Genomic DNA, 446,130 nt, shown 5'->3' with positions numbered 1-446,130 from the left:
ACGGCGAGTCCGAGCACGGCGCCGAGCCAGCCCGGTCCCTCCTGGCCGGCGGTCTGCACCATCGACCAGAGGAACAGTGTCGTCTCGATGCCTTCGCGCGCCACGGACACGAAGCCGATGAGCACGATCCCCCAGAAGCCGCCCATCGCGAGCGCGCGGTCGACGCCGCTCTCGAGGTGGGAGCGCATCGTCCGCGCGGTCCGCTGCATCCAGAAGATCATCCACGTGACCATTCCGACCGCCAGCAGGGACAGCAGCCCGCCGAGGAGCTCCTGGGCTTGGAAGGTGAGCGCGTAGGCGCCGAAGGTGAGGACCGCGCCGATGACGAGCACGAGTGCCGCTGCGAGACCGACCCCGGCCCAGAGCTTCGGCAGGACGTCGCGGCGTCCGATCCGGACGAGGTAGGCGACGAGGATGCCGACGACGAGAGCGGCCTCGAGGCCTTCGCGGAGGCCGATGAGGAAGGGAGGGAGGAGCGACGCGAGCACGGGTATCTCTTCGGGTGTTCGGGAGTGAGGCCGGTGCCCGCTGCCCCGTCGCAGCCCGTCCGCGGACCTGCTGCAGGATGCCGCAGATTAGGTTAGGCGAACCTCACTCGCGTGAGCGTACACCCGCTGCACGGTGGCGCTCAACACGATGCTCAGGCGTGTCGATCCAGGAACGCGTAGACCTCGCCGTCGTCGACGCCGGGGAACATCCCGCTCGGAAGCGGCGAGAACATCTGCATGTGAACGCGGGCGCTCGGCCATGCCTTGCCCTGCCACCGCTCGGTCAGCGACGTGTCGGGTCGCCGGCAGCACGCTTCGTCCGGGCAGGTCGAGGTGGCCCGCTTCTGCGTCTCGCGCCCGCGGAACCACCGTGCGTCGTCGAACGGCACCCCGACTGTGATCGAGAACTCGCCGTCTGCGGTCGTGCCGGTCTGGCTGGAGCACCAGAACGTTCCGCTGGGAGTGTCGGTGTACTGGTAGTGCTCGGTCGTGCGGTTCTGCTCGGCGAAGGCGGATCGCGCTGCGAACTTCCGGCACACCATCTGGCCCTCGACCGATCCGGTCACATCCATCGGCAGGGGGAGGCCGTCGTTCTCGTACACGCGGTTGATCGCGCCTGCGCCGTCGACGCGCAAGAAATGCAGCGAGATGTCGAGATGCCGCGTCAGGAGGTTGGTCATCCGCATCGCCGCGGCTTCGTGCGTGACGCCGAACGCATCGCGGAAGTCCTCGACGGCGAGGTTCCGATCCTTCTTCGCCTGCGCCAGGAAAGCGACCGACGCCGTCTCGGGCATGAGGCAGCAGGCCGCGTAGTAGTTGATCTCCAGGCGCTGCTGCAGGAAGTCCGCGTAGTCGGTCGGGGGCGTGTGTCCGAGCAGGCGGTGCGCCATCGCCTGGAGGGCCATCGAGCGCAGGCCGTGACCGCCGGGAATGGATGCCGGGGGCAGGTAGATCCGCCCGTTCTCGAGGTCGGTGACCGATCGCGCCGAGTGCGGCAGGTCGCTCGCGTAGATCAGCTCGAACCCGAGCTGCTCCGCCATGATGCTCACCGTCCGGTGGGTGAGGGCGCCGGTGGTGTGGCCGGCGGCCTTCAGCTTCTTCTCGGCGAGCTTCTCGATCTCTGGCAGGTAGTTGTCCTGCTCCCGCATGCGCAGGCGCAGCTCGGTGTTGGCACGGCGAGCCTCTTCGGGCGTCGCGATCGACTCCCGCTCGCGTCGTTCGAGCTCGCGGTGGAGGGCGAGGATCCCCTCGATTGTCTCATCCGACATCGTCTTGGTGACCCGTACGGGCGGCACGCCGAGGCGGCGGAAGACGGGGCTCCGCTGCGCGCGCTCGAGATCGAGCTCCAACGCGGCACGGCGGTTCGGCGGCTCGGTGGAGAGGAGGTCGGCGACATCGGTCCCCGTTGCGGCGGCGATCGCCTGGAGGACGGAGAGCTTCGGCTCCCGCTTGCCGTTCTCGATGAGGCTGAGCTGGCTCCCGGCGATGCCGACGATCGCCCCCAATTCGTCGAGCGTGTACCCGTGGGCGGTCCGCTGGTGGCGGATGCGGTGACCGAGGGTCGAGAGCTGGAGGGGCGTGACCATGATCTTGATGTTAGCGAAAGAAAACCGATTCTTGACGCCGCCAAGTCGCGAAAAACTGGTCGAACGACGCGCACAGTGGAAACACGTCCACCCCGACCGAGGAGCGCCGAATGGCCATCGCAGACCTGTTCACCCGCCCCACCCGCACCGGCTCGACGCCGATCGTCGCCCATGGGACGACGGCGCCCACCGGCATCCGTCCCCGCGCCGCCGGCGATGCCATGGCCGCCCTCCACGCCTGGGTCGACGAGATCGCGGAGCTCACGCAGCCCGCCCGCATCCACTGGGTCGACGGCTCGGCCGCCGAGAACGACGCCCTGCTGCGCCAGCAGGTCGACGAGGGCAAACTCATCAAGCTCAACCCCGAGTGGCGTCCCGGTTCCTACCTGGCGCGCTCGCACCCGAGCGACGTCGCCCGCACCGAGGGTCGTACGTTCATCGCCTCGGAGCGTGAAGAGGATGCCGGTCCCACGAACAACTGGATCGCGCCCGACGAGATCCGCGCGACGATCACCCCGCTGTTCGAAGGCAGCATGCGCGGTCGCACGATGTACGTCGTGCCGTTCTCGATGGGCGCCGTCGGCGGCCCGCTCTCGCACATCGGCGTCCAGGTGACCGACAGCGCCTACGCCGTCACCTCCATCGGCATCATGACGCGCGTCGGCGCCGAGGTGCTGCAGCAGATCGCCGACGGCAAGCCCTGGGTCAAGACCGTGCACTCGGTGGGAGCGCCGCTCGCCCCCGGACAGCAGGACGAGGCCTGGCCCTGCAACGACGAGAAGTACATCGTCCACTTCCCCGAGACGCTCGAGGTCTGGTCGTTCGGCTCCGGCTACGGCGGCAACGCGATCCTCGCCAAGAAGTGCTTCGCGCTGCGCATCGCCTCGGTCATCGGCCGCGACGAGGGCTGGCTCGCCGAGCACATGCTGCTCATCCGCGTCATCGACCCGGCAGGCAAGACGTACCACGTCGCCGCCGCCTTCCCCTCGGCCTGCGGCAAGACGAACCTCGCCATGCTCCGCCCGACGATCCCCGGCTGGCGGGTCGAGACGCTCGGCGACGACATCGCCTGGCTCCGCCCGGGGGAGGACGGTCGCCTCTGGGCGATCAACCCGGAGGCCGGCTTCTTCGGCGTCGCGCCGGGGACGGGCGAATCGACGAACGTGACGGCGGTCGACACCCTCTGGGGCAACACGATCTTCACGAACGTCGCGCTCCGCCCCGACGGCGACGTGTGGTGGGAGGGCCTCACCGACGAGGCGCCCGCCGAGCTCACCGACTGGGAGGGTAAGCCCTGGACCCCGGCATCCGGTCGTCCCGCCGCCCACCCCAACTCCCGCTTCACCGTCAGCGCGGGGCAGTGCCCGCAGATCGCCGACGACTGGGATGCACCCGAGGGCGTGCCGCTCGACGCGATCCTGTTCGGCGGGCGCCGCGCCACCAACGTGCCGCTGGTCGTCGAAGCCACGGACTGGACCCACGGCGTCTTCATGGGCTCGAACATCTCGTCCGAGCGCACCGCCGCCGCCGAGGGACTCGTGGGCGAACTGCGCCGCGACCCGTTCGCCATGCTGCCCTTCTGCGGCTACAACATGGCGGACTACTTCGGCCACTGGCTGAAGGTCGGTCAGAAGCTGCGCTTCGACCGGGCTCCGCGCATCTTCCAGGTCAACTGGTTCCGCAAGGGCTCGGACGGTCGGTTCCTGTGGCCGGGCTTCGGCGACAACGCCCGCGTCATCGACTGGATCATCCGCCGCATCGACGGGTCCGTCGGCGCCGTCGACAGCCCCGTCGGGCGCCTGCCGAAGACCGACGATCTCAACCTCGCGGGGATCGACGTGCCGCAGGCGGATCTCGATGAGCTGTTCGCGGTGGACCCGGCATCCTGGCTCGCCGAGGCCGACCTCACCGAGGAGTTCTACCGGACGTTCGGCGGCAAGGTCCCGCCGGCCCTCTACGCCGAGCTCGCCGCCCTGCGCTACCGCCTGCAGCGCGCGCAGCAGGAGGCCTGACCCTCCGCACGCCGAGACGTCGCAGATGGTCGTCTTTCCTCGCGGAAGGCGACCATCTGCGACGTTTCGCGTCAGACGAGCAGCTGACGGGCGGCGAGGTCGCGGTAGAGCGGGACGTCGCGGATCAGCTCGTCGTGCGTGCCCTGACCGACGACGCGGCCGTGGTCGAGGACGACGATGAGGTCGCTGTCGACGACGGTCGACAGCCGGTGGGCGATGACGACGAGCGTACGCCCCGCGGCGACGGCGTCGATCGCCTCGCGCATGCGCTGCTCGTTGAGGCCGTCGAGCGACGACGTCGACTCGTCGAGCAGGAGGATCGGGGGAGCGGCCAGCAGGGCGCGCGCGATCGCGAGACGCTGACGTTCACCGCCCGAGAGCATGACCCCCGCCTCGCCGACGGGAGCCTGCAGGCGCAGCGGCGACCGTTCGAGCACCTCGGTGAGGTTCACGGCCTCGAGCACGCGCTCGCAGTCCGCGTCGGACGCGTTCGGCGAGGCGAGGCGCAGGTTGTCGGCGATCGTTCCGGCCAGGGTCGGGGCATCCTGCTCGACGTAGCCCAGGCGCGCGCGCAGCGACAGTCGGTCGAGCGCACGTGCGTCGACGCCGTCGACGAGAACGGCGCCCGAGGTCGGGTCGTAGAAGCGCTCGATGAGCGCGAGAGTCGTCGACTTCCCCGCGCCCGAGGGACCGACGAGCGCCACGCGCGAGCCGCGGGGCACCCGGAACGAGACGCCGCGGAGCACGGTCGCCTCGGGTTCGGGCTCGGCGTCCTCGGGGAGCGGGGCCCGAGCGTCGGCGAGGGTCTTGAGCGCTTCGTCCTGCGCGTTCCGGCGGGCGCGGACGACCGCGTCGGGGTACGAGAAGTGCACGTCGCGGAACTCGATCGCGGCCGGGGAGTCGGACTCCGCCGCCGCCGCGGATGTGGCAATCGCGGCATCCTCGGCCGTCTCGTCGGGCAGATCGAGGACCTCCTGGATGCGGCCCAGCGCGCCGAGCGCCTGGTTCACCGAGGTGATCGCGCCGAAGAACGATGCCAGCGGCTGCACGAGGAAGAACAGGAACATCACGAAGACGACGAGCTGAGCGATCTCGATCGCGCCGGATGCCACGCGGAACCCGCCGACGCCGAGCACGACGAGCAGCGACACCTGGAGCGCGATACCGGCCACCGGCACGACGATCGCGGAGGCCTTCGCGACCTTCACGCCCGCGTCGTACGCCTCGCTCGCCGTCGCCGAGATCGCGTCCTGCTCGCGCGACTCCGCACCGGACGCGCGGATGGTGCGGATCGAGCCGATCGCTCGTTCCACGCCCGAGGCGAGCGCCCCCACCTTCTCCTGCTGCACGGATGTGGCTCGACGGATCCGCCCGCTCAGGATGCCGACGACCGCCGCCGACGCGCCGATCACGACCACGATCAGCAGGAGCAGGACGGGGTCGATCACGAGCATCGCGATGATCGCGCCGACGAAGATCAGGGCGTTGCCGATCGAGTCGGCGAAGCCCTGCGTGAGGACGGCGTAGAGGAGCGTCGTGTCGGTGCCCACTCGTGAGACGAGATCGCCGGTGCGGCGCGCGTCGTACTCCTGCACCGGCAGGCGCAGGAGCTTCGCGATGAGGCGGCGACGGCTCGAATAGACGACGGCGGTGCCGGTGCGCTGCAGCAGGTAGTGCTGGAACCCGCCGACGAGGGAGGACACCACGACGAGTCCGACCAGGACCCAGACGAGGATGCCGAGGGCCTGACCCGCCTGCACGCGGCCGATGACGTCGCCCACCAGGAGCGGCTGCACGAGGGTCGCGGCCGCTTCGAGCACGCTGAGGACGCCGACCACGACGAGGACGCGCTTGTGCTCGAGGAGGAAGGGCAGGAGCTGGCGGAGGCTGGCCCGGGGGCCGTCGTCCTTCGAGGGGCGGCGCAGACCGCGGCGGGGCGTGGACATCCCTCTATCTTCCCCCGTACTTCTTATGAGCAGCTTGCTTGCTGACGCCCAGCGCGCTGGCGACGGCCTGCCAGGAGTAGCCCTGGACGCGTGCGCGTCGCACCTGCGCCTCCTCGGCACGCGCGAGCTCGCGCCTGATCTCGGCGAGACGATGCAGCTCGGCGATCGGTTCGCCGTCGGGCGACGAACCGATCAGGGTCCGGATGTCGGTGGTCATGTCATCGCCTTCCTTTCGCGTCAACGTTAATTGACGCCTGCGGCGGTGTCAATATCGGTTGACGGTCACCCTGTCGTGTCCCAGCCCGTCGATAGTGTGGTCCGGTGCCAGAACCCGTGATCCGTGCCGAAAGCCTCGTCAAGGCCTACAAGAGCAAGGGCAAGCCCGACTTCGTCGCCGTCGACGGACTGTCGTTCGAGGTCGCCCCGGGGGAGTCCTTCGGCCTCCTCGGTCCCAACGGCGCCGGCAAATCGACGACCATGAAGATGATCGGCGCCGTCTCGACACGCACAAGCGGTGACCTCTCGATCCTGGGGCTCGACCCGGACCGGTACGGCCCGGAGATCCGTTCGCGCCTGGGTGTCGTCCCGCAGCAGGACAACCTCGACGGCGAGCTCAACGCCCGCGAGAACCTCTACATCTACGGTCGGTACTTCGGTCTCCCGGGCAGGGTCTGCGCCGAGAAGGCCGACGAGCTGCTGGCGTTCGCCCAGCTCGAGGACAAGGCGAAGAACAAGGTCGACCAGCTGTCCGGCGGCATGAAGCGCCGGCTCACGATCGCACGCGGGCTCATCAACGATCCGCGCATCCTGCTGCTCGACGAGCCCACGACGGGCCTCGACCCGCAGGCGCGTCACGTGCTGTGGGACCGGCTGTTCCGCCTGAAGGAGCGGGGCACGACGCTCGTCCTCACGACCCACTACATGGATGAGGCGGAGCAGCTGTGCGACCGGCTCATCGTCGTCGACAAGGGCCGCATCATGGCCGAGGGGAGCCCGTCTTCCCTCATCCGCGAGCACTCCAGCCGCGAGGTGCTCGAAGTGCGCTTCGGCTCGGACCGCAACGAGCATGTCGCCGCGCAGCTGCAGGGCATCGGCGACCGCGTCGAGGTGCTGCCCGACCGCATCCTCGTCTACGCGCACGACGGCGAAGCCGCTCTCGAACGCGTGACGGCGTCGGGACTGCAGCCGATGACGAGCCTCGTCCGTCGCTCGAGCCTGGAGGACGTCTTCCTCCGTCTGACCGGACGGTCGCTGATCGAATGAGCGACACGACCGAGGCGGCGCAGCCGACGCTCGACGAGCTCCGCGCCGAGGCGATGCAGTGGGGTCGCAAGCCCCGGCGCCGCGGCAGCTGGTACGTCACCGAGCACATGATCCGTGCGATGCGCGCGTACGGATGGACGATCGTGGTCGGAGCGCTCGGCCAGCCCGTTCTCTACCTCCTGGGACTCGCGGCCGGACTCGCCGCCCTCATCCAAGCCCCCATCGACGACCGCGGCGTGCAGGTCGACTACCTCGTCTTCGTCGCCCCCGCCCTGCTCGTCACAGCGGCGATCTCAGTCGCCTCGGAGGAGATGACCTATCCGGTCATGGCGGGATTCAAGTGGCGTCGGTACTTCTTCGGGTTCAACGCGTCGGCGCTGTCGAGTCCTCAGATCGCGAACGGCGTCATCATCGGGGCGGCGGCGCGGATGGCGTTCGCGGTCGCGGCGTACTACCTGTTCATCTGGCTGCTCGGCGCCCTCGGCATCGGCTGGACCACGGTGCCCAACCCCGAGACCGGCTGGCTCGCGATACCCGCAGGTCTGCTCGCGGGTCTCGCCTTCGGCATCCCGCTCATGGCATATGCGGGCTCGATCGAGGACGACAAGGGGCAGTTCGCCCTCGTCCAGCGCTTCATCTTCATGCCGATGTTCCTGTTCTCGGGCACCTTCTACCCGCTCGAGACCCTGCCCGTCTGGCTCCAGTGGATCGGGTGGGTCTCGCCCCTGTGGCACGGCGCCGAGTTGGGGCGCCTCGCCACCTACGAAGCCGCGGTGCCGCCGGTCATGGTCGTCGTCCATCTCGCCTACCTGCTCGTCCTGTCGGGGGTCGGCTACCTGTGGGCACGGAAGGTCTTCATCGAGAGGCTCGCGAAGTGAGCGCCGCCACGGTCGAGCCGGCCACCCGCCGCGGCGGCGTGCGCGCGCTATGGGCGGGCAATCCGGGCGCCGTCGTGCAGCGCGGGTTCCTCGCCGCCCGATCCTCGAGCTGGGCCGTCGTCCTGTCCGGCTTCTTCGAGCCGGTCTTCTACCTCGCCTCGATGGGACTCGGGCTCGGGTCGCTCATCGGCGACGTCCAGACGTCTCAGGGCATCGAGGTCAGCTACGCCGCCTTCATCGCACCGGCCCTCCTCGCGGTCTCGGCGATGAACGGCGCGATCTACGACTCCACCTGGAACGTCTTCTTCAAGCTGAACTACGGCAAGCTCTACGAGGGCATGCTGGCGACCTCGCTCGGACCGCTCGACGTCGCCCTGGGCGAGATCCTCTACGCGCTGCTGCGCGGCCTGCTGTACGCGACGGGATTCATGATCGTCATGCAGGTCCTGGGGTTGAACCTCGCGTGGACGGCGATCCTCGCCATCCCCGCCGTCCTGCTGATCGCCTTCGGTTTCGCGAGCCTCGGCATGGCGATCACGAGCTACATGAAGACGTTCCAGCACATGGACTGGATCAACTTCGTGCTCCTGCCGATGTTCCTCTTCTCGGCGACGTTCTACCCGATCACCGTCTACCCCGGGTGGGTGCAGTCGGTCGTCATGGCGCTCCCGCTCTGGCACGGCGTCGAACTCATCCGCGGACTGACCACTGGCATCCTGTCGGTCGGGATGCTGTGGCACGTCCTCTACTACGTCGTCATGATCGCCGTCGGGCTCGTCTTCACGACGAAGCGCCTGCGCGCCCTGTTCCTCGACTGAGGATGCCGCTCAGCGGCCGGATTCCATGACGTCGCGCGCCTTGCGGATGCGACGGGGGTTCACCGGGTGGGTCGCGAGCACGACCTTGCCCCGGGAGTGGAGCTTCAGCAGGTCGTCGTACGCCTCGGCGACATCGGCGAGCGGATAGAAGCCCGACACGAGGACGTTCACCGCCCGCTTCTCGGCGAGGTCCACGACCTTGCGGAGCTGGTCGGTGCCGTGCGCGACGGCGTCCGGTTCGTCCGACAGCAGGGCGACCTCCCGGTCGCGCCGGTCGGCGCTGGAGCGGAACTTCCCCGCCGGGACGCCGAGAGCCTCGGCGATGTCCTGGCCGTCCTGGCCGAAGTTGTCGATGTAGGTGCTGACCCCGTCGGGCGCGAGCGCCCGGATGCGGTCGACGATGCCTTCGCCGTAACGCACGGGCTTCACCCCGAGCTGACGCAGGTAGTCGAAGTTGCGGTCGCCGCACGTCCCGATGACGCGGGCGCCCCGGTGCATCGCGATCTGGGCCTCAATGCTTCCGACGCCGCCGGCCGCCGCCGAGATGACGACGGTGTCACCCGCGCCGACTTTGAGTTCGTCGAGGATGTCGAGCGCCGTCGTCCCGGCGAGGTAGAGGCCGCCCGCGGTCTCGAACGTCACGTTCTTGGGCTTGCGGACGAGGCGGCCCACGGGGACCGTGACGTGGCTCGCCTGTGCTCCGGAACGGACGTGGCCGACGACGTCACTGCCGACGGGGAAGCCGGCGGTGTCGGGGCCGACGGCGATGACGGTTCCCGCGAAGCAACTGCCCGAGCGTCGGGGGAATTCGTCGTCCCATTCCTTCTCGGCGCCGGAGCGGACGAAACCATCGATGTGGTTGAGGCCCATCGTCATGACCTCGACGGTGACTTCGCCCGGACCGGGTTCGGGCAGGTCGCGGGTGACGAGGTGCAGCACCTCGGGTCCGCCGGTCTGGTCGTACTCGACGACCGATGCCTGGGTCACCTTCTTGATCGCCATCGCGTGCTCCTCGTGTGCCTGTGGGGCCGACGATAAACCCGGACCCACGCCCAGGGGAGCTCTTGACAGAACGGATGCCGCGGCCCTCCCGGTGGGGTGGGCCGCGGCATCCGTCGATTCAGGTGAGGGTCAGCGCGAGTGGAGCTCCGCGTGTCCGATGTTGGTCTCGTACTCGACGTCCTTCGTCTCCTTCGACAGCCACAGGGCGACGAAGGTGAGGACGGCGGAGCCCGTCAGGTAGACGCCGACGAGCCACGGCGAACCGCCGGCGGCGGCCCACAGCGCGGTCGCGACGATGGGCGCCAGGGCTGCGCCGAGGATCGACGACACGTTGTACGAGATCGCCGAGCCGGTGTACCGGACGTTGGTCGGGAACAGCTCGGGCAGGAGGGCGCCCATTGGGCCGAAGGTCGCGCCCATGAGCATGAACCCGAGGATGAGGAAGCCCTGCACGAGGGCGCCGGTGAACTTCGGGTCGAGCTGCGGCAGGAGGAACACGTTGAACAGCAGGCCGAAGACGCCGATCAGGCCCGTGATCCACAGCAGCAGCCGGCGGCGGCCGATGGTGTCGGCGACGGGGCCCGACAGCAGCGTGAAGATGCCGAAGAAGATGACGCCGACGATCTGCATGATGACGAAGTCCGTGTACCCGAAGCCGAGGCCGGGCACGTAGGTCGCGGCGTCGAACGCCGTCCCGGTCGCTTCCGCGGCCGCGGCGGCGCCCTCGGTCGTCGCCTTCGTGCCGTAGGCGAGGGTGAACGCGGTCATCAGGTAGAAGAGCACGTAGGTCGCCAGCATGATGAACGTGCCGAGGATCAGCTGCTTCCAGTGCCGGCGGATGACTTCACCCAGCGGGAACTTGCGGATCGCGCCGGTCTTCTCGGCCTTCGCGAACGTCGACGACTCGACGAGCTTCAAGCGCACATAGAGACCGACGATGACCATGACCGCCGAGAACAGGAAGGGCACGCGCCAGCCCCACGCGAGGAACGCCTCGGAGCGCTGCGCCGGGCCGTCGGGGTGGGGGAGGGCGAAGTAGATCGCGAGGAAGACCGAGTTCGCGATGATGAAGCCGATCGGCGCGCCCAGCTGGGGGAAGGTGCCGTACCAGGCCCGCTTGCCCTTGGGGGCGTTCTCGGTCGCGACCAGCGCGGCGCCCGACCACTCGCCGCCGAGCGCGAAGCCCTGTGCGAGGCGGAGAAAGAGCAACAGGATCGGGGCGACGATGCCGACCTGATCGAAGGTCGGCAGGAAGCCGATGAGGAACGTCGCGACGCCCATCGTGAGGAGCGATCCCACGAGGGTCGCCTTGCGGCCGAACTTGTCGCCGAAGTGACCGAAGATCACGGCGCCGACGGGGCGCGCGACCATGGCCGCGCCGAAGATGCTGAACGAGAGCAGCAGGTTGGTGGTGTCGTTCCCGGCGGGGAAGAACAGGATGGGGAAGACCAGGACGGCGGCGGTCGCGTAGACGTAGAAGTCGTAGAACTCGATCGTCGTGCCGACCAGGCTCGCGGTGATGACGCGGGAGCGCGGATTGGCGGGTGCGGCGGATGCCGCGGGTGCTGCGGATGACATGCGGGGGACCTTCGGAATGAAGCGGTGGGTCCTCATGGGACGCGTCGGCGGCGGATGCGCTCGCAGGGGTGACGCGAGGGCATCACAGCACTGGGATCACCGAGGCGCCGACGGAGTGGTCGACGCGCAAACCTCCACACTACTCCTGGCTGTCAGACAGGATGCGGGCGGTCAGCGCCAGATGACGGCGAGACCTGCGTTCACGAGCGTCAGGATGCCGATGGGCCAGAAGATCCCGGCGGGGACCGAGCCCGTCTTCCGCAGTCGTCCAGCGCCGGCGCCGAGGAGCCCGCCGATGAGCACGAGGATGACGAGCTTGATGCCGATCTTGGCGTAGTTGAGGTCGTGGCCGAGGCCCCACGGAGCCGACAGTGCGAGACCGGCGACGAGGGCGATGCCCAGGCCCCAGTGCATGATGCGCGTCACGCGCCGCTGGCCGACGAGTTCGACCACCCATGCGCCGAAGAGCGTCGCGAAGCCGATGAGGTGGACGAGAACGACGATGCTGCGCAGGGTCTCCATTCCCTCAGGCTACCTGAAGGTGGCGACCCTGCGCAGCAGGACGGCGCGGTCAGCCGCGCAGGTCGCGAAGGATGAGTGCGGTGCGGATCGCGGCATCCGCAGCTTCTGCGCCCTTGTCCTCCTTCGAGCCCTCCAGCCCGGCACGGTCGATGCCCTGCTGCTCGTCGTCGAGGGTCAGGACGCCGAAGCCGACCGGCTTGCCGGTGTCGAGCGCGACACGGGTCAGGCCGTCGGTCGCGGCGGACGACACGAAGTCGAAGTGGGGAGTGCCGCCACGGATGATGACGCCGAGGGCGACGGCCGCGTCGGCGCCCGCGTCGAGTGCAGCCTTCGCCACGACGGGGAGCTCGAATGATCCTGGCACCCGCACGAGGCGCCAGGAGGCGCCCGATGCATCGAGGATGCGCGTCGCGCCGGCGATCAGCCCGTCGGTGATGACGTCGTGCCACTGGCCGGCGACGACGACGACCGACAGTCCCTTCGCGTCGACGGCTTCGGCCTTGGGGGCTCCGTGTCCGCTCATGCGGTGTGCTCCTCACTGTGCGCGAGGGCCTCGCGCAGCTCGTCGGCGTCGATGATGTGACCCATGCGGTCGGCTTTCGTCGCCAGGTATTGGTGGTTGTTCGCACCGACACCGACGAGCAGGGGCACCTGGTCGACGATCGTGAGACCGAGAGCACGCAGCTGCGCGACCTTGTCGGTGTTGTTGGTGAGCAGTCGGATCTGCTTGACACCGAGGTCGGTCAGGATGCCGGCCGCCGCCGCGTAGTCCCGGGCGTCGGCCGGCAGGCCGAGCGCGAGGTTCGCGTCGACGGTGTCGAGGCCGCGTTCTTGCAGGCTGTACGCGCGCAGCTTGTTGATGAGGCCGATGCCGCGGCCCTCGTGGCCGCGCATGTAGATGACGACGCCGCCGTCCTGCTCGATGGCGTCGAGCGCCGCCTCCAGCTGGGGGCCGCACTCGCACTTGAGCGACCCGAACGCCTCGCCGGTCAGGCACTCCGAGTGCACGCGCACGAGCGGAGCGTCCTCGGTGAGGTCGCCCGAGACGACGGCGATGTGGTCCGTGCCGGTGATCCGGTCCTTGTACGCGAGGAAGCGGAACTCGCCGTGCGAGGTGGGGACCTTCGCCTCCGCGCGCAGGCTCACCCGACGCTTGGCCGGGTGGTCCGTGTGGGCCGAGGTGCTGTCGCCGTCGGCCGCATTGAGGTGCGCGATGAGCTGCTCGATCGTGATGACGAGGATGCCTTCGCGCTCGCCCATCTCCATGAGCCCCGGCATCCGCATCATGCTGCCGTCGTCGGCGACGACCTCGCCGATGACGCCGACCGGCTGCAGGCCCGCGAGCTGCATGAGCTCGACCGCGGCCTCGGTGTGTCCGGCACGCTCGCGGACACCGCCGTCGACGGCGCGCAGCGGCAGCACGTGTCCGGGGCGGATGAGCGACGAGGGAACGGAGCTCGGGTCCGCCAGGACGTTGACCGTCCGGGCGCGGTCCGAGGCGCTGATGCCGGTCGTGACGCCTTCGGCAGCGTCGACGCTCACGGTGTAGGCGGTGCTCCGGGCATCCTGGTTGACCTCCACCATCGGGGGGAGGTCGAGCCGGTCGGCCCAGTCCGCGGGCATCGGTGCGCAGAGGAAGCCGCTGGACCAGCGGATGGTCCAGGCGAGCCACTCCGGCGAGGCGAGCTCGGCGGACAGGATGATGTCGCCCTCGTTCTCGCGGCTCTCATCGTCGGCGACCAGGATCGGTCGACCTTCCTTGAGCGCTGCCAGGGCGTCGGGGATCGTGGAAAGGCTCATCGGGAGCCTCCTTCTTCTGTGGACGGGATGCCGTCGGGTGAGGCGAATCGGAGCAGGCGCTGCACGTGCCGCGCCAGGATGTCGGTTTCGAGGTTGACCCGGTCGCCGGGCGTCAGCGCGCCGAGAGTGGTCACCTCGAGGGTTTCGGGGATGAGGGAGATCTCGAACCAGTGCGACGAGGCATCGGCGTCCGACACGTCGGAGACGGTGAGCGAGACCCCCTGGACCGTGATCGATCCCTTGTCGACGACGAGGGGGGCGAGGTCTGCGGGGAGCGCGACGCGGAGGACGCGCCACTGCTCGCCGGGGCGCACCTCGAGCACCTCGCCGGTGCCGTCGACGTGCCCCTGCACGAGGTGCCCGCCGAGCCGGGTGTGCGCGGCCAGGGCGCGCTCGACGTTGACCGGGGACCCGACGGAGAGCGTGCCGAGAGTCGACATGTCGAGCGTCTGCTTCATGACGTCGGCGGTGAACCCCTCGGGTGTCTGATCGGTGACCGTGAGGCAGACGCCGCTGATGGAGATGGAGTCGCCGCGCTGCGCGTCCGAGACCGCGAGCGGCGCGCGGACCGCGAGGCGCACCCCGTCGCCGGACGGGTCGATGGCGGTGATGACGCCCTGCTCTTCGATGATGCCCGTGAACATCAGCCCTCCTTGGGGGTCAAGGTGACGAGGATGTCGTCACCGAGTCTGTCGAGACCGACGATGTCGAGTCGGCGCTGCTCGGCGATCGTCGAGACGCCGATGTCGCCCACGGCCACTCGATCGCCCCCGATGAGTGTCGGGGCGATGTAGACGAGGAGCTCGTCGACGAGTCCTTGCCGCAGGAAGGATGCCGCCAGGGTCGGACCACCCTCGAGGAACACGCGGTGCGCGCCGAGCTCGCGGAGCCGATCAAGCAGATCGCGGAGGTCCTCGCCCTCGTCCTGCATGAAGGGTCGCGGGTGACGGCGGAGCGCCGCCTCCTGCGGCACGGCCCGGGTACCGACGACGACCGCCCGCGGCTGGTCCTCGTAGAGAGCCCCGGCGGCGGTGCGGGCGGTGAGTGCGGGATCGTCCGCGAGGACGGTTCCGGTGCCGACGACGATCGCATCGGCCTGTGCGCGGCGGCGGTGCACGTCCGCGCGCGCGTCCGGGCCCGTGATCCATTGGCTGGTGCCGTCGGATGCCGCGGCCCGCCCGTCGAGCGACTGCGCCCATTTGGCGGTGACGTGGGGTCGCCCGAGGCGCTGCACGGTCAGCCACGACGAGATGAGCTCCTCGCCTTCGCCCCGGAGCACGCCGCCCTCGACGTCGACACCGGCGGCGCGAAGCCGCTCGGCGCCTCCCGATGAGACGGCGCCGGGGTCTTCGGCGGAGTAGACGACGCGCGCGACCCCGGCCTCGATGAGGGCGACGGCGCACGGACCGGTGCGGCCGGTGTGATTGCAGGGCTCGAGCGTCACGACGGCGGTGGCGCCGCGCGCGGTATCCGGCGTCAGCTTCGACAGCGCGTCGATCTCGGCGTGGGGCGTGCCTGCTCCGTGGTGCCAGCCTTCGGCGAGCACGGTGCCGTCGGGGGAGAGGATGACCGCGCCGACCTGCGGGTTCAGCCCGCGCGGGCCGTTCGTCGCGAGCGTGAACGCGTGACGGAGCGCGCTGCGCTCTGCCTCGGTGGCACTCATCCGGATCCTCACGATGGGGTTCTCCGGGGTGCGGGCGCGACAGGCGGTGCGGCGTCGCCGCATCCACCGTGCTGCCTCCCATCCGGACTAGCGACTATCGTCGCATCACCGTCGGTTCCGGAATTCCACCGGATCAGCAGGACCTGGGTCCCGCTCGCGGACTGTCACCGCCGGTTCGGATTCCCACCGACCCCGGAGCACGTTTCTTGCTCTTGCAGTGTAATCAACCGCCCTTCGCGCGATTCATTCCCGCGTCATCTCTTGACTTCCGGGGTCATTCGGTCAGGGCGCGGGCGGTCGCCTCGTCGACCACGAGCTCGGTGACGAGGCGGGCGGCGAGAGCGCCGCGCAGGCTGTCGCGCTTGTCCACGCCGGACACGACGCATACTCGGCTCGCCACGCGACGGAGCACGTCGAACCGGGGCCCGGTGGCCCGGTCGTTGAGCTCGATCCCGCGGGTCGACCCGTCGAGCCGGTAGAACACCGTCGCGACGTCGCCCACCACTCCCTCGCGGTCGAGGGCGGCGAGCTCCTCGGGCTCGAGGTAGCCGCCGGAATACACGTGACTGGGAACGCGCGAGTCGGCGGCGCCCACGCTGAAGACCACGAGGTCCATCGCGGCCTGGATGGCGAGGATGCGGGTGGTGCTCCGCTCCCGCCACATCGCGTATTTCGTGCGCGGGTCGTCGAAGAAGGCCGGCACGGGGAACTGCTGCGCGCTCCCGCCGTACGCTTCGGCGAAGCGGCTGAGGATGTCGCTCGCGTAGAGCAGGCCCGTCGTCCGGGTGTTCCCTGAACCGTTGAGCTGCACGAACGTCGTGCCGTGCACGGACTTCGGGACGAGGCGCCGGCTGACTGCGGCCGTCGTCGATCCCCAGGCGATCCCGACGGTGGTGTCCGCGACGATCAGATCGCCGAGCAGGTGCGCCGCCGCGGTGGCGACGCGCTCGAGTCGCTCCACGTCGCTGGCGTCGTCGGGCACTGGCACCACGTGCGCAGTGATCCCGTAGCGGTCGGCCAGATCCTGCTCCAATAACTGAGGTGCGGCGAAGGGGGAGCGGATGCGGATGTCCACGATGCCCGCCGCGCGGGCGCGCGAGAGCAGGCGCGACACGGTCGACCGGGAGGTGCCGAGTTCGCGCGCGATGGCCTCCATCGTGCGGTCCTGGACGTAGTACAGGTGCGCCGCCGTGAGGGCACGACGGACGTCGTCGGGATCGAGCGTCTCTTCCACGGAAGACAGTGTGCACGTATGTGCATGGCGACTGCAATCTCGTCCACGAATGTCATCATTGGTCCCATCAGTCACTGCGGTGGCGGTCTGAGGCGACCGGGTCGACACCCGGCAGAAGTGGGAGTGTGTGACGTGGACACCGGAATCCGATCGACGACGGCGGGACTGCGGGAGCGACCCCACGCGGATGTGCTCATCATCGGCGGCGGCATCAACGGTGTCGCGACCTTCCGCGACCTGGCCCTCCAGGGCATCGACGTCGCCCTGGTCGAGAAGAGCGACTTCCTCTCCGGCGCCTCGGCTGCGTCGAGCCACATGATCCACGGCGGCATCCGCTACCTCGAGAACGGCGAGCTCCGGCTCGTCCACGAGGCCGTCACCGAGCGCAACGACCTGCTCACCACGGCCGCTCACTACGTGCGACCGCTTCGCACGACCGTCCCGATCTTCTCGACCTTCTCGGGTCTGCTCTCCGCGCCGCTGCGCATGGTGCTGCACCGTAAGACGGCCTCGACCGAGCGCGGCGCTCTCCTCATCAAGGTCGGCCTCATCATCTACGACTCGTTCTCGCGCGGCGGCGGCAAGGTCCCCCGCCACACGTTCCACGGTCGTCGTCGGTCGCTCCGCGCGCTGCCCGACCTCAACCCCGACGTGAAGTACACCGCCACGTACTGGGACGCCTCGCTCCGCGACCCCGAGCGCCTCGGTCTCGACCTCGTCCGCGATGGGATCGCCGTCGGCGGCAGCCGCGCCCGCGCCGCCAACTACGTCTCGGCGGCCGGGGTCCAGGACGGGAAGGTCGTCCTCCGCGACGAGGAGACGGGCGAGGAGTTCCCCTTCGCGGCATCCGTCGTCCTCAACGCAGCCGGCCCCTGGACCGACCTCGCCAACCGCGCGCTCGGCGACACCACGCACTACATGGGCGGCACGAAGGGCTCGCACATCGTGCTCGACCACCCCGAGCTCATGCAGGCCACCGGTGGCCGTGAACTGTTCTTCGAGCACTCCGATGGGCGCATCGTCCTCATCTACCCGCTCAACGGTCGCGTCCTGGTCGGAACGAGCGACCTCGAGCACGACATGTCCGAGCCGGCCGTCTGCACCGAGGAGGAGGTCGACTACTTCCTCGACCTCATCGGCCACGTCTTCCCCACGATCCCGGTCGACCGTGCGCAGATCGTGCACCGCTACTCGGGTGTCCGGCCCCTGCCCGGACACGGCGACATGGCAGCGGGCTTCGTCTCGCGCGACTACCGCATCGAGGAGGCGATCCTCCCGGGATCCGACCGCGTGCCGGTGCTCAGCCTCGTCGGCGGCAAGTGGACCACGTTCCGCGCCGTCGCCGCGCGCCTGAGCGACGAGCTGATGACCCGGATCGGCCGCGAGCGGGTCCGCTCCACGAAGGGCCTGCCGATCGGCGGTGCTGTCGGCTTCCCCCGCACCGACGCCGACCGCGACGAGTGGGTCCACCAGCACCTCGCCGACTTCGGACTCGAGCGCGGGACCCGTCTGCTGCACCGCTACGGCACGCACGCGCTGGCCGTCGCCACCTCCATCCGTCAGGACGACGAGGACGCGCCGCTCGCGTCGCTGCCCCGGTTCTCATCCGGCGAGTTCCGTCACATCGCCCGCACCGAGTCGATCGTCCACCTCGACGACATCCTGCTCCGCCGCACCAACATCGGATTCCGCGGTGAGGCGACGCACGAGGTCGTCGAAGAGGTGGCCGACGCGATCGCTGATGTGATGGGCTGGGATGCCGCAGCACGGCGCTCCGAGATCGACCGGGCGCTCGCCGCGGTGCACGCCGCCGATCCCGTCGCTGTCTGACGCCCGGCATCCCGTCGCCCCCGGCGCCGAGTACTCGAAGAGGAGACGAGACGTGGCTGAACACGTGATCGCCATTGACCAGGGAACCACCTCGACACGCGCGATCGTGTTCGACGGGGAGGGGGCGCTCGTCGCCACCGCCCAGCGGGAGCACGAGCAGATCTTCCCGCGGGCCGGGCGGGTCGAGCACGACCCCGTGGAGATCTGGACGAACACGGAATGGGTGCTGGCCCGCGTCCTCAACCAGGTGGGGCTGGCGCCGTCCGACGTCGCCGCCATCGGCGTCACCAATCAGCGCGAGACCGCGATCGTGTGGGACCGCCGCACCGGCCGGCCGATCGACAACGCCATCGTCTGGCAGGACACCCGCACCCAGCCCGCGATCGACCGGCTGATCGACGCGCACGGCGTCGACGCGTTCGCCGAGGTGACCGGCCTGCCGCTCGCGTCGTACTTCTCGGCGTCGAAGATCGCGTGGATCCTCGACAACGTCGAGGGCGCCCGCGACGCGGCCCGGAACGGCGACCTGATGTTCGGCACCCCCGACACGTGGATCGTCTGGAACCTCACGGGTGGGAGCGACGGCGGCATCCACATCACCGACGTCACCAACGCCAGCCGCACGCTGCTGATGGACCTGAAGACCCTCGACTGGTCCGACGAGATGCTCGAGGCCTGGGACATCCCGCGCGCCATGCTGCCCGAGATCCGCTCCTCCTCCGAGGTGTACGGCGAGGTCGTGCAGCCGCGCGTGGCCCGGGGCATCCGGATCGCCGGCATCCTCGGCGATCAGCAGGCGGCGACCTTCGGGCAGGCCGCCTTCGACGCGGGCCAGTCGAAGAACACCTACGGCACCGGCAACTTCCTGCTCGTCGGAACCGGCACCGAGCTCGTCCGTTCCGAGGCGGGGCTCATCACGACGGTCGCCTACCGCCTGGGAGACGAGCCCGCCCATTACGCGCTCGAGGGCTCGATCGCCGTCACCGGATCGCTCGTGCAGTGGCTGCGCGACAACCTCGGGATCATCTCCGACTCGGGCGAGGTCGAACGGCTCGCCCGCAGCGTCGAGGACAACGGTGGAGCGTATTTCGTGCCCGCTTTCTCAGGTCTTTTCGCCCCGTACTGGCGACCCGACGCGCGTGGCGCCCTCGTCGGCCTCACCCGCTACGTCACTAAGGCCCACATCGCCCGCGCCGCACTCGAGGCGACCGCGTTCCAGACGCGCGACGTCATCACCGCCGTCGTCTCCGACACGGGCCGCGACCTCGAGGAGCTCCGCGTCGACGGCGGGATGACCCGCAACGACACACTCATGCAGTTCCAGGCGGACATCCTCGGCATCCCCGTCATCCGTCCGAAGGTCGTGGAGACCACGGCGCTCGGAGCCGCCTACGCGGCCGGGCTCGCTGTCGGTGTCTGGACGGACAAGGACGCGCTGCGGGGGTACTGGCAGGAGGATCGTCGGTTCGAGCCGCAGATGGACCCCGACGAGCGCGACCGCCGCTGCCGCCTCTGGGAGAAGGCCGTCTCGAAGTCGATGGATTGGGTCGACGACGACGCCCGGGTCCTCGCCGGAACCGTCTGATCTACTTCAGCAATCGCGACAGGCGGCGGTCCGCGAGGATCTTGCCGCCCGTCTGACACGTCGGGCAGTACTCCAGGCTGTTGTCGGCGAAGAACACCGACCGCACCTCGTCGCCGCACACCGGGCACGCCTCACCGCGCCGGCCGTGGACGGCCATGCCGCGACGTTTGGCGTCTTTGAGATCCGCCGGAGGTTTGCCGGATGCCGCGGCCACCGCTTCGGCGAGGGTCTGCCGCAACGCGGCGTAGAGCCTGTCGATCTCGGCATCCGTCAGTCCCGCCGCGAGAGCGTACGGCGACATCTTCGCGGCGTGGAGGATCTCGTCGGAGTACGCGTTGCCGATCCCCGCGACGATCGACTGGTCCCGGAGGACGCCCTTGATCTGGGTGCGACGCCCCTCGAGCAGACCGGCGAGCGTATCCCGGGTGAAGGACTCGTCGAGCGGGTCCGGGCCGAGGCGTGCGATGCCGGGGACGTCGGCAGGGGAGCGGGCGGCGTAGTAGGCGAGGGACTTCTTCGTGCCGGCCTCGGTCAGGTCGAAGCCGGAGCCGTCGTCGAAGCCCACCCGCAGGGCGATCGGGGTCTTGCCCGGGCGGATCACCGTCGCCGGCAGCTGGTCGTACCAGCGGAGCCAGCCCGCCTTGGCGAGGTGGAAGACGAGGTGGGCACCGGCATCCGTCTGCAGGTCGACGAACTTGCCATGGCGCGCAGCACCGGTCATGGTCGCGCCGGTGATGGCGTCGATCGGCGGGTCGTACGTCTTCAGGGCGGCGATGTTCGCGACCGACACTTTCGTGACGGTCAGCCCCGTCGCGCGCTCGCGGAGGAAGTCGACCAGTCCCTGCACCTCGGGCATCTCAGGCATGGGGTCATCCTGCCAGTCGGGTGCGACGGCGGTCAGGGGGTTGTCACAGGGTCGGCCAGGACTGCGGTGAGCGGTCATCCGTTCGCAGGAGGGCCGCGATCCAGCCGTCGTGGCGGCCGCGCGGGTCGCTGAGCCCCTGGCGGAGAAGCCCTTCGTACCGGAAGCCGAGCTTCTGGGCGACCCTCGCCGACGCGTGGTTGCCGACCACGGCGCGCCATTGGATCCGGGCGAGCGCGACAGGCTCCGCGAACCCGAAGTCCACGACGGCGGCCGCCGCTTCGGTGAGATAGCCGTGGCCACGGGCCGCGGCATCCATCCAGAACCCGATCTCGGCCGAACCCCGCTTCTCGACGCGGTGCAGGCCGACCATACCGATCCAGCGGCCCCCGTGGCGGATGCCCCAGGTGAGCTCGCTCTCGTCCTCCCACCACCCGGCGGCCTTGTCGACGAATGCCTCCGCGTGCTGCCGGTCGTAGGGCGACGGCAGTGTCGTCCACCGCGGTACCTCGGGATCCTGCGCCGCCGCCGTGATCGCCTCGATGTCGGCCGCCGTCGGGACGGACAGCTCGAGCCGATCAGTCCGCAGCGTCACCGGTTCCATGCCCCGACCCTAACGGCGGCGGTGCCGACTGCAGGCGCAGATGGGCCGCGGGTGGTCCTCGAGAGTGGATCCGAAGGTTTTCCCTGCATCCGGCACGAAGATTCCTCCCCGAGGTCGCTGCGCGGCCGATCGGACACACCCTCCACCGGGACCGGCTCGCGCACCTCCGCCGTCGGCGACCGTCGCTCCATGACCTCGTCACGCGATCGGCGCGTCTTCGCCGACAGAGCCGGATCCCTCCTTGCCATCCGCTCGCGGTCGGCCTACGAACTCCGATCGTCTGGGATGTCGAAACGGGCCATCGCGCACGCCGTAGCGGACGGTGCGATCATCGCTGTCCGGCGCGGCCGCTACATCCCCTCAGACGTCCCGGTCGATATCGTTCAGGCGGCGCGCGTCGGCGGCCGGTTGACCTGCATGAGTGCACTTCGCCTCCTCGGGGTCTTCACCCTCAGCTCCGAAGAGCTCCACGTGCACATCCCCCCGCATGCGGCACGACTCCGCGTGCCGCCGGGAGGAGCCTCACGGCATTGGTCGCCACCGATCGGGGAGCGACCTTCCGGGTCCGGGATGTCGCACCCGTGGGACCTGCTCGCCCATGCGATCGTCTGCCAGCCTCCCGCGGCGGCTGTCGCCACTCTCGACAGCGCCCTGCACTGGGGGCTCATCGTGCCGTCGGAACTCGACCTCGTCTTCGCCGCTGTGCCGCGGAAGTACCGCGTGATCCGGAAAATGCTCGACGGGCGGGCCGAGTCCGGGCCGGAGTCGTTGATGAGACTCATCCTGCGCCGCCTCGGACTGAAGGTGGAGGTGCAGGTGAGGATCGACGGTGTGGGGAGGGTCGATCTGCTGGTCGATGGGTGGCTCGTCGTCGAGTGCGACAGCGATGCTCACCATTCCGGTCCGCTCGCCCACAGGGTCGACCGACGTCGTGACCTGGCGCTCGCGGCCCTCGGATATACGACACTCCGGCCGATGGCGGCCGACATCATGTGGCATCCGGACCGGGTGGTTGCGGCTGTCAGAGGACTGCTGAGAGCAAGACGACGCTGACACTGTGCCGAGTGCAGGCTCAGCGGTGCGAACGCGGGCTGAATCGACCCAAGCGGGCGTCTGAACCTGCGCTCGGCACACAACCGCCCCGCGGCGCGTCAGCCCTCGGGGTGCTGCTGGATCCAGACGGCCATGGCGGCGAGGTTGGCCAGCGGGGCCATCGCACCGGTCACGGGCGCGTCGAACACGATCGACTGGACGCCCGCCTCGGCGTAGGAGGCGACCCAGCCCGCGGCATCCGGCATCGGAACCGCCAGGAGCCGATCGGTCTCTTGGGGTGGGATGCCGAAACCCGCCGCCGCCTCGGTGGCGCGCTCGGGCGTCGAGAAGGCGAAGATCGCCGGGCCCTGCTCCGTCGTGGCGGCGAACGGGGTGGGCTGCTCGTCGGTTCCGCGCGCGATGAAGATCCACCGCTCGAGGGCGAACACCGCGCGCCAGAGGCGCTCCTGCGCGGCGCGGTCGTCGGGGGTGGCCATCGACGCCGCGGCGGCCGCGTCGATCGCCGCGACCGCCTCGGGGGCGGGCTCGAGTCCGGGCTGGTCAGGCACGACGCAGCAGCCCCAGTTTGTCGTACACGTCGCCCAGGGTGCGGTCGGCGACCTCGTCGGCGCGGGCGGCGTTCGCCGACAGCACCCGGTCGAGCTCGGCGGGGTCGTCGAGCAGCTCGAGGGCGCGTTCGCGCACGGGGCCGAACTCCGACACGACGACCTCGGCGAGTCCCTTCTTGAAGTCGCCGTATCCGCGACCGGCGTACTCGTCCTCGATCGCGGGGATCTCGCGGCCGGTGAGGGCGGCGTAGATCACGAGCAGGTTCGAGACGCCGGGCTTCGCCTCCCGGTCGTACCGGACGACGCCCTCGGAGTCGGTGACCGCCCGCATGACCTTCTTCGCCGACTTCGCCGGGTCGTCCAGGAGCCAGAGCACACCGGCATCCGATTCGGCGGACTTCGACATCTTCGACGTCGGGTTCTGGAGGTCGTAGATGCGCGCCGTCTCCTTCTGGATGACGGGCTTCGGCACGCGGAACGCCTCGCCGTAGCGACCGTTGAAACGTTCGGCGAGGTCGCGAGTCAGCTCGACGTGCTGCTTCTGGTCGTCCCCGACCGGCACGATGTCGGTCTGGTAGAGCAGGATGTCGGCGGCCATGAGGATCGGATAGGTGAAGAGGCCGACGTTGGTGGCGTCGGTGCCGTAGCGCGCGGACTTGTCCTTGAACTGCGTCATGCGTCCGGCCTCACCGAAACCGGTGATCGTGGACAGCACCCAGGCGAGCTCGGCGTGTGCGCGCACGTGCGACTGCACGTACAGCGTCGACTTCGCCGGTTCGATGCCGGCGGCGATGTACTGCGCAGCCGTGCGGCGGGTCTTCTCGCGGAGCTCCGCCGGGTCGTTCGGCTGGGTCAGCGCGTGCAGGTCGACGACCGAGAAGAACGCGTCGTAGGACTCCTGCAGGTCTCGCCACTGCATGAGCGCCCCGATGTAGTTGCCGATCTGGAGGGAGTCGGCGGAGGGCTGCATTCCGGAGTAGAGGCGGGGTTTGCTCACCCTACGATCCTAGGCGCGAACGGATGCCGCGCCCCCGCGCCCGAGCCTCAGCTGCCGAGCGTGTAGTCCGCCACGACGGGCGCGTGGTCGCTCCATCGCGTGTCCCAGGACGGCGCCCGGACGACCCGGTAGTCGGTCGCGCGCGTCGCGAGCTCGGGCGTCGCGAGGTGGTAGTCGATCCGCCAGCCGGTGTCGTTGTCGAACGCCTTGCCGCGGTTCGACCACCACGTGTACGGCCCGTCGATCTCGCCGGCGAAGCTGCGCCCGACGTCGACCCAGCCGAGTCCGGTGCCGTTCTCGCCGTCGACGGTCGCGACGGTCTCGCCCGCGGCACCGGTGAACCGGTCGAAATACGCGCGCTCACGGGGGAGGAAGCCGGCCTTCTTGACGTTCCCCTTCCAGTTGCGGATGTCGAACTCGCGGTGCCCGACGTTGAGGTCGCCCGTGATGAGGGCGAGGTCGCCGAGGTGCGGCATCCGCTCCTCCATCGCGTCGAGGAAGGCGTACTTCGCGACCTGCTTCTCAGTGCCGGCTTCGCCGGTGAAGACGTAGGCGCTGACGACGGTGAGCAGCTCGCCGTCGACCTCGATGTCGGCTTCGACCCACCGCCCTTTCGAGTCGAGCGTGTCGTCGCCGAGGTCGACTCGCCAGACGTCGAGCGGCTCGCGCGCCGCGATCGCGACACCTGCACGCCCCTTGGCGAGGGCTTCGTCGTTCACCAGATGCCATCCGGGAAGGGCTGCGGCGAGATCGGATGCCTCGGCCCGCACCTCCTGGAGGGTCAGGACGTCGACCCCGGCGGTCTCGAGCCAGTCGTGCATGCCCCTCCGGGCGGCGGCGCGGATGCCGTTGACGTTGACGGAGGCGATGCGGAGTGTTCGTGGCACGCGTTCCAGCGTATCGAGGGCCACGGACACGTCTCACCGACGCGTGCGGTCGAGGAGCTCCTCGGCGTGCCGGAGGTCTCGCCGTGCGCCCGGCTTCTGCCACCACGAGGCATCAGCGACCGCCTGCCGCGCCTCGCGGACGCCGGCTTCAGCCACGACCCGGAGCGCGCGCCGCTCCTGCTCGCGGCGCTGCTGCGCCGTCACCTCCACGAGCGGGATGTCGGCGTCCTCGGCGGCCACGGAGATCCAGGATGCCGCGACGAGGATGATGATCCCGGCGAGGCGAAGCCACAGCAGGAGGCCGATGACGACGGAGAAGGTGGCCAGGAGCGGGTTGGTGGGGGAGTAGACCGCGAGGAATCCGGCGCCGAGCTGCAGCAGGGCCAGAGCGCTGCCGCCCGCGGCGGCCCCGGGGATGATGGCGCGCCAGGGAAGCGTGGTCCCCGTCAGGAAGCGGATGAGGCCGGTCAGGGCGGCAGTGTTGAGGATGATGCTGACGAGTACGGAGGCGATCCGGCTCGTCACGTCGACGAGGGTCGACTCGTACGGCACCTCGGCCCACGCGAGGACGCGGGCGACGACACCGCCGGCGACCAGGCCCGAGGCGGCGCCGAGGACCAGGGCCAGTCCGAACAGCACGGCGGCGAGGAGGTCGCCGAGCTTCAGGAGCACGAAGCTGCGCGCGTCGAAGGGCAGACCGAAGATGTCGCGCACGGCGCGACGGGTGAAGGTGACGAACCCGATCGCGGTCCAGATCGCGACCGTCACGGCGATCGCACCGGTGACGGCCAGCAGGCTGCTGCTGTCGCGGGCGATCTGGGCGACGTCGGCGGGCTCGACCGTGCTGCCGGCGGCGATGAATCCCGGCAGGTAGGAGTTCACGACGGCGATGAGTCCGTCGATCGCCGCCTGCGAACCCCCGAGCCACAGGCCGATCGCGGCGAAGGCGGTGTAGAGCGTCGCGAAGATCGCGAACAGGGACTGGTAGCTGATGGATGCCGCGAGCAAGAACCCGTTCCGCCGGAGGAAGCGGCGCCACACCCGGACCGGGAACGAGCCGATCGTCCGCTGCGTCAGCTCGGTGGCCCGCTCGATCGGCTGGTCGAGGCGTTCGCGCAGACGAGACGCCTCCCACCGCTCGCGCAGGGGAGGCGCCGTGTCGTCCGAGGTCACGCCTCGAGGCTATCGGGACGGGTCAGCCGCGGAGGACCGCCTGCTTGACCTCGGCGATGGCCTTCGTGATCTCGATGCCGCGGGGGCACGCCTCGGTGCAGTTGAAGGTGGTGCGGCAGCGCCACACGCCTTCCTTGTCGTTGAGGATGTCGAGGCGCACATCGCCCGCGTCGTCGCGCGAGTCGAAGATGAAGCGGTGTGCGTTGACGATCGCGGCGGGGCCGAAGTACTGGCCGTCGGTCCAGAACACCGGGCAGGACGACGTGCACGCGGCGCAGAGGATGCACTTCGTGGTGTCGTCGTAGACGGCGCGGTCCTTGATGGACTGGATCCGCTCCTTGCCGGGCTCCGGCGCGCTGTTCGCCTGCAGGAAGGGCTGCACGTCGCGGAAGGACTCGAAGAACGGGTCCATGTCGACGATGAGGTCCTTCTCCAGCGGCAGGCCCTTGATCGCCTCGACGTAGATCGGCTTCGAGATGTCGAGGTCTTTGATCAGCGTCTTGCAGGCGAGGCGGTTGCGGCCGTTGATGCGCATGGCGTCGGAGCCGCAGATGCCGTGCGCGCACGAGCGGCGGAAGCTCAGCGTGCCGTCGACGTCCCACTTGATGCGGTGCAGCGCGTCGAGCACGCGGTCCGTCGGGTACATCTCCACGTCGTAGTCGACCCAGCGCGGCTCAGCGTCCACCTCGGGGTCGAAGCGTCGGATGATGAAGGTGACCAGATACGACTGGATGCCGGAGTCGTTCGTCTCCTGCGTCTGCGCAGGGGCGCCGCTGTCGACGATCGTCATCAGTACTTCCTCTCCATCGGCGGGTAGTTGTACTCGCCCTGCTCGTTCTTGGTGAACACGACGGGCTTCCAATCCAGGCGGATGTGGTCCTCGGGGTTCGCGGAGTGCGGATCGCCCGTGAGGTAGGCCATCGTGTGCTGCATGTACTTGTCGTCGTTGCGGTCGGGGTAGTCCTCGCGCATGTGTCCGCCGCGGCTCTCTTTGCGGTTGCGGGCGGCGTAGGCGACGATCTCGGCGATGTCGAGCAGGAAGCCCAGTTCGACGGCCTCGAGGAGGTCGGTGTTGTAGCGCTTGCCCTTGTCGTCGACGTGGACGTTCTTGTACCGCTCGCGCAGGTCGTTGATCGTCCCCATGACGTTGGTCAGGGTCTCCTCCGTGCGGAAGACCTGGGCGTTGGCGTCCATCTCCTCCTGCAGCTTCTTGCGGAGGGTGGAGATGCGCTCGGTCCCGGCGTTGCTGCGCAGGCCCTCGATCAGCTCGCGGACCTCCTTCGCGGGGTCCTCGGGGAGCGGCATGAACTCGGCCGTCTGGACGTACTCGACGGCGTTCTGGCCCGAGCGCTTGCCGAACACGTTGATGTCCAGGAGCGAGTTCGTCCCGAGGCGGTTCGCGCCGTGCACCGACACGCACGCGCACTCACCCGCGGCGTAGAGGCCGGGGACGATGGTGTCGTTGTCCGCGAGGACCTCGCCCTTGATGTTGGTCGGGATGCCGCCCATCGCGTAGTGCGCGGTCGGCATGACCGGCACCGGCTCGACGACCGGGTCCACGCCCAAGTAGGTACGGGCGAACTCGGTGATGTCGGGGAGCTTGGTCTCGAGGACCTCGGCACCCAGGTGGGTGCAGTCGAGGTAGACGTAGTCCTTGTTCGGGCCGGCGCCGCGACCTTCGAGGACCTCCTTGACCATGCAGCGTGCGACGATGTCGCGGGGGGCCAGGTCCTTGATGGTGGGGGCGTAGCGCTCCATGAACCGCTCGCCCGAGGCGTTGCGGAGGATCGCGCCCTCACCGCGGGCACCCTCGGTGAGGAGGATGCCGAGGCCCGCCAGGCCGGTCGGGTGGAACTGGAAGAACTCGATGTCCTCGAGGGGCAGGCCCTTGCGCCAGACGATGCCGACGCCGTCACCGGTGAGGGTGTGCGCGTTCGAGGTGGTCTTGAAGATCTTGCCGAAGCCGCCGGTCGCGAAGATCACGGCCTTCGAGTGGAAGACGTGCAGGTCGCCGGTGGCGAGCTCGTACGCGACGACACCGGCGATGCCGGTGCGACCGAGGGCATCCTTCACCGTGATGAGGTCGAGCGCGTAGAACTCGTTGAAGAAGTTGATGCCGAGCTTGACGCAGTTCTGGAACAGCGTCTGGAGGATCATGTGTCCTGTCCGGTCGGCGGCGTAGCAGGCGCGACGGACGGGGTTCTTGCCGTGCTCGGCCGTGTGACCGCCGAAGCGACGCTGGTCGATCTTGCCGTCGGGCGTGCGGTTGAAGGGCAGGCCCATGTTCTCGAGGTCGATGACCGCGTCGATGGCTTCCTTGGCGAGGATCTCGGCCGCGTCCTGATCGACGAGGTAGTCCCCGCCCTTGACGGTGTCGAAGGTGTGCCACTCCCAGGAGTCCTCTTCGACATTGGCGAGCGCTGCCGCCATGCCGCCCTGCGCCGCACCGGTGTGGCTGCGGGTCGGGTAGAGCTTCGTGATGACGGCCGTCTTCGCGCCGGGACCGGCTTCGATCGCGGCGCGCATGCCGGCGCCGCCGGCGCCGACGATGACGACATCGAACTGGTGGTAGTGGACGCCGTCCTTGACGACGGAGTCCGCGGTCTGAGTGCTCACGTGACGATTGCCTCTGTTCTCTGCGTTTGCGTGCCGGGCGAGCCGGCTCAGCCCTGTGCCTTGCAGACCTCGGCCAGAACGCTGCCGTCGAGGTTGGGGATGCAGGGGTCGAAGGTGAAGACGACGAGGGTGCCGAGGAGGATCATGAAGCCGGCCACCACCCAGAGGCTGGTGACGAGGACCCGGCGGACCTTCGCGTTGGTGACGTAGTCGTTGACGATCGTGCGCATGCCGTTCGTGCCGTGGATGAACGCCAGCCACAGCATGAGGACGTCCCACCACTGCCAGAACGGCGTGGCGAACTTGCCGGCGACGAAGGCGAAGTCCAGGCCCGAGATGCCCTCACCGAGCATGAGGTTGACGAAGAGGTGGCCGAAGATGAGGACGAGCAGCAGAACGCCCGAGACGCGCATGAAGACCCAACCCCACTTCTCGAGGTTGGGGCCCTTCTTGCGGACGGCGGCCTTGCCCTGCGGGGTGCGCGGAGCGGCGAGGGTGTCGGCGGTCATCAGTGCTCGCCTCCCATGTGCGAGAAGACGTTCGGAAGGTGGCGCGCCGCGAAGCCGACGAGGGTGACGGCCCAGACGGCCAGCACACCCCACCACAGCTGACGCTGGTGGCGCGTGGCCCACGGCCAGAGGTCCACCGCGATGATGCGGAGGCCGTTGAAGGCGTGGTAGACGATCGCGCCGACCAGGGCGACTTCGCCGATGCCCATGATCGGGTTCTTGTACGTGCCGATGACCGCGTTGTACGCATCGGGCGAGACCCGGATGAGCGCCGTGTCGAGGACGTGCACGAGCAGGAAGAAGAAGATGGCGATGCCGGTGATGCGGTGAAGGACCCACGACCACATGCCCTCGTTGCCGCGGTACAGCGTGCCGCGCGGGGTCTTGGACGTGGTCTCAGCGATCGACGGCGTGACGCGTGCTGGTGCAGACACGGTCGTCCTCCCTTGAGTGAGATGGATCGCGCGCGTGCGGCGAGATCGCGGCATCCCGGGGAATGTCGCCCATCGTCGCAAGCGGGCGCACCGACCATCCTAAGCGGCGTCGAAGGAGGCGGGCGAGGAAGGCGAGCCTTAGAAGGTGACGGGATTCTCATCCAGCCGGGACGACGAACCCGTTACCGTCGATGCGGATCCAGCCCTCTCCCGAAAGGCCCGCCGGTGTCTCGACTCATCCGCCCGTTCGTCGTCCCCGTGCTCGCCGTCGCCGTCCTCGCGACGAGTGGATGCTTCGCGCTTCCGTCGCCCCAGCGCGAAGAAGCCTCGAAGACGGGATCGATCGACATCCAGCCGCTCTTCGTTCAGGGCGACAGCGGGGGAGTGGGCAGCGAGACCATCACGCGGACGCCCGCCGAGGACGGCGACCTACGTCTGGAGTTCAGCGAGGACGAGGTGTCCGGGCTCGGCGACGCCTCGCGGGCCGCGAGCTGGAACGCGGCGATCGTCTCGACGCTCCTGACGGGGCAGCCGCTCAGCGGGACCTTCGGCTTCGAAATCGCCGGTCGCATCGACGGACCGAGCGCCGGCGCGCTCAAGACCGTCGCGCTGATCGCGCTCTCGCAGGGCGACGAGATCTCCGAGTCCGTGACGATGACCGGCACCATCAACGCGACCGGCTCCATCGGCCCGGTCGGCGGCATCCCCGAGAAGATCAAGGGCGCCAGCGAGGACGGCATCGAGACCGTGCTCATCCCGCTGGGACAGCGGAACAGTCCGGATGCCTCGGGCGAGACGGTCGACGTCGTCCGGGAGGGGCAGCGGCTCGGCGTCGAGGTGGTCGAGGTCGGCGACATCTACGAGGCGTACCCGCGGCTCACCGGCGAGGACCTGGCGCCGCCGGCATCCGGCAACGATCCGCGGCTGGACAACCGCTCCTACGACAAGGTCGACGCGCAGGTCGGCGCGACGCTCTCGCGGTACGACGAGGCGGCGGGTCGATACCGCGCGCTCTCTGCGGACGCGCAGTCGATGCTGGACTCCACCGGCATCCTCGACCTCGCTCAGGACGCGCGCACCGAGGCCGAGGAGCTGCGCCGGCAGGGGCTCGTCGCCGGCGCGTTCGGCAAGGCACAGGAGGCGGCCGCTTACATCGAGACGCTCGCAGCGTCGGGTGACCTCCTGACGCCGCTCTACACGCAGGGGCTCCCCGGCCTCTCGACCGTCATCGATCGCGCGCTCGACACCTCCGCAGCGGAGGGGCGGTTCACGTCCTTCCTCGACCAGCTCGGCACCTACGAGCCCGAGACGCTTTCCGACGTCGAAGCGATCACCGTCGCGTATGCGCGGGCGTTCGACGCGTACACGCTTCTCGACTACGCGACGTCGCAGCTCGACACCCTGTACGCGCAGTACGAAGAAGGGGCCGTGCCCGACCTCGAGGCGATCTTCACGAGCCTCAGCGCGTCACTGCTCTACGCCGAGCTCGCCAAGACGCAGATCGCGAACGCTCAGCAGCTGTTCGAGCTCGGGCGCGACAACCCGGGCGCCGCGCTCAAGACCGACGTGGACCTCGCTGCCGTCGGCGACTTCTTCCGCCGCGGTGCGGACGCCAACTACGCCGCGTTCACGACGAGCGGGCTCGTCCCCTCCCTCGCGGAGTCGAACGGCGTCTCGACGGAGGTCGTCCTGGGTCACCTGTCGACCTTCGACCTCAACGTGGCCGCCGCTCAGCACCAGCAGGCGATGCTGCCCGTGTTCGAGGAGTACATCGGCGCGGATGAGCCCAACGCCGCGTACGCGGCGATGGGCTACGGGGTCAGCAACTACGTGCGCAACCAGGTGCTCGTCGAGAAGTACTACAACAACGCCCAGCTCGACGAGAACTACCAGATCATCGGCGTGCAGTTCGAGGGGGCCCTGGGCAACGCCATCGATCTCGGCCGCGACCAGCTGGGCGGCGAGATCCGCACCCTCGCCGACAACGAGACCGCTCCGGTGCTGACCGTCGGCTCCTACGAGGCCGCCGGGCTCATGAACGACGGAGACCCGAACAACCAGTTCGGTGCCCTCGCGGAGTACAGCTACGGCTTCGTCACGGCGCGGCTGCTGGCCTACCTGGGCGGGTTCCAGGACGCCACGGCCGTCGCCGCCGAGTGAGCGACGGCCGTCACCTGCGCGGAACGGGAGCGTCATCCGACGCCGGTAGGGTTCGGGGCATGGTCGAACACATCGAGGATTTCTACGCCGTCATCCCCGCCGGCGGTGTCGGATCGCGCCTCTGGCCGCTCTCCCGCGCCGATGCGCCGAAATTCCTCCACGACCTGACGGGTTCCGGGCACTCCCTGCTGCGCGACACCTGGAACCGGCTCGAGCCGCTGACGGGGCCCGATCGGATCGCGGTGGTCACCGGTCGCGCACACCGGGCGGCCGTCGAGGGGCAGCTTCCCGGCATCCCGGACAAGAACGTCATCCTCGAATCGGAGCCGCGCGACTCGGCCGCCGCGATCGGTCTCGCCGCGGCGATCCTGCACCGTCGGCATCCGGATGTCGTCATCGGTTCCTTCGCGGCGGACCACGTCATCCGCGGCTCGCGCGTCTTCGAATTCGCCGTCCGCGACGCGGTCGCGGTGGCCCGCGAGGGGTACATCTGCACGATCGGTATCGCACCGTCGGAGCCCGCGATCGGGTTCGGCTACATCAAGCGCGGCGGTGAGCTGATCGTCGAGGGCGCTCGGGATGCCTCCCTCGTGGAGCGGTTCGTCGAGAAGCCCGACCTCGAGACCGCCAAGTCCTACGTCGCCGACCGCTCCTATCTCTGGAACGCGGGCATGTTCATCTCGCGGGCGGACGTGCTGCTCGCCGAGATCGAAGCCAACAACCCGACCCTGCACGCGGGGCTCATGGAGCTCGCCGAGGCATGGGACGACAGGGACCGCCGGGGTCCTGCCGTCGACCGCATCTGGCCGACCCTCGAGAAGATCGCCATCGACTACGTCGTCGCCGAGCCCGCCGCGGAGAAGGGCAAGCTCGCCGTCGTGCCCGGGCACTTCGACTGGGACGACGTCGGAGACTTCGCGAGCCTCGCGAAGCTCAACTCCGCCGGTCGCAGCGACCTCGCGATCCTCGGTCAGAACGCTCGCGTGCTCTCCGATGCGGCGAGCGGGATCGTGGTCTCGCAGACCAGCCGGGTGATCAGCATCATCGGTGTGCGCGACATCGTCGTGGTCGACACCGACGACGCGCTGCTCGTCACGACGGCGGAACATGCGCAGCGCGTGAAGAGCGTGGTCGACGCCTTGAAGGTGACCGGCCGCGGCGACGTCCTCTGAGACCTGTCCCGGGGCGGGCTCCTTGGGCAGGATGCCGCTCCTGTGACGGGTTCATTGCGGCTTTGTAACCATTCGGCCTCACGCGCTCATCAGGGTGCCCGGTCGCCGTCACAGTAGGTAACTTCGGTTGCGCACACCCGCGAAGTCCGCGGGTTCTCTTCCGTGGAGGCACTCTTGACCATCTCGAACCCGAAGAAGCTCGCCGGCATCGCCGGTGCCGCGCTTCTCATCGCCGCGCTGGCCGGTTGCGGTACCGCCCCCGAGGCCAACCCGTCGTCGTCCGCCGGCGCCGGTGCCGGCGACGTCGTCGACGGCTTCAAGCCCTGCCTGATCTCCGACGCCGGTGGCTGGAACGACAAGTCGTTCAACGAGTCGGCCAAGAACGGCATGGACAAGGCCGCCGACGAGCTCGGCGTGGACCCCATCGAGTTCGAGTCGACCAACGACAACGACTACGAGCCCAACATGACGACGGCGATCTCCGAGGGCTGCACCCTCATCGTCTCGGTCGGGTTCAAGCTCGCCGCCGCGACGGTCGAGGCGGCGAAGGCCAACCCCAACCTGCAGTTCGCGATCATCGACGACTACGCGGACACCGACCAGGACGGCAAGACCGACGCCCCCAACATCAAGCCCCTCGTGTTCAACACGGCCGAAGCCGCGTACCTCGGCGGCTACGCCGCCGCGGCATGGTCCGCGGAGGCCGGCGTCAACAAGGTCGGCACCTTCGGCGGCATCCAGATCCCGTCCGTCGCGGTCTTCATGGACGGCTACGCGCTCGGCGTCGAGAAGTACAACGAGGACAAGGGCGCCAACGTCCAGCTCTTCGGCTGGGACGTCGCGGGCCAGAAGGGCGCCTTCACCGGCGGCTTCGACGCCAACGACACCGCGAAGCAGACCGCGCAGTCCGTCCTCGACCAGGGCGTCGACGTCATCCTCCCGGTCGGCGGCCCCATCTACAAGAGCGCCGCGGCCGCCATCACCGACAGCGGTGACGACACGCTCATGCTCGGCGTCGACACCGACCTCGCCGTCGCCGACACGAGCGTGACCGACGTCACGCTGGTCTCGATCATGAAGGCCATCGACGTGGCCGTCTACGACACCACGGTCGCCGCCTCCACCGGTGAGTTCGACGCCGCGCCGTACGTCGGCACGCTGGAGAACGAGGGCGTCAAGCTCTCGAGCTTCCACGACTTCGAGTCGAAGCTGCCCGCCGGTCTGACCGACGAGCTCGCCGCCCTCCAGAAGGCGATCGTCTCGGGCGACATCACGGTGGAGTCGAAGAACTCGCCGTGATCTGAACGACACACACTCGGGGCGGGCGGCGTGCAGCTGCCCGCCCCGAGTGCCGTTCACTCCACATTCGTTGGCGGGTGCTTCCTGACACCCGCCGGATAGGGTTCTCGTATGAAGCTCGAGCTCCGCGGAATCACCAAGAGATTCGGCAGCCTCGTCGCCAACGATCACATCGACCTCGTGGTCGAGCCGGGGGAGATCCACGCTCTCCTCGGCGAGAACGGCGCCGGCAAATCCACACTCATGAACGTCCTGTACGGCCTCTACCGTGCAGATGAAGGCCAGATCCTCCTGGACGACGTCGTCCAGAACTTCCGGGGTCCCGGCGACGCGATGGCCGCCGGGATCGGCATGGTGCATCAGCACTTCATGCTCATCCCCGTCTTCACCGTCGCCGAGAACGTCATGCTCGGACACGAGAAGACGAAGGGTCTCGGACGGCTCGACCTGGCCCAGGCCCGCGACCACGTCCGCGCCGTCGCGGACCGCTTCGGTTTCCAGATCGACCCCGACGCCCTCGTCGGCGACCTCCCCGTCGGCGTCCAGCAGCGGGTCGAGATCATCAAGGCGCTCTCGCGCGATGCGAAGGTCCTCGTCTTCGACGAGCCGACCGCCGTCCTCACGCCGCAGGAGACCGATGAGCTGATGGGCATCATGCGTCAGCTGCGCGACGAAGGCACGTCCATCGTCTTCATCACCCACAAGCTCCGCGAAGTCCGTGAGGTCGCGGACCGCATCACGGTGGTCCGGCTCGGCAAGATCGTCGGCACGGCGTCCCCCACGGCGACGAACGCCGAGCTGGCATCGCTGATGGTCGGTCGCGCGGTCGAGCTCACCGTGCAGAAGGAGCCTGCGAGCGTCCGCGAGGGCGGCCTCGAGGTGCGCGACCTCCGCGTCCTCACTCCCGGAGGCAGCATCGTCGTCGACGACGTCTCGTTCGACGTCCGCCCGGGAGAGATCCTGGCCGTCGCCGGCGTGCAGGGCAACGGTCAGACCGAACTGGTCGAGGCGATCGTCGGCCTCGCAGCCCGCACCGAGGGCTCGATCCGCCTCGACGGCATCGAACTGGTGGGCAAGAGCGTCCGCAGCATCCTCGATGCCGGAGTCGGTTTCGTTCCCGAAGACCGCAAGGAGGACGGCCTGGTCGGCGGCTTCTCCGTCGCCGAGAACCTGATCCTCGACCGGTCGACCGACCCGGCGTTCTCGCGCGGAGGCACCATCCGTCGCGCCGAGCTCGACGCGTTCGCCCGCGCCCGCATCGAAGAGTACGACATCCGTACGCGCGGACCGGAGACCCCCGCAGGCACCCTCTCGGGCGGTAATCAGCAGAAGGTCGTCATCGCTCGCGAGATGAGCCGCGACCTCAAGCTGTTCGTCGCCGCGCAGCCCACGCGCGGCGTCGACGTCGGTTCCATCGAATTCATCCACAAGCGCATCGTCGAGACCCGGGATGCCGGCATCCCCGTCATCGTCGTCTCGACCGAACTCGACGAGGTCACCGCCCTCGCCGACCGCATCGCGGTCATGTACCGAGGCCGCGTCGTCGGCATCGTTCCCGGTGACACCCCCCGCGACACCCTCGGCCTAATGATGGCCGGCGCAACCGACCCGGAGGTGGCTGCATGAGCGGCACCACGCCCGGCGCCGCCGACGCGGCGCACCCCGCCACCCGGTTGCCGACGGCCAGTGGTCCGCTGACGGGGGAGAAGGAGCCGAAGGAGACGTCCCGGACGGACGTCTTCTTCCGCGAGCTCATGCGCGGCAGCGCGGTGACCACGATCCTCGCCGTCGTCCTGGCGCTGATCGTCGGCGGCATCCTCATCGCCGTGACGAACGAGGACGTCGAGGAGGCCAGCGGATACTTCTTCGCGCGCCCCACCGACACGATCGTCGCCGCATGGAACGCCATCTACAACGGCTACGAGGCCTTGTTCCGCGGCGCCGTCTTCAACCCGCGCGTGACCGACTTCGCCGCGCAGATCCGGCCGCTGACGAACTCGCTCGGGTTCGCAGCCCCCCTGATCGCCGCAGGCCTCGGCGTCGCGCTCGCGTTCCGCGTGGGCCTGTTCAACATCGGTGCGCGCGGCCAGATGCTCGTCGGTGCGCTCTTCGCCGGGTTCTTCGCCTTCAACCTCGACCTGCCGCTGCTGATCCACCTGCCGATCACGCTCCTCGCCGGCATCCTCGGCGGTGCGATCTGGGGCGGCCTCGTGGGTCTCCTGAAGGCGCGCACCGGCGCGCACGAGGTGATCCTCACGATCATGCTCAACTACGTCGCCTACTACCTGCTGCTGTGGATGCTGCGCACCCCCGGCCTCCTGCAGGCGGAGGGGACCAACCAGCCGCAGTCGCAGCCGACCCCCGCGAGCGCGCAGTTCCCGGACCTGCTCGGCCCGATGTTCCCGCAGCTCGACTGGGGCTTCGTCATCGTCGTCATCGCAACGCTGTTCGTCTGGTGGCTCATCGAGCGCTCCAGCCTGGGCCTGCGCATGCGCGCCGTCGGTGAGAACCCTCACGCCGCACGCGCGGGCGGCATCAACGTCGAGCGCATCTACGTCTACGCCATGGTCTTCGCCGGTGGCCTCGCAGGCCTCGCAGCGATGAACCAGATCCAGGGCAACGTGACGACCGGCTTCGCCGCGACCATCGACGCCGGTATCGGCTTCGATGCGATCACCGTCGCGCTCCTCGGGCGCAGCCGCGCGTGGGGCACCTTCGCCGCCGGCATCCTGTTCGGCGCACTCAAGGCGGGATCGTTCTCGATGCAGGCGCAGGGCATCCCGGTCGACATCGTGCTCGTCGTCCAGTCGCTCGTCGTCCTCTTCATCGCGGCCCCGCCGCTGCTGCGCGCCGTGTTCTTCCTACCCAAGACCGAGATCGAGAAGGCGGACAAGGCGCGAGCCAAGGCCGCGAAGAAGGCGGTGTCGGCATGAGCGCTCCTGCTCCCGCACTCGAATCCGACGGCACCGTCCAGCTGACCGCTGTCAAGGAGCGGCACATCAAGGTGCCCCTCGTCTTCGGCGTCGTCACGGTGCTCATGGCACTGCTGTTCCTGCTGGTGCCGCGCGGCGTCACCACGACGTTCCGACTCGGCGACGCGACGTCTTCCATCGCGGTCCCCGACCTCGCCGTTCCCACGGGGGCGACGAGCTGGGTGATGGTCGTCATCCTGATGGCGCTCGCAGCCCTCGCCGGGTGGAACGCCTGGAACTACCGCCGGACGCCGCTCTGGCTGACCACGGCCTTCGCCGTGATCGCCGTCCTGGCATTCATCGTGTGGGCGGCCGCCGGTGGGATCTTCCCCGTCACGAGCCTCCTGTTCGGTGCTGTCTCGCTGTCGGTCCCGCTCGTGTTCGGCGCGTTGGGCGGTGTCATCGGCGAACGCGTCGGTGTCGTCAACGTCGCCATCGAGGGTCAGCTGCTCCTCGGCGCGTTCTCGGCGGCCCTCCTCTCGAGCATCACGGGGAATCCCTTCGTCGGCCTGTTCGGCGCGATGATCGGTGGCGTCCTCGTCTCGTTCGTCCTGGCGGCGTTCGCGATCAAGTACCTTGTCGATCAGGTGATCGTCGGTGTCGTCCTCAACGTCCTCGTCACGGGCCTGACCGGCTTCCTGTACGGGGCGCTGCTGGTCCCCAACGAGGACACGCTGAACCAGCCCGAGCGCTTCGGTCGCATCGAGATCCCGCTGCTCAGCGAGATCCCGATCATCGGTCCGGTCCTGTTCAACCAGACCTTCATCGTGTACCTCATGTACATCACGGTCGCCGTCGTCTCGTGGGGCCTGTACCGCACGCGCTGGGGCCTTCGCCTCAGGGCCGTCGGCGAGCACCCGCAGGCCGCCGACACCGTGGGCATCAAGGTCAACATGACGCGGTTCTGGAACGTCTCGCTCGCCGGTGCGATCGCCGGCATCGGCGGCGCGTACTTCACGCTCGTCTCGGTGCCGCAGTTCGGCAAGGAGATGACCGCGGGACTCGGCTTCATCGCTCTCGCGGCCGTCATCTTCGGACGCTGGGACCCGATCCGCGCGACGCTCGCCGCACTCCTGTTCGGCTTCGCGACGAACCTGCAGAACCAGCTCACCGTGCTGGACACCCCTATCCCCAGCGAATTCATGCTGATGCTGCCGTACGTCGTGACGATCCTCGCGGTCGCCGGTTTCGCCGGCCAGATCCGCGGGCCCGCGGCAGCGGGCAAGCCCTACATCAAGGGCTGACACGGGATACCGCGACCCGCGGCATCCGCTCATCTACAGAGGAAGAAGTCGTGACCGACATCGATTGGGACGAGCTGCGTTCGGCAGCCGTCGAGGCCATGGAGAAGGCGTACGCGCCGTACTCCCGTTACCGAGTGGGCGCCGCGGCGCTCGTGAGCGACGGGCGGATCGTGACCGGCTGCAATGTCGAGAACGCGTCCTACGGCGTCGGCCTGTGCGCCGAGTGCGGCCTGGTCGGGAACCTCCACATGACCGGCGGCGGCGAGCTCGTCGCGTTCGTCTGCGTCAACAACGACGGCGAGACGATCATGCCGTGCGGACGCTGCCGGCAGCTGCTCAACGAGTTCGCCATCCCCGGGATGCTGCTCGAGACCGTGTCGGGCATCCGCACGATCGACGAGGTCCTCCCGGATGCCTTCGGTCCCCGCGACCTGGAGGCCGCCCGATGAGCGCGGTCGAGGCGTTCGACGCCGTCGACGTCATCCGCACAAAGCGCGACGGGGGAGCCGTCCCCGAGGACGCGCTCCGCTGGATGATCGACGCGTACACGCGGGAGTACGTCGCCGACTCGCAGATGGCCGCGTTCGCGATGGCCGTGCTCCTCAACGGGATGAATCGCGACGAGATCCGCGTCATGACCGACGCGATGATCGCGTCGGGGGAGCGGATGAGCTTCGCCGGCCTCGGCAAGCCGACCGTCGACAAGCACTCGACCGGCGGCGTGGGCGACAAGATCACCCTGCCGCTCGCGCCGCTCGTCGCCGCGTTCGGCGTCGCCGTGCCGCAGCTCTCGGGCCGCGGCCTGGGGCACACCGGTGGGACGCTCGACAAGCTCGAGGCCATCCCCGGCTGGCGCGCCGCTCTCAGCAACGACGAGATGATCGCGCAGATGCGCGATGTCGGCGCCGTCATCTGCGCCGCCGGCTCCGGCCTCGCGCCGGCCGACAAGCGCCTGTACGCGCTCCGCGACGTCACGGGCACGGTCGAGGCGATCCCGCTCATCGCCTCGAGCATCATGTCGAAGAAGATCGCCGAGGGAACCGACTCGCTCGTCCTCGACGTGAAGTTCGGCTCCGGCGCCTTCATGCAGGACGTCGACAAGGCCCGCGAACTCGCCCGCACGATGGTCGCCCTCGGCACGGACTCGGGCGTCGCGACCACGGCGCTGCTGACCGACATGAACACGCCGCTCGGCCTCGCCATCGGCAACGCGAACGAGGTCCGCGAGTCCGTCGAGGTGCTCGCCGGCGGAGGCCCCGCGGACGTCGTCGAGCTCACCGTCGCCCTCGCGCGCGAGATGCTCGCTCTCGCCGGCCAGCCCGACGCCGACGTGGAGGCCGCCCTGAAGGACGGCCGCGCCATGGACTCGTGGCGCCGGATGATCCGCGCTCAGGACGGCGACCCGGATGCGGCGATGCCGGCGCCGCGCGAGACCCACACCGTCACCGCGACGGAGTCCGGCGTCGTCACGCGGCTCGAAGCCCTCCCGTTCGGGATCGCGGCCTGGCGCCTCGGCGCCGGACGTGCCCGCGCGCAGGACCCCGTCATCCACGCCGCCGGCATCGACCTGCACGTGAAGCCGGGCGACACGGTCACCGCCGGACAGCCGCTGTTCACCCTGCTCGCCGACGATGAGAACCGCTTCGCGCGGGCCGCCGAGGCGCTCGAGGGCGCCTGGGAGATCGGTGCGGAAGCCCCGGCATCCACCCCGCTCGTCCTCGAGCGCATCACCGCCTGAAACCCTCACGACAGGACTGCACAATGGCCATCGATCAGCACGGTGACGCGAACCTCGAGGGCGTCTCGATCCGCTCGCTCCCCAAGGTGTCGCTCCACGACCACCTCGACGGCGCGCTGCGCCCGCAGACGATCATCGAGCTCGCCGACGAGGCGGGCGTCGAGGTCCCCGAGGCGGCAGCCGACGACCTCGCCGACTGGTTCGAGGACCAGTCGGATTCGGGCTCGCTCGTCGAGTACCTGAAGACGTTCGACCTGACCATCGCGGTCATGCAGACCCGCGACGGACTGCGCCGCGTCGCAAAGGAGTTCGTCGAGGACCTCGCGGCCGACGGCGTCATCTACGGCGAGGTCCGCTGGGCGCCCGAGCAGCACCTGGGCGGCGGCCTCAGTCTCGACGAGGTCGTGGAGGCCGTTCAGGAGGGCATCGAGGAGGGTGAGGACGCCGTCGAGGCGTCGGGCCGCGACATCCGCGTCGGCCAGCTCATCAGCGCGATGCGTCACACCGACCGGTCGCTTGAGATCGCCGAGCTCGCCGTCCGCCACCGCGGACGGGGCGCCGTCGGGTTCGACATCGCCGGTCCCGAGGCCGGGTTCCCGCCGTCGAACCTGCGTCCGGCGTTCGACTACCTTGCCTCCGCCTTCTTCCCCGCCACGGTGCACGCCGGAGAGGCCGCCGGTCTCGACTCGATCCGCTCCGCGCTGGTCGACGGGCGGGCGCTGCGCCTCGGACACGGTGTGCGCATCGCCGAGGACCTCGACGTCGTCGAGCAGAAGGGCGAGGAGGTGCAGGTGCGCTTCGGCGACCTGGCCCGCTGGGTGCGGGACCGCGAGATCCCCCTGGAGCTCTCGCCGTCGTCGAACCTTCAGACCGGTGCGATCGCGGCGTGGGGCACGCAGCTCGAGGATCACCCCTTCGACCTGCTGTACCAGCTCGGCTTCGCCGTCACCGTGAACGTCGACAACCGCACGATGAGCCGCACGTCGCTGACGCGCGAGCTGAAACTCCTCGCCGAAGCGTTCGAGTACACGCTCGACGACGTCGAGGCGTTCCAGTTGAACGCGGCCGCGGCCGCCTTCCTCACGATCGAGGAGCGCGAGGAGCTCATCGAGCTCATCGGCGAGGGCTTCTCGGCCTGACGGGCTCACTAACTCCTCACTTTCTCACCGCTCTGACCGGTTTTGGTCTGTATCGAGGTCCTACGCGGGTGAAAGTGAGGAGTTAGCGACGCGCCCCGCGGGCGAGAGTCCGGCGAATCTGCTCGCGGACGATGTCACGGTGAAAGAAGATGTCCTCGGCGAGCGGCCGCACAGTCGTGAACCCGAGAGCGGCAGCAGCGAGATCCCGTCGTCGGTCGGCCCGTTGCGCTCCCCACCCTTCGTGATGGGCTCGGCTGTCGCATTCGATGATCAACCAGCCATCGACGACGAAGTCCACCCGGCCGACTCCCTGGATCTGTACCTGTAGCTCGACCGAGCAGCCGAGCGAGCGCAGGATGAGGCGCATCAAGCTTTCGGCGCCTGATTCGGAGCGGCTGTCGATGAGCGGGCGGAGTCTCTGCAGTCGCCTGGGGAGTCGTGCGAAGACATCCGCGAGGTCTGATTCGTCGAGGAGCCCGAGATGAACCGCGCTGTCCAGCGTCGCGATCGCTGCACGCGGCTTCTGGCATCGACAGGACTGAGCCACCGCGTCGATGAGGTCTGCACACGTGCTGTGCTCGGACAGGGGCGCCGGTCGCCAGTGACGCACCACGTTCGCCCCCGGAGCCGGGAGCCTGCTCGACCCGTTGGGTGCGAGAACGTGCAGGGTTCCGCTGTCGAGAATGAAGACTCCTAACGCGCGGAGGAACGAGACGCAGTCGAGGCGGCACCCCAGGCGCGCCGCTGCCATCAGTTCGGGATCAGCGGCTCCCGGAAGATAGCGACCTCGCCTGACCCTGACGAGTGAACCTGCGCGGAGGGCTGCGCGAAGGTCCCGTTGGGACAGTCCAAGTTGATCCGCATCCATCCATTCGCCGACGATCACGCCTGCACTCTGCACGTTGTCAAAGCTGATCGGTGGGCGACAGCCACCACGGGGCAGTGTTCCGCGGGGGGCGACGGTCGTGGAGAAGGCGCCGGCGGGTGCGATAACTCCTCATATCCGAGCCCGTGCGAGGCTCATAGCGGCCGTGGGGCTGCTCGTATGTCGATTTTGAGGAGTTAGCGCCGCCGCAGGTCAGAGGCGGGCGAGCAGGTCCGCGACGGATGCCGTGATCTCGGCCGCCATGTCGGTGTCATCGATCGTGGGGGTGCCGTCACCCGCCTGGGGGCCGTAGTCGCCGAAGGAGGCGTGCGAGGCGCCGGGGATCTCGACGAACTCGGCGTCGGCGGGCAGCGTCCCGCGGGAGTCCTGGATCTTCTCGGGCGTCGACAGCCCGTCCTCCGAACCCGAGATGCTCAGCACGGGCAGCCCGGAGTCGGCGAGGTCGTTCGCGCAGTACGAGGCGAACAGCACCAGGCCGTCCGCGTCCGGCGCGAGCTGGCACGCGCGCACTCCCCCGAGGGAGTGACCGCCGACGAGCCAGGTGCCGACGCCGGGCGCGGCCTCGGTGAATGTGGACAGGGGACGGGGGTCGAAGAAGGCGAGGTTCAGCCACGGTCGGGTGATGACGACCGTCATCCCGTCCTCGGCGACGAGCCCCGAGAGCTTCGCCTCGTAGGCCTCGGCGTCGACCTTCGCGCCGGGGACGAAGATCAGCCCGACAGTGCTCTCCCCGGAGGCCGGCGACATCACCACGTTGCCGCCGGTGTCGGACACGGCGATCCGGTCGTCCTCGCGGACCGACGCGAGCGGACCGGCCTCGGCGCCCATGACGCCGACCTGGCTCCAGATGACGATGCCGACGATGCCGGCGATGAGCAGCCCCGCCACGGACAGCAGCACGATCGAGACGATGCGCCGTGCCCGGGAGCGGGGCCGCGTCGACGCGCTCACGCGCTGTAGACGCCGATCTCGGTCTGCCGCTGGAAAACCTGCTCCTGCACGCGTGCGAACAGGGGGTGGGCGGGCTCGAGGCCGGTGACGGATGCCGTGAAAGCCGCGGCATCCTCGGTCCTGATGCGCTCCTGCAACTCGACGGCCTGTGGGTCTGCAGCGTCCTCGAAGCGCAGCGCGGCGGCGATCGCGGCGATGAGCCCGTCGACGCCGAGACCGCGCTCGGCGGCAGCGGATGCCGGGCCTACGAAGCGCTCGTGACGCGAGAGCTTGCGCAGCGGCTGACGGCCGACGCGCTGCACGGTGTCTGGCAGGGCCTCGTTCGAGAACCGCTCGAGGATCGTCGCGCGATACTCGGCGAGCTCGGCCGGGTCGAGCCCGTGCGCGGCCGCGAGGAACGCGGAGGTCTCCTCGAGGGCCTGCTCGACCTTGCTCCGGATGCCGGGGTCCGCCAGGGCGTCCGAGATCCGAGTGATCCCTGCGGCGGCACCGAAGTAGGCGGTCGCGGCGTGGCCGGTGTTGACCGTGAAGAGCTTCCGCTCGATGTAGGGGGCGAGGTCGTCGACGAAGTGGGCGCCGGGGATGTCCGGCAGCTCGTCGCCGAACGGGCCGCGCTCGATGGCCCATTCGAAGAACGGCTCGACGGTGACATCGACGCCTGCGCCCTCGGGCTGGCCGGGGACGATGCGGTCGACGGCGGTGTTGGCGAAGACGGCGCGCATGGAGAGGTCTCCCCATGCATCGCCGGCGAGCTTCTCGATCTCGCCGCGGAGGGTGTCGGTCGCGCCGATCGCGTTTTCGCACGCCATGACCTGCAGCGGCTTCGCGTCGGCGGAGCGACGGGCGAGTCCTTCGAGGATGTGCGGTGCGACGAACGGCAGGATGTTGGGTCCGACGGCGGTCGTCACGACGTCGGCCGAGGCGACCTCGTCGGCCACGGCGTCGGGGTCGGCCTGGCTGTTGATCGCCCGGAAGCCGGTGACGGTCTTGTCGCCGCCGCCCGGTCCGACCTCGTGAACGGTGTACTCGGATGCCGCGTTGATGGTCTCGACGAGTGTCGGCGCGACGTCCGAGAAGACGAGCTCGTAGCCGCCCTCGTGGAGGAGGAGTCCGACGAAGCCGCGCCCGATGTTGCCGGCGCCGAAGTGGACGGCTTTCATGCGTTGTTCACCGTCGCGAGCAGCTGGTAGAGCTCCTCGGGGGTCTGCGCGGCCTTGAGCTTCGCGACTTCGTCGTCCTCGGAGAACAGGAGGGCGATCTGCGACAGGATCTCGAGGTGCTCGTCGCCCTTGCCGGCGATGCCGACGACGAACGAGACGTGCTCGCCGCCCCAGTCCACGCCGCCGTCGTAGCGGACGAACGAGAGCGCGGAGTCGAGGATGGCCTCTTTGGTCTCGTTGGTCCCGTGGGGGATCGCGAGCTCGTTGCCCATGTAGGTCGAGACGGCCACCTCGCGCTGCTGCATCGCGTCGAAGTAGGCGCTCGTGACGGCGCCGGCGGCCTCGAGGATGTCGGCGGCCTCCTTCATGGCCTGTTCCTGGCTGACGGAGCCGGAGTGGATGCGGATCTGGCCGAGGGTGAGGACTTCGCGAGCCATGACGTTCTCCTTCTGAGAGGGTGGAAAAAAGGATGCTGCGGGGTCGGGACCATTGTTCCCGACCCCGCAGCGCTGTGCATCAGGCGTCGCCGCGCTGGCGACGCACCATCTCGACGACCTCGTCGTACTTCGGCGAGTTCATGAAGTTGTCGACCGAGACGTGCAGGGAGTCGGGGGTGACTCCGCGAGCCCGGTCGGTGAGCTGCTGCTGCGTGATGACCAGGTCGGCCGACGGGTCGAGGTTCGCGATCGCCTTGTTGGTGACCGTGACGCCCTCGACGCCCGCCTTCTTGAACTTGTTGCGGAGCACGCTCGCGCCCATCGCGGACGATCCCATGCCGGCGTCGCACGCGAACACGACGTTCGTGATCTCGCGCTCGGCGACGGCGGTGCCGGTGGCCGCGGATGCGGCGGCTGTCGCCGTACCGGAGCCGCGGAGGGCGTCCATCGCGGACGAGGACTTGCCCTTGTTGGCTTCGGTCTGAGCGATCGCGGCGTCGAAGGTGTCACCCTCGGCGGCGAGGTCGCGCTTGCGGGACGCCCGCAGGATCACAGCGGTGATGAGGAACGTGACGACAGCTGCGACGACGACGGATGCGTAGACGACGAGCAGGTTCGGCACGCCGGCGCCGATCGCCGCCGCCGTGACCGCGATGATGCTGCCGGGAGCGGCGGGGAACTGGAGTCCGCCGTTGAACAGCATGTTGACGGTCACACCGCTTGCGCCACCGGCGATCAGTGCGAGGATCGTGGCGGGCTTGCTCAGTGCGTACGGGAAGTAGATCTCGTGGATGCCGCCGACGAACTGGATGATGGCGGCGCCCGGTGCGGATGCCTTCGCCTGTCCGACGCCGAAGAACGTGAACGCGAGCAGCAGGCCGAGGCCCGGGCCGGGGTTGGCCTCGATGAGGAAGAGGATCGACTTGCCGGCATCCTCGACCTGCTGGAGGGCCAGCGGCGTGAACACACCATGGTTGATGGCGTTGTTGAGGAAGAGCACCTTCGCCGGCTCGACGAAGATCGACAGCAGCGGCAGCAGGCTGAGCGACACGAGCCAGTCGACGATCCCGCCGAGCAGTCGGCCGATTCCGAGCATGAGGGGACCGAATGCGAAGAAGCCGAAGATCGCGAGGAGCATGCCGAGGATGCCCGCGGAGAAGTTGTTGACGAGCATCTCGAAGCCGGGCTTGATCTTGCCGTCCCACAGCTTGTCCATCTGCTTCGTGACCCACGCGGCGAGCGGGCCCATGATCATCGCGCCGAGGAACATCGGCTGGTCGGTGCCGACGATGACACCCATGACGGCGATCGTCGCCACGACACCACCGCGGGCGTCGTAGACCATCCGGCCGGCGGTGTTCGCGATCAGAAGGGGCAGAAGGTAGGTCACCATCGCCCCGACGATGCCGACGTAGCCCGTATAGGTGCCGTTGTCGCCTTCCGTCAGGGTGGTGCGGGCACCCTCCCAACCGATGGCGGCGACGTCGCCGCCGCCGCCGAGGATCTCCGCGACCGGGAACCAGTGCCAGCCGAAGGGACTGTTGGCGCCGAAGAACCCATCGGGGATGAAGAGCATGGTGATGAAGCCCCATGCGATGAACGCCGCGATGTTGGGCATGATCATGCCTGACAGGAAGGTTCCGAATCGCTGCACGCCGACGCGTGCGCGGCTCGGACCGCGTGTGGCTGTAGTCGCCGTTGACATGTGCTGTGTCTCCTTTGGTGTGCCGCGGTTCATGCGGCGGTGTGCTGTGCTGCGGCTTCCTGGGCCGCGGCTCGGGCGGATGCCGCATCGGATGCGGCGAGGGCTGCCTCGGCGATGCGCTTCGCGTCGTCGATGCTGTGGTGCAAGAGGGTGGCGCGCACGTCTGCGAGCGCCGTCGGTGCCATGGAAAGAGTCGTCGCGCCGAGGCCGACGAGGACGACCGCGAGCAGCGGGTCGGCCGCGGCCTCACCGCAGATCCCGATCGGCTTGCCGGTGGCGCGTCCGCCGTCGCCCGTCGCCTTGACGAGCTGCAGGACGGCGGGATGCCACGGGTCCTGGAACGAGGACACCGAACCCAGCAGGCGGTCGGCCGCCAGCGTGTACTGGGTCAGGTCGTTCGTCCCGATCGAGGCGAAGTCGGCGTGGGCGAGGACCTTGTCGGCGAGCAGCGCGGACGAGGGGACCTCGACCATGACGCCTGCCGTCTTGATGCCGTACTCCTTCGCGAGGGTGACGAAGTACTCGGTCTCCTCGACGGTCGACACCATCGGAGCCATGACCCAGAGGTCGGCCTCGGTGGCGGCATCCGCGTTCGCGAGGGCGGTGAGCTGCTCGCGCAGGATGTCCTCGCTGGCGCGCAGTGCGCGGAGACCGCGGAGGCCGAGCGCCGGGTTCTCCTCGTGCGCGTCGTTGAGGAAGGCGAGCGGCTTGTCGGCACCGGCATCCAGTGCGCGGACGACGACCTTCTTGCCGGGGAACGCCCGCAGCAGCTCGGTGTACGCCTTCGTCTGCTCCTCGACGGTCGGTGCCTGGGACGAGCTCAGGAAGAGGAACTCGGTGCGGAACAGGCCCACGCCCTCGGCGCCGAGCTCGACGGCCTTCGCGGCGTCCTGCGGCTTGCCGAGGTTCGCGAGCAGCGGCACGGCGGTCCCGTCCGCGAGCGCACCCGGCGTGATGGGCGCGTCCGCCGCGGCGGCGCGGTCCGCCTTGCGGCGCTCGGCCTGCGCGATGTCGTCGTCGGTCGGCTGGGTGGTGACGACGCCGGCTGCGGCGTCGACGACGACCGTCTCGCCCTCGGCGAGGTCGGCTGCACCGCGGACGCCGACGACGGCGACGATGGACTTCTCACGGGCGAGGATCGCGGTGTGCGAGGTCGGCCCGCCCTCGGTCGTCACGAGCGCGAGGACCTTGTCGAGGTCGAGGAGCGCGGTGTCGGCGGGAGCGAGGTCCTTGGCCACCAGGACGAACGGATGCCCCGGGTCGGGGACTCCGGGAGCGGCGACGCCCCGGAGGTGCGCGATGACGCGCTGGGCGACGTCGTCGAGGTCGGCGGCGCGCTCGCCGAGGTAGCCGCCCATCGCGGAGAGCGTGTCGCGGAACGACGCGAAGGCGTCGAAGACGGCGAACTCGGCGGTCTTGCCGGCGCCGATGCGGTTCGTGACCTCTTCTTCGAGCGCCGGGTCCTCGGCCATCATGGCCTGCGCCTCGAGCACCTCCTGCGCTGCGCCGCCTGCGGTCTCGCCGCGCTGCTCCAGTTCGCGGGCGACCGCCTCGATCGCCGCGCGGACGCGCGCGGTCTCCTCGTCGGCGCTCCGTGCGCTCTTCTCGTCCTTCGGCGCCGGCAGCGGCTCCGCCATCCGTGCGATGGGGCCGTGGCTCACGCCCAGGCCGATTCCTACTCCTCGAAGCTCAGTCATGTGTCCCTCAGGCGTCGTGGTCGGTGGTCAGAAGTTCGGTGAGGGCGTCGAGCACCTCTTCGGCGTTCGTGCCGTCTGCGGTGAGCGTCACGTAGTCGCCGTTCTCGGCGCCGAGCGAGATCACGCTGAGGATGCTGGCCGCGTTGACCGCTCCGCCGGATCCTTTCGAGATCGTGACGGGGATGCCGGCATCCTTCGCGGCCTGCGCGAACATCTTCGCGGGGCGGGCGTGCAGACCGTTGGAGGAGCCGATCCTCACGGTCCGGCTGGCCGGTGCGCTCATCGCGGGGTCCTTTCACTGCGGTCGGCGTCCATCGCCGCCGTCACGAGGGCGAGCGTGCGGGTTCCGTCACGATCGCCGAAGACGTCCTCCGGCAGCAGAACAGCACGCGCCTGTCGGGTGGCGGCATCCCGTTCGATGTCGGAGAGGGCGGAGGCGAGGTGCGGACCCACGAGCACCACGTCGCCGGCGTCGGCCTCCGTGGCGACCATGCCGGGCACTCCCGCGCGGACGAACAGGTCCCTGCCTTCGCGCTGTGCGGCGTGCCGCAGACGCTGGGCGACGAACGTGCTCGACGCACCGGCGCCGCAGACGACGAGGATCTTCATCGATCCGCCTCCTTGTCTCCTTGTCATTCTCATCCGACTCCCAGGAAGGGACAACCAGCCGTTCTTCCGCGGGGGAGGAAACCCCCTGGTCGCGCAGATGGTTGACTGGACGGGTGAGCCGGGCGAGACAGGACCAGGTCATGGCGCTCCTGATCCGGGATGCCGCGTGGCGGACGGCCGGCGAGCTCGCCGACGTCGTGGGAGTCACGCCCCGCAGCATCCGCTCCTACGTCGCCGCTCTCAACGCCCGCGTGCCGGGTGGGGATGCGGTCGAGTCCGGGGCCTCCGGCTATCGCGCCGGCGCAGGCGCTGCGGGCGCACTGCGGAAGGTCACCGAGGAGACGCCGCGCGACCGACTGCACCGCCTCGTGCGAGACCTGCTCGACGCCCCCGCCGGGGTCGACGTGTACGCCGCGGCGCAGCACTTCCATGTCAGCGAAGCGACGCTCGAGTCCGACCTCGGGCGGGTGCGCGCCCTGCTGAGCGGCACGCAGCTCACCCTGGAACGCTCCGCGGAACGGGTGCGACTCTCGGGCACCGAGATGGCCCAACGCCGTCTGCTCAGCCGTCTCGTCCACGACGAGATGGAGCAGGGCGCCTTCGACCTCCGGGCGCTCCGACGTGCACTGGGGGAGAGCACTGCGGAGACCTCGGCCCTGGGCGCGTTCAAATCCGAGCTGGTCGAGGGCCTCGGGGAGCTCGGCTACCTCGTCAACGAATTCGGGATCGGCGACGTCATGATGCACATCGCGATCGCCGCCGACCGGGTCGGACGGGGCCGCGGACTCGACGGTGCACCGGTCGGCGACTCCGCCGCCCGCAGCCGGATCGCCGACCTGCTCGACCGCCTCGCCGTGACGCACTTGGGCGTCCACCTCGGCGACGGTGACCGGGACCACCTGGCCGCGCTCGTCCAGACGCGCGTCGTCGCACCGGGCGCCGCGGAGCCCGACGCCGTCATCCGCGATCGACTGGATGCCGACGTCGAAGCGGCCGTGCGCGCGGTCGTCGCGCGGGCGGCATCCGAGTTCCTCGTCGACATCGACCACGACGACTTCATCCTGCGGCTGTCCCTGCACGTCCAGAACCTGCGCCAGCGCGCCCAGGACCGAGCGTGGTCGCGGAACGCGCTCACCCGGTCGCTGAAGTCGAGCTACCCGATGATCTTCGACGTCGCCGTCTTCATCGCCGAGCAGCTCCGCGTCGTCGTCGGCGCTCCGCTCCACGAGGACGAGATCGCCTACATCGCGATGCACGTCGGCGGCCGTCTGGAGCGCTCGCGCCAGTCGGCGCGTCTTCTGACGGCGACGCTCGTCTGCCCCGGCTACTACGAGATGCACGAGCTGCTGCGCTCGAGCATCGATCGCGCGCTCGGGCGCGAGATCGAGGTCGTCGCGGTCGAGACGCGCGTCGACCCCGATTGGGCAGGGGTCGACACCGACCTCGTGCTCACGACGATCGATCCTCCCGAGCCCTCCGAGCGGGTCGTGCGGATCCAGCCCTTCCTCACCGAGCCCGACGTGGAACGCGTGCAGGCGGCCGCCGCTCGCGCGCGCCGAGCGCGGCGCCTCGCGGGGCTGCGCGCAGAGCTCGAGCGCTACTTCTCGCCCGATGCGTTCGTGTCGCGGCTGCCCGCCGACGCCGACGAGGAGACCGTCATCCGCGGTCTCGGCGGGCTGCTGGCCGCGCAGGGCGTCATCACCGAGGACTACGTGGACCGCACGCTGGAGCGGGAGCGGATCTCGTCGACGGCGTTCACCGACGCGCTCGCCGTCCCGCACGCCATCGGCATGACCGCCACGCGCACGGCGATCGCGGTCGGTCTCGCGGACCCGTCGATCCGATGGGGCGACGGGCGCGTGCAGGTCGTTGCGATGGTGGCGTTCTCCGAGTCGGATCGCGAGGCGTTCCAGACCGTCTTCGAGCAGTTCGTCGAGGTGTTCAGCGAGCGCGACAGCGTGCAGCGGATCCTCCGCCGCGGCACGAGCTTCGCCGGCTTCCTCGACGAGCTCGTCGCGGTCATCGACGGCTGATCAGTCCGCGAGACGCGCGTCGAGCCCCACGCGGCTTAGCGCCGGACCTTGACGGTTTTGTAGCAGTACGAGTACCAGGCAAGAAGGCCCCCCGTGAGGTTGCCTGCCGGCTTTGCGCAGAAGCCAGACGTTCTGCGGTAGGTCGTTTCTGTGTAGCAGTCAGACCATCCGCTGACGGTGTAACAGTAAGACCTTGAGCTTTCCTTAACCCAGGTCTGCCCGGTCGGGTTGTACGGCACGGCTTGCGCGGGAGCTGCGCCGGTTATCCCGGCGAGGAGTAGACCGATTGTCACCATCGCAGTTGTCACAGTCCGAGGAAGACCTCGCCGCGACGCGCTTGACTGATTTGCACTATCCATCGGTGTTCCCCCTTGGGCATGATGAACCTTCATCCCGAAGCTAGCGTGAGCCAGGAGATGCAACAAGAGACCGGCTGATCAGTCCGCGAGGCGCGCGTCGAGCCCCATCCGGACGCCCGGCCACTCGTGGGGGAGGATCGAGAACACGACGGTGTCTCGCATCGTCCCACCGGGCCCGATGCGGTGGTTCCGCAGCACGCCGTCCTGACGTGCGCCGAGCCGTTCGATCGCCGCACGGGACTGGCGATTGTGCCAGGACGTCCGGAATTCGACCGCGATCGCGTCGCACTCCTCGAACGCGTGCTCCAGCAGCAGGCGTTTGGCCGTCGTGTTCACCTCGGTGCGCTGCACCTCACGCGACAGCCACGTGTACCCGATCTCGACGCGCCGGTTCTCCGCATCGATGTCGCAGAACGTGGTCATGCCGTGCGGGCGGCCGTCGACGACGACCGTGAATGGATTCATCCGGCCCGCGTCACGCTCGGCGAGCCGTCGCGCGATCTCGTCGGGGACGGATGCCGGGATCGCGGTGTACCAGGCGTACTCGAGCCCGTCGCGGGCCGCCGTCAGGGCGTCGGCGTGCGACGGGTCGAGCGGCACCAGCTGAACCCGGCCCCGGCTGAGCGTGACGGGTTCGGTCAGTGCGGTCGTCATGCCTGCGCCGCGTCGAGCAGGGCGCGGACGCCGGCGTCAACCGCTGCGAGCCGGGCTGCGGCGTCGTCCGCGGACTCGCCGCGCACGTCGAGGTAGGCCTTGAGCTTCGGCTCCGTTCCACTCGGCCGCACGATGACGCGCGAGCCGTCCTCGAGCCAGAGCCGCAGGACATCGCCGCGCGGCGAACCCTCCGGCGCCGTCAGCAGGTCCTCCATGCGGTCGACGGAGACCGAACCGACGGATGCCGGGGGCGCCGCCCGCAGCGCCGTCATGATGCGGCCGATCACCGAGACGTCGTCGACGCGGATCGAGACCTGGCCGCTCGCGAAGTGCCCGAAGGTCGCGGCGGACTCGTCGAGCAGGTCGCCGAGCGTCTTGCCCTGCTCGCGCGCCTCCGCCACGAGGCCGAGGATCGCGACAGCAGCCGAGATACCGTCCTTGTCGCGCACGGTGCCCGGGTTGACGAGGTAACCGAGCGCCTCCTCGAAGCCGTAGACGAGGCCGGGCGCGCGGGAGATCCACTTGAACCCCGTGAGGGTCGCCGTGAACTCGAGGCCGTAGTGCTCGGCGATCGTCTGCAGGCCGGGCGAGGAGACGAGCGAGCAGGCGAGGGTTCCCGACGTGGCGGTTCGGGCGGCACGCCAGCCGAGCAGGAGCCCGACCTCGTTGCCGGTCAACCGGCGCCAGCCGGCGGGGGCAGCGGCATCCGGGATCGCGACCGCGAGCCGATCGGCGTCGGGATCGTTCGCGACGATGAGCTCGGCACCCGCCTCGCGAGCGGTCTCGAACGCGAGATCCATCGCGCCGGGCTCTTCGGGATTCGGGAACGCGACGGTCGGGAACCGGCCGTCCGGCGCGATCTGCGCCGTGACGACGGTCGGTGCGGGGTATCCCGCGGTCTCGAGAACGCGAGCGAACGTCTCGTGGCCGACGCCGTGCATCGCCGTGTAGACCCAGTTCAGTCCTGCTGCACCGGCCGGAGCGGGGGCCACGAGGGCTGTCGCGTTGACATAGGCCTCGACGACCGACTCGTCGGCGATGTCGTAGTCGTCCGAGCGGGGGATCGCACCGAGGTCCGCGCGCGCGGCGATCTCGTCGATGTGCGCCGCGATCTCGGCATCCGCCGGCGAGACGATCTGTGCACCGTCGTCCTCGCCGCCGAGGTAGACCTTGTATCCGTTATCGTCCGGCGGGTTGTGCGACGCCGTGACCATGACGCCGGCCGAGACGCCGAGGTGGCGCACGGCGAAGGCGAGGACGGGCGTCGGCAGCAGGCGGGGGAGGAGGATCGCGCGGAGCCCCGCACCGGCGAAGATCTCGGCGCTATCGCGGGCGAATACGTCCGAGTTACGGCGTCCGTCGTAGCCGATGACGACCGAGGGCGTCTCGCCGCCGGCGCGCTCGCGGAGGTAGGCCGCGAAGCCGGCCGCCGCCTGGCTCACGAGCACGCGGTTCATGCGGTTCGAGCCCGCTCCGAGCGCGCCGCGGAGGCCCGCGGTGCCGAAGGCCAACCGGGTGTCGAAGCGGTCGTGCAGGTCGGCGGTCGCGGCGGGGTCGCCCGCCTCGGCGCGCGAGATCAGGTCGGAGAGCTCGGCGCGGGTCGCCTCGTCCGGATCCTGCGCGAGCCACTGCCGTGCGGTCTCGACGACGCCCTCGCTCACAGGACGCCGATCACGCGGGCGAGCAGGTCCGAGATGACGGGCTCGGCGTCGCGGCCGGCTTCGAGGACCTCCTGATGGCTGAGCGGGGTCGACTGGATGCCGGCGGCCAGGTTCGTGATCAGCGAGAAGCCGAGGATCTCCATGCCCGCCTGGCGTGCGGCGATCGCCTCGAGCGCCGTCGACATGCCGACGATGTGTCCGCCGATGGCCTTGGCCATCTGGACCTCGGCAGGGGTCTCGTAGTGCGGCCCGCGGAACTGGCAGTAGACGCCCTCGTCGAGGCTCGGATCGATCGTGCGCGCGAGGTCGCGCAGGCGCGACGAGTACAGGTCGGTGAGGTCGATGAAGGTCGCGCCTTCGAGCGGCGAGTCGGCGGTGAGGTTGATGTGATCGCTGATGAGGACGGGCTGCCCCGGCGACCAGGACTCCTTGATGCCGCCGGCGCCGTTCGTGAGCACCATGATCTTCGCGCCGGTCGCGGCGGCGGTCCGCACGCTGTGCACGACCCGGCGGACGCCGTGGTTCTCGTAGTAGTGGGTGCGTGCACCGATGACGAGGACGCGCTTGCCGTCGTGCGTCAGGATGCTGCGGATCGACCCGACGTGGCCCGCGAGGGCGGGCTTGCTGAAGCCGGTCACCTCGGTCGCGTCGAGCGTCGCGGTGGTCTCGCCGATGAGCTCGGCGGCCTTCCCCCATCCGCTCCCCAGAGTCAGGGCGATGTCATGGCGTTCCACACCGGTGAGGCGTGCGATGTCGGCTGCGGCGGTGTCAGCGACCTCGAACGGGTCGATGGCGGGATCGTCGAGCGGGTGGGTCTCCTCGTGCATGCTCCCACTCTAGGAAGCGCCGACGCGCTCGGCCACACGATGGGTTTCGCGGCGCGGCGCGCGAACCCCCCGCCGGCCTGAAAGAATGATCCACATGTCTGTGAGCTTCGAGACCACCCAGAGTGTCGCGATCATCGGGGGCGGCCCCGGCGGATACGAGGCGGCTCTCGCAGCGGCCCAGCTGGGCGCCGAGGTGACCCTCGTCGAGCGGGCGGGCATCGGCGGATCCGCCGTCATCACCGACGTCGTGCCGTCGAAGACGCTCATCGCCACGGCGGACGCGGCCGTCGCGATCCGCGGCGCGTCCGATCTCGGCGTTCAGCTGTTCGCCCGCGGCGACAGCGGCAAGCCGCTCAAGCCCGAGATCGCCATCAACCTGGGCGCGGTCAACAAGCGTCTGCTCTCGCTCGCCCGTCAGCAGTCCGATGACCAGCGCGCGCAGCTGGTGGATGCCGGCGTCCGCATCATCTCCGGACACGGCCGCCTCGACGGCACGCACGCCGTCGTCGTCTCGACCGGTCCCGGCGGCACCGACTTCGACCGCGTCGAGGCCGACACCCTCGTCGTCTCGGTCGGTGCGTCGCCGCGTGAACTGGACAGCGCCAAGCCCGACGGGGAGCGCATCCTCACGTGGACGCAGCTCTACAACATGACGAGCCTCCCCGAACACCTCATCGTGGTGGGCTCGGGTGTCACCGGCGCCGAGTTCGCCGGCGCCTACATGAACCTCGGCTCGAAGGTCACGCTGATCTCGAGCCGCGACCAGGTCCTGCCGGGTGAGGACTCCGATGCGGCGGCCGTGATCGAGAAGGTCTTCACGCGCGGCGGCATGGAGGTCCTCTCGAAGTCCCGCGCCGAGAAGGTCGAGCGCACGAAGGACGGCGTCGTCGCGACGCTGTCGGACGGTCGCACCGTCGAGGGCAGCCACTGCCTCATGGCGGTCGGATCCATCCCCAACACCGCGGGCATCGGTCTGGAGGATGCCGGGGTCCAGCTCACCGACTCCGGCCACATCCAGGTCAACCGCGTCGCGCGCACCTCGGTGCCGAACATCTACGCCGCAGGAGACTGCACCACCTTCCTGCCGCTCGCCTCGGTCGCTGCGATGCAGGGACGGATGGCGGTCTTCCACGCGCTCGGCGACACCGTCATCCCGCTCGAGAAGCACCGCGTCACGGCCAACATCTTCACCGCTCCCGAAATCGCGACGGTCGGTCGTCAGGAGCGCGACATCGAGTCGGGCGCCGTCAACGGCACCGTTCACAAACTCCCTCTCGCCGCCAACGCGCGCGCCAAGATGATGGGGGTCAAGGACGGTTTCGTGAAGATCATCGCCCGTGAGGGGTCGGGCACCGTCATCGGCGGTGTCATCGTCGCGCCGCGCGCATCCGAGCTGATCTACCCGATCGCGATCGCCGTGGAGCGGCGACTCACGGTCGACCAGCTCTCGCGCGTGTTCGCGGTGTTCCCCTCGCTCGCGGGCAGCATCACCGATGCGACGCGCGCGATGCACCAGGTCGCCCGCGACGAAGACACCTACAGCTGAGGCACTCGACTCAGCCGGCGGTAACGGCGGTCACGTACAGATAGGTCGGCACGGGCGTGGTCCCCGACGCCGATACGGCCCGCGCGTAGGCGCCGCCGAAGCGGATGCGGTGCGGCTCGGTGTCGCAGACGATCTGTTCCGTCAGCGTCAGCTGTCCGCCGTCGGTGTTCATCAGGTTCACGGTGACGGAGGCCGTCACATCGTCGCCGCCGTAACACCGGGCATCCGCTCCGATGATCTCCACCGGCTCCTCGAAGTCCGCCCGCACCTCGCCCGAACTTCCCGGGCCGACCTTCATCCCCACGGCGGCAGCAGCATCGCCGACGGGCTCATCGTCAACGGCGGCGAACCACGCGCTCGCGGCGTCGACGTCGACGGTGGGCGTGCCGGAGCATCCGGCCAGGAGGAGCGCAAGCGCGGAGACGGCGCTCGCCGGCGCCCGCAGACTCCTCATGCGCACACTCTAGGGGCGGGACGTCAGGAGATGGTGAGGAGCTGGTGCCCGGCCGAGACGGTGGCACCCGCCTGAGCGTTGATCGCGCCGACGACGCCGTCCTTGTGCGCCTGGATGGGCTGCTCCATCTTCATGGCCTCGAGGACGACGACGAGGTCGCCCTTGACGACCTGCTGCCCCTCTTCGACGGCGATCTTGACGACGGTGGCCTGCATCGGCGACGCGACGGAGTCGCCGCTCGCTCCCGACACGGCGGTCGACGCGTGCGAGCGACGCGAGGGCGGGACCGCGACGGGCCGCCCCACCGCGGCCGGAGCCTGGGTGAGGCGGTCCGGCAGGCTCACTTCGAGGCGCTTCCCCGAGACCTCCACGACGACCGTGTGACGGCTCTCCGGCTCGGCGGCGGGTCCTGCCTCGCCGTCCCACGCCGGGATGTCGTTGTCGAACTCGGTCTCGATCCAGCGTGTGAAGACGCCGAACGCGCCGTCCTCGCCGGTGAACGCGGGGTCCCGCACGACCTTGCGGTGGAACGGCAGTACCGTCGGCATCCCGGCGACCTCGAACTCGTCGAGCGCGCGACGCGAACGTTCGAGCGCCTCCTCGCGGGTGCGTCCCGTGACGATGAGCTTGCCGAGGAGCGAGTCGAACGCTCCCGAAACGCTGTCGCCGGCGGTCACTCCGGAGTCCAGACGCACGCCGGGGCCGCCGAACGTCTTGAAGACGTGGATGTCGCCGGGGGCGGGGAGGAAGCCGCGACCCGGGTCCTCGCCGTTGATGCGGAACTCGAGCGAGTGGCCGACCGGCTCCGGGTCGGCGTAGTCGAGCGTGCCGCCTTCGGCGATCCGGAACTGCTCGCGGACGAGGTCGATCCCGGTGACCTCTTCGGAGACGGGATGCTCGACCTGGAGTCGCGTGTTCACCTCGAGGAACGAGATGGTGCCGTCGGCTCCGATGAGGAACTCGCACGTGCCCGCACCGATGTAGCCGACCTCCTTGAGGATCGCCTTCGAGGCGGAGTAGAGGATCTCGTTCTGCTCCGCGGTGAGGAACGGGGCGGGTGCCTCTTCGACGAGCTTCTGGTGGCGGCGCTGGAGTGAGCAGTCGCGTGTCGAGACCACGACGACGTTGCCCTCGGCATCCGCGAGGCACTGCGTCTCGACGTGACGCGGCTTGTCGAGGTACTTCTCGACGAAGCACTCGCCGCGGCCGAAGGCGGTGATCGCCTCACGGGTCGCCGATTCGAAGAGCTCCTCGACCTCGTCGAGCTCTCGCGCGACCTTCAGGCCGCGGCCGCCGCCGCCGTAGGCCGCCTTGATGGCGATCGGAAGGCCGAACTCCTTCGCGAAGGCGACGACCTCGTCGGCTCCGGCGACGGGACCGGGCGTGCCAGGCGCGAGCGGCGCGCCCACCTTCTCCGCGACGTGACGCGCGGTGACCTTGTCGCCGAGCGCCTCGATCGCCTCGGGGGACGGGCCGATCCAGATGAGGCCGGCGCCGATCACGGCGCGGGCGAAGTCCGCGTTCTCGGCGAGGAAGCCGTACCCCGGGTGCACGGCGTCGGCGCCGGAGCGCCGGGCGACCGAGAGGATCTTCTCGATCGACAGGTAGGTCTCGGCGCTCGTCGCTCCGCCGAGGGCATAGGCCTCGTCGGCCAGGCGGGCGTGCATCGCGTCGCGGTCCTGGTCGGCGTACACCGCCACCGACGCCTTCCCCGAGTCGCGCGCGGCACGGATGATGCGCACCGCGATCTCGCCGCGGTTGGCGATCAGCACTTTCGAGATTCGGGAGGTCACGCTCTCAGGCATGGCTTCGAGCCTACCCACGTGGGTGCCGCGTTCTTTGGATCCCTCGCACAAAGTCACGCGGGATTCATGTCGCAGAGTCCACTACGGCGTGGTCGCCCCGGTCCGGTTCCACAGCGCCGTCCACTCCACCCCGAGCTCGCGGACCAGGCGGCGCAGCGTCGACAGCGACATCCCCACGACGGTGGACGGGTCGCCTTCGACACGCTCGATGAACGCGCCTCCGAGGCTGTCCACCGTGAAGGCGCCGGCGACCAGGAGAGGCTCTTCCGTCGCCACGTACGCGTCGATCTCGGCATCCGTCACATCCGCCGCGAACGAGACGGATGCCGCGGCCACCGCGTGCGCCTCGGTGAGGGTCCTACCGGGGCCGACGAGGAACACGCTGTGGCCGGAATGCAGGACGCCGGTGCGTCCGCGCATCGACTGCCACCGGGCGCGCGCCGCCTCGGGCGTGTACGGCTTGCCGAGGATCTCGCCGTCGAGCTCGAACATGGAGTCGCCGCCGATGACGAGTCCCTCGAACCCTTCCGCGGCGAGCGTCTCGGCGACATCGGCGGCTTTCCGCCGTGCGAGGAGGAGGACGTGCTCCTCCGGCGGCAGGGTGCGCGCTTCGGACGCCTCCGTTGCGGCGATGACGGCCTCCTCATCCACCTGCGGCGCCCTCGTCGCGGGTTCGATACCGGCCTGGCGCAGGAGCATGAGGCGGGCGGGGGAGGTGGAGGCGAGGCAGACGCGCATGCGGACCACGCTAGCCGCGAGCGGTGTGACAGCATCGGAGGATGCAACCCGGAGACCTCCTCGACCTCGACATCACGGCCGTCGCACACGGCGGCGTCTTCGTCGCCCGCCACGAGAACCGGGTCGTCTTCGTGTCGGACGCGCTCCCCGGCGAGCGCGTCCGCGTCGCCCTCACCGACACGAAGAAGTCGTCGTTCTGGCGCGGTGACACGGTCGAGGTCCTGGATGCCTCGCCCCACCGCCGTCCCCACGTGTGGGCGCCCGCCGATGTCGAGACCCCTCCTGCAGATCGGCCCGGCGGCGCGGACTTCGGCCACATCGCCCTCGACCACCAGCGCGAACTCAAGGCCGAGGTCCTCCGCGACGCGCTCGCCCGCTTCGCGGGCTCGACGACTCCCGTCACCATCGAGCCGCCGACCGCGCAGACGAAGGGCGACCGCGTCGTCGAGGAGTCTCCCGACGGGACGGGGTGGCGCACGCGGGTGAGCCTTCACGTCGACGAGGACGGACGTATCGGCCCCTTCGCCGCTCGGAGCCACCGCGTCATCCCCGTCGACGAGATCCCGCTGGCGACCGCCGGCATCAATCGTGCGATGTCCCGCCGGCAGGGCGGTTCGCCCGGCCGGCTCGACCTCGTCCAACCGTCGGATGGCCGCGTCCGCGTCATCCCCCGTCCCGAGCCGAGTCGTTCGCGACGTCCCGCCCCCGTCGATCCCGCCGCGCGCGAGGTCGTCGTCGAGACGGTCGGCGATCGGGATTTCCAGGTGGATGCCGGTGGTTTCTGGCAGGTCCATCGCCTCGCGGCGGGCACACTGCACGACGCGGTCGCCGATGCGGTCGCCGGATCCGTGGACCCGGAGGGCTGGCACCTCGACCTGTACGGCGGCGTCGGGCTCCTCGCGGCATCCGTCGCAGGCGTCGGCGGCCCGGCCACCCGGATCACCTCCGTCGAGTCCGACGCGCGAGCCACCGAGCACGCCGGCGAGAACCTGGCCGCGTGGATCGGCGCCCGAGCCGAGACCGCGCGCGTGGATCGCTGGCTCGGTCATCTCGTGGACACCGCCACACCCGCTCAGCGCGCGAGGCTGTCGCGCGGCACCGTGGTCCTCGACCCGCCGCGGGCGGGCGCCGGGAAGGACGTCGTCGAGCGCCTCGTGGCTCTCGCGCCCGAGCGGATCGTCTACGTCGCCTGCGACCCCGTCGCCCTCGCTCGGGATCTCGGGACCTTCGCCGCGCACGGCTACACGACACCGTCGATCCGGGCGTTCGACCTCTTTCCGCACTCGCATCACGTCGAGGCGATCGCCGTCGTGACGCGCTGACGGATAAGGTGAGCGCATGATCCGCGTCGCCCTGATCGACGACCACGAATCCGTGCGACTCGGCCTCGAGGCCGCCTGCAGCCGCACGGGCGTCATGCGTGTCGTCTTCTCGGGGGAGAGCGTCTCGGCCTACCTCGATTGGCGGACCCTCACGCTCGAGCAGCCCGCCGATGTCGTCGTCTTGGATCTCACCCTCGGCGACGGCGCGACGGTGACCGAGAACGTCACCCGCGTCGTCCAGGACGGATCACCCGTCATCATCCACAGCGTGGCGGACCGCCCCGCTGCGGTTCGGGAGGCGCTGGTCGCCGGTGCCGCAGGCGTCGTCAGCAAGGCGTCGCGCATCGACGAGGTCATCTCCGCCGTCGACACCGTCGCGCGAGGCGAGTCCCTCGACAACGTCGAATGGGCATCGGCCATCGACGGCGACCGCGCGTTCGCCGATGCGCAGCTGTCCTCACGCGAGCGCGACGTGCTCCGGTTGTACGCCGCCGGGCTCCCGCTCAAGACCGTCGCGGAGCGGCTGGGCGTCGCCTACTCGACCGCCAAAGAGAACATCACCCGCGTCCGCGTCAAGTACGTCGAGGTCGGGCGGCCCGCCCCGACGAAGGTGGATCTGCTCCGGCGCGCGATGGAAGACGGTCTCGTCGCAGAGGACTCCGGTGGCGCCTGAGGTCGCGACGACCGGGATGCTGACGATCCCGCCCGATTCGACCTTCTTCTCCCGCGAGCGCGTCGAGCGCATCCTCGCGTTCGTCGTCGCTGTGGGGTCCGCCGTGCTGGGAGTCCAGGCGCTGTTCCACGCGATCGGATCGGTGCAAGAGGATCCCACCTGGAACATCGTCCTCACCGCGGCGACCTTCGGACCCCTGATCCTGATGATCGCGGCCGGGGTCGCCGGGCGCTTCTACCGCCCCCTCGCCGCCATCCTCGCGATCGTGTTCCCGCTGGTGCTGCTGGCCTGGCCGGTCGCGACAGCCGGGCGCTCGGCATCCGCTGCGGGAGAACCCTGGGTCTGGTATCTGCTGAACGTAGCGACGGTCGCCACGGTGCTCGTCTTCCCGCTGATGCTCCAGTACGTCTGGTGCGCCCTGGTGCCGATCCTGTACGGCATCGCCCGGCTCATCCAGATCGGGGCGGACGTCGAGAACGTCATCCAGGTGTCGCGTCAGGTCGTCTACGCCATCATCCTCGCCGTCGTCATGACGATGATCGGCTGGATGCTGCGGCTCCTCGCCGAGCGACTGGACCGGACGCGTGAAGAGGCGGTGCGCTCCTACGCCGCGGCCGCGGCGGCGGATGCCGTCGAGCAGGAGCGCATCTCGGTGGCGGCACTCATGCACGACAGCGTCCTGGCGGCGCTCATCGCGGCGGAGCGCGCCTCGACTCCGCGCGAGCGCGACCTCGCGGTCGGGATGGCGCGCGACGCCCTCACGCGACTCGCCAACGCCGACCGTGAGGCGGAGGAAGGCCCCGACGAGCCCGTCGAGCCGACGTTCCTGGTCGACGGCATCCGCGAGGCGGCGCTCGAACACGACGTCGACATCGACCTGCGGATCGCGATCGACCCCCTGGCGCAGGCTCTGCCGGGTCGCGTCGCGCGCGCGCTCGTGCTCGCGGCGGCGCAGGCGGTCGTCAACGCGATCGAACACGCCGAGAGTGCGGGCCTGAACGCGGAAGTGACAGCTGACGATCGTCGCGTCGTGGTCCGTGTCATCGACACGGGGGAGGGCTTCGACGTCCACGCCGTCCCCGAAGACCGACTCGGCATCAGCGGGTCGGTCGTCGCCCGCGTCGCCGCCGTCGGAGGCCAGGCGAAGGTGCGCAGCTCCCGCCGCGGCACGATCGTCGACCTGCGGTGGGAGTACCCCCGATGAACATGCGAGTGCACACCGGACTCTCGATCGTGGCGGTCGTCTTCACGGCGTATCTCGCCGTCGGCGGGCTCGTGTGGACGTCTCCCGTGTCGCAGCCGGCTCTGTTCATCGCGGCTCTGTCGCTCTACCTCGTGACGACCTGGCTCTGCGTGTTCTGGGACTTCGCTCCGCGTCCGGCGGGGGCGGAGCCCCACGGGGAGGAGGCCCCCGAGGGTGCCCTGCCCCGCGGGACGTCGCTGCCCCTCTGGCTGTGCATCCTGGTCCTCGCGACCACCGTCCTCGTGCCGCTGGCCACCTGGTCGGCCGTCGACGAAGGCGCGCGGCTCCAGCCGTTCGCGACGTGGAGCCTCGGCGGGATCGGCGCCCTCCTCACGATCGTCACCGTCCGGCGGAGGCCGCTGTACGCCTGGATCGGCGTCGTCCTCCTGGGTGTCTCCTCGTCGCTGTGGATCGGCCTCCCGAACTCCCTCGCCCTCGGAATCGTGGGGGCCGCTGTCTGGGTGGTCGTCGCCCAACTGCTGACGGGCCTCGTCGACCGTGCCGCGGTCGACACGGCCGAGCTGACCGGCATCCAGCGCCGCTCGTTCGAGTGGCTCGCCAGCCAGGAGGGTCGCCGGCGGGAGCGTCGGGTGCGCGTGCAGCAGGCTCTCGCCGTCGCCGGTCCCCTCCTCATCCGCACCATCGAATCCGACGGCGACCTCGAACCCGAGGAGCGCGAGCGCGCGCGCCTCGCGGAGGGGTCGCTGCGCGACGAACTGCGCGGGCCTCGACTGCTCGACGAAGCGGTGCGGGCGCGACTGCAGCAGGCGCGTCTGTGCGGGAGCACCGTCACGGTGCTGGACGAAGGCGGACTGGATGCCGTGAGTCCCGCCGCGCTCGAGCGGATCCGTGCCGATCTCGCCGAGGCTCTGGCAGGAGCGTCGTCGGAACGGATCTACATCCGCACGTCGCCGCATCCGCGCGTGGCGGTCACCGTCGTGGGTCGTTCACGCCGCCGGGAGGACCCGGACGGCGACGAGGTCGTCGACCTGTGGCACGAGATCGCCCATCCGCGTCCCACGCTCGACCGCTGAGTCTCGCGTGAGCGAGGCCCCGGGAGCGGGAAGAGAAGAGGCGAGGGGCGGCGAAGCCGCCCGCCCCTCGCCATGCGAGTGGTTACCCGAAAACCGACCCGCACATGCCGATCCGCGCTCTGAGGGATACGGATCGACAGAACGCAGAAGCGTTCCAGCGGTATTAGTCTGACTGATCGTCAAAAGCGTGTCTGTAGGTACTTTGGGGGACACGCCCAGCGCCGGTCAGCCCGCCCAGCGTCCCCACGGCACGTCGCGCCGGATCCCACGGTGGATGCCGCGACCGGAGGCCCGCCATGCCGAGACGGCAGGCTCGTCCGCGACGGCGGTCTGCTCCTCACGGATGAGGGCTTCGCTGACGACGGCGACCACGGCGGCCAGCTCCTCGGGGCTCGCGTCGCCGCGTCGCACCTGCACCGGCGCGGTGGGGGCGGTGTCGTCGGGCTGGCTCACAGCGGGATGTTCCCGTGCTTCTTGGCGGGCTGGCTCGCACGCTTGCCGCGCAGGGCCCGCAGCGCCTTCGCGACGGCGACGCGGGTCTGTGCCGGCTCGATGATCCCGTCGAGCTCGCCGCGTTCGGCGGCGAGGAAGGGGGAGGCCACGTTGTAGGTGTACTCGTTGGCCAGCCGCGTCCGGACTGCGGCTACGTCCTCGCCGGCCTCCTCGGCGCGCTTGATCTCGCCGCGGTACAGGATGTTCACCGCTCCCTGTCCGCCCATGACGGCGATCTCGGCCGTGGGCCACGCGAGGTTGATGTCGGCGCCGAGCTGCTTGGAGCCCATGACGATGTACGCACCGCCGTAGGCCTTGCGCAGGATCACCGTGACGAGGGGAACGGTCGCCTCCGCGTACGCGTACAGCAGCTTCGCTCCGCGGCGGATGACACCGGTCCACTCCTGGTCCGTGCCCGGCAGGTAGCCGGGCACGTCGACGAGGGTGAGGATCGGGATCGAGAACGCGTCGCAGAACCGCACGAAGCGGCTGGCCTTCTCGCCGGCGTCGATGTTCAGCGTGCCGGCCATCTGCGACGGCTGGTTCGCGATGATGCCGACCGTACGTCCCTCGATGCGTCCGAACCCGATCACGATGTTCGGCGCGAACAGCGGCTGGACCTCGAGGAATTCGCCGGCATCGACGATGTGCGAGATGACCTCGTGGATGTCGTACGGCTGGTTCGGCGAGTCCGGGATGACGGTGTTCAGTACGCGGTCGGAGTCGGTCGTCTCGAACTCGAATCCCGACTCGTACCCCGGGGCGTCCGACATGTTGTTGTCGGGAAGGAATCCGATAAGGGTGCGCGCGTAATCGATCGCGTCGTCCTCGTCCTCGGCGAGATAGTGAGCGACACCGGAGCGGGTGTTGTGCGTGTGAGCGCCGCCGAGCTCCTCCATGCCGACGTCCTCGCCGGTGACGGTCTTGATCACATCGGGCCCCGTGACGAACATCTGGCTGGTCTTGTCGACCATGATGACGAAGTCGGTGAGCGCGGGCGAGTAGACGGCGCCGCCGGCGGCGGGACCCATGATGAGGGAGATCTGGGGGATGACGCCCGAGGCCGCGGTGTTCAGGCGGAAGATCTCGCCGTACTTTCCGAGCGCGACGACGCCTTCCTGGATGCGGGCACCGCCGGAGTCGAGGATGCCGATGATCGGGATGCCGCTGCGCAGCGCCAGCTCCATGACCTTGATGATCTTCTCGCCGGCGACCTCGCCGAGCGATCCGCCGAAGGTCGTGAAGTCCTGCGAGTAGACGGCGACGGTGCGGCCGTGGATGGTCCCCGTGCCGGTGACGACGGAGTCGCCGTAGGGCCGGGAGCGATCCATGCCGAACGCCGTGGTGCGGTGTCGGACGTACTCGTCGAGCTCGACGAACGAGCCGGGATCGACGAGCATCTCGATCCGCTGACGGGCGGTCAGCTTCCCTTTCGCGCCCTGCTTGGTGCGGGCGGTCTCCTCGGCGGAGACGACGGCTTCTTCGTAGCGTGCACGCAGGTCGGCGATCTTGCCGGCGGTCGTGAACAGGTCGGGCTGATCGGTCACGCGTTCCACCCTAGCGAGCGCGCCCGCGGCGGCGTTGGATACCGGCGACAACGGCACGGCGGATCCGCTGTGGCATCCCTCAGGGGAGGACCTGTCAACCCGCGGGAGCGGGGCCGCCTCTCCGTTTATCGTGGCGGCATGTCGATCCCTGAGAACGGTTACCCCCGCGCGGCCGAGGTCAGCCCCCGCCTCCACATCGCACCGAGCGTCGACTCGACGAACAAGAAGCTCCTGAAGGACGCGTTCGATGACCCGGACGGGCATCCGCACCTGTCCGTCGTCGTGACCCGCGACCAGCGCGCGGGCCGCGGTCGACTCGATCGGACCTGGGTCACTCCGCCCGACTCCGCGCTCGCGATCTCGGTGCTCCTTCGCGTCGAGGCGGTCCCGACCTCGGCCCGCGGGTGGATCCCGCTCGTGGCAGGGGCGGCCATGGCGAACGCCGTCGGAGCGCAGTTGGAGGGTCGCGAGGTCGGTCTGAAGTGGCCGAACGACGTCCTCGTGGGAGGGCTCAAGATCTGCGGCATCCTCGCCGAGGTCATGCCGGGCGACCCGCATGCCGTCGTCGTGGGCGCGGGCGTGAACACCCGCATGACCGCCGCGGAGCTCCCCGTGCCGACAGCCACGTCCTTCGCCGCACTCTCCCGCACCGCCGACGAGGACCGCCTCCTCGCGGACTACCTGACCAGACTTCGCGACGGGATCTCCGACCTCGCCGTGGGCGGGACTGCGGCGGGCCTCGCGACGAAGGCGGTCCGCGACGCGTGCATCACCATCGGTGCGGAGGTCTCCGTCTCGCTCCCCGACGGTGCGACGCTCATCGGGTCCGCGCGGGGCATCGATGACGAGGGTCGCCTCATGGTCGAGGCCGCCGGAGTCACCCATCTCGTCTCCGCGGGTGATGTCGTCCACGTGCGGTGACAGTGTCGAGGGACGCGGTCGCTTCCAACGACCCGGGCGCGTCGGCGGGAGACTGTCGGCGCGTCGCGTCATGATGGACCTGTGAGCCAGCCGACCGCGTATCCCGGACGTCCGCGCACGCCCGCGCCCGGCACGGCCTCACCGGAACTCGTGGTCGCGCGCCTGCGCCGCCACGCGCGTCGGATGTTCTTCCCCGCGCTCATCCTCGTCGCAACGGCGGGAGCGGCCGGATACTTCGCCGGCAACCTGCCCGATCCGTTCGAGGAGTGGATGCTCTGGGCGGCAGTGGCCCTGGTCCTCGTCGTCCTCGTCGTCATTCCCTACCTCCGCTGGCTCTCGCATACGTACACCGTGACGACGCGTCGCGTCATCGAGCGGGCGGGGCTGATCAACAGACGTCGCACCGACATCCCGCACGCGCGGGGCTACACGATCTCGGAGCGCCGGGGTCCGGTTCAGCGGATGTGGGGGAGCGGCACCCTCACCCTCGCCAACGGGGTCGACGAGCCGGTGCGCCTGATCGACATCCCTTCCGTCCGGCTCGTCCACGAGACGCTGTCGGACCAGGTCGAGGTCAGTCAGATCCTCGCTCACCGCGACTCCCACAGCATTCCGGTCATCGACTCCGACGGCTGAGCGCCGAACGCGCCCGCGTGGATGCGCGAGGATGGTCTGGACGGGAGGAGCAGCATGGCACTGCAGGTCGGAATCGTCGGAGGCGGACAGCTCGCGCGGATGATGATCGCGCCCGCCGTGGAGATCGGCATCGAGGTGCGGGTGTTGGCGGAGCAACCCGGGATGTCGGCGGGACTCGCCGCCACGGCGGTGGGCGACTACCGCGATCTCGACACGGTCCTCGCGTTCGCGAAGGACGTCGACGTCATCACGTTCGATCACGAGCATGTGCCGCAGGACGTCCTCCGGGGCCTCGTCGCCGCCGGCGTCGCCGTGCATCCGGGCCCTGACGCCCTCGCGTTCGCGCAGGACAAGATCGACATGCGGACCAAGCTCGCCGAACTGGGTCTGCCCCAGCCGGAATGGGCTGCCGTGACGGATGCCGCATCCCTCGACGCGTTCATCGCCGATCACGGCGGCCGCGCAGTCGTCAAGACTCCGCGCGGCGGGTACGACGGAAAGGGTGTTCGCGTCGTCTCGAGCGCCGCCGATGTCACCGAGTGGATGGACGGTCTCGAGGAGGGCGCCGCCCTCCTCGCCGAGGAACTCGTGCCCTTCACCCGCGAGCTCGCCCAGCAGGTCGCCCGTCGCCCCTCCGGGGAGCTCGTCGTGTACCCGGTGGTCGAGACCGTGCAGGAAGGCGGGGTGTGCGCCGAGGCGATCGCCCCGGCCCCGAGGTCCGCGGGCCGTCTCGCCGCCGTCGCCGCAGAGATCGGAGAGGCGATCGCCACCGGCCTCGGTGTGACCGGGATGCTGGCCGTCGAGCTCTTCCAGACGGATGACGAGCGGCTCCTCGTCAATGAGCTGGCCATGCGTCCGCACAACAGCGGCCACTGGACCCAGGACGGCGCGATCACGAGCCAGTTCGAGCAGCACCTGCGGGCGGTGCTCGATCTTCCTCTCGGCGCCACGGCGCTGCGCGCACCCCACGCCGTCATGGTCAACATCCTCGGCGGTCCGTCGGAGGGCTCGCTCGGCGATCGCCTGCCCGCGGCGCTCGCCGCCCACCCGTCGGCGAAGTTCCACACCTACGGCAAGGATCCGCGTCCCGGCCGGAAGGTGGGCCACGTCAACGTGGCCGGGGACGACCTCGACGAAATCGTGTACGAGGCGCGGGCGGCCGCGGCGTTCTTCGTCGATTGATCCGTGCCGTTCCGGGGTTCTCCAAGCTCCCGCACCTAGCCTTGGTCGAGTGAACCGCCCCCTCCACTCGTCCTCCGCCCCCCTGATCGGCGTCGTGATGGGGTCCGATTCGGACTGGCGCATCATGTCGGATGCCTCGCAGGTGCTGACCGACTTCGGCATCGCCCATGAGGTCGAGGTCGTCTCGGCCCATCGCACGCCGGACAAGCTGCTGCGTTACGGACGCGAGGCACGCGACCGCGGGTTGCGCGCGATCATCGCCGGAGCAGGAGGGGCCGCGCACCTCCCCGGAATGCTCGCATCGGTCACGACACTCCCGGTCATCGGTGTCCCGGTGCAGCTCGCCACACTCGACGGCCTCGACTCGCTCCTGAGCATCGTGCAGATGCCGGCCGGTATCCCGGTGGCGACGGTGTCTATTAACGGCGCGAAGAACGCCGGGCTCCTGGCCGTCCGTCTGCTCGGCTCCTTCGAGCCTGCCGTCGCGGATGCGGTCGCCGCATACGCCGCGGACCTCGAGGTGCAGGTCGAGGAGAAGAACCGGCGTCTCAAGGACTCCCTGTGACCCGCTCCGGCCTGGGAGGCATGCGATGAGCGTCCTCAGCCCGTCGCGCGTCCCGACGTCCGCGCCCCGGGGGCGCGCCCTCGTCGAAGAGCGACCGCTTCGCCATCCCGACCTCACCTCGTCGCGCGTCATGTCGCGGCGCGCGTGGTGGCTCGTGGCATCCAACTTCCTCCTCCCGGGCTCCGCGCAGACCCTGGCCGGCAATCGCAGACTCGGTCGCATCGGGCTCATCGCGACGATCGCGATGTGGATCGTGCTCGCGGCCGCTGTCCTCCTCGGGCTCATGTGGCGCTCGATGCTGACGTCGATCATCGCGTCGGACTGGACGCTCACCGCCGCGCAGATCCTGCTCTGGGCGTACGCGCTCCTGTGGGTCGTCCTGACGATCGACACGCTCCGACTCGTGCGCCTCCGGCGCGTGCCCGGTCGCACGCGCGCGGGAGTGGTCGTCGTCGCCCTCGTGCTGGCCCTCGTCCCCGCCTCCGCGTCCGTGTACACGGCGCAGTCCGTCATCGCCCCGCTCCAGTCGGGGCTGGGGATCTTCGCGGACGGACCGAGCGTGCCCCCGTCCGACGGGTACTACAACTTCCTCCTCCTCGGGGCCGACAGCGGCGAGGGGCGGGACTCGATGAGATTCGACAGCATCTCCGTCGTCTCCGTCAACGCGGACTCGGGCGCCGTCACGATTTTCGGCATCCCTCGCGATCTGCGCCACGTGCCGTTCTCCGAGGGCCCCATGCGCGACCTCTACCCGGATGGCTTCGAGGGGCAGAACTCGCCGACCTGCGGATGGACGTCGGGAATCAACCAGCTCACGAACGCCGTCGAGGCGTGCCGGGCCGACAGGGGCGACAGTCTCTACCCGGACGCCCGGAAGCAGAACTCCACCCCGGCCGTCGAAGCGACCAGGGACGCCGCCGAGGGGATCCTCGGCATCGACATCCCGTACCACGTCTTCATCGACATGCACGGGTTCGCGGATCTCGTCGACGCGCTCGGGGGAGTCACCATCACGGTCCGGGAGCGTCTCCCCGAGGGCGGCGGTCCGAGCTACCACAATCAGCCTGCGGAGGACTGGGCGACGGGCTGGATCGAGAAGGGCACGCAGCACATGGACGGCGACACCGCGCAGTGGTACGCGCGGTCCCGCTACACCACCAGTGACTGGGACCGGATGCGGCGTCAGCGCGAGCTGCAGACCGCGATCCTCGACCAGGCGACGCCGTCGACGGTCCTCAGCCGCTTCAGCGGGATCGTCGCGGCGGGGAAGAACCTCGTGCAGACCGACATCCCGGACTCGCTGCTTCCCTACCTCGTCGACCTCGCCGCAGACGCAAAGGGGCAGGAGATCCAGGATCTGGAGTTGACGCCGAAGGGCGTGAACATCGACCCCGAGAACCCCACCTCTGCCGATTGGGAGCGGATCCGGGGCATGGCGCACGACCTGCTGCACCCGCCGACTCCGACGCCGACCACGGCGCCATGACAGCCCGCACCGTGACGCCTGAGGGAGAGCACCGATGACGACGACGCTCCGTGTCGTGTTCGACCCGTCCGCCCCCGGCATCGGTCCCGACCTCGCTGTCGCGGCGCGCGAACTCGCCGCCGGTCTGGTGGCGACAGCTCCCAGCGGGTGCGAGGTGCGGGCCATCGTGCCGAGCGACGGCGGGGACGTTCCGCAGGTGTCGCAGGCGGTGGCCGGTGTCGACCGCCTGCCCGTCGGGTCGGCGGCGGCATCCGCTCTGTGGCGTCGAGGCCTTCGCGCGGGTGCGGGTGACGGTCTCATCCACTCCCCGACGCTCGCGGCACCCCTGGTGCGCCACGACCGCGTCCACGATCACGACCAGACCGTCGTCACCCTGTGGGATCTGAAGCCGTGGGAGAGTCCCGACGAGCTGTCCCGTACGGATGCGGCCTGGTCCCGCGCGATGCTCCGCCGAGCAGTCCGCCACGCCGACGCCGTCGTCGTGCCCACGCACGAGCTCGCGCGTCGGGTTGCGGAGCTCGCGCCGCTGGGTGATCGTCTGCGTGTCATCTCCGGAGCCCCGTCTGCGGACCTGCGAGTGCCGAGCGACGAGGTCGGTCGGCGTCGCGATCTCACGCTCCCCGACGGGTACGTCCTCCTCTCCGGATCGACGGCGCCGTCCGACCGGCTCCGCACCGGATTCGAAGCCATCGTCCGGTCGGGGCGCGACACGGCAGTCGTCGTCATGGACGCACCGGAGGGGCAGGAGCCGGCGGTGGCGGAGCTCGCCGCGGCAGCGGGCCTTCCCGAGCGGCGTCTGCACGTCCGTGGCCCGATGGAAGCGGCCGACCGTGCCGCGGTCATGGCGGGCGCCGTCGCGTTCCTGGCGGCGGCCGACTCGAGCGCGTTCCCGTGGCGGACGTTGGACGCGCTGCGCCTCGGCGTGCCGATCGTCGCCGCCGACAGTGCGACGCACCGCGAGTTGCTCCTCGACGGCGCCACTTTCGCGGCGGGTGATCCGGGCTCGCTCGGGGACGAGCTCGCCGGCGCGCTGTCGTCGACCTCGACCGTCGAACGCCTGGCCGTCCTCGCCGCCGATCGCGGCCGTGCGTTCAGCTGGCTCGGCGCCGCGGAACGGGTCTGGCAGCTCCACGCCGAGTTGTGACGTCCTCTGTGAACGCGTCGTGATCGGCGTGTCGGAGTCCTCGTATCCAGGCTCGACTGGTATCAGGGTGCAACTTCAGTAACACTGTTCACATGAGTCTCACATCTGCCGTGCCCGAACGCTCGCTTCGGCGCATGGCGATGCTGCTCGTAGCGGTGCTGTCACTGGGGGTTCTGATGGCCGTCGCGCCCACGTCCGATGCGCGTGCGGCCGAGCTCCCGTCCTCCATCACCGACGGCGGATACATCATCAGCGACCGTGAGTTCTTCAACGGGGGAGCGATGACGGCAGCGCAGGCGCAGTCGTTCCTCGAGGCGAGGGTCCCCTCCTGCAAGGCCACCACGGGGCCGAACTGCCTGCGTGGATTCAAAGCCGACCTCCCCGCCAAGGCGAAGGACGCGTACTGCGATGCGATCGCGGCCAAGAAGGGTGCGCGCGCGTCCGAGATCATCGTCGCCGTCGGCAAGGCCTGCGGGATCAGCCCGAAGGTCATCCTGGTCATGCTTCAGAAGGAGCAGGGGCTCGTCACGTCGACCAAGCCGACCGACTGGAGCTACCGCGCCTCGATGGGCATGAACTGCCCCGACACCGCGCCGTGCAGCGCGGCATCCGCCGGCTTCATCAACCAGGTCTACCTCGGGGCGCGTCAGCAGCAGGTCTACGCGAAGAATCCCACGCGGTACGGCTACCGCGCCGGGCAGGTCAACACCGTCAAGTGGCACCCCGACAACGCGTGCGGGACGTCGAAGGTCTTCATCAAGAACCAGGCGACCGCGAACCTCTACATCTACACGCCGTACCGTCCGAACATCGCGGCCCTCGCGGCCGGATACGCGCAGGGGGATGGCTGCTCGAGCTACGGCAACCGGAACTTCTACAACTACTACGTGCAGTGGTTCGCTCCCGAGGTGTCGCCGCACGATTCCGGCGCCGCAGCCCGGGTCGACGCCTGCACCGTCCCGGTGGACGCGGATATCACCGCCGGCTCCGGCACGGCGACGCTCACCCAGGCGTCGACGGCCCGACGCGCCCCGGTCGCGTCCTGCGGCACGGGTGCGCAGAACGTCGCCAAGGGTGCGGCCTTCACGATCACCGGTAACTACGGATCGTGGGTCCGCGTCATCAGCGGATCGAACCGGCTCTGGCTGCCCAAGGCCTCGGTCCGCGTGACGACCGGGACCCCGGCGGCCGGCGCGTGCGCCGTTCCCGCGGAATCGAGCGTCGAGAAGGCGACGGGCACCGTGGTCGTGACAGCCGACTCTCTGAATGCTCGGAAAGCTCCTTCCACGAACTGCGAGACCGATCGGCGCTCCCTCACCAAGGGGCAGATGTTCGAGCGCACCGCGATCTACGGGGTCTGGTGGCGGCTGCGGGTCGGAGGCGCCGATTACTGGGCGCACAGCGACTACCTGAACGTCCAGTCCGTGGTGGAGCGGCCGTTTGTGAGGGGTCCGTTGCATATCCGGTCGTCTGCTGGGGGGAGTGGTTTGGTTCGGACTTTGGTGACGGGGGACCAGGTTCGGGTGTTGTCGGTCGATGGTGATTGGACGCGGATTCAGGCGGGGTCGTCGTCGGGGTGGGTGGAGTCGCGGATGTTGGTCGCGTCGAAGCCGCAGGTTCCGGTGTCGTCGGAGATGGTGACGTCGGGTTCGGTGGTGTTCCGTTCGGTGATGGCTGAGAACGGGACGGTGATTCAGACGTTGGCGTCGGGCACTGCGGTGGTGGTGATCGATTCGTCGGGTCAGTGGCGGGCGATTCGTGTGGGGACGACCACGGGATGGGTTCCTGCGTCGTCTTTGACGACGGTTGCGCCGCCGGTGCCGCCGGTGGTGGAGCGGCCGTTTGTGAGGGGTCCGTTGCATATCCGGTCGTCTGCTGGGGGGAGTGGTTTGGTTCGGACTTTGGTGACGGGGGACCAGGTTCGGGTGTTGTCGGTCGATGGTGATTGGACGCGGATTCAGGCGGGGTCGTCGTCGGGGTGGGTGGAGTCGCGGATGTTGGTCGCGTCGAAGCCGCAGGTTCCGGTGTCGTCGGAGATGGTGACGTCGGGTTCGGTGGTGTTCCGTTCGGTGATGGCTGAGAACGGGACGGTGATTCAGACGTTGGCGTCGGGCACTGCGGTGGTGGTGATCGATTCGTCGGGTCAGTGGCGGGCGATTCGTGTGGGGACGACCACGGGATGGGTTCCTGCGTCGTCTTTGACGACGGTTGCGCCGCCGGTGCCGCCGGTGGTGGAGCGGCCGTTTGTGAGGGGTCCGTTGCATATCCGGTCGTCTGCTGGGGGGAGTGGTTTGGTTCGGACTTTGGTGACGGGGGACCAGGTTCGGGTGTTGTCGGTCGATGGTGATTGGACGCGGATTCAGGCGGGGTCGTCGTCGGGGTGGGTGGAGTCGCGGATGTTGGTCGCGTCGAAGCCGCAGGTTCCGGTGTCGTCGGAGATGGTGACGTCGGGTTCGGTGGTGTTCCGTTCGGTGATGGCTGAGAACGGGACGGTGATTCAGACGTTGGCGTCGGGCACTGCGGTGGTGGTGATCGATTCGTCGGGTCAGTGGCGGGCGATTCGTGTGGGGACGACCACGGGATGGGTTCCTGCGTCGTCTTTGACGACGGTTGCGCCGCCGGTGCCGCCGGTGGTGGAGCGGCCGTTTGTGAGGGGTCCGTTGCATATCCGGTCGTCTGCTGGGGGGAGTGGTTTGGTTCGGACTTTGGTGACGGGGGACCAGGTTCGGGTGTTGTCGGTCGATGGTGATTGGACGCGGATTCAGGCGGGGTCGTCGTCGGGGTGGGTGGAGTCGCGGATGTTGGTCGCGTCGAAGCCGCAGGTTCCGGTGTCGTCGGAGATGGTGACGTCGGGTTCGGTGGTGTTCCGTTCGGTGATGGCTGAGAACGGGACGGTGATTCAGACGTTGGCGTCGGGCACTGCGGTGGTGGTGATCGATTCGTCGGGTCAGTGGCGGGCGATTCGTGTGGGGACGACCACGGGATGGGTTCCCGCGTCGTCCTTGAAGACTCCGGCGGCTGCCGTCACGAAGGTGACCACTGCGGCCCTCAACCTCAGGGCCGAGCCCTCGACGAGTGGTCGTCTGATCACGACCCTCGCGAAAGACACGCGGGTGACCGTCCTCGGTACGCAGGGCGGCTGGAGTCGAGTGACCGCGGGCTCGTCCACCGGGTGGGTGAGCAGCGAATTCCTGCGCTGATCGCCGCGGGGCTCTCCCCGCAACGCTGAGCGAGCCCTCAGCGTTGCGGCGATGGCCCCCGTGTAGTCTTTCCTACGGCCTGAGCGGCCTCGCGGCCTGGTCCCAGAGCGCGACAGACGACCGAACGACTGCAGTGAGCAACGCGATAAATCTCAGCGACTACGACGTTCCCGGCCGCGGCCGCGGCATCCTGGACGTCATCCGGTGGCGATACCTCCTCTCCCTTCTCGTGCAGAAGGGAACCGCGACAAGGTATCGGAACTCCGTCCTCGGTTGGACCTGGTCCTACGTGAAGCCGGCGGCGCAGTTCGTCGTCTACTACTTCGTGATGGGCATCATCCTGGGCCTGCACCAGAATGTGCCGAACTTCGCGATCTACCTCTTCTGCGGTGTCGTGATGGTGAACCTCTTCAATGAGGCGTTCACCAACGCCACCGAATCCATCGTCGCGAACGGCTCCCTGGTCCGGAAGATCTATCTGCCGCGGGAGCTCTTCCCGCTTGCGGCGACGATCGGCGCGATGATCCACTTCCTGCCGCAGGCGGCGGTCCTGCTCCTGATCTGCCTGATCGTCGGCTGGACGCCGAGCCTGCTGGCGATAGCCGCCCTCGTGATCGCGATCGTGCTGGTGGTCGTCTGGTCCCTCGGGCTCGGGCTGCTCTTCGCCGGTGTCAACGTGCGTTTCCGCGATGCCCAGAATTTCGTCGAGATCATCCGCACGTTCTCGACGTGGACCTCACCGGTCCTGTACACCTGGACTTTCGTGCACGAGGCTCTCCCGTCGTGGCTCTTCCATATCTACATGAGCAATCCACTCACCGTCGCCGTCGAGTTGTTCCACGTCGGCTTCTGGGACGCCACCGTGGACAACGGGCACGGCCTCCCGGCGCACTTCATGTTCTATCTCGCTGCGTCCTTCGTTGCCTCGCTGATCGTCCTGATCGCGGGTCAGCTCACCTTCCGACGCTTCGAACGTTCTTTCGCTCAGGATCTGTGATGCCCGCACCCATTCTGCAAGAGACCACCACGCGGCCGTCGATCATCGTCGACCACGTCTCGAAGCGATTCCTCCGGCGGAATTCGCACTCCTTCAAGGAGGCTTTCGTCGGCTGGATCAAGGGCAAGAAGGTCCGGGCTGACATGTTCACGGCCCTGGACGACGTCAGCATCCAGGTCGGTGAAGGCGAAGCAGTCGCTGTGCTCGGCCTCAACGGATCGGGTAAGTCGACGACCCTGAAGCTGGTCTCGGGGGTGCTCGAGCCAGATGAGGGTCGGGTCTTCACGCGGGGGCGTGTCGCGGGCCTCATCGAAGTCGGTGCGGGGTTTCATCCCGACCTCACGGGGCGGGAGAACGTCTACCTGAACGCAGCGATCCTCGGGATGTCGCGGACGCAGATCGACGAGCGCTTCGACGACATCGTCGCCTTCTCCGAGATCAGTGAGTTCATCGACCAGGAAGTGAAGCACTACTCTTCGGGGATGTTCATGCGGCTGGCCTTCTCGGTCGCCATCCACGTGGATCTCGACATCCTCCTGGTCGACGAGGTGCTCTCCGTCGGAGACGCCCCCTTCCGGGCCAAATGCGCCGAGAAGATCAAGGAGCTCACGGCACGCGGCATCACGATGCTCGTCGTGAGCCACGATCAGAACATGGTCCAGCAGCTCTGCGAGCGAGGCATCGTGATCTCGAAGGGCAAGAAGGTGTTCGACGGTCCCATCAGTGAGGCCGTCACCCACCTCCGCTCGTGACCTCGGCCGCGCGTCAGCGACGTCGGATCCTGCGCGCCACCGCGCGAAGGAGACCACGAGGGCCGAGGTCGTGTCGCAGTCGCGCTTCGACATCCGACAGGTGGCCGCGGACGCCGTTCTCCACGTCGACGAAACGCTGGTCGATGAACTTGGTCAGGTAGAGCACCAGCCCGGTCCCGTTCGCCTGGACGTACTCCCGGAGCGCGGCGTCGCGAAGACGCGCGTCCACAGCGCGGTGCAGGTCGCCTGAATCGATCACGCTGTTGCCGTCGGCGCCCGAGCTCCCCGTCCGCTGACGCCACTGCACGGCAGGTGCGCCCGGAAGGTACTCCAGCTCCTCGTGCGTGAGCACCTTCATGTTGAAGGCCCAGTCGCCGACGACGGGGAGCGAGTCGTCGTAGAGCCCGTGCTCCTCGTGCAGCCACCGGCGGTAGACGAACCCGATCGGCACGAAGCGGTTGAACAGGAGTGTGTCGGATAGCGACGGCGCCGTCAGATGCTCCTGGAACACCTCTCGGCGTTCTTCTGAGAACCGATCGCCCTCCCTGGTCTCCCACACGATCTCGATCCGGGAGACGACTCCCGCGCGAGTGGGATGAGCGTCCAGGTAGTCGGTCGCCCGCTGGAGGAAGTCGGCGTCCCACGTGTCGTCGTCATCGTGGAGGACCAGGAGTGCGGCGCGCGAGGCGAGCACACCGGCATTGGCGCTGCGCCACCGGCCGCGGGATTCGGGAGAGTCGATCACCGTCGTCCGGGCACGGAAGGCGTCGTCTCGCGCTGCGACCAGGCCCGCAACAGTCTCGGGGTCACCGCCGTCGTTGACGATGATGCACTCCCACGAGGCCAGAGTCTGGGCCGCGATGTCCGCCAGAGCGCGCCGCAAGTAATCCGGACGGTCCTTCGTGCGGACGATGATCGACACATCGGGGTCGTCGACGCGGGCGTCGGTCATTTGCGACATCTCCTTCTCGTGAGGAAGACGCACCCTCATTGCGACAGGGCGTCCACTCAGGTGGCGTGGTCACGGCTCACTCGCCGTGGATGGCATCCAGTTCGGCGGGGGTGAGGAGGCGCCCCTTGGCTTTGAGCTCATCCTGCACCGGCCCAGGGAGCACCCAGAGGCGGTAGATGTAGTCGACACCACCGTCGTAGGCGAGCGCCCCGAGGGAATCGGCCTCGGGCCAACGGTCGCAGGAGACGACGAACGGAGTATCCGGCTTGTCTCCCTTCGCGATCTGGACGAGGTGGACGACGCGCGGCGAGAGCCAATAGGGCAACCAGTTCGTCATCTGGTGAACGGCGAGGGAGGAGTCGCGACAGCTTCGGTCGAAATCGACCTGGAGCAGGTCGTCACCCGGAAGGACCCGTTCCGCGTCCTGGACCGCTGCCGTGACCCTGGCCGGGTAATCCCGTGACTGCGACGGGTCGGCCGCGACGGACATCCCCGCCAGGACGACGGTTCCGAGGACCACGAGTGTCCGAGGTCGTGTGCGCAGAAGGAGGAAGGAGGCGACGCTCAAGACGACGAAGATCGAGGCGTACAGCCAGAACCGGTTCTGGTTGGTGAACGACGGGACCAGCGGAAGCGGGAACGGCTGGCCGGTGGGGAAGAAACGATCCCAGGTGAGGATGGCGGCGGCGTTGGCCGGCCCATCCAGGTTGCCCCAGGTCGGTACGTTCGGTGCCACCCAGAAGACGACGACGGCGCACGTGGCAACGGTCACGCCGAGCGCGGCGCCGACAACCGGCCGACTCAGCGCACGGAGCAGCGCCACGAGGGCCACCACCACGATCAGTGTCGCGATCGGATCCAGATAGCGCGTGTAGATGCTGGCGTCGAACCGGACGCCGGGCACCGGGCGGAGGAACGGGGAGTCCGCCCACGACGCGACGCTTATGAGGACGGTGATGAGCGTCAGGCCGACCAGGAAGCCACCGATCCCGACGTGGAGCGCGCGCACTTCCCGCCAGGCCCAGATCCCGATGATCAGCAGGCCGACGCCGAAGAGGCCGGCTGTCCCGACGAACTGCGCCCAGATCTGAGTGGCGGTGACGCGGACGATGTCGCCCGGCGTCGCGGAAAGGAGCCCGGAAACGAGGTTGTCGCCCTGGCTGAACTTGTTGAGGAGAACGGCCTCATGAATCCATGCGGCGATCTGCCTGACCGCGACGAACCCCGCTCCGAGGAGGACGAGGCCCCACAGGGCTTGACCGATGTTGCGCCGGAAGAAGAGGACGAGCCACACCGCCGCCACCACAACGAAGGTGAGGGCGCGGGCGTGCACGAAGAAGGTGGCGGTGACCGAGAGGGAGAACAGCGTCATCCGCCCCCACGTCGGCTGCTGCCAGAGCGCCACCGCTGCCAGCAGCATCCACGCCATGAAGAAGACCAGCGGCTTCTCGGATAGGACGTAGTCGGCGTTCACGACGCGACCGGGCAGGCACATGGCCAGACCGCCGATCGCGACACCCTGCCAGAAGGTGACGCCCAGTCGCTTCGCCGTCAGGGCGAGCGGGATGATGGTGGCTACCGCTATCGCGTTCCCCAGGACGATCGCGATGAAGTAGACGGCCCCGGCATCATGCGTGAACCACCAGATGGGGGCCATGATGAACGACCAGCCGGGGTAGTAGCCGGCACCGGTCATCGGAGTGACGTTGTGATCTCCCGAGATCCACCGTGCCATCTGCAGCACGTGGTTCTCGTCCCAGGGCGTGCGCGGAGCGATGGCGCTGCGTGCCACCTGCCAGTGGAGCGCGATGCACACCGCCACGATCACGAGCGCGGTGATCCGCCAGAAGAGCGGATGTGCGGCGGGGGAGCGTCCCGCCTCGCCCCGGCGGGTGAACGCGGCGGGCATGGCGATGGTCTCTAGGGCCACGAAACGTATCTCTTCTCTTCGGGGGCGTTGTCCCGGAGCCATGTTAGCCGCGGAGCCGGGACCGGACCTGGAAGCGGTCTCGTGCGCCCACGGAGGAGATGGAGGTCCCGCCGGTAGACTGGCGGGGTCGCACGGCCGGAGGACGCTCCGGCGACGTGCGAGGCCGTGACTACGAAGGAACCAAACCGATGCGCCTGTTCGTGCAGATCCCCTGCCTCAATGAGGAGCAGACCCTCCCTCTCGTCCTCGCCGGCATCCCCAAGGAGATCCCCGGAATCGACGAGATCCACATCCTCGTCGTCGACGACGGGTCGAGTGACCGCACGGTGGAGGTCGCGCGCTCGCTCGGTGTCGAGCACTTCGTGTTCCACACGCGCAACATGGGCCTTGCTCGGTCGTTCCGAGACGGCGTCGACTACGCCCTCCAGCACGGCGCCGACATCGTCGTCAACACGGACGGCGACAACCAGTACCCCCAGGAGCGCATCGCAGACCTGGTTCAGCCGCTTCTGCGCGGCGAGGCCGACATCGCGATCGGCGACCGCCAAACCAAGACGATCGAGCACTTCTCCGGTTTCAAGAAGGTGATGCAGGGCGTCGGCAGCTCCGTCGTCAACTTCGCGGCCGAGACGGACCTGCCGGATGCCGCGAGCGGCTTCCGTGCGTACTCGCGCGAATCGCTCATCCGACTGAACGTCGTGACGCAGTTCAGCTACTGCATGGAGACGATCATCCAGGCGGGCAACAAGCGACTTCGCATCGCGAGCGTGCCGATCAAGACCAACCCCAAGACGCGGGAATCGCGTCTGTTCAAGAACATCTTCCAGCACATGGCCCGCTCCGGTCAGGCCATCATGCGCAGCTACATCATGTTCAAGCCGCACGCGGTGTTCCTGACCCTCGCCGTCGTCTTCGCCATCGGGGCGCTGGTGCCGTTCGGTCGGTTCCTGATCCTCACCTGGTTGGGGCTCGCCGGTGAGCACATCCAGTCGCTCATCTTCGGCTCTGCGATGCTCGTGGGTGCGCTCCTGAGTGTCGCCCTGCTGGTCATCTCCGACATGCTCCGGACGAACCGGACCCTGATGGAGGATGCGCTCGAGCGCATCAAACTCGTCCAGTACTCCCCGGAACGGCTGCTCGACCCGAACGACCTCAGCGATGCGGCCATCTCCCGCCACCCGTCCGTCCCGCTCGCCCCGCATGCGGCGGGCGTCGCGCCGGTGACCGGCGGTGTGCCGGTCGCGGGGGCGCGGATCGCCCACGAGGAGTCGGTCGGCGTCGTGGACGACGACCCTGCCGAGGCCACACGCGTCCGGTGATCGCCGCACCGCACGGTTAGGATAGGTCGCCTGTGACTGCGCGCCGTCGATGGCGTGGGAAGCGACTGTGAGCCTCCGGCTCGAGAAATGAAGGTATCGGAACATGGATCTGCTCGTCGTCGGCTCAGGGTTGTTCGGTCTCACGGTTGCCGAGCGTGCAGCGGAGGCGGGACGCAAGGTCACGATCATCGACCGTCGCTCCCACATCGGCGGTAACGCGTACAGCGAGAACGAGGCGACGACGGGGATCGAGGTGCACCGTTACGGTGCGCACCTCTTCCACACCTCGAACGCCCAGGTGTGGGAGTACGTCAACCGATTCACGAGCTTCACCAATTACGTGCACCGCGTCTACTCGACCCACGCTGAACAGGTGTACGCGCTGCCGGTCAACCTGCACACGATCAACCAGTTCTTCGGCGCGGCCTACACGCCCGATCAGGCTCGCGAACTGATCCGCGAACAAGCGGGCGAGTTCGATGTGAAGTCGGCGCGCAACTTCGAGGAGAAGGGCATCGCCCTGGTCGGACGGCCGCTGTTCGAAGCGTTCTTCCGCGACTACACCGCGAAGCAATGGCAGACCTCCGCGAGCAAGCTCTCGGGCGACATCGTCAGCCGCCTCCCCGTCCGTTACAACTACGACAACCGCTACTTCAACGACACGTGGGAGGGCCTCCCGACCGACGGCTACACGGCGTGGCTCGAGCGGATGGCCGACCACCGCAACATCGAAGTCCGCCTCGAGACGGACTTCTTCGACGCGTCGCAGCCCCTCAACAAGGCGGCGACCGTGGGCCAGGTTCCGATCGTCTACACCGGCCCGGTGGACCGCTACTTCGACTTCGCGGAAGGCGAGTTGGCGTGGCGGACGCTCGACTTCGAGGAGGAGGTCCTCGAGGTCGGCGACTTCCAGGGCACGCCGGTCATGAACTACCCGGACGCGGACGTCCCGTACACCCGCATCCACGAGTTCAAGCACTTCCACCCGGAGCGCAGCGACGTCTACCCGACCGACCGCACGGTGATCATGCGCGAATACTCGCGCTTCGCTACGCGGGCGGACGAGCCGTACTACCCCGTCAACACGCAGGATGACCGTGCCGGCCTTCTGGCGTACCGGGAGCTCGCCAAGGGTGAGAAGGACGTCCACTTCGGCGGACGTCTGGGGACGTACCAGTACCTCGACATGCACATGGCCATCGGGTCCGCACTGTCGATGTGGCGGAACGACTTCGACGGCACGGACTGAGCGCACCCGCGCCGTGCGACCCGAGTCCCTGATCACCCCGTGTCCCGTCGGATGAGCGGCCGACGGTCCGCGCGCGGACGGTACCTCCACTCGCTGTGGTTGTTGTCGGCGCGAGATCTGCGGGTCCGCTACGCGACGAGCTGGCTCGGCTACCTGTGGTCGATCCTCGACCCATTGGTGATGAGCCTGATCTACTGGTTCGTCTTCACGCAGGTGTTCGACCGGACCGTCGGGGCGACGCCGTACATCGTCTTCCTCCTGTCCGCCCTCCTGCCCTGGGTGTGGTTCAACTCGACCGTCACCGATTTCACCCGCGCGTTCACGAAGGACGCGCGGCTCGTCAGGTCGACGTCCATTCCGCGGTCGATCTGGGTGAACCGGATCGTCCTCAGCAAGGGCATCGAGTTCCTCCTCGCGACTCCGGTGCTCGCCGCGTTCGCCGTGTTCTCCGGAGCCACGGTGGGATGGGGCATCCTCCTCTTCCCGCTCGGCGTCCTTCTCCAGACGGCTCTCCTGGTGGGCATCGGCCTCCTCATCGCGCCGCTGTGCGTCCTTTTCACGGATCTCGAGAGGACCACGCGCCTGATCTTGCGCGCGCTGTTCTACGCGTCGCCGATCATCTACGCCCTGGACGACCTGCCGGGCGCCTTCGCCACGGTCGGCGCGTTCAACCCGCTCGCGGGCGTCTTCGTGCTCTACCGGACCGGGTTCTTCCCCGACCAGTGGGACCCGTACGCGGTGCTCATCTCGGTCCTCATCACCGTCGCGCTCCTGGTCGTCGGCGCGGTCTCGTTCCGCCGACTGGAACGCCCTCTCCTGAAGGAACTCTGAGATGACCGACGAGGCAGTGGCCGTCGCCATCGAGGTCGACGACCTCGGGGTGCGTTTCAGGCGCAACCGCAGAGGCCGACGCAGCATCAAGGACATGTTCGCGGATGCGTCTCGCCGGTCGCGCCCGGGGGAGTTCTGGGCCCTGCGCGATGTGAGCTTCCGAGTGGATGCCGGTGAGTCGATCGGTGTCGTCGGCAAGAACGGGCAGGGGAAGTCGACGCTGCTCAAGCTCGTCGCGGGGGTCCTCCTCCCGGACGAGGGGAGTGTCCGGGTCCACGCCGGGGTGGCCCCCCTCATCGAACTGACGGGCGGATTCGTCGGCGACCTCACGGTCCGCGAGAACGTCCGCCTGACCGCCGGACTGCACGGGATGTCGGCGGCCGAGGTGGCTGCTCGGTACGACGAGATCATCGCGTTCGCCGAGCTGGAGCAGTTCCAGGATGCGCCCTACAAGCACCTGTCGAACGGGATGAAGGTGCGCTTGGCATTCTCCGTCGTGTCACAGCTCGACGAGCCGATCCTCCTCGTCGACGAGGTGCTCGCCGTCGGTGACCGAGCCTTCCGGGCGAAGTGCTACCAACGGATCGACGAGCTCCTCGCCGAAGGGCGGACGCTCTTCTTCGTCAGCCACAACGAGAAGGACCTGCGCCGGTTCTGCCGGCGGGGTCTCTACATCCGGGATCACCAACTGGTGGCTGACGGGCCGATCGACGAGATCATCTCTCAGTACAACGCCGACAACCCGATTCCCTGACCGGCCGGCCTCAGCGGCCGAGGACGGTGGAGAGCAGAGCGCGGTACTTCTCGACGGTGGCGGGGATCGAGTACTCGTGTGCGCGGTCACGCGCCGCGTCCCCGAGGCGTCGGCGGAGCGCCGCGTCGCCGTCCAGCCGGGCCAGGGCGTCGGCGAGGGCGCGTTCGTCCTCGGCAGGGACGACGAGACCGGATGCCTCGTCCTGCACGGCCTCGTTGAGGCCGGGAAGGTCGGAGACCACGACGGCGCGCCCTGACCCCATCGCCTCCAGGAGTGCAACGGGGAGACCGTCCTGGTCGCCCGACGCGGCACGACGGGAGGGGAAAGCGACGACGTCGGCCGCGGAGTACCGCTCCATGAGTGCGTCCCGTCCGAGCTGTCCTGCGAACGTCACCGGGAGGCCGTCGGCCGCGCGTCGGAGGGAGTCCATCTCGGGGCCGTCGCCGACGATCACCAGTTCGTATGCGAGCGACGACGCACGGAGTGCCCGGAGCAGGACATCGAAGCCCTTCTTCTCGACGAGTCGTCCGACCGCAAGCACGCGGAGTGTCCCACTACCGCTGACGGTCTCGACCTCGCCGAGGTCATCCCGCAGGTGCGCGCCCATCGGCATGACGTGAGTGTTGTCCGGGGTGCTGCCGAGCTCGATCGCCTTGTCGCGCATGTCCTGGTTCATCACCGTCACCGCGCGCGCGTTCCGCAACACCCAGGACTTCGCCGCGCGAAGCGGCTTGGCGCCGAGAGCGTACAGATCGCCACCGAGCGTCGTCACGATCATGGGGATGCGACCGCCGACCGCGCGCGCCACGACTCCTTGCGGGATGATCCAGTGAGCGTGGACGACGTCCGGACGGAACCGGCGGACTTCGCGCCTGACGGCGATCGCCTGACCGAGGAGGAAGAACGGGACCTGCACGAGGCGGGAACGCCTCGATCGCACGTTCTCGAGGATCGCACCGTCGGCCAGGTCTTCCCAGCGTCGCGGGAAGAATCGGTATCGGACGACGTCCACCGACTCGGAAAGACGCTCACGGGGAGCTCCACCCGGCACCGCGGGCGCGAGGATCCGCACGTCGTGGTCGGTGCCGAGACCGAGCGCGAGGTCGGCGACGAACGCCGGGGTGCCGTCGCCCGTCCGCGCGGGGAACGTCGATGTCAGAACGAGCACACGGGGCTTGGGCATAGGATGGAAATCCCGACGTAAGGGGCGGTGGCCAAAATCAAAGTGTATGACATCTCGGTTGTCGGGTCCGCAGGATTCCTGGGCTCGGCTGTCGTCCGAATCGCGCGTTCCGAAGGGCGCAGCGTCGCCGAGTTCGGTCGCTCCCGTCCGCTCGCGAGCGACGGCGTGCTCGATCCCGACGCGGCGTCCAGCCGACACCTGGTGTGGGCGGCTGGATCGCTCAGCCCGTTGCTCGCTCACGAACGGCCCGATCTCGTCGAGGACGAGCTCGACGACTTCGGTCGTGTCCTCGATGCCGTCTCAGCGGCGTCGCCCGATCAGCATGTCGTGCTCCTCGGTTCGGGAGGCACCGCCTATGACATCCAGGACCCGGCTCCGCATTCCGAGACCTCCCCGGTGGGTCCCTCGTCCGCGTACGGGCGGTACAAGGTCGCGCAGGAGGACGTGCTCCGCGCCTCCGGACTGAGCCACACCGTCCTGCGGGTGGCGAACGCCTATGGACCCGGCCAGAAGGGCGCGCGAGGTCAGGGGGTCCTGGCCTTCTGGATGCGCGCGATCCTGCAGGGGGAGTCCATCAAACTCCTCGGGTCCGGGGACGTTGCGCGGGACTACGTCTACGTCGACGATGTCGCTCGAGCCGTCACGGCGGTGGCCGGCACCGACGCCGCCCCGGCGCTTCTGAACGTCGGCTCCGGAGTGCCGACCAGCCTCGATGAGCTGCTGAGCGTCCTGCGGTCGGTCGTCGGCGACAGCCACCCGTTCGACGTCGAGCACCTGCCCGCGCGCGGTGTCGACGTCCCCTCGACGTGGCTGAACGTCTCGGAAGCGGCCCGGACCATCGGCTGGGAGGCTCGCACTCCTCTCCAGGACGGCGTTCGCCTCATGTGGAACTGGCTCGCCGAATGAAGCGGGCGATCATCCGCTGGGCGTTCGTCGCCGTGGCGCTGATCCTTCTCGTCGTTGCGGTCGTCGCCTCGTGGGACAGCTTCATCGACGCCCTCCAGGACCTCGATCTCGGCATCGTTGCACTCGCTGCTCTCTGCTGCATCGTCGGACTTTTCGCGAACGGCCTGTCGTGGCGGGCCATCATGCGCTCGGTCGGCCTCGAGGTCCCGCTGCGCGACTCGACGCGCGTGTTCATGATCTCGCAGGTCGGCAAGTACGTCCCGGGAGCGGTGTGGCCGGTCCTCGCGCAGGCGGAATTCGCGCGAGACCACGGGATCTCACGCCCGCGATCGCTCACCGCGTCCATCGTCGCGATGCTGGTCGGTGTCGTCATGTCGGGCGTGGTCGGCGTACTCGGACTCGTGCTCTCAGACCCGACCGCGCTGCTCCGCAACTGGTGGGCGATCGTCGTGGCCCTGCTCCTTCTGGCTTGCCTCGTTCCTGCTGTCCTGCGTCGGATCGTCCGTCTCGCCTTCCGCGTGACGCGCCGCGATGAGGAACCCGTGGACATCGTCCCCCGAGCACTCGTCGCGTCGGCGGCGTGGTCGCTCGTGATGTGGCTCCTGCTCGGACTGCAGGCGTGGCTGCTGCTCGTGCAACTCGCCCCCGGTGTCGGCTACCCCCTGGCGGCAGGGGCGTTCGCCTTCGCGTGGCTCGTCGGGTTCCTGGTCATCATCGCTCCCGGAGGTCTGGGGGCGCGGGAAGCTGCCCTCGTCCTCGCGCTGTCCAGTCTCGTCGGAGCCAGTGCGGCCCTCAGCCTCGCGCTCGTGAGCCGCATCCTCATGACGCTGGCCGACGCCGCCGGTCTCGCGCTGGGTCTGTCGCTGACGACGCGCAAGCGGGCGGGAGTGCCCTCCGACCACGGAGATGAGCCTCTACCCTCGCGGTGACGGCGCCCCCGCCGCGGAGTGCTCGCCGCCCTGTCCGAGGTAACCTGGGACCCGCGCGAGCACGACGTGTCCTCCTGGGCCGTGGCCGCAAGAACAGGTTGTGAGAGGAATCGCACGCGTGAAACGGGAGCTTGTATCGATCGCTCGACGAGTCGGACGCTCCCCGAGGATCAGAGACGTCCTCTCTCGGGTCAATCCGCCCTTCATCCTGTCGCCTCGGGGTATCAACATGGTGCTCCGCGAGCACTACTCGATGCAGACGGGGCAGCGGTTCGACAGCGATGACGCTGCGGCTCGCCACTACTTCGACGAGGGCTGGCGCACGGGGATCGTCCCGAACCCGTTCATCGATGCACCCGAAGCACGATTCTCGCTGGCGCGAGCCCAGCTGCTTCGCGCGCGCCTCGTCGCCCTCGCTGTGGATGCATCGGCGCCCATGCCGTACCGCACCAGCCGGTGGGCGGATGCCGACGCTGACAGCGGACCGGTCGATCTGACGCGACGTGTCCGCGAGGCACCGGACGAGCCCATCATCATGCTGGGCGACCATCCCGTCAGCTGGCTGACGTACGTCCAGCGCGCTGAGCCGTTGGGGGATGCTGCGCGTCGCATCGTCGAGCATGGGTTGATCGACACCGATTTCTACGCCGAGCAGGTGGGCGGGGCGCGGCCGCTCACTCCGCTCGCCGCGCTGGACGACCTGATCGCAAACGGCGAGCTCGACGGGCGTATGCCCAATGCGTTCTTCGAACCCGAGTGGTACGCCGTCCAGGAGCGCGGTCTGTCCAGACGCGGACGCCCTGTGAGTCACTTCCTCGATTTCGTCGCCTTCGGCGAGGTGGGTCAGGCGTCCCCGCATTTCTGGGGTTTCCGCTATTCGCAGACCCTCGAGACGCAGCCGCCATCGCTTCTGCAGCACTTCCTGGAGGAGGCTGCGGCGTCGCACCCGTGTCCGTCCTCGCCGGAGGTGACCCCCGTCAGCCGACAGGCCGCGGAGGACTCGGTCCGTCGACGGATCGGCGAGTACTACGCGCACGCCGGAGACCTGCATCCCGGCGGCCCCGTCCTTGCTCACCACGCCCGCCGGCATCGGCAGACGGGCTCCGGGGGCACGGCGATCGTCTTCGTCGATCAGCGTCACTTGCGGTCCGACGCCGACGTGGCGCGGCTCCTCGACCTGCGCACGCAGACGCTTGCGGGATTGCGCGTCGTCGTGGTGGCCCATGATGACGCAGCGCGACCCCCCTTGTGGTCGGACGTCGAGGATCTCCACCCCCACATCGACCTCGTCGACCGCACGGCTGCGTCGCCGACGTTCGCCGCGATCATCGCCGACGTCGTCGACTCGGCGCGCCCGCACGGGTGGGTCATCTGGTCGCCGGATCAGGTATGGGAGCCCGACTTCCTCGACTCCGCGGTCGCGGCCCTGCGGGAAGACGCCGCCCTCCGCGCCGCCGTGGTCGTCAGCCCGGAGCTGCCGCAGCCGTGGCTGCGGACCCGGGATGCTCGCTGGGCGGACCTCGATGACGGCGTCGGCGTCGTCTTCGCGTCATCCGGCGACGCTCCGATGCTCCCTGCGCGCCACCTCGACATGGGTGTGGGGATGGAAGTCCAGATCCGCATCGCCGATTCGGGTTCGCCGTGCGGGTACATCGAGGAGGCTCTCACGAGACGAGAGGGCTACGTGGATGGCCCCTTCGAACGACGCGGGGCGGCGAACGCCGCGCGATCGGCATCCCTCGCCACCTTCGATGGGGACCCCGTGCCCGGGGTCCTCGTGGTGATCCCTACCTTCGAGGACTGGGCGATGACGGTGCGAGCCGTGCGCAGCGTGCTCCGGACCACCCCGGAATCGACGCGGGTCAGCGTCGTCGACAACGGCTCCCGCCGCCCGGTCGCGAGCATCCTGGACGTCGTCTTCGCCGGCGACCCACGAGTCCGGGTGCGTCGGCTGCCGCGCAACCTGGACTTCGCGCTCGGGTCGAACATCGGTGCCTCGGATGGAGCGAGCGACGTCGTCGTCTTCTTGAACAACGACACGGAGCCGCAGGACGGGTGGCTGGAGCCGCTGCTCGACACCCTCGCGGATCCGTCGAACGTCGCCGTCCAGCCGCTTTTGTTGTACGGGGACCGCACCGTCCAGACGGCGGGTACCGTGTTCCTCGGCGGGCACACCATGCCGATGCACCTGCTGCCCGGTATGCACCCCCTGGACGTGCCCGACCTGCTCGACGATTACGACTTCTCAGCGTTGACGGCGGCCTGTCTCGCCGTCCGTTACGAGGATCTGCACGCGGTGAACGGGTTCGACACCCATTACGTGAACGGGATGGAGGACGTCGACCTCTGTCTTCGTCTGCGGGATCGCGGTCGATTGAGGCTCCGTGCCTCTTCGCGCGTCCTGCACTACGAGAGCAAGACTCCGGGGAGGAAGTCCTACCAGTTCGAGAATCGCGCGCGATTCGCTCGGCTGTGGCGTGAGGCGTTGAACCGGCTCGACGATCGGAGGCTTCTCGACGACGGCCCGGTCGCCATCGGATCCGTAAGCCGTTCCCTGCCGATCGGGAGCGCGTTGCTGGAGGCCGACGTGACCTACGAGCGCCGTCGCCCTCTCACGGTCTCGGAGCGTCCTCGCGCGCTCCGATGGGCGATCAAGACCGCGGCGACGGCGGATCACTGGGGCGACGCCTGGGGCGACACGTATTTCGCCCACTCCCTGGCCGGTGCGCTCCGCGCGCTCGGGCAGGAGGTCGTGGTCGACCGCAGTACGGCGATGTACCGCCCGTCCGCGGCGTGGGACGACGTCACCCTGACTCTCCGCGGCCTCGTTCCCTTCCTTCCGAATCCCGACTCGATCAATCTGCTGTGGGTCATCAGCCACCCCGAACTGATCACGAAGCAGGAGCTGCACAGCGGTTTCGACGCCGTCTTCGCTGCCGGTGGTGTGTGGGCGGAACGGATCGCGGCAGAGTGGGGGCTGCCCATCCGGACTCTGCTGCAGGCCACCGATACCAGGATTTTCCATCCTGAGGTGGAGCCCGACGAGCACGGGGGCGTCTTGTTCGTCGGCCGGACGCGCGGCATCGCGCGGCCGATCGTGCTGGACGCCATCGAGGCCGGCGCGGATCTGCGGGTTCACGGGGATGACGGGTGGGAGAACTTCATCGATCCGACCTACGTGAAGAGTTCGGGGTTGCCGAACGCCGTCGTGCCCGCCGCCTACGCCGGGGCCGACGTCGTCCTGAACGATCATTGGCGGGAGATGGCGGAGAACGGGTTCCTCTCGAATCGACTTTTCGACGCGGCGGCGACGGGTGCCCGGATCGTCAGCGACCGCGTCCCCGGAATGGCGGAGATTTTCGGGTCGCAGGTGCAGACCTACGGTGACGTCGACCAACTCCGGAGAGCTCTGGACATCCGAAGCGCCGCATGGCCGTCTCCGCAGGAGCTTCAGGAGTCTGCGCGACGCATCGTCCGGGAGCACTCCTTCGATGCGCGTGCGCGCGTCCTGCTCGACGCGGCTCATGCCGCGAGGAAGGTCCGATCTGCGCGTGCGTGATGTGACGGTCGTCATGACGGTTATGGTTCGAGACGAAGCGGATGTGATCTCCGCGATGCTGGAGCATCACTTGGCGCAGGGGATCGACATCATCCTGGTGACAGACAACGGCTCTGTCGACGGTACGCGGGACATCCTGGCGAGGTACGGGGAATCCGGTCGCGTCGTCGTCTCGGACTACCTCGCACACGACAAGAACCAGACGGCAGTGGTGTCCGCGATGGCCTCGCGCGCGGCGACGGAGTTCGGTGCGACGTGGGTCATCAACGCCGACGCGGACGAGTTCTTCCTCCCCACCCACCCCGCGACCACCCTCAAGGAAGCCCTGCGTCGCACTCCGACGGGCATCGGGGCCTTCCCCGTGCCCGTGGTGAACATGACCGGGGAGCCGGCCGTCCACGGCGGCTGGGCGAACCGTCTCACCCTTCGCGACGAGCGAGACGAGGCCTCCCTCCTGTCAACGGTCGCCCTCCACGCTCACCCGAGCGACGACGTCATCCACGTCGGGCGGGCGGATGTCACGGTTCAGCAGGGCAACCACGGCGTCGACATCCCGAGCATCGGGCGGCCGGCGCCGGAATTCGACATAGAGGTTCAGCACTTCCCGTGGCGCACGTATGCGCAGTACAGCACGAAGGTGATGAACACCGGCCTGTCCTATGACGCGAATCCGCTTCTGAACCCGAGTCCGCGGCATCACGGGATGCGCGACTACCGTCTCCTCAGGGCAGGGTTGCTCGAAGACGTCTACCTTCATCGCCACCCGCGGTCGAGCGACGATGAGGGCTTCTCATCCGATGATCGCGTGGCCCGCGGGCTTCGGCGCCTCCTTGATGAGGGACGCGCGGTCCACCCGGACCTTCTGCGCGCTGCGGTGTCCCAGGAGTGGGTCCCGTACGACGCGGCGCGCCGCGAGCGCGCTGCGGAGGTGGCCGCGCTCGTCATACCGCTCGTCATCGAGGAGATCGGCGCGAGTACGCGGTGGAGGGACCTGTACCGCGGCGAAGCCGCCCGTCGGGCTCGCGCCGAGGCTGACGCGGAGGACCTCCGTCACGAGCTGCGGGAGTCCCTGCCGACGCGCCTCGATGCGCGTCGCACGCGGGCGCGGCGTCTGGCAACGCTGCCCGGACGCGTCCTGCGGTTCGGAATCAGGCGAATAGGGCGGCTTCTCAACCGCTGACAGGGTCGCGCCTCCGCTCACCGGGCGCGGTACGCCAACCACGCCGGCTTTCCCGCAGGAAGGCGCGCGGGCTTGTAGTTCTCGTCAGGCCGGGCAGGGTACGCGAACGCCGAGTCGCGCAGGTAACGACGCACGCCGTCGAATTCGAACGGGAAGCGACGCTCGCACGCGCGCAGCAGTCGAGCCGAATCGAGCCAGTACGGGTCGAAGCGCAATGTGTCGAATTTCACGAGGGGGAGCCTGCGGTCGTCGAGGACGAGATCCGCTAGGGATGCCGCCCAGTTCGACAAGTCCGCCTCGGCGGGGTCCGCCGCATTGGCGTGATCGAAGAGGTCATGAAGGGCGGGAAACCGGTGCGGGTAGATGCGTCGCCGTGTCTCGAGGAAATGGACGGTGCGAGCGTTCGCGAGCAGTCTCTCGGCGTGAGTGGGCTCCAGGTAGGAGTGGAGCACGAAGCCCGCCTCCCGCATGGTGCGGCTGATGCCGATCTCGTGCTGGAGGATCGTGCGACGACGATCCGGAGCGGCCTCGAACGACGACCAGAAGAACCGAAACGCCGCGGAGGTGACCGCAGCACGATGAAAGTAGAGGAAGTAGCTCTGCAGATGCTCGCCGTGGCGGGCTGACCTCGTCATCCCCCAGACGTCGGCACCGCGCGCCCGCATCGTGTCGCGAACCGCGCCCAAATCGTCGATCGCACTGACATACGAGTCGTTCGTCAGGAGGACATCCTCGTAATCGGCGCCGTAGTCGCAGGATGCGAGCACGTCATGCCAGGACCCGAAATCCTGACCGACGTTGCGACGCTGCAGGATGCGAGCGCGACTGAGTACTTCGGCGCGATCGCTCCCCGTGATCGGGCTCGTCGTGGCGACGACGACATCGTGCCCCCCTGCGACGAGGACGTCGAGTTGGCGGAGCACGTGGTCGGCGACGCGCCCCGTCGCGTTGAAGTGCGCGACGACGGCGAGCCGGCGTGTCATGGGTTGCTGACCAGAGGCGGCATGGGACGCCACATGCGATCGCGGGAGATTCGTCCGCCGTCGCGCAGACCGCGGACGAGGTTGCTCGTCCCGCGGACGGTGCGCTCGACGAAGAGCAGGCGGATCAGTTCCTTGCCGAACGTCAGCGTCGTGCCGAGACCGAAGAGCACGGGGTTGTAGACGTCGTGGACGCGGTAGTACTGCTTGATGAGGGCGCGATTGCGCATGATGTAGTAGCGGTACGCGTTGCTCGACGCGTTCATGTGCCGGATGCCCATGTCCCACTGCTTGATCTCACGTGTGCGCCGCAGCACGAATTCATCGACGATGACGGATGTCGTGTGTCGTGAGGCCAACCATCCGTAGACCTGATCGTCCCAGTAGATGAAGAATCGCGGGTCGGGGAGGCCGATGCGCTCGACGATGTCGCGGTGGATGAACATCCCCTCGAAGCATCCCGAGTTCATCTCCTTGTAGCCGGATTCCGTGAAGCCGGCAGGAGCGAACGGGATCGGGATCCCCATGCGCTCCGCGACGCGGTACTGCCAGTAGAACTCGCTGCCGTCGTAGTCGTAGCGGCGGCCCTGGATGCTCCGGAACCGGGGCGCCCAGCGACCCATCTTCGCGAGGCCGTCGGGGAGCACCTCGACGTCGTCGTCCATCAGCCACATCCATGTGGATCCGAGCTCGTAGGCGACGCGCATGCCTTCGCTGAATCCACCGGACCCACCCGTGTTGGTCTCGAGGCGTCGATACACGAGCCGCGTCCCGAGCTTCTCGCGGAAGGACTCGACGACCTCAGCCGTGTCGTCCACCGAAGCGTTGTCGACGACGACGACGTGCCCCGGCTTCGGGTCCAGCGACGTCAGGCTCGTGAGGAGCCGGGTCAGGAGATGAGAACGGTTGTAGGTGACGATGGCGATCGTCGCGGAGGCCGGGTCGAACGTCTCCTCCGTCGACGGGCGCCGCTCCGGGGCGGTCACTTGTTCTCTTCGAACACACGGCGCCAGGACTCGGGTGAGACGAGGCCGGGGAGCGCCTTGCGATATTGCACCGCCAGTCTCGCCCACCGGCGCTGCAGGCGGCGGTGGAGGATGACGCTGTCGACGAGTTGCCTGCGGAACAGTGCGCGGTTGCGGGTGTAGATCTGCTTTCCGCTGCCGTCGGCCGCGCTCACGAGAACGCTGTCGTAGCGGGGGATACGCCACCAGTTCGCGTCGCCCTTGCCGAATTCAACCTCCGGGGTGCGGACGTTGACGCTCTTCGGGGCGTGGAACCAGTGGGTCGTGAGCGAGATGGCGGTGAAAACGCGCAGGAGGAATCCTGTCGGGCTCGCCGAGGCATCCCGGGCCGAGCCGCGGTCGGCGCGACGCGGGACGCTGAAGACCTGCCGGCCCTTGCGGGAACGCAGGATCGCGTCGACGTCCTTGTGGACCGTCGTCTCGGGGAAACGCGAAGCGGCCGCACGAGCGGCGGGCATGGCCGTGTCCAAGGACCGGAACATGTGGGCCGGACCCGACAGGACGTCGCGGAGGGCGGCGGCGCGCAGGTGCGTCGGGTAGTACTGCATCATCATCAGATGCTTGATGTCGACGCGGCGGCTGTGACGGATGAGCGTGCCGCCGCGCGGCGTCTGCGAGTGCAGGAGGCCCGCGACGACGCGGTTGCGCACATGGAAATACGCCTGCCAGTCGATCGCGTCGTCCTTGCCGAGCCATGACACGTGCCACAATGCGACACCCGGCAGCGAGACGGTGGCGTACCCCGCCTCGCCCGCGCGGAGGCAGTACTCGGCATCGTCCCACTTGATGAACGCCGGCAGGGAGAGGCCGATCTCGCGGACGGTCTCCATGGGGATGAGGCACATCCACCAGCCGTTGTAATGGGCGTCCATCCGCATGTGCAGCGTCGGGGTCTGCCGGAGGTTCTGCGCGCCGAAATCGTGCGGCATCCGCTCCTGGAACAGGTTGCGCCACATGAACGGCTTGTCGTCGACGACCTCGGCCCAGGCGTGCAGCTTCGGGCGATCGAGCAGGTCGAACATGTGTCCGCCGACGATCGTGGGGGTCGTCGTGAATCGGCCGAAGACGATCGATCGGCGCAGCGCCTCGGGCTCGATCCGGACATCGTCATCCAGGAGCTGAACGAAGTCGCTGTCGGGACGATCCAGGGTCTCGAGCATCGCGCGGGCGAACCCTCCCGAACCGCCGAGGTTCGGCTGGGTGATGACCTGGAGCGTCTCGCCGAGGCCCTCGGCGATCGCCGGGTACTCCTCGCGTGCGTCGACCCGCTTGTCGCCCTGATCGATGACGAAGATGCGGTCGATGTTCTCGAGCACGTCGGGTGCATCGATCAGGCTCTGCAGGGTCTCGACGCAGTACTCGGGCTTGTTGTACGTCGTGATGCCGATCGATGCCTTGCCGGCGCGCGCAGGCTCCTGATCCGTGCTCCACGTGCCGCCGCGGAAGGTGACGTCCTGGGTGTCGGCGACCACGTCGAACCAGATCCACCCGCCGTCGGTGTACTGCGTCAGATCGAGGTCGACCTCGGTCCTCGACTCGCCCGACACCTCGTGGGTGACGATCCGCTGGCGGATGCCGCCGCCGTTCGAGCGATAGACGAGCAGGGTGGCCTCGCCGGAGAGCTCCACCGTGAGGCGGATGTGTCGCACCGACGTCCAGTGCTGCCAGTAGGACGCGGGGAAAGCGTTGAAGTACGTCGCGAACGACATGCGGCGCCCCGCCGCGATGCGTGCGCGACGCCTGTCGAGCACGTCGCCCAGCTGGGCGTTGGCGCTGACGCGGACGCCTTCGCCCTCGATGGTCGACCACGTCTCGGGGTCGAGGTAGAGGGGGAGGATGTCGGGGTCGCGGTCGACGGGGAAAACGACGTTGGCGAGGACGTGGGTCAAGTGATCTCTCCGTGTTGGCGGTGCGGCGCACCGGACTGCGGGGCCAGCGATGATCCTACCCGGCCAGGCTGGACCCGCCCGGGGTGTGCGGAAGTCCGGGCGGAACCGTTCGACGATCCAGCGCCTCCCGCCAGGAGCGCGACTGTCCGGCCCGCACCGCGCAGATCACGAGCAGGAGCCAGCCGATGCCGAACAGCGTGAAGCTCTCGAACATCGAGACGACTGCGAGCGTGGCCACCATGAGCGGGACCCAGGCATGCACGGCCGCGCGGCGACGACTGGCATCCACCCACGATCGGGCGAAGGTGAGAGCGAAGAAGGCGACGAAGACCACCAGGCCGGCCCAGCCCAGTTGGAGGAGCACGTCCACGTACGCGTTGAGTGCTGTCGTGTGACTGTCGCGCAGGAGCCAGTTGATGACCGCGAAGGGCGGTTCCCTCACATCCCAGGGGCCGAACCAGCCCCAGCCCTGCACGGGCTGGCGCTGCACGTAGAACTCGACGAACCGCCAGAGGTTCGTGCGCAGGGACAGGTCGTCGGCCGCCCCGAGTCGGTTGATGATCGACGAACGCGACCCCCACGCGACCGACCCGCCGATGACGGCGACGACGGCGAGTATCCACTGAGCGCGGGTGCGGTGCGCGTCGGGGATCCGCCGGATGAGGTAGAGGACGCCGGTCAGCGCCGAGACCGCCGCGGCGAGCACGAACACGGTCGGCGATGCGGACAGCAGCGCCAGGACGCTCGCGAGGACGATCGACAAGACCGCGACCCCCGTACGCACGGACCGGGTCCGGAGCTCCACGATGAACGTCACGAGGGCGACCACGCAGAAGAACCCGAGCATGTTCCTCGTGCCGAAGATGCCCTGGACCGGGCCGAGGTCGGCGATGTCGCCGCGGACGCCGAGAAAGGTGAACGGCATGTCGAAGAGGATGCCGGAGGCGATCTCGACGGCCAGCGAGACGATCAGGAGGAACCGGGCGACGTCGCCGACGGCGCGTACGGTCTGCAAGGTGTCCCGGATGTGGCCGATGGTCACGGCGAGGAGCGCCAGCGCGGCGAGAGACAGCCAGCGGAAGAAGCTCTCGACGGGGTCCGTGCTCCAGAAGGCACTCGCGAGCGTCCACAGGAGGAAGGCGACCAGGGTGAGAGGGATCAACCGCAGCGCCGAGAGCTCGCGGCGCCGCGCGACGAGGATGCCGACGGCGATCACGCTCTCGGCGGCGATGATACTGACGAGCGCAGCACTTCCGGCGAGGCTCTCGATGGCGTGGCTTCCCGCGATGCTCGCGAGGACGGTCACCGTGAAGGCGCGCGCGAAGTCGGCGGAACCGGGAAGGTCAGTCCACCGAGGGAGCGCGCGCAGCGTCGTCATCGCTCGAGCGGCCTGTCTCCCTGTTCGCCGATGAGGCGTTCCTCCGAGGGACCTCTTCCGACCAGCGGAGCCTGCTTGATCTTGAAGGCGAAGAGGATGAGCAGGAACCAGCCCCAGTTGAGGAGGGGCGTCGACTCCGCGAGGCCCTGCACCAGCAGGATCGCCCCGGTCAGGGTCGGGAGCAGAGTGACGGCGGTGTAGGGCCGGTCACTGACGAGGTCCCATCGGGGCCGGTCGACGGCGAAGAACCAGGACCGCCACACGAAGGCGACGTACGCGGCGGCGATGAGGACGATCCCGACGGCGCCGAGCTGGAGGAAGACGTCGACCCACATGTTGTGCGCCTGCATGACTGTCTGGCCGTGGTCGACGATCCACCGGTCGAAGGCGGGGTCGGTGGGGATCCACGGGGTGGAGAACCCCCAGCCGATGACGGGGTGCTCCACCGCTCGCGTCAGGACCTTCTCCCAGATGGACTCGCGTCCGGTGAGGTCGCTCGAACGTCCCAGCGCGTTGAAGACGTGGTCCCGCAGCAGCCACGCGGCCAGCAGGCCTCCCACCGCGAGGATGCCGTAGGCCAGGTAGTAACGGGTGCGCTCGCCGGCTCGCGTGGTCGTCCGCATGACGAGAACCGTGATGAGGACGACTCCGACGGCGACGGCCGAGAGCGTGGCGGTCGCGGACCCCGCCCGGACGAAGAGGTAGACGGCGAGGACCAGCCACAGGGCGAGCACGGGTCGTCGGGGTGCGCGCGAAGCGATGCGGATGGCGAACACGACGATCGCCAGCAGTGCGACGTACGCGAGGGCGTTCGAATTGCCGAAGATCCCCTGGATGCGACCGCCGTCCAACAGGTTGTCGCGAGACCACAGGACGATGGGATCGGCGACGGGTCCCGCGGGACGCTCGAAGTGGGGCAGGATCGGGCCGTCCCAGATGAGGCTGACCCACAGTTCGAACAGGATGGACAGGCCCAGCATCCATTTCAGTGCGGATGCCAGTGCCCGAACGACTTCGCGCCACGTCAGGACGGCCCCGACGAACAGTGCGCCCACGGTCGTGACGATCACGAGGGCGACCGTCGTCAGTGTCGCCTCCAGCCAGTGCGTCCAGAGGATCGATGCGAGTGCCCACACGATGTACGCGAGCGCGTACCAGGGCAGCCGCGGCCACTGGACGCGAGGCCGGATCGTCGCCCAGAGGATCACCGAGACGAGGAAGCTGACGACGCCGATGGCTGCCGCGACGGGGACGCCGAAGGCGAGGGGGAGCGCGGTCCCCGAAAGGGTGATGCTCAACAGGGCGATGCACCAACCGCGCAACAGGATGTGACTCGTCCGCTCGCGCGGCGGGGCTGCCGGCGGCGCCGAGACCGGGTGCGAGGAGTGGACGGCCATGGTGACAGCAGGGTATCGCGCGCCCCCGTGCGTTCCGCCTCACGGCCTAGGCTGATCGCGTGCTCGAGACGCTGGCGAACGCCCCCCGTGACTATTCGTGGGGTTCTCCCACGGCCATCCCCGAGCTGCAGGGGCGGACGCCCACCGGAGCGCCCGAGGCCGAGGTCTGGTTCGGTGACCATCCGGGGAGTCCCGCGATCCTCGGCGACGGGCGGACCCTCGCTGATGCGCGGGCGCACGCCGGCGAGCCGCCTCTCCCGTTCCTGCTGAAGATCCTCGCGGCGTCGTCGTCGCTGTCCATTCAGGCGCATCCCGACCTCGCCCAGGCGAAGGCGGGCTATGCCGCGGAGGAAACGGCAGGCGTCCCTCGCGACGCGGCGGAGCGCGTCTACCGCGACGACAACCACAAGCCGGAGATCATCGTCGCGCTGAGCGAGCGCTTCCGCGCCCTCGTCGGGTTGCGTCCCGTGGCGGACACCGACCGTCTGCTCGCGGGGCTCGGCGAGGCATCCGGCGTCCTGAGACTCCGGAACGAGTTGACCGCCGCCGCCCCCGCCGACGCGCTGCGCGCCGTCATCGAAGCGGTCCTCAGCGGGCGCGCGGACGACATCGTCACGGACGTGTCCGCCGCGATCCGGGATGCCGACGTGCCCGGCTTCGAGGAGGAGATCGACGTTCTCCGCGCCATCGTCCGGGACTTCCCGGGCGACGCGGGCATCGTCGTGGCGGTCCTCATGAACCTCGTCGTGCTACGTGCAGGTGAGGCCGTCTTCGCCCCGGCGGGCGTTCTCCACGCCTATCAGGACGGCCTCGGCGTGGAGCTGATGGCGGCGAGCGACAACGTCCTCCGGGGCGGGCTCACGCCGAAGCACATCGATGTCCCCGAGCTCATGCGCATCGTCGACACGGAGCCCGCAGCCGCTCCCGTCCTCGCGCCCCGCGGCGACGAGGATGCAGGGGAGGTCTTCGACGCCGGGGTGCCCGACTTCCTCCTGACGCGTCATCGGATGACCGGCACGTCCCGGACGGTCGCGCTCGACGGCCCGGCGATCGTGCTCGCGACCGCCGGAGCGGTTTCCGTATCCGGCGACGGGCAGCGCGTCGACCTCGTTTCGGGCGCGGCCGCCTACGCCCAGGGCGAGAACTCGCTCACCGTGGACGGTGTCGGCGTGGTCTACATCGCGCAGCCCGGTCGCCGCCGGTGAGGGTCGCGACACGCCGGTGACCTCAAGAAGATTCAATGTCGGGTTGAGGGTTTACGATTTGCGACTTGACCGAAGCGAATCACACGGGTGTAATTAGGCATCGGCCGCACCGCGGCGAGTGTCTACAGGTGGGAGAGCAAGATGACGGGTTACCGTTCCGGCGTTCCCGAGAACTGGTTCGTCGACCCGGTGAACCTCGGGGTCCCCGGTGTCCGCCGGCGCATCGACACCGATGAGGACGCGGCCCTCGCGTGGCAGGCCGACGCCCTGTGCGCACAGACCGATCCCGAGGCGTTCTTCCCGGAGAAGGGCGGATCCACGCGGGATGCGAAGCGCATCTGCACGTCCTGCGACGTCCGCGGGGAATGCCTGGAGTACGCGCTGCAGAACGATGAGCGGTTCGGCATCTGGGGCGGCCTCAGCGAGCGCGAGCGCCGCAAGCTCAAGCGACACGCTTCCTGACGCGATCCGCGCCACCCCGCCCGTCCTCCCCGCGACGGTCGATGCGCGACCTAGGCTGACCTGGTCATGCCCGCCCGAGTACACGCGATCCTCGTCGTCCGCCCCCACGGACGCGGCCCCACTGATCTCCACCTGAGCCGCACCCTGCGCGCGCTCGCCGCCCAGACGCGGCGCGTCGACGCGCTCACCGTCGTTCTGTGCGGCCCAGACGAGGCGCTCAAGAAGCTGACGTCCGAATCCGGCGCCGAAGCGGTCATCGTCACGGGGCGTGCGACCGGATTCGCCGACGCGCTCCGGCTCGCCAGTCGGCGTGTGTCGGGAGACGCCGTCTGGTTGCTCGCGCAGGACACCGCTCCCGCCCCGGACGCGCTCGCGCGGCTCGCGGGTGCGCTGGAGACCGCGCCATCCGTCGCCCTGGCGGCACCGAAACTGGTCTCGTGGGATGACGCGAGTCGCATCGTCTCCCTCGGCGTCACCATGACGCGCACCGGCCGCACGGTGGGCCTGGCCGACGGGGAGCTGGACCAGGGGCAGCACGACACCGGCGAAGACGTCCTCGGGTCGGACATCCGCGGCGTCCTCGTCCGTTCGCAGGTGTGGCGCGACCTCGGCGGAGTCGACCCGGGTCTCGCCGGCGCGGATGAAGGCCTCGATCTCGGCATCCGCGCCCGTCTGTCGGGGGGACGCGTCGCTCTCGCTCCCACCGCACTCGTGGCCGTCGCGGGCGACGGTGTCGCCGGCGCGCCGACCGGTCGCTCGGTGGGTGCTCGGGGGCGTCGCCAGTACGCCGAACGCAAGGCGCAGTTGCACCGCCGGATGGCGTACGCGCCGGCGCTCGCCGTCCCGTTCCACTGGCTGAGTCTTCTCCCGTTGGCGCTCTGGCGGACTCTCGGTCACCTGCTAGCGAAGAATCCGGGTCGCATCGGGCCGGAGTGGGTGGCGTCGTTCTCCGTCCTGTTCGGTCTCGCGTCCGTGGTGCGTGCGCGCCGCAACATCCGCCGGCACCGGTCGGCGTCGTGGTCCTCGCTCGCGTCCTTGCGGATCGGACGCCGCGACCTCCGCGAGCGCCTCGAAGACGAGGCGGACGCCGCGGCGACGCCGCGGGAAGACCTCCACTTCTTCAGCGGAGGAGGGGCCTGGCTCGTCCTCGGCGCGCTCGCGACGTCGGTTCTGTCGTTCGGCGCCCTTCTGGCCTGGCCTGTCCTCGGCGGCGGCGGACTGGCGCCGCTGCGCAGCGGCGTCCTCGCGCTGTGGACCGATGCCGCCTACGGTCCGCGCGCGCTGGGGTGGGACACCGTGGGTCCCGCCGATCCGTTCGCCGCCGTCGTGGCCGTGATCGGCTCGCTGTCACCCCTCGCCCCGTCCCGGGCCCTCGTCATCCTGTGGTTCCTCGCTCTGCCGCTCGCGGCGCTCGGCGGCTGGTTCGCCGCGACGCGCATAACGGCGCGTCCCGTCCTCCGCGCCGCCGCGGGATTCGCGTGGGCCGTCGCACCGATGTTCCTCGCCGCCCTCGTCGAGGGCCGACCGGCCGCGGTCATCCTCCATCTCGCGTTGCCGTGGCTGGTCTACACGGCGCTCGCCGCGCGCCGCTCGTGGAGCAGCGCCGGACTGGCGTCGATCATCCTGGTGGTCGTGGTGGCGTGCGCGCCCTCGCTGGGACCCGCGCTGATCGTGCTCTGGCTCATGGGGCTCGGGCTGGCGATCGCCACTCGCCGTGGACGTGGAGCCGGTCGCATCGCGTGGCTCGTCGTGCCGTCCGTCGCCGTCTTCCTCCCCCTCTGCTGGTACCACCTGAGCGTGGGCGATGCGCTCGCCGTCTTCGCCGATCCCGGGCGTCCCCTCGCCGTCACGGGTGACCCGGCCGGTCTGCTGCCCAAGGTGCTCTTCGCCTTCGGCTACCCGTCGACGGACGGGGTCGGATGGGCGCAGTTCCTCGGCGAGGACGGGCGCGCGTGGTGGGCCGCCGCGTTCACGGCTCCCGTCGTAGTCCTCGCGCTCCTCGGGCCGGTCCTCGGCCGCCTGCTCCCGGCATCCGTCGCCCTGGTGGCGGGAGTCCTCGGTGTCGCGACCGCGGTCGCGGGGTCGGGTGTCGCTCTGACGGTCGGAATGTCCGGCTCGGTCCCGATCTGGCCCGGGAGCGGACTCTCGCTCGCGTGGGCCGGCCTCGTCCTCGCCGCCGTCGCTGGCCTCGACGGGTTGCGCCGCGTCGACGCCCTCGTTCCCGTGGCGGCGTCCGTGATCATCGCCTTCCTCGCCGTCGGCGCGGTGCCCGCGCTGACCGCCGTCGTCCGAGGGGATGCGGCACTCGCCGACGGGCCGACGAGCACCCTCCCGGCGTACGTCCAGACCGCGGGCAGCGAGGGGGAGCGCGACGGCGAACAGACCGCGACGCTCGTCCTCACGGTGCAGCCGGATGCCGCCTACTCGGCGTCGGTGGTCTGGGGTGCCAGTGAAACCCTCGGCGGACAGACGACGCTGCAGTCCACACGCCCCGACCTGACCGCGGGCGACCGGGAGCTCGCACACGTGACGGCCGACCTCGTCTCGACGGCCGGGGGCGATGTCGTGTCCACCCTCGCCAGCCACGGGATCGCCTACGTGCTCCTCGAGCGGGCGCCCCGCGAGAGCGACCTCGCCCGGGCGGGCCGACTGGGTGCTCAGAACCTGCTGAACCAGCGGGCCGACCTCGTGAGCGTCGGCGAGACGGCCCGCGGCGTCCTGTGGAGCGTGGAGGGTGCCATCGCGGAGCGCACCGTCGACGACGCATCGGGACCGACGACGCTCCGGGTCGCACTCCTCCAACTCGGCGTGATCGTGGTCGCGCTGTTGCTTGCGGTCCCGACCCGGGCGAGCCTGCGCGCGGGACGCCGACACCCGCGGATCATCGGGGAGCGCGACGCGCTCGCTGCAGAGAGGGGCAGCTCGTGACGACCGCCCGCCGGATCCGTCGGGGCGCCGGGGGCGTGGTCAGCGTCCTCGTCGTCGTCGGCACGTTCTTCCTCGTGACCACGCCGCTGCCCGAGGTCGACCGGTCCACGCTGTCGCTCACGACCCGTCCCGAGGCGGCGACATCGCTGTTGTCCTGCACGGGACCGCTGTTCGCCGCGGGCCGGAACACCGATGATGCCGCCGCGGTCCAGGTCGCCGCGTCGCAGAGCGTCGTCTCGGGAACCGCTGCGGGGGATGCCGCGCCGGCACAGAGCGAGGTCGCTTCGGCGGTGGCCGACGGCCCGCCGGCCCTGTCGTTCTCCGCGGTTCCCGTCGAAAGGGTGCGAACGGACCTCGCTGCCGCAGGATCGTCGCGCGTGAACGCCGACGACCTGGCCGGTTTCGCGGCGTCGGCGTGCACGCCGCCCGCCATGGAGACGTGGCTCTCCGCCGGCAGCGGTCTCACGGGCGCCGCCGATCTCGTGGTCATCGCCAATCCCGGGGACGTCGCTGCGCGCGTGGATCTCACCGTCTTCGCGTCCGGCGGTCGGACGACACCCGAGGCGGGCGCGGGCATCCTGATTCCGCCGCAGCAGCAGCGGATCGTCCCGCTCGCGTCCCTCGCGCTCGGCGAGACCAGTCCGGTCGTCCTCGTCTCGGCCACGCAGGCCCCCGTGCAGGCGGTGCTCCAATCGAGCCTCACCCGCACCCTCGTGCCGGTCGGCGTGGACGAGGGGGGTGCGACGGGCCTGCCGCGCACGCAGCAGACCATCCCCGCCTTCAGCGCCGTCGGCGAGCGCGATGAGCCCACCGACACCGCCGTTCGCGTACTGGCGCCCTCCGACGACACCACGGTGTCGGTGTCGGTGACGCCCGTCGGCGGGCGGACGGCAGCGGCGTCGTTCAGCGATCTGGCATTGACCACGGGTGTCCCGCTCGAGATCGACATGGAGAGGCTGCCCCCGGGAAGGTACCGCGTGGACGTGGATGCCGGGGCTCCCGTCGTCGCCTCGGCCCACGCCTCGACCGGGGCGGATGCCGGATCTGATTTCGCCTGGTACGGCACGGCCGACGACATCCGGGTCCCCTCGCTCCTCGCCGTCGCGCAGGGACCGCAGCCGCAGCTCGCGATCGTCAACCCGGGAGCGCAGGAAGTCGCGGCGGTCCTCACCGGCGCTGCCGGGGCCGGCGAGCCGAGCGAGGTTCGGATCCCGGCGGGCGGATCGGCGTCGGTCGACCTGCGCGCGGGCGAGCTCTACCGGCTGGATCCGGCCGGCGGCACCCTCCGCGCGAGCGTCACGTTCTCCGCGCCCGATGCGATCGCCGGCTATCCGGTCCTCCCTGCGGACGCGGCCGCCGCGCCCGTCGTGGTGCGGCCTCGCTGACACCCGCCGGAGCGGTGTCGGTCGCGGTCAGAACCGGAAACGGTCGGGACCCAGGTCCCACGGGTCGCGGTCGAGGTACTCGGCTGCGGCGCGGAAGACGCAGCTCTCGATCATCATGCGGCGGTGCAGATCGTCGTTGCGGTGGAGTCGCGCGAGCCGTTCGATCGGCAGGCGGAAGAGGATGATCCGCTTCTGCTCGCCCTGGACCTGCCAGCGGGGGATGCCGTCGTCATCGGATGCGTCCGGCATCCACCCGATGTCGAAGCGGACCTCCCGGAGTTCGGGCCAGGCGCTCCGCAGGAACTCGACGGCCGTCGTGACGGTCAGGTCGAACTTCTCGGCGCGCGTCTCGATGGCGGGGAGGGGCGGGCGGACGACGGAGCTGCGGTCCAGACGGCCGTGTCGACCGTGCCGGTCGGGGCGAGCGGTCGTGCGAGCGCGTCGCCTCACGGGTCCACCTTGCTGCGCATGACGCCATCCTAGGCGTCGGCGGGCCGCCGGGTGCCGTCCTGCCAGACGGCGATGCCGCCGACGATGAGAGCGAGGGCGGAGGAGAAGGCGTCGTCGGCGGGGCGCTCGAAGGATGCGGGGGTGACGGTCGCCTCGGGCGCGGCCGCACCCCAGGCATCCGCTGACCGGCGCTGCTGTTCGTGGAAGGTGATCCCGACGACGTAGTGGGTGACGGCGTCGGCGACGACGTGGGCCGCCGCGGACTCCTCCCGGCCGGAGAGGGCCTCGTGCAGGGGCGATGCCACGAGCCCGAGCGCCAGCGAACTCGAGACGACCTCGGCACCGTCCCGGTGGGCGAGGAGCCGATCGTGGAGGCGGTGGCCGAGCGTGACGGCCGCCTCGGCGAGGCCTTCCGGATCCGACGGACGGAGCGCGACGGGGGTCAGGATGCGAGCGCTCACCGCCGCCAACAGCTCCTGCTTGCTGGCCACGTGCCAGTAGAGCGCGCTCGGCTGGACCCCGAGCTCGTCGGCGAGCCGTCGCATGGAGAGGTCGGGCAGGCCGACCCGATCGAGCAGGTCGACCGCCGCGTCGACGACGTCCTCTCGTGTCCGCCGCGGCGGGCGGGGAGACCGGTTTGAGTCCGGGGGAGTCACGGGGCTATCGTACCTGAACGGTGTTCACGTGAACACCGTTCAGGAGGATGAGATGACCCACCCACGCCCGACTCCGCGTCTGGACACGACCGACCTCGCGCGAGCGGCGGTCTTCGCCGGAGTCATCGCCGTCCTCGGACTGCCGGGTTCGTTCTCCGTCTTCGGCGGCGTGCCCATCACCGCGCAGACGTTGGGTGTCATGCTGGCCGGTGCCATCCTCGGACCGCTGGTCGGCGCGGTGTCCGTCGCCACCCTGCTGGCACTCGTCGCCCTGGGGCTGCCCCTGCTCGCCGGCGGGCGCGGCGGAGCGGCCGTCTTCGTCGGCCCGACCTCGGGCTACCTCATCGGTTGGCTCGTCGGCGTCGTGATCATCGGTCTGATCGTGCATGCCGGGAGGCGGCGGCCGGTGTGGTGGCGCACCTTCCTCGGGGTGTTCCTCGGGGGAGTCGTGGCCGTGTACGCCTGCGGCATCCCGCTCCAGAGCGTCATCATGCGGATCGGCGTCGACCAAGCGGCCCTCGCCAACCTCGCGTTCGTGCCCGGCGACCTCGCGAAGGCGATCATCGCGACCGTCGTCGTCGGTGCTCTGGTCCGCGGCTACCCGCGTGCGTTCCGGCGCATCTGGGCGCCGCGGGTGACCGTTCCGCGTGAGGCGGCGCCGGTCCGGTGACGAGCGCCGTCCGACTCGCCGGTGTCTCGGTTCGGCTGGCTGATACCGACGTCCTCCGCGATGTCGACCTCGCGCTCGATGCGCGGACCGTCGCCGTGGTGGGCGACAACGGATCGGGCAAGTCGACGCTGGCCCGCCTCATCGGCGGGCTCGTGCGGCCGACGCGGGGACGTGTCGAGGTCTTCGGTCTCGACACGGTGGCGGATGCCGCGGCGCTCCGCCCCCGCACCGCGATCGTCTTCAGCAATCCCGATGCGCAGATCGTCATGCCCACCGTCGCCGAGGACGTGGCCTTCTCCCTTCGTGCGGACCGGCTGCCCCGGCCGGAACGCGACGCGCGTGTCGCGGCCGCCCTCGAGAGGTTCGCCCTCGCGGAGCTCGCCGATCGCCCCGCGTACGAGCTGTCCGGTGGTCAGAAGCAACTCCTCGCCCTGTGCGGCGCGTTCGTCCGGCATCCGGACCTCGTGATCGCCGATGAACCGACGGCGTTCCTCGACGGTCGGAACGCCCGCATCGTCGCCGGGCACCTGCTCGCCGACGGCGGGCATCGCCTGGTCGTCGTGACGCACGACCTCGACCTGGCGGCGCGCTGCGACGTCGCCGTCCGGGTGCACGAGGGCCGCATCGCCCAGGTGGGCGTCGCGGCCGAGGTCGTCGCAGGCTACGCCGCGAGCTGGCGATGCTGAGTCTGTATCGCCCCGGCACCGGTCCCTGGCACCGGATGCCGCCGGGGCCGAAGGCGCTTATCCTCCTGCTTCTCGTGCTCGGCGTCTCCCTCCTGCCGACAGCGTGGCCGTCCGCGGTCGTCGCGGTCGGCGTCTGCGTCCTCTGCTACGTCGTCCCCGACGTGGGCATGAGGGAGCTCGGCCGTCAGGTGTGGGCGCTCCGCTGGCTCGTCGTGGTGGCCTTCGGCATCCCGTGCATCTTCCTCGGTGTCGAGGCGGCGACGGTCGGCACCGCTCGCATCGTGGCCGCCGTCGCCCTCGCCGGGCTCCTCGCCCTGACGACTCCGGTCGCCGCGCTCCTCGACGTGGTGGAGAGGGCGCTGGGACCGCTCCGGATCGTCGGTGTGGATGCCTCCCGCGTCGCGCTCCTGCTCGTCGTCGCGCTCGGAACGGTGCCGACGCTGGCCCGACTGGCTCGCGAGGTCCGCGATGCGCAGCGGGCGCGGGGGGCACGCGGCATCCGGGTGTTCGTGGTTCCCTTCCTCGTGCTCGCGCTGCGTCACGCGGACGACCTCGGCGACGCGTTGACGGCCCGCGGGGTGCGCTGAGACCGGCGCGGCCTCCCCGCGCGGTGGGGGCGCGCGGATAGCGTGGATCCGATGCTCGAGAGACTCTGCTCCAAGGTGGGCTGCGCCCGCGAGGCCGTGACGACCCTGACCTACGACTACGGCGACCAGATGGCCGTCCTCGGCCCGCTGGGCGCGGGGAACGACCCCCACGCGCACGATCTGTGCGCCATCCACACCGGCAGGATGTCGGTGCCCAAGGGGTGGGTCGTCGTCCGTCACGAGACGCTCCGCGTCTGATCCCGCGTGGGAGGATGGGCGCGTGCCCACTCCCGTGAAGACCATCGAACACGTCGTCGCCGACCTCTCGCTCGCGGAGGCCGGTCGTCATCAGATCCGCCTCGCCGAGAACGAGATGCCCGGACTCATGGCGCTCCGAGAGGAGTTCGGCGCCAGCCGTCCGCTCGCCGGCGCACGGATCGCCGGGTCGCTGCACATGACGGTGCAGACCGCTGTCCTCATCGAGACGCTCGTCGTCCTCGGCGCGCAGGTGCGGTGGGCGAGCTGCAACATCTTCTCCACGCAGGACGAAGCCGCCGCAGCCGTCGTCGTGGGGCCGAGCGGTACCGTCGCCGAGCCTGCCGGGGTGCCGGTGTTCGCCTTCAAGGGGGAGACGCTCGAGCAGTACTGGGAGCTCGCCGACCGGATCTTCGATTGGACCGACGAGGGCTTCGACGGCCCGAACCTCATCCTCGACGACGGTGGCGACGCGACCCTGCTCGTTCACAAGGGCGTCGAATTCGAGGCGGCCGGTGCGGTGCCGGATGCCGCGCACACGGACTCGGCGGAGTACCGCATCGTCCTCGAGACGCTCCGCAGCAGTCTGGAACGCGACCCGCAGCGGTTCACGCGTCTGGCGGCGGGGCTGCGCGGCGTCACCGAGGAGACGACGACCGGGGTCCACCGTCTCTACGAGCTGCACGCGGACGGGAAGCTCCTGTTCCCCGGCATCAACGTGAACGACTCGGTGACGAAGTCGAAGTTCGACAACAAGTACGGCATCCGACACTCCCTCCCCGACGGCATCAACCGCGCCACCGACGTCCTCATCGGCGGCAAGGTCGCCTTCGTCGTCGGGTACGGGGACGTCGGCAAGGGAGCCGCCGAGGCCCTGCGCGGCCAGGGCGCCCGCGTCATCGTGGGCGAGGTCGACCCGATCTGCGCCCTGCAGGCGGCGATGGACGGCTACCAGGTCGCCCGCCTGGAGGATGTCGGGGACCAGGTCGACATCGTCATCACCGGGACGGGCAACACTCGTGTCGTCACGGTGGACCACCTCGTCGCGCTCAAGCACCTCGCCATCGTCGGCAACGTCGGTCACTTCGACGACGAGATCGACATGGCCGCGCTCGAGGCGCTGCCCGGTGTCGAGAAGGTCGAGATCAAGCCCCAGGTCCACGAGTACCGTCTGCCGACGGGGCGCAGCATCATCGTCCTGTCGGAGGGGCGCCTCCTCAACCTCGGCAACGCGACCGGTCACCCGTCGTTCGTCATGAGCGCCTCGTTCACGAATCAGGTGCTCGCGCAGATCGAGCTGTTCACGAGGATCGACGAGTACCCGACGGGCGTGTACGTGCTCCCCAAGGCGCTCGACGAGAAGGTCGCGCGCCTGCACCTGCCCGCCCTCGGCGTGCAGCTGACGCAGCTGACGCAGGAGCAGGCGTCGTACATCGGCGTGCCCGTCGAGGGGCCTTACAAGCTCGACCACTACCGGTACTGACGCCGACACGCCCGACGCGATTCTCTTTTGATAAGATCAAAAGAAGGCGTAGGCTGAGTCCTATGACCGATCTCGCCCTGGACCCCGCCGGCGCCCTGCGCGACGCGGGTCTGCGGGTGACCGAGTCCCGGCTCGCGGTGTTCGCCGCGCTCGCCGCCCACCCGCACGCGAGCGCGGACGCCGTCTTCGCCGAGGTCGCGGGGGCGCTGCCGAAGGCGAGCCGCCAGTCGGTCTACAACGCGCTGAACGACTTCGCGGATGCCGCTATCGTCCGCCGCATCGAGCCGGCCGGACAGCCCATGCTCTTCGAGCTCCGTGTCGACGACAATCACCACCACCTCGTGTGCACCTCCTGCGGCCGCGTCCAGGACGTCGACTGCGCCGTGGGCGCGGCGCCCTGCCTGCACCCCGCTGACGACCACGGCTTCCGGATCGCCGCGGCCGAGGTGACCTATTGGGGTCTCTGCGGCGACTGCGCCGCCGAGGCCGCCGCCTGACCTCCCACCGCCCACCACTCATCCACCCGAACGGAAGGATCACCATGAGCGACCGTGACCCCCAGGCCGAGCCCATCGGCGCCGAGGCCACCGACGTCGACCAGGCCGTCACCCCCATCGACACCCCGGTCGATGAGCGCGGAGACGGCGAGACGCGGCCGCGGGAGAACACCGCCGACGCCTGCCCCGTCATCCACACGGCGCCCGGCGCCGACCGCGCGAACCACGGGGGCCAGCCGCATCCGACCGTCGGCACCGCCAACCAGGTGTGGTGGCCGAACCAGCTGAACCTCCGCATCCTCAAGAAGAACCCGGCCGTCGGCAACCCCGTCGGCGAGGACTTCGACTACAAGGCCGCCTTCGAGGGTCTCGATCTCGCCGCCGTGAAGGCCGACATCGCGAAGGTCCTCACGACCTCTCAGGACTGGTGGCCGGCCGACTTCGGCAACTACGGCCCCCTCATGATCCGCATGGCCTGGCACTCGGCCGGCACCTACCGCGCGACCGACGGTCGCGGCGGCGGCGGCACCGGCCAGCAGCGCTTCGCGCCGCTGAACAGCTGGCCCGACAACGTCAACCTCGACAAGGCGCGGCGCCTCCTCTGGCCCGTCAAGAAGACCTACGGCCAGGCGCTCTCGTGGGGCGACCTCATGATCCTCGCCGGCAACGTCGCGCTCGAGACCATGGGCTTCTCGACCTTCGGCTTCGGCGGCGGACGCCCCGACGTCTGGGAGCCGGACGACGACGTGTACTGGGGCCCCGAGACCACGTGGCTCGCCGACGAGCGCTACAGCGGCGACCGCAACCTCGAGAAGCCCCTCGCGGCGGTCCAGATGGGCCTCATCTACGTCAACCCCGAGGGCCCGAATGGCGAGCCCGACCCGCTGAAGTCGGCCCGCGACATCCGCGAGACCTTCGGCCGCATGGGGATGGACGACGAGGAGACCGTCGCGCTCATCGCCGGTGGTCACACCTTCGGCAAGACGCACGGCGCGGCGCCCGACACGAACGTGGACGACAATCCCGAGGCCGCCGGTCTCGAGCAGCAGGGTCTCGGTTGGAAGAACAGCCACGGCACCGGCAAGGGCGATGACACGATCACCTCGGGCCTCGAGGTCACCTGGACCTACCACCCGACCCGGTGGGACAACGAGTTCTTCCACATCCTCTACGCCTACGACTGGGAGCTCATGCGTAGCCCCGGCGGCGGACACCAGTGGCGTCCCACCAACGGCGCCGGTGCGGACATGGTCCCGCTCGCGCACTCCGACGGCCGCCGCGAGCCGCGCATGCTCACGAGCGACCTGGCCCTTCGGATGGACCCGGCCTACGACGCCGTCTCGCGTCGTTTCAAGGACGACCCGGTCGCCTTCGGCGACGCCTTCGCCCGCGCGTGGTTCAAGCTGACGCACCGCGACATGGGTCCCGTCGCGCGCTACCTCGGCCCCGAGGTGCCGCAGGAGGAGCTCATCTGGCAGGACCCGGTGCCCGCCGTCGATCACGAGCTCATCGACGACGCGGATGCCGCGCTGCTCAAGGAGCGCATCCTCGCCGCCGGTCTCACGGTCGCGCAGCTGGTCTCCACGACCTGGGCCGCGGCATCCACCTTCCGCGGCAGCGACAAGCGCGGCGGCGTCAACGGCGCCCGCATCCGCCTCGCGCCGCAGAAGGACTGGGAGGTGAACAACCCCGAGCAGCTGCAGACGGTCCTCGCCGCGCTCGAGGACGTGAAGGCCGTCTTCGACGCCGAGCAGCAGGGCGGCAAGAAGGTCTCGCTCGCCGACCTCATCGTGCTCGCGGGCAACGCGGGTGTCGAGAAGGCGGCGAAGGATGCCGGTGTCGAGGTCTCCGTGCCGTTCCACCCGGGCCGCACCGACGCCTCGCAGGAGCAGACCGACGAGCTGTCCTTCGGCTACCTCGAGCCGGTCGCCGACGGATTCCGCAACTACTACGGACCGAACGCGTTCCTCCCGGCGGAGCACCACCTCATCGACAAGGCGAACCTGCTGACCCTCAGCGCGCCCGAGATGACGGTGCTCGTGGGCGGCCTGCGCTCCCTCGGCGCGAACTGGGACGGCTCGTCGCACGGCGTGTTCACCGGCCGGCCGGGTGCGCTCACGAACGACGTGTTCGTGAACCTGCTCGACCTCGGGTCGACGTGGACGCCCCTCGACCCGGGCTCGCACGCCTTCCGCGGCGTCGCTTCCGACGGTTCGCAGATCGGTGTGGGCACCCGTGCCGACCTCGTGTTCAGTTCGAACTCGGAGCTGCGGGCGATCGCCGAGGTCTACGCCTCGGACGACGCCGCCGAGAAGTTCGTCCGCGACTTCGTCGCGGCGTGGACGAAGGTGACCGAGCTCGACCGGTTCGACCTGCACGGCTGACCGGCACCGCCATCACGACGCACGGCCCCTCCTTCGCGGGAGGGGCCGTGCGTCGTCCGGGCAGGAGCGGCCGCCTGTCGGTTACTGTGGACTCACCCGTGGGCGGAGCACCGGCATCCGCCAACCCTGAAGGACGACATCGGCTCTATGACATCCCGCATCCTGGTTGTCGACGACGACACCGCTCTCGCAGAGATGATCGGCATCGTGCTGCGCACCGAAGGCTTCGACGTGGCCTTCTGCGCCGACGGTGCGGGCGCCGTCGACGCGTGGCGTGAGGAGCGTCCCGACCTGATTCTGCTCGACCTGATGCTGCCCGGCATGGACGGCATCGAGGTGTGCACCCGGGTGCGTGCCGAGTCCGGCATCCCGATCATCATGCTCACGGCCCGCACCGATACCGCCGACGTCGTCCGGGGCCTGGAATCGGGCGCCGACGACTACATCGTCAAGCCCTTCAACCCGAAGGAGCTCGTCGCCCGCATCCGCACCCGATTGCGGCCCACCACCGACACGCAGACCGAGAACCTGCGGATCGGCGACCTGACGGTGGACGTCGCCGCGCACGAGGTCCGTCGGGCGGAGGGGGTCATCGCGCTCACTCCGCTGGAATTCGAGCTCCTCGTCGCCCTCGCCTCGAAGCCCCAGCAGGTCTTCACCCGCGAGATGCTCCTCGAGCAGGTCTGGGGCTATCACTACAAGGCCGACACGCGGCTCGTGAACGTCCACGTGCAGCGGCTGCGCGCGAAGGTGGAGCGCGACCCCGACAACCCGCAGATCGTGACGACCGTGCGCGGCGTGGGCTACCGCGCCGGCGCCGCCGTGTGACCGGCCGGAGGATACTCCCGTGTCGGTGACGGCTCGCACCGGTACGCACACCGTCGTCCCGGTCTGGCGCGACTGGCGGTCCTGGCAGCGACGCATCCGGTTCCTGTGGCGACGGTCACTGCGCTTCCGGACTCTCGTCGTCACGCTGACCCTCACCGCGCTGACGATCGTCGTGGCGCTCGTCTGGATGTCCCTCGCGATCCTCACCGACCTGTACGAATCCCGCGCCGAGCAGGTGCAGGATGCCGCGCAGCGCGCCACGCAGGCGGCGCAGAGCACGTTCGACGCGGCCGTTGTCGACAGCGACCAGGTCGCGCTCCAGGTCCTCATGGACGAGGTGCGGCGCGAGATCCTGTCGCGTCAGGCGGGGACCACGATGCTCGCGGTGTTCCGCATCGACGACGAGCCGTCGGCGATCGCCCCGCAGAACTTCGAGGCCGGCGGACTCGAGGAGTCGATGATCCGCCCGGAGCTCCGCGAAAGCGTGCGGCTGTCGGCGGACCGGCAGTGGTGGCAGTCCATCGGGCTGCCCGAGGCCGACGGCGGCGAGACCCCCGGCATCATCGTCGGCCAACAGCTGATCGTGCCCGAGGCCGGTGCCTACGAGGTGTACTTCGCCTACGACCTGGGGTCGGAGGCGCAGACGCTGCAGTTCGTGCAGGTGACCCTCTGGGTGGTCGGCGCAGCCCTCCTCGTCCTCATCGGCGGGATCTCGCTGTTCGTCCTGAGGTCGGTGACGGTGCCCATCGCCCAGGCGGCCGAGACGAGCGCCAAACTCGCCGCCGGCGATCTGGCCGTGCGCCTCCCCGTCCGAGGCGAGGACGAGTTCGCGACCCTGGGTCGATCCTTCAACGCGATGGCCGACAGCATCGAAGGGCAGATCAAGGAGCTCGCAGAGCTCTCCCTCGTGCAGCAGCGCTTCGTCTCCGATGTCTCGCACGAGCTCCGCACACCGCTCACGACGATCCGCCTGGCGGCCGACATGATCAACGACCAGCGCGACGAGTTCGACCCCTCGACCGCGCGTGCCGCGGAGCTGCTGCACGCCCAGGTGCAGCGGTTCGAGGTGCTCCTCGGCGACCTGCTCGAGATCAGCCGGTACGACGCGGGCTCGGTTCAGCTGGAGCTCGAGGCGACGAGCCTCGCCCACCTGGCCGAGGACACGATCGAGTCGATGGCTCAGCTCGCGGAGCAGCACGGCAGCGATGTGCGACTGGTGGCCCCCGGCGGCTACTCGCCGGTGGAGATGGATCCTCGCCGCATCCGCCGTATCGTCCGGAACCTGCTCGGCAACGCGATCGAACACGGCGAGGGTCGTCCGATCGTCGTGACAGTCGACAGCGATCAGCGCGCCGTCGCGCTGGGGGTCCGCGACTTCGGCCTGGGCATGAGCGACGCCGACACCGAGCGGGTGTTCGACCGGTTCTGGCGGGCGGACCCGTCGCGGCGTCGGACGATCGGCGGCACGGGCCTGGGGCTCTCGATCGCCCTCGGAGACGCGCGCCTGCACGGCGGCACCCTCGAGGTCTGGTCGGAGCTCGGCGGCGGCAGTCACTTCGTGCTGACCCTTCCCCGCCGGCCGGGGGAGCACCTCACCGGGGGATCACCCATCGAGCTCGACCCGCGAGACGACGCTGCGCTCGGGGAACTCGGGCTCACTCAGCCCATCACCCTGCCGCCGCGGGAGGAGAGACCATGACCGTCCGTCGCACCGTCAGTACGGTGATCGCGCTCGCCCTCGCCCTCGTTCTGACGGCCTGCGCGGGTCTGCCCACCGGCGGTTCCGTCCACGTCGGCAAGGCGATCGACGAGGTCGAGGGTCCGCCGGACTTCTCCTACGTCCCCAACAGCCCGGTGAAGGATGCCACCCCTCAGCAGATCGTCGAGGGGTTCATCGCCGCCGGTTCCGGGCCGCGCGGCAATTGGAAGGTCGCGCAGGAGTTCCTGACGACGACCTTCCGTCAGAAGTGGCAGCCGCAGGCGGGTGTCACCGTCTACGCGCCCGGTGAGAGCTCGATCTCGTCGCCCGCCGAGAACGAGCTCGTCTTCAGTGTCGAACCGGTCGCCACCGTCGATGCGACCGGTTCCTACCGGCCGGCCGATCCCGGCCGCATCCCCTTCACCTTCTCCCTCGTGCAGGAACGCGGTCAGTGGCGCATCGCGCAGGCACCCGACGGCATCGTCCTCGACGCCAACCGATTCGGCTCGGTCTTCCAGAGCTACGACCTCTCCTACTTCGACCGGGGGTGGCGGACCCTCATCCCGGATGTGCGGTGGTTCCCCTCGACCAACCCCGCCACGCGGATCACCGCGGCCCTCGTCTCGGGGTCGCCGAGTCCCTGGCTGGCGGAATCGGTCCGATCGGCGTTCACGGGCGAGGTGACGCTCACCCAGCCCTCCGTTCCCGTGCAATCCGGCATCGCGCAGATCTCCTTCGATCCGTCGATCCGCGATCTCAACCGCGAAACCCTGGCGCGCATGAAGACCCAGCTCGAGGCGAGCCTCGCCGGGGCGGGCATCCTCGATGTGCAGATGCTCGTCGGCGACGAGCCCCTCGAAGTCACGGCGCGCACCACGAGGTCGACGGCGGTCGATGCGCGCCCGCTCGTCCTGCGCGACGGTGCATTCGGCTTCCTCTCCGGGAACGACGTCGAGGACGTTCCGGGCCTCGGCGACGCATTGGACGAGGCGGATCCCGAGTCGGTGGAGACGGATGCCGCGCGTACGACGGCGGCGGTGCGCACCGGGAGCGGCGCGATCCTGCGCGTGTCCTCCGACGGTCAGCGGACCGAGGTGGACACCCGCGCGGGGATGACGGCGCCGACGATCGACACGTTCGGGTACATCTGGACGGTGCCCGAGGACCAGCCCGGGGAGGTCGTCGCCTACGCCCCGGACGGTACCGCGCGGAAGATCCCGGCCGGGTGGGTCGGCGCGACGGAGGTCGCGGCGATGCGGGTCTCCCGCGACGGCGCCCGCGTGGCCGCGCTGGTGCGGTCCGGCGGACAGTGGGCCGTCTGGGTGGCGGGGATCATCCGCGACGAAAGCGGTTCCATCCCCACCTCCCTCGGACAACCTCTCCCGGTGGCGACCCTCGGCGGCAGGGGGGTCGACCTGTCGTGGATCGACGGGGCGACCATCGCCGTCGTGTACGTCGACGGGCAGCAGCGGGTCGTCCGCGAGCAGACGGTGGGCGGCCAGGGGACCGAGGTCCGCGGGCCCGACGGCGTCGTCGCGGTCGCGGGCGGCAATCAGAGCGGCAGCGTCTTCCTGCTGACCGACGACGGCAGTCTCTACGCGCAGCGCGGCTCCTGGCAGATCCTCGCGTCGGACGTCAGCGTTCTGGCGGATCAGCAGGGACTTCCCGGCTGATCCTCCTCCCCAGGAGAGCTCCTGGTGCGTCCATCCGCAACGCGGCACGACCGCCGCCGCGACCGGTCGTCGTAGAGCACGGTGGGAGGATGCCGCATCCCACGGAACCCCGCGCCCCGTCACGCGTGCGCCGCGCGGTCGCAGAAGCCCTCACCGTCGTGTTCCCCGTCGTGTGCGCGGGGTGCGACCTGAACGACGTCGATCTGTGCGACCGCTGCGTCGCGGAGCTCCGCCCCGACCCTCGTGCCCGGCGTCTTGTCGGCGGGCTGGAGGTGCGCAGCGCCCTGGTCTTCGATGCTGTGGCGGCCCGCGTCATCCGCGCGTTCAAGGAGGAGGGGCGGACCGCGCTCGCCGCGCCGCTCGGCAGGGCCCTCCGCGAGGCGTGGCCGTCCGGGTGGGACGCCGTTCCCGTGCCGATCCCCGCGAGCCGCCCGTCGATGAGACGCCGAGGGTACGCACCCGTCGTCCTCGCGTGCCGGCGCGCGGGCTGGCGGCCGTTCGCGCTGCTGCGTGTCGTGCGCCCGACCGCCGACCAGCGCGTCCTCGGCCGCCGGGAGCGCGCCGCGAATCTCGCCGGCGTGATGAGGGTGCGGCGACGTGCGGCGGCGAGACTCGCCGGACGCAGCGTCGTCCTCGTCGACGATGTGGTGACGACGGGAGCGACTCTCGCCGAGGCTGCGCGGGCGCTGGCCGAGGCGGGAGTCCCTGTGACGGGCGCCGTCACGATCGCCTCCACGCCGCTGCGCGGAGCCTCTCGCGGCTGAGGGCGGATTCATCGTGATCTGGCCGTGACATACCGGGGAGACGGCACTACGGTGGGGGGACACAAGGCGAACCGAGGTCCGCCCTTGACCGGGTGGACCGGAACAAGGAGGTCACGATGGAGATCAGTATCGTCGGCGTGGGAGTGAGCGTCAGCGACCGATTCCGCTCCGTTGTCGAGGAGAAGTCCGCCCGCATCGAGCACCTTTCCCCCCGGGCCCAACGGCTCGACATCAAGGTGACGCACCGCAGTTATCACAACGGTGGCCGTGAGGACGAGACCGTCGAGGTCACCCTCACCGGCAAGGGTCCCGTCGTCCGCGCCGAGGCGGTGGACGGCGACAAGTTCGCCGCTCTCGATCTCGCGATGACCAAGCTCGGCGAGCAGATCCGCCGGGCGAAGGAGAAGCGCGTCGACCTCCGCAACCATCCCCGCGGCGCCAAGCTCGAGAAGGGCACCGGGACGCTCCAGGGCATCGACGTGCAGCCCGCCTCGGTCGACGTCATCCGCGCTGTGGCGACGGGCGAAGTGCCGATCATCACGGGAGCAGAGGACGAAGAGGACTACACGCCCGTCGTCATCCGCACTAAGCGGTTCGACCCCGAATGGATGACGGTGGAAGACGCTGTGGACCGCATGGAACTCGTCGGCCACGACTTCTTCCTGTTCATCGACGCCCGTACCGACCAGCCGAGCGTCGTGTACCGCCGCAAGGGCTGGGACTACGGTGTCATCTCCCTGACCACCACGGCCGCACCGGCGGAGCTCGCCTCCTGACCTGACACGACAGACGAAGAGAGGGTGGATGCCGCGCGGCATCCACCCTCTCTTCGTCTCATGACTTCTGCGGTCAATCCTTCCGGAGAGCCTCGAGGATTCCGTCGCTGAACGGGGGCCAGACCTCGGCGGCCCACGGGCCGAAGGGGCGGTCCGTCAGCGCGACCAGCGCCGCATCCGCACGAGGATCGACCCACAGGAACGTGCCGGACTGGCCGAAGTGTCCGAAGGTCTCGGGGGAGTTGTGGGCGCCCGTCCAGTGCGGGTTCTTCGTTCCGCGGATCTCCAGTCCGAGGCCCCAGTCGTTCTCGGGCTGCTGGCCGAACCCCGGGAGGACGCCCCGGCGCCCGGGGAACGACACCCCTGTCGCGTGTTCGAGCGTCGCCGGGTCCAGCAGACGCGGCTGCTGCAGCTCCGCGGCGAAGCGCGCCAGGTCGGCGGTCGTGGACGATCCGCCTGCCGCGGCGGAGTCGCCGATCGACGTGTGGGACATTCCGAGCGGCGCGAAGACCGCTTCGTGGGCGTAGGCGTCGAAGGCGATCCCCGTCTCGGACTCCAGCAGATCGGCGAGGACCTCGAAGCCCGTGTTGGAGTACAGGCGGCGTTCGCCCGGAGCCGCGCGGAGGGTCGTCGACGAGAAGTCGTACCCGGCGGTGTGCGCGAGGAGATGCTCGACGGTCGCCCCCGGCGGGCCGGCGGGCTGGTCGAGCGAGAGCGCGCCTTCCTCGACGGCGACGAGAGCCGCGTAGGCGCTGAGGAGTTTGGTCACCGAGGCGAGCCGGTACACCCGGTCCTGATCACCGGCGGATGCCGCGGTCCGCCCATCCGCGGTGACCACCGCAACAGAGGCGTGCGGGACATCCCATCCCTGCGAGACCGCGACGGCGTCGTCGAGCGCCGGCATCAGTCGAACATGCCGTCGAGGAGCCCGCCGATCACGAGACCGCCGAGCAGACCGCCGGCCAGGCTGCCGCCCCCCATGCCGCCGCCCATGCCCCGGCCGCCGTAGCCGCCGCCGTTGCCCCAGTCGTTGGGGCGCGACGAGTCGATGTCGCGCTGGGCGAGATCGAGCGCCTCGGCGGCGAGCTGGCCGGCGCGACGCGCGAGGCCCATCGCCTCCTCGCGGTCGTCCTCGGGGATCGGCCCGGCGAAGCGCATGAGGTCACTCCGGATCCGCTCGGCCTCGGCGAGGCGGGTGCGGGCGTCCGCGCCGATCCAGCCGCGGTGGCCCGAGATGACGCTGCGCGCGACGCCGATCTGGCGGTCGGCGTCGTCGATCGCGTGCCGGACGTGCGCCTCGGACGGGACGGGACGCTCCGCGCGGGCGCGGGCCTTGGCGACCGCGGCGTCGAGGGCGGCGTTCGCGGTGCGGAGCCGGTTGAGTTCGGTGAACGGGTCGGGCTTGCTCCCCGCTGGTGTGAGCGCGCCGAGCGCCGACTCGAGTTCGGCGGCCGCGGCGGCGACCTCGGGTGTCGCGCGGAGCGGCTGCGCGACGATCAGGTCCTCGCGCGAGTCGTCGACGATCGCAGCGAGGGTGGATTCGGCGCGAAGGGCTTCGATCTCGAAGGTGTCGACCGCTTCGACGAGGGTGCCGGCGCGCCGGGACGCCTCGATGGCGGTCTCGAGGGCGAGGTTCGCCTGCTCGCGCTGACCGGCGTCGCGGCGGCGCTCCGACACCTCTGAGCTGTGCTCGGCGAAATCGAGCAGCTGGGCGGCTTCGGCCGCGTTCCCGAGCACGGTGCGCATCGCGGCATCCGAGTACCGCGTCGACAGGCGCTCGAGACTCGCGTTCAGCGCGGGAAGACGCTCGCGCAGCCGGGCCACGTCGCTGCGGATGCCGGCGATGATCTCGGGGGCGCGGCGGGCGCGGGCGATGGATTCGGCCAGTGTCTCGGTACGGTCGTCCAGCAGGTCCTCGGCCCATTCGCACAGCTGCACGATCCGGGCGTTGCGCGTGCGCAGCTCCTCGGGGGTGTCGGGGATCTCGTCGTGGTTGAGCTGATGCAGCTGGAACGCCTCGCCGAGGTGCTGGCGGACGGCTGCCAGCGCGTCGCGCAGGTCCTTGGTCGCGTCGCGCCCGAGTTCGATCTCGGCGTACGCCAACTCGTCGTCGGTCACCCGGATGCGCTCGTCGGCGGCGACGAGGGCAGCCCCGGCCTTCCGACTGAGTTCGGCATCCTGTGCCTCGATCTCCGCGTCTTCGCGCTTGCGTCTGCCCCAGAAACCCGCCATGCGCCCGATCTTACGGGCCGACGGATGCCGGCGGTCCGTCACCTGCCGGGGGATGCCACCGTCTCCAGCAACCTCGTAGGTCACGGCCGGATAACATGACGATGTATGTCTGCGCGTCCTGCGCACCGGCATCCCGACATCGCTCGTCGGAATGCTGAATCGACAGATGGAGATCCTCCGTGGCGAACCCCCTCGAGAAACTGCTTCGTGCCGGTGAAGGCCGCGTCCTGCGCAGACTGCAGCAGGTCGTGAAGGCCGTGTCGGCGCTCGAAGAGGACTACGCGCACCTCACCGACGAGGAGCTGCGCGGCGAGACGGCCGAGCTCCGCGCACGTCACGAGGCGGGCGAGTCGCTCGACAAGCTGATGCCGGAGGCGTTCGCCGCCGTTCGCGAGGCCGCGAGCCGCACCCTCGGTCAGCGTCCCTACGACGTCCAGGTCATGGGTGGCGCCGCCCTCCACCTCGGCAACATCGCCGAGATGAAGACCGGTGAGGGCAAGACCCTGACAGCGGCGCTGCCGGCCTACCTCAACGCCATCGCCGGCAAGGGTGTCCACGTCATCACGGTCAACGACTTCCTCGCCTCTTACCAGTCCGAGCTGATGGGCCGTGTCTTCCGTGCACTCGGCATGACGACCGGCACGGTCGTCTCGGGCCAGAACCCCGAGGTCCGGCGCCAGCAGTACGAGGCCGACATCACCTACGGCACCAACAACGAGTTCGGCTTCGACTACCTGCGCGACAACATGGCGTGGCGCAGCGAGGACCTCGTGCAGCGCGGCCACTTCTACTGCATCGTCGACGAGGTCGACTCGATCCTCATCGACGAGGCCCGCACCCCGCTCATCATCTCCGGTCCGTCCTCGGGTGAGGCGAACCGCTGGTTCACGGAGTTCGCGAAGATCGCCCGCACCCTCGAGCCCGGGGTCGACTTCGAAGTCGACGAGAAGAAGCGCACGATCGGGGTCCTCGAGCCCGGTATCGAGAAGGTCGAGGACTACCTCGGCATCGACAACCTCTACGAGTCGGCCAACACGCCCCTCATCTCGTTCCTCAACAACTCCATCAAGGCGCTCGCCCTCTTCAAGCGCGACACCGACTACGTCGTCATGAACGGCGAGGTCATGATCGTCGACGAGCACACCGGCCGCATCCTGGTCGGTCGTCGGTACAACGAGGGCATCCACCAGGCCATCGAGGCCAAGGAGGGCGTCGCGGTCAAGGCCGAGAACCAGACTCTCGCGACCGTCACGCTGCAGAACTACTTCCGCCTCTACGAGAAGCTGGCCGGCATGACCGGTACCGCCGAGACCGAGGCGGCCGAATTCATGTCGACCTACAAGCTCGGCGTGGTGCCGATCCCCACCAACAAGCCGATGATCCGCAAGGACCAGTCCGACCTCGTCTACAAGAACGAGCAGGCGAAGTTCGCGCAGGTGGTCGAGGACATCGCGGAACGTCATGAGTCCGGCCAGCCGGTGCTGGTGGGAACGGTGAGCGTCGAGAAGAGCGAATACCTGTCGCGCCTGCTCGCGAAGAAGGGCATCAAGCACGAGGTCCTCAACGCGAAGAACCACGCGCGCGAGGCCGAGATCGTCGCTCGCGCCGGACGCTACGGCGCGGTCACCGTCGCGACCAACATGGCCGGTCGTGGAACCGACATCATGCTCGGCGGCAACGCCGAGTTCCTCGCCGTGTCGGAGATGAAGGCCAAGGGGCTGGACCCGGTCGAGACCCCGGACGAGTACGAATCCGCGTGGGAAGAGGTCTACGCGGGCGTCAAGGAGAAGGTCCAGGAGGAGGCCGATCGCGTCGTCGAGGCAGGCGGGCTCTACGTCCTCGGTACCGAGCGTCACGAGTCGCGTCGCATCGACAACCAGCTGCGCGGCCGGTCCGGCCGTCAGGGCGACCCCGGCGAGAGCCGGTTCTACCTGTCGCTGACCGACGACCTCATGCGGTTGTTCCAGTCGGGAGCGGCCGAGGCCATCCTCGCCCGCACGAACTTCCCCGACGACGTCGCGATCGAGTCCTCGATGGTGTCGCGCGCGATCAAGAGCGCCCAGGCCCAGGTGGAGGCCCGGAACGCCGAGATCCGCAAGAACGTCCTCAAGTACGACGACGTCCTCAACCGCCAGCGCGAGGCGATCTACGCCGACCGCCGCCAGATGCTCGAGGGCGACGACCTCTCGTCGCGCGTCGAGCACTTCCTCGAGGACGCCATCGCGGCGATCATCGACGAGCACACCGGCTCCGGTCACAACGAGAGCTGGGACTTCGACGCCATGTGGACCGAGCTGAAGACGCTCTACCCCGTGGGTGTGACGATCGACGAGGTCGTCGCCGAGAGCGGCAACAAGGGCAAGGTGACGCCGGAGCTGCTCAAGCGCGAGCTGCTCTCGGACGCGAAGATCGCCTACCGCTCCCGCGAGGAGACGCTCGGCGAACCGGCCATGCGCGAGCTCGAGCGCCGCGTCGTGCTGCAGGTGCTCGACCGCCGCTGGCGCGATCACCTTTACGAGATGGACTACCTCAAGGACGGCATCGGTCTGCGCGCCATGGCTCAGCGCGACCCGCTCATCGAGTACCAGCGCGAGGGGTACCAGATGTTCCAGTCGATGATGGCGCAGATCAAGGAGGAGTCGGTCGGCTTCCTCTTCAACCTCGAGGTCGAGGTGCGTCAGACCGAGGGCGGCGACATCGAGGCCAAGGGGCTGGACTCGCCGGACATCGATGCGCAGAAGCTCCAGTACACCGCGCCCAACGACGCGGGTGAGGTCGAGGTGCGCAACGAGCGCGGTCAGGTGCAGCAGGCTGCCACCACCAAGGCGCGTCAGCGCGATGCCGAGCAGGAGGCACCCGCCGAGGCGCCTCGCGGAGCTTTCGGTCAGCAGGTGGATGCCTCGTCCGAGCCCGCAGATGCGGGCAACCGTGCGCAGCGTCGGGCGGCCGGCAAGAAGAAGTGACGGCGAGCCGGCGGGCGCCGGGCGGTCCACCGACCCGCCATTGGCCCCGTCGGCCTTCGCTATCCTGAACCGATGACCCCGCGCACCCTCGACCAGTCATCCAAGCTCAAGGACGTCCTCTACGAGATCCGCGGGGCCGCCCTGGTCGAGGCCGACAGGCTGCAGGACGAGGGCCACTCGATCCTCAAGCTCAACACGGGGAATCCCGCGGTGTTCGGGTTCGAGGCGCCGTTCCAGATCGTGCGCGACATGATCGAGGCCGTCCCGAATGCGCACGGCTACTCAGACTCGCGGGGCATCATGTCCGCGCGACGCGCGATCGTCTCGCGCTACGAGGAGGAGCCCGGCTTCCCCAAGTTCGATCCCGACGACGTCTACCTCGGCAACGGCGTGTCCGAGCTCATCACGATGACGATGCAGGCGCTGCTGGACGAGGGCGACGAGGTCCTGATCCCGGCGCCGGACTACCCGCTGTGGACGGCGATGACGAGCCTCGCGGGTGGCACGCCGGTGCACTATCTCGCCGACGGCGAGAACGGCTGGCAGCCGGACCTCGACGACATCCGGTCGAAGGTGAGCCCGCGCACGAAGGCCATCGTCGTCATCAACCCGAACAACCCGACGGGAGCGGTGTACACCCGCGAGGTGCTGCGGGGCATCGTCGAGATCGCTCGCGAGCACGATCTGCTCCTGCTCGCAGACGAGATCTACGACCGCATCCTGTTCGACGATGCGACGCACATCCCGCTCGCGAGCCTGGCGCCGGACCTCCTCTGCCTCACCTACAACGGACTGTCCAAGACGTACCGCGTCGCGGGCTACCGTTCCGGCTGGATGGTCATCACCGGCCCGAAGAAGCACGCGGCCGGTTTCCTCGAGGGCATCCAGCTCCTCGCCTCGACGCGGCTGTGTCCGAACGTCCCGGCGCAGTTCGCCGTGCAGGCCGCGCTCTCGGGGGTGCAATCGATCGACGCGCTGATCGCGCCGACGGGGCGGTTGCACGAGCAGCGGGATGCCGCCTGGGAGGGGCTCACGGCGATCCCGGGCATCGACTGCGTGAAGCCGCAGGGCGCGCTCTACGCCTTCCCTCGACTCGATCCGAACGTGTACGAGATCCACGACGATGCGAAGTTCGTGTACGACTTCCTCGTGGCGGAGCACGTGCTCTTGGTTCAGGGCACCGGCTTCAACTGGCCGACGCCGGATCACTTCCGCATCGTGACGCTCCCCGAAGCTCGTGTCCTCACCGAGGCCATCGAGCGGCTCGGGAACTTCCTCGCGTCGTATCGCCAGTGACGCGCGTCACAGGAGGGCGAGCGACGTGGCCCGCCAACGTCCGTCCCAGCCCTCCAGACGCATCGCGACCGCGCGCGTGCGGACCGGACCGCTGACGACCACGACGGCTTCGAGCGCGCCGTCCGAGGGCTCGCACGTCCGTTCGGCGAGGATGCGGTGGGCGGGTCGGACAGCGGCGACTCCGCGTGCGCTACGCGCGCGGGCGGAGAGGTTCGCCCGGGTGACGAGCGCGCGGTAGGCGTCCTCACCGAGCCAGCGCGCCAACTGGTCCACGTCGCGAACACCGGCGAGCACCTCGAGGACGCCGATGGTGAGGTTCTTCACCAGCGGAAGAGGGTCGGGCAGCTCGGTCGACGGCGTGCGTTGCGGCGCGAAGTACTCCGCGACGTCGAGGGAGCTTCCCGAACGCGGGATGCGGATGTCTTCGGTGACGGCGAGGGCCATGTCGGTTCCTCTCGGGCGACAGGTGTCTGCGGAGCGGGTGAACGGCACGAGTACAGCACAGCCCCGCGGGCGGCTGGATGAGAATACTCCAACCTGTGGACAAAGGCGGCGAGCTGTACGAGGGTCATCTACTGTCGCCTCCGTGCGCTGGGACCGATTCTTCGAAGACCTCGAAGACCAACTCGACTCCGAATGGGAGGCCGAGAGGGCCGCGCTCGACAGCGAAGCGGAGCGCCTGCGGCTGGCCCGGCTCTCCTTGTTCGAGCGTGTGAACGCGCTGACCGACGCCGCGGCGGGCGACGTGCTGGTCGACGTCGAGGGAAGCGCCTCGGTGACAGGGCGACCGATCGCGGCCGGCCCGGACTGGCTCGCGCTCGACGACCGCGCACCGCGAGGAGCGCTCATCGTCCCCTTCGCCGCCGTCATCTCGCTGGGTGCAGCCCACGCCGATGTCCTGCGGAGCGCCCGAGGAGGGACGCCCAGCCGTCTGCGCGAGCGGATGACTCTCGGATTCGTGCTCCGCGACCTCGCGCGGCGGCGTGTGCCGGTCACCCTTCTCACCACGGATGGTCGCGAGTACAGCGGGACCATCGACCGAGCGGCATCCGATCACCTCGATCTCGCGCTGCATGATCGTGGTGCACCCCGTCGCGCCGACCTCGTGGCAGGTCACCGGCTGGTTCCGTTCAGCGCGCTGGCAGGGGTCCGACTCGACGCGCCCGTCGCGCTCGCCTAGTCGCGCCCTCGGCTATTCGCCGCCGCGCCGGCCGCGACCCCACAGCTCGGGGAAGCTCGCCGCGTTCGATTCGCGCCACAGCGCGTGCAGGCGAGCGTCCTCGGCCTGGTCGTCGAGATAGTCCTCGACACTGGCCTCCTCGACCCGCCAGGAGGCGGGGGAGCCCACCCGTGCCCCGCGCAGCCGCCCGTCCAGAACGAGCGCGACGACCTCATCCACGTCGAGCTGCAGCATCTCCGCAACCTGAGCGGGCGTCAGCATACGCACGGGGATTCCATCGGGCATGAGGCCATTATGGGCCCGGCGGACGGTCGTCTCCCGAGCGACGGCGGCTTGTGGATAATCCCCGCTCCGTCCGATGCGGCTCGGTCACCATGGCGTCGTGACCACTCCCGACTCCGTGAGACCCGCCCCCCGCGCGTTCTGGGCCGATGCCCGTTTCCTGCTCGGCATCGCGCTCATCGTCGCCTCCGTCGCGGGTGTCTGGCTCGTCGTCGCATCGGCTCGTCAGACGGCGCCCGTGTTCGCCGCAGCGCGCACGATCGTCCCCGGGCAGACCGTGACGGCGCAGGACCTCCGGGTCGTCGACGTCGCACTCGGCGCGGCCGGCGAGACGTACGTGTCGCCGGCCTCCCTGGAGCCGGGTGCGATCGCCACGCGGACGATCCTCGAAGGGGAACTCGTGCCGCAGGGTGCGATGGGCGACGCGGATGCCGGGACCACGACGAGCGTCGTGATCCGTACCGCGGGCGATGTGTCCGCCGCCGTCGACGCCGGATCCGTCGTGGAGGTGTGGGCTGCGCCGACGGAAGCCGGCGGGGAGGTCGGGAAGCCCCGCATCCTCGTCCCGTCGGCGACGGTCGTGAGCGTCACGCGCGACGATGCCGTCGTGTCGGGCGAAGACGTGTCGCTCGAGGTCGTCATCCCGCGCGCCGATGTCGCGGCGACGCTGGCCGCGCTCTCCGATGAGTCGAGCCTGTCGGTCGTCCCCGTCGCGGGGGAGTCGCGATGAGAGTCGTCGTCGCTCTCGACGGCCGCGCCGGCGAGGACCTCGCTCGGCGACTGCGGGAAGAGGACGCCGATGTGCGCGCGGTGGTCGCGGCGCCCGCTCCCGCTGCGGCGGCGCTCGATGCGCTCTCCACTCCGGAGGCGGCGGAGCTGCTCGCCGAACTGTCCCGCGCCGACGTCCTCGTCGTCGAGGGGCGTCCTGCCGCGCTGACGGCGGAGCTCGTTGCGGCGTGCGATCGGATGTCGGTGCGGATCGTCCCGGTGTCTTCGCGCTCTGCGGACCTCCGCCTCGCCGCGTCGCTCGGGCTGACCGCTCACGATCCCGGGGCGCCGGCCGAAGAGCTGCTCGCCCCTCCTGTCTCGATCGCACCCGTCGCGCCCGCGCGCGGTCGCGTGATCACGGTCTGGGGTGCATCCGGCGCGCCGGGACGGACGACCCTGGCCATCGAGGTGGCGGCCGCGCTGTCCACCTCGACGCAGCGGGTCGCGCTCGTCGATGCGGATTCGCACGCGCCGTCGCTCGCTCTGGCCACGGGCCTGGCGGACGAGGGACCGGGGTTCGCTGCCGCGTGCCGGCAGGCCGACCGCGGTGCACTGACGGTCGCGGAGCTCAGTCGCATCTCCTCGACCCTCGGCGAGCTCGAGGTGCTGACGGGCCTCAACCGACCGGGTCGTTGGCCCGAGCTCTCGCACCGGCGCGTCGCGGCCGCTCTCGACGCGTGCCGGTCCTGGGTCGATGACACCGTCGTCGACACGGCCGCGCCGCTCGAACGCGACGAGGAGATCGTGAGCGACCTCGTCGACGGTCCGCGTCGCAACGCCGCCACCCTGGCGGCGCTCGAGTCGGCCGACGTCGTCCTCGCCGTCGTGGCGGCGGACCCGGTCGGCGTGTCGCGCTTCGTCCGCGCGTGGCCCGACCTCCGGGCCGCGGCGGGCGCGACGCCGGTCCGTGTCGTGGTGAACAAGATCCGGGCGGGCGCGCTCGGCGTCGACGCGCGCGGACAGGTGCGCCGCACGCTCGAGCGCTACACGGGCGTCACGGACGTCGCCTTCGTCCCGTGGGACGCCCGGGGGACGGACGCCGCCATGCTCGCGGCTCTAATCGCCCACGTCGCACCGCGCTCGGCGGTGCCGACCGCGGTGCGACGCCTCGTGGCCGAATCCCTCGCACCGCGAGAAGCGGGCGAGGCGCCCGCGACGCGTCACTCCCTGCGTCGCCTCGCGCGGAGCGCCTAGCTCGCCGACAGGCCCCGCCCACCGACTGCTCGCGGGGGAGTGGCATGACGGAGGATCTAGGGTGGAGGCGTGTCCACCCTCAGCGACCTCGTTTACGCCCAAGGCCGTTCCACCGCGGAGGACGTCGAGTGGCTCCACCGTCTCGCCGGTGACGGTCAGCTGCTCGCCGATCTCGCGTTCGCCGACATCGTCGTCTGGGTCCCGACGCCGGACGACTCGTTCATCGCGGTCGCGCACACGCGCCCGAGCGGTGCGGCGACGCTCTTCTACCGCGACATCGTGGGTGACGTCGTGCGTCCGCAGTGGCGCACGCAGGTCAAGGACGCCTTCACCCAGGTGCGGATGGTCGACTCGGCCTCGCCGGACTGGTTCGAGGAGACGCCGACGCGCGTGCGTGCCGTCCCCATCGTCCGCGAACGCGCGTCGGAGGGTCGCGAGACCCGCGTGATCGGCGTGCTCACCCGTCACACGAACCTCGGGGAGGCGCGGACGCCGTCGCGTCAGCAGATCACCTTCAACGACTGCGCCGATGACCTCTTCGGCATGATCGCCTCGGCCGACTTCCCCGACCTCACGGCGCCGACGTCGCCGCGCCGCGGTGCGCCGCGCGCGTCGGACGGTCTCATCCGCCTCGACGTCGACGGCATCACCACGTTCGCGAGTCCCAATGCGCTATCGGCCTTCAATCGGCTGGGATTCGACGACGAGCTCGAGGGCGAATCGCTCATGGAGGTCGCGACGACGATCATGCCGGCATCCCGGCAGTTCGACGAGTCCCTTCCGATCGTCATGGCGGGCCGCGCGCCGTGGCGTGCCGATGTGGAGGCTCGAGGTGTCACGGTGTCGCTGCGGACGATCCCGCTGCGCGAGAACGGCAATCGCATCGGAGCGATCGTCCTCTGCCGCGACGTCAGCGAGATCCGTCACCAGGAGCAGGAGCTCATCACGAAGGACGCGACGATCCGCGAGATCCACCATCGCGTCAAGAACAACCTGCAGACCGTTGCGTCCCTCTTGCGCATCCAGGCGCGCCGCACGCACTCGGACGAGGGGCGGGACGCCCTGACGCAGGCGATGCGCCGTGTCAGTGCCATCGCGGTCGTGCACGACACGCTGTCCGAAGGGCTCACGCAGAGCGTCGACTTCGACGACGTCTTCGAACGGGTGCTCAAGCTCGTCGCCGAGGTCGCGGCAGCCCCCAACACGCGTGCACGGACCGTCAAGACCGGGACGTTCGGGACGTTGCCGAGCGAGTACGCCACGCCGCTCGCCCTCGCGCTGACCGAGCTCGTGACGAATGCCGTCGAGCACGGTCTGGCAGACAAGGAGGGCGAGGTCGAGATCATCGCCGAGCGGGACGCGGACCAGCTGCTGGTGCGCGTGCGCGACACCGGAGTCGGCCTGCCCGAAGGTCAGGTCGGCCGCGGTCTCGGTACGCAGATCGTGCGCACGCTCATCCAGGGTGAGCTGAGCGGAACGATCGACTGGCACACGCTCATGGGCAGCGGCACCGAGGTGACGATCGAGATCCCGATGCGGTACATCGAGCGCGCGCGGGCCTGAGGCCCGCGCGCGGGCTCGTCAGGAGGCGCGGCGGGCGCGTGCGGCGCGGCGCTTGAGCGCGCGACGCTCATCCTCGGAGAGGCCGCCCCACACGCCCGAGTCCTGGCCGGTCTCGAGGGCGTACTGCAGGCAGAGTTCGGTGACGGTGCACCGGGCGCAGACGGACTTCGCCTTTTCGATCTGGTCGACGGCGGGCCCGGTGTTCCCCACGGGGAAGAACAGTTCGGGGTCGACGGTCAGGCAGGCGGCTTTGTCGCGCCAATCCATAGCGGTGCTCCTAAGGGGGATCGGAAGTCGGGATGCGACGCCGGGCGACGTCGACTAACCTGGGTGGTGTGCGAGCAGTTGCTCGCCCCACGCCGCTGTGGGAGCACACTTGCCCGTCAATATTCCCATGCCCGGGCATGTGAATCAAGGGTTAACGGAGTATTTCGGCGCCTCGCCGTGCGCCGGTGCCCAGGAGGAGCGATCATCGTGCGCACCAGCCGGGTCGAACGCATCGCAGCGGGATGGCTCGCCGTCGAAGCGACGGGCGTTCTCGTCCTCGCCGTGTGGGAGCTCGTCGCTCTCGTCCGCGGGGACAGCGAGAGCCTCGGCAGCTCCGTCGCGCTCCTGGCCCTGACCGTCCTCGCCGCTGCGGCGCTCGTCGCGTTCGCCGTCGCCGTCTGGCGCGGAGCGTCCGGCGGGCGGTCCGGCGGAGTCGTCGTTCAGGCCCTCGTCCTGTCGGTCGCGCTCGGCACCCTCACGGGGGAGGGCGCCGATCTTCGCCTCGCGGCGGTGATCGCGGTCCCGGCTCTGGTAGGACTCATTCTGCTCATCGCGGCGGCCCGCACCGCCGGTCAGCGTTCGAAGGACTCCACCGAGGAGCCGGGCGACGCCGCCGGCATCTGATCAGACGCCCAGCAGCGTCCGCACGCGGGCGACGTGCCCGGTCGCCTTGACGTTGTAGAGCGCGTGGAGGATCGCGCCATCCTCGTCGATCACGAACGTCGATCGGATGACGCCTTCGACGACCTTGCCGTAGTTCATCTTCTCGCCCCACGCGCCGTAGGCCTCGTGCGTCGAGTGGTCAGGGTCGCTCAGCAGGTCGTAGGGGAGGTTGTCCCGATCGCGGAAGGCGCGGAGCTTGGCCGGCTCGTCCCGCGAGATGCCCACGACCGTGTACCCGGCGGCCTGCAGCGGTGCCACGCTGTCGCGGAAGTCGCATGCCTCCGTCGTGCAGCCCGGCGTCATTGCGGCGGGGTAGAAGAACGCGACAAGACGCCTCCCGCGGAAGTCGGCGAGCGAGACGGGCCGGTCGTCCTGATCGACGAGCGAGAAATCGGGTGCGGGGGTTCCAGTGTCCAGGCGCGGCATCCGACCATCTTAGGACGCGTGGTCAGGCGGCGAAGGTGGCCAGCAGCCGCTGCAGGGAGTCCAGGCGCGCGGCTCCCCGCTCACCGAGGCGACCCTCCGCCACCGCCTCGGCGATGGCGCAGTCGGGGGCGTCGGGGAGGTGGGTGCACCCGCGGGGGCACTCCTCCGCGACGGCGGCCAGATCGGTGTAGGCCCGCAGGATGTTGGCGGGATCGACGTGCCCGAGGCCGAACGAGCGCACGCCCGGGGTGTCGATGACCCAGCCGCGGCCGTCCTCGCCGGCGTATCGCAGCGAGACGGCGGAGCTCGACGTGTGACGACCGCGTCCGGTGACCTCGTTCACGTGCCCGATCGCGCGGAGCGCGTCGGGGACCAGCGCGTTGACGAGCGTCGACTTGCCGACGCCGGAGTGTCCGACGAAGACCGTCGAATGGCCTGCGAGGCGCGCGCCGATGACGTCGACCGGCATGGCGTCGCGGCCGCTCGTGAAGACCTCGAGGTCATCGAGACCCTCGAAGTGGGCGAGGAATGCCGTCGGGTCCGCGAGGTCCGTCTTGGTGACGACGAGCATCGGATGCATCCCGGCATCCAGCGCAGCGATCAGGTAGCGATCGACGAGGCGCGGCCGCGGCTCCGGGTCGGCGGCGGCGACGACGATGAGGAGCTGATCGGCGTTGGCGACGATGATCCGCTCGATGTGGTCGGTGTCGTCGGCGCTGCGTCGCAGGAGCGAAGTGCGTTCCTCGATTCCGACGATCCGAGCCAGGGTGCCGTCATCCCCGGACGTGTCGCCCACGACGCGGGCGCGATCGCCGTTGACGATGGGTTGTTTGCGGAGCTCCCGCGCACGCGATGCGAGGATCTGCCGCTCGTTCGGACCATCCTCGTCGACGAGGACGGTGTACCGACCGCGATCGACGCCGAGCACGCGGGCGACCTGGGCGTCCGCGTGAGCCGGGCGTCGCTTGGTGCGCGGTCGGTTCGCCTTCGGGTTGGGACGGACGCGGATATCGGCCTCGTCGAACTCGAGGTCGTCGTCATCGTCGTCGCTGAGCCAGCTCACGCGAGCATGTCCGCCCACAACTGGGGGAACTCGGGCATCGTCTTCGCGGTCGTCCCGATGTCGTCCACCACGACGCCCGGTACCCGCAGTCCGATCACGGCACCCGCCGTGGCGATGCGGTGATCGTGATGAGCGCGCCAGACCCCGCCGTGCAGCGGGCGAGGACGGATGTGGATGCCGTCCTCCCGTTCCTCCGCGTCGCCGCCGAGGGCCCGGAGGTTGTCGACGAGAGCCGCGATGCGATCGGTCTCGTGGCCACGGATGTGCCCGATGCCGTGGAAGGTCGTCGGGGCGTCCGCGAATGCCGCGAGCGCGAACAGCGTGGGTGTCAGCTCGCTCGCCGCCGAGAGGTCGAGGTCGACGCCGGCGATCCGGTCACCGGCGGTGACGGTGAGCGCTCCGGCCCGACGCGACGCGTGCGCGCCCATGACCGGCAGGATGTCGGCGAGCAGGGCGCCCGGTTGGGTCGAGTGAGCGGGCCACCCCGGAACCGTCACCGAACCGTCGGTCAGGATCGCCGCGGCGAGGAAGGGGGCCGCGTTGGAGAGATCGGGTTCGATGGCCACGTCCTTGCCGCGCACCGGACCGGCCGGGACGACCCACTCGGTGGGAGTCGGGTGCTCGACGTGGACGCCGCGTCGAGCCAGGGCCTCGATGGTCATCTCGATGTGCGGCAGGCTCGGGAGGCGCTCGCCCTCGTGGATCAGTCGGAGCCCCACATCGAAGCGGGCGGCGGCCAGCAACAGCCCCGAGACGAACTGGCTCGACTGACTCGCGTCGATCGTCACCTCGCCCCCGCGGATGTGGCCGTGGCCGCGGACCTCGAAGGGGAGGGCCCAGCTTCCCGCGTCGTCGATGTCGGCACCGACCTCGCGCAGGGCCTGGATCATCGCGCCCATCGGACGGTGCATGGCCGTGGGGTGCGCCGTGACGTGCACATCGCCGACAGCGAGGCCGGCGATGGGGGAGACGAAGCGCATGACCGTGCCGGCCTGACCGCAGTCGATCGTCGTGCCCCCGGTGAACGAGGAGGGGGGCGTGACGTCCAGGTCGGGCCCGAACGGCGAGTCGCCCGGAACGGCGTCGATCCTGACCCCCAGCTCGCGGAGTGCATCGATCATGCGGGCGGAATCGTCGGAGTGGAGTGCACCGCTCAGCAGGCTCGGTCCGTCGGCGATGGCGGCGAGCACGAGCTCACGGTTGGTGAGCGACTTCGAGCCGGGCACCGCGACGCGGGCGTGCACCGGCTCGCCCGGCGTGGGCGCCGGCCACGACCCGCGGGGAATCTCTTCGGCGGGGGCGGGGGAGGAAGGGGCGTCGCTCATCGTCTCCACCCTACTGAACAGGGCGTCGCCGCCGATGAGCGAGTGTCGCGATGATGTTCCGGATCTGCGACATCGTGGCGACAGCGCGGCGACATCGACCCCCTAGCGTGAATCACATGGAACACACCTCCCGCGCCGGCATCCGATCCGTCGTCCTCGCCGCAGCCCTCGTCGCACCCCTTCTTCTCGCGGGGTGCTCCGTCGCCGTCACCGACCCCGCGTCGAGTGCCTCGCCCGCGGCCTCGGACCCGCGCGGGTCGATGCCCGACGCTCCGGACGCCGCGTCGGCGCCGGACGCCTCGGCCGCACCGGACGCGGAGTCGAGCGCCGAGGTGGACCCCGACGTCCGCGCGCAGCTGGACCGCACGCGCCTGCGCGAGCTGGTGACGCAGAACCTGACGTGCGTCGACGGCTCGGCGACCGTCGGCCGCGACCTCGACGGTATGTACGTCGAGCTGACCGGCGACTGCACCACCGTGACGATCCTCGCGAGTGCGGGCGGTGTGCTCCTCCCCGAGGTCGGGACGGTCACGATCAAGGGCGACGGCGCGACGGTCCTCATCACGTCGGCGACCCGGATCGCGTTCGACAAGAGCGCCGACATCAACGTCGTGGGCTGGGAGAGCGGCACCCCGGACATCGCGTACGCGGGCACGGCCAACATCACGACGCCCCTGTCCTGATCGCTACGATCCCGGTATGTCCTCCGACGCGACGCCGCGACTGCTCCTCGTCGACGACGAGCAGTCGATCACCGAGAGCCTCGCTCCCTTTCTCAGTCGCAGCGGATTCGACGTCGACGTGGCGGCGGACGGCGCCGCAGCGCTGCGGATCATCGAGTCCCGGCGTCCCGACATCGTCGTGAGCGACGTCGTCATGCCGGTCGTCGACGGACGCGAGCTGCTGCGGCGGCTGCGTCGGGCAGGGGACACGACGCCGGTCATCCTGCTCACCCACGTGGGCGAGTCGGGGGAGCGCTCGGCAGCCCTCGACGAAGGCGCCGACGACTATCTCAACAAGCCCTTCGACCCGCAGGAGCTCGTCTCCCGGAGTCGGGCGGTCCTCCGCCGCGTGGCGGCGGGGGCGGGTGGGCTCGTCTCATCCGAGCTGGTAGAGGCGGAGGGTCTTCGCCTCGATCGACCCGCGCGACGGGTCTGGCGGGACGGCATTGAGGTCTCGCTCACGCCGAAGGCGTTCCAGCTGCTGGAGTTCCTCATGACGCGGCCCGGGGAGGTCCACGCCCGGGAGCGTCTGCTCAGCGTCGTGTGGGGGTTCGACTTCGCCGCGCACACCCGCGCCGTCGACAATCGTGTCGCCGAACTGCGATCCGTCCTCCGGGACGACGCGTCTGCGCCGACGTACATCGAGACCGTCCCCGGGGTCGGCTACCGCTTCACCCGATCGGTGCGTCGCGCGTGAGCGGTCGTCGCGCGGTCTTCGCCGCGCTCCCGACGTTCGCCCTCCTCGTTCTGGCCGGGGCGGCCTTCGCCGTCGACCGGCGGACGGTCACCGTGTCGATGCCGCTCGGAACGTCGATCCTCCTCGCGGCCGCGCTGGTCGGCGTCGTCACGATCGTCGTCGCGACGTGGCGGACGCAGGTGCGCCGTGCGTCCTCCCGTGCAGAACAGGCTGCGCTCCAATCCGCCGCCGCCGAGCACCGCCGGTTCCTCGACCGACTGGACCACGAACTGAAGAACCCCATCACCGCGATCCGGGCCGCCGTCGCGGTCAGCGATGCCGCCACGCCGCAGCTGGCGGCCATCGACGCGCAGACCACCCGGATGGCGCGGCTGGTGGGGGATCTCCGGAAGCTCGGCGAACTGCAGACCGCACCCATGGAACGCATCCCGGTCGATCCCGGCGCCATCGTCACCGATGTCGCCGCGACGATCCGCGACACCCACGCCAGGGAGATCCGTGTCACGCTGCCGTCGGCGCCGTGGCCTCTGCCGGCCGTCGTGGGCGATCCCGATCTGCTCTTCACGGCCGTCCACAACGTGGTCTCGAACGCCGTGAAGTATTCGGACCCCGGCGACGCCGTGGAGATCCGCGGCATCGAGCGGTCCGGTCGCATCGTCCTCGAAGTCGCCGACACGGGTCGCGGCATCCCCGCCGCCGACGTGCCGTCGGTCCTCCAGGAGCTCGCGCGCGGATCGAACGCGCGGGACCGACCGGGCAGCGGCCTGGGGCTGGCCCTCGTCCGCACCATCGTGGACCGCCATGACGGGACCGTCTCGGTCGATTCGCACGAAGGACGCGGCACGCGGGTGAGCATCGAACTCCCGGTCGGAACCGCCTGATCCGCGCTCGGCGATGACGCGGGGAATAGGCCCAGCCCCGCGCTCGTTGGATGCACATGTCGACGACGTGCACAGACGGCAGAGGAGCGGGATGATCGCCACACTGGACGCGCCCGAACTCGCCGAATGGGCAGACGTAGACTGGCCTGCGATGAACGATCAGGCGGTCGAAGACCCGCGTACCCAGTTCGAGGAGCAGGCGCTCCCCTTCATGGACCAGCTCTACGCGGCGGCGATGCGGATGACCCGCAACCCCGCCGATGCATCTGACCTGGTCCAGGAGACCTTCGTCAAGGCGTTCGCCGCCTGGGCGTCCTTCACCCAGGGCACCAACCTCAAGGCGTGGCTGTACCGGATCCTCACGAACACGTACATCAACACGTACCGCAAGAAGCAGCGCGAGCCGTACCAGGGCACCATCGACGAGCTCGAGGACTGGCAGCTGGGCGGCGCGGAATCGACGACGGCCTCCTCGGCCCGCTCGGCCGAAGCCGAGGCGATCGATCACATGCCGGCATCCGTCGTCAAAGACGCGCTGCAATCCCTTCCCGAAGACTTCCGACTGGCCGTTTACCTGGCGGACGTCGAAGGGTTCGCGTATCAGGAGATCGCGGACATCATGAAAACCCCCATCGGCACGGTCATGAGCCGTCTGCACCGTGGCAGACGTCAGCTCCGCGACCTGCTGTCCGACTATGCGAAGGAGCGTGGCATCGAGGTGCCCGCCACAAGGAGTGCGAAATGACCGACTGCGGTTGCGACAAGGCCCAGAAGGATCTCGAGGAGTACCTGCGCAACGAGGTCTGCAACACCCGCCACGCCGACATCACCGAGCACCTCGAGAACTGCGCGGCGTGCCGTGATGAAGCCCTCGTGGCGACGACGTTGACCGCGGTGGTGGCACGCGCCTGCAAGGAGGCCGCGCCCGAGGACCTCCGCGACCAGGTGCTCGCGCGCCTGCGGGCAGAACAGGCAACTCACCACTGACGCGCAGCTCGCGCAGCGGATACGGAAGAAGGCCCCGCCCGAGGCGGGGCCTTCTTCCGTATCCGGATCGGCAGGCTCAGAAGTTGAGCGCCTCGTCCATGATCTCGGCGTGCTGTCGCGCGTGCACCTTCGGCGAGCCGGTGGCCGTGGAGGCCGCCGAGGACCGCGAGATCCGCTTGATCGTCCGGCCGTGGAGGTGCTTGACCACCTCGAGGGCGATGAACGGCCAGGCGCCCTGGTTCTCTGGCTCCTCCTGGACCCAGTAGAGCTCCGCGTTCGGGTAGCTGTCGAGGACCGCGTTCAGCTGCTCGATCGGGGCCGGGTAGTACTGCTCCAGGCGCACGAGCGCGACCTTCTCGTTCGGCTTCTTCTCCAGCTCCGCGGCGAGGTCCCAGTGGATCTTGCCGGCGTGGAGGAGGACGCGGGTGACGGCCTCGCGATCGAGCGAACGCTCGTCGTCGATCACCGGCTCGAACCGACCCTCGAGGAAGTCCTCGACGGGGCTCGTCGCGTTCCGCAGACGCAGCATCGCCTTCGGGGTGAAGACCACGAGCGGGCGGCGCGGACGAGCGTAGGCCTGGCGGCGCAGCAGGTGGAAGTACGACGCGGGCGTTGAGGGACGTGCGACGGTCATGTTGTCCTGCGCGCACATCTGCAGGTAGCGCTCGATGCGCGCCGAAGAGTGGTCCGGTCCCTGGCCCTCGTAACCGTGGGGGAGCAGGAGCACGACGCCCGACTGCTGGCCCCACTTCTGCTCGGCCGAGGAGATGAACTCGTCGATGACCGACTGCGCGCCGTTGGCGAAGTCACCGAACTGGGCCTCCCACAGGGTGAGGGTGTCGGCGCGTTCGACGGAGTAGCCGTACTCGAAGGCCATCGCCGCATACTCGCTGAGGAGCGAGTCGTAGACGTAGAACCGTCCCTGGTTGTCGCTCAGATTCGCCAGCGGCAGCCACTCCTGGCCGTTCGCCCGGTCGTGCATGACGGCGTGACGGGTCACGAACGTGCCGCGGCGGACGTCCTGCCCAGCGAGGCGCACGTTCGACCCTTCGGCCAGGAGCGAGCCGAACGCGAGCAGCTCGCCGAAGCCCCAGTCGATCTTGCCGTTGCGGCTCATGTCGTGGCGCTTGTCGAGCAGCTGCTGGAGCTTCGTGTGCACAGTGAAGCCCTCGGGCTTGTTGACGAAGGCGTCACCGATGCGCTCGATGACCTCGCGGTCGACGGCGGTGGAGTCGGGCTCGCCGACCGCGGGCTCGGCCTGGGTCTCGTCGGAGACGACGGGCGAGGTCCCGGTCTGAGCGGCGTGGATCTCGGCGAAGGCGATCTCGAGGCGGTTCTGGAAGTCCTGCTTGGCCTTCTCGTACTCTTCCTCGGTGATGTCGCCACGACCGACGAGCGCCTCGGTGTAGAGCTTGCGCACCGATCGCTTCGCCTCGATGAGGTTCGTCATCAGAGGCTGCGTCATCGAGGGGTCGTCGCCCTCGTTGTGTCCGCGGCGGCGGTAGCAGACGAGGTCGATGACGACGTCGCGGTTGAACTCCTGGCGGTACCGGAACGCGAGCTCCGCCACGTGGACGACGGCCTCGGGGTCGTCGCCGTTCACGTGGAAGATCGGCGCCTGGATGGTCTTGGCGACATCGGTCGCATAGATCGAGGTGCGCGCGTCGAGCGGGAGGGTCGTGAAGCCGACCTGGTTGTTGACGACCACGTGGACCGTGCCGCCCGTCCGGTAACCGCGCAGACGGGACATCTGCAGCGTCTCCATCACCACGCCCTGGCCGGCGAAAGCCGCGTCACCGTGGACGAGGATCGGCAGCCACGAGAACGAGCCGATGGGCAGGCGGTCCTGCTTGGCGCGGACGATCCCCTCGAGGACGCCGTCGACGGTCTCGAGGTGCGAGGGGTTCGCCGCGAGGTAGACGGGGAGCTCGTCGCCGCCGTCGGCGACGAAGGTGCCCTGCGTGCCCAGGTGGTACTTGACGTCGCCGGACCCGCTCTTCGAACCGACGGCGACCGAGCCTTCGAACTCCCGGAAGAGCTGGCTGTACGTCTTGCCGGCGACGTTGGTGAGGACGTTGAGACGGCCGCGGTGCGCCATCGCGATGGCGGCTCCGTCGAGGCCCTCGGTGGCAGCGCCCTGGAGGATCTGGTCGAGCAGCGGGACGAGCGACTCGCCGCCTTCGAGGCTGAAGCGCTTCTGGCCGACGAACTTCGTCTGCAGGAAGGTCTCGAACGCCTCGGCCTCGTTCAGCTTGCCGAGGACGCGCAGCTGCTCGTCGTGGCCGGGCTTCTGGTACTTGATCTCGAGGTTGTCCTGGAACCACTTGCGCTGCGTCGGGTCCTGGATGTGCATGTACTCGACGCCGACGGTGCGGCAGTAAGAGTCGCGGAGGATCCCGAGGATGTCGCGGAGCTTCATCGTGCGCTTGCCGCCGAAGCCGTTCGTGACGAACTCGCGGTCGAGGTCCCAGAACGTCAGCCCGTGGTTCTCGATCTCGAGGTCGGGGTGCGTGCGCTGGACGTACTCGAGCGGGTCGACGTCGGCCATCATGTGGCCGCGCACGCGGTAGGAGTTGATGAGCTCCTGGACGCGGGCGGTCTTGTCCACGCGCTCGGCGATGTCGACCTTGATGTCGCTCGACCAGCGGATGGGGGAGTACGGGATGCGGAGGGCCGCGAAGATGTCGTCGTAGAACCCCTCCTGCCCGATGAGGAGCTGGTGGACGATCTTCAGGAACTCGCCCGAGCCGGCACCCTGGATGACGCGGTGGTCGTAGGTGCTCGTCAGGGTGATGGTCTTGCCGATGCCGAGCTCGCCCAGCGTCTTCTCGCTCGCACCCTGGAACTCCGCCGGGTAGTCGAGGGCGCCGGCGCCGATGATGCAGCCCTGGCCCTTCATCAGCCGGGGCACGGAGTGGACCGTGCCGATGCCGCCGGGGTTGGTGAGGGACACCGTCGTGCCCTGGAAGTCGGCCGCCGTCAGCTTGTTCTTGCGGGCGCGCTGGACGAGGTCCTCGTAGGCGGAGAGGTATTCGCCGAAGGTGAGGGTCTCGGCCTGCTTGATGCTCGGGACCATGAGGGCTCGCGTGCCGTCGGGCTTGGGGAGGTCGATCGCGATGCCCAGGTTGATGTGCGCCGGCGCGACGACGGACGGCTTGCCGTCGACCTCGGCGTAGAAGACGTTCTGCGTCGGGAACGCCTTGAGGGCCTGGATCAGCGCCCACCCGATGATGTGGGTGAAGCTCACCTTGCCGCCGCGCGTGCGGGACATGTGGTTGTTGATGACGATGCGGTTGTCGATCATCAGCTTCGCGGGGATCGTGCGCACGCTCGTCGCGGTGGGGACGGTCAACGACTCGTCCATGTTTGCGGCGAGGGTCTTCGGCAGGCCGCGCAGCGGGGTGACGGTGTCCTCGAGGGTCGCCTTCTCGCCCGCGGGGGCGGCCTTGGGGGCCTCGGCGGGGATCGGCTGGGGCGCGGCAGGCCGTGCCGTCGTGCGTGCCACGGGCTGGACGCCGGTGGCAGCGGGACGAGAGTCAGCGGCGGGCGCGGCTGCGGGCTCTGCCGGAGCGGATGCGGCCGGTGCGGCGCTCGCTGCGCCGGCTCCGCCGGAGGGGGCATCGGGGGTGTAGGCCTCGAGGACCGGCCACCACTCCTTGTCCACCGAGTTCTTGTCGCGGCTGTACTGCTCGTACAGCTCTGCGACGAGCCATTCGTTGGCTCCGAACTCCCCGTCGCTCGTAGTTCCCACGCCGGTCGCCTGACTGGACACGGTTCCGCCTGCTTTCGTCGTCGACGTTCGAAATGTGCGGGCCTCGCGCGGCCTCGCGCACAGACGTCAAGGGTATCCCAGGTTGTCCCCCCTCCGACCCGCACGGGCCGCCCGGACACAGGGGTTCCCCGTCGCTTAGCGTGGGTGTATGCACTTCTCCGGCGAGCGGCCTGCGGGCGACCTGACCTACTCCGACGTGTTCCTCGTCCCGCGGCGCTCCGACGTGACGAGCCGGCTGGACGTCGACCTCTCTCCGAACGACGGGACGAGCGCGACCATCCCGCTGGTGGCCTCGAACATGAACTCCGTCACCGGCCCCCGGCTGGCCGCGACCCTCGCGCGTCGCGGCGGACTCGCCGTCCTTCCGCAGGACATGGCGCTGCAGGATGTGGATGCGGGCATCCGGTGGGTCAAGGAGCAGCCGGTCCGCTGGGACACGCCGCTCGTGCTCCCGCCCGAGGCCCTGGTCGCGGACGCCGCGGCCCTGTTACCGGCAGCGACGGGACACGGCATCGTCGTCGCGCCCCGCGCGGAGCGGGTCCACAGGGACGACATCCTCGGCATCGTGCCGGCCGAGCGCCTGGGCACCGCCCTGCCCGACGCTCGTCTCGGCGACCTCGTGCGAGGGCGCGCGGCATCCATCGACGCGGACGACGTCGACACCGCGCGTGCCGCGTTCGACCTGCTGATCGCGGCCGAGGCCGACATCGTCACGGTGGTGCAGCACGGGTATCTCGTCGGCACGCTGTCGCAACGGACCGCCCTGCGCTCGTCGCTCTACCGGCCCGCCGTCGACGGTGAGGGGCGGCTGATCGTCGCCGCGGCCGTGGGGATCAACGGCGACGTCGCGGCGAAGGCCCGCGCGCTCGCCGCCGCCGGTGTCGACGCGCTCGTGGTCGACACGGCGCACGGGCACCAGGAGAGCATGATCCGTGCTCTCCGCGCCGTCTCCGCCGAGAACCTCGGACTCCCGATCGTGGCGGGGAACGTCGTGACGGCGGAGGGGGTGCGCGACCTCGTCGAGGCCGGCGCCACGATCCTCAAGGTCGGCGTGGGACCCGGTGCGATGTGCACGACGCGCATGATGACGGCCGTCGGACGCCCGCAGTTCTCGGCTGTCCTCGAGACAGCCGAGGCCGCCGCCGCGGCGGGCGCGCACGTGTGGGCCGACGGCGGCGTCCGCTACCCCCGCGACGTCGCTCTGGCGCTCGCGGCAGGAGCGGCATCCGTCATGATCGGATCCTGGTTCGCGGGCACGATCGAGGCGCCTGGCGACCTGCGCGTCGACGCCGAGGGGCGCGTGTTCAAGGAGTCGTGGGGGATGGCGTCGACGAAGGCGGTGCAGGGACGCTTCGGCCGTCTCGACCCGTTCGAGCGCGCTCGAAAGGAACTGTTCGCCGAGGGCATCTCGTCGTCGCGGATCTACCTCGACCCCCTGCGGCCGAGCGTCGAGGACCTCCTCGACATGATCACCTCGGGGGTCCGCTCCTCGTTCACCTACGCGGGAGCGGCGACCGTCGCCGATTTCCACGAACGGGCGACGGTGGGCTTCCAGTCCGCGGCCGGCTACGAAGAGGGCAAAGCGCTGCCGGTCAGCTGGTGAGAGAACGCGCCCGCGCGACGCGCGCGGTGCCGTAGAATCATCCCCACAATGGACGACCCTCCCAGTAGACCTTCGCCCCACCGACCCTGCTCCCCGATGATCGGGGGTGACGTGTGATGGACTACGTCATGTTGGGCGTGGGGCTGCTCCTGACAGTGGGAACCGGCCTGTTCGTCGCCAGTGAGTTCGCACTCGTCAACCTCGACCGGGCCGACCTCGAGTCGCGCCGCGCCGCCGGCGAGAGCCGACTGTCGCTCACGATCAACGCGCTGCGGATCACGTCGACGCATCTTTCGAGCGCACAGCTCGGCATCACGCTGACGACCCTCCTCACCGGTTACACGATGGAACCGGCGCTCTCGAATCTGCTGAACCCGGTGTTCGAGTCGTGGGGTGTGCCGGAAGCGGCATCCCGCCCCATCGCGACCGTCGTCGCCATGGCCACGGCGACGATCTTCTCGATGATCATCGGCGAGCTCGTCCCGAAGAACTTCGCGCTCGCGGTTCCCCGCCAGACCGCGAAGCTCGTCATCGGGTTCCAGACCGTCTTCACGACCGTCTTCAAGCCCGCCATCCAGCTGCTCAACGGCAGCGCGAACGCCGTGCTCCGTGCCATGGGCGTCGAGCCCAAGGAGGAGCTCTCCGGTGCCCGCACCGCGGAAGAGCTGTCGAGCCTGGTCCGCCGCTCGGCCAGCGCCGGCGTCCTCGAGGAGGACACCGCGTCGCTGCTCGACCGCACGCTCACGTTCTCACGTCTCACGACGGCTGACGTCATGACCCCGCGACCCAGCGTCCACGCCGTCGCCGCCGATGACAGCGTCGAGGACGTCATCCAGCTCGCCCGACGCACCGGCCACAGCCGGTTCCCCGTGTACGGCGAGTCGATGGACGACATCACGGGCATCGTCCATCTGAAGCAAGCGGTGTCCGTGCCGCGTGACCGACGCGCGGACGTCCCGGCCGCCGCGATCGCGGAGGAGCCGCTGCGCGTCCCCGAAGCCGTGCACCTCGACGGTCTGATGTCCGAACTGCGCTCGCGCGGGTACCAGATGGCGATCGTCGTCGACGAGTACGGCGGCACTGCGGGTGTCGTCACCCTTGAGGACCTCGTGGAGGAGATCGTCGGCGAGGTGCTCGACGAGCACGACCGCAGCCGTGCCGGCGTCGTCCGCGCCAAGGGGTCGATCATCTTCCCGGGAGACCTGCGCCCCGACGAGGTGCTCGACCGCACCGGCATCCGCGTGCCTGAAGGCGACGTCTACGACACGGTCGGCGGATTCATCATGGCCACGCTGGAGCGCATCCCCACGGTGGGAGACCAGATCACCCTCGACGACGGGACCATCACCGTGCAGCGGATGGACGGTCGCCGCGTCGACCGCGTGAAGTTCGTGCCCGCTCCCGTGCCGGTCGGCGCCGAGACCGAGGGGGGTGAGGGTCGATGAACGACTGGGTCGGAATCGCATGGCTCGTCGTCCTCCTGGTGGCCAACGCCTTCTTCGTCGGAGCCGAGTTCGCCGTCATCTCGGCGCGACGCTCGCAGATCGAGCCGCTCGCCGAGAAGGGTTCGCGCTCGGCCAAGACGGCCCTGTGGGCCATGGAGCACGCGACGCTCATGCTGGCGACGTGCCAGCTCGGCATCACGATCTGCTCACTGCTGATCCTGAACGTGTCGGAGCCGGCGATCCATCACCTGCTCGCGGTGCCGCTCGAGGCGATCGGGCTGCCGTACGCGGTCGTCGACGTCACGGGCTTCGTCATCGCGCTGCTGCTCGTCTCGTACCTGCACGTCGTGTTCGGCGAGATGGTGCCGAAGAACCTCGCGTTCTCGCTGCCGGATCGCGCCGTGCTGCTGCTCGCGCCGCCGCTCGTGTTCGTGTCACGGGTGTTCCACCCGATCATCGTGGCGCTCAACTGGATCGCGAACCACGTCGTGCGGCTGTTCCGCGTCGAGCCGAAGGACGAGGCCGCCTCGACCTTCACGCTCGACGAGGTCGCCACCATCGTGAACCAGTCGCGCATCGAGGGCGTGCTGGATGACGCCTCGGGCGCGGTCGCTGCGGCGGTGGAGTTCACCGACAAGAAGGCGAAGGATGTCGCGGTCCCGCTCTCGGAGCTCGTCACCCTGCCCGAGCACACGACGCCCGACGAGATCGAGCGCGCCGTCGCTCGTCACGGTTTCTCGCGGTACGTGATCGTCGACGACGAGGGGATGCCGCTCGGCTACGTCCACCTGAAGGACGTCCTCCGGGCCGCCGAGGGGGAGGACTCCGAGGACACGGTCGCCCAGCCGATCAAGCCCAAGCGGATCCACCACATGATCCCCATCGGCGAGGCCACCGACCTCGAGGACGCCCTCGCCCTCATGCGCCGGTCGAGCCGTCACCTGGCGCAGGTGCGCGACTCGGCGGGTGAGACGACGGCCGTGCTGTTCCTCGAGGACATCATCGAGGAACTCGTCGGCGAAGTGCACGACGCGACGCGTCGCCTCTGACGGGGCTCAGCGCCGGCGGGCGCGGAGGTACTGCGGCGGCCACAGCGCCGCAGCCTCCGCGTCGCCCAGGTCGTCCGCGGCCTGGAGGGCGAAGTGCGGGTTCCGCAACCAGCCGCGGCCGACCATGACCGCGTCGGCGAGTCCGTCCTGCAGGACGGCCTCGGCCTGCGGGCCGTCGACGATCTCGCCGACGGCCGTGACGAGGAGCCCGGTGCGCTCGCGGACGGTCGCGGCGAACGGAACCTGGTATCCCGGCCCGGTCGTGATCTTCTGATGCGCGACGAGTCCGCCGGTCGAGATGTCGATGACGCTCGCCCCGCGCTCGCCGACCCAGCCGGCGACGGTCGCGGTCTCGTCGACGTTCCAGCCGCCGTCGGCCCAGTCGGTCGCCGAGAAGCGGACCGCGAGGGTGCGGCCGGGTGCGGCATCCCGAACCGCGTCGACGACCCGCAGAAGCAGGCGGGCGCGGTTCTCCAACGATCCGCCGTACTCGTCGGTGCGCTCGTTCGACAGCGGTGAGAGGAACTGGTGCAGCAGGTAGCCGTGCGCCGCGTGGATCTCGAGCAGGTCGAAGCCGGCCTCGTCGGCGCGGCGAGCGGCGTCGCCGAACGCGACCACGAGGGCGTCGATCCCGCTCGCGTCGAGGGCGACGGGCTCGGCGTAGCCGTCGAACGCGATCGCTGAGGGGGCGACGGTCGTCCAGCCGCCCTCGGCGACGGCGACGCTGCCGCGCGCATCGTCGAACGGGCGGTGGGTCGACGCCTTCCGGCCCGCGTGAGCGAGCTGGACGCCGGCGAGGGCTCCGCGCGAGTGGATCGCGGCGACGATGGGAGCCCAGGCATCCCGCTGCGCGTCGTTCCACAGCCCTGTGTCGGACGGCGTGATCCGTCCCTCCGGCACGACGGCCGTCGCCTCGGCGATGACCACCCCGGCGCCGCCGTTCGCGAACTGAGCGAGGTGCACGTGGTGCCAGTCGTTCGGCACGCCGTCGACGGCGGAGTACTGGCACATGGGCGAGACCCAGAGCCGGTTGCGGGCGGTCGTACCGGACAGCTCGAGCGGGCGGAAGAGGAGGGTCATGAGCAGACTCCGTCGCATAGGGTGGGCGCCATGACGGCGCGGATGTGGAACAGGGCGGACACCGCCGCCGTCCTCACCGAGCCAACGGCGGACGACGACAAGTATTCCCGCGGTGTGGTCGGGATGCGGACCGGTTCGGCCGCCTTCCCGGGAGCTGCGGTCCTCGGCGTCGAGGCGGCGTGGCGCACCGGCGTGGGGATGGTGCGATACCTGGGACCCGCGCGGGCGGCCGACCACATCCTCGCCCGGCGGCCCGAGACGGTGACCGCGGACGGCCGCGTTCAGGCGTGGGTGATCGGGTCCGGGACGGATGCCGCGCACCGCTCGGCGCGCGAACGCGCGGCGCTCGTCGGCATCCTGTCGGCCGACGTCCCCGTCGTCGTCGACGCCGGGGCGCTGGACCTCGCCGTCGATGCGCCGGCCCCCGTCGTGGCGACGCCGCACGGTCGCGAGCACGCCCGGCTGCGCGCTCTGCTGGGACTCGATCCGGACGTCGACGACGTCGCCGGTACCGCGGCCGCGCTGGGCGGTGTCGTCGTTCGGAAGGGGGCGACGACCGTCGTCGCCGCACCCGGGATCGACCCGATCGAGATCGCCGCGCCGACGTCGTGGCTGGCGACCGCTGGGACGGGCGACGTCCTCGCGGGGACCGTCGGTGCCGTCCTCGCCGGGGTCATCGGACACGGGACGTCGCCGGGTGACCTCGGCGCACTGCAGCGGGCCGCGGCATCCGCCGTCTGGCTGCACGGACACGCGGCCGCGCTCGCCGTCGCGTCCCACGGCGGAGGACCGATCGTCGCGCTCGACGTCGCCGAGCACTTGCCGCACGCCGTCGCAGCGGCGCTCGCCGGGTGACGCGAGCGCATCGCCCTAGGCTGGAGGGCGTGACGAACCGCGTGCTGCTCTGGGCCGCGTTCGCCCTCGTCCACCTCGTCGTCGGTGCGCTCGGCTTCCTTCTGCCGAACGAGCCCATGGGCGACGTCTACCGCGTCTACGAACCCTGGTCGCAGGCCGTGTTCTCGGGCGGCGGGATCGTCGGCGTCACGCAGGACTGGGTGTATCCGCATCTCGCGCTCCTGCCGATGCTCCTCGCGCACGTGCCCGGAGCGCTCGTCGGAAGCTACACGGTCGGGTGGGCGATCCTCGTGACGGTCCTCGACGCGGTCGCCTTCGCGATCCTGGTCGGCGCGGGTCGCTCGATCGGGCGCCTGAGCGCGGCGGGGTTCTGGCTCGCGGCGACCGTCGCCCTCGGGCCCGTCGGAATGTATCGGATCGACGCGGTCTCGGTTCCGCTCGCGATCCTCGGATGCCTGTGGCTCCTGCGCCGGCCGGGGGTCGCCGGTGCGCTGCTCGCTGCCGCGACGTGGATCAAGATCTGGCCCGCCGCCCTCGTCGGGGCCGCGGTCGTCGCGGTCCGTCGGCGCAGCGTCATCCTCGGGGCAGGGGTGATGGTGAGCGTGGTCGTCATCGGCGTCGTCGTCGCCGCGGGAGGCGCCGACCACGCCCTCGGCTTCGTGACCGGTCAGACCGGACGCGGACTGCAGGTCGAGGCACCGGTGAGCGCCGTCTACCTCTGGGGTGCACTCCTCGGCCTCGAGGGCTGGAGCGTCTACTACGACCAGGGGATCCTCACCTTCCAGGTGTCGGGGCCCTTCCTCGGCACCGTGTCGGCGCTCATGACGCCCGTGCTCGTCCTCGCCGCCGTCGCGGTCGTGGGGATCGGTGCGATCAAGGCTCGTCGGCACGTCCCTTTCGTGCGGCTGTTCCCGACGTTGGGCCTCGCGCTCACGACCGTCCTCATCGTCGTGAACAAGGTCGGTTCGCCGCAGTTCCAGACGTGGCTTTTCGCCATCGTCGCATTCGGGCTCGTCGTCGATCGTCGACGGTGGATCGCGCCCGGAGCCCTCGTGCTGGTGTCGGCCGGCCTCACCCAGTTCGTCTATCCCGTGCTCTACAACGGGATCGTGGCTCCCGAGGTCGTCGCCGTGAGCGTGCTGACGCTCCGCAACCTCGCGCTGATCGCGCTGCTGGTGTGGATGGTCGTCCGTCTCGTCCGCCTACCCGTTCCCGTCCGTTCCATCCACTGATGCACAGATCCGGAGGTTCCCCATGATCGTCGCCTTCTCCGTCGCCCCGTCCGGCAACGGCAATCCGGACGGTTCCGTCCACGACGCCGTGGCAGCGGCCGTCGCCGTCGTCCGCGCCTCGGGCCTGCCGCACCGGACCACGAGCATGTTCACCGAGATCGAGGGGGAGTGGGACGAGGTGATGGCCGTGGTCAAGGGCGCGGTCGACGCCGTCCAACCCTTCGGGTCGCGTGTCTCGCTCGTGCTGAAAGCCGACATCCGTCCGGGGTACACAGGCGAGATCGACGGCAAGATCGAGCGCCTCGAGTCCGCGCTCGAATCGATTCGTCCCGAGGAGCGGGGCGGGACTACGATCCCTGAGTGACCTCGACGCCGACCCATCCTCGCCGCGCCCTCCTGGCGCTGGCCATCGGCAGCTTCGGCATCGGGATGACCGAGTTCGTCGTGATGGGGCTGCTGCCCGAGATCGCGCGCGAGCTGCTTCCCACCGCGTGGGCGAGCTCGCAGGAGGACGCGATCGCCCAGGCGGGATGGCTCATCACGCTCTACGCCCTCGGCGTCGTCATTGGAGCTCCGACGATCGCCGCATCCGTGGCCAAGTACCCGCGTCACCGCGTCATGGTGCTCCTGGCCGGCGCTCTGACCGTGTGCAACGCGCTGACGCTGATCCTGCCGACGTTCGAGCTCGTCGCGGCATCCCGTCTTCTCGCGGGCCTGCCGCACGGCGCGTACTTCGGGATCGGTGCGCTCGTCGCCGCCGATGTCATGGGGCCGGGGAACCGCGCCAAGGGCGTCGCGTTCGTCCTCACGGGCCTCACGGTGGCGAACGTCGTCGGCGTTCCGCTCGGTACGTTCCTCGGTCAGAACCTCGGCTGGCGCTGGGCGTTCGTGCTGGTCGTCCTCATCTTCGCGGCCGCGACCCTCGCGATCGCCCTCACCGTCCCGCACCGCCCCGGGGAGCCGTCGCGCACGCTCCGGGCCGAGCTGGGGGTGTTCCGGATCGGACAGGTGTGGTTCGCGCTCGGGATCGGCGCGATCGGCTTCGGGGGCTTCTTCGCGGTCTACACGTACGTCTCGCCGCTGGTCACCGAGGCCGCCGGGGCACCCGCCTGGCTCGTCCCCGTCGTGCTCGTGATCCTGGGATTGGGGATGACGGCGGGCAACCTCGTCGGCGGTCACCTCGCCGACGTCAACCTGATCCGATCGATGTTCGGGCTCCTGGCCCTCCTCGTCGTCACCCAGCTGCTCCTCGCGCTGACCGCCGGGTGGATCGTCACCGTGATCGTCTTCGTCTTCGCGGTCGCCTTCGCATCGTCGGCCGTGAGCCCGACGATCCAGACCCGGTTGATGGACGTCGCCGGTGACAACCAGTCGATCGCCGCCGCCCTGAACCACTCCGCCCTCAACACGGGCAATGCGGTCGGTGCGGCTCTCGGCGGCGCCGTCATCGCGGCCGGACTCGGCTTCACGGCTCCCGTCTGGGTGGGGCTGCTGCTGGCCCTCGGCGGACTCGGGATCGCCGCCCTCAGCATCGGCCTCGAACGCCGCTCGGCCGCGCGCACCCCGGCCGAGGTCTGACACGCCTCGTCCGAGGGCGCAACCCCGTCCGTGACGCTCGGCCTCAGTCGCTAGCGTCGGAGGCATGTCCCGCAACTCGCGCGTGTTCGCCTGCACCCCTGACGACGTCTTCGCCGTGCTCGGCGACGGGTGGCTCTTCCCGTCGTGGGTCGTCGGCGCGTCCCGGATGCGAGAAGTCGCCGAGAGCTGGCCCGAGGTCGGTTCGCACCTGCACCACTCGTTCGGCGTGTGGCCGGCTCTGATCGACGACGAGACCGAGGTGCTGGCGTACGACCCGCCGCGTCACCTCCTCCTCCGTGCGAAGGGGTGGCCGATGGGTGAGGCGCAGGTCGACATCCAGGTGAGGCCGCACCGCGACGGCGCCGTCGTCCGCATCCAGGAAGAGGCCGTCGCGGGACCCGGGAGTCTCATCCCGCCCGCGCTCCTCGACATCGCCCTGCAGCTGCGGAACGCCGAGACCCTCCACCGCCTCGCCTACCTCGCCGAGGGGCGCGCCGCGCGCCCGACCGATGAGACCACCGCCGAGGACGAGGGCGTCGGCGAGTGAGCGACCTCGACGCGATCGTGGTCGGCGCGGGTCCGAACGGACTCGCGGCGGCCGTCACCCTGGCCCGTGCCGGTCTCAGCGTGCGTGTGTACGAGAAGGGCGGCACCATCGGCGGCGGCGCGCGCACGATGGAGATGACCCTCCCCGGCTACCTGCACGACGTCTGCTCGGCCGTGCACCCGCTCGCCTTCGAGAGCCGCTTCTTCCGCGAGTTCGGATTGGGGAGGCGCGTCGACTTCGCCGTCCCCGACGCCTCGTTCGCCCAGCCCCTCGACGGCGGCCGGGCCGCGATCGCTTACCGCGACCTCGACCGCACCGCCGAGAGCCTCGGCCGCGACGGCGACGCGTACGCGCGCCTGATGCGCCCGCTCGTGGAGCGCGCGTCCGGCGTCTCGGACTTCACCGGTCATCCGCTGCTGCGCGTACCCGCCGATCCGGCCGCCGCCGTGTGGTTCGGCCTGCGGGCTCTCGAACAGGGGAGCGGGCTGTGGAACGCGCGCTTCGCGGAGGATGCCGCTCCGGCCCTGCTCACCGGTGTCGCCGCGCACACGATCCTGTCGCTCCCGAGCCTGGCGGCGGCGGGAGCGGGACTCGCACTCTCGACCTACGGGCATGCGCGCGGGTGGCCGATCCCGATCGGCGGCAGTCAGAGCATCGTCGACGCCATGGCCGACGACCTGCGCGAGCACGGCGGCGAGATCGTCACCGATCAGGAGGTCGAGTCGCTGCGGGAGCTGCCCGATGCGAAGGCCGTCCTGCTCGATGTCGTCCCGCGCGATTTCCTCCGAATCGCGGGCGACGCCGTTCCCGCCGGCTACCGGGGCGCCCTCGAGCGCTTCCGCTACGGCGGCGCGGTCGCGAAGGTCGACTTCGCCCTCTCAGGCCCCGTCCCGTGGGCGAACGAGGAGGTCCGCTCGGCCGGCACCGTCCACGTCGGCGGCACGCGCGCCGAGATGGCGGCATCCGAGAACCTCATCTCCCGCGGCGGACTTCCCGACGCTCCCTACGTGCTGGTCGCGCAGCCGTCGGGGTTCGATTCGTCGCGCGCCCCCGCCGGAGCTCATGTGCTCTGGACGTACACGCACGTCCCCTCGGGGAGCACCGCCGATCGCGCCGACGCCGTCATCCGGCAGATCGAGCGGTTCGCGCCCGGCTTCCGCGACCTGATCGTCGGCATGAATTCGCGGAACGCGGTCGAGGTCGAAACCGAGAACCCGAACTACCCCGGCGGGGACATCGCGGCGGGGGCTCCCGCCCTCTGGCAGCTGCTCAAACGGCCGGTCGTGTCGCGTGAGCCGTGGCGCACGCCGCTCGACGGGGTCTACCTGTGCTCGGCGTCGACGAGTCCGGGGCCCGGTGTGCACGGCCTGGCCGGGTGGCATGCGGCGCGGTCGGCGCTGCGCCACACGTTCGGCACGCGGATCTCCCCGGATCTCGCGCCGCGGTAGTCGGACGTCAGCTCTCGAGCAGGCGTCGAAGGTGGCGTCCGACGGGTTCGGTCTCGATGAGGAAGCCGTCGTGACCGAAGTCGCTCGAGAGGACGACCGTGTCGTCATGGATGGTGGTGCGGATGCCGCGGCTGATGCGGTGCTGCCCCTCCACAGGGAACAGGCGGTCGCTGTCGACCCCGAGCACGAGGGTGCGTGCCGTCACCCGGGCGAGGGCCTCCTCGACGCCGCCGCGGTCGCGTCCGACGTCGTGCGAGTTCATCGCCTCGACGAGGGTCAGGTAGGAGTTCGCGTCGAACCTCCGGGTGAAGCGGTTGCCGTGGAAGTCGAGGTAGCTCTCGACGGCGTAGCGACCGCCTTCGCCGAAGGGGCTCTTGTCGGACTGCCAGGACCGCTGGAAGCGCTGATTCAGCTCCGTCGGGGTGCGGTAGTTCAGAAGCGCCATCCGGCGCGCGAGCGAGAGCCCCCGGTGGGGTCCGTCGCCGTCGGGGGCGTCGTAGTAGTTGCCGCCCGCGAAGCGCGGATCCATCTGGATCGCCGCGAGCTGGACGGAGTTCAGTGCGACCTGGTCGGCCGTCGTCGTCGGAGGCGAGCAGAGCACGCCGAGGCGCTCGACCCGCTCCGGGTGCCCGACCGCCCACTCCAGGGCGTGCATGCCGCCCATCGAGCCGCCGATCACTCCCGCCCAGACGTCGATGCCGAGGGCGTCCGCCAGCATGACCTGCGCGGCGACCTGGTCGCGGATCGTGAGGAACGGGAAGCGGGAGGCCCACTCGTAGCCGTCCGGGGCGATGCTCGCGGGGCCGGTCGACCCCTGGCATCCGCCCAGCATGTTCGGCGCCACGACGAACCAGCGGTCGGTGTCGATGGCCCTTCCGGGGCCCACGACATCTCCCCACCAGCCTTCGGTCGCGTGCCCGGGGACGGCGTCGCCGCGCACGTGGCTGTCGCCGGTGAGGGCGTGCAGGATCAGCACGGCGTTGTCGCGGGCGGAGGAGAGCTCGCCCCACGTCTCGTACGCCAGACGGATGCCGGGGAGGCTGGCTCCGCTCTCGGTGGTGAACGCGCCGAACCGCGCGAACCTGCGCTCCCCGATCGGGTCGCCGTCACGCCAGGCGCCGGTCGCCGGTGGGCGCCCGAGGAGCGACCGGGCGTCTGCCTCGGTCACCGGAGCCGAGGGCACCGTGTCTTCCGAGGTCTGCCAGTCCATACGACTATTCTCCCGGCCGATGGGGAGGGTCAGCGCAGTGTTACGGGGCACGGACACCTTCGAAAGTTTCCGCCGAAAGGCGGGCGCGGGACCTTCGGACCCGTCGTTAGCGTCGGGGAGATCACCATTCTGTGACCTGATCGCTCCACCGGAAGAGACCCTGATGACACGTTCCTGGCGCCGCACCGCCTCCCTCACGATGGTTACAGCGCTCCTGGCGTCGACCATCGTGGCATCCCCCTCCATCGCATCGGCGGACGACGAGGTCGACGCGGCCTCGCTCGCCGTCGCTGCGCAATCACTGGCGAATCTGGATGAGTCACTGCTCCTTGCTGCATCCGATGGAGCCGGGACCGGGACGGTGCAGACCAGCCAGGGCACCATCGGCGTCCCGTCGCGGTTGACGGACGGGGTGTCCATACACTCTCCCGGGCGGTCGCCCTTGACGATCGATCTTCCCGAGGCGGACGCGGCGGGCGATGCCGTCCTCCTCCAGGGTGGGGCGGTGACCTACCCGGGTGAGTCTCTGACCAATTCTGTGATCGTCGGTGACACGGGTGTGCAGATGCTGACGACGATCACTTCCGCCGACGCGCCGGAGCATCTCGAGTACGACGTCGACCTCGGCGTCGGCGAGGCGTTGCGATCGACCGAGGACGGGGCCGCGGTCCTCGCCGCTGACGGCACTGTCATCGCCGTGGTCGCGGATGCCTGGGCACTCGACGCGGACGGCGACCCTGTCGCGACGCACTACGAGATCGAGGGCTCCACGCTCATCCAGGTCGTCGATCACCGCGCGGCGGGGGTGGCCTACCCGGTGGTGGCGGATCCGATCTGGATCGCTCCGTGGGTGTTCAAGTGCCTCCTGGGCCTCGGGCTCAAGGGGCCGCAGATCACGCAGGCCTTCGCCACCGGCACGATCTGGGGTGGCCTCGGCGCGGCCGCGCTCGCCTGCGCACTGGGCAAGTGATCGCCGTGCAACCTGAGGAGCTCGCACGGAGGATCGCCAAGGTCGATTCTCAGATCGCGGCGCACCCGCTGTCGAGCGAACGCGTTACGCAGGCGCATGCCGTCATCGAGGCGCACGGGAGCACGGACGACTCCGATGCGATCTCGCGCGAGTTGGCCTCTCGAGGGCTCCCGAGTCTGGTGGAGCTCGGCCGTATCCAGGCGCGGAGCTCGTTCAGCTGGTGGCGGCTCCACCGCAAGCGGCGAGCACTGCTCCGTCGCGCGGATCGCTAGGCGACCCGCGCGCGGCGGACCGAGGAGACGATCGAGTCCAGCACAGCGTTCGACTGACGCAGCAGCGGGCGGGACGCGGCATCCTCGACCAGACGGTCCATGAGCAGCTGGGTCCTCGACACGATGGGATGCCAGTAACCGCCGGGGTGGTGCCGGTCCAGATGCAGGCGCAGTGACCCGTGGTCCGTCGTGAGCACGGCGGTGCCGGGCGCCAGGTCGAGGTCCGGGTCGGTCTGCGTGATCATGACCAGGACGGAACTCCACAGGCCCGAGAACGCGCCGGGGAACGGGAACCGTGTGGTCCTCAGGTCCAGGGTGGCACCCCGGATCTCGGACCAGTCGACCTGCTGCGTCACGGCGGGTCCATCTCGGTGACTGATGGTGTCCACGCCGAGGACGAGGTGACGCCGACCGGGATCGCCGATCGCGAGCCCGTCAGGCACAGCGTGAAGAGGTCCGTAGCGTTTCATCGTCTTCCCTCGAGCGTATCGGGCCGGACGCGCGACACCCCGCCGCGGTGACCCGGACGGGGTGTCGTTCTCCTGAGGAGAGGAGGTCAGGCGCGCGCGGCCTCCGAGTGGCGGCGCGCGGCGGCGAGGGCCTGGTCGAGGTCGGCCTTCAGGTCCTCGACGTTCTCGAGGCCCACCGACAGGCGGACGAGACCCGGGGTGACGCCCGAGGTGAGCTGCTGCTCCGGTGTCAGCTGCGAGTGGGTGGTGGATGCCGGGTGGATGACGAGCGAGCGGACATCGCCGATGTTCGCGAGGTGGCTGAACAGGCTCAGCGCGTTGACGAACTCGCGGCCGGCGGAGACACCGCCCTTCAGCTCGAACGACAGGACCGCGCCGACACCCTTCGGGGCGTAGCGGTTCGCTGCGGCGTACCAGGGCGAGGTCGGAAGGCCCGAGTAGTTCACCGAGGCGACGTCGGGGTGGTTCTCGAGCCACTCCGCAATCTCCTGCGCGTTCTGCACGTGACGCTCGATGCGCAGCGACAGCGTCTCGACACCCTGGATGAGGTTCCACGCGCTCTGCGGCGAGATGGCGGAGCCGAGGTCGCGCAGCAGCTGCACGCGCGCCTTGATGATGTAGGCGAGGGCGTCGCCGACGGCCGCGGTGTAGACGGCGCCGTGGTACGACTCGTCGGGCGTGGTGAGGCCGGGGAATCGCTCGGAGTGCTCCGACCAGGGGAACGAGCCGCCGTCGACGATGACGCCGCCGATGGTCGTGCCGTGGCCGCCGAGGAACTTCGTCACCGAGTGGACGACGATGTCGGCGCCGTGTTCGAACGGGCGGATCAGGTACGGGGTCGCGATCGTGTTGTCGACGATGAGCGGCACGCCGGAGGCGTGGGCGACGTCGGCGACCGTCCGGATGTCGAGGACGTTGATCTGCGGGTTGCCGATCGTCTCGGCGAAGAAGAGCTTCGTGTTCGGGCGCACCGCGCGGCGCCATTCCTCGGCGTCGTCCTGGTTCTCGACGAACGTCGTCTCGATGCCGAGCTTGGCGAGCGTGTACTTGAAGAGGTTGTAGGTGCCGCCGTAGATCGAGCTCGACGAGACGATGTGGTCGCCCGCCTGTGCGATGTTGAGGATCGCGAAGGTCGAGGCCGCCTGGCCGGACGAGACGAGGAGGGCGCCGGTGCCTCCCTCCAGGCCCGCGAGGCGCTGCTCGAGCACGTCCTGCGTCGGGTTCTGGATGCGCGTGTAGATGTTGCCGAACTCGGCGAGGGCGAACAGGTTCGCGGCGTGGTCGGCGTTGTCGAAGACGTACGACGTCGTCTGGTAGATCGGCGTGGCGCGGGCCTTCGTCACCGGGTCCGGAGCGGCGCCGGTGTGGATCTGCTTGGTCTCGAAGCGCCAGTTCTCGGGTGCGGACATGACATGGCTCCCTGCGTGGGTGGTCGGGTGGGTGGTCTGCGGCGACGGATGCCGCGGGCCCGACACCGACGTTACGAGCCGCGCCGCGGGAGGACAACGGAAGGGGACACGGAGCGTAACCTGCCGTGGTCCGCCGGCGCCCCGTGAGTCACTAGCGTTGAGCGCATGGCGAATCGACGTGCAGTGGTGACCGGTGCGAGCTCGGGGATCGGCGAAGCGGTCGTCCGCGCGCTCCGCGCGAGTGGGTGGGACGTCGTCGGCGTCGCCCGTCGCGCGGCCCGGCTGGAGGCCCTCGACGCCGAGGTCGGGTCCCGGTCCTACGCCGCAGACCTTGCGAGCGAGGCCGATGTCGAAGCGCTCGCCGCGCACCTGGAGGACACCGGGCCGGTCCACGCTCTCGTCCACGTCGCCGGCGGTGCGCGCGGAACCCAGCGCGTCGAGGACGGCGACCCGGACGACTGGCGCTGGATGTTCGAGGTCAATGTGCTGTCGGCGCAGCTCGTGACCTCCGCCCTCCTGCCGCACCTGCGCCGTGCGGCCGATGCCGATGGCCACGCCGACGCCGTCTACGTCACCTCGACCGCCGCTCAGACCGCCTACCCCGGCGGGGCCGGGTACAACGCGGCGAAGGCGGGCGAGGCGATGCTCGTGCACGCACTGCGGCTCGAGCTGAACGGCGAGCCGATCCGCGTCGTCGAGGTCGCGCCCGGCATGGTGCAGACCGAGGAGTTCTCCCTCAACCGTCTCGGCGGCGACCGTGCGGCTGCCGAGAAGGTCTACGACGGCGTCGATCAGCCGCTGGTGGCGGCGGATGTCGCGGACGTCATCGCGTACGCGCTGAACGCCCCCGGCCACGTCAACCTCGACCTCATCACGATGCGTCCGGTCGCGCAGTCGGCGCAGCATCTGCTGGCCCGTGGGCCGCTGCGCCCGCGTACGGTCGAGAGCTGAGCCGCGTCAGCCTGCAGGGGGCGCGTCCGCGAACGCGACCTTCGGGACGAGGAGCAGCAGGAGAGCGGCGAGGAACCCGCCGGCCGCGCAGACGGCCCACACGGTGAGGTAGCCGCCGAGCGAACTGGCCGTCTGCCCGGCGACGGCACCGGCGCCCGCGGCGAGCACGACGCCGAAGACGGCGGACGAGAACGCGCCGCCGATCGTCTTCGTCGTGTTCGTCATCCCCGATGCCTCGCCCGTCTTGCCGAACGGTGCGGCCGCGGCGGCGGCTGCCGGCATCGCTCCTACCAGGGCGCCGCATCCGATGCCTGCGATCGAGAGGTTCAGCAGCACCTGCCAGACCTCCACGTGGAATGGCAGGAACAGGGCGTAGCCGACGCCGACGAGCGCGGCCGCGGCGATGAGCGCGACGCGGGGACGCATGCGCCGCGACGTGATCGCGAACAGCACCGCACCCACGATGAGCGAGACGAGGTACAGCCCGATCACGTAGGAGCGTTCGGTGGCGTCGAGGCCCAGACCGTAGCCCAGGGACGAGTCCGTCCCCGCGTAGGTCGAGAGCGGTCCCTGGGCTCCGAGCAGGCTGATGCCGATGAGGAACGCGGTGGCCTGGACGGGCCACATGTCTGGCCGGGCGAGGACGCGCATGTCGATGACGGGATGCCGGTGCCTCAGCTCGTGACGGACGAACCACACGAGCACGCCGACGCCGAGCAGGAACAGTGCGGCGACGCCGAGCCAGGTCCCCGCGCCGAGCCCGAGCTCCCCGATGAGCCTCATCCACGCGAGGGCTCCGGTCACGAGCAGCAGCCCCCAGGCGAGGAGGATCACCCCGACGGTGTCGAGGCGCCGTTCGCCGCTCGGGGTGGACTCGGGCACCCACAGCCAGATGACCACCACGACGAGGGAGACGGCGATAGCGGGCGCCATGAGGGTGAGGGCGAGGTCGCCGGTCGCCGCGTAGATGCGTCCGGCCGCGAGGGCGCCGACGATGGCCCCCGCTTCGAGCCCGACGACGAGCAGCCCCGCCGCGCGGCGGGTGAGGGAGACGCCGCGGTTCTGCTGCCTGCCGCGCTCGAAGATCAGGGCGACCTCGAGGGGCAGCCACACGACGTAGAAGCCTTGGAGCGACCAGAACAGGAGGAACGTCCAGAACGAGTCCGCGAAGACGAGTCCCCACGAGGCGAGGGCGGTCAGCCCCGCGGCGACGAGCAGGATGCGCTTGTGCCCGAACATGTCGCCGAGCTTGGCGAGGATCGGGACGACGAGGGCGCTCAGCAGGAGCTGACCCGCCTCGAACCAGTTCACGTCCGCATCCCGGATCCCGAGGTGGATGACGATGTCGCTGAACAGGGGGACGTAGAACCCCTGCAGGATCCCGCTGACGATCTCGACGACGATGAACCACCCGATGAGTCCCGCCGTGATCCCCGCGGCGGAGGAACGCAGGGCGGACGAGCGCAGCAACGGTGCGGAGGAGGGCGGGATCCCGGTCACGAGCGCGAGCCTAGCGCTGGAGCGGGCCGCCGTCCCGCAGGTCGTAGTCTGAGGATCCATGGACGAAGGGATGCCGGTGGCCGCCGAACGCGAGACGTTGACCTGGGATGATTTCGGCGGGGCGACCCGTGACCTGGCGCGAGGCATCGTCGCGGACGGGTTCGCGCCCGACATCGTCGTCGCGATCGCTCGAGGCGGCCTGCTGCCGGCGGGGGCGGTCGCGTACGGCCTCGGAGTCAAGAGCTGCGGAGCGCTGAACGTCGAGTTCTACACGGGGGTCGGGACGGTGCTCGATGCGCCCGAGATTCTGCCTCCCGATCTCGACCTCGGCGCCCTCGACGGCAAGCGCGTGCTTCTGGTCGATGACGTGGCCGACAGCGGCCGGACGCTCGCCCTCGCGGTGCAGCTGATCCGGGACGCCGGTGCGGAGGTCCGCTCGGTCTGCATCTACACGAAGCCCGGCTCCGTCGCGTCGCCCGACTACTCGTGGCGTGAGACGGATCTCTGGATCGACTTCCCCTGGTCGTTCCGCGGCTCCGTCGCAGAAGAGGACGCGGGCCTGCCCGCAGGGGCATGAGCGGTCGCTCGCTCGACGAGCTCGCCGCGGGCGGGCTGATCCACCCTGAGTGGGCCGAGGCGCTCGCCCCCGTCGCCTCCGATATCGCGGCGCTCGGTGACCGGCTGCGCGACGACGAGCGCGGCTACCTGCCCGCGGGCGACCACGTGCTGCGCGCGTTCGCACGCCCGCTCTCCGCGGTCCGCGTGCTCGTCGTCGGTCAGGACCCCTACCCGACGCCCGGGCACCCGATCGGTCTCTCGTTCGCCGTCGACCGGCACGTGCGTCCGCTGCCGCGGAGCCTCGGCAACATCTACGCCGAGCTGTCGAGCGATCTCGGCATCCCTCCCGCGTCGCACGGCGACCTGTCGGCGTGGACGGAGCAGGGCGTCATGCTGCTCAACCGCGTCCTGACCGTCGCGCCCGGTGAAGCCGGCTCGCACCGCGGCTGGGGGTGGGAGCGCGTCACGGCGCACGCGATCTCGACACTCGTCGCCCGCCCCGAACCGCTCGTGGCCGTGCTCTGGGGCAAGGATGCCGCGAGCCTCGTCCCGATGCTCGGTGACACCCCGCGCGTCGAGTCGGCGCATCCGTCCCCGCTGTCGGCGCGGCGCGGCTTCTTCGGCTCGCGACCCTTCTCGCGGGTGAACGCGTTGCTCGAAGCGCAGGGGGCCTCTCCCGTCGACTGGCGACTGCCCGACTGAGCCGTATGCTGGCGGCATGCTGGAGGACGAATACGAGCGCGATCGCCGTCGCCTTCCCCGTCACCTCCGCCGTCGTCCCGAACCCGAGCGGGGGTTCTCGTTCGAACTGCGCCCCGCCGTCCGCACCGATATGGCCGACGTGCGCGAGATCTACAACCACTACGTGGCGAACTCGGTCGTCACCTTCGACGAGAAGCGCTGGTCCCACAAGCAGTGGGTCGAGAAGTTCGACTATCTCTCGAAGCTCGGTCTGCCGTTCCTCGTCGCGGTGTCGCCGACCGGGCAGATCCTCGGCTACGGTCTCGTCTCGCCGTGGGCGGGCAAGAGCGGGTTCCGCTACACCGTCGAGAACTCGATCTATCTGGGACAGGCGGCGACAGGAAAGGGCCTCGGCCGGGCCCTCTTGGAGGGGCTCATCGCCGCGTGCGAGGAGAAGGGCATCCGCGAGATGGTCGCCGTCGTCAGCGACAAGGGAGCCGAAGCCTCCCTCGCCCTGCACGAGCGGCTGGGTTTCGTCGAGGTCGGCCGCATGGGCAAGGTGGGTTTCAAGTTCGGGCGCTCGCTCGGCACGATCTACCTGCAGAAGCACCTGAACCCGAAGAAGAAGGACACGCTCCTCACCCGCCTGCGTTCTCGCTGAGGTCGGCGGGGCGCACGGCCGCACCGTCGGCCTGCACGCGGTCGATGAGCGCGCGCCAGGGACCGGTGGCATCGCCCACGACCGCTCGGCGATCCGCGTCGCCGTGGATGGCCGCGACCTCCCACGAGAATCGGTCCGCGCCGGGAGCGGATGCCGGGGGTTCCTCCCACGGGCACGCGTCGACGAGCGGCAGCCAGGCCTCCGCGTCGGTCCCCGCGACCTCGACGCGCCACGCGCGACGGAGTCCGGCGAATCCGCCGGTGCGGACGACGACGATCGTCAGCGGATCAACGGGGTGCGGCATCCTCCACGACTCCGACGCTCGCCCACGCGGTGCGGACGGCGACGGCCTCCTCAGAGTCCTCACCGTACTCCCGCGCCGCCGTCTCGGCAGTGGCGGAGGCGAACTGCGCGAAGGTGGCGGCGGCGGAGAGGGTGCCCGAGACGAGGGTGAGGTACCAGATGCGACCGGCGCGCTCCCAGGCGTAGCCGCCGAGAGCGGTCGCAACGAGGTGGAATGCCTTGTTCGGGATGCCGGAATTGATGTGCACGCCGCCGTTGTCGCCGGAGGTCTCGACGAAATCGCGCATGTGCGAGGGCTGCGGGTCCTTGCCGAGCACGTCGTCGTCATACGCGGTGCCGGGGGCGGCGAGGGAGCGGAGGGCGGAGCCCGTGACCGCGTCGGTGAAGATCTCGGCGCCGACGAGCCAGGTGGCGGCATCCGCTGTCTGACCCCTGTGGTGCTGATCGGTGAGCGCACCGAACACGTCGGCGATCGACTCGTTGAGCGCGCCGGACTGACCCGAGTAATCCAGGCCGCCGGCCGATTCGATCACGCCGTGGCCCAGCTCGTGCGCGATGACGCTGAGCGAGCGCGTGAAACCGGCGAACACCTCGCCGTCGCCGTCGCCGAACACCATGCGCTCGCCGTCCCAGAACGCGTTGTCGTAGGCGCGACCGTAGTGGACCGTGGCGGCGAGCGAGCCGCTGCGTCCGTCGAGACCGACGCGCTCGAAGGCCTCCCACAGGAACGTGAACGTCGCGCCGAGCCCGTCATAGGCCTCGTCGACCGCCGCGTCGCCGGTCGCGTCCGCCCCCTCGGCGCGGGCGGGCCGGCCCGGCAGTTCCTCGCGGTTCTCGGCGTCGGAGATGAGCCGGTCGGGATCAGGAGCGGCTGAGACGACCAGCGAGTCCCCTTCGACCGACAGATCGAGGTGGCCGCGCATCGGCGCGTAGGCGCGGGGGACCGCCAGGGTCGCGCGGGCGGCGGCGACGGCGTGCGGGAATCGTTCGGCCGGAGCGGCCGCGAGACGGGCGAGCAGGTACGGCGGGACGATGGCGTGCATGTCGCCACGCTAGCGCCAGCCGCCGACAGCGTGACGTCTCGTTACCGGTCCCGCGGGTCGATGACCGGGATCGAGGCGAGCAGCCGGCGCGTGTAGGCGACCTGCGGTTCGAGCAGCACCTTCTCGGTCGGGCCCTCCTCGACGACGCGGCCCTCGGTCATGACGACGACGTCGTCGCAGAGGTTCTGCACCACCCCGATGTCGTGCGAGACCATGACGAGCGTGAGGCCGTCCCGCCGGCGCAGCTCGCGGATGAGGTCGAGGATCTGCGCCCGGACCGTCACGTCGAGGGCGGACAGCGGCTCGTCCCCGACGAGGACGTCGGGGCGGTGGACGAGCGCGCGAGCGAGAGCGATCCGCTGACGCTGACCGCCCGAGAACTCGTGCGGGAACCGCTCGGCGGCATCGGCGGGCAGGCCCACGTCGCTCAGCACCTCGCGGACGCGCGCACGGTGGTCGCCGGCGATCTCGAGTGCGGAGAGAGGCTCTGCGACGATGCGCCCGACGCTCATCCGGGGATCGAGCGACCCGTACGGGTCCTGGAAGACGATGCCGGTGCGCCGGCGCAGCCAGTGGAGCGAGCGGGCGGGCGCCGATCCGTCGACGGGACGTCCGTCGAACTCGACGCTCCCCGCGCTCGGCACGTCGAGCCCCAGGAGCAGGCGCACGAGAGTCGACTTGCCCGAGCCCGACTCGCCGATGATCCCGAGGGCGTTGCCTGCGCGGACGTCGACGTCGACGTCGTCGAGGGCGGTCGTCCACCGAGCCGGCTCGAACGGTCGGGACCGCGGCATCCGGTGTCTGCGCGTCAGTCCGCGCGCTCGCATCAGTTCGCTCATGCGCGGCCTCCCGGTCGCCAGAGGGTGGCCGTCGCGTCGCGCAGCAGCGCCTGGGTGACGGGCGACGCGGGGGAGCGCAGGAGGGTCCGGAGCGGCCCCGACTCGACGACGCGGCCGGTGTCGAGGACGACGGCGTCGGTCGCGATCTGGGACAGCACGGCGAGATCGTGCGTGATGAACACGAGCGACATCCCGTCCTCGTCGACGAGGTGGTGGAGCAGGTCCAGGATCTCGGCCTGGATCGTGACGTCGAGCGCGGTGGTCGGCTCGTCCGCGATCAGGAGCCGGGGCCGGCAGGCGAGGGCCATCGCGATGGCGACGCGCTGGCGCTGTCCGCCCGAGAGCTGGTGCGGATAGCGACGGACGATGGTCTCGGGCTCGGGGAGCCTCACCCGACGCGCCTCGTCGATCGCCCGCGCCCACGCCTCGGCGCGGGAGATACCGCGCTGATGGATGCGGATCGATTCGGCGATCTGCCGACCCACCGTCCGGATGGGGTTGAGCGCTGTCTGGGGCTCCTGGAACACCATGCCGATCTCGTCGCCGCGTAGCCGCGCGAGGTCGCGATCCGGCATCCCGATCAGCTCCCGGCCGTCCCAGCGGACGCTGCCGCCGACCCGGGCGCCGTCGGGGAGTAGGCCGAGGATCGCGAGGGCCGTCAGGGATTTGCCGGATCCGGACTCGCCGATCAGGCCCACGCGCGCGGCGTCGCCGACCTCGAGGTCGATCCCGTCGACGACGCGACGACCGGCGATGTCGATCGTGAGTCCGGAGAGCGAGAGCGTCATGCCGTCACCGCCGCGGGAGGTTCGGCGCCGCGCGGTGCTGAGCCGCGGGACAGGGTGGGATCCGTGGCGTCGCGGAGCGCGTCGCCGAGGAGGTTGAAGCCGAGGACGGTCAGCGTGATGGCGAGACCCGGCCAGAGAACCGACAGCGGATGGACGCTGATGAAGCGCTGCAGGTCGGCCAGGAGCAGTCCCCAGGACGGCTGGGTCAGCGGCGCGCCGAACCCGAGGTACGAGAGACCGGCCTCGGCGAGCACCGCGACGGCCATGCCCCACGACAGCTGCACGATGAAGACGGGGGCGACGTTCGGGAGCAGGTGGCGCCAGAGGTTCTGCGTCGGGGTCAGCCCCGAGGCGCGCCCGGCGAGGACGAAGTCGCTCCGGAGGATGCGACGCAGCTCGGGACGGGTGACGCGGGCGATGTTGACGCCGAACCCGATGCCGACCGACACGATGACGACGAGCAGGGATCCGCCCCACACCGCCGAGATCATCATCGCGATCAGCAGCACCGGGAAGGCGATGAGGATGTCCACGATCACCGTGACCCCCTCGCGGACGGGTCGCGGCGTGAGCGCGCCGAGGGCTGCGAGCACGAGTCCGATGACGGTCGCGATGACACCGGCTCCCACGGCGACGAGCACTGTCGTCCGAGCCCCCGCCATCAGGAGGCTCAGGATGTCGCGTCCCGACCCGTCGGTCCCGAGCAGGTGTGCGGCGCCGGGCGCCGCCCAGCGGTTCGCGATGTCGACGCGTTGCGGGTCGAGGGGGGTCCAGACAAGGGACACGAGCGCCGTCACGGCGATTACGAGGACCACGATGACCCCGAACCGACCGGTCCCCGACGCCCAGACCCGCCCCGCCCACTGCAGTCGTCGCATCACTCTGCCTCTCGCTGGCGCGGATCGAGGACGCGGTGCACGAGGTCGACGACGAACCCGATGACGAGGACCAGTCCCGTGAGGACGAGGAGTTCGCCCTGCACCTTGACGAGGTCGCGGTTGCCGGTGTCCTCGACGAGCATCCGCCCGATCCCGGGCAGGCTGAACAGCTGCTCGATGACGACGGCGCCGACCATGATCCCGGCGACCTGAACGCCCAGCACCGTGACGACCGACAGGCCGACGCTCGGGAGCCCGTGACGAAGGAGCGCCTGCGTGCGCGTGAGGCCCTTCGCGGCGGCGGTCCGCACGACGTCCTGGCCCATCGCCTGCAGGGTCGCCGAGCGGACGAACCGCAGCAGCACGGCGCCCTCCACGACGCCGATCGTGACGGCGGGGAGGACGAGAGCGCGCAAAGCCGCCGCAGGGTCCGCCCAGCCCGCGCGAGGGAAGCCCTGCGCCGGGAGCCACCCCAGGGACACCGCGAAGACGACGACGAGCATCATGCCCGCCCACACGACGGGCACGGCGGCGAGGGCCTGCGCGCCGACCGACACGGCGACGCCGTCCGGACGGTGCCGGCGCACCGCCGCGTGCACGCCGAAGGGCAGTGCGACGAGCAGAGCGATGACGAACGAGAGGATGCCGAGGGGCACCGTCACTTCCGCCTTCTGCAGCAGCTCCGAGACGACGGGCGTGCCGGTGAGCTGGGACTGCCCGAGGTCGCCGGAGAGGACCCCGCCGATCCACTCCCCGTACTGGACGGGGAGCGGCCGATCGAGTCCCAGCCGTTCGCGGATGCCGGCGAGCTGCTCCGGGGTCGAGTTCACCCCGGCGATCAGCTGCGCGATGTCACCCGGCAGGATCCGGAGGGTGGTGAAGATGAGCGCGCTGGCGACGAACAGGCCCAGCACCAGCAGGGCCAGTCGCGTCAGCGCGTAGCGGATCACCCCTCGCTCTTGGCCAGCTCGGCGACGTTCAGGCGCTCGTTCACATTGACCGTCGGCATCCCGCTGACGTTCGACGCGACGGCGAGGACGGACTGCCCGTTGTAGAGCCAGTCGGCCGCGTCGTCCTCGGAGACGATGCGCGCGGCCTGCGTCAGCAGATCGGCGGCGGCTGCGTCGTCGGTCGAGGCGACGGCCTCCGCGTAGAGCTTCTGCACCTCGGGGTTGTCGTACGTGAAGTAGTAGTCGGGGTTCGCCCAGTTCTCGAAGTCGCGTGCCTCGGTGTGGAGGACGAAGCTCAGCTGGTAGTCCTTATTGACGTAGACGTCGTTGACCCAGGTGGGGAACTCGACCGGGTTCACTTTCAGGGTGATGCCCACGTCGCGCAGGTTCGAGACGAGGATCTGCGGGACCGTCGTGCCGTACGCGGAGGGGATCGTCAGCGTCAGGGACAGGTTCTCGGCCCCCGCCTCGGCGAGGAGCTGCCGTGCGGCCTCGGGGTCGAAGGGAGCGACGGTCGACAGGTCTTCGTAGCCCGGGTCGAGCGAGGGGATCGGACCGTACATCGTCTTGCCCGCGCCGAGAGCCTCGACGATCGAGTTCTTGTCGATGGCCTGCCGGATCGCCTTGCGCACGCGCGCGTCGGCCAGCGGGCCCGAGGCCTGGTTGAAGGCGAGCGTGCCCTTGTCGGTCGAGTCGCCGAGTTCGAGCGAGAAGTCGCCGGTGGCCTCGACCTGATCCTTCAGGTTCGCGTCGAAGCCGCTCAGGACGTCGAACTCGCCGGCGAGGGCGCCGCTGAGCGCGGACTGGTTGTCGCTCACATACGAGAAGACGACCTCGGCAGCGGACGACGGGGTTCCCCAGTAGTCGGCGAACCGTTCGAAGACGATGCTGTCGCCCTCTCGCCAGTCGGCGAGCCGGAACGGGCCGGTACCGTTGGCCGCGGTCTTACGGTCGATGGAGTCGCCCTCTTTGAGGATCAGACCGGCGCGGCCGGTCAGGCTCCAGAGCAGGGTCGAGTCGGGGGCCTTTAGCGTCAGCGTGATCTTCTGACCGTCGGCGGCGACGTCCGAGACGTTCGCCAGGCGCGCCGAGTCGCGGTACGTCGGGGTGTCACGCACCTGCGTCAGCGACCAGACGACGTCCTGCGGGGTGAGCGGCTGACCGTCGTGGAAGGTCACGCCCTCGCGCAGCGTGAAGGTGTAGGTGAGCTTGTCGGCCGAGACCTCGTAGTCGCTGGCGAGCGCCGGCACGATCTCCTGGTCGGGCGTGCGGGAGACGAGGCCCTGGTACACGTTGTCGATCAGGATCTGGTCGAGGGCGGACCCCGCGGTCTCGCGGATGTCGAGGTTGCCGGGCTCGAGCACGAGGCGAACGTTGACGGTCGCGTCGGGGTCGGGGGTTCCCGCGGATCCGGAGGGAGCCGGCTGCGAGCCGGTGCAGCCCGACAGGAGCAGGGCTCCGGCGGCGAGGAGCGCCGTGGCGGCCAAAGCGGTGCGGCGAAGCATGTGAGTGGGGGGTCCTTTCGGCGTCGATGGGCGTCGACGTCGACGCCGGCCCATCGCGGTGCTCGGTGCGCGTTACAGCCTAGAGTCCCGCGCGAGGAGTTCGGTCACGGGCCGTCATGACTCGACCGCACGAGCGCCGCGAGGTCCTGGGGTCGCTCCTCGTGGACGTTGTGCGCCGTGTCGAGCTCGACGTGGCGCGCCTGCGGAACGCGGCGCAGGAACTCGGCGCGGTCGGCGTCGGTGAGGAATCCTCGGGTTCCCGTGACCAGGGTGACGGGCGCGGTGACGGCGGCGAGATCCTCCCAGCCGGCGGACGAGAGCACGTCGGCCTCCGCGCGCTGCGCGGCATCGACCGCGCTCGCCGCGTCGGGGTCGGCGGCGAGTCGGTTCGCGAGGCGGGCGAAGTGATGCTTCCACTCGACGCGGCCGTCGGGGCGGACCCGGGAGTTCAGGAAGACGCCCCGGGTGGCCGCCTCGCGCGTGCCGCCGAGCCCGAACGACAGCGCGCGGTCGACGAGTTCGTCCCGGCTCGCCCAGTCGGTCGGACCGGCGAAGAACGCCCGGATGGAGGACGCCGCGCCGTTCGGATCGATCCCGGGGGAGATGTCGACGACGACGAGCGAGCGGACGAGGTCCGGATGCCGCGCGGCGAGCGCTGCGGCCGTGAGGCCCCCGAGCGAGTGACCGACGAGGACCTGTCGGCGGCCGTTCGTCCATTCCCGGACGGCGGGCGCGATGTCGGCGGCGATGCTCTCGCCGGTGTACCGCGCGTCGTCCCGCCAGGAGGAGTCTCCGTGGCCCGGCAGGTCGAGGGCCAGTGCGGGCAGGCCCAGGTGCAGGACCGTCGTGTCCCACGTGTGCGCGTTGAGCCCCGCACCGTGCAGGAAGGTGACCTCCGGTGCGGCCTCCGGATCGCCGAAGCGCAGTGCGCTGATCTCACGGCCGTCGGACAAGCGGTGCGTCACACGGTGCGTCTCGGTCACGGGCACGCCGATGTCAGCCGCCTGTGCGGGGAGGAAGGAGAACTCGTCGAAGGCGGCGTCGCTCACGATCCCCATTGTGACCGATGCCGGGTGCGGATGCCGCGACTAGGGTGACGACATGAGCGATCACCGCCGTGTGCACCTCGCCCGGGCCGCGCGCCCGGCGTACGACGCCCTCGAAGCGTTCGCGAAGACCGTCGGGGATCTCGCAGCCGAGGCGGGGATAGATGCCCGGCTGCGCGAGCTCGCGCTCATCCACGCATCCCAGCTCAACGGCTGCGCGTACTGCGTCCGCGTCCACTCCGATCGGGGTGCGAAGGCGGGGCTCACCCTCGACGTGGTCGCGCAGCTCCCCGTCTGGCGCGAATCCGGTGTCTTCAGTGAGCGCGAGCGTGCGGCGCTCGAGCTGACGGAGTCGTACGTCTTCATCCATGACGATGGCGTCTCGGACGACGTGTACGACCGCGTCGGCGGCATCCTCTCCGAAGAGGAGTACGTCGCGCTCAGCTGGCTGCTCGTCTCGATCAACGCGTTCAATCGCATCGCGATCGCCGGCCGCTACCCGGTTCCCGAGCGCCGCGCCGCGTCGCCGGCTCCGTGAGCGTCGTCGACGTCCCCGGCGCCTTCAACTTCCGCGACGTCGGGGGACTGCCGGCGGGGGAGGGGCGCACCCGGTCCGGCGTGCTGTTCCGCTCCGGCAACCTCGGCCACCTGACGACGGCGGGAAGGGACCGCGTGGCGGGCCTCGGCATCCGTCGCATCGTCGACCTGCGCGACGACGAGGAGCGGCGGTTCGAACCCTCGCAGGTCGACGACCTCGGGATCGAGACGGTGCACCTGCCCATGTTCGCGGGGTCGGCGTCGTCGTTCTTCGCCGACGACCTGTCCCTCGACGACGTGTACCGCGCTCTCGTCGACGGTTCCGCATCGCGGCTGGTCGACGCGGCGCGCGCCGTGCTCGAGGTCCAGCCCGTGCTCGTGCACTGCACCGTCGGCAAGGACCGCACGGGGCTCTCGGTGGCGCTGATCCTCGCGGCCGCCGGCGTGGACGAGGATGCCGTCATCGCCGACTACGCGCGGACCGAAGAGCTGCTCCCCACGGCGCGGAACGAGGGCGTTCTGCGCTATCTCCGGCAGCGGCATCCGAGGGCGCGTCACCTCGAGGATCTCGTGACCCGGTCGCCGGCGCAGGCGATGCGCGCCGTGTTCGACGACCTCCGGCTGCGGTACGGCGGCCCCGTCGAGTACCTGCAGGCGTACGGTCTGACGACCGCCGAGACCACGGAGCTCGGCCGAGTGCTCGTCGCGTGAAGGATCGTCAGCGGGGGATGTAGCGTCCGTCGGCGAGACCCGCCTCGATCTCGAACCGGTTCGTCAACGGGTCGCGGCCCGCGAGGAGGTAGAGGAGGGGCATGAGCATGCCGTAGCGCCGCCACTGTTCGCGGTGCACGGCTTCGTGGCGAAGCAGCCGGTCGTCGATGCGGCCGTCGCCGGTGAGGAAGCACCCGCCGACGCAGACACCGCCGCGGCCGAACGTGACCCCCGGCATCCCTCGGAACACCCAGAGCCCCGCTCGCCGTTCGATGCGGCCCGTCGACCACAGCGTCCCCCACGCGAAGCCGAACGCCGTCCCGGCGAGGTATCCGAGGCGGCTGAGAGGGGAATCGAGCAGGATGCCGGGGATCCAGCGGTCGAACCGTCGCCCGCGCGCCACGGCGCGCTCCGCCCGCGCCTCCCATCCCGCCGGAGGGGCCGGACTCATGCGAGGGCCCCGAGCAGGCGGAGGATGGTGCCGAGATCCTCGACCGCTGCGTCGCGGGTCGCGGGGGCGAAGCCCGACAGCGAGGCGCCGACCAGCGGCATCCGCTCGCGCAGTCGGGCGATCGACGCGGTGATGTGTGCGGGGTCCGCACCGAAGGGCACCGGCTCGAGGACTCCCACGACGGCCGAGGGGTCGAGGACGTCGAGGTCGATGTGGACGTAGACGGCGTCGGCGCCGGTCGCGACGACCGCGTCCGCGAGCGCGGCAGGGTCGGCGAGGGCGCTCGCCGAGACCGTCACGATCTCGGAGGTCTCCAGCAGGGTGACTTCGGCGTCGTCGAGGTCACGGGCGCCGACGAGGACGCTGCGGGCGGCGGGGACGAGCGGGGTCTGGGCGAACGGCCCGGCCTCGATCGCGGCGCGCAGCGCCATGCCCGCCAGCGCGCCTGAGAGGGACGACTCCGGCGTGTGCAGGTCGCCGTGCGCGTCGAACCACACGACCGCGACAGACGGATGCCGCTCGGCGGCCGCGGCGATAGCCGGAACCGCGACCGCGCAGTCACCGCCGATGACGACGGCGGGCTCGTCACTGGAGGCGAGGACCTCGGCGAGGGCGTCGCGAACGCGGGTGAGGGTGCTGAACCGACGGATGCCGGTGCCCACCGCCTCGCCCGCCTCGGCCGGGACCGCGACGCGCGTGAGGGCGGAGCGCGGCAGGTCGTCGGCGATCGCCTCGGCGCCGTCGATGAGGCGCATGGCGCGGGCGGATGGCGAACCCTGCCACTGCGGGACGACGAGGAATCGGGTCATGGGCACCTCCGGGGGAGCACGGCGGCGCCGGACCCTCGGGGTCCGGCGCCGCGTATGGCGTGCGGGTCTTACTGCTCGATCGCGCCGGCGTTGCCGCCGGTCTTCAGCGCGGCCAGGCGCGCCTCGACCTCAGTGAGCTCTCCGAGGTCTTCGAGCTGGTTGAACTGGGCGTCGATCGTCGAGGCGGCGATCTCGGCCTTTCCGGCGGCGAGGGCCTCCTGCCGGCGGACCTTGTCCTCGAACCGGCCGAGCTCACTCGTGGGATCGAGCACGTCGATCGACTTGACCGCGTCGTGCACCTTGTTCTGCGCCTCGGCCGTCTTCGCGCGGGCGAGCAGCTCGGAGCGCTTCGAGCGAAGCTGGTCGAGCTTCTGCTTCATGCCGTTGAGGCCGTCCTTGAGCTTCTCGACGACCTCGGTCTGCGCGGCGATCGAGGGGGCGATGGCGCGGGCCTCGTTCTCCTCGCTGATCTGACGCTGCAGGGCGATCTTGGCGAGGTTGTCGAACTTGTCGGCATCCGTCGTGTTGCCGGCGGAGCGCAGTTCGTCGGCCTTGCGGCTGGCGGCGATGGCTTTGTTGCCCCACTCGGCGGCGGCCTTCACGTCCTCGTCGTGGTCGCGTTCGAGCAGGCGCAGGTTGCCGATGGTCTCGGCGATGGCGGTCTCGGCGTCGGCGATGTTGTTGGTGTAGTCGCGGACGAGCTGGTCGAGCATCTTCTGCGGGTCTTCGGCGGAGTCGAGGAGGGCGTTGATGTTCGCCTTCACGAGAGTGGAGATGCGGCCGAAGATGGACTGCTTTGCCATCGGGTTTCCTTTCGATACGAGAGGTCGTGCTGTCGAGGTCTGTGAGGTCCGGCGTCGGAAGATCAGAAGCGACCGCCTCCCCTGCGGGAGCGGGAGCCGCCGCTGCTGCGCCCGATCGATCCGCCGCCGCCGAAGCCGCCGCTGCGACGGGAAGACGAGCCGCCGAAGCCGCCGCCGAATCCGCCGGAGGATCGCCTTGATCCGCCCCCGCCACCGAGGAGGGAGCCGAGGATGATGCCGCCCAGCATGCCGCCGAAGTCGCCCCCGCCGCCAGTGTTTCCGCCGCCGGCGAACGATCCGACGTCGCCCTGCGCGCGCTGCATCGCCTCGCCCGCCAGTGCGGTGGAGCGGTGCGCGAGGTCGAGGGCGCGCTCGGGGTCGCTCTGCTGCAGCTGGGTCGCCTGCACGAGAGCGGCGCCGGCCTCGGCCAGGCGGGTGCGGGCCGTCGCTCCGACGGCCCCTCGCCGGGCGCTGATGAAGTCCTCGGCGCCCGACACCTGTGCCTTCGCCTGCAGCAGCGTCTGAGACAGCACGCTGCGGGCGCGGTCGGCGCGCTGCTGGGCGTCGCGCACCTGGCCGAGGGCGCCGTCGATCGCCGTGTTCGCCCTCTCGAGGAGGTCGACTGCCGAGAGGGGGTCGCGTGCCTGACCGGTCAGCTTCTCGCGCGCGGCGTCGAGGTTCTGACGTGTCGAGGCGATGATCGGTGCGAGACGCGATTCGGGGTCGGGCGTCGCGGCGGCGGCCGCCAGGTCGGCGTCGAGTTCGGTGACGAGGGCGGCGCCCTCCTGCTCGGCCGCGGACAGGTCGGCAGCGAGCTTCTCGACGGCATCCTGCAGACGGGTCGCCTGGTCGACGGCCTGTTCCGCAGCACGGATGCCGACGGCCGCCCCTGCACCATCGCCTGCTGCGAGCTCGGTCTGAGCCTCGGACAGCCGGGCATCGGCGAAGCTGAGGCGATCGCGTGCCTGAACGGGGTTGTCGGCGACGGCAGCGAGGGCCTCGGCGCGGTACGCCCCTCGGAGCTCGACGAGACGGGCGTCGATTCCGTCGAGACGGGCGCCCGCGTCGGACCGGCGCTGCTGCACGCGGGCAAGGGCTTCCGGAGCGTTCTTCGCGAGATCGCGCAGGGCGTCGAAGGCTTCCGCCTTCTCGGTCAGCGTCTCCTCGGCACTCCGGCAGAGGCTCAGGATCTCCTCGTACCAGGCGCGGCGCTGGTCGGGGGAGTCGGGCGCCTCGTCATCCATCTGCTGCTGCAGCGAGAACGCGCGCTCGAGCGAGGTGCGCGCCGTCGCGATCGCCTGCTCGAACTCGGCGGTGGCGGCACTCCCGAACTCCGCCGTGGCGAAGCCGAGTTCTTGCGCGCTCGTGGTGATCGCGTCGTCGGTCCGCACGAGCGCGGCACCGGCCCGGCGTTCGAGCTCCTCGAGCGGCACCTGTCCCGTGCCGGCGTTCGTGCCCGACGCCGCGCGACGGCGTCGGACGAGCGCCCAGACGACGAGCCCGGCGATCGCAGCGACGACGAGGAGGACGACCCAGATGAGGCCGCCGCCCCCACCGGAGCGCGCGTCCTCGAGTCCGTCGGCCGCTGCGATTCCGGCGCCCTGCCAGTCACCCGCATCGAGGGCGGGGCGCACACGGTCCTGCTCGATCGCCGTGATCCGGTCGTCCGAGATGGGCCCCGACGAGTCGGAGGAGAGGTAGTAGGCGCGTCCCTCCGTGGCGATCGCGAGGAGGTACTGGTCGGGTCCGAGGTTGTTGAGATTCGCGGTGTCCTCGGCCCACTGCTGCGCGCCGGTCGGATCGGTGAACCTGTCGACGTAGACGACCCAGAGGTCGAGCCCGGTGTCGTCGGTGAGGCGCTCGAGGCGAGCGTCGAGGTTGGCCTCCTGCGCGTCGGTCAGGACGTCGGCCTGATCCGACACCCTTCCGTCGCCGAGGGTGACGGGATCGGTCGCCGATGCGGGAGTCGCCAGGGTGAGGGAGCCGATGGCGACCGCGAGCGAGGCCGCGACGACGGACGTCAGGCGGGATCGCATCGGTGAGTCCTCCGGGAGTCGCTCGGTGGGTCGCTCGGCGGTCGCAACCGCTCGTCGCGAGTCTATGCCGCGGTCCGTATGTCTCGATACCGGGTTGCGGTCGGAGCGCCTGTGCGTTCCCTTTGCGTTGCTCGCTTAGGCTTCCCGAGGTTTCAGGAGGTGCGTGTGGACGATCGGTACGGCAGCGATGTGCTCGCCGCGGGGTGGCGTGACAAGGGACGGCCGACGGTGACGACCGTTCCCGCCGAGAGGGGTCTCGTCGTCGAGGTCGCCCTCGACGACTTCGTCGGCGCGGTGACGGGGGTGACCGCCGGCCACGTCGAGCTCGAGGACCGACACGGCCGCGTGCGGCTGTTCCCGATCGGCGGCGGATTCCTCGTCGACGGCAAGCCCGTCCAGCTCGTCCCGCCGCGCGCCGCGGCGCCCGCCGGACGTACGCGCACCGCATCGGGGTCGTTCGCCGACCCGCAGGCCCGTGCCCGCGTCGCCCGTGCGTCCCGCATCCTCGTCGAGGGTCGCCACGACGCCGAGCTCGTCGAGAAGGTGTGGGGCGCCGACCTCCGCATCGAGGGCGTCGTCGTCGAGTACCTCCAGGGCGTCGACCTGCTCGAGGACCTGCTCCGCGCTGAGCCGCCGAGCGCCGAGCGCCGCTACGGGGTGCTCGTCGACCATCTCGTCCCGGGGTCCAAGGAGACACGGATCGCCGAGCAGGTCCTCCGCGGCCCGCACGGTGCGCACCTGAAGATCGTCGGCCACCCGTACATCGACGTCTGGCAGTGCGTCACGCCGCGTGCGCTCGGCATCGCCGCCTGGCCGGAGGTTCCGCGAGGCATCGAGTGGAAGAAGGGCGTCAGCCGCGCCCTCGGCTGGCCGGCCGAGGACCAGACCGACATCGCCGAGAACTGGCAGCGCATCCTGGGGTCGGTCACGACCTTCCGCGACCTCGACCCGGCCCTCCTCGGCCGCGTCGAGGAACTCATCGATTTCGTGACCTCGTGAGCGGGCGACGCCGAGGCAGGCCCGCGGAGAGCCCGGATACCGCGGGATACCCTGGTCGCATGCCCGATCCCGACGCGCCCGAGTCCGCGCCGCGCTTCCGCGACAAGCCCGTGTCGTTCGTGCGGCGGAGCGGTCGGATGAGCGACGCGCAGGAGCGCGCCTGGGACGATCTGTCGAGCACGTACCTGCTCGAGGTGGAACGGGATGCCGCGGCCACCAGCATCCGTCCCGGTTCCACGATCGACCCGGTCGCCGAGTTCGGTCGGGAGGCGCCGCTCGTCGTCGAGATCGGCTCGGGCCAGGGGCACGCGATCGTGCACGCCGCCGGGCAGTCGCCGGAGCGCGACTTCGTCGCGGTCGAGGTCTTCCGCGCGGGGCTCGCCCGCACGATGCTCGACGCGGATCGCGAGGGGGTGCGGAACCTCCGGCTCGTCGAGGCGAACGCGCCCGAGGTCCTCGAGCACCTGCTGCCCGAGGCATCCGTCGACGAGGTCTGGATCTTCTTCCCCGACCCGTGGCACAAGACCAAGCACAACAAACGCCGTCTCATCGCCGACGGGTTCCCGGCACTCGCCGCCCGTGCGCTGCGCGACGGCGGGACGCTGCGCCTGGCGACCGACTGGGAGGACTACGCGCTGCAGATGCGCGACGTGCTCGCGGACGCTGCGGACTTCGACCCGTCCTTCGAGGGGGAGTGGGCGGACCGCTTCGACGGCCGCATCATGACGGCGTTCGAGCGCAAGGGCATCGCGAAGGGCCGCGACATCCGCGACCTGACCTACCGCCGCCGTCCCCGGTCGGCGTGATGGTCCGCGCGGGCGTCGGGACCCGTCCCGTCCTCGACGTGCGCGTCGTACCGGCGCTTCTCGTGTGTCTCGCGGCGCCCGCGTTCTTCGTGCTGCTGACGCCCTGGCTCGGCTGGGCGCTGCTGGCGGCAGGACTCGCCGTCGCGGTGATCATCGAACGACGGGATGCCGCGGCATCCGACCCGTCGATCACGCGCGACCTCTCGCTCATCGCCATCGGTCTGCTGATCGTGAGTGTCATCCCGCTGAAGGCGGAGCTCGACGACGCCGCGATGATCCGCTTCACGCTCGCCCTCGGCGGGGCGGTGCTGGTGCCGTACCTCGTGTCGAGGTTCGTGTACCGGGATCATGCGATCCGGTTCCCGTGGCGGGGCGGCGGCCGCTGGACGGCGTGGCAGTGGGCGTGGCTCGTCGCCGTCCTCGTTCTCGGATGGCTGCTGCTGCCGTTCTACTTCATCACGTCGGGCGTCTACGAGAACTGGCCCGTCGTCGACACCCCGGACCTCATCGCGCGTCTGTTCGTCGGGGTCGGGGCCGTCGGCATCTGGGATGAGCTGTTCTTCATCTGCACCTGCTTCGCGCTGCTGCGGCGTCACTTCGCGGACGCGACCGCGAACGTCCTGCAGGCGATCGTGTTCGTCTCGTTCCTGTGGGAGCTGGGCTACCGGGCGTGGGGTCCGGCGCTGACCATCCCGTTCGCTCTCCTGCAGGCGATCATCTTCCTGCGGACGAAGTCCCTCGCGTATGTGGTGACCGTCCACCTCCTGTTCGACGCCGTGGTCTTCGGCGTGCTGGTGCATGCGCACAACCCGGGCCTTCTCGACGCGATCTTCCTCGTTCCTTCCCCCTGAGACGCGCGTTCCCGCGACCTGTCAACCCCGACAGTGGATGCCGCGCCCGGTGTGACGCTGAAGCGGAGACGAAGGAGGGCCCCATGGCCACCGAGAACGATCCGCACGCGACACTCATCGACCTGCTGCCGAAGTTCCGCTTCGCGATGGTCACAACCATGAACGAACAGGGGGCGCACGTCGCGCGCCCGTTGACGGTGCAGGACCGCGAGTTCGACGGCGACCTGTGGTTCATCGTCGGCCGCGATTCGTCCGTCGTGGCGCATGTCGCCGCGCAGCCCGCGGTCGGCGTCGCCCTGAGCACGAACGACGCGTGGGTCTCACTCGCGGGCAACGCCGAGGTGGTCGATGACCTCGAGCGTCTGCGGGAATACTGGTCGCCCGCCGTCGAGGCGTGGTTCCCCGATGGGCCCGAGGACCCGAATGTGACGCTCCTGAAGATCGACGCCGTGTCGGGCGAGTACTGGAGCAGCCCGGGCGGGGTCGTTGCGTCGATCGTCAGCCTCGTGAAGTCGAAGGTGACGGGTGAGCCCTATGAGGGCCGCAACGACACCGTCGAACTCTGATCCGACACGACTGTCAAGGCCCTCTGTGCGGCGGTACAGCATGCGTACCGTCACCCGCACGTGACCGACAGCGACCGGAAGGACCGCGATGAGCGACACGAACGGCTCGGATGAGCACAACACCCAGGGTGTCCCCGACGACCAGGCCGATGCCGACACGGCGTCGGGTGGATCGCCCGATGAGAACCCGCCGGTGACCACGAACGAGGACGGGACTCCCATCGAGAACCCCTCGGGGGGCTGAGCCCTCCGAGGTCAGGTCTGCCGTCGCGCGGGGATGTCCGTCCTCAGCGCGACGGCAGTTTCTCGTTCTGGCGGCCGCGGGCTTCGGCGTTGTGACGCTCGTCGCCGCGTCGCGGTCAGAAAAGCGAGAGCAGTGACGGGCCGAACGCGATGAGAAGGGCGGCGGGAACGACGAGCAGGCTCGTCGCCGCGATCCCGATCGCGAGGACGGTGCCGAGGACCGACAGTACGGCGGCGCCCGTCGTGGTGCCCGCGGAGGCGCGGGAGCGTGGGGTGGTGGTGAGCGTCGCGGTAGCCATATCTCGACGCTACGAATCGCGGGAGATCCGCGCGTCAGCCCTGGGGCTGGCGCGTGTCATCCTTCGGGATGATCTCGGTCAGAACGGTGGTGGGTCGGTGGTGAATTGCGGGATTCGGCGTTCGGGGTGGACGAGGTAGACCCGGCCTGCGGGTGAGGTCCATTCGAGCGCGCCGCCGGGTCTCGCTCTGACCTGCCAGGCGGTGTGGTGTTTGAGGGTGTGATGGCCTCGGCACAGGGGTGCGAGGTTGGTCGCGTCGGTGTGTCCGCCGTGATGCCAGTCGACGGTGTGGTCGACGTCGCACCGATCCGCCGGGACACCGCAGCCGGGTGCCATGCAGCGAGCCGCTCGCCAGGTCACGAGCCGGCGGAGGTCCGCCGGCGGGCGGTAGCTCTCTCGTCCGACGGAGAGGACGACGCCCGAGTCGGGGTGGGTGAGGACCCGCATCCACCCGGATGCCGCCCCGCACAACTCCCGGGCACGGTCGAGGGGGATCGGTCCGACCCCGTCGACCTGCGCGGCGGGGCCGTCACCGGTGAGCAGGGTGAGGGCGGGGACGGTGATCGCGACCGTCGGACGGATACCGCGTGCGTTGTCGGGGAGGGAGGATGTCTCGCCGTCGATGAGGAGGTCGCCGAACGCATCGGCACGTTTTTGGTCGATGGTGCGTTCATCGTCGAGGGTCTTCGCGATCGCGGTCAGTCGCCCGTGGATGGCGTGCGCTTCGACGGCGGGGAGGTGCGCGGTCAGCCACGCCATGCCATCCACGCCGGGTTCGACGCGCACGTGCCGGTGGGTGACGGCATCCGCATACCGTTCGGCGATCGTCGCTTCCCGTTCACGGTCGACGATGCGTCGCACCGCGCGGCGGAACGGCCCGGTCGGCATCTGTTCCGCCAGTGTGAGCACCTCGGACAGCAGCTCGTCACGGACGATCTCGAGCTCGTTGAGAGCGTCGACGAGGACCGTCGCGTGCGTGTCGGTGATCGCGGCGCGGCTCATCGCCTCCCACACCCGCGGGTACCGGTATACGAGCGCCCGCCCGATGCCCATCAACCGGCCGGCGGCGTGCTCGGTGATCCGGAGCGCCGACGCGACTTCGAGTCGCACCAACCGTTCCACGAGCACCGATGCCCCCTCATCGCGGTTCGCGGCGCGGATCGCGTCGTCCCACAATTCGACGATGCACCGGTACCGCTGCGCGGCGTGGATGGTGGCCATGTCCGCGCTCATCACAACCCAGTCCAGGGTCGTCGGGATCCCCTCGGGGACCTCATCGACGTACGAGGATGCGCTGGACATAGTCCCAGACTAGGAAGGGGTTCCGACACCGGTTCCGACGCCCTTGTGCACGATCGGCGTGGCAGGATCGGGGCATGCAGACGCCTCTCGAGATCGACGGCCTGGCCAATGCTCGAGATCTCGGCGGACTCGACCGGACCCACGGACCGTCGACCCCGGCAGGGGTCCTCATCCGCGCCGAAGTGCTCGACCGCATCACCGAAGCGGGATGGGACCGCCTGCGTGCATACGGCGTGCGGACCGTCATCGACCTGCGGCGGCCGAGCGAGCGGACGGACTCCGTCCCGAGCGACATCGCCAGCCGGCACGTCGACCTCGACGGCGACGAACGGCACTTCTGGCAGCCCCGCGAGCAGGACGGGCAGTGGGGGACCCCGTTGTACTACGTCGACCACGTCACCGACCTTCCGCACCGGCTCGCGGGTGCCCTCGACGAGATCGCGCGAGCCCGGACCGGCGGCATCCTGTTCCACTGCGGCGCGGGCTGGGACCGTACCGGCCTGCTTGCTGCGGTCCTGTTGAAGGCCGTCGGCGTGACGGAGGATGCCGCGACCCAGGACTACCTCTCATCGTTCGCGAATGCCGAAGGCATGACACGGCTCCACGGACGATCCTTCGATGTCGATGAGCGACTGGCCGTCCTGGGCCGCTTCGGGCACACCCCCGAGTCCGCGTTCCGCGCCGTGTACCGCCGGCTCGACATCGACGCCTGGCTGGCGGCCCACCTCGATGCCGACACGGCGACCGCCATCAGGACCTGGCGCGGCAGCGTCGGCTGATCTGCACCGGCTCTGCCCAACGAGCGTCGATAGACTCACGGCGGGCCCTCGACCGGGCCCCCGGACGAGGGTTCAGTACCCGGTGAGCGACAAGACTGGCCAGGAGGTCAGTCATGCTGTCGTGGATCGTTCTCATCGTCGCCGGGTTGCTCGAAGCCGTGTGGGCCACCGCGCTGGGCCGCTCCGAAGGCTTCACGAAGCTGTGGCCGACCGTCACCTTCGGTGTCGCCCTCGTCGCGAGCATGGGAGGGCTGGCCTTCGCGCTCCGTGAGATCCCGACGGGTACCGGCTATGCCGTGTGGGTCGGGATCGGGGCATCCCTCACCGTCGTCTGGGCGATGGTCACCGGCGCGGAGTCGGTGTCGGTCGTGAAGGTCCTCCTGATCCTCGGGCTCGTCGGCTGCATCATCGGCCTGAAGCTCGTCTCCGACTGACGGATCCCCCTGTCAACCCCCGGCGTTCGCCCGGGCGGGGCAGTAGCGTCGCGTCCACACAGACGACACCGATCACGGAGGACGACATGTCAGGTGACGAACTCGGTACCGACGAGAACGCCTACGAAGGCCCCGACGTCGAGCTGCCCACCCATGACGGTGCGGTGCCCGGCGGCATCCCGCCGTTCGGTCACCCCGTCGACCCGGACGGCGACGACCTGAACGAGGACTGACCCGATCAGGGGACGACGAAGGGGACCCGGCGATGCCGAGCCCCCTTCGTGTACCTGTGCCCCCGGAGGGATTCGAACCCCCGACTTCTGGTACCGGAAACCAGCAGAATCTGTCTGTACAGACTTGCTGACTGTCCGTAGTTGTGTGTAGAGTGCTGTACAAGCCGGGGCAGACGCGCCGGTTTGGATGCACCAGATGGATGCACCAACTTTCGGCCGGGAAGGAACCAGCGGTGACTGAGATCGAACGCCAAAGAAGAGGTAATGCGGACAACGACGTCCGCGACACTAAAGGACCGCACCGGGTACAACAGCGCCGCACGAGCGGCTGGCGCAAGCCGGAGAACACCGTCAGCGTCGCGCGGCCGTCGAAGTTTGGAAACCCGGTCCGGATCGTGCCAGTCAGGGCTCGCGGCCCGTTCGATCTCGAGCGAGACGGCGTCGGCTTTGTGGGGCAGTGCACGGACATAGAGGGCGCCCGCCGGAGTGCGGTGAGTCGGTATCGAGACCTGCTGCTCAATCATCCCGACCTCGTGCGCGTGACCATCGACGAAATCCGTCGCGAGCTGCGCGGGAAGAACCTCATGTGCTTCTGCCCCCTCGACCAGCCGTGCCACGCCGACGTCCTCCTCGAGATCGCGAACGCATGACGCGCGCTGACCCGCCGTTCGAGCCCGCGCCTCGGAGTGACCGCGACCGTCTCGCCGCCGCACGTCAGGTCGCATCCCAGTGGCGTCACCACGACCCCATCCGGTCCCTCGCAGACCTGAACGACGCTCTCAACCCGAAGGAGATCTCATGACGCACCCCGACCGCCGCCGCAAGGGCCGCATGATCCGGAAGCAGCGCCGTCTGACGCGTGTCCTTCGCGCCAAATGGGAATCCCTCACCCTCGCCGCGTCCCGCTCGGGCCGTTCGCTCGAGCTCTTCGCTCAGGCATTCACCAAGGAGTCAAAATGAGCCGCCTCTTCCACATCGGCGACGTCCTCAGCATCACGTCTGGCAAGCTCGTCTCCCCGTCGCACATCGGCGGCGTCTACGAGATCTGCGATTACATGACCGGTGAGAGCAACATGACCCATCAGCTACCGCGCGTGTCTCGTGAAATCGAGCCGGAGCTGCGTCGTCAGCACCCCGAACTATCGGCAGTGGAAGTCCCCAGCGGCATCGACTCCGAGGAGAAAGTGCACGCGTTCCTCGCGACGCTCTACCCGTGGTTCGGGGATCACGTCGAAGTCGAGCCAGTCGACGAGATCGACCACACCCACATCGACCCCACTGCGGAGATCAAGATGATGCGCCCCGACATCATCATCATCGATCCCGAAGAACACCTCTGACCCGACCCGGAAGGCCCGCCATGCCAGTCAAGAACGAACCAATCTTCCGGGTACCCGCCGACGAGTCGAAACCGTTCAAGTACTGGCAGGCCACCATCGAACTCCCGAACCCCACCGGCCGCGCCCAAGACCGCCGACGGAAGTACATCCGGTCGAAGGACCGAAAGGTCGTCCGGAAACGCCTCCACGAAGAACGCGAAGAACTCCGGAAGAAGGGCGACCTCCGCACCGACAGCATGACCGTCGAAGCATGGTTCACGTACTGGCTGGAAACGTACGCGCGTCCCGAGGTTCGCCCGACGACGTTCTCCGCGTACAAGATCAACGTGACCCGGCAGATCATCCCGTCTCTCGGCGCCCGCACCCGGCTCGACAAGATCACCCCCGCGATGGTCCGCCGGCTCCGCGCCGACATCCTCGCGAAAGGGTTGTCGTCCACGTACGCGCGCAACGCGCACCACATCCTCGCCTCATCGCTCCGCGCCGCTGCCGGGGAGGGACGTATCGGGTTCAACCCCGCCGAGTACGTCACCCCGCCCCGCAAAGCACGCACCACCCTCGACGTCATGTCCCTCGACGAGGCGCTGTCCCTGATCCGGGCGATCGAGGAACGCCCCGACCGCGCCCGGTGGGCAACGTCGCTCCTCACGGCCGCGCGCCGCGGGGAAGTCATCGGCCTCGAATGGGACCGCGTCAGTGACGTGCTCGACCTGTCCTGGCAGTTGCAACGCCTCACCCTCGAACACGGCTGCGGCGACGCGCCTGTCGCGGGCCGGGTGTGGCCGTGCGGGAAGATCTTCGGAGCCGCGTGCCCCGAGAAGCGCCTGATCGTACCCGCCGACTACGACTACCGGCACCTCACCGGAGGGCTCTACCTCACCCGCCCAAAGTCCGCGTCCGGGTGGCGCATCATCCCGCTCGTCGACCCGCTCCGCACCACGCTCGAGGCACATCGCGCCACCACCCCCGACAACGAGTACGGGCTCGTGTTCGCACGGGAGGACGGGGAACCCCGCGACCCCATCCGGGACAGCGCAGACTGGCGCACCCTCATGCGATCCGTATTCGGCGACGACCGGTCCATCCGACTCCACGACGTCCGCCACACCACCGTCGACCTGCTGTACGCCGCCGGGGTTCCCGAGGACATCATCCAGGAGATCGTCGGGCACTCGACCCGCACCATGACCCGCGCGTACAAGTCGCGGTCCGACATTCACCGGCTCCGCGACGCGATGGAGCAGCTGTCCGCGCTGCTCGCTCAGCCGGCGCGTGGGGAGCTCGAGGCGTAGTTCACGCTGCGGATAGGACGTACGCGCGGAACAGGCGCGTCGTCACCCCCAACTCCCGCACTAACGTCCCCTCATCCGGGGCCCACTTGTACGCCGCCTCCAACTCGATCGGACAGATCAGGTTGTGGGCGGCGTACTCGTCTGCCTGCCGTTCATGCTTCGGCCGGTCGTCGGGATGCGCGAGGTCCGCGTGGCCGATCTCGTGCGCGAGGATCAGCCGTTGCGCGCCCGGGCGGAGCTTCGAGTGGATGAGGATGGTCCGGTACTCCGGGAGCCACAGTCCGTGGGCGGTTCGCAGTGGGCGGGTGACGACCTCGACGCCGAGTTGGTCAGCGTGCTCCCACGGGTCGTAAGCGGAACCCCTACGGTCCGTCGGGTTCGTCTTCCTCAAGCTCCGCGTCACGTCCTGCCGCCCCCCGCAGCTCTTCCAGTTCCGTATCGGTCATGTCCGCCGGCTTCTTCGACCGGTGAGCGTCGAGGCTAACGGGCATCTCCGACACGGCCCGCGCGACGCCCCGGTCGATGCGTTCCATGACCTCTTCCGGGCTGAACGCGGATGCAGTCGCGAGCGCGAGTAGCTGGGGGACCTTCACTGACTGGTTCCCGGACAGGAGCTTCTGCACGACCGTGATCGACAAGCCCGACTTGTCTGCCCAGGTCTTCTGGGTGAGCCCGGACTCTTGCATCACGCCTCGCAACACTTTTGCGGTGGCCTGGTTGATGAGCTCGTCGGGGATCTTCACGGTTCCACTGTAGACATTCTGCGCGTCCGTTTCGACACGCCACACGCCTCTACAGGGTTGCGCATGTCTGAACAGACAGATAGTCTTCCGGTATGGACATCAACCCCGGAGCGAGAAGAATCGCCGGCAACGTTCGCGCCGCCGTTCTCGCCCACCCCGCACCGCTGGCAAGCATCGCCCAAGCCGCCGACATGGCCGAGGTCGACCTGCAGTCACGTCTCGACGGAGACGCCGACTTCACGGTCAACGACCTCGTCCGTGTCGGCGGCTTTCTGCGTTGCCCCACAGCCGTATTCATGGAAGGCGCAACTGCATGAGCACCCCGACCCCTCGGCTCGCATACCGACTGAACCAGCTCGTCGAGGCGAGCGGCATGTCACTGTGGGCCGTCAACAAGGCCATCGCCGACGGTGACCTGAAGGCCAAGAGGAGAGGCCGCAGCGTGATCGTGCCGGCCGCTGAGGCTGAGCGGTGGATCGCATCGCTCGAGGACGCCTGATGCTCAAGTTCCTCGCGATCTTCTTCGCCGCATGGGCAGTGTTCGCCGAACTGAACGGTCACCGTGTGGAAGCCGCGGCGATCCTCGGCATGGGTGTTGCGATGCTCTGCACGGACAGCCTGGTCGACGCAATCAAGAAGCGGGGCGCCTGATGGAGCTCCTCGGCGTCCTGATCATCTTCGCGGTGGTCGCGATCTTCCGGCCCTTGTTCTCGGGTCCGTGGGTGGAGCCGATCGATGGCTCGCACCCGGATGCGTACACGTCGGGTGATCTGCGGTCGCGTGGGTGGGATGAGTGGGATGCGCATGAAGCGGCGATGACCGCTCGCGCCGAACGACTCGGATACACGCGATGAGTACCCACGACGTAGGTGTGCGCTTCAACTACGGCTACACCTACCAGCCGCAGGCGATCTGCCGATGCGGGTGGACCGGTCCACAGCGGATTTTCGAAGCGCGCGCAATGCGTGACGCGAACAAGCACTGGCGGGTGGCGATCGGTTGGACCGGATCCGCCGCCAGCTGACTCGCCTCATCTAACGGAAACGCCGCCCGGGCTAGGGGCGGCATCTCACAGAAGGGAGCCAAGCACATGGCTCACACACCCACCGTAACCAACGACCTCGCCGCCGGCCTCCACAACATGGCCGACCGGATCAACGCCACCCCCAGCATCACCCACGGCAGACGGTACCCGACCATCCCCGCGTACATCTTCCTCGTCGCGGACACCCTCGAAGACGTCCGTGCCGCGGCGATCGCAGCGGGGGAGCGGGTGTACCGGGACGGTGACAAGACGTACGTCGACATCACAACGGACATGGTGATGCTCCGGTTCGCGTATGTCCCCGACCCGGCTGTGACGGTGTTGCAGCGTCCGTTGGATGTGACCGACGAGCTCGCCGGGAGGGACGCATGAACGACACCTCCCGTTGCGCCTACTGGATCGGCTCCGACGCCGCAGGCCACCGGTGCGAAGAAGCAGCCGAACGTGCTGGCCACTGTGCGAAGCACTACCCGATCGCGCTCCGCAAGCTGCAGCAGCAGCAGGAACGACTCGCGGCATCCGCAGCGCGACGTGACGCAGCATGGCGCGCTCGCAACCTCAGCCGACTCCCTCAGTGGCGCGTGCAACTCGAGCGCGTAGAAGCCGAGTATGCGCGTCGCACCGCCTCAGCCGTTCAGGACCGGGCGGCCGTCGGAGGCGACATGCACGTATCGATCGTACGCGCCCAGTCCCGACACCTGTCCGACGCGAACGTCGCCCGTGTCGTCGAGCTCGAGCGCCTCGCGAAACGACTGCGCGCAGACATTGCACGTGCCGAGGGAAGTGCGTCGTGAGTGTCGTGGATGACGTCCGGGACGTCCCCTACCAGCCCATCCCAGCCACCGCGGCCCCGATCGAGATCCCGCAGATGACGTACGTGTCCTGGTGGGACCGGCTGTGGGGCACCCGATGAACCGGACCAAGACCGTGCTGATCCTGACCGCGATCGGCATCGTCCCGTTCGCCTGGCTCGTGGGTGGCATCAACGGGCTCACCGCAGCCGGCGCGGCCCTCACCATCGGCTACCTGTTCGTCCACGTCTACACCGCAGGAGACCCCGCATGAACACCCGAAACGACCGGACGGTGCACTGCACGGTCATCCCCATCGACGGTGGGCGGATCGAGATCGTCCGCTACGACCGCAGCGGCAAGTGGTACCGGGAGGAGGGCGACCGAAGGCGGCCACTGACGCTCGGTCAGGCGGTCCTCTACGCGGAAGTCGATCGACCCGCTGTCATATGGCACGAGGGGCGCCCGGGTGGGCGAGCCTTCGACGCCATGGTCCGGAGGGCACGTCTCATCGCCGCTGAGCGACAGGCCGGGTCGTGAGTGGTTGGGGGTCGATGGTCTCGGACGAGGAACGCACCCAAACCATCCTCACCGACCACCAACCCGCCCTCACCCGCCTGTACGACCACGCCTGGCGCACCTACGGCATCCACCGGTTCGGAGTGTCCTACAAGCAGGGGTACCTGCGCGCGCAGCGGGACACGATCTCGTGGGTTCTCGCCCAATTGATCCGCGGGTTCGACTCGCTGACGAATGCGGAGGTCATCACCGAACTCCGCAAAGGCGACACCTCCCTCTACTGGCCTTTGGTCATGGATGAGGACGGGGAACCCCGGAAGGTGTCGCTCCTCTGCGACCACTGCCGAACCAGACAGAACTTCGACACCCGCGGGATCTGCGATCACTGCGGACACGAAACGGATTAGACCATGCAGACCAGAAAGCCCACCGGAAAGCCGCCGTGGCCCATCCTCCTCCTCGCCGGACGCGAGAAAGCTGGCAAGACATGGGCCGCGCTCACCGCCTCCGCCTCACCCCTCATCGGACGCACCCTCTACATCGGCATCGGTGAAGACGACCCCGACGAGTACGCCCTCATCCCCGGTGCGGACTTCGACATCGTCGTCCACGACGGCACCTACCCCGGCATCCTCACCGCCATCCAGGAAGCCGTCGCCGAACCGCACGAGGAGCTGCCCACGCTGATCGTCGTCGACTCGATGACCCGCCTCTGGAACCTCATCGGCGACAACATGCAAGCCGTCGCCAACAAACGCGCCAAGGGCCGCCGCAACCCCAACGGGGACTTCACCGTCAGCGCCGACCTGTGGAACGTCGCCGCCTCCCAGTGGACCGACATCATGGACGCCCTCCGCACCCACAAGGGCCCCATCATCCTCACCGCACGGCTCGACTCCGTCGCCGTCATGGAGAACGGGCAGCCCACGGCGCAGAAGGAATGGAAGATCCAGGGTCACAAGTCCCTGCCGTTCGACTCGTCCGCGATCGTCGAGATGCGGTCCCGGGGCGAGTTCCTCCTCACCGGCGCACGGTCCGCGCGGATCCAGCTCGAGCGGCCTCGCCCGATCCCGTCGTTCACCGTCGACTGGCTGTGGGCAGAACTGGGCCTCGCGGACGGGACGGGGGAGCGAACCCACGCGACCGTTCACGCGGACCAGTCCGGTGCGGAGCCCGCCGGCGCCCGCCCGCCCCGCCCGTCCGGTGCTGAACGCGTCAAGAAGGCCGTGGAGGCGTTCGGGAAAGCCGCCGACCTCGCCGAGCTCAACAACCTCTGGAAGTACGCCGAAGACCAGGGGCTCGCCGGTGTCGCCGAGGTGAAGTCCGCGCACGAGGAACGGAAGACCGCCCTCGAAGGCACGGCTGGACCCGCCCCCGTCGACGAGTGGGCTGCAGCCCCGATCAAACCCTGACCCGAAGCGGGGTGGGAGCACGGTCCAGGTGCTCCCACCCCTGACACCCACACGAATGATCCCGCTTAGGAGCACACCATGAGCGTCACGCCCATCCTCCCGCACAACATCCCCTCGGTGATGTTCGACGACACACCCAGAGCCCGCAGAACCGACAGCCTGACTTCCCACGCTGCCGCTGACGGCACCACCAAGAAACGCGAACACGCGTACCTCCTCATCACCAAAGCCCTCTCCTCCCAAGCCCCCATGACCGCGCAGGAGATCGTCCAGTACATCCGCACCCAACTCGGCGTGTGGATCTCCGAATCCCGCGTCACCACGTCGATGACCGAACTCCGCCGCGAAGAACTCGTCGTCACCGCAGGCACCCGCAAGAACCCGTCCGGGTACCACGGGGTCGCGTACCGCCTTACCGACGAGGTGGACGCATGAACGCCGGCATCCCCTGGGGTGAGCTCGACGCCGCAGCAGCAGGCCTCCGAGGCCTCACCGCCCAACCTGCTACCGACCCCGAGACCTGGGAGCGTCGCTGGCGCACCGCCCACACGAACCTCCTCGAAGCACGCGCCGAGAACGCGCAGCTCCGCCAGGCACTCGACGACCTGAACGTCGACGTCGAAGAGTTCCTGAGCATCGCGCACCAGGCCGGCCACGAGGAAGCGAAGTCCTGGCTCATCCGTCAGCAGCGTGACGTGATCCGCTCGCAGCGGGCTCAGCTCCGCGCCCTCAACACGGGGGTGGACGCATGAGCAGCACCGAATCGAAGTGCGCCCGCTGCGGCACCATCCGCCGCCACGTCCGCCTCGACCGTCCCGGACGACTCTGCCGCGACTGCCGATCCGTCCTCACCATGACCGAACGGAAGAGGTGGGACGCATGACCCGGTCACGCGCATCCGCCCGCGCCGCTGGCAGCCGTTTCGAACGCGTCATCGCCGACTGGCTCAAGGTGCGTCTCAACAACGATGCCATCGAACGCCGCGTCCGCAACGGACAGAAAGACCGCGGCGACATCGGGGGAGTGAAGACCGCCCTCGGAGGCCGTGTCGTCATCGAAGCGAAGGACGCCGCACGCCACGACCTCGCAGGTTGGTTGTCGGAAGCACAGACCGAAGCCGGCAACGACGACGCGATCGTCGGGGCAGTCGTGTTCAAACGACGCGGCACCGCGAACCCCGCACACCAGTACGTCCTCATGGACCTCGAAACGTTCGCACGCCTCCTCGAAGGAGGTGGGAACTGATGCGCCTCCTCGACCTCTGCTGCCGCGTAGGCGGAGCATCCATGGGCTACCACCGTGCCGGGTTCGACACGATCGTCGGCTGGGACCTCGAGCCCATCAACGACTACCCGTTCGAGCTCATCGTCGGCGACATCACCACCATCACCCCCGACTACCTCAACGGGTTCGACGCGGTCCACATCTCGCCGCCCTGCCAGTCGCAGACCGCTCTCACGAAGGGGACAAACAAGGGACGCGAATACCCGAACCTGATCCCATTCGCACGAGAACTCGTCGCCGCATGGGGCGGGCCAGCGGTCATCGAGAACGTGCAGGGCTCCGAGATCCGCCGTGACCTCGTCCTCTGCGGCGAGATGTTCAACCTCAGCGTCATCCGTCACCGGTACTTCGAGATCAGCGGCTTCACCGCTACCGCCCCCGCACACGTCTCCCACCGCGGACGAGTGGCCGGCTACCGGCACGGCGACTGGTACGACGGCCCCTACTTCGCCGTGTACGGCGACGGGGGCGGCAAGGGAACGATCCCGCAGTGGCAGCAAGCCATGGGCATCGACTGGACCAGCGACAGGAAGAACCTCGCCGAGGCGATCCCGCCCGCGTACACGGAGCACATCGGTCTGCAGCTCCTCGACCACCTCGAGGGGGTGGCTGCGTGATGTACACCCCGCCTACTCGTCCCCGCATCCTCCCCACCTGCGGACGCTGCAGGTCATGCCACCCCGGACCGCAGTTCGGGGGCGACGACTTCTGCCACCGCCTCCGCACCAACACCACCTGCCCCTGCCACCGAGAGAAGGAGTCATGAAACGCGCACAGAAGGCGATCCCCGAAGGCGTGAGACGCCAGCTCGAGGAACGCTCCGGAGGGGTCTGCGAAGGATGCGGGCAAGCACGCGCCATCAACATGCACCACCGCAAGTACCTGTCCCGCGGCGGCGACCACACCCTGTCGAACCTCATCCACCTGTGCGGCGCAGGCAACACGTCCGGATGCCACGGCCACGCCCACAAGGACGGGTCCGACAACGGGTGGTCCGTACACCGGTGGGAGACACCCGCAGATATCCCCGTCGACTACCGCGGGCAGCTGCGGTACCTCACCGACGAGGTGGCGTGATGGGAACACAGATTCGCCCAGATGGGCGCGCATTTCGCTCCGGTTTCGGACATACCTGCGATACACTGAAGGGACAACCGAAAACGGCCCCCGACGGTGCGCTAACACCAGCCGAGGGCCTGACCGACACACCTAGTAAGGAGGTGATGACGGCTATGGGACAGTCTAACGACGACCGTCGCCGCATCGCAGGAGAGTACCTGCTGAGAGCCCGCGACGACCTCGAAAGAGCCGCCCGCACCCGCATCCAGTACATCCTCAACGCCCGCAAGCACGGGCTCACGAACGCCGACATCGGCACGTTCCTCGGGGTCACGGAAGCAGCAGTCCGCCGGCTCATCAAGCGCCACACGGGCGGGGGCAACTGATGCCCCGCGACAAGCGATTGTTCGCTCGCCTGGACCTCGACTATGCGGACCACCCGAAGATCAGCCGTCTCTCGGACGCTGCTTTCCGGGCGCACGTCGAGATGATCCTGTACTCCCGCAAGTACAAGACCGATGGGCACATTCCCCAGCGCTTCGCTAAGCGAGTCGCTAGCGAGGCGCTCAGCGAGCTTCTGGCGAACGATGACGAGTCGCCATCTCTCATCGACCTCGGCAACGGAACGTACCTTCTCCACGGCTACGCGGACATGAACGAGACCCGCGAGGAGATCGACCGGCGAGCCCAGGCAAACAGTAGGAACGGCCGGGCTGGGGGTATCGCGAAAGCACAGTCCGCTAAGCCAGTCGCCAAGCGAACCGCTAGCGAATCGCTAAGCGAAAAGGGTGGCGAAAACGTAGCAGAGACAGAGACAGAGACAGAGACAGAGACAGAAACACACGTCGCTGAACGCGACGACGTGCGCTCCCTTTGCACCCTCCTCGCCGACCTCATCGAGAAGAACGGATCCAAGCGACCCACCATCGGGAAGACGTGGCTCGACGCAGCCCGACTCATGCTCGACAAGGACGGACGCGACGCGACGAAAGCCGCGAACCTCATCCGCTGGTCCCAGGACTCCACGTTCTGGAAAGCCACCATCCTGTCGATGCCGAAGTTCCGGGAGCAGTACGACAAGCTCCGCCTGCAAGCTCTCCGCGAGCACGAGGAGAAGAGCACCCGCCGGGACCCTGACGCCTGGATGAACTCATGAGCGCCGCGGAGGAAGCACTCCTCGGGGCGCTCATCGACCAGCCGGCGCAGACGCTCCGCACCATCAACGGGATCGTGTCGGCAGCGGACTTCACCGACACCCGGCATGGGGCGATCTTCGACGGCCTCGTCAACGCGATCGTCCGAGGCGAACCCGTCGACGTCGTCGCTGTCGACAGCCGGTTCCACGCATGGGGTGTCGCTGGCATCAACCCGGCCGACGTGTGGCGGTGGGTCGATCCGCAGCGCATGTTCCCGCACCACGCATCCCAGTACGCGCAGGTCGTGCGTGCCGACGCGGTTCGCCGCCGCCTCCGCGAAGTGGTCACCCACACGTCGGAGCGGATGCAGTCGGGGGAGCCCGCGCTCGAGATCGCGTCGAAGGCGATCGACGAGCTCACCGGTCTCGTGGACGGCGCAGCGTCCGGCTCCCTGCAAGCCAGGCCGCTGCGCGATGTGCTCGCGGGGGAGGACACGTACGACTGGATCATCCCCGGGCTCCTGGAACGCCAGGACAGGCTCGTCGTCACCGGTGCGGAGGGCGCAGGGAAGACCATGTGGATGCGGCAGCTCGCGCTTCTCTCAGCAGCCGGAATCCACCCGGTCACGTTCGCTCCCATCAACCCCGTGGAAGTGCTCGTCGTCGACGCGGAGAACACCGAACGGCAGTGGCGTCGCGCGACCCGATGGATCGCCGCGAACGCCGCACGGGACGGTCGCCGCGACCCCGCAGACGTCGTCCACCTCGCAGCGGGCCACCGGATCGACATCACCAAGGGACCCCACCTGTCGGAGATTCACCGGCTCATCGACAACCACAAACCGGACGTGTTGTTCATCGGCCCGCTGTACAAGCTCGTCTCCAAAGCGATCAACTCCGACGACGACGCGGCGCCCCTGATCGTCGCGCTCGACTCGCTCCGGGAACGGAACGTCGCGCTCGTCATGGAAGCCCACGCCGGGCACGCGATCGGCGCATCCGGTTACCGGGACCTCCGACCCCGCGGCTCTTCCGCCCTGCTCGGGTGGCCGGAGTTCGGGCTCGGGCTGCGACCCTCCGCCGAAACGGACGGCGTCGTCGACGTCGTCAAGTGGCGCGGAGACCGGGACACCCGCGAGTGGCCGAAACAGATGCACCGCGGCAGCTCCTGGCCGTGGGAGGTGTGGCAATGAGCCGCGACTGGTGGCGCCTGATCGACAAGCGCGCCGCGCTCCGCGAGAACCGCCCCAACCTGCGCCGCCTCCTCGCCGAACGCTTCGGATGCGCCGCGGACAACGCCCGCCAAGCCCACTACCGCGCGGTCACCGCTGAACGCATCGCCCGCGAGAACCAGACCCGATGGGAGCAAGCCATCAACGAGAACGCCCGACACCGGGGACAACTCACCCAACGAGCGGCGAACGCCGCATACAACGCGCACCGGCGCACCAACAAGGAGGAAGCAGCATGAGCGAAATCAAGGACGGCACGTACGCGCAGGTCGCCGGCACAGTCGGGCGCGTCAACGACGGACGGTTCACCATCGAGGTGAAGAACGAACGCTCCAAGTACCCCGACTACGTCACCATCTGGCGGCCCGACTTCACCGTCAACCAGGGCGACCGGATCGCCGTGAAGGGTTGGCTTTCGTGGCGGAAGAACGAACGCGACGGGAAGACCTACGTCGACGTTTCCGTCAATCAGCCGCAGCTCGTCAAGCACGAGCCCGCCGCCACCACCAGCGGCGGCGACTGGGGAGCAGGGGAGCCGTTCTGATGACCGATGACCGTATCTGCGTGAACGGTTGCGTTCAGCGTGGTGTGCACTGGGCGAACTGCCCGGATTACGGGCGTGAGGAGGGTGACCGGACGTGCGACGGGTGTGTGCCGCGGGAGTGCCGTGACGGTTCCCTGATCTGCGACCGCTGCTTCGGCAGACTCCGGCACCTGCTGTCGGAGGTCCCCGATCTCCTCGGCCGGCTCCGCGCCATCGCCGACCCGCTCAAAGCCACCCCGACGGACAACGTGCGGACGGGTGGGGCACCGGTGTTCGGGCCTCGTGAGCCGAACCCGGTGGACCTGCTCGACGCGATCGAAGCGGTCGAGACGGTGTACGGGTTCTACGTGTCCTGGGGTTCGGACCTCACGAAGCATGCGAACGATGTGGAGGACATCACCTACCTGACGGAGATGGTCATTACCCGTCACCCAGCGAAGGACGGGGTCCGCCTGGTGTGGTCGGTGCAGGATGCGATCGACCAGTGGGGTGTGGAACGCCGCACCACCGATCAGCCGTGGGAGGAACCCGAAGAGGACACCGTGGAGCTCGTGGGTCGGTTCAACGACTGGGCGGGTCGCGATCAGCTCATGTCACGCATCGAGGCCGCGAAAGCCATCAACGTGTCCGAGTCGACCATGCGTCGCATGGAACGCGCCGGCCTGCTCGTCCCGTGGCGGGTGAAGGACGGGAACGTGAATCGGGTTCGGTTCGTCCTCTCCGAAGTGCGTGATGCGCTCAAGACGTACCGGGAGGTCGCACCATGACCAACCCGCGCACCCTCGCCCAATCCATCCACCGCCTCCGCATCTGGACCGAAGCCGACTACCACCGGGAAGGCCGCGACTGGTTACACCTCCGCGACCTCACCACCGTCCTCGAAGCAGCAGAACAACACCTCAAGGAGAAAACACCATGACCGACAACACCGAACGAGACGCCCTCGCCGAGAAGATCGCCCCGCACGTTTACGACGGCAGTGGCGGAGGACTCGTGGCGGAGGCCTTTGAGGAGGTCGTCTACAGCATCGTGGACGCGGTCCTGGCCGAGCGGGAGCCGGTTGTCGTGGACGACGCGACCGAGTGGGAATACGCCCACGCGGCGAACGGGTACTGGAACGAAGACGAGACCGAGTTCACCACAGAGGAATGGCTTGACGTGAGCGACGACCCTGCTGGAGCACTTGCTCGCCGCAGGAAGGCTGGACCGTGGGCCGCTCTCACCCCGGATGGACAGGAGACGAAGAAGTGATGTACCGACCAGGAGATCGTGTCCTTAACCGCAAGGGGCGTCGCGGCATCATTGTGGGCGACTCGGGAGGTCGCGACGTCCGGGTCCGCTACGACGATGGCCAGCGAGACGCTTGGGTCCAGCGTCATAACCTCACTTCGGACGGACAGGACGAGGACCAGTGAGCCTGTGGACATACGGTCCTGCACACCGGTGGTTCGCGCGGCACCCCGTGTGGACCGACTGCGGGTGGCGGTGGTTACGCAACCTGAGCCGTCGTCGCGTCTACCTCGGACCGTCTATGCCTGGCACGGCCGAATGGTGGGAGTACACGATGCGCGAGTGACACGCGTGTGATTTGCTGCTCGCTCGTGACACCCCCATACGGTATGCTGAGCGCAGCGAAGAACTATGCGAGGCCCCGAAACCATGAGGTTCGGGGCCTTTCGCATGTGTGCCGCCGGGTGGTGTGCTCCACCCTCGCCCCGCCGCCGCCACGATCATCACCAACCCCCTATGCGGCAGGTCTTCTGCGCTGAGCGGCGGGGCCCCACATACCGGTTGCCGATGCCCAGGGGGCTGAAGCGCCGTCCGCCGAGAACGGGGCGGGCCTTTCGACAACTTCGGGCGCAGCGGGTGATCCCCGCGCCATCGTCGCCCCGAGCCGGACCCGCCCCGTCCTCGTGCAACTGAACTTCAACAGGCGTGGCGTCCGGGCGTAGACCAACCCCGGACGCCCGCCCCCATAAGCCCAACGGTTATCACCCACCCCTCATAAGCCAGGGCAACACTTCCTCACGCGACGTGAGGCAGACGGCGTGACGCCGTCAAACGAAAGGGGCACACATGCCCAAGGAAACCTTCTGGAACTCCAACACCGCAATCGAAGGCGACGGCGTATCCGAACCCATCCTCACCGTCACATGGGGAGCCAAAACCCCCGGCGTGTACCTCAACGGTGTCCAGTTCGACCAGCCCGGAATCGAACGACTCATCAAAGCCCTGCGACGCGCCACCGGAAAGGACCGCACGGAGACCCGAGACCGGCAGTGAGGTTCACGCTCGGGATCCTCACCGGCCTCACCACCGCCAGCATCCTCCACGCCTTCACCCGCACCCGCCTATACGGGCGCATCGTCCGGTGGATCTGGACCGCCGACGTCCGCCACACGGACCCGCACCTGTACGGAAGGCACGCACGATGAGCGTCCACACCTGCGACCGTTGCGGGGCCGAGTACGCCCACCGCATCGCCGCGCTCTGGTGCTGCCCAGAAGGAGCATGGGACGACAACGACGACTGAAACGAAAGACCGCTCAGCGGGCTCGGTATGTTCCGCGATCAGATCCCGCTCCTCATGGCCGCAGCCACCTACCTCACGGAGGAAGCAGCGTGGTCCGACGCAACAGCCAGAACCAGTACCGGATGCGCAAGCGCGTAGCCGCGTCGAAGCCCGCATGTCACATCTGCGGAGCCCAGATCGACTATGCGCTCCCGTACTCGGATCCGAGATCATTCGTCATCGACCACCTCGTCCCCCTAGCGAAGGGAGGCGAGGATGCGCTGCACAACGTCAAGGCAGCGCATCGAAGACCGAGACTGCAACTCGCTCAAGCGCGCACGCGACTACGCGCCCATCATCCGACGCTCCGGATCAGTCCAGTAGCAGACGACATTCGAACACCCCGACGAGGCCCGTGGGGGACCCCACCCCTCGAGGCGCCCAGCGCGTCTCCGGTGCTTGCCGATGTCTCTCTCCACCGTTTTTCCACAATGCCGATGTAATCCCGTGACCGCATATTCGAACGGCTCTGCGAGGTGCTGGGTGTCTCTCTGAGGGGGTTCCCATGAAGTGCGCGACATGCAGGAAGCCTCTCGGGACAACGGATCGGCGGGTTCGGTACTGCTCGGATCGGTGCCGGGCGAACAGGTCGAAGCGGCCCGTTCTTCGGGCGCTGAATGGTGCCGGAAATGCTGATGCGATTCCGCCGGCATCTCCGGAACCTCGGAAGCTGACCGTCGACGTCGCGGCTCGTGATGGGTCGGACCTTGAGCTGCTCATGGCGATGCGTGACCGGGTGGCCGATCAGGTCGCTGATGTGACCTGCCCGCCGCGTGACCTTGCCGCTCTGACGCGGCGGCTGGAAGAGATCCGGAAGCAGATCGCTGCGGAGCGGGCACGGATCGCGGAGGAGACCAATGGCGTCGCGGCGACCGTCGAAGACGGACTCTTCGACACCACGGCTATCTGAGGCGGCGCGTGAACTCGTCATCCCGAAGGGGATCGTCACGACGGGCTGGCCGCGGATCGAGGCGCAGTGTGCGCTGATGGGTGTCCGGTTCGACCGGTGGCAGCAGGGCGTGGGCGCTGTGGCGTTCGGGAAGCGGAAGAACGGGAAGTACGCGGCGACTGTCGGCGGCATCGTTTTGAGCATTCCGCGTCAGGTCGGGAAGACCTTCTTCGTCGGCATGGTGATCATCGCGCTGTGCATCCTGTTCCCGAACACGACGGTGCTGTGGACTGCGCACCGCGTGAAGACGGCGACGAAGACGTTCACGACGATGCAGGGGTACGTGCGGCGGCCGAAGATCGTCCCGCACCTGCTCGCGAACCGCTCGAACGGCATCCGGACGGCGAACGGTGAGCAGGAGATCCGGTTCCGCAACGGCTCGGTAATCATGTTCGGCGCCCGCGCCGACGGTTTCGGCCGAGGCTTCGACCAGGTCGACTTCGAGGTGTTCGACGAGGCGCAGATCCTCGACGAGGCGGCGCTCGAGGACATGGTCCCCGCGTCGAACCAGTCGAAACACCCTGCCGGCGCGCTGCTGTTCTTCATGGGCACCCCGCCGCGGCCGAAGGACAAGGGTGAGGAGTTCACGCTCCGCCGCGCAGATGCGCTCGCGGGCCGGTCGCACGACACGTTCTACGTCGAGATGGCTGCCGACGACGACGCCGACCCTGACGATCCGAAGGCGTGGGAGCGGGCGAACCCGTCCTACCCGCACCGGACGCCGCTCGAGGCGATGCAGCGCATGCGCGCGAACCTCAAGGACGACGACTCGTTCCGCCGTGAGGCGCTCGGCATCTGGGACCCCGCGGGGACCCCGGAGGTCATCGACAGTGCGTCCTGGTCGAGCATCGCGGATCCCACCTCGATGGCTATCGAGCGGATCACGCTCGCGATCGACGTCGCGCCCGACCGGAGGATCGCATCAGTGTCCCTCGCGGGGCGCCGCGCCGATGGTCTCTGGCACGTCGAGCTCGACGAGCAGAAGAAGGGCACCGACTGGGTGGCCCCCTGGATCAAGTCGCGTGCGGAGCGGAACCGTCTCCACGCTGTCGTCGTCGACGAGATGACCGGTCTGGTCGAGGAGCGCCGCGGCCGGCACTTCCTCATCGGGACGGACATCCTCGTCACGCTCGCGGCGGCTGAGGGGCGTGACATGGCGATCGCGTCGGGGCAGTTCTTCGACGCGGTGATGGAGTCGTCGCCTCGAGTGCGGCACACCGATCAGCCGCAGATGAACGTCGCCTTGTCGGTGGCTCGGAAGCGGCCGCTCGCCGGCGCGTGGGCGTGGAACCGGAAAGACGAAGACGCGGACATCACCCCGGTGGTCGCGGCGACACTCGCCCTGTGGGGTGCGCAGCGAGATGACGTGCAGCGCCCGACGCGGCGCACTGGCGAACGGAAGGCGGTGGTCCTGTAGTGGTCGATCAGACTTTCCGTGTCCCCGATCTCACGAGCGACGAGCAGGACCTCGTCGCAGGCCTCGCGAAGCAGCTGCGGAACCGGCGGATCCGCAACCAGGCGCGCACGAACCTCTATGACGACGGGCATGTCGTCATGCGACAGCTGTCGACTGTCATCCCGCCGCAGTACCACAACATCGGTCTCGCGCTCGGGTGGGCGACGAAGGGCGTCGACGGTCTCGGGCGCCGCTGCAAGCTCGACCGGATGGTGTGGACCGGCGGCGAGATCGACAGCCTGGGGATGCAGGAGCTTGCCGATGCGAACTTCCTGCTCTCCGAGCTCGCGCAGGCCCAGACCGACTCGCTCATCCACGGGGTGTCGTTCCTGATCACCACCCGCGGCGAGGCGAACGAGCCCAAGGCGCTCATCCACGCGAAGGACGCGCTGAACGCGACGGGGGAGTGGGACGGCGGCCGCACCCGGCGGATGCTGAACCTCCTGTCCGTGACGGACTGGAACGGCGACTACATCACCGGCTTCGTGCTCTACCTCGACGGGAAGACCGTCGTGGCCGAGCTCGAGAACGGGCGGTGGAAGTCGGACGCATCGGTGCACCCGTGGGGTGTGCCGGTCGACCCGATGATCTACCGTCCGCGCACGTCGAAGCGGCTGGGGCGCTCGCGCATCACGCGTGCGGCGATCTCCCTGCAGAAGGCGGCGATCCGGGAGCTGATCCGCCTCGAGGGGCACATGGATGTCTTCTCGATGCCGCAGCTGCTCCTGCTCGGCGCGGCAGAGTCCGCGTTCAAGAACGCCGACGGGTCGCAGAAGCAGTCGTGGGAGATCGCGCTCGGCCGGGTGCTCGGCATCCCCGACGACGACGATCCGCAGGCGCCGAACGGCGGCCGCGCGAGCGTCGAGCACATCGCCGCCGCGTCGCCGGCACCGCACCTCGCTGACCTGAACGCGCTCGCGAAGCTCACGGCCCGCGAGTACGACCTCGCCGACTCCGACTTCGCGATCACCGACATGTCGAACCCGACGTCGGAGGGCTCCTACTCGGAGGCCCGCGAGTCGCTGATCGCCGAGGCGGAGGACACTACCGACTACTGGTCGCCGTCGGTCCGCCGCACGGTGACCCGGGCGCTCGCGATCCAGAACGGCCTCGAGACGATCCCGCCGCAGTGGGCGTCGATCACGACTGACTACCGCGACCCGCGGTTCCTGTCGCGCGCGGCCGTCGCGGACGCCGGCATGAAGCAGCTCGCCGCGGTCCCATGGCTGGGGGAGACGGAGGTGGGCATGCAGCTCATCGGTCTCACGCCGCTGCAGATCAGCGAGGCGCTGAAGCAGCGGACGAAGCAGAACGGGCGCGCGTTGGCGGCGTCGGTGCTGGCGGCCAAGGGAGCGAGCGGTGACGCCGCAGGAGTCTAAGACGGCGCTGACCCTGCTGACGGCGGATGCCGCCGACACGATCGACTGGGTGCTGCGTCGCAGCTCCGGCTCGTTCGAGTCGCGCCGGTTCCAGCTGCTCGAGACAGGCTCCGCCCTGGTCGGGTTCTACTCGGAAGGGTCGGCGGCTCTCGCGGCGGACTTCTACGACGAGTCCCGCGCCGACGCGCGCGCCCCGGGCCGGTTCGTCGCGGATCCGGTCATCCTCGACCGGACGGTGAAGATCCGGCGCGGCATCGCGTGGGCATCGGAACCGCTCTCGACGGACGACGAGGACGCGGCGATCGCGCGGCTCACGCAGATCATGCGCTCCGAGGTCGTGCGTCCTTACCGAGACACCATCACGACGAACCGGCGCCAGGACCCCGCGGCAGTTGGGTGGCAGCGGATCACCTCGGGCGGGTCGTGCGGGTTCTGCCGCGCGCTCGCGTCGCGCGGCGCGGTCTACCGGCAGGCGACGGCGCACTTCGCGGCGCACGACAACTGCAACTGCACCTGCGCACCCGTCTTCCGTGGCGGGGAGGTGGGCCCGGAGGCGTCGGTGATGCAGTACATGGCATCGAAGCGACGGCGCACGCCCGCCGAGCGCGCACGCACGAACGAGTGGGCGAGCGAGTTCGAGACCGAGCCGCGCCCGCACGTGAAGACTTCCTCTCTGTGAGGGGCCGACCCGACGGCTTCGGGGTTCCCCTCACGGGGCCGCACCCGACGGACTCGGGGACGACGTCCGACGGGACAGAAACGGATGGAACCGTGTTCAAGGAGCACACCCTCGGTATGCAGTTCGCGCCGACATGGCACCGACCCTTCCTTCGCTACATCGAGGGAGAGCAGGGCGGCGGCGACGGTGGCGGCGGCGAGCCGAAGGAGGGAAAGACCTTCACGCAGGCCGAACTCGACCAGATCGTGAAGGACCGACTCGACAAGCAGCGGAAGAACGAGTTCGGCGACTACGCGGACCTCAAGGCGAAAGCCGAGGGTGCGCAGACCGTCGAGCAGCAGCTCGCCGAGCTGAAGTCGAAGCACGAGGCGGCCGAGGCTCGGGCGATCCGCTCGGACATCGCCGCGCGGCACGGCATCTCGGCTGAGGATCGCGACCTGTTCCTCACCGGTTCCGACGAAGCGACCCTCGAGGCTCAGGCGAAGCGCCTGGCCGAGCGGACCGCGGACGAGAAGAAGAACGGCAACCGGGCGCCCAAGGAGGGCCGCCCGGTCACGAAAACGATTGATGGAGACGACGAGTTGCGGGAGTTCGCCCGCAACCTCTTCGGCTCCGCCCAGAACGAATAGGAGCCTGACATGGCTGCACTTGCAACCGGGGACCTGGAACTCCCCGACAACCTGATGACCCCCTGGCTGGGCAAGATCCGCGGTGGCTCGACCCTCGCGGCCCTGTCCCCGGCCGAACCCCAGCGCTTCGGCAAGGGCCGCGCGATGGTCTTCGACTCGGGTGAGGCCGAGCTGGTGTCGGAGGGCGGCCAGAAGTCGTCGAACGACATCACCCCGACCGTCCAGTCCGTCGAGCCGCACAAGTTCCAGAAGACCGTGCGCATGAACGAGGAGGTCCAGTGGGCTGACGAGGACGGGCAGACCGACGCGGTCCGCCAGGTGCTCGCGCAGATCCAGCCGGCCCTCTCCCGTGCGCTCGACTTCGGCGGCATCCACGGCGTCAACCCCAAGACGGGCGCCGTCGCCGCCTCGATCACGCAGAAGCTCGCCGCGGCGACCAACGTGGTCACCCGTGCGACGAACGACAAGCCCTACGCGAACCTCGACGCCGCGGACCTCCTGGTCCTCGCCGACGGGTACGTCCCGGAGGGCATCGCACTCGACCCGGCCTTCGCCGCGACGTTCTCGTCGCTCCGCGCCGGCCAGACCGAGCAGAAGCTCTACCCGAACTTCCGCCTCACCACGGAGACCAGCGAGCTCGACGGTCACCGCTCCTCGGTGTCCCGCACCGTCGGTGGCGTCGGCGTCCTCGCGGTCGCTTCCAAGATCCTCGGCATCGTCGGAGACTTCTCCGGCTTCCGCTGGGGCATCCAGAAGCAGATCGGCCTCGAGGTCATCAAGTACGGCGACCCCGACGGTCAGGGCGACCTGAAGCGCAACAACCAGATCGCCGTCCGCGCCGAGGTCGTCTACGGCTGGGGCATCGGCGACCTGGACGCGTTCGCCCTCATCAAGTCGGCCTGATCGTGGCGACGTACACACACGGCACCTCCGGGGTGAAGGTGTCCGTCGCCGACGGCAAGGAGCTCGGGCCCGAATGGGTCCCCGAGACCGACGAGGACAAGAAGCCGCGCAGCCCGCGCGGGAAGAAGACGGACGAGTCCTGACAGAACGGGGGCGGCCATGGCCATCACACCAGCAGAAATCGCGGTGCCGCTTGGCGTGGACGCCCCCGAACAGGACTCCATCCAGTGGCAGCAGTGGGCGCTGTGGATCTCCGACGCAGAGATGCTCATCGATGCCCGCATCGAGAAGCTCGACGCGGACGAGCCCGGCGACGCGAAGCGCGACTACGTCGTCCGCGAGGCTGTCGTCTCCCACATCAACAAGCCCGACGACGCGACGCAGGTCACCGTGTCCGTCGACGACGGGCAGACCTCGAAGTCGTACCGGTCCGGCAAGGGCCGCGTCACGATCATCGACGAATGGTGGGCCCTCCTCGGGCTCACCGAACCCGACGGCGCGTTCTCGATCGACCGAGTCGGGTTCGGGTCCCGACACGTCCCGTGGTGCTCGCTCCGCATGGGCGCGAGCTACTGCTCCTGCGGCGTCGACATCGCCGGCAAGCCCATCTACGAAGGCGGCAGCGATGACGCTGGGCTCTGACATCGAGGCGGCCCTCCCCGCGCTGCGCGCCGAGGCCAAGTCCCGCATGAAGGAGACCGTCACCGTCGGGTCGTTCACCGATTCGACGGACCCCGACACGATGCAGCCGGTCCGCACCCTCGTCACCGAGCGGTACACCGGCAAGGCGCGTCTGCGGTACGGGTCGCTGACGGCCGCCTCCACCGCGACCGGATCGGATCAGATCGCGCAGCCGATCGTCGTGCAGACCCCCTACCTGTCCGTGCCGTGGGGGACACCGCGGCTGTTCGAAGGCGACGAGGTCCGAGTCGACGACTCGCGGAACCCGCTGCTGCCCGGCCGGACCTACCAGGTCGCCGGGAACGGTGTCGGCGAGACCGCGCACCGGTACCCGCTCACCGAGCTGTCCTAGGAGGTCACCGTGGCCGACGACTTCCACGAGCTGTACGAGCTCGCCGCCGACCTGACGAGCGCCCCGCCGGAAGCGAACCGGAACATACAGAAGGCGCTCGAGGTCACCGCCCGCGGCATCAAGGACGACTGGCGGCAGGGCGCCGGAGTGAACTCGGGCGAGAAGAACGTCGCGAACGCGTACTCCAACTCCATCGACTACGACATGGCGCTGACGAGCACGTCGATCGAGGCCCAGATCGGCCCGAACCTCGACCGCAGAGGCGGCAGCGCAGGCTTTCTCGAAGACGCGCCCGGCGGCGTCGCATCCGCGCCACAGCATGCCGGCCGCGACGCGCTCGACGCGAACGAGGAGGACTTTGTTCGCGGAGCCGAGATCGCGATCTTCGATGCGCTGACGAAGGCGGTCGACGGATGAAGGCCGAGTTCGAGGCGCTCCTCGCGCACGAGAAGACCGCACCGAAAATCGGCTCACAGATCGAGACCGTCGTCCGCGTGAACGCCGACGGGAAGCCGGTGCGGGCGAACTACGTCGTGCTGTCCCCGACAGTACCCAACCTCGACGACGAGCGGTGGACATCGGCGCAGCACGCGGACTCCACGCGCCGCTTCCGCTGCGACATCCGCTTCGTCGCCGTCGACACGATCGGCCTGCTGGGCATGGTCGAGATCATCCACGCGCACACCATCGGCCACGTCCTCGACGTCCCCGGCCGCACGTGCAGCGCCATCCGGCTACTGCAGGGCGTAGAGGAGGGGCGCGTCAGATTCGACCGCGCATCTCAGCTCGTATATCTCGACGAGACGATCGAATTCACGTCCCAGAGAGCCTGAACGAAGGAGTCAGCATGTTCATCCGCGTGAAGTCGGCGAAACGCCGCGACCCGCAGCACAAGTTCGACGTCTCGGAGGAGGTCGTCGCCGCGCATCCTGAGCGGTACAAGGTCGTCGATCCGGTACCGGTTCGGGCCCCACGCCCCACTGAATACGCGAAGGGCGTCGAGGAAGCGCCGACGACGATCTCGGCAGTCGACCTGCCGATGCACACCACGGATCCGGTGATCGAAGACGTGCAGTAACCACCTACCTGCAGATGGAGTCTCCCAGCGATGGGGGCCTCCTCTGTTTGCCCTGGACCACCCCGGTGCAGGGTTTCGAAGCCCCTCCGAGGGGCCCGTCCTCAAGGAGAGAACGAAATGGCAGAATCCGAAGTTCCTGCCGGCCAGGCAGCTGACGGTTTCGGCAAGGTGCTCTGGGTCCCGGCGATCGCCAACCCGGCGGCACCTACCGTGGCCGAGCTCGAAGCTGGCACGGTCGTGGACATCACGTACTCGCTCGTCGGTGACGGTTTCCGTCACGACATCACCGAGAACGAGATCACCGTCAACCGCTACACCCTGAAGCAGCAGCTCGGCCTTCCCGGCACCCGCGCCGACTCGCTCGAGCTCCAGTACGTCACCGGTTCGCCGGCCGATGAAGAGCTCACGCAGGGCCTGTCCGGCTTCATCGTGCAGCGCCTCGGCGTCGCGAACGAGGCCGACTTCGCTGCCGCGCAGAAGGTCGACGTCATCCCGGTCACGACGGGCATCCAGCGGAAGGTCGCCCCGGCGACCAACACGGAGCTGCAGAAGGTCCAGCGCATGTACGTCCGCGGTTCGGTCCGCGACGACGTGGCGATCGCGGCCTGACGTACCCCCTGACCCCGGGGGCGGGGTATCTCACCGCCCCGTCCCCGGTCCTTCCCATGGTGAGAACGAAGGGTGAGACATGACCTTGCAGGAGAAGATCGCGAAGGCGCAAGCGCAGTTCGCGGAAATACAGCCGACCGTGGTGAACGTGGAAGTCGGCGGGGAGCTGACGGTGCTCACGATCCGCCCGATCGTGGGAGGTGAATGGCAGGACATCATCGCCACGCACCCGCCGCGTGTGGGCGCTGACGGGGACGAGACGGTCGGCTACAACACGGACGCGGTAGCCGTGGACTACCCGGTTGAAGCTGTCACCGTTGACGGCGAAACCCCATCTTCCGAAGACTGGCGCGAGATGCTTTCGGTACTGTCCGCCCCCAACCGGACCAACATCGCGACGATCCTGTACAAGCTGAACCACCTCGACCCGGCGATCCGATTGGTCGAGGCGGGAAAAGCCTTCAAGGGCTGACGGGCGAGGTTGTCCGTGCAGCCCGCGAGCTGGGTGTCGCCCCGTCTCGTCTGCTGGGTCGCGAACCGGCGACGGTGACCACCTACGAATGGGACGGGCGCCGGATGGTGCGTGCGGTGACGGTGCGTGAGCCCGAGTTCACCGAGCGCGACCGGCTTCTGATCCTCGCGCAACGCCGCGACGACGACCAGCCGCGCAACTCGCATGGCGTGTTGATGGCAGAGGCCACTGACCCGGCGAACGCGAACGCGTACGAGCCCGTCGGGCCTACCGTCGACTTCTCCGAAGCGACCATCGTGCACGCGCAGGAAAAGTACGCGAGGGACTGGCCCGATGCTGACACCGCCGGGCACCTGTGGGGTGTGCGGCGTAAGGGCTAGCGGATGCGCTTATAGGCGAGCAGGACCAGTCCTGCGATGGCGACGGCGGCTGCCCCCACGACGGACCAGTACAGCGCCATGTCCCGCAGTAGCGCGGTGAAAAGGGCCCCGGCGAGCAAGCCGACGACGATCAGCGCTGGCCCCCAGTAGCCCAACGCTTTATCACTCATGCGCCCGAGCATAGCCGGTCGTCACAACGAAGCCCCTGCCTGCTGGCGGGGGCTTTCGCATTGGAGGTTCATGTGGCTGACCGGGTAGTGAAGGTCACTCTGCGCGCGATGGTGCAGGAGTACAACGCGTCGATGCTGAAGGCCGCGCAGGCCACGAAGACGGTTGGCACAGAGGCGGAGAAGCTCGCGCAGCGGCGGCAGTCATTCGAGCAGCTTGGACGCGCGGCGATGACCGCCGGGGGGCTGATGGCCGCCGGCGTGGGTCTCGCGGTGAAGAAGTTTGCTGACTTCGACCAGGCGATGTCGAACGTCGCTGCGACCGGCGAGGACGCCCGGAACAGCCTGGACGCGCTCCGTGACGCTGCGATCGAGGCGGGCGCCCGCACGGTGTTCTCGGCTACGGAGTCGGCGAACGCGATCGAGGAGATGGCGAAGGCTGGCATTTCGGCCGCGGACATTCTCGGTGGTGGCCTGAACGGTGCTCTAGACCTCGCTGCGGCGGGTGGCCTGGGTGTCGCTGAGGCGGCCGGTATCGCGGCTACGACTCTGCAGCAGTTCAAGCTGCAGGGCGGCCAGGCCTCGCACATCGCCGATCTGCTGGCTGCAGGTGCGGGTAAGGCGATGGGTGATGTGTCCGACCTGGGTCAGGCACTTAACCAGTCGGGCCTTGTCGCCAACCAGTTCGGTCTGTCCGTTGAGGAAACGGTGGGTACTCTGTCGGCCTTCGCGTCGGCGGGCATGCTCGGTTCCGACGCTGGCACGTCGATGCGCACGATGCTGCTGCGCCTGGCGAACCCGACGAAGGAAGTCACCGATCTGATGGCGAGCCTCGGGATCGAGGCGTACGACAGCCAGGGCCAGTTCGTTGGTCTCGCGGGACTTGCAGGTGAGCTGCAGACGTCCTTGTACGGGATGTCGGAGCAGCAGAAGCAGACGACTCTCGCGATGATCTTCGGTCAGGACGCGATCCGTGGTGCGACGATCCTCCTCGAAGAGGGCGCTGGCGGCATCCAGAAGTGGACCGACCGGGTCAACGATCAGGGATATGCAGCGGAGACTGCAGCAACACGCCTCGACAACCTCAAGGGCGACATCGAGGCACTGGGCGGCGCGTTCGACTCCGCGATGATCAGCATGGGCGAGGGGGCCAACGGACCTCTGCGGTTCCTGGTCCAGTCTCTGACGGAGCTGGTTGACGGGTTCAACGGTCTCCCCGACTGGGCGCAGCAGTCTGCACTCGGGGTCGGCGCACTCACCGGTGCCGCCGGTATCGCCGCAGGTGCGTTCTTCCTCGCGGTCCCGAAAATCGCGGAGTTCAACGCTGCGCTTGCAGATCTGGGCCCTCGTGCCCAGAGGGCAGGCCGGGGTGTCGCAGCACTCGCTCGAGCGGGAGCGTTGGCGGCAGGTATCGGGCTGGTCGCTGTAGGGGTGAACGAGCTTTCCGAGGCGATCTCGCGGAGCCTTCTTCCTTCGGTGGAGCAGGTAGACGCAAAGATTCGGTCCGCCAAGTCGGGCGTGGAGCTGTTCTCTGCGGCTCTGTTCAAGGAGGGCTTGGGCCCGAAGGACGCAGCACTGCTGATGTCCAACTTGGGCGATGAGTTGGACCGCGTCGCGGACAGCTCATTCTGGAAGCCTGCGAGTACTTCTGGTACCGCAGTGACAGTTGCCAACGAGCTCGCGAAGATCGCGGACTCGGGCGACATGGCGGCCTTCTCCGAGCAGTTCCGTCGGCTCGCTGAGGATGCAGACCTCACTGAGCGGCAGCTGCGGACGTTCATCAAGGCGAACCCGGAGTTGCAGGACGCCCTGTTGCGGCAGGCGTCAGCGACGGGCACCGCTACGGACGTGCAGTCGCTCCTCAACATGGCGATGGGTGAAACCCCGCCTGCGACGCGGGCGAACACTGATGCGATGCGCGCCCTCGCCGGTCAGGCTGAGGCTACGGGCGACGAGGTCGAAGGTCTGGCTGATCAGATCCGCGCGTTCGGATCAGCGACGCTGGACACCCGCGACGCGCAACGCCAGTTTGAGCAGTCGTTCGACGATCTCGCGGATTCGATCAAGGACAACGGCAAGTCGCTCGACATCGGCACGCAGAAGGGTCGCGAGAACCAGGCGGCGATCGACGAACTGGCGAAGTCGACCTACGACTACGCCGCCGCGATCTACGAAGAGACGGGCAGCCAGGAGGAAGCCAACAAGGTCATCGCGAAGGGTCGTCAGCGGCTCATCGAGATGCTCGGCCAGTTCAACATCACCGACGACGCGGCCGAAGCGTACGCTGACCAGCTCGGACTCATCCCGGACAACGTCGACACGGCTGTTCGCATCGAGACGGACGGCGCGCAGGGCGCGATCAACCGTCTCATCTCGGCCAACAACAACCGACGCATCACGCTGAACGTCGTCACCAACGAGTCGACCGTTCGATTCAACAACGGGAACGTGGCAACGTCGCGTGCGACGGGCGGCGCGATCCTGGGTCCGGGTACGGCGACGTCCGATTCAATCCCGGCAATGCTGTCGAACGGTGAGCACGTCCTGACCGCGGCTGACGTGGTCGCGATGGGCGGGCAGGCCGGGGTGTACCGGTTCCGCGAGATGCTGCGAGCTGGCGACATGCCGAAGTTCGCGACGGGCGGCGCGGTCAGGATCGATCGTTCCGAGCTCGTCGACTGGCAGAAGGCATGGCGTCGAGGCGAAGTCCGATCCGACGCGATGAACGGCAACGCTCTGCGCCTCGTGGATCAGCTGTTCGACATCGCGGCGAGCATCGGCGGGAAGTACGGCGCCACCCTGAACCGGGAGGCCCGTCGCTCCGAGAGCGCGTTCCGGGGGCTCGAGCGGTCCTCCGTGGCAGCCGAGAAGAGAGTCGAGACCCTTTCGGACCGTGTGTCTGACCTGAAGGACTCGGCGTCGAGCATGGCGTCCCGTGTCTCCTCGGCGATCCGGTCGTTCTTCGACATCGGTGCGCTCGCAACGACGAAGACGGTCACGACTGGAACGTCGTCGGCCAGAGTGGTCAACGGCATCACGATCGCCGGCGCGGGGGTCACGACGTCCGAAGTGAGCTCGACGACGGCGGGGTCCATCCGGTCATCGCTCGGCGCTTCTGCGTCCCGCATCAAGGGCTACGCCGAGAAGCTGAAGCGCCTCGCGAGCAAGGGCATCAACGCTGCCCTCCTCGAAGAGCTCGCATCCCTGGGTGTGGAGAAGGGTGAGCCGATCACGGACGCCCTTCTCACCGCATCGAAGTCGGACATCTCGGCAATCAACAAGTCGTACGCCGAGATCGGGAAGTACTCGGACGCCGCGGGCAAGACCGTCGCGGACGCGAACTTCTCGAAGCTGATCACCGCTGCGGAGAAGCAGCTGCGGGACGCGAAACGGAACGCTGACTCGATCGAGCGGAAGCTCGAGAAGGAAGCAACCCGGATCATCAACACGATCAACCGGGCCCTGATCGTCGGCACATCGACCCCTGTCAAGAAGAAGGCGGCTGGTGGGCCGATCTACGGTCCGGGTACCTCCACGTCGGACAGCATCCCGGCGCTTCTCTCCAATGGGGAGAACGTGTGGTCTGCGGCTGATGTGCGTGCCGCTGGTGGCCAGGCGGAGGTCGAGCGGCTCAAACGGCTCCGGTACCTGACGCCTACCCCAGCCCGGTTCGCCTCGGGCGGGCCCGTTGGGGCAGGGACGTCTGCACCTCAGCCGATCGCCGCAGTAGTCACGCCCGAGAGCGCTCGACTCATTGCGGACGAGGTGGCAAGCCGGACGGGCGCTGCGGCAGGTGCAGCACTCCGGGAAGTTCGCTCGGCAGATGCCCGGGACGCCGTGATGGCCGCTGCGCGCGGCGTGAGGAGCTGACATGGCGACCAGAAGGTTCTCCGGGAACTCGAACTACGAGCTTGACGCGTACTCGACAGTTTCCGGCTCGACGATCACGGTGGTCGTCCGGGTCCGGAAACTGTCGGGGTTCGGGTACTGGGTCGCTGACGGGCAGGACTATACCGTCGTCATCGACGGGTCGACGTACAACGGCGAGTGGACGTACGACTTCCGGTCGACGACGCTCGAGAGCGTCACGACCCGGTCGAAGTCGGGCATGGCGCCGGGCTCGAAGTCCTGGTCGGTGACGGTGAAGATGTCTTCGGGCATCGGATCCGCGTCCCTCAGCGGCTCGGCGACGATCCAGCCGAACCTGCCGTCCGCACCGTCGATCGGCACGCCGGCACGGAACTCGGACTCGTCAATCACGGCGAACTGGTCTCGGAACGCGTCGGTCTCCGCACCGTACGATTCGCAGCAGGTGCAGCGGAGCGTGTTCACGGGCTCATGGAGCGATTACACGACGGTTGCGACCATCGGGACGAAGTACACGTCCGGTGGCTCCCAGTCCCGGGCTGACACCACCACGGTCGCGAACCGGGCATACCGGTACCGGATCCGTGCGGTCAACTCGCGCGGATCCGCGACGTCAGGGATCACCCCGGTGGTCTACATGACGCCCGGGATGCCGTCGGCGGTGAAGGCGGCGAAGACCGCCACTGGCGGAATCTCCCTCATCGTGACGCAGACGGTCCCGTGGGCGTCTCAAACGGAGATCCAGCGGAGCATCGACGGCGGAGCGACATGGGCGGCACTCGCCACCCTCGCAGCAGGCACGAACACGTACACGTGGGGTTCCCCGCCTGCGGGGGAGACCGTGACGTTCCGTGCTCGCGCGGTGAACCCCACCGGCGTGATCGGTTCCGGGCTGGCGTCAGGGTGGCGGGTCTCAAACGCGGTTCCTCTTGCGGCTCCACCTTCCGCACCGTCGAAGCTGGACCCGAACGGTGTCGCGTTCGACGGTGACACGGACCGGACCCTGACGTGGCAGCACAACTCGAACGACACCTCCGACCAAGAGGCGTACGAGCTCGAGTGGCGTGCCGCTGGTGAGACGACATGGAACACCACCGGGAAGATCACCGCCGGGAGCGCGTCTCGAGCCTTCCCCGCAGGGTCGTTCCTGAACGGAACCTCGTACGAGTGGCACGTGCGCACCTGGGGTATCCACCCCAATGCGGGGCCGTACTCCGCGACCGCGACGTTCACAGCGTCCGCCCCGCCCTCGGTGACGATCACAGCCCTTGCGGGCGTGCTCGGCGCATCCCTGGTGAACGCCGAGTGGGAGTACTTCGACGAGGAGAGCACCGCGCAGTCCGCGTGGGAAGCGGTCCTCATGGCCGCGGGCGACGACATCGAATCCCTCAGCGGGTCCGGTCCGAGCACGTCGGCGACGTTCACGACACGGCTCACCGATGCGACCGAGTACCAGGTGCGGGTCCGGGTTCGGGATGGGGCTTCGTTGTGGTCCGAGTGGGACACGGTCACGTTCTCGACCGATTTCCCGCCGCCGCCGAAGCCGAGCATCTCGCTGTCGTGGGATGCGGAGCAGGGTGCGGTGATCGCAGAGGTGACCAACCCCGAACCGGCAGGTTCCGAGGTGCCCGCCGTGTCGAACGACCTGTACTGGTCGATCAACGGTGGTGAATGGCGTCTCGCAGTCACGGGGGCGATGCTCAACACCGCCACCGCCGATCGGACGGCGCCCGTCGGAGTCACGATCGCCTACAAGGCCGTCGCTTGGTCCGACCTGCCCTCCTCGGTGGAGAGCGACGTCGCGACGATCATGACGCCGAACGAGATCGGCTACTGGTCGGCGAGCGACGGGCAGACCGTTCCCATGGAATACGGGAACGGTGACGGGCCCCGCGTCGACTTCACCGCTGGGATGGCCGAGAAGACCCTGCACTACTTCGCCGGCCGTTCCCTGCCGATCGAAGTGGTGGGGACTGCGCGATCCCGCGTCGGCTCCGTCACCTTCATGGTCGCCACCCGCGACCAGCTGAACAGCATCCGTGCCATGCAGTACCTCCCGGCACCTCACCTCATCCGCATCCCCGATGGAACACTCCTGTTCTGCTCCGTCGGGGAGGTGAGCGAGAGGCGCGTCCACGACGACCTGTACGGCATCAGCTTCACAGCGACGGAGGTGTCTCAGTGAGCCTCACCGGGCACCGCGTCGAATCCGTCCGTGTCGAACGCCTCAACCGGGCGGAGGAGTCCCTCGGAGACCTTGACGGGATCTCCGGGGGCTCCCTCACCTGGGAAGCATCCGCGGACCTCCCCGCCGGTGGGAACCTGCAGCTCGTCGACATCGGGCAGACGATCAACTACTCCTCCGACCGAGTGCGGATCTGGTGGTCCGTGGTCGGTGTCGCGGAGTGGCCTCTGGGTGTGTACGTCCTCGCCGCACCGACGGAGGCGCACACAGACGCAGAGGTCACGCGTGCGATCGCGTTGATCGACAAGCTCACCGTGATCCGTGAAGACGTGATCACCGAGACGCTGCAGATCGCGAAGGACGCGAACATCGTGGCCGCGGCCGTCGCGCAGCTGCGGGCGACGGGGGAGGCGCGGGTCTCCGCGACCGACTCGTCGAAGACCCTGACGAACGCGATGACCTGGGATCCGGGTACGTCCCGGCTGCAGGTCGTGAATGATCTGCTCGCCGCGGCCGGGTACGCGGCGCTGTGGACGGACCGGAATGGGATGTTCCGGGTGGAGCCGTTCGTCGAGCCCGCGCAGCGCCCCGTGGTGTGGGACTTCACCGAGGGCGAGACGTCGATCCACTCCCCGAACTGGGAGTACGAGCTCTCACTGTGGGAGGCGTCGAACAAGGTCGTCATGACCTCGCAGGCCAACGACGCGGGAACGGTGTTCCTCGCCTCGGTGGTCGACGCGAACCCGCTGTCGCCGACGTCGACCGTATCGATGGGTCGAACCCTCAACCCGATCGTCGTGGAGAACGTGGAAGCGTCCAGCCAGGCCGACCTCGAGTCGCAGGCCCTGCGTCGGCTGATGGAGACGTCGAACGTCGCCGGGAAGGTCCGGGTCTCGCACGCACCCGTTCCGGTCTGGTTCAACGACGCAGTCACGTTCGCTTCCGGCGGCCGGCAGATGCGCGCCGCGGTGTCGCGCATGTCCCTTGACCTGCGCCCGGGCGCGCTGGTGTCCGCGGAGTGGAGGGAGACCCCGTGAACCCATGGGAACCTGTGCTCGCGCAGGTGCAGAAGCTGAAGGACCAGGTCACTGCGCTCCCGTCGATCCGTGAAGCGACCGTGACGTCGGTGTTCCCGGTGTCGGTGCGGTTCGACACGGACGAGGCGAGCGTGGACGCGTACGCGTCGATCTCACCTGGGCTCGCCGTGGGGGACCGGGTGCTGACCGTCCGCCTGGCGCGGTACCTGTGGGTGCTTGGCCGCCGCGGTGGCACTCCCGATCTGCGGGGTGCGGAATCGATCACCGTGGGGCCGGGGGAGACCGGGTCGGTGACGATCATGTTCCCCGTCGGCTACTTCCAGGTCGCGCCGCTCGTGTTCACGACGCTGCGCACAGCAACCCCGCAGGACAGCCGCTCGAGCACGAACATCCCGACGACGGCGGGCGTCACGCTCTACGTCTACAACGACGCGGTCTCCACCCTCACCCGCACGGTGTCGTGGCACGCAATCCAGGGAGGGTGACGTGGATCCCGAACCTCTCCCGGTGATGGCGGTGACCTGCCGCACGACCGGATGCCGCAACGAAGGCATCACCGTCGAGCTCCCGTGCAGCGACACCGTCCGTTGCCACGCCTGCGGGCACCTCGTCACCGACATGGATGAGCCGATCGAAGATCCCGGAGGTGAAGCGTGAACATCACGACCTTCTACGCCGTCGCGATGTGGACCCTGCGCTACTGGGCGTGGGGCGCGGGCTACACGATCGTGAAGAACCGGCACATCGGTCTCGACATCGGCACCGGCCGACGCGCGATCGACGTCCCCGCGATCTGGGGCGGCAAGGTCGTCCGCGTCATCCGCACCCAATCCATGGGATTCGTGATCGTCCTCGACACCGGGCTCCCAGGTGCGCAGCGGTACCACTCGTACTGCCACATGAGCGGCGACCGCCTCCCGAAGATCAACCAGACGATCCGCCAGGGCGCGCGCGTCGGCAGGCTCGCGGCGGGCCCCGATTCGCTCCCGTTCCTCAACGTGGACTTCCCCGGATCCCTGTGGGACGGCATCCACCTGCACCTCGTGTTCTCATCGCACATCGCCGGCGCCTACACGAAAGGCACCGGGTCGGACTACGCGAACCCCGAAGAGCTCATCCGCGAAGTGCTCGCGAAGCTCACCAACCCGAAGCCGGGCACTGCGGGCGGCGGCAGCCGCCCCGTCCCCACACCGATTAGTCCTGAGGAGGACGACGACATGAAGCTCGACGACAAGCTGCCCGGGACGAACTTCACCGTCGCGGAGGCCATCACCCTGACGTTCCAGCAGAACACGCAGGGCATCCCTGGTCGGAAGACCGACGGTGAGCGGGTCCGCGCAGAGAAGCAGATCCTGGCCGAGGTCGCGGCGAACGGTGCCGCCCTCGACGCGATGGCGCGTGTCATCGAGAAGCTCTCCGGTGGCGTCGCGTCCAAGGCCGAGATCCTCGCCGCGGTGAAGAGCGAGACTAGCGCCGGCGTGAAGGCGGCGCTGAAGAACATCACGATCACGCTCGAGGCGAAGTGAGCCGCGGCGACTGGCGCACTGTCTGGCACCCTGACGCGATCCCTCTGGCAGACGGGGCAGCAGGAAGAGACCTCCGCCGGTGGGTTCTCCCAGCTCTCGACGGAGTGCTCATCCTCATGGGCATCATCGCTATCCGAAGCGGCATGCCCACCTTCGACATCATCCACAACGAAGCGATCTCGATCGTCGCCGCGTGGACGCTGACGGTCGGTGCTGTGCTCGCCCTGATCGGCGTCTGTCTGCCTCGTCTCGCGCCACTCGAGGGCCTCGGCAAAGTGGCGATCGTCGTCGTCCTTGGCGGCTACGCGACAGGACTGTGGGTCCTCGCGTGGCAGGGCGACACGGGTCGCGCGTTGACCGCTGCCGCGTACACCGGCCTCTTGGTGCTCCCGTTCTGGACTCTGATCCGTCTGGGGAGGGAACGCCGTCGACGACCGGCGAAGCACCACCGGAAGGCAGGGACCTGATGCTCCCGTGGGACACGATCATCACAGCCGCCGGCGCGCTGCTCGCTGGCGTGCTCGGGTCCTACTTCCTGTTCCGCGGGAAGCGCGTCGAGCAGGAGATCGCGGAGGGCGAGGTCGAGGCGAGCGCTGCCGACGCGTTCCTGAAGGGGCAGGCATCGTTCCAGCAGTACGTCGACGGTGTCGTGGACCAGCGCGTCAACGCGGCCGTCGCGGAACTCCGCGAGCAGCTCGAAGAGATGAAGCGGACCCTGCAGGGCGTGCGTGATGAGTCGCACGAGATGAATGTCGCCATCCGCGCCCGAGAAACGCAGCTGTGGCTGTGGAACCTCCGCAACCGTCCCGGCCCCATGCCGGAACTCCCCGAGCCCATCCTGGGCCGCCTCGGCATCGGGCACCTCCGAGCCGACGTCCTCGACGAGGACACCGAACCCCTACGCCGATTCATGCCCAAACCCGAGGAGACATCATGAACATCGCATTCACTCTCGACCCCCTCACGATCGTCCAGTTCGTGATCGCGTTCCTCCTGCCTGTCCTCGTCGGACTCGTGACCACCCGCGTCACCTCCGGTGCGATGAAGGCGTGGCTCCTCGCGGGCCTGTCGCTGGCGACGTCGTTGCTCGTCGAGCTCGCCCGCGCGCTCACGGCGGGCGAGATCTACGACCTCGGCCTCGCGCTGTTCGCTGCGCTACCCGCGTTCGTCGTGTCGGTCTCCACCCACTACGGACTGTGGAAGCCGACCGGTGTCGCCGGCGCAGCGCAGGACACCCTCATCACCGAGAACACGGAGGGCTGAGCATGCCCGTTGGCTACACCGACATCGTCGGGAAGTTCACGCGCGCTGTCGTCGACGGCCCGGACTCCGACCGCGACCCGGACCGCATCCCCATCGAGGGCCTGCAGTTCGAGTTCGCCGTCGACCTGAAGCCCGCGATCGCCCGCGACACGGTCGCGAAGGAGACGGTCTACCTCGACCCGATCCCCGCGACCACGGACGCCAACGGCGTCCTCATCGGCCCCGACGGTCTGCCCGGCATCCGGCTCACCGCGTCGGACAGCCCCGACCTCGAGCCCAACGGGTGGACGTACACCGTCACCACGAAGGGCGCCGGCCTCCCGACGGTGAAGACCACGTTCGTCACCGAGTCGGGCAAGACGCTCGACTTCTCGGACATCGTCGCGGTGCCGCCGAACCCGGGGAACCAGATCCCCGCGTGGACGGCTGTGGTCTCTCAGGCGACCACCGCGGCGGCCGAGGCGACCGAGGCGAAGACCGTCGCGGTCGCGGCCGCGGAGTCCGTGCAGCGTGATCAGCCGAACGGTGTCGCACCGCTCGGCGCGGACGCGAAGATCCCCGACGCGAAGCTCCCCGCGCGCCTCGCGGACTCTGCACTTACGGCCAAGATAGGCGAAGCGATTTCTGCTCGTCTTGGCGCGGTGAGCGCGGATGACGTCTTCCGAGCCTTGGATATGGCCGATCCGAGTCGCATCGTCGTCGCGTGCGCCGGAGACTCTACCGGGGACAGCTCAATCGAATGGTTCGCCCGCGCGTGGCGAACACGTATGGCACTCACGTGGCCTCGACGCCAGGCAGAGTACCGTCAGTGGGTCGTGGCGAACACGGCCTATGATCCTGCGGTGCAGTGGCAGGCCGGGGGCACTCCTGCGCGTCCGGAAGTTCCTGGGACGCCCACTCCGGATCAGGACACGTTCCTCGACACGTTTACGCGGTCCGTCACCGACTTGGCGGGGACTGCCCCCGAGTACGGGGCGGGATCGTTCGCGGCAACATCGGGGACTTGGTCCGCCGATGGGTCAGCTGCGGTCCGCATCGGCTCTGGGAGCTCTGTGCTCCTTGGGCGTACGACTGGCAAGCAGACCCCCGACGGCGTCTGGCGTGCTCGCGTCTCCGCAGACTGGTCGCAAGGAGGCACGACGACCTTCCGTGGTGCTGCCGCCGCGCAGTCTCAGAACCACCTCCAGATCGCTCTCGCCCCCCTGACCTCTGCCGCGCAGGCGAAGCTCCAGAAGAACATTGCTGGCACGGTTACCGATTTGGCTACCTTCCCGGCTGACGTCATCCCGCTTAGCGTTACTGCGCTCGACCTCGAGATCAAGATCGAGGGCACCTCGGTCACAGCATCGGTCAACGGTGTACAGGTGACTGGCGTTTTGTCGTCGTCCGACGTATCCACCCTCACGAATGCGCTCTACATCGGAGTCGCCACAGCGTTGATCGGGCTGCGGATTGACCGTATGCAGGCAACAGGCGTCAAGATCGCGGGCGGTAGTCCCGCCGTCCCCGCCGTCCCCGCAGATGGCGGGCCGCTGGTGGCCTACAACGCTTCGGTAGCGGGATCAACGGCCGAGAAGCAGATCGAGTATCTCGATCAGATGTTCCCTGAGCGGCCTGATCTGCTCTTCATCAACCATGGCCACAACTACGTCTCTACGGTGACGACGGAGCAGTACCTGGAATCGATCGATGCTCTGGTTGCGGCAGTGCGACAGAAATACGACTCACAAATCCCAGTGGTCGTGCTCTCCCAGAACCCGAGGTTCGCCCCCGCGCCACGAGTAGAGCAGCATCGCACCCGGCAGATTGCCCTGCGCGCACACGCTCTCAACAACGGCTGGGGCTACATTCCGTCGTTCGAGGCGTTCCTGGCTCAGCCAGACGGTGGGGTGTCATTCGTCCACACAGACGGCGTGCACCCAACCGGAGTCGCAGACGACATGATCCCCACGGGGGCGAAACTGCAGGCGGAGACGGCGAGCGGGTGGCTTCGATCGTGGAGCAAACTACCGGACTAACGCGGGCCAGGCTGAGACTTCCGGGTCAGTCTCGGAGCGCAGCATTGAGCGCTTCTGCATAGTCGGCCGCGATCTCGTCTAGTTCGCGGCCGACTGGGATGCCCAAGCCGGCGGACAGTTCCTTCGCGTCCTTTGCGGCGGAGTACTCCAGGGTCAGGTCCAGCAGCTTGCGGGCGTCAGAAGTCATGGCGGAAATGCTACTGGCCCGACACCGTCCACATGAACACGAAAGTACAGAACGCCCCCGATGCCTTCCGAGGTGGTCGGGGGCGTTCTGTCGTGTCCGAGGCAAGTGACACGATCCTCCTGTGACTGACTGGCACCCGATGCTTGCCGCTGAGGAGAACCCTCCCGGCGTGTGGACGATGCTCGCCCCATTCGACGAGCCCTACGGTCGCGTGGAGATCCGTCGCGACGGTGACCATGTCTTCTATCGGTCCTGGTTCCGCGACACCGAACTCGTCCCCAAGCCCACGCTGCGAGCCGCGACCATGCTCGTCCACCGTGCCTACATCGCGACCCTCTCGCCAGGACCGCCACCGGGCGGCATCTACCCGAACCTCAAGGGCGGCTTAGGCTCGAGCACGTGACCGCTGATGAGTTCGACGCAGCCGCGACACCTGCGTGCCCCTCGTGCGGAACGGTGATGCGCGACGTGGACAGTGGCTACGAGTGCGCCTGGGACGGCACGACAATTGACGTCCCGTGGGTTGAACGGCCGCGCGGGAGAGACGAGCTCCCCAGTATCCGGTGATGTCCGACCCCCTCGGCAGACTAAGGGGATGCTGTCCGACGCCACCCTCCTCGACTTCGAAGCCCGCCACCCCGGCCACCCGGGGCACAAGCAGCAGGCCATCGAAACGGAGCTCGGCATCACCGCAGCCCGGTATTACCAGCTCGCGATCCGTGCGGCGCAGTCGCTTGAGGGAATGGCGCACGATCCGATCACGGCTCGGCGGCTACTTCAGTAGGTCGCGGTTCCGCTTTACGTAGCGCTCAAGGGACGCACGCACCTCGGCGCTGACATCCTCGCCTTTCGCCGCGGCGACCTTCTGTGCGTCGGCCCAAAGGTCGTCAGCGATCCGGATGGACCGGATGGGGGTGCGGGGCTTGTTCGGCACGCGGACCATTGTGTCAGCCATCGGCATCCTCCCGATCGCGTCGGCGGTCGGCATCGACGTAGCCGGTGGCGTATCCCGCTTCGTAGCCCTGCTGGTATGCGCTCCGAGCGATGGGGAAGACGAGACGTTCCCAGAGCCCTCGGGGGCGGGAAAGAACGTGGGCGCTGACGGCGCGCTTCATCTGCTGGTAGCCGGTCATGAAGCCGTCTCCTGCCCATGTGGGGTGATGTGGTCGTGTCCGCCGTTCGCGGGTTGGCATGCACAGGGGCGACGAGGCGTCGCGCCGCAATCGGTCCCGCTCCGCAGCAGATCAGGTGTGCAATGAGCCCATCCCACGACGACCGGCTCCGCGGAGTTTTCAGAAAGCTTTACGGAACCCTTCACTCCATCCGGGGTGAGGAGCGACGTCATCTGCTGCGATGTGCTGCGCGATCCATCCATTGTGTCCATACACCAAGCCTAGCGGGTGTCAGTACACCGCGCTACCCTAGGTGTATGGACACCATCAATGCACAGTGGCAGAGCAAGGCGCGTGGTTACCTAGCTAGCAGATACCGAACCACCGACACCGGATGCTGGGAGTGGTCGCAATCGTGCAGCGACAACGGGTACGGCAAGGCGAAGTTCCAGCAGGTGCAGGTCAGCGCTCACCGCCTCTCCTACATGGCACACGTTGGACCGATCCCGGAAGGGATGGCGCTAGATCACCTCTGCATGAACAAGCGCTGCGTCAACCCTGAGCATCTTGAGGCCGTGACCCCGCGAGTCAACAGCCGGCGAGCGGTGTACGCCTACCTCGGGCGCAACTACACGCTGTGCTTCACCGGGCGCGGTCTGTGGCAAGCCGCCTACGAGCTCGGCGGCCGACCGCGCCGCCGCAAGCACTTCCGGTCGAAGGACCGCGCCGAGGCAGTGCGGAAGGTCGAATCCTTCATCGCGGATCTTGTTCCGTGAGAGGCTTTGGATGCACCAATGGATGCAAACTGGGGAGCCGGTTTCCCGACTCCCCAGTGTTTACCTGTGCCCCCGGAGGGATTCGAACCCCCGACTTCTGGTACCGGAAACCAACGCTCTATCCCCTGAGCTACGGAGGCGTACCGATCGAGACTATCACCGGTCCAGCCGCTCTCGCGCCCACCCGCAGCCCGTCGCATAGCCTGATCCCATGACCCTGTCCGCGCCCGTCCCCGCCGCCCGGGCGCAGCTGCAGCAGGTGGTCGAATCGACAGCGAGCGGCGCGGTCCAGCCCGGTTTCGAGATCCTTCGCGCGCTGCCCGAGGTGCCGGACGCGCGAGCAGCCGCGGTCCTCATCCTCTTCGGCGCCCTCGACGACGTGCCCGCCGATCGGGAGTCTCCGGCACGCGCCGTCTCTCGCGACCTCGACGTGCTGCTCCTGTCGCGGGCCGAGACGCTCCGGTCGCATCCGGGTCAGGTCGCGTTCCCGGGTGGGCGGGTGGATGACGAGGATGCCGACGCGGTCGCGGCATCCCTCCGAGAGGCGCGGGAGGAGACCGGACTCGACGTGGCAGGCGTCGACGTCCTCGGCACTCTCGAGCCCATCCCGCTCGAGTACTCGCGCCACCTCGTCACCCCGGTGCTCGCCTGGTGGCGGCGTCCCTCGCCGGTCCACGTGGTCGACGAGGCGGAGTCGGCCGACGTCTTCCGCGCGCCCGTCGCGGATCTGCTCGATCCGGCGCACCGCGGGGTGACCGTCGTCCGGACCGATCGCGGCGAGTTCCGCGGTCCCGCCTTCCTGATCCCGACGACGCGGGGCGACCGGCTCGTCTGGGGGTTCACCGCGATGATCCTCGACGGCTTGTTCTCGCGGCTGGGATGGACCGAGCCGTGGGACCGGGACCGCGTCATCCCGCTCCCGGGTCAGAACGCGTAGTAGCCCGCCAGGTCGGTCAGCAGGAGGTCCGTCGCGTCCTCCGGGACGAGATACGCCACGATGCCGGTGGCGCTCTCGCCCTCGGCGATCGTCCCCGCGTCGCGCAGCAGCGTCGTGTCGTCGTCCGGGACGACGAAGGCGTAGGGGTAGACCCCGCCGTCGACGGTCGCGAGGGAGAGGTCGTACGTCGGGAACGACGCCGGCAGGCCAACGGAGTCCGTGCTCGTGACGGTCATCTCGACGAGGACGTAGCGGTACCCGTCGGTGCCGCCGCCATTGAGCGAGCTCCAGGAGAGCACCTCCTCGGTGGCATCCTCGTCGACGATGCGGACCTCTGCGGTGTACTCCGTCCCCGACGCCGTCTCGCGGACGTACGGCAGGGAGAGCGGCTCGGCGATCGATCCCGGACCCGTCTCGGGCGCGTAGGGCTCGAGCTCCGGGGCGGTCGGCGTGCCGGGGTCCTCCGGTGCCGAGCCGTACTCGTCGCCGCTGTCGTAGCTGTAATCGTCGGCGGGAGGGTTCCAGACGAACGACAGGACGGAGAACGTCATGAGGCAGGCCAACACGAGGCCGACCCCCGAGAGGACCGTTCCGGTGAGCGCCAGAGGCTTCGGCTGACGGCGGACGAGCGCGATCGCACCGAAGACGGCACCGGCGAGAGCGATGACGAATCCGAGGAAGGGTATCCAGCCGAGGACGATCGCTGCGATGCCGAGGGAGAGCGCGGTGACGCCGAGAGCCACGGGCCGGGACGGCGGCAGAGATCCACCGGGGTAGGGCGGGTACCCGGACGGCGCGCCCGGCGCCGACGCGTACGGCGGCAACATCGGGCCGGCGGGGGAGGAGGGGATGCCGGGGGCTCCCGGCGTGGCGGCGGGAAGGTACGCGGGTGCCGCATGCCACGCCGTTCCGTCCCAATAGCGCATCTCGTTCCCCGCGTGCGGAGCCGGGTACCACCCGGCCGGAATCGTGTCGCTCACGTCTGTCTCCCCCTCGTGTGTGGCCGCGGAAGCGGACGCGAGCCCTCTTCCACGTCGAGGGTACAAGCGCAAGGGCAGGTCGGTCGCCGGTGGGCGGACGTAACGTCGGATCCCGACGAAAGGAGCCACTTCATGGCGAACATCACGATCATCGGCGGACACGGCAAGGTCGGCCTGCTCCTCGCGCCCCTCCTGGTCGAGGCCGGGCACGACGTGACCTCCGTCATCCGGAACCCCGACCACAGTGACGACATCACCGCGACGGGGGCGACTCCGCTCGTGGCGGACGTCGCGGCATCCGGCACCGACGAGATCACCGAACTCCTCGCCGACAGCGATGCGGTCGTCTGGTCGGCCGGTGCCGGCGGCGGATCTGCGGAGCGCACCTATGCGGTCGACCGGGATGCCGCGATCCGCTCGATCGATGGGGCGGTCGCCGCCGAGGCGCGGCGCTACGTGATGGTGTCCTACTTCGGTGCCGGACCCGACCACGGTGTCGACCCGTCCGACGACTTCTTCGCCTACGCGGAGTCCAAGGCGGCCGCGGATGAGCATCTCCGCGCGGCGGAGCTGGACTGGACGATCCTCGCGCCCTCGGCGCTGACCCTCGACGAACCGACCGGACGGATCGATGCGAACGCCGAGAAGGGTTCGTCGGTCTCCCGCGCCGACGTCGCTGCGGTGGTCGCCGCGGTCCTCGCAGACCCGAGCACCATCCGGCGGACGATCTCCTTCAACAACGGCGACGAGCCGATCGCCGACGCGATCCGCGCCTGAGCGCGGTCGCCGTCAGGGGACGACGAGCGCCGGTGCATCCTCGCGGGTCGCACCGGCGTCCGTCGTGATGCTGCGTTCGTGCAGCGCGGCGAGCAGCTTCTCGGCCAGATACGTGTGACCTCGGTCCGACGGGTGCTTGCGCCCCTTGCCCGTGTCGATCATCTCGCGGTAGTTGGCACGCGTGATCCACTGCTCCTGCAGCGAGGAGATGTACCACCAGTGGCGATCGGCCGCGGCGGCCCTGAGGTCGGAGTCGATGCGGGACGTGCCCTCATCGACGGGGAACTCGTGGGGCGTCGGGCCGAAGATGACGATCTGCGCCTTCGGATAGAGCCGCTCGAAGGTGTCCCACGTCGCGTCCACGGCGTCGCGGTATCCGCGCTCGCCCTGCTGCCTGTCGTTGATGGACCCTTGGATGATGATGAGGTCGTAGTCGGCGGTCGGGTCGAGCGTCAGTGCCCGGCGGCGGAAGTCGGGCCCGTCCCACCCGGGCCTCATGTATCCCGAGCCCCGCACACCGTCGACGGTGACGTCCCATCCGCTGAGCCGGCCGAGCTGGTAGGCGTAACCGTCGGTCGGGACCGTGGCGGCGGACCCGTAGGTCCATGAATCGCCGAAGACGAGGACCTTCGCGTCGGCGGGGACGGACAGCGGCTCGATGTCGGCGATCGAGCCGACGGAAGTCGCCGCCTCGACGGTGGGCGTCGTCCGCCATGGCTGCCACGCAGACAAAGCGACGATCGCTGCCACACCGGCGGCGACGACGCCCAGCCCCCAGCTGCGGGCGCGTCGTACAGAACTCATGCGATGAGGGTAAGCGATCCCGGACGGTACGACCGCACTTGTTCACGCGACGGATACACGGACCCCGCTCGGGGTCCCCGGTGCGTGCGAGGATTGCCCGGTGCAGCGCGTCGTCAGAGCCGAACTCGACCTCCACGTCGAGGGGGAGCTCGACCTCATCCTCTCCGTTGCCGTCGCCGCGGGAGTCTCCCTCGCGCACGAACGACTCACGCTCACGCGTGACGGGCGGGAGCTCGCCCTCAGCGAGGTGACGGATGCCGCCGGTTCGCGGCTCCACCGCGTCCGCGTCGACCCGGGGCCGCTGCAACTCCGGTACGACGCCCTCGTCCACGGCGGATCGGAGGCCGTGCCCGCTTCCGATCTGGACACCGCGGTCTATCTGCGCCCCAGCCGGTACGCCCCCTCGGATTCGGTCTTCGCCCAGGCGCGGCGGCAGTTCGGCGGCCTGCGCGGCACGGACCTCCTCGCCGCCGTCGAGGCGTTCGTCGCCGAAACCGTCACCTACTCGCCGGGGCTGTCTCTCGGGACCGACTCCGCCGTGACGACGCTCGCGACGGGTCAGGGCGTGTGCCGCGACTACGCGCACCTCGTCATCGCACTGCTGCGCGCGATGGACGTCCCGGCGCGCTACGTCGCCTGCTACGCGCCGGGACTCGTCCCGATGGACTTCCACGCCGTCGCCGAGGCGTGGATCGACGGCCGGTGGCTGGTCGTCGACGCCACCCGCCTCTCGAACCGTCGCGGCCTCGTCCGGATCGCGACGGGAAGGGATGCCGCCGATTGCGCGTTCCTCAGCTATTACGGCGCGAACCTGTCGCTGCAGCGGATGCTCGTCGATGCGCGGGTCGAAGGTGAGGCCGCGGTCGTGGCCGCGGCATCCGATCCGCTGCAGGATGATCGCGCTGCACTCGTCGCGATCGGGTGACGTGCTGCGCCACCCGCTGCGTGCAGGGTCATTAGGGTGGGCTAGGAACTCGGGGAGCTGAATGTGAAGACCGCTGACGACGCCATCCGGCGCGCGATCATCGAGGACTACGGCGTGCTCGGTCGGGCGACCGAGCCCGATCTCCAGGGACTCGTCCAACTCGCTGCGACGGTGTGCAGCGTTCCGACCGCGGTCATCAACATCATCGACGACCGGTCCCAGCATCAGATCGCCGCCGTGGGCTTCGAGCCGGCCGTCTGCAGCCGTGAGGACTCGATGTGCGCCGTCGTGTTCCGCGAGCCCGGCCACACCGTGGTGCAGGATGCGACGCTCGACGACCGTTTCGCCGGGAACCCCTTCGTCACCGGTGAGGTGGCCAACGTCAGGTTCTACGCGTCGAGCCCGCTCATCACCCCGTCGGGAGTGCCGATCGGGACGGTCTGCATCTTCGACGAGGAGCCGCGCGAGCTGCCCGAGGAGGAGAGCGCAGCCCTCGCCCTCATCGCGCACCAGATCGTCGACGTACTGGAATTGCGCCGCCTGACGCGCGAGCTCGGCGAGTCCAACGAGCAGCTCGAGAACTTCGCCGCGCAGGTGGCGCACGATCTGCGGAACCCGCTGACGGCACTGACGGGCTACATCGAGCTCGCCTCGGAGGTGCCGGAGGTCGCGGAGGTGCCCGCCGCCTCCCGTGCGCTCGCGCGCGCCGAGTCGGTGGCGGACCGGATGTCGGGCATGATCGCCCGTCTGCTGGACTACGCGAGCGTGGGCGGCGCACCCATCCGCCGCTCCGCGGTGGATGTCGGCCCGCTCGTCGCATCGACGATGGAGGACCTGCGCAGCGGAGGTATCGACAACGGCGCGGACGTGACTGTCGAGGCATCCGTCCCCGTTCCGGCCGATCCGACCCTCCTCGGCGTCCTGATCCAGAACCTCGTCGGCAACGCCGTGAAGTTCGCCGGTGCAGGGGAGCGCACACCCGCCATCACGGTGACGGTCGGCGCCGTCGTCGCGGGGGTCCGCATCACGGTCGATGACAACGGGCCCGGTGTTCCGGCCGCCGAACGCGAGGTCGTCTTCGAGCCCTTGGAGCGCGGCTCGAACGTCGCCGTGCCGGGGTTCGGCATCGGCCTGGCGACGTGCAACCGGATCGTGGAGTCGCACGGTGGCCGCATGGGCATCGACGAGTCGCCCGCCGGCGGTGCTCGCGTGTGGGTCGTCCTCCCGTCGGCGTGAGGACCCCCTGAAACGTAGACTTGACGGGCTATGACTCCAGAAGCCCTCTCCGCAGCCCTTCTCGCCGTCGTCTCCCCGCTCGTGGAGGCGCGACGACCCGGCTCCGCTGAGGCGCTCACGATCGCCGACTTCCCCGTCGAGCGCCCGAAGAACCGCGACCACGGCGACTGGGCGTCGAACGCCGCCCTCAAGCTGTCGAAGCAGGTCGGCGCGAACCCGCGCGAGTTCGCGGCCGACGTCGCTGACGCGCTCGCCGCCGTCGACGGCATCGCATCGGTCGAGGTCGCCGGTCCCGGGTTCATCAACATCCGACTGGATGCCGCCGCTGCCGGCGCGCTCGCGAAGACGATCGTCGAGGCGGGCAGCGCCTTCGGTCGCGGCCGCAGCCAGGAGGGCAACACGATCAACCTCGAGTTCGTCAGCGCGAACCCGACCGGTCCCATGCACATCGGGCACACGCGCTGGGCGGCGCTCGGCGATGCGATCGCCCGCCTGCTGCTCGCCAGCGGCGCGACCCTCGTCCGCGAGTTCTACATCAACGACGCCGGCGCGCAGATGGATCGCTTCGGCCGCTCGGTGCTCGCCCGCATGCAGGGCGAGCCGGCTCCCGAGGACGGCTACGCCGGCGCGTACATCGACGACCTCGCGACGCGCGTCGCCAAGGCCGAGCCGGGCATCGCCGACCTTCCCGAGGACGAGCGCATGCCTGCGGTTCGCGACAAGGCGTACGAACTGCAGCTCGCGGAGCTCCAGGCATCCCTCGAGAAGTTCAACGTCCACTTCGACGTCTTCTTCAGCGAGCGCACGCTCCACGCCACGAAGGCGGACGGTGGCCCCAGCCTCGTCGACGAGGCCGTCGACCGCCTGCGCGCTCAGGGGCACGTCTTCGACGCCGAGGGCGCCGTCTGGGTGCGGACGACCGACTTCGGCGACGACAAGGACCGCGTCATCCGGCGCTCCAACGGCGAGTACACGTACTTCGCCGCCGACGCCGCCTACTACCTGAACAAGGGCGACCGCGGCTTCGCGCACAAGATCTACCTGCTCGGCGCCGATCACCACGGCTACGTGCATCGCCTCAAGGCCCTCGCGGGCGCGGCCGGCGACGACCCCGAGAAGGACATCGAGGTGCTCATCGGGCAGCTGGTGTCGGTCAACGGGGCGCGACTGTCCAAGCGCGCCGGCAACATCATCGAGCTCGACGACCTGCGCGAATGGCTCGGGACCGATGCGCTCCGTTACTCGCTCGCGCGCTACCCGGCGGATTCGCCGCTGACCCTCGACCCCGAGATCCTGCAGAAGCGCACGAACGACAATCCGGTCTTCTACGTGCAGTACGCCCACGCGCGCACGCACAACGTCGGCCGGAACGCCGCGGACTCCGGCGTCGCGCGCGACGCCTTCGCCCCGGAGCTGCTCACGCACGAGACCGAGTCCGCCCTTCTGGGAGCGCTGCAGGAGTTCCCGCGCCTCGTGGCCTTCGCGGCGGAGCTGCGCGAACCGCACCGCATCGCCCGCTACCTCGAGGAGCTCGCGAGCCTCTACCACCGCTGGTACGACTCGTGCCGCGTCACCCCGCTCGGCGACGAGGAGGTCACGGACGTGCACCGCACGCGCCTGTGGCTGAACGACGCGACGGGACAGGTCCTCCGCAACGGACTCGACCTGCTCGGCGTGAGCGCGCCCGAACGGATGTGACATGGCGACCGTGACCGGGGCGCGTCGCCGGCCGCGCCGGTGGATCGCCGTCGTGGTGGTCCTGGCCGTCGTGGCGGTCCTGCTGGTCGCGGCCGAAGTGGCCGCGCGTGCGATCGTGCCTCAGGTGGTCCGGTCGCAGATCGTCACCAACCTCGGGCTCGCCGAGGATCAGGAGATCGACGTCCGGATCCCGGGGCTCGTCCTGCCGCAGCTGATCGTCGGTTCCATCCCTCAGATGGATCTCACCGCCGACGACGTCGAGGTGCAGGGCGTCTCGGGTGACGTGCGCGTCGACATCCAGGACGCCCCCGTCTGGGGCGGCGGCGACTGGAGCAGCGCGAAAGCCGTCGTCGATCTCGACGAGAACCAGCTGCGGGCCGTTCTCGGCCGCGTCGACGGCTTCCCGGTCGACGCCGTGACCCTGCGACCGCCCGAGGTCGCCCTCGACACCGAGTTCTCGGTCTTCGGGGTGTCGGTTCCGCTGGGCGTCCAGCTCTCCGCTTCGGCCGAGGACGGCGACCTCGTCCTCTCCCCGACGCAGCTCCGCCTGGGCGGCGTCGACGTGTCCGCCGACGCCCTGCGCCAGCAGGTCGGCCCGCTCGCCGGGTCTTTCGCCGAGAACTGGCGGGTGTGTCTGGCCCAGTATCTGCCGCGCGCCCTGACCCTCACGGGCGTGACGATCGAGGGGCGCCACGTCTCGGCATCCTTCGACATCGACAGCGCCATCCTCCGCGACGAGGCCGCGCAGGAACCCGGTTCCTGCGCCGACGACCGCTAGCGTCACGGAGCCGGGTGGCTCCGTGACGGTGCCCTAGACTGTGGGCACCGTCGGGGCGTGGCCACACCGCCCGACGTACCCGTTCCCACCCCGATTGGTGCCCCTGCGTGTCCACCACCTCCGACCGTCCCCCCGTGCCCGGCTGGCTGACTCAGCCGCATGATGCGAACGCGCTCGTCGAGGCCGTGTGGCCCGAGGGAGCCGCGCGCGACGACGCCGGGGCGATCGTCTTCGGGGGCGTGCCCGCGACGGAGCTCGCCGCGCGCTTCGGCACCCCGCTCTACGTCGTCGACGAGGACCTGATCAGGGCGCGGGCGCGCGAGGTCCTGACGGCGTTCCAGGATGCCGCGGCTCGCTACGGCGGCACGGCTCGGGTCTACTACGCGGGCAAGGCACTTCTCACGACCGACGTCGTGCGCTGGGTGACGGCGGAAGGCCTCGGCGTGGACGTCGCCAGCGGCGGCGAACTCGCTGTGGCTCTCGCCGCAGGCGCGGATCCGGCGCGACTCGGCCTCCACGGCAACAACAAGCTCCTGCCCGAGATCGCCCGTGCCGTGCGCGTCGGGGTCGGCTCGATCGTCATCGACTCGCTCGTCGAGATCGAGCGGATCGCCGCCGAGGCTGCAGGTCGAGGCGTCGTCCAGGGCGTGCTCGTCCGCGTCAACAGCGGCGTCCACGCCGAGACGCACGACTTCCTCGCGACGGCGCACGAGGATCAGAAGTTCGGTTTCACGCTGTCGGATGCCGAGGCTGCGGTCGCCCGCATCCGAGAGCTGCCGTCGCTCCGCTTCGTGGGCCTTCACTGCCACATCGGCTCGCAGATCTTCGGGACCGCCGGTTTCGCCGAGTCCGCCGCTCGCGTCGTCGAACTGCACGCGCGTCTTCTCGCGGGCGGCGACGTCCCGCTCCTGAACCTCGGCGGCGGCTTCGGGATCGCCTACACGTCGAAGGACGACCCGACCCCGATCGCGGAGCTCGCCGACGGCATCGTCGCGGCCGTCGCCCACGAGTGCGAGAGCCGCGGCATTCCCCTTCCCGAGCTCGCCTTCGAGCCGGGACGCACGATCGTCGGACGCGCCGGCGTGACCCTGTACTCGGTCGGCACGGTGAAGCCGGTGCGCGTCTCGGACGACCTCGAGCGGCTGTACGTGAGCGTGGACGGCGGCATGAGCGACAACGCCCGCACGGCTCTGTACGGCGCCGACTACAGCGCGAGGATCGCGAGCCGCCGCAGCGACTCCACACCCGCCCTGACACGCGTCGTGGGTCGCCACTGCGAAGCCGGCGACATCGTGGTGTCGGACGAGTACCTGCCCGGGGACGTCCAGCCCGGCGACCTCGTGGCCGTCGCGGCGACGGGTGCCTACTGCTTCTCGCTCGCGAGCAACTACAACTACCTGACCCGTCCGCCGGTCGTCGCCGTGAGCGCCCGCTCCGCCCGGCTGATCGTCCGCGGCGAGGACGAGAACGACCTGCTGGCGCGCGACCTCGGCGTCGCACCGGCATCCCGCACCTCCGAGGAGTCCGCATGATCGAACCCCGCCGTCTGCGCGTCGCGCTGTTGGGAGCCGGCGCCGTCGGATCCCAGGTCGCCCGCCTCCTGCTGACGCACGCCGACGAGCTCGCCGACCGTGCCGGTGCACCGCTCGACCTCGTGGGGATCGCCGTCCGCGACGTGGACGCCCCGCGCGAGACCGATCTGCCCCGCGACCTGTTCACGACGGACGCCGACACGCTCATCGCCGGCGCCGACATCGTCATCGAGGTCACCGGCGGGCTCGAGCCCGCGCGCACCCGCATCCTCCACGCGCTCTCGTCGGGCGCCGACGTCGTCACGGCGAACAAGGCGCTCCTCGCGACCCACGGCAGCGAGATCTTCGACGCCGCCGACCAGGTCGGCGCCACCGTCGCGTACGAGGCCGCCGTCGCCGGCGCGATCCCGATCATCCGGCCCCTGCGCGACTCGCTCGCCGGTGACCGCGTGCGACGGATCATGGGCATCGTCAACGGAACGACGAACTACATCCTCGACCGCATGGACCGCGAAGGTCTCGGCTTCGACGAGGTGCTCGCCGAGGCGCAGCGGCTCGGCTACGCCGAGGCGGACCCGACGGCGGATGTCGAGGCGTACGACGCCGCGCAGAAGGCGGCGATCCTCGCGAGCCTCGCCTTCCACACGACCGTGCCGCTCGACGCCGTGCACCGCGAGGGCATCACGTCGGTGGATGCCGGCGTCATCGAGGCCGCCCGCAAGGCCGGCTACGTCGTCAAGCTCCTGGCCGTCTGCGAACGGCTCGTCGACCAGCCCGACGCCGCGCCGCACGGCGAAGCGATCTCGGTTCGCGTGTACCCGGCCCTCGTTCCCCGCGAGCACCCCCTCGCCTCGGTCCACGGCGCGAACAACGCCGTCTTCGTCGAGGCCGAAGCCGCCGGCGACCTCATGTTCTACGGCGCGGGTGCCGGGGGAGTGCAGACCGCGTCCGCCGTCCTCGGCGATGTCGTCTCGGCCGCCCGGCGTCACGTTGCAGGCGGACCGGGTGTCGGGGAGTCGACGCGCGGAGGGCTGCCGATCGTCCCGATCGGCCGCATCCGGACGAGCTGCCAGATCACGCTCGAAGTCGATGACCGGCCGGGCGTTCTCGCCACCGTCGCCGGCATCCTCAGCGACGGGAACGTGTCGATCGCGACCGTCGAACAGACCACCTCGGGCGGCGCCGTCGCCGAGGAGAGCGGGGATGCCGTCGCGCACCTCGTCATCGGAACCCACACGGCCCGGGAGCAGGACCTGGCCGACACCGTCGAGCGCCTCGCTGCCACCAGCGCGGTGCGTCGGGTGGTCTCGGTCCTGCGGGTAGAAGGAGACTGACATGGCACACGTCTGGCGCGGAGTCCTCCGCGAGTACGCCGATCGACTGGGCGTCACCGACGCCTCGACCGTCGTGACGCTCGGGGAGGGCGGCACCCCGCTCATCCCGGCGGCATCGCTCTCGCGCATCACGGGTGCCGATGTCTACATCAAGTTCGAGGGCATGAACCCGACCGGCTCATTCAAGGACCGCGGCATGACCGTCGCGCTGTCCCGCGCCGTCGAGCACGGGGCCGAGGCCGTCATCTGCGCCTCGACCGGCAACACCTCGGCATCCGCCGCCGCCTACGCGGCGCACGCCGGCATCACGGCGGCCGTCCTCGTCCCCGAGGGCAAGATCGCGATGGGCAAGCTCAGCCAGGCCGTCGCCCATGGCGGCAAGCTCATCCAGATCCGCGGCAACTTCGACGACTGTCTCGAGATCGCCCGCGAGCTCGCCGGCGGTTACAAGGTGCACCTCGTCAACTCGGTCAACCCCGACCGCATCGAGGGTCAGAAGACGGCGGCCTATGAGGTCGTCAGCCAGCTCGGCGACGCTCCCGACTTCCACTTCATCCCCGTCGGCAACGCCGGCAACTACACCGCCTACTCGCGCGGCTACCGCGAAGAGGCCGAGCGCGGCGTCGCGACGCGCGTGCCCCGGATGTTCGGCTTCCAGGCCGAGGGCTCCGCGCCGCTCGTGCGCGGCGAGGTCGTCAAGAACCCCGAGACGATCGCCTCCGCCATCCGCATCGGCAACCCCGCCTCGTGGGACCTCGCCCTCGAGGCCCGCGCGGCGACCGACGGCTGGTTCGGCGCGATCGACGACGAGCGCATCCTCGCCGCGCAGAAGCTCCTCGCCGGCACCGTCGGCGTCTTCGTCGAGCCGGCGTCGGCCATCAGCGTGGCCGGTCTGCTCGACCGCGCCGAGGCCGGGGTCATCCCGAAGGGCGCGAAGGTCGTGCTGACGGTCACCGGCCACGGCCTGAAGGACCCGCAGTGGGCGCTCCGCAACCCCGACGGCTCGCAGGTCGAGCCGCTCGTCGTGGACGCGGCGACCAGCGAGGTGGCCTCCGCGCTCGACCTCACCCGCGTGGCGGGATGACGCTCGCGGGGCGCTCCGTCGCCGTTCGCGTCCCGGCGACGAGCGCCAACCTCGGCCCCGGCTTCGACACGCTCGGTCTCGCCCTGAGCGTCCACGACGAGCTCGTCGTGACGGCGCTGGACGAACCCGGCCTCGAGATCGAGGTCTCCGGGGAGGGGGCCGTCGACGTACCGACGGATGCCTCGCACCTCGTGATCCGCTCGATGGCATATGCGTTCGAGGCGGCCGGCCGGCCGATGCCCGGCATCCGTCTGCGCGCGCACAACGTCATCCCGCACGGCCGGGGGATGGGATCGTCCGGAGCCGCCGTCGTCGCGGGGCTGCTGGCGGCGCAGGGGCTGCTCGAGGGAGACGTCACCCTCGGCCCGGAGACGCTGCTGCGCCTGGCGACCGAGATCGAGGGGCACCCCGACAACGTGGCGCCTGCGCTGTTCGGCGGCCTCACGATCGCGTGGATGGACGAGTCTGCGCCGCAGCACAAGAAGCTCGCCGTCCACCGCGGAGTGTCGCCGCTCGTCTTCGTCCCCGAGTTCACGATGTCGACCTCGGTCGCTCGCGGTCTCGCGCCGCTCCACGTCACGCGCGAGGACGCCGTCTTCAACGTGTCGCGATCGGCCCTGCTCATCGCAGCGCTGACACAGAGCCCCGAACTGCTGATGGCGGCGACCGAGGACAAGCTCCACCAGTCCTACCGCGCTCAGGCCATGCCGGCGACCGACGCCCTCGTCCGAGGGCTGCGATCCGCCGGGTTCGCCGCCGTCGTCTCGGGTGCAGGACCCAGCGTCCTCGTCCTCGCCGACGGACCGGGCCGCCGTCTCGAGGCGGTCGAGTATGCCGCAACGTCGACGGACACGCCATGGAAACCTCTTCTGCTGGCCGTCGATGTGCGGGGTGGTACAGTGAGGGACCATACGGAGGATGCCACGTAATCACGTGAATCTGCCCTCCACCGCAATCTGCGAACCACCGCTCACCCCTCCTGACGGGCCTGCGCAACTCTGAGCCTGCGCGTACACCCCGCTGAGGAATCGGATCCGTCGTGGACGGAACCACCTGCGGTTATGACTTTCCACATCTGAAAGGGAGAACTCGTGGAGTCCATCTCCGAGATCCAGACCGGCGACGACGTCGCCACCGGCGGCGCCGCTGCCGACGAGACCACCACGGCCGCCGCGCAGGACGCGACGACGGATGCCGCTGCAGAGACCGTCGTCGATGCGGCGCCCGCCGCCGACGAGGCCGCGCCCGCCGCCGATGAGGTGACCGAGTCGTCCGCCGACGAGGCCGCCGCACCCGCCGCCGAGCCCGTCCGGGCGAAGCGTCCGGCCCGCCGGACGTCCGCGAAGAAGGCCGCTGCTGCTGCCGAGCCCGCCGCCGAAGAGCCCGTCGCCGAGGATGCCGCACCGGCAGCCGAGGCAGTCACCGACGAGGCATCCGCCGACGAGAAGCCGGCCAAGGCGCCGCGCAAGCGTGCGCCGCGCCGCGCCAAGAGCGGCGACACCCCCGCCGCCGAGGCCGCGCCCGCCGCCGACGCGGAGCCGACCGAGACCGCCGCTGACGCCGCACCCGCGGACGCTCCGGCAACCGGGACCAGCTCCGCACCGGCCGCAGTCGAGGCGCCCGCCGAGCAGGCATCCGACGACGCGAACGCTTCGGCAGCGAGCGACGCGAACGCCGCGGCATCCGGCGACGACTCCGAGGGCTCGAGCGAGGGGACCGGACGCAGCCGTTCGCGCAGCCGCAGCCGGAGCCGCAACCGCAACAAGGGCGAGAACGCGCAGAACGGCCAGAACGGCAACCAGGGCGGCCAGAACGCCCAGAACGCCCCCGCCGACAAGCCCGCCGCCGAGTCCGCGTCGGACGACGAGCAGGGTCAGGGCCGCGGCCGCCAGCGCAACAAGCGCCGCGGACAGAGCGCCGGTGACGAGTTCGACACCGAGATCGGCGAGGACGACGTCCTCATCCCGATCGCCGGCATCCTCGACGTGCTCGACAACTACGCCTTCGTGCGCACCACCGGATACCTCCCCGGGCAGAGCGACGTCTACGTCTCGCTCGGTCAGGTCAAGAAGTACAACCTGCGCAAGGGCGACGCGGTCGTCGGCGCGATCAAGCAGCCCCGCGAGGGCGAGCAGTCGAGCCGCCAGAAGTACAACGCGCTCGTCAAGGTCGACGCCGTCAACGGTCTCTCGGTCGACGATGCCGCGACGCGTGTCGAGTTCGGCAAGCTGACGCCCCTCTACCCGCAGGAGCGCCTGCGCCTCGAAACGGCCCCCGAGAAGCTCACGCAGCGCATCATCGACCTCGTCGCTCCCATCGGCAAGGGCCAGCGCGGCCTGATCGTCGCGCCGCCCAAGGCCGGCAAGACGATCGTCCTGCAGCAGATCGCGAACGCGATCGCGACGAACAACCCCGAGGTCCACCTCATGGTCGTCCTCGTCGACGAGCGTCCCGAAGAGGTCACCGACATGCAGCGGACGGTCAAGGGCGAGGTCATCGCCTCGACGTTCGACCGCCCCGCCGAGGACCACACGACGGTCGCCGAGCTCGCCATCGAGCGCGCCAAGCGCCTCGTCGAGCTCGGTCGCGACGTCGTGGTCCTGCTGGACTCGATCACCCGTCTCGGCCGCGCCTACAACATCTCGGCGCCGACCTCGGGGCGCGTCCTCACCGGTGGTGTCGACGCCTCGGCGCTCTACCCGCCCAAGCGCTTCTTCGGCGCGGCGCGCAACATCGAGAACGGCGGATCGCTCACGATCCTCGCCACGGCGCTCGTCGAGACCGGCTCCAAGATGGACGACGTCATCTTCGAGGAGTTCAAGGGCACCGGCAACAGCGAGCTGCGCCTGTCTCGTCAGCTCGCCGACAAGCGGATCTTCCCCGCCGTCGACGTCAACGCGTCGAGCACCCGTCGCGAGGAGATGCTCCTCTCGGCCGACGAGGTCAAGATCACGTGGAAGCTGCGTCGCGCCCTCGCCGGGCTCGACCAGCAGCAGGCCCTCGAGGTCGTCCTCGGCAAGCTGAAGGAGACGACGTCGAACGTCGAGTTCCTCGTGCAGATGCAGAAGTCGATGCCGGCCCCCGCCGCCGGCGGCCACGCGCACGAGAACAGCATCCGCTGAGCCTCGAGCCGTGTTCGAATCCGTCCAGACGCTGATCGACGAGCACCGCGCGGTCCAGGAGGAACTCTCCGACCCCGCGGTGCACGCCGACGCGTCACGCGCCAAGCGCGTCAACCGGCGGTACGCCGAGCTCTCGCGCATCGTCGCCGCGTATGACGCGTGGCGCGGTGCGGAGGACGACCTCGCTGCGGCGCGGGAGCTCGTGAAGGAGGACGACGCCTTCGCCGAGGAGGTTCCGGCGCTCGAGCAGCGTCTGGCCGATGCGCAGGAGAAGCTCCGACGCCTCCTCATCCCGCGCGACCCAGACGACGCGCGCGACGTGATCCTCGAGATCAAGGCAGGCGAGGGCGGGGCCGAGTCGGCGCTGTTCGCCGCCGACCTGCTGCGCATGTACCTGCAGTACGCGGCATCCCGCGGCTGGAAGACCGAGCTCCTCGAGCGCAACGAATCGGACCTCGGCGGGTACAAGGACGTCCAGATCGCGATCAAGGGCGCCTCGAGCGACCCGGCGCAGGGCGTCTGGGCTCACCTGAAGTACGAGGGCGGTGTGCACCGCGTGCAGCGCGTGCCCGCGACCGAGTCGCAGGGGCGCATCCACACCTCGACGACCGGCGTTCTCGTCTTCCCCGAGGTCGACGAGCCCGAAGAAGTGCAGATCGATCCGAACGACCTCAAAATCGACGTCTTCCGCTCGTCCGGACCGGGCGGTCAGTCCGTCAACACGACGGACTCCGCCGTCCGCATCACGCACGTGCCGACCGGCATCGTCGTCTCGATGCAGAACGAGAAGAGCCAGCTGCAGAACCGCGAGGCCGGCATGCGCGTCCTCCGCGCGCGCCTGCTCGCCAAGCAGCAGGAGGAGCGGGATGCCGCGGCCTCCGACGCGCGCAAGTCGCAGATCCGCGGCATGGACCGCTCCGAACGGATCCGCACCTACAACTTCCCCGAGAACCGCATCGCGGATCACCGGACCGGGTACAAGGCCTACAACCTCGACCAGGTGATGGACGGTGCGCTCGGTCCCCTCATCGATTCCGCGATCGCCGCGGACGAAGAGGCGCAGCTGGCTGCGGTCGGCTCGGAGGCCTGATCCGGGTCAGATGTGATACTCGGGCGCCATGAGGATCGCCCGGGTGTCCTCGCTCGCCGTGCGCCGACGCGCGCGAGCCGGGACGCCCACCAGGACGGAGTCCGCGGGGGCATCCTTCGTCACGACGGCGTTCGCTCCGATCACGGAGTGCGCACCGATCACGACGGGGCCGAGGATCTTCGCACCCGCGCCGACGGCCACGCCGTCCTCGAGGGTGGGATGCCGCTTGCCGCCGTCCCGCGTGCGGCCGCCCAGCGTCACCCCGTGGTACAGCATGACGTCGTCGCCGACCTCGGCGGTCTCGCCGATGACGACGCCCATGCCGTGGTCGATGAAGAACCGGCGCCCGATGCGTGCCCCCGGGTGGATCTCGATGCCGGTCAGCCAACGGGTCACCTGAGAGATCGCCCGCGCGGGGAACCTTCTGCCGCGGCGCCACAGCGCGTGCGCCACCCGGTGGCTCCACACGGCGTGGAGCCCCGGGTACAGCAGAGCGATCTCGACGCCGCCGCGCGCCGCGGGATCGCGCAGCTTCGCGGCGGCGACGTCCTCACGGATCGACCGTGCGGCGGCGGCGAGGCCGCGGACGAGGGAGGAGGCGATGCCGGGCACGGCGGACCTTTCGGGTGTCGGCGTGCGGGTCAGTCGCGGAACTCCTCGAACAGCGCCGTCGACAGGTACCGCTCGCCGAACGAGGGGATGATGACCACGATGTTCTTGCCTTCGGCTTCGGGGCGCGCGGCGACCTGCAGCGCCGCCCAGACGGCCGCACCGGACGAGATGCCGACGAGGATGCCTTCGCTGGTCGCGACCTTCTTGGCGGTCTCGATGGCGTCGTCGAAAGTCACGTCCTGGACCTCGTCGATGACGCCCTGGTCGAGGATCGGGGGGATGAAGTTCGGGCCGATGCCCTGGATCTTGTGGGGTCCCGGCTTCCCCTCGGTCAGCAGCGGCGAGTCCTTGGGCTCGACGGCGACGACCTTCGCGGACGGCACGCGCTCCTTGAGGACCTGGCCGACACCCGTGATGGTGCCGCCGGTGCCGATGCCCGCGACGAAGTAGTCGACGGCGCCGTCGGTGTCGCGCAGGATCTCCTCGGCGGTGGTCTTCCGGTGGATCTCGACGTTGGCCTGGTTGGCGAACTGCTTCGCGAGCACGGCGCCGGGCGTCTCCGCGGCGATGCGCTCCGCCTCGCCGACGGCGCCCTTCATACCGAGTGAGGGGTCGGTCAGGACGAGCTCGGCGCCGTAGGCGCGCAGCAGCATGCGGCGCTCGGTGGACATGGACGACGGCATCGTCAGGATGACCTTGTAGCCCCGCGCGGCGCCGACCATCGCGAGAGCGATGCCCGTGTTGCCGCTCGTGCCCTCGACGATCGTCCCGCCGGGCTTCAGCTCGCCCGAGGCTTCGGCGGCGTCGACGATGGCGATGCCGAGGCGGTCCTTGACCGAGGATGCCGGGTTGTAGAACTCGAGCTTGGCGAGGATCGTCCCGGGCAGGCCCTCCGATACGCGGTTCAGTCGGACCAGGGGAGTGTTGCCGAATGCGCTGGTGATGTCGGAGTGGATGCCGGTCATGGGATGCCTTCCGTGCGGATGGAATACGTAGGTCGCGGCTGAGGTGCCCGCGATGCGGATTCAGCCTACGGTCCCGCCGCGGGCTGCGGCCCTGTGTGACGATGCCGGGCGCGGTATCCTGGACGCTCCCATGGCAATCTCACGGACTTCCGCCGCGCCCGCGGGCAGCGACCTCGCGCCCCTCGTCCGGGCAGCCGGTCAGCGGCTCGCCGACGCCGGTGTCCCCTCGGCTGATGTCGACGCCGAGCTCCTCGCCGCTCATGTCCTGGGGATCGGCCGCGGTGAGCTCGCCGCCGCGATGCTGCGGGGGGACCGGATGCCGGACCCCGAGGCGACACGGTTCGCCGAACTCGTCGCGCGCCGAGCCGCCCGCGAGCCTCTTCAGCACCTGACGGGCCGCGCGCCGTTCCGGCACCTCGAACTCCGCGTCGGGCCGGGAGTGTTCGTCCCGCGGCCGGAGACCGAGATGGTCGCGCAGCTCGCCATCGACGCGCTCCGCGAGTCGCCAGGCCCGGAACCGGTAGCCGTCGACCTCGGGACGGGGAGCGGCGCCCTCGCGCTCGCCCTCGCGACGGAGGTGCCGCACGCGCGCGTGCACGCCGCCGAGAACTCGGTCGACGCGTTCATCTGGGCCAAGGAGAACTTCGCCGAGCACGCCCCGCACGCGCGTCTCGCCTTCATCGACCTCGCCGACGCGTTCCCCGAACTCGACGGCACGGTTTCGGTCGTCGTCTCCAACCCGCCCTACGTTCCCGACGACGCCATCCCGCGCGACCCCGAGGTGCGCCATTGGGATCCGCCCGCTGCGCTGTACGGCGGGCCCGACGGCCTCGACGTCGTCCGTGTCCTCTCGGGCGTCGCCCTGCGCCTGCTCCACCCCGGTGGGACGCTCGTCATCGAACACGGCGAGTGGCAGGGCGCCGGCATCCGTCAGCTCCTCACCGCGGACGGCTGGCGCGGCGCCGCCACGCACCCCGACCTCACCCGGCGCGATCGCGCGACGACCGCCCTCCGCCCCTGAATCGACCCCTGACCCGTCCGACGGTCCGCCCCGCCCTTTCGCAGGCGCGGCGAGGCCCTCTCCTCGTAGAATGCTGCGGATATGTCTCCCGTCCTCGACTGTCGTGACGCCGACCAGTTGCTGCCTGCTCTCCGTCAGGCGCGCCAAGCCATCGGCCGCGGCGAACTCATCGTGATGCCGACCGACACCGTGTACGGCATCGCCGCCGACGCCTTCAACGCCTCGGCCGTCGCACGTCTGCTCGCGGCGAAAGGGCGCGGACGCCAGTCGCCCCCGCCGGTCCTCGTCTCCGGCCCCGACACGATGCGCGCGCTCGTCGCCGAGGTGCCCGAGGCCGTAGAGCGCCTCGTCGAGCGATTCTGGCCCGGCGGGCTGACCATCGTGCTGCCCGCGCAACCGTCGCTGCGCTGGGACCTCGGCGAGACGCGGGGCACCGTCGCGGTGCGCATGCCGGACGACAGGTTCGCCCTCGAACTCCTCGAGGAGACCGGCCCGCTGGCCGTCTCGAGCGCCAACCTGACGGGCAAGCCCGCGGCGATCGAGATCGAGGGTGCGATCTCGATGCTCCGTGACAGCGTGTCTGTCTACCTCGACGGCGGCCTCGTCCCGACCGGCGTCGCCTCGACGATCATCGATGCGACCGGCCTCGTCGGTCGCGATCAGCGCCCGGTCGCCGTTCTGCGCGAGGGGGCCGTCTCACGCGCCGAGCTCCGCGACGTGCTGGGCGACCTGCTCGAACCCGACCCGGTCGACCCCGACGAATCCGACGCCGCGTGAGGGATTACCTGTTCGCGTTCGTCATCACCGGCGGCCTCACGTTCGTCTTCTCGTGGGTCGTCTGGCGCGTGGCGATGAAGTTCGGGCTCCACCCGGCGATCCGCGAACGGGACGTCCACAAGAACCCCACCCCGCGCCTCGGCGGCGTCGCGATGTTCATCGGGATGCTGGGCTTCTTCGTCCTCTCCTCTCAGCTGCCGGCGTTCGCGATCGTCTGGCAGGAACCGTCGATGGTGTGGTCCCTCCTCGGGGCGGCCGCGCTCATGGTGGTGGTCGGGGTCGCCGACGACCTCTTCGACCTCGACTGGATGATCAAGCTCGGCGCCCAGTTCGTCGCCGCCTGGATCGTCGTCTTCCTCGGCGGCATCCAGATCTTCTACCTTCCCTTCGGACAGCAGGTCGTCGTGTCCAGCTGGGTGAGCATCGCCCTGTCGATCCTCCTCATCGTGATCGTCATGAACGCGGTCAACTTCATCGACGGACTCGACGGTCTCGTCGCCGGCGTCTGCCTCATCGCGAACGCGGTCTTCTTCGCCTACTCGGCGATGCTCGTGCGCGACTTCGACAACAGCGAGCAGAGCAACACCGGGGTCTTCATCGCGATCGTGCTCCTCGGCATGTGCGCGGGCTTCCTGCCGTTCAACTGGAACCCCGCCCGCATGTTCATGGGGGATGCCGGTGCGCTCCTGCTCGGACTGATGATGGCGTCCTCCGCGATCGTCGTCACGGGGAACCTCCCGCCGAACCTCCTGAGCGACAACGACCTCTTCGGGAGGTCGCAGCTCCTCGGCGCGTTCATCCCCGTGATCCTGCCGGTCGTGATCGTCCTGCTCCCGCTTGTCGACTTCGGACTCGCCGTCGTCCGGCGCATGGCCAAAGGCAAATCGCCCTTCTCTCCCGACCGTAAGCACCTCCACCACCGCATGCTCGACATGGGACACACCGACCGGAACGCCGTCTTCGTGTTCTATGCCTGGACGGCTGTCGTCTCCCTCTCGGTCCTCCTCATGTATATCGGCACGACGAAGGGGTGGCCCGGCCGGTACTGGCCGGGAGTCGCCTTCCTCGTCATCGGGTGCATCGCCTGTGTCATCGTCACCCTGCCCCCTGCGCGCCGCCCCCGCATCGTCGCGCCCGAGCCGAAGGCCCTCCCATGAGCGACCTCTCCTCCACGCCCCTGCTCCGCACCGCGCTCGTCTGGTCGGGCATCGTCACCCTCGTCCTCGCCGTCGTCGGCGGGGTCGTCGGCCTGATCGTGGCCGGCACCTCCGGGCTGTGGAGTGCGCTGGTCGCCGTCCTCATGGCCGCGGTGTTCCTCGCCTTCACGATCGTCTCGATCCTGATCGCCAACCGCTTCTACGGCGACCCGCTGTTCGTGCCGATCTTCTTCGGCGCGGTGATGGGCGGATGGATCCTGAAGTTCGTGGTCTTCCTGATCGTCATGTTCCTGCTGCGGGATCAGCCCTGGCTCGCGCCCATGGTGTTCCTGGTCGCCCTCGTGGCGAGCATCGTCGCGTCGCTCATCGTCGACGTGGTCGTCATGATGCGCATGCGGATGACGACGGTCAGCGATGCGACGCTGCCGACCGCCGCCGAGGTCGAGGAGGGCGAACGCCGCCCGGGGGACTCCACCGGCCCGCAGGCCTGATAGGCTTCTTATCGAGCCCGCCTGAACCCCGACGGGAACGTCTGCGGAGTCAGCTCACCGACCATCGTCGCCCGATCCTTAGATCGACGCCCCGAAGCTGGAGCCAGCGCTGTTTACTCAAGCTGCGACCCTGATCGCTACTGCCGCCGAAAAAGCCCCTGACGAGTTCCATGGGCCGTCCATCTCGGAGTTCTTCCCGGAGACGATCTTCCAGATCGGTTTCCTCGAGGTCAACCGGATCCACCTGATCCAGTTCCTGTCGACGATCGCCATCGTTCTCATCTTCTGGCTCGGTACCCGCCGTATGACGGTGGTACCAGGTCGCTTCCAGAGCGTCGTGGAGATGGGCCTGGACTTCGTCCGCGTCAACATCGCCGAAGACCTACTCGGCAAGAAGGACGGCCGCCGGTTCCTGCCGATCCTCACCACGATCTTCTTCATGGTGCTGTTCATGAACATCACCGGAGTCATCCCGGGGCTGAACATCGCCGGAACGTCGATCGTCGCGGTCCCGTTGCTCCTCGCAGTGGTCGCCTACGTGACGTTCATCTACGCAGGCCTCAAGGCGAGCCCGGGGAACTTCTTCCGTAACTCGCTCATGCCCCCCGGCCTGCCGTGGTTCCTCTACATCCTGATCATCCCGCTCGAGTTCCTCTCGACGTTCATCATCCGGCCCGTCACTCTGACGCTGCGACTGCTGATGAACATGATCGTCGGGCACCTCATGCTGGTCCTGTTCTTCGCAGCGACGCAGTTCTTCCTCTTCACCCTGGGCGGCTGGTTCTCGGCGCTCGCAGCCGGAACGCTCGCCTTCGGGTTCGCGTTCACGCTGTTCGAGATCTTCGTCGCCTTCCTCCAGGCATACGTCTTCGCCATCCTCACCGCGGTCTACATCCAGCTCGCGGTGGCAGAAGAGCACTAAGCGGTCCGGCGCACGCCGAGCCATCCAACCGAAAGGAAACACCTCCGTGGACGCAACTACGGTTCTCGCCGCCCTGCACGGCAACATCGCCACCGTCGGCTACGGTCTTGCCGCCATCGGTCCCGCCATCGGCGTGGGCATCGTCGTCGGGAAGACGATCGAGGGCGTCGCCCGTCAGCCCGAGCTGGCCGGCCGTCTCCAGGTCCTGATGTTCATCGGTATCGCCTTCACCGAAGCGCTCGCGTTCATCGGCATCGCGACGTACTTCATCTTCACGAACGTCACTCCGTAATCTCGCTTCGATCGCACTGTAAGGAGACAGGATGCTGAACGCTCTTGTCATTGCTGCCGAAGAAGGCGAGTCGTACAACCCGCTGTTCCCGGCGATCTACGACATCGCCTGGTCCGCGGTCTGCTTCGTCGTCATCCTCTTCGTCTTCTGGAAGGTCGCCCTTCCGAAGATGCAGAACCTGCTCGACCAGCGCGCCGCTGCCATCGAGGGCAACATCGCGAAGGCCGATGAGGCGCAGCGCAAGGCCGAAGCCGCGCTCGAGGAGTACACGGCTCAGCTGGCCGAGGCTCGCAAGGAAGCCGGCGAGATCCGCGAGTCGGCCCGCGAGGACGGCAAGAAGATCGTCGCCGAGGCGAAGGACAACGCATCGGCCGAGGCCGCGCGTCTGACCTCCGCCGCGCACAACCAGATCGAGGCCGAGCGCCAGACGGCGCTCGTCTCGCTGCGGAGCGAAGTGGGCACCCTTGCCCTCGACCTCGCCGGTGGTGTCATCGGCGAGACGCTCTCCGACGACGCCAAGGCCAAGGCCGTGGTCGACCGCTTCCTGGCCGACCTCGAGTCCTCCGAGAAGGCGGCCAAGTAATGGGTAGCGCGACCACTCAGGCCCTAGCGGCGACGACGTCGGCCCTCACGGCCGCGCCGGGCGTCGACCTGGGTGTCGCCCGTGAGCTCTTCGCTGCGGTGCGCACCCTGGCCGGCTCGTCGCAGCTGAGCGGCGCGCTCTCCGATGCGTCGGTGCCCGCCGAGGCTCGACGCGCGCTCGTTTCGCGCGTCTTCGGCGGGTACTCGGCAGCGTCCGTGTCGGTCCTCGACGCGGCTGCCGCCGAGCGATGGTCCTCCGCGGACGACCTGATCTCGGGCGTCGAGGAGGCCGGCATCCGCACCGCCGCCATCGCCGAGCCGCAGGTCGACCTCGAGGCGGAGCTGTTCTCCGTGGCCCGCACGATCGCCGCCAACCCCGAACTCGAGCTCGCGCTGGGCAGCCGTCTCGGTGACGCTTCCGCCAAGGGCGCGCTCATCGAGAACCTGCTGAACGGGCGCGCGGCCGAAGCCACGACGATCGTCGTGTCCTCGCTCGTCCAGGTTCCGCGGGAACGCCGCGTCCGCTCGATGCTCAGCCGTGCGCTGCGCGTCGTCGCAGACCAGCGCGGCCGGGCCGTGGCCACCGTCTTCGCGGCAGCCGACCTGACCGACGAGCAGTCGTCGCGTCTGCGAAGCACGCTCGCAGCCCGGTACGGCACCGAGGTCTCGCTGAACGTCGTCGTCGACCCCGCGGTCGTCGGCGGTGTCCGCATCGAGATCGGCGACGACGTGATCGACGCCACCGTCTCGTCCCGACTGGGCGATCTCCGCCAGCGTCTGGCGGGCTGATTCTTCCCGCTCCACCGAGGAGCGGACCCGGCAGGCCAGGTGCCCGCCACAAGACCTCACTAAGAAGGAAGACCATGGCAGAACTGTCCATCAGCCCCGACGTCATCCGTGACGCGCTGAAAGACTTCGTCGCCGCCTACGAGCCCACCGGGGCAGCGGCGACCGAGGTCGGCACCGTCGTCGACGCCGCGGACGGCATCGCCCACGTCGAGGGCCTGCCCGGCGTGATGGCGAACGAGCTCGTGCGCTTCGAGAACGGCGTCGAGGGACTCGCGCAGAACCTCGACGAGCACGAGATCGGCGTCGTCGTCCTCGGCGACTTCTCCGGCATCGAAGCCGGCCAGAAGGTCACCCGCACCGGCGAGGTCCTCTCGGTCGGTGTCGGCGAAGGTTACCTCGGCCGCGTCGTCGACCCGCTCGGCAACCCCATCGACGGTCTCGGCGAGATCGCCACGACCGGCCGTCGCGCCCTCGAGCTGCAGGCGCCCGGCGTCATGCAGCGCAAGTCGGTCCACGAGCCCATGCAGACCGGCATCAAGGCCATCGACGCGATGATCCCCGTCGGCCGCGGCCAGCGCCAGCTCATCATCGGCGACCGCCAGACCGGTAAGACGGCCATCGCGATCGACACGATCATCAACCAGAAGGCCAACTGGGAGTCGGGCGACGTCACGAAGCAGGTCCGCTGCATCTACGTCGCGATCGGCCAGAAGGGCTCGACCATCGCTTCGGTGAAGGGCGCGCTCGAGGACGCCGGCGCCATGGACTACACGACGATCGTCGCAGCCCCGGCATCCGACCCGGCCGGCTTCAAGTACCTCGCCCCCTACACCGGCTCGGCCATCGGCCAGCATTGGATGTACGAGGGCAAGCACGTCCTGATCATCTTCGACGACCTGTCGAAGCAGGCCGAGGCCTACCGTGCCGTGTCGCTCCTCCTCCGCCGGCCGCCGGGCCGCGAGGCGTACCCCGGTGACGTCTTCTACCTGCACTCGCGCCTGCTCGAGCGTTGCGCGAAGCTGTCCGACGAGCTCGGCGCCGGTTCGATGACGGGTCTTCCCATCATCGAGACCAAGGCCAACGACGTCTCGGCGTACATCCCGACCAACGTGATCTCGATCACCGACGGCCAGATCTTCCTGCAGTCCGACCTCTTCAACGCCAACCAGCGTCCCGCGGTCGACGTGGGTATCTCGGTCTCGCGCGTCGGTGGCGACGCACAGGTCAAGTCGATCAAGAAGGTCTCGGGAACGCTCAAGCTCGAGCTCGCCCAGTACCGCTCGCTCGAGGCCTTCGCGATGTTCGCGTCCGACCTCGACGCCGCATCGCGTCGTCAGCTCGCCCGTGGTGCACGCCTGACGGAGCTCCTGAAGCAGCCGCAGTACTCGCCGTACCCCGTCGAGGAGCAGGTCGTCTCGATCTGGGCCGGCACCAACGGCAAGCTCGACACGATCGAGGTGGAGGACGTCCTCCGCTTCGAGCGCGAGCTGCTCGACCACCTCAAGCGCAACACGTCGATCCTCGACACCCTGCGCGAGTCGAACGTTCTCGACGACAACACCGTCGGTGAGCTCGACAAGGCGGTCGACGCCTTCGTCCTCGAGTTCCAGGGCGGCAAGGGTCAGGCACTCGGCACGCCGGGTCACGAAGAGGTCGCTGCTGCGGACGTCGATGACGTGAACCAGGAGAAGATCGTCAAGGGCCGCCGCGGCTGACGCCGACGGGAGACTCATAACCAATGGGCGCACAACTCAGGGTCTACAAGCAGAAGATCTCTTCTGCTCAGACGACCAAGAAGATCACGAAGGCGATGGAACTCATCGCGGCTTCGCGCATCCAGAAGGCGATGGCACGCGTCCGCGCGTCCAACCCCTTCGCGCGGGCCGTGACGCGTGCCGTCTCCGCCGTGTCGACGCACTCGAACGTGCAGCACCCGCTGACCACCGAGCGCGAGCAGATCCGACGGTCCGCCGTCGTCGTCTTCGGCTCGGACCGAGGCCTGGCCGGCGCGTTCAACTCGCAGGTCATCCGCGAGGCGATGCAGCTCGGCGAGCTGCTGCGCAGTCAGGGCGTCGAACCCGTCTACTACCTCGTGGGTCGGAAGCCCGTCGGCTTCTTCCAGTTCCGTCGCATCGCGACGGCGGGGGAGTGGATCGGTGACACCGACACCCCGGCGTTCTCGACGGCTGAGGAGATCGCGGCGGCGCTGATCGCCGCGTACGAACTCGGCGGCGGTGAGGGCGGCGTCGACGAGATCAACCTCGTCTACAACCGCTTCGTCAGCATGATGACGCAGACGCCCGAGACGACTCGTCTCCTGCCGCTCGAGGTCGTCGAGGCGGAGGACACGGCATCCAGCCAGGTCTACCCGCTCTACGAATTCGAACCGGATGCCGAGACGGTGCTCGACGCGCTTCTCCCGGTGTACGTGCAGAGCCGCGTGTTCAACGCGCTCCTGCAGTCGTCCGCCGCGAAGCAGGCCGCCACGCAGAAGGCGATGAAGTCCGCCAGCGACAACGCCGACAAGCTCATCACCGACTACACCCGCCTGCGCAACAACGCGCGTCAGGCGGAGATCACGCAGCAGATCGCCGAGATCGTCGGCGGCGCCGACGCCCTCGCGTCCGGCAAATAGACCACACGAAAGAAGAGAAGCCATGAGCCTCACCGCTGAGAAGACGGAGACCCCCGTCGTCGGTCGCGTCGCGCGCGTCACCGGCCCGGTCGTCGACATCGAGTTCCCGCACGACTCGATCCCCGAGGTCTACAACGCCCTCAAGACCACCATCACGATCGACGGCGAGTCGGCCGAGATCACGCTCGAGGTCGCGCAGCACCTCGGCGACGACCTCGTCCGTGCCATCTCGCTGAAGCCCACCGACGGCATGGTCCGCGGCCAGGAGGTGCGCGACACCGGCGGCCCCATCACGGTCCCCGTCGGCGACGTCACCAAGGGCAAGGTCTTCAACGTCACGGGCGACGTCCTGAACGCCGCTCCGGGCGAGACCATCGAGGTCACCGAGCGCTGGGGCATCCACCGCCAGGCGCCGAACTTCGACCAGCTCGAGTCCAAGACCGAGATGTTCGAGACCGGTATCAAGAGCATCGACCTCCTGACCCCCTACGTCCAGGGTGGAAAGATCGGTCTGTTCGGTGGTGCCGGTGTCGGCAAGACCGTCCTCATCCAGGAGATGATCCAGCGCGTCGCGCAGGACCACGGTGGTGTGTCGGTGTTCGCCGGTGTCGGTGAGCGCACCCGTGAGGGCAACGACCTCATCGGTGAGATGGAAGAGGCGGGTGTCTTCGACAAGACGGCCCTCGTGTTCGGCCAGATGGACGAGCCGCCGGGGACGCGTCTTCGCGTCGCCCTGTCGGCGCTGACGATGGCGGAGTACTTCCGCGATGTCCAGAAGCAGGACGTCCTCCTGTTCATCGACAACATCTTCCGCTTCACGCAGGCCGGTTCCGAGGTCTCCACGCTGCTGGGCCGCATGCCCTCCGCCGTCGGTTACCAGCCGAACCTCGCCGACGAGATGGGTGTGCTCCAGGAGCGGATCACGTCGACCCGCGGTCACTCGATCACCTCGCTGCAGGCGATCTACGTCCCCGCTGACGACTACACCGACCCGGCTCCGGCGACCACGTTCGCCCACCTCGACGCGACCACCGAGCTCTCGCGTGAGATCGCATCGAAGGGTCTGTACCCCGCGATCGACCCGCTGACCTCGACGAGCCGCATTCTCGACCCGCGCTACATCGGTGAGGACCACTACCGCGTGGCCACCTCGGTGAAGCAGATCCTGCAGAAGAACAAGGAACTGCAGGAGATCATCGCGATCCTCGGTGTCGACGAGCTCTCCGAAGAGGACAAGATCGTCGTGTCGCGCGCACGTCGCATCCAGCAGTTCCTCTCGCAGAACACCTACATGGCCAAGAAGTTCACCGGTGTCGAGGGCTCCACGGTCCCGATCAAGGAGACCATCGAGTCGTTCGACGCGATCGTCAAGGGTGACTTCGACCACGTCGCCGAGCAGGCCTTCTTCAACGTCGGTGGCATTTCCGACGTCGAAGAGAAGTGGGCGCAGATCCAGAAGGAGAACGGCTGACATGGCGCTGACCGTCACCCTCGTCTCCGCTGAGGCGGAGGTCTGGCACGGCGAGGCGAGCCTCGTCGTCGCCAAGACGGTCGAGGGCGAGATCGGCTTCATGGCCGGTCACGAGCCGGTGCTCGCCATCCTCGCCGAGGGACAGGTCCGCATCACGCAGTCCAACGGCGAGAAGATCGTCGCGACCGCGGAGGACGGCTTCCTCTCGATGGAGAACGACGAGCTCACCATCGTGGCCGGGAACGCAGCCCTGCAGTCCTGACATCCCTTTCACGCAGCGCCGCCCGGTCCGCCGGGCGGCGCTGCGCTTTTCCCTGGAGGTCGCGCCGTGCTCATCCTGCTTCCGCCGTCCGAGACGAAGCGCTCGGGCGGCGACGGTCCGCCGTGGCGGGCGGACCCCGTGCGCTTCGGTGGCCTCAGCGCGGAGCGCGAGCGAGTGATCGACGCCCTCGTCGCGCTGAGTGCAGACGAGCACGCCGCGGCCCGCGTGCTGAAACTCTCCGAACGACAGCGGCCCGAGATCGCCGTCAACGCCGCGCTGCGGAGCTCTCCGACCCTTCCTGCGGCCGACCGCTACACCGGGGTCCTGTTCGACGCCCTCGACGCACCGTCACTGGACGCTTCCGCACGACAGTGGCTGGCCTCCCACGTCGCCATCCACTCCGCGCCGTTCGGCATCGTCGGGGCGCTCGACCCGCTGCCCGCCTACCGTCTGGGTGCGGGCATCCGTGTTCCCGGCCTGCCCTCGATGCGATCGCTGTGGGCGGATGCCGTGGGTGCCGCGATCGCCGCGGCATCCCCCTCCTTCGTGCTCGATCTGCGTTCCGAAGCGTATGTGGCCTTGGGGCCGGTGCCGACCGGCATCGCGCAGGCGTACGTCCGCGTGGTCTCGGAGGGTCCCGACGGTGCGGTCCGTGCGCTCAACCACTTCAACAAGCACGCGAAGGGGGAGCTCGTGCGCCGGCTGGCTCTGACCCGGCCGGCCGCGACGGACACCACCGCGCTCATGCGATGGGCGCAGGACGAAGAGATCGTCCTGCGCCCATCGGCGGTCGGCGAGCTGGAACTCGTCGTGCCGTCGATTACGAGATGAGGCGGAGCGTCACGGGGTAGCGATAGCTCCCGCCGGCGTTCACGCGCACTCCTCCCAGGATCGAGAACACGATGTTGACGACCCAGATGGCGAGGGGGAGGAGCCCGATGATCCATCCGATGACCGGGATCCAGCCCAGCACCAGCGCGGCGATGTTGGCGACGATGATCGCGATCGTGAACGTGATCTGCCAGTTGAGGGCTTCCTTGCCCTCGGTGTTCGTGCGCGGCCCCCGGTCCTTGAAGACCAGCCAGATGATCAGCGCCGGCAGGAAGCCGATGATGCCGCCGAAGTGCGCGAAGGACGCCCACTGCTTGTCCTGCTCGGGCGGCAGCGGCGCGCCGGCGGGTGCCTGCGCGTACGGCTGCTGGCCGTAGGGCTGCTGCGGCTGCTGGCCGTAGGGCTGCTGCGGGGGAGGCTGCTGCCCGTACGGCTGCTGCGGAGGAGGCGGGGCGGAGTATCCACCGGGGTTCTGGCCGGTCGGGGGCGTCGGGGCGCCTGCCGGTGGGGGAGACGCGGGGCCGTCGGCCGGCGGCGTGTTCGGGTCTGACATCGATGTGCCCTTCTTTCGGCGACGCCGCTGCGGCGACGTTCAGCGCGTTCGCGCTGGCTCAGCGAAACCGTACTGGGCGTATGGAGTCGATGGCAACGGGTTGTGCCGCATGATGACGGGGGCGCCGTCGACTAGAGTGTGAGGACGCTGCGCCGATCAGGAAGAAGGGTGGGAGCGTGCCCGAAGCCGTCACCTCATCCCGCGTCGTCCGTACGGGCGCGGGTTCCATCGAGGTGCGTTGGGCCGAGGTCACCCATCAGGGGCGTCGTCGCGAGAACAATCAGGATGCCGTGCTGTCGGCGTTCCCGCTGTTCGTCGTCGCCGACGGCATGGGCGGTCACATCGGCGGTGAGATCGCGAGCTCCCGGACGGTCGAGCGCCTGTCCGCTGCCGTCGAGCGGGGCACCGTGTCTCCCGACGTGATCGAGGACGCGCTCGAGCGCGCGGTCGACGACATCGCATCGCACGCCGAGACGACCGACGACGGCACCGGGACGACGGTCACCGGCGTCTATCTCGACCTCACCGGCGACGAGCCGACCTGGGTCACGCTCAACATCGGCGACTCGCGCGTGTACCTGCTGCGTGACGGTGCGCTCGCGCAGGTGACGACCGACCACTCCGTGGTCCAGGAACTCATCGCGGCGGGTCGCCTCAGCCCCGAAGAGGCCGAGAACCATCCGTACGGCAACGTCATCACCCGTGCCGTGGGTCCGAGCGACGGCGTGGTCCCCGACTACGTCCGCCTCGAAGTCGTCGACGGCGACCGCTTCGTCGTCTGCAGCGACGGGCTCACGAAGGAGCTGACGGACTACGGGATCCTTCACTTCCTGCTGCAGAACGACGACCCGTCCGCAGCGGTCGATGCCATGCTCGAGGCGGCGCTGGAGAACGGCGGCCGCGACAACGTCACGATCATCGTCGTGAGCGCGCGCGTGCTGTCGGCAGACGACGACACCGCCACGGCCGAGATCTCCTCCCCGGCCGGCACCTGAGCGGATCCGTCCACAGGCCGTGGCCTCGCGCAGCGGCTCTCTCGGTGCTCCGCGCATCGTGGATGGGTGTCCACCCTCACTCGCGATGACCCGCTGACCCTGCCACGTCGTGCTGCCCCGACACCCCGACCGCCGCTCCCGGTGATGACGGCGGTCGTCCCCGTCATCGGGGCCGGCGTCCTCTGGGCGGTGACCGGGTCCGCCTACGCGCTCCTGTTCGCCGCGCTCGGCCCTCTCATCGCGATCGCGTCCGTCGCGGACGCGGCGCGGACGTCCCGCCGCACGGCGCGGAAGGACGCGGTGGCGGTGTCGCGCGAACTGGCGGCGGCCGAGGCTGAGGTGGCGAGACGCCATGACGAGGAGCGCGAGCAGCGGTGGGCGACGCATCCCGACGTCTCACGATTCCTCGCGCGGCCCGAGTCGATCTGGCGCGCTGTCCCCGAGCGGGAACACACGCTCGTCGTCGGCTCCGGGGATGACACCAGCACGATCCGCGTCTCGGGTGGTGACGGCGACGACGACGCCACCGCGCTCCGACGCAGCGCCGGCGTCGTCGAGGACGTCCCGGTCCTCGTCCCCATCGACACGGGCGTGGCTGTGATCGGCCCACCCGTCCTCGCCGCCGCCGTCGTCCGCGCGCTCGCGCTGAACGTTCTGCTGTGTCTGGCGCCGGGCCGCGTGCGCCTGGGCGACGACGGACCCGCATGGACGGATGCCGCGCCCCACCGCTCTGCTGCGGTCGGCCCCCTGCTGCAGATCCTCGAGGCGGGAGGTGTCGTGGGCGGCGATGTCGACATCCCGCTGGTCGTCGTCCCCGACGGCGCCCCGCCCCCGCCCCGGTGCGGCGCAGTGCTCCGGATGACGAGCCCGACGACGGCGCGCCTCGACCTCGAGGGGCGCACCCGCGAGGTGACCGTCGGTCTCGTCGGCGTTACACAGGCTGCCCGGGTGGCACAGCTCCTCGCAGATCGTGCGGCCCGTGCCCTCGGACACACGGCCGACGACGCGCTCACGCTCCGCGACGCAGTGCAGGCGGCGCCGATCGCCCGAGCGGGGACGCTACCGGCGGCATTCGCCGGCGCGGGCGGGGTCGCCTTCCCCATCGATCTCGTCGCCGACGGGCCGCATGCCGTCGTGATCGGGATGACGGGGGCGGGGAAGAGCGAACTCCTCACGTCCTGGGTCGTAGCGCTGTGCGCCGCCCACACGCCCGCCCAACTCGGGTTCCTTCTCGTCGACTTCAAGGGAGGCCGGACGTTCGACCACCTCGCGCCGTTGCCGCATGTCACCGGGGTGCTGACCGACCTCGACGAGCCGACCACGCTGCGAGCGATCGAGAGTCTTCGCGCCGAAGTGCGGTACCGCGAACGGACTCTCGCCGCCGTCGGCGCACGTGATGTCGACGAGGCGGGGGAGGTCCTCGGGCGCCTCGTGATCGTCGTCGACGAGTACGCCGCGCTCGTCGCCGCCCACCCGGTCCTGCACGACGTGTTCGGCGATCTCGCGGCCCGAGGACGCGCCCTCGGCATCCACCTGGTCCTCGCGGCGCAGCGTGCGAACGGCGTGTTCCGCGACGCTGTCCTCGCCAACGCCCCCCTGCGGATCGCGCTTCGCGTCGCAGACGGTGCGGACTCCCGCGCCGTGCTCGGCGTCGACGACGCGTGCCGGCTGTCCGGCCGTCCCGAGTCGCGCGGGACCGCCCTCGTCCGCCGGAGCCGAGACACCGCACCGCACGTGGTGCGCGTCGCGCTGTGCGAGCCCGAAATCGTCACGGCGACCGCCGAGCGCCATCGGGGTGCGCGTGCCCGGAAGCCATGGCTCCCCGCCCTGCCCGCGCGCATCCCGCTGGCGTCGTCGCAGCCGCGGGACGGCGTCCTGCTCGCCGTCGCGGACGAGCCGGACCAGCAGCGGCAGCAGGAGGTGATCTGGAGTGAGTCTGCGCTGGCGGTGATCGGGGGCCCCGGCAGCGGACGGACCGGAGTGGCGCGTGCGGTGGCCGCCCAGACGGCCGCGCTGACGGTGCCTCCGGATCCCGAGGGGGCGTGGGATGCCCTCGTCGCCCTCGAGCGTGCTCCGAGCGGCGCGACTGTGGTCGTCGACGACCTCGATGCGGTGCTGTCGGGGCTCCCCGGCGAGTACGCGGCGGCGGCTGCCGACGCGCTGGAGCACGCCCTGCGCGGAGCGCGAGCCCGCGGCATCCGCATCGTGATCACGACCCAGCGGGTGGGAGCGGGCGTCGGGCGCCTTCTCGATCTCGTGCCGCGGCGATTGATCCTGGGGACCGCGTCCCGCGCCGATCATGTCGCGGCGGGCGGAGAGGCCGCGGACTTCCTACCGGACCTCCCTCCTGGTCGCGGTCGCCTCGGGCGCACCCTCGTGCAGGTCGTCGACGCGGCGCGGGCCGACGACGGGCTGCAGGCGGCGCCGCCGGCACCGTGGCAGCCGGGTCGGCGTCCGGCTGCCGTCATCCTGCCCGCCGGTCCGCGGTCGCGCCGGCTGACCGCCGCGTGGGAGCGACTGGGGGTCGCCGTGACACCCGTCGATGCGAGTGCGACCCTCGAGCGTCGCGGTGTGCTGGTAGGTCCACCGGATGCGTGGCTCGCGCAGTGGCGTCTGCTCGCGGCGGCCCGGGCCGATGCGGACCTCGTCATCGACGCCGCGTGCGCGAACGAGTACCGCTCCCTCGTCGGATCCCGAGATCTGCCGCCGTTCGTGCTGCCGGGCGCCGGGCGCGCGTGGCTGCACGCTCCCGAGCGCGGGGTGCGCCGCGTCCTGCTCGAGGACGCGCAGCACTAGCGCCGGCGCGACTCAGACGGTGGGACGGATGACGCCGACGTCCCGGCCCCCGCCGGCGACCGTCAGCGGAAGCTCGCCGAGCGTGCGGGCGACATCCGCGGCCTGCAGAGCGCCCGCGCGGACGAGGAGGGTCAACGCCGTGACGACGCCGGCGCGATTGCTGCCGTCGAGCATCTTGAGGACCACGGTCGTCCCGTCGGGAGCGACCATCGACATGACGCCTTCTGCGCCGTGCTTGGCGAACACGCCCAGCCGTTCCGTCACGATCGAGTCCGGCTGGCCGGGGCCCTGGATCACCCAGGGGTTCTCGCGGACCGCCCGCACGAGAGCGCCGGCGCTGCGGTGCAGCGCGAACGGAGACCGCTCGGAGGAGGCCCCGATGCGATGGACGGCCCGGGCGAGCGCGGCGAGACTCATCGCGTGCACCGGTGCGCCGCATCCGTCGATCGCCGTCGCCGTGATCTTCGTGCCGGTCAACCGTTCCACGACCTCGCGGGTGTGGACCTGAAGCGGATGCTGCGGGTCGAGGTAGGTCGCCATGTCCCAGCCGTTGACGTGGCAGGCCAGCAGCATCGCCGCGTGCTTGCCCGAACAGTTCATCCTCACCCGCTGAGGGCCGAGGAGCTCGCGCGTCATCTCGTCGCGGGCAGCGGCATCACCGGGCCACGAGGGTGGACACAGCAGCGCATCTTCGGCGACACCCGCCGCGCTCAGGATGTCGGTCACGAGCGCGACGTGGCGATCGGTGCCCGAGTGGCTCGCCGTCGCGACGGCGAGGTGCGCCCCTTCGAGGTGAGCTCCCGCCGAGACACTGGCGAGCGCCTGCATCGGCTTGAGCGCGGATCGCGGCAGTATCGCCGACTCGACGGCACCGAGAGACGACACGACGCCTCCATCGGGGTCGAGCACGATCGCCGAACCCGCGTGGCGGGACTCGACGAAGCCGCTCCGCTCGACGACGGCGAGTTCGACGGCATCCGTCACAGCGAAGGTCTCAGGCACCCGCCCAGCCTACCCAGCGCTCTCGGCCCGCCCGCGGTACCGCCCATGCGAGACTGGCCGCGTGCACGACGAACACCACTACCGAGTGAACACACGATGGACGGGAGACCGGGGCACGGGAACGAGCGGATACCGCGACTACGACCGCGACGTCACCCTGCGCGTCGACGGCAAGCCGGAGCTCCTCGGCTCGAGCGACCGACCGTTCCGTGGCGACCGGACACGCTGGAACCCCGAGGATCTGCTTCTCGCAGCGCTGTCGGAGTGCCACCTGCTGTCCTACCTGCACGCCTGCGTCACGGCGGGCGTCGTCGTCACGTCCTACGAGGACGACGCGACGGGAACCATGGTGCTCGACGGCACGGGCGGAGGTGCCTTTCGCGAGGTCACTCTGCACCCGCGGGTGACCGTCGCCGACGAGGCGATGATCCCCGCGGCCGAAGCCGCTCACCGTCAGGCGAACGAATGGTGCTTCATCGCGAACTCGGTCAACTTCCCCGTGCGCCACGAAGCGGTCGTCACCACCGGATGAGCTCCGGCCTTCACGAGCCGCTCAGCGGCGCTCGTGGGGGAGGACCTGCTTGAGGCGCTCGACGGGATTCTGTGCCGGCACCTCGTTGTACGCGCCTGCGAGCTCCTGGCCCGAGAGCGCGTGGATCGCCGACATGATGTCGTCGGTCGCCTGACGTCGTGCCCGCCCCGACGCCGCCGAGCCGTGCGGCGACAGGTCGATCGGCTCGCCGTACCGGATGGTCACGCGCGGCGACAGGCGCGGCCACTTGGCACCGACCGGCATCGCGTCGTTGGTCCCCACGATCCCGACGGGGACGACCTTCGCCCCGGTCTCGAGCGCGAGGAAGGCGACACCGGTGCGGCCCTTGTAGAGACGTCCGTCCAGCGAGCGCGTCCCCTCGGGGTAGAGCGCGATGGCCTTGCCGGACTGCAGGATGCGGCGCTGTTGGTCCAGTGCGTCGAGGGCGGCCTGGCCGGCCCCGCGCTGGACGGGCGTGGCGCCGAGAGCGCGGAAGAAGCGGTTGCTGAACCAGCCCTTCACACCGCCGCCGTCGAAGTAGCTCGACTTGGCGAGGAAGTACACGGGGCGCGGTGCGAACAGCGGCAGCACGAACGAGTCGATGAAGCTCAGGTGGTTGCTGGCGAGGATGATCGGGCCGGACCGGGGGATGTTGTTCGCTCCCTCGATGCGGGGGCGGTAGATCAGGCGGGCGAGCGGTCCGATTCCCCAACGCACGAGGTAGTAGAGGCTGCCGGCACGGGCGAGTTCATCGGCGGACGACTCGGCGGAGGTCTCGGGGGGAGTCGGCGCTTCGGTCACCACAAGAGGGTACTGCCAAACCCATGCACCTCCCGACATGACGGATGCGCCGGTCGGCGGACGAATCGGGACCCTACTCACACCCCGGACAAAAGAACCTGAGGGAGGATGGACCGACTCCCCGTATCTCTGTGAGGTTCTTCCGTGCGTCTTCGTCCCCTTGCCGCCTTGTCCGCCGCCGCTGCGGCCGTCCTCATCCTGGCCGGGTGCGCCTCCGGTCAGGGCTCCGCTCAGCCCACCGGGACTGCCGCTGCCGACCTGTGCGCTGCGGCGGCGCCTTCGGGCTCGGCATCCGACTCCGTCAAGGTCGACGGTGAGGCCGGAAAGCCCTCAAAGGCGACGTTCTCGACCCCGCTGGAGCCGAAGGAGCTCGAAGTCACCGTGCTCGACGAGGGCAAGGGCGATGCCGTCAAGCCCGGCGAGTTCGTCTCGTACGCGATGACGGCGTACAACGCGAAGACCGGCGAAGAGCTCGCCACGGTCGGTTACACGCCCGGCGAGTTCCTCCCGTCGCAGCTGTCGGCCGACTCCGTCCTCGGCCAGGTGTTCGGATGCGGCAAGATCGGCACGCGCGTCGTCGCCACCTTCCCCGCCACCGACAAGGCTCAGGCCGAGGTCTACGTACTCGATCTGCTCGGCACCGTCCCGACGGCGGCTTGGGGTGAGCCCCAGGACGCACCCGCAGGCTTCCCGACGGTGGCTCTCGCCGACAACGGAGCACCGAAGATCACGATTCCCGAGGGGCAGGATCCGCCGGCGAAGACCGAGGTCGCCGTCCTGAAGAAGGGCGACGGCTACACCGTCAACAAGGGTGACTACGCCCTCATCCAGTACACGGGCGTGCGCTGGTCGAACGGTGCGACGTTCGACTCGACGTGGGAGAAGGGGTCGCCGATCGCGTACCCCACGACGCAGTACGTGCCGGGATTCCAGAAGGCCCTCGAAGGCCAGACCGTGGGTTCCCAGGTCCTCGTCGTGATCCCGCCGGCCGACGGGTACGGCGAGGGCAAGATCAACGAGACCGACCTGAAGGGGGAGACGATCGTGTTCGTCGTGGACATCCTCGGCGCGCAGTCTCCCACCGCGGGTTCGCCCGAGGAGTGACCTATCGGCGGGCGCTTCGGCGCCCGCCGATAGGGTGAGGGCTATGCGACGCATCCTGATCCTGGGTTCCACCGGCTCGATCGGAACGCAGGCACTCGATGTCATCCGCGCGAACCGCGATCGTTTCGAGGTCGTCGGCCTGGCCGCCGGGCGTGATCGCGACGGGATGCGGGCGCAGGCCGACGAGTTCGGGGTCGCCCAGACGGCTCTGGGAGCGGTCGAGGCCGAGCGGCTGGTGCGCAGCGTCGAGGCCGACGTCGTCATCAACGGCATCACCGGGTCCGTGGGGCTCGGGCCGACGCTCGCGGCCCTCGAGACCGGGGCGATCCTCGCGCTCGCCAACAAGGAGTCCCTCATCGTCGGCGGGCCGCTCGTGACGAAGCTCGCAGCGCCCGGTCAGATCGTCCCGGTCGACTCCGAGCACTCCGCGATCGCGCAGTGCCTCCGGTCGGGCGATGCCGCGGAGGTGCGCCGGCTCGTCCTCACCGCTTCGGGTGGACCGTTCCGCGGGCGCTCACGTGATCAGCTGCATGACGTGACGCCGCGCGAGGCCCTCGCGCATCCCACGTGGGACATGGGGCGCGTCGTGACCACCAACTCCGCGACGCTCGTGAACAAGGGGCTCGAGGTCATCGAGGCGCACCTCCTCTTCGACGTCCCCTACGACCGCATCGACGTCACCGTCCACCCGCAGTCGATCGTCCACTCGATGGTGGAGTTCGTCGACGGGTCGACGATCGCTCAGGCATCCCCGCCCGACATGCGGCTCCCCATCTCGCTCTCCCTCGATTGGCCGCACCGCGTCGCCGGGGTCGGCGCTCCGCTGGACTGGACGACGGCGTCGACGTGGACCTTCCAACCCCTCGACGTCGACGCCTTCCCGAGCGTCGCGCTCGCCAAGCAGGTCGGCGTCGCCGGTGCGACCTATCCCGCCGTCTTCAACGCCGCCAACGAGCAGGCCGTCGACGCCTTCCACGAGGGCGCGCTCCCGTTCCTCGGCATCGTCGACACGATCTCCCGCGTCGTCGACGCCCACGAGGCCCCGAGCGAACTGACCCGAGAATCGTTGGCCGACGCCGAGCGGTGGGCCCGGGAGACGGCCGATCGGATGATCGCCGAGCGCTGACCTCGCGTCAGCCGGAGACGGGCCACCCGGCTCGGCGGAGGGCGTCCTGCGCGGCGCCCGCGGCGTCGAACGGCGTCCGTACGCCGCGGATCTCGCGGTAGTGCTGGTGCCCCGGACCCGCCCAGAGGATCGCATCGCCGTCGCCGGCCAGCGAGACGGCGGTCGCGATCGCCTCCTCCGGGGGAGTTACCTCGTGCACGACGACGTCGGGCCGCGCCGCGCGGGCCCCGTCGATGAGGGCACGACGGATCAGGGCGGGATCCTCGGAGCGGGGATGCTGGTCGGTGATGACGAGGACGTCACTCCCGAGGGCTGCGACGGCACCCATGTCGGCTCGCTTGGTCGTGTCGCGGTCGCCGTTCGCTCCGCAGACCATGATGACGCGACCGGCTGTGACCCGTCGCACCGCGTCGAGCGTCTTGGCGAACGCGTCGGGGGAGTGACCGAAGTCGAGGTAGAGCGCGGGACCGCGGTCGCCGGACAGTCGCTCGATGCGGCCGGGGAGGTGAGCCTCGATGCGACGACCGTCGAGGAGCCCCGTCAGCGCCGTCCACTCCCACCCGGCCTCGAGCAGCATGACTATCGCGAGGCCCGCGTTCGAGGCCATGTGCGGGCCGATGACCGGGACGGTCGTCGTCAGCGCGTCCGAGGGGCCGGTCAGCGTGAAGGTGGTGCCCTCGGGGGTCTCCGAGATGATCTCGACCCGCCAGTCCGCGCCGACGGCCGGGTCTTCCGCGATCGCGGGGGTGAGGACCGTCGTGACGGGGATGCCGGCGGTCGCAGCGATCTCGATACCCGCCGGCTGGTCGACGCAGATCACGGCCCGCCGCGCGCGCGCTGGCGTGAAGAGCGCGGCCTTCGCGGCGAGGTACTCGGTCATGTCGCCGTAGTCGTCGAGGTGGTCGTGCGAGAGGTTGGTGAAACCCGCGACGTCGAAGTGGAGTCCGTCGACGCGATGCCGCGTGAGTGCCTGCGCGCTGACCTCGACGAGGATCGCGTCGACGTCGCGCTCGCGCATGAGCCCGATGAGCGCATGCATCTCGGATGCCTCGGGTGTCGTCAACCGCGACGGGATCACCTCTCCCGCGATGTGGCGCTCCGCCGTCGACGAGAGTCCTGTGACGACGCCGAGGCCCTGCAGCATGCCCTCCATGAGGTGGGTGACGCTGGTCTTGCCGTTCGTGCCCGTCACCGCCAGGAGAGGGGGGAGGAATGCTCCCGCTCCCGTGCCGTAGACGAGCGCGGACAGACCGCCGAGGATCGCGCGCGGGTTCTCGACCACGAGGACGGGCACCGCGGGCTCGGGCAGGAGCTCGGCGCCGGCGGCATCCGTCACGATCGCGACGGCGCCCTGCGCGATCGCATCCCCCGCGAACTCGGCCCCGTGGCGGTGCACGCCGCGGACGGCGACGAAGAGCTCGCCGGGGCGGAGGTCCGCCGTGGCGAGCGTCACGCCGCGGACGGCGACACCCTCGACGTCCGCGCGCCGGTCGAGACCCAGATGGGCCGCGACGTCGGCGAGGGGCACGGCCTTCGGAGCAGAGGGCCGGAGGACGGGGGGCGGAGCGGAGGGGTTCTGCATGGTCCCTCCATCATCGCACCCGGCCTCCGGCCGGCCCGGGTCAGACCTTGCGGCGGTTCAGGATCGCGACGACGAGCGCGGCGGCCCCGAGGACGAGGGCTCCGCCGCCGAGCCACGTGGCGATCGGATCCGTGGAGGTCGACGCCTCCGCCGCCGGTGCGGCGGCGGCGTGGTCATCGTCGTCGTGATCCGACGAAGCCGCGGAGGCGGCGCCGACCGCGACGACGGGGGCGGGTGACTCCAGAGTCTCGGGGTCTTCGCCGTCCTTCGCGATCTGGTTCCACTCGGTCTCGCCCGTCGCGCACTGCTGCGTGACGGGGAAGGCGATGTCGGCGCCGCCGACCTTCGACGAGAACAGCGCATCGAACGAGGCCGAGGCCGCGAAGCCGTCCTCGATCGGCGTGATCGCGGTGTAGGTGACCTGGGTGGGCACGTTGTTCTCGCCGAGGACGCGGCTGACCTTCCAGACGCCGTCGACGACGGGGGTGACGTTGTCGACGCCCTCGGGGATGTCGAAGACGAGGGCGGTGGTCGCCGCGCCGTCGCAGCCGTGGCTGAACGAGAAGTCCAGCCGCGAGGTCGCGCCGGCGGCGGCACCGTCGGCGTGGACGTGGACGTGGGCGGATGCCGCCATCGGAGCGGCGAGGACGAGGGCGCCGCCGAGGGCGAGGCCGGTGAGGGTGAGCGCCGAACGGCGCGCAGGACGAGTGGTCATGATGGGGTCTCCTCGAAAGAGGCGGATTCGTGTCCGCCGGTGAATGGTGAGCGTGGGCCGCGGGTGCCGCGGCAGGCTCAGCGGGGAGGCCCGCGTCGGGAGAGGTCGGCGAGGACGAGTCGCGGCCGAAGGCGCAGCGGTTGCGGGAGGGCCGCCGCGGGCGCCGGTATCGGGGAGAGCGGCGCAGGTGCGGTGGGGCGCAGGAGGTGTCGGATGCCGCGGGCCACGGCGCGCAGCATCCGTTCGCCGTGGCACACCGCCACTGCGGTCGCGATGCCCGCGATGACGTGGGCCGCCAGCATGTCGGTGCCGGTCGCCATGCCTGTTCCCGTGGACGGGCCGAGGATCAGCAGGCCGTGGTGGTGCGTCGACGCACCCGCCTGCGGGACCACGTCCCCCACCAGGGCGAACGCACCGTGCAGGATCGCCTGAGCGGTCACGACCGCCAGGCCCGTACGGAATGCTCCCGGGCGCGAGCCCACGATCGCGAGGGCGACGGGCCAGGCCAGCAGTGCCACGGTGAGCACGAGCCACGGAGCGGGTGGTGTGCCGCCTCCGAGCGTGTGCGCGGCGGATGCCGTGAGTGTCGCGATCGCCGCGGCACCGCCCGCTCGCGCGACACGTGCGCGGCGCGAGTCGGCGGGGCGGGGGATCACCCCTCCAGCCTAGATCGGTCACGGTCAGACCTCGGCGGGCGTCGTCATCGCCGGTTCATAGTGAGCGAGGGTAGCGTCGGCTCGTGACCGTTCTCGCATTCATCATCGGCGTCCTCGTGCTGGTGGTCGGACTCGCCGTGTCGATCGCCCTCCATGAGGTCGGACACCTGGCGCCGGCGAAGGCGTTCGGCGTCCGTGTCGGCCAGTACATGATCGGCTTCGGTCCCCGGATCTTCTCCCGGAGGATCGGTGAGACGGAGTACGGGTTCCGTCTCCTGCCGCTCGGCGGATTCATCTCCATGGCCGGGATGTACCCTCCCTCGAAGGCCGCTGCCGAGGGCGAGCCCGAGAGGGGAACCCCCCGTCGCCGCCGGTTGTTCGAGTCGATGATCCAGGACGCCCGCGTCGTCAATGACGAGACGCTCAAGGGCGACGGCGGTGAGCGCGCCTTCTACCGCCTGCCCGTCTACAAGCGGGTCATCATCATGCTGGGCGGACCGGCCATGAACCTCATCCTCGCGATCATCCTGTTCGCGATCATGTTCTCGGGGATCGGTGTGCAGACCGCCACCACGACGGTCGCCGCCGTGAACGAATGCGTCCTCCCCGCCCAGACGTCGAAGACCGCCTGCGCGGCCGGTGATCCGGTGTCGCCGGCGGCGGCCGCCGGCATCCGTCCGGGAGATGTCATCGTCTCGGTCGACGGGACCGCCGTCGACACCTTCGCCGAGGCGTCCGCGATCATTCAGAAGTCTCCCGAGAAGACGCTTCCGATCGTCGTCGACCGCGATGGTGCGCGGCAGACCCTCGAGGTCACCCCGGTCCTCGCGACGCGCGAGGTGCCCGCGGCGGACGGCACCATGGCGACCGCGGAGGTCGGGTTCGTGGGCATGTCCGCCACCGTCGGGTACGTTCCTCAGCCGATCTGGGAGGGGCCGCAGGCAGCGATCGAGCAGACCGGCCGTGTCATGGGCATCATCTGGCAGCTACCCGCCCGCGTGTACCAGACCGCGGTGGACACGTTCACCGGTGCCGGTCGCGACCCGAACGGTCCCCTCTCGGTCGTGGGCGCCGGGCGTCTCGCGGGTGAGGTCGCCGCGACCGACGCACCGATCCTCAACCGCGTCTCGGGCATGCTCGCGCTGCTCGGCTCGTTGAACATCGCCCTTTTCGTCTTCAATCTCGTGCCGCTGTTGCCGCTGGATGGCGGCCACATCGTCGTCGCGCTCTGGGACGGACTCAAGCGCGTGTGGTCGCGGCTGACGGGGCGTCGCGCGCCGCGACCGGTCGACGCCACGAAGCTCATCCCGGTGACCTACATCGTCGTGATCGGTCTCGTCGTCATGGGCGGCACGCTGATCCTCGCCGACATCGTCAACCCGGTCCAGCTGTTCGGCTGACGCCGGTTCAGCCCTCGACGGGGCTGAGGGCGTGCGTGACGAGCCGGTCGAGGGTCGTCAGGCCGTCCCGCGACAGGATCGACTCGAGGTGGCCCTGCACGGACGCGTACCCGGGCCCTCGGAGCGCGTAGACGTCGCCGGTCACGGCGTCCGCGGCCACGTCGGTCGCGCCCACCCGGTCGGTCCCCGGCGCGACGCGTGCCGTGAAGGTGTTGTAGAACCCGATGGATGCCGCGGCCCCGAACACGCCGACGGTCTTCTGGAGCCCCTGGTGCGGGCTCGCCAACGGCGCGAGGTCGATGCCCAGCCGGTCGGCGAGGACCTGATGGCTCAGACAGACGGCGAGGAGGGGTGCGCGCGCGTCGAGGCGGGCCCCAACGACCTCGCGCAGGCGCGCGATCCGATCGCTGTCCGTATCGCGGGGGTCGCCGGGTCCGGGGCCCGAGACAACGAGGTCGGCTGCCGCGACGGCATCCGGCGTCGCCTCCGACCAGTGCGCGATCGTCACGGCGAAACCGAGGTGGCGGAGTTGATGGGCGAGCATCGTGGTGAAGCGGTCCTCGGCGTCCACCACGAGAGCGGTCCGTCCGGCCAGCGGGCCCCGGCTCGGTTCGCCCTGCGGGTTGAGCCAGAATGCGGCGAGGCGGGCGTTGCGTGAGGCGAGGAGCTCGGCGATCGCCGGGTCCTCGCCGAGAGGCCGCCGCGCCGCGGCGGGTGCGTCTTTGTCGACCGGGGAGGCGACGACGGTGTCACGGGGGATGGCGCCGATCGCGCCGAGGACTCCGGCCGCCTTGCCGTGCGTCTCGCCCACTTCTCCGTAGGGGTCGGAGTGGCGCACGAGCGTCGCCCCGACCGGGACGCGCAGGCGGCCGTCGACGACGTAGGCGGTGCGGATGAGGATGGGCGCATCGAGGTCGTGACCGCCGTCCGCGCGCGGCGTGAACAGCGCGGCGACCCCGGAGTAGTAGCCGCGGGGGCTCTGCTCGTGCCGCGCGATGACCGTGCAGGCGTTCTGCATCGGCGAACCGGTGACGGTGGGCGCGAACATCGTCTCGCGCAGGATGTCGCGGGGGTCCATCGTGCTCGTGCCGCGCAGCATGTACTCGGTGTGCGTGAGGCGCGACATCTCCTTGAGGTGCGGCCCCGTGATGCGGCCGCCGTCGCTGCAGACGGCCGACATCATCTTCAGTTCCTCGTCGACCACCATGAACAGTTCCTCCGTCTCCTTCGTGGAGGAGAGGAACTCGGTGAGCGTCTCGGCGGTCGCGCCGCCGGCGGGGTGCCGGAAGGTCCCCGAGATGGGGTTCATCGTCACGATGCCGTCCTGGGCGCTCACGTGCGCCTCGGGACTCGCGCCGACGGCGAGGTGGTCCGGCGTCGAGACGAGGAACGTCCAGTACGCGCCCCGTTCGTGCTCGAGGAGTGCGCGGAACCAGGTGAGGCCCGCGGTGAGCGGGTCGCCGTCGACGCCCGCGACGTAGTCGCGTCGGATGACGAAGTTGGCGCCCTCACCGCGGCCGATCTCATCGGCGATGACGCGGCGGACGATGTCGGCGTACGCCTCGTCGTCGATGTCGAAGCCGGCATCTTCGAGCGGGATGCGGGCCGTCGGCAGTTGCGCAAGGGCGTCGGCCAGGGGGAGGGCGCGGCGCTCGCCGACGACGAGACAGCGGAGGGGGGCCTCGTCGTCGTGGCACGCGAATCCGCGCTCGACGACCTGGCGGAACGGCACGAGTGCGAGGACTTCGCGCCCTGTCCCGGCGGCGTCGGTGAGGGGGATGTCGGCGAGCAGTTCGACGTCGATGACATCGCCCGTGAGTACCTCGACGGTTTCGCCATCGCGGGCGAGGAGGGCGAAGGGGACACCGCGGGCGGCGAGGTCGGCGAGGATGATCGGGGCGGTGCCGGTCATGGTGGTTCTTCCGTTCGGGGCGGTCGCCGGTAAAACGAGAAACGACCGCCGGGCGTTCAGCTCAGGCGGTCGTCGAATGCTCGCAGCGTCCGCCTCAGGCGGGGCGCCACCACGTGCGGTTCGCGAACATGGGGCGAACCTACCACAGGCGGCTTTGGCGGCATCCTCGCGGCTGCCTACCGTGCCGCGCGCTCCCCAGCGGCTTAGGCTGGAGTCGTGCCAGCAGTCAACATCGGGATGCCCCGCGTGCCGGAGACCCTCGCGCCTCGCCGCAAGAGTCGTCAGATCAAGGTCGGCAAGGTCCTCGTCGGCGGCGACGCCCCCGTCAGCGTCCAGTCGATGACGACGACGCCCACGACGAACATCAACGCCACCCTGCAGCAGATCGCCGAGCTCACGGCCTCCGGCTGCGAGATCGTCCGTGTCGCCGTGCCGCACCAGGCCGACGCCGATGCGCTCAAGATCATCGCGATGAAGAGCCAGATCCCCGTCATCGCCGACATCCACTTCCAGCCGCGGTACATCTACAGCGCGATCGACGCCGGCTGCGGTGCGGTGCGCGTGAACCCCGGCAACATCCGCGAGTTCGACGGCAACGTCGGTCAGATCGCCGCCGCGGCGAAGGACGCGGGCGTGTCGCTCCGCATCGGTGTCAACGCGGGCTCGCTCGACAAGCGACTGCTCGAGAAGTACGGCAAGGCGACGGCCGAGGCCCTCGTCGAGAGCGCCGTGTGGGAGGCATCCCTCTTCGAAGAGCACGACTTCCACGACTTCAAGATCTCGGTCAAGCACAACGACCCCGTCGTGATGGTGAAGGCCTACCGCATGCTCGCCGAGCGGGGCGACTGGCCGCTCCACCTCGGCGTGACCGAGGCCGGACCCGCGTTCCAGGGCACGATCAAGAGCGCGACGGCCTTCGGCATCCTGCTCGGCGAGGGCATCGGCGACACGATCCGCGTCTCGCTGTCGGCACCTCCCGCCGAAGAGGTCAAGGTCGGCCACCAGATCCTGCAGTCGCTGAACCTCCGCGAGCGCAAGCTCGAGATCGTCTCCTGCCCGTCCTGCGGTCGCGCGCAGGTCGACGTCTACTCGCTGGCCGACAACGTCACCGAGGGTCTCAAGGACATGACGGTCCCGCTGCGCGTCGCCGTCATGGGATGCGTCGTCAACGGCCCCGGTGAGGCGCGCGACGCCGACCTCGGTGTCGCCTCGGGTAACGGCAAGGGTCAGATCTTCGTCAAGGGCGAGGTCGTCAAGACCGTCCCCGAGGAGGACATCGTCGCGACTCTCATCGCCGAGGCGAACCGTCTCGCCGACGAGATGGGCCCGGACGCTCCGCTCGGAACGGCGCAGGTCGTCACCTCCTGACCGGGCACGCATGCCGAGGGTGAGCCCCCGGCATCCGCTCCGCGTCAGCTCCAGAGCGAGTGGTAGGCGTTGATCGCCGGCTGCCCGCCGAGGTGCGCGTAGAGCACGGTCGAGTCCTTCGGGATGTCGCCGCTCCTCACGAGGTCGATGAGCCCGGCGAGCGACTTGCCCTCGTAGACCGGGTCGGTGATCATCGCCTCGAGCCGTGCGCCGAGCGCCATCGCCGACATCGTCGAGTCGACGGGGATGCCGTAGAGGTCGCCCGCCCACCCCTCGAGCACCTGGATCTCGTCGTCGCGCAGATCCCGGCCGAGCTCGATCAGTTCCGCCGTGTTGCGGGCGATGCGTGCGACCTGGTCGCGCGTCTTCTGCAGCGTGGCGGACGCGTCGATGCCGATGACGCGGCGCCGCACGCCGGTGAGCTCTTCGAGGGCGGCGAAGCCGGCGATCATTCCCGCGTGGGTGGATCCGGTGACGGTGCAGACGACGATCGTGTCGAAGAAGACGCCGAACTGCTGCTCCTGCTCAGCGACCTCGAACGCCCAGTTCGCGAAGCCGAGGCCACCGAGGCGGTGCTCCGACGCGCCGGCGGGGATCGGGTAGGGGGTGCCGCCGGCATCCTCCACTTCCTGCAGCGCCTGCTTCCAGGAGTCGCGGATGCCGATGTCGAAACCGGCGTCGTCGAGGCGGGAGTCCGCGCCCATCATGCGCGAGAGCAGGATGTTGCCGACCTTGTCGCCCACCGGCTCGTCCCACGGGACCCACTTCTCTTGCACGAGGCGCGCCTTGAGCCCCAGGTGCGCGGCGACGGCCGCGACCTGGCGGGTGTGGTTCGACTGGTAGCCGCCGATCGAGACGATCGTGTCGGCACCGCTGGCGAGCACGTCGGGGACGATGTACTCGAGCTTGCGCGTCTTGTTGCCGCCGAAAGCCAGGCCGCTCGAGACGTCCTCGCGCTTGGCCCACACCTGCGCGCCGCCGAGGTGCTGCGTCAGTCGCTTCAGGTGCTGGAGGGGGCTCGGCCCGAAGGTGAGCGGATGGCGGGGGAACTGGTCGAGGATCACGGGGTCTCCTGGGGTGTGGTGTCGGTGAGCAGGTCGAGCCAGAGGCCTTCGGCGACGGATGCCGCGGCGTGCGCGTCACGGGCGGTGCAGTGTCGGATGAGGTCGGCGTGCCGGGACGCGGATGCGGACGCGTCGTGGGACCCGAAGCGCAGCCGCTCGGCGCGTTCGAGGACGGGGCCGTAGAGCGCGAGGACGGTGTGCACCGCCGCGTTCGAGGCACGCTCCACCGCGACGTCGTGGAACGCACGGTCCGCAGCGAGGGCTGCGTTGGTGTCCCCGGCGGCGTGCGCAGCGACGAAGGCGTCATTGGCCTCCTGCATCCGCTGGATGTCGCCGTCGGTGAGCAGCGGGGTCGCCTCGACGACCGCGACGCGATGCATGGCGGCGACGACCGCGGCGGCGTCCTGCACGTCCCGACCCTCGACGGGGGAGACGACGGTCGACCGCCCGGGGAGCGCCTGGACGAGCCCGGAGCGGGCGAGGTCGAGTAGCGCCTCGCGGACGGGGGTGCGGGAGACGCCGAGCCAGACGGCGAGCTCGGCGTCGCGGAGCTGCTCGCCGGGGGCCAGCGTCCCGTCGACGATGGCGTCACGGAGGCGCGTGCGGACCTCATCGCGCAGCAGCGGGCGCGGCGGCGAGGCGGTGGCGGGGACCGGCATGCAATATATTGCAGCGGTTTCAGGGCCGGAATGCAACTCCTGCCCCCTCAGACCGCCGTGAACTCCGTTGTTCCCGTGGCGATGTCGGTCCGCGTCAGGCGCACCCGCACCAGGCTCCCCGGTGCGCCCTCGACTGCTGTCACCGTCGCCTCGACGGGCGGTTGCGTCAGAGCGATGCGCGCGCCGTCGTCACGGCGCCGGAGCACCACGGCCTCGAAGACCTCGCCCTCCCGGCCGCGCAGGAGCGCGGCCTCGACACGATCCACGGCACCGGCGTCCAGACGCCCGGCGAGCTGCGACGACCGCCCCATGATCGAGGGCAGCTCGTCGAGGGTCGACCGCACCTCGTTCGGGACCTCCCGCCCGTTCGCGAGCGCCTCGCAGACCAGCAGCGCCCAGCGATCGACGAGTCGTCGCAGGGGTGCCGTCACATGCGCGTACGGGGCGGCAATCGCCGCCTGCACCGTGAGCTCGGGCAGCTCGCCGTCGAAGGCGGCGTAGCCGGCGCCTCGGAACAGTCCCGCGGCGTGCTCGCGGACGACACGGCCGAGCGGCGTCCGCGGCAGGTCCCGGAGGTAGTCGCCGTACGAGACGCCCTCGACCCACGGGAGGCCGAATCCGACGGTCTGCGCACGGAAGGCCGCGACGTCCTCATCGGATGCCGGGGGCATCGTCCGGAGGATCCCCACCCGTCCCGCGATCATCAGCTCGGCGGCCGCCATGCCGGTCATGAGCGAGACCTGCGCGTTCGCGTCCTCGAGGGGGACGCCCTCGTCGATTTCGAGCGTGTAGCCGTCCGCCGTCGCGGCGATGCGGGTTTCGGGGAGATTCAGGCTCGCCCCGCCCCGCTCGCTCTCGCGACGCGCTCGCTCCTCCCCGAACCAGACGAGGTGTCTCAGCGTGTCGGGCGCGGTCCCGTCGTCCACCGCGCGCTGGGCGTCGACGTACGACCACTGCGCCCGAGACCGGACGACTGCTCGGATGAGAGTCGTCGTTGTGGGGCGGGCGCCGGCATCCAACTCGAAGCGCCACACGAAGGCGCGGCGGTCGCGGTCCGGCAGGAGGGAAGCGGCGTCTTCGCTCAGGACGGCGGGATGCAGGGGCACGCGGCCGTCCGGGGCGTAGATCGTCTGCCCCCGTCGGCGGGCCTCGGCATCCACCGCGCCCCCGAAGGTGACGTAGGCGGGGACGTCGGCGATCGCGTAGTGCAGGACCGCGCCGTCGCCGGCGCGCTCGATGTGCATCGCCTGGTCGAGGTCGGTAGAGCCCTCCGGGTCGATCGTCAGGAACGGGATGCCGCGCAGGTCGACGAGCCCCGCCGCCGCCGGATCGGTCGGCACGGCGGTCGCTGCGTGCTCGGCTTCGGCCTGCACGTCTGAGGGGAAGGCGTCCGGCAGTGCGAGCTCGTCGCGGAGGGCGCCGAGCGCGTCCTTCAGCTCCGACTGGGCGGGCGAGACGAGGCGAGCACGACGGCGGGGCACGCGGCCAGTGTAGGACTCGGGGTGCGATCGGAGGTGATTGAGGTCGTCTGTCCAGCGGGTGCATAACGCGGACGCATACCGTCGTCGGCATGAGCAAGCTCTCTCGACTGATCGGTATGGCCTCGAAGGCTCTCGACAAGACATCCGGCTCGTCCTCCGCGGGCGGCACGTCCGGTGCGTCCGGAGACTGGCGATCGGTCGTCCGGTCCGCCGCAGACGCCATCACGGGCGACGGTCGCTCCCAGGGGGCCGCGCCGACGCAGGGACACACGTCGCCCGGCTCGCGGGGCGCGTACACCCCGCCGCCTGCACCGGCGGCATCCGCTTCGCAGGGCCGCTACGCACCGCCGCCCGCGCCCGGCACGGTCGGCGCCCTCGCGCCGGCGGACCGTCAGGCGATCGCGCGGTACGACTACCTCATGAAGACCGCCGATCCGCACCAGGTCGAGCAGATCCACCGCGAGGCCTTCGGGCGGCTGAGCCCGGAGCAGCGAGCGCACGTGCAGGCGCGGATGGCCGCGGAGCTCCCGGCGCACGAGCAGCCGCGTTCCGCCGACCCCGCTGATCTCGCCCGCGCCGCCGCCCGGACCGAGGCCTCCCACCCCGGGATGCTGAAGGGGCTGCTGGCCCGTGTGAGTGGCCGCGGGGGCGCCGGTTCCGGCATGGGACGCGTCGCCGGCGGCGCCGCGATCGGTGCGGGCGCAGGCATCCTCGGCGCGGTCGCGGGTGGCGCGATCGTCACCGCCGTCGCCGGGCCGTTGCTCGCGCAGGCCGCCGGGCTCGGGGTCGACTTCGACGCGCTCGCGCAGGGTGTCGACCTCGATGCCCTCGCACAGGGCGCCGATCTGGAGGGTCTCGCGGGGGATGCGCTCTCCGGCGTCGGCGACCAGGTCTCGGGTCTCGGCGAGCAGGTGTCGGGATTCGGTGAGAACCTCGGCGGCTTCGAGATCCCCGGCCTCGGCGACATCTTCGGGCGCTGAGCGCGGCGTCTCGTCAGGACACCGCCCCGCCGGGTGCGGTCGCGTCGACCTCGACGTCGAGGGACACGCGGACGGCGATCGTGAGGGCGTCGACGATCTGGTCGAAGGGGAGCGACGGCATCCCCTCGGGCGCCGTCTCCGCGCCCCAGGGCACGTGGACGAAGCCCGCGCGGACGGACGTACCCGCGGTCGCGTGGAGCGCGGCGTACATCGTCGCGTTGCAGACGAATGTGCCGGCGGTGTGCGAGACCGACGCGGGGATGTCGGCACCGCCGATCGCGGCCCGGATCGCCTTGACGGGGAGGGTCGCGAAGTAGGCCGCCGGGCCGCCCTCGACGACCGGCGCATCCTGCGGGCGGGCGCCGGCGTTGTCGGGGAGCCACGCGTCGGCGAGGTTGACCGCGACGCGCTCGGGGGTCACCGCGTGACGTCCGCCCGCCAGTCCGGTGGCGATGACGATGTCGGGTCGGTGCTCGTCCAGCAGCGCCGCCACGCGGGCGATGGCGCCCTCGAAGGTAACGGGCAGAACGTCGGTGACGAGACGCTCGGGGCCGGTCCAGCGATCCGCGACCACGCGGACGGCGTCACCGGACGGATTGACGGTGTCGCCCGCGAACGGTTCGAATCCGGTCAGCAGCACAGTCGGCATCCCTCCAGGCTAAGCGCGCCCGGCCCGCGCACCTAGACTTGACCCTCGTGGTCACCCGTCTCTCGACATACTTCCTCCGCACGCTCCGCGAAGACCCGGCCGACGCCGAGGTCACCAGCCACCGCCTGCTGGTGCGCGCCGGCTACATCCGCCGCGCCGCGCCCGGCATATTCACCTGGCTGCCGCTGGGCCTGCGCGTGAAGGCGAAGCTCGAGGAGATCATCCGCGATGAGATGGCGAACGCGGGCGCGTTCGAGGTGCACTTCCCGGCTCTCCTGCCGCGTGACCCTTACGAGGAGTCCGGGCGCTGGACCTCCTACGGTGACGGCATCTTCCGCCTGCAGGACCGCAAGGGTGCCGACTACCTGCTCGCACCCACCCACGAGGAGATGTTCACCCTCCTCGTGAAGGACCTGTACTCGTCGTACAAGGACCTGCCGCTGACGATCTACCAGATCCAGGACAAGTACCGGGACGAGGCGCGCCCCCGCGCGGGCCTGCTGCGCGGCCGCGAGTTCACGATGAAGGACGCCTACTCGTTCGACTACACGGACGCGGGTCAGGACGTCTCGTACCAGTCGCAGCGTGATGCGTACGAGCGCATCTTCACGCGGCTGAACATGGAGTACGTCATCGTGGCCGCCGACAACGGCCTCATGGGCGGTGCGCGCAGCGAGGAGTTCCTCCACCCCATCGCGGTCGGCGAGGACACCTTCGTCCGCTCCGCCGGCGGCTACGCCGCCAACGTCGAGGCCTTCACGACCGTCGTCCCCGACGCGCTGCCGATCCCCGATGGTGCGCCCGTCGTCTTCGACTCGCCCGCCACGCCGACCATCGAGACCCTCGTCGCGCACACGAACGCTCATCTCGAGGCTCCCGCACCGGGCATCGCCGGCCCTGCGACCGACGGTGCGACGCAGTGGACCGCCGCGCACACCCTCAAGAACGTCGTGCTCGCCCTGACCCACCTCGACGGTACGCGCGAACTGGTCGTCGTCGGACTCCCGGGCGACCGCGACATCGACGACAAACGTGTCGAGGTCGCCTTCGCCCCTGCAGAGGTCGAGGCCGCCACCGAGGCGGACTTCGCGAAGCACCCCGGTCTCGTGAAGGGCTACATCGGTCCGTGGTCGGCGAACGGCGCGGTCCTCGGTGAGGAATCGACCACCGGCATCCGCTACCTCGTCGACCCCCGCGTCGTCGAGGGCACCGCGTGGGTCACGGGCGCGAACGAGCACGAGAAGCATGCCCACTCCGTCGTCTACGGTCGCGACTTCACGGCCGACGGCGTCGTCGACGTCTCGAACGTCCGCGCCGGCGACCCGGCACCCGACGGGTCGGGCCCCGTGGAGCTCGCCCGCGGCATGGAGATCGGCCACGTCTTCCAGCTGGGGCGCTTCTTCGCCGAGAAGCTCGGCCTCAAGGTCCTCGACGAGAACGGCAAGCTCGTCACCGTCACGATGGGCTCGTACGGCATCGGCGTGACGCGCATCCTCGCGATCCTCGCCGAGCTCAACAACGACGAGCGCGGGCTCGTGTGGCCCGAGTCGATCGCACCGTTCGACGTCCACGTCGTCGCGACGGGACGGGATGCCGCGGCCTTCGACCTCGCTGAGAAGCTCGCCGCCGACCTCGAGTCGGCCGGGCGCGACGTGCTCCTCGACGACCGGCCGAAGGTCTCGCCCGGCGTGAAGTTCGGCGATGCCGAACTGGTGGGCGTGCCGAAGATCCTCATCGTCGGCCGTGGCGCCGCCGAGGGCCAGGTCGAGCTCTGGGACCGCCGGTCGGGCGAGCGCACGATGCTCGCCGCCGCGGAGGCGGTCGCGGCGCTGACCGCCTGAGCGCCGGCATCCGTTACTGGCAGAAACCCTGCCGTTCACCCGTCGGATGCCGGATCGTGACAGCCTGGTGACATGTCGCCGAGCTCCACGTCCTCCCTCGACGGTGACGTCACCGACGCCGTCCGCACCCTGCTGTCCGATGCCGGTGTCGAGAAGGACGTCGACCTCGTCGCCCGCATCCTCATCACGGGAGTGGGACTCGGTGTCGACGACACGGACCGCCTCGACCTGAAGATCGCGTCGGCTGCGCTGTCGGAGATGCGCTCGGCGTTCGCGCTGTTCGCCCCGTACCGGTCGTCGCCGAAGGTCACCATCTTCGGGTCCGCACGCACCCAGCCGCACGACCCCCTGTACCTCGCGGCGGCCGACATCGCGCGTGCTCTCGCCGAACGCGGCTGGATGGTCGTGACGGGGGCGGGGCCCGGCATCATGCAGGCCGCCGCCGAGGGCGCGGGACCCGATCGGTCCCTGGGCGTCTCGATCCGGCTGCCCTTCGAGGAGAAGCCGAATGCCGTGATCGCCGAGGCGGACCGCGTCGTCGCAATGAAGTACTTCTTCACGCGAAAGCTGATGCTCGTCAAGGAATCCCGCGGGTTCGTGGCCGTCCCGGGCGGCTTCGGCACCCTCGACGAGCTGTTCGAACTCCTCACGCTGCAGCAGACCGGAAAGGCGGAGCCGACGCCGATCGTGCTCCTCGACGCCCCGGGCGGCACGTTCTGGCGGGGCCTGGAGCGGTTCGCGCGGGAGCAGCTGATCCCCTCCGGCGTCATCTCGCCCGACGATCTGGATCGCGTCCTCATCACGGATTCGGTCGCCGAGGCGGAGTCCGAGATCACCGGGTTCTGGCGGAACTACGACTCTCTGCGCTGGATCGGTTCGCGACTCGTCCTGCGCCTGTGCGCCGAGCCGACCGACGCCGAGGTCGCCGAGCTCTCGCGGCGCTTCTCGCACCTGCTGACGGGCGGTCGGATCGAGCGCACGGCACCCCTGCGACGCGAGCGCCAGGACGAGGACCGGCTCGACATGCCGAGGCTGCTCATGGACTTCGACCGTCATCGCGTCGGGGAGCTCCACCACCTCATCCGCGCCGTCAACGCGTTGGCCTCCGCGCCGCCGGCGACCCCGCCGAGCGAGCCGCACGCCGTGTCATGACGGGCAGGCCTCAGAGCTTCGCGTACCGAGCGCGGAGGAAGCTGAAGGCCGCGTAGACGACGAGCCCGAAGCCGATGAGGAACACGAGGAGCGGACCGAGCAGCTGCTCGAGGAGCGCCTCGATGGCGGCGTCGAACCCGCCCGCTGCGGCAGCCTCCTGCTTGACGGCCGCGACGATGAGCAGCACCCCGACGATCGCCACGGACAGGCCCTTGCCGAGGTAGCCGACGACCCCCGTCACGGTGACCGCCGTCCCCATGGCCCCGCGGGGGACGCGGACCTGCTTGTCGAAGGAGCGGCGCACTCCGATCGAGGCGAACACGAGCCCGCCGGCGGCGAGTCCGACCCCCGCCGCCGCGACCACGAAGACGCCGCCGGGGGTCTCGAGGAGCCAATGGGTCACCTCCTGCGCGCTGCGGTCGCCGTCGAGCCGAGCGCCGAGCGCGACCGTCACGGCGATCGCCGCCAGGGCGAGGTAGACGACGGCCTGCCCGGCCGCCGACGACCGGCGTCCCCAGGCCGCGGCATCCGTCCCCTTCGCGAGGAAAGCCCGCAGCATCTGGAAGAGGCCCAGCGCCCCGAGCAGCAGCGCGAGCAGCCACACGAGCGCGAGCCCGAGCGGTGCATCGAGGATCGCGCGGAACACGCCCGCCTGGTCCGATTCGCCGCGCCCGCCGAAGGAGATGACGATGACGATCACTCCGAAGAGCAGGTGCACGACACCGTTCGCGGCGTACCCGCCGCGGGCCATCCCGCGCGCGATGGGGGAGCGGCGCACGCTCCGCGCGGCGTCCTCCACGGCCTCGGTCATCCCTCGATCTTCTCAGGTCGGCATCCCTTCGATCGGGTAACGTTGACGGGATGCCGCGACGCGCCGGGAGACCGGGTGCGAGCGGCGCCGTGTTGAGCAACTGAAAAGGGAGGCACCTATGGACATCGACCTGGGGCTGCTGCGGACTGTCGAACGCGAACGGGAGATTCCGTTCGAGGAACTGATCCGGATCATCGAGCAGGCCATCCTGACGGCTTACGCGAAGCACACGTCTCCCGACGGTGAACTGCCCGAGGGCGCGCGCGCCCACCTCGACCGCAAAAGCGGACACGTCGCCGTGTACGTCCCGCTGCGCGATGAAGAGGGCGCCGTCATCGGTGAGGAGGAGTCCACCCCCGACGACTTCGGCCGCATCGCCGCGTTCGCCGCGAAGCAGGTCATCAGCCAGCGCCTCCGCGACATCGCCGACGACGCCGTGCTCGGCGAGTTCAAGGGCAAGGAAGGCGACATCGTCGCCGGCGTCGTCCAGCAGGGACCGAACCCCCGGATGGTGCACGTCGACCTCGGCACGATCGAGGCGATCCTGCCCCCCGAGGAGCAGGTTCCCGGCGAGGACTACGCGCACGGTTCGCGTCTGCGCGTCTACGTCACCTCGGTCTCGAAGGGTCTCAAGGGGCCGCAGATCACCGTGTCGCGCACTCACCCCGGTCTCGTCCGCAAGCTGTTCGCCCTCGAGGTCCCCGAGATCGCCTCGGGCGTCGTCGAGATCGTCTCGCTCGCCCGCGAAGCCGGTCACCGCACGAAGATCGCCGTCAAGGCGAACGACCCCGCGGTCAACGCGAAGGGCGCCTGCATCGGTGAACTCGGCCGCCGCGTGCGCGCCGTCACCGAGGAGCTCGGCGGAGAGAAGATCGACATCGTCGACTACGACGAGACGCTGCCGAAGTTCGTGGCGAACGCGCTGTCGCCCGCGAAGGTGACCTCGAGCTTCGTGCTCGACCAGGCCACGAAGGCGGTTCGGGCACTCGTTCCCGACTACCAGCTCTCGCTCGCGATCGGCAAGGAAGGTCAGAACGCCCGGCTCGCGGCGAAATTGACCGGCGCGAAGATCGACATCCAGCCCGACAGCATTCTCGACGAGTCCTGACGCGGTAGGATGGAAGCTGTTCGAACGTGTGTGGGATGCCGCACGCGTGCCCCCCGGTCCTCGTTGCTCCGCATCGTGGCCAGGGACGGCGCTCTCGTCATCGACGAGAAGGCCGTCCTCCCGGGTCGGGGCGCGTGGGTGCACGACACCGACCGTTGCGTGAGCACCGCTCTCCAGCGTCGCGCGTTCGGGCGAGCACTACGGGTATCCACTCCGCTGGACACAGCGGCGCTGGATGCGCGGACCACCAGAGAATCCCTCCAGCGAAACGGCTGAACGGCTATGGACACAAAGTGAACGGCTCGAAATGAGACCCGTCCGCGAATGACGGTCCGCCCTGTCCGGGGCGGGCCCCAGACAGGAGAATTGTGGCAAAACCACGCGTGCACGAGATCGCTTCCGAGCTCGGCGTCGACAGTAAAGTCGCCCTCGCGAAGCTGAAGGAGCTCGGCGAATTCGTCAAGAGCCCCTCATCCACCATCGAGCCCCCCGTGGCTCGCAAGCTCCGCGCCGCCCTCGAGGCGGAAGGCGTGAAGGCACCTGCTGCCGCGCCCGCGAAGCCCGCAGCCAAGGCACCGGCATCCGGGGCGACCCCCGGGCCCCGCCCGTCGGCACCCAAGCCCGCTCCGGCTCCTGAGCCGGCGGCCCCCGAGGCTCCCGCTCAGCCTGCAGCGGAGAAGCCCGCCGCAGCGGCGCCGTCGGCAGCATCCCAATCGGGCGCTCCGAAGCCCGGCGCTCCCGCACCTGCGGCGACGCCCGGCAAGCCCGGCGCCCAGCCGCCGCGTCCCGGCGGCGCGCCGCGCCCCGGCAACAACCCGTTCGCCAGCTCGCAGGGCATGGGGCAGCGTCCCGCCGGCCCCCGTCCGGGTAACAACCCGTTCGCGTCGGCTCAGGGCATGGGTCAGCGGCCCAACCCCGGCAACATCCCGCGTCCGCAGGCTCCGCGTCCCGGTGCCCCCCGCCCCGGCGCTCCGCGTCCCGGTGGCGCGGGTCGTCCCGGTGGCGGTCGTCCCGGCGCACCGTTCCAGCAGCGTCCCGGCGGCCCCGGTCGTCCCGGCGGCGCCGGTGGCTTCGGCGCCGCGCGTCCGGGTGCACCGGCCGGTGGTTTCGCCGGTCGTCCCGGTGGCGGCGGTGGCCGCGGTCGTGGCCCCGGCGGTGGTACCGCAGGTGCCTTCGGTAAGGGCGGCGGCAAGTCCAAGCAGCGCAAGTCGCGTCGGGCGAAGCGGCAGGAATTCGAGATGCGGTCGGCGCCGGTCGTCGGCGGCGTCAACGTCTCCAAGGGCAACGGCGAGATCATCCGCCTCCGTCGCGGTGCGTCGATCGCGGACTTCGCCGACAAGCTCGAGGCCCTGCGCGGTTACAACGTGCAGCCCGGCACCCTCGTGACGATCCTCTTCAACCTCGGCGAGATGGCCACGGCCACCGAGTCGCTGGATGAGGCGACGTTCGAGATCCTCGGTGAGGAGCTCGGCTACAAGATCCAGATGGTCTCTCCCGAGGACGAGGACAAAGAGCTCCTCGAGGGCTTCGGTCTCGACCTCGAGGCCGAGCTGGAGGCGGAGAGCGAGGACGACCTCGAGATCCGTCCTCCCGTGGTCACCGTCATGGGCCACGTCGACCACGGTAAGACGCGACTGCTCGACGCGATCCGTCAGACCAACGTCGTCGCCGGTGAGGCGGGTGGCATCACCCAGCACATCGGTGCCTACCAGGTGTGGACCGAGCACGAGGGTATCGAGCGCGCGATCACCTTCATCGACACCCCGGGTCACGAGGCGTTCACTGCCATGCGTGCCCGTGGTGCGCAGGTGACCGACCTCGCGATCCTCGTGGTCGCAGCCGATGACGGCATCATGCCGCAGACGGTCGAGGCACTGAACCACGCGCAGGCGGCGAACGTCCCGATCGTCGTGGCGGTCAACAAGGTCGACAAGCCCGACGCGAACCCCGCGAAGGTCCGTCAGCAGCTCACCGAGTACGGCCTGGTCGCCGAGGAGTACGGCGGCGACGTCATGTTCGTCGACGTGTCGGCTCGCCAGGGCACCAACATCCAGGAACTGCTGGATGCCGTCCTCCTCACCGCCGACGCGGGTCTGGACCTCACGGCCAACCCGAACAAGGCGGCCCGTGGTGTCGCGATCGAAGCCAAGCTCGACAAGGGCCGCGGCTCGGTCGCCACGGTGCTGATCCAGTCCGGAACGCTCCGCGTCGGTGACGCGATCGTCGCAGGCACGGCCTACGGCCGCGTCCGCGCCATGATCGACGAGAACGGCGACGCCGTGGACGAGGCCTACCCGTCGCGCCCCGTGCAGGTGCAGGGTCTGAACTCCGTGCCCCGCGCCGGTGACGTCTTCATCGTCACCGAAGAGGACCGCATGGCCCGCCAGATCGCTGAGAAGCGTGAAGCGGTCGAGCGCAACGCCCAGCTGGCCAAGGCCCGCAAGCGCATCTCGCTCGAGGACTTCACCCGCGCTCTCGAAGAGGGCAAGGTCGAGTCGCTCAACCTCATCATCAAGGGTGACGTCTCGGGTGCAGTGGAGGCCCTCGAGGAATCGCTCCTCAAGATCGAGGTCGACGACAGCGTGCAGTTGCGCATCATCCACCGCGGTGTGGGTGCCGTCACCGAGTCGGACATCAACCTGGCGACGATCGACAACGCGATCGTCATCGGCTTCAACGTCCGGCCCGACACCAAAGCCCGCGAGCGTGCCGCCCGCGAGGGTGTGGACGTCCGGTTCTACTCGGTCATCTACAACGCGATCGACGACGTCGAGCAGTCCCTCCAGGGCATGCTCAAGCCGGAGTTCGAAGAGGTCCAGTCGGGTGTCGCCGAGATCCGCGAGGTGTTCCGCTCCTCGAAGTTCGGCAACATCGCCGGTGTCATCGTCCGCTCGGGAACGATCACGCGAAACGCCAAGGCGCGGGTCATCCGCGACGGCGTCGTGCTCGCCGACGGCCTGGCCATCGAGTCGCTGCGCCGCTTCAAGGACGATGTCACCGAGGTCCGTACGGACTTCGAGGCCGGTATCGGTCTCGGCAAGTACAACGACATCCAGGTCGGCGACGAGATCGAGACGACCGAAATGGTGGAGAAGCCGCGCGGCTGATTCCAGCGTTGCTACGGACTCGGATGTCCGTCCTCGGCAAGAGCGGGGCCCCTACCCCGATTGCCTCGGACGGACATCCGAGTCCTCCGCAGTTTCCGGCCAGCCGATCGCGGGCCGGGGGAGAGGGAGAAGGACATGGCCGGAGAACGGCAGGCACGGCTGGCGGACCGCATCCGCGTGCTCATCGCGGAGCGCCTCGAGAAGGGGCTGCGCGACCCGCGGCTCGGATTCGTCACGATCACCGACGTGCGCGTGACGGGTGACCTGCAGCACGCGTCCGTCTTCTACACGGTCTACGGCGACGACGACGCGCGCACCGACTCGGCCGCTGCCCTCAAGGCAGCGACGGGGATGCTGCGCAGCGAAGTCGGGCGTCAGCTCGGCACGCGTCTGACCCCGACCCTCGAGTTCATCCTCGACGCGCTCCCCGAGAACGCGGGGCACATCGAGGAGCTCCTGCGCGAGGCGCGCGAGCGCGACGCGCAGGTCGCGGGGATCGCCGCGTCCGGCACTTATGCCGGCGACGAGGACCCGTACGTGAAGCCCCGCGAAGAGGGCGACGAGGACTGAGAGGTCCCCGCTCGTCGCGCTCTAGCGCGGCAGGTGAAGCATCCCGTCGACGGCCTCGACCAGGCCGTCGGTGATGAGTGAGTCGATGGCCCGGTCCCGCTGCTGCGGGTCGGGCCATTCGGCGATCACGGCGGCGGCGGGCGCGACGTGGCCGTCGGCATCCCGCAGCACCTTCATGACGGCGCCGCGCGCCTGCCGGTCGCTGCCCTCGTAGCGCGCCTGCTTTCTGCGGTCGTCGCCCGTGTCGGGGTATCCGGCGGCGCGCCAGGCGCACATCTCCGCCAGGGGGCACGCCTCGCATCGCGGCGCCCGTGCCGTGCAGACGACGGCGCCGAGCTCCATCGCGGCCGCGTTGACGACCGCGGCGTCCTCGTCGTCCGCGGGAAGGACCGCGGCCATCGCGGCGAGGTCGGCCTTCGCCGGAGACCCCGGCTGCGAGCGTCCCTCGACGGCGCGGGCGAGGACGCGTCGCGTGTTCGTGTCGACGACGGGATGCCGGTCGCCGAACGCGAACACCGCCACCGCCCGGGCGGTGTAGTCGCCGATCCCCGTGAGCGCGAGCAGGGCGTCGACGTCGCGGGGGACGACCCCGTGGTGCCGGTCGCGGATCTCCGTCGCCGCGCGGTGCAGCCAGAGGGCGCGTCGCGGGTAGCCGAGGTTCGCCCAGAGGCGGACCGCGTCGGCCGGGGGAGCGGCGGCGAGGTCGGCCGGTGTCGGCCAGCGCGCGAGCCACTCCTCGAGGCGGGGGATGACGCGCGCGACGGGCGTCTGCTGGAGCATGAACTCGCTCACGAGCGTCCCCCACGCGCCGAAACCGTCGCGACGCCATGGCAGGTCCCGAGCATTCTCGCGGTACCACGCGATCAGCGGCGGGGCGAGGTCGGGCACCGCTCCAGCCTAGGTCGCCACGCGTGCCCTCCCTTCCCGGCGACATCATGTGCTCTCACCGAGAGCACACGGCACGGACGCGCACAGCGTGTGATGTCGACGAGAGAACATGATCCGGACAGAAGGCGGGAGCATGAGCGCGGACGCGCTCCAGCCTAGGCTGGAAGCCATGCACCAGAGTCAGGCGAGCGGCGGGATCCTCCTCGTCGACAAGCCCGGGAGCGTCACGAGTCACGACATCGTGGCCCGCGCCCGTCGAGCGCTGAACACCCGCAAGATCGGCCACGCCGGCACCCTCGACCCGATGGCCACGGGCCTGCTCGTTCTCGGGATCGGGCATTCCACGCGCCTGCTCACCTACGTCGTCGGGCTCGACAAGACCTACGAGGCGACGGTCCGCCTCGGCGTCACGACGGACTCCGACGACGCCGACGGCGTCGAGACCTCGCGGACGGATGCCGGTGGTGTCGCCGACGACGCGATCCACCGCGGCATCCGCTCACTGACGGGGCCCATGGCACAGGTGCCGAGCACCGTGTCGGCGATCAAGGTCGGCGGACGTCGCGCCTACGACCTGGCGCGCGCGGGGGAGCAGGTCGAGCTGAAGGCCCGCGACGTGGTGGTCAGTCGGTTCGAGGTGCGGGAGATCCGCCGCGGCGACGGCGTCATCGACGTCGACGTCGTCGTGGACTGCTCGAGCGGCACCTACATCCGGGCCCTCGCGCGGGACCTCGGCGCGGACCTCGGCGTCGGCGGCCACCTGACCGCCCTGCGCCGCACCCGCGTCGGACCCTTCGACGTCGCCGACGCCGTCTCGGAACTGACCCCCACGGCGCCGCTGAAGGATGCCGCCGAGGTCGCGGCATCCCTTCTCGGCGCGTTCCCCGTCACGGCCGACGAGGCGCGCGACCTGCGGCACGGCAAGCGGCTGCTGGGTGCGGCGGAGCGGCTCGAGGCGGAGACGCCCGCCGCCATCGCGCCGGACGGAGCCCTCGTCGGCATCGTCGGACGCCGCGGGGTCGACGTGAAGAGCCTCATGAACATGCCCGAGGAGCAGCAGCCGTGATCGCCTGGTTCACCGTCGCCGTCATCGCCGTCGCGTGCGCGGCCGGTCTCCTGTGCACCGTCCTGGGCCTGGCGGGTCGACGACCGAGCGACCTGACGGTCGGGACGCAGGCGCTCATCCTCGTGCTGCTCATCGTGCAGGTGGTGATCTCGGTCATCGCGCCCTTCGCCGGCAACCCGCCCTCGGGCGACCTGCTCGAGTTCTGGGTCTACCTCGTGTCTGCCGTGCTGATCCCGCCGGCCGCCGTGATCTGGGCTCTCATCGAGCGGAGCCGGTGGAGCACCGTCGTGATGGGCGTCGCGGCGTTCGCGATAGCGATCATGGTGTGGCGCATGAACGTGATCTGGACCATCCAGGTCGCCTGATCCGCTCGCCCGGGTGAGCGGCGAGCCGAGCTCGCGCCGGTCGTAGGATTGAGGTGCCATGCCTGAGACCGTGCCGACCTCGACCGCTTCGTCGGCCGCATCCACCCCGCCCCCTCGTCGGATGACCGGTGTCGGCCGCGTCCTCGTGGTGGTCTACGCGATCATGGCGCTCGGAGCCACGGGCCGCTCGTTCGTGCAGATCGTCCGCGAGTTCGACGACGCGCCGCTCGCGTACTCGCTGTCGGCACTCTCGGCCCTCGTCTACATCCTCGCGACCCTGGCCCTGATCTTCAGCGCGTCGGAGCGCTGGTACCGCGTCGCGTGGGCGGCGATCGTGTTCGAACTCGTCGGCGTGCTCGTCGTCGGCACCCTCTCACTGACGCACCCCGAGCTGTTCGACCACCCGACGGTGTGGTCCGGCTACGGCATCGGATACGTCCTGATCCCGCTCGTGCTGCCGTTCCTGGGGCTGTGGTGGCTCATCGCGCATCGCCGGCGTCGCCCGACGGCGGTGGCGGCATGATCGTCTTCCGCGACCCGGCCGAGATCCCCGACGGATTCGGTCCGAGCGTCGTCGCGATCGGCAAGTTCGACGGCGTCCACTCCGGCCACCGCGCCGTCATCGACCGCGCGCGTGTGACCGCGACGGATGCCGGTGCCCGCGTCGTCGCGGTCACGTTCGATCGCAACCCCCTGAGCCTTCTGCGGCCCGAGATCTGCCCCGAGTCGCTCGTGAGCGTCGAGCAGAAGATCGCCCTGCTCCGTGACGCCGGGGTCGATGCCGTCCTCGTGCTCCGTTTCGACGAGGCCCTCGCGGCCCTCGCCCCCGAGACGTTCGTCGAGCGGATCCTCGTGGACGCCCTGGGAGCGGTCCGGGTCATGGTCGGCGCGGATTTCCGCTTCGGTCGCGGGGGAGCCGGTACGCCGGATTTCCTCGTGGACTCCGGCCGATCCCACGGCTTCACCGTCGACATCGTCGGCGACGTCCAGGGCGGTGGCCGCCGCGTGTCGTCGACGTGGGTGCGCGAGCTGCTCGCCGCGGGCCAGGTCGAGGACGCCGCCCGGTTGCTGGGCCGCCCGCACGCCGTGCGGGCCGAGGTCGTCCACGGCCTCAAGCGCGGCCGGGAGCTCGGGTACCCGACGGCGAACCTCGCCACCGACGCCGAGGGGTTCATCCCCGCCGACGGCGTCTACGCCGGCTGGCTGGTCGATGAGGGGACGGATGCCGGTGGCTACGCACCCGCGACCCGATACCCCGCCGCGATCTCGATCGGCACGAACCCCACGTTCGACGACGTCCTCGTTCGGCAGGTCGAGGCCTACGTCCTCGACGAGACGGGTCTCGATCTCTACGGACACATCGTTCAGGTGCAGTTCGTCGCGCGCGTTCGCGGCATGGTGGCCTTCGAGGGCATCGACAAGCTGATCGCGCAGATGGATGCCGACGTCACCGACGTCCGCGCCGCGCTGCGATCCTGAGCGCGCCGCGCTGCCATCCTGAGCGCGCCGCGCTGCCATCCTGAGGCTGCACGTCCCGCGCGGAGCCCGCGGGCTCAGTACGAGGTGTCGTCGACGGCGCCGGTGGCCGCAGCCCCGGCATCCACTCGTCGTGCCTCGCCGAGGATGACGGCGCTGCCGCTCGTACCGAGACGGGTGGCGCCGGCCTCGAGCATGGCGAGGGCGTCGGCGTAGCTGCGGACGCCGCCCGAGGCCTTCACCTCGACGCCCGCACCGACCGTGCGACGCATGAGCTCGACGTGGGGGACCGTCGCGCCGCCTCCGGCGAATCCGGTGGAGGTCTTGACGAAGTGGGCGCCGCCGGCCTCGGTGAGGCGGCTGCCGCGCTCGATCTGCTCGTCGTCGAGGAGCGCCGTCTCGAGGATGACCTTGGTGACGCGGCCGTCTGCCGCCTCGACGACCGCCCGGATGTCGCTGACGACGACGTCGTCGAAGCCGGAACGGAGGGCGGCGATGTTGACGACCATGTCGACCTCCGCGGCGCCGTCGGTGATCGCCTGGCGGGTCTCGGCGACCTTGGCCGCCGTCGAGGTGGTCCCGTGCGGAAAGCCGATGACGGTGCCGACCGCGACGCCGGTGCCCGCGAGTCCCTCGACGGCGTGCGGGATGTCGCTGGGGCGCACGCACACGCTGAAGACGCCCCACTCGGCCGCGATGTCGAGCTCGGCGTCGACGTCTGCCCGGGTGAGCTCGGGCTTCAGGATCGCGTGGTCGATGGCGGCGGCGAGTTCGCGTTCGGTGGGCATGGTTCCCAGCGTACGCGCCCGCCCGCGAGGCGACGTTCGGGGCGCCGTGGACGCGCTAGACTGGGGGAGAAGGATCCGTCCGTCGCCGCAGCTCGCAGAAGCGAGTACCCGCAGCCGGCGGATCCGGGGAACACATCGCACCGTGACTGCACCGTCGCGGTCCCGTAGGACCGTCGTCATCGACGGCCATCGCCGGCACCCGCCGGTGTCACGCTCAGGAGGAGCATGCCGACCACGGCAGCCACCGCCCCCAAGACCGCCGCTCGGCGTCGTCGGGGATCATCGTCGCGTCGAGACGACGAGGCACCCCTCATCCCGATCCTCGCCCGCAAGGTGCGCGAGGTCGAGGCCAAGGCTCAGCGCGGGAAGCTGGGGCCGACCAACCGGGTGAAGTTCCAGGTCATCGCCTTCCTCGTCCGCGAGGAGCGCGCCCGCGTCAAGGCGGCGACCGACATCGCCGACGGCGCCCGCGCAGAGTTGCTCAAGCGCCTCGACGGCGTCGCGACGATCCTCGCCAAGACCGCCGCCCGCGACACGTCCCTCATCCAGCTGCTCGAGGTCGACCAGGCGACGTCGCCGGTCGCTCGTCGCATGCGGCGCGACTGGCTCATCGAGTCGGGCGCCGACCTGCCCGAGGACGAGCTGATCATCACCGACGCGAAGCCCGTGCAGGCACCCGTGGTCCCCGAGGGTGTCGCCGACCGCCAGGTCGTGCCGCCGCAGGTCGAGGCGCGCAAGGAGTCGAACCCGTTCCTGGCGCCCGACGTCGCGATGCGTGTCGCCGGTCCCACACCGCGCCGCCGCCTCGACGGGTGGGAGCTCATGGGCCCCCTCTACAAGGCGTTCGAGACGGGCGCCGGCGGCGGTGCCGCCTCGATGGACCTGCCCCCGGTTCCCGAGTTCGACCGGCTGTCGCCCAAGAACCTCGAGGTCATGCCGCACCAGTCCCGGTTCCTCGAAGCCGTCCGCGCGGGGCACCGCAGCTTCCTGCTCGCCGACGAGCCGGGTCTCGGCAAGACGGCGCAGTCGGTGCTCGCGGCATCCGTCGCCGACGCCTTCCCGCTCCTGGTCGTCGTCCCCAATGTCGTGAAGATGAACTGGGCGCGCGAGGTCGAGCGGTGGACGCCGCAGCGTCGCGCCACCGTCATCCAGGGCGACGGCGAGACGATGGACGCCTTCGCCGACGTGTTCATCGTCAACTACGAGATCCTCGATCGTCACCTCGCCTGGCTCAGCTCCATCGGGCTGAAGGGCATGGTCGTCGACGAGGCGCACTTCATCAAGAACCTGACCTCGCAGCGTTCCCGGAACGTGCTCGCGCTCGCTTCGCGGATTCGCGAGCAGGTGCGCGACCCGCTCCTGCTGGCGCTCACCGGTACGCCGCTCATCAACGACGTCGAGGACTTCGACGCCATCTGGCGCTTCCTCGGCTGGACCAACGGTGAGAAGCCGGGACCCGAGCTGATGGCGCGCCTCGACGAGACCGGCCTCACCCCCGCCGATAAGGCGTTCTACCCCGAGGCACGTTCCGCCGTGATCTCGATGGGCATCGTCCGCCGCAAGAAGAAGGACGTGGCCGCCGACCTGCCCGACAAGCTCGTCGCCGACCTCCCCGTCGAGCTCGACGACGAGTACGGCCGGTCGATCCGCGCCGCCGAGCGCGAGCTGGGCGAGCGCCTCGCCGCGAAGTACCGTCGCATCATCGAGGCACGCGGCGACCGCGTCCTGCGGGGCGAGGCGGACGAGGACATCGTGCGCCTGGTCGCCCACGGCGAACTCGAAGAGGCCAAGGCCGCCGGCAGCGGTTCCGAGAACGTCTTCACCATGGTCCGCCGCATCGGTCAGGCCAAGGCGCAGCTCGCCGCCGACTACGCCGTGCAGCTGCAGCGCTCGGTCGGCAAGGTCGTGTTCTTCGCCAAGCACATCGACGTGATGGATGCCGCCGAGGCGCACTTCGCGTCGGCGGGACTTCGCACCGTCTCGATCCGCGGCGATCAGACGACGCCCGTGCGCCAGCAGGCGATCGACGCCTTCAACGGCGATCCGGACGTCGCGATCGCGGTCTGCTCGCTGACCGCGGCCGGTGTCGGGCTGAACCTGCAGGCGGCGTCGAACGTCGTCCTCGCCGAGCTCAGCTGGACGGCCGCCGAGCAGACCCAGGCGATCGACCGCGTGCACCGCATCGGTCAGGACGAGCCGGTCACCGCATGGCGCATCATCGCCGCGCACACGATCGACACGAAGATCGCCGAGCTCATCGACAGCAAGCAGGGGCTCGCGCAGCGCGCGCTCGACGGCGAGGCCGTCGATCCGACCTCGAGCGACTCGGTGCAGCTTTCGGCGCTGATGCATCTGCTTCGGCAGGCCCTCGGCGCGGCCTGACGCCGCTCCGCTGGCAGGGGATGCCGCCGCGACGCTAGTGTCGTGGAGGCAGCGTCGCCCCCAGCATCAACCCGAATCACCTAAGGACCACCCATGAAGATCGGTATCCTCACGAGCGGCGGCGACTGTCCTGGACTGAACGCCGTCATCCGGGGCATCGTGCTGAAGGGCACGACCACCTACGACATCGAGTTCGTGGGCATCCGCGACGGGTGGCGCGGTGTGGTCGACGGGGACTTCTTCCCCCTGACCCGTCACGAGGTGAAGGGTCTGTCGAAGGTCGGCGGCACGATCCTCGGGACGAGCCGGACGAACCCCTACGAGGGACCTCGCGGCGGCGCCGAGAACATCTCCAAGACGATGTACGGCCACCGACTCGACGGCATCGTCGCGATCGGCGGCGAAGGCACGCTGGCGGCGGCCGACCGTCTGCACAAGGACGGCATCAACGTCCTGGGTGTGCCGAAGACGATCGACAACGACCTGCACGCCACCGACTACTCGTTCGGCTTCGACACGGCCGTCAACATCGCCACCGAGGCGATGGACCGGTTGCGCACGACGGGCGACTCGCACCAGCGCTGCATGGTCGCCGAGGTCATGGGACGTCACGTCGGCTGGATCGCCCTCCACTCGGGAATCGCCTCGGGCGCCCACGTCATCTGCATCCCCGAGGTGCCGATGTCGATCGACGACATCGCCGAGCAGGTCACGAAGGCCCACGACCGTGGCCGTGCACCGCTGGTCGTCGTCTCCGAGGGCTTCAAGCTCACGGGCATGGAGGAGGCGTTCAGCGACAAGGGCCTCGACGCTTTCAACCGGCCGCGCCTGGGCGGCATCGGCGAGATCCTCGCTCCCGAGATCGAACGCATCACCGGCATCGAGACCCGCTCGACGGTGCTCGGTCACATCCAGCGCGGCGGATCGCCCTCGGGCTTCGACCGCGTCCTCGCGACGCGTCTCGGCCTGCACGCCGCCGACGCCATCGTCGACGGCGCCTGGGGACAGATGGTCGCCATGCAGGGCACCGAGATCGTCCGCGTCCCCTTCGCGGAGGCCCTCGGGTCGCTGCACACGGTGCCCCTGCACCGCTATGAAGAAGCCGCCGCGCTGTTCGGCTGAGCCGGCCGCGTGACGACAGCGACTCCCTCAGCCCCGGCGTCCGTCGCTCCCGCCCTTCTCGCGGCGGTGTCCGTCGGTGTCCTCACCGCCGTCCAGGCCCGCATCAACGGGCAGCTCGGCGTGCGTCTCGAGCACGCGATGGCCGCGGCCGTCGTCTCCTTCGCGAGCGGACTGGTGCTGATCGCGCTCATCAGTACACTGACGCCCGCCGGGCGGCGCGGCGCCGTCACCCTGGCGCGCGGCATCCGGGAGCACACGATTCCCTGGTGGATGCTGGTGGGCGGCGCAGCCGGCGCATTCACGGTCGGGACGCAGAGCTTCGCCGTCGGGATCGTGGGGGTGTCGCTGTTCACCGTCGGGATCGTGGCCGGGCAGACCGTGGGCGGGCTCGTGTTCGACCGGATCGGCTTCGGCCCGGGAGGGGTCGTCGCCGTCACGGTGCCGCGGTTGATCGGGGGAGCGCTCGCGCTCGCCGCCGTGGCCGTCGTGCTGATCGCCGGTGACGGCCTGGCCGACGTTCCGGTCTGGATGGTGATCCTGCCCGTGTTCGTCGGCGTCGGACTCGCCTGGCAGCAGGCCACGAACGGCCGGCTGCGGGCCCGCGTCGGGACACCCCTGACGGCGACCCTCGTCAACTTCATCGTCGGCACCGTCATCCTCACGGTGCTCGCCGTCGTCGGCACGCTCATCAGCGGCCCACCCAAGACGCCCCCGGGGGAGCCGTGGCTCTACCTCGGAGGCGTCTTGGGTGTCACCTACATCGTGATGTCCGCCGCGATCGTGGCGCGGACGGGGGTGCTTTTGTTCGGCCTGGCGGCCGTCTCGGGTCAGCTCGTCGCCTCACTGGCCCTCGACGCCCTGTGGCCCGCGCCTGCCGGTCCTGGACTCCTCGTCGAAGCGATCACCGTCGTGATCGGCCTCGCGTCGGTGTCCGTCGCCGCCTTCTGGCGCGTGCGGCGCTGATCGCCGCGGTCGATCAGACCTCGTCACCCTTCGGGGTGAACGAGAGCGACAGCGAGTTCATGCAGTAACGGTCACCGGTCGGGGTGCCGAACCCGTCGGGGAACACGTGCCCCAGGTGCGATCCGCAGTTGGCGCAGCGCACCTCGGTGCGGACCATGCCGTGGCTGTTGTCCTCGATCAGTTCGACCGCCTCGGGGCGGACCGACTCGTAGAAGCTCGGCCACCCGCAGTGCGAGTCGAACTTCGTGCCGCTCTGGAACAGCTCCGACCCGCAGGCGGCACAGGTGTAGAACCCGGCACGATCCTCATCGAGGAGTTCGCCGGTCCACGCGCGCTCCGTTCCGGCCTGACGCAGGACAGCGTACTGCTCGGGCGTCAGCTCCTCGCGCCACTGCTCATCGGTCTTCTCCACGCGATAGCTCATGTGTTTCTTCCTTCCCTCGTCCTATTCAACCGGACGAACCGCCCGGATGTTCCGCGGTGTCGCCCGGTGACGGTCGTACGGTGGGGGAGTGCCCCTCTCCGACCGTGACCGCGACATCCTCGACTTCGAGGCGCGGTGGCACGGTCACTCGGGTGCGAAGGAGGAGGCGGTACGCGCCGAGCTGTCGCTGACGCCCGCACGGTACTACCAGCTCCTCGGTCGCATCCTCGAATCGGCGGATGCCGTCGCCCACGATCCGGTGCTCGTCCACCGGCTCCGGCGGCTCCAGGCGGCGCAGGAGCGCGAGCGGCGCAGCCGCGCCAGAATCCTCCCGGCCTCGGCCCGGTAGGATCCTCGGGTGCCGTCTCCGACCTCCCCGACCGAGCCAGAGCAGCCCGCCCCGACGGATCCTTCCGCTTCGCAGGGCCGGTCCGCCACCACGGATCGCTTCGACGACCTCCCCGCCGGTTCCGCACGCGTGGGCGCGCATCGCGCCGAGGCGCCGCGTCTGCGCGTGGGTGTGATCGTGCTGTGGTCCGTCGTCGCGACGGTGGCGATCGTGGCCGCAGGTGTGTTCGGCACCCTGTACGCCACCGGGCGGTTCGACCCCGCTCCGGTGCCGGCCTCCACCGGCACGGCATCTGTCGTCGCGCCCCGCGTCGACACCTCCTACCAGGTGCTCGTTCTGAACGCGACGGCGGAGAACGGGCTCGGCGCGAAGGTCCGCGACGACGTCATCGCTGCAGGATGGGATGCGGCGGATGTCGAGGCGAGCAACGCGAGCTCGAACGACTTCCCGACCACGACGGTCTACTACGGCACGGCGACCGACGAGGCCGCCGCCCGAGGGCTCGCGGACGCCATCGGCGGAGCGGACGTCTCCCTCGATGACACCTACCAGGTGGTGGCGCCGCCCGAGACGACGGATGCCGGCGGGACCAGCCGGCCGCAACTCGTGATCGTCGTGGGACTCGATTTCGGCTCGGAGTGAGCCCCGCGCGACGCGATGTGTTTCGCCGTCGTAAACACTTCGGTGCACGGGTGTCAACAAAGCCCGGAACCGCGGATTCCGGCCTGGGCGCGTGGCTAGCATTTCGATGTCCCACAGCTTCAGGAGATTCGCATGACCCAGGGAACCGTCAAGTGGTTCAACGCCGAGAAGGGCTTCGGCTTCATCACCCTCGGTGACGGACAGGACGTCTTCGTCCACTACTCCAACATCGACATGTCGGGCTTCCGCGTCCTCGAGGAGGGGCAGGCCGTCGAGTTCACCGTCGGCAGCGGCCAGAAGGGCCCGCAGGCCGAGTCCGTCCGCGTCGTCGCCTGACGAGTCTCAGCTCTCGTACCGGCGGAGGAACGCTCCGCCCACCTCGGCGGGGTTCAGCTCGGTCGCGGACCTGTTCTCGATGGCTTCCGTCTCGTCGCTGTCGGTGACGGAGACGAAGAGCGTGACGCCGTCCAGGGCTGCGGACACGGCGTCGACGTGCTGCCACCCGGCGAGTTCGTCGCGCCACTCGGCGGTGTCCCGCCGCAGGTAGGCGTCGTAGCCGGGTGACGCGAGGCCGCCCGCGGCCTCCGCCTCGGATCGTCTCGCGTCGTCGTGCTCGATGGTGGTGACGCTCGGCCCCGCGCTCATCGCGCCGTCGGCGGTCGTCAGCACGCCGGTGACTGCTGTGATGAAACGACCTCGACCAGCGTCGGCATCCGTTCCTCCACGCGGTGATCGGGCTGTGCGTGCGGCCATCAGTGCGATGTCGTCACGGTAGCGCGAGTCGGTGTCGCACGGCTTGCACTCGCTATGGTCGAGTGCCAGAATGATTTAGCACTCACTCATCCTGAGTGCCAGAACGATCCCGCTCCCAGTCCCTGGGGGCACGGTACTGAACCTCACGTCCGGGAGGGACGACACACTTATGGCAAAGATCATCGCTTTCGACGAGGAGGCCCGCCGCGGCCTCGAGCGCGGCCTCAACACCCTGGCCGACGCCGTCAAGGTGACGCTCGGCCCCCGCGGCCGCAACGTCGTGCTCGAGAAGAAGTGGGGCGCCCCCACGATCACGAACGACGGCGTGTCGATCGCCAAGGAGATCGAGCTCGACGACCCGTACGAGAAGATCGGCGCGGAGCTCGTCAAGGAGGTCGCCAAGAAGACCGACGACGTCGCCGGTGACGGCACGACGACCGCCACGGTCCTCGCCCAGGCGCTCGTGCGCGAAGGTCTGCGCAACGTCGCAGCCGGCGCCGACCCCATCTCGCTCAAGAAGGGCATCGAGAAGGCCGTCAAGGCTCTCTCCGACGAGCTGCTCGACGGCGCGAAGGAGATCGAGACCAAGGACCAGATCGCGGCGACGGCATCCATCTCGGCTGCCGACCCCGAGATCGGCGCCCTGATCGCCGAGGCCATCGACAAGGTGGGCAAGGAAGGCGTCGTCACCGTCGAGGAGTCCAACACCTTCGGCACCGAGCTCGAGCTCACCGAGGGCATGCGCTTCGACAAGGGCTACATCAACCCCTACTTCGTCACCGACGCCGACCGTCAGGAAGCCGTCTTCGAGGACCCCTACATCCTCATCGCGAACCAGAAGATCTCGAACATCAAGGACCTTCTCCCCGTCGTCGACAAGGTGATCCAGGAGGGCAAGGAGCTCCTGATCATCGCCGAGGACGTCGAGGGCGAGGCTCTCGCGACGCTCGTGCTCAACAAGATCCGCGGCATCTTCAAGTCGGCTGCCGTCAAGGCTCCCGGCTTCGGCGACCGTCGCAAGGCTCAGCTCCAGGACATCGCGATCCTCACCGGCGGCCAGGTCATCACCGAGGAGGTCGGTCTCAAGCTCGAGAACGCCACCCTCGACCTGCTCGGCCGTGCCCGCAAGGTCATCATCACCAAGGACGAGACCACGATCGTCGAGGGTGCCGGCGAGGCATCGCAGATCGAGGGTCGCGTGACCCAGATCCGCCGCGAGATCGACAACACCGACAGCGACTACGACCGCGAGAAGCTCCAGGAGCGCCTCGCGAAGCTCGCCGGTGGCGTGGCCGTCATCAAGGCGGGCGCCGCGACCGAGGTCGAGCTCAAGGAGCGCAAGCACCGCATCGAGGACGCCGTCCGCAACGCGAAGGCAGCCGTCGAGGAGGGCATCGTCCCCGGTGGTGGCGTCGCGCTCATCCAGGCCGGCGAGAAGGCGTTCGCCAAGCTGGAGCTCGTCGGTGACGAGGCGACCGGTGCGAACATCGTCAAGGTCGCCATCCAGGCGCCGCTGAAGCAGATCGCCCTCAACGCCGGCCTCGAGCCGGGCGTCGTGTCGAACAAGGTCGCCGAGCTCCCCGCGGGCCAGGGCCTGAACGCCGCGACCGGCGAGTACGTCGACATGTTCGCCGCGGGCATCATCGACCCGGCCAAGGTCACCCGCTCGGCGCTGCAGAACGCTGCGTCGATCGCCGGCCTGTTCCTCACCACAGAGGCGGTCGTCGCCGACAAGCCCGAGAAGGCGGCGGCTCCGGCCGGCGACCCGACCGGCGGCATGGACTTCTGATCCAGCGCTGACAATCAGCACGAAGGGCCCCTCCTCCGGGAGGGGCCCTTCGTCGTTCCCGGGCGCCGGATGGCCGCCGCAGCGTCCCGTGCGGAATGTCAAGGGAGCATCCGCTTCGGTGGCAGGAGTCCATTGTGGGCGGTGAGGCGTCGTCCACGCCGTGCACGGTGGCCGTCATCGCGCAGCGTCGCACGGGCCTCGTCACATCGATCCGAGGAGAGGTTCCCATGGCAGACCACGATGACTCCGCCGTCGTCGGCGACGACGCGCAATCCCCGCAGAACGGTCCGGACAGCGACGGGTCCGAGAAGCCGGGCGGCCTCGGGAAGGACGGCACCATCCCCGCTGATCCCGACGGCGTCGCCGCCGGGATCAGCGACACCCCGTCGCACTTCAACCCGGAGGAAGACGAGGACGCGTCCTGATCCACGGACGTCTGCTCCGCTCGACACGAAGGGCCCCTCCCCCGGGAGGGGCCCTTCGCCGGTCGGACACGTCAGCGGAACATGCCCGCCGCGGCCATCTCGGTCTGCGCGTACTGCTGGCCGACGGTGCCCAGCGCGGTGCTGATGTCGGCGAGGGCGGCATCCAGTTCGCGCTGGGCGGCACGCCAGCGTTCGACAACTCCCTGGAAGGCGACCGACGCGCTGCCGGTCCACGACCCCTGCAACTGGGTGAGGTGTCCGAGCATCGTGGCGGTCTCGGACTGCACCCGGTCGCCGGTGGCGCGGATCGTGGTGGTCGCGGCGAGGACGGCGTCGCTGTCGACGGTGAAGGCGGTCATGACGGTTCCTTTCGATGGGATGCCGCCACGCTAGGAGCGCGCCCTGCTCCGGCCTCACGTCGATGCGCACCCTGGGGAGGGCCCTTCCTCCCGGTCCGCTGGGGAGGAGTCCGCTCAGTCCTCGGAGCGGGGTGCCCGCGGGAGCGGCTGTGTGGCCAGGTCGACGGCTTCGCCGGCCGTGGCACGGTCCATCGCGAGGGGGAGGGATACCGTGAAGGTGGCTCCGCCGCCGGGGGTGTCGGTGACCTCGATGGTCCCGTGCAGGGTGGCGACGATGGAGGCGACGATCGACAGTCCGAGGCCGGAGCCGCCCGTCTCGCGGGTGCGGGACGAGTCGGCTCGCCAGAAGCGCTGGAAGATCTTGCTGCGGATCTGATCGGGCACACCCTCGCCGTGGTCGGCGATCGAGATCCATCCGCGGCCGGAATCGAGGTCGGCGCCGACCGACAGTTCGATGGGCGAGCCCTCGGGCGTGTACCGGCGCGCGTTGCCGAGGAGGTTGGCCACCACCTGGCGGATCCGGTTCTCGTCGCCGAGCACGATGGGGAGGACCACCTGCGGCGCGGGGATCAGGATCGGTTCCGTCTGGAGCGCCGGGGGAGGCGCGGCATCCGTCCGAGGACGACGGCGCAGCAGGCGCCCCGCGCCGGCGATCGCACCACCGCGTCGCTTCGGGGTCGGCTCCTGCGCCGTGAAGACCGCGAGCGGGATCGTCGACGTCGGGGTCTGCCCCGAGAACGTGACCTCGCGATCGGGGGAGGCGGCGCGCGCGTCGAGCGCGGCATCCCGTGCGATCGGGCGGAGGTCGACGGGGACGACCGCGATGTCCCGCTGCTCGTCGAGGCGCGCGAGGGCGAGGAGATCCTCGACGAGCGCGCCCATGCGGATCGCCTCCTTCTCGATGCGCTCCATGGCCTGGGCGGTCTGCTCCGGATCCTGGATAGCCCCCATCCGATACAGCTCGGCGTACCCGCGCACGGTCACGAGCGGAGTGCGGAGCTCGTGACTCGCGTCGCCGATGAAACGCCGCATGCGATCGACGGTCGAGTCGCGCTCACCGAGCGCCTCGTCGATGCGCTCCAGCATGACGTTGATCGCCGTCTTCAGTCGGCCGACCTCGGTGCCGGGGGCGATGTCGCTCATGCGTTGGCTGAAGTCGCCCCGGGCGATCGTCATGGCGGTGGATTCGACCTGGCCGAGTCCACGGAAGGCGAGGGTGACGAGTCCGCGCGTCAGGATCGCGCTGCAGACGATCGTGAACAGGGCCAGCACGGTGTAGATGCCGATGTAGTTGGCCACCGTCCGGTTCACGTCGTTGAGAGGCAGCGCGACGAGCTGCGTGTAGTACTCGCGCGATCCCGCGATGGGCAGCGTGTCGACGCTCGCGCGGTAGCGAACGGTTCCATCCGCCGACGTGAGGTCGAACGGAGTCGTGCCGTCGAGCACGGTCTGGTCGAGCGAGAACGTCTCCGGGAACTGCGGCGGTGCGAGCGATCCGTCGCCTCCCGCGACCGCCAGGCGTTCGCCCTCGCCCTTGCCGCTGTACACCGCGACCGAGAAGTCCGTCGGCGCCGCCGCGATGGGGGTGAAGGTCGCCCCGCCGTCGTCGAGCGTGACGTTCATCAGACTGCTGGCGATGTCGGTCGTGACCGTCTGCGTCAGCGACTGGTCCACGGCGGACAGCTGCGCGTTGCGCAGGAAGATCATCGTCCCCACGCCGGCAGCGATCATGCCGAAGGCGAGGATGCTGACGGTCACACCGGTGACTTTGGTGCGCAGGCTGAGGCCGCGCCACCAGGAGGTGACGCGGTCCTGCGATGCCGTCGGGCCCAGGGGGCACCTCCGTTCAGGCGGTGCGGTCGGCCTTCAGCATGTATCCGAAGCCGCGCTTGGTCTGGATGAGCGGTTCGGAGGAGTGCGGGTCGATCTTGCGGCGGAGGTAGGAGATGTAGCTCTCCACGATGCCGGCGTCGCCGTTGAAGTCGTACTCCCACACGTGGTCGAGGATCTGGGCTTTGCTGAGTACCCGGTTCGGGTTGAGCATCAGGTAGCGCAGGAGCTTGAACTCGGTCGGGGAGAGGTCGATCGAGGTGTCGCCGACCTGAACGTCGTGCGTGTCCTGGTCCATCGTGATCTCGCCGGCCTTGATGATCGAGTCCTCGTCGGCCTGCATCGTGCGGCGCAAGATGGCCTGGATGCGCGCGACGATCTCGTCGAGGCTGAAGGGCTTGGTGACGTAGTCGTCACCGCCGGAGTTGAGGCCCTCGATCTTGTCCTCGGTGGCGTCCTTCGCCGTCAGGAAGAGGATGGGCGCCGTGTAGCCCGCTCCGCGGAGACGCTTGGTCACGCTGAACCCGTTCATGTCGGGGAGCATGACGTCGAGGATGATCAGGTCGGGTTCTTCTTCGAGGACGGCCGAGATGGTCTGGGCGCCGTTCGCGACGGCACGGACCTGGTATCCGGCGAACCGGAGGCTCGTGACGAGCAGATCCCGGATGTTCGGCTCGTCGTCCACGACGAGGATGCGTGCAGCGGTCATGAGCCCATACTGGCACCGGAATCGATCGGTTTGCTGGACATTCCGATCCCGGGTCGCTCAAGGGTACGATCACGTCCCGCGGTGAGACAGGATGGAACGGTGACTGTTCCGCAGCCCGTCCCCGTTCCCCACCGCGCCGCGCCGGCCCTTCCCGCCGACACCACCGGCCCGGGCGCCGCCTTCCACCGCTTGCTGTTCGCGCGTCAACGCCGAGGCTGGTGGACGCCCTTGGCGACGGGGGCGATCGGCGTCGTGCTGTACCTCATCGTGTCCACGGTGATCGGGTTCGTCTTCGCGCTGACCCTCTTCGCGTCGGACCCGTCCGCGGACGTCTACGCGCTTCTGGATCGGTTGGTGACGATCGACGTCACCGATCCGCTCGGGCTCGCTGTCATCCTGCTGTCGCTCGCGGTGATGTGGCCGATCTACCTGCTGTCGTCGTTCCTCGTGAACGGGCGGCGCGTCGGCTTCCTCTCGTCGGTCGCCGGATCGCTCCGGTGGAGGTGGCTGCTGCTGTGCGCGGGCGCCGCCGTCGTCGTGTACATCGTCATCTCCGCGCTCTCCTTCCTCCTGCCGGCAGAGGAAGGATCGGGGGGCACGCTCGTTCCGCCGCAGGACAATCCCGCCTTCGTGGCATCCCTCGTCATCGTCCTGATCCTCGTCCCGTTCCAGGCGACCGCCGAGGAATACGTCTTCCGCGGGTACCTCATGCAGACGGTCGGACGCTGGCTGAAGCACCCCGCGTGGTCGATCCTGTTGCCGGTGCCGCTGTTCGTGCTGGGGCACGTGTACGACTGGGCCGGCCAGGTCAGCGTCGGGGTGTTCGCCATCGCCGCCGGGTGGCTCACGTGGCGGACCGGGGGCCTCGAGGCCGCGATCGCGCTGCACGTCGTCAACAACCTCGCCGCGTTCGGGTTCTCGGTGTTCGGTCTCAGCGATGCGGCTGCGACCGACACGAGCGTCGTGAGCCTGGTGTCGTCGGTGGTGATGATCGGCGCGTTCGTGGGAGTCGTCGAGTGGCTCTGGCGCCGTGGCGACGGGCGTCGCACGCTGCGGATCACGCCCGCACCCGAACCCGTGCAGGCTCCGCCCGTGTACGCCGGCGCGTACCCTCCCGTGTACGGTCAGCCCCCGGTCTACGGTCAGGCGCCCGTGTACGGTCAGCCGCCGGTCTACGGACAGTCGCCTGTCTACGGTCAGCCCCCCGTCTACGGTCAGGCGCCGGGCTACGGTCAGCCGCCTGTCTACGGCCAGCCGCCTGTCTACGGCCAGCCTCCCGTGTACGGTCAGCCGGTGGACCCCGCGCCCGCGCCGACACCGCCGGCGGCACCCTACGACGGTCCGCCGCTGCAGCCGCATCAGGCGCCCCGGTGGGGCGAATACGCGCCTGCGCCCGACGCCACACCCGCGCCCGAGCGGTCTGCCACGGCGGACCCGGCGCCGTCCGGTCCCGCCGACAGCGGGTCGGCCGGGTCCGGGACGGATGCCGGTGGTTCCGACGGGTCGCCCGGCTCGTCCTCGTCGGACTGAGCCGGGCGGTCAGGCCGCCAGCAGGTTGTCGGCGTCGAGGATCGTGTAGCTGTACCCCTGCTCGGCGAGGAACCGCTGGCGGTTCTGGGCGAAGTCCTGGTCGACCGTGTCGCGCGCGATGAGCGTGTAGAAGCTCGCCTTGTGTCCGTTCGACTTCGGACGCAGGAGGCGGCCGAGGCGCTGCGCCTCTTCCTGTCGGGAGCCGAACGAGCCCGAGACCTGGATGGCGACGGACGCGTCGGGCAGGTCGATCGAGAAGTTCGCGACCTTCGACACGACGAGCACCGGGATGCGGGCGTGCCGGAAGGCGTCGAACAGCTCCTCGCGCTCGTCCACAGGGGTGGAGCCGGTGATCTTCGGTGCGCCGAGCTCCTCCGAGAGGATGTCGATCTGGTCGAGGTACTGGCCGATCACGAGGATCTGCTCGCCCTCGTGCTTCGCGACGAGGTCGCGGACGACGTCGATCTTCGCGTGCGCGGTCGCGGCGAGGCGGTAGCGCTCGTCGTCGGCCGACGCCGCGTACTCGAGCCGGTCGGATGCCGGCAGGTCGATGCGGACCTCGTAGCAGACGGCGGGGGAGATGAAGCCCTGAGCCTCGATCTCCTTCCACGGGGCGTCGAAGCGCTTGGGACCGATGAGACTGAAGACGTCGCCCTCGCGGCCGTCCTCTCGGACGAGCGTCGCGGTGAGGCCGAGTCGGCGACGCGCCTGCAGGTCGGCGGTCAGCTTGAAGACGGGCGCGGGGAGCAGATGCACCTCGTCGTACACGATGAGGCCCCAGTCGAGCGCGTCGAGGAGCGCGAGGTGGGCGTACTCGCCCTTCCGCTTCGCCGTGAGGATCTGGTACGTCGCGATCGTGACGGGCTTCACCTCCTTGGACTGACCGGAGTACTCGCCGATCTCGTCGGGGGTGAGCGAGGTGCGCTTGAGCAGCTCGTCGCGCCACTGGCGGGCGCTGACCGTGTTCGTTACGAGGATCAGGGTCGTCGTCTTCGTGTCGGCCATCGCCGCGGCGCCCACGAGCGTCTTGCCCGCACCACAGGGGAGGACGACGACGCCGGAGCCGCCCTCGCTGAAGATGTCGACGGCCTTCCGCTGATACGGGCGCAGCGTCCAGCCGTCCTCGTGCAGCTCGATCTCGTGCGGGGTGCCGGGCGTGAAGCCGGCGTGGTCCTCGGCGGGCCAGCCGATCTTCAGCAGCTCCTGCTTGATCTGGCCTCTCGCCCACGCATCGATGACGTACGTCTCCGGGGTCGGGTGCGCGATGAGGAGGGGCTGGATGCGTCGGTTCCGGGCGATCTCGGCGAGCACCGGCTTGTCGGTGGAGCGGAGGATCAGCGTCCCCTCGTCGTCGCGTTCGATGACGAGGCGTCCGTAGCGGCCGACGGTCTCGCGGATGTCGATCGAGACGGACGGCGGGACCGGGAACTTCGCCCACCGTTCGAGGGTGGCGAGCATGTCCTCGGCGTCATGCCCCGCGGCCCGCGCATTCCACAGCCCGAGCCGGGTGATCCGGTAGGTGTGGATGTGTTCGGGCGCGCGCTCGAGTTCCGCGAAGATCGCGAGTTCGTGTCGCGCGTTCTCCGCGTCGGGGTGAGCCACTTCGAGCAGTACCGTGCGGTCGCTCTGGACGATGAGGGGGCCGTTAGCCATAACGGACGAGTCTACCGGCCCCGGCGCCTACACCGGCCGGACGCTCACGATGCTCGACAACGGCAGGGTCCGTTCGACGTCGGCCGCGCGGTCGCGTCCGCGCAGGCGACCGCCGCCGAGTCCGGCGGCTTCGAGGGTCACGTCGCGGGTGGAGCCGTCGGGCATCCGGATCGTGATGTCGATCGTCGCGCGGGTGCGGACCGCCTGCTCGAGCTCTCGTTCGAGCCAGGCGGCATCCGCGTCGTCGGACAGACTGGCCCGCAGCGTCTCGATCAGTGGACGGTAGCGTTCGGATGCCGAGGTCTCGGGTGCCGCGCTCTCGGCGATGTCGTGGCGGCCGGGAGATCGGGGCGCGCCGTCGGCATCCACCGCGAGAACCGGATACCGGGCGTCGGCGAGCATCCAGAACGTGGTGTCGACGCTCGTGCGGGTCACGAGGTCCTCTCCGTCGGCGACGAGTCCGAGGGGGCGCAGAGCCTGGTCGACGTTGATCGCCTCGAGCAGGTCGCGTTGACCCGACAGTCGCGTGTAGCCCTGCCGGTCGGGGCCGACGCGCAGGGTGCCGTGGCGGGTCGCGGCGCGCTCGATCTCATACGCGAGCGGCTGCGGGACGCCGGTGAGGGACAGTTCGGTGAGAAATCCGGTGAGGGATGCCGCGGTCTCGCCGGCGGCGAAGGCGGCGCCGATCGTCTCGGCGGTGAACCGGTAGGTGGCAGCCTGGGCACGCGACTCCCGGCGCGCGGTGGTGCGCAGGCGCAGATCGAGGCGAGGCTCGAGAGGGCCGGGGGCGATGGCCGTCAGGTCGTTCTGGAGGTAGACCTTGTCGACCTCGTGGGGGAGCAGGGCGCGGAGCGCGTCGGCGTCGGCATGCGTCCCGACTGCGAGTCCCGCGGCCCACGTGGGCGGCCTCCCATCGGGGGCGAGCACGGCCCAGTGCACGAGCATCGCGACCAGGCGCCGGACCCGGTCCGGCCAGGCAGGGTCGAAGGGGTACGCCCCCGGCCACTCCGTCAGCGGACGCCACCCTCCCGCGGCGGAGCGCAGGGCGGAGGGCAGCCGGTCGCGCAGGTGCCCGGCGACCTCGAGCCAGCGCTCGACCGTGCGGGTGCCGAGCCACGTCGACCCGGCGTCGGTGACCGTCCAGCTGCGTTCCGAGCCCGCGAGGAGTCCCGCCTCTTCGGCGATCCCGACGAGGATGTCGGCGTCGTCGGGGCTCGCGGCTGCACCGGCATCGACGAGGCGACGGCGGTCGCCGGCGCTGAGGGCGCCGGAGCCGATCCGCGCGAGCGGAGTGCGCGTGGCGGAGTGGAGGATGTCGGCGAGCGAGGCGGCGGCGTCGAACGCTCGCTCGGCGCTCGCGGCATCCGATTCATCCGTTCCCGTGATCACCGGTGCGGCGTCGACGGTCGCCGCTGATGCGAGGGCTGCGGCCACCGCGTCATAGGGGGTTCCGTCTTCGTCCGTCAGCGCGCGTGCGGCGAGGGCTTTGCGCAGCGTCGCGTCCACCGGCGTCCCGGTCTCGAGGGCGTCGCGCAGCGCGGCCGCCTCGACGTCCGAGACCTCGGCGAGGGCGCGGTGCAGCTGGGCAGGGTCGAGCAGTCCGTCGGCCGCGTCGAAGAAGTCCGTCCAGGACGTATGGGGAGCGACGTGCCGTGCATCGAGCAGGGCGGCCAGGGCATCCGGATCGAGTGTCGCGAGCCGGGTCGCGAGGGCACGAGCGTCGGAGGCGGTCACGTCAACGGCCCTTGTTGGCCCGTCCCCTTCGCACGAACGTCATGATCAGCAATGCGAGCAGCAGCGCGAAGGCCACCGGCGGTGCGACGTAGACGATGAGGCTCACCACGGGCCAGGCGCCGGTAGCGAAGTCCTCCTGCTTCAGCCCGACGGGGCCGGAGGCGATGATGATCGCGAAGAAGCAGACGACCGAGAGCACCAGAAGACCCAAGGACATGAACGCCAGGATGCGGTCGATGCGTCGAAAGGGAAGGTCGCCGGCCGGGGGCGGAGTGCTCATCCGATCAGAGTAGCGGCTCGCCGCGGTGTCGTAGTCTGGTGGTCGGGGCTGAGACGGTCCCACTTTTCCATGCCCGCACGCGGGCCGAGCAGCGAGGTTCGACACATGCCCACCGGCAAGGTCAGGTTCTACGACGAGGCGAAGGGATTCGGCTTCATCACCGGCGACGACGGTCAGGACGTCTTCCTGCACGCGACCGCGCTCCCCGCCGGGACCACCACGATGAAGCCCGGCACGCGCCTGGAGTTCGGCGTCGCCGACGGCCGCCGCGGGCTGCAGGCGCTCGCCGTTCGGGTGCTCGACGCTCCCGTCAGCCTCAGCAAGCGCAATCGCAAGCCCGCCGACGACATGGCGGTCATCATCGAGGACCTCGTCAAACTGCTCGACGGCATCGGCGGGGACCTCCGCCACGGCCGGTACCCGAGCGGCGCGCACGGCAAGAAGGTAGCCGCTGTGCTCCGCAAGGTCGCTGATGACCTCGATGCCTGAGTCCCCGGAGGACGTCGAGTCTGCGGAGCCCGTCGAGGCCGCCGCGTCTGCAGCGCCGACGGATGCCGCCGAGGCCGACGACGCCGCTGAGGTGGCCGAGACCGCCGACACCGCCGAGGTTGCCGAAACTGCCGAGGACGTCGAGACCGACGTCATCGGCGAATCGTCCGAGCCGGCGGAATCGGAGTCCGCTCCGACCGACCCGCGGTTGTTCGAGGCCTACGACCTCGCGCGCGCCGCGCTCCTCGAGGTGACTCCCGAAGCGACCGTCGGCGAAGCCGCCGGGTATCTCATCGAAGACGGTGGTGTCGTCTCGCTCCGCTTCTCGAACCGGATGGCCGGGTATCCGGGCTGGTTCTGGACCGTCAGCGTCGCGGTCGTCGAGGGGTCCGAGCCCACCGTGCTCGAAGTGGAACTCCTGCCCGGCGACGGCGCGCTGCTCGCGCCCGAATGGCTGCCGTGGGCGGAACGACTCGCTGAGTATCAGGCCGCTCAGGCGGCAAGCGACGAGGACGAATCCGACGACGACGCGGACGATGACGACGCGGACGAGGACGACGCCGAGGACCTCGACGCGAGCGACTTCGACAGCGACGGATCGCCGATCCTGCATGCGGGCGACGTGGACGGCGTCGACATCGACGAGCTCGATCAGACTGCGGATGACGAGGAGTCGGACGGCGAAGAGTCCGACGACGCGGACGATGAGTCCGACGACGACGGTGAGTCGCTGCGCGAGTACTGACGCGCGGCATCCGCTCTCACACGAACGCGGCCCCGGGGATCACTCCTCGGGGCCGCGTTCGTCGTGCGGGGTCAGTCGGCGAGGTGCTCGACCGTGTAGTCGATGGCCTTGATGAGCTGACGCACGTCGTCGGGCTCGATCGAGACGAAGGTCGCGACGCGCAGCTGGTTGCGGCCGAGCTTGCGGTACGGCTCGGTGTCGACGATGCCGTTCGCGCGCAGGCTTTTCGCGACGGCGGCCGCATCGACCGAGTCGTCGAAGTCGATCGTGACGACGACGGGGGAGCGGTCGGCGGGGTCGGCGACGAACGGCGTCGCGAAGGACGCGGCATCCGCCCACTCGTACAGAGCGCCGGAGGACTCCGCCGTCCGGGCACCGGCCCAGGCGAGCCCGCCGTTGTCATTGATCCACTGCAGCTGGGTGTCGAGCAGTTGCAGCGTCGCGACGGCCGGCGTGTTGAGGGTCTGCTGCAGGCGCGAGTTGTCGAGCGCGTTCTTCAGGCTCAGGAACTCGGGGATGTACCGGCCGGATGCCGCGACCCGCTCGATCCGCTCGATGGCGGCCGGCGACACCGCGGCATACCAGAGACCGCCGTCGGAGCCGAGGTTCTTCTGCGGCGCGAAGTAGTAGACATCGGCCTCGGCGATGTCGATGTCTATGCCGCCGGCGGCGCTCGTGGCGTCGATCACGGTGAGGGCGCCGGCGTCGCCGTGGACGCGCGTGATCGCGGTCGCGACACCCGTGGAGGTCTCGTTGTGCGCCCAGGCGTAGACGTCGACGCCCTCGACGGCCTCGGGCGTCGCGCTCGTGCCGGGCTCGGCGCGGCGCACGTCGGGCGCCTCGAGCCAGGGTGCGGCGGCGGCCGCGGCGAACTTGCCGCCGAACTCGCCGAACACGAGGTTCTGCGCGCGCTTCTCGATCAGGCCGAAGGCCGCGGCATCCCAGAAGGCGGTCGAACCGCCGTTGCCGAGGATGATCTCGTACCCCTCGGGAAGGCGGAACAGGTCGGCGAGCCCGGTGCGGGTGCGGGCGACGAGGTCCTTGACCGGTGCCTGGCGGTGGGAGGTGCCGAACAGCGACGCCCCCTGGGTGACGAGCGCTTCGAGCTGCTCGGCACGGACCTTGGACGGGCCGCATCCGAAGCGTCCGTCGACGGGCAGGAACTCGCGGGGGAGGGTCACAGTCGCCATGCCGAGAAGTCTAGGGCGCGGGCCTCGGCGGTTCCGGTCGCATGACGCCCCGCGACCGGATGCCGGATAGGCTGGGAAAGCATTGTCTCCCGCGCGAAAAGGGCTTTGATGACCGACCTCATCGACACCACCGAGATGTACCTGCGCACCATCCTCGAGCTCGAGGAAGAGGGCATCACGCCCCTGCGCGCCCGCATCTCGGAGCGTCTCGGGCACTCCGGCCCGACGGTGTCGCAGACCATCGGGCGCATGGAGCGCGACGGCCTCGTCGTCGTGTCGGAGGATCGCACGCTCGAGCTCACCGACCCGGGGCGCCAGAAGGCGGTCGACGTCATGCGCAAGCACCGCCTCGCCGAGCGCCTGCTGTCGGACGTCATCGGTCTCGACTGGGCGTACGTGCACGAAGAGGCCTGTCGCTGGGAACACGTCATGAGCGAGCTCGTCGAGCGTCGTCTCATCGAGCTGCTCGACCACCCGACCGAATCGCCGTACGGCAATCCGATCCCCGGGCTCGATCAGCTGGGCGATGTCCCCGCCAACGCGTTCGACAACGGAGTCGTCGGTCTCGTGCGTCGGCTCAACGACGCCGGCGGCCCCGTGACGGGCAGCATCCGCCGGCTCGCGGAGCCCATGCAGGTCGATCCGGAACTCCTCACGCAGTTGCGAGACGCCGGCGTCGTGCCGGGGCGCACCGGGTCGTTCCGGTTCAACGAGGGCTACGTCCTGGTCGAGATGGACGACGTCGACGAGGCGCTCGAGCTGCCTGTGGAGGTCGCTTCGCACATCTTCGTCGTGGACGCCCGCGAGATCTGACGGGTCGTCCCATCGCCCTTCCGCAAGGGCGAGAGCGTGACTTATTCGTTACCTTCCGGTAGCCTCGGATGGTCCACCGGCGAGAAGCCCGCCTCGGACCGCTCCGCGAGTTGCCTTCCCGGCTCGTCATTCGCGAAGTGCCCCCTACATCCGTGCCCGACATGGAGTGCCGACGAGCCAGCATCCAGACCCCCCGGATGCGGAGGCGCTGGAGGACAGCTTGGCTGAAGAGTTCCACCCGTCGAACGAGATTTCTGAGGCATCGACGGCCACCCGAAAAGGTCGTCTGAGCAGACGGTTCGCCGCGAAGGCGCCCGCCACCCGTTCGACGGCATCCCGCCCTCACCCCGTCCGCAGTTTCGTGACCGTCGCCGCCGTTGCCGGCATGGTCGCCACCGTGGCCATCCCCGCCTTCGCTGCGGCCGACCGCGGCGACGTCGCCGAGGCTCAGACCCTGCAGCAAGCCTCCGCGGACGACGCGCAGTCGCTCGTCGTCGCCTCGGAGGGGAGCCCCGAGACCCTCGAGCGCGGCGGTTACTCCGCCACGACGCCCGAGGAGATCCAGAAGGCCAAGGCGAAGGAAGCCGCTGAGAAGGCGGCGAAGGCCGCTCTCGCAGCCCGACTCGCGTCGGCCTCCTCGTCGTCGAAGGCGTCGACGTCCTCGAGCTTCTCGAACTCCGTGCCGCTCGTGTCGCCCGGCTCGGGCACGGTCCGCCGTCCGCTCGCGCGCTTCGACAACTTCGGCACCCCTTACGCCGGCCACAAGGGAACCGACTACATGGTCGGCCGCGGTGAGCCGATCTACTCCGTCGCCGACGGCACCGTCGTCGCCTCGTCCGAATCCGGACCGGGCTGGGGCGTGTACGTGAAGATCGCCCACAACATCGGCGGCGTGCGGGTCACCTCGCTGTACGCGCACATGGACTGGGGCACGCGCCGCGTCCAGGTGGGCGACACGGTCTCCGCCGGCCAGCTGATCGGCCAGGTCGGCGACACCGGACGCGCGTTCGGCACCCACCTCCACCTGGAGATCCGCATCAACAACGGATACACCAACGCGGAGTCGTGGCTGCAGGCCAACGCCGGCTGACGACACACAGCTGCTGTTCTGCTGTTGTTCGCCCTGAGGCATCCCGGGGTGTAATACCCTGACCCCGACGCTCGTTCGAGCCGAGGGGAGCCGCATGGACATCCAACCCCGCATTCGCAACCGGAATGCGCTAGGTCGGCATGTGCTGCGGCATCGTGTGCACGATTGCCACGACGTCGGTCGTGCGAAAAAGGCGCTGTCTTCATGACGGCGCCTTTTTCGTACCCGCACCCCTCTCGACCCGCACCGCGTCGACGACACGGAAGGCCGCTGAAGCCGTCTCGGCCGTTCGAGAGGACACCCCTATGCGCACTCTGGTGCTGAATGCAGGCTACGAACCCCTGGCCGTCATCTCCTTCAAACGAGCCCTGGTGCTCGTCATGATGGAGAAGGCGACCATCATCGAGCGTGTCGACGAGGATCCCGTCTGGGGCACTCGCGACGTATACGATCGGCCGGCCGTCATCGTGCTGACCCGGTACGTGCGGATCCCCGCGTCGCGCCGGGTCCCGGTCACGCGGCGGGGAGTGCTCCGTCGCGACGGGAACCGGTGCGCGTACTGCGGCAAGGGTGCGACGACGATCGATCACGTGCTTCCGCGGTCCCGCGGAGGCGCTGATTCGTGGGAGAACCTGGTCGCCGCATGCCTGCGCTGCAACAACCTGAAGGGTGACCGCACGCCGCAGGAGATGCACTGGGAGCTGCGATGGATGCCGCAACCGCCCCGCGGCGCCGGCTGGCGTGTGCGCGGCGCTGAGCGCGCGGACCCCGCATGGGAGCCGTACCTGGCGCTCGCGGCGTAGCGGTGCGGGCCGCCCCGCGCGGCGTCAGGCCGTTGCGCCCTCGTGCGCCACGCGGCGCGGGCGCAGGGTGAACGCGAGCAGCACGACGAACGCGCCCGCGATCGGGTAGACGATCAGCGCGGTCCGCAGGTCGGTCTGCTCGGCGAGCAGGCCGACGGCGGGTGGTGCGAAGAGGAAGCCGAGGCGCATGAGCCAGGCGACGAACGTGAGTCCCGACCCTGCACGCAGGCCCGGCATCTCGTCCGCGGCGTGCATCGCCGCGGGCACGATCGTCGCCGACCCGAAGCCGGCGGCCGCGAGCCCGATGATCGTGCCGGGGATGGTCGGGAAGGCGAGCGCGAGACCGAGGCCGAGCGCGATCAGGATGCCGCCTGCCCGCGCGACGGCCACGGAGCCGAAGCGGTCGGTGAAGCGATCGCCGAGGATCCGTCCGACGAACTGCGCGCCGATGAGGGCGATGTAGCCCGTCGCGGCGATCGCACCGATCGCACCGAGGGAGTCGGAGAGGTACAGCGTCGACCACGAGCTGCCGAGGTCCTCGACCATGGCGCCTGCGATCGCGATGACGACGAGCGCCGCGAGCAGCGCGACCGTGCGGATGCCGGGCCGCACCGCCGGGACGACGGGCGCCGCGCCGGCGGTGTCGTCGAGCGACCGCTCGCCGGTGCGCGGCAGGCAGAATCGCCACGCGATGAGGGCGGATGCCGAGAACACCACGCCGGCGATCGCGAGGTGCACGGGCACGGGGACGCCCAGCGCGATGGCGCCGGCCGCCATCGCGCCGCCGAGGACGGCGCCGACGGACCAGATCGCGTGGAGGGAGTTGATGATGGAGCGGCCGAATCGGCGCTGCACCTCGAGGCCATGGGTGTTCTGTCCGACGTCGACGATGGCGTCGAGCGCGCCACCGAGGAACATCGGGATCGCGAACAGGATCGCGGTGGGCGCGAAGCCCGCAGACAGCAGGGCGATCGCGATGAGGACGGTGCCGACGGCGGCGACCGGGGCGGAGCCGAACCGGCGCATCAGGGGCGCCGCGAGGAGCCCGAGGATGAACGAGCCGAGCGGCCACGCCGCGAGCAGCAGACCGTAGACGGCGGTGTCGACGCCGAGCGTCTCTTTGATCTCCGGCAGCCGAGGGACGATGTTCGCGAAGAGGGCGCCGTTCGTGAGGAACAGGGCGGAGACCGCGAGGCGAGCGCGGCGGACCTCGGGAGGGACGACGGTGGGCATGCGTACGATCGTACACTCCTTGTGTACGATCGTACGCAAGGAATGGAGGGCACATGTCTACCGACTACTTCGCCGGAGATGCGCGCACGAATCGCGAACGGATGCTGGCGGGCGAGCTGTACATCGCCGACGACCCCGAGAGTGCTCGCATCGCGCGCAAGGCCGTGGTGCTCAGCGACGCCTATCACCGCGCGGTCATCGCCGGAGAAGAGGGGGCCCGTGGCATCCTGAGCGACCTCGTCGGCACCCTCGGGCCGGACGTCGAGATCAAGCCGCCGCTGTTCGTCGACTACGGCGAGAACATCCACGTCGGTGCGCGGACCTTCATCAACTACAACCTGACCGCGCTCGACGTCGCCCCGATCGTGATCGGGGAGGACTGCCAGCTCGGTCCGAATGTGCAGCTGCTCACTCCGACGCACCCGATCGCCCCGCAGCCGCGACGCGACAAGCTCGAGGCGGCGAAGCCGATCACGCTCGGTGACAACGTGTGGCTCGGCGGCGGCGTCATCGTGTGCCCGGGCGTGACGATCGGCGACAACTCCGTGATCGGGGCGGGATCGGTCGTGACGCGCGATATCCCGGCGAACGTCGTCGCGGTCGGCAACCCCGCCCGCGTGATCCGTGAGATCGGCGATGACGACCGCGGCTGATCCCCGGCCGCGACGGTCGGATCCCGAGCGCCGCGACCGCATCGTCAACGCGTGCCTCGACGTGATCGCGGAATCCGGCGTTGCGGGAGCGTCCGCGAGACGCATCGCCGCCGCCGCGGACGTGCCGCTCGGGTCGGTGACCTATCACTTCGCGACGATGGATGCTCTTCTGCGCGAGGCGTTCACCCGCTTCAGTGAGACCGTCAGCAACAGGTTCGTCGCCCGCATGGCCGAGGCGCAGACGAGGGATGCCGCGGTGACGGCCGTCGTCGAGCTCATCGAGTTCGACGTACTGGCCGACCGCGGCGAGCTCGTCCTCACGCACGAGCTCTACACGCTCGCCGCGCACGATCCCGGCTTCCGGTCGCTGACGAACGCGTGGATGGCTCGGAGTCGGGCGGCGCTCGAGGCGCACTTCGACGCGGCGACCGCCCGCATCCTGGACGCCCTCATCGAGGGGCTGACGATCCACCGCGCCCTCGACATCGAGGCGCCGCCGGTCGGGACGGCCGCCGACGCGGTGCGCCGGGTGACCGGCTGATCAGCTGCCGGATTCGACCCACGCGTACGGCAGGAACTTGCCGTCGATCGTGATGACGACGCGGTCGCCGTCGGGGTGCGGGACACGGTCGAGCGAGATGCTGCAGTTGATGGCGCTCATGATGCCGTCGCCGAACCGGTCGTGGATGAGCGCCTTCAGCGCGGGGCCGTAGACCTGCACGAGCTCGTGGAAGCGGTAGATCGTGGGATCGCTCGACAGGTCGGCCTCGCCCGCACGGTTCGGCTGACGCGTGAGGGCGTGGACGATCTGCTCGTCGAGGCCCAGGGCGTCGCCGAGACGGGCGGCTTCGACGTCGGACAGCGCGTGCATGCCGAGGACGGCGGCGGCGGTCCACACCGGCGGACGGCCGATGAGCTCGCTGACGGCGTCCCACGAGAGGCCGCTCGTGCGTCGTGCCTCGTCGATCAGTGCGCCGGCGGTCTGCTTGCTGATGATCTGGGGGAGTGCCATCGGGACGTCCTCTCGTCGGGGTTCGTCTCATCGGACCAGTCGCGGCGGGTGGCCGGACAGGAAGAACGCGCACGGATGCCGGCGTTCCGCGCACGTGTGACACGGTCGAAACGCGCGCGACGCGGCGGGGCAAAGCGGGGTCTCTAGCGTGGGCGCATGGCGGCGGTGGAGGAGTGGATGCACGCGGTGGTGGATGCCGTGCCTCAGCCGCTGTGGGTCATCGGACCCGGTGGGACCGTCGCCCACCTGAACGCCGCCGCGGGCCACCTGCTCGGCTACGCCGACGCCCGTGGACTCGTCGGCGAGCCCAGTCACGAGGCGCTGCACGCCTGCCGCCCCGACGGTTCCGCCTATCCCGCGCACGAATGCCCGATCGTCCATGCGTCCGCGCACGGCGGCGATCCGCACGGGTTCGAGGTCTTCGTCACGAGCGCGGGCCGGCCGGTCGACGTCGCCTGGCGGGTGGCCGAGCTGCCGCTGCCGGAGCACCGGCTGCTGTCGTTCGCCGCGCAGCCGGGTGTGCCGGTCGCGAGGGGTGTGCCCACGGCATCCGCTCTGCGTGCGCAGATCGCCGCGCGTCACCGCGACCCGGAGTTCGGCGTCGACGTGCTCGCGCGCGACGCCCACGTGTCGGTGCGCACCGTGCAGGCCGTGCTGGGGCGGGCGGGGGAGAGTCCCGCCGCGCTCATCCGCGAGCAGCGGCTGGCGTCTGCGGAGGTGCTGCTGCGCGACGGGATGCCGGTGGCCGCCGCCGGGTACGCCGCGGGCTTCCGCGACCCGGGCACCTTCGCGCGGGCGTTCCGGCGCCGGTTCGGTGTGGCGCCCGGGGTGGTCGCGCGCGCGGCGGGCTGAGGGAAGCCATCCGCTCGTTCGGCATGGTGGGAGAGCCGGCGCAGGGCCCGATGTCGGAACCCGTGTGTATCTTCGAACTCGACCGCTTGAGTCACTCGAACAAAGCTTCTACCATGTCGAGGTGAGATCCATCGTGCGCAACACCGCTACTGCCCAAGAGGTGCAGCGGCTGCGCGCGCAGATGGCGCAGATCCAGGGGCGCAAGCTCGATGCGCCGCCTCTTCCCACCCATCCTGCCCTGGCTGAGCTGCTGCCGGGCGGGGGACTGCGCCCCGGATCGTCGTACGCGATCGGCGGTTCGATGTCGCTGCTGTTCGGTCTGCTGGCGCAGCCGTCGCAGACGGGCAGCTGGTGCGGGGTGGTGGGGATGCCGGGGTTCGGCGCCGAGGCGGCCGAGAAGGCGGGCGTCGACCTGTCGCACCTCGTACTGATCCCCGAGCCGGGGCCGCGCTGGCTCGCGGTCACCGCGACGATCGCGGACGTGCTGCCGGTCGTCGCGGTGCGTCCACCGTCGCGAGCGAAGGATGCCGAGGTCTCGCGGCTCGCGGCGCGCATGCGCGAGCGCGGCGTGGTGCTGCTCGTGCAGGGGCCGTGGCCGCAGACCGAGGCGATGATCGATGTGACGGATGCCCGCTGGTCGGGCCTCGGCGACGGCTACGGTGTGCTGTCGGATCGGGAGCTGACCGTGACGGTGTCGAGCCGGCGCTTTCCGGTACCGCGGTCGTCGCGGATGCTGCTGCCCGCTCCCGACGGGGCGATCGCGGTGCGCGAGCAGCCCGTCGCCCCCGTGGTCGACCTGCCGATGCGGGCGGTGAGCTGATGGATCCCGCGCTCGTCGACACCGGCACCGAGCCGGTCCGCAGCCTCGTCGTGTGGGTGCCGGACTGGCCGGTCGTCGCGCTCGCCCGCGAGGGGCTCGCCGAGGCCGAGGGGCCCATCGCCGTCTTTGCGAAGGGGATGGTCGCCGCGACCTCCCCGGCCGCGCGCGCCGACGGGGTGCGGCGGGGGATGCGGCGCCGCGACGCGCAGGCGCGGTGCCCGCAGCTGCAGGTCGTCGACGCCGACGAGGCGCGCGACCATCGCACGTTCGCGCCGCTCATCGCCCGGCTCGAGGAGATCGCCCCCGGCGTGCAGCTGCGTGAGCCGGGACTGTGCGCGCTGCGGGTGAAGGGACCGGCCCGGTTCTACGGCGGCGAGGCGGGAGCTGCGACGGCGCTCACCGGCGCGCTCGCCGAGCTCGGCCTGCACGACGTGCGTGCGGGAGTGGGCGACGGTCCGTTCACGGCGGAGCAGGCCGCCCGCACCACCGGCCCGGACGCGCCGATGCGGATCGTGCCGCCGGGTGCGGCGGCCGCGTTCCTCTCGCCCCTGCCGGTGACGGCGCTCGAAGACGAGGCGGTTGCGAGCCTGTTCGCGCGCCTCGGCATCCACACCCTCGGTCAGCTCGCCGCCCTGCCGCCTGCCCGGCTCGTCGAACGACTCGGTCCCCGCGGGGCGCGGCTGCACGCGCTCGCGTCGGGGCTCGACTCGCAGCCGGTGCAACCGCGCACGCCGCCGCCCGAACTCGAGCGTGAGGTGAGCTTCGAGCCGCCGCTCGAGATCGCCGACCAGGTGGCGTTCGGCATCCGACTCGCGGCGGAGCAGTTCATCTCAGGGCTCGGCGCCGTCGACCTCGTCTGCACCGAGCTGCGCGTCGCGCTGACGGGCGACCGCGGCGACCACAGCGAGCGGGTGTGGCTGCATCCGGGCGCGTTCGACGCTGCAGCCGTCGTCGACCGGGTGCGCTGGCAGCTCGCCGAGCGGGGGCTCCGGAGCGCGGTCGCGAAGGTGCGGATCGCGCCTGAGAAGGTGGACGCGGCATCCCATCACGTGACGGGGCTGTTCGGCTCGGGGCCCGAAGAGCGCGTGCACTCGGCGCTCTCGCGCGTGCAGGCGATGCTCGGGCACACCGGCGTCGTCACGCCGCAGGTCGGCGGCGGGCGCTGGCTCGCCGAGCGGCAGGTGCTCGTGCCGTGGGGCGATCGTGCCGTGATCGCCGAGCGGGCGCGGCCATGGCCGGGGAGCCTGCCCGACCCGCTGCCGGCGACTGTGTTCCCTGAGCCGGTGCCGGTCGCCGTCATCGACCGCGACGACGACATGGTCGCCGTCGACGGACGCGGTGAGCTGACGGCCGAGCCGATCGCACTGATCCTGCCGGGAGCGCCCGATGCGTCGGGGGCGCGGAAGCCCCGGCATCCGCGTCGCATCGACTCGTGGGCAGGACCGTGGCCCGTCATGGAGCGGGGGTGGGATGCCGCCCGTGCCCGTCGCGCGCACCGGTTCCAGATCGTCGACGAGGCGCAGACGGCCTGGCTGCTGGTCTGCGAAGAGGGCGTCTGGCACGCCGAGGGCAGGTACGACTGATGGGCTGGGGCAACAATCCGTCGGTCTCGTGGTCGGAGATGGAACGGATCCTCAGCGACCGCCGGCGACCCGAGGGGGCTCCGGCGGGTACCGACGGCGGCGACAGTCCGGCGTGGTCGCACAAGCGGGGGACGTACCGCACGCCCGAGATCGAGCGGCCGACCGACGCCGTGCCGTACGCCGAGCTGCACGCGCACTCGTCGTTCTCGTTCCTCGACGGGGCGTCCTCGCCCGAGGACCTCGTCGAAGAGGCGGAGCGGCTGGGCCTTCACGCCCTCGCGATCACCGACCACGACGGGTTCTACGGCATCGTCCGATTCGCCGAGGCGGCCGAGCACCTGCAGCTGCAGACCGTCTTCGGGGCGGAGCTGTCGCTGGGGCTGCCCGGCCCGCAGAGCGGCGAGCCCGATCCGCACGGCCGGCACCTGCTCGTGCTCGCGCGCGGCGAGGAGGGGTACCACCGGCTCGCCGCCGCGATCACGCACGCGCAGCTGTCGGGCGGTGAGAAGGGGCGACCGGTCTACGACCTGCACGACCTCGCCGACCGGGCCGGCGGGCACTGGCAGGTGCTGACCGGATGCCGCAAGGGCGCCGTCCGGCAGGCGCTCGCCGCCGACGGTCCGGCCGCCGCGGCGTACGAGCTCGACCGGCTCGTCGACCTCTTCGGGCCCGAGCGGGTCGACGTCGAGCTCATCGACCAGGGGGCGCCCAGCGACTCGCGTGACAACGACGTGCTCGCCGCGCTCGCCACCGAGCGCGGGCTCCCGGTGGTCGCGACGAACAACGTGCACTACGCCGTGCCCGAGAAGGTGCACCTCGCGGCGGCGGTCGCGGCGGTGCGGGCGAACCGCGGGCTCGACGAGCTCGACGGCTGGCTGCCGTCGCACGCGAGCGCCCACCTGCGTTCGGGCGCCGAGATGGCTCGCCGGTTCCGGCGGTACCCGGGGGCGATCGAGCGCACGGTCGAGCTCGCCGACGCGCTCGCGTTCCCGCTGCGGCGCGCGAAGCCCGCGCTGCCGAAGATGCAGGTGCCCGAGGGGCACACGCCGATGACGTGGCTGCGGCACCTGGTGTGGGAGGCGGTGCCCCGCAAGTATCCGGATGCCACCGACGCGAACCGGGCACGCATCGAGAAGGAGCTGGGGGTCATCGAGCAGAAAGACTTCCCGGGCTACTTCCTCATCGTGCACGGCATCGTGCAAGAGGCGCGGCGCCGCGGCATCCTCTGCCAGGGGCGCGGATCCGCCGCGAACAGTGCCGTCTGCTACCTGCTCGACATCACGGCGATCGACTCGATCTTCTACGACCTGCCGTTCGAGCGGTTCCTGTCGGCCCTCCGCGACGAGGAGCCCGACATCGACGTCGACTTCGACTCGGACCGGCGCGAGGAGATCATCCAGTGGGTCTACGAGACCTACGGGCGCGAGCGCGCGGCGCAGGTCGCGAACGTCATCCAATACCGGCCGAAGAACGCGATCCGCGACATGGCGAAGGCGCTCGGGCACTCGCCGGGGCAGCAGGATGCCTGGTCGAAGCAGGTCGAGCGGTGGGGCGCGTCGCTCGACACTCCGCCCGACCACGACATCCCCGAGCGGGTGGTCGCCTACGCGGGTGAGCTGCTGAAAGCGCCTCGACACCTCGGCATCCACTCCGGCGGAATGGTGCTGACCGATCGGCCGGTCGGCGAGGTCGTGCCGATCGAGCACGCGCGCATGGAGAACCGCACCGTCATCCAGTGGGACAAGGACGACGCCGCGTGGATGGGGCTCGTGAAGTTCGACCTGCTCGGGCTCGGGATGCTCGCCGCCCTGCAGTACTGCTTCGACATGATCGCGGCGGCGACGGGGGAGCAGTGGTCCCTCGACGCGATGCCCAAGGAGGAGGCCGCGGTCTACGACATGCTGTGCCGCGCCGATTCGATCGGGGTGTTCCAGGTCGAGTCCCGCGCGCAGATGGGACTGCTGCCGCGCCTGCAGCCGCGGAAGTTCTACGACCTCGTGGTCGAGATCGCCCTCATCCGGCCGGGGCCGATCCAGGGCGGCGCGGTGCACCCGTTCGTGCGGCGCAAGCTCGGTGATGAGCCGATCACGTATGCGCACCCGAAGCTCAAGCCGGTGCTGGAGCGGACGCTCGGCATCCCGGTGTTCCAGGAGCAGCTCATGCAGATGGGCATGGCGATCGGCGATCTGTCGGGAGAGGATGCCGACCTGCTGCGCCGCGCGATGGGCTCGAAGCGCGGCATCGAGCGGATCGATTCGCTGAAGAAGAAGCTGTACGAGGGGATGGCGCGCAACGGTCTGACCGGCAAGGCGGCTGACGACATCTACGTCAAGATCCAGGCGTTCGCGAACTTCGGCTTCGCCGAGAGTCACTCGCTGTCGTTCGGGCTGCTCGTGTACGCGTCGTCGTGGCTGAAGCTGCACTACCCGGCAGCGTTCCTCGCGGCGCTGCTGCGCGCGCAGCCCATGGGCTTCTACTCGCCCGCGACCCTGACCGCCGACGCGCGGCGGCACGGGGTCGAGGTGCGCCGGCCGGACCTGCATGCCTCGGGGGTGGACGCGGGGCTCGAGCCGGTGGCGGTGTCGGTTCGGGAGGAGATGACGGGTCCCGAGGAGGGTTTCCGGGGTGTCGCTCCTCGGGAAGCGTCATCTCCTCGGTTCTCGGTGGGAGTGGATGCCGGGGCCGCGCACGGCGCTGCCGCGGGGATCGGCCTTCGCGAGGACGTGTCGGGCGGGATTTCTCCTCGGGAGCGCAGATCTCCGCTGGAAGGCCGGGATGCCGGGGCTCCCGGTTCAAGCGATGCCTCCGGCACCGCGCACCGTCGCCCGCCGACGGGCCGGGACTCGTGCGCCGACCGCATCCAGCCGCCCGTGCCGGAGTTCGACCGGTCGCTGCCGGACGAGTCTGCGGCGCATCGGCGCGACGGGAACTTCGCGGTGCGGCTGGGGCTCGCGTCGATTACGGGCATCGGAGTGCCGCTGGCGACGAGGATCGTGGCGGAGCGGGAGGCATCCGGTCCGTACCGGGACCTGCGTGACCTCGTGCGGCGCACCGGCGCGACGGCGGCGCAGCTCGAGGCGATGTCGACGGCGGGCGCGTTCGAGAGCCTCGGGATCACGCGGCGCGAGGGCATCTGGCTGGCGGGGGATGCCGCGCAGGACCGGCAGGAGTTCCTCGAGGGCTCGCTCGTGTCGGTGCAGCCGCCGCTGTTCCCCGATCAGTCGAGCTACGACGTGCTCGCCGCGGATCTGTGGGCGACGGGGGTGTCGGCCGACGACCATCCGCTGACGCACTACCGATCGCAGCTCGATGCGCGGGGGGTGATCACCTCGCGCGGCATGCGCGAGCACGAGGTCGGTCGGCGCATCGAGGTCGCGGGTCTGGTGACGCACCGGCAGCGGCCGGCGACGGCATCCGGGATCACGTTCCTCAACCTCGAGGACGAGCACGGCGTCATGAACGTGATCTGCTCGGTCGGGGTGTGGAACAGGTACCGCCGCATCCTGCGCGACAGCCCGGCGCTCATCGCTCGCGGCATGCTCGAGCGGTCTCCGGAGGGCGTGACGAACCTCGTCGCCGACGGATTCGAGGATCTGCGGGTGGGGGTGACGCACCGGTCGAGGGACTTCCAGTGACCTGCCCGTCGCCACCCCAGCTTCAGTCGCCGCTGCGGGTGACCTGCCACATGGGGAACGGATCCTCGAAGGCCGCCCATGCCGAGGGTCCTGCCGCGAGCTCGTCGTCGGTCAGCGCCGTCTCGTCCAGGGCAGCGCGCAGCGCGCGGTGGTGCAGATCCAGTCCGGTGATCGCGATGTCCTCGCCGACGGCCAGGAGCCCCTCGGCCTCCGGCATCCCGTCGTCCACTTGGACGGGCGAGAAGGCGATCATCGAACCGACGTGGTCCCACTGCGCGACGATGTTCGAGCGGGTCGCGAAGCGGCAGAAGCCCGCCGAACGGATGACGGAGCCGAACTCCCCGCTCTCGATCCGCTCATCGAGCAGGGCCTGCAGGCGTCCGGGATGCAGCGGGCGCACGTTCTCGTATCGCAGCGCGCTGATCCGAGGGTCGGTCATGTGCGGCGCGAACTCTCCGTTCAGCAGCTGCACCCAGCCGGGCGCGTCCTGGTGGGAGCGGATCGGGATCGGTGCGGTGGGCAGCAGGTCGACGGCCGGCTGATGCAGGCGCAGTCGCGCCGACGGGGCGAGGTGGCTGACCAGCGCCATCGTGATCGAAAGGTCCGGAGTCGACAGTCCCGACCAGTTCACGAGCACGATCGTCGAGGCGTACTCGAGCTGTTGCACCGTGAGCAGCGCGTGAGCCGTGTAGCGGGTGCGCGGCATCCCGCTCTCGTCGACCTCGGCAGATCCCGCGTAGGTCTCGCATCGGAGGTCGTCGAGCAGATGCGGCGCATCGACGACGCACACGACGCCGCGCAGGCGCACCCCGCTGCCGCGCTCCGCGAGTGTCCCGATGACGTCGAGGATCGAGGCGTCGGACGGGAACTCCGCGACGACACCACTCCCGACGTCGAGCCATGGGAGGAACGCTGCAGCGCTCGACGCCGGGTCCTGCAGGGCGAGTCGGGATGCCGCGAGGAGCGGTCTCGACGTCGCGCGACTCAACTGGGCCGCGTAACGCGCCCGCTCCGGACCGCATGCTCCCATCACGGCGACCACGTCCGTCTCCGTCATCCGACACCTCATTCCATCGCGGCGTGTGTAGCCTTGATGATAACCGTTCTCAATTAGGAGTGTGTCATGAAGGTCCGAGCGTCCCTGAAGTCCCTGAAGAATCAGCCCGGCGCCCAGGTCGTCCGTCGTCGCGGCCGCGTTTTCGTCATCAACAAGCTCAACCCGCGGTTCAAGGGCCGTCAGGGCTGACGCTCTCGGCGGGGCGCGCGCGCGCGGGAGGAGGGTGCGGCGGCCGCCGGGGGTCAGGCCGGCGTGCCGCTCCCGCGGGTCGCGGCGCGCCGCCGCTGCACGGCGTCGACGATCACATCCACCACGACGAACGCGGCGAGGGTCCAACCCACCAGCGGGAGCGCGAGGCCGATCAACACACCACCCGCGACGACGGCCGTGACACCCCACCAGGGTGCACCGTCGAGCACGCCGCGGCGGGGCGGCATCCCGACCCGTGCGGTCTTGGTGGGACGGCGCTTCACCCACATGACGTAGCCGAGGACGACCATCCCGCCGATCGCGACGGCGAGCAGGAACATCACGATCTGGTTCGCGAGGCCGAACATCGTCCCCATATGGATCGAGACGCCCCATGATGCGAGCTTGGCCGGCAGCGAGAAGCCGGCGAAGTCGACGCGGTCGACGGGCTGCAGCGTCGCGCCGTCGATCGCGACGGCGTCGAGGTGTCCGGGGAAGCCGCGGTCGATCTCCTGCACCTTCCACGCCTGATCGGCCGCGGCGGGCGGCGTGATCTGCACCAGGTTGGTGTCGATGTTGACCTTCCGGGCCGCCGCGAGCACGTCGTCGAACGTGCTCGGGTCGACGGTGAGAGCAGCGGATGCCGCACCGTGCCCCGCGTGCTCGTCCCCGCCGCCGGCGGCTCCGCCGAGGCTCGTCGAGACGGCGGGTGTGGTCCAGTCGAGGGCGGCGCGCAGGTTCGTGACGTTCTGTCCGCCGTAGGTCGACCACGTGATGCCGGTCGCCGAGAGGAACACCGCGCCGAGCGCGATCCAGATGCCGACCGAGGTGTGCCAGCTGAAGAAGCGCCGGTAGCCGGTGTATTTCCGGGCGGGCCGGACGAAGTCCTTCTTCGTCCGCGCCGTGCGGATGCGGAACACCCACATGATGACGCCGGCCACGACGACGATGCCGAGCCAGGATGCCGCGAGCTCGCTGTACAGGCGGCCGGGGTCGCCGAGCCCGAGACTCCGGTGCATGTTGCTGATCGCGGTGCGCAGCGGCAGCGACCCGCTCGTCCCGTAGACGGTCTCGTCGCCGCGGATCTCGCCGGTGCCGGGATCGACGAACACGGCGCGCGACTCGCTCTCGCCGAGACCGTCCTGCGCGAACATGACGCGCGTCGTGTCGCCGGGCTCGGGAGCGGGACGGACGGCCGACAGCGTCGCGGCGTCGCCGACGTGCGCCTCGGCGACCTCGACCTGCTCGCCGAGGCTGAGCTGCGTGTCCGTGACCGGCGCGTGCAGCTGTCGCGCGTACACGGCCTGCTCGATCGTCGGTGACAGGGCGTAGAGGGCGCCGCTGAGCGCGGCGACGAGGATGAACGGTCCGACGAGGATGCCGGCGTAGAAGTGCAGGCGTACGAGGAAGGCGCCGAACCAGCCCGGTCGTCGGGGAGGTCGAGCGGTGGCAGGCGGGGTGGTGAGCGTAGCGGTCATGATCGCTTTCGAGAGAGAGGGAGCAGCAGAAGGGCGCGCCGATGCGACGGCGCGGCGCGCCGCGGCATCCCTCGTCGAGAGCGGAGAAGCGGCGCGCGTCAGATCGTGAGCGCGCGCGGCGGACCGCGGCCGGCGGTGACGCGGCGGGCGATCGAGCGCAGGACGGGGACGTCGGTCGACGCCGGTGCGGGGGCCGGACGGTCGACGGCGCCGAGAACGAGAACGGCGGTGAGGATGCGGCGGCGCACCCAGCGGGCGATCTCGGCAGCGAGGGCCAGCAGGCGCAATGCCGCGCGCTCGCCGCGGTGCAGCAGCGCGACGGTGAGGAGGGCGGCGAGGCCGTGCATGGCCCACATGAGCGGATCGGCGCAGATCGCGGCGGCGGTGCCCCCGGCATCCGTCATCGGCATCGTCCCGTGGTGGTGCGGCAGGCCCGACGGGCTGATCGTGCCGATCACGAAGAGGGTGTGGAAGAGGAGCTGGCTGCCGGTGACGGCGAGGGCCAGGCGGGGGAGCGACAGGCGGCGGCCCGCGAGCGCCGTGCAGACGAAGAGCGAGAGCGCGAGGGGGACGACGATGCCGAGCCAACCGGGCATCTGCCCGCCGCCGGCGACGTGCGAGAGCAGTGCCGCCCAAGTGGCGACGGATGCCGCGAGTGCGCCGCGGAGGACGCGGGAGACTCGGGACGGGCGCACGCGTCCATTGTGACAGGGCCCGGGGTCCTTGCGAGGTCGGCGTCGCTGCGCAAGCCCTGGGGAGAACCCGGTCCGCGCGATTACCGTGAGGGGACTTTCACCGGTCGGAGGGCATCATGACGAACTATGCGCAGCGGAACGAAGCGGTCCAGCGTAAGCAGATGGGCTCGGGCGCGTTCGTCGCGATCTTCATGAGCCTCGTGTTCCTGGTCGTCGCGGCGGGCTTCGCGATCCTCGGGGTGCTGTTCATCACGAACCCGATGCCGGTCGTCGTCCTCGGTGTGCTGATGCTGATCGGGGCCGTCGCCGTGCTGGTCCTGTCGGGGCTGTGCATCGCCGCGTCGGTGCGGGCGCTGATGCGTCCCGAGAAGGCGAAGCAGCGCGTCGAGCGCATGGCCTGAGGTGGCCCGGGCGCGAGCGCGACGCGGGCGGATCGCCCAGCGCCGAATCACCACCGACGTGCCGAATCACCACTCGGAGGCACGCATCTCGATGGTGACTCGGCAGCTGGCTGGTGACTCGGCGCGGGATGCCGGGGCCACCTGCCGACCGCGTGCGAGGATCGACGCATGCTGGCTGACCTCCTGGACGCGCTCGGTGGAGCGCTCGTAGCCGTCGGCGAGGCTCGGCGTGGCCCGCGATACGTGCACGGCCGCATCCGGCTCACCCGAGGTGAGATCGAGGGTCTGTCGCAGCTCGAGGACGTGGGCGGGGAAGCAGCCGTCGACCATCGCACGATCATCATCAACGACGTGACTCTCACGGGTGTCGCCATCGCGCCCCAGCCGTTGCGGATCTCATACCTCGACGACATCGACCAGCGGGCTCAGGTCGTCCGCATCGAGTTCGACGGCGGAGCCGCGGAGTGGACCATCCCCGAGTCGACCAACCTCCAGAAGCTGCGGAAGCGCATCGGCGCGTCGTTCTGAGGCGCCCGCGTGCCGCCCACTGCGGCCGAATCACCACTCGCGTGCCGAGTCACCACTCGCGTGCGTGCATTCCGCTGGTGATTCGGCAGCCGGGTGGTGATTCGACGCGGGATGCCGGGGCTGGAACGCCGCCAACGGCCACCCCGCACGCACGAAAGCCCCGAACCGGACAGGTCCGGGGCTTTCGTCAAACATCTGTGTCAGACGGCCTGCGCGAGGGCGAAGCCGACCGATCCGTCCTCTTCGAGGCGGGCGTCGAGGATCCGGTCACCAAGGGCGACGGTCGCTGCGGGGTCCACGAAGACGCGGGCTCCGTCGCTTTCGACGACGGTGTCGCCGTCGGTGGGAGCGGGGGCGAGGGACAGTGCGTACCCGTTCTGCGGGTCTGCGGCCTCGGCGATCCGAAGGCCACCGGTCTCGGTGGGGATCTGCGAGGAGAGGCTCTTGACGGCGGTGCTGGCGTTCTCGGTGAGAGTGAGCATGGTGCTCCCTTCCGTGGATTGCGGGCGTGAGCGGGCAACGATGCCGAGAATTGGATGCCGCCGCAACCGCTGACACACCATTGCCGCGCACTCACACGGCTTACGGAGGTTCATGCTTACGCGTTGTAGAACCTGTTGAACGAATTCAAGAACATGACCACGAGCATGACGATGCTCAACATAGCCCCGACGCCGGCGACGATGATCGCGACAATCGCGGGACGCTTGTCAGCGCGACGTCGGGCCAGTTCGATGAAGCCGAGAATGAAGGCGATGGCCTGTGCGGGCCATGCGAGGAGGATTCCGAGGGGGAGGTAGATCGACCAGAACCCGATGATCGCGCTCACCAGCGCGACCGTGCTGGCCGGACTGATCGACTTCACCGTCGCCACGTAGCTCTTGGTCGTCGAGCTCATCATCTGCCCCCCCGGTCGATGTGATTCCCCCCAACCTAGCGTTCCGGTCAGACATCATCCCCGCGGCGTACACCGGATCATCACGCGGGCCGATTCGCGCGCGGGGCCGTCCGGCTTGACTCGACTCATGACCCACACTCGTCTTCGTCTCGCTGCCGCCGCCGGCCTCGTCGCTCCGCTCCTGGTCCTCGCGCTCGCCGCCTGCAATCCGATGGACGCCGTCGAGAAGGTGCACTCCGAGGGCTTCGCCGACCGCGCCACCGCCGCGAAGGACTGGGTAGGCGTCGCGATGCCGACGTGGATCCCCGCAGGCGCCACGAGCATCAAGAACACCGCCACGAACAATGAGACGAACGCGGTCATCGCCGTGGAGGGCGGCGAACTCGAGGGCTGCCCCGAGATGGACCGTCGCGGTCTGCCTTTCGACAGTCGCTACGGCAGCCTCGGTGAGCCGCTGCCGACGACCGTCTTCGCGTGCGGTCCGTACGAGGTCGTGAAGACCGACGCCGGCTGGCTGGGCTGGTTCAACGCGACGGAAGAAGGCCAGACGCCTGAGGACGTGTGATCGTCGGATGCCGCGGGTCGGCATCGTCGGATGAGACACTGAACCGTCGATCAAGGGAGGCTGCCGTGGGGCGGATGACGATGCGAGCAGCGACTGCGAGCGCGGGCGCGCTGGCGATCGCGGCGCTGATGCTGGCCGGCTGCGCTCCGGAGCCGTCCCCGACGCCGACGATCGCGTCGCCGTCGCCGAGCGCGTCGTCGCCGAGCCCGACGCCCAGCCCGACACCGACCCCGAGCGACAGCCCGACTCCGACTCCCGTCGCGCCGCCCGCGACGCGTCCCGTCGAGCCGCCGACCAGCACGGACCCGGACGCCGCCGGCATGACCGCAGGCCAGGCGGGGACACTGTGCGCCAAGGAGCACCGCACCGGCCAGAGCGCGGGTGACACGCAGGTCGGTCAGCCGACCGTCTACGAGCGGTCGGTCTCGCCGCGCTGGTACGTCACGATCCTCGCCGAGAACGAGTTCGGTCAGTACTACCAGGAGTGCGTCCTCGGCGGGTCCGAGAGCAACCCCGATTGGTCGCTGACGCAGGGGACGCCGAAGGATCAGCTGACCAAGGCGCACATACAGCAGATGCGGACGCAGAACGAGGGCTTCGACGCCGACCACTGACGTGCCGATACGGTGAGGCATGGCCATCACCGTGTACCCGCCGCGCGACTTCGCTCTCGACGGGCAGCGTTGCCGCGTCCACGTCTACGACGTCGTGACTGGGACGGACCGGGTCGTGTTCGAGACCGACGCGGTGCTGCTCGAGGCGCCGAACTGGGCGCCGGAGGGGCTGCTCCTGAACGGTGCGGGCAAGCTGTGGCTATTGGACGCGGATGCCGCGGGTGCCGACATCGCGGAGGTGCCGTTCACCGGCATCCCGCCCATCAACAACGACCATGTGCTCGTGCCGGGGACCGCCGACATCCTGCTGTCGGCGAACGACGGGCAGATCTATCGGGCGCCGCGGACCGGGGGAGAGGGCACGCGGATCACGGATCCGGACGACCCGTTCATGCACTTCCTGCACGGGGTGAGCCCGGATGCCGCATGGATCGCGTACACCGCTCTGTCGATCGATGACGGCGAGGTGACGTCGGCGGATCTGCGGACCGCTCGCATCGACGGGTCGGAGGATGCGCCGCTGACGTCAGGGCAGGTCGCCGACGGCAGCGAGTGGTCGCCGGGGGGATCGTGGATCTATCTGAACACGGAGGAGTTCTCGGATGCCGCGGGTCACGCGCAGATCGCGCGGATGCGGCGTGACCGTTCCGGACTCGAGCAGCTGACGTTCGACGATCGTGTGAACTGGTTCCCGCACCCGTCGCCGACCGGGCGTGACGCGGTATACATCAGCTTCCCGCCGGGCACGCATGGGCACCCGGCCGACCTCGAGGTCGAGTTGCGGCTCGTGCGGAGCGGGCGCTGGCGGCACCCCGAGACCGTCGCGACGGTGTTCGGCGGTCAAGGCACGATCAACGTGAACAGCTGGACCTCGGACGGGTCGAGGTTCGCGTACGTCGACTATCCGGTGGGGTCTTGATAGGCAAGTAACCGCTTGCCTATACTCGCGGCATGGGCGATGTGTTCAAGGCTCTCGCCGACGAGACGCGTCGGATGATCCTCGACGACCTCGCCGAGCGCGACGGGCAGACGCTGTTCGAGCTGTGCGTGCGGCTGGCCGATCGCGGCGTGACGCATTCGCGGCAGGCGGTGTCGCAACATCTGGCGGTCCTCGAAGAGGCGGGCCTCGTGCACAGTGAGCGTCGCGGCAAGTTCAAGTTCCACACGATCGACACCCGGCCGCTCGCTCAGATCTCGGAGCGCTGGCCCCTTCCCGAAGGAGAGTCATGAAGATCCAGACCGTGAGCGTGTTCGTCGACGACCAGCAGCGCGCGCTCGAGTTCTACACCGAGAAGCTCGGCTTCACCGTGGCCGCCGACGTTCCGATGGGCGAGTTCCGGTGGCTGACGGTCGTCGACCCCGCGTCGCCCGAGGGTACCCAGCTGTCGCTCGAGCCGAAAGCTCACCCCGCGGTGCCGCCGTTCACCGAGGCGCTGCTCGAGGACGGCATCCCGTTCTTCGTCCTGGGTGTCGACGACGTCCAGGCCGAGTACGAGCGGCTGCGGGGGCTCGGGGTGGACTTCACGCAGCCGCCGATCGACCACGGGCCGGTGACGACCGCTGTGCTCAGTGACACGGTGGGAAATCTGCTGCAGATCGCCGCGGTGAAGGGCTGAGATCACTCGGTGGGGGGGCTGCCGGTGTCGATCTCGAGGTACTTCGGCTGCAACGGGATGACGTCACCGGGGTGGATGACCGGAGGTTCGTCGGCCCACTGGCCGGTCAGCGACGACATGTAATAGAGGTCGAAGCAGAAGCGGTCGCGGATGCTGCGCCAGTTGTCGTTCGGGGCGACGGTGTAGTCGATGAGGGTGCCGTCGGCCTCCGTTCGGGTGGTGCCCTTCGCGCCGTAGGCGGAGCCGGTGTCGGCCGGTTGCCCCGAGACATTCGCCCTGGACATGGGCGAGTCCTCGCTCACCGGCTCCCAGCTGATCGAGGCGACCGTCGGATAGCCGGTCGCGTCGTGAGGGCAGGCGGGGAAGATGTAGCCCGAGGCTCGGCGGGCGTCGGCGTAAAACTCCTCCCGGAGAGCGATGTGTTCGCCGGCGAACAGAGTGATGTTCGGGTCGTAGATCTCGTACAGCTTCTCGAGGTCAAGGCAGAACCGATCGGCGATCCCGCTCAGAGTGTCGTTCTCGGCCAACACGTAGACGGCCGCGAGTCCGTCATCGTCGCGCTCGTAGACGGCTCCGTCCGCGCCGTCGCGGTGGCCGGTATCGGCTCGTTCCGGCGACGACGCGCACGCCTCGCCGGCCGCTTGTTGCTCTGCGTCCGCCTCGCTCGATGCCTGGGGTCGAGACGGCGCGGCTGTGGTTTCTGCGGATCGTTCCGACGTGTCGACCGTGCATCCTGCGAGGGCGGCGGCGAGAATTCCGAGGACGGCGATGGCCGTACGAGCGGATGCCGCGCGTCGGACGATCCTCTTCTGCGCGGCGCTCATCCCCGCACGTTATCGGCCGGCGGGTCGATACTCAAACGATTCGAAGAACGCCCGCCGCGAAGCGCTCGCCGATGAGGCGGTGCGCCTCGGGGCTCGGGTGGAGCCGGTCGGGGAGCGGGTGAGTCGCGGCATCCGCTTCGCCGTAGAGGGCGAGGCCGTCGACGAGATGCAGATTCGGGTCGTCGCGGTGCGCGAACACATCGGCGAGGGCGTCGCGGATGACCTCGAGGGTGAGGCGCCCGCCGGCGGTGTCGCCGGGCGTGCCGGCCGCGCCGAAGAGCAGCGTGCCGGTGGCGAACGACTCGGGGTCGATGGTGCCGGGGCCGGGCGTCTGCTCGTGGATGCCGCACCAGATCGGCGTGATGAGGTGCAGCGGAGTGTCGGGGTGGCCGTCGCGGATCGTGTCGAGGAAGCCGTGCACCGCGGGAACGAACGCGCGCAGCCGCATCGCGTCGGCGTTGACGACGTTGATGCCGAGCGCAACGCTGATGACGTCGGCGGGGGTGTCGCGGATGACTCGCGCCATGAACGGGTCGACCTGCGCGCTGCCGCCGACGCCGAGGTTGCGGAGGTCGAGTCCGACACGGCGCGCGGCGAGCGAGACCCAGGTGGCGCTCGGCTGGGTCGCGTTGGAGCCCTGACTGATCGAGCTGCCGTGGTGCACCCAGCGCGGGCGCGTGGTCGTGTCGGGCGAGGCGGGGGCGTCGGCGCGCAGCGCGACCAGCTCGATGGTCTCGTTGTGCGGCAGCCAGAGCTCGATGAGCTTGTCGCGCGGGTCGAGCCCATCGACCGTGATGCGTTGGTCGGGTCCTTCGATCAGCTGACGGATGCCGGTGGCCGGGTCGGTGTCGACGGTGTCGCCGCCGTCGAGCTCGACGCTGTCATGCAGGGCGCTGTCGATGCGGACGTCGACGCGTCCGCTCGGGCGGGAGAGTCCGCGGAGGGTCGCGCGCGTCGAGCGGAGGTCGAGCTCGAGCCGGGATGCCGCGGTCCGCACCGCGATGCGCGCGCCCGCGGGCTGCGCCTCGACGCCGAGCAGCTGCGGCTCGGGGTACTGGGTGCGGACCCAGGCGGGCAGGCGGTGGAGGCGCAGGCCGCGGCCGGTGGGTTCGAGTTCGGCGAGTCCGCGGACGGTGGTGGTGTCGAGGGCGATGTCGATCATGCGGGGTCCTTCGGAGTCCAGGTGCGGAGGGCGCGGTCGAGGGCGTCGATGGCGCGGTTCCAGGAGGTGTCGGTGGTCTCGTCGCGGTGGGCGAAGGATGAAGCGGATTCGAGGGCGAGGTAGCCCGCGATGGTGGCGCTCGCGAAGCGCACCGCGTGGATGGTCTCGCTCTCGGGCAGGGCGTAGTCATCGAGTGAGCCGACGACGAGCGCCGAGATGCGGGATGCCGCCGGCCCGGTGACCTCGTTGCGCTCGACCGGCTGCGAAATCATCGCCCAGCGTGCCGGGTGCGCGAAGGCGTAGGAGCGCTGCGCGTTGGCGAGGTCGCGGAGCGAGGGAGAGTCGCCGATGGCGTCGGCGAGCTCGTGGAAGACGGCGGCCTGGACGGCGCTGCGGAGTGCGGCGAGGTCGCGGACGTGCGCGTAGAGGCTGGCGGTCTGCACGCCGACGCGGCGGGCGAGCGCCGACATGGAGAGCGCGTCGGGCCCGTCGGCGTCGATGAGATCGAGCGCCGCTCGGGTGAGAGCGTCGGGGGAGAGGTTCGCGCGGGGCACGAGGAGTTAACCTACACCCTTTAGGTTTTGCCCATCCGCCCCCGCGGATGGTCCTGTGTGAGAGAACGTTCATCTTCCGTGCGAAGGGGTGATCATCTCCAACGGATTTTTTATCGTGGAGCTGCTGTCGGCTGGAGATTGGCTAGGCCGGTAAGCGTCAGAACAGTTATCGAGACGAGAAGAGGATTGCAATGTCATTCAGGATGAAGAGTCTTACCGTCACGGTCGCCGGAGGATTGGCGCTGGCGTTGATGGGACCGGGCGCCGCGTACGCGGCACCAACCGCCGAGTCCCACATCGTGAATGAATCTGCAGGTGCTGCTTCTCCCAAGCAGCTGGCGGGAGCGCTCGAGACCGTATTTACGGAGGTGGTCGTGCTCGACGAGTCGGGACGCCTCGTGTCTTATGACGAGGATCGCGCTGTGGAGCTACTCGGCGAGAAGGAGGCTGCTGAGCTGACGCGTCAGGTTGAGGCTGCTCGCGGCCTTGGTGCCGGTCCGGCGTCTCGCGTTGCAGCGGCTTCGGCGAATTCATTCGTGGACTGCATGGTGCAGAACAGTGTCATTGGATTGATCAGCGGTGTGGCTACGGGGGCGTACGCCGAGCTGATCAGGGAGCAGAAGTGGGACGAGCTGGCCGAGAAGCTTCTGCCGAGACTCGTCCGCAGCGGATTCACCGGCGGCGTTGTCGGGATCGTCGGGAGCTTGGCAGCGGGCGCAGTGCAGTGCTCGTTCTTCAATAACTAGTCGGTGGATCCTGCCGGCGGGCTCCGCTGCGCGGTGCTGCGTCTAGGGCAGCCCATACTTTCGGAGCCCGTCGAGCAGGGATCGAAAGGCCTTCACGCCGTCGCCGGTCGCGCGCACGATCGTCTGTGAATATCGCCCGCTTCTTTCCTTCCGCACCTCAACGAGTCCGCGGTCGTCGAGAAACCCAACGGCCTTGGAGATATCGGGAGTGGTAAGCCCTGTGAACTTTTCCAAAGACCGGTAGTCGGATTCGTCAACCTGGCACAGAAAGCCAAGGACTTTGAAGCGCGGAAGGACGAGCAGTTCTCGTTCTGTTGCGACGTCACTCATCGCCGCCCCCATCGGATGAGAGCGACCAGAGTAAGGAAGAGGATCACGGGAACAGCGGGCCCGAGCCACGTCGAAAGCGCCGAACTCGGAGTGAACTGTAAAAGGTTCCAGCCGGTCACAATCGAGATGACCGCGACCGCAACAGCCAAGGCATTCGTGTAGCGGGGGGTGCGTGGCTGATTGCGTCGAGTTACCCGCAAGGCCTGGAAAGTAACCATGCCAATCGCTGCGAAGCAAACCAGGATGAACCCGGGCACGGATCCTCCTGAAGCAGCGACGCCGCCGACGTAGGTGATCAGAGGGATGCCGATGATCGATGTGACCTCGGAAGCTGTCCATGACCAAGCGGGTCGCGCGGGCAGATCTGCGGGCGTCGCGGGTCGTGTGTCATCCATGTGGTTCTCCTCAATGGTGAACGGCCTCCAATCACAGTAGCAACTACTTGCAAATACGCAAGTGATGCAGGATGTCGCCCGCCTGCGAAACCGTCCGTGGAAGCATGGTCGCATGAACCCGGGCGACGAGTTCCCGCGCCTGCACGGTCAGGCGATCGACCCCGCAGCCCTCGCCGGGGAGGGTGAGCCGTTCGCGGATTTGGTGGCCCGCCACGGCGGCGAGCCCTTCTCCGTGCCGCAGCCGAACGGCTGGCGCGTGCTCAAGGAACGCAGTCAGGCCGTCGAGATCGGTGCCCCGCTTGACGCCGAACGGCGGCTGTGGCACCTCGCCTCGATAGGCCCGGGCGACGAGGTGTGGTTCCTCGACAAACCGGAACCGCTGCGCGCGAGCCTCGCAGAGCAGCGTCGCGGGCTCACATTGCGGTGGCCGGCCGCAGTCCCGCCGGACTCGGGCCCGGACGCGTTCGCCGTCGACATCGTGAACACCGGTGACGCGCGGTGGGAGCCGGATGGGGACTCTTTCTCCGTCGTCGGCACAGTGGCCCCGGTGGGCGAAGACGAGGCCTACATCGGCTGGGCCACGATGAGTGGGCCGCGCGCGGTCCCTCTCGACCCGGGCGAATACGCGCGCGTGCCGGTGCAGATCGCAGAGTCGGCCTGGGCGACGCTGACGCCCGGCGCACACGCCCTCCACGCGCTCCTCGTGCCGCTGATGGTGCGGAGCGAGCCGCTCCGGATCGAGGTGTCGGCGCAGACGATCGAGGTGGCCCGGATGGCGGATCGCTCGCGGGACAGTGACCGCCACCGGCGAGCCTTGGAACAGGACCTTCGTCGACAGCGGGTGCTGCTGGATGCCGCGTCGCGCCTCTCCGACATCGCCGCCGCCATCGACGACACGGCGACCGAGGATGAGGCGCTCGCCGCGATCGAGGCGCTGCTCGGGGTGGACACGGCGGGAGCTCGCGAGGTGTTCCAGGCATCCATCAGTGACCTGCACGTGTCGTCGTCGGCGTGGCGCCGGGAGCGCATCGCTGAGACCGAACAGCGGCTCGCCGAGTAGCGATCTCCGCCGCGAGAGGGAGGCGTGCCGCAGCGCCTGCGGCTTACCGTCGATGAGGACGAAAGGAGCACGCGATGACGGAACCGAAGAATGAGACCCCGGTAGCGGTGTGGTACTTCATCGGCGCGACCTTCGCGGGTGCGCTCCCGAACCTGCTGTTCCCGGGCCTGGATGCGTGGGTGCGGGTGCCCTTTATCCTCGTGGCGCTGGTGCTGATCTTCGCCGGCTTCGTACAGCTGCGCCGCGAAACCGGCTGGGGTGCTAAACCCAGGGGCGACGAGCCGCCGACCGGATCGTCGCACGACGCCTGAGCGCGTCAGGCGCCGGTCTGCGGCAGTCGCGACTTCTTGAACTGGCCGAGCGCCAGCAGCACCAGGATGACGGCCGCGCAGGCGAGCCAGCCCGGCCAGCTGAGCGGTGACGCGGCGAGGGGCTGCAGGTCGGGCGTCGAGACGAGGAACGCGAAGCCAGCGGCGGCGTTGAACGCGCCGTGTCCGAGGACGGCGGGCCATACGTTGCCGGATCGCAGGCGCAGCCAGCCGAGCAGGATGCCGAAGCTGAGGCATCCCATCACCATGAGGGCGAGCCCGAACAGGTTGGGCTCGGCGAAGTTGTAGCCGAGCAGGATGATCGGCGCGTGCCAAAGGCCCCAGATGGCGCCGGTGATGAGCAGAGCCGGCCAGGTGCCGAGGGGGCGGAGTGCGGAGAGCAGCCAGCCGCGCCAGCCGAGCTCTTCGCCGAACGCGAGGAACGAGTTGATCACCGCACCAACGGGGATGAAGACGAGCTGGGTGATGACGAGCACCCCGACGGGGACTGCGATGTTTGGCGTTCCGGCCGCGTCGAGCTGAGCCTGGAGGGCCGCGGCGAAGCCCGAGAAGTTCACGAGGTCGAGATGGAGCGCTCCGGTCGCGGCGGCGATGAACGTGGCGAGCACCGGCACGAGTACGGCGATGCCCAGCCCGATGCCGAGCAGACCGAAGAAGCGGCCGAGGGGCTTGATCGGGACGAGGGCGAGCATGCGCCACGCGCGGCGTCCGGCGGTGCGGCGCAAGAACAGGGTGACGATGAGCGCGGCGACGGTCGGCGTGAACATCATCACCGGCAGGATCAGCGGCGCGATCGGTGTGGCGAGGCCCTCGCCCGTCCAGAGGGGGAGCGTGACGAGCCACGCGAGTCCGCACGCGAGAACGGTGAACGCGATGACCGCGATCCACGGGATGGCGGTGGTTCCGCGTGTGTCCGAAGTGGGGGGAGTGGATGCCGCGGGTGTGGGGTCCGTGCTCATGGTGAGGTGGCCTCCTGGTGGCGAGGTGCTTCCGCCGGTGTGGTCAGGGTGCGGCGCGATCGAGATGTCGCCTTGCTCATGACGATGCTGCGTGGCGGTGGAGCCGCTTCCAACGTAGCGGCGCTGGGCTCGCGGCTGTATGGACCGGCCCGTCAGAAGCTCAAGTGTCTGGCACGATACGAAGGGGGTCGACGCTGCCGACATACGTGCTCCGTGCGCGAGCGAAGAGCCCCGCGATCTCGAACGAAGGGCGAACCTCGATGAAGACGGACGTCACCACGCCGCAGGGCATCTTCGGCATGCCGCAGCACCTCACGGTGCCGTTGTATCAGCGGCCGTACGTGTGGACCGAAGACGAACAGTGGGGGCCGTTGTGGTCCGACATCCGTCGAATCGCGGAGCATCGCATGGTGACGCCGGGCGCGTCGGCCAGCCACTTCCTCGGCGCCGTCGTCACGCAACAGGCGGAGGGTCGCCCCACCGGGGTGCAGGAGTTCTTCATCGTCGACGGACAACAGCGGCTCACCACGCTGCAGCTTGTGTTGGATGCCGCAGGTGCGGCCTTCGCCGCTCGTGATCTCGACGCCCATGCGGCGCAGCTGGAGTTTCTGACCCACAACACTGCGATGTTCGTCCGCGAGGGTGAATCCGGTCTCAAGTTGCGGCACGTCAATCGGGATCGTGCCGCGTTCGAAGAGGTGATGCTGGCAGCGGCGCCGGTCGATCACAGCAGCCTGAAGAATCGTGACTCGCTGATCGTCAGGGCGCACGAGTTCTTCCACGACCGCATCGTGTCGTGGCTCGATGAGGATCCGCAGTCGACCGCGGCGAGGGCCGAAGCTCTGCGTGAGGCCCTCCAGGGGGCGCTCGAGCTGGTGGTCATCCAGCTGACCGCAGCGGAGGACTCGCAAGAGATCTTCGAAACGCTCAACGCGCGCGGCACGCCGCTCACCGCGGCGGACCTGATCAAGAACTTCGTCTTCCAGAGGCTCCGGCAGGAAGGCGAGGATGAGCACGCGGCGTACCGCGAAGCATGGCCGTTCGAAACGCCGTTCTGGGAGAGCGAGGTGAGCGTTGGGCGTTACACGACGACCCGCAGCGCCGTCTTCCTGAGTCAGTGGCTCGTCTCCCGCATCGGCAAGGAGATCAGCCCACGGTCGACCTTCACACGGTTCAAGTTCTTCGTCGAGCACGAGAACGAGGGGTCGATGATCGATCTGCTCCGTGTGATCAGCGAGCAGGCGGCGACGTACGAAGGACTGACGAAGCGTGCCGGCGATGCCCACACGGATCTGGATCGCATCGAACTGCACTTCCATCGGATGGCCGTCGCGCAGGTCGAGATCACGAAGCCGATCGTCCTGTGGCTGACGGAGCCGGGGACCGGCATCAGTTCCGCCGACGCGGCCGCGGTCGTCTCCATGGTGGAGAGCTGGATCGTTCGGCGACGTCTTCTCCGTTTGCAGAGCGCTGACCTCGGTCGCGTCGCGGCCGATCTCATCGCCGCGGGACGGGCGGCACCGGACTCAGACGTCGTTCGAGTCGTCGAGACGTTCCTCACCGGGCTTCAGTCCGCCAGTACGTATTGGCCAGGCGATGAGGAGATCTCGCGGTCGCTCGCGACGGAGCCGTTCTATCGGCGGTTCTCACAACCGATGCAACGGATGCTGCTGCAAGCCGTCGAGGACTGGTATCGGGGGTACACGGACGTCAAGCCGTCGAAGGCGGGTGCGCGGGTTCACCGCGGCAAGCAGCAGGTCGAGCACATCCTTCCGCGCGGGTGGCGCACGAACTGGCCGGTGGAGGGCATCGCCGCCGAGGCGGATCGTGACGCGCACGTCCATCGCCTGGGCAATCTGACGCTGCTGACGGCGTCCTTGAACGCGTCCGTGTCGAACAGCGCGTGGCTGGGCGACAAGGGCAAGCGTGCCGAGCTGCATCGCCACGACGTCCTACTCATCAACCGGACGATCCTCGACCGAGCAGTGGAGGGGTGGGACGAGCAGGCGATCGATGAGCGCACGTCCGAACTCACCCGAGCCCTGCTCGAGACGTGGCCCGTTCCGGCGGGACACCTCGGCAAGGTCGTGGACCGTGCCTCTCGCGTATCGCGCGCGACCGTCACTTATGCGCAACTCGTCGATGCTGGGCTGCTCGAGGTCGGGACCACCTTGGTCTGCACTGACGAACGGTGGCCCGATGCTCGCTGCGAGGTGCTCGCTGGAGGGCAGGTTGAGTACGAGGGGAAGCGCTACACCGACCCCGCGGGGGCTGCACGGGTCGTGCGTCAGGGGCAGAGCGGCAACGCCTGGTACTTCTGGCGGACGCACGACGGCGAGACCCTCAACACGCTCCGTGAACGGTTCCTCGCCAGCGTGTCGGAGGAGTGAGCCACGTCACTTGCAGGTCTCGAACACGTACGCCGGGTCATCCGGCGTGACGAGGTCCCGGTCCCGGAGAACAACGGATGCCGTTGTCTCCGGATCGGCGCAGACCTCGTCCCACGGGCGGGGGAGGTTGTCGGTGTACTCGATGGCGAGGACGTGTTCGCCGTAGACCTCGGTGTAGGCGGAGCACTCCTCGTAGGCGGCGCACTCCTCGACGACGGCGAAGTTGAAGCCGGCGCGGGAGTGGAGGAGCGAGGCGTCCTCGGCGGCGTTCTTCTGCCCGGCCGCGAGTCCGACGTCGTGGGCGGTGTCGACGAGCAAGGTCGCGAGGTCGAGTGCGTCGTCGCGGGTGAGGGCGCCGTCGGTGCGGGTATAGGTGTCGAGGTTGTCGAACTCGACCGCGTCGAACCCGTCGGACGCGCAGTCGCGGATCCACGGCCCGACGATCTTCGCGATCTCGTCCGCCTTGCGGGTGTCGAGGATGACCTCGTCCGGCCAGTCCGGGTCGATGACCGGCTCGCCGTCGTCATCGCGAAGCAGGATCTCGTCGGGCCAGGCATCGAGCTCGCCGGGCTGCGTCTGGAAGCCGTTGACGTAACAGACGGAGTAGAGGTCGTTGACGGATGCCGCGGCCCGGTCGCGTACGACGATGTCGACGCCGTCGGGCGGGTCGTAGGCGCCGCCGAGCTGGTAGTCGAGTCGACCTGCGGCGGGCGGGAGCTGTGGTCCAGCGGGTGGGTCGTGAGGCGGTAGCGATTGGCTGGCGCATCCGGTGAGCAGTAGCGCGATCGCGGCGAGCAGCGGGAGTGCGCGCCGGACGGTCATGTCGCGAACCTACCGGACGCCGGGGGATCGGTAGACTCGACGGGCCAGCCTCTGTAGCTCAATGGAAGAGCAGTTCCGTCCTAAGGAAACGGTTGGGGGTTCGAGTCCCTCCAGGGGCACAATTTCTAAGACTGACTTCGCATTTCTTTCGTGAGTAGATCTCGCCGTCCGCCTACGATGTCCGCTTTCCGCGTTGTTGAGCCATGTTCAGGTTTATCGACGAGGCATTCGGGACGACGACGCGTCATAGCCGGTCAATCCAGGTGTCTTCCTCTCGGTCGACCCACGCGTTCCCCGTGCGCGATTGGCCTATAGCGTCGATACGCGAATGGAGGCCGTTGATGACCCTCGCGGCCGAACTCGCAGTCAGCTCGCTCACAGAGCCGATAGTCGTCCCTGTTAGCTCTCCGACGATGGCAAACTGACTCTTAGCGCCGGCGATACCGAGCTCCTCAAAGAGTGCGCGAATTGTCGCGCGTTGCTCGGCGGACATCATCATCACTTGCGCCGGGCGGGCGTCGTGAACGGCATCGCTGCCAAATGAGAACAGCTGGTCAGTCATGTGTTATGTGTCGCCTCCGAAATCTCGGTGTCTACACTGCGTCGCGGCAGAGCAAGCGCACATCGCAATGCGCGCACTTCTGCTTCGACGGCCTGGCGATGAACGACATGCCTTGCAGGCCCCGGGCCGCCGCACGAACATCAGCCTCGGCGGCGGAGACTGCGGGTGTACTCACATCCACCGAATGGCGCGTGGCCTTTCCGAGGTCGTGCACGAAGGCCGCGGAGACCGTTAGTCCCTCGCGCCTACCGGCATCGGTATACACCTGAAGCTGCAACGGCTCGATCTCGGGGCCAGTTGCTGTCTTGTAGTCCACGATGGCGAGATTCTCCGGGACTCCATCGTGATCGTCGTAGACGACATCCGCACGGCCAGACACGACGACGCCGTCGAGGTAAAGCTCGAAAGGACGCTCGGTCGCCCACGTGCGCAAAAACTCCTCAGGGTGATCATCGAGGTACGTCTGCACCAGCGCACGAGCGCGTTGCTTCATCTGCCGGTGCGCTGGCTTGTTCGCAAACGGTAGGAAAAAGTCGTCGTCGATGAGATCGTCGATTGCTTTCGCCGACGGCAGCGACCCCACTTCGCGGGTGCGCTCAGCGAGCACACGCATGACGTGGTGCACGGCGTTCCCGTAACCGAGCTCGTCGCGAACAGGAGGCAGGAACCCTAACCGCGATCTCAGCAGGTACGACCGTCCACAACCGATGTAGGCCGCGAGGTCGCTATAGCTCACCTGCAGGTCGGGGGACTCGATCGCGGTGACGTCGAAGTTCTCTGCGGCTCCACCCTCGCCGGCCAACTCGTGAGCGAGCTCGAAATATGGGGATGCCGTTGAGCTCTGCTTCGTGATGCGCTTGTGGCGCGAAAGAACAAGCCAATCGCGCGCTCGCGTCGCGGCGACGTAGAACAGGCGACGCTCGTCGGCATCCGACCCCTCATACCGAGAGGCGTCGAACAAGTCCTGCGGCACGAGCCAGGTCTGAGCCCTTCCTGCACGCGCCGACGGGAATCGTCGCTTGGTGAGGGACGGGAGGAACACGACGGGCCACTCGAGACCCTTGGCGCCATGCACCGTGCCTAAAGCGACGGCATCGCCTGCGAGGTCTTCCTCGCCGTCGAAGTCGTCGTATGCGCCGGCAGCGTAGTTGACGAGAAGAATCGCGAGGTTCTTGTAATACCACGCGCTCCAGCTGGCGCCGATCTGCTCCCCGGGCTGGTTCGGGTCACGACGGGACCGACGATGAACAGCCTCGAAGTCGGCAAGCACTCGCGCGAATCGTGCCACGGTCCCGAGACGGTTGCGGACCAAGGCATCGTCGAGATTCCATTCGCGCAAGCCCAGGAGTCCGAGCAGAAGGTAGAGGTCACCGATGAGATCTACGGGCGTGGCGGTTGCGGCAGCACGGTCCCGCCACGTCAAGAGGTGAGCGCGGACGAGACTGAGGGATCGTCGCGACAGAGCGAACGTCCGAGTGAGCAGCAGCAGCAGTGCGTCTAGATCGACCTTGACGCGCCGGTCTTCGCCGGCGAACTTCCAGTCGAAGTCGACGAGCCACGCGTAGATCGCGCCGAGTGCATCCGCAATCGGTTGCTCGAAGAGCCCAGTCCTGCCGCCCGGCTGCACCGGGACTCCTGCGGCGTCGAAGGCCTCGATCAGACGGGGGTACGCGTTGCGGCCCCGAACCAAAACCGCGATTGAGCGGTAGGGGACCCCGGCATTTGCGAGGTCGCGAATCTGGCTGACGATCTCGTTGGCCTCGTCTGGTTCCGTCTCAGATGCGGGAAGCACGCGAACTCCGTGACCCTGTGCCTGTCGGTGGGGCAGCATTTGCTTCTCGAGTCGACCTTCGATCGTGCCGGCAAAGGCATTGGCGAGGTGCACGATGTCTGGTCGCGAGCGGCGATTGGTCAGGAGGCGAAACTGCGTCACATTGGCATAGCGATCGGCAAACGAGACAATGTTCGCAACAGCCGACCCGCGCCACTGGTAGATCGCCTGATCGTCGTCGCCCACAACCACCAGATCTGCGTTGCCGATCGGTTTTGCCAGCAAGGAGATTAAGCGTTCTTGGGCGGGATTGACGTCCTGATACTCGTCGACGATGAGGTGCTCGACATCTCGAGTCACCGATGCGCGAATTGCGGAGTCTTCGAGTACCCGGACGGCCTGCGCAATCTGCTGACCGAAGGTGAGGACGCGGTACCGGTCGAGCGTCTCGTAGTACGCGGTGACAGCGTCGCGGAACTCGCCCGGGGGCAGCGCCTCGGTGGAGATCAACTCGTTCTCAAGAACGTCCACACTGCGCAAGAACGTCGTGATGCCGGCAAAGAGCTTGCCTCCCCCGAACTGCTTGAGACCGAGTCGAGTTCCCTCACGCGTCATCAGCGCGACGAGCTGATTCTCATCGATGAGGGAATACGCCTCGTATCGGGGGACGTAGGTCTGGAGCAGTCGAAAGCAGTACGCGTGGATAGTGCTCACTTGCAGCTGGCCGAGGGAGTCGCCTGCGCTTGGGCCAAGTCGAGCAGTGACGCGCAGCCGAACCCGTTCCTTCAGCTCGGCCGCAGCCTTCTCCGTGAACGTGAATGCCACGATCGCGCGCGGGGCGACGTTCGTCGCGATCAGGTCCGCGACCCGCTGGGAGACGACCTCGGTCTTTCCGGAACCCGCAGCGGCGATGATCTGGAGGTGACCGCCGCGGTGCGCCACAGCGGCGGCCGCATCTCCTTCTAGCGTCGGAATCGACGATTCGCCATCAGTCACAGTGCCTGACACGATAGCGAGAGATGAGAGCCTTCTCATTCAATGTCGGTGGTGTGTACCAGGATCGAGAGCAACGAGGACTCGAGATCTGCACACGCCGGGCCGGCGACGCGATGCGAGCCCACGGGTGCGTTCGTATGGAGTGACGGCAGGGGAAGACGTGGCAGTGATCTCGACGGGTGGCGGGTCCAGCGCGGTCGCTGCGTCTGCTCACGCTGCGTGTGAGCGATTCCGCGGCACGGATCCCCTGATCACGGGTCGCTCTCGTCGTGCACTCGCGGCGGAGGTCGGGTTTGCCGACCTCGGCGTCGGTATTCCCGAAGCGCGCTGGATGCGCGCGATGACGTTCGAGCGGCTCGTCAAAGACAAGGCCTTCGCGAGCCGCGTCACGACGACGACGGTCGGCGCGCTCGGACTTGAGCGCCCGACGGCGGTTGTGACCTCAGACGCGAGGGTCGATTCGACGAAGACGCGCCAGCTGTTGGCAGACGCACACGCGCGAGCAGTCGCCGAAGGCGCTGCGACCCTCATCCACGAGACAGCCGTGCCGTTCCCGGGGTTCGAAGATGCGGGGGCGACCGAGGTCAAGCCCGACTATGTCGTGGTCGCCCCGAAATCCGTGGCTCAGGGCGGCGGATCCTGGCTGATCGTGGGTGACGCTAAGGACTACGAACGTGTGCGGTCGCGCATCGACGACGGCCGCATGCTGAAGGGCTTCCTGCAGGTCGCGCTCGGCGCGGAAGCATTTGCGTCGTGGTCGGAGCTGCCCCGGGGGATGTCTGTGCACGATCACGGTGTCCTCGCGGTTCCGCGCAACGCCTTCCTGCAGCCGACTGCTGTCGTCGAGGATCTGCACGACCATCGCCTCGAAGTCCGCATGCGTGTCACGGAGCGAGTCGAGGCTGCGAAGTCTCTGCGGTTGGAGCCCGAAGATGACGCGCTGGCATTTGTGCGACACCTCACGGCGACGTTCGATCCGTCGACGTGCACGACCTGCAATATGTTCGTCCTCTGCCGAGACGAGCTACGCAGATCCGCCGACCCCACTGATCTGCTCGTCGAGCTCGGCGTCGACCCCGACCTGCGCCCTCACGTCGTTGGCCTTGTCGACGGGACCGGTGTCGTCGGCGCGGCGCCGGACTCCGTCATTGCGGGCATTCGCGCTTCGGTCGACGGTCACGCCGTGCACACCGGGCAGTTGCGCACCGACCCCGCCGGCGAACCGGGAACGATCAACGTCGTGATTGCGAAGGCGGATGCCGCGGCACTGGGCATACACGGAATGTCGGTCCAGCGGGTGAGTGCTCACGGACCGGGCGAGTGGCGCACCGAGGTTTACGAGGCGCCCCAATCGCCCGAGACGCGGCTCAAGGCAATGCGCCTGCTCGGGTCGGCAGTCGAAGATGCGATGCGCGCACAGCGTAAGGCGAACCCTGAAGCGCCCAGCCCGATCCACCTCGTGGTGCCCGACGGGCAGACGGCTGACGTGCTCACTTCGATCGCGGACAACCTCGCGGGCGTGGAGCTCAGTCGCCTCCGTTGGCTGCGCGATCAGGAACAGGGGCGCCCGATGCTGACATGGGATGGCGAGCCTGCCTCCCTGCCGAAGCCGTTGCGGGAGACGGCACGAACTGCCGTGTCCTTCCTGCTCGAAGAGGATCGCGCGCGCGCGCTGCAGGCGCGGATGCCGATCATCGATCTGCGCACCGTGTTCTCGCGGCATTTCGTCGCAGGGGGTCCGGCCGTGAACGCACTGCGCCTCGACTACGCGACTGAGTGGGCGCGCGCGACCGATCCGATCGACCACCGTGCCTTCGCCGACGCGATAGAGAGATCGCCCTACACACCCGGCGCCCGCCTGACGAAGGAACGCTCGGATCAACTGCACCAGTCGCTCGTCGGTATCGCCGGCCGCGGCAAGAAGCGTGTCGAGCCCGATCCCGCAGCCTACGACAAGGGAGTACGTGCCGAGCTCGCATACAAGCAAGAGGTCCTTGAAGCGGCACTGGACGAACTCGCCAAGGTTCAGTCATCCGCTCTCCGCGAGGCGTACCGAGCGGTCGAAGGTGATGCGCAGGCCGTGTGGAGACGGCGCCTGTCGTTCACGGCATCAGACCTCGTTCGCTTCGGGCGCACGTACCGTCGGTGGCGCAACCAGCTCGTTCGCGTGATCGAGGCCGACGCGGCGTGCCACGATCAGTTGCTCGCGGTGGCGAACCCGCAGGCCGCGTCAGATCTGGCGACGGATGCCGGCAACCGCCAGCTCGCTCATGCGACGGTCGTCAGTGTCGAGCCTCTCGTGTTGGACGTCGAGTCGCGGCGCATCGTCGAAGGATCGAAGATCGTCTTGCTTCATGTCAATGACCGTCCCTGCGTCGAGGCGCACCGCGACAGCATCTCGCTGAGTGGGTCATTCGTGATCGAGGGGATGAGCGTCGGTCCGCTCTCGCGCGATGACGTCGGCGACGAGCGCCCGCGCAACGAGCTGCGCTGGAAGCCGAAGCACGCGCCGTCTGTCGTGGTCGGCGACCACCTGATCGTCGCGGGCGCGGAGTGGTTTGCGGGTACCGCCTACGACCGGAGGGTATCCATCGCCCGCCCGCCCGCCGACGACTATGCGGCGCCGAAGCCGACCTGCACGCCACGGTCGTATGAGCAGGCTCCGCGAGATCATCAGTGGTGCTGCAAACCACACCGGGCGAATGAAGCAGAGTTCTCGGACCAGATCGCTGAGCGCCGTGCGCGCGGCGAGTTGAACCCACAAGCGTGGCCACCGGTGCGCGATGCGGATGGTTTCGAAGTCTCGCCTGGCGGTCTGCCCCAGGGAGACGCCGCGGACCGCCCCTCACAGGCGCCGCCGCAGGACTTGACCCTGGACGACGTGGAGTGATGCGATGACGGTCACATTCACCGCCCCGCTCGTGCCGGCAGCCGACGGCGTGCACCACAAAGATGCCGCGATCGGCAATGCATCCGCCGCCGCGGCGGCCTCACGCGTGCTCTCGGATGTGCTCTACGGCACGGCGCCGATCGACCGAATTCTCCTGAAGGCCGCGGCAGGTGCCGGCAAGTCTCACGTATTGAAGCGACTCGTCGCGGATGCACTCAACCACCCTCGGTGCCTGCGCGTGGCTGTCGTCGCGTTCACCAACAAGCAGACCCACCCGTTGGCCGTTTCGCTGGGGAAGATGCTCGGCCGCGACCGCGTGTGCCTGCGCGTTTCCAAGAACGCCTTCGCCGCCGTGCCGGACGACGTGGCGGCCTTTGCGACGATCGCGGCATCGTCGAAGGACATCCCCGACACCGCGTCGGCCGTCATCTCAACCGTTCACATGCTGGGCGCGCCGAACGAGCTCGGCCGCATGGAGAGCGCACTGGGCGGCAAGGCAGCGAACGGTGACAGCGTGTACGACGTGCTGTTCGTGGACGAGGCGTGGCAGATTCCGCACCACCTCTTCGACTCGGTCACCAAGGCTGCTCCTGTCTGGGTGGGGGTCGGCGATGTGGGGCAGCTTCCTCCACTCGAGATCGGATCGAACCCCTGGCGCGGGGATGACCGCTATAACCCGTACCGCGCATGGCCGACGGACTACGACGAGGACGCACGCACGTGGTCGGCGGAGTTGCCGGCGGTGTGGCGCCCCACTGCACCTCAACTCGGGCTTTGGCGAGCGTTCTACCCGGAGTGGGGTGAACTCAACTGTGTCGCTGGCCCTGGTGATCGCCAGATCCAGCTCGGCGCGATGGATCAGCCTGCCGCCGACGTATGGCACCAGGTCGCGACGGGAGAGCCCACCCTGCTCGAGATCGACGGGCTTCTGCCCGCGGATGCCGCCGATGTCGACGTGCCACTGCTCGAGGCCCTGGAGACCCTACTCGACGACCTGCTGGCTCAGGGATTGACCCTGCGTGCACGCCGTTTCGACGACGACGCGACGCCGTCAACCATGGCGACACCCGACGAGGAGTTCCGGTCGGTTTCGTTGCGGGACCGCAGCGACGACCCGTTGATCGCGGTGCTCGCGACGCGCAACCAGCTCGTCGATGATGCCGCCGAGATGGTGGAGCGTCTGCGCAAGAAGCACAGTCTGTCGGGTACCGACATCGTCAGCTCGACGGTCGACTCCTACCAGGGACAGACGAACGGGATCACGATCGCGATCCACCCTCTAACGGGCGCCTCGAAGCTCGACGAGTTCAACTCCGCGTTCGGGCGCCTCGCGGTCACTTGCACTCGCGCGACGCACGGACTGTTGCTCGTATCGCGGCCAGGTCTCGATCGGTTGCTGAATGAGGCGCCCGCGCGCCCCGGGACTCCGTTCGGCGAGCCGGGAAACCGCACACTTCCGCGACAGACCCACCAGCGCATCCTGGCCACGTTTGCGCGTGGCACTCTGGACCTGACACCCGTTGACGAAGACTGACGACCAGCACCACCGAAGGACTCACGCGTTGTCTCATTTGAACGACCTCATCCGCCAGCTCGCGACAAAGGATGCCGCTCTCGCGCGTGACATCGAGAAGGAGGTCAAGGCGCTCGCCGATCGCCGCGCCTTCGGCCTCAACTTCGAGCGGCACACACCCGAGGCGGTTGACCTGCCCGGTCGGCGCCCCGTCAAGGGTTCCAAGGTACGAATCTTGCCTCCGCGGGGTGAGATGCCCAAGAGGGAGCACGATCGGCTCTGGCAGGTGCTCGCGTTCGATCCGGTGACCGACCCGCCCGTTGCATCGCTGGATGCGCTGGATGGATCTGGCGATATCAACCGTGCCTCGATCGAAGATCTGGTCGTCGTCGCCGAGTTCAACGACCCGATCTACCCCGGCCTCGTCTCGACGGGCAAGGTTGAGCGCGGCGGCGACAAGCCGTATCACTCGGTGATCAATGCTGAGAACTACCACGCGCTGCAGGCCCTGTTGTTTACGCACCGCGGCAAGGTCGACTGCATCTACATCGATCCGCCCTACAACACCGGGGCGAAGGACTGGAAGTACAACAACGACTACGTCGAGAGCGACGACCTCTACCGCCACTCGAAGTGGCTCGCCTTCATGGAGCGGCGCCTGTTGCTCGCGAAAGAGTTGCTGAACCCGGATGACTCCGTGCTCATCGTCACCATCGATGAGAAGGAGTACCTCCGACTGGGGTTGCTGCTGGAGCAAGCCTTTCCCGCGGCGCGGATTCAGATGGTTTCCAGTGTGATAAATCCAAGCGGCGTGGCACGCGCGAAGCAGTTCTACCGCGCCGATGAGTACCTATTCTTCGTCTTTAACGGCGATGCCGAAGTCGTGCATAACTCGAACGACATGCTCAACCCAATCGAGTCCTTCGAGGGCAAGAAGATTGACATCTGGCGGAGGTTGCTCCGGAGTGGGACTAACGCTCGGCGTCAGGACGGGGCTAATCAGTTCTACCCGTTCTGGATCGACGAGCAAAGGGGCGCGATTCACTCGGTGGGCGAGCCTTTGCCACTCTCGGCGAGCCGGGATACAGTCGCGCCTCCGCAGCGTGGGCTCGTGGCATGTTGGCCAATCCGCTCCGACGACTCTGAGGGCTGTTGGCAGATCAGCGCCACCACAGCGCGCGTTGGACTCGCTGAAGGGACAGTGCGGATCGGCGCCTTTACTCGTTCGCGTGGTCGCTGGTCGATCTCGTACTTGCGGAGGGCCGAGAAGGAGAGGATTGCTCGAGGTGAAATCGAGGTCGTCGGCAGAGACGTGAACGGCGCCCTGGAGCTTCGGCAATCAGCTGATGTTGCCCGGGTGAAGGCGCCGGTGAGTGTATGGAATATGAAGTCGCACAACGCCGGAGATGGAGGAAGCAATATCCTGCGCGCGCTCGTTCCGGGTCGCCGTTTCCCGTTTCCGAAATCTTTGTATGCAGTGGAAGACGCCATACGGTTCTTCGTCGCGCGGAAACCTTATGCGGTAGTGCTGGACTTCTTCGGCGGGTCGGGGACCACTGTGCATGCCGCGATGCGACTCAATCGACAAGATGGGGGGCAGCGGCAAGGGATTGTCATCACCAACAATGAAGTGTCCGCCGAGGAGCAGATCGCGTTGCGGAAGCGGGGATGTCGCCCTGGTGACGCCGACTGGGAAAAGCACGGGATCTGCGATTACATCACCAAGCCGCGTATCGAAGCGGCGATCAGAGGCATTACGCCGGACGGTGAGCCGATCAAGGGCGATTACAAGTTCACCGACGAGTTCCCAATGGCGGATGGGTTCGAAGAGAACGTCGAGTTCTTCACACTGACGTACGAGTCGCCGCTTAGGGTCGAGGCGAACTATGCGTTCGGCCGCATCGCCCCCCTGCTGTGGATCCGCGCCGGCTCGCAGGGCCGTCGCATCGATGCCCTTCCCGATGGCTGGGACGTCGCCGAGACCTACGGCGTCATCAGCGACCTCGACCACTCCGAAGACTTCGCTCGAGCGATCGCGGCTGCGCCGGCGGCATCCGTCGCCTTCATCATCACCGACGAAGACCGCCTCTTCGAGGCGCTCGTGCGAGAGCTTCCAGAGCACGTCGAGCCGGTACGTCTCTACGAGGCGTACCTCAGAACGTTCGAGATCGAGGCGCGGCGGGCGGCGGAGCGATGAAGTACACCCTCAAGGACTACCAGGCCGAAGCCGTCGACAAGATGCTGCTCAACCTCGAGCAGGCGCGCAGCGTCTATCGCCGCGATGGCGACGAGGTCGCGTTCAGCCTCACCGCCGCGACCGGCGCGGGAAAGACCGTCATGGCCGCCGCTGCCATCGAGGCGCTGTTCTACGGCAGCGACACATTCGAGTTCGATGCCGACCCAGGTGCCGTGGTCATTTGGTTCTCGGACAGCCCCGCGCTCAACGAGCAGAGCCGCACGCGGCTCATGCAAGCATCCGAGAAGCTCGTCTCTGGCGACCTCGTCACCATCCGGCCGCCGTTCGCAGTGCCGGCACTCGAGGCCGGCAAGGTGTACTTCCTGAACACGCAGCGCCTGTCGAAGAACTCTTTGCTGACGCGCGGCTACGTCCCGACGGCAGACGAGATCATCGATCACGTCGCGTCGCCCGATGATCTCGCCTGGAACATCTGGGAGACGATCGGCAACACGATCGCCGACGATGAGAAGACGGTCTACCTCGTACTCGACGAGGCGCATCGTGGGTTCGACACGAAGACATCAAGTGATCGCAAGACGATTGTCCAGCGCCTCATCAACGGAGAGGGGTCGCAGCCGCCGATCCCGATTGTGCTCGGTATTTCGGCAACGATTGATCGCTTCGCGACGGCGATGAAAGAAGCGCAGGCAGCTGACAAGCGGCGCACGCTCGAGCAGGTCGCCGTGCACCCGTGGCAGGTGCAGGAGTCGGGCCTTGTCAAAGACACCGTCATGCTCGACATCCCCGACGAAGCCGGCAACTTCGACTCCGTCCTCGTGCGCCGTGCCGCACGGAAGCTCAAGGAGACGACCGACCGCTGGCACGCCTACTCGAAGGCCCAGGGGCTCGCCGACGTCGTCGAGCCGTTGCTCGTGCTGCAGGTGCCGAACACACCCGACGGCGACGACATCGGGGTCGCCCTCGACACCATCGCGGAAGAGCTAGGGGGCATCCCGGCATCCGCCGTTCGCCACGTACTGGGCGAGCACAAGGTGCAGTCATTCGGGCGCTGGGAGATCGAGCACATCGAACCACAGCGCGTGCAGGACACCCCGCACGTGCGGGTGCTGGTCGCGAAGGATGGCATTTCGACAGGCTGGGACTGCCCGCGCGCCGAGGTGCTCGTGTCGTTCCGCCCCGCGAAGGACCACACGCACATCACACAGCTGCTTGGCCGCATGGTGCGCAGCCCGCTCGCGCGTCGCGTGCCGGGCGACGAGCGACTGAACGCCGTTGACTGCATCCTGCCGTTCTTCGACCGCACGACCGCCGGCAAGATCGTCAAGTACATGACCGGTCAGATCGCCGAAGTGCCGGGTGGTTCCGGCCGCAAGGTGCTGCTCGATCCGCGCGAGCTCATGCCGAACCCTCACGTTCCTGAGACCGTCTGGAAGGTTTGGGACACGCTGCCGACGCTGAGCGTGCCGGTGAAGGGCGCGAGGCCCGTCAAGCGACTGGTGTCGCTGGCCCAGGCGCTGTCGAGCGACGGGTTGCGGCGCGGTGCGCTGCGCGAGGCATCCGCCCGCCTGCACACCGTGTTCGATAACTTCACGCGTGAGTACCCGGCTGAGGTCAACAAGGCGCGTCAGGGGGTCTGGGATGTGCACGGTCAAACGCTCGTTGGCACGACGGGTAAGACCGGCGTGTCGTACCGTCAGTTCAAGGAGCGGGCCGACGCTCGGGCGATCCGTGTGGCGTTCGAGGATGCGAAGCGTGCGTTCGGTGCGGACGTTGCGCAGTCGTATGTCGATCACCTCGTTGGAAGTCTCGAGGACGACTGGGATGACCAAACGCTCACCGATGCCTATGTGACGACGTCCGCGTTGGGGTACATTCCAGAGTTGCGGAAGCGAGTCGATGCCGTCGCGGAGGAGCTCGCGAAGGAGTGGTTCGCCGATTACAGCGACGCGATCTCGGAACTGCGCGACGAGCGACAGGACCTCTACATGGAGATCTGGACGCTCGCGACCGTGCCTCAGCCGGGCAAGCTGCGCCGCCCCCGTGTGCGCCTCGAGGACTGGAAGGTCGTCGACGCGAACGAGCAGGTTGCGATGGCTCCGCTCGTGAGCCGGCACCTCATGTCGGACGGGGAAGGGTGGTTCCCGATCAGTGACCTCGGTGGATGGGAGGACACCGTCGTGCGCTCGGAGCTGGAGCGATCAGACTGCATCGCCTGGTACCGCAACCCGGCGCGTGCCGCCGTCGACACGATGGGCGTCACCTATCGCGATGCGCTCGGAAACTGGCGTTCGTTGCACCCGGACTTCGTGTTCTTCCACGAGATCGATGGGGAGGTCGTGGCATCCATCGTGGACCCGCACGGCCATCATCTCGAAGACGCGCTCGTGAAGCTCAAGGGTCTTGCGGAGTTTGCCCGCGACTACGGCGATGCATTCCACCGCATCGAGGCAGTCGCGAATGGGTCGAACGGGCCCGCGCTGCGTGCTCTCGACCTGAAGAACCCGGCGCTGCAGAAGGCGATCCTCGAAGGAGCCGGCACCGTCGTGGACTTCTACAACGGCGAGTTCTCGATCGCGTACGAGCCGGGCGGTGATCACAAGTGACAACGGGTGATCGGCTTCAGGACGCGGTCGGTGCGTGGCGCGAGTCGCTGGTGATGTTGTCGGGCCGGAATCGGTTGCTCAACTACCGGCCGACGAAGTCGTCGACGCTGCAGTTCACTCGAGCGTCAACGGATGAGGTTGTCGCCCTCGTCGAAGGGGGTCACGGCGTCCCAGTGGTCGGGACCGTCCCGGCGGCGGCGCCGGTGACGGGCCCCGTCGATACCCTCATCGTGTCGGAAGACTTGGAGTCGCGAGCGCTCGATGTCGTCGAGGAGTACGACTTTTCCGCGTTTTCAGAGCATCTGTTCGTCAACAAGACTCAGCGTGAAGTTGATCGCGCGCTGAAGAATCTGTCGTCAACGGCGAGCAGAGAGTACCTCGATCGCGGTCTGTCGGTGCTCTATTTCGCGCTGGGAGCGCTGCACTGGACTGAGTTCAACGGCGATGCGCGCGTCAGCCCGCTGGTTTTCTTGCCTGTTGAGCTGAAGTCTGATGGGCCACGCCAACCGCCACGCGTGTATTCGTCGGACGGCGACATGGTCGTGAACCCGGCGCTCGACATTCGCGTGCGAGAGTACGGAGTCACCCTGCCTGATCAGGCGACGATCGAATCGCTGATGGCTGAAGGGGGGATGGCTGCCGTCGAGTCCGCGATCTCTGCCCTCGCGCTCCCCGAGGGCTGGCACGTCGAACCCATGTGTGTCCTCTCAGCGTTCATGTTCGCCAAGGAGGCGATGTTTCGCGACCTGGAGGCGCACGAAGAGGCGGTGCTCGCCAGCCCGGTCGTTCAAGCGCTCGCTGGTGCGTCGGATGCAGCACGCGAGAGGACGCTCTTCGCGCCTGATGATGTCGACGACATCGATAGGTCCTCCCCACCGGAGGTCGCACCCCTGATCCTCGACGCAGACTCAAGCCAGCGAGTGGCCGTCGCCGCAGCGATGGCTGGGAAGAGCTTTGTGCTCGACGGTCCGCCCGGAACTGGCAAGAGCCAGACGATCGCGAACATCATCGCGGCGCTTGTGGCCTCCGGCAAGAAGGTCTTGTTTGTCTCGGAGAAGGCAGTAGCGCTGGACGTTGTGCGGGACAGGCTTAGCGGGCGTGGACTCGGGCCCCTCCTGTTCGAATTGCACAGTCACAAGGCGACACGTGCAGAGGTTGCGGCGTCACTCGGAGCTGCGTTAAGTGAACGTCCGTCGATCGTCGAGCGCAACACCGCTGCGACACTCGCCCGTGCCAAAAAGCTACGGTTGGAGCTGTCGGAATACGCCGCAGCGATGAATGAGGTCAGGGGGCCGATCGGCTGGACTTTGCATGATGTGGTCGGCCGGCTCTCGTCACTTCCCGACTCGGCGGATATGCCGACGGTTGCGATCGTCGTTCCGGAGTTCTCGGGCGAGCGGTGGGACGATCTGCAAGACGTGATTCGTGAAGTGGCGGGGTCGTGGACGCACCTGCTCCAAGGCGAGCGGCACCTTTGGTACGGCATCCGATCGGTCGAGGGCCTGCTGTTTGACATCGGTGAGGCGGCGCGCACTCGCGATGCACTCATCGACGTGCTCAATGACGTCGCGCCACGTCGCGCGGATGTCTCTCTCGATGGTCTCGACCAATGGCGAGCGGTCGAAGATCTCGCGACGCACATGCGTGCAGCGCGTCCCGAGTGGGTCACCCCGAGTTGGCTTGTGGAGGCGACAGACGCCGATTTGGAGCGCGCTGGCCAACTAATACCGCAATATCGGGCGACGATCGCCGAAGACGAGGAACTGCGTCGCCTCGTCGGTGCGGAATGGCGAGCGCTCGGCGACGCGCCGCCGTTCCCGGAGCTGGGGCAAGAGGCGACGAGCGTCTTCGGCGCCTTGGAGGGTACGCCTGCTGCGGGCGTTCAGGCAACGGCGGACACGCTGCTCCAGGGGGTCCGAGAGCTCGAAGCGGCGAGCACAAAGGCAACGGCGGTGGCTGCCAGTACGGGCCTCAGTTCGCCCCGCTACATTGGTGACATTGGCGCGATCGTCAGTGTGGTTCGAGCCCTCGACGAGATTGAGGGGCTGCGCCCCGCGTGGCTGACCGGCGAGGGCTTAGCCGAGCTCACGGCCGCGCTTGACGCGCTCGCCCGAGCGCAGGCTGACGAGGCAGCAGCGCAGGCTCGTGCGCTGGCCTCGTTTGCGCCGAAGATCATCGACATCGACGTCGCTACGATTCACGCGAGATGGGAAGAGACGCCGCGATGGCGGCGAGCTCTCCTCGGCCCTGCGGGAGATGATCGGCGCTTGGTGGGCGCGCACACGTCCTTGAAACCACGAGCCGCAGCCGATGAGCTTGGCGCGGCCGTCAGTTGGGTGGCGGCGCGTGATGAAGTTACGCTCCGATCGGGCGGAGTAGAGGCGGTGCTCGGCTTTGTTCCGCGCGATGAAGACGCTTGGAACCGCGCACGGCGGGTCGTGGACCAGTGCCGGAGTCTTCGGGAGGCGAGCGTCGCAATCGACTTGGACGCGTTCGGCGCCACGCGGGCGAATGACTACGCGTGGCGTGCGGTCGTGCGTGAAGCAGGCGAGGTTGACGCACATCTCGCCGCTGCCGCGCCGTTGTCAGCGCAGGCCAACTACATCGACGAGTCACGAGAGATCGTGGACGCGATTGCACGCGTCAACGGGGCTGTGGCAGCTGTCACAGCGGCTGTGACCGCTGCGCGACCATACTCTGACGGAGGAAGTCGATCTCTATCGACTGCGCGCGATATCCGCGCGCGTGTGGTTGCGTCTGCGGCACGCGCTGGTGAAGTCGAGCGCGAGGGCAGGTCGCTGACTGGCGCTCTTCCGGGCCTCTGGGACGAGCTCACGATGCCGCGCGTTGAGACGCTCGCGGAACGTCTGGAATGGACCGCAGAACTGAGGCGTCGCACTGCCCAGTCATATCGCGCCGCATCGCTCGACGTGTACGCGGAACTTGCCTGGGCTCCGGAGCTCGTCACCGCGGGTGAGCAGTGGGACCTCGCGACAGCACGCCTGCGGCAGAGGTTCGAGCATGATCGCATCGGTGAGTCGCTCCAGGATGAGGCGGAGTCGGGTGTACTGCTCGCTTCGTTGCGGGAACATCTGGACGACGCCGAGCAGATGATCCGAGCTTCGCGTGCTGCCTTGCGGCTTCGCGAGTGGGGTCTTGGCCCGGCGATGGATGCGCAGCTTGAGCGCGCCGGTGGTGCAGACACGGTCGAGCAGACGCTGCGTGGCGTGGTGTTGAGGGCTTGGACGGAGGCCGTGATCCGTGGCGATAATCGCCTCAGCAATGGCTTCGCGCACACGAGCCGCGATGCCGTCGCAGAGCAGTTCAGAGAGCTCGATCGGGAGATCGTTGATCACGCGGCGGCCGCGGTGCTTGCCAATGCAGTGAGCCGGAGGCCATCCACGCCGTCGGGGCAGACGGCACTCGTGCTCGCTGAAGCATCGAAGAAGCGTCGCCACATTCCGGTGAGGGAACTCATCGCTCGGGCTACGGATGTCATCCAGGCGGTGCACCCCTGCTTCATGATGAGTCCGCTTGCCGTGTCACAGTTCTTGCCGCCGGACATCCAGTTCGATGTCGTCATCTTCGATGAGGCCAGTCAGGTTCCGCCTGGCGATGCAATCAACTGTCTATACCGCGCAAGAGCGGTCATCGCAGCTGGCGATCAGAAGCAGCTTCCCCCGACCGCCTTCTTCGCCTCCATGCAAGCCTCCGACGACGATGAATCTGGTGACGAGGACCTTGCGAACGACTATGAGTCTCTCCTCGACCTGATGAAGGGCAGTGGCGCGTTCACGAGCATCAGCCTCCTGTGGCATTACCGCAGCAAGCACGAGCACCTCATCGCGTACAGCAACAACTCGTTCTATGACGACCGACTGATTACTTTCCCCGGAGCGCTCGCAGATGTTCCTGATGCGGGTGTGAGGTTCCATCGAGTCGATGGTGTGTACCGGCGATCGCAAGGGCAGGACAACCCGAAGGAAGCTGAGTACGTCGCGGGTCGCGTCATTCACCACCTCGAGACCCGACCCGGCAAGAGCATCGGTGTCGTGGCAATGTCCGCGGCCCAACGAGACGCCATCTCCAATGCGCTCGTACTGCGGCGCGCAGAGCGACCCGAGCTCGAATCACACTTCAACGAGAGTCGACTCGATGGAATCTTCGTCAAGAGCCTCGAAGAAGTGCAGGGCGACGAGCGCGACGTCGTTATCATGTCGATCGGTTATGGGCCGGACTCGACGGGAACGGTCTACAAGAACTTCGGTCCCATCAACAAGAAGGGCGGGGAACGACGACTCAACGTGGCGATTACGCGCGCGAAGGAGCTCACGGAAGTTGTCGCATCGATGGGCGCTGGCGACATCGGCGACGTTGCGAGTGCAGGCGGCCGCCACCTTCGACGCTACTTGGATTACGCTGAGCGCGGCCCCGCCGCACTTGAGCTTGAACTCGGCGACGAAGGACTGGGGACTGACTCGCCGTTCGAAGATGCGGTAATCAGTGCAATCCGGTCTTGGGGATACGATGTGCAGCCGCAGGTTGGCGTGTCCGGATTCCGTATCGATATCGGCGTCAAGCACCCGAATCGTCCGGGCGTGTTCATGCTCGGCGTGGAGTGCGACGGCGCGATGTATCACTCTGCGAAGTCGGCGCGCGATCGCGACCGGCTGCGCCACGACATTCTCGTGGGGCTCGGGTGGACTCTGCATCACATCTGGGGCACCGATTGGTATCGACACCGAAATCGCGAGGAAGAGCGGCTGCGCCGGCTTCTCGCATCACTGGAGGCTGACCCGTCAGTCGGCCGGTTCAGCGGACGCTCTGCGCCTCGCGTTCCGGTGACCGTCGAGGTCGAAGACCAGGAGCTCGACGCGTACGCGCGTCCCGCGTGGGTACTTGACTATGTGCCGGCGAGCCCCCGGCGTCCGCGCAATCTGGACTGGACAGATGTGTCGAACGCTCGACACTTGGTGGCGTTCGTCGAGGAAGTCACTCACTCGGAGGGCCCGCTGCATCTGGAGACGATGAAAGCGCGCCTTCGCGAATACTCGACACTCGAGCGGGTGAACAAGAACGCGGACCGCACGCTGCGGGCGGCCATCGATCTGGCCGACATCACGTTCGATGGCGAGTTTCTGAGAGTCCGCCGCTCGAGCATCAAGAACGTTCGTGAGGCGGGCGGGCGGGCGCTCGACCACATCAGCCCCGAGGAGTTCACGTTGGCCGTGCGGAGTGCTCTCTCAGCGCAGGTTGGTGCCTCGCGCGAGGATCTCGCGCTGGGGGTCGCCCGCGCATTCGGGTGGCGCCGGACCGGCCGCGATATCTCCGAGCGAGTGAACGCAACGGTGGATCTTGCGATCCGCGAGGGGGCGATTGAGGACGGGGCCGTGCTGCGGTGGAGAAACGCGACATGAAGCCCGACCACGGTCACGTTTTCGTCATCCGCGGAGACCTGCGGAACCTCGCGTGCTCCACCTGGATGCAGACAACCGACAAGCGGCTCCGCCCCGGAGGGCGCTGGGAGGTCGACATCCCCGATGCTCCCTCTCGCCTCGATCCGAACGATCGCGCCGCTTTCGAGGCCGAGCGGGTCTACGCGATACCCGTATGGCCACGAGGTGACGCGCGGGAACCGGTCCCCTTTCTCACCGCAGTGCCCTTCTACGGGGTGAGAACGGCCGATGAGTTCCGTCCACGCATCCGGGCATTCGTCGAGGCCGCTGTGCCGATCGCGCGCGCGGCTGACTGGTGACAAGCCGCGCCCGTTACTGGGCATCCCGCCGATCGGGTTCGGTCGAGGCGGCGCGCATCTACGTAAGGGTGACGTCATCCGGATGCTTCTCGACGAAGCGCGCGCGCTCGCCGTGGAGTTCGAGGTCGACATCGCGATCGTCCTCCGTGACGATGCGAAGGCCTATGCGCTCGCGCAACACCTTCGTAAGACGTCCGGAGTCAACGCGTGGCCGGAGCTGAACGCGGGTGAGATGGACCACGCGCGTCGGCTCGGAGGTCTCGCGCGGATGGGGCGGCTCGTGCCGTTCATGGGAGCCGGTGTGAGCGTGAGCGCGGGTGCCCCGACCTGGTCGCAGCTCATCGAGAAACTGGCGGAACGCGCCGAACTCGAGCGCGACGTGCGCAGGGCGCTTCTCGACAAGGGTCGCGATGTGCTCGACCAGGCGACGTTCGTCAGGCAGGCGATCGACGAACGATCGCCGAACGACCCACTGGCCTTTGCGCGTGCCATCGCCGCCATCACCGACGTGCCGCGCTACGGTCTCGCCCCGGCACTGTTGGCGTCGTTGGACAGCGAGCAGGCGATCACGCTCAACTACGATCGGCTCTTCGAGCTGGCGGCCGGTGATGGCGGGATGCCCAGGCGCACGATCCCCAGTACGGCACCGCGCGATCACACGCACGACCGGTGGCTCCTCAAACTCCACGGGTCGGTGGACGATCCCGGGTCGATCGTCCTCTCCCGCTCGGACTACCTCGGTTTCAACACCGACCGCGCAGCACTGAGCAGCATCGTCAAGGCGACGCTTCTGACTCGGCACGTACTGTTCGTCGGATTCGGAATGCGCGACGACCACTTCCACGAGATCATCCACGATGTCCGTCGAGCCATGAAGTCTTCAGGGGTGCCGCTCAGTGGCATCGGGACCGTGCTCACCCTCCAGGAGGATCGGCTCGATCGTGAGCTCCTGCGGGAGCTGCAGTTCGTCCCCTTCTCGCCAGACGGACGCGAGCCTGACTTCGCCTCGCCGGCGCGTCGTCTCGAGATCTTCCTCGATGCCGTCCTCGCGTTCGCGAGCGACGCGCACCCCTACCTGCTCGACGCGACGTACAACGACGGGCTCTCTGACGACGAGCGGCTGCTGCGCGATGCGATCCTTCGGATGGTTTCCGACCTCCCCGTGGGCGCCAGGTCGCCGACATCGTGGGCAGTCGTCGCAGCGATGCTGGACGACCTCGGTCTTCCGCACGACTCGCCTCACGTCCCGGACCGGGGCGCCGGCGAATCTCCGGACGCAAGACGCTCCACAGCCTCGCGCAGGAACCGCTGAGGAGCGAACCCGGGAAGGGTTTGGCGGACGTCCTCCCACGATTGCGCCAGCGGGATCTCTCGGTGGCGTGCGCCGTACAGAGCGGCGACCGCGGAAGTGCGACTCCGGCCCTCGGCGCAGTGCAGGAACACTTGCTTTCCCTCACGCCGGAGCTCGGCGACGACATCCGCTGCCTCCGTGAGAACGAGATCGAGATTCGCGTTTCGATCGTCTTGATCCACGAGCCACACCTGCACGCTCTCCAGCCCGGCGGGCACCTGCGTACGCCCGACGCGGCAGAGTGAGACGACGGCATCCACCTCGGACGGGAGCCGGTCGAGTGCCGCGAGCGATCCGATCCACAGTCCGTCGTCGTGCGGGTGTCGAAAGAGGTAGTCGCTGCCGGCGTAGGCCGTCGCGCGCGCAGCACTCGGCCAGCCTTCGCGGTCGCTCTCGCCGTGCCGGACCGCGAGGCAAGCGAGCCGCGTGAGCTCATTCGCGTCGAGCCCCGGCCACCCGTGCAGGCGGCGCTTGAACGACAGGGGCAGCGCCGATCCGCCCCACACTGCGCCGGCGAGGGATCCGGCGATCGCCGCGACCGTGTCGGTGTCGCCGCCGCCGCGGACGGCGCGCTCCAGCGCGTCGCGCAACGAGGTCGCACCGGTGATCGCCGCGAGGGCGGCTTGGAATGCGCGAACGACCCAGCCGTTGCCGGAACGGAAGTCGCGCGGGTGGATGCCCGGCGCGGTGGCCTCGTCGATAAGCTCTGCCCAGCGAGTCCGTCGATCGACGGGGATCCAGTCGAGCTGTGTGCGGATGTCGAGACCGCCCGTCAGGATGGCGTGCCGGATTGCGAGACACCAGAGGGTCACGGCATCCACGTTGTCCACCTCCCAATGGGTGAGCTGTGCAAGTCGCCCGGCGGCGGCGGCGAGCTCGTCGGGAGAGCGGTCGAGGTAGCCGAGCGCCACAGGGCCCGTGCGCATGAGAGATCCGTTCCCTGCGCTGCGGCCGGTGTGGCGATGCACAGCTTCGGATGTCGACCGTGCCGCGTTCTCGGCGGTGTCGTCGCCGAGCCGGCCGAGGACCGCTCGGGTCTGGGTGCCGACGTCTTTCGCGGTACGCGCCCATCCTTTCCAGTCGGTGACGATCTGGCGGATGGCATCGGCGTCTTCCAGCGCCCAACCCTCGGCGAGCTGTCGCAAGATCGGCATGGCCATGCTGGTGTCGTCGGTCCATTCCCCGGAATCGTGGCCGAAGCATCCGACACCGAACTCGGGTGTGACGCTGTCAGACAATGCCGGGCCGAACTCATACTGCGACCCGAGGGCGTCACCCGCGGCGGACGCAAGGACGGCACCGACGGCGCGGTCGAGTTGCTGAGCGGAGAGGTGCATCAGTGGACTCCTCCCGTTTCCGTCAGACCGAGTGCCTGGCGGGCACGGGCGTACTTGCTCTTCATGCGTTCCCGAACGTTGAGGTGAAGCGTCTGCAGACGCGCGGGATGGGAGTTGTCGTCGATGGTGGCAGCCTTCACTGCCAGCGCGCGCGGATCGGCGGCGATTCGCGCGTAGTACTCCTCGGTTGAGAACTCCGGGCGCGGCGTGAGAAGAGCGACGAGCGCGAGAACCTTCGGATGGATGCCCGCAGCCCACAGGTCGTCCAGCGTGAGGTCGGTGTGTTCCACCACGTCGTGGAGCCAGGCCGCGCAGTGCTCCAGCGGTTTCGTCGCCGGGTTGAACCGGGCGGCCACACGGGCAGGATGGGTGATGTACGCCACGCCGGCCTTGTCGGTCTGACTGCGGTGCGCCATCACCGCCATCGCACGAGCCAGGGCAACCTGCGTGCCGGCATCCCATTCGTTCTTCTTGGATGCCAACGTCGTGCCCTGCGGAAGGGGCGGATGCGGGATCGGCAGGTCAACGACCTCGAGGCTCGCCGGAAACTCCGTGCGCTCGTAGAAGTACTGCCACAATCCGTCGACCGGCGCATCTCCGAGGCAGACGTAGACCGCCTTCATCGGGTTGTCGCCCGCGCCCAGCGGGATCGACACGGTCGCGCCCGTGAAGGCGCTGCCGATGTTGGGCAGATCGCCGTACTTCTGGCCGTCGAGCGGGCCCCCGAACAGGACGCAGGGGATCGTCCCCTTGACTTCTTTGCTCATCATCTTCTCCTCATGTTTAGCGCAAATCTGATCTAAACAAAGCATGCACCCGCCCTCCGACATTGCGCAAGAGTGCGCTAAATTCGGCGCATGGCCGAATACCGCGACAGCTCGGGTAAGCGACTGGATGACTATCCTCAACCGTCCGTCGCGGTGGACACGGCGGTCCTCACGGTCGCCGACGGCGCGCTCGCCGTGCTTCTCGTCCGTGCCGGTGATTCTGACGACGAGTGGCGTCTGCCCGGGTCGTTTCTGCATGCGGGGGAGACGCTCCGTGGTGCTGTGCTGCGCTCGCTACGGGCCAAGGCGGGGATCGACGGGCTCCGCCCTCGTCAGCTCCATGTGTTCGATGAGCCCGGGCGGGATGATCGGGGATGGGTGCTGTCCGTTGCACACGTGGACGTCGTTCGCGTGGATCGGCTTCCGGCGTCGGAGGTGCACCTGCTCGCGCCCGTTGATGACCTGCCCGACCTGAAATACGACCACCGGGATATCGTCGCGTTCGCCGTCGATGCCCTGCGTGCCGAGTACCTCAGTTCGCCTGACCCCGCGGGTCTTCTCGAAGCGCCGTTCACGATGCGGCAGCTTCGGCTGGCGCACGAGGCGGTGTCGGGCGAGGCGTTGATGCCTGACACCTTCCGCCGGGCCATGTTGCCACAGCTGCGCGCGACCGGGGAGCTGCTCATCGAAGGGCGGGGGAGGCCGGCGGAGCTGTTCGAGCGAGCGTGAGGCGCCTCTCGGTCTGACGCTCGTCGTATCTGAGGCTGACCCGGCCAGTCAGGCAGTCGACCGAGGTGCTCGCTCGCGACGCCCTCGAGGCCGACCAGGCGACAGGAGCAAGGACGATGCACGCAGGCACCCCCGGTGACCAACACCCCTCGACGAAGCCCGCGACGCTGGCGAGGTCATGGCGGAGCGGACGGCGTGGCGGATCTGCCGAGACAACGGCTGGTGGTCCGCGTTCGGGAAACCCCGCCGCGGGAAAGGACGACGCCCCGGCCCCCCGGTGCACGACGATCTCGTGCGTCGGGAGTTCAACGCCGATGCCCCTAACCGGCTCTGGCTCAGCGACACGGAGCACAAAACCGGTGAAGGCAAGCTCTACCTCTGCGCGATCAATGACGTGTTCTCGAACCGGATCGTGGGGTCCGCGATGAGCGACCGGATGAAAGCGCGTCTCGCCGTCGACGCCGTCAATAGCGCCGTCACCAGGCGCGGGAACGTCGCTGGCTGCGTGGTCCACACCGACAGAGGGTCCCAGTTTCGCGCGAGGAAGATGGTCCGGGAGCCTGACCCCCATCGACCGCATCAACAACGGTCGGAGTCAGTACAACTAGAACCGCTGCACAGTCCGGTCGCTTCAGTCGAAGCCCGGCACCCGCTAGCCTGCAGAATCTCAGACTTGCGCTCTTAACCACCGCGCTCTAGGCAGCCACGCGCGGATCCGCCCCGCATCCCACCCGTTGCAGGGAGCTCACGGCGCCCTTCGCGCAAAACGATCCCGATGCACCGGGAGACATCCGCCGTCGGGGGTCCGGTCAGGTGACTGCGGCCGCGTAGCGTCGAAGCGCCCGGGCACCGGGTGTCCCGGCATCCGTTCGGGGCCGATCAGCCGGCCCTGATCGCTCCGACGAATGGAACTCTCGTGGACATCACCACCCTGCCTATCATCTCCACGCTGCTCGACCTCACCTCCCGCGGCCTGGTCGGCTCGACCTCGATCGTCACCCCCTGGACGGGAGCGCTCGCGATCCTGCTCGTGACCCTCGTGATGCAGGCGGCGCTCATTCCCGCCGAGTTCTTCAAGCGGGCGTAGCTCTAAAGGCCAGCTTTCTCGTCGTCGTCGTCGTTGTTGCGCTGGAGTCTGTTCGCCACCTTGTTGGCGAGCCGCCCGGTGGACATCCGCGCGCTCTCCAGGGTGTCACCGCCGAAGCGACCGACGGCATTCAACCCTTGCTTGCTTGCGCCTACCACGCCGTCGCGCATCTCGGCAGCCGCTGCGGTCCACCGACGTGCTTCGAGTGACTCGCGATCGTCTGCGAGCCCGAGAGTCAGATGGAGGTCTGCGACACCGGACGCGATGTCGTTGCTGGCCTTCACCACCACCCGCGCCGGCCCCGGGTTCAGGAGCACCTTGGCGTTCGCGCGGCCTGCGGCTGTGTCCATTCTCGCCACCAGCTGACTCGTCGCATTGGCGATTGCATCCAGGCGTCGTTGACGTGCCGTGTGCAATGCGAGCCGGTGGCGATCGATCTCGTCCGGTGCGGATTCGAGCACCCGATCCAATTCCAGAACAGACATCGAATCCTGCAACTGGAAGCAGCGGGCCAGCACGGCGAGCCAATCGACGACCGTCGCGTGCACCTCCTTCGCGAGATCGACGAGTTCGCTCACTTTCGTCTCACGTTCGAGCTTCTCCGCGAGTGCGTCGATCTGGCGTAATGCGTACGCCTGGGTGCGCGCGATCGTGGCCGCCGACCCCTGCACCTTCGACCATGTCACCTCGGAGACGTACCCCACCTCGGCGCGGATGACCATCGCTTCATCGAGCATCAATTCCACCCCGATCATGTCAGCGAGCACAGAGTCCTTCTGCGCGCGCAGGATGTCGTCGACCTTCGCGTCGATCTTCGCGAGGTAGTCGGTGATCTCCTCCATCTGCTTCTGCATCGCGTACTGGGCCATGAGACCGCCGACGCCGGCGAGAATGGCCGGATTGGTGAGCATCGCTCCCGGCTTTGCGACGAACTGCAGGTTCTTTGCGAACTGGCCGTTGGTGCCGCGGGTGGTCGCTTGGACGAACTTTCCACCCGATCTCTGCACGAGGTTCGCGGTATGGGCCGCGCGGGCCGATTCCTCCGTCAGCTTCATCCAGCGGCCCGCGTTCGCAGACACTTCGGACGCCGCCTGCAGTGCCGAGCCACTCTTCGCGACCACGGAGTTGAGTCGCTGGAGGTCCAGTTCCTGCGAAGGCACGCCAGCCGAAGCGACGAAGAGCTCGACCGCCTTCGGATCGCCGATGACGGCGATCCCGTCACCATCGCTGATGAGCTCCAAATCTCCACCGGGGGTGGGCGCAGGTGTCATCTGGTCGTCTCCTCTGGTGCTGCGGGCAATAGCTACTGTGCGAACTCGAATGTGATCTCGGCGTCGGGGTCGACGCTCTTGATGATCGTTCCGTAGAACACTTCGGACTGGTCCTTCAGCAATTGAAAACTGCTCGCGACCCACTTGTCCTTGCGTTCGGTGCTGAGGATCTTGTTGACCATCCCCGTCTCGCTGATCTGCGGTGTCAACCAGCTCAACATCCCGTTCTCTTCGATCGGGTCTTCGAAATGCTCGTCGGAGTGACCGATGAAGATGAACGAGGGGATCGTGACGGTGTAGGCGTTCTCGCCGTCAGCGACGATCTCGACCTGGGAGCCGTCGACGCCGAGCTTGGCATTGAAGCCGTATTCGATGTACTTGGTTCGGTCGCCCGCATCCACGGAAACGCCGAAGAGCTTTCCGTCCGCGTTCGCCCGCTCGAGCCCTTCGATTCTCAGGCTCGTCAGCGCGACCTCCTGCTGCGGGAGCTGGTACTTGATGACCTCCGACGTGTTGGTACTCATCCCGCCAAAAGCGCCTGCGAACAACGACGGATTGACCACGCCGCTCATCACTGCGGCGGCGGCGGCGCCGACGAGGACTCCGGGTACGACGATGAGCGGCCACAGGCGGACCTTGGCGCGGAAGAAGTTCATGATTTGCGGGACATCTGTTCTGTCAGGCGCCGAGGCGCACGCGAGCGGAGGTGACTGGTGCGGTCGCGGTCGTCAGGTGTCTCCCGGATGGATGCAGCGGTGCATTCCTGGTTCGAACCTAAGGCCTTCAGAGGATTCCCTTTTGCATTGGTGGCCGAGAAATCGCGCGGTGCCGGTATGGCGTCATCCCGAACGCGGGCGCTTGCCCGGCGCCTAGGACGAGAACGACCGCGTCACGAAGACCCACCGACTCGCGACCGACCCGCGTCTCGCGCAGGAACTGTGGGAGCGCAGCGCCGAGATAGTGCGGCTCGGGTGAGGCTCCGTTAGCCTGAGGTCCACACGACGCGACGGGAGGCGAGCATGATCCACGATCTTTTGCGCGTCGTCCTCGAGGTCCTCGGGCTCCTCGTCGCCGTCGATCCGTCGCTGAGCGGCTCCACGCTCACCGTCGCGCTGCTCGCGCTCGCCGTCCTCACGATCGCGTTCCTCGCGACCGCCGTGCACGCGAGCACGCGCGGAGCGGCGCCGCATCCCACCCGTCGCATCGAACTCACGGCACCGCTCGCGCAGAGCGATCCCGATGCGCCGGGACACGTCCGCCGTCGCGGTCCTGGTCAGGTGACTGCGGCCGCGTAGCGTCGAACCGTCCGGGCACCTCGTGCCCCGGCATCCGTTCGCGGCCGATCAGCCGACCCTGATCGCTCCGACGAACGGACCCCCATGGACATCACCACCCTGCCTGTCATCTCCACACTGCTCGACCTCACCTCGCGCGGCCTGCTCACCCTGACCTCGCTGCTCACCCCCTGGACGGGAGCGTTCGCCGGCGCGCTCGCCATCGTGCTCGTGACCCTCGTGGTGCGGGCGGCGCTGATCCCCGCCGGCATCGCGCAAGCCAAAGCCGACCACGCGCGGATGCGGCTCGCGCCGCGGCTGCGCGAGATCCAGACCCGGTACCGCGGCGACCGGGAACGCCTGCAACGCGAGACGATGGCGCTCTACCGCTCCGAGAACGTGTCGCCGTTCGCGAGCTGCCTACCGATCCTCATCCAGGCGCCGATCGTCGGGCTGCTGTACTCCGTCTTCATCCACGCGAGCATCGCCGGGCACACCAACGAGCTGCTGTCGCAGACGCTGCTCGGGGTCCCGCTCGGCACGAGCCTGCTGCACGCCGTCACGACCGGCACTGCGGACGTGGTGACCTGGCTGGTGATCGGATGCCTGGTGCTCGCGATCGCGGCGGTGGGGGAGATCACGCGGCGGGCGTTCCGGGTCGAGCCGGCGGAGGGGGTGCCGGTGGCGGCGCTGGGGGCGCTGCAGTTCGCGACCGCGGTCGTCGCGGTGTTCGTGCCGGTCGCGGCGGGGGTGTACCTGCTGACGACGGTGACGTGGACGCTGGGGCAGCGGGTCGTGTTGCGGCGGGTGTATGGGTGAGGCGCGCCCGGTCCGCCGCGCTCGCCGGCCTACTCGGACGACCAGCCCGCGACGATGCGGTTGCACTCCGCGCGCGCCCCGGCGAGGTCGACGAGGTCTCGTTCGACATCGGCGACCTGCGGGTCGAGGTCGTCGTCCGGTGCCCGATGCCGGGACAGGAGGTCGAGATCAGCTCGCGCCGTGTGATCCGTGCCCTCGAGCGCTGCGCGCAAAGCCTCCACCGCGACGCGGAGATCCGCCTCGACGTGCGGGTTGCCGATGTCGGCCAGCAGCCGGACCTCGTCCAGAAGGGATGCTGCGACCCGACCGACGTCCACCGCCGACGCGACCGCGTCAATCGTCGCCGCCCGAACCGCCCGCTCCCGCTCGGGACCCTGGTCCATCGCGAGAGCCGCCCCGAAAGCCGCGGACCGGACGCCGTCCTCCTCGGCGGCCCCCAACGCCAGGCGCCGCGTGCGGCTCAGCCGCTGCTCGGCCTGTCGAGCATCGGGGTCGTCGGCGGTGTAGGCCGCCACCATGCCCAGCAGCCCCGCGGCGATACCCGTCATCACACCGCAGGCGGCTCCACCACCCGGTGCCCCCTTCGCCTGCGCGAGACGGTCCACCCATTCCGCGACCGGCGTCTCCGCGGGGTCGATGTCATCGCTGGCCATGCGACGACGCTACCCGTGCGGCTCCCGGTGACGAAGCCGGGGGAGGGGGCGGCGAGCATACGTCCACGGTCGCCCACTGCAACCCTTCGAGGCGAAAAGACACCGTGCCCTACCGTGACATCATGACCCGCCCCCTGCCCTTCGACGTCGCACCGTGGAGCATCGGCCTCAGCGGAGTCGACGTGGACCGCCTGCCGCACCGCGAATCCGTCTTCGCTCTCTCCAACGGGCACATCGGGTGGCGCGGGCTGCTCGACGAGGGGGAGCCCCACGGCGTGCCGGGTAGTTACCTCAACGGCGTCTTCGAGGAGCATCCGATGCCCTACGCCGAGGGCGGCTACGGCTACCCCGAGTCCGGGCAGAGCGTCATCAACGTGCCGAACGGCCAGGTGATCCGCTTCACCGTCGACGACGAACCCCTCGACATCCGCGAAGGCACCCTCCACGACCACGAACAGCACCTCGACTTCTGCGCCGGCACCCTCGAGCGCGCGCTCACCTGGACCTCGCCCGCAGGCAGCACCGTCCGCATCCGCTCGACTCGCATCGTCTCGCTCGTCCACCGTTCCGTCGCGGCTGTCCGCTACGAGGTCGAAGCCGTCGACGACCCGATGACGATCACCATCCAGTCCGAGCTCGTCGCGAACGAACCCCTGCCCGAGCCGCACCCCGACCCGCGCGTGCAGGACATCCTCGAGACCCCGCTCCGGAGCGCAGGCAGCTTCGTCTTCGACAGCGCTGCGACCCTCGTCCATGAGACCCGCAACAGCGGGATCGGCGTCGCCGTCAGCATGGACCACCTCGTGTCGAGCGCAACCGCCGAGGTGCGCACCGCGGCATCCGACGACCTCGCCCGCACCACCATCCGCGCCCGCCTCGCACCCGGCGAACGGCTCGAGGTCGTCAAGATCGTCGGGCACGCATGGGCGACCGGACTCTCGGCCCCCGCGTTGCGCGACCGCGCCGAAGCCGCCGTCGCCGACGCGATGCGGGACGGCTGGACCGGCCTCCTCGCCGCGCAGCGCGAACGGCTCGACGACTTCTGGGCCTGCGCCGACGTCCGCGTCGAGGGGCAGCCCCGCCTGCAGCAGGCGGTGCGGTTCGCGCTGTTCTCGGTGTTCCAGGCCGCGGCGCGTGCCGAGCAGCGCTCCGTCCCCGGCAAGGGACTCACCGGCGCCGGCTACGCGGGCCACACGTTCTGGGACTTCGAGGCCTACGTCCTGCCCGTCCTCACCGCGACCGCACCGGATGCCGCGAGGGAAGCCCTGCGCTGGCGCCACGCCACCCTCGATCACGCCCGCGACCGGGCGCGCCAGCTGCACCTGCAGGGTGCGGCGTTCGCGTGGCGCACCGTCGACGGACGCGAGTCGTCGGGATACTGGCCCGCCAGCACGGCCGCGTTCCACATCAACGCCGACATCGCCGCCGCCGTCGTCCACTACGTGCGCGCCACCGGCGACGTCGACTTCGAGCGCGACGCCGGCCTGGAGATCCTCGTCGAGACCGCCCGCCTCTGGCAGTCCCTCGGCCGCACCGACGCCGACGGTCGCTTCCACATCGACGGCGTCACCGGTCCCGACGAGTACACCGCCCTCTACGACGACAACGTCTTCACCAACCTGATGGCGCGGGCGAACCTCGAAGCCGCCGCGGATGCCGCGCGTCGGCATCCGGACCTCGCCCGTGATCTCGGGGTCGACGACGGCGAGATCGGCGAGTGGGTGCGCATCGCGGGCGCGATGCACGTGCCGTACGACGAGGAACGCGGCGTGCACCCCCAGGCGGCGCGGTTCACCGAGCTGGAACGATGGGACTTCGAGACCGACACCCCCGGCGACGAGCTGCTGCAGGAGCGCTACCCCTACGTGCAGCTCTACCGCAAGCAGGTGCTCAAGCAGGCCGACCTCGTGCTCGCACTGTTCTTCTGTACCGACGCGTTCACGGCAGACGAGAAGGCACGGGCGTTCCGCTACTACGAGGCGCTGACCGTGCGCGACTCCTCGCTGTCGGCGGCGATCCAAGCGGTGGTCGCCGCCGAGGTCGGGCATCTAGGGCTCGCTGCCGACTACCTCGCCGAAGCCGCGACGATCGACCTCGACGACCTGCACGGCAACGCCGAGGACGGCCTGCACATCGCGTCGCTCGGCGGCATCTGGACGGCGCTCGTCGCCGGCTTCGGCGGCATGCGCGACACGGCCGATGGACTGCGATTCGCCCCTCGACTGCCGGAACAGCTGACGGGGCTCGCGTTCGGCATCCGCTGGCAGGGGCGCACGCTGCATCTCGAGATCGCGTCGGATGCCACGACCTACCGCCTGAGCGCAGGCGCGCCGCTGACGATCCGGCACTTCGACGAGCCCGTCGAGCTGATCTCCGGCGGAGACGTCACGGTCCCGACACCGCGGCTGCCGGATCCGGGGGAGCGCCCGACCCAGCCGAAGGGGCGCGCGCCGCGGCCGTTCGCGGAGGCGCTCGCGGAGTGATGCGCGGACTCCGCGCGGCGTGAGCCGTCCCCACATGGTCACGCCGCGCGGCATCCGTCAGAAGCGTCGCGGCGTGCATGCCATCCCCCAGAAGAGACGCCGCGACAATCGGGTTTGTCGAACGCTGTCAGCGTAGGGAAGCGCGCTGGGCGGTCGCGATGGGGAGAACTGCCCATCGATCCGATCGGACCAGAACGACGCCCCGCTAGCCTGACCCCGTGCCGTTCGCCCTCGCGCTCACCGTCGTCCTCGCCCTGCTCGCGGTCTTCCAGATCGCGCTCGCGCTCGGAGCTCCGCTGGGGCGATTCGCGTGGGGTGGCCAGCACCGTGGGCTGCCTGCGAAGCTCCGCATCGGCAGCCTCGTCTCCCTCCTGATCTATGCGCTGATCGCCGTGCTCGCCTGGGATCGCGTACGGGCGATCGACGTCGTGCCGGACGTCGTCGCCCAGGTCGGCATGTGGGTCGTCTTCGCGTACTTCGTGCTCGGCATCCTCATGAACGCGATCTCGCGCAGCAAGCCGGAGCGGAACACGATGGTGCCCGTCTCGATCTTGCTCGCCGTGCTCTCCCTCCTCATCGCGATGGGGTACGGCGAACTCGCGATGGCCGCCCGCGGGTAGAGCCGCACCGCCCCCTGCCGCCGCGGCGGTGGCAGGCTGGAACCGTGACGTTCTCCGCCCCTCCGCGTGTGGCGCGGCTCCGCGCCCGGCTGCTCACCGCCCTCGCCGGTGACCCGACCGGGATGGCTCCGTACGTCCGCGCGCTCGCCGACGGCGACGACGCCGGATACTTCGCCGAGAACGGCCCCGCGTGGACGGTTCACGCCGGCATGGGCACCCTGGTCGCCGGCATCCGTGCCCTTCTCCTGCAGGCTTTGCATCCGGGCGCCCTCGCCGGCGTGCACGACTGGTCGCGCTACCGTGACGATCCGATCGGGCGCCTCACCGGCACCGTCCGCTGGGTCATCACGCTCACCTACGGGTCCACGACGCAAGCGGATGCCGAGACGGCCCGCGTCGGGCGCTTTCATCAGCGCGTGCAGGGCGAGTACGTCGGCGGTGACGGTTCCGCGCGGACGTACACCGCCGAAGCCGCAGACCTCGTGCGCTGGGTGCACCTCGCCTTCACCGACGCGTTCCTTCGCAGCCACGAGGCCTACGGCGGGTCGATCCCCGGCGGACCCGACGCGTACGTCGCCGACTGGGCCACCGCCGGACGCCTCATGCGCGTGCCCGATCCGCCGCTCACCGAGGCCGCGCTCCGTGCCGAGATCGACGGCTTCCTCGACCGCGGCGAGCTGCGCCGCGACGAGCGCGTCGACGACGTCGTCCGGTTCCTGAAGAAGCACCCGTTCACTGGGCTCATGGGCGTCGCCTACCGCGTGCTGTTCGCCGCAGCGGTCGCGACGTTCCCCCCGCGAATCCGGCGGATGCTCGGCGTCCGCCGCTCTTGGCTGCCAGTGAAGACCGCGACCCGCCTCATCCTACGCGTCACCGAGCGCGCGCTCGGTTCCGGCCCTCGCGCGCAGGACATGGCACGGCTGCGATTGCGACGACTGGAGGGCTAGCGCGCGACGCGCGGCGCAGTAGGGTCGAAGAGGTGCATCGCCGCACCGCCTCTGTAAGCGAGAGGCACATTTCCGGGGGGGAACATGAGTATCTATTCTGACTTTTTCGAGTACCGAGACTCTGACACGAGGCCGCCGCTCGACCCCGTGCGTTCGACCCTGTATGTGATCGACGCGAACGTTCTCCTCAACCTATTCAAGTTCACCCGCAGTGCGACTGCGGAGATTCTCTCAGCGATGAAACAGATGTCATCTGTTCTCTTCGTACCGCACCAGGTCATGAACGAATTCTGGAGCAATGTTGCAACCGTCCGCCGGGGCGACCATCACCGGGAGGCGGCAGGCAAGATGTCGAGCGCGCACGATGAGATGGAACGGGTGATCGGCACCTGGCTCGAGAGGACGGGCCTCGTATCAGAACGCGACCAGGTCGTGCAGAGATCGCGGAACGCCAGGGACGATCTTTCCCGTGCGGTCTCGCGAGTCATCGAGATATTCGAGGAAGTCGAAACCGACGCCAGCGACGGGCAGAGAACAATCATTCCGTCTCTCGAGAAGACCCTCGACGGTCGAGTCGGCGACGCGCCCACCTCCGAGCAACGTCGTCAGTGGATAGACGAATTCTCGACCAGAGTGGCCGCTCGCATCCCGCCCGGTTTCCGGGACGCAGAATCCAAGAATGGTGAGAGTGCGGCCGGAGACTATCTGATCTGGCGGCAGATCCTTGATCGGGCCAGCGCCGTGTCGAAAGAGCGACAACGGCCGGTCGATGTCACCTTCATCACCAACGATCTGAAAGATGACTGGGTTCGCGAGCCGCGGTCAAGCACAGCTCCCTTGGCGCACCGCCATCTCATTCGCGAGTTCGCGGAGCAAACTGGAAACGGCGTTTTCCGTATCGGCACATTCCGGGCGTTGCTAGAAGTAGCCAACGAACATTTCGGGGCGACGGTTAGTGAAGAGTCCCGGGCTCAGGCGCAGGCACAATCTCGACTCGTCGAAGCCGAATGGCCGGTCGAGGCTGTCAGGGATTATCTCAAGTGGCTCCTTGAGCGTGAGTACACCGATCAGTTGCTGGTTCTTTTTGCAGCCGTGAACGCATCCGCGCAGCTGGACGAGGGAATCACAATCGAGCACGCGAGAACGCTCACCGGACGGGACAAACTGACCGCCTTCTCACCCCCGTACCGCACGGCCCTGCGCCAGGCCGCGGTCCAGGAGGCGGGTATCTCTGAGCCCGCCATAGCCCTGGAAAGCGACGGCGTTTTTCGCGCGACGGGTATTGACCAAGACGTCACCGACCGAGCGATAAGTGATGATGAGGATCTCGGCGAGTGGAGAGATCGAGCGGTGGCGTTCGTTACAGGCCTAGGCGCAGAGGGGTGAACGAGATCACTTCGGAAGAATCCCTTCTTCTGTTAACAGTCGATGTCGATGTTCTCTCCGACGTGGAGCCCCCACAAGGGGGCTGGGAGCGCGGCGTGATTGAAGAGGACTATTCCTTCAACGGCAAGAGTCTCCGCACGACCGCCGAGGCCCGGGCCACTAACTTCCCGCCCCTTCTTCGTCCGGTTCTTTACGGATCCGGTTCTGGGGCGATGGTGCATGCCACTCGATTCCGGATGTCGGCCGCGCTTTTGCAAGCTCTCAACAGCGGATATGGCCAGGGTGAGCTGTCGTTCCAGTCCGTCGAGTTGCTTCGTGCCCTCTCGGTCGAGAACTCATCCCGAGTTCCCGGCATTCTGATGATGCAACTCCGCATCACTCACCGTGACCTCGATGAGTTGAGCGCGGCGGTGGCGGCGCTGAGCCATGAGCGCGTCGAAGCACAAAGGGGGTTCACGCGTGGGGGCGACATTTTTTCCAAGCTGGAGGAGGCGGGCGTCCTAGGGACGCACGTGCAGCGTCCTGATCCTGGAGCCGACACGGCACCCCCGATATACCCGACCGTTTTGTTCCGGACTGGCCAGCCCGGAGGAGGCGTCGATTCGCCGACGACGCGTGACGTGGAGCTGTTCGCCGTAGCTTCCGCGCAATCGCCGAGCAAGATTCACGCCGCGCAAACGAAGGTCGATGAACGGGTACAGGGAGCCCTCCGGCTCAGCAGATCCTGGTCCGCCCTGATCCTGCGGCATGGATCCGCGTTTCAGCTCCACGACGCCGAGGGGGAGCGCTTCGAGCAGGCTGAGGTCTACTTCCGGTCTCTCTATGCGGACGGGATCGCCTTCAGCAGGCTGCAGGACCGACTCCTTCGTGCGCTCGAGTCACGGGTTCGAGTCCTGCTACTCACGTCGAAAGCGGATGACGTCGATGCGAGCCGCTTCGCGCAGGCAGCTAACTCGTTGAATCGATCACTGCTCATCCAGGCGACACGGTACGGTCTCACCGGACTTGTTGCGAGCACCGGCAAGGTGATGGACGTCACGGCTGCGTATCGCCGGGCGGCCAGTGTGGACTTGCGTTATCAGACCACCGACGATTTGTTGCAGCGATTGGTCGAAGTTAGCTCCGCTGATCGCGACAATCGGAGGGAGACCCTGATAGCGGCACAGGTCGCGGCTCAGGAACGTCAGAACCGGTTGATTGCGCTGGTTGGTGCGGTGGTGCTTCCGGCCACTCTTGTGATGGATGCGATAGGCCTGTACTACTCGACCAACGTGGTTGCCGTCGGTGTCGGAGCTGCGTCTTCTGTCGTCTTGGGCGTCGGCTTCTGGGTGCTTCTACGAGCCGCTGGGACCGTCACATCGCGTCGTCGGCGGACACCGCCTCCGGACTGAGGCTGCAACGCTTTTCCGTGGCTCGTTCGAGCGGGCCCTGGGGTCTGAACAGGACATGGCGCGCTGCGGTTGCGGCGGCTGAAGGCTAGGCCACCTAGCCGAGGGGGATAAAGCCCCGGAGGATGGCGGCATAGCCGTCTTCGACCACATCGGGATCAGTGTGAGCGACCTCGCGACCGTGCAGTTCGACTCCGTCATGACGATGCCGCGTGCACCCGAGAAGATGCCGACGCTCCGTCTCGCGGTACCGCGGCAAAGAGGAGCTCATCCTCTACCCGGCCCGCGATGAGCAGGACGGACTACGCCTTGTCCGTTGTGTACGACGACGCCGTGCGGCTCGAGTTCACGATCAACCCGACCCGTGGCCACTGAACCCGGCCACACCGCGCTCCCATCGTCAAGAGCCGACACGGACATAGCGAAGGGTGTGACACTCGCCTCATGCGAACCATCGTCATCACCGGCGCCAGCGACGGGATCGGAGCCGCGGCATCCCGTCACCTCGTCGCCCGCGGCCACCAGGTCATCCTCGTCGGACGCTCGCCCGAGAAAACCCGCGCCGTCGCCGATGAGGTGGGGATGCCGCACCACCTCGCCGACTTCTCGGACCTGGCGCAGGTGCGCCGGCTCGCGGGCGAACTGCTCGCCGCCTACCCGCGCATCGACGTGCTCGCGAACAACGCTGGCGGCATCTTCGGTCCCCGCAAGCTCACCACCGACGGGTTCGAGCAGACGTTCCAGGTGAACCACCTCGGCCCGTTCCTGCTGACGAACCTGCTGCGCGAGCGGCTGGTCGAGAGTGAGGCATCCATCATCCAGACCGCCAGCGCCGCCGCCCGCATCTTCTCGCGGTTCGACATCGCCGACCTGAACGGTGCGCGCCGCTACTCCGGACGCGTCGCCTACGGCAACGCCAAGCTGTCGAACATCCTCTTCACACGCGAACTGCAGCGCCGATGGGGGAGCGAAGACATCTCGGCCGGCGCGTTCCACCCGGGCGTCGTCGCGACCGGGTTCGCGGGCAACCTGACCGGACCGTTCCGGTTCATGTACCACAACCCCCTCGCCAAGCGACTGCTGACGACGACCGACGAGGGCGGCAAGCGCCTGGTGTTCCTCGCCGACGGAAAGCCCGGCACCGACTGGCTGCCCGGCGCGTACTACGAGAACGACCGGGTCACGAAGACCCATAAGCTCGCGACTGACGAGCAGCTCGCGCGCGAGCTGTGGGACCGCAGCGTGGAGATGGTGAAGCTCGGCTGAGACGCCCGCGCTGTCAGACGAGGGCCGTTGCGACGTAGCCGGCGCCGGCGATCGCCAGTACGGCGACGCCCACCGTCGACCACGCGATGGCGCGCGGCCAGTCGATCCAGCGGCGCGTGCGCAAGCCAGGACCGAAACCGGCGGCATCCGCTGCGCGGACGAACTCGTCGAACCGCACCGTGACGCGGGGCGCCTCTGTCTTTCGATGAGAGTCGCTCGTCCGCGGGCGGGCGCGGTCTCGGCGAGGTGGGGCTGACGTCGTGGACGACCGGGCGCTGCTCGAGGTTGACGGCCGCCGCTCGTTCGATGGTGAAGAGGCGGACGGCGCGCCCGCGAACGTCACGAGGATGTCGTGCGCCTGCCGCGCTCGGTCGAACGCCAGGCTGAGGCGACGGCGTTCTGCGTCGGATGCCGTCGGGTGGCGATCGGGATGCAGGTCGCGCGCGCGGCGGCGGAACGCGTCGCGGACCTCCTTGGCGCTCGCGCCTCTAGCCACACCCAGCGTCTCGCGCGCCTCATCGAGGGTCATGCGGCGTCCCGCAGATAGAGCTGGTACTCGCGTACCAGCCGTTCGTCGCGTCTACGCGCGGCTCCGGTCGTCACGTGAAGGATCATCTCGGCGGTCATCCGACGCTTTCGCACCTCGTGGGCGACGAGGCAGAGAAACCCGATGAGGAGGAAGGCGGAGGCTGCCAGCCGCAGGGCGTCGATGCGAAAGGCAGCGGCAGCGATGAAGGCCGCCCCGCACGCGATCAACGCGATCGTGGAAGCACGTTGCCAGCCTCGAATGGGCGCGTACCAGGCGGTCGCCGCTGCATCCCATGTCGGATTCGTCGTCCAGAACTGCCACCCGGCCGGCGCGGGCTTCAGGCCGGGAAGCGGCGTCCATCCGACCGGCGGCTGCCAGAAGGCGTTCTCGCGAATCCACTCATCGGTGGGGGTGGGCCATCCACGCGGCGTGAGGAAATCTCCGCGCACGCCGGCTACGCGAATTCGTCGGGGTGACACGAGATCAAAATCCTTCGGGTGGAGAAAAGGCCGTTCAGTAGATTAGCGAACTCTCATCATTCGGATGACGGCTACCCGATGCGACCCAGGAGAGAGAGGATGCCGACATGCCGCAGTACGCCGTCCTGATCTACACCGACGACTCCGCGCACGCCCTCGACGCGTCGGATCAGCAGCTCGCCGAGCCCAACGCGCACGGCGACGAGCTGGCCCAATCGGGAGCGCTGCGCGCCGCGTACGCGTTCACGCCTCGCGCGCTCGCACGATCCGTCCGCGTCAGCGGGGTGAGCCACGGAACGTTCGTCGACTCCGCTCAGGTCGTCGCCGGTGTGTATGTGATCGAGGCGGACGACGAGGACGCGGCACTCGCGATCGCGGCGACGAATCCCGCCATCCGCGGCGACGGCGGCGTCGAGGTCAGGCTCATCCACAGCGGTACCTGACCGGGCGGTCGGCGTCACTGATCTGGGCGTGCGCCCCCGATCACGCGGGCGAAGGGCGGCGGAGTCGTGGACTACTGACGAGCGCGGCGTGACCCACCCCAGGGCCACGCCGCGCGGCATCCGTCAGCTCTGGATGAACGCCAGGATGTCGGCGTTCAGCACGTCGGCATGCGTCGTCAGCATGCCGTGCGGGTAGCCCTCGTAGATCTTGAGCGTCGCGTTCGGCAGCAGCTCGGCCTGCGGAAGCGCTGCGCCCTTGTACGGCACGACCTGGTCGTCGTCGCCGTGCAGGACGAGCGTCGGCACCGTGATCGCGCGCAGGTCGTCACGCTGATCCGTCTCGCTGAATGCCTTGATGCCCTCGTAGTGCGCGAGCGCGCTGCCCGTCATGCCCTGCCGCCACCAGTTGTCGATCACCGGCTGCGACGGCGTGACACCCTCACGGTTGAAGCCGTAGAACGGGCCGGATGCCACGGCCTCGAAGAACTCGGCACGGTTGGCCGCCAGCGCCTCACGGAACCCGTCGAACACCGACAGGGGAGTGCCCTCGGGGTTCCAGTCCGTCTGCAGCATGATCGGCGGCACGGCCGCGACCAGCACCGCCTTCGCCACGCGGCCCTGCGGTTCGCCGTGCTGTGCGACGTAGCGGGCGACCTGGCCGCCGCCGGTCGAGTGCCCGATGTGCACGGCGTTCTGCAGGTCGAGGTGCTCGACGACGGCGCTCACGTCACTCGCGTAGTGATCCATGTCGTGTCCGGTTGCGATGTCGGACGACCGGCCATGACCGCGGCGATCACTCGCGATCACGCGGAACCCCTTGCTCAGGAAGAAGAGCATCTGCGCGTCCCAGTCGTCGGACGACAGCGGCCACCCGTGGTGGAAGACGATCGGCTGGGCGCTCTTGTCGCCCCAGTCCTTGAAGTAGATCTCGGCGCCGTCGTCGGTGGTGATGAAAGGCATGGGCTTGTTTCCCTCTTTCTGGGGTGAGGTGGATGCCCTCACGCTAAAGCGCTTTCCCCGCCTTCGTCGTGGCCCTCTCAGTACCCGCTTACGCCGCTGTCGTGTCCACCGGCATCCGCTCATGCGCGCCGCCGGGACCCGTGCCGCGGTACCGCGCCAGCCTGCTCGCGGACGTCGGCGTCGATGACCCGGCATCCGGGAGCGTCATCGTCCCGCTGCGCAGTGCGGCCTGCAGCTCGAGCAGGGCGCGCTCGCCGACGCTGCCCGGAACGCCGTAGCAGATGACCGTGTAGAGGCCCGGATGCGCCTCGAGGATCTGCCACTTCGTGTCGACCCATCCGTGCTCGGGAAAGTAGTTGGGCGCGACGCCTGAGGTCAGCGGCAGCGCCTCGTGCTGCTCCCACAGGTCGCGGAAGTCGTCGTCGTCGAGCAGGAGTCCGGTGATCTCCTGCCAGCGCGGATCGGACGGATTGCCGTAGTAGCGCACCCGTGACACCGAGGAGCGCGCGCCCTCCTGCCACGACGCCAGCTCACGCAGCTCGGGCGGCGCCTCGAACTGCATGAGCACGAGGTTGTTGCCGACCTCCATGTACCCGGGCGCGACCGCGCGGATCAGGTCGTTGACGACCACGATGTCCTGATTGCGGTCGATGATGTACGCCGCCGTGTGATCCCAGTGCGTGATCAGCTGCACGAGGTCGACCGGCGGATCCTCGCCTCGATGCACCTCGAACGGTGCCTCCGAATCGGGCAGCGCGAGACGCTGCAGATAGGCCGTGCCGGCACGGTCCAGCCGCAGCGCGCGGGCCAACGAGTTGCAGACCTGCAGCGACATCTGATGTCCGCTGCCCTGCTCGAGCCGCCGGTAGTATTCGGCGCTGATGCCCGCCAGCCGGGCGACCTCCTCGCGCCGCAGACCGCGGACGCGGCGACGAGGTTCGGGAGGGATGCCGACGGCATCCGGCGTCAATCCGGCGCGGCGCGCGCGGAGGAAGCTGGCGAGCGCACTCTTGTCCGCGCTCGATCGATCAGATGTCACGCCAGACATCTTGCCCGAGTCGTGTTTCAGGTGGGGGTCGGATGCCTCAGCTCCGGCTCGCGAGCCGGCTTCGAACCTCATCCCGTAGACGTTCGAGCCGCCACCCCGCCACGGGTTCGAACGCCGCAGACATCATCCGGAGGGCGAGCCCCGTGTGCGCGAACTCGTGCCGGACGCGCGTGCGCCCGTCCGGCAGGGGGTCCATCGTCCAGACGCCCCGCTCTGCGACCCCCGGTCCCTGCATCCGATACGTGATCACCGCGTCGCTGGCCGTCTCGTACTGGATCGTGGCGGGCACCACGCCGCGGATCCGGCTGCGATACCGGCGCCCGGTCTGCGCCTGACCGGTTTCGTTCACGCGACCGAGCGCCGGGTTCCATTCGGCGAGGGCGCCGAGGTCGGTCAGGATGCCGGCGAGCGAACCCGGCGGGGCGTCGATCGTGAGGGTTGAGCTGTACATCATGCGGTCCTCCAGGCGATGTCGTCGGTGCTGCGGAGGTAGGCGAGGTACTCCGTGAGCTCGCGTTCCAACCTCGCGCGGGTGACCCCGGCGGAGAGGAGCGCAAAGCTCACCTTCCCGGCCGAGAACGGCTCGTCGCCCTCGAGTACCACCGGCGGCCGGAGGAGGGTGGGGAGCGCGGCGAAGCGCTCCTGTTGCGCGCGCAGGAAAGCCTCGCCCCGCGCGCGGATCACATCGGGCAGCCAGTCGAAGTGGGGGAGTGACAGCTCGACGACCTCCCCCTCGGCGACCGGGCCGTCCGCCGCCGGCACCTCGTCGCCCAGCGCATACGTCGTGATCGGCTGCGCGTCGGTGAGCACGAGCATGCAGCCACCTCCCTCCAGGTGCTGATCGACGGCGGCGCGCTCCTCCGTGTTCGGCCAGCTCTCCACGAGTAGCCACCGGTCGCCCTGCCCGCGCGACCACCGGATGCGCGAGTCGTCGTCGAACACGATCGCGAGATCGTCGATGACGGTCAGCGGCCCCGCGCGGAGCGCCCCGATCATGCCCCCACCTCCGCGGTCGGCTCGAGCGCCTCGAGCTGCCGCCGCGCCCGATCGACGCGCGCCTCGCCACGGCTCCCGGAGCGTACCGGTGCGCGGGCGATCAGCTCGAGATGCGCCCGTGCCTCGTCGATGCGCCCCGCGGCCAGACACAGCTCGGCCAGACCCGCCAGCGCCCGCGTGTCACCGGGTTCGGCGTTCCTCGCGCTGACGATGAAGGCGGCTTCCGCCCGTACCCGCCCGCCACCGAGTGCGGACGGCATCGCGAGGTGCCACCGCCCCAGCGAATAGTTCGCGACCGCATGCTCTGAATCCCGCGCGAGCACGCGATCCAGTCGCGCCCGCATCCGCAACGCCGGCAGGAAGCGTAGCGCAGGCGGCAGATTCGAGATCGCCAACCCGCGCAGCCTGATCCGCTGCGTCTCGAGGTGGATCGGGTGACTCTCCATCCGCTCCAGGAGCGATACCACGAACCCGAGCCTGCGGCGGTCGGATGCCGCCAGTCGTCCGTCCGCACTGAGCGCCGCCGTGATGAGCTCATCCACGGCCTTCGCGGCACCGACCACGAGGTCGAGACTCTCGGCATCCCGGGCGTTCTTCGCCGCAGCCTCGAGCTGGGCGACGATGGCCGCCCGGGTTGAGAGGGCGAGCTCGCCTGCGGCCCGCTGCTTTCCGGCGGCCAGATCCGGCAGGATGGGCTCGCCGATGACGAGGTGCACGCGCCCGTCATCCCGAAACCGCCGACTGCCCTTGGGGAGGACCGTCTCGGTGCCGACCATTGCGACGGGGATGACCGGCGTTCCGGCCGAGAGCGCGAAGCGGAACGCTCCCGCCTGGAAATGCAGCATCTCGTCGGTCGCGTTCCGGGTTCCCTCGGGGTAGACGCAGAGCACCTCACCTGCAGCGAACACCCGCTGTACCGCTCGCAGCGTCTCGGGGCTCGGCCGGTCTCGATCGACCGGAATGCCGTACCAGGCCCGCGTCCAGAGCCGCGACACGTAGGCGTCGAAGCTCTCCTTCTTCGTCAGAAACCAAACGGGGCGACCGACGGCCGCGTTGACGAGCAGCTCCATCACGAAGTGATCGAAGTAGCTGCGGTGGTTGGGGACGAGCACGAACGGCCCCGATGTCGGAAGGTGCTGCAGGCCGTCGATGGTGACGAGATGTCGCCGAAGGCGCCGCCGGACGATCGCGCCGGTCAACCGGCGGACGGTGACCTCTCCGCGCACGTCAACGCGCTCCCGCGAGGAAGTGTTCGCGCAGGAGCTCGATGCTGGTCATCAGCAGTCCGTGCTCGTCAGCGAAGCGGCGCAGGGAGTCACGGCGGAGCATCTCGCCGTCGTCACCGATGATCTCCACGATCACCCCGGACGGAGTGCACCCTGCGGCGCGTGCGATGTCGACGGATGCCTCGGTGTGGCCGGTCCGCTCGATGACACCGCCGTCGCGGGCGATCAGCGGGAAGACGTGACCGGGGCGCTGCAGGTCGCCGGCGGCACCCGTCATGGCGACCTGGATCGTCCTCGCCCGCTCGGCCGCGGAGATCCCCGTGGTGACGCCGAATGCGCGCGTGGCGTCGATAGAGACGGTGAACGCCGTCCCCATGTGGTCTTCATTGAAGGTCACCATCGGCGGCAGCTCCAGCTGCAGAGCCCGCTCCCGAGTGAGCGACAGGCAGACCAGCCCGCGCCCGTGCGTGATCATGAAGTTGATCACCTGCGGCGTGGCGTGGTCCGCCGCGACGACCAGGTCACCTTCGTTCTCGCGATCCTCGTCATCCACGATGACGACCATCTGCCCCCGGCGGATCGCTTCGATTGCGTCGACTGCCGCATCCAGCATCGTCGACCCGACGAAAGCATCGATTTCCATAGTCATGACTGCCCCCAGTTCTGCCGCTCGCGCGGCGTTCGTGACCAGCATTGACGACGGTTGTCATCGCATGAATGTCACAACACGGAACGTTAGGGACGGGGATGCACGGCGTCAATGAACGTGACGCGCAAAGTCGGGGATGTTCACGCGCGAGCAATGTGGTGTATACATGTCACAACACGTATGACGTGACACTCAACTGGGGGAAACCATGCACCGTGTGACCGCGATATCCATCCGACACCCCCGCGTCGTCCTCGCCGTCTGGGCGACGCTGTTCATCGCCGGCGCGCTGCTCGCCCTGCGGCTGGACGGTGCGCTGAGCGGCGGGGGATTCACCAACCCGCGAGCCGAAGCGCTGCAGGCGCAGGCCGTTCTCGAGCAGAAGTTCGACGAAGCCCCGAACCAGCTCGTGATCGTCCTCTCCGCGGCGGACCCCGTCGCCGACGCCGCGATCGATGAGGCGGCCGACCTCGCCCGCGAGGCCGGGGCCGAGCGGGTCACCCTTCCGTCGGAACAGGCGGACCTCGCCTCCGACGACGGCCGGACGGTCGCCGTCATCGCCGGCTTCACGGCGGACAGTACGACGGTGCAGAACCTCGTGCCCGAACTCCAGGCATCCCTCGACGAACAGGACATCGCCGATGACGCCTACGTCACCGGTCAACCCGCGCTCGACTACCAGCTCAATGCGCACTCGAAAGCGGATGCGATCCGCGCCGAGCTGATCGTCTTCCCGATACTCATCGTCGTGCTGCTTCTCGTGTTCGGATCCGTCGTCGCGACCATCCTGCCTCTGCTCGTCGCCGGATCGGCTCTGATGATCTCGATGGGCATCGGCACCCTCGCGACCGGGGTCACCGAGATCTCGAACCTCTACACGAACATCGTCTCGATGATCGGGTTGGCCGTCGCCGTCGACTACTCGCTGTTCATCATCAAACGCTTCCGCGAGGAACTCGCGGCCGGCAGGTCAACGCCCGACGCGATCCACGTGACGATGGCGACCGCCGGCCACTCCGTCCTCTTCAGCGGGTTCGCGGTCGCCCTCGCCCTGTCGGCGCTCTTCGTGCCGCAGGTCATGGCGCTCACCAGCATCGCGCTCGGCGGCATCGTGGTCGCGCTGGTCGCGCTCGCCGTGACCATGCTCGTCCTGCCCGCAGGGCTCGCCCTGCTCGGCACGCGGATCGACGCCGGCCGGCTGCCCTTCGCGTCGCGGCGGAAGAGACCGGTCCCCGTGGCGGGCTCGGCCCGCATCCGCCGCCCCGGGCTGGTCGGTCTCGCCGGAGCCGCGGTCATGATCCTCGCCGCCGTGCCCATCGCCGGACTCTCGCTCCAATCGCCGGTCGCCAGCGCGACCGTGCTCCCCGCGGGCGACCCGGCGCGCGCCGGGCTCGAACTGCTCGAAACCGACATCGGGCAGGAGGGCCTCTTCCCCGTGGACGTCATCCTCACCTTCCCCGAGGGGACCACGGCCGCCACCGCGCTCGCCGAGACCGGAGAGGCACGGGACTGGCTCGTCGATCACTCGGGCGTCGACGGGGTGCTCGACGTGACGCAGTTCGCCCCGTCCGGAAGCCCGCTCGCCCAGGCGCTGGGTGACGGCACCGTCCCGGCCGAGGTCGAGCGCCTCTGGAGCTCGACGGACGGCACCATCGCTACGCGACTGCTCGTGACGACGTCGGAGGGACCGGATACGGTCAGCACTCACGACCTCGTAAAGGACGTCCGCGCCGACCTCGCCGGCCGCATCGACGGGGGAGCGGACGTCGCCGTGACCGGTGCCACCGCGCAGGGTGTCGACTTCGATGAGACGATCATCGGCAGCATCCCCGCCATCGCCGCCATCGTGCTCACGCTGACCTTCATCATGCTCGCACTCGCCTGGCGGTCGGTGCTGCTGCCCCTGCTGGCGCTTGTCTTCAACCTGCTCGTCGTCGGGGCGAGCGTCGGACTGCTGACGCTCGTCCAGCGAGCGATCAGCGACGTCCCCCTGAACTCCGTGACGCCCATCCTGCTGTTCGCCGTGATGTTCGGTCTGAGCATGGACTACATGGTGATCATCATGTCCCGCATGAGGGAGCTCTACCGAGGCGGGCCGGACTACGAGCAGGCGGTCCTCCAGGGTGCGGCACGGACCCGGGGGATGATCAACAGCGCCGCGATCATCATGATCGCCGTCTTCCTCTCATTCATGACGGCGCAGATCAGCATCGTCCGCGAGATCGGGATCGGACTGGCGATCGCCGTCGCGCTCGATGCGGTCGTCATCCGGATGCTGGTCATGCCGAGCATCCTTCGTGCGATCGGACCGCGGGCGTTCGGACGACGCGCCGAGCCGGAGCCCGCGTCAGACCCCGACGCGGGCCGGGAGGCACCCGCGAGGGAGCCGGCGCTCACCTGAGCGGGGATGCCGGCCGGCGGACCTCCTCCCCCCGGACGCCGGCCGGCGTTCCTCACCTGGCACACTGGGTGCAGAGCGACACCCGCGATCGACCCGAACGGCTGGATGAAGCATGACCGACACGGCGCTGACGCCCTCTGAGGCGGACCCCGCGACCCTCGCACCCTTCGAGCTGCGCTACCTCGTGCTCGCGGCTCAGCGCGAAGGCAACCGCGCGCTCGGGCGTCAGCTGGCACCCCTCGGCCTCACGTCGTCGCAGTTCGAGATCATCCTGGTGCTCGACCAGTACGGTCCGGTGTCGCTCAAGGAGCTCGGTGAGCTCATCGTCTGCGAGACGGGAAGCCCGAGCAGGATCGTCGACACGCTCGTCAAGCGGGGTTACGTCGAACGCACGCCTCACCTGAAGGATCGGCGCGCCCTGGAGTTGAAGCTCACCGACGCCGGACGGCAGATCGTGCCGCACCTGCGCGAGATCGACCGGACCATCGACGAGGGCGCCCGTCTGCTCCTCGACCCCGCCGACCTCACGGGCCTCGCGACGGCGCTGCGCACGTACCTCACGGGGAGCGAGTCCGGCGCTGTGCTCGAGCGCCGATTCCGCGGCGCTCCGCTTGCGGACGACTGACCAGCGTCAGGCGTTACCGCTGAGCAGCCACATCATGAGGGCGCTCGTCGAGATCAAGCCGGTGACCGCAGCGATCGATCCGAGCGAGCCACCCACCAGCGCCATCACCTTCGACTGACCGCGCGTCAGGGCGTAGATACCTAGCCCGAAAGCCGTCAGGCCAAGGATCAGCCCGAGCCACGGGACGAGCCCGGTGAGGAACGCGGCGATGCCGACGACGAGCGTCGCGATCGCGAGTCGGTTCGACGGTCGCGCGGCGGCGGACTGCCTCGTCGGCGTCTCAGACATCGTTCTCCCACACATCGGCTCGCGGGCTCTGTCGCCCCCGTTCACGCTACCGCGCGGCACCGGCTGTCAGGAGAGGTCGACCGTGGTCAGCAGCTCGAGGTGCTTCCGCAGCGTCTCGGTGACATCGACGGCATCCGGATCGTGCATCCACTGCACCTGCACCCCGTCCCACAGCGCCAGGGTCGACACCGCCGCGAACTCGGGATCGACGCCCGGGCGGAGGAGCCCGGCATCCGCCATCTCGCGGAATGCGGACGCGAACTCGCTGCGCACCCGGGCGTAACGCAGCACGAAGTACTCGTTGCTGGGGTGGTCCGGCGTCGCCGACTCGGCCGCGAGCAGCGTGTACAGCTCGACGATGCCCGGGATCTTCTCGTTCGCGCGCGCCAGGCGCAGGAACGCCGCGGGGGTGTCTGCGGGACCGGCCGTGCGGTCCGAATCGGCATCCGTCAGACTCCGGGTGTCGCGGTCCTCGAGCACCTTCTGCAGCAGAACGCTCTTGTTCGCGAAGTGGTGCAGGATCGTCGACGCGTCGATGCCGACCCGATCGGCGATCTCCTTCAGCGACCCCGCGCGGTAGCCGTGCGTCGCGAAGACGTCGCCGGCGGCATCCAGGATCTCGCGCTGACGCGCCGCCGTCTTCGCGTACGGACCGCGCTTGCTCGAAGAAGGCATGGGTTCAGCCTACCCGGCAAAATTCAACGTACATTGGATTTTGCGCTAGCGTGGGCGGACGCGACTCACAGGAGAGAGCACATGGCCGCACCCATCCGCTGGATCAGCACCACTCAGGAGCATCCCTGGCGGGAGCTCGACCCGCCCGTCCTCGGCGAGGTGCGCGCCATGCCGTCGGTGATCCTGCAGGCCGACGACCCGCAGCAGGCCGTCGAGGGCTTCGGCGCCTCGTTCAACGAGCTCGGGTGGACCTCGCTCTCCCGCCTCACCGAAGAGGACCGGGATGCCGTCATGCGAGAACTCTTCGAACCGGGAACGGGTCTGAACCTCACCCGCTGCCGCATGCCCGTCGGTGCCAACGACTTCTCGACTGACTGGTACAGCTACGACGAGACCCCCGGCGACCTCGTGCTCGACGACTTCTCGATCGAGCACGACCACGCGACGCTCGTGCCCTTCATCCAGGCTGCGCAGCGGCACCAGCCCGACCTCACTCTCTGGGCCTCGCCCTGGAGTCCGCCGACCTGGATGAAGACGAACGGCCACTACGCCGCCGCCAAGGCGAGCCCGCTCGCGGCGGGAGTCGACAACGGCATCCGCGACGACCAGCTCGGCGCCGAGGGCACCGACATGATGCGCCTCGACGACGGGACGCTAGCCGCGTACGCCTCCTACTTCGGCCGGTTCGTCGACGCATATGCCGAACTCGGCATCCCCGTCACGATGGTGATGCCGCAGAACGAGTTCAACTCGGCGCAGATCTTCCCGAGCTGCACATGGACCCCCGAGGGACTCGCCGCCTTCATCCGACACCTCGGTCCCGAGATGGCGTCACGCGGCGTGAGCGTCTTCCTCGGGACGCTCGAGCGCGCCGACGACGGCCTCGTCGAGCGCGTGCTCGCCGACGCGACGGCCGCCGAGTGGATCTCGGGGATCGGCGCGCAGTGGGCGGGAAAGGGGGCCGTGGCTTACCTGCACCGCCATCACCCGGAGCTCGCGATCTACCAGACCGAGCAGGAGTGCGGCGACGGCCGGAACGACTGGCGCCTCGCGCGCCATGCCTGGTCCCTCATGAAGCACTTCCTCTCGCATGGGGCGGCGGCGTACATGTATTGGAACATGTCGCTGCTCGAGGGCGGGGTGAGCCGCTGGGGCTGGGCGCAGAACTCGCTCGTGGTGGTCGATCCCGACACCGGCTCGTACGCCTTCACCCACGAGCTCTACGTGCTCAAACACGTCTCCCACTTCGTGGCCGGCGGGGCTCGCCGCATCCCGACACTCAGCTACAGCGGCCACGAGAACCAGCTGGTGTTCCGGAACCCCGATGGCAGCCTCGTCATCGTCGTGCAGAACGACCTGGGCGAGGAGATGCCGATGACGTTCATGATCGACGGGCAGGCGCTCGAGGTCGTCCTGCCGGCGGACTCGCTGAACACGCTCGTCGTCCCCGCCTGAGAAGAACACCGTCCGGTGCCAGGATGGTGCGGTGGCCCCTGACGTGAACGCCCTCCAGAACCATCCCGGTGACGTCGAGTACCCCGTCCGAGCCCGTCGCCGCTACGCGCAGGCTCTCGAAGCCAAGCGCAAGGCAGACCCCGCCGAGATGCGCAGGCGAGCGCTGCCCGTCACTCTCATCGCCGCCCCGTTCGGCATCGCCGGCTTCGTGCTCTCGTTCGTCTGGGAGGTCGACGAGGTCATCGTCAACTTCTTCGCCTTCGCCGTCGGCATGGCGTTCGGCCTCCTGATCGCCTCGATCATCCTCGCCAGAAGGGATGCCGGTGCTCCCCGCCGTGCGCAGCTCGCCTACATCGAGGCATCCGGTCGGCAGCCACTCACCCCGCGGCAGCAGGAGATCCTCGCGCTCGACGCCGCGAGCGACTTCGCCGTCCGCAGCTGGAACGGCTCGCTCGCCTTCACGCCCACCTTCGCCGAGCTGCCGCGGGAGCTGCGCACGAAGCACCAGGACGGTGAGAAGAGCTCGCCGTGGTTCTCGCTCCCCGTCACGCCGCTCAAGCAGCTTCGCGGCGCGCTCGACGAGCAGTTCAAGATCGTCACGAAGGGCGACGCCGAGCTCCTCGTCGCCGACACGCTCGTCATGGGACTGAACTCGCAGCGCTTCGCCGAGATCGCCCACAGCGACAACGCCGAGCACATGATGTCGCGGGTCGCAGCGCTCACCGAGCTGCCCGTCTTCGACATCCAGGACCTCGCCCGCGGCAGCGAGGAACAGCCCGCCCGGCTGCTGCTCGCCGCCGACATCGAGCGCGGCGTCGGTGGCATCCGCTACGCCTACGTCGCCGGCTACCTCACGGCCGACGAGACGTGGGCGCTGCTCGAGCCGCTCGCCGAGAAGGCGTTCCGCACCTACGGCAGCTGGGACGAGTACTGGCGCGAGGTGCTCATCGCCACGGCGTTCCGCACCGATTCGCTGCAGGCCGTGCAGAGTCAGCGCGACGCGCTCGCCGAGCTGCGCACGTCGTCCTGGCCCGCGGCATCCGTCGCCTGGCCGACCGAGGGGGCACGCGCATGAGGATCACGACCGACCTCGCCGAGATCGACCTCGGCGTCGTGCACCGCTGGCTGTCCGAGGGCGCGTACTGGGCGCTCGGACGCCCCCGCGACGTGGTCGAGCGCGCAGCGCAGAACTCGTTGAACTTTTACGCCCAAGGCGACGACGGCACGCCCCTCGGATACGCGCGCGTCGTCACCGACTCCGCGACCTTCGCGTGGCTGTGCGACCTCTACGTCGATCCGGGGGCGCGCGGCAAGGCCGTCGGCACGGCGCTCGTCGGCGCCGTCGTAGACGCGCTCGAGCCGCTGGGGCTGAAGCGCACGCTCCTCGTCACAGCCGACGCGCACGGCCTCTACGAGCAGTTCGGTTTCACTCTGCACCCGAACCCCGAGCGCGTCATGCAGCGCGGCGGCTGACCCTCAGTCGAACGCCGCCGGGGTGTCGCGCGGGTACTCGCCTCCGGCGAGCTTCACGAGCTGCGCGTGCGCGTACTCGCAGATCAGCGCGTGCCGGTAGACCATCTGCGGCACGTCGACGTTCGAGTCCATCCACAGGCTCAGCGCACCCACCTTCCACGCGCGGAACGTGTCGTCGCCCGTGATCGTCGTGAGGATCTCGAGGAACGAGTCGTCGAACTTCATCGAGTGCACCGCCCGGCGGTACTCCTCCACCGTGAGCGCCATCGAGAACGGGATGTTCATGAAGCACAGCGCCGTCTGGATGTCGAGACGGATCAGCCGCCGGACGTGCCGCTCCGCGTCGAGTCGCGGGATGTCAAGCTGCTCGAAGTTCAGCTCGGCGCGTTCCGTCACCCGCACCTTGTCGAGCGCGATCAGCACGTCGTAGACATTCACGTCGTGCTCGACGACCGCCGAGTCACCGAGGCCCGACAGCGCGGTCGGCCGCAGCGTCACCGGCGCCATGTCGACCGGCGTGTTCCGGATGATGAAGTTCACGAGGTTCGTCTCGACGACGAAGTGGCGAATCAGGAGGTCCACCGCGCTGGGGGAGACGAAGTGCCGCAGGAACCACACGCACAGCGCATCCATGACGGGCAGCGGCATCCACCGGAACGGCAGCATCCGCTTCACAACCGACACGATCGCCACGACGACCCGCGAGAGCACCCGCGCGACCGGGTACAGCCACCGCCGCGACAGCCGCCGCTGATCGTTGATGATCTGGCGCACCACCGCGCGATCGAGCGGCACCGAGGGATCGGAGTAGATCGCCTCCCACATGCTGGGATCGCTCTTCACGAACTCCCGCATCACCGGCAGCGGCGGCCGCTTCGCCATCTCAGCGATCCAGCTCTTCGAGCTGGAGCGCGTACAGGCGGGCAACGACCTGCGCACACCGGACGATCTCGTTTGCGTCCTCGTCGGTGATGATCCCGGATGTGAGGATCGCCTCGAGGTCGCCTGTGTGGTTGCCGTCGGCGACCTCGTGGTACCGCATGAAGTTCACCTGGTTGTCGGCGAGGCCCAGCACCTCCTGGAACCGCTTCGCCCAGCCCGCCGCGCGCTGCGCGCCGAGCCCCTCGATGATGAACATCGCCCCCAGCAGCCCCGTCGGGTTCGGCCGGTCGGCGTACGTGAACATGTAGCCCGACAGCGCTTCGGACCCGACGTTCTTGCGGCCCGCGCGCAGCTCCGACAGCGTTCCGCCGATCGCGACATAGTCGCGCTCGAGCATCAGGTAGTCGCGGTGCTCCTCCTCGGCGTGCTTGATCGCCGCGGCGCGCAGGTCGAAGTGGGCGATGTCGAAGTTGGATGCCGCCCGCGAGATCCACGGCGACCCGTCGACCACCTGCTGGCGCAGATTGAACAGCAACCGCTCGTAGTCGTGCAGGGTGACGGTGCCGGCATCCAATCGCTGCAGGACCGGGACGCGCGAGAGGTGCTCCTCGAGCTCGTCCCACACCGCGGCGAGGCGGTCGGCGAGGGTGTCGACGGTGGTGGATGCGGTCATGACGATGCTCCTTCGGGGGGCGCGACGACGGTCAGGTGGGCGAACGCGAAAGAGAACCTGCCCGACTCGGGCACGGCGAGCAGGATCGTCTCGCCGGGGGAGAAGCGCCCCGTCCGAAACGCCTCCTCGAGCGCGATGAAGATGCTCGCCGCCCCTGTGTTGCCGCAGGTCTCGAGGTTCGAGAACCAGCGGTCGGTGTCGAGCGTCGGCACGCGCTTGCGCAGCCCGTCGAAGGCCAGGTCGCGGAACGCGTTCGTGCTGTAGTGGCAGATGACGTGGTCGAGCTTCCCGACGTCGACGAGACCGATGTCGACGAGCTCCTCGAACTGCGCGAGGCCGGCGCCCGCGAGGTCGTCGAGCATGCTGACGTCCTGGCGCAGCAGGAACATGCCCGCCGCTGCCGCGTCGTCGACCGGCAGGTCCTGCCACGTCGACCCGACGACCGGCTCGGGGCCGCCCATGCCGGCACGCATGCAGACGTCGTGCTCGTGGGCCAGCGAGACGTGCCGCACCCAGTCGACGCGCAGCGAGATGCGCGTGGGATGCGGCTGGAACTCGACGACCACGGCGCCGGCGCCGTCCGACAGCATCCAGCGCAGGAAGTGCGAGTCCATCCCGGCGCGGATGCCGTCGTACCGCCGCTGCCGCAGGCTCCGGCTCGACAGCTCCGACCCGACGACCGCGGCGCGCGGGTGGTCACCGAGCTTGATCTTCGACACCGCGGCATCCAGCGCGGCAAGACTCGACGCGCAGACCCCCGACGCCGACAGCAACTGCATCGGACCGCCGCCGAGGCGGCCGTGCACCATCGACGCGAACCCGGGGACGAGCACGTCGCCCATCGTCGTCGCGGTCGCGAGCATGCGCAGGTCACCGGCCTCGAGGCCGCGGTCGTCGAGCGCCGCGGTCAGCGCCTTGACCGCGAGCTCCTCGTTGAGCTCGGTCGGCTCGCCACCCTCGTCGAGGGCGTAGTACCGCTGCCGGATGCCGTTCGCGTCGAGCACGCGACGACGGATGCGGGCCGTCACCGCATCGTCGCCGCCCAAACGGCTGACGATGCCGTCGTTGTCGACCGGCTCGCCCGGCAGATACCGGCCGAAACCGGTCAGGTACGCGGACGCCGTCGATGCCATGGGTCCGACCCTAGAGGGTCGGACCGAACGGCTCGGGTGTTATCCCCGGGTCACTTCTCGACCTCGCGGCCCTCCGCGATCCAGGAGCCGGTGCCGCCCTCGACATTCGTCGTCTCCAGACCGTGGTGCTCGAGGAACGCGGCCGCGCGGGCGCTGCGTCCGCCGGCCTGGCAGATGAGGTGCAGGTCGTCGAGTTCGCGCAGCTCGTCCACGTGGTCGGGCACCGTGGCGAGGGGGATGTTGCGCGCACCGGGCACGTGACCGGCGGCGAACTCGTCGGGTTCGCGCACGTCGATGATGTTCGCGGGGGAGGCCTCGGCCAGCTGCGCCGTCGTGATGGAGTGCATACCTCGATGGTCGCAGATCTCGCGGGCCGCGGCGCGGAGTCGGCGATCGTTACCCTCGGAGTATGCCGATCCGCTCCGCTCTCCGTGCCCTGAACGACTCGACCTCGATCACCCACGGCGTCGTGTCGTCGTGCGTCGTCGGAGCCCTCACCCTCATCGACCCACGCCGTCTCACCGTCGGGCAGCGCCTCGTCTACCGCCTGGCGAACGCGGGGCTCGCCGCCTGGACCGTCGGCGTCGGTCTCCGCAGCAGCGATCCCAGCGGCGCCGTCCCGCCGGCCGGGCGGGCGGCCCTTGTCGCGGGCGCCGCCGGTGCGGCCCTGGGCTTCGCCGATGCGGGCGAAGCGGTGGACGCCCGCGTGCAGGACGCGGTCGCGCGCACCGGCGCCCGGCATCCGCGCCGTTGGCTGGCAGCCGGCGGGGCCGTCCTCGCCTTCGGCTCGTGGTGGGCGAGTCGCACCCTCGACACTCCGGAGGACACCCCCGAAGCGCAGGAGATCGCCGTCGACCTGCCGGAGGACGTCCGGGCTCTCGCTGCCCACCTGCTCGCCGCCACCGACCTCTTCGGTGCGCCGGAGCTCCGCGCCCAGCTCGCGCATGCGGAGCGTCTCGTCTTCGACGACAGCGACGGCGGGTTCTGGCCGAACGCGCAGCTCCTCGTCGCCGAGGACCTGCCGCGGGCCGTTCCGGCGCACGCGACGTTCCCGGTCGTCGGTCGGTTCCGCGCCCTGAGCGATGCCACCTTCGACGTGCGGCTCATGGTGACGGACGGTGTTCTCACGAGCGTTTTCGTCGACGAAGGCGCCGACTGGACGTCCGAGCAACGCGACGCCTGGTACGAGTCCGGCGGCGACCTCGGAGAGCTCGGCGACTGGCCCGCGCTCGGCGACCTGGAGATGCTCATCGAATCGCCCGAGGGGCTTCGCCCGATCGGCGCGAAAAGCTGACGGACGGGAATGTTCCGGCGGGCTGATGCGCTGAACCTCCCTATGACGAACAACACGAAGCCTGCACAGTCGTCCGGCACGTTCCGCATCGGCGGAGACCTCGAGGTCAACCGCCTCGGTTACGGCACCATGCAGCTCACCGGCCCCGGCGTCTGGGGTCCGCCGAAGGACCACGACGAGGCGATCCGCGTCCTCCGTCGCAGCGTCGAGCTCGGTGTGAACTTCTTCGACACCGCTGAGTCCTACGGCCCGTACGTCGCCGAGGAGCTCCTCAAGGAGGCGCTGCACCCCTACGCCGACGACGTCGTCATCGCGACGAAGTCCGGCCTGACCCGCACCGGCCCGAACGTGTGGCCCCCGCTCGGACGCCCCGAGTTCCTGCGCCAGGGTGCGGAGATGAGCCTCCGGCGCCTCGGTCTCGAGCGCATCGACCTGTTCCAGCTGCACCGCATCGACCCGAAGGTTCCGCTCGAGGACCAGGTCGGCGAGCTGAAGGCGCTGCAGGACGAGGGGAAGATCCGGTACATCGGACTGTCCGAGGTCTCGGTCGACGAGGTCAAGGCCGCGCAGGAGATCGCCGAGATCGTCACGGTGCAGAACCTCTACAACCTGCAGCACCGCGACGCCGAGGCGCTCCTCGACTGGTCCGAGGAGCAGGGCATCGGCTTCATCCCGTGGTTCCCGCTCGCGACCGGTGGCCTCACCGGCACCGACTCGCCGCTGACCGACATCGCCGAGCGCAAGAACGCGACCCCCGCACAGGTCGCCCTCGCGTGGCTGCTGAAGCGCTCGCCGGTCATGCTCCCGATCCCGGGCACCTCGAGCGTCGCCCACCTCGAGGACAACCTCCAGGGCGCGGTCATCGAGCTCACCGACGAGGAGTTCGCGGAGCTGTCGAAGCTCGGCAGCTGAGCCCCGCATCCCTCGCGTCACCCGTCCACCCTCTGCCAGGGTGGGCGGGTGACGTCTTTTGCCCAGCAGAGTCCGCCGGTCGTCCGGGTGTGGAGCGGCGTGGTCCGCACCGAGGATCGGGACGCGTACGCCGACTACGTCGAGCGCACCGGCATGAGCGCCTACCGATCGACGCCCGGCAACCTTGACGCGTGGCTGCTCACCCGTGACCTCGGCGACGGTCGTACCGAGATCACGACGGTGTCGAGGTGGGCGAGTCTCGACGCGATCACCGCGTTCGCCGGCGATGACATCGAGCAGGCGGTTTTCTACCCGGAGGACGACGAGTACCTCGTCGAGCGCGACGAGCGCGTCCGGCACTACCGGCAGGCGTGAGATGGCCGTCGTCACCTCGCTGTACCGCTACCCGGTCAAGGGATTCACTCCCGAACCGAGGGCCGAGCTCATCGTGCAGCCGGACGGCCGCATCGCCGGAGACCGCGTCCTCGCCTTCCGCTTCGCCGACGCGACGACTCCCGAGGACGACGGCGGCCTAGAGTACTGGCCGAAGAGTCGCGGACTCGCACTCATGGATTTCCCCTCGATCGCCCGCCTGCACGTCGAGGTCGACGATGGCGTCGTCCGGGTCAGCGAGGACGGTCGCCTGCTGGTTCAGGCAGGGCTCGACGATGCCGGACGCCGCGAACTCGAGGACGCGGTCACCGCGTTCGTGGCGCGGTCCTCCGACGCGCAAGTGCTGGGGCGTCCCGGCGTCCTGCCGCTGCGCCTCGTCGGCGACGGCGCGACGTCGAGGTTCCAGGACCGAGCGCGCGGCTTCGTCTCCCTGCACGGCGCGTCGACGGTGGAACAGGTGGATGCCGCCGTGCCCGCACCCGTCGACGATCGCCGCTTCCGCTCCAACATCGTCGTCTCGGGCACCGCGCCATGGGGGGAGCTCGAATGGTCGGGCCGCGTCCGCATCGGCGACGTGGAGTTCGAGGTCCAGCGTCCGATCGGTCGCTGCGCCGCCATCACTGCGAACCCCGACACCGGCCAGCGCGACGCGCGACTGCTGCGCGTGCTGACGACCGAGTTCGGTCAGAACGAGGCGACTCTCGGCATCCTGCTGCTGCCCGTCGGCGACGGGGGCACGGTGCGCGTGGGGGATGAGGTCGTCGCGACGTCCTGAGCTCGTGGGACCGATCCCATAGACTCTCCGTCGGTTCCCCTCATGGACTCCCCGACCTTCCGCTCCGCACCGCGACGCGACATCCAAGGCCTGCGCGCCTTGGCCGTCCTCGCGGTGATCGGCGCACACGCGGCCGGGTGGCCCGCGGGCGGCGTACTCGGCGTCGACGTCTTCTTCGTCATCTCCGGGTTCCTGATCACCGGGATGCTGCTGCGCGAGGCACGAGACACCGGGCGCATCTCGCTCGGCTCGTTCTACGCCCGGCGTGCGCGGCGATTGCTGCCCGCAGCGCTCACCGTGCTCATCGCGGTCGGGGTCGCCGGATGGTTCCTCTTCAACCGCGCCCGCGGCGAACAGACGTTATGGGATGCCGCCTGGGCAGCCGTCTTCGCCTCGAACTGGAACTTCGCCGCTCAGGGGACCGACTACTTCGCCGACACCGGAGCCGTCTCGCCCCTGCAGCACTTCTGGTCGTTGTCGGTCGAGGAGCAGTTCTACCTCGTCTGGCCGCTGCTGCTCCTAGTCGTCCTCGCGCTCGCCGGGCGGGCGCGGGTGGCGGCCGTGGCGGGCGTGCTCGCGGCGGCGATCGTCGCGGGCTCCTTCGGCTGGGCTCTCGCGCAGTCCGACGCCCAGGCGACGGTGGCGTACTTCTCGACCCTGACCCGCGCGTGGGAGCTCGGCGTCGGCGCGCTCGTCGCCGTGCTCGTGCCGGTGCTTCGCCGCATCCCTCGCGTCCTCGGTGCGACGCTGCAATGGGGCGGCGTCGCGGCCGTCGTCGCCGCGCTGCTGCTCATCGATCCGACCGCGGGTGGGTTCCCGGCGCCGTGGGCCGCAGCTCCGGTCGTCGGGGCCGCCGTCGCACTCGCGGGCGGCGTCGGGGGAGACCCGCGCCACCGCCGCCTCGTCCCGCTGACGAATCCGATCGCCGTCTTCCTCGGCGACGCGTCGTACTCGCTCTACCTCTGGCACTTCCCGGTCGTAGTCTTCGCCGCCGTGCTGGTCCCGGCATCCGAGTGGCACCTCTGGATCGTCCTCGGGGCGAGCCTCGTCCTCGGCGTGGCGTCGTATCTGATCGTCGAGCAGCCGCTGCGCCACGCACCGTTCCTCGGCGGGATGCCGCAGCCTGCGGCTCCCGAACCCGAACCACAACCCGAAGCGGAGCCGGCGCCGGTCACGGTCGCTCCGACGACCCGCCCCGCGGGGTGGACCCCGGGCACGAGGTACTTCCCGGGGTCGTCCCGCCCCGCGCCCGCCCGCATGGCGGTCGCAGCGGCCGCGCCGGTAGCCGAGTCGGTCGCCGAGCCGGTCGCCGAGCATCGGGGGAGCGCCGTCGCCGCCTGGCGCGAGCGCTTCGCCGCGCAGGTGTTCCTCGCGACAGCCGGGCTCGTCGCGGTCGCGCTGGCGGGCGTGCTCTGGGCGACGGCATCCGGTCACGGTCCGCGGTTCGGCCTGCCCGAACTCGCTCCGGCGGCATCGGCTCCGTCCGTCTCGGGGGATCCGACCGCCGACCTCCAGGCGGAACTCGCCGCCGCTGCCGCCGCCGACGCCTGGCCCGACCTCAACCCTTCGCTCGACCGCGTGATGATCGCGTCGTCGGCCGCGAACCCCGCGCACGACTGCTTCTCCCCGGGAGCGGCGACCGCCTGCGGGTGGGGCAGCAGTGACGCGCCCGTACACATCTGGCTCGTCGGCGACTCGACCGCGATGGCCTATGCGCCCGCCTTCCGCCGCATCGCGGATGACAGCGACGGCGGCATCCGCGTCTCGGCGATGGGCATGTACGGATGCCGCTTCACCGATGTCCTCGTCCAGAACGACGACCCGCAGGTGATGGCGCGATGCCAAGAGCGCAAGGCGGCGGTCCGGGCAGCGATCATCGCCGACAAGCCCGACCTCGTCGTCATGTCGAACGCGTTCACTCTCGGCCGGTCGGTCGACGGTACCGACCTCTCGGCCGAGAACTTGATCGCGGCGCAGCGTCGCGAAGCGGACTCGTACCGGATGGGCGAGCGGATGCTGCACCTCGCGCCGCCGCCGCAAGGCGTCAGCCTTGCCGCCTGCTACACGCCGTCGTCGTCGCCGAAGGCGTGCGACAGTGCGGTCGACAGCACGTGGCGTCAGATGGAGGCCGCATCCGAGCACGCGGCGAAGGCAGCGGGCGATCACGCGATGTCATCCCTGCCGCTCACGTGCGCGGGCGATGTGTGCCCGCCCTTCGCCGGCTCGATCCCAACGAAATACGACCAGACGCACCTCACCGTCGAGTACGCCGAGCACATCGCGCCCGCTCTGCACCAGGCGCTGGACGGCGCGGGTCTGCTGACCGGTCGCTGAGCGGTTTCAGACGCCGAGAAGCGGACACGCAGAGGCTATCGTCGCGACGGTCTGCTGCCGGACTAGACCCGCAGCGCGCGGCGGTACCCGAGAGCACCGACCGCGCCGGCGGCCGACAGTGCCGGGCCGGCGACCGCCTGCGCGAGGGGGTGCGCCAGCGCACGGATCGCGGTAACCGGACCGAGGGACTCTCGGATCGCCGGCACCGCCCAGTCGTCCACCGCCGCCTGATACCGCGCGACTGCCTCGTCCAGGTCCGACCCGCGGATCACCTCGTCGGCCAGCGCACCGGCCGAGCGGATGGCCGTCGAGCCCGCCCTGCCGCCGGTCGGCGGCATCGCGTGCACGGCGTCGCCGATCGCGGTGATGCGGGGCGCCCGCCACGGGAACCGCCGTCCCGTGAGGGAGGCGGCGCGGAAGCCGAACGCCGCAGTGCGATCGGGGTCGGATGCCGCGATCGTGTCGGCGAGCCACGGATGCCACCGCTGGGTGGCGGCGAGGGACGTCTCGACGAGTTCCGCCGCCGTCGCGCCGCGGGTCTCAGGCACGCTCGTCCGCCGCGCGATGAGCCCCCAGACGACGGACGGCGGCCCCACCGCCTCGCGGAGGTCCTGCGGCACCTCGCCCATGCCGACGGAGGCGAGCGACAGGAACATCCCGAGCCCCCGCCGATCCAGCGCGAGCCCGGGTCCCCGGCGGAGGAAGCTCGGATACCGTCCGCCGGGTGCGAGCGGCGTGGACCCCGCGATCCCCACGAGACCGGTGTCGGTGCTCGTCGTCGCGCCGAGCGCGCGCACGACGGGCGAATCCGCACCGTCCGCCGCCACGACCAGGTCGCCCGCCACACTCGAGCCGTCCGCGAGCGTCAGCGCTGCGCCGCCCGCGGTCTGCTCCGCTCCTGTCACCTCCGCGGCGAACCGGACCACGCCCTCGAGACCCTCGGCGAGGATGCTGCGCAGCGCCCTCCGCTGGCAGAGCATCCGCTCCTGCCCCGCGGGCTCGGGCGCGACGACGAGGGGCCGCAGCCGGGCGTTCGCGACGGTGAACTGCGAGAACGTCCCCGGTCCGTCGGACACCCGCCGGATGCGGTCCAGCGTGCTGCCCGGCACGTGCCGCCGCATCACGGCGACCGCCTCGGGAGTCAGGGCGATCCGGTAGCCGCCCGTGTCGAGGGCACTTGCATCGCGCTCCACGACGACGACCTCGGCGTGATCGCGCAGGGCGTGGGCGAGCACGAGGCCGCCCAGGCCCGCTCCGCTCACCAGGACCCTCATCTGCACAGCATGACCGGCCCTCGTCGAACGCAGAAGCCCTCGACTGCGAGCATCGTCATCCGAAAGACTGGCGGGATGCCTCTGCTCCCCGCCCCGCGCCCCATCGACCCCGCCGCCGTTCCCGCGCTCCGCTGGGGCGTGATCGGTACCGGCATCGCCGACCGGTTCGTCCACGCGATCCATGCGCACACGGGTCAGCGCGCCGTCGCCGTGACGGCACGGGATGCCGCGAAGACCCGCTCGTTCGCGGATCGGCACGGCATCGCGCGCGTGCATGCGTCCGTCGACGCCCTCCTCGCCGACGCCGAGGTCGACGTCGTCTACGTCGCGACGCCGCATCCGCTCCACCGCAAGCTCGCGCTCGCCGCGATCGCCGCGGGCAAGCACGTGCTCGTCGAGAAGCCCATCGCGGTGTCAGCGGTCGACGCGCGCGAGATCCTCGACGCGGGCCGCGCCGCGGGCGTGCTCGTCATGGAGGCGATGTGGACGCGTTACCTCCCGCAGGCCGACGTCATCGCGCAGCTGCTCGACGCCGGGACGATCGGCGAGGTCGCCCTCGTCCGCGCCGACTTCGGCTCGCTCGTCGAGTTCGACGCCACGAGCCGCATGTTCGATCCGGCGCTCGGCGGCGGCGCGATGCTCGACCTCGGCGTGTACCCCGTCTCGTTCGCGGCGTCGATCATCGGCGCTCCGAGCGTCGTCCGCGCGGTGGGCACGCTGGCGCCCACCGGCGTCGACGACAGCGCCACGATCGCCCTGCGGACGGATGCCGGGGCCCAGGCTGCGCTCACCGCCGGCTTCCGCGCCGTCACGCCGATCGAGGCGACGATCTTCGGCTCGCAGGGGCGCATCGACGTGCTGAGCCCGTTCTTCGGACCGAGCGGCATCCGCCTCACCCTTTCCGACGGCACCGCTGAGGAGTGGCGCGACGACGCCCTGCCGCAGGTCCACGACGGTCTCGGCTACCAGGCGACGGCGTTCGCTTCGTACGTCGGCGCCGGCCTCGTCGAGTCGCCGTTGCACCCGCACGGCGACGTCGTCTCGGTCATGGCGACCATCGACGAGGTGCGTCGCCAGATCGCCGCCGGCTGAGCGAGCAGGGCGGCCCAGGGTTAGCCTTGGTCACCATGACCATCCAGCACACCGTCGTCTTCGTCCTGCACCACGCGGATGAGTCCTCCGAAGAGAAGACGTTCCTGACGGACGCGCAACGGTCGCTCACGGCCATTCCCGGCGTCCAGCAGTTCCGCATCAACCGTCAGATCAGCCCGAAGAGCGATCTCCGTTGGCAGTTCACGATGCTGTTCGACGACCAGGACGCGTACGACGCGTACAACGCCCACCCCGACCACGTCGCCTTCGTCGAGAGCCGCTGGAGCCACGAGGTCCGCGACTTCCAGGAGTTCGACTTCGTCGCCGGCGACTGATCGAGGCGGGCGCGTGGATCAGCGTTCCGCGCGCACCTCGGCGAGCGACGGGTAGTCGGTGTAGCCCTCGGCACCACCCGTGTAGAAGAGCTCGGGTCGCGGATCGTTCAGCTCGGCGCGCTGCTCCCAGCGGGTCGGCAGATCAGGGTTGGCGATGACCGGGCGGCCGACCGCGACGGCATCCGCCCACCCTTCGAGCACGAGCTCCTCGGCCTCTTCGCGGGACGTGACGACGCCGAAACCGGAGTTGAGGATCGTCGGCGCACCCGCCGTGTGGCGGATGTGCTGGACGAGGTCGCTCTTCGGCTCGGCGTGCAAGATGTCGACGAACGCCAGGCCGAGTGGGGCGAGGCCCTCCGAGAGAGCCGTGTAGGTCGCGCGTGCGTCGGCGTCGTCGCTCTCGAGGACCCCCGGGATCTGATGCTGTGGCGAGAGACGGATGCCGGTGCGCTCCGCGCCGACCGCCTCGGCGACCGCACGGGTCACCTCTATTCCGAACCGCGCGCGGTTCTCGGGCGAACCGCCGTAGACGTCCTCCCGGACGTTGGACTCGGGGGAGAGGAACTGGTGCACCAGGTAGCTGTTCGCGCCATGGACCTCCACGCCGTCCATGCCGGCCGCGATCGCATTGCGCGCCGCCTGAACGAACTGCTCGACGACGTCACCGATCTCGGCGGTCGTGAGGGCGTGCGGAACGGGGAGGTCCACCTTCTCACCCGCGACGGTGCGACCCTGCCCCGGCGAGGCGATCGCACTCGGGCCGACGACGAGCTCGACACCGGAGATCTCCGGGTGCGAGACCCGGCCGCCGTGCATGAGCTGCATGACGATCGTGCCGCCCTCCGCGTGCACCGCGTCTGCGACCTTGCGCCATCCGGCGATCTGCTCATCGGTCTCGATTCCGGGCTGTCCCGGGTAGGACTTCCCGGCGGCGACCGGCCAGGTCCCCTCGGTGATGATGAGGCCCAGGCCCGCACGCTGGCGGTAGTACTCCACCATCACGTCGTTCGGAATACCGTCCTCCGCAGCCCGCGTGCGGGTGAGCGGTGCCATGACGACACGGTTGGACAGATCGAGGGCGCCGAAGACGGCGGATTCGTACAGGCTCATACCGAGACGTAACCCTTGCGGGCAGCGGTCCTATTCCAGCCGCGTGTCACCCGTCCGACGGGGCGCCCTCCTCGGCCGGTGCCGCCTCGACCAGGTCGTCGTGCGCCTGCTCGAACTGCGAGCGGTAGAGGCGGTAGTAGGCGCCCTGCTGCGAGATCAGCTCTTCGTGCGTGCCCTTCTCGACGATGTCGCCGTGCTCCATCACGAGAATGAGGTCGGCATCGCGGATCGTCGACAGGCGGTGCGCGATGACGAACGATGTCCGTCCCTCACGCAGCGCCGCCATCGCGTGCTGCAGCAGCAACTCGGTGCGAGTGTCGACCGACGACGTCGCCTCGTCGAGGATCAGCACCGCCGGCTGTGCGACGAACGCGCGAGCGATCGTGATGAGCTGCTTCTCTCCGGCGGACACGTTCGAGGCATCCTCGTCGAGCATCGTGTCGTACCCGTCGGGGAGGGAGCGGACGAACCGGTCCACGCGGGTCGCGACCGCGGCATCCACGACCTCGTCATCGGTCGCCGATTCGCGTCCGTATCGGATGTTCTCGCGGATGGTCCCGGCGAACAGCCACGGGTCCTGCAGCACCATGCCGGTGCGCGAGCGCACGTCATCGCGCGAGAGCTGCGCGATGTCCTGACCGTCGAGCAGGATGCGTCCGCCGTCGAGCTCGTAGAACCGCATGAGCAGGTTCACGAGCGTCGTCTTGCCGGCGCCGGTGGGGCCGACGATCGCCACGGTCTGCCCCGGCTCGACCCGGAACGACAGGTCCGTGATGAGCGGGTGCTCGGGCGCGTACGCGAACTTCACGTGCTCGAACTCGATGACACCGCGACCGTCGCCACGAGCGGGGGCGTCGGCGGCATCCGGTTCCTGCTCGTCGGCGTCGAGGAGCTCGAAGACGCGCTCGGCCGACGCGGTGCCCGACTGGACGACGGCGGCCATGCCGCCGAGCTCGGACAGCGGCTGCGTGAACTGCTGCGAGTACTGGATGAACGCCTGCACGTCGCCGAGACGCAGCTGGCCGCTGGCGACCTGCAGCCCGCCGAGCACGGCGATCCCGACATAGGTGAGGCTGCCGACGAACGTCATCGACGGCATGATCATGCCCGAGAGGAACTGCGCCTTGAACGCGGCCTGATAGAGCTCCTCGTTCTCCTCCTGGAACTTCGCGCGCGCGTCTGCCTCGCGGCCGAACACGCGGACGAGCGAGTGACCCGAGAAGGACTCCTCGACGCGGGCGTTGAGACGACCGACCTTGCGCCATTGCACGCCGAAGGCCTTCTGCGACTTCGGGCCGATGACGCCGAAGATGATCGCCATGAGGGGAAGGGCGATGAGCGCCACGATCGCGAGCTGCCACGAGATGGAGAACATCATGATGAGCACGCCCACGACCGTGAGGACGGCCGTCAGCGCTCCGGACAGGGACTGCTGCATCGTCTGCGTGATGTTGTCGATGTCATTCGTGACGCGCGAGATGAGTTCACCGCGCTGGACGCGGTCGAAGTGCGACAGCGGCAGGCGATTGAGCTTCGCTTCGACGTCTTCGCGCAGACGCCACATGGTGCGCACCATGATGACGTTGATGACGTAGCCCTGCGCCCACGTCAGGATCGCCGAGACCACGTAGATGACGAGCACCCACGTGATGATCACCCTGAGGGCGTCGAAGTCGACGCCCGAGCCGGGCGTGTAGTTCTGCATCGCAGCGACGATGTTGGCGAAGTCGTCCTGACCCTGGCTGCGGAGCGCGTCGACCGTCTGACTCTGGGTCAGTCCCGCGAAGGCCGGGTTGTCGCCGAGGGTCTTCGACAGGAAGCCCTCGAAGACGATGTTCGTCGCCTCTCCGAGCACCTTCGGAGCGATGACCGCGAGCACCACTCCGATGGCTCCGGCGACGGTGACGAGACCGAACATCCACTTGAACGGAGCCAGCAGCCCGATCATGCGGACGAAGCTCGGACCGAACTGCGACGCTTTGCCGGGCGCGACCGAATCCCACGATCCGCTGTTCAGGCGCGCCTGCTCGGCGAGCTCGGCCTCGAGCTTCTCGTCTTCGGTCATCTGCGTGTCGGGCGAGCTCATGCGTCCACTCCCAGCTGCGATTCGACGATCTCGCGGTACGTCTCGTTGGTCGCGAGGAGTTCGCTGTGCGTGCCCACGCCGACCATGCGGCCGGCGTCGAGGACCACGATCCGGTCGGCGTCCATGATCGTCGACACGCGCTGGGCGACGACGATCTTCGTCACCTCCGGGAGTTCGCGCCAGAGTGCCTGTCGTAGTCGCGCGTCGGTCGAGAGGTCGAGGGCCGAGAACGAGTCGTCGAACACGAGGATGTCGGGGCGGTGCACGATGGCGCGCGCGATCGACAGTCGCTGCCGCTGACCGCCCGAGACGTTCGTGCCTCCCTGCGCGATGCGGGCGTCGAGACCGCCCTCCATCTGCTCCACGAAGTCGCGGCCCTGCGCGATCTCCAAGGCGTGCCAGATCTCATCGTCGGTGGCATCCTCACGCCCGAAACGCAGGTTGGATGCGACGGTTCCGGTGAACAGGAAGGCCCGCTGGGGGACGAGGCCGATGCCCTTCCAGAGCTCGTCGAGATCCGCTTCGCGCACGTCGACGCCGGCGACCCTCACCGAGCCGCCGGTGACGTCGAAGAGGCGGGGGATGAGCGAGACGAGCGTCGTTTTTCCCGCGCCGGTCGAGCCGACCACGGCGACCGTCTCGCCGGGGGCGGCGGCGAAGGTCAGGCCCTCGAGCACGGGCGAGTCGGCTCCGGGGTAGGTGAAGGACACATCCTCGAACTCGACGGCGCCGGGCCGGGGGAAGTCCCGCACGGGCTGCGTGGGACGGGCGAGCCCGCCGTCGACGGCGAGGACCTCGCCGATGCGGTCGGCCGAGACGGCGGCGCGCGGGATCATGATCGTCATGAAGGTGGCCATCAGGACCCCCATGAGGATCTGGCCGATGTACTGCATGAAGGCGAACAGGGTCCCGATCTGCACGGACCCCTCGTTGACCTCGATGCCGCCGAACCAGATGACGCCGACCACCGTGACGTTGAGCACGAGCATGGCCAGCGGGAACATCAGGACGAACAGCGACCCGACCTTGCGGCCGACGACGAGGATGTCGGTGTTCGCGCCGCGGAAGCGCTCCTCCTCGATCGGCTCGCGCACGAAGGCGCGGACGACGCGGACACCGGTGAGCTGTTCGCGGAGGATCCGGTTCACGGCGTCGAGCTTGGTCTGGTAACTGCGGAACAGCGGCACCATCCGGCTGATGATGAGGATGCCGATCACCAGGAGCGCCGGCACCGAGACGCCGATCAGCCAGCTGAGGCCGACGTCCTGCTGCAGGGCCATGATGATGCCGCCGATGGCGAGCAGGGGAGCGGTGACGAGCATCGTCGCGCCCATCATCGCCAGCATCTGCACCTGCTGGACGTCGTTCGTATTGCGCGTGATGAGCGATCCGGCACCGAACTGCGTCACTTCGCGTTCGGAGAATCCGCTGACCCGCTCGAAGACGTCTCGCCGGATGTCGCGGCCGACGGCCATCGCGGCGCGGGCTGCGAAGAAGGTGGCCACGATCGAGGCGACGATCTGACCGAGAGCGATGGCGAGCATGAGCACGCCGTGCGACCAGATGTAGCCGACGTCGCCCTGGGTGACGCCCTTGTCGATGATGTCGGCGTTCAGCCGAGGGAGGTACAGCGCCGCCATGGCGGAGGCGAACTGGAAGATCAGCACGCCGATCAGCAGCCAGCGGTAGGTCCGGAGGTACCGGACCAGAAGGGTTCCGAGCATGGATCTCAGAGTGCCACTACCTGCCGACATCCGCGTCCCCCCGCGGGTGGATGTCCGCTGACGGCGTAGCCGCGCTCAGCTCGCGAGCTCGAGGAGCTCCTTGACGTGTCCGACGATCTCGCGCGGGCGGAACGGCTTCGCGACGACTTCGTTCACGCCGGCGCGGAGTGCCACCTCGCGGTCGCTGCTGTGGACGCGCGCGGTCAGCATGATGATGTGCGGCTGCCGGATATCGACGCTCCGACGGATCTCCTGAGAAGCCTGGATGCCGTCTGTCCCGGGCATCATCCAATCCATCAGGACGACCCGCGGACGGTGCTCGCGAACCCGTTCGACACCCTCGCGCCCGTTGCCCGCCCGAGCGACGGAGATCCCGGCACGCTCGAGGCTGGAGACGAGGAGCATGGCGATGTCGTCGTCGTCGTCAACCACCAGCACCGATATCGCCACCCCGGTACTCTGACACGATCCAGGGGAGCGGGGTAATCGCGGGGAGATCTATCCGAACAGCCCGCCGCCACGCTTGTCGGCCTCCAGCAGGTTCTGTTGCGCCTGCTCGTACACAGCGAGCAAAGCGTTCAGTTTCTTGACGACATCGAGGGTCTTCTTCGACGCGCTCGCCCACCCTGAATTCTTCTTGGCCTCGTGCAGATAGCGCTGGGCGGTGTAGGCAGGTGACTGGACGGACTGCCATCTACTGCCCGCATTCCCCAGCATGCGGATGAGCTCATCCGCGCGCTTCTTCTTAGCGGTCGTCGTCCCCGCGGCGTGAATCGCAGCATTCCCGCCTCTGATCTTTCCGATCGCTTCTCGCAGCGCATCGATCTCGGCCTGGTAGCCGGATGACGTCAGTCCGCTGCGAGATCCCCCGTCTTCATTCGCGCCGGTCTGATATGCGGTTCTCGTCGAGCGACTCAGCGCGTTCGCTCATGCTAGGGCACTCGATCGTCGGATGCTCAAGCCGCCTGGCTAGCCTGGGCACCATGACCGCCACCTTCACCGAGGTCACTCGGGCGTCCTGCACGCTCGAGGAGCTCTTCGAGCTGTCGCTGTCGATCGACACGCACCTGGAGTCGATGGCGCGGTCGGGCGAGCGCGCGGTCGGGGGCGTCACGAGCGGCACGATCGGCCTGGGCGAGACCGTCACGTGGCGGGCGCGCCACTTCGGGATCGTCTGGACCATGACGTCCCGGATCACGGCGCTCGAACGACCCCACCGATTCGTGGACGAGCAGGTACGCGGGCCGTTCCGGTCGTTCCGGCACGAGCACCGATTCGAGCGCGAGGGCGACGGGACGGTCATGACCGACACGATCACCCTGCGATCGCCGTTGCTCGGGTGGATCGTCGAGCCGCTGCTCCTGCGGCCCTATCTGCAGCGGCTCATCCGCTCACGAAACCGCGTCCTCGTGTCGTCGCTGGGTCGATCGAGTCCGGATCAGGTGTCCTGAGGCCGTGTTCCTGCCCGTGGACCGGGGATTTCAGCGCCGCTCGCGATAGCGTGGGATCGGTCCGCCCCCGCGGTCGGACCGTCGAAAGGAACCCATGAGCATTGGCAGCGACCCGGCACGCGCGGCTGCGCACGTTACCGGCGGAACCGCACGGTTCACGGCGGCCGACGGTGCGGAGGAGATGTTCGAGGCCGCTGACGCGGACGCGGTGCGTCGCCTCGTCGTCGATCGTGTCCGAGCGGATGCCGCGGCGACCGGCACGCCCATCGAACTGCTCACGAGCGGGGACCGAGGCGAGCACCGACTCGTCGTCGACCCCGCTGGCGACATCGACGTCGAGCTGGACGACCGCACCGTGACCCGCGCCGAGCTGCGACAGCAGGCCTGGTGGACGACCGACCCGGAGCCGGCGGACCAGGCCGAGCCGGAGGCGGCCCCGGAGTTCGAGGCAGACCCGGAGCCGGAGGCGGCCGCGGAACTCGAGGAAGAGCCGGAGCCCGAGGCGGCCCCGCTCGTCGAACCCGTCCTCGTCGCAGAGGTCCCCGCGTTCTTCCCGCCCTCGGCCGGCGACGACGGCGATGACGATGATCTCGACGAACCGGCTCCCGCCGGATGGGAACCCGCGCGCGTGACGGAGATCCCCGCTGCGGCCCCCGTAGCGGCTCCCGCTCCGGACGACGCGGCGAGCGGCGGGCCGACGACCGGGACCGACCCGGTCGAGGTCGCTCGGGCATCCTTCGCCGCGGAGGATCAGCCCGCCCCCGTCGAGGTCGCCCCGGCCGAGCCCGCTGCACCCGAGCCCGCTGCACCCGAGCCCGCTGCACCCGAGGCGTTCACGCCCGAGGCCACGACACCCGACGCGGCGCCCGCGCCAGACACGGCGTTCGAGGCATCCGCTGCTCAGGGTCCGCGCCCGTCGTTCATCGAGCCGCCCAGCGATCACCCCGCCACCGTGACCGGCTGGCGCGCGTTCTTCGTGCGCATCGGCGTTCCCATGAAGCCGTCGAGGGCAGAGGTCGAGCGCGCGGAGCGCGAGAAGGCGGTGTCGCGCCAGTGGGCGGGATGCCGCGCGATCGCCGTCGCGAACGGCAAGGGCGGCGTCGGCAAGACGATGACCACGGCCGTCCTGTCCGCGGTGTTCGCGCGGCACGGCGGCGGCAACGTCCTCGCCTGGGACAACAACGACACCCGCGGCACGCTCGGCTGGCGCACCGAACAGGGCGACTACGACACGACGATCCGCGATCTGCTGCCCGAAGCGCCGCGGCTGCTCGAGGCGACAGCATCCGTCTCGGACATCGCCCGGTTCGTCCATCACCAGTCGGTGGACCGCTACGACGTGCTGCGCTCCAACCCCGAACTGCTCGCCGCGGACCAGCGCATCACGACGGCGGACTTCGATCTGCTCGCGCAGGTCGCGGCCCGCTACTACCGCATGGTGATCTTCGACTCCGGCAACGACGAGTCTGCCGATCGCTGGCTGCGGATGATCGACTCGGCGCACCAGCTCGTCGTCCCGACGCTCGCCGCGCCCGAGTCGGCGGAATCGGCTGCGCTCCTCCTCGACGCGCTCCGCAAACGCGACGAGCACTCCCGCCGGCTCGCCGACGGCGCCGTCGTCGTCGTCGGGCAGTCCGAGCGTGCGGGAATCGGCGCCGCGCAGCGGATCGCCGCGGGCTTCGAGGGTCACGTCCGCGCGGTCGAGATCATCCCCTTCGACGACTCCCTCAAGGCGGGTCGCATCCGCTACGACGCGCTCCAGCCCCGGACGAAGGACGCCTGGATGCGCGCCGCCGCCGCGGTGGCTCAAGGACTGTAGGTTTCGCATGCGCGCGGCCACGGGGGTGATGCTCGTCCTCTCCCTGCTGGCCGGGCTCGTGCTCGTCGCAGGCCTCTTCCTCGACACGCGCGAGAGCGCTGAGGGGCGGTGCTGGAAAGACGTCCACCCGCCGGGTGTCTCGGCATCCGAGGTGGCGCTCCTCTCCGCGGAGGCGACCGCGTGGCCCGTGGGACGCCGGTGCACCTGGGCGGCGGAGTCGGGTGACGGCACCGTCGTGACGCAGACGGGGTGGGACAGGACGATCGGCTTCGTGGTCGTGAGTGCGGTTTCGGTGGGCCTGGCGGCCGTAGGCGCGATACGGCGTCGTGCCGGCGCTGTCGTTCCGCTGATCATCTGCGTCGTCGCGCTCGGGGCCGCCGCATCCTGGGCCAGATGATCAGGCGCGGATCGCTCGAGTCGGCCGTCGCTGGAGGTCGCCGCCGCAGTTCGGGCAGGCGGCATCCGCGAATCCAGCGACGCATGACGCGCACCACGTGCACTCGTACGAGCAGATGAATGCCTCGCCGCCCGCGGGCAGGGCGCGGTCGCAGGATTCGCAGGCGGGTCGCATCTCGAGCATCCTCCGACGATACGAGCGCCGGCACCGCGGGCATGATCGAACGGATGCCGGGGGTCGGAGGAATCCTGCCGCTCCGAGGCGACGGGCGTGAGAGAGGATGAGCAGATGACCGCTCCGGATCACGACACGCGGCTGATCGAGGTCGCCGCGCGGCTCAGCGTCGCCCCGGCCGGTGATTTCGTCGCCCTCCGGAAAGCTGCCGCGAAGGAGGCCGGCGATCGGGAGCTCGCCGCCGCCATCGGCCGGCTCCGCAAGCCTGTGGTCGCTGCCTGGGTGGTCAACCTCCTCGCGGCGGGCGACCCGCAGGCGCTCGCTCCGGCCGCCGACCTGGCCGGCTCCTTCCGTGAAGCGGTGGATGCCGCGGACGGGCGCGCGCTCGCCGAGCTCGCGACCCGGCGGCGCGGCATCCTTCGGGGTCTCGTCGACCGTGCCGTCGCTCTCGCCGAAGAGAACGGTGCGGACCTCGGTGCGTCGGTGCGTGCGTCGGTCGAGCAGACCCTCGACGCGGCGCTGCGGGATCCGGATGCCGCCGCTGCCGTCGCGAGCGCGCGGCTGCTGCGTCCCATCGAGGCGACCGGGATGGACGCGCCCGACCTGACGGACGCGGTGTCGGGTCCGTTCGACGCCGGCTCCGCCGCACCCGACCGTGGAGACGAACTCGCCGAGCGGCGCGCGGCGCGCGAGGCGGAGCGAGTAGCCGCAGAGGCCCGTCGTCACGCTGAGAGCGCGGAGAAGGATCTCGCTCGGGCGGAGGAACGCGTCCGGGTGGCACACGCCCGGATCTCGGAACTCGAGGAACGTCTCGCCGAGCTGGAGCGCGAACGTGCGCGCACCTCGAACGATCTCGACGCCGCTCGGGCCGAGGCGGAGCAGCTCAGCGAGACGCGTGCCGCAACCCGTGACGCTGCGCGTCGGGCGCGGAAGGCCGCCGACCGTGCGGCGACGTGATCAGCCGCGCGCGCGGAGCTGATCGAGAGCAGTGGTCGCCGTCGACCACACGAGGGTCTGAGCGACTTCCTCCGCGCGATCGTAGCGAGAGCCGGTGAGGACGACGTACACGGCTCCGACGACGTCGATGAAACCCGCGACCTCGCCACCGATCCGCACTTCATAGCGACCGTCCGCGACGAGGTCCCACTGGATGCGGGAGGCCCGAGGCGAGGCATCCGCCGGTCGACGGGTGGGCAGCGCACGCAGCGTCTCTGAATCCACGTACATGTTCCGCACCTCGTCCCTCGCACCCAGCCGACACTGATCCCAGATGACCACCATCGCCCGGGCGGCGGGGTCGGCAGAGGGGATTGACGAGGTGGTGTCGGACGGCTACACGAGGACGGGGGATGCCGCCGCGGTGCGCCGGACGGCGTCCGTCACGGTGTCGAGCAGGTCAGAGGAGAGGTTCCATCTCTGCCAGTAGAGCGGGACCTCGACGGTGTCCGCCGTGAGGATCGTCAGCGACCCGTCGGCGACGCCCGCGTCGAACTGGCCCGGGAGGAGCATCCCCCACCCGAGGCCGAGGGTGATCGCCTGCGCGAACTCCGCGGACGCGCTGATGATGTGCCGGGGCGGCTCGCGCCGTGCGCCGTGCCGACGTGCGAAGGAGCTCTGCAGAGTGTCGTGCCGGTCGAAATCGACCCGCGGCGCCGCCTCGAGCCCGGCGCGGTCCACCCCGTCGGGGAACCACCGGTCGGCGAACGCCCGAGTTGCCACCGCCGTGTAGCGCATGCGGCCGAGGGGAGAGGAGACGCACCCCGGCACGGCTTCGCGCTGCGACGTCACCGCTGCCATCACCGTGCCCGCGGCGAGCAGCTGCGCGGTGCGCTCCTGGTCCTCGCGGTGCAGTTCGAACGTCACGTCCCGCGCGTCGGTCACAGCGGCCAGGGCAGGCAGGAACCAGGTGATGAGGGAATCCGCGTTGACTGCGAGAGCGACGTGCGCGGGCCCGTCCTCGTCGCCGAGGGCACTGCGGGTCTCGTGCTCGAGAAGCTTCAGCTGACGGGCCAGGCGGACGAGCGGTTCACCGGCCGGTGTCGCGGCCACGGGTTTGGTTCTACGGAGGACCACTCGTCCGACGCGCTGCTCGATGACGCGGATCCGCTGGCTGACGGCGCTCGGAGTGATGCCCAGCTGCGCGGCTGCGCGGTCCAGCGTCCCGGCGTCGACGGCGGCGGCCAGGGTCCGCAGGTGCTCCACCGGAATGTCCACGCAGCCGAGTGTACTGAAGGACGTCTTCATATCGTGAAGAATCATTCGCTGTACTGCATGTCGCATCTTCCGTACGTTCGCTGATGTGCCTCCTGAACTCGTCGCCCTCCTCTCCGGCCTCGGCCTCTGCCTCGGACTCATCGTCTCGATCGGGGCGCAGAACGCGGTCGTCCTCCGGCAGGGACTGCGACGCGAGCACGTTGGCATCGTCGTCCTGGTCTGCGTCGTCAGCGACGCGATCCTGCAGACGATCGGTGTCGCCGGTATCGCCACCGTCGTGACGGCGCACCCGTGGCTCGAGACCGCGGCGCGGTGGGCTGGCGCGATCTTCATCGTCGGGTTCGCGGTCGTGAGTGCGCGTCGGGCCCTGCGCGGCGGCGGGAGCCTCGAGGCGGCCGCTGACGAGAAGACGACGGATGCCGCGCCCCACGGCACGCTGCTGACCCGTCCCCGCACGGCGACGCGGACGGCCACGCTTCTGACGATCCTCGCCGTCACCTGGCTGAATCCGCACGCCATCGTGGAGACGACGGTGGTGCTCGGATCCGTCGCCGCGACCCACGGCGACGCCCGCTGGTTCTTCCTCGCGGGCGGAATCGCCGCGAGCACCCTGTGGTTCGTGCTCTTCGGCTACGGCGCGCGGTACCTGGCGCCGCTCCTGCGCACCGAACGTGCGTGGCGGATCCTCGACGGCGGCATCGCGGTGATCATGGTGATCATCGCCGTGACGCTCGTCCTCGGCTAGCGCCGGGGGAGGAGACTGAAGGGGTCAGTGCGCGGCGTCGTACGCGTCGAGCACCTGCGCGGGAACGCGCCCGCGCTCCGAGACCTGGTAGCCGTTCTTCGCGGCCCACTCCCGGATCGGGGCGTAGTCGCGCTGGCCGGAGCGCTTCTGCGTCCGGCTTCCGCCCGAAGACGCCGCGGGGCGGCCCGAGCTCGCGCGGTTCGACACGCGACGGGCGGCCTCGACGTACGGCGCCAGCGCATCGCGGAGCGCGTTCGCGTTGTCGTGGGTGAGATCGATCTCGTAGGCGGTGCCGTCGACGGAGAAGAGGACGGTCTCGCCGTCGCCGACCTCGAGGACGGTGCCGTCCAGGTCATCGACGAGCTGGTGCACGATTTTGCGGGCCATGCGCTGAGCCTAGTGGTGCAGGCGGCCGCTACGGCAGCAAGCCGGCACGGCGCGCCTTCGCCACGGCAGCGTGGCGGGTGGAGGCATCCAGCTTCGCCATCGCCGCCTGCAGGTACGACTTGACCGTCCCCTCGCGCAGCGACAGCGAGGCGGCGATCTCCGCGTTCGTCGCCCCCAGGGCACAGCACGCCAGGACATCGAGCTCCCTCGGTGAGAGGGCGACGTCGAGCGACGCGTCGCCGGCTGCCGGACGGCTCATCCCCGTCAGCCTCTTCTCGACGGCGGCGATCCGGTCGCGGAGTGCGGGGTCGGAGACGGATGCCGCGATGCTCCGCAGCTCCGCGTAGCTCTCGCGCAGATCCTCCTGTGCGGCCGCGGGCAGTGCGGGCTCGCTGGGAAGGAGCGCGGCGACCCGGCGGTCGACCTCTTCGCGGACGCGCAACTCGGTCGCGAGCATGTCGGCGGCTTTGAAGGCGGGTCGGCTGACGAGGTCGCCGACGGGGCCGGGGGTCCAGGACCCGCAGTAGACGATGCCGCGGGGACGCCCCGTCACGACGACGGGAACCGCCAGCAACGTCGAGATGCCTTCGCCGAGAATGGCGCGGTCGTAGTCGTGGGTGATGGTGCGGGCCGTGCGATAGTCGAGCGCCAGGCGCGGTCGCTTCTCGAGCATCGCGGCTCCGCCGAGCCCGCGACCGGCTTCGACGACGAGTCCCTCGATGCTGCGGGTCCGGGTTCCGGCGATCGCGGTCACATGGACGGCGCCGCCTCGTTCGAGGCCGCCGAAGACGACGGGAAAGCGGGTCTGACGGGCCAGGTCGGACACGGCTCGGGAGACGAGCCGCGTGTCCGCGTCGCTCTCTGCCGACGATCCCACGCGTACCTACTTCCGGGGGTGACGGCACCTCTGCCGCCTTCGTACGGTCGAACCTACCACGCGGCTGATTCCCAGGAACGGCCGGTGAGAGCACCGTCGCTCACCCCATGAGGCAAGGAGGCCACATGTCGTCCCAGTCCCCGCACGGAGGCGTGGAAGGGAGTGCCATCGACTATGTCGCGGTCGAAGAATCGCCGCGCTTCGTCGAGCTGAAGAAGAAGCATCGCAGCGTCGTCTTCCCGCTCGCTCTGCTCTTCCTCGTCTGGTACTTCGTCTACGTCCTGCTCTCCTCCTTCGCGCCCGACTTCATGGCGCAGGAGGTCTTCGGTCACATCACCATCGGCCTGCTGCTCGGCCTCGGCCAGTTCGTCACGACGTTCGCGATCACGATGGGCTACGTCGCTTTCGCGAACCGCACGCTCGACCCAATCTCGTCCGAGATCCGCGCCGACCTCGAGAGGCAGGAAGCCCGATGAGTCCGATCCTGCTCGCCGCTGCGCCCGCGGCCGCAGCCGAGAACAACCCCGTCCTCAACATCTCGATCTTCGGCGCCTTCGTCGCGGTGACGCTGTTCATCGTCATCCGGGCGAGCCGCAACAACAAGACCGCCGCCGACTACTACGCGGCCGGTCGCTCGTTCACCGGCCCGCAGAACGGCTTCGCCATCGCCGGCGACTACCTCTCGGCGGCATCCTTCCTCGGCATCGTCGGCGCCATCGCGATCAACGGCTACGACGGCTTCCTGTACTCGATCGGCTTCCTCGTCGCGTGGCTGGTCGCGCTGCTCCTGGTCGCCGAGCTCATGCGCAACACCGGCAAATTCACGATGGCCGACGTGCTCTCGTTCCGCCTGAAGCAGCGCCCGGTGCGCCTGGCGGCCGCGATCACGACTCTCGCGGTCTGCTTCTTCTACCTGCTCGCCCAGATGGCCGGCGCGGGCGGGCTCGTCTCGCTGCTGCTCGGCATCACCGAGCAGATCGGACAGTCGATCGTCGTCGCCGTCGTCGGCGTGCTGATGATCGTCTACGTGCTGATCGGCGGCATGAAGGGCACGACCTGGGTGCAGATCGTCAAGGCGTTCCTGCTCATCGGCGGCGCCATCGTCATGACGATCTGGGTGCTCGCGATCAACGGCTTCAGTCTCGACTCGCTCCTCGAGGCCGCGGTCCAGAAGTCGACGACCGACCCGCAGGAGGCGATCCTCGGTCCGGGGCTGCAATACGGCGCCAACCCGTGGGACTTCATCTCCCTCGCGATCGCGCTGGTCCTCGGAACGGCGGGCCTGCCGCACGTCCTGATGCGCTTCTACACGGTCCCGACGGCGAAGGAAGCACGTCGCTCCGTCGTCTGGGCGATCTGGCTGATCGGTCTCTTCTACCTGCTGACGCTCGTCCTCGGCTACGGCGCCGGCGCGATCGTCGGGTCGGAGACGATCAAGGCGGCTCCCGGTGGCGTGAACTCCGCCGCGCCGCTGCTGGCGGCGGCGCTCGGCGGGCCGGTCCTGCTCGGCTTCATCTCGGCGGTCGCCTTCGCGACGATCCTCGCGGTGGTCGCGGGGCTGACGATCACGGCGGCGGCATCCTTCGCCCACGACATCTACGCGAACGTCGTGAAGAAGGGCAACGTCCCGCCGGACGGCGAGGTTAAGGTCGCCCGCCGCACGGTGATCGTGATCGGCGTTCTCGCGATCCTCGGCGGCATCGGCGTGCAGGGGCAGAACGTGGCGTTCCTCGTGGCGCTGGCCTTCGCGGTCGCCGCCTCGGCGAACCTCCCGACGATCCTGTACTCGCTGTTCTGGCGGAAGTTCACCACCCGCGGCGCGGTGTGGAGCATGTACGGCGGCCTCGCGACCGCGATCGTGCTCATCGTCCTGTCGCCGGTGTTCTGGGGCACGGAGACGAGCGTCTTCAAGAACGTCGGCACGGCGATCTGGCCGCTCAACAACCCGGGCATCGTCTCGATCCCGGTGGGCTTCTTCCTCGGCTGGCTGGGCTCCGTGACCTCGCGCAAGGCCGAGGATGCGAAGAAGGCCGCAGAGATGGAGGTCCGCTCCCTCACGGGGTACGGCGCCGAGAAGGCGGTCGACCACTAACAGAGCGGATGCCGCGACGAGGCGGGCAGGGACGGCCTACACGTCCCTGCCCGCCTCCGTCATGCGCGGCCGGCCGAACCGGCGATCCGCTCCTCGAGATCGAGGAGGAATCGCTTGTGTTCCGGCCGGCCGCCGTACTCACCGATGGACCCGTCGCTGCGGATCACTCGGTGGGCCGGCAGCACGATCGACCAGGGAGTGCGAGCGCACGCGGTCCCCACCGCGCGATGCGCCCGCGGCGCGCCGGCCGCGATCGCCACCTCGGCGTACGACGCCGTCTGGCCGTACGGCACGTCGACGATCGCCTCGAGAGCCCGTCGGGTGAAGCCCGCCGTCAGGCCCCAGTCCAGCGGAACGGTGAACTCCCGACGCTCACCCGCGAAGTACTCGTCCAGTTCCGCTGCCGCCGCGGCGGACGGGCCCTCGTCCTCGATGGGAACGGCGTGCAGCAGCATGCTGAGCCGCGCCACCTCGGCGTACGCGGGGCCGTCGAGAACCGACAACGCGGCGAGGCCCGCCTCGGTCGTCACCAGGAGGGCCTCGCCGATCGGTGTCGGGTGCACCGCGTAGGTTGCGTTCGTCATGTCCTCATCTTGGCGCGGCGGCGTCGATCGGGACCGGGGGAGCGAGGAGGCGGGGAGAACCGGTATCCGGCGTCGGTTGTGGAGGAAACGAGACGTGTGCGACAGCCGATCCGCGAAACTCGGCCGTCGATCCCGATTTCCCAGCCCGACGCGCCTAATGTTTCTCGTGTGTGGCGAGCAGAGAGCGGTGCTGTGCGCGGCGAGACGGCCGAGCAGGCTCACGCGGTGACCCCGGCGGACGTGACGCTGTTCGACCCCGAGGTCCTCGTCATGCACGCCGCAGTGCCCGAGCGGAAGCGGCTGCGCGAAGAAGCGTCGCAGCTCGGCGGCGCCTCGACGCTGCTGCACTACCGCGACGACGGCGATGCCGGCATCGACATCACCAAGGCGCACCCGGGAAGCCTGCCGCAGTTCATCACCGGGCGTCCGACGCTCCTGTCGAACATGTTCCGGGACGAGGTGGCCCTGCGCACCGCGCGGCTGGCTGCCGAGCGCATCACGTCCAAGGACGTCGAGCTGCGCACCGCCCGAGGCCTCGACACCGTCCACCTCGCGATCGGCATGGCGTCCTGGCGCATCGGCGGGGTCAGCTGCACCGCTCCCGTTCTGCTCCGCCCCCTCTCGATCCGGCGGCACCACGCGGACTTCGACCTGCGGCTCCACGGCACGTTCCACATCAACCCCGAACTCGTCACGGCGGCACGCATCCACTTCGGCGTCGACATCGACGGCGCCGCCCTCGCCGCCCTCGCCTACGACGGCGGCGTGTTCCAGCCGCAGCCGGTCATCGATCGACTCCGCGCCCTCACGGCGCACGTGCAGACCTTCACGGTGTTGCCGCGTCTGGTCGTCTCGACCTTCGCCGACGTGGCCTCCGACATGGAGCGGGATGCCGTCGACCTCGACCACCCCGTCCTCAACGCGCTCGCGGGGCACCCCGCCGACCGAGAGCGCCTCTCGTTCGTCCGTCCGCAGCCCGCAGCCGTCGGCCCCGACGACCGGACTCCCGCCGCGGATCGCCTCCTTCTCGACGCAGACGCCGAGCAGGAGGCCGTGCTCGCCCGCATCACCGAGGGCCAGTCGCTCGCCGTCCACACCCTGCCCGGCACGGGCGGCACGCAGACGGTCATCAATGCGGTCGGCGAACTCGTCCGCTCCGGAAAGCGCGTCCTGGTCGTCAGTGCCCGTCGCTCGACGCTCGACGGCGTGCGGCACCGTCTCGCCGGCATCGGCCTCCCGGGCCTCGCCGTGTCGCCGGCTCGCCTGCACCGCGACCTGATCCGTGCGATCGGTCGGAACGAGAAGGCCGAGCAGCCCAAGGTCGCCGAGGTCGATGACGCCCTCGTGCGGCTCCGCACCGTCCTCCGCGACTACCGCTCGGCTCTCACGCAGCGGCACGCCTCGGTCGGGGTATCTCCCCTCGAAGCGCTCCGCGAACTCACTCGCATCGCCGAACACGATCCGCAGCCGACCGCGACCACGCGGTTCGACCTCGCGACCGTCCAGCGACTCGCGACCCGTCGCGTCGAGGCTGCGGAGGCCCTCGCGGCATCCGCTCGCCTCGGCGAATTCCGCATCGGACCGGATGACTCTCCCTGGTATGGCGTCGCGTTCTCGACGACCGACGAGGCCCGCGCCGCGCACGCTCTGGCGGGCCGCCTGCACCGCACCGAAGTCCCGGGTCTGCTGGAGCGCGGGTACGAGCTCATCGGACAGACCCGCATGCGCCCATTCACGTCGATCGCCGAGATGGGCTCGTACGTCCAGCTGCTGCAGGGCATCCGCGCCTCGCTCGACCGCTTCAGCCCCACGATCTTCGAACGGCCGCTGACCGACCTGATCGCAGCGCACTCGTCGCGGCGCGACTCGGCGCAGATGACACCCGCCAACCGTCGCCGCCTGCGCCGGCTGTCGAAGGAGTACGTGCGCCCCGGCATGCACGTCACCGACATGCACGAAGCACTGCTCCGGGTGCAGCAGCAGCGCACCTCCTGGCAGCAGCTCGTCGACGCCGGCGTGACACCCGAGATCCCCATCGGACTCGACGACGTCGCCGCCGCGTGGCAGCGTGCCAACGCGGACCTGGGCGAGCTCGACTCGGCGCTCGGTCGCACCGAGAGCCTCGCGTCCCTCCCGATCCCGCAGCTGCTCCGCACGCTCGCGGGGCTGGCCGCGGCATCCGACGTCTTCGACAACCTCGTCGAGCGGGCTGCGCTGCGCAGCGAACTCGCCCAGCTGGGGCTCGAGCCGCTCCTCATGGAACTCTCGACGCGCCACGTGCCCGAATCCGAGGTCGCGAGCGAGTTCGAGTACGCCTGGTGGCGCTCCGCCCTCGAGGCGATGCTGCGGTCGGACCGCGCGCTGCTCGGCGCGAACACGCAGGTGCTGGACCGGCTCGAGCGCGACTTCCGTCTCGTCGACGAAGCCCACGCCTCATCGGCGGGGCCGCTCCTGTCGTCGGAGCTCGCGAAGCGGTGGCGGATCGCCATCGTCGACGAGCCGCGCGAAGCGGCATCCCTGAAGTCGGCCCTGCGCGGCGGAACGGCTTCGGCCGCAGAGCTCGTCGCCTCGGCCCCCACGCTCATGCGCGTGCTCGCCCCCGTGTGGCTCGCGTCACCCTACGAGGTTCCCAACGTTCCCGACCACCCTGACTTCGACGTCGTGATCATCGCGGATGCCGCGGCCCTCTGCCTCGCTGAGGCGACGCCCGCGCTCCGCCGCGCTCGCCAGATCGTCGTCTTCGGCGACCCCGTCACGCAGAAGCCGACCCCGTTCCGGCTCTGGTCGGGACGCGGCGACGATCTCGAAGCGCCCGAGGTGCCCTTCGACGACACGAGCGTGTTCCGCCGGCTCAGCGAGCTGATCCCGGTCGAGACACTGACTCGCAGCTACCGGGCGGGCGGCGAGGACCTCGCCGAGCTCGTCAACGACGCCTTCTACGGGGGAGCGATCAGCTCGCTGCCGTGGGCGGGTTCGTACCTCGGTCGCGGCAGCCTGAGCGTGGACTACGTCGAGGGCGGCACCGGTGCGCCGGACCCCGACACGGGAGCCGTGGAGAGCCCGGATGCCGAGGTCGCCCGCGTCGTGACGCTCGTCGTCGAACATGCGATCAATCGCCCTGCCGAATCGCTCATGGTGGTCACCGCCTCGTCGCGTCACGCCGATCGCATCCGCGCGGCCGTCGCCAGCGCCTTCGCCGGACGCTCGGATGTCGCGGACTTCGTGGGGCGCGAGACGGCCGAGCCGTTCGCCGTGCTCGGCCTCGAGGAATCAGTGGCGGAGAGCCGCGACCGCGTCATCTTCTCGCTCGGCTTCGGACTCACGAAGCACGGCCGCGTCCTCAGCGACTTCGGCGACCTCTCCACGCCGGACGGCGAGCGGCTGCTGACGGTCGGCATGACGCGTGCGCGCCGCTCCATGGTCATCGTGTCGTCGATCCGTCCCTCCGCGTTCGACGAGGGACGCCTCACGCACGGCGCCGCGACCCTGATGTCGATCCTCGGGCGTATCGCCGCCCGCGGTCGCGACGCGCGTCTCGAAGATCTCGCCGACCCGCTCACGCTCACGCTCGCTCAGCACCTGCGAAGCCTCGGTGTCTCGGTCGACGTCCACTACCGCGGCGGGCAGCTGCCGCTCGTCGCCCAGTACAAGGGCAAGGCCGTCGTCGCCGACCTCGATGGGGAGGGCACCCACGACAGTCTCCGCGAGACCCTCCGCCGCCGTCCGCAGTTGCTGCGACGCCTGGGATGGCACTACGTCCGCGTGCACGCGTTCGACGTCTACAACGATCCTTCCGCTGTTGCGCTGCGCATCGCCGGCGTCATCGGCGTGCAGCCCGAGACGCCTGCGGCGCCCGGGTCGACTCAGCCCATCGATGTCGACTGAGCGCCAGCGCGTCGAGCGGGTCCCGGGCTCCCGGCGAGCCAGGCTGACGCCCGCGCCCGGGACGGACACGACCCCCGAGACGACGAACGGGCCGGACGCGGGGGAACCCCCGGCATCCGGCCCGAACGATGATCGCCTGCGGAACGACGTTCCTCCGCACTACTGACGCGTCAGATGGACGGCGACGGCGGTTCGGTCGATCGCGTCGGTGCTGCCGTCGTGCCGCGCTGCTGCTCGAGCAGGTCGCGGATCTGGATGAGCAGCTCGGCTTCGGTGGGGAGCTTCGCCGCGGGCTCTTCGGTGACGCCGGCCCGCGCCGCCTGACGTTCTTTCCACTTGTTCATCGGCAGGACGAACACGAGGTACACCACGAGGGCGATGGCGAAGAAGCTGATGATCGCCGTGAGGAGACCGCTCAGCGGGAAAGTCACCTTCTGGCCGTAAATGCCGATCAGGACGGGGCCGGACTTGCCGTCCGGGTTCGCCTCGTAGAACAGTGCGATCAGGGGAGTGATGACGCTCTCAACGATGGCGGTCACGACGGCACCGAACGCCGCGCCGATGACGACGGCGACCGCGAGGTCGATGACATTGCCGCGCATGATGAAGTCTTTGAAGCCTTTTATCATGGCTGCTCCTTCCTCTGCCGGCGCAGGGGCCGGGTGTTACGAACCCGCGGGGGCGGGCGAAGCGGACGCTCCGGATGATGTCGATGATGTCGAAGAACCCGAGCTCTCGCCAGAGGTCTTCGTTCCGCTCGACGAACGCGAGTCGGTCCGGTAGAAGCCCGAGCCGTTGAAGGTCACGCCGATCGAGCCGTACTGCTTGCGAAGCGTGCCGCCGCATTCGGGACATTCGGTGAGGGCGGCGTCGGAGAACGACTGGACGGCGTCGAAGCGGTGGCCGCACGCGGTGCAGGCATAGGCGTAGGTGGGCATGGGACCTCGTGGATCAGCGGGTGGGAAGCAGAACGGTGCGGGTGGGGGTGACGACACCCGAGACGGGCTGGTCGTGGACGTCGCGGGGGACGTCGTCGACGAGCTCGGAGTCGAAGATGACCGCGTAGACGGGCGGGCACCTCTCCATCGACCCGATGGTCTTGTCGAAGTAGCCGCGTCCCCAGCCGAGGCGCATCCCGTGGCGGTCGACGGCGGCCGCCGGGATGACGAGCAGATCGACGTCGTTGACGGCGACGGGGCTGAGGAGCTCGCCCACCGGTTCGGGGAGTCCGAACATGCCCTCGGCCGTGTCGCCTTCTTCTTCGGCGACGGCCCAGTCGAGCAGACCGTCCGCGCGGGTCACCGGCAGGAGGACACGGATGCCGCGGGCCACGGCCGCGGCGATGAACTCGCGCGTGCCGGGCTCGGTCGGGGTGGAGAGGAAGCAGGACATGGACCGGACGTGGTGCTCGGCGACCAGGGCGTCGAGCTGGGCGCGGACGCCGGCTGCGGCCTCGTCGAGGGCGGCGGCGGAGCGCTGCTGGCGGCGCTCGCGGAGCTCCGCGCGCAGCGCGCGCTTCTCGGTGTCCAACGGCCCGGTCATGGTCTGATTCTAAAGGGACACGCCCGCTGGCCCGACGTGTGTCCCGCGGGCTCGCGGCATCTGTAGGGTGAGGGGCATGTCTGCTGAGCGCATCAAGGCCGTGATCCCTGCCGCAGGGCTCGGGACCCGCTTCCTGCCCGCCACCAAAGCCATGCCGAAGGAGATGCTGCCGGTCGTCGACAAGCCGGCCATCCAGTACGTGGTCGAGGAGGCCGTCTCGGCGGGCATCGACGACGTCCTCATCATCCTGGGACGCAATAAGAACAACATCTCGAACCACTTCGATTCGGTCCCCGAGCTCGAGTCGAACCTCACCAAGAAGGGCGACCACGAGAAGCTCAAGCGGGTGCAGGACTCCTCGGAGCTCGCCGACATCCACTTCGTCCGTCAGGGTGAGCCGAAGGGCCTGGGCCACGCCGTGCTCCGCGCGCGCTCGCACGTCGGCGACAGCACGTTCGCGGTGCTGCTCGGCGACGACCTGATCGACGCGCGCGACGTCCTCCTCGAGAAGATGCTCGAGCAGAACCAGAAGACGGGTCTCACGGTCGTCGCGCTCATGGAGGTCTCGCCCGACCAGATCCACATGTACGGCGCCGCGGCCGTCGAGGAGACGGACGAGCCCGATGTCGTCAAGGTGACCGGTCTCGTCGAGAAGCCGAAGAAGGAGGACGCGCCCTCCAACTACGCGATCATCGGTCGCTACGTGCTCACCCCCGGTGTCTTCGACGTCCTCGAGCGGACCGAGCCCGGCAAGGGTGGCGAGATCCAGTTGACCGACGCGCTCGAGGAGCTCGCGTCGACCGAAGGTGTCCTCGGCGTCGTGTTCCGCGGGCGTCGGTACGACACGGGTGACCGTGCCGACTACATCAAGGCCATCGTGCAGCTCGCCGTCGACCGGGATGACCTGGGGGCGGAGCTGCGTCCGTGGCTGAAGGACTTCGCATCGGGCCTCTGAGCCCGGCGGGACGCTGATGGGCATGGACGGGCCGGTCGTGCGCGCGCACGGTCCGATCTCGATCCGGCTCGTACGTCCCCGTGATGCGAAGCCGCTGCAGACCGAGCTGGAGCAGAATCGCTCGTGGCTGCGGCAGTGGGAGGCGACGAGCCCGGACGGGCCGATCTCGCTCGACATGCGCAGTGGGGTCCGGCGGTTGCTGCAGCAGTACCGCGATGGTTCGGGCGTGCCGTTCGTCATGGAGTACGACGGCGAGGTCGCCGGGCAGCTGAACGTCTGGGGGATCGCCCGCGGGTCGCTGTCGTCGGCCACGATCGGCTACTGGGTGAGCGAGCGCTTCGCCGGCCGCGGCATCACACCGACGTCGGTGGCGCTCGCGACGGACGTCTGCTTCGAGGACCTGCGGCTGCACCGGATGGAGATCTGCATCCGGCCCGAGAACGCGAAGAGCCTCCGCGTCGTCGAGAAGCTGGGCTTCCGGTACGAGGGACTGCGCCGCCGCTACATCCACATCGATGGGGACTGGCGCGATCACTACGCGTTCGCTCTCGTCCGCGACGAGGTCCGCGAGGGCGTGTTGAACCGCTGGCTGGCGGGGCGCGCGCCGGCGGATGCGGCATCCATCCCTCCCGCCGACCGTTAACCCTCAACCAGAAGTTCAGACACGCCCACCGGATGCCGGTTCTCACCGCTCCGGGAACATACGGTGAGCGACATGGGTGAGCAGGTGATGGGTGGCGGGGTGATCGTGCTCGTCGCCGTCCTCTTGTGGCTGGTGTACCTCCTGCCGTCGTGGCACAGCCGGCATCAGTACCAGGCCGCCGAACGGAATGCCGTCCGCCTCAACCAGGCGCTGCGCGTCCTCGCCGAGACGAGCGAGACTCCCGGTGAGGTCCGCCTCGAACTGAATGCCCGCACCGCCCTCGCCCAGCAGAAGCTCGCGCGTCGCGTGCAGGCCGAGAAGGAGAGCGTCGGCCTCGAAGCCGCCCGCGCCGAACTCGCCGCCGCGAAGGCGCAGGCCGCTGTCGACCGCGAACTCGCCAAGGCCGACCGGCGTCAGGCTGCCGCCGACGCCGCTGCCCAGCGCGAGAAGGCGCGAGCGGATGCCGCCCTCGCCCGAGAGCGGGCGATCGCCGAAGCCGCCGCAGCCCGAGCCACTCCCGCTGTCCGCCGCGCACGGGCCCGCCGCCGCGTGCGCCTCTCCGCTTCGATCCTCGGGGTTGTGGCCCTCGGTGTCGCCGGATTCGGCGGCTACCTCGGCGCCGTCGGCGCCGGCTGGACCCTGCTCGCCGTCGGGGGGGCCGTCGCGGTCTCGAGCCTGCTGGTCCTCGGCCGGATGAACACGATCGCGCGACGCGCGGCATCCCGCTCCGTCGAGGTCGAGATCGTGCGCGAGGCGCGCGCGCTGCAGGACGTGGCGCTCGAGTCGGACCGCGTCGAATGGACGCCTCGTACCCTCCCGCGTCCGCTCACGGCCTCTGCGGGGTCGCGCGCTGCAGCCGTCCTCGACGCCTCCGACGCCCGTGACGCGCTCCGCCAGGCGGCCGTCGAGGAAGCCCTCCGCGAGCGGGTCGCGCAGGCCGCACCGCCGTCGATCGACACCGCCCGCCGCACCCGTGCGGCCGAGGTCGCTTTCGCGGGACCGGCCGACGACGAGCGCATCGAGGCGCACGTGCGAGACCTCCTCGCACGACGCGCATCGGGGCAGTAGGAGCCCGCCTCGCGTTCGAGCGGCCCGATCGGTCGTGGTAATGTTGAGGCTTCCGGGCCTGTGGCGCAGTTGGTAGCGCGCTTCGTTCGCAATGAAGAGGTCAGGGGTTCGAATCCCCTCAGGTCCACCACCGGAAAGACCCCCGCTCGCGGGGGTCTTTCTTCGTATCTCCGCGGATTTTGGCGCCGCTGCGGTCGTGCCGGATCATGTTGCGACGGCGAACCCGCTCTGCCAGGTTGAAACGGGGCCACATGCGTCCCTGAGAACCCTGGGGGATGTTCAGTGGGTGCGATATGCAACGACCAGGGTCTTGGCGTGCCGGTGACGGCGATCGCGATGGGCGCGCTCCTTCTGGTCTTCGGCATCTGGTTCATCGAATATCTCCGGCACATCAATGAACGAGGGAACCGCGTTGAGCGCCTGTACGCGCGATTCCTGCGCAACTGGCAGGGTTACCTGTCGGGCATCCTGTTCGTGGGGATCGGCGCACACCCCTACGCAACGTGGATGCAGTGCAGCGGGTCATCGATCCTGACCGGAGCTCGCATCGCTTTCCACGTGATCGGCTGGTGCCTTGTCGCAGGAGCAGTTGTCGTCGCCTCCGTCGGGCGTGCGCGCGTCGCAGAGGCCGAGCGTCTCGCCGCCGCCGAATCGACCGCATCGGATGATGAGCCGAACAGTGCGGGAGCGGAGACAGCGACGATCTCGTGGCGGCCACGGGCCAAGGTCGTCATCGCCGCGGGCCTCGTCGCAGCGGCGGGCGTGATCACCATCCTCGCCAGCGGCTCGTGACCCGTGGGTCAGCGGGGGAGTGATCTGGTCCTCACGAGCGACTCCGTAAGGGAACCCGCCGCGGCCAGCAGCCCCACGGCGACCGTCGGGACGCCCGCCTCCAACGTGATGTAACCGAGCATCGCGCACCCTGCGGCGGAGGCTCGGACTCCGAGCGGTTCATCGGGGGAGTGTGACGGCCGCGCGCGCCGCGTCGAGCTCGGTCGCACGACGTTCCGGAGACCAGTCGAGCTCCGTGCCCGCGACATCCGCCGCCGCCGACAGGACGTCCTCGCCGGGGTCACCGCGGCGTCCGATGCCGGTGCGGTTCAGCAGGATGTCGGTGAGATGCACCGCGGCCTCGTGACGGGCCGCGAACGCGACACCGGCGAGCAGTTCCCCGTCGTCCGTCGCCGGTCTCGAGAGGACGTTGGACTCGGATGCCACGGCCCGGAGGGCACCGGCATCCGATCCGTACAGTCGATCGATCAGGTCGGTCGTCCCCGTGTCGGCGAGGTCCGCGCCGTCGAGCGGGACGTCGGCTGTGCGGCTCGGCGCGGCGACGCGGCCGATCGAGCGTGCGAGAGCGGGGACGACCTTCTCGGCGAACGCCCGCGCCGTTGTGTATTTGCCGCCGGTCGCGGTCACGACGCCGGGGACGCCGTCCTTCGCGTGGTCGACGAGTTCCGACGCGCGCGAGGCGCGATAGGTGTCGGTCCCGCTCGTCTCCGTCAGAGGGCGCAATCCCCCGTACGCGGCGACGACGTCTGCCGTCGAGAGCTCCACGGGCAGGCGACCGGCGGCGTTGATCTCGGCGAGGAAACGCTCGATCGACTCCCGCGTCAGCCGCCAATCCGAGACGTCTCCGGTGTAGGGCGTCTCGGTCGGACCGATGAGCGTCCGCCCGCGCCACGGCGCGAAACTGAAGTGGCCGCCCGACGACACGGTGAGCACCATCGTCTCGGTGATCGGCCTGGTGATCAGGTAGATGCCTTCCGAGCGCACCTCGGGACGGGGGCCGGCGGCCCGCTGCAACAATCCTTCGGCAGCGAGCACGTCGTACGCCCACGGGCCGCTCGCGTTCACCGTGACGCGCGAACGCACCTCGTGCTCGCTGCCGGTCACGAGGTCCGTCACCCGCGCTCCGCGGACGCGTCCGGCGGCGGCGACCAGGCCGTCGGCCCGCGCGTAGTTCGCCACCCTCGCGCCGTGCGCGACGGCGGACCGCACGAACGCGAACGTCAACCGCTCGGGCGAGAGCATCATCGCGTCGTGGAAGAGGATCCCGTGCTCGAGATGGCCCAGCCCTCGCAGCCGCAGTTCCTCACGACGGAGGCTCCGATGACGCGGGATGCGGTGGCTCGCGGGCACGCGGTTGCGGTCGAACGACAGCAGGTCGTACGCAGTGAGGCCGACGTGCTCGACGAGCCCCGGGTCGGGGAGCACCATGGCGATGGGGGAGACGAGCCCCGGAGCGATGCGCGACAGGGTCCGCCGCTCTGCAAGCGACTCGCGGACGAGACCCACTTCGAGGTTCTTCAGGTAGCGGAGCCCGCCGTGGATGAGCTTGCCCGTCGCGGCCGAGGTCGCCGCACCGAAGTCGTCCTTCTCGACGAGCGCGACCGACAGGCCACGGCTCGCCGCTTCGTACGCGATCGCCGCCCCCGTGATGCCGCCCCCGACGACGAGGACGTCGACGACCTCACCGTCGGCGGGAAGGGAGCGGTGGACCGTCGTGGTCATCGGGTGAGCTCCGACCGGATGCCGCGCACCAGGCGCTCGCGCTCGCTCGGGATGTCGAGCATCCCCAGGCGCAGCACGCGCGCCGCCGTCGCCCAGCGGTCGAGTCGCGCCGTCGTCATGCCCGTCGCCCGCAGATACTCGGTCAGATACATGCGCCCCATCGCGCCGCGCGCAGCACCGTAGACGAGCAGCTGCGCCTTCGTCGCGCCCGGGAAGAGTTCGGCCTCGGTGAACAGCAGTCGCGTCATCGCGACGTCCGCTGCGGGATCGCCGGATGCCGTCGACTGCCAGTCGATCGTCGCGATGCCGCCGCCGTGGCGGAACACGTTCATCGGATGGAAGTCGAGGTGCAACACGCTGTCGCCGCCGGGAAGGGACGCCAGGTGGTCGAGCAACGCCGCCCGCTCGCGAGCGGTGAAGCCTGCGAACGGGGCCGTGCCGACCAGGTCGGCGGCGACATCCCTCACGTCGGGGAAGCGGTCTGTCGCGACCCGATGGACGCGCGCATGTTCCTGCGCGAGCGTACGGGCGACGCGCCGCATGCGCAGCGGGTTCTTCTCGGCGACCGTCGTCAGGGCGACCCCGTCGATGCGGTCGAAGACGACGGCGCGGCGGCCGTCAACATCCGTCCTCCCGTGACAGCGGATCGGGGTGAGGCCGAGGTCGAACGCGGCGGTGGCGTCCTCGACTTCACGGTCGATCGCCTCACCGGGCCAGTCGTCGTGGAAGACCTTCGCGACCGTCGACGACGTCAGGGAGTGGACGTCTGCCGACCGCCCGTGGGCGACGAGTCCGCCGACGGCGGTCACACCGACACCGGTTTCGTGGTGCCGTACCCGAGACGCATCGCGTGGGCGACGACCTCCTGCTGCTGGGCGGCGTCGAGCGCCCGAGGCGTGCCGACGGTTGCGGCACGCAGGTAGAGCTCCGCGAGCCACTCGACGAGGAGGGCGTTCTCGACGGCGTTCTTCAGGTCGGCGCCGAGGGCGACCGCGCCGTGGTTGGCCATCAGTGCGGCGAGACGGCCGTCGAGGGCCGTGCCGACGGCGGCGGCGAGGTCGGACGTCCCGAACGCGTGGAACGGGGCGACGCGCAGCGACCCGCCCAGGACGAGCTGCTGGTAGTGCACAACGGGCAGCTCGTCGAGGACGAGGGAGAGCGCCGTTGCGCTCGGTGCATGCGTGTGGACGACTGCCGACACCTTCTCGGCCGGCGCGGAGTGCAGGACCCCGAGGTGCAGGGCGAGCTCGGACGTCGGGGCGAGTCCGCCCTCGACTACAGCGCCGTCCAGATCGACGACGGTGACGTCGTCGGCGGTCGCCTCGCCCAGCACGACGCCCGTCGCCGTGACCGCCACCACGTCGCCCGCGCGAGCACTGACGTTTCCGGCGGTCCCGATGAGCAGGCCGTGGCCGGCGAGGGTGCGGGATGCCGCGGCCACGGACGCGCGGAGATCGTGATGGTGCGACGTCGTCGTCATGCTGCTAACGTTGCCGCCACCCACTAACCAAAGTCAAGTTTGATTTCATGAGCACCACGGGCGACACCCCTCAGAACTGGACGGACCTCGGCTTGCGCCGCACCCCGACGCAGCAGCGCTCCAGGCAGAAGGTCGCGCAGGCGATCGCGGCCGCCGAGGATCTCGTCGTCCGTGAGGGCGTCGACGTCATCACGCTGCCGCGCGTCGCCGCCGAGGCGGGGGTGAGCGTCGGGGCGCTGTACCAGTACCTGCCCGACCGCGAGGCGATCCTCGCCGCTATCGTCTCGCGGTACCACGACCGCCTCGAGCGCCTGCTCGACGACGCCATCGAGCGACTGCGCACCGACCCGCGCAGCGAGGACCCCGTCGGCAGCGTCCTGCGCGCTGTCGCCGCCGTCTATCAGGATGAGCAGTCCGCGCGGTCGCTCGGCACGGTTGCGATCTCGGCTGACGCGGATGCCGCACGTCGCCGTCACAAGCGGGCGATGGCGGATCGCGTCCACACGCTGCTCCGCGAAGCGGGAGTGCTCGACGGCGTAGACGACGAGCGGGGTGCCGCCGTCGCCCGGGTCGCGTTCGCGTCGGCTGACGCCGTGCTGCACGACGCCTTCGCCGCGCCCGAAGCGGAGCGCGCCGTCCTGCTCACCGAGCTCGAGCGCGCGCTCCGTGCCTCGCTCGGCGCGTGACCCTCAGCGCCTGAAAACCTCGGTGTCTGAACGTTTCAGCCGGCGGTCCGGCGCCACGCGGGGACGGCCGCGACCAGCAGCAGCGCGGGCAGAAGGAAGGCCAGCCCTGAGCCCGTGACGTCCGTGAGCACCCCGACCCCGACCGCTCCGAGGACAGCGCCCGCGTAGTTGAAGAGGTTGACCCGGGCGATGACCTCGTCGCTGCGCGCGGGATCGATCGACCCGGCGAGGCCGAACGCGATGGGGACGAGAGCGCCGACGGCGAGACCGCTTACGGCGAAGGCGATGATGGTGACGACCGGCACCGGGACCGCCGCCACGACGAGGGCTCCGGCGACCCCGAAGATGAGGCCGATCGCGAGCAGTCGCGCCCTGCCGAGGCGGCGGACGACGGCATCCGTCACCATCCTCGCGATGAGCACACCGCCCTGGTACGCCGCGAGCCCGACGGGTGCGAGCGCCGCGGTGGCACCGATCGCCTCGAGGTGGATCGACCCCCACGAGCTCACCGCCGAGTCGATCGTGTAGGCGGCCAGGATCACGAGCCCGACGACCGTGATGGCGCGTCCATGCAGCCGCGGGCCCCTCGGTCCCCTGTCCGCCGAGGTGCGGGCCGCGCGTTCCCGGCTGAGGAAGCGCGCGCCGGAGAGGAGGAAGACGACCTGCAGGATCGCGGCAGCCACGAGGGCGGCGAATGCGGGAGCGCCGGACGAGAGGATCCCCGCCATCCCGAGCGCGCCGATGATCGAGCCGGCTGTCAGGGTCGCGAAGAAGCGCCCGAGGAGCGGCGCCGCGCGGCCGCGCTGAGCGAGCACGCCCTGCATGTTCGAGGACGCGTCGATGAGACCCAGCCCGAGACCGTAGACGAGGACGGATGCCGCGAGCATCGCGGTCCCCGGCGAGAACGCCGTCGCGACCAGTCCCAGGGCCTGCAGCGACAAGCCCGTGATGACGCCGTGCCGGCTGCTCGCCCGCCGGGCGATCGCATCGGCGGCGAGCGAGCCGAGCGCTGCCGTCCCGCAGACGCCCAGCAGGATCGCGGCGATCCCCGTCGAATCGAGCCCGGTCCGCTCCTGGAAGGCGGGAAGCGCCGTCACGATGACGGCGTATCCGAGCCCCTGCAGCCCGTAGACGGCCGCGGTGGCGTCGACGGTGCGCGTAGTCGTTGCGGGTGATGCCGTGGTGGCGGTCACCTCACACCACCGCGGGGTGGCGCGTCCGGAGGACGGCGAAGGCGTCCGCCGCGATCTCGACCGTCCGGTCGACGTCCGCTTCGGTGACCGCGGCGTTGAGGAAATGGTTGTGGTGGGACGTGAGATACGCGCCGCGGCGCACGCACTCGGCGATCCAGTCCTGGTGCAGCATGAGCGAGTCCGCCGGATCCGCCACGCGCAGGTAGAAGAGCGCGGGGGCGCCCGAGGCGACGAGGGTGTAGCCCGCGTCCGATGCGGCCTCGGTGAGCCCGTCGGTCAGCCGCCGTCCCAGCCGGTCGAACAACGCAGGGGCGTCGAGCTCGCGGAGCTTCCGCTGCGTCGCGATCCCGGCCGCGAAGGGGACGGCGCTCATCCAGTAGCTGCCCGTGTAGGTGATCGAGCTCACCGCTTCCTTCAGCGAGTCCTTGCCGAGGAGCGCCGACACGTTGTACCCATTCGCGAGGGCTTTGCAGAAGCAGATGAGGTCGGCCTCGAAGCCGAAGTAGTGGTCGCTGCCGGCGAGGTCGAGGCGGAAGCCCGCGCGCACGTCGTCGATGATGAGGACGACGCCGTGCTCGTCGCAGAGCTTCCGCACCGCCTGCCAGTACCCGTCGGCGGGCAGCTGGTTGTCCACGAAGTTGCCGTGCATGTACGGCGTCGAGATGAGGGCGGCGACCTGTCCGCGGTTCTCGGACAGCAGGGTCCGGAGGGCGTCGAGATCGTTCCACGGGACGTAGAGGTTGTTCGCGACGTCCTCCTCGAGGACGCCGGGGTAGTCGAGCTTCTGCGTCCACGGCGCGACCCCGTGATAGAAGCCCTTCACGAAGATCACCTTCTTGCGCAGCGTCGCCGCGCGGGCGGTCATGATCGCGAGCGTCGTCGTGTCGCCGCCGTTCTTGGCGAACATCGCCCAGTCGGCGCTGGCGACCTGGTCGACCAGCAGTTCGGCGAAGTCGACCATGACGGTGGAGGGCAGCGAGACGACGTCCTCCTTCTTCGCCTGCGCCTGAGCGGCGGCGACGACGTCGGGGTCGTTGTAGCCGAGGACGTTGGGCCCGTAGGCGCACATCCAGTCGACGAACTCGTTGCCGTCGAGGTCCCAGAAGCGGGTGCCCTCGGCGCGGGTCGCGAACTTCGGGAAGCCCTCGTTCGGGAGGTGCAGGCCCTCGGTGGGACCGAGGTGACCCGGGATGCCGCCGGGGATCACCCGCTGAGCGCGGCGGAAGGCGGCGAGGCTCTTGTCGAAGGTGTACACGGAGGAGCTCACTTTCCGAGGTAGTGGCCGACGCGGTCGAGGATGCGGCTCGTGTTGTCTACGAGCGGGATGTAGCCGCGGATGGCGATGCGCCCGTCGCCGACGCACGCAAGCGCGCTCTCCCGGCCCGCGAGGACGTCGCCGGCGGTCTGCAGGTCGGCGAACCGGAAGACGGCGCGGGGCGCGGCATCCGTCACCGGAACGCGAGACAGCCGGTGGTCCCGCACCCGCAGCCGGTGGCGGAGCGCGTCGCCGACGGCGATGTCGAGGTCGCCGTCGGACATCTGTGCGGCGCTGAAACGGCCCGACCGGTCGCGGTTCGCGACCATCGCGATCGCCCCCACCGCGACCTCGAGGAGCAGGACGCGGTGCGCGTCGGTGAAGGCCGGATCGGCGAGGTCTTCGTCGCTCGGGCGCAGGTACCGCCCGAGCAGGTCGCTGACCGGGGTGAACACCTGTGTCAGGAACCGGAGGCCTGCCGGTCCCGCGATCGGGAGGGGCGTCCCCGTGCCGTCGAGGACGGCGTTCAGGTGCGCGGGGGAGCGGAACACGAGCGTCGCTCGGGTCGTCCCGCCGTGCTCGCCCTCGGCGGGACGGATGCCGTCGCGCGCGAACACGAGGCTCATCGACTCGCCGCCGATCACCCGCGCGGTCAGCCGCACGGGCTGCGTCAGGCCCGCGAGCAGTCGCGTTGCGTCGGGCGCGACCTCCGACAGCTTCGGCAGCGCGCCGAGGACGGCGTGCAGGTTCACCGCCGCGAGGACGCGCTCATCGATCTCCGTCAGCATGGGGGCTCCCTTCGGTCGGTGCCTCGAGTGGGGCGGATGCCGCGGCCAGCGCTGCGGCGGCGAACGACGCCGTGCGACGCGCGGCATCCGAATCCCCGTCTGCGAGCCACGTTGTCGTGATCCCGTCGGCGATGACGACGAGGTGACGTGCGAGGTCGGACAGGGGAGCGGTCCACCGGTTGCCGGTGATCTCGGCGGCGTAGGCGAGCATCTGCTCGGCGGCGTCGTAGTAGGTCCGCCACTGCGCGCGCATCTGCCCCTGCGGGTCGCGCCGGCGGGCGACGAGGGCGAGTTCGAGCAGGGCGATCTCGTCGGCGGGGTCGTGCTCGAGCATGTCGATGTACCCCTCGAGGCCCGAGCGGATCGCCGCCGTCAGGGAGGTCGGATCGATCGCCCGCGATTCGGCGGCGAAGCGCTCCTGCGCGATCACCGTGTCGATGACGGCCGTCATCAGCTCGTCCTGCGTGCCGAAGATGTACGTGAAGGCGCCGAGGGGCATGCCGGCTTCGGCGGTGATCGCGCGCGTGGTCGCGGCGGCCACGCCCCGCCGGGCGATGACCCGGATCGCGGCGGCGATCAGCTCGTCCCGTCGCTCTTCGGGCGGCATCCGGCGCATCAGGAGCCCCCCACGGCGCGGGCGGCGACGTGCAGGCGGAGTCGCCGGGGCGACACGCGCGCCACCCAGCCCTGCACGCGGTTGGCGGCGCCGACCGAGCGGACGGGGGAGGGGTGGGACGAGTCCAGCGCGTCGAAGGCCTCGTCGAGCACGTCGTCGACGGTCTTCGTCGCGCCGACCTTGAACGTCTCGGACCCCGCCGCGGCGAAGAACTCCGTCTCGGTGGGGCCGGGGCACAGGGCGAGCACCCGCAAGCCCGAGCCCCGCGTCTCCTGCCAGATGGCCTCGGTGAGCGAGGTGACGTAGGCCTTCGTCGCCGCGTACACCGCGAGTCCCGGCAACGGCTGGTGTCCGGCGTTGCTCGAGACGTTGACCAGCACGCCGCGCGCGGCGATCAGGTGGGGGAGCAGCTCGCGCGTCAGCAGGGTGAGCGCCGCGACGTTGACCTGCACTTCTGCGGCGACGCGCGCGGCATCCTCGTCGACGAAGGCGGATGCCGTCCCGAATCCGGCGCTGTTGACGAGACCCGCGGGGCGGATGCCGCGTTCAGACAGTTCTCGCGCGATCGCCGCGGGCGCCGCGGGGTCGGCGAGGTCGGCGGCGAGCACGGCGGCCTCGACGCGGTGCAGCCCCCGGACCTCTTCGGCGAGGGCCTCGAGCCGCTCGGCGCGTCGGGCGATGAGGACGACGTCGTGACCGCGTGCCGCGAAGCGGCGCGCGAACCCGGCGCCGATCCCCGAGCTCGCTCCGGTGATGACGATCGCGCCGGGCATGAGGCCTCCAGGGAGTTGTACAGATGAACAAGTGCGGGTGGTCACTCAGTATGGCGAGACCCCCGAGCTGCGTAAAGAATCAATCGTGGGAATATGCCCGTCGATGGAGTATGAAGGGACTCATGGCATCGACACTCGGCCCGACGGGCTTCTGGATCCTCACGGCGCTCGCCGGCGGGCGACGGCACGGCTACGACATCCTGCGCGAGGTGGATGCCGCCTCGTCCGGGCGCGCGGCGATGAAGGTCACGACCCTCTACGCCGCGCTCGAGCGTCTCGAGCGCGAGGGGCTGATCCGTGCGGACGGCGAGGAGGTTGTCGACGGTCGCGCGCGGCGGTACTTCGCGATCGAGGATGCCGGGAGCACGGCCCTCGAGGCGGAGATCACCGCGCTCGAGCACCAGGCCCGCGTGGCGCGCGAGCGGTTGCGCGCCGCGGGCCGACCCGCGATCCAGCCCGGCTTCGGCCGAACGGCGATCGCATGAGCGGCCTCGACGAGCGGCGGTTCCGGCGCCTGCTGGCCTGGTACCCCCGTTCGTGGCGCCGTGACCACGGCGACGTGCTGGTCGCCATGATGCTCGACGAGGCCGAGCGCACCGGACGAGCGGGACCCACCGGCGCCGAGACGCGTTCCGCGATCGTCCACGGCGTGGGCGCTCGTCTGGGTGCGACGACGGCGATACTCGCCGCATCCTTCGCGATCCTCGCGACCGCCGCGGGGCAGATCGGCATCCTGTTCATCACCGGCGGCGGGCAGGTCCTCCACGAGCCGATGCTGTTCGCGATGACGGGTGTCGCGCCTGCGGCGACGGGAATCGCCCTCGTCGCGCTGCTGCGTGCCGTAGCCCTCCTCCGCGACGGCGCGGCGCTGATCGCGATCGTGTGCCTCGCCGTCGCCGGTGTCTGCAGCGGGTTCGCCGGGATCGGGTGGAGTCAGGGATTCGATGCTGCGGACGCAGGGCTCCCCCAGACGGGGCTGGCCGGGATGACGGTGCCGCTCGCGGGCGCCGGCGTCCTGCTGACGACGATCGCGTTCGCCCTGCTCATCGCTCCCGCGCTTCGACGCGTGGGTCTCGGGCGTCCGGCCGGGCTCCTCGCGATCGTCGTGGCGATCATCGCCGCCCCGGTCACGGGGGCGTTCGTCTTCTTCTCGCCCGGGACCACCGCGGTCGTGGCGATCGTCGTGCTCGTCGTCGCGGCCTTGCCCCGCACGCGAGGCGTCCGACGTGACGTACCCGATGCCGTCGCACCGGCGGCGCCCGTGCCGGTGCCCGCCGCACCGCACTCCTCGGTGGGTGGGGCGGCCCTCAGCCGCGTCCTCGCCGGGATCGCGCTCTCCGGTGGTGCGGTGGGGATGGCCTGGGCGTTCGCCGGTGCTGCGTGGTCGTCCACGGCGCGGGGGGACGACACGGTGGCGATGCGGGAGGGCATCGTCATCCTCGCCGTCAGCATGATCCCCGCCCTGGTCGCGCTCGGTGTCGTGCTGCGCCGCTCGCGTCGGCGTCCTGGTCGCGATGTCTGGATACCGGTGGTCGCCGCCGCGACCGGCTTCCTCATCATCGCGACGGAGTATCTGGTCACGTACGGCAACGGCGACATCACGATCGGGTGGGTGGGCGCGGCAGCGGCGGTCGGTCTTGCGCTCGCCTGGTGGATCGTCGTGCGGATGCCGCTGAGCACCGGGTACGGCTCGGCCACCGGCATCCGCATCGGTGTGGGTCTTGCCATCGCGCTCGCCTACACGCTCGTCCTGGGCCTGGCGCTCACGCCGATGCTCGCTTTCGCGACCCCTGTGCTGGCGCTGGTCGTCCTCGTGCTGCCGTGGCGTCGGAGCCCAGCGCCCGCGCTCGCGGTGAGTCAGGCGGCGTAGATGACCCCCCGCGCCCGGGCGTGGTCGGCGGTGGCGATCGTCGCGGCATCCCTCGCCCTCATCGCGTCGATCACCGGTGGTGTCGGATGGCTCTCCGTCGAGGTGCCGGACGCGTTCCTGTTCGTCGCGGGTGGGATCGCCCCGGCCGCCATCGGCGTCGCGCTCGCGGCCGTCGCCCACCTCGGCGGGCTGGTCGGGGCTCGCAGCACCGGGGCGCTCCTCGTCGCCGCCGTCGTCGCGGGAACGGCCGGAGGTCTCGCTGCCGCCGCGGTCCGGGCGTCCTTCCAACGGAGCGACGACGGACTGCCGACGGCGACGGTCGACGCGCTCGCCGTCGGCCTGGTCGCGGTCGGTGTCGTCGCGCTCGTCGTCTTCCTCGCCGTCGCCGGGTCCGCGCTCCTGCGCCGCGCCGGCCTCCCGGCGCGGGCAGCGGCGACGCTCAGCCCCATCGGCGCCGCGATCGTCGCGCCCGTCCTCGGCGTCATCGCCGTCATGGTGCACCTGCTGACCGCGGTCGCCGCCATCGCCCTCATCGGGTGCGCCGTAGAGATGCAGCGACGGATGCCGGTGGTCGCGGTCTGAGAGACCCGGGACCCGCCGCAGCGGGCCCCGGGGGACGGTCAGACGCTCGCCGGAACGCGGGTTCCGGTCGACAGGCGCTCGGCCGCGTAGGCCTCGGCCGCGTCGAGCGGCGTGACACCGCGGGCGGCCGCATCGTCGAAGAGACGTCGCAGCGTGTCGCCGATGCCGTCGATGCGCGTCGCGATCTCCTCGCGGTGGCCGGGGGTGCGCGCCTCGACGTCGAGGTAGATGACACCGCCCGCGTTCGCGACGAAGTCGGGGGCGTACAGGATGCCCCGGTCCGCCAGGCGAGCTGCTCCGGAGCGTTCGGCGAGCGGGTTGTTCGCGGGGCCGCAGACCGCGGTCGCGGCGAGCACGTCGATGACCTCGTCGGTGAGCACGCCACCGATACCTGCCGGGACGAACACGTCGGCGGGCACCAGGTGCTCGGCACCGGGCTCGACCCACGTCGCACCGAGCTCTGCAGCGAGCGACATCTTCGCGGGGTTCACGTCGGTCACCGTGAGGATCGCACCCTCACCCGACAGCCGGACGGCGAGCCGGCTGCCGACCTGACCGAGTCCCGAGATCGTGATGCGGCGACCGGCGACCTCCGGTGAGCCCGCGATGCGCTCGAGTGTCGCCCGGAGTGCCGCGTAGACACCACGGCTCGTGGGACCGGCGGGCTCGCCCGACCCGCCCACCGAATCTGGCAGACCCACGACGTGCGCCGTCCGCTCGCTGACGACGAGCATGTCCTCGGTCGTCGATCCCACGTCCTCCGCGGTCCGGTACTGGCCGCCGAAGGACTCGACCGCGTCGCCGAGGTCGAGGAACGCGGCTCGGCGCCGATCGGCGTCGAGGGTGTCCGCCTCGCTCAGGGCGATGACGGACTTGCCGCCCCCGGCATCCAATCCTGCGGTCGCGTTCTTCAGCGTCATCGCCGCCGACAGGCGAAGCGCGTCGCCCATCGCGTCGGACCAGTGCGGGTAGCGCCATAGGCGCGCGCCGCCGAGGGCGGGGCCGAGCGTTGACGAGTGCAGGGCGACGGTGACGACGAGGCCGCTTCGCCGACCCGTGATCACCTCCACGCGCTCGTGGGTGAAATCGGGCAGGGACAGAGAATGCGTCATCGCGATCCTTGTCGACGGGCCTTGTGGGCACTGCGGTGCGGATGCCGCCGATCTGCGGCATCCGTCATCATTCTGCCTCGCATATCGCCCCCCGCCTAGGCTGTGGCCCATGCAGACCGAACGCTATTCCCACGGCCACCATGAAAGCGTCCTGCGGGCGCACACCTGGCGGACGGCGGAGAACTCGGTCGGGTATCTGCTGCCGCACCTCCGCCCCGGGGCGTCCCTCCTCGACGTCGGATCTGGCCCGGGCACCATCACGGTCGACCTCGCGCGCCGGCTGGATCCGGGTCGCGTCGTGGGCCTCGACGCCTCGGCCGACGTCGTCGCGCAGGCACAGGCCCACGCCGCCGCGGAAGGCGTCACGAACGTCGCCTTCCAGACCGGGGACGCCTACGCCGTCGACGCCCCGGACGGCTCCTTCGACATCGTCCACACGCACCAGCTGCTGCAGCACCTCGGCCGGCCCGTCGACGCCCTGCGCGAGTTCCGCCGACTCGCGGCCCCCGACGGCCTCGTCGCCGCGCGCGACGTGGACTACGCGGGCATCATCATCCACCCGCACATCCCCGCGCTCGACGAGTGGCTCGACCTGCTGCTGCGCATCGGCCGTAACAATGGCGGCGAGCCGGCTGCCGGCCGGCGCCTCAAGGCGTGGGCCCGCCAGGCCGGTTTCACCGACGTCACTGTGAGCGCGTCGACCTGGCTGTTCGAGACCGACGAGCAGCGCGCGTGGTGGGGCGGGTCGTGGGCCGATCGCGCCCTTCACTCCTCGTACGCCGAGCACGCCGTGGAGCAGGGTCTCGCAGGCCAGGCTGACCTCGAGCGCATCGCGGCCGGATGGCGCGAGTGGGCCGCGGCTCCGGACGGGTGGCTCCTGATGCCGCACGGCGAGATCCTCGCGCGGGGCTGAGCGGTGACGGAGAACCTCGGCGCACGCAGCCGCCTCGTCCACGACGCGCTGCGCGCAGCCGGCATCCCGGGAGAGATCGTCGTGCTGCCCGACGCGGCGTCGACCGCGGTGCTCGCGGCGGAGGCCCTCGGGGTCGAGGTCGGTGCGATCGCGAACAGCCTGGTGTTCCAGTGCGACGGGCAGCCGCTGCTCGTCATGACCAGCGGCGCCCACCGCGTCGACACCGCGGCGCTCGCCGCTCGGATCGGGCGAGAAAAGATCAGCCGCGCGACCCCCGAGCAGGTGCGCGACGCGACGGGCCAGGCCATCGGCGGGGTCGCCCCCACCGGCCACCCGGCGCCTCTCGAGACCCTCGTCGACGAGGACCTCGCCGGCTACCCCGAGATCTGGGCGGCCGGTGGCACGCCGCACACCGTCTTCCCCATGACGTTCGACGAGCTCGTGCGGCTCACCGGCGGGCGGGTCGTCTCGGTCGTCTGACGCGCGCTCAGGTGTGGATGAGCTCGCGCTAACTCCTCATCTGCGTCGCGGCGCGAGTCGTAATGGCCGTCTGGCGGCCACTTCGAGTGCGGATCTGAGGAGTTAGCGCGCGCTCAGGTGTGGATCAGCTCGCGCCAGTTCAGGGGAACCCGGCCGCGCGGGCCGGGAGCGGGCTGATCGGCGGGGTGGCTGGTGGGTTCGGCGAGTTCGGGTCCGGTGAACATGGTCTCGTCGACGTAGTCCCAGAACCAGTCCTCGCCGGGCTCGAAGCTCTGCACGAGACGGTGTCCGGTCTCGCGGAAGTGCGCCGTCGCGTGCTGCCCGGGTGATGTGTCGCAGCATCCGACGTGTCCACACGCCGCGCAGCGGCGCAGGTGCACCCAGAACCCGTCCTGCTGATCGCATTCGGCGCAGCCCGCGCCCGAGGGGGCGACGTTGGTGTCGATGTCGGAGCTCATCTCATCCTCCCGATGGGGTCAGTAGGCCAGGGCGCGGTGCACCGAGGCGACGGCGCTCGATCCTTCGCCGACGGCGGCGGCGACGCGCTTCATCGATCCGCGGCGGACGTCGCCCGCGGCGAACACGCGCGGGGCGGACGTCTCGAACGGGAACGGCTCCCGCCCGAGGTCCCGCCACTGCGCGATGGACTGCACGGCCACGTCGGCGCCGGTGCGGATGAACCCGTCCGTGTCGCGATCGATGGCCGGCAGCCACGAGGTCGCGGGATCCGCGCCGATGAAGCAGAACAGCCCGCGCGCGTCGACGACCCCGGCCGAGTCGATCGTGACGGATTCGAGGGTCCCGTTCCCGTCGAGGGCGGTGACCTGGGATGCCGTGTGCACCTGCACCCGCGGATCGTCGGCGAGTCGGTCGGCCAGATAGCTGGACATCCGGGTGCGGAGGTCCGTGCCGCGGATGACGAGGTGCACGGGGGAGCCGTGGGCGGCGAGGTAGAGCGCCGCCTGCCCGGCGGAGTTCGCCCCGCCGACGACGACGACAGGCTTGCTCTGCACCTGGCGGAGCTCGAGCGGCGTCGCGGCGTAGTAGACGCCCGAGCGTTCGAAGTCCTCCCACCGGTCCAGGGCGAGGCGCCGGTAGGCCGCGCCGGAGGTGACGATCGCGCTGCGCGCGCGGATGACGCGGTCGTCGGAGAGGGTGACGTCGAGCAGGTCCGCGCCGACCTGCGTGAGGGCGACCGCCTCGCAGGGCGCGTAGACGCGGACCCCGAACTTCAGCGCCTGCAGGACGGCCTGACCGATGAGGTCGCCGCCGCTCACGCCGAAGGGGAACCCGAGGAAGTTCTCGATGCGGGAGGTGGATGCCGCCTGCCCACCCGGCGCGACGGCGTCGAGCAGCACGGTGCTCAACCCCTCGGATGCGCCGTAGATGGCTGCCGCGAGGCCGGCGGGGCCGCCACCGACGACGACGAGGTCGACGATCTCATCGGACTCCGACCGGTAGCTGAGGCCGAGGCGCTCCGCGACGAGTCCCGGGGTGGCACGGGGGATCGGCTCGCCCTGGACATAGGCGACGGGAAGGTCCTCGGCGGTGACTTCGTGCGCGTCGAGCGTGTCGAGGTCGCTCGGCGCGAGGGCGACGGCCTTGTGGACGAGGTCGAGCCGCTCGGCGAAGCGTCGGAGCGACAGGAAGTCGTTCGAGGTCGTCGTGCCGACGAACTTGAGCGTCATGGCGGCCGGTCCCGTCCGCAGCGACTCGCGCCGCGCCCACAGCGCGTGCAGGATGAGGTCGCAGAGCTCGTCGTCCTCGCTCATGATCTCGCGGAGCGCTGCCCGCGAGAGACGGTGCACGCGGCCCGCTTTCGTCACCCGGGCCGACAGGAACGCGCTCTGGCCGTTCAGGATGCCGAGCTCTCCGGCGAACCGGCCGGGGCCGACCGTCGTGATGACCGCCTCGCCGATCCAGCGGAGCGCATCGCGGACGATCTCGATCTCGCCCGACTCGACGACGATGAGGTCGTAGCCCGCTTCGCCGGTGCGGAAGACGTAGTCGCCGACCTCGACATCCTCGGGGACGGCGGCCGCGACCAGCCGCTGCCAGTGGACGTCGGAGAGGTCGGGCGACATCATCGCGTCCATCGTCATGGGAGCGTTCTCTTGCGCCATGGCGCCCAACCTACCGACCCGCGGGCGAGACCGGTGCGTCGGATTCCGACTGCAACGCCCGGATGAGCGACTGCGCGTCGTACGGGCCGGTGTGACGGCGGCCGTTGACGAAGAACGTCGGCACGGAGTGGATGTTCATCGCCTCGGCGTCGAACATGTCGTCGCGGACGCGACTCGCCACGTCGGGCGCGGTGAGATCGCGCTCGAACCTCGGCACGTCGAGCCCGAGACGTGCGGCGAGGCGCACGATGTCGGACGGGAGCTGGTTGTCCTGGTCGGCGAACAGGCCCCGCTCGAACTCGAAGAACTTGCCCTGCTTCGCCGCCGCCTCCGAGGCCTCCGCCCCGGCGAGGGCGTTGGGGTGCTGCACCGTGAGGGGAGCGTGGCGCCACACGTAGCGAAGGTTCGGTCCCAGTTCGTCCATGACCTCCTGGATCGACCCCGACGCCTTGAGGCAGAACCCGCACTGGAAGTCGCCGTACTCGACGATCTCGTACGGCGCGTCGGCGGACCCGAAGATGTGGTCGCGCCGCGGGTCGACGGGGCGCACGAGCGTCTGGCCGACCTCCTCCTCGGGGCTCCGCGCGTCCGCGATGCGGAACAGGATGGTCCCGAGGCCGAGAGCGATGACGGATGCCGCGAGCACCCCCACACGCGCCTGGTTCTGCGCGTCGGGGTCCTCGATCGCGAGGTCGATGATGAAGAGCGAGATCGTGAAGCCGATGCCGGCGAGGGCCGCACCGCCACCGATCCGGTCGAGCGAGAGCCCCGGGCCGAAGTCGCCGATCTTCAAGGCTTTGAGGACGGCGGTCGACCCCCAGATCCCGACGAGCTTGCCGGCGACCAGACCGACGACGACGCCCCAGGTGAGCGGGGAGGTCACGGCGGCCGCGAGGATGTCGGGGCTGAGCGAGACACCGGCGTTCGCGAGTGCGAACAGCGGCAGGATCACGTAGGCGACGTACGGCGCGTACGCGGTCTGGAGCCGCTCGTTGATCGAGATCGACTCCCGCAGGCTGTTCGCCGCGGCGCGGGCGTACTCGGTGCTCGGCGACTGCCGGAAGGTGCGGGCGAGTTCGAGGGCGTGCTCGACGTCACGGCGGTCGGGCCGGTACACCGGCACGAGCAGGGCGATGGCGACGCCGGCGAGGGTGGGATGGACGCCCGAGGCGAGGAACGCGAGCCAGACCACGACGGCGAGGGTCGCGTAGATCGGACCGCGCCCGGCGCGCACGTAGCGGACGAGGTAGATGCCCACGAGCCCGACCGCTGCGATGAGGAGCGGCATCGGCGTGAACGTCTCGGTGTAGACGAGCGCGATGATGCTGAGCGCTCCGATGTCGTCGACGACGGCGAGAGCGAGGAGGAACACCCGCAGGCGTCCCGAACCGCGCGGACCGATGAGCGCCAGGGCGCCCACGAGGAAAGCCGTGTCGGTGGAGATGACGACGCCCCAGGCATCCGCGTTCCCGCTCGGACCCGCGATGAGGACGAACAGCAGGGCGGGGAGGGCGAGCCCCGCGACGGCCGCCACGACCGGGACGACGGCGCGCGACCAGCTGGTGAGCTCGCCGATCGCGAACTCCCGCCTCACCTCGAGACCGACGGTGAAGAAGAAGATCGCCATCAGCGCGTCGTTGACGAGTGCGTGCAGCGTGAAGTCGAGCTGGATGTCGCCGAGCCCGATCATCAGGTGGGTGTCCCAGAACCCGTTGTAGGTCTCGGATGAGATGTTCGCCCATACGATGGCGGCGGCGGTGGCGATCAGCAGGAGCAGCGCCCCCATCCGGGTGCGGCCCATCCTGCCCACGTGGTCCGCGATCGAAGCGAGTTTGCGCGGCATGCATCCTCCGGTGGGGGTCGAGTCGGATGCCAGTCTCCACCCCTGCCGGGTTTCTGTCAGCGGGGAGCCGTGAGGATCTCGTGGCAGACGACGGCCGCGGCCGCCGACCAGGCCTGCGGTCGGCAGGCCGCGGGGTAGGGAGCGGGCACGGTGACGTCGCTTGCGGCGTCACCGGCATGGAGCTCCGGCATGCGATACGCGAACGCCTCGGCGGCCGCCAGCATTCCGTCGACGAGCTCGCGAGCCTGGTCCGCGAGGCCCGCGCGCGCCATGCCTCGCGCGACGATGGCCGTGTCGTGGGCCCAGACGCTGCCGCCGTGATAGCTGAGCGGCCAGTACCCCCCGGCATCCGTCGACATCGTGCGCAGGCCGAAGCCCGACGACATCGACGGACCGATGAGCAGATCGGCGACCGTGCGCTCCTCGTCGAGGTCGAGGATGCCCGTGCCCAGCAGGTGACCTGCGTTCGAGGTCAGGGTGTCCACCGCCCGGCCGTCGCGGTCGAGGGCGATCGCCGGGTAGCGACCCTCCGGGGTCTCGACCCAGAAGCGCTCGCGGAAGCGTGTGCGGAGCTCGGCCGCCCACGACCGCAGACGCTCGGCGCCGTCCTCTTCGAGCGAGTCCAGCAGATCGGCGGCCCGGACCGCCGCCTCATAGGCGTAGCCCTGCACCTCCGAGAGCGCGATGGGGCCGTTCGCGAGCGACCCGTCGCGCCACTGGATCGAGTCGCCCGAGTCCTTCCAGCCCTGATTCGACAGGCCGTGGCCGGTCTCGTCGACGTAGTCCAGGAAGCCGTCGGCGTTCGCGGACGCGATCACCCAGTCGAGCGCATCATGCATCGTGGGGAGGAGGTCGCGGACCTCGGTCTCCGGCATCCCACCCTCGTGCGCTTCGGCGAGGAGGGTGATCCACAGCGGGGTCGCGTCGACGGTGCCGTAGTACAGGGGCGGCAGCGAGATGCCCTCGCCGGGCATCGTGAGGGTGCCGGCGCGCAGCTCGTGGGCGATCTTGCCCGGCTGCTCGGCGGTCGCCGGGTCGGCGGTGGAGCCCTGCAGTCGCCCGAGGACCCGCAGAGTGGATGCCGCCATCCCCGGATCGACGGAGAGGAACAGTCTCGCCGCCCACAGCGAATCCCGCCCGAACAGGGTGAAGAACCACGGAGCGCCGGCGGCGAAGAACTCGTCGGGATTGCCCGGCAACGTCAGCCGCAGGGCGTCGAGGTCGTCGAGGGCCTGACGGAGCCAGCGGAACAGCCGCGGGTCGATCCCCTCGACCGGCTCGAGCGCCCAGTCGACCTGCCGCGTCGTCCCCCGGACCACAAGCGACGGGTCGTCGAGGTCGACGCGCCACGACACCGTGACGGACGAGCGGGGCGGGCAGGTCACGCGCCAGGTCAGGGCGAGGTCGTCGCCGTCCTCGGTCACCTCGGCGCCGGGCGCCTGCAGCCGCATCGACGATTCGCCCGCCGTCAGCTCGACGGCGTCGCCCGCGGAGGTCCGCTCGATCGGGGCCCCAACGCCCGTGCCGGATTTGACCAGCTGCATCGGCGTCGCGTCGGGGGTCACGGTGACCTCGATCGCGAGCTCGACCGGTTCCGCCAGATGCGAGACGAGGGTGAACTCCTCGGTCATCCGTCCGTCGGCGACGACGCGGCGTCGGGTCAGCCGGATCTTCGGGTCCGGCGTGCGGTCGTCGAGTCGCCGCAGGAGCGCCTCGAACCGCGCATCGGATGCCGAGTCCGCCGAGCGGGAGATCCATTCCGGCGCGTGGGTCGCGGCATCCGTCCCGTAGCGGACGCGGGTCGCGCGGATGAAGCGCGTGTCGCCGTGGAAGACGCCGTCGATCGACCCGGCACCGATCTCGCCGTCCGCGCGGGACCACACCTGGGTGGGCGCGCGGAGGACGACGACGGCGTCGGACAGGAAGGGCTGGAGGCCTGCGGTCATCCCTTGACTGCTCCTTCGGAGGTGTTCATGATGCGCTTCTGGAAGATGAAGAAGACCACCGCGACGGGGATCGTCATGAGCGCGGCGGCGGCGAGCTTCAGCGGATACTGCGTGCCCTGACTCAGCTGCCCCGACGACAGGCTCGCCACCCCTCGGGTCAGCGGGAAGAGCTCGGGCGACTGCACCGACACGATGAAGTGGGTCAGCTCGTTCCATGATCCCTGGAACGAGAGGATCACGATCGTGATCAGCGCCGGCCGCGCCATCGGCAGAACGACGGACCAGTAGACCCGGAAGGTCCCGGCGCCGTCGATGCGCGCCTGCTCCTCGACCGACGGCGGGATCGACTCGAAGAAGTTCTTCATGATGAACACGCCTGCCGCGTCGACGAGGAGCGGCAGGACCATGCCGGCGTACGAGTCGTACATCCCGAGCTGGTTCAGCACGAGGAACCGGGGGATCAACAGCACGACCGAGGGCACCGCCATGACCCCGACCACGAGCGCGAAGATCAGACCGCGCCCCCGGAAGCGCAGCCGCGCGAGGGCGTAGCCGGCGAGGGAGACGAAGAACACGCGTCCGAGGGTCACGAGGATCGTGACCACCGCCGAGTTGGCGAACCAGAGCGGGAAGTCGCTGTTGAGGAACAGCCGCTCGTACGCGGCCGTCGTGAAGGTCTGCGGGATCAGCGAGATGGGGTTGGATGCCGCCTCCTGCTCGCTCTTGAACGAGGTCGCCACCTGCACGAGGAACGGATAGATGTAGACGAGGGCGAGCAGGGCGAGGGTCCCGTACAGCGCGATCTGTCCGACACGGGATGCCGGGGTGAGCCGGCCCCGCCGCCGCGGCGTGCGGTCGATCGGCTCGTCGGTGAGCGTCTTCGTCCGAGCGAGGGTTCTGCTGTCGGTCACGACCGTGCCCCCTTCGGCGTGTAGGCGCGGATGCGGCGCTTCGAGACGGGCCGCTCGCGCAGGAGCCACCGCTGGAAGAGCGTGAACGCGATGATGATGAGGAACAGGATGAAGGCGATCGCGGCGCCGATGCCCCAGTCCTGATTGCTGAACGCCGACGTGTACGAGAGGTACGCCGGAGTGATCGTCGTCTTGCCCGGCTGGCCCTTGGTGCCGGTGTAGATCTGGTCGAAGACCTGCCAGCAGCCGATGAGCCCGAGCGTGATGACGGTGAAGAGCGTCGGGCGCAGCTGGGGGAGCGTGATGCGCCAGAAGCGCTGCCACGCGCTCGCACCGTCCATCATCCCCGCCTCCGTCAGCTCGTAGCCGACGTTCTGCAGGGCCGCGATGAACAGCAGCATGAACGTGCCGCTCGTGGTGAACACCGCCATGAGGATGAAGGCGCTCATCGCGACCGAAGGGCCGGCGATCCAGTCCCAGCCCGAGAGACCCAGGAAGCCGGGCTGCGAGATCGCGGCGGGCGCGGCATCCACTCCGAAGGCGCCGAACAACAGGTGCACGATGCCGCGGGGGTCGTTGAACCAGTTCGGTCCCTTGCCGCCGGTGACGGCCGCGATGAGGGCGTTGACGGGGCCTGCGGCGCTGAAGAGGAAGATCCACAGCACCGTGATGGCGACCGAGCTCGTCACGGACGGGAAGTAGAAGGCGGTGCGGAAGAAGCCGCGCGCCCTCATCATCCGGCGGCTCACGAGAACCGCGAGGAACAGCGACAGTGCGGTCTGCAGCGGCACGACGAGGAAGACGTACCAGGCGTTGTTGCGCAGCGCGGTGCCGAAGTCGCGACTGCGCAGCCCTTGGCCCGAGGTCAGCTCGCTGTAGTTGTCGAGCCCCACGAAGTTGACGTTCGGCGAGAGCGGGCTGCCCCGGCCGCCCCAGTCCGAGACGCTCACCCAGAGCGCCATGAGGACGGGGAGGAACAGGAACACCCCGAGGATCACGACGACGGGGGAGACGAACAACCACCCGGCGACACCCTCGCCGCGACGCAGACCGTGTGAGCGGTGGTCGCGGCGAGGGGTCTTCTCGGGTGCCCGTTCCGTGGTGACGGGCGAGGCCATGTCAGCCGACGATCGCCTCGAGGTTGGACTGGACGCTCTGCAGGATCGTGGCGGGGTCGCCGTCCTTCAGAGTCGCCAGCTGCGCGTTGAAGTCGGTGAAGACATCGGACACGCCGTCGTTGGTCGGCACGCCCTGGGCGTAGTCCGCGCCGGCGAGGAACGCGGCGAGGTCGGGGTTGTCGGTGGTCCACTGGTCGGCGGCGGACTGCACCGACGGCATCGGGCCGAACGCCTTCGAGAACGCGAGCTGCTGCTCGGCGGTCGTCAGGTACTCGACGAGGCTGAGAGCGGCCTCCTGGTTCGGGCTGTCGGCGGCCATGCCCCAGCAGTTCGTGAACTGCAGGGTGCCCTTGCCGGCGGGACCGGTGGGCAGCTCGACGACGAGCGGGTCGACGTCGGGGTAGTCGCCGAGCGCGCCGGTGATCCAGTTGCCCTCGATCGTCATGGCGCCCAGCTGCTTGCCGAACGCCTCACCGCCCCAGCCGGCGCCCACGTCGGCGGCGTAGGCGAACGTGCCGTCGGCGAGGTGCTCCTTGACGTAGGCGAGGGCGTCGGTGTTCTCCTGACTGTCGGCGACGGCCGTGGCGCCGTCCTCCGAGACCAGTCGGCCGCCGGCCTCCGCCATGAAAGCACCCACCCGCTGGTACTCGCCGCTGAAGACGAGACCCGTGGTGTTGCCCGAGGTCAGCTTCTTCGCGGCTGCGGCCAGCGAGTCCCAGTCGGTCGGGATGTCGGCATCCGTGAGGCCCGCCTCATCCCACAGGTTCTTGTTGATGATGAGCTGCAGCGTCGAGAAGTCCTTCGGCGCGCAGTAGAACTTGTCGTCGTAGGTGAAGTTCGTGACGAGCGACGGGTAGAAGTCGTCTTTGTTCTCGAGCTGGTCGCCGTAGGCGATCACCGAGCCGTTGTCGGCGTAGCCGGCGAGCAGTTCGGTCGCGAGGTAGAACAGGTCCGGCGGGTTGCCGCCGGCGAAGCCCTGCGAGAGCTGCTGGGTGAGGTCCGTGGCGGCGACGACCTCGGCGTCGACGCCGGAGTCCTTCGACCACGCGGCGACGGCCTCCTTGACCGCGGCCGTCTCGGCGTCGCCGGACGAGCCGATCATGATCGTGAGGGCGTCGTCGGATGACGTGAGCCCGCCGCCGTCGGCCCCGTCAGCCCCGCCTGAAGCGGCGGGGCCGTCGTCGAAGCCCGAGCCGCCGCATCCCGCGAGGGCGAGTGTGGCCGCGAGGCCGACGCCGCCGAGCGCCATGAGTCGTCTGCTGTGTCGCATGTCCGTATCTCCTTCGATCCCGGTGCTGCGATCGTTCCGACCGTGCTGATCTCGGTCGACTTTGAACGATCAAATTGTGGAATGCTGACCAACGTAAGAGGGTGGTCCCATCACTGTCAAGGGGGCGGGATGCGTCGATGAGTGAAAAGTCGATAACGATCGAGGACGTCGCCACGGCGGCCGGTGTGTCGCGTCAGACCGTCAGCAACGTCCTCAACTCGCCCGCCATCGTGAAGACCGCGACACGCGAGCGGGTGCAGGAAGCCATCACCCGTCTCGGCTACTCGCCGCATGCCTCCGCCCGGCGGCTGCGCACGCAGCGGAGTGCGACCATCGGCATCCACCTCGATCCGTATGCCGGCGGGATCTCGGGCGTCGTGCTCGACCGGTTCGTCCACGCCCTGACCGAGAGCGCCGGCGACCGAGGATTGCGCGTGCTCGTGTACGCGGCATCCGATCAGGACGAGGAGATCCGGCGGATGTCCGACCTCGTCCACGCCGGCGATGTCGAAGCCGTCGTCGTCACCGGCACCCGTTACGGTGATCGCCGGATCGCCTGGCTCACCGAGCGCGGCGTGCCCTTCGTGTCGTTCGGCAGGCCGTGGGATGCCGCCTCGCCTGACGAGTCCGCGCACCTGTGGGTCGACGTCGACGGCGCATCGGGCACGCGGGCCGCCACCGAGCACGCGCTGACCGTCGGCCCGCGCGTCGCGTTCCTCGGCTGGCCCGCGGGATCGCCCACGGGCGATGACCGTGAGCGCGGGTGGCGCGACGCGATGACGGATGCCGGTGCCCGCCCGGACCTGCGCCTGTCGTCCGAGGAGCGTGTCGCTGACGCGCGCGAGCGGGTGGTGGAGCTCCTCGCGACGACCGACGTCGACGCCATCGTGTGCGCGAGCGACACCCTCGCCGTCGGAGCCCATCTGGCGGCGGTCGCGGCGCAGCGCGCGGACCTCGCGATCGTCGGCTTCGACAACACTCCCGCGGCCGAGGCGCTGGGGCTCGCGAGCGTCGAACAGCTGCCCGAACTCGTCGCCGCCGGAGCCCTCGACCTGCTGATGGCGGGCGGGACTCGCATCGAGAGACGTGCGGCGGGCGAGGGCGAGGGGCACGTGCTCGTGCAGCCGCGCCTCGTCGTGCGCTGAGGAAGGCGCGGCGGCCGGCGCGTCGGCTCCGCCGCTGCGCGTGCTGCGGACATCCGGGCGACACGCCGTGGGCGTCGGCGTCGCCTTCGGCGCGTCGCCGAGGATCTCCGCCGTTAGGCCGCCGGGTATCGGGCCGGTGCCGCAGCCAGGGACCCGGGTTGCGAGGAGTGGACCCACGCCCGGCCGCCCGGGGCTCCGGGCAACGACCGCTGAGTTCTCGGTCGTTGCGGACGGGAACCGGCCTCTTCGCGCCGCGAACAACGGAATTCCCGCGGTTGGTGCCGCTTCCAGGGGGTCATCGCCGGCCGATGCGGCGGGAGAGTTCGGCCGCCGCGTCCTTCGCGAGCGCGGCGAGGCGGTCGGAGTCGACGTCGGCGTCCTCCGGCCAGGTGACGGCGATCGCGGCGGCGGGCCAGTCGGCGTGGTCGCGGACGGCGACGCCGACGGAGCGGAAGCCCAGCGTCACCTCGCCGTCCTCGGTCGCATGACCGTCGGCGCGGGCCTGCCGGAGGAGTTCCCGCAGCTCGCCGGGTCGAGCCGGCCCGCGGCCCGTGCGCTGGACGGAGAGGGATGCCGCATTGGGGAACAATGCCCGGACCTGCTCACGGGGGAGCGCGGCGAGCATCGCGCGGCCGGTCGCCGTCAGGTGCGCAGGCAGCCGCACGCCGACGTCGGTGATGAGGGCGGGGCGTCGCGGGGCTCGTTCCTCGACGATGTACAGGACGTCGCGCCCGGTCATGACGGCGAGGTGCGCGCTCTCGCCGGCGCGGTCGGCGAGCTGCGCGACGATGGGGCGTCCCAGCCGTGCGAGCGGCTCCTGCCGCGCGTACCCGCCGGCGAGCTCGAACGCGGCGGTACCGAGTCCCCAGCGGCGGTCGCCGTCGAGGTGCACGACGAACCCGTGCGCCGCCATCGCCGCGAGCAGGTGGTACACCGTCGATCGAGGCAGCTCGAGGTGGGTCGCGATCGTCTGCGCCGCGACGGGCCCGCGCTGGTGCGCGAGGAAGCTCAGGATACGGAGCGTCTGATCCGCCGCGGGGACCTTGGGCCTGTCGGGGGCCGGCGCCTGCGGCTTGTCTGGGATCGGCGCCTGCGGATTGTCTGGGATCACAGACACAGGATGCCACGGCCGCCCCCCGCGGACCGTCGCCGCACGCTGGAATCGACGCATGCCCGTCCTCACCGCCGTCACCCTCGGGGACGCCCCGCTCACCCCCGCCGAGGTCGTCGCCGTCGCCCGCCACGATGCGCACGTCGTCGTCTCGGACGCGGCGCTCGCACGCACCACCGAGACCCGCGCGCTCATCGAGCGGCTCGCCGACGATCCCCAGCCGCACTACGGGATCTCGACCGGCTTCGGCGCGCTCGCGACGACCTTCATCGCGCCCGACCGGCGCCGTCAGCTGCAGGCGAGCCTCATCCGCTCGCACGCCGCCGGAACCGGACCCGAGGTCGAGCGCGAGGTGGTCCGCGCGCTGCACCTGCTGCGCCTGCAGACCCTCGCGACCGGCCGCACCGGCGTGCGTCCCGTGGTCGTCGAGACGTACGCCGCGATGCTCAACGCCGGGATCACCCCGATCGTGCACGAGTACGGCTCGCTCGGCTGCTCCGGCGATCTCGCCCCGCTCTCGCACATCGCGCTCGCCGCGCTGGGCGAGGGGCCGGTCCGCACGGCGGACGGCACGAAGGTCGACGCCGCCGACGCTATGGCGGCCGCCGGCATCCGTCCCCTCGTCCTCGAGGAGAAGGAGGGGCTCGCCCTCATCAACGGGACAGACGGCATGCTCGGGATGCTGTCGCTGGCCCTCGCCGACCTCGACACCCTGCTCGCGACCGCCGACCTCGCCGCCGCGCTGTCAATCGAGAGTCAGCTCGGCACCGACGCGGTCTTCGCCGCGGACCTCATGGCACTCCGCCCGCAGTCGGGGCAGGCCGTGTCGGCCGCGAACCTGCGCCGCGCGCTCGCCGACTCGCCGATCGTCGCGAGCCACCGCGATCCGGCCGTCTGCACCCGCGTGCAGGATGCGTATTCGCTCCGCTGCTCGCCGCAGGTGCACGGCGCCGCCCGCGACACCCTCGACCACGCGCGCATGGTCGCGGAGCGCGAGCTCGCGTCTGCCGTCGACAACCCGGTCGTGACCCCCGACGGTCGCGTCGAGTCGAACGGCAACTTCCACGGAGCGCCGGTGGCCTACGTCCTCGACTTCCTCGCGATCGCCGTCGCCGACGTCGCCTCGATCTCGGAGCGCCGCACCGACCGGGCGCTCGACCGCACGCGCAGCAACGGGCTGCCCCCGTTCCTCGCCGACGAGGTCGGCGTCGACAGCGGCCTCATGATCGCGCAGTACGCCGCGGCGGGGATCGTCTCGGAGCTCAAGCGTCTCGCGGTGCCGGCATCCGTCGACTCGATCCCGTCGTCGGCGATGCAGGAGGACCACGTCTCGATGGGGTGGGCCGCCGCCCGCAAGCTCCGCCGCGCGATCGACGGCCTGGCCCGCGTGCTCTCGATCGAGGTGGTGACGGGATGCCGCGCCCTCGACCTGCGCGCCCCGCTGCAGCCTGCGCCGGTCACCGGGGCCGTCCGCGACCTCGTCCGCACGGTCGTCGAGGGGCCCGGGCCCGACCGCTTCGTCGCCCCGGACATCGAGGCCGCGACTCAGCTCGTCGTCTCGGGCGAGGTCGCCCGCGCCGCGTTCGGACCCGCCGTCGAGCGGACATCCGCCGCCGCGAGGACGAATAGCCCCGTATCCGTCCGCTCGAGCGCAGATGTCCGCTCGAGCGCCCCGCCGTCCGAAGGAGCACCGGCATGACCGACACGACCACGACCCGCAGCGTCCGCGCCGACCGAGGCAACACCCGGACAGCGAAGAGCTGGGGCGCCGAGGCGGCGAAGCGGATGCTGATGAACAACCTCGACCCCGAGGTCGCCGAGCACCCCGAGGACCTCGTCGTCTACGGCGGCACGGGAAAGGCGGCCCGCTCGTGGGAGGCGTTCGACGCGATCGTCCGCACCCTCGACGAGCTCGAGCCCGACGAGACGCTGCTCGTGCAGTCCGGCAAGCCGGTCGGCGTCTTCCGCACGCACGAGTGGGCGCCGCGCGTGCTCATCGCGAACTCGAACCTCGTCGGCGACTGGGCGACGTGGCCCGAGTTCCGGCGGCTCGAACACCTCGGCCTGACGATGTACGGGCAGATGACCGCGGGTTCCTGGATCTACATCGGCACGCAGGGCATCCTGCAAGGCACGTACGAGACGTTCGCCGCCGTTGCGCGCTCGCTCGGCCGCGACTCGCTCGCCGGCACGCTCACGCTCACCGGTGGCGCGGGCGGCATGGGTGGCGCGCAGCCGCTCGCCGTCACGATGAACGGGGGAGCGGTGCTCGTCGTCGACGTCGACGAGTCCCGCCTGCGCCGCCGCGTCGAGCACGGCTACCTCGACGAGCACACCGCCGACCTCGACGCCGCGATCGAGCGCGCCGTGGCCGCCAAGGACGCCGGCGAGGCGCGGTCCATCGGCGTCGTGGGGAACGCGGCCGACGTCTTCCCGGAGCTTTTGGCCCGCGGCATCCCGATCGACATCGTGACCGACCAGACGAGCGCGCACGACCCGCTCGCCTACCTCCCCTCGGGCGTCGCGTTCGAGGACTGGAAGGGCGCGGCATCCGCCGACCCCGAGGGCTTCACGCTGCGCTCGCGGGCGTCGATGGCGCGGCACGTCGAGGCGATGGTCGGATTCCAGGATGCCGGGGCCGCGGTCTTCGACTACGGCAACTCGATCCGCCGCGAGGCCGAGCTCGGCGGCTACGACCGCGCGTTCGCCTTCCCCGGGTTCGTGCCTGCGTACATCCGGCCGTTGTTCGCAGAGGGCAAGGGCCCGTTCCGCTGGGTGGCGTTGTCGGGCGATCCCGAGGACATCGCGAAGACCGACCGCGCCGTCGCCGAGCTCTTCCCCGAGGACGCCGCGCTGCACCGATGGCTTGAGAAGGCCGCCGAGAAGGTGCACTTCGAGGGACTTCCCGCACGCATCTGCTGGCTCGGATACCAGGAGCGCCACCTCGCGGGGTTGAGGTTCAACGAGATGGTCGCGTCGGGAGAGCTGTCGGGTCCGATCGTCATCGGTCGCGACCATCTCGACGCCGGCTCCGTCGCGAGCCCCTACCGCGAGACCGAGGCGATGGCCGACGGTTCCGACGCGATCGCCGACTGGCCGCTGCTGAACGCCCTGCTGAACACCGCGTCGGGCGCTGCGTGGGTGTCGATCCACCACGGCGGCGGCGTCGGCATCGGGCGTTCCATCCACGCCGGTCAGGTCACCGTCGCCGACGGCACGCCGCTCGCCGCCGAGAAGCTCGCGCGGGTCCTGGTCAACGACCCGGGCACGGGCGTCATGCGCCACGTCGACGCCGGCTACGACCGCGCGAAGGAGGTCGCCCGCGAGCGCGGCCTCACCGTCCCCATGCTGGACGCGTGACGTGGCGACGCTGTTCACCGGCATCGCCGAACTGACGACGAACGCGGATGCCGCGGCCCCCACCGCGACGATCGCCGACGCCGCCCTCCTCGTCGACGGGGGCCGGGTCGCGTGGTCGGGTGCGGCCACTGACGCCGAGACTGCAATCGCGCGCCGAGACAGCGGTCTGCTGCCGACGTCTCGGCCTGCCGCTGCAGTCTCGCGGTCAGAGGCTGAGGTCGCGCGCGTCGACCTCGGCGGCCACGCCGTGATCCCGGGCTTCGTCGACAGTCACACGCACCTCGTGTTCGCCGGCGACCGCGCGGATGAATTCGAGGCGCGGATGACCGGTGCGCCGTATGCCGCGGGCGGCATCCGGCGCACCGTCGCGGCGACACGCGCGGCGACGGACGACGAGCTGCGCGCTCGACTCGCCGCGCTCGTCGCCGAACTGCACGCGCAGGGGACCACGACGTTCGAGGTGAAGACGGGCTACGACCTCACCGTCGACGGCGAGTCGCGGCTCGCGCGACTCGCGGCCGAGGTCACCGACGAGGTGACCTACCTCGGCGCGCACGTCGTGCCCAAGGGGGCGGACCGTGCGGCGTACGTCGACCTCGTGTGCGACGGCATGCTCGCCGCCGCCAGGCCGTACGTGCGCTGGGTCGACGTGTTCTGCGAGCGCGGCGCGTTCACCGAGGCCGAGAGCGAGCGCATCCTCCGCGCGGGAGCGGATGCCGGGCTCGGCGTCCGCGTGCACGGCAATCAGCTCGGCGAGGGGCCTGGCGTGCAGCTGGCGGTGCGGCTGGGTGCGGCATCCGTCGACCACTGCACCCACCTGACGGATGCCGACATCGCGGCGCTCGCGGGATCCGATACCGTCGCGACCCTCCTGCCGGGTGTCGAGTTCTCGACGCGGCAGCCGTACCCCGACGCGCGCCGACTCATCGACGCCGGTGTGACCGTGGCGCTCGCGAGCGACTGCAACCCGGGCTCGAGCTTCACGAGCTCGATGCCGCTCATGATCGCGCTCGCCGTGCGAGAGATGGGGATGACGGTCGGTGAGGCCGTGTGGGCGGCGACCGCCGGGGGAGCGAGGGCGCTGCGCCGCACCGACGTCGGCCACCTCGGCGCGGGGGCGCGTGCCGACCTGATGGTGCTCGATGCCCCGAGCAGACGCCACCTCGCCTATCGGCCGGGCGTGCCGCTCGTGCGCCGCGTCTACCGCGGCGGCGAGGAGCTCAGTCCGCGCTGACGTCCCGCGGGGTGTCGACGCTCCACCGAGCCGGCGGCACGGACGTCGCGACGTCCCAGTCGTCGGTGTCCCAGGTGAACGTGGCCACCGCGCACGTCGGCATCGCGCCGATGCCGCCGCCCGACAGCTGCTCGGCGAGCACCGTCATCCCCGGGTCGTGCGCGACGACCACGACGTCGGTCACGCCGCTCGTCGCAGCGGCCGCGAGCAGACGAGCGCCGGGCGCACCGTAGAGTCCCTCGTCGGTCTCGACCTCGAGCCCGAGCGCATCGGCGAAGACCTGCGCCGTCGTCCGCGCACGGACCGCGGTCGACGACAGGATGCGCGCGGGCCGCACGCCCGTCGCCGCGAGTCGACGCGCCATGAGCGGCGCGTCCCGCCTGCCGCGGTCGTTGAGTGGGCGTTCGTGGTCGTCCTGACCGGTGCCCCAGTCGCTCTTGGCATGTCGGACGAGGATGAGGGTGATCATGCGAGAGCCCTTCCGGCGAGCAGTTCCAGGACGCAGAGCGCGGCGAGTCTGACGGTGCGGCCGTCCGCGGCATCGGCCGTCGCGTCGACCTCGACGATGTCGGCACTCACGACCCGCCGGTCACCGGTCGCCGCACGGACGAGAGCGCGGAGCTCCCACGCCTCGAGTCCGCCGGGGACGGATGCCGGGCATCCCGGCGCCACTGAGCGGTCGCACACGTCCACGTCGATGTCGAGGTGCACGTCGCCGGCTGACCCCGCGATGGCCAGAGCCTGGATCATGACGTCCTCGGCGCCGCGGCGGCGGACCTCGTCGAGGGTGATGACGGTGATGCCGAGGTCGGCGGCTCGCTGTGCGTAGGCCACCGAGTTGGCGAAGTCGGCGATCCCGATCTGAACGATCCGACGGGGGTCGAGTCCGTCCTCGACGAGGCGGCGGACGGGCGAGCCGTTCGAGACGCCGTCGCGCAGGTCGAAGTGCGCGTCGAGGGTGATGAGGCCCGTGACGCCCGCGCCCTGCGCCGTCGCGTAGGTCACGGAGTTGTCGCCGCCGAGCGCGATGATGAGGTCGGCGGCGGCGCGCAGCGCGCGCACCCGCTGCCGCACACGATCCTCACCCTCGGGTCCATCGGGATCGTCGACATCGCCTGCATCCGCAATCCGGAGCGCGTCGTTCAGGTCGACCGGGGGAGGGCCGAGCAGTGTCGGGCTGAACCGGCGCAGCGCCTCGCGGACCGCGGTCGGCGTCGCGTGCGCCCCGGTGGGCGAGAGCGACGTCCGAAAAGCCGGGAGACCGAGAAGGACGGCGTCCACCCGCCCCTCGGGTGCGGGCCAGTCCCCGGCGCGGGGCCAGAGCGGATCGACGGACAGCGCCATGGTCAGGGCAGCAGCAGGTGGGCGAAGGTGAAGATCGCGAGTCCCGCGAGGGCGCCGACGATCGTGCCGTTCAGGCGGATGTACTGCAGGTCGCGGCCGACCTGCAGCTCGATCTTCTGGCTCGTCTCATCGGCGTCCCACCGCTCCACCGTGTCGGTGATGATCGACGCGATGTCGTGACGGTAGCGGTCGACGAGGAAGACGGCGGCGTCGGCGATGCGCTTGTCGACGCGCTCCTGCAGCGCGGTGTCGGTCGCGAGCCGGTCGCCCAGATCGCCGAGGGCGGCGGTGACGCGGCGGCGGAGCGGGCTCTCTTCGTCGGCAAGCGAGCGCAGGAGGCCCGCCTTCGCGGTGTTCCAGGCGTCGGCGGCGAGCGCCCGGACGCGCGGGCTGTCGAAGACCGCGCTCTTCGCGCCCTCGAGGCGGCCGATGGTCTCGGGGTCGTACTGCAGGTTGTCGGCGAGGCGCTCGAGATACTGGTCGAGCGCCTTCCGGGCCGGGTGCTCCGGGTCGCGCTGCACGGCCGCGACGAACTTCGTGGCCTCGTGATAGACGGTGTCGTCGACGAGGCGCATGGCGACCGACGGCACCCACGACGGCAGGCGTCGTGAGACGAGTCCGTCGAACGCCTCGCGGTTCGCGTCGAGCCAGCGGGCGATGCTGTCGACGCCCAGGTCGACCGCGCCGCGGTGGGCGTCGGCATCCACCACCC

The 446,130-nt window shown here is 69.4% G+C and carries 457 protein-coding genes, 3 tRNA genes and 2 riboswitches (2 of these 462 cut by a window edge); of the genes, 280 read left to right on the top strand and 180 right to left on the bottom strand.

Annotation, left to right across the window (positions count from 1 at the left end):
- A protein-coding gene (efeU, locus tag ABCU91_RS14145; RefSeq protein ID WP_413354194.1) for an iron uptake transporter permease EfeU crosses the window boundary here: on the bottom strand, positions 1 to 488 show its 5' portion. 463 nt of this gene lie to the left of the window's left edge; 488 of the gene's 951 nt are visible here — the first part of the coding sequence; it begins with the start codon at positions 486 to 488; its stop codon lies beyond the left edge, outside the window.
- Positions 489 to 640: 152 nt separating this feature from the next.
- Positions 641 to 2,074, bottom strand: a complete 1,434-nt coding sequence (locus ABCU91_RS14140) for a helix-turn-helix domain-containing protein (protein WP_413354193.1) — start codon at positions 2,072 to 2,074, stop codon at positions 641 to 643.
- Between the two features lie 110 nt (positions 2,075 to 2,184).
- Between ABCU91_RS14140 and ABCU91_RS14135 the strand changes: the two genes are divergently transcribed.
- Positions 2,185 to 4,086, top strand: coding sequence for a phosphoenolpyruvate carboxykinase (GTP) (locus ABCU91_RS14135; protein WP_413354191.1), 1,902 nt, complete (start codon positions 2,185 to 2,187; stop codon positions 4,084 to 4,086).
- Positions 4,087 to 4,157: 71 nt separating this feature from the next.
- Here the strand turns inward: ABCU91_RS14135 and ABCU91_RS14130 are convergent, their stop codons facing one another.
- Both ABCU91_RS14130 and ABCU91_RS14125 read right to left on the bottom strand, forming a co-directional pair.
- Positions 4,158 to 6,032: an ABC transporter ATP-binding protein gene (locus ABCU91_RS14130; RefSeq protein WP_413354190.1), complete on the bottom strand. Its 1,875-nt coding sequence runs from the start codon at positions 6,030 to 6,032 to the stop codon at positions 4,158 to 4,160.
- A 4-nt stretch (positions 6,033 to 6,036) separates the two neighbouring features.
- Positions 6,037 to 6,249, bottom strand: a complete 213-nt coding sequence (locus ABCU91_RS14125) for a transcriptional regulator (protein ID WP_065569826.1) — start codon at positions 6,247 to 6,249, stop codon at positions 6,037 to 6,039.
- 104 nt (positions 6,250 to 6,353) lie between these two features.
- Between ABCU91_RS14125 and ABCU91_RS14120 the strand changes: the two genes are divergently transcribed.
- Genes ABCU91_RS14120 through ABCU91_RS14110 form a run of 3 tightly spaced genes read left to right on the top strand, consistent with a single transcriptional unit; the run spans position 6,354 to position 8,991 of the window.
- A complete protein-coding gene (locus ABCU91_RS14120; RefSeq protein ID WP_406923549.1) occupies positions 6,354 to 7,295 on the top strand; it encodes an ABC transporter ATP-binding protein in 942 nt (313 codons plus the stop codon).
- Entirely contained in the window at positions 7,292 to 8,173 is an 882-nt protein-coding gene (locus ABCU91_RS14115) for an ABC transporter permease (protein WP_406923550.1), read from the top strand. Before ABCU91_RS14120 ends, ABCU91_RS14115 begins: the two co-directional genes overlap by 4 nt.
- Complete coding sequence (locus ABCU91_RS14110; protein ID WP_413354189.1) at positions 8,170 to 8,991, top strand: ABC transporter permease; 822 nt, start codon at positions 8,170 to 8,172, stop codon at positions 8,989 to 8,991. Before ABCU91_RS14115 ends, ABCU91_RS14110 begins: the two co-directional genes overlap by 4 nt.
- 9 nt (positions 8,992 to 9,000) lie before the next feature.
- On the opposite strand, the gene ABCU91_RS14105 is transcribed toward ABCU91_RS14110, so the two are convergent.
- The 8 genes from ABCU91_RS14105 to ABCU91_RS14070 all read right to left on the bottom strand — a co-directional run bounded on the left by ABCU91_RS14105 (position 9,001) and on the right by ABCU91_RS14070 (position 16,790).
- Entirely contained in the window at positions 9,001 to 9,993 is a 993-nt protein-coding gene (locus ABCU91_RS14105) for an NADP-dependent oxidoreductase (protein WP_413354188.1), read from the bottom strand.
- A 129-nt stretch (positions 9,994 to 10,122) separates the two neighbouring features.
- Positions 10,123 to 11,571, bottom strand: a complete 1,449-nt coding sequence (locus tag ABCU91_RS14100; RefSeq protein WP_413354187.1) for an MFS transporter — start codon at positions 11,569 to 11,571, stop codon at positions 10,123 to 10,125.
- Positions 11,572 to 11,742: 171 nt separating this feature from the next.
- Complete coding sequence (locus ABCU91_RS14095) at positions 11,743 to 12,093, bottom strand: Fe-S protein (RefSeq protein ID WP_413354186.1); 351 nt, start codon at positions 12,091 to 12,093, stop codon at positions 11,743 to 11,745.
- Positions 12,094 to 12,142: 49 nt separating this feature from the next.
- Complete coding sequence (gene ribH / locus ABCU91_RS14090; RefSeq protein ID WP_406923555.1) at positions 12,143 to 12,616, bottom strand: 6,7-dimethyl-8-ribityllumazine synthase; 474 nt, start codon at positions 12,614 to 12,616, stop codon at positions 12,143 to 12,145.
- Positions 12,613 to 13,893 (bottom strand): GTP cyclohydrolase II, encoded by a 1,281-nt coding sequence (gene ribA / locus ABCU91_RS14085; protein ID WP_413354185.1) that lies wholly within the window; start codon positions 13,891 to 13,893, stop codon positions 12,613 to 12,615. Before ribA ends, ribH begins: the two co-directional genes overlap by 4 nt.
- Positions 13,890 to 14,537: a riboflavin synthase gene (locus ABCU91_RS14080; protein WP_413354184.1), complete on the bottom strand. Its 648-nt coding sequence runs from the start codon at positions 14,535 to 14,537 to the stop codon at positions 13,890 to 13,892. The genes ribA and ABCU91_RS14080 overlap by 4 nt, the downstream gene beginning before the upstream one ends.
- Positions 14,537 to 15,556, bottom strand: coding sequence for a bifunctional diaminohydroxyphosphoribosylaminopyrimidine deaminase/5-amino-6-(5-phosphoribosylamino)uracil reductase RibD (gene ribD / locus ABCU91_RS14075; protein WP_413354183.1), 1,020 nt, complete (start codon positions 15,554 to 15,556; stop codon positions 14,537 to 14,539). The genes ABCU91_RS14080 and ribD overlap by 1 nt, the downstream gene beginning before the upstream one ends.
- A gap of 64 nt (positions 15,557 to 15,620) precedes the next feature.
- A riboswitch (FMN riboswitch) is annotated at positions 15,621 to 15,761 on the bottom strand.
- A gap of 69 nt (positions 15,762 to 15,830) precedes the next feature.
- Positions 15,831 to 16,790: a sugar-binding transcriptional regulator gene (locus ABCU91_RS14070; RefSeq protein ID WP_406923559.1), complete on the bottom strand. Its 960-nt coding sequence runs from the start codon at positions 16,788 to 16,790 to the stop codon at positions 15,831 to 15,833.
- Positions 16,791 to 16,922: 132 nt separating this feature from the next.
- On the opposite strand from ABCU91_RS14070, the gene ABCU91_RS14065 reads away from it, so the two are divergent.
- Both ABCU91_RS14065 and glpK read left to right on the top strand, forming a co-directional pair.
- Entirely contained in the window at positions 16,923 to 18,620 is a 1,698-nt protein-coding gene (locus ABCU91_RS14065) for a glycerol-3-phosphate dehydrogenase/oxidase (protein ID WP_413354182.1), read from the top strand.
- Between the two features lie 52 nt (positions 18,621 to 18,672).
- A complete protein-coding gene (glpK, locus tag ABCU91_RS14060; RefSeq protein ID WP_413354181.1) occupies positions 18,673 to 20,205 on the top strand; it encodes a glycerol kinase GlpK in 1,533 nt (510 codons plus the stop codon).
- Between the two features lies 1 nt (position 20,206).
- Here the strand turns inward: glpK and ABCU91_RS14055 are convergent, their stop codons facing one another.
- Positions 20,207 to 21,070 carry an Fpg/Nei family DNA glycosylase gene (locus tag ABCU91_RS14055; RefSeq protein WP_413354180.1) on the bottom strand — a complete coding sequence of 288 codons (864 nt, stop codon included), beginning with the start codon at positions 21,068 to 21,070 and terminating at the stop codon, positions 20,207 to 20,209.
- Between the two features lie 43 nt (positions 21,071 to 21,113).
- Positions 21,114 to 21,671, bottom strand: a complete 558-nt coding sequence (locus ABCU91_RS14050; protein ID WP_413354179.1) for a GNAT family N-acetyltransferase — start codon at positions 21,669 to 21,671, stop codon at positions 21,114 to 21,116.
- A gap of 417 nt (positions 21,672 to 22,088) precedes the next feature.
- On the opposite strand from ABCU91_RS14050, the gene ABCU91_RS14045 reads away from it, so the two are divergent.
- Complete coding sequence (locus ABCU91_RS14045) at positions 22,089 to 22,724, top strand: endonuclease domain-containing protein (RefSeq protein WP_413354178.1); 636 nt, start codon at positions 22,089 to 22,091, stop codon at positions 22,722 to 22,724.
- A 98-nt stretch (positions 22,725 to 22,822) separates the two neighbouring features.
- Here the strand turns inward: ABCU91_RS14045 and ABCU91_RS14040 are convergent, their stop codons facing one another.
- Genes ABCU91_RS14040 through sdhC form a run of 8 tightly spaced genes read right to left on the bottom strand, consistent with a single transcriptional unit; the run spans position 22,823 to position 29,888 of the window.
- A complete protein-coding gene (locus ABCU91_RS14040) occupies positions 22,823 to 23,272 on the bottom strand; it encodes a hypothetical protein (protein ID WP_413354177.1) in 450 nt (149 codons plus the stop codon).
- Positions 23,265 to 24,269, bottom strand: a complete 1,005-nt coding sequence (trpS, locus tag ABCU91_RS14035) for a tryptophan--tRNA ligase (protein WP_413354175.1) — start codon at positions 24,267 to 24,269, stop codon at positions 23,265 to 23,267. The genes ABCU91_RS14040 and trpS overlap by 8 nt, the downstream gene beginning before the upstream one ends.
- Before the next feature lie 47 nt (positions 24,270 to 24,316).
- Complete coding sequence (locus ABCU91_RS14030; protein ID WP_413354174.1) at positions 24,317 to 25,156, bottom strand: exodeoxyribonuclease III; 840 nt, start codon at positions 25,154 to 25,156, stop codon at positions 24,317 to 24,319.
- A gap of 33 nt (positions 25,157 to 25,189) precedes the next feature.
- The gene (locus ABCU91_RS14025) at positions 25,190 to 26,329 is read right to left on the bottom strand and encodes a YihY/virulence factor BrkB family protein (RefSeq protein WP_413354173.1); all 1,140 of its coding nucleotides are present in this window, start codon (positions 26,327 to 26,329) and stop codon (positions 25,190 to 25,192) included.
- A gap of 22 nt (positions 26,330 to 26,351) precedes the next feature.
- On the bottom strand, positions 26,352 to 27,119 hold the full coding sequence (locus ABCU91_RS14020) for a succinate dehydrogenase iron-sulfur subunit (RefSeq protein WP_091356072.1): 768 nt from the start codon (positions 27,117 to 27,119) through the stop codon (positions 26,352 to 26,354).
- Complete coding sequence (gene sdhA / locus ABCU91_RS14015; protein ID WP_091356068.1) at positions 27,119 to 28,945, bottom strand: succinate dehydrogenase flavoprotein subunit; 1,827 nt, start codon at positions 28,943 to 28,945, stop codon at positions 27,119 to 27,121. The genes ABCU91_RS14020 and sdhA overlap by 1 nt, the downstream gene beginning before the upstream one ends.
- 47 nt (positions 28,946 to 28,992) lie before the next feature.
- Positions 28,993 to 29,454: a succinate dehydrogenase hydrophobic membrane anchor subunit gene (locus ABCU91_RS14010; protein ID WP_018188785.1), complete on the bottom strand. Its 462-nt coding sequence runs from the start codon at positions 29,452 to 29,454 to the stop codon at positions 28,993 to 28,995.
- Complete coding sequence (gene sdhC / locus ABCU91_RS14005) at positions 29,454 to 29,888, bottom strand: succinate dehydrogenase, cytochrome b556 subunit (protein ID WP_133400247.1); 435 nt, start codon at positions 29,886 to 29,888, stop codon at positions 29,454 to 29,456. Before sdhC ends, ABCU91_RS14010 begins: the two co-directional genes overlap by 1 nt.
- A gap of 225 nt (positions 29,889 to 30,113) precedes the next feature.
- Here sdhC and ABCU91_RS14000 point away from each other — a divergent pair, with 225 nt between their 5' ends.
- The 9 genes from ABCU91_RS14000 (at position 30,114) to ABCU91_RS13960 (ending at position 41,612) form a co-directional block, all read left to right on the top strand.
- Positions 30,114 to 32,048 carry a S16 family serine protease gene (locus ABCU91_RS14000; RefSeq protein WP_413354172.1) on the top strand — a complete coding sequence of 645 codons (1,935 nt, stop codon included), beginning with the start codon at positions 30,114 to 30,116 and terminating at the stop codon, positions 32,046 to 32,048.
- Positions 32,049 to 32,107: 59 nt separating this feature from the next.
- Positions 32,108 to 33,220 carry a mannose-1-phosphate guanylyltransferase gene (locus ABCU91_RS13995; protein ID WP_091356056.1) on the top strand — a complete coding sequence of 371 codons (1,113 nt, stop codon included), beginning with the start codon at positions 32,108 to 32,110 and terminating at the stop codon, positions 33,218 to 33,220.
- Between the two features lie 174 nt (positions 33,221 to 33,394).
- Positions 33,395 to 34,519 (top strand): BMP family protein, encoded by a 1,125-nt coding sequence (locus ABCU91_RS13990; RefSeq protein WP_406923571.1) that lies wholly within the window; start codon positions 33,395 to 33,397, stop codon positions 34,517 to 34,519.
- A 111-nt stretch (positions 34,520 to 34,630) separates the two neighbouring features.
- Complete coding sequence (locus ABCU91_RS13985) at positions 34,631 to 36,145, top strand: ABC transporter ATP-binding protein (protein WP_406923572.1); 1,515 nt, start codon at positions 34,631 to 34,633, stop codon at positions 36,143 to 36,145.
- Positions 36,142 to 37,452: an ABC transporter permease gene (locus tag ABCU91_RS13980; protein WP_413354171.1), complete on the top strand. Its 1,311-nt coding sequence runs from the start codon at positions 36,142 to 36,144 to the stop codon at positions 37,450 to 37,452. Before ABCU91_RS13985 ends, ABCU91_RS13980 begins: the two co-directional genes overlap by 4 nt.
- Positions 37,449 to 38,735, top strand: a complete 1,287-nt coding sequence (locus ABCU91_RS13975; RefSeq protein WP_406923574.1) for an ABC transporter permease subunit — start codon at positions 37,449 to 37,451, stop codon at positions 38,733 to 38,735. Before ABCU91_RS13980 ends, ABCU91_RS13975 begins: the two co-directional genes overlap by 4 nt.
- Positions 38,630 to 39,184 carry a cytidine deaminase gene (locus ABCU91_RS13970; RefSeq protein WP_413355415.1) on the top strand — a complete coding sequence of 185 codons (555 nt, stop codon included), beginning with the start codon at positions 38,630 to 38,632 and terminating at the stop codon, positions 39,182 to 39,184. The genes ABCU91_RS13975 and ABCU91_RS13970 overlap by 106 nt, the downstream gene beginning before the upstream one ends.
- Positions 39,181 to 40,473 (top strand): thymidine phosphorylase, encoded by a 1,293-nt coding sequence (locus ABCU91_RS13965; RefSeq protein WP_413354170.1) that lies wholly within the window; start codon positions 39,181 to 39,183, stop codon positions 40,471 to 40,473. Before ABCU91_RS13970 ends, ABCU91_RS13965 begins: the two co-directional genes overlap by 4 nt.
- Positions 40,474 to 40,496: 23 nt before the next feature.
- Entirely contained in the window at positions 40,497 to 41,612 is a 1,116-nt protein-coding gene (locus ABCU91_RS13960; protein ID WP_413354169.1) for an adenosine deaminase, read from the top strand.
- 82 nt (positions 41,613 to 41,694) lie between these two features.
- On the opposite strand, the gene ABCU91_RS13955 is transcribed toward ABCU91_RS13960, so the two are convergent.
- The 8 genes from ABCU91_RS13955 to ABCU91_RS13920 form a co-directional block, all read right to left on the bottom strand.
- On the bottom strand, positions 41,695 to 42,498 hold the full coding sequence (locus tag ABCU91_RS13955) for a hypothetical protein (protein ID WP_413354168.1): 804 nt from the start codon (positions 42,496 to 42,498) through the stop codon (positions 41,695 to 41,697).
- 192 nt (positions 42,499 to 42,690) lie between these two features.
- Positions 42,691 to 43,449, bottom strand: a complete 759-nt coding sequence (locus ABCU91_RS13950; protein WP_413354167.1) for an alpha/beta hydrolase — start codon at positions 43,447 to 43,449, stop codon at positions 42,691 to 42,693.
- Entirely contained in the window at positions 43,446 to 44,609 is a 1,164-nt protein-coding gene (locus ABCU91_RS13945) for a mannitol-1-phosphate 5-dehydrogenase (protein WP_413354166.1), read from the bottom strand. The genes ABCU91_RS13950 and ABCU91_RS13945 overlap by 4 nt, the downstream gene beginning before the upstream one ends.
- The gene (locus ABCU91_RS13940) at positions 44,606 to 45,046 is read right to left on the bottom strand and encodes a PTS sugar transporter subunit IIA (protein WP_091356022.1); all 441 of its coding nucleotides are present in this window, start codon (positions 45,044 to 45,046) and stop codon (positions 44,606 to 44,608) included. Before ABCU91_RS13940 ends, ABCU91_RS13945 begins: the two co-directional genes overlap by 4 nt.
- Positions 45,047 to 45,125: 79 nt before the next feature.
- On the bottom strand, positions 45,126 to 46,751 hold the full coding sequence (locus ABCU91_RS13935) for a PTS mannitol transporter subunit IICB (RefSeq protein ID WP_406923580.1): 1,626 nt from the start codon (positions 46,749 to 46,751) through the stop codon (positions 45,126 to 45,128).
- Between the two features lie 29 nt (positions 46,752 to 46,780).
- On the bottom strand, positions 46,781 to 48,448 hold the full coding sequence (ptsP, locus tag ABCU91_RS13930) for a phosphoenolpyruvate--protein phosphotransferase (protein WP_413354165.1): 1,668 nt from the start codon (positions 48,446 to 48,448) through the stop codon (positions 46,781 to 46,783).
- Positions 48,449 to 48,455: 7 nt separating this feature from the next.
- Positions 48,456 to 48,731, bottom strand: coding sequence for an HPr family phosphocarrier protein (locus ABCU91_RS13925; RefSeq protein WP_065569861.1), 276 nt, complete (start codon positions 48,729 to 48,731; stop codon positions 48,456 to 48,458).
- The gene (locus ABCU91_RS13920; RefSeq protein ID WP_065569862.1) at positions 48,728 to 49,057 is read right to left on the bottom strand and encodes a PTS sugar transporter subunit IIB; all 330 of its coding nucleotides are present in this window, start codon (positions 49,055 to 49,057) and stop codon (positions 48,728 to 48,730) included. The genes ABCU91_RS13925 and ABCU91_RS13920 overlap by 4 nt, the downstream gene beginning before the upstream one ends.
- Positions 49,058 to 49,197: 140 nt before the next feature.
- Here ABCU91_RS13920 and ABCU91_RS13915 point away from each other — a divergent pair, with 140 nt between their 5' ends.
- The gene (locus ABCU91_RS13915) at positions 49,198 to 51,090 is read left to right on the top strand and encodes a BglG family transcription antiterminator (RefSeq protein ID WP_413355414.1); all 1,893 of its coding nucleotides are present in this window, start codon (positions 49,198 to 49,200) and stop codon (positions 51,088 to 51,090) included.
- A 437-nt stretch (positions 51,091 to 51,527) separates the two neighbouring features.
- On the opposite strand, the gene ABCU91_RS13910 is transcribed toward ABCU91_RS13915, so the two are convergent.
- Genes ABCU91_RS13910 through ABCU91_RS13900 form a run of 3 tightly spaced genes read right to left on the bottom strand, consistent with a single transcriptional unit; the run spans position 51,528 to position 54,591 of the window.
- Positions 51,528 to 52,103, bottom strand: a complete 576-nt coding sequence (locus tag ABCU91_RS13910) for a GNAT family N-acetyltransferase (RefSeq protein ID WP_406923582.1) — start codon at positions 52,101 to 52,103, stop codon at positions 51,528 to 51,530.
- Positions 52,100 to 53,764, bottom strand: coding sequence for a phospho-sugar mutase (locus ABCU91_RS13905; RefSeq protein WP_413354164.1), 1,665 nt, complete (start codon positions 53,762 to 53,764; stop codon positions 52,100 to 52,102). Before ABCU91_RS13905 ends, ABCU91_RS13910 begins: the two co-directional genes overlap by 4 nt.
- Positions 53,761 to 54,591, bottom strand: a complete 831-nt coding sequence (locus ABCU91_RS13900; protein ID WP_091355999.1) for a purine-nucleoside phosphorylase — start codon at positions 54,589 to 54,591, stop codon at positions 53,761 to 53,763. The genes ABCU91_RS13905 and ABCU91_RS13900 overlap by 4 nt, the downstream gene beginning before the upstream one ends.
- A gap of 94 nt (positions 54,592 to 54,685) precedes the next feature.
- Between ABCU91_RS13900 and ABCU91_RS13895 the strand changes: the two genes are divergently transcribed.
- Positions 54,686 to 56,137 (top strand): NAD(P)H-quinone dehydrogenase, encoded by a 1,452-nt coding sequence (locus tag ABCU91_RS13895; protein WP_165971384.1) that lies wholly within the window; start codon positions 54,686 to 54,688, stop codon positions 56,135 to 56,137.
- A 10-nt stretch (positions 56,138 to 56,147) separates the two neighbouring features.
- On the opposite strand, the gene ABCU91_RS13890 is transcribed toward ABCU91_RS13895, so the two are convergent.
- The 3 genes from ABCU91_RS13890 to ABCU91_RS13880 form a co-directional block, all read right to left on the bottom strand.
- Positions 56,148 to 56,591, bottom strand: a complete 444-nt coding sequence (locus ABCU91_RS13890) for a hypothetical protein (protein WP_413354163.1) — start codon at positions 56,589 to 56,591, stop codon at positions 56,148 to 56,150.
- Between the two features lie 23 nt (positions 56,592 to 56,614).
- Positions 56,615 to 58,396: an acetyl/propionyl/methylcrotonyl-CoA carboxylase subunit alpha gene (locus tag ABCU91_RS13885; RefSeq protein ID WP_406923585.1), complete on the bottom strand. Its 1,782-nt coding sequence runs from the start codon at positions 58,394 to 58,396 to the stop codon at positions 56,615 to 56,617.
- Positions 58,397 to 58,477: 81 nt separating this feature from the next.
- On the bottom strand, positions 58,478 to 59,134 hold the full coding sequence (locus ABCU91_RS13880) for a Maf family protein (RefSeq protein ID WP_406923586.1): 657 nt from the start codon (positions 59,132 to 59,134) through the stop codon (positions 58,478 to 58,480).
- 41 nt (positions 59,135 to 59,175) lie between these two features.
- Here ABCU91_RS13880 and ABCU91_RS13875 point away from each other — a divergent pair, with 41 nt between their 5' ends.
- The 4 genes from ABCU91_RS13875 to ABCU91_RS13860 are packed head-to-tail and all read left to right on the top strand — an operon-like array spanning position 59,176 to position 63,406.
- Complete coding sequence (locus tag ABCU91_RS13875) at positions 59,176 to 60,456, top strand: class I SAM-dependent RNA methyltransferase (RefSeq protein WP_406923587.1); 1,281 nt, start codon at positions 59,176 to 59,178, stop codon at positions 60,454 to 60,456.
- Positions 60,457 to 60,472: 16 nt separating this feature from the next.
- The gene (locus tag ABCU91_RS13870; RefSeq protein ID WP_406923588.1) at positions 60,473 to 61,129 is read left to right on the top strand and encodes a response regulator; all 657 of its coding nucleotides are present in this window, start codon (positions 60,473 to 60,475) and stop codon (positions 61,127 to 61,129) included.
- Entirely contained in the window at positions 61,119 to 62,333 is a 1,215-nt protein-coding gene (locus tag ABCU91_RS13865; protein WP_406923589.1) for an ATP-binding protein, read from the top strand. The genes ABCU91_RS13870 and ABCU91_RS13865 overlap by 11 nt, the downstream gene beginning before the upstream one ends.
- Positions 62,330 to 63,406 (top strand): hypothetical protein, encoded by a 1,077-nt coding sequence (locus ABCU91_RS13860; RefSeq protein ID WP_413354162.1) that lies wholly within the window; start codon positions 62,330 to 62,332, stop codon positions 63,404 to 63,406. Before ABCU91_RS13865 ends, ABCU91_RS13860 begins: the two co-directional genes overlap by 4 nt.
- A 225-nt stretch (positions 63,407 to 63,631) precedes the next feature.
- On the opposite strand, the gene ABCU91_RS13855 is transcribed toward ABCU91_RS13860, so the two are convergent.
- Together ABCU91_RS13855 and ABCU91_RS13850 are read right to left on the bottom strand one after the other, a co-directional pair.
- Positions 63,632 to 63,859 carry an acyl-CoA carboxylase epsilon subunit gene (locus tag ABCU91_RS13855; RefSeq protein WP_406923591.1) on the bottom strand — a complete coding sequence of 76 codons (228 nt, stop codon included), beginning with the start codon at positions 63,857 to 63,859 and terminating at the stop codon, positions 63,632 to 63,634.
- Entirely contained in the window at positions 63,856 to 65,445 is a 1,590-nt protein-coding gene (locus ABCU91_RS13850) for an acyl-CoA carboxylase subunit beta (protein ID WP_373457688.1), read from the bottom strand. The genes ABCU91_RS13855 and ABCU91_RS13850 overlap by 4 nt, the downstream gene beginning before the upstream one ends.
- A gap of 138 nt (positions 65,446 to 65,583) precedes the next feature.
- Between ABCU91_RS13850 and ABCU91_RS13845 the strand changes: the two genes are divergently transcribed.
- From ABCU91_RS13845 to ABCU91_RS13805, 9 genes are all read left to right on the top strand, one after another.
- The gene (locus ABCU91_RS13845; protein ID WP_413354161.1) at positions 65,584 to 66,366 is read left to right on the top strand and encodes a biotin--[acetyl-CoA-carboxylase] ligase; all 783 of its coding nucleotides are present in this window, start codon (positions 65,584 to 65,586) and stop codon (positions 66,364 to 66,366) included.
- Positions 66,367 to 66,447: 81 nt separating this feature from the next.
- Positions 66,448 to 67,002 carry a PH domain-containing protein gene (locus ABCU91_RS13840; protein WP_406923594.1) on the top strand — a complete coding sequence of 185 codons (555 nt, stop codon included), beginning with the start codon at positions 66,448 to 66,450 and terminating at the stop codon, positions 67,000 to 67,002.
- Positions 67,003 to 67,056: 54 nt separating this feature from the next.
- Positions 67,057 to 68,184, top strand: a complete 1,128-nt coding sequence (locus ABCU91_RS13835) for a 5-(carboxyamino)imidazole ribonucleotide synthase (RefSeq protein WP_413354160.1) — start codon at positions 67,057 to 67,059, stop codon at positions 68,182 to 68,184.
- A gap of 97 nt (positions 68,185 to 68,281) precedes the next feature.
- Complete coding sequence (gene purE / locus ABCU91_RS13830; RefSeq protein WP_413355413.1) at positions 68,282 to 68,749, top strand: 5-(carboxyamino)imidazole ribonucleotide mutase; 468 nt, start codon at positions 68,282 to 68,284, stop codon at positions 68,747 to 68,749.
- 25 nt (positions 68,750 to 68,774) lie between these two features.
- Entirely contained in the window at positions 68,775 to 70,235 is a 1,461-nt protein-coding gene (locus tag ABCU91_RS13825) for an LCP family protein (RefSeq protein WP_413354159.1), read from the top strand.
- A 34-nt stretch (positions 70,236 to 70,269) separates the two neighbouring features.
- A complete protein-coding gene (locus ABCU91_RS13820) occupies positions 70,270 to 71,379 on the top strand; it encodes a glycosyltransferase (protein WP_406923597.1) in 1,110 nt (369 codons plus the stop codon).
- A gap of 92 nt (positions 71,380 to 71,471) precedes the next feature.
- The gene (locus ABCU91_RS13815) at positions 71,472 to 74,579 is read left to right on the top strand and encodes an SH3 domain-containing protein (RefSeq protein WP_413354157.1); all 3,108 of its coding nucleotides are present in this window, start codon (positions 71,472 to 71,474) and stop codon (positions 74,577 to 74,579) included.
- A 133-nt stretch (positions 74,580 to 74,712) separates the two neighbouring features.
- Complete coding sequence (locus ABCU91_RS13810) at positions 74,713 to 75,576, top strand: ABC transporter permease (protein ID WP_413354156.1); 864 nt, start codon at positions 74,713 to 74,715, stop codon at positions 75,574 to 75,576.
- Positions 75,576 to 76,328, top strand: coding sequence for an ABC transporter ATP-binding protein (locus ABCU91_RS13805; RefSeq protein ID WP_413354155.1), 753 nt, complete (start codon positions 75,576 to 75,578; stop codon positions 76,326 to 76,328). The genes ABCU91_RS13810 and ABCU91_RS13805 overlap by 1 nt, the downstream gene beginning before the upstream one ends.
- 13 nt (positions 76,329 to 76,341) lie before the next feature.
- Here ABCU91_RS13805 and ABCU91_RS13800 read toward each other — a convergent pair whose 3' ends face one another.
- Both ABCU91_RS13800 and ABCU91_RS13795 read right to left on the bottom strand, forming a co-directional pair.
- Positions 76,342 to 77,280, bottom strand: a complete 939-nt coding sequence (locus tag ABCU91_RS13800) for a glycosyltransferase family 2 protein (RefSeq protein ID WP_413354154.1) — start codon at positions 77,278 to 77,280, stop codon at positions 76,342 to 76,344.
- A 76-nt stretch (positions 77,281 to 77,356) separates the two neighbouring features.
- Positions 77,357 to 79,189 (bottom strand): hypothetical protein, encoded by a 1,833-nt coding sequence (locus ABCU91_RS13795; protein ID WP_413354153.1) that lies wholly within the window; start codon positions 79,187 to 79,189, stop codon positions 77,357 to 77,359.
- 209 nt (positions 79,190 to 79,398) lie between these two features.
- Here ABCU91_RS13795 and ABCU91_RS13790 point away from each other — a divergent pair, with 209 nt between their 5' ends.
- From ABCU91_RS13790 to ABCU91_RS13775, 4 genes are all read left to right on the top strand, one after another.
- Positions 79,399 to 80,529 carry a glycosyltransferase family 2 protein gene (locus ABCU91_RS13790; protein ID WP_413354152.1) on the top strand — a complete coding sequence of 377 codons (1,131 nt, stop codon included), beginning with the start codon at positions 79,399 to 79,401 and terminating at the stop codon, positions 80,527 to 80,529.
- Positions 80,530 to 80,632: 103 nt separating this feature from the next.
- Positions 80,633 to 81,778 (top strand): UDP-galactopyranose mutase, encoded by a 1,146-nt coding sequence (gene glf / locus ABCU91_RS13785; RefSeq protein ID WP_406923604.1) that lies wholly within the window; start codon positions 80,633 to 80,635, stop codon positions 81,776 to 81,778.
- Positions 81,779 to 81,829: 51 nt separating this feature from the next.
- Positions 81,830 to 82,609 (top strand): ABC transporter permease, encoded by a 780-nt coding sequence (locus tag ABCU91_RS13780; RefSeq protein WP_406924542.1) that lies wholly within the window; start codon positions 81,830 to 81,832, stop codon positions 82,607 to 82,609.
- A gap of 1 nt (position 82,610) precedes the next feature.
- Positions 82,611 to 83,363, top strand: coding sequence for an ABC transporter ATP-binding protein (locus ABCU91_RS13775; protein ID WP_091355905.1), 753 nt, complete (start codon positions 82,611 to 82,613; stop codon positions 83,361 to 83,363).
- A gap of 10 nt (positions 83,364 to 83,373) precedes the next feature.
- On the opposite strand, the gene ABCU91_RS13770 is transcribed toward ABCU91_RS13775, so the two are convergent.
- Positions 83,374 to 84,546 (bottom strand): glycosyltransferase, encoded by a 1,173-nt coding sequence (locus ABCU91_RS13770; protein ID WP_406923605.1) that lies wholly within the window; start codon positions 84,544 to 84,546, stop codon positions 83,374 to 83,376.
- Positions 84,547 to 84,588: 42 nt separating this feature from the next.
- Between ABCU91_RS13770 and ABCU91_RS13765 the strand changes: the two genes are divergently transcribed.
- The 4 genes from ABCU91_RS13765 (at position 84,589) to ABCU91_RS13750 (ending at position 91,120) form a co-directional block, all read left to right on the top strand.
- The gene (locus ABCU91_RS13765) at positions 84,589 to 85,452 is read left to right on the top strand and encodes an NAD-dependent epimerase/dehydratase family protein (protein WP_413354151.1); all 864 of its coding nucleotides are present in this window, start codon (positions 84,589 to 84,591) and stop codon (positions 85,450 to 85,452) included.
- Positions 85,449 to 86,381, top strand: a complete 933-nt coding sequence (locus ABCU91_RS13760; RefSeq protein WP_413354150.1) for a lysylphosphatidylglycerol synthase transmembrane domain-containing protein — start codon at positions 85,449 to 85,451, stop codon at positions 86,379 to 86,381. The genes ABCU91_RS13765 and ABCU91_RS13760 overlap by 4 nt, the downstream gene beginning before the upstream one ends.
- A gap of 229 nt (positions 86,382 to 86,610) precedes the next feature.
- Positions 86,611 to 89,940, top strand: a complete 3,330-nt coding sequence (locus tag ABCU91_RS13755) for a glycosyltransferase (RefSeq protein WP_413354149.1) — start codon at positions 86,611 to 86,613, stop codon at positions 89,938 to 89,940.
- Positions 89,933 to 91,120: a glycosyltransferase family 2 protein gene (locus ABCU91_RS13750; protein ID WP_413354148.1), complete on the top strand. Its 1,188-nt coding sequence runs from the start codon at positions 89,933 to 89,935 to the stop codon at positions 91,118 to 91,120. The genes ABCU91_RS13755 and ABCU91_RS13750 overlap by 8 nt, the downstream gene beginning before the upstream one ends.
- 17 nt (positions 91,121 to 91,137) lie before the next feature.
- On the opposite strand, the gene ABCU91_RS13745 is transcribed toward ABCU91_RS13750, so the two are convergent.
- The 5 genes from ABCU91_RS13745 to ABCU91_RS13725 are packed head-to-tail and all read right to left on the bottom strand — an operon-like array spanning position 91,138 to position 97,789.
- Positions 91,138 to 92,103 carry a rhamnan synthesis F family protein gene (locus tag ABCU91_RS13745; protein WP_406923610.1) on the bottom strand — a complete coding sequence of 322 codons (966 nt, stop codon included), beginning with the start codon at positions 92,101 to 92,103 and terminating at the stop codon, positions 91,138 to 91,140.
- On the bottom strand, positions 92,100 to 93,086 hold the full coding sequence (locus ABCU91_RS13740) for a glycosyltransferase (RefSeq protein WP_406923611.1): 987 nt from the start codon (positions 93,084 to 93,086) through the stop codon (positions 92,100 to 92,102). The genes ABCU91_RS13745 and ABCU91_RS13740 overlap by 4 nt, the downstream gene beginning before the upstream one ends.
- Positions 93,083 to 95,014 carry a glycosyltransferase gene (locus ABCU91_RS13735; protein ID WP_413354147.1) on the bottom strand — a complete coding sequence of 644 codons (1,932 nt, stop codon included), beginning with the start codon at positions 95,012 to 95,014 and terminating at the stop codon, positions 93,083 to 93,085. The genes ABCU91_RS13740 and ABCU91_RS13735 overlap by 4 nt, the downstream gene beginning before the upstream one ends.
- A 55-nt stretch (positions 95,015 to 95,069) precedes the next feature.
- Positions 95,070 to 96,392: an O-antigen ligase family protein gene (locus tag ABCU91_RS13730; RefSeq protein ID WP_413354146.1), complete on the bottom strand. Its 1,323-nt coding sequence runs from the start codon at positions 96,390 to 96,392 to the stop codon at positions 95,070 to 95,072.
- Positions 96,389 to 97,789: an O-antigen ligase family protein gene (locus ABCU91_RS13725; protein WP_413354145.1), complete on the bottom strand. Its 1,401-nt coding sequence runs from the start codon at positions 97,787 to 97,789 to the stop codon at positions 96,389 to 96,391. Before ABCU91_RS13725 ends, ABCU91_RS13730 begins: the two co-directional genes overlap by 4 nt.
- A gap of 59 nt (positions 97,790 to 97,848) precedes the next feature.
- Here ABCU91_RS13725 and manA point away from each other — a divergent pair, with 59 nt between their 5' ends.
- The 4 genes from manA to ABCU91_RS13705 all read left to right on the top strand — a co-directional run bounded on the left by manA (position 97,849) and on the right by ABCU91_RS13705 (position 103,769).
- On the top strand, positions 97,849 to 98,994 hold the full coding sequence (gene manA / locus ABCU91_RS13720; protein ID WP_413354144.1) for a mannose-6-phosphate isomerase, class I: 1,146 nt from the start codon (positions 97,849 to 97,851) through the stop codon (positions 98,992 to 98,994).
- A gap of 141 nt (positions 98,995 to 99,135) precedes the next feature.
- Positions 99,136 to 99,456, top strand: coding sequence for a WhiB family transcriptional regulator (locus ABCU91_RS13715; protein WP_413354143.1), 321 nt, complete (start codon positions 99,136 to 99,138; stop codon positions 99,454 to 99,456).
- A gap of 66 nt (positions 99,457 to 99,522) precedes the next feature.
- Entirely contained in the window at positions 99,523 to 102,384 is a 2,862-nt protein-coding gene (locus ABCU91_RS13710; protein ID WP_413354142.1) for a glycosyltransferase, read from the top strand.
- A complete protein-coding gene (locus ABCU91_RS13705) occupies positions 102,381 to 103,769 on the top strand; it encodes a DUF5719 family protein (protein WP_413354141.1) in 1,389 nt (462 codons plus the stop codon). The genes ABCU91_RS13710 and ABCU91_RS13705 overlap by 4 nt, the downstream gene beginning before the upstream one ends.
- Before the next feature lie 27 nt (positions 103,770 to 103,796).
- Here the strand turns inward: ABCU91_RS13705 and ABCU91_RS13700 are convergent, their stop codons facing one another.
- Both ABCU91_RS13700 and ABCU91_RS13695 read right to left on the bottom strand, forming a co-directional pair.
- The gene (locus tag ABCU91_RS13700) at positions 103,797 to 104,219 is read right to left on the bottom strand and encodes a metallopeptidase family protein (RefSeq protein ID WP_172824683.1); all 423 of its coding nucleotides are present in this window, start codon (positions 104,217 to 104,219) and stop codon (positions 103,797 to 103,799) included.
- A 29-nt stretch (positions 104,220 to 104,248) separates the two neighbouring features.
- Positions 104,249 to 104,875: a TetR family transcriptional regulator gene (locus ABCU91_RS13695; RefSeq protein WP_413354140.1), complete on the bottom strand. Its 627-nt coding sequence runs from the start codon at positions 104,873 to 104,875 to the stop codon at positions 104,249 to 104,251.
- Between the two features lie 52 nt (positions 104,876 to 104,927).
- On the opposite strand from ABCU91_RS13695, the gene ABCU91_RS13690 reads away from it, so the two are divergent.
- The 12 genes from ABCU91_RS13690 (at position 104,928) to hpf (ending at position 117,177) form a co-directional block, all read left to right on the top strand.
- Positions 104,928 to 105,545: a biotin transporter BioY gene (locus ABCU91_RS13690; RefSeq protein WP_413354139.1), complete on the top strand. Its 618-nt coding sequence runs from the start codon at positions 104,928 to 104,930 to the stop codon at positions 105,543 to 105,545.
- Positions 105,542 to 106,231: an energy-coupling factor ABC transporter ATP-binding protein gene (locus ABCU91_RS13685; protein ID WP_413354138.1), complete on the top strand. Its 690-nt coding sequence runs from the start codon at positions 105,542 to 105,544 to the stop codon at positions 106,229 to 106,231. Before ABCU91_RS13690 ends, ABCU91_RS13685 begins: the two co-directional genes overlap by 4 nt.
- Complete coding sequence (locus tag ABCU91_RS13680; RefSeq protein WP_413354137.1) at positions 106,225 to 106,818, top strand: CbiQ family ECF transporter T component; 594 nt, start codon at positions 106,225 to 106,227, stop codon at positions 106,816 to 106,818. The genes ABCU91_RS13685 and ABCU91_RS13680 overlap by 7 nt, the downstream gene beginning before the upstream one ends.
- A gap of 51 nt (positions 106,819 to 106,869) precedes the next feature.
- Positions 106,870 to 107,076 carry a DUF3499 family protein gene (locus tag ABCU91_RS13675; protein ID WP_036313226.1) on the top strand — a complete coding sequence of 69 codons (207 nt, stop codon included), beginning with the start codon at positions 106,870 to 106,872 and terminating at the stop codon, positions 107,074 to 107,076.
- A 22-nt stretch (positions 107,077 to 107,098) separates the two neighbouring features.
- Positions 107,099 to 108,556 carry an adenosylhomocysteinase gene (ahcY, locus tag ABCU91_RS13670; RefSeq protein WP_413354136.1) on the top strand — a complete coding sequence of 486 codons (1,458 nt, stop codon included), beginning with the start codon at positions 107,099 to 107,101 and terminating at the stop codon, positions 108,554 to 108,556.
- Between the two features lie 62 nt (positions 108,557 to 108,618).
- Positions 108,619 to 109,053, top strand: a complete 435-nt coding sequence (locus ABCU91_RS13665) for a Fur family transcriptional regulator (RefSeq protein ID WP_406923624.1) — start codon at positions 108,619 to 108,621, stop codon at positions 109,051 to 109,053.
- A 44-nt stretch (positions 109,054 to 109,097) separates the two neighbouring features.
- The gene (gene katG / locus ABCU91_RS13660; protein ID WP_413354135.1) at positions 109,098 to 111,437 is read left to right on the top strand and encodes a catalase/peroxidase HPI; all 2,340 of its coding nucleotides are present in this window, start codon (positions 109,098 to 109,100) and stop codon (positions 111,435 to 111,437) included.
- Between the two features lie 147 nt (positions 111,438 to 111,584).
- Positions 111,585 to 112,265 (top strand): MtrAB system response regulator MtrA, encoded by a 681-nt coding sequence (gene mtrA, locus ABCU91_RS13655; protein ID WP_413354134.1) that lies wholly within the window; start codon positions 111,585 to 111,587, stop codon positions 112,263 to 112,265.
- A gap of 19 nt (positions 112,266 to 112,284) precedes the next feature.
- On the top strand, positions 112,285 to 113,964 hold the full coding sequence (mtrB, locus tag ABCU91_RS13650) for an MtrAB system histidine kinase MtrB (protein WP_406923627.1): 1,680 nt from the start codon (positions 112,285 to 112,287) through the stop codon (positions 113,962 to 113,964).
- Positions 113,961 to 115,637, top strand: a complete 1,677-nt coding sequence (locus ABCU91_RS13645; protein ID WP_413354133.1) for an LpqB family beta-propeller domain-containing protein — start codon at positions 113,961 to 113,963, stop codon at positions 115,635 to 115,637. The genes mtrB and ABCU91_RS13645 overlap by 4 nt, the downstream gene beginning before the upstream one ends.
- An 89-nt stretch (positions 115,638 to 115,726) precedes the next feature.
- Positions 115,727 to 116,401 (top strand): ComF family protein, encoded by a 675-nt coding sequence (locus ABCU91_RS13640; protein ID WP_413354132.1) that lies wholly within the window; start codon positions 115,727 to 115,729, stop codon positions 116,399 to 116,401.
- A 116-nt stretch (positions 116,402 to 116,517) separates the two neighbouring features.
- On the top strand, positions 116,518 to 117,177 hold the full coding sequence (gene hpf, locus ABCU91_RS13635) for a ribosome hibernation-promoting factor, HPF/YfiA family (protein ID WP_205803102.1): 660 nt from the start codon (positions 116,518 to 116,520) through the stop codon (positions 117,175 to 117,177).
- 73 nt (positions 117,178 to 117,250) lie between these two features.
- Here hpf and ABCU91_RS13630 read toward each other — a convergent pair whose 3' ends face one another.
- The gene (locus ABCU91_RS13630) at positions 117,251 to 118,081 is read right to left on the bottom strand and encodes a serine hydrolase domain-containing protein (RefSeq protein WP_406923630.1); all 831 of its coding nucleotides are present in this window, start codon (positions 118,079 to 118,081) and stop codon (positions 117,251 to 117,253) included.
- Positions 118,081 to 119,409, bottom strand: a complete 1,329-nt coding sequence (locus ABCU91_RS13625; RefSeq protein WP_413354131.1) for a hypothetical protein — start codon at positions 119,407 to 119,409, stop codon at positions 118,081 to 118,083. The genes ABCU91_RS13630 and ABCU91_RS13625 overlap by 1 nt, the downstream gene beginning before the upstream one ends.
- A gap of 179 nt (positions 119,410 to 119,588) precedes the next feature.
- On the opposite strand from ABCU91_RS13625, the gene secA reads away from it, so the two are divergent.
- Together secA and ABCU91_RS13615 are read left to right on the top strand one after the other, a co-directional pair.
- The gene (gene secA, locus ABCU91_RS13620) at positions 119,589 to 122,372 is read left to right on the top strand and encodes a preprotein translocase subunit SecA (protein ID WP_406923632.1); all 2,784 of its coding nucleotides are present in this window, start codon (positions 119,589 to 119,591) and stop codon (positions 122,370 to 122,372) included.
- A 72-nt stretch (positions 122,373 to 122,444) separates the two neighbouring features.
- Positions 122,445 to 123,668: a pyridoxal phosphate-dependent aminotransferase gene (locus ABCU91_RS13615; RefSeq protein WP_413354130.1), complete on the top strand. Its 1,224-nt coding sequence runs from the start codon at positions 122,445 to 122,447 to the stop codon at positions 123,666 to 123,668.
- 6 nt (positions 123,669 to 123,674) lie between these two features.
- Here ABCU91_RS13615 and ABCU91_RS13610 read toward each other — a convergent pair whose 3' ends face one another.
- Entirely contained in the window at positions 123,675 to 124,112 is a 438-nt protein-coding gene (locus tag ABCU91_RS13610) for an Rv3235 family protein (RefSeq protein ID WP_406923634.1), read from the bottom strand.
- Positions 124,113 to 124,254: 142 nt separating this feature from the next.
- Between ABCU91_RS13610 and ABCU91_RS13605 the strand changes: the two genes are divergently transcribed.
- Positions 124,255 to 124,848, top strand: a complete 594-nt coding sequence (locus ABCU91_RS13605) for a hypothetical protein (protein WP_413354129.1) — start codon at positions 124,255 to 124,257, stop codon at positions 124,846 to 124,848.
- 12 nt (positions 124,849 to 124,860) lie between these two features.
- On the opposite strand, the gene ABCU91_RS13600 is transcribed toward ABCU91_RS13605, so the two are convergent.
- Positions 124,861 to 125,109, bottom strand: coding sequence for a helix-turn-helix domain-containing protein (locus tag ABCU91_RS13600; protein WP_091355798.1), 249 nt, complete (start codon positions 125,107 to 125,109; stop codon positions 124,861 to 124,863).
- Between the two features lie 121 nt (positions 125,110 to 125,230).
- On the opposite strand from ABCU91_RS13600, the gene ABCU91_RS13595 reads away from it, so the two are divergent.
- From ABCU91_RS13595 to ABCU91_RS13585, 3 genes are all read left to right on the top strand, one after another.
- Entirely contained in the window at positions 125,231 to 125,860 is a 630-nt protein-coding gene (locus tag ABCU91_RS13595) for an SAF domain-containing protein (protein WP_406923636.1), read from the top strand.
- The gene (locus ABCU91_RS13590; protein WP_413354128.1) at positions 125,857 to 127,092 is read left to right on the top strand and encodes an AAA family ATPase; all 1,236 of its coding nucleotides are present in this window, start codon (positions 125,857 to 125,859) and stop codon (positions 127,090 to 127,092) included. Before ABCU91_RS13595 ends, ABCU91_RS13590 begins: the two co-directional genes overlap by 4 nt.
- Before the next feature lie 69 nt (positions 127,093 to 127,161).
- Positions 127,162 to 128,655, top strand: a complete 1,494-nt coding sequence (locus ABCU91_RS13585) for a sensor histidine kinase (RefSeq protein ID WP_406923638.1) — start codon at positions 127,162 to 127,164, stop codon at positions 128,653 to 128,655.
- 18 nt (positions 128,656 to 128,673) lie between these two features.
- Here ABCU91_RS13585 and ABCU91_RS13580 read toward each other — a convergent pair whose 3' ends face one another.
- Positions 128,674 to 128,922, bottom strand: a complete 249-nt coding sequence (locus ABCU91_RS13580; protein WP_018188706.1) for a WhiB family transcriptional regulator — start codon at positions 128,920 to 128,922, stop codon at positions 128,674 to 128,676.
- Positions 128,923 to 129,129: 207 nt separating this feature from the next.
- On the opposite strand from ABCU91_RS13580, the gene ABCU91_RS13575 reads away from it, so the two are divergent.
- Positions 129,130 to 129,546, top strand: coding sequence for a histidine kinase (locus ABCU91_RS13575; RefSeq protein WP_413354127.1), 417 nt, complete (start codon positions 129,130 to 129,132; stop codon positions 129,544 to 129,546).
- Here the strand turns inward: ABCU91_RS13575 and bcp are convergent, their stop codons facing one another.
- The 3 genes from bcp to aroA are packed head-to-tail and all read right to left on the bottom strand — an operon-like array spanning position 129,547 to position 132,399.
- Positions 129,547 to 130,011, bottom strand: coding sequence for a thioredoxin-dependent thiol peroxidase (gene bcp / locus ABCU91_RS13570; RefSeq protein WP_413354126.1), 465 nt, complete (start codon positions 130,009 to 130,011; stop codon positions 129,547 to 129,549).
- A gap of 22 nt (positions 130,012 to 130,033) precedes the next feature.
- The gene (gene rsgA / locus ABCU91_RS13565; protein WP_406923641.1) at positions 130,034 to 131,074 is read right to left on the bottom strand and encodes a ribosome small subunit-dependent GTPase A; all 1,041 of its coding nucleotides are present in this window, start codon (positions 131,072 to 131,074) and stop codon (positions 130,034 to 130,036) included.
- Complete coding sequence (aroA, locus tag ABCU91_RS13560; protein WP_413354125.1) at positions 131,071 to 132,399, bottom strand: 3-phosphoshikimate 1-carboxyvinyltransferase; 1,329 nt, start codon at positions 132,397 to 132,399, stop codon at positions 131,071 to 131,073. The genes rsgA and aroA overlap by 4 nt, the downstream gene beginning before the upstream one ends.
- A gap of 116 nt (positions 132,400 to 132,515) precedes the next feature.
- Here aroA and ABCU91_RS13555 point away from each other — a divergent pair, with 116 nt between their 5' ends.
- The 5 genes from ABCU91_RS13555 (at position 132,516) to ABCU91_RS13535 (ending at position 135,686) form a co-directional block, all read left to right on the top strand.
- The gene (locus tag ABCU91_RS13555) at positions 132,516 to 133,082 is read left to right on the top strand and encodes a hypothetical protein (RefSeq protein WP_413354124.1); all 567 of its coding nucleotides are present in this window, start codon (positions 132,516 to 132,518) and stop codon (positions 133,080 to 133,082) included.
- A 16-nt stretch (positions 133,083 to 133,098) separates the two neighbouring features.
- Positions 133,099 to 133,818 (top strand): response regulator, encoded by a 720-nt coding sequence (locus ABCU91_RS13550; RefSeq protein ID WP_413354123.1) that lies wholly within the window; start codon positions 133,099 to 133,101, stop codon positions 133,816 to 133,818.
- Complete coding sequence (locus ABCU91_RS13545) at positions 133,815 to 134,699, top strand: HAMP domain-containing sensor histidine kinase (RefSeq protein WP_406923645.1); 885 nt, start codon at positions 133,815 to 133,817, stop codon at positions 134,697 to 134,699. The genes ABCU91_RS13550 and ABCU91_RS13545 overlap by 4 nt, the downstream gene beginning before the upstream one ends.
- A 91-nt stretch (positions 134,700 to 134,790) precedes the next feature.
- Positions 134,791 to 135,444, top strand: a complete 654-nt coding sequence (locus ABCU91_RS13540; protein ID WP_269457011.1) for a sigma-70 family RNA polymerase sigma factor — start codon at positions 134,791 to 134,793, stop codon at positions 135,442 to 135,444.
- Entirely contained in the window at positions 135,441 to 135,686 is a 246-nt protein-coding gene (locus ABCU91_RS13535) for a zf-HC2 domain-containing protein (RefSeq protein ID WP_018188697.1), read from the top strand. The genes ABCU91_RS13540 and ABCU91_RS13535 overlap by 4 nt, the downstream gene beginning before the upstream one ends.
- 76 nt (positions 135,687 to 135,762) lie before the next feature.
- On the opposite strand, the gene ABCU91_RS13530 is transcribed toward ABCU91_RS13535, so the two are convergent.
- Positions 135,763 to 139,458, bottom strand: a complete 3,696-nt coding sequence (locus tag ABCU91_RS13530) for a multifunctional oxoglutarate decarboxylase/oxoglutarate dehydrogenase thiamine pyrophosphate-binding subunit/dihydrolipoyllysine-residue succinyltransferase subunit (RefSeq protein WP_413354122.1) — start codon at positions 139,456 to 139,458, stop codon at positions 135,763 to 135,765.
- Positions 139,459 to 139,606: 148 nt separating this feature from the next.
- On the opposite strand from ABCU91_RS13530, the gene ABCU91_RS13525 reads away from it, so the two are divergent.
- The 3 genes from ABCU91_RS13525 to ABCU91_RS13515 all read left to right on the top strand — a co-directional run bounded on the left by ABCU91_RS13525 (position 139,607) and on the right by ABCU91_RS13515 (position 143,555).
- Positions 139,607 to 141,061 (top strand): GuaB1 family IMP dehydrogenase-related protein, encoded by a 1,455-nt coding sequence (locus ABCU91_RS13525; protein ID WP_413354121.1) that lies wholly within the window; start codon positions 139,607 to 139,609, stop codon positions 141,059 to 141,061.
- A 116-nt stretch (positions 141,062 to 141,177) separates the two neighbouring features.
- The gene (locus ABCU91_RS13520) at positions 141,178 to 142,506 is read left to right on the top strand and encodes a hemolysin family protein (RefSeq protein WP_413354120.1); all 1,329 of its coding nucleotides are present in this window, start codon (positions 141,178 to 141,180) and stop codon (positions 142,504 to 142,506) included.
- Positions 142,503 to 143,555 (top strand): hemolysin family protein, encoded by a 1,053-nt coding sequence (locus ABCU91_RS13515; protein WP_091355757.1) that lies wholly within the window; start codon positions 142,503 to 142,505, stop codon positions 143,553 to 143,555. Before ABCU91_RS13520 ends, ABCU91_RS13515 begins: the two co-directional genes overlap by 4 nt.
- Positions 143,556 to 143,561: 6 nt before the next feature.
- Here the strand turns inward: ABCU91_RS13515 and ABCU91_RS13510 are convergent, their stop codons facing one another.
- Positions 143,562 to 144,635, bottom strand: coding sequence for an NADH:flavin oxidoreductase/NADH oxidase (locus tag ABCU91_RS13510; RefSeq protein ID WP_413354119.1), 1,074 nt, complete (start codon positions 144,633 to 144,635; stop codon positions 143,562 to 143,564).
- Between the two features lie 21 nt (positions 144,636 to 144,656).
- On the opposite strand from ABCU91_RS13510, the gene ABCU91_RS13505 reads away from it, so the two are divergent.
- The 6 genes from ABCU91_RS13505 (at position 144,657) to ABCU91_RS13480 (ending at position 150,295) form a co-directional block, all read left to right on the top strand.
- Positions 144,657 to 145,490 carry an NAD(P)H-hydrate dehydratase gene (locus ABCU91_RS13505; protein ID WP_413354118.1) on the top strand — a complete coding sequence of 278 codons (834 nt, stop codon included), beginning with the start codon at positions 144,657 to 144,659 and terminating at the stop codon, positions 145,488 to 145,490.
- A gap of 29 nt (positions 145,491 to 145,519) precedes the next feature.
- The gene (locus ABCU91_RS13500) at positions 145,520 to 146,722 is read left to right on the top strand and encodes a hypothetical protein (protein WP_413354117.1); all 1,203 of its coding nucleotides are present in this window, start codon (positions 145,520 to 145,522) and stop codon (positions 146,720 to 146,722) included.
- Positions 146,723 to 146,744: 22 nt separating this feature from the next.
- A complete protein-coding gene (locus ABCU91_RS13495) occupies positions 146,745 to 147,086 on the top strand; it encodes an MTH1187 family thiamine-binding protein (RefSeq protein ID WP_406923652.1) in 342 nt (113 codons plus the stop codon).
- Positions 147,083 to 148,300 carry an MFS transporter gene (locus ABCU91_RS13490; RefSeq protein ID WP_406923653.1) on the top strand — a complete coding sequence of 406 codons (1,218 nt, stop codon included), beginning with the start codon at positions 147,083 to 147,085 and terminating at the stop codon, positions 148,298 to 148,300. The genes ABCU91_RS13495 and ABCU91_RS13490 overlap by 4 nt, the downstream gene beginning before the upstream one ends.
- A 64-nt stretch (positions 148,301 to 148,364) precedes the next feature.
- Positions 148,365 to 148,847, top strand: a complete 483-nt coding sequence (locus tag ABCU91_RS13485; protein ID WP_413354116.1) for an SRPBCC family protein — start codon at positions 148,365 to 148,367, stop codon at positions 148,845 to 148,847.
- On the top strand, positions 148,844 to 150,295 hold the full coding sequence (locus ABCU91_RS13480) for a phytoene desaturase family protein (RefSeq protein WP_307462213.1): 1,452 nt from the start codon (positions 148,844 to 148,846) through the stop codon (positions 150,293 to 150,295). The genes ABCU91_RS13485 and ABCU91_RS13480 overlap by 4 nt, the downstream gene beginning before the upstream one ends.
- Before the next feature lie 7 nt (positions 150,296 to 150,302).
- Here ABCU91_RS13480 and metX read toward each other — a convergent pair whose 3' ends face one another.
- The gene (gene metX, locus ABCU91_RS13475; protein WP_413354115.1) at positions 150,303 to 151,505 is read right to left on the bottom strand and encodes a homoserine O-acetyltransferase MetX; all 1,203 of its coding nucleotides are present in this window, start codon (positions 151,503 to 151,505) and stop codon (positions 150,303 to 150,305) included.
- 163 nt (positions 151,506 to 151,668) lie between these two features.
- Between metX and ABCU91_RS13470 the strand changes: the two genes are divergently transcribed.
- Together ABCU91_RS13470 and ABCU91_RS13465 are read left to right on the top strand one after the other, a co-directional pair.
- Positions 151,669 to 152,475 (top strand): hypothetical protein, encoded by an 807-nt coding sequence (locus ABCU91_RS13470; protein WP_413354114.1) that lies wholly within the window; start codon positions 151,669 to 151,671, stop codon positions 152,473 to 152,475.
- Positions 152,472 to 152,747 (top strand): hypothetical protein, encoded by a 276-nt coding sequence (locus ABCU91_RS13465; protein WP_406923657.1) that lies wholly within the window; start codon positions 152,472 to 152,474, stop codon positions 152,745 to 152,747. The genes ABCU91_RS13470 and ABCU91_RS13465 overlap by 4 nt, the downstream gene beginning before the upstream one ends.
- On the opposite strand, the gene ABCU91_RS13460 is transcribed toward ABCU91_RS13465, so the two are convergent.
- Together ABCU91_RS13460 and ABCU91_RS13455 are read right to left on the bottom strand one after the other, a co-directional pair.
- Positions 152,744 to 153,217: a hypothetical protein gene (locus ABCU91_RS13460; protein WP_413354113.1), complete on the bottom strand. Its 474-nt coding sequence runs from the start codon at positions 153,215 to 153,217 to the stop codon at positions 152,744 to 152,746. The genes ABCU91_RS13465 and ABCU91_RS13460 overlap by 4 nt on opposite strands.
- 86 nt (positions 153,218 to 153,303) lie before the next feature.
- Entirely contained in the window at positions 153,304 to 154,626 is a 1,323-nt protein-coding gene (locus tag ABCU91_RS13455; RefSeq protein ID WP_413354111.1) for a bifunctional o-acetylhomoserine/o-acetylserine sulfhydrylase, read from the bottom strand.
- 165 nt (positions 154,627 to 154,791) lie between these two features.
- On the opposite strand from ABCU91_RS13455, the gene ABCU91_RS13450 reads away from it, so the two are divergent.
- Positions 154,792 to 155,577, top strand: coding sequence for an SDR family oxidoreductase (locus ABCU91_RS13450; RefSeq protein ID WP_413354109.1), 786 nt, complete (start codon positions 154,792 to 154,794; stop codon positions 155,575 to 155,577).
- 6 nt (positions 155,578 to 155,583) lie between these two features.
- Here the strand turns inward: ABCU91_RS13450 and ABCU91_RS13445 are convergent, their stop codons facing one another.
- Positions 155,584 to 157,029 (bottom strand): MFS transporter, encoded by a 1,446-nt coding sequence (locus tag ABCU91_RS13445; RefSeq protein WP_413355412.1) that lies wholly within the window; start codon positions 157,027 to 157,029, stop codon positions 155,584 to 155,586.
- Positions 157,030 to 157,135: 106 nt separating this feature from the next.
- On the opposite strand from ABCU91_RS13445, the gene ABCU91_RS13440 reads away from it, so the two are divergent.
- The 3 genes from ABCU91_RS13440 to ABCU91_RS13430 are packed head-to-tail and all read left to right on the top strand — an operon-like array spanning position 157,136 to position 158,977.
- Positions 157,136 to 157,654, top strand: a complete 519-nt coding sequence (locus tag ABCU91_RS13440) for a phosphoribosyltransferase (RefSeq protein ID WP_413354108.1) — start codon at positions 157,136 to 157,138, stop codon at positions 157,652 to 157,654.
- A complete protein-coding gene (locus tag ABCU91_RS13435; RefSeq protein ID WP_406923661.1) occupies positions 157,651 to 158,337 on the top strand; it encodes a uracil-DNA glycosylase in 687 nt (228 codons plus the stop codon). The genes ABCU91_RS13440 and ABCU91_RS13435 overlap by 4 nt, the downstream gene beginning before the upstream one ends.
- Before the next feature lie 16 nt (positions 158,338 to 158,353).
- Entirely contained in the window at positions 158,354 to 158,977 is a 624-nt protein-coding gene (locus tag ABCU91_RS13430; RefSeq protein ID WP_406923662.1) for an N-acetyltransferase family protein, read from the top strand.
- On the opposite strand, the gene ABCU91_RS13425 is transcribed toward ABCU91_RS13430, so the two are convergent.
- The 8 genes from ABCU91_RS13425 to ABCU91_RS13390 all read right to left on the bottom strand — a co-directional run bounded on the left by ABCU91_RS13425 (position 158,955) and on the right by ABCU91_RS13390 (position 166,341).
- Positions 158,955 to 159,281 carry a protealysin inhibitor emfourin gene (locus ABCU91_RS13425; RefSeq protein WP_406923663.1) on the bottom strand — a complete coding sequence of 109 codons (327 nt, stop codon included), beginning with the start codon at positions 159,279 to 159,281 and terminating at the stop codon, positions 158,955 to 158,957. The genes ABCU91_RS13430 and ABCU91_RS13425 overlap by 23 nt on opposite strands.
- Positions 159,265 to 160,323 carry a M4 family metallopeptidase gene (locus ABCU91_RS13420; protein ID WP_406923664.1) on the bottom strand — a complete coding sequence of 353 codons (1,059 nt, stop codon included), beginning with the start codon at positions 160,321 to 160,323 and terminating at the stop codon, positions 159,265 to 159,267. The genes ABCU91_RS13425 and ABCU91_RS13420 overlap by 17 nt, the downstream gene beginning before the upstream one ends.
- 41 nt (positions 160,324 to 160,364) lie before the next feature.
- Positions 160,365 to 161,162, bottom strand: a complete 798-nt coding sequence (locus tag ABCU91_RS13415; protein ID WP_413354106.1) for an ABC transporter ATP-binding protein — start codon at positions 161,160 to 161,162, stop codon at positions 160,365 to 160,367.
- Entirely contained in the window at positions 161,159 to 161,950 is a 792-nt protein-coding gene (locus ABCU91_RS13410; RefSeq protein WP_413354105.1) for an ABC transporter ATP-binding protein, read from the bottom strand. Before ABCU91_RS13410 ends, ABCU91_RS13415 begins: the two co-directional genes overlap by 4 nt.
- On the bottom strand, positions 161,947 to 162,828 hold the full coding sequence (locus ABCU91_RS13405; RefSeq protein ID WP_413354104.1) for an ABC transporter permease: 882 nt from the start codon (positions 162,826 to 162,828) through the stop codon (positions 161,947 to 161,949). The genes ABCU91_RS13410 and ABCU91_RS13405 overlap by 4 nt, the downstream gene beginning before the upstream one ends.
- The gene (locus ABCU91_RS13400; RefSeq protein ID WP_413354103.1) at positions 162,828 to 163,778 is read right to left on the bottom strand and encodes an ABC transporter permease; all 951 of its coding nucleotides are present in this window, start codon (positions 163,776 to 163,778) and stop codon (positions 162,828 to 162,830) included. The genes ABCU91_RS13405 and ABCU91_RS13400 overlap by 1 nt, the downstream gene beginning before the upstream one ends.
- Positions 163,775 to 165,283: an ABC transporter substrate-binding protein gene (locus tag ABCU91_RS13395; protein WP_406923669.1), complete on the bottom strand. Its 1,509-nt coding sequence runs from the start codon at positions 165,281 to 165,283 to the stop codon at positions 163,775 to 163,777. The genes ABCU91_RS13400 and ABCU91_RS13395 overlap by 4 nt, the downstream gene beginning before the upstream one ends.
- A gap of 104 nt (positions 165,284 to 165,387) precedes the next feature.
- Positions 165,388 to 166,341 (bottom strand): alpha/beta fold hydrolase, encoded by a 954-nt coding sequence (locus tag ABCU91_RS13390; protein WP_413354102.1) that lies wholly within the window; start codon positions 166,339 to 166,341, stop codon positions 165,388 to 165,390.
- Between the two features lie 43 nt (positions 166,342 to 166,384).
- Between ABCU91_RS13390 and ABCU91_RS13385 the strand changes: the two genes are divergently transcribed.
- Positions 166,385 to 166,867 (top strand): carboxymuconolactone decarboxylase family protein, encoded by a 483-nt coding sequence (locus tag ABCU91_RS13385; protein ID WP_413354101.1) that lies wholly within the window; start codon positions 166,385 to 166,387, stop codon positions 166,865 to 166,867.
- A complete protein-coding gene (locus ABCU91_RS13380) occupies positions 166,864 to 167,577 on the top strand; it encodes a tyrosine-protein phosphatase (protein ID WP_413354100.1) in 714 nt (237 codons plus the stop codon). Before ABCU91_RS13385 ends, ABCU91_RS13380 begins: the two co-directional genes overlap by 4 nt.
- A gap of 7 nt (positions 167,578 to 167,584) precedes the next feature.
- Here ABCU91_RS13380 and ABCU91_RS13375 read toward each other — a convergent pair whose 3' ends face one another.
- From ABCU91_RS13375 to ABCU91_RS13360, 4 genes are all read right to left on the bottom strand, one after another.
- The gene (locus tag ABCU91_RS13375) at positions 167,585 to 168,028 is read right to left on the bottom strand and encodes a Fe-S oxidoreductase (RefSeq protein WP_413354099.1); all 444 of its coding nucleotides are present in this window, start codon (positions 168,026 to 168,028) and stop codon (positions 167,585 to 167,587) included.
- Positions 168,025 to 168,837, bottom strand: a complete 813-nt coding sequence (locus ABCU91_RS13370; protein WP_413354098.1) for an arginase family protein — start codon at positions 168,835 to 168,837, stop codon at positions 168,025 to 168,027. Before ABCU91_RS13370 ends, ABCU91_RS13375 begins: the two co-directional genes overlap by 4 nt.
- A gap of 68 nt (positions 168,838 to 168,905) precedes the next feature.
- Positions 168,906 to 169,640 (bottom strand): PspA/IM30 family protein, encoded by a 735-nt coding sequence (locus tag ABCU91_RS13365; RefSeq protein ID WP_065569950.1) that lies wholly within the window; start codon positions 169,638 to 169,640, stop codon positions 168,906 to 168,908.
- Between the two features lie 62 nt (positions 169,641 to 169,702).
- The gene (locus ABCU91_RS13360) at positions 169,703 to 171,676 is read right to left on the bottom strand and encodes a TPM domain-containing protein (RefSeq protein ID WP_413354097.1); all 1,974 of its coding nucleotides are present in this window, start codon (positions 171,674 to 171,676) and stop codon (positions 169,703 to 169,705) included.
- Positions 171,677 to 171,841: 165 nt separating this feature from the next.
- Between ABCU91_RS13360 and ABCU91_RS13355 the strand changes: the two genes are divergently transcribed.
- The 5 genes from ABCU91_RS13355 to ABCU91_RS13335 all read left to right on the top strand — a co-directional run bounded on the left by ABCU91_RS13355 (position 171,842) and on the right by ABCU91_RS13335 (position 175,142).
- Positions 171,842 to 172,675, top strand: a complete 834-nt coding sequence (locus tag ABCU91_RS13355) for a DUF3097 family protein (protein WP_413354096.1) — start codon at positions 171,842 to 171,844, stop codon at positions 172,673 to 172,675.
- 59 nt (positions 172,676 to 172,734) lie between these two features.
- Positions 172,735 to 173,481, top strand: coding sequence for a tRNA (guanosine(46)-N7)-methyltransferase TrmB (gene trmB / locus ABCU91_RS13350; protein WP_413354095.1), 747 nt, complete (start codon positions 172,735 to 172,737; stop codon positions 173,479 to 173,481).
- Positions 173,481 to 174,332: a CPBP family intramembrane glutamic endopeptidase gene (locus ABCU91_RS13345; protein WP_413355411.1), complete on the top strand. Its 852-nt coding sequence runs from the start codon at positions 173,481 to 173,483 to the stop codon at positions 174,330 to 174,332. The genes trmB and ABCU91_RS13345 overlap by 1 nt, the downstream gene beginning before the upstream one ends.
- 83 nt (positions 174,333 to 174,415) lie before the next feature.
- A complete protein-coding gene (locus ABCU91_RS13340; RefSeq protein ID WP_413354094.1) occupies positions 174,416 to 174,898 on the top strand; it encodes a pyridoxamine 5'-phosphate oxidase family protein in 483 nt (160 codons plus the stop codon).
- Between the two features lie 88 nt (positions 174,899 to 174,986).
- Positions 174,987 to 175,142 carry a hypothetical protein gene (locus ABCU91_RS13335; protein ID WP_189318399.1) on the top strand — a complete coding sequence of 52 codons (156 nt, stop codon included), beginning with the start codon at positions 174,987 to 174,989 and terminating at the stop codon, positions 175,140 to 175,142.
- Between the two features lie 115 nt (positions 175,143 to 175,257).
- On the opposite strand, the gene ABCU91_RS13330 is transcribed toward ABCU91_RS13335, so the two are convergent.
- Positions 175,258 to 175,440 carry a hypothetical protein gene (locus ABCU91_RS13330; protein WP_413354093.1) on the bottom strand — a complete coding sequence of 61 codons (183 nt, stop codon included), beginning with the start codon at positions 175,438 to 175,440 and terminating at the stop codon, positions 175,258 to 175,260.
- Positions 175,441 to 175,518: 78 nt separating this feature from the next.
- Entirely contained in the window at positions 175,519 to 176,742 is a 1,224-nt protein-coding gene (locus ABCU91_RS13325) for a DUF222 domain-containing protein (RefSeq protein ID WP_413354091.1), read from the bottom strand.
- A 74-nt stretch (positions 176,743 to 176,816) separates the two neighbouring features.
- On the opposite strand from ABCU91_RS13325, the gene ABCU91_RS13320 reads away from it, so the two are divergent.
- The 8 genes from ABCU91_RS13320 to ABCU91_RS13285 all read left to right on the top strand — a co-directional run bounded on the left by ABCU91_RS13320 (position 176,817) and on the right by ABCU91_RS13285 (position 180,820).
- A complete protein-coding gene (locus tag ABCU91_RS13320) occupies positions 176,817 to 177,521 on the top strand; it encodes a tyrosine-protein phosphatase (protein ID WP_413354090.1) in 705 nt (234 codons plus the stop codon).
- 39 nt (positions 177,522 to 177,560) lie between these two features.
- Positions 177,561 to 177,625, top strand: a riboswitch (guanidine-III (ykkC-III) riboswitch).
- Positions 177,626 to 177,637: 12 nt separating this feature from the next.
- The gene (locus ABCU91_RS13315) at positions 177,638 to 177,955 is read left to right on the top strand and encodes a DMT family transporter (RefSeq protein WP_406924545.1); all 318 of its coding nucleotides are present in this window, start codon (positions 177,638 to 177,640) and stop codon (positions 177,953 to 177,955) included.
- A gap of 86 nt (positions 177,956 to 178,041) precedes the next feature.
- The gene (locus ABCU91_RS13310; protein ID WP_413354089.1) at positions 178,042 to 178,188 is read left to right on the top strand and encodes a hypothetical protein; all 147 of its coding nucleotides are present in this window, start codon (positions 178,042 to 178,044) and stop codon (positions 178,186 to 178,188) included.
- A 233-nt stretch (positions 178,189 to 178,421) separates the two neighbouring features.
- Positions 178,422 to 178,838 carry a DUF4326 domain-containing protein gene (locus tag ABCU91_RS13305; protein WP_413354087.1) on the top strand — a complete coding sequence of 139 codons (417 nt, stop codon included), beginning with the start codon at positions 178,422 to 178,424 and terminating at the stop codon, positions 178,836 to 178,838.
- The gene (locus ABCU91_RS13300; protein ID WP_413354085.1) at positions 178,835 to 178,990 is read left to right on the top strand and encodes a hypothetical protein; all 156 of its coding nucleotides are present in this window, start codon (positions 178,835 to 178,837) and stop codon (positions 178,988 to 178,990) included. The genes ABCU91_RS13305 and ABCU91_RS13300 overlap by 4 nt, the downstream gene beginning before the upstream one ends.
- A complete protein-coding gene (locus ABCU91_RS13295) occupies positions 178,987 to 179,148 on the top strand; it encodes a hypothetical protein (protein WP_413354084.1) in 162 nt (53 codons plus the stop codon). Before ABCU91_RS13300 ends, ABCU91_RS13295 begins: the two co-directional genes overlap by 4 nt.
- On the top strand, positions 179,145 to 179,528 hold the full coding sequence (locus ABCU91_RS13290; protein WP_413354082.1) for a hypothetical protein: 384 nt from the start codon (positions 179,145 to 179,147) through the stop codon (positions 179,526 to 179,528). The genes ABCU91_RS13295 and ABCU91_RS13290 overlap by 4 nt, the downstream gene beginning before the upstream one ends.
- Before the next feature lie 20 nt (positions 179,529 to 179,548).
- Complete coding sequence (locus tag ABCU91_RS13285) at positions 179,549 to 180,820, top strand: tyrosine-type recombinase/integrase (protein WP_413354081.1); 1,272 nt, start codon at positions 179,549 to 179,551, stop codon at positions 180,818 to 180,820.
- Between the two features lies 1 nt (position 180,821).
- Here ABCU91_RS13285 and ABCU91_RS13280 read toward each other — a convergent pair whose 3' ends face one another.
- Both ABCU91_RS13280 and ABCU91_RS13275 read right to left on the bottom strand, forming a co-directional pair.
- Positions 180,822 to 181,211, bottom strand: a complete 390-nt coding sequence (locus ABCU91_RS13280; RefSeq protein WP_413354079.1) for an ImmA/IrrE family metallo-endopeptidase — start codon at positions 181,209 to 181,211, stop codon at positions 180,822 to 180,824.
- The gene (locus tag ABCU91_RS13275; protein ID WP_413354077.1) at positions 181,183 to 181,563 is read right to left on the bottom strand and encodes a helix-turn-helix domain-containing protein; all 381 of its coding nucleotides are present in this window, start codon (positions 181,561 to 181,563) and stop codon (positions 181,183 to 181,185) included. Before ABCU91_RS13275 ends, ABCU91_RS13280 begins: the two co-directional genes overlap by 29 nt.
- 92 nt (positions 181,564 to 181,655) lie before the next feature.
- Between ABCU91_RS13275 and ABCU91_RS13270 the strand changes: the two genes are divergently transcribed.
- From ABCU91_RS13270 to ABCU91_RS13070, 41 genes are all read left to right on the top strand, one after another.
- Positions 181,656 to 181,880 carry a hypothetical protein gene (locus ABCU91_RS13270; protein WP_413354076.1) on the top strand — a complete coding sequence of 75 codons (225 nt, stop codon included), beginning with the start codon at positions 181,656 to 181,658 and terminating at the stop codon, positions 181,878 to 181,880.
- Positions 181,877 to 182,062, top strand: coding sequence for a hypothetical protein (locus ABCU91_RS13265; RefSeq protein ID WP_413354075.1), 186 nt, complete (start codon positions 181,877 to 181,879; stop codon positions 182,060 to 182,062). Before ABCU91_RS13270 ends, ABCU91_RS13265 begins: the two co-directional genes overlap by 4 nt.
- Positions 182,062 to 182,214: a hypothetical protein gene (locus ABCU91_RS13260; RefSeq protein WP_413354073.1), complete on the top strand. Its 153-nt coding sequence runs from the start codon at positions 182,062 to 182,064 to the stop codon at positions 182,212 to 182,214. The genes ABCU91_RS13265 and ABCU91_RS13260 overlap by 1 nt, the downstream gene beginning before the upstream one ends.
- On the top strand, positions 182,214 to 182,417 hold the full coding sequence (locus ABCU91_RS13255) for a hypothetical protein (RefSeq protein ID WP_413354072.1): 204 nt from the start codon (positions 182,214 to 182,216) through the stop codon (positions 182,415 to 182,417). Before ABCU91_RS13260 ends, ABCU91_RS13255 begins: the two co-directional genes overlap by 1 nt.
- A complete protein-coding gene (locus ABCU91_RS13250) occupies positions 182,414 to 182,587 on the top strand; it encodes a hypothetical protein (protein ID WP_413354071.1) in 174 nt (57 codons plus the stop codon). Before ABCU91_RS13255 ends, ABCU91_RS13250 begins: the two co-directional genes overlap by 4 nt.
- A 66-nt stretch (positions 182,588 to 182,653) precedes the next feature.
- Positions 182,654 to 182,980 (top strand): hypothetical protein, encoded by a 327-nt coding sequence (locus ABCU91_RS13245; RefSeq protein WP_413354070.1) that lies wholly within the window; start codon positions 182,654 to 182,656, stop codon positions 182,978 to 182,980.
- Positions 182,977 to 183,402, top strand: coding sequence for a hypothetical protein (locus ABCU91_RS13240; protein WP_413354068.1), 426 nt, complete (start codon positions 182,977 to 182,979; stop codon positions 183,400 to 183,402). The genes ABCU91_RS13245 and ABCU91_RS13240 overlap by 4 nt, the downstream gene beginning before the upstream one ends.
- A complete protein-coding gene (locus ABCU91_RS13235; protein ID WP_413354066.1) occupies positions 183,399 to 183,521 on the top strand; it encodes a hypothetical protein in 123 nt (40 codons plus the stop codon). Before ABCU91_RS13240 ends, ABCU91_RS13235 begins: the two co-directional genes overlap by 4 nt.
- Positions 183,518 to 183,673, top strand: coding sequence for a hypothetical protein (locus tag ABCU91_RS13230; protein WP_413354064.1), 156 nt, complete (start codon positions 183,518 to 183,520; stop codon positions 183,671 to 183,673). Before ABCU91_RS13235 ends, ABCU91_RS13230 begins: the two co-directional genes overlap by 4 nt.
- Positions 183,670 to 183,939 carry a hypothetical protein gene (locus ABCU91_RS13225; protein ID WP_413354062.1) on the top strand — a complete coding sequence of 90 codons (270 nt, stop codon included), beginning with the start codon at positions 183,670 to 183,672 and terminating at the stop codon, positions 183,937 to 183,939. The genes ABCU91_RS13230 and ABCU91_RS13225 overlap by 4 nt, the downstream gene beginning before the upstream one ends.
- A gap of 14 nt (positions 183,940 to 183,953) precedes the next feature.
- Complete coding sequence (locus ABCU91_RS13220) at positions 183,954 to 184,325, top strand: hypothetical protein (RefSeq protein WP_413354061.1); 372 nt, start codon at positions 183,954 to 183,956, stop codon at positions 184,323 to 184,325.
- Positions 184,326 to 184,328: 3 nt separating this feature from the next.
- Complete coding sequence (locus tag ABCU91_RS13215) at positions 184,329 to 185,330, top strand: AAA family ATPase (protein WP_413354060.1); 1,002 nt, start codon at positions 184,329 to 184,331, stop codon at positions 185,328 to 185,330.
- Positions 185,331 to 185,408: 78 nt separating this feature from the next.
- The gene (locus tag ABCU91_RS13210) at positions 185,409 to 185,765 is read left to right on the top strand and encodes a hypothetical protein (protein WP_413354059.1); all 357 of its coding nucleotides are present in this window, start codon (positions 185,409 to 185,411) and stop codon (positions 185,763 to 185,765) included.
- Positions 185,762 to 186,082, top strand: coding sequence for a hypothetical protein (locus ABCU91_RS13205; protein ID WP_413354058.1), 321 nt, complete (start codon positions 185,762 to 185,764; stop codon positions 186,080 to 186,082). Before ABCU91_RS13210 ends, ABCU91_RS13205 begins: the two co-directional genes overlap by 4 nt.
- 127 nt (positions 186,083 to 186,209) lie before the next feature.
- Entirely contained in the window at positions 186,210 to 186,575 is a 366-nt protein-coding gene (locus ABCU91_RS13200; RefSeq protein WP_413354057.1) for a hypothetical protein, read from the top strand.
- Positions 186,575 to 187,231, top strand: coding sequence for a DNA cytosine methyltransferase (locus ABCU91_RS13195; RefSeq protein WP_413354056.1), 657 nt, complete (start codon positions 186,575 to 186,577; stop codon positions 187,229 to 187,231). Before ABCU91_RS13200 ends, ABCU91_RS13195 begins: the two co-directional genes overlap by 1 nt.
- Positions 187,232 to 187,376: 145 nt before the next feature.
- Positions 187,377 to 187,691 (top strand): HNH endonuclease, encoded by a 315-nt coding sequence (locus ABCU91_RS13190; protein WP_413354055.1) that lies wholly within the window; start codon positions 187,377 to 187,379, stop codon positions 187,689 to 187,691.
- A 155-nt stretch (positions 187,692 to 187,846) separates the two neighbouring features.
- Entirely contained in the window at positions 187,847 to 188,059 is a 213-nt protein-coding gene (locus ABCU91_RS13185; RefSeq protein ID WP_413354054.1) for a helix-turn-helix domain-containing protein, read from the top strand.
- Entirely contained in the window at positions 188,059 to 188,829 is a 771-nt protein-coding gene (locus tag ABCU91_RS13180; protein WP_413354053.1) for a hypothetical protein, read from the top strand. Before ABCU91_RS13185 ends, ABCU91_RS13180 begins: the two co-directional genes overlap by 1 nt.
- Positions 188,826 to 190,001 carry an AAA family ATPase gene (locus ABCU91_RS13175; RefSeq protein ID WP_413354052.1) on the top strand — a complete coding sequence of 392 codons (1,176 nt, stop codon included), beginning with the start codon at positions 188,826 to 188,828 and terminating at the stop codon, positions 189,999 to 190,001. Before ABCU91_RS13180 ends, ABCU91_RS13175 begins: the two co-directional genes overlap by 4 nt.
- Positions 189,998 to 190,279: a hypothetical protein gene (locus tag ABCU91_RS13170; protein ID WP_413354051.1), complete on the top strand. Its 282-nt coding sequence runs from the start codon at positions 189,998 to 190,000 to the stop codon at positions 190,277 to 190,279. Before ABCU91_RS13175 ends, ABCU91_RS13170 begins: the two co-directional genes overlap by 4 nt.
- Positions 190,276 to 190,584: a hypothetical protein gene (locus ABCU91_RS13165; RefSeq protein ID WP_413354050.1), complete on the top strand. Its 309-nt coding sequence runs from the start codon at positions 190,276 to 190,278 to the stop codon at positions 190,582 to 190,584. Before ABCU91_RS13170 ends, ABCU91_RS13165 begins: the two co-directional genes overlap by 4 nt.
- On the top strand, positions 190,584 to 191,351 hold the full coding sequence (locus tag ABCU91_RS13160; protein WP_413354048.1) for a hypothetical protein: 768 nt from the start codon (positions 190,584 to 190,586) through the stop codon (positions 191,349 to 191,351). The genes ABCU91_RS13165 and ABCU91_RS13160 overlap by 1 nt, the downstream gene beginning before the upstream one ends.
- Positions 191,348 to 191,503 (top strand): hypothetical protein, encoded by a 156-nt coding sequence (locus ABCU91_RS13155; RefSeq protein ID WP_413354046.1) that lies wholly within the window; start codon positions 191,348 to 191,350, stop codon positions 191,501 to 191,503. The genes ABCU91_RS13160 and ABCU91_RS13155 overlap by 4 nt, the downstream gene beginning before the upstream one ends.
- Positions 191,500 to 191,835 (top strand): hypothetical protein, encoded by a 336-nt coding sequence (locus ABCU91_RS13150; protein WP_413354045.1) that lies wholly within the window; start codon positions 191,500 to 191,502, stop codon positions 191,833 to 191,835. Before ABCU91_RS13155 ends, ABCU91_RS13150 begins: the two co-directional genes overlap by 4 nt.
- Positions 191,836 to 192,660: 825 nt before the next feature.
- The gene (locus tag ABCU91_RS13145) at positions 192,661 to 192,867 is read left to right on the top strand and encodes a hypothetical protein (RefSeq protein WP_413354044.1); all 207 of its coding nucleotides are present in this window, start codon (positions 192,661 to 192,663) and stop codon (positions 192,865 to 192,867) included.
- A 1,007-nt stretch (positions 192,868 to 193,874) separates the two neighbouring features.
- Positions 193,875 to 194,066, top strand: a complete 192-nt coding sequence (locus ABCU91_RS13140; RefSeq protein ID WP_413354042.1) for a hypothetical protein — start codon at positions 193,875 to 193,877, stop codon at positions 194,064 to 194,066.
- Complete coding sequence (locus ABCU91_RS13135) at positions 194,014 to 195,522, top strand: hypothetical protein (RefSeq protein WP_413354040.1); 1,509 nt, start codon at positions 194,014 to 194,016, stop codon at positions 195,520 to 195,522. Before ABCU91_RS13140 ends, ABCU91_RS13135 begins: the two co-directional genes overlap by 53 nt.
- On the top strand, positions 195,522 to 196,940 hold the full coding sequence (locus ABCU91_RS13130; RefSeq protein WP_413354039.1) for a phage portal protein: 1,419 nt from the start codon (positions 195,522 to 195,524) through the stop codon (positions 196,938 to 196,940). The genes ABCU91_RS13135 and ABCU91_RS13130 overlap by 1 nt, the downstream gene beginning before the upstream one ends.
- Positions 196,921 to 197,619 (top strand): hypothetical protein, encoded by a 699-nt coding sequence (locus ABCU91_RS13125; RefSeq protein WP_413354037.1) that lies wholly within the window; start codon positions 196,921 to 196,923, stop codon positions 197,617 to 197,619. The genes ABCU91_RS13130 and ABCU91_RS13125 overlap by 20 nt, the downstream gene beginning before the upstream one ends.
- Complete coding sequence (locus ABCU91_RS13120; RefSeq protein WP_413354035.1) at positions 197,616 to 198,248, top strand: hypothetical protein; 633 nt, start codon at positions 197,616 to 197,618, stop codon at positions 198,246 to 198,248. Before ABCU91_RS13125 ends, ABCU91_RS13120 begins: the two co-directional genes overlap by 4 nt.
- Before the next feature lie 9 nt (positions 198,249 to 198,257).
- Positions 198,258 to 199,151, top strand: coding sequence for a phage major capsid protein (locus tag ABCU91_RS13115; protein WP_413354034.1), 894 nt, complete (start codon positions 198,258 to 198,260; stop codon positions 199,149 to 199,151).
- A gap of 2 nt (positions 199,152 to 199,153) precedes the next feature.
- Positions 199,154 to 199,294, top strand: a complete 141-nt coding sequence (locus ABCU91_RS13110; protein ID WP_413354033.1) for a hypothetical protein — start codon at positions 199,154 to 199,156, stop codon at positions 199,292 to 199,294.
- A 16-nt stretch (positions 199,295 to 199,310) separates the two neighbouring features.
- The gene (locus ABCU91_RS13105) at positions 199,311 to 199,793 is read left to right on the top strand and encodes a hypothetical protein (protein ID WP_413354031.1); all 483 of its coding nucleotides are present in this window, start codon (positions 199,311 to 199,313) and stop codon (positions 199,791 to 199,793) included.
- Positions 199,777 to 200,184: a DUF6093 family protein gene (locus ABCU91_RS13100; protein ID WP_413354030.1), complete on the top strand. Its 408-nt coding sequence runs from the start codon at positions 199,777 to 199,779 to the stop codon at positions 200,182 to 200,184. The genes ABCU91_RS13105 and ABCU91_RS13100 overlap by 17 nt, the downstream gene beginning before the upstream one ends.
- Positions 200,185 to 200,193: 9 nt before the next feature.
- Complete coding sequence (locus ABCU91_RS13095; protein WP_413354029.1) at positions 200,194 to 200,601, top strand: hypothetical protein; 408 nt, start codon at positions 200,194 to 200,196, stop codon at positions 200,599 to 200,601.
- Positions 200,598 to 201,017 carry a hypothetical protein gene (locus ABCU91_RS13090; RefSeq protein ID WP_413354028.1) on the top strand — a complete coding sequence of 140 codons (420 nt, stop codon included), beginning with the start codon at positions 200,598 to 200,600 and terminating at the stop codon, positions 201,015 to 201,017. The genes ABCU91_RS13095 and ABCU91_RS13090 overlap by 4 nt, the downstream gene beginning before the upstream one ends.
- A 14-nt stretch (positions 201,018 to 201,031) precedes the next feature.
- The gene (locus ABCU91_RS13085) at positions 201,032 to 201,262 is read left to right on the top strand and encodes a hypothetical protein (protein ID WP_413354027.1); all 231 of its coding nucleotides are present in this window, start codon (positions 201,032 to 201,034) and stop codon (positions 201,260 to 201,262) included.
- A gap of 117 nt (positions 201,263 to 201,379) precedes the next feature.
- Positions 201,380 to 201,871 (top strand): hypothetical protein, encoded by a 492-nt coding sequence (locus tag ABCU91_RS13080; RefSeq protein WP_413354026.1) that lies wholly within the window; start codon positions 201,380 to 201,382, stop codon positions 201,869 to 201,871.
- A 79-nt stretch (positions 201,872 to 201,950) separates the two neighbouring features.
- Entirely contained in the window at positions 201,951 to 202,343 is a 393-nt protein-coding gene (locus ABCU91_RS13075; RefSeq protein ID WP_413354024.1) for a hypothetical protein, read from the top strand.
- Positions 202,344 to 202,417: 74 nt separating this feature from the next.
- A complete protein-coding gene (locus ABCU91_RS13070) occupies positions 202,418 to 202,723 on the top strand; it encodes a hypothetical protein (RefSeq protein WP_413354023.1) in 306 nt (101 codons plus the stop codon).
- On the opposite strand, the gene ABCU91_RS13065 is transcribed toward ABCU91_RS13070, so the two are convergent.
- Entirely contained in the window at positions 202,720 to 202,893 is a 174-nt protein-coding gene (locus tag ABCU91_RS13065; RefSeq protein WP_413354022.1) for a hypothetical protein, read from the bottom strand. The two genes, ABCU91_RS13070 and ABCU91_RS13065, sit on opposite strands and share 4 nt — an antisense overlap.
- Before the next feature lie 72 nt (positions 202,894 to 202,965).
- On the opposite strand from ABCU91_RS13065, the gene ABCU91_RS13060 reads away from it, so the two are divergent.
- From ABCU91_RS13060 to ABCU91_RS13015, 10 genes are all read left to right on the top strand, one after another.
- Complete coding sequence (locus ABCU91_RS13060; RefSeq protein ID WP_413354020.1) at positions 202,966 to 206,760, top strand: phage tail tape measure protein; 3,795 nt, start codon at positions 202,966 to 202,968, stop codon at positions 206,758 to 206,760.
- Between the two features lies 1 nt (position 206,761).
- Positions 206,762 to 208,942, top strand: a complete 2,181-nt coding sequence (locus tag ABCU91_RS13055) for a hypothetical protein (RefSeq protein WP_413354018.1) — start codon at positions 206,762 to 206,764, stop codon at positions 208,940 to 208,942.
- Positions 208,939 to 209,979, top strand: a complete 1,041-nt coding sequence (locus ABCU91_RS13050) for a hypothetical protein (protein ID WP_413354017.1) — start codon at positions 208,939 to 208,941, stop codon at positions 209,977 to 209,979. The genes ABCU91_RS13055 and ABCU91_RS13050 overlap by 4 nt, the downstream gene beginning before the upstream one ends.
- Positions 209,976 to 210,464, top strand: coding sequence for a hypothetical protein (locus ABCU91_RS13045; RefSeq protein ID WP_413354016.1), 489 nt, complete (start codon positions 209,976 to 209,978; stop codon positions 210,462 to 210,464). The genes ABCU91_RS13050 and ABCU91_RS13045 overlap by 4 nt, the downstream gene beginning before the upstream one ends.
- 1 nt (position 210,465) lies before the next feature.
- Positions 210,466 to 210,636, top strand: a complete 171-nt coding sequence (locus tag ABCU91_RS13040; RefSeq protein ID WP_413354015.1) for a hypothetical protein — start codon at positions 210,466 to 210,468, stop codon at positions 210,634 to 210,636.
- Positions 210,633 to 211,505 (top strand): hypothetical protein, encoded by an 873-nt coding sequence (locus tag ABCU91_RS13035; protein ID WP_413354014.1) that lies wholly within the window; start codon positions 210,633 to 210,635, stop codon positions 211,503 to 211,505. Before ABCU91_RS13040 ends, ABCU91_RS13035 begins: the two co-directional genes overlap by 4 nt.
- 143 nt (positions 211,506 to 211,648) lie before the next feature.
- Positions 211,649 to 211,972 carry a hypothetical protein gene (locus ABCU91_RS13030; protein ID WP_413354013.1) on the top strand — a complete coding sequence of 108 codons (324 nt, stop codon included), beginning with the start codon at positions 211,649 to 211,651 and terminating at the stop codon, positions 211,970 to 211,972.
- Positions 211,972 to 212,442: a hypothetical protein gene (locus tag ABCU91_RS13025; protein ID WP_413354012.1), complete on the top strand. Its 471-nt coding sequence runs from the start codon at positions 211,972 to 211,974 to the stop codon at positions 212,440 to 212,442. The genes ABCU91_RS13030 and ABCU91_RS13025 overlap by 1 nt, the downstream gene beginning before the upstream one ends.
- A complete protein-coding gene (locus ABCU91_RS13020; protein ID WP_413354011.1) occupies positions 212,439 to 212,768 on the top strand; it encodes a hypothetical protein in 330 nt (109 codons plus the stop codon). Before ABCU91_RS13025 ends, ABCU91_RS13020 begins: the two co-directional genes overlap by 4 nt.
- Before the next feature lie 2 nt (positions 212,769 to 212,770).
- Positions 212,771 to 214,786, top strand: a complete 2,016-nt coding sequence (locus tag ABCU91_RS13015; RefSeq protein ID WP_413354010.1) for an SGNH/GDSL hydrolase family protein — start codon at positions 212,771 to 212,773, stop codon at positions 214,784 to 214,786.
- A gap of 25 nt (positions 214,787 to 214,811) precedes the next feature.
- Here the strand turns inward: ABCU91_RS13015 and ABCU91_RS13010 are convergent, their stop codons facing one another.
- Entirely contained in the window at positions 214,812 to 214,973 is a 162-nt protein-coding gene (locus ABCU91_RS13010) for a hypothetical protein (protein WP_413354009.1), read from the bottom strand.
- A 121-nt stretch (positions 214,974 to 215,094) separates the two neighbouring features.
- Between ABCU91_RS13010 and ABCU91_RS13005 the strand changes: the two genes are divergently transcribed.
- Positions 215,095 to 215,376 carry a hypothetical protein gene (locus tag ABCU91_RS13005; RefSeq protein ID WP_413354008.1) on the top strand — a complete coding sequence of 94 codons (282 nt, stop codon included), beginning with the start codon at positions 215,095 to 215,097 and terminating at the stop codon, positions 215,374 to 215,376.
- A 192-nt stretch (positions 215,377 to 215,568) separates the two neighbouring features.
- The gene (locus tag ABCU91_RS13000) at positions 215,569 to 215,757 is read left to right on the top strand and encodes a DUF3263 domain-containing protein (RefSeq protein ID WP_413354007.1); all 189 of its coding nucleotides are present in this window, start codon (positions 215,569 to 215,571) and stop codon (positions 215,755 to 215,757) included.
- A gap of 163 nt (positions 215,758 to 215,920) precedes the next feature.
- Here the strand turns inward: ABCU91_RS13000 and ABCU91_RS12995 are convergent, their stop codons facing one another.
- A complete protein-coding gene (locus ABCU91_RS12995) occupies positions 215,921 to 216,106 on the bottom strand; it encodes a hypothetical protein (protein ID WP_413354006.1) in 186 nt (61 codons plus the stop codon).
- A gap of 296 nt (positions 216,107 to 216,402) precedes the next feature.
- Between ABCU91_RS12995 and ABCU91_RS12990 the strand changes: the two genes are divergently transcribed.
- On the top strand, positions 216,403 to 216,861 hold the full coding sequence (locus ABCU91_RS12990; RefSeq protein WP_413354005.1) for an HNH endonuclease signature motif containing protein: 459 nt from the start codon (positions 216,403 to 216,405) through the stop codon (positions 216,859 to 216,861).
- A gap of 67 nt (positions 216,862 to 216,928) precedes the next feature.
- Here ABCU91_RS12990 and ABCU91_RS12985 read toward each other — a convergent pair.
- Positions 216,929 to 217,001: transfer RNA gene (locus ABCU91_RS12985), tRNA-Arg, on the bottom strand.
- A 71-nt stretch (positions 217,002 to 217,072) separates the two neighbouring features.
- On the opposite strand from ABCU91_RS12985, the gene ABCU91_RS12980 reads away from it, so the two are divergent.
- On the top strand, positions 217,073 to 217,798 hold the full coding sequence (locus ABCU91_RS12980; protein ID WP_413354004.1) for an NUDIX hydrolase: 726 nt from the start codon (positions 217,073 to 217,075) through the stop codon (positions 217,796 to 217,798).
- Here ABCU91_RS12980 and ABCU91_RS12975 read toward each other — a convergent pair.
- Positions 217,786 to 218,778: a DUF2510 domain-containing protein gene (locus ABCU91_RS12975; protein ID WP_413354003.1), complete on the bottom strand. Its 993-nt coding sequence runs from the start codon at positions 218,776 to 218,778 to the stop codon at positions 217,786 to 217,788. The genes ABCU91_RS12980 and ABCU91_RS12975 overlap by 13 nt on opposite strands.
- A gap of 132 nt (positions 218,779 to 218,910) precedes the next feature.
- Here ABCU91_RS12975 and ABCU91_RS12970 point away from each other — a divergent pair, with 132 nt between their 5' ends.
- On the top strand, positions 218,911 to 219,555 hold the full coding sequence (locus ABCU91_RS12970; protein WP_413354002.1) for an NAD(P)-dependent oxidoreductase: 645 nt from the start codon (positions 218,911 to 218,913) through the stop codon (positions 219,553 to 219,555).
- Positions 219,556 to 219,567: 12 nt separating this feature from the next.
- Here ABCU91_RS12970 and ABCU91_RS12965 read toward each other — a convergent pair whose 3' ends face one another.
- On the bottom strand, positions 219,568 to 220,359 hold the full coding sequence (locus tag ABCU91_RS12965) for an SGNH/GDSL hydrolase family protein (protein ID WP_413354001.1): 792 nt from the start codon (positions 220,357 to 220,359) through the stop codon (positions 219,568 to 219,570).
- A gap of 100 nt (positions 220,360 to 220,459) precedes the next feature.
- Here ABCU91_RS12965 and ABCU91_RS12960 point away from each other — a divergent pair, with 100 nt between their 5' ends.
- From ABCU91_RS12960 to prfA, 10 genes are all read left to right on the top strand, one after another.
- Positions 220,460 to 221,284 (top strand): transglutaminase-like domain-containing protein, encoded by an 825-nt coding sequence (locus ABCU91_RS12960; protein WP_413354000.1) that lies wholly within the window; start codon positions 220,460 to 220,462, stop codon positions 221,282 to 221,284.
- Positions 221,285 to 221,347: 63 nt separating this feature from the next.
- Positions 221,348 to 222,520 (top strand): ATP-binding protein, encoded by a 1,173-nt coding sequence (locus ABCU91_RS12955; protein WP_406923688.1) that lies wholly within the window; start codon positions 221,348 to 221,350, stop codon positions 222,518 to 222,520.
- 30 nt (positions 222,521 to 222,550) lie between these two features.
- Positions 222,551 to 224,218 carry an arginine--tRNA ligase gene (locus ABCU91_RS12950; protein WP_413353999.1) on the top strand — a complete coding sequence of 556 codons (1,668 nt, stop codon included), beginning with the start codon at positions 222,551 to 222,553 and terminating at the stop codon, positions 224,216 to 224,218.
- 1 nt (position 224,219) lies between these two features.
- Positions 224,220 to 224,996 (top strand): LmeA family phospholipid-binding protein, encoded by a 777-nt coding sequence (locus ABCU91_RS12945; protein ID WP_413353998.1) that lies wholly within the window; start codon positions 224,220 to 224,222, stop codon positions 224,994 to 224,996.
- Between the two features lie 107 nt (positions 224,997 to 225,103).
- On the top strand, positions 225,104 to 226,528 hold the full coding sequence (lysA, locus tag ABCU91_RS12940; protein WP_413353997.1) for a diaminopimelate decarboxylase: 1,425 nt from the start codon (positions 225,104 to 225,106) through the stop codon (positions 226,526 to 226,528).
- Positions 226,525 to 227,862: a homoserine dehydrogenase gene (locus ABCU91_RS12935; RefSeq protein WP_406923692.1), complete on the top strand. Its 1,338-nt coding sequence runs from the start codon at positions 226,525 to 226,527 to the stop codon at positions 227,860 to 227,862. Before lysA ends, ABCU91_RS12935 begins: the two co-directional genes overlap by 4 nt.
- A 1-nt stretch (position 227,863) precedes the next feature.
- On the top strand, positions 227,864 to 228,946 hold the full coding sequence (thrC, locus tag ABCU91_RS12930; protein ID WP_406923693.1) for a threonine synthase: 1,083 nt from the start codon (positions 227,864 to 227,866) through the stop codon (positions 228,944 to 228,946).
- A complete protein-coding gene (gene thrB / locus ABCU91_RS12925; RefSeq protein WP_406923694.1) occupies positions 228,943 to 229,875 on the top strand; it encodes a homoserine kinase in 933 nt (310 codons plus the stop codon). Before thrC ends, thrB begins: the two co-directional genes overlap by 4 nt.
- Positions 229,876 to 230,037: 162 nt before the next feature.
- Positions 230,038 to 232,068, top strand: coding sequence for a transcription termination factor Rho (gene rho, locus ABCU91_RS12920; protein WP_413353996.1), 2,031 nt, complete (start codon positions 230,038 to 230,040; stop codon positions 232,066 to 232,068).
- Positions 232,069 to 232,078: 10 nt separating this feature from the next.
- Positions 232,079 to 233,158, top strand: a complete 1,080-nt coding sequence (gene prfA, locus ABCU91_RS12915) for a peptide chain release factor 1 (protein WP_413353995.1) — start codon at positions 232,079 to 232,081, stop codon at positions 233,156 to 233,158.
- A 6-nt stretch (positions 233,159 to 233,164) separates the two neighbouring features.
- On the opposite strand, the gene epsC is transcribed toward prfA, so the two are convergent.
- Positions 233,165 to 233,770, bottom strand: coding sequence for a serine O-acetyltransferase EpsC (epsC, locus tag ABCU91_RS12910; RefSeq protein ID WP_133400096.1), 606 nt, complete (start codon positions 233,768 to 233,770; stop codon positions 233,165 to 233,167).
- Between the two features lie 29 nt (positions 233,771 to 233,799).
- Positions 233,800 to 234,735, bottom strand: a complete 936-nt coding sequence (gene cysK / locus ABCU91_RS12905; RefSeq protein ID WP_091355580.1) for a cysteine synthase A — start codon at positions 234,733 to 234,735, stop codon at positions 233,800 to 233,802.
- A 130-nt stretch (positions 234,736 to 234,865) separates the two neighbouring features.
- Between cysK and prmC the strand changes: the two genes are divergently transcribed.
- The 13 genes from prmC (at position 234,866) to ABCU91_RS12840 (ending at position 245,965) form a co-directional block, all read left to right on the top strand.
- The gene (gene prmC, locus ABCU91_RS12900; protein ID WP_413353993.1) at positions 234,866 to 235,756 is read left to right on the top strand and encodes a peptide chain release factor N(5)-glutamine methyltransferase; all 891 of its coding nucleotides are present in this window, start codon (positions 234,866 to 234,868) and stop codon (positions 235,754 to 235,756) included.
- 81 nt (positions 235,757 to 235,837) lie between these two features.
- Complete coding sequence (locus tag ABCU91_RS12895) at positions 235,838 to 236,533, top strand: L-threonylcarbamoyladenylate synthase (protein ID WP_413353992.1); 696 nt, start codon at positions 235,838 to 235,840, stop codon at positions 236,531 to 236,533.
- Positions 236,530 to 237,690, top strand: a complete 1,161-nt coding sequence (locus ABCU91_RS12890; protein ID WP_413353991.1) for an MraY family glycosyltransferase — start codon at positions 236,530 to 236,532, stop codon at positions 237,688 to 237,690. Before ABCU91_RS12895 ends, ABCU91_RS12890 begins: the two co-directional genes overlap by 4 nt.
- Positions 237,687 to 238,181 carry a hypothetical protein gene (locus ABCU91_RS12885; RefSeq protein ID WP_413353990.1) on the top strand — a complete coding sequence of 165 codons (495 nt, stop codon included), beginning with the start codon at positions 237,687 to 237,689 and terminating at the stop codon, positions 238,179 to 238,181. The genes ABCU91_RS12890 and ABCU91_RS12885 overlap by 4 nt, the downstream gene beginning before the upstream one ends.
- Before the next feature lie 130 nt (positions 238,182 to 238,311).
- A complete protein-coding gene (gene atpB, locus ABCU91_RS12880; protein WP_406924546.1) occupies positions 238,312 to 239,103 on the top strand; it encodes a F0F1 ATP synthase subunit A in 792 nt (263 codons plus the stop codon).
- Positions 239,104 to 239,149: 46 nt separating this feature from the next.
- Entirely contained in the window at positions 239,150 to 239,395 is a 246-nt protein-coding gene (atpE, locus tag ABCU91_RS12875; protein WP_036312539.1) for a F0F1 ATP synthase subunit C, read from the top strand.
- Between the two features lie 31 nt (positions 239,396 to 239,426).
- A complete protein-coding gene (locus tag ABCU91_RS12870; RefSeq protein ID WP_413353989.1) occupies positions 239,427 to 239,978 on the top strand; it encodes a F0F1 ATP synthase subunit B in 552 nt (183 codons plus the stop codon).
- On the top strand, positions 239,978 to 240,766 hold the full coding sequence (locus tag ABCU91_RS12865; RefSeq protein ID WP_413353988.1) for a F0F1 ATP synthase subunit delta: 789 nt from the start codon (positions 239,978 to 239,980) through the stop codon (positions 240,764 to 240,766). Before ABCU91_RS12870 ends, ABCU91_RS12865 begins: the two co-directional genes overlap by 1 nt.
- A gap of 74 nt (positions 240,767 to 240,840) precedes the next feature.
- Positions 240,841 to 242,481 (top strand): F0F1 ATP synthase subunit alpha, encoded by a 1,641-nt coding sequence (gene atpA, locus ABCU91_RS12860; RefSeq protein WP_406923702.1) that lies wholly within the window; start codon positions 240,841 to 240,843, stop codon positions 242,479 to 242,481.
- A 23-nt stretch (positions 242,482 to 242,504) separates the two neighbouring features.
- Positions 242,505 to 243,401 (top strand): F0F1 ATP synthase subunit gamma, encoded by an 897-nt coding sequence (locus ABCU91_RS12855; protein WP_406923703.1) that lies wholly within the window; start codon positions 242,505 to 242,507, stop codon positions 243,399 to 243,401.
- A gap of 22 nt (positions 243,402 to 243,423) precedes the next feature.
- A complete protein-coding gene (atpD, locus tag ABCU91_RS12850) occupies positions 243,424 to 244,872 on the top strand; it encodes a F0F1 ATP synthase subunit beta (protein ID WP_406923704.1) in 1,449 nt (482 codons plus the stop codon).
- 1 nt (position 244,873) lies between these two features.
- Complete coding sequence (locus ABCU91_RS12845; RefSeq protein WP_018188622.1) at positions 244,874 to 245,134, top strand: F0F1 ATP synthase subunit epsilon; 261 nt, start codon at positions 244,874 to 244,876, stop codon at positions 245,132 to 245,134.
- A 66-nt stretch (positions 245,135 to 245,200) separates the two neighbouring features.
- Positions 245,201 to 245,965 carry a YaaA family protein gene (locus ABCU91_RS12840; protein ID WP_413353987.1) on the top strand — a complete coding sequence of 255 codons (765 nt, stop codon included), beginning with the start codon at positions 245,201 to 245,203 and terminating at the stop codon, positions 245,963 to 245,965.
- On the opposite strand, the gene ABCU91_RS12835 is transcribed toward ABCU91_RS12840, so the two are convergent.
- Positions 245,955 to 246,518: a DUF4870 domain-containing protein gene (locus ABCU91_RS12835; protein WP_413353986.1), complete on the bottom strand. Its 564-nt coding sequence runs from the start codon at positions 246,516 to 246,518 to the stop codon at positions 245,955 to 245,957. The two genes, ABCU91_RS12840 and ABCU91_RS12835, sit on opposite strands and share 11 nt — an antisense overlap.
- 176 nt (positions 246,519 to 246,694) lie before the next feature.
- On the opposite strand from ABCU91_RS12835, the gene ABCU91_RS12830 reads away from it, so the two are divergent.
- On the top strand, positions 246,695 to 247,513 hold the full coding sequence (locus ABCU91_RS12830; protein WP_413353985.1) for a PP2C family protein-serine/threonine phosphatase: 819 nt from the start codon (positions 246,695 to 246,697) through the stop codon (positions 247,511 to 247,513).
- A gap of 66 nt (positions 247,514 to 247,579) precedes the next feature.
- Complete coding sequence (locus ABCU91_RS12825; protein WP_413353984.1) at positions 247,580 to 250,309, top strand: FtsK/SpoIIIE domain-containing protein; 2,730 nt, start codon at positions 247,580 to 247,582, stop codon at positions 250,307 to 250,309.
- A 12-nt stretch (positions 250,310 to 250,321) separates the two neighbouring features.
- Here ABCU91_RS12825 and ABCU91_RS12820 read toward each other — a convergent pair whose 3' ends face one another.
- On the bottom strand, positions 250,322 to 251,311 hold the full coding sequence (locus tag ABCU91_RS12820; RefSeq protein ID WP_406923709.1) for an asparaginase: 990 nt from the start codon (positions 251,309 to 251,311) through the stop codon (positions 250,322 to 250,324).
- Between the two features lie 61 nt (positions 251,312 to 251,372).
- Between ABCU91_RS12820 and ABCU91_RS12815 the strand changes: the two genes are divergently transcribed.
- A complete protein-coding gene (locus ABCU91_RS12815; protein WP_413353983.1) occupies positions 251,373 to 251,843 on the top strand; it encodes an OsmC family protein in 471 nt (156 codons plus the stop codon).
- 21 nt (positions 251,844 to 251,864) lie between these two features.
- Here the strand turns inward: ABCU91_RS12815 and ABCU91_RS12810 are convergent, their stop codons facing one another.
- Complete coding sequence (locus ABCU91_RS12810; protein ID WP_413353982.1) at positions 251,865 to 252,644, bottom strand: lysophospholipid acyltransferase family protein; 780 nt, start codon at positions 252,642 to 252,644, stop codon at positions 251,865 to 251,867.
- 144 nt (positions 252,645 to 252,788) lie between these two features.
- Between ABCU91_RS12810 and ABCU91_RS12805 the strand changes: the two genes are divergently transcribed.
- Together ABCU91_RS12805 and dxr are read left to right on the top strand one after the other, a co-directional pair.
- Positions 252,789 to 253,748: an FKBP-type peptidyl-prolyl cis-trans isomerase gene (locus ABCU91_RS12805; RefSeq protein ID WP_406923712.1), complete on the top strand. Its 960-nt coding sequence runs from the start codon at positions 252,789 to 252,791 to the stop codon at positions 253,746 to 253,748.
- A 43-nt stretch (positions 253,749 to 253,791) separates the two neighbouring features.
- The gene (gene dxr / locus ABCU91_RS12800) at positions 253,792 to 254,874 is read left to right on the top strand and encodes a 1-deoxy-D-xylulose-5-phosphate reductoisomerase (protein WP_406923713.1); all 1,083 of its coding nucleotides are present in this window, start codon (positions 253,792 to 253,794) and stop codon (positions 254,872 to 254,874) included.
- Between the two features lie 7 nt (positions 254,875 to 254,881).
- On the opposite strand, the gene ABCU91_RS12795 is transcribed toward dxr, so the two are convergent.
- The 3 genes from ABCU91_RS12795 to ABCU91_RS12785 all read right to left on the bottom strand — a co-directional run bounded on the left by ABCU91_RS12795 (position 254,882) and on the right by ABCU91_RS12785 (position 257,827).
- Positions 254,882 to 256,456: a Mur ligase family protein gene (locus ABCU91_RS12795; RefSeq protein ID WP_413353981.1), complete on the bottom strand. Its 1,575-nt coding sequence runs from the start codon at positions 256,454 to 256,456 to the stop codon at positions 254,882 to 254,884.
- A gap of 40 nt (positions 256,457 to 256,496) precedes the next feature.
- The gene (locus ABCU91_RS12790; protein ID WP_413353980.1) at positions 256,497 to 257,171 is read right to left on the bottom strand and encodes a DUF1775 domain-containing protein; all 675 of its coding nucleotides are present in this window, start codon (positions 257,169 to 257,171) and stop codon (positions 256,497 to 256,499) included.
- Between the two features lie 77 nt (positions 257,172 to 257,248).
- On the bottom strand, positions 257,249 to 257,827 hold the full coding sequence (locus ABCU91_RS12785) for a hypothetical protein (protein WP_413353979.1): 579 nt from the start codon (positions 257,825 to 257,827) through the stop codon (positions 257,249 to 257,251).
- A gap of 83 nt (positions 257,828 to 257,910) precedes the next feature.
- Between ABCU91_RS12785 and ABCU91_RS12780 the strand changes: the two genes are divergently transcribed.
- Positions 257,911 to 259,227 carry a M50 family metallopeptidase gene (locus ABCU91_RS12780; protein WP_413353978.1) on the top strand — a complete coding sequence of 439 codons (1,317 nt, stop codon included), beginning with the start codon at positions 257,911 to 257,913 and terminating at the stop codon, positions 259,225 to 259,227.
- 7 nt (positions 259,228 to 259,234) lie between these two features.
- On the opposite strand, the gene ABCU91_RS12775 is transcribed toward ABCU91_RS12780, so the two are convergent.
- Positions 259,235 to 261,139: a chorismate-binding protein gene (locus ABCU91_RS12775; RefSeq protein ID WP_413353977.1), complete on the bottom strand. Its 1,905-nt coding sequence runs from the start codon at positions 261,137 to 261,139 to the stop codon at positions 259,235 to 259,237.
- 237 nt (positions 261,140 to 261,376) lie between these two features.
- On the opposite strand from ABCU91_RS12775, the gene ispG reads away from it, so the two are divergent.
- Positions 261,377 to 262,507: a flavodoxin-dependent (E)-4-hydroxy-3-methylbut-2-enyl-diphosphate synthase gene (ispG, locus tag ABCU91_RS12770; RefSeq protein WP_413355410.1), complete on the top strand. Its 1,131-nt coding sequence runs from the start codon at positions 261,377 to 261,379 to the stop codon at positions 262,505 to 262,507.
- Positions 262,508 to 262,551: 44 nt separating this feature from the next.
- Here ispG and ABCU91_RS12765 read toward each other — a convergent pair whose 3' ends face one another.
- From ABCU91_RS12765 to ABCU91_RS12755, 3 genes are read right to left on the bottom strand one after another with little or no spacing between them, the layout of a single operon-like run.
- On the bottom strand, positions 262,552 to 263,571 hold the full coding sequence (locus ABCU91_RS12765) for a 1-aminocyclopropane-1-carboxylate deaminase (RefSeq protein WP_413353976.1): 1,020 nt from the start codon (positions 263,569 to 263,571) through the stop codon (positions 262,552 to 262,554).
- Positions 263,568 to 264,230 (bottom strand): GntR family transcriptional regulator, encoded by a 663-nt coding sequence (locus tag ABCU91_RS12760; RefSeq protein WP_413353974.1) that lies wholly within the window; start codon positions 264,228 to 264,230, stop codon positions 263,568 to 263,570. Before ABCU91_RS12760 ends, ABCU91_RS12765 begins: the two co-directional genes overlap by 4 nt.
- A 47-nt stretch (positions 264,231 to 264,277) precedes the next feature.
- The gene (locus tag ABCU91_RS12755) at positions 264,278 to 265,711 is read right to left on the bottom strand and encodes an RNB domain-containing ribonuclease (protein WP_413353973.1); all 1,434 of its coding nucleotides are present in this window, start codon (positions 265,709 to 265,711) and stop codon (positions 264,278 to 264,280) included.
- Between the two features lie 89 nt (positions 265,712 to 265,800).
- Here ABCU91_RS12755 and ABCU91_RS12750 point away from each other — a divergent pair, with 89 nt between their 5' ends.
- Complete coding sequence (locus ABCU91_RS12750) at positions 265,801 to 266,691, top strand: cation-transporting ATPase (protein ID WP_413353972.1); 891 nt, start codon at positions 265,801 to 265,803, stop codon at positions 266,689 to 266,691.
- A gap of 13 nt (positions 266,692 to 266,704) precedes the next feature.
- Here the strand turns inward: ABCU91_RS12750 and pcp are convergent, their stop codons facing one another.
- On the bottom strand, positions 266,705 to 267,340 hold the full coding sequence (gene pcp, locus ABCU91_RS12745) for a pyroglutamyl-peptidase I (RefSeq protein WP_413353971.1): 636 nt from the start codon (positions 267,338 to 267,340) through the stop codon (positions 266,705 to 266,707).
- A gap of 47 nt (positions 267,341 to 267,387) precedes the next feature.
- Between pcp and ABCU91_RS12740 the strand changes: the two genes are divergently transcribed.
- Both ABCU91_RS12740 and ABCU91_RS12735 read left to right on the top strand, forming a co-directional pair.
- A complete protein-coding gene (locus ABCU91_RS12740; protein ID WP_413353970.1) occupies positions 267,388 to 269,181 on the top strand; it encodes a proline--tRNA ligase in 1,794 nt (597 codons plus the stop codon).
- Positions 269,182 to 269,253: 72 nt separating this feature from the next.
- Positions 269,254 to 270,333, top strand: coding sequence for a TIGR00730 family Rossman fold protein (locus ABCU91_RS12735; RefSeq protein ID WP_413353969.1), 1,080 nt, complete (start codon positions 269,254 to 269,256; stop codon positions 270,331 to 270,333).
- A gap of 10 nt (positions 270,334 to 270,343) precedes the next feature.
- Here the strand turns inward: ABCU91_RS12735 and ABCU91_RS12730 are convergent, their stop codons facing one another.
- On the bottom strand, positions 270,344 to 271,144 hold the full coding sequence (locus ABCU91_RS12730) for a DUF1206 domain-containing protein (RefSeq protein WP_413353968.1): 801 nt from the start codon (positions 271,142 to 271,144) through the stop codon (positions 270,344 to 270,346).
- Between the two features lie 118 nt (positions 271,145 to 271,262).
- On the opposite strand from ABCU91_RS12730, the gene nusA reads away from it, so the two are divergent.
- The 4 genes from nusA to rbfA all read left to right on the top strand — a co-directional run bounded on the left by nusA (position 271,263) and on the right by rbfA (position 275,929).
- Positions 271,263 to 272,252: a transcription termination factor NusA gene (gene nusA, locus ABCU91_RS12725; protein WP_406923727.1), complete on the top strand. Its 990-nt coding sequence runs from the start codon at positions 271,263 to 271,265 to the stop codon at positions 272,250 to 272,252.
- Positions 272,253 to 272,261: 9 nt separating this feature from the next.
- Entirely contained in the window at positions 272,262 to 272,528 is a 267-nt protein-coding gene (locus ABCU91_RS12720; RefSeq protein WP_406923728.1) for a YlxR family protein, read from the top strand.
- A gap of 92 nt (positions 272,529 to 272,620) precedes the next feature.
- Complete coding sequence (gene infB, locus ABCU91_RS12715; RefSeq protein WP_413353967.1) at positions 272,621 to 275,359, top strand: translation initiation factor IF-2; 2,739 nt, start codon at positions 272,621 to 272,623, stop codon at positions 275,357 to 275,359.
- A gap of 135 nt (positions 275,360 to 275,494) precedes the next feature.
- Positions 275,495 to 275,929, top strand: coding sequence for a 30S ribosome-binding factor RbfA (gene rbfA, locus ABCU91_RS12710; RefSeq protein WP_307461991.1), 435 nt, complete (start codon positions 275,495 to 275,497; stop codon positions 275,927 to 275,929).
- Between the two features lie 21 nt (positions 275,930 to 275,950).
- Here the strand turns inward: rbfA and ABCU91_RS12705 are convergent, their stop codons facing one another.
- The gene (locus ABCU91_RS12705) at positions 275,951 to 276,817 is read right to left on the bottom strand and encodes an A/G-specific adenine glycosylase (RefSeq protein WP_413353966.1); all 867 of its coding nucleotides are present in this window, start codon (positions 276,815 to 276,817) and stop codon (positions 275,951 to 275,953) included.
- 169 nt (positions 276,818 to 276,986) lie between these two features.
- Between ABCU91_RS12705 and truB the strand changes: the two genes are divergently transcribed.
- From truB to ABCU91_RS12685, 4 genes are read left to right on the top strand one after another with little or no spacing between them, the layout of a single operon-like run.
- Positions 276,987 to 277,883: a tRNA pseudouridine(55) synthase TruB gene (truB, locus tag ABCU91_RS12700; protein WP_413353965.1), complete on the top strand. Its 897-nt coding sequence runs from the start codon at positions 276,987 to 276,989 to the stop codon at positions 277,881 to 277,883.
- On the top strand, positions 277,880 to 278,248 hold the full coding sequence (locus tag ABCU91_RS12695) for a hypothetical protein (RefSeq protein ID WP_413353964.1): 369 nt from the start codon (positions 277,880 to 277,882) through the stop codon (positions 278,246 to 278,248). The genes truB and ABCU91_RS12695 overlap by 4 nt, the downstream gene beginning before the upstream one ends.
- A gap of 58 nt (positions 278,249 to 278,306) precedes the next feature.
- Positions 278,307 to 278,771, top strand: a complete 465-nt coding sequence (locus tag ABCU91_RS12690) for a hypothetical protein (protein WP_413353962.1) — start codon at positions 278,307 to 278,309, stop codon at positions 278,769 to 278,771.
- The gene (locus ABCU91_RS12685; protein WP_413353961.1) at positions 278,768 to 279,727 is read left to right on the top strand and encodes a bifunctional riboflavin kinase/FAD synthetase; all 960 of its coding nucleotides are present in this window, start codon (positions 278,768 to 278,770) and stop codon (positions 279,725 to 279,727) included. The genes ABCU91_RS12690 and ABCU91_RS12685 overlap by 4 nt, the downstream gene beginning before the upstream one ends.
- A gap of 74 nt (positions 279,728 to 279,801) precedes the next feature.
- Here the strand turns inward: ABCU91_RS12685 and deoC are convergent, their stop codons facing one another.
- A complete protein-coding gene (gene deoC / locus ABCU91_RS12680; RefSeq protein ID WP_413353960.1) occupies positions 279,802 to 280,512 on the bottom strand; it encodes a deoxyribose-phosphate aldolase in 711 nt (236 codons plus the stop codon).
- Between the two features lie 225 nt (positions 280,513 to 280,737).
- Here deoC and ABCU91_RS12675 point away from each other — a divergent pair, with 225 nt between their 5' ends.
- From ABCU91_RS12675 to ABCU91_RS12665, 3 genes are all read left to right on the top strand, one after another.
- Positions 280,738 to 282,894, top strand: coding sequence for a DEAD/DEAH box helicase (locus tag ABCU91_RS12675; RefSeq protein ID WP_413353959.1), 2,157 nt, complete (start codon positions 280,738 to 280,740; stop codon positions 282,892 to 282,894).
- Between the two features lie 93 nt (positions 282,895 to 282,987).
- Positions 282,988 to 284,016 (top strand): 6-phosphofructokinase, encoded by a 1,029-nt coding sequence (locus ABCU91_RS12670; protein ID WP_065570015.1) that lies wholly within the window; start codon positions 282,988 to 282,990, stop codon positions 284,014 to 284,016.
- 9 nt (positions 284,017 to 284,025) lie between these two features.
- Positions 284,026 to 284,979 (top strand): DMT family transporter, encoded by a 954-nt coding sequence (locus ABCU91_RS12665; RefSeq protein WP_413353958.1) that lies wholly within the window; start codon positions 284,026 to 284,028, stop codon positions 284,977 to 284,979.
- Between the two features lie 13 nt (positions 284,980 to 284,992).
- Here ABCU91_RS12665 and msrB read toward each other — a convergent pair whose 3' ends face one another.
- A complete protein-coding gene (gene msrB / locus ABCU91_RS12660) occupies positions 284,993 to 285,403 on the bottom strand; it encodes a peptide-methionine (R)-S-oxide reductase MsrB (RefSeq protein WP_406923737.1) in 411 nt (136 codons plus the stop codon).
- 88 nt (positions 285,404 to 285,491) lie between these two features.
- Here msrB and ABCU91_RS12655 point away from each other — a divergent pair, with 88 nt between their 5' ends.
- From ABCU91_RS12655 to ABCU91_RS12645, 3 genes are all read left to right on the top strand, one after another.
- Complete coding sequence (locus ABCU91_RS12655) at positions 285,492 to 285,752, top strand: DUF3263 domain-containing protein (RefSeq protein ID WP_413353957.1); 261 nt, start codon at positions 285,492 to 285,494, stop codon at positions 285,750 to 285,752.
- A gap of 9 nt (positions 285,753 to 285,761) precedes the next feature.
- Positions 285,762 to 286,394, top strand: coding sequence for a LytR C-terminal domain-containing protein (locus tag ABCU91_RS12650; protein ID WP_413353956.1), 633 nt, complete (start codon positions 285,762 to 285,764; stop codon positions 286,392 to 286,394).
- A 132-nt stretch (positions 286,395 to 286,526) separates the two neighbouring features.
- Positions 286,527 to 286,730, top strand: a complete 204-nt coding sequence (locus ABCU91_RS12645; protein ID WP_036311856.1) for a cold-shock protein — start codon at positions 286,527 to 286,529, stop codon at positions 286,728 to 286,730.
- 6 nt (positions 286,731 to 286,736) lie between these two features.
- Here the strand turns inward: ABCU91_RS12645 and ABCU91_RS12640 are convergent, their stop codons facing one another.
- Positions 286,737 to 287,063 carry a hypothetical protein gene (locus ABCU91_RS12640; RefSeq protein ID WP_413353955.1) on the bottom strand — a complete coding sequence of 109 codons (327 nt, stop codon included), beginning with the start codon at positions 287,061 to 287,063 and terminating at the stop codon, positions 286,737 to 286,739.
- A 253-nt stretch (positions 287,064 to 287,316) separates the two neighbouring features.
- Here ABCU91_RS12640 and groL point away from each other — a divergent pair, with 253 nt between their 5' ends.
- Together groL and ABCU91_RS12630 are read left to right on the top strand one after the other, a co-directional pair.
- The gene (gene groL, locus ABCU91_RS12635) at positions 287,317 to 288,936 is read left to right on the top strand and encodes a chaperonin GroEL (protein WP_406923742.1); all 1,620 of its coding nucleotides are present in this window, start codon (positions 287,317 to 287,319) and stop codon (positions 288,934 to 288,936) included.
- 227 nt (positions 288,937 to 289,163) lie between these two features.
- On the top strand, positions 289,164 to 289,361 hold the full coding sequence (locus ABCU91_RS12630) for a hypothetical protein (protein ID WP_406923743.1): 198 nt from the start codon (positions 289,164 to 289,166) through the stop codon (positions 289,359 to 289,361).
- A gap of 71 nt (positions 289,362 to 289,432) precedes the next feature.
- On the opposite strand, the gene ABCU91_RS12625 is transcribed toward ABCU91_RS12630, so the two are convergent.
- The 3 genes from ABCU91_RS12625 to ABCU91_RS12615 form a co-directional block, all read right to left on the bottom strand.
- Positions 289,433 to 289,720 (bottom strand): WXG100 family type VII secretion target, encoded by a 288-nt coding sequence (locus tag ABCU91_RS12625; protein ID WP_406923744.1) that lies wholly within the window; start codon positions 289,718 to 289,720, stop codon positions 289,433 to 289,435.
- A 114-nt stretch (positions 289,721 to 289,834) separates the two neighbouring features.
- Complete coding sequence (locus tag ABCU91_RS12620; RefSeq protein ID WP_413353954.1) at positions 289,835 to 291,478, bottom strand: sensor histidine kinase; 1,644 nt, start codon at positions 291,476 to 291,478, stop codon at positions 289,835 to 289,837.
- Positions 291,479 to 291,566: 88 nt separating this feature from the next.
- Positions 291,567 to 292,259, bottom strand: a complete 693-nt coding sequence (locus tag ABCU91_RS12615; RefSeq protein ID WP_091355396.1) for a response regulator transcription factor — start codon at positions 292,257 to 292,259, stop codon at positions 291,567 to 291,569.
- A 99-nt stretch (positions 292,260 to 292,358) separates the two neighbouring features.
- Here ABCU91_RS12615 and ABCU91_RS12610 point away from each other — a divergent pair, with 99 nt between their 5' ends.
- Entirely contained in the window at positions 292,359 to 293,789 is a 1,431-nt protein-coding gene (locus tag ABCU91_RS12610) for a type II CAAX prenyl endopeptidase Rce1 family protein (protein WP_413353953.1), read from the top strand.
- A 9-nt stretch (positions 293,790 to 293,798) separates the two neighbouring features.
- Here the strand turns inward: ABCU91_RS12610 and ABCU91_RS12605 are convergent, their stop codons facing one another.
- Genes ABCU91_RS12605 through ABCU91_RS12595 form a run of 3 tightly spaced genes read right to left on the bottom strand, consistent with a single transcriptional unit; the run spans position 293,799 to position 297,456 of the window.
- Positions 293,799 to 295,442: a DNA repair helicase XPB gene (locus ABCU91_RS12605; RefSeq protein ID WP_307461942.1), complete on the bottom strand. Its 1,644-nt coding sequence runs from the start codon at positions 295,440 to 295,442 to the stop codon at positions 293,799 to 293,801.
- Positions 295,443 to 295,469: 27 nt separating this feature from the next.
- Positions 295,470 to 297,176 (bottom strand): helicase-associated domain-containing protein, encoded by a 1,707-nt coding sequence (locus ABCU91_RS12600; RefSeq protein ID WP_413353952.1) that lies wholly within the window; start codon positions 297,174 to 297,176, stop codon positions 295,470 to 295,472.
- Position 297,177: 1 nt separating this feature from the next.
- Complete coding sequence (locus ABCU91_RS12595; RefSeq protein WP_307461936.1) at positions 297,178 to 297,456, bottom strand: multidrug ABC transporter ATPase; 279 nt, start codon at positions 297,454 to 297,456, stop codon at positions 297,178 to 297,180.
- 105 nt (positions 297,457 to 297,561) lie between these two features.
- Here ABCU91_RS12595 and ABCU91_RS12590 point away from each other — a divergent pair, with 105 nt between their 5' ends.
- Positions 297,562 to 297,945: a cold-shock protein gene (locus ABCU91_RS12590; protein ID WP_065570028.1), complete on the top strand. Its 384-nt coding sequence runs from the start codon at positions 297,562 to 297,564 to the stop codon at positions 297,943 to 297,945.
- Positions 297,938 to 298,690, top strand: a complete 753-nt coding sequence (locus tag ABCU91_RS12585) for a DUF3027 domain-containing protein (RefSeq protein WP_413353951.1) — start codon at positions 297,938 to 297,940, stop codon at positions 298,688 to 298,690. Before ABCU91_RS12590 ends, ABCU91_RS12585 begins: the two co-directional genes overlap by 8 nt.
- A 71-nt stretch (positions 298,691 to 298,761) precedes the next feature.
- Here the strand turns inward: ABCU91_RS12585 and serC are convergent, their stop codons facing one another.
- Positions 298,762 to 299,880, bottom strand: coding sequence for a phosphoserine transaminase (gene serC, locus ABCU91_RS12580; protein WP_406923749.1), 1,119 nt, complete (start codon positions 299,878 to 299,880; stop codon positions 298,762 to 298,764).
- A gap of 108 nt (positions 299,881 to 299,988) precedes the next feature.
- On the opposite strand from serC, the gene ABCU91_RS12575 reads away from it, so the two are divergent.
- The 3 genes from ABCU91_RS12575 to ABCU91_RS12565 all read left to right on the top strand — a co-directional run bounded on the left by ABCU91_RS12575 (position 299,989) and on the right by ABCU91_RS12565 (position 302,586).
- The gene (locus tag ABCU91_RS12575; RefSeq protein ID WP_091355375.1) at positions 299,989 to 300,693 is read left to right on the top strand and encodes a metal-dependent transcriptional regulator; all 705 of its coding nucleotides are present in this window, start codon (positions 299,989 to 299,991) and stop codon (positions 300,691 to 300,693) included.
- 361 nt (positions 300,694 to 301,054) lie between these two features.
- Positions 301,055 to 301,783 carry a M23 family metallopeptidase gene (locus ABCU91_RS12570; protein WP_413353950.1) on the top strand — a complete coding sequence of 243 codons (729 nt, stop codon included), beginning with the start codon at positions 301,055 to 301,057 and terminating at the stop codon, positions 301,781 to 301,783.
- Between the two features lie 305 nt (positions 301,784 to 302,088).
- The gene (locus ABCU91_RS12565) at positions 302,089 to 302,586 is read left to right on the top strand and encodes an HNH endonuclease (RefSeq protein ID WP_413353949.1); all 498 of its coding nucleotides are present in this window, start codon (positions 302,089 to 302,091) and stop codon (positions 302,584 to 302,586) included.
- 24 nt (positions 302,587 to 302,610) lie between these two features.
- Here ABCU91_RS12565 and ABCU91_RS12560 read toward each other — a convergent pair whose 3' ends face one another.
- Positions 302,611 to 303,819, bottom strand: coding sequence for an MFS transporter (locus ABCU91_RS12560; RefSeq protein ID WP_413353948.1), 1,209 nt, complete (start codon positions 303,817 to 303,819; stop codon positions 302,611 to 302,613).
- A gap of 53 nt (positions 303,820 to 303,872) precedes the next feature.
- On the opposite strand from ABCU91_RS12560, the gene ABCU91_RS12555 reads away from it, so the two are divergent.
- A complete protein-coding gene (locus tag ABCU91_RS12555) occupies positions 303,873 to 304,472 on the top strand; it encodes a sugar O-acetyltransferase (protein ID WP_413353947.1) in 600 nt (199 codons plus the stop codon).
- Positions 304,456 to 305,013 carry a TetR/AcrR family transcriptional regulator gene (locus ABCU91_RS12550; RefSeq protein WP_413353946.1) on the top strand — a complete coding sequence of 186 codons (558 nt, stop codon included), beginning with the start codon at positions 304,456 to 304,458 and terminating at the stop codon, positions 305,011 to 305,013. The genes ABCU91_RS12555 and ABCU91_RS12550 overlap by 17 nt, the downstream gene beginning before the upstream one ends.
- Here the strand turns inward: ABCU91_RS12550 and cynS are convergent, their stop codons facing one another.
- Positions 305,014 to 305,484 carry a cyanase gene (gene cynS / locus ABCU91_RS12545; RefSeq protein ID WP_413353944.1) on the bottom strand — a complete coding sequence of 157 codons (471 nt, stop codon included), beginning with the start codon at positions 305,482 to 305,484 and terminating at the stop codon, positions 305,014 to 305,016.
- Positions 305,485 to 305,640: 156 nt separating this feature from the next.
- On the opposite strand from cynS, the gene ABCU91_RS12540 reads away from it, so the two are divergent.
- From ABCU91_RS12540 to ABCU91_RS12525, 4 genes are all read left to right on the top strand, one after another.
- Positions 305,641 to 306,336, top strand: coding sequence for a helix-turn-helix domain-containing protein (locus ABCU91_RS12540; protein WP_413353942.1), 696 nt, complete (start codon positions 305,641 to 305,643; stop codon positions 306,334 to 306,336).
- A gap of 133 nt (positions 306,337 to 306,469) precedes the next feature.
- A complete protein-coding gene (locus ABCU91_RS12535; RefSeq protein WP_413355408.1) occupies positions 306,470 to 307,156 on the top strand; it encodes a hypothetical protein in 687 nt (228 codons plus the stop codon).
- The gene (locus ABCU91_RS12530) at positions 307,156 to 308,739 is read left to right on the top strand and encodes a DNA polymerase Y family protein (protein ID WP_413353940.1); all 1,584 of its coding nucleotides are present in this window, start codon (positions 307,156 to 307,158) and stop codon (positions 308,737 to 308,739) included. The genes ABCU91_RS12535 and ABCU91_RS12530 overlap by 1 nt, the downstream gene beginning before the upstream one ends.
- Positions 308,739 to 312,374 (top strand): error-prone DNA polymerase, encoded by a 3,636-nt coding sequence (locus ABCU91_RS12525; RefSeq protein WP_413353938.1) that lies wholly within the window; start codon positions 308,739 to 308,741, stop codon positions 312,372 to 312,374. The genes ABCU91_RS12530 and ABCU91_RS12525 overlap by 1 nt, the downstream gene beginning before the upstream one ends.
- A gap of 22 nt (positions 312,375 to 312,396) precedes the next feature.
- On the opposite strand, the gene ABCU91_RS12520 is transcribed toward ABCU91_RS12525, so the two are convergent.
- Complete coding sequence (locus ABCU91_RS12520) at positions 312,397 to 313,431, bottom strand: GTP-binding protein (RefSeq protein ID WP_413353936.1); 1,035 nt, start codon at positions 313,429 to 313,431, stop codon at positions 312,397 to 312,399.
- A gap of 66 nt (positions 313,432 to 313,497) precedes the next feature.
- Here ABCU91_RS12520 and ykgO point away from each other — a divergent pair, with 66 nt between their 5' ends.
- Complete coding sequence (gene ykgO, locus ABCU91_RS12515) at positions 313,498 to 313,620, top strand: type B 50S ribosomal protein L36 (RefSeq protein ID WP_036311902.1); 123 nt, start codon at positions 313,498 to 313,500, stop codon at positions 313,618 to 313,620.
- Between the two features lie 53 nt (positions 313,621 to 313,673).
- On the opposite strand, the gene ABCU91_RS12510 is transcribed toward ykgO, so the two are convergent.
- Entirely contained in the window at positions 313,674 to 315,098 is a 1,425-nt protein-coding gene (locus ABCU91_RS12510; protein WP_413353935.1) for a PepSY-associated TM helix domain-containing protein, read from the bottom strand.
- A 98-nt stretch (positions 315,099 to 315,196) separates the two neighbouring features.
- A complete protein-coding gene (locus ABCU91_RS12505; protein ID WP_413353934.1) occupies positions 315,197 to 315,793 on the bottom strand; it encodes a hypothetical protein in 597 nt (198 codons plus the stop codon).
- A 116-nt stretch (positions 315,794 to 315,909) separates the two neighbouring features.
- Between ABCU91_RS12505 and ABCU91_RS12500 the strand changes: the two genes are divergently transcribed.
- Entirely contained in the window at positions 315,910 to 316,194 is a 285-nt protein-coding gene (locus ABCU91_RS12500) for a hypothetical protein (RefSeq protein ID WP_400365299.1), read from the top strand.
- A 168-nt stretch (positions 316,195 to 316,362) separates the two neighbouring features.
- Positions 316,363 to 316,722: a hypothetical protein gene (locus tag ABCU91_RS12495; RefSeq protein WP_413353933.1), complete on the top strand. Its 360-nt coding sequence runs from the start codon at positions 316,363 to 316,365 to the stop codon at positions 316,720 to 316,722.
- 200 nt (positions 316,723 to 316,922) lie between these two features.
- On the opposite strand, the gene ABCU91_RS12490 is transcribed toward ABCU91_RS12495, so the two are convergent.
- Together ABCU91_RS12490 and ABCU91_RS12485 are read right to left on the bottom strand one after the other, a co-directional pair.
- Positions 316,923 to 317,204 (bottom strand): HesB/IscA family protein, encoded by a 282-nt coding sequence (locus ABCU91_RS12490; RefSeq protein ID WP_406923761.1) that lies wholly within the window; start codon positions 317,202 to 317,204, stop codon positions 316,923 to 316,925.
- Between the two features lie 116 nt (positions 317,205 to 317,320).
- Positions 317,321 to 317,620: a hypothetical protein gene (locus tag ABCU91_RS12485; protein WP_413353932.1), complete on the bottom strand. Its 300-nt coding sequence runs from the start codon at positions 317,618 to 317,620 to the stop codon at positions 317,321 to 317,323.
- A 127-nt stretch (positions 317,621 to 317,747) separates the two neighbouring features.
- Between ABCU91_RS12485 and ABCU91_RS12480 the strand changes: the two genes are divergently transcribed.
- Positions 317,748 to 318,185, top strand: a complete 438-nt coding sequence (locus ABCU91_RS12480) for a hypothetical protein (RefSeq protein WP_413353931.1) — start codon at positions 317,748 to 317,750, stop codon at positions 318,183 to 318,185.
- Here the strand turns inward: ABCU91_RS12480 and ABCU91_RS12475 are convergent.
- A complete protein-coding gene (locus ABCU91_RS12475) occupies positions 318,145 to 318,507 on the bottom strand; it encodes a hypothetical protein (RefSeq protein ID WP_413353930.1) in 363 nt (120 codons plus the stop codon). The genes ABCU91_RS12480 and ABCU91_RS12475 overlap by 41 nt on opposite strands.
- Between ABCU91_RS12475 and ABCU91_RS12470 the strand changes: the two genes are divergently transcribed.
- Genes ABCU91_RS12470 through ABCU91_RS12455 form a run of 4 tightly spaced genes read left to right on the top strand, consistent with a single transcriptional unit; the run spans position 318,506 to position 320,415 of the window.
- Positions 318,506 to 318,799, top strand: coding sequence for a hypothetical protein (locus tag ABCU91_RS12470; RefSeq protein WP_406923764.1), 294 nt, complete (start codon positions 318,506 to 318,508; stop codon positions 318,797 to 318,799). The genes ABCU91_RS12475 and ABCU91_RS12470 overlap by 2 nt on opposite strands.
- Before the next feature lie 19 nt (positions 318,800 to 318,818).
- Positions 318,819 to 319,718, top strand: a complete 900-nt coding sequence (locus tag ABCU91_RS12465; RefSeq protein ID WP_413353929.1) for a TolB family protein — start codon at positions 318,819 to 318,821, stop codon at positions 319,716 to 319,718.
- 32 nt (positions 319,719 to 319,750) lie between these two features.
- Positions 319,751 to 320,029 (top strand): ArsR/SmtB family transcription factor, encoded by a 279-nt coding sequence (locus ABCU91_RS12460; RefSeq protein WP_091355304.1) that lies wholly within the window; start codon positions 319,751 to 319,753, stop codon positions 320,027 to 320,029.
- Positions 320,026 to 320,415 carry a VOC family protein gene (locus tag ABCU91_RS12455; protein ID WP_413353928.1) on the top strand — a complete coding sequence of 130 codons (390 nt, stop codon included), beginning with the start codon at positions 320,026 to 320,028 and terminating at the stop codon, positions 320,413 to 320,415. Before ABCU91_RS12460 ends, ABCU91_RS12455 begins: the two co-directional genes overlap by 4 nt.
- Positions 320,416 to 320,417: 2 nt before the next feature.
- Here the strand turns inward: ABCU91_RS12455 and ABCU91_RS12450 are convergent, their stop codons facing one another.
- The 3 genes from ABCU91_RS12450 to ABCU91_RS12440 are packed head-to-tail and all read right to left on the bottom strand — an operon-like array spanning position 320,418 to position 322,955.
- A complete protein-coding gene (locus tag ABCU91_RS12450) occupies positions 320,418 to 321,239 on the bottom strand; it encodes a hypothetical protein (RefSeq protein WP_413353927.1) in 822 nt (273 codons plus the stop codon).
- 31 nt (positions 321,240 to 321,270) lie between these two features.
- On the bottom strand, positions 321,271 to 322,401 hold the full coding sequence (locus tag ABCU91_RS12445) for a GDSL-type esterase/lipase family protein (RefSeq protein ID WP_413353926.1): 1,131 nt from the start codon (positions 322,399 to 322,401) through the stop codon (positions 321,271 to 321,273).
- Entirely contained in the window at positions 322,398 to 322,955 is a 558-nt protein-coding gene (locus ABCU91_RS12440; RefSeq protein ID WP_413353925.1) for a TetR/AcrR family transcriptional regulator, read from the bottom strand. The genes ABCU91_RS12445 and ABCU91_RS12440 overlap by 4 nt, the downstream gene beginning before the upstream one ends.
- Before the next feature lie 191 nt (positions 322,956 to 323,146).
- Here ABCU91_RS12440 and ABCU91_RS12435 point away from each other — a divergent pair, with 191 nt between their 5' ends.
- Complete coding sequence (locus ABCU91_RS12435; RefSeq protein WP_413353924.1) at positions 323,147 to 323,701, top strand: hypothetical protein; 555 nt, start codon at positions 323,147 to 323,149, stop codon at positions 323,699 to 323,701.
- Positions 323,702 to 323,743: 42 nt separating this feature from the next.
- Here the strand turns inward: ABCU91_RS12435 and ABCU91_RS12430 are convergent, their stop codons facing one another.
- Positions 323,744 to 324,031 (bottom strand): transcriptional regulator, encoded by a 288-nt coding sequence (locus ABCU91_RS12430; RefSeq protein ID WP_413353923.1) that lies wholly within the window; start codon positions 324,029 to 324,031, stop codon positions 323,744 to 323,746.
- Positions 324,028 to 324,426, bottom strand: coding sequence for a hypothetical protein (locus ABCU91_RS12425; RefSeq protein WP_413353922.1), 399 nt, complete (start codon positions 324,424 to 324,426; stop codon positions 324,028 to 324,030). Before ABCU91_RS12425 ends, ABCU91_RS12430 begins: the two co-directional genes overlap by 4 nt.
- A gap of 112 nt (positions 324,427 to 324,538) precedes the next feature.
- On the opposite strand from ABCU91_RS12425, the gene ABCU91_RS12420 reads away from it, so the two are divergent.
- A complete protein-coding gene (locus tag ABCU91_RS12420) occupies positions 324,539 to 325,486 on the top strand; it encodes a hypothetical protein (protein ID WP_413353921.1) in 948 nt (315 codons plus the stop codon).
- Positions 325,487 to 325,560: 74 nt separating this feature from the next.
- Positions 325,561 to 325,797, top strand: coding sequence for a hypothetical protein (locus ABCU91_RS12415; RefSeq protein ID WP_413353920.1), 237 nt, complete (start codon positions 325,561 to 325,563; stop codon positions 325,795 to 325,797).
- A gap of 5 nt (positions 325,798 to 325,802) precedes the next feature.
- Here the strand turns inward: ABCU91_RS12415 and ABCU91_RS12410 are convergent, their stop codons facing one another.
- The gene (locus tag ABCU91_RS12410) at positions 325,803 to 326,774 is read right to left on the bottom strand and encodes a CPBP family intramembrane glutamic endopeptidase (protein WP_413353919.1); all 972 of its coding nucleotides are present in this window, start codon (positions 326,772 to 326,774) and stop codon (positions 325,803 to 325,805) included.
- Between the two features lie 260 nt (positions 326,775 to 327,034).
- Between ABCU91_RS12410 and ABCU91_RS12405 the strand changes: the two genes are divergently transcribed.
- Entirely contained in the window at positions 327,035 to 329,164 is a 2,130-nt protein-coding gene (locus ABCU91_RS12405) for a DUF262 domain-containing protein (protein ID WP_413353918.1), read from the top strand.
- 6 nt (positions 329,165 to 329,170) lie between these two features.
- Here the strand turns inward: ABCU91_RS12405 and ABCU91_RS12400 are convergent, their stop codons facing one another.
- Positions 329,171 to 329,986 (bottom strand): endo alpha-1,4 polygalactosaminidase, encoded by an 816-nt coding sequence (locus ABCU91_RS12400; protein ID WP_413353917.1) that lies wholly within the window; start codon positions 329,984 to 329,986, stop codon positions 329,171 to 329,173.
- A 47-nt stretch (positions 329,987 to 330,033) separates the two neighbouring features.
- On the opposite strand from ABCU91_RS12400, the gene ABCU91_RS12395 reads away from it, so the two are divergent.
- Positions 330,034 to 330,105 (top strand) — tRNA-Arg (locus ABCU91_RS12395).
- A 125-nt stretch (positions 330,106 to 330,230) separates the two neighbouring features.
- Here ABCU91_RS12395 and ABCU91_RS12390 read toward each other — a convergent pair.
- Both ABCU91_RS12390 and ABCU91_RS12385 read right to left on the bottom strand, forming a co-directional pair.
- Positions 330,231 to 330,548, bottom strand: a complete 318-nt coding sequence (locus ABCU91_RS12390; RefSeq protein ID WP_413353916.1) for a hypothetical protein — start codon at positions 330,546 to 330,548, stop codon at positions 330,231 to 330,233.
- Between the two features lie 31 nt (positions 330,549 to 330,579).
- Positions 330,580 to 333,315, bottom strand: coding sequence for an ATP-dependent helicase (locus tag ABCU91_RS12385; RefSeq protein ID WP_413353915.1), 2,736 nt, complete (start codon positions 333,313 to 333,315; stop codon positions 330,580 to 330,582).
- A 331-nt stretch (positions 333,316 to 333,646) separates the two neighbouring features.
- On the opposite strand from ABCU91_RS12385, the gene ABCU91_RS12380 reads away from it, so the two are divergent.
- The 6 genes from ABCU91_RS12380 to ABCU91_RS12355 all read left to right on the top strand — a co-directional run bounded on the left by ABCU91_RS12380 (position 333,647) and on the right by ABCU91_RS12355 (position 349,588).
- A complete protein-coding gene (locus tag ABCU91_RS12380; protein ID WP_413353914.1) occupies positions 333,647 to 336,205 on the top strand; it encodes a hypothetical protein in 2,559 nt (852 codons plus the stop codon).
- Between the two features lie 4 nt (positions 336,206 to 336,209).
- On the top strand, positions 336,210 to 337,739 hold the full coding sequence (locus tag ABCU91_RS12375; RefSeq protein WP_413353913.1) for an AAA family ATPase: 1,530 nt from the start codon (positions 336,210 to 336,212) through the stop codon (positions 337,737 to 337,739).
- A gap of 37 nt (positions 337,740 to 337,776) precedes the next feature.
- The gene (locus tag ABCU91_RS12370) at positions 337,777 to 339,915 is read left to right on the top strand and encodes a site-specific DNA-methyltransferase (RefSeq protein ID WP_413353912.1); all 2,139 of its coding nucleotides are present in this window, start codon (positions 337,777 to 337,779) and stop codon (positions 339,913 to 339,915) included.
- Positions 339,912 to 342,521, top strand: a complete 2,610-nt coding sequence (locus ABCU91_RS12365) for a DEAD/DEAH box helicase (RefSeq protein WP_413353911.1) — start codon at positions 339,912 to 339,914, stop codon at positions 342,519 to 342,521. The genes ABCU91_RS12370 and ABCU91_RS12365 overlap by 4 nt, the downstream gene beginning before the upstream one ends.
- Positions 342,518 to 347,938: a DUF4011 domain-containing protein gene (locus ABCU91_RS12360; protein WP_413353910.1), complete on the top strand. Its 5,421-nt coding sequence runs from the start codon at positions 342,518 to 342,520 to the stop codon at positions 347,936 to 347,938. Before ABCU91_RS12365 ends, ABCU91_RS12360 begins: the two co-directional genes overlap by 4 nt.
- Before the next feature lie 420 nt (positions 347,939 to 348,358).
- Positions 348,359 to 349,588, top strand: a complete 1,230-nt coding sequence (locus ABCU91_RS12355; protein WP_413353909.1) for an SIR2 family protein — start codon at positions 348,359 to 348,361, stop codon at positions 349,586 to 349,588.
- Here the strand turns inward: ABCU91_RS12355 and ABCU91_RS12350 are convergent.
- Both ABCU91_RS12350 and ABCU91_RS12345 read right to left on the bottom strand, forming a co-directional pair.
- Complete coding sequence (locus tag ABCU91_RS12350) at positions 349,516 to 350,964, bottom strand: ADP-ribosylglycohydrolase family protein (RefSeq protein WP_413353908.1); 1,449 nt, start codon at positions 350,962 to 350,964, stop codon at positions 349,516 to 349,518. The genes ABCU91_RS12355 and ABCU91_RS12350 overlap by 73 nt on opposite strands.
- Positions 350,964 to 351,776, bottom strand: a complete 813-nt coding sequence (locus ABCU91_RS12345; protein WP_413353907.1) for a hypothetical protein — start codon at positions 351,774 to 351,776, stop codon at positions 350,964 to 350,966. The genes ABCU91_RS12350 and ABCU91_RS12345 overlap by 1 nt, the downstream gene beginning before the upstream one ends.
- 45 nt (positions 351,777 to 351,821) lie before the next feature.
- Between ABCU91_RS12345 and ABCU91_RS12340 the strand changes: the two genes are divergently transcribed.
- The 3 genes from ABCU91_RS12340 (at position 351,822) to ABCU91_RS12330 (ending at position 353,547) form a co-directional block, all read left to right on the top strand.
- Positions 351,822 to 352,460: an NUDIX hydrolase gene (locus tag ABCU91_RS12340; protein WP_413353906.1), complete on the top strand. Its 639-nt coding sequence runs from the start codon at positions 351,822 to 351,824 to the stop codon at positions 352,458 to 352,460.
- Positions 352,461 to 352,638: 178 nt separating this feature from the next.
- Positions 352,639 to 353,145, top strand: coding sequence for a DDE-type integrase/transposase/recombinase (locus ABCU91_RS12335; protein WP_413353905.1), 507 nt, complete (start codon positions 352,639 to 352,641; stop codon positions 353,143 to 353,145).
- A 231-nt stretch (positions 353,146 to 353,376) separates the two neighbouring features.
- On the top strand, positions 353,377 to 353,547 hold the full coding sequence (locus tag ABCU91_RS12330; protein ID WP_413353904.1) for a hypothetical protein: 171 nt from the start codon (positions 353,377 to 353,379) through the stop codon (positions 353,545 to 353,547).
- A gap of 2 nt (positions 353,548 to 353,549) precedes the next feature.
- Here ABCU91_RS12330 and ABCU91_RS12325 read toward each other — a convergent pair whose 3' ends face one another.
- Positions 353,550 to 354,818: a hypothetical protein gene (locus ABCU91_RS12325; protein ID WP_413353903.1), complete on the bottom strand. Its 1,269-nt coding sequence runs from the start codon at positions 354,816 to 354,818 to the stop codon at positions 353,550 to 353,552.
- Between the two features lie 32 nt (positions 354,819 to 354,850).
- Entirely contained in the window at positions 354,851 to 355,474 is a 624-nt protein-coding gene (locus ABCU91_RS12320) for a hypothetical protein (protein WP_413353902.1), read from the bottom strand.
- A 363-nt stretch (positions 355,475 to 355,837) separates the two neighbouring features.
- Between ABCU91_RS12320 and ABCU91_RS12315 the strand changes: the two genes are divergently transcribed.
- Both ABCU91_RS12315 and ABCU91_RS12310 read left to right on the top strand, forming a co-directional pair.
- Positions 355,838 to 356,113 carry a DUF6412 domain-containing protein gene (locus ABCU91_RS12315; protein WP_413353901.1) on the top strand — a complete coding sequence of 92 codons (276 nt, stop codon included), beginning with the start codon at positions 355,838 to 355,840 and terminating at the stop codon, positions 356,111 to 356,113.
- Between the two features lie 84 nt (positions 356,114 to 356,197).
- Entirely contained in the window at positions 356,198 to 356,911 is a 714-nt protein-coding gene (locus ABCU91_RS12310) for a YidC/Oxa1 family membrane protein insertase (RefSeq protein WP_413353900.1), read from the top strand.
- Positions 356,912 to 356,940: 29 nt separating this feature from the next.
- On the opposite strand, the gene ABCU91_RS12305 is transcribed toward ABCU91_RS12310, so the two are convergent.
- Positions 356,941 to 357,564: a cyclodeaminase/cyclohydrolase family protein gene (locus ABCU91_RS12305; RefSeq protein WP_413353899.1), complete on the bottom strand. Its 624-nt coding sequence runs from the start codon at positions 357,562 to 357,564 to the stop codon at positions 356,941 to 356,943.
- Positions 357,565 to 357,686: 122 nt separating this feature from the next.
- Here ABCU91_RS12305 and ABCU91_RS12300 point away from each other — a divergent pair, with 122 nt between their 5' ends.
- From ABCU91_RS12300 to ABCU91_RS12275, 6 genes are all read left to right on the top strand, one after another.
- The gene (locus tag ABCU91_RS12300) at positions 357,687 to 360,047 is read left to right on the top strand and encodes a glycoside hydrolase family 65 protein (protein ID WP_413353897.1); all 2,361 of its coding nucleotides are present in this window, start codon (positions 357,687 to 357,689) and stop codon (positions 360,045 to 360,047) included.
- 218 nt (positions 360,048 to 360,265) lie between these two features.
- A complete protein-coding gene (locus ABCU91_RS12295; RefSeq protein WP_413353896.1) occupies positions 360,266 to 360,667 on the top strand; it encodes a hypothetical protein in 402 nt (133 codons plus the stop codon).
- Between the two features lie 44 nt (positions 360,668 to 360,711).
- Positions 360,712 to 361,614, top strand: coding sequence for an oxygenase MpaB family protein (locus ABCU91_RS12290; protein ID WP_413353895.1), 903 nt, complete (start codon positions 360,712 to 360,714; stop codon positions 361,612 to 361,614).
- 84 nt (positions 361,615 to 361,698) lie between these two features.
- Positions 361,699 to 363,000 carry a PIN-like domain-containing protein gene (locus tag ABCU91_RS12285; protein WP_413353894.1) on the top strand — a complete coding sequence of 434 codons (1,302 nt, stop codon included), beginning with the start codon at positions 361,699 to 361,701 and terminating at the stop codon, positions 362,998 to 363,000.
- Positions 362,997 to 364,391, top strand: a complete 1,395-nt coding sequence (locus ABCU91_RS12280) for a hypothetical protein (RefSeq protein WP_413353893.1) — start codon at positions 362,997 to 362,999, stop codon at positions 364,389 to 364,391. Before ABCU91_RS12285 ends, ABCU91_RS12280 begins: the two co-directional genes overlap by 4 nt.
- Before the next feature lie 441 nt (positions 364,392 to 364,832).
- Positions 364,833 to 365,654, top strand: coding sequence for an SDR family NAD(P)-dependent oxidoreductase (locus ABCU91_RS12275; protein WP_413353892.1), 822 nt, complete (start codon positions 364,833 to 364,835; stop codon positions 365,652 to 365,654).
- A 13-nt stretch (positions 365,655 to 365,667) separates the two neighbouring features.
- Here ABCU91_RS12275 and ABCU91_RS12270 read toward each other — a convergent pair whose 3' ends face one another.
- The gene (locus tag ABCU91_RS12270; RefSeq protein ID WP_413353891.1) at positions 365,668 to 366,183 is read right to left on the bottom strand and encodes a DnaJ domain-containing protein; all 516 of its coding nucleotides are present in this window, start codon (positions 366,181 to 366,183) and stop codon (positions 365,668 to 365,670) included.
- Entirely contained in the window at positions 366,180 to 366,632 is a 453-nt protein-coding gene (locus ABCU91_RS12265; protein WP_413353890.1) for a hypothetical protein, read from the bottom strand. The genes ABCU91_RS12270 and ABCU91_RS12265 overlap by 4 nt, the downstream gene beginning before the upstream one ends.
- A 137-nt stretch (positions 366,633 to 366,769) precedes the next feature.
- Between ABCU91_RS12265 and ABCU91_RS12260 the strand changes: the two genes are divergently transcribed.
- Complete coding sequence (locus ABCU91_RS12260) at positions 366,770 to 367,105, top strand: YciI family protein (protein ID WP_413353889.1); 336 nt, start codon at positions 366,770 to 366,772, stop codon at positions 367,103 to 367,105.
- 123 nt (positions 367,106 to 367,228) lie between these two features.
- On the opposite strand, the gene ABCU91_RS12255 is transcribed toward ABCU91_RS12260, so the two are convergent.
- The 6 genes from ABCU91_RS12255 to ribB all read right to left on the bottom strand — a co-directional run bounded on the left by ABCU91_RS12255 (position 367,229) and on the right by ribB (position 371,984).
- Complete coding sequence (locus tag ABCU91_RS12255; RefSeq protein WP_413353888.1) at positions 367,229 to 368,065, bottom strand: alpha/beta fold hydrolase; 837 nt, start codon at positions 368,063 to 368,065, stop codon at positions 367,229 to 367,231.
- 88 nt (positions 368,066 to 368,153) lie between these two features.
- Positions 368,154 to 369,104 carry a helix-turn-helix domain-containing protein gene (locus ABCU91_RS12250; RefSeq protein WP_413353887.1) on the bottom strand — a complete coding sequence of 317 codons (951 nt, stop codon included), beginning with the start codon at positions 369,102 to 369,104 and terminating at the stop codon, positions 368,154 to 368,156.
- A gap of 46 nt (positions 369,105 to 369,150) precedes the next feature.
- Positions 369,151 to 369,567, bottom strand: coding sequence for an SRPBCC family protein (locus ABCU91_RS12245; RefSeq protein ID WP_413353886.1), 417 nt, complete (start codon positions 369,565 to 369,567; stop codon positions 369,151 to 369,153).
- A complete protein-coding gene (locus tag ABCU91_RS12240) occupies positions 369,564 to 370,109 on the bottom strand; it encodes a hypothetical protein (RefSeq protein ID WP_413353885.1) in 546 nt (181 codons plus the stop codon). The genes ABCU91_RS12245 and ABCU91_RS12240 overlap by 4 nt, the downstream gene beginning before the upstream one ends.
- Positions 370,106 to 371,335 carry a 1-acyl-sn-glycerol-3-phosphate acyltransferase gene (locus tag ABCU91_RS12235; protein ID WP_413353884.1) on the bottom strand — a complete coding sequence of 410 codons (1,230 nt, stop codon included), beginning with the start codon at positions 371,333 to 371,335 and terminating at the stop codon, positions 370,106 to 370,108. The genes ABCU91_RS12240 and ABCU91_RS12235 overlap by 4 nt, the downstream gene beginning before the upstream one ends.
- 1 nt (position 371,336) lies before the next feature.
- Entirely contained in the window at positions 371,337 to 371,984 is a 648-nt protein-coding gene (gene ribB / locus ABCU91_RS12230; protein ID WP_413353883.1) for a 3,4-dihydroxy-2-butanone-4-phosphate synthase, read from the bottom strand.
- 217 nt (positions 371,985 to 372,201) lie between these two features.
- On the opposite strand from ribB, the gene ABCU91_RS12225 reads away from it, so the two are divergent.
- Positions 372,202 to 374,385: an MMPL family transporter gene (locus tag ABCU91_RS12225; RefSeq protein ID WP_413353882.1), complete on the top strand. Its 2,184-nt coding sequence runs from the start codon at positions 372,202 to 372,204 to the stop codon at positions 374,383 to 374,385.
- Between the two features lie 112 nt (positions 374,386 to 374,497).
- Positions 374,498 to 375,010 carry a MarR family winged helix-turn-helix transcriptional regulator gene (locus tag ABCU91_RS12220; protein WP_406923818.1) on the top strand — a complete coding sequence of 171 codons (513 nt, stop codon included), beginning with the start codon at positions 374,498 to 374,500 and terminating at the stop codon, positions 375,008 to 375,010.
- A gap of 6 nt (positions 375,011 to 375,016) precedes the next feature.
- Here the strand turns inward: ABCU91_RS12220 and ABCU91_RS12215 are convergent, their stop codons facing one another.
- Positions 375,017 to 375,298 carry a hypothetical protein gene (locus ABCU91_RS12215; RefSeq protein ID WP_231916457.1) on the bottom strand — a complete coding sequence of 94 codons (282 nt, stop codon included), beginning with the start codon at positions 375,296 to 375,298 and terminating at the stop codon, positions 375,017 to 375,019.
- 66 nt (positions 375,299 to 375,364) lie between these two features.
- Positions 375,365 to 375,973: a TetR/AcrR family transcriptional regulator gene (locus ABCU91_RS12210; RefSeq protein WP_413353881.1), complete on the bottom strand. Its 609-nt coding sequence runs from the start codon at positions 375,971 to 375,973 to the stop codon at positions 375,365 to 375,367.
- An 81-nt stretch (positions 375,974 to 376,054) separates the two neighbouring features.
- On the opposite strand from ABCU91_RS12210, the gene ABCU91_RS12205 reads away from it, so the two are divergent.
- From ABCU91_RS12205 to ABCU91_RS12195, 3 genes are read left to right on the top strand one after another with little or no spacing between them, the layout of a single operon-like run.
- A complete protein-coding gene (locus tag ABCU91_RS12205) occupies positions 376,055 to 377,428 on the top strand; it encodes a glycoside hydrolase family 30 protein (protein ID WP_413353880.1) in 1,374 nt (457 codons plus the stop codon).
- A gap of 31 nt (positions 377,429 to 377,459) precedes the next feature.
- Positions 377,460 to 378,503, top strand: a complete 1,044-nt coding sequence (locus tag ABCU91_RS12200; protein WP_413353879.1) for a DUF1266 domain-containing protein — start codon at positions 377,460 to 377,462, stop codon at positions 378,501 to 378,503.
- Complete coding sequence (locus ABCU91_RS12195) at positions 378,500 to 378,901, top strand: GNAT family N-acetyltransferase (protein ID WP_413353878.1); 402 nt, start codon at positions 378,500 to 378,502, stop codon at positions 378,899 to 378,901. Before ABCU91_RS12200 ends, ABCU91_RS12195 begins: the two co-directional genes overlap by 4 nt.
- 3 nt (positions 378,902 to 378,904) lie before the next feature.
- Here the strand turns inward: ABCU91_RS12195 and ABCU91_RS12190 are convergent, their stop codons facing one another.
- From ABCU91_RS12190 to ABCU91_RS12175, 4 genes are read right to left on the bottom strand one after another with little or no spacing between them, the layout of a single operon-like run.
- Positions 378,905 to 379,783 carry a DUF6999 family protein gene (locus ABCU91_RS12190; protein WP_413353877.1) on the bottom strand — a complete coding sequence of 293 codons (879 nt, stop codon included), beginning with the start codon at positions 379,781 to 379,783 and terminating at the stop codon, positions 378,905 to 378,907.
- A 1-nt stretch (position 379,784) separates the two neighbouring features.
- Complete coding sequence (locus ABCU91_RS12185; protein ID WP_413353876.1) at positions 379,785 to 380,456, bottom strand: iron-containing redox enzyme family protein; 672 nt, start codon at positions 380,454 to 380,456, stop codon at positions 379,785 to 379,787.
- Positions 380,453 to 381,589, bottom strand: a complete 1,137-nt coding sequence (locus tag ABCU91_RS12180; protein WP_413353875.1) for a 3-oxoacyl-[acyl-carrier-protein] synthase III C-terminal domain-containing protein — start codon at positions 381,587 to 381,589, stop codon at positions 380,453 to 380,455. Before ABCU91_RS12180 ends, ABCU91_RS12185 begins: the two co-directional genes overlap by 4 nt.
- Before the next feature lie 50 nt (positions 381,590 to 381,639).
- The gene (locus tag ABCU91_RS12175; protein ID WP_020096921.1) at positions 381,640 to 381,936 is read right to left on the bottom strand and encodes a rhodanese-like domain-containing protein; all 297 of its coding nucleotides are present in this window, start codon (positions 381,934 to 381,936) and stop codon (positions 381,640 to 381,642) included.
- 62 nt (positions 381,937 to 381,998) lie between these two features.
- Here ABCU91_RS12175 and ABCU91_RS12170 point away from each other — a divergent pair, with 62 nt between their 5' ends.
- The 5 genes from ABCU91_RS12170 to ABCU91_RS12150 are packed head-to-tail and all read left to right on the top strand — an operon-like array spanning position 381,999 to position 387,297.
- Entirely contained in the window at positions 381,999 to 382,883 is an 885-nt protein-coding gene (locus tag ABCU91_RS12170; RefSeq protein ID WP_413353874.1) for a hypothetical protein, read from the top strand.
- Positions 382,884 to 382,925: 42 nt separating this feature from the next.
- Positions 382,926 to 383,795, top strand: coding sequence for an aldo/keto reductase (locus tag ABCU91_RS12165; RefSeq protein WP_406923836.1), 870 nt, complete (start codon positions 382,926 to 382,928; stop codon positions 383,793 to 383,795).
- 48 nt (positions 383,796 to 383,843) lie between these two features.
- Positions 383,844 to 384,170, top strand: a complete 327-nt coding sequence (locus tag ABCU91_RS12160; RefSeq protein WP_413353873.1) for a hypothetical protein — start codon at positions 383,844 to 383,846, stop codon at positions 384,168 to 384,170.
- A gap of 1 nt (position 384,171) precedes the next feature.
- Positions 384,172 to 384,963: an MOSC domain-containing protein gene (locus tag ABCU91_RS12155; protein WP_413353872.1), complete on the top strand. Its 792-nt coding sequence runs from the start codon at positions 384,172 to 384,174 to the stop codon at positions 384,961 to 384,963.
- A 42-nt stretch (positions 384,964 to 385,005) separates the two neighbouring features.
- Positions 385,006 to 387,297: an acyltransferase family protein gene (locus ABCU91_RS12150; protein ID WP_413353871.1), complete on the top strand. Its 2,292-nt coding sequence runs from the start codon at positions 385,006 to 385,008 to the stop codon at positions 387,295 to 387,297.
- Positions 387,298 to 387,359: 62 nt separating this feature from the next.
- Here ABCU91_RS12150 and ABCU91_RS12145 read toward each other — a convergent pair whose 3' ends face one another.
- Positions 387,360 to 388,571: an FAD-dependent oxidoreductase gene (locus ABCU91_RS12145; RefSeq protein ID WP_413353870.1), complete on the bottom strand. Its 1,212-nt coding sequence runs from the start codon at positions 388,569 to 388,571 to the stop codon at positions 387,360 to 387,362.
- 75 nt (positions 388,572 to 388,646) lie between these two features.
- On the opposite strand from ABCU91_RS12145, the gene ABCU91_RS12140 reads away from it, so the two are divergent.
- Positions 388,647 to 389,663 (top strand): Gfo/Idh/MocA family protein, encoded by a 1,017-nt coding sequence (locus ABCU91_RS12140; protein WP_413353869.1) that lies wholly within the window; start codon positions 388,647 to 388,649, stop codon positions 389,661 to 389,663.
- A 35-nt stretch (positions 389,664 to 389,698) separates the two neighbouring features.
- Entirely contained in the window at positions 389,699 to 389,998 is a 300-nt protein-coding gene (locus ABCU91_RS12135; protein ID WP_413353868.1) for a Dabb family protein, read from the top strand.
- An 18-nt stretch (positions 389,999 to 390,016) separates the two neighbouring features.
- On the opposite strand, the gene ABCU91_RS12130 is transcribed toward ABCU91_RS12135, so the two are convergent.
- From ABCU91_RS12130 to ABCU91_RS12110, 5 genes are all read right to left on the bottom strand, one after another.
- Positions 390,017 to 391,108 carry an alkene reductase gene (locus tag ABCU91_RS12130; RefSeq protein ID WP_406923842.1) on the bottom strand — a complete coding sequence of 364 codons (1,092 nt, stop codon included), beginning with the start codon at positions 391,106 to 391,108 and terminating at the stop codon, positions 390,017 to 390,019.
- 46 nt (positions 391,109 to 391,154) lie between these two features.
- A complete protein-coding gene (locus ABCU91_RS12125) occupies positions 391,155 to 393,194 on the bottom strand; it encodes an ABC transporter ATP-binding protein (protein ID WP_413353867.1) in 2,040 nt (679 codons plus the stop codon).
- Complete coding sequence (locus ABCU91_RS12120) at positions 393,191 to 394,918, bottom strand: ABC transporter ATP-binding protein (protein WP_413353866.1); 1,728 nt, start codon at positions 394,916 to 394,918, stop codon at positions 393,191 to 393,193. The genes ABCU91_RS12125 and ABCU91_RS12120 overlap by 4 nt, the downstream gene beginning before the upstream one ends.
- Positions 394,919 to 394,993: 75 nt before the next feature.
- Positions 394,994 to 395,368, bottom strand: a complete 375-nt coding sequence (locus ABCU91_RS12115) for a response regulator (RefSeq protein ID WP_406923845.1) — start codon at positions 395,366 to 395,368, stop codon at positions 394,994 to 394,996.
- Positions 395,369 to 395,416: 48 nt separating this feature from the next.
- Complete coding sequence (locus ABCU91_RS12110; RefSeq protein WP_406923846.1) at positions 395,417 to 395,635, bottom strand: hypothetical protein; 219 nt, start codon at positions 395,633 to 395,635, stop codon at positions 395,417 to 395,419.
- 266 nt (positions 395,636 to 395,901) lie between these two features.
- On the opposite strand from ABCU91_RS12110, the gene ABCU91_RS12105 reads away from it, so the two are divergent.
- From ABCU91_RS12105 to ABCU91_RS12095, 3 genes are all read left to right on the top strand, one after another.
- Positions 395,902 to 396,369, top strand: a complete 468-nt coding sequence (locus tag ABCU91_RS12105; protein ID WP_413353865.1) for an SRPBCC family protein — start codon at positions 395,902 to 395,904, stop codon at positions 396,367 to 396,369.
- Between the two features lie 94 nt (positions 396,370 to 396,463).
- Positions 396,464 to 398,188, top strand: a complete 1,725-nt coding sequence (locus ABCU91_RS12100) for a ParA family protein (protein ID WP_406923848.1) — start codon at positions 396,464 to 396,466, stop codon at positions 398,186 to 398,188.
- A 7-nt stretch (positions 398,189 to 398,195) separates the two neighbouring features.
- On the top strand, positions 398,196 to 398,585 hold the full coding sequence (locus ABCU91_RS12095) for a hypothetical protein (protein ID WP_413353864.1): 390 nt from the start codon (positions 398,196 to 398,198) through the stop codon (positions 398,583 to 398,585).
- Here ABCU91_RS12095 and ABCU91_RS12090 read toward each other — a convergent pair whose 3' ends face one another.
- Positions 398,586 to 398,759: a DUF1272 domain-containing protein gene (locus ABCU91_RS12090; RefSeq protein ID WP_413355406.1), complete on the bottom strand. Its 174-nt coding sequence runs from the start codon at positions 398,757 to 398,759 to the stop codon at positions 398,586 to 398,588.
- 114 nt (positions 398,760 to 398,873) lie between these two features.
- Here ABCU91_RS12090 and ABCU91_RS12085 point away from each other — a divergent pair, with 114 nt between their 5' ends.
- On the top strand, positions 398,874 to 399,716 hold the full coding sequence (locus ABCU91_RS12085) for a hypothetical protein (protein WP_413353863.1): 843 nt from the start codon (positions 398,874 to 398,876) through the stop codon (positions 399,714 to 399,716).
- Here the strand turns inward: ABCU91_RS12085 and ABCU91_RS12080 are convergent, their stop codons facing one another.
- Complete coding sequence (locus ABCU91_RS12080; protein WP_406923852.1) at positions 399,717 to 399,986, bottom strand: hypothetical protein; 270 nt, start codon at positions 399,984 to 399,986, stop codon at positions 399,717 to 399,719.
- Between the two features lie 105 nt (positions 399,987 to 400,091).
- Positions 400,092 to 400,973 (bottom strand): LysR family transcriptional regulator ArgP, encoded by an 882-nt coding sequence (locus ABCU91_RS12075; protein WP_413353862.1) that lies wholly within the window; start codon positions 400,971 to 400,973, stop codon positions 400,092 to 400,094.
- Positions 400,974 to 401,058: 85 nt separating this feature from the next.
- On the opposite strand from ABCU91_RS12075, the gene ABCU91_RS12070 reads away from it, so the two are divergent.
- Positions 401,059 to 401,718: a LysE/ArgO family amino acid transporter gene (locus tag ABCU91_RS12070; protein ID WP_413353861.1), complete on the top strand. Its 660-nt coding sequence runs from the start codon at positions 401,059 to 401,061 to the stop codon at positions 401,716 to 401,718.
- Positions 401,719 to 401,742: 24 nt separating this feature from the next.
- Here the strand turns inward: ABCU91_RS12070 and ABCU91_RS12065 are convergent, their stop codons facing one another.
- Both ABCU91_RS12065 and ABCU91_RS12060 read right to left on the bottom strand, forming a co-directional pair.
- Positions 401,743 to 402,105, bottom strand: a complete 363-nt coding sequence (locus ABCU91_RS12065; RefSeq protein ID WP_091355094.1) for a histone-like nucleoid-structuring protein Lsr2 — start codon at positions 402,103 to 402,105, stop codon at positions 401,743 to 401,745.
- Positions 402,106 to 402,133: 28 nt separating this feature from the next.
- Positions 402,134 to 402,982: a response regulator transcription factor gene (locus tag ABCU91_RS12060; protein ID WP_406923855.1), complete on the bottom strand. Its 849-nt coding sequence runs from the start codon at positions 402,980 to 402,982 to the stop codon at positions 402,134 to 402,136.
- Between the two features lie 125 nt (positions 402,983 to 403,107).
- Here ABCU91_RS12060 and ABCU91_RS12055 point away from each other — a divergent pair, with 125 nt between their 5' ends.
- Together ABCU91_RS12055 and ABCU91_RS12050 are read left to right on the top strand one after the other, a co-directional pair.
- Positions 403,108 to 403,458 (top strand): DUF485 domain-containing protein, encoded by a 351-nt coding sequence (locus tag ABCU91_RS12055; protein WP_172824671.1) that lies wholly within the window; start codon positions 403,108 to 403,110, stop codon positions 403,456 to 403,458.
- A complete protein-coding gene (locus tag ABCU91_RS12050; protein ID WP_413353860.1) occupies positions 403,455 to 405,074 on the top strand; it encodes a cation acetate symporter in 1,620 nt (539 codons plus the stop codon). The genes ABCU91_RS12055 and ABCU91_RS12050 overlap by 4 nt, the downstream gene beginning before the upstream one ends.
- Before the next feature lie 59 nt (positions 405,075 to 405,133).
- Here the strand turns inward: ABCU91_RS12050 and ABCU91_RS12045 are convergent, their stop codons facing one another.
- Positions 405,134 to 405,658 (bottom strand): methylated-DNA--[protein]-cysteine S-methyltransferase, encoded by a 525-nt coding sequence (locus tag ABCU91_RS12045; RefSeq protein ID WP_413353859.1) that lies wholly within the window; start codon positions 405,656 to 405,658, stop codon positions 405,134 to 405,136.
- A gap of 192 nt (positions 405,659 to 405,850) precedes the next feature.
- Here ABCU91_RS12045 and ABCU91_RS12040 point away from each other — a divergent pair, with 192 nt between their 5' ends.
- A complete protein-coding gene (locus ABCU91_RS12040) occupies positions 405,851 to 409,543 on the top strand; it encodes an AAA family ATPase (protein ID WP_413353858.1) in 3,693 nt (1,230 codons plus the stop codon).
- Between the two features lie 170 nt (positions 409,544 to 409,713).
- Here the strand turns inward: ABCU91_RS12040 and mscL are convergent, their stop codons facing one another.
- Genes mscL through ABCU91_RS12025 form a run of 3 tightly spaced genes read right to left on the bottom strand, consistent with a single transcriptional unit; the run spans position 409,714 to position 411,085 of the window.
- Positions 409,714 to 410,172, bottom strand: coding sequence for a large conductance mechanosensitive channel protein MscL (mscL, locus tag ABCU91_RS12035; RefSeq protein ID WP_413353857.1), 459 nt, complete (start codon positions 410,170 to 410,172; stop codon positions 409,714 to 409,716).
- Between the two features lie 36 nt (positions 410,173 to 410,208).
- Complete coding sequence (locus ABCU91_RS12030) at positions 410,209 to 410,481, bottom strand: FmdB family zinc ribbon protein (RefSeq protein ID WP_413353856.1); 273 nt, start codon at positions 410,479 to 410,481, stop codon at positions 410,209 to 410,211.
- A 13-nt stretch (positions 410,482 to 410,494) separates the two neighbouring features.
- Complete coding sequence (locus ABCU91_RS12025; protein WP_413353855.1) at positions 410,495 to 411,085, bottom strand: 5-formyltetrahydrofolate cyclo-ligase; 591 nt, start codon at positions 411,083 to 411,085, stop codon at positions 410,495 to 410,497.
- A 76-nt stretch (positions 411,086 to 411,161) separates the two neighbouring features.
- On the opposite strand from ABCU91_RS12025, the gene galU reads away from it, so the two are divergent.
- From galU to ABCU91_RS12000, 5 genes are all read left to right on the top strand, one after another.
- A complete protein-coding gene (gene galU, locus ABCU91_RS12020) occupies positions 411,162 to 412,040 on the top strand; it encodes a UTP--glucose-1-phosphate uridylyltransferase GalU (RefSeq protein ID WP_406923860.1) in 879 nt (292 codons plus the stop codon).
- Positions 412,041 to 412,062: 22 nt separating this feature from the next.
- On the top strand, positions 412,063 to 412,683 hold the full coding sequence (locus ABCU91_RS12015) for a GNAT family N-acetyltransferase (protein WP_406923861.1): 621 nt from the start codon (positions 412,063 to 412,065) through the stop codon (positions 412,681 to 412,683).
- A 72-nt stretch (positions 412,684 to 412,755) separates the two neighbouring features.
- Positions 412,756 to 413,751: a large exoprotein gene (locus tag ABCU91_RS12010; protein ID WP_413353854.1), complete on the top strand. Its 996-nt coding sequence runs from the start codon at positions 412,756 to 412,758 to the stop codon at positions 413,749 to 413,751.
- A 54-nt stretch (positions 413,752 to 413,805) separates the two neighbouring features.
- Positions 413,806 to 413,881: transfer RNA gene (locus ABCU91_RS12005), tRNA-Ala, on the top strand.
- Positions 413,882 to 414,066: 185 nt separating this feature from the next.
- On the top strand, positions 414,067 to 414,543 hold the full coding sequence (locus ABCU91_RS12000) for a hypothetical protein (RefSeq protein ID WP_413353853.1): 477 nt from the start codon (positions 414,067 to 414,069) through the stop codon (positions 414,541 to 414,543).
- A gap of 159 nt (positions 414,544 to 414,702) precedes the next feature.
- Here the strand turns inward: ABCU91_RS12000 and ABCU91_RS11995 are convergent, their stop codons facing one another.
- From ABCU91_RS11995 to ABCU91_RS11985, 3 genes are read right to left on the bottom strand one after another with little or no spacing between them, the layout of a single operon-like run.
- A complete protein-coding gene (locus tag ABCU91_RS11995; RefSeq protein WP_413353852.1) occupies positions 414,703 to 416,265 on the bottom strand; it encodes a glycerol-3-phosphate dehydrogenase/oxidase in 1,563 nt (520 codons plus the stop codon).
- On the bottom strand, positions 416,262 to 417,074 hold the full coding sequence (locus ABCU91_RS11990) for a phosphotransferase (protein ID WP_413353850.1): 813 nt from the start codon (positions 417,072 to 417,074) through the stop codon (positions 416,262 to 416,264). Before ABCU91_RS11990 ends, ABCU91_RS11995 begins: the two co-directional genes overlap by 4 nt.
- Complete coding sequence (locus ABCU91_RS11985; RefSeq protein ID WP_413353849.1) at positions 417,071 to 417,745, bottom strand: class II aldolase/adducin family protein; 675 nt, start codon at positions 417,743 to 417,745, stop codon at positions 417,071 to 417,073. The genes ABCU91_RS11990 and ABCU91_RS11985 overlap by 4 nt, the downstream gene beginning before the upstream one ends.
- A 47-nt stretch (positions 417,746 to 417,792) precedes the next feature.
- On the opposite strand from ABCU91_RS11985, the gene ABCU91_RS11980 reads away from it, so the two are divergent.
- Entirely contained in the window at positions 417,793 to 418,431 is a 639-nt protein-coding gene (locus ABCU91_RS11980) for a TetR/AcrR family transcriptional regulator (RefSeq protein WP_413353848.1), read from the top strand.
- Positions 418,432 to 418,466: 35 nt separating this feature from the next.
- Here the strand turns inward: ABCU91_RS11980 and ABCU91_RS11975 are convergent, their stop codons facing one another.
- From ABCU91_RS11975 to ABCU91_RS11955, 5 genes are read right to left on the bottom strand one after another with little or no spacing between them, the layout of a single operon-like run.
- Entirely contained in the window at positions 418,467 to 419,624 is a 1,158-nt protein-coding gene (locus tag ABCU91_RS11975) for an MFS transporter (RefSeq protein ID WP_413353847.1), read from the bottom strand.
- A gap of 1 nt (position 419,625) precedes the next feature.
- Positions 419,626 to 420,891, bottom strand: a complete 1,266-nt coding sequence (locus ABCU91_RS11970) for an aminotransferase class III-fold pyridoxal phosphate-dependent enzyme (protein WP_413353846.1) — start codon at positions 420,889 to 420,891, stop codon at positions 419,626 to 419,628.
- Positions 420,888 to 421,667 carry a hypothetical protein gene (locus tag ABCU91_RS11965; RefSeq protein ID WP_413353845.1) on the bottom strand — a complete coding sequence of 260 codons (780 nt, stop codon included), beginning with the start codon at positions 421,665 to 421,667 and terminating at the stop codon, positions 420,888 to 420,890. The genes ABCU91_RS11970 and ABCU91_RS11965 overlap by 4 nt, the downstream gene beginning before the upstream one ends.
- Positions 421,648 to 422,283, bottom strand: a complete 636-nt coding sequence (locus ABCU91_RS11960) for a TetR/AcrR family transcriptional regulator (protein ID WP_413353843.1) — start codon at positions 422,281 to 422,283, stop codon at positions 421,648 to 421,650. Before ABCU91_RS11960 ends, ABCU91_RS11965 begins: the two co-directional genes overlap by 20 nt.
- Complete coding sequence (locus ABCU91_RS11955) at positions 422,283 to 423,056, bottom strand: SDR family NAD(P)-dependent oxidoreductase (protein ID WP_413353842.1); 774 nt, start codon at positions 423,054 to 423,056, stop codon at positions 422,283 to 422,285. Before ABCU91_RS11955 ends, ABCU91_RS11960 begins: the two co-directional genes overlap by 1 nt.
- A 122-nt stretch (positions 423,057 to 423,178) precedes the next feature.
- Between ABCU91_RS11955 and ABCU91_RS11950 the strand changes: the two genes are divergently transcribed.
- The 3 genes from ABCU91_RS11950 to ABCU91_RS11940 are packed head-to-tail and all read left to right on the top strand — an operon-like array spanning position 423,179 to position 425,508.
- Entirely contained in the window at positions 423,179 to 423,541 is a 363-nt protein-coding gene (locus tag ABCU91_RS11950) for a PadR family transcriptional regulator (protein ID WP_406923874.1), read from the top strand.
- Entirely contained in the window at positions 423,538 to 424,926 is a 1,389-nt protein-coding gene (locus ABCU91_RS11945) for a hypothetical protein (protein WP_413353841.1), read from the top strand. Before ABCU91_RS11950 ends, ABCU91_RS11945 begins: the two co-directional genes overlap by 4 nt.
- On the top strand, positions 424,927 to 425,508 hold the full coding sequence (locus ABCU91_RS11940) for a hypothetical protein (RefSeq protein ID WP_413353840.1): 582 nt from the start codon (positions 424,927 to 424,929) through the stop codon (positions 425,506 to 425,508).
- A 38-nt stretch (positions 425,509 to 425,546) separates the two neighbouring features.
- On the opposite strand, the gene ABCU91_RS11935 is transcribed toward ABCU91_RS11940, so the two are convergent.
- Positions 425,547 to 426,620 carry a Glu/Leu/Phe/Val dehydrogenase dimerization domain-containing protein gene (locus tag ABCU91_RS11935; protein ID WP_413353839.1) on the bottom strand — a complete coding sequence of 358 codons (1,074 nt, stop codon included), beginning with the start codon at positions 426,618 to 426,620 and terminating at the stop codon, positions 425,547 to 425,549.
- A 109-nt stretch (positions 426,621 to 426,729) separates the two neighbouring features.
- On the opposite strand from ABCU91_RS11935, the gene ABCU91_RS11930 reads away from it, so the two are divergent.
- The gene (locus tag ABCU91_RS11930) at positions 426,730 to 427,533 is read left to right on the top strand and encodes a methyltransferase domain-containing protein (RefSeq protein WP_413353838.1); all 804 of its coding nucleotides are present in this window, start codon (positions 426,730 to 426,732) and stop codon (positions 427,531 to 427,533) included.
- A 3-nt stretch (positions 427,534 to 427,536) separates the two neighbouring features.
- Positions 427,537 to 428,013, top strand: coding sequence for a YbaK/EbsC family protein (locus ABCU91_RS11925; RefSeq protein ID WP_413353837.1), 477 nt, complete (start codon positions 427,537 to 427,539; stop codon positions 428,011 to 428,013).
- Between the two features lie 113 nt (positions 428,014 to 428,126).
- Here the strand turns inward: ABCU91_RS11925 and ABCU91_RS11920 are convergent, their stop codons facing one another.
- The 7 genes from ABCU91_RS11920 to ABCU91_RS11890 are packed head-to-tail and all read right to left on the bottom strand — an operon-like array spanning position 428,127 to position 437,224.
- Complete coding sequence (locus ABCU91_RS11920; RefSeq protein WP_018188459.1) at positions 428,127 to 428,471, bottom strand: UBP-type zinc finger domain-containing protein; 345 nt, start codon at positions 428,469 to 428,471, stop codon at positions 428,127 to 428,129.
- Between the two features lie 18 nt (positions 428,472 to 428,489).
- Complete coding sequence (locus ABCU91_RS11915; protein WP_413353836.1) at positions 428,490 to 430,136, bottom strand: FAD-dependent oxidoreductase; 1,647 nt, start codon at positions 430,134 to 430,136, stop codon at positions 428,490 to 428,492.
- A gap of 10 nt (positions 430,137 to 430,146) precedes the next feature.
- Positions 430,147 to 431,979: a Na+/H+ antiporter NhaA gene (gene nhaA / locus ABCU91_RS11910; RefSeq protein WP_413353835.1), complete on the bottom strand. Its 1,833-nt coding sequence runs from the start codon at positions 431,977 to 431,979 to the stop codon at positions 430,147 to 430,149.
- A gap of 56 nt (positions 431,980 to 432,035) precedes the next feature.
- Positions 432,036 to 433,925: a glycogen debranching N-terminal domain-containing protein gene (locus ABCU91_RS11905; protein ID WP_413353834.1), complete on the bottom strand. Its 1,890-nt coding sequence runs from the start codon at positions 433,923 to 433,925 to the stop codon at positions 432,036 to 432,038.
- Positions 433,922 to 434,836 carry a carbohydrate ABC transporter permease gene (locus ABCU91_RS11900; protein ID WP_413353833.1) on the bottom strand — a complete coding sequence of 305 codons (915 nt, stop codon included), beginning with the start codon at positions 434,834 to 434,836 and terminating at the stop codon, positions 433,922 to 433,924. Before ABCU91_RS11900 ends, ABCU91_RS11905 begins: the two co-directional genes overlap by 4 nt.
- Complete coding sequence (locus tag ABCU91_RS11895; protein ID WP_413353832.1) at positions 434,833 to 435,954, bottom strand: carbohydrate ABC transporter permease; 1,122 nt, start codon at positions 435,952 to 435,954, stop codon at positions 434,833 to 434,835. The genes ABCU91_RS11900 and ABCU91_RS11895 overlap by 4 nt, the downstream gene beginning before the upstream one ends.
- A 1-nt stretch (position 435,955) precedes the next feature.
- Positions 435,956 to 437,224: an extracellular solute-binding protein gene (locus tag ABCU91_RS11890; RefSeq protein ID WP_413353831.1), complete on the bottom strand. Its 1,269-nt coding sequence runs from the start codon at positions 437,222 to 437,224 to the stop codon at positions 435,956 to 435,958.
- Positions 437,225 to 437,361: 137 nt separating this feature from the next.
- Here ABCU91_RS11890 and ABCU91_RS11885 point away from each other — a divergent pair, with 137 nt between their 5' ends.
- A complete protein-coding gene (locus ABCU91_RS11885) occupies positions 437,362 to 438,369 on the top strand; it encodes a LacI family DNA-binding transcriptional regulator (protein WP_413353830.1) in 1,008 nt (335 codons plus the stop codon).
- A gap of 295 nt (positions 438,370 to 438,664) precedes the next feature.
- Here the strand turns inward: ABCU91_RS11885 and ABCU91_RS11880 are convergent, their stop codons facing one another.
- Positions 438,665 to 439,486, bottom strand: coding sequence for an IclR family transcriptional regulator (locus ABCU91_RS11880; protein ID WP_413353829.1), 822 nt, complete (start codon positions 439,484 to 439,486; stop codon positions 438,665 to 438,667).
- 52 nt (positions 439,487 to 439,538) lie between these two features.
- Between ABCU91_RS11880 and hutH the strand changes: the two genes are divergently transcribed.
- Genes hutH through hutI form a run of 3 tightly spaced genes read left to right on the top strand, consistent with a single transcriptional unit; the run spans position 439,539 to position 444,074 of the window.
- Positions 439,539 to 441,179, top strand: a complete 1,641-nt coding sequence (gene hutH, locus ABCU91_RS11875) for a histidine ammonia-lyase (RefSeq protein WP_413353828.1) — start codon at positions 439,539 to 439,541, stop codon at positions 441,177 to 441,179.
- Positions 441,176 to 442,840, top strand: a complete 1,665-nt coding sequence (gene hutU, locus ABCU91_RS11870) for a urocanate hydratase (RefSeq protein ID WP_413353827.1) — start codon at positions 441,176 to 441,178, stop codon at positions 442,838 to 442,840. Before hutH ends, hutU begins: the two co-directional genes overlap by 4 nt.
- A gap of 1 nt (position 442,841) precedes the next feature.
- Positions 442,842 to 444,074, top strand: coding sequence for an imidazolonepropionase (hutI, locus tag ABCU91_RS11865; RefSeq protein ID WP_413353826.1), 1,233 nt, complete (start codon positions 442,842 to 442,844; stop codon positions 444,072 to 444,074).
- Here the strand turns inward: hutI and ABCU91_RS11860 are convergent.
- The 3 genes in view from ABCU91_RS11860 to ABCU91_RS11850 are tightly spaced (at most 2 nt apart) and all read right to left on the bottom strand, a layout consistent with a single transcriptional unit that may run on beyond the window.
- A complete protein-coding gene (locus tag ABCU91_RS11860; protein WP_413353825.1) occupies positions 444,061 to 444,543 on the bottom strand; it encodes a SixA phosphatase family protein in 483 nt (160 codons plus the stop codon). The two genes, hutI and ABCU91_RS11860, sit on opposite strands and share 14 nt — an antisense overlap.
- Entirely contained in the window at positions 444,540 to 445,418 is an 879-nt protein-coding gene (locus ABCU91_RS11855) for an agmatinase family protein (RefSeq protein WP_413353824.1), read from the bottom strand. Before ABCU91_RS11855 ends, ABCU91_RS11860 begins: the two co-directional genes overlap by 4 nt.
- Before the next feature lie 2 nt (positions 445,419 to 445,420).
- Positions 445,421 to 446,130, bottom strand: partial view of a DUF445 domain-containing protein gene (locus ABCU91_RS11850; RefSeq protein WP_413353823.1) — the 3' portion only. The gene runs 562 nt beyond the window's last position; only the last 710 of its 1,272 coding nucleotides appear in the window; the start codon falls outside the window, past its right edge; it ends in the stop codon at positions 445,421 to 445,423.

Origin of the sequence: Microbacterium phoenicis (genome assembly GCF_047302325.1) — a bacterium.
GTDB lineage: Bacteria > Actinomycetota > Actinomycetes > Actinomycetales > Microbacteriaceae > Microbacterium.
The sequence above is the reverse complement of the archived record's forward strand: the minus strand, read 5'-3'. Positions and strand labels throughout refer to the sequence as shown.

Bases quoted from the DNA above. Each gene is read 5' to 3' on its own strand.
- ABCU91_RS14140 (WP_413354193.1), bottom strand. From the start codon at position 2,074: ATGGTCACGCCCCTCCAGCTCTCGACCCTCGGTCACCGCATCCGCCAC.
- ABCU91_RS14135 (WP_413354191.1), top strand. From the start codon at position 2,185: ATGGCCATCGCAGACCTGTTCACCCGCCCCACCCGCACCGGCTCGACG.
- ABCU91_RS14130 (WP_413354190.1), bottom strand. From the start codon at position 6,032: ATGTCCACGCCCCGCCGCGGTCTGCGCCGCCCCTCGAAGGACGACGGC.
- ABCU91_RS14125 (WP_065569826.1), bottom strand. From the start codon at position 6,249: ATGACCACCGACATCCGGACCCTGATCGGTTCGTCGCCCGACGGCGAA.
- ABCU91_RS14115 (WP_406923550.1), top strand. From the start codon at position 7,292: ATGAGCGACACGACCGAGGCGGCGCAGCCGACGCTCGACGAGCTCCGC.
- ABCU91_RS14105 (WP_413354188.1), bottom strand. From the start codon at position 9,993: ATGGCGATCAAGAAGGTGACCCAGGCATCGGTCGTCGAGTACGACCAG.
- ABCU91_RS14100 (WP_413354187.1), bottom strand. From the start codon at position 11,571: ATGTCATCCGCAGCACCCGCGGCATCCGCCGCACCCGCCAATCCGCGC.
- ABCU91_RS14095 (WP_413354186.1), bottom strand. From the start codon at position 12,093: ATGGAGACCCTGCGCAGCATCGTCGTTCTCGTCCACCTCATCGGCTTC.
- ribH (WP_406923555.1), bottom strand. From the start codon at position 12,616: ATGAGCGGACACGGAGCCCCCAAGGCCGAAGCCGTCGACGCGAAGGGA.
- ribA (WP_413354185.1), bottom strand. From the start codon at position 13,893: ATGAGCCTTTCCACGATCCCCGACGCCCTGGCAGCGCTCAAGGAAGGT.
- ABCU91_RS14080 (WP_413354184.1), bottom strand. From the start codon at position 14,537: ATGTTCACGGGCATCATCGAAGAGCAGGGCGTCATCACCGCCATCGAC.
- ribD (WP_413354183.1), bottom strand. From the start codon at position 15,556: ATGAGTGCCACCGAGGCAGAGCGCAGCGCGCTCCGTCACGCGTTCACG.
- ABCU91_RS14055 (WP_413354180.1), bottom strand. From the start codon at position 21,070: ATGCCTGAGATGCCCGAGGTGCAGGGACTGGTCGACTTCCTCCGCGAG.
- ABCU91_RS14050 (WP_413354179.1), bottom strand. From the start codon at position 21,671: ATGGAACCGGTGACGCTGCGGACTGATCGGCTCGAGCTGTCCGTCCCG.
- ABCU91_RS14045 (WP_413354178.1), top strand. From the start codon at position 22,089: ATGAGTGCACTTCGCCTCCTCGGGGTCTTCACCCTCAGCTCCGAAGAG.
- ABCU91_RS14020 (WP_091356072.1), bottom strand. From the start codon at position 27,119: ATGACGATCGTCGACAGCGGCGCCCCTGCGCAGACGCAGGAGACGAAC.
- ABCU91_RS14010 (WP_018188785.1), bottom strand. From the start codon at position 29,454: ATGACCGCCGACACCCTCGCCGCTCCGCGCACCCCGCAGGGCAAGGCC.
- ABCU91_RS13995 (WP_091356056.1), top strand. From the start codon at position 32,108: ATGGTCGAACACATCGAGGATTTCTACGCCGTCATCCCCGCCGGCGGT.
- ABCU91_RS13985 (WP_406923572.1), top strand. From the start codon at position 34,631: ATGAAGCTCGAGCTCCGCGGAATCACCAAGAGATTCGGCAGCCTCGTC.
- ABCU91_RS13980 (WP_413354171.1), top strand. From the start codon at position 36,142: ATGAGCGGCACCACGCCCGGCGCCGCCGACGCGGCGCACCCCGCCACC.
- ABCU91_RS13975 (WP_406923574.1), top strand. From the start codon at position 37,449: ATGAGCGCTCCTGCTCCCGCACTCGAATCCGACGGCACCGTCCAGCTG.
- ABCU91_RS13965 (WP_413354170.1), top strand. From the start codon at position 39,181: ATGAGCGCGGTCGAGGCGTTCGACGCCGTCGACGTCATCCGCACAAAG.
- ABCU91_RS13960 (WP_413354169.1), top strand. From the start codon at position 40,497: ATGGCCATCGATCAGCACGGTGACGCGAACCTCGAGGGCGTCTCGATC.
- ABCU91_RS13945 (WP_413354166.1), bottom strand. From the start codon at position 44,609: ATGAAAGCCGTCCACTTCGGCGCCGGCAACATCGGGCGCGGCTTCGTC.
- ABCU91_RS13940 (WP_091356022.1), bottom strand. From the start codon at position 45,046: ATGGCTCGCGAAGTCCTCACCCTCGGCCAGATCCGCATCCACTCCGGC.
- ABCU91_RS13935 (WP_406923580.1), bottom strand. From the start codon at position 46,751: ATGTCAACGGCGACTACAGCCACACGCGGTCCGAGCCGCGCACGCGTC.
- ptsP (WP_413354165.1), bottom strand. From the start codon at position 48,448: ATGACTGAGCTTCGAGGAGTAGGAATCGGCCTGGGCGTGAGCCACGGC.
- ABCU91_RS13925 (WP_065569861.1), bottom strand. From the start codon at position 48,731: ATGAGCGCACCGGCCAGCCGGACCGTGAGGATCGGCTCCTCCAACGGT.
- ABCU91_RS13920 (WP_065569862.1), bottom strand. From the start codon at position 49,057: ATGAAGATCCTCGTCGTCTGCGGCGCCGGTGCGTCGAGCACGTTCGTC.
- ABCU91_RS13915 (WP_413355414.1), top strand. From the start codon at position 49,198: ATGGCGCTCCTGATCCGGGATGCCGCGTGGCGGACGGCCGGCGAGCTC.
- ABCU91_RS13910 (WP_406923582.1), bottom strand. From the start codon at position 52,103: ATGACGACCGCACTGACCGAACCCGTCACGCTCAGCCGGGGCCGGGTT.
- ABCU91_RS13900 (WP_091355999.1), bottom strand. From the start codon at position 54,591: ATGCACGAGGAGACCCACCCGCTCGACGATCCCGCCATCGACCCGTTC.
- ABCU91_RS13895 (WP_165971384.1), top strand. From the start codon at position 54,686: ATGTCTGTGAGCTTCGAGACCACCCAGAGTGTCGCGATCATCGGGGGC.
- ABCU91_RS13890 (WP_413354163.1), bottom strand. From the start codon at position 56,591: ATGAGGAGTCTGCGGGCGCCGGCGAGCGCCGTCTCCGCGCTTGCGCTC.
- ABCU91_RS13885 (WP_406923585.1), bottom strand. From the start codon at position 58,396: ATGCCTGAGAGCGTGACCTCCCGAATCTCGAAAGTGCTGATCGCCAAC.
- ABCU91_RS13880 (WP_406923586.1), bottom strand. From the start codon at position 59,134: ATGCGCGTCTGCCTCGCCTCCACCTCCCCCGCCCGCCTCATGCTCCTG.
- ABCU91_RS13875 (WP_406923587.1), top strand. From the start codon at position 59,176: ATGCAACCCGGAGACCTCCTCGACCTCGACATCACGGCCGTCGCACAC.
- ABCU91_RS13870 (WP_406923588.1), top strand. From the start codon at position 60,473: ATGATCCGCGTCGCCCTGATCGACGACCACGAATCCGTGCGACTCGGC.
- ABCU91_RS13860 (WP_413354162.1), top strand. From the start codon at position 62,330: ATGAACATGCGAGTGCACACCGGACTCTCGATCGTGGCGGTCGTCTTC.
- ABCU91_RS13845 (WP_413354161.1), top strand. From the start codon at position 65,584: ATGTCGATCCCTGAGAACGGTTACCCCCGCGCGGCCGAGGTCAGCCCC.
- ABCU91_RS13835 (WP_413354160.1), top strand. From the start codon at position 67,057: ATGGCACTGCAGGTCGGAATCGTCGGAGGCGGACAGCTCGCGCGGATG.
- purE (WP_413355413.1), top strand. From the start codon at position 68,282: ATGGGGTCCGATTCGGACTGGCGCATCATGTCGGATGCCTCGCAGGTG.
- ABCU91_RS13825 (WP_413354159.1), top strand. From the start codon at position 68,775: ATGAGCGTCCTCAGCCCGTCGCGCGTCCCGACGTCCGCGCCCCGGGGG.
- ABCU91_RS13820 (WP_406923597.1), top strand. From the start codon at position 70,270: ATGACGACGACGCTCCGTGTCGTGTTCGACCCGTCCGCCCCCGGCATC.
- ABCU91_RS13815 (WP_413354157.1), top strand. From the start codon at position 71,472: ATGAGTCTCACATCTGCCGTGCCCGAACGCTCGCTTCGGCGCATGGCG.
- ABCU91_RS13805 (WP_413354155.1), top strand. From the start codon at position 75,576: ATGCCCGCACCCATTCTGCAAGAGACCACCACGCGGCCGTCGATCATC.
- ABCU91_RS13800 (WP_413354154.1), bottom strand. From the start codon at position 77,280: ATGACCGACGCCCGCGTCGACGACCCCGATGTGTCGATCATCGTCCGC.
- ABCU91_RS13795 (WP_413354153.1), bottom strand. From the start codon at position 79,189: ATGCCCGCCGCGTTCACCCGCCGGGGCGAGGCGGGACGCTCCCCCGCC.
- ABCU91_RS13790 (WP_413354152.1), top strand. From the start codon at position 79,399: ATGCGCCTGTTCGTGCAGATCCCCTGCCTCAATGAGGAGCAGACCCTC.
- glf (WP_406923604.1), top strand. From the start codon at position 80,633: ATGGATCTGCTCGTCGTCGGCTCAGGGTTGTTCGGTCTCACGGTTGCC.
- ABCU91_RS13780 (WP_406924542.1), top strand. From the start codon at position 81,830: ATGAGCGGCCGACGGTCCGCGCGCGGACGGTACCTCCACTCGCTGTGG.
- ABCU91_RS13775 (WP_091355905.1), top strand. From the start codon at position 82,611: ATGACCGACGAGGCAGTGGCCGTCGCCATCGAGGTCGACGACCTCGGG.
- ABCU91_RS13770 (WP_406923605.1), bottom strand. From the start codon at position 84,546: ATGCCCAAGCCCCGTGTGCTCGTTCTGACATCGACGTTCCCCGCGCGG.
- ABCU91_RS13760 (WP_413354150.1), top strand. From the start codon at position 85,449: ATGAAGCGGGCGATCATCCGCTGGGCGTTCGTCGCCGTGGCGCTGATC.
- ABCU91_RS13755 (WP_413354149.1), top strand. From the start codon at position 86,611: ATGGTGCTCCGCGAGCACTACTCGATGCAGACGGGGCAGCGGTTCGAC.
- ABCU91_RS13745 (WP_406923610.1), bottom strand. From the start codon at position 92,103: ATGACACGCCGGCTCGCCGTCGTCGCGCACTTCAACGCGACGGGGCGC.
- ABCU91_RS13730 (WP_413354146.1), bottom strand. From the start codon at position 96,392: ATGACGACGCTGCGCGCGCTCCCTCGGTGGACTGACCTTCCCGGTTCC.
- ABCU91_RS13725 (WP_413354145.1), bottom strand. From the start codon at position 97,789: ATGGCCGTCCACTCCTCGCACCCGGTCTCGGCGCCGCCGGCAGCCCCG.
- ABCU91_RS13715 (WP_413354143.1), top strand. From the start codon at position 99,136: ATGACGGGTTACCGTTCCGGCGTTCCCGAGAACTGGTTCGTCGACCCG.
- ABCU91_RS13710 (WP_413354142.1), top strand. From the start codon at position 99,523: ATGCCCGCCCGAGTACACGCGATCCTCGTCGTCCGCCCCCACGGACGC.
- ABCU91_RS13690 (WP_413354139.1), top strand. From the start codon at position 104,928: ATGACCCACCCACGCCCGACTCCGCGTCTGGACACGACCGACCTCGCG.
- ABCU91_RS13680 (WP_413354137.1), top strand. From the start codon at position 106,225: ATGCTGAGTCTGTATCGCCCCGGCACCGGTCCCTGGCACCGGATGCCG.
- ABCU91_RS13675 (WP_036313226.1), top strand. From the start codon at position 106,870: ATGCTCGAGAGACTCTGCTCCAAGGTGGGCTGCGCCCGCGAGGCCGTG.
- ABCU91_RS13665 (WP_406923624.1), top strand. From the start codon at position 108,619: ATGACCGATCTCGCCCTGGACCCCGCCGGCGCCCTGCGCGACGCGGGT.
- katG (WP_413354135.1), top strand. From the start codon at position 109,098: ATGAGCGACCGTGACCCCCAGGCCGAGCCCATCGGCGCCGAGGCCACC.
- mtrA (WP_413354134.1), top strand. From the start codon at position 111,585: ATGACATCCCGCATCCTGGTTGTCGACGACGACACCGCTCTCGCAGAG.
- ABCU91_RS13645 (WP_413354133.1), top strand. From the start codon at position 113,961: ATGACCGTCCGTCGCACCGTCAGTACGGTGATCGCGCTCGCCCTCGCC.
- ABCU91_RS13640 (WP_413354132.1), top strand. From the start codon at position 115,727: ATGCCGCATCCCACGGAACCCCGCGCCCCGTCACGCGTGCGCCGCGCG.
- hpf (WP_205803102.1), top strand. From the start codon at position 116,518: ATGGAGATCAGTATCGTCGGCGTGGGAGTGAGCGTCAGCGACCGATTC.
- ABCU91_RS13630 (WP_406923630.1), bottom strand. From the start codon at position 118,081: ATGCCGGCGCTCGACGACGCCGTCGCGGTCTCGCAGGGATGGGATGTC.
- ABCU91_RS13625 (WP_413354131.1), bottom strand. From the start codon at position 119,409: ATGGCGGGTTTCTGGGGCAGACGCAAGCGCGAAGACGCGGAGATCGAG.
- ABCU91_RS13615 (WP_413354130.1), top strand. From the start codon at position 122,445: ATGACCCCGCGCACCCTCGACCAGTCATCCAAGCTCAAGGACGTCCTC.
- ABCU91_RS13610 (WP_406923634.1), bottom strand. From the start codon at position 124,112: ATGGCCCTCGCCGTCACCGAAGACATCCGCATCCCGCGTTCGGGAAGC.
- ABCU91_RS13600 (WP_091355798.1), bottom strand. From the start codon at position 125,109: ATGCTGACGCCCGCTCAGGTTGCGGAGATGCTGCAGCTCGACGTGGAT.
- ABCU91_RS13590 (WP_413354128.1), top strand. From the start codon at position 125,857: ATGAGAGTCGTCGTCGCTCTCGACGGCCGCGCCGGCGAGGACCTCGCT.
- ABCU91_RS13580 (WP_018188706.1), bottom strand. From the start codon at position 128,922: ATGGATTGGCGCGACAAAGCCGCCTGCCTGACCGTCGACCCCGAACTG.
- bcp (WP_413354126.1), bottom strand. From the start codon at position 130,011: ATGCCGCGCCTGGACACTGGAACCCCCGCACCCGATTTCTCGCTCGTC.
- aroA (WP_413354125.1), bottom strand. From the start codon at position 132,399: ATGAGCGACGCCCCTTCCTCCCCCGCCCCCGCCGAAGAGATTCCCCGC.
- ABCU91_RS13555 (WP_413354124.1), top strand. From the start codon at position 132,516: ATGGAACACACCTCCCGCGCCGGCATCCGATCCGTCGTCCTCGCCGCA.
- ABCU91_RS13550 (WP_413354123.1), top strand. From the start codon at position 133,099: ATGTCCTCCGACGCGACGCCGCGACTGCTCCTCGTCGACGACGAGCAG.
- ABCU91_RS13540 (WP_269457011.1), top strand. From the start codon at position 134,791: ATGATCGCCACACTGGACGCGCCCGAACTCGCCGAATGGGCAGACGTA.
- ABCU91_RS13535 (WP_018188697.1), top strand. From the start codon at position 135,441: ATGACCGACTGCGGTTGCGACAAGGCCCAGAAGGATCTCGAGGAGTAC.
- ABCU91_RS13525 (WP_413354121.1), top strand. From the start codon at position 139,607: ATGCACTTCTCCGGCGAGCGGCCTGCGGGCGACCTGACCTACTCCGAC.
- ABCU91_RS13520 (WP_413354120.1), top strand. From the start codon at position 141,178: ATGGACTACGTCATGTTGGGCGTGGGGCTGCTCCTGACAGTGGGAACC.
- ABCU91_RS13515 (WP_091355757.1), top strand. From the start codon at position 142,503: ATGAACGACTGGGTCGGAATCGCATGGCTCGTCGTCCTCCTGGTGGCC.
- ABCU91_RS13510 (WP_413354119.1), bottom strand. From the start codon at position 144,635: ATGACCCTCCTCTTCCGCCCGCTCGAGCTGTCCGGTACGACCGCCCGC.
- ABCU91_RS13495 (WP_406923652.1), top strand. From the start codon at position 146,745: ATGATCGTCGCCTTCTCCGTCGCCCCGTCCGGCAACGGCAATCCGGAC.
- ABCU91_RS13485 (WP_413354116.1), top strand. From the start codon at position 148,365: ATGTCCCGCAACTCGCGCGTGTTCGCCTGCACCCCTGACGACGTCTTC.
- metX (WP_413354115.1), bottom strand. From the start codon at position 151,505: ATGGACTGGCAGACCTCGGAAGACACGGTGCCCTCGGCTCCGGTGACC.
- ABCU91_RS13470 (WP_413354114.1), top strand. From the start codon at position 151,669: ATGACACGTTCCTGGCGCCGCACCGCCTCCCTCACGATGGTTACAGCG.
- ABCU91_RS13460 (WP_413354113.1), bottom strand. From the start codon at position 153,217: ATGAAACGCTACGGACCTCTTCACGCTGTGCCTGACGGGCTCGCGATC.
- ABCU91_RS13455 (WP_413354111.1), bottom strand. From the start codon at position 154,626: ATGTCCGCACCCGAGAACTGGCGCTTCGAGACCAAGCAGATCCACACC.
- ABCU91_RS13450 (WP_413354109.1), top strand. From the start codon at position 154,792: ATGGCGAATCGACGTGCAGTGGTGACCGGTGCGAGCTCGGGGATCGGC.
- ABCU91_RS13440 (WP_413354108.1), top strand. From the start codon at position 157,136: ATGGACGAAGGGATGCCGGTGGCCGCCGAACGCGAGACGTTGACCTGG.
- ABCU91_RS13435 (WP_406923661.1), top strand. From the start codon at position 157,651: ATGAGCGGTCGCTCGCTCGACGAGCTCGCCGCGGGCGGGCTGATCCAC.
- ABCU91_RS13430 (WP_406923662.1), top strand. From the start codon at position 158,354: ATGCTGGAGGACGAATACGAGCGCGATCGCCGTCGCCTTCCCCGTCAC.
- ABCU91_RS13425 (WP_406923663.1), bottom strand. From the start codon at position 159,281: ATGCCGCACCCCGTTGATCCGCTGACGATCGTCGTCGTCCGCACCGGC.
- ABCU91_RS13420 (WP_406923664.1), bottom strand. From the start codon at position 160,323: ATGCACGCCATCGTCCCGCCGTACCTGCTCGCCCGTCTCGCGGCCGCT.
- ABCU91_RS13415 (WP_413354106.1), bottom strand. From the start codon at position 161,162: ATGAGCGAACTGATGCGAGCGCGCGGACTGACGCGCAGACACCGGATG.
- ABCU91_RS13410 (WP_413354105.1), bottom strand. From the start codon at position 161,950: ATGACGCTCTCGCTCTCCGGACTCACGATCGACATCGCCGGTCGTCGC.
- ABCU91_RS13405 (WP_413354104.1), bottom strand. From the start codon at position 162,828: ATGCGACGACTGCAGTGGGCGGGGCGGGTCTGGGCGTCGGGGACCGGT.
- ABCU91_RS13395 (WP_406923669.1), bottom strand. From the start codon at position 165,283: ATGCTTCGCCGCACCGCTTTGGCCGCCACGGCGCTCCTCGCCGCCGGA.
- ABCU91_RS13390 (WP_413354102.1), bottom strand. From the start codon at position 166,341: ATGGGGATCGTGAGCGACGCCGCCTTCGACGAGTTCTCCTTCCTCCCC.
- ABCU91_RS13385 (WP_413354101.1), top strand. From the start codon at position 166,385: ATGAGCGATCACCGCCGTGTGCACCTCGCCCGGGCCGCGCGCCCGGCG.
- ABCU91_RS13375 (WP_413354099.1), bottom strand. From the start codon at position 168,028: ATGAGTCCGGCCCCTCCGGCGGGATGGGAGGCGCGGGCGGAGCGCGCC.
- ABCU91_RS13370 (WP_413354098.1), bottom strand. From the start codon at position 168,837: ATGACCCGATTCCTCGTCGTCCCGCAGTGGCAGGGTTCGCCATCCGCC.
- ABCU91_RS13365 (WP_065569950.1), bottom strand. From the start codon at position 169,640: ATGGCAAAGCAGTCCATCTTCGGCCGCATCTCCACTCTCGTGAAGGCG.
- ABCU91_RS13360 (WP_413354097.1), bottom strand. From the start codon at position 171,676: ATGCGATCCCGCCTGACGTCCGTCGTCGCGGCCTCGCTCGCGGTCGCC.
- trmB (WP_413354095.1), top strand. From the start codon at position 172,735: ATGCCCGATCCCGACGCGCCCGAGTCCGCGCCGCGCTTCCGCGACAAG.
- ABCU91_RS13345 (WP_413355411.1), top strand. From the start codon at position 173,481: ATGGTCCGCGCGGGCGTCGGGACCCGTCCCGTCCTCGACGTGCGCGTC.
- ABCU91_RS13340 (WP_413354094.1), top strand. From the start codon at position 174,416: ATGGCCACCGAGAACGATCCGCACGCGACACTCATCGACCTGCTGCCG.
- ABCU91_RS13335 (WP_189318399.1), top strand. From the start codon at position 174,987: ATGAGCGACACGAACGGCTCGGATGAGCACAACACCCAGGGTGTCCCC.
- ABCU91_RS13330 (WP_413354093.1), bottom strand. From the start codon at position 175,440: ATGGCTACCGCGACGCTCACCACCACCCCACGCTCCCGCGCCTCCGCG.
- ABCU91_RS13325 (WP_413354091.1), bottom strand. From the start codon at position 176,742: ATGTCCAGCGCATCCTCGTACGTCGATGAGGTCCCCGAGGGGATCCCG.
- ABCU91_RS13320 (WP_413354090.1), top strand. From the start codon at position 176,817: ATGCAGACGCCTCTCGAGATCGACGGCCTGGCCAATGCTCGAGATCTC.
- ABCU91_RS13310 (WP_413354089.1), top strand. From the start codon at position 178,042: ATGTCAGGTGACGAACTCGGTACCGACGAGAACGCCTACGAAGGCCCC.
- ABCU91_RS13300 (WP_413354085.1), top strand. From the start codon at position 178,835: ATGACGCGCGCTGACCCGCCGTTCGAGCCCGCGCCTCGGAGTGACCGC.
- ABCU91_RS13295 (WP_413354084.1), top strand. From the start codon at position 178,987: ATGACGCACCCCGACCGCCGCCGCAAGGGCCGCATGATCCGGAAGCAG.
- ABCU91_RS13290 (WP_413354082.1), top strand. From the start codon at position 179,145: ATGAGCCGCCTCTTCCACATCGGCGACGTCCTCAGCATCACGTCTGGC.
- ABCU91_RS13285 (WP_413354081.1), top strand. From the start codon at position 179,549: ATGCCAGTCAAGAACGAACCAATCTTCCGGGTACCCGCCGACGAGTCG.
- ABCU91_RS13270 (WP_413354076.1), top strand. From the start codon at position 181,656: ATGGACATCAACCCCGGAGCGAGAAGAATCGCCGGCAACGTTCGCGCC.
- ABCU91_RS13265 (WP_413354075.1), top strand. From the start codon at position 181,877: ATGAGCACCCCGACCCCTCGGCTCGCATACCGACTGAACCAGCTCGTC.
- ABCU91_RS13260 (WP_413354073.1), top strand. From the start codon at position 182,062: ATGCTCAAGTTCCTCGCGATCTTCTTCGCCGCATGGGCAGTGTTCGCC.
- ABCU91_RS13255 (WP_413354072.1), top strand. From the start codon at position 182,214: ATGGAGCTCCTCGGCGTCCTGATCATCTTCGCGGTGGTCGCGATCTTC.
- ABCU91_RS13250 (WP_413354071.1), top strand. From the start codon at position 182,414: ATGAGTACCCACGACGTAGGTGTGCGCTTCAACTACGGCTACACCTAC.
- ABCU91_RS13245 (WP_413354070.1), top strand. From the start codon at position 182,654: ATGGCTCACACACCCACCGTAACCAACGACCTCGCCGCCGGCCTCCAC.
- ABCU91_RS13240 (WP_413354068.1), top strand. From the start codon at position 182,977: ATGAACGACACCTCCCGTTGCGCCTACTGGATCGGCTCCGACGCCGCA.
- ABCU91_RS13230 (WP_413354064.1), top strand. From the start codon at position 183,518: ATGAACCGGACCAAGACCGTGCTGATCCTGACCGCGATCGGCATCGTC.
- ABCU91_RS13225 (WP_413354062.1), top strand. From the start codon at position 183,670: ATGAACACCCGAAACGACCGGACGGTGCACTGCACGGTCATCCCCATC.
- ABCU91_RS13220 (WP_413354061.1), top strand. From the start codon at position 183,954: ATGGTCTCGGACGAGGAACGCACCCAAACCATCCTCACCGACCACCAA.
- ABCU91_RS13215 (WP_413354060.1), top strand. From the start codon at position 184,329: ATGCAGACCAGAAAGCCCACCGGAAAGCCGCCGTGGCCCATCCTCCTC.
- ABCU91_RS13210 (WP_413354059.1), top strand. From the start codon at position 185,409: ATGAGCGTCACGCCCATCCTCCCGCACAACATCCCCTCGGTGATGTTC.
- ABCU91_RS13205 (WP_413354058.1), top strand. From the start codon at position 185,762: ATGAACGCCGGCATCCCCTGGGGTGAGCTCGACGCCGCAGCAGCAGGC.
- ABCU91_RS13200 (WP_413354057.1), top strand. From the start codon at position 186,210: ATGACCCGGTCACGCGCATCCGCCCGCGCCGCTGGCAGCCGTTTCGAA.
- ABCU91_RS13195 (WP_413354056.1), top strand. From the start codon at position 186,575: ATGCGCCTCCTCGACCTCTGCTGCCGCGTAGGCGGAGCATCCATGGGC.
- ABCU91_RS13190 (WP_413354055.1), top strand. From the start codon at position 187,377: ATGAAACGCGCACAGAAGGCGATCCCCGAAGGCGTGAGACGCCAGCTC.
- ABCU91_RS13185 (WP_413354054.1), top strand. From the start codon at position 187,847: ATGGGACAGTCTAACGACGACCGTCGCCGCATCGCAGGAGAGTACCTG.
- ABCU91_RS13180 (WP_413354053.1), top strand. From the start codon at position 188,059: ATGCCCCGCGACAAGCGATTGTTCGCTCGCCTGGACCTCGACTATGCG.
- ABCU91_RS13175 (WP_413354052.1), top strand. From the start codon at position 188,826: ATGAGCGCCGCGGAGGAAGCACTCCTCGGGGCGCTCATCGACCAGCCG.
- ABCU91_RS13170 (WP_413354051.1), top strand. From the start codon at position 189,998: ATGAGCCGCGACTGGTGGCGCCTGATCGACAAGCGCGCCGCGCTCCGC.
- ABCU91_RS13165 (WP_413354050.1), top strand. From the start codon at position 190,276: ATGAGCGAAATCAAGGACGGCACGTACGCGCAGGTCGCCGGCACAGTC.
- ABCU91_RS13160 (WP_413354048.1), top strand. From the start codon at position 190,584: ATGACCGATGACCGTATCTGCGTGAACGGTTGCGTTCAGCGTGGTGTG.
- ABCU91_RS13155 (WP_413354046.1), top strand. From the start codon at position 191,348: ATGACCAACCCGCGCACCCTCGCCCAATCCATCCACCGCCTCCGCATC.
- ABCU91_RS13150 (WP_413354045.1), top strand. From the start codon at position 191,500: ATGACCGACAACACCGAACGAGACGCCCTCGCCGAGAAGATCGCCCCG.
- ABCU91_RS13145 (WP_413354044.1), top strand. From the start codon at position 192,661: ATGCCCAAGGAAACCTTCTGGAACTCCAACACCGCAATCGAAGGCGAC.
- ABCU91_RS13140 (WP_413354042.1), top strand. From the start codon at position 193,875: ATGGCGATGCGTGACCGGGTGGCCGATCAGGTCGCTGATGTGACCTGC.
- ABCU91_RS13135 (WP_413354040.1), top strand. From the start codon at position 194,014: ATGGCGTCGCGGCGACCGTCGAAGACGGACTCTTCGACACCACGGCTA.
- ABCU91_RS13115 (WP_413354034.1), top strand. From the start codon at position 198,258: ATGGCTGCACTTGCAACCGGGGACCTGGAACTCCCCGACAACCTGATG.
- ABCU91_RS13105 (WP_413354031.1), top strand. From the start codon at position 199,311: ATGGCCATCACACCAGCAGAAATCGCGGTGCCGCTTGGCGTGGACGCC.
- ABCU91_RS13100 (WP_413354030.1), top strand. From the start codon at position 199,777: ATGACGCTGGGCTCTGACATCGAGGCGGCCCTCCCCGCGCTGCGCGCC.
- ABCU91_RS13090 (WP_413354028.1), top strand. From the start codon at position 200,598: ATGAAGGCCGAGTTCGAGGCGCTCCTCGCGCACGAGAAGACCGCACCG.
- ABCU91_RS13085 (WP_413354027.1), top strand. From the start codon at position 201,032: ATGTTCATCCGCGTGAAGTCGGCGAAACGCCGCGACCCGCAGCACAAG.
- ABCU91_RS13080 (WP_413354026.1), top strand. From the start codon at position 201,380: ATGGCAGAATCCGAAGTTCCTGCCGGCCAGGCAGCTGACGGTTTCGGC.
- ABCU91_RS13075 (WP_413354024.1), top strand. From the start codon at position 201,951: ATGACCTTGCAGGAGAAGATCGCGAAGGCGCAAGCGCAGTTCGCGGAA.
- ABCU91_RS13065 (WP_413354022.1), bottom strand. From the start codon at position 202,893: ATGAGTGATAAAGCGTTGGGCTACTGGGGGCCAGCGCTGATCGTCGTC.
- ABCU91_RS13055 (WP_413354018.1), top strand. From the start codon at position 206,762: ATGGCGACCAGAAGGTTCTCCGGGAACTCGAACTACGAGCTTGACGCG.
- ABCU91_RS13030 (WP_413354013.1), top strand. From the start codon at position 211,649: ATGCCCACCTTCGACATCATCCACAACGAAGCGATCTCGATCGTCGCC.
- ABCU91_RS13025 (WP_413354012.1), top strand. From the start codon at position 211,972: ATGCTCCCGTGGGACACGATCATCACAGCCGCCGGCGCGCTGCTCGCT.
- ABCU91_RS13020 (WP_413354011.1), top strand. From the start codon at position 212,439: ATGAACATCGCATTCACTCTCGACCCCCTCACGATCGTCCAGTTCGTG.
- ABCU91_RS13015 (WP_413354010.1), top strand. From the start codon at position 212,771: ATGCCCGTTGGCTACACCGACATCGTCGGGAAGTTCACGCGCGCTGTC.
- ABCU91_RS13010 (WP_413354009.1), bottom strand. From the start codon at position 214,973: ATGACTTCTGACGCCCGCAAGCTGCTGGACCTGACCCTGGAGTACTCC.
- ABCU91_RS13000 (WP_413354007.1), top strand. From the start codon at position 215,569: ATGCTGTCCGACGCCACCCTCCTCGACTTCGAAGCCCGCCACCCCGGC.
- ABCU91_RS12995 (WP_413354006.1), bottom strand. From the start codon at position 216,106: ATGACCGGCTACCAGCAGATGAAGCGCGCCGTCAGCGCCCACGTTCTT.
- ABCU91_RS12990 (WP_413354005.1), top strand. From the start codon at position 216,403: ATGGACACCATCAATGCACAGTGGCAGAGCAAGGCGCGTGGTTACCTA.
- ABCU91_RS12980 (WP_413354004.1), top strand. From the start codon at position 217,073: ATGACCCTGTCCGCGCCCGTCCCCGCCGCCCGGGCGCAGCTGCAGCAG.
- ABCU91_RS12970 (WP_413354002.1), top strand. From the start codon at position 218,911: ATGGCGAACATCACGATCATCGGCGGACACGGCAAGGTCGGCCTGCTC.
- ABCU91_RS12965 (WP_413354001.1), bottom strand. From the start codon at position 220,359: ATGAGTTCTGTACGACGCGCCCGCAGCTGGGGGCTGGGCGTCGTCGCC.
- ABCU91_RS12950 (WP_413353999.1), top strand. From the start codon at position 222,551: ATGACTCCAGAAGCCCTCTCCGCAGCCCTTCTCGCCGTCGTCTCCCCG.
- ABCU91_RS12945 (WP_413353998.1), top strand. From the start codon at position 224,220: ATGGCGACCGTGACCGGGGCGCGTCGCCGGCCGCGCCGGTGGATCGCC.
- ABCU91_RS12935 (WP_406923692.1), top strand. From the start codon at position 226,525: ATGATCGAACCCCGCCGTCTGCGCGTCGCGCTGTTGGGAGCCGGCGCC.
- thrC (WP_406923693.1), top strand. From the start codon at position 227,864: ATGGCACACGTCTGGCGCGGAGTCCTCCGCGAGTACGCCGATCGACTG.
- thrB (WP_406923694.1), top strand. From the start codon at position 228,943: ATGACGCTCGCGGGGCGCTCCGTCGCCGTTCGCGTCCCGGCGACGAGC.
- cysK (WP_091355580.1), bottom strand. From the start codon at position 234,735: ATGACCGGCATCCACTCCGACATCACCAGCGCATTCGGCAACACTCCC.
- prmC (WP_413353993.1), top strand. From the start codon at position 234,866: ATGGCAATCTCACGGACTTCCGCCGCGCCCGCGGGCAGCGACCTCGCG.
- ABCU91_RS12895 (WP_413353992.1), top strand. From the start codon at position 235,838: ATGTCTCCCGTCCTCGACTGTCGTGACGCCGACCAGTTGCTGCCTGCT.
- ABCU91_RS12885 (WP_413353990.1), top strand. From the start codon at position 237,687: ATGAGCGACCTCTCCTCCACGCCCCTGCTCCGCACCGCGCTCGTCTGG.
- ABCU91_RS12870 (WP_413353989.1), top strand. From the start codon at position 239,427: ATGCTGAACGCTCTTGTCATTGCTGCCGAAGAAGGCGAGTCGTACAAC.
- ABCU91_RS12865 (WP_413353988.1), top strand. From the start codon at position 239,978: ATGGGTAGCGCGACCACTCAGGCCCTAGCGGCGACGACGTCGGCCCTC.
- atpA (WP_406923702.1), top strand. From the start codon at position 240,841: ATGGCAGAACTGTCCATCAGCCCCGACGTCATCCGTGACGCGCTGAAA.
- ABCU91_RS12855 (WP_406923703.1), top strand. From the start codon at position 242,505: ATGGGCGCACAACTCAGGGTCTACAAGCAGAAGATCTCTTCTGCTCAG.
- atpD (WP_406923704.1), top strand. From the start codon at position 243,424: ATGAGCCTCACCGCTGAGAAGACGGAGACCCCCGTCGTCGGTCGCGTC.
- ABCU91_RS12845 (WP_018188622.1), top strand. From the start codon at position 244,874: ATGGCGCTGACCGTCACCCTCGTCTCCGCTGAGGCGGAGGTCTGGCAC.
- ABCU91_RS12835 (WP_413353986.1), bottom strand. From the start codon at position 246,518: ATGTCAGACCCGAACACGCCGCCGGCCGACGGCCCCGCGTCTCCCCCA.
- dxr (WP_406923713.1), top strand. From the start codon at position 253,792: ATGCGACGCATCCTGATCCTGGGTTCCACCGGCTCGATCGGAACGCAG.
- ABCU91_RS12795 (WP_413353981.1), bottom strand. From the start codon at position 256,456: ATGCAGAACCCCTCCGCTCCGCCCCCCGTCCTCCGGCCCTCTGCTCCG.
- ABCU91_RS12790 (WP_413353980.1), bottom strand. From the start codon at position 257,171: ATGACCACTCGTCCTGCGCGCCGTTCGGCGCTCACCCTCACCGGCCTC.
- ABCU91_RS12775 (WP_413353977.1), bottom strand. From the start codon at position 261,139: ATGACCGGCACCGCCCCGATCATCCTCGCCGACCTCGCCGCCCGCGGT.
- ispG (WP_413355410.1), top strand. From the start codon at position 261,377: ATGCCCCGCGTGCCGGAGACCCTCGCGCCTCGCCGCAAGAGTCGTCAG.
- ABCU91_RS12760 (WP_413353974.1), bottom strand. From the start codon at position 264,230: ATGCCGGTCCCCGCCACCGCCTCGCCGCCGCGCCCGCTGCTGCGCGAT.
- ABCU91_RS12750 (WP_413353972.1), top strand. From the start codon at position 265,801: ATGAGCAAGCTCTCTCGACTGATCGGTATGGCCTCGAAGGCTCTCGAC.
- pcp (WP_413353971.1), bottom strand. From the start codon at position 267,340: ATGCCGACTGTGCTGCTGACCGGATTCGAACCGTTCGCGGGCGACACC.
- ABCU91_RS12735 (WP_413353969.1), top strand. From the start codon at position 269,254: ATGTCGCCGAGCTCCACGTCCTCCCTCGACGGTGACGTCACCGACGCC.
- ABCU91_RS12730 (WP_413353968.1), bottom strand. From the start codon at position 271,144: ATGACCGAGGCCGTGGAGGACGCCGCGCGGAGCGTGCGCCGCTCCCCC.
- nusA (WP_406923727.1), top strand. From the start codon at position 271,263: ATGGACATCGACCTGGGGCTGCTGCGGACTGTCGAACGCGAACGGGAG.
- ABCU91_RS12720 (WP_406923728.1), top strand. From the start codon at position 272,262: ATGGAAGCTGTTCGAACGTGTGTGGGATGCCGCACGCGTGCCCCCCGG.
- rbfA (WP_307461991.1), top strand. From the start codon at position 275,495: ATGGCCGGAGAACGGCAGGCACGGCTGGCGGACCGCATCCGCGTGCTC.
- truB (WP_413353965.1), top strand. From the start codon at position 276,987: ATGCACCAGAGTCAGGCGAGCGGCGGGATCCTCCTCGTCGACAAGCCC.
- ABCU91_RS12690 (WP_413353962.1), top strand. From the start codon at position 278,307: ATGCCTGAGACCGTGCCGACCTCGACCGCTTCGTCGGCCGCATCCACC.
- ABCU91_RS12685 (WP_413353961.1), top strand. From the start codon at position 278,768: ATGATCGTCTTCCGCGACCCGGCCGAGATCCCCGACGGATTCGGTCCG.
- deoC (WP_413353960.1), bottom strand. From the start codon at position 280,512: ATGCCCACCGAACGCGAACTCGCCGCCGCCATCGACCACGCGATCCTG.
- ABCU91_RS12675 (WP_413353959.1), top strand. From the start codon at position 280,738: ATGCCGACCACGGCAGCCACCGCCCCCAAGACCGCCGCTCGGCGTCGT.
- ABCU91_RS12670 (WP_065570015.1), top strand. From the start codon at position 282,988: ATGAAGATCGGTATCCTCACGAGCGGCGGCGACTGTCCTGGACTGAAC.
- msrB (WP_406923737.1), bottom strand. From the start codon at position 285,403: ATGAGCTATCGCGTGGAGAAGACCGATGAGCAGTGGCGCGAGGAGCTG.
- ABCU91_RS12645 (WP_036311856.1), top strand. From the start codon at position 286,527: ATGACCCAGGGAACCGTCAAGTGGTTCAACGCCGAGAAGGGCTTCGGC.
- groL (WP_406923742.1), top strand. From the start codon at position 287,317: ATGGCAAAGATCATCGCTTTCGACGAGGAGGCCCGCCGCGGCCTCGAG.
- ABCU91_RS12630 (WP_406923743.1), top strand. From the start codon at position 289,164: ATGGCAGACCACGATGACTCCGCCGTCGTCGGCGACGACGCGCAATCC.
- ABCU91_RS12625 (WP_406923744.1), bottom strand. From the start codon at position 289,720: ATGACCGCCTTCACCGTCGACAGCGACGCCGTCCTCGCCGCGACCACC.
- ABCU91_RS12615 (WP_091355396.1), bottom strand. From the start codon at position 292,259: ATGACCGCTGCACGCATCCTCGTCGTGGACGACGAGCCGAACATCCGG.
- ABCU91_RS12605 (WP_307461942.1), bottom strand. From the start codon at position 295,442: ATGGCTAACGGCCCCCTCATCGTCCAGAGCGACCGCACGGTACTGCTC.
- ABCU91_RS12595 (WP_307461936.1), bottom strand. From the start codon at position 297,456: ATGAGCACTCCGCCCCCGGCCGGCGACCTTCCCTTTCGACGCATCGAC.
- ABCU91_RS12590 (WP_065570028.1), top strand. From the start codon at position 297,562: ATGCCCACCGGCAAGGTCAGGTTCTACGACGAGGCGAAGGGATTCGGC.
- ABCU91_RS12585 (WP_413353951.1), top strand. From the start codon at position 297,938: ATGCCTGAGTCCCCGGAGGACGTCGAGTCTGCGGAGCCCGTCGAGGCC.
- serC (WP_406923749.1), bottom strand. From the start codon at position 299,880: ATGGCGACTGTGACCCTCCCCCGCGAGTTCCTGCCCGTCGACGGACGC.
- ABCU91_RS12575 (WP_091355375.1), top strand. From the start codon at position 299,989: ATGACCGACCTCATCGACACCACCGAGATGTACCTGCGCACCATCCTC.
- ABCU91_RS12565 (WP_413353949.1), top strand. From the start codon at position 302,089: ATGCGCACTCTGGTGCTGAATGCAGGCTACGAACCCCTGGCCGTCATC.
- ABCU91_RS12560 (WP_413353948.1), bottom strand. From the start codon at position 303,819: ATGCCCACCGTCGTCCCTCCCGAGGTCCGCCGCGCTCGCCTCGCGGTC.
- ABCU91_RS12555 (WP_413353947.1), top strand. From the start codon at position 303,873: ATGTCTACCGACTACTTCGCCGGAGATGCGCGCACGAATCGCGAACGG.
- ABCU91_RS12550 (WP_413353946.1), top strand. From the start codon at position 304,456: ATGACGACCGCGGCTGATCCCCGGCCGCGACGGTCGGATCCCGAGCGC.
- cynS (WP_413353944.1), bottom strand. From the start codon at position 305,484: ATGGCACTCCCCCAGATCATCAGCAAGCAGACCGCCGGCGCACTGATC.
- ABCU91_RS12540 (WP_413353942.1), top strand. From the start codon at position 305,641: ATGGCGGCGGTGGAGGAGTGGATGCACGCGGTGGTGGATGCCGTGCCT.
- ABCU91_RS12530 (WP_413353940.1), top strand. From the start codon at position 307,156: ATGGATCCCGCGCTCGTCGACACCGGCACCGAGCCGGTCCGCAGCCTC.
- ABCU91_RS12525 (WP_413353938.1), top strand. From the start codon at position 308,739: ATGGGCTGGGGCAACAATCCGTCGGTCTCGTGGTCGGAGATGGAACGG.
- ABCU91_RS12520 (WP_413353936.1), bottom strand. From the start codon at position 313,431: ATGACGGAGACGGACGTGGTCGCCGTGATGGGAGCATGCGGTCCGGAG.
- ykgO (WP_036311902.1), top strand. From the start codon at position 313,498: ATGAAGGTCCGAGCGTCCCTGAAGTCCCTGAAGAATCAGCCCGGCGCC.
- ABCU91_RS12510 (WP_413353935.1), bottom strand. From the start codon at position 315,098: ATGACCGCTACGCTCACCACCCCGCCTGCCACCGCTCGACCTCCCCGA.
- ABCU91_RS12500 (WP_400365299.1), top strand. From the start codon at position 315,910: ATGACGAACTATGCGCAGCGGAACGAAGCGGTCCAGCGTAAGCAGATG.
- ABCU91_RS12495 (WP_413353933.1), top strand. From the start codon at position 316,363: ATGCTGGCTGACCTCCTGGACGCGCTCGGTGGAGCGCTCGTAGCCGTC.
- ABCU91_RS12490 (WP_406923761.1), bottom strand. From the start codon at position 317,204: ATGCTCACTCTCACCGAGAACGCCAGCACCGCCGTCAAGAGCCTCTCC.
- ABCU91_RS12485 (WP_413353932.1), bottom strand. From the start codon at position 317,620: ATGAGCTCGACGACCAAGAGCTACGTGGCGACGGTGAAGTCGATCAGT.
- ABCU91_RS12480 (WP_413353931.1), top strand. From the start codon at position 317,748: ATGACCCACACTCGTCTTCGTCTCGCTGCCGCCGCCGGCCTCGTCGCT.
- ABCU91_RS12470 (WP_406923764.1), top strand. From the start codon at position 318,506: ATGACCGCAGGCCAGGCGGGGACACTGTGCGCCAAGGAGCACCGCACC.
- ABCU91_RS12475 (WP_413353930.1), bottom strand. From the start codon at position 318,507: ATGCCGGCGGCGTCCGGGTCCGTGCTGGTCGGCGGCTCGACGGGACGC.
- ABCU91_RS12465 (WP_413353929.1), top strand. From the start codon at position 318,819: ATGGCCATCACCGTGTACCCGCCGCGCGACTTCGCTCTCGACGGGCAG.
- ABCU91_RS12460 (WP_091355304.1), top strand. From the start codon at position 319,751: ATGGGCGATGTGTTCAAGGCTCTCGCCGACGAGACGCGTCGGATGATC.
- ABCU91_RS12455 (WP_413353928.1), top strand. From the start codon at position 320,026: ATGAAGATCCAGACCGTGAGCGTGTTCGTCGACGACCAGCAGCGCGCG.
- ABCU91_RS12450 (WP_413353927.1), bottom strand. From the start codon at position 321,239: ATGAGCGCCGCGCAGAAGAGGATCGTCCGACGCGCGGCATCCGCTCGT.
- ABCU91_RS12445 (WP_413353926.1), bottom strand. From the start codon at position 322,401: ATGATCGACATCGCCCTCGACACCACCACCGTCCGCGGACTCGCCGAA.
- ABCU91_RS12435 (WP_413353924.1), top strand. From the start codon at position 323,147: ATGTCATTCAGGATGAAGAGTCTTACCGTCACGGTCGCCGGAGGATTG.
- ABCU91_RS12430 (WP_413353923.1), bottom strand. From the start codon at position 324,031: ATGAGTGACGTCGCAACAGAACGAGAACTGCTCGTCCTTCCGCGCTTC.
- ABCU91_RS12425 (WP_413353922.1), bottom strand. From the start codon at position 324,426: ATGGATGACACACGACCCGCGACGCCCGCAGATCTGCCCGCGCGACCC.
- ABCU91_RS12420 (WP_413353921.1), top strand. From the start codon at position 324,539: ATGAACCCGGGCGACGAGTTCCCGCGCCTGCACGGTCAGGCGATCGAC.
- ABCU91_RS12415 (WP_413353920.1), top strand. From the start codon at position 325,561: ATGACGGAACCGAAGAATGAGACCCCGGTAGCGGTGTGGTACTTCATC.
- ABCU91_RS12410 (WP_413353919.1), bottom strand. From the start codon at position 326,774: ATGAGCACGGACCCCACACCCGCGGCATCCACTCCCCCCACTTCGGAC.
- ABCU91_RS12405 (WP_413353918.1), top strand. From the start codon at position 327,035: ATGAAGACGGACGTCACCACGCCGCAGGGCATCTTCGGCATGCCGCAG.
- ABCU91_RS12400 (WP_413353917.1), bottom strand. From the start codon at position 329,986: ATGACCGTCCGGCGCGCACTCCCGCTGCTCGCCGCGATCGCGCTACTG.
- ABCU91_RS12390 (WP_413353916.1), bottom strand. From the start codon at position 330,548: ATGACTGACCAGCTGTTCTCATTTGGCAGCGATGCCGTTCACGACGCC.
- ABCU91_RS12380 (WP_413353914.1), top strand. From the start codon at position 333,647: ATGCGCGCGATGACGTTCGAGCGGCTCGTCAAAGACAAGGCCTTCGCG.
- ABCU91_RS12375 (WP_413353913.1), top strand. From the start codon at position 336,210: ATGACGGTCACATTCACCGCCCCGCTCGTGCCGGCAGCCGACGGCGTG.
- ABCU91_RS12365 (WP_413353911.1), top strand. From the start codon at position 339,912: ATGAAGTACACCCTCAAGGACTACCAGGCCGAAGCCGTCGACAAGATG.
- ABCU91_RS12355 (WP_413353909.1), top strand. From the start codon at position 348,359: ATGCTTCTCGACGAAGCGCGCGCGCTCGCCGTGGAGTTCGAGGTCGAC.
- ABCU91_RS12350 (WP_413353908.1), bottom strand. From the start codon at position 350,964: ATGCACCTCTCCGCTCAGCAACTCGACCGCGCCGTCGGTGCCGTCCTT.
- ABCU91_RS12345 (WP_413353907.1), bottom strand. From the start codon at position 351,776: ATGCTTTGTTTAGATCAGATTTGCGCTAAACATGAGGAGAAGATGATG.
- ABCU91_RS12340 (WP_413353906.1), top strand. From the start codon at position 351,822: ATGGCCGAATACCGCGACAGCTCGGGTAAGCGACTGGATGACTATCCT.
- ABCU91_RS12335 (WP_413353905.1), top strand. From the start codon at position 352,639: ATGGCGGAGCGGACGGCGTGGCGGATCTGCCGAGACAACGGCTGGTGG.
- ABCU91_RS12325 (WP_413353903.1), bottom strand. From the start codon at position 354,818: ATGACACCTGCGCCCACCCCCGGTGGAGATTTGGAGCTCATCAGCGAT.
- ABCU91_RS12320 (WP_413353902.1), bottom strand. From the start codon at position 355,474: ATGAACTTCTTCCGCGCCAAGGTCCGCCTGTGGCCGCTCATCGTCGTA.
- ABCU91_RS12315 (WP_413353901.1), top strand. From the start codon at position 355,838: ATGATCCACGATCTTTTGCGCGTCGTCCTCGAGGTCCTCGGGCTCCTC.
- ABCU91_RS12310 (WP_413353900.1), top strand. From the start codon at position 356,198: ATGGACATCACCACCCTGCCTGTCATCTCCACACTGCTCGACCTCACC.
- ABCU91_RS12305 (WP_413353899.1), bottom strand. From the start codon at position 357,564: ATGGCCAGCGATGACATCGACCCCGCGGAGACGCCGGTCGCGGAATGG.
- ABCU91_RS12300 (WP_413353897.1), top strand. From the start codon at position 357,687: ATGACCCGCCCCCTGCCCTTCGACGTCGCACCGTGGAGCATCGGCCTC.
- ABCU91_RS12285 (WP_413353894.1), top strand. From the start codon at position 361,699: ATGAGTATCTATTCTGACTTTTTCGAGTACCGAGACTCTGACACGAGG.
- ABCU91_RS12275 (WP_413353892.1), top strand. From the start codon at position 364,833: ATGCGAACCATCGTCATCACCGGCGCCAGCGACGGGATCGGAGCCGCG.
- ABCU91_RS12270 (WP_413353891.1), bottom strand. From the start codon at position 366,183: ATGACCCTCGATGAGGCGCGCGAGACGCTGGGTGTGGCTAGAGGCGCG.
- ABCU91_RS12260 (WP_413353889.1), top strand. From the start codon at position 366,770: ATGCCGCAGTACGCCGTCCTGATCTACACCGACGACTCCGCGCACGCC.
- ABCU91_RS12255 (WP_413353888.1), bottom strand. From the start codon at position 368,065: ATGCCTTTCATCACCACCGACGACGGCGCCGAGATCTACTTCAAGGAC.
- ABCU91_RS12245 (WP_413353886.1), bottom strand. From the start codon at position 369,567: ATGATGTACAGCTCAACCCTCACGATCGACGCCCCGCCGGGTTCGCTC.
- ABCU91_RS12240 (WP_413353885.1), bottom strand. From the start codon at position 370,109: ATGATCGGGGCGCTCCGCGCGGGGCCGCTGACCGTCATCGACGATCTC.
- ribB (WP_413353883.1), bottom strand. From the start codon at position 371,984: ATGACTATGGAAATCGATGCTTTCGTCGGGTCGACGATGCTGGATGCG.
- ABCU91_RS12220 (WP_406923818.1), top strand. From the start codon at position 374,498: ATGACCGACACGGCGCTGACGCCCTCTGAGGCGGACCCCGCGACCCTC.
- ABCU91_RS12215 (WP_231916457.1), bottom strand. From the start codon at position 375,298: ATGTCTGAGACGCCGACGAGGCAGTCCGCCGCCGCGCGACCGTCGAAC.
- ABCU91_RS12210 (WP_413353881.1), bottom strand. From the start codon at position 375,973: ATGCCTTCTTCGAGCAAGCGCGGTCCGTACGCGAAGACGGCGGCGCGT.
- ABCU91_RS12205 (WP_413353880.1), top strand. From the start codon at position 376,055: ATGGCCGCACCCATCCGCTGGATCAGCACCACTCAGGAGCATCCCTGG.
- ABCU91_RS12195 (WP_413353878.1), top strand. From the start codon at position 378,500: ATGAGGATCACGACCGACCTCGCCGAGATCGACCTCGGCGTCGTGCAC.
- ABCU91_RS12190 (WP_413353877.1), bottom strand. From the start codon at position 379,783: ATGGCGAAGCGGCCGCCGCTGCCGGTGATGCGGGAGTTCGTGAAGAGC.
- ABCU91_RS12185 (WP_413353876.1), bottom strand. From the start codon at position 380,456: ATGACCGCATCCACCACCGTCGACACCCTCGCCGACCGCCTCGCCGCG.
- ABCU91_RS12180 (WP_413353875.1), bottom strand. From the start codon at position 381,589: ATGGCATCGACGGCGTCCGCGTACCTGACCGGTTTCGGCCGGTATCTG.
- ABCU91_RS12175 (WP_020096921.1), bottom strand. From the start codon at position 381,936: ATGCACTCCATCACGACGGCGCAGCTGGCCGAGGCCTCCCCCGCGAAC.
- ABCU91_RS12170 (WP_413353874.1), top strand. From the start codon at position 381,999: ATGCCGATCCGCTCCGCTCTCCGTGCCCTGAACGACTCGACCTCGATC.
- ABCU91_RS12165 (WP_406923836.1), top strand. From the start codon at position 382,926: ATGACGAACAACACGAAGCCTGCACAGTCGTCCGGCACGTTCCGCATC.
- ABCU91_RS12155 (WP_413353872.1), top strand. From the start codon at position 384,172: ATGGCCGTCGTCACCTCGCTGTACCGCTACCCGGTCAAGGGATTCACT.
- ABCU91_RS12150 (WP_413353871.1), top strand. From the start codon at position 385,006: ATGGACTCCCCGACCTTCCGCTCCGCACCGCGACGCGACATCCAAGGC.
- ABCU91_RS12145 (WP_413353870.1), bottom strand. From the start codon at position 388,571: ATGAGGGTCCTGGTGAGCGGAGCGGGCCTGGGCGGCCTCGTGCTCGCC.
- ABCU91_RS12140 (WP_413353869.1), top strand. From the start codon at position 388,647: ATGCCTCTGCTCCCCGCCCCGCGCCCCATCGACCCCGCCGCCGTTCCC.
- ABCU91_RS12135 (WP_413353868.1), top strand. From the start codon at position 389,699: ATGACCATCCAGCACACCGTCGTCTTCGTCCTGCACCACGCGGATGAG.
- ABCU91_RS12130 (WP_406923842.1), bottom strand. From the start codon at position 391,108: ATGAGCCTGTACGAATCCGCCGTCTTCGGCGCCCTCGATCTGTCCAAC.
- ABCU91_RS12125 (WP_413353867.1), bottom strand. From the start codon at position 393,194: ATGAGCTCGCCCGACACGCAGATGACCGAAGACGAGAAGCTCGAGGCC.
- ABCU91_RS12120 (WP_413353866.1), bottom strand. From the start codon at position 394,918: ATGCTCGGAACCCTTCTGGTCCGGTACCTCCGGACCTACCGCTGGCTG.
- ABCU91_RS12110 (WP_406923846.1), bottom strand. From the start codon at position 395,635: ATGCTGGGGAATGCGGGCAGTAGATGGCAGTCCGTCCAGTCACCTGCC.
- ABCU91_RS12105 (WP_413353865.1), top strand. From the start codon at position 395,902: ATGACCGCCACCTTCACCGAGGTCACTCGGGCGTCCTGCACGCTCGAG.
- ABCU91_RS12100 (WP_406923848.1), top strand. From the start codon at position 396,464: ATGAGCATTGGCAGCGACCCGGCACGCGCGGCTGCGCACGTTACCGGC.
- ABCU91_RS12095 (WP_413353864.1), top strand. From the start codon at position 398,196: ATGCGCGCGGCCACGGGGGTGATGCTCGTCCTCTCCCTGCTGGCCGGG.
- ABCU91_RS12090 (WP_413355406.1), bottom strand. From the start codon at position 398,759: ATGCGACCCGCCTGCGAATCCTGCGACCGCGCCCTGCCCGCGGGCGGC.
- ABCU91_RS12085 (WP_413353863.1), top strand. From the start codon at position 398,874: ATGACCGCTCCGGATCACGACACGCGGCTGATCGAGGTCGCCGCGCGG.
- ABCU91_RS12080 (WP_406923852.1), bottom strand. From the start codon at position 399,986: ATGTACGTGGATTCAGAGACGCTGCGTGCGCTGCCCACCCGTCGACCG.
- ABCU91_RS12065 (WP_091355094.1), bottom strand. From the start codon at position 402,105: ATGGCCCGCAAAATCGTGCACCAGCTCGTCGATGACCTGGACGGCACC.
- ABCU91_RS12055 (WP_172824671.1), top strand. From the start codon at position 403,108: ATGTCGTCCCAGTCCCCGCACGGAGGCGTGGAAGGGAGTGCCATCGAC.
- ABCU91_RS12050 (WP_413353860.1), top strand. From the start codon at position 403,455: ATGAGTCCGATCCTGCTCGCCGCTGCGCCCGCGGCCGCAGCCGAGAAC.
- ABCU91_RS12045 (WP_413353859.1), bottom strand. From the start codon at position 405,658: ATGACGAACGCAACCTACGCGGTGCACCCGACACCGATCGGCGAGGCC.
- mscL (WP_413353857.1), bottom strand. From the start codon at position 410,172: ATGATAAAAGGCTTCAAAGACTTCATCATGCGCGGCAATGTCATCGAC.
- ABCU91_RS12030 (WP_413353856.1), bottom strand. From the start codon at position 410,481: ATGCCCACCTACGCCTATGCCTGCACCGCGTGCGGCCACCGCTTCGAC.
- ABCU91_RS12025 (WP_413353855.1), bottom strand. From the start codon at position 411,085: ATGACCGGGCCGTTGGACACCGAGAAGCGCGCGCTGCGCGCGGAGCTC.
- galU (WP_406923860.1), top strand. From the start codon at position 411,162: ATGTCTGCTGAGCGCATCAAGGCCGTGATCCCTGCCGCAGGGCTCGGG.
- ABCU91_RS12015 (WP_406923861.1), top strand. From the start codon at position 412,063: ATGGACGGGCCGGTCGTGCGCGCGCACGGTCCGATCTCGATCCGGCTC.
- ABCU91_RS12010 (WP_413353854.1), top strand. From the start codon at position 412,756: ATGGGTGAGCAGGTGATGGGTGGCGGGGTGATCGTGCTCGTCGCCGTC.
- ABCU91_RS11995 (WP_413353852.1), bottom strand. From the start codon at position 416,265: ATGACCACGACGGTCCACCGCTCCCTTCCCGCCGACGGTGAGGTCGTC.
- ABCU91_RS11985 (WP_413353849.1), bottom strand. From the start codon at position 417,745: ATGACGACGACGTCGCACCATCACGATCTCCGCGCGTCCGTGGCCGCG.
- ABCU91_RS11980 (WP_413353848.1), top strand. From the start codon at position 417,793: ATGAGCACCACGGGCGACACCCCTCAGAACTGGACGGACCTCGGCTTG.
- ABCU91_RS11965 (WP_413353845.1), bottom strand. From the start codon at position 421,667: ATGCTGACGGAGATCGATGAGCGCGTCCTCGCGGCGGTGAACCTGCAC.
- ABCU91_RS11960 (WP_413353843.1), bottom strand. From the start codon at position 422,283: ATGCGCCGGATGCCGCCCGAAGAGCGACGGGACGAGCTGATCGCCGCC.
- ABCU91_RS11955 (WP_413353842.1), bottom strand. From the start codon at position 423,056: ATGCCCGGCGCGATCGTCATCACCGGAGCGAGCTCGGGGATCGGCGCC.
- ABCU91_RS11950 (WP_406923874.1), top strand. From the start codon at position 423,179: ATGGCATCGACACTCGGCCCGACGGGCTTCTGGATCCTCACGGCGCTC.
- ABCU91_RS11945 (WP_413353841.1), top strand. From the start codon at position 423,538: ATGAGCGGCCTCGACGAGCGGCGGTTCCGGCGCCTGCTGGCCTGGTAC.
- ABCU91_RS11940 (WP_413353840.1), top strand. From the start codon at position 424,927: ATGACCCCCCGCGCCCGGGCGTGGTCGGCGGTGGCGATCGTCGCGGCA.
- ABCU91_RS11935 (WP_413353839.1), bottom strand. From the start codon at position 426,620: ATGACGCATTCTCTGTCCCTGCCCGATTTCACCCACGAGCGCGTGGAG.
- ABCU91_RS11930 (WP_413353838.1), top strand. From the start codon at position 426,730: ATGCAGACCGAACGCTATTCCCACGGCCACCATGAAAGCGTCCTGCGG.
- ABCU91_RS11920 (WP_018188459.1), bottom strand. From the start codon at position 428,471: ATGAGCTCCGACATCGACACCAACGTCGCCCCCTCGGGCGCGGGCTGC.
- ABCU91_RS11915 (WP_413353836.1), bottom strand. From the start codon at position 430,136: ATGGCGCAAGAGAACGCTCCCATGACGATGGACGCGATGATGTCGCCC.
- nhaA (WP_413353835.1), bottom strand. From the start codon at position 431,979: ATGCCGCGCAAACTCGCTTCGATCGCGGACCACGTGGGCAGGATGGGC.
- ABCU91_RS11905 (WP_413353834.1), bottom strand. From the start codon at position 433,925: ATGACCGCAGGCCTCCAGCCCTTCCTGTCCGACGCCGTCGTCGTCCTC.
- ABCU91_RS11895 (WP_413353832.1), bottom strand. From the start codon at position 435,954: ATGGCCTCGCCCGTCACCACGGAACGGGCACCCGAGAAGACCCCTCGC.
- ABCU91_RS11890 (WP_413353831.1), bottom strand. From the start codon at position 437,224: ATGCGACACAGCAGACGACTCATGGCGCTCGGCGGCGTCGGCCTCGCG.
- ABCU91_RS11885 (WP_413353830.1), top strand. From the start codon at position 437,362: ATGAGTGAAAAGTCGATAACGATCGAGGACGTCGCCACGGCGGCCGGT.
- hutH (WP_413353828.1), top strand. From the start codon at position 439,539: ATGCCCGTCCTCACCGCCGTCACCCTCGGGGACGCCCCGCTCACCCCC.
- hutU (WP_413353827.1), top strand. From the start codon at position 441,176: ATGACCGACACGACCACGACCCGCAGCGTCCGCGCCGACCGAGGCAAC.
- ABCU91_RS11860 (WP_413353825.1), bottom strand. From the start codon at position 444,543: ATGATCACCCTCATCCTCGTCCGACATGCCAAGAGCGACTGGGGCACC.
- ABCU91_RS11855 (WP_413353824.1), bottom strand. From the start codon at position 445,418: ATGGCGCTGTCCGTCGATCCGCTCTGGCCCCGCGCCGGGGACTGGCCC.